Here is a 461373-nt window from a genome sequence, read left to right as displayed (position 1 = left end):
CAAAATCATTTATAACATCACCGTCTCTAGTAACTTTGTTCATAAAGGCGGGCAAATCAGCATACGCCGGGTCAGTCTGTAGTTCGGCTATACCTCGTTCCGTAAAAAGTACACTCGTTTCCAAACGTACGGTTTCACCACGGTCCAACATGAACTTGATAAATTTAAAGCTAGGCTCAAAGAATCCCCACCCGCTGTTGGAACCTTCTACTGCCGGAGTCCAATTTTGTGGACCATAGGGAGCGTATAAATGTGCAAAACGGTCGCCCTCGCCTTGATTAAAGTCCGAGTACTGTAAATCCAGAATGCTCTCATTACTCAATTTTCCAGGCGCTTTAAAAAGTTCATAAAAATCCGGATAAAGGCTGAATTTTCCCGATGCTATAATCTGCCCGGCAGCATCTGCAACCACTTGATAATTCTCTAATTCTTGATTGGCCAAAGCTTTAATAGCCAAAGCCGTATACTTGGTAACACCACCTTTAAGATCAGTTCTTTCATTTGGCCGCATATCCGGTAAAACGGGAATAGCCAAATCCATCTGATCAGAAACGTGTTGCATAACTTCTGCCTTGGTAGGTAAAGTCTCTACTTCTAAAAGTAGCTCCGTATCCGAAGATTCAGGAATAAATATATCTCCATATACCTGCGAAATCTGAAATAACATCATTCCGCGTAATACCTGAATTTCTGCTATATACTGGTTGCCCAGTGCAATTTCAGCATCTGTTCCAAATTCTTGGTATCTGGCAATCTGCTCCATAGCGGTATGTGCCGAAATAACATCTGCATAAATGTTTTCCCAAAGCGAGTTTACCATCCAATGGTCCTTGCTGTAATTAAACTTGTCCATTTCCGTAAACTCGGGCTGATCGCCAAGACCACCGGAATTAACATCGTCTCCACGCACGGAAATAATCAGGGGTTGTTCCCATCCCCTGGAATAATAGGCCTCATATGCCCCCACGGTAGACAGCAGCATCCCCGATGCATCCGTAAAGTCTGTTCCTCCGGCAAAATTATTGTTCAGTTCAGGTTCGTCCAATTTATCGGTACATCCCCAAACGGCCAGAACCAAAAGCAACACTAGAGAAGGTTTTGAGATTTTTTGTAATAGTTTCATAGTCGCTATTTTTATATTTTAATATTTACTCCTACCGTATAGATAGCAGGTATTGGATATGTATCATTGTCCACGCCATTAGGCACTTCTGGACTAAAGCCATTGTAGTTAAAGACCGATAAAGGTTTCTCTGCCGTTACGTAAATACGGGTTCGTGGAAGCCCTTTGATAGCTCCATCCTTATTAATGGTATAGCCTAAAGTGATGTTCTGAATTCTAAAGAAATCCCCTTTTTCGATAAAGAAATCACTTAACTGTTGATTCCAACCTTTTCTAATACCTGCGGAAGAAGGATAACTATTGGAAGAACCCTCACCATGCCAACGGTTCAAGGCAAAATCACGGTCCCAGTTGGTATCATTTGTAAAAATGACCTCGCCCCGCTTACGGTTTAGAATTTTGTTTCCACCTTGACCTAAAGCCGCAGCAGAGAAATCCCAGCCTTTATAGTTAAAACCCACATTAAAACCATAGGAATAGGTTGGCAAATAGTTGCCCAACATAACGCGATCATCTGCAGTAATACCCTCTACCCCATCTTGATCTTTAAATTTCAAGTCTCCGGGTACAATGGTCCTACCATTGGCAATTTCTACCTGAGCGGCAGGATCCGCAGCTATTTCTGCATCATTCTGATATACACCATCAACCTCAAGACCAAAGAAAGAAAAGACAGGGTCTCCCACTCGGGTACGTTGTCTGAACTCTGCAGAACCGGTATCAATATTCAATTGACGGTCCGTATCCAACACTTCATTTTTTAAAGAGGAAAAATTGGCCCCAATAGAGTAACTGAAATCATCCGAAACTTGATCGTTCCAGTTTAAGGCTACCTCAAGACCTTGGTTTCTTATTTCACCCACATTCTGCCGGGTTGCATCAGGAATCAAAGGCACTTCAATAGGAATTACGGCATCCTTGGTATCCCTTACATAATAGTCCGCTTCCAGCGAAAGCCTATTATTTAGAGAACGCGCAGATATACCCACATTCGTTTCTTCCGTAACTTCCCATTTAAGAGCCGTAAAATTACTTGTAGTATTTACCCCGTTCACCATAGTATCACCAAAGGCCGTAGTTACTACCGTAGAAGTAATAGCACCCTCACTACCAGGTACTTTATCATTACCTAGCTTACCCCAGCTACCACGGAATTTAAGAAAATCGAAAACGCCATTGTTTTGCATGAAGTCCTCTTCGGACAACACCCATCCTGCACCAATAGTTGGAAAATACCCCCATTTTTCTTGGTACTTGTTGGTGCCATCTGCACGGTAGGTACCGTAAAACAGGTATCTGTTATCATAGTTATAGGAAACTCTACCAAAGAACGATAGACCATACTCACGGCGGCCGTCATCCTTAACATCATCTTGTACTATTGTCTGTGCTTGATCTAAATAATAAGCCTCTTCTCCTGACAGTGGAAAGTTTAACCCTTTAGCCTCCAAGCGCTCAAAAGATTCATCTCTGAAGGAAGAACCTCCCAGAACGGTTAGATTATGTTTACCAAAAGATTCGGTATAGGTTAAGGTGTTGTCCCAAATTTGATTTGAATACGTATCGTTACGCTTTAAAAGCTCTGCATTTTCCCGTTGAAAACCGTTTCCAATAAAGTAAGGCAAACGCACCTCTCTACGCTCAATGGTTTCAAAATTATGATTGTACGCTGTCTTAAAAGTCAATTTTTCAGGAATGATATGTACCTGGGCATAAAAATTGGCCAACACATTTCTGATTTTAGACCGTAGTTCGCTATTATCCATGGTCGGGAACGGATTCTGTCCGCCACGATATCCCAAATCCTGTGCATTTGCATAATTCGTAGGGAATACATTTTCGTTACCCGCCAGATTTTCATCATATACCGGAAGAATAGGAACCGCGTAATACGCCAACCGAAATGCAGAGTTTTCCGCATCGTAACGGGTTGCATTACTTATTACCATATTTCCACCAACGGTTAAATTATCGTTTACCTTAAAATCTATCTTACTTCTAAGGTTAAAGCGTTCGTACTCATTTTTCATTTTAAGAATACCCTGTTGCCCAAAATAGTTGGCACCAATAGCATAGGTAGCATTATCACTACCGCCCGTAACTCCCAAACTATGGTTTTGAATCAGGGCCGGTCTCAAAATTTCGTCGTACCAATCTGTATTTACATTGGGTACATTTGGGTTGATTCTGCTACGGCCGTAACGTTGCATAGCATTATCTATAAATTGAATGTCAGGTGCAGAACCGGATTCTTGCGCCAAGGTCACGAATTGCTCCGAATTGGCTAGTTTTAACACGTTCTGTGCCACTTGAAAGCCCGAATACCCATCATAAGTAATCTCGGCTTTCTTATTGTATGCTCCGGATTTAGTTTCTATGAGCACTACCCCATTGGCTGCACGTACACCATAAATAGCGGCCGCCGATGCATCCTTTAATACCGAAATAGAAGTGATGTCCGCAGTATTTAAAAAGTCGATATCATCAAAGAACATCCCATCCACTACGTAGAGCGGACCAGAAGCACCCGTATCATACGAACCTATACCACGTACACGTATTGTTGGACCTTGACCGGGACTTCCGTTGCTTACCACCTGTAGACCCGCAACTTTACCTTGTAAAGCCTGCATAGGTGAACCCGTTGGTGTAGCGGCCAGTTCCTCTGCCTTAATTGTGGTAATGGAAGACGTAAGGTCTTTTGACTTCATTTCGCCATAACCAATAACAACTACCTCATCTAAAGCTTGAGCATCTTCCGATAAGGTAACATTAATACTTGCTTGCCCGTTCACGGCAATTTCTTGAGATGTAAAACCGATATAGCTTACCACTAAGGTTGCATCTTCTTCAACACTGTTGAGCGTGTAGTTTCCATCAAAATCGGTTTGGGTTCCTGTTGTGGTACCTTTTAAAACGATACTTGCTCCCGGTAACGGCTCCCCATTGGTATCGCTTATTATACCCGTAACAGTAATTCCATCTTGGGCAAACAATACCAGTTGAAAGAGAAAGAAGCATATCGATAAAATAATGTTTCTTATTTTCATAATTGTCTAAAAGTTGAGTTATAAATTTATCAATCTGTTAAATTCAAGCACAAGTTATCAAAATGACCTCCTCACATTTTTGAGAAAGGGTACATAAAAAGTACATCAGTCCTTATAGTGGACTTAAGCCCCGTAATACACGCTATTTGCAGTAGTCCTAATGTTAAGTAAGTATTAAACTTTAACATTGTGATGTAGTGTTGATGTAGTAGTTTAATCTAATGAAAATTAGATATGTAAGAATTGTATGGTTATAACACCATCTATTTGAACTTAATTAAAAAATTGGATAGGTTTTGTGAACTATCTATACCCAATTTCTTTCTTAAACGGTACCGATGTATTTCTACACCACGTATGGAAATGGCCATAAGAGGAGCTATTTCCTTACTGGACAAATTCATTTTTAGATAGGCACAAAGCTTCAAATCTTTAGGGGTCAGTTTTGGGAACTGCTGTAATAAATTGTCAAAGAAATCATCGTGAAGTTCTTTAAAATTGACTTCAAAATTCTTCCAATCTTCATTCTCGTTAATAGACCCATCCAGTTTTTTGGTCAGCGAACGGTAACGTTGTTTGTTTGGGAAAGCATCCTTGTTCAAGACCATTAAATCTTTTAGCTCTAGAATAAGCTCGTTCTTTTTGGCTACGCTCATTGTGGTTCGGGCCAATTCGGTCTGTTTGCGTTTTATTTCTTTCTCTAGTTTTTCTTTCTCTAATTGTGCCAGACGTTCTTCCTGCTCACGTTGTAACCGTATTTTTAAAATCTCGTGCTTTCTTCTGAGTTTTTGCCTGTTGTACCAACGTACTCCCAAAACAATCAAAACTAAAATCAACACATACCCCAACATACTTAGTTTAGACAGGTACCAAGGAGAGGCTATTGCAAAAGCAATGGTTTTAGGACTGCTCATTCTGTTGTCCATAGTCACGGAATGTACATTTAATGTATAATCACCATGAGGTAGGTTTTGAAACTCCAATGTACCCTGGGTTCGGTATGCTTCTTGTTCTAAAGGACCTTTTAGCTCATAATAATACCTAGGTTGTACCATACTGGGCACCGACAACTGAAGTATCAATTCTTGAGAATGCGCATAAGGCACCTCAAAAAGGGAGTCTTTAACGGAATACCTCTCTTGATCATCCTTAAAGAAGGTAAGCTCCGGAACAGGAATAGCATTCGTGTTCAATTGCCGTTGCAACTGGGCAATGTTCATTTTTGCAAAACCGTCACTCAACGTTAAAAGGTAAATGGAATCATTGCGTTTTACCGCTCGCTCCATATCGGGCATTAAGCGCTGGTTCAATTGGGTTTCACTTATCGCTATGGCATTGTTCCGCAAATCCGTATACAGAAGTTCTTTGGTATCGGCATCCTTTAAAAACCAAAAGTGCTCACCATCTGAGTAAATAAGCGATTTATTTGTAAAAGGCTCAAACTCTTCTAAAGTTGCTATTTTACCTACTAGAGGGTCATATTTAAACCAATTGCCCTCACTTTGCATTACAATCTGGTTTTTAATGCGATACAACCTTACGTTGTAAATATTGGGTAATACCGTGGTATCAAAAGCAGTTTTCTCTTCTACGGCGGTCAAATCCTCGTTCAGTTTAAAACGAAAGAGGCCTTTATAATGGTGCGCTGCCCAAATGGTACGATTGTCTTCAAAACACAATTGTTTTACGGGAAAGTCAATTCCTGTAACCGTACTTACATTCCACCTATTATTGGAATCCTTTATATACTTGGTTACTCCTGTATATGTCCCTTGCAAAAAGACATTGTTCTTTTCCGGAACCTTTACAAATTGATACCCCCCAGCACGATCGGATATTTTGGTAAGTTTCTCTCCATCTACTTTAAAAGTTCCCGTATTATGGCCGGCCAAAACATCATTAGCAATTAACTCCAGGTCCCAAACATGGCCTTGTGAACCCTCAAAAAATTGAAGTTCATCATCCTTAAAATAATAAATGCCCGTGTTACTACCCAAATACATGGAGTTGTCTTGTATAGCCACATCATGAGTTGTACCTAGGGCCCCTGTATGATCCGTATAAAATGTTATAGCCGAGTTTACTTGAATACGGTCCATGCCACTCTCCAGCCCTACCCAGAATTGGTCTTTGAATTTAGCCAGAGATAATACGGTATTGTTCTGAAGTCCTGTTTTCCTATTCAAATTACGATAGGACCCCGAAGCGGAATCAAAAAGATAAATTCCGTTTTTAATGGTTCCAAAAGCAATTTCGCCCGTCTCCAAAGCAATCAGCTTATTGAGCTGATATTTCTTTAAAAGGCTGTTCATATTTTTATCCAACGATGTAAACTGTCCGTTTTGATATACTACACAACCGTTTAATTGTGTACCAATGAGCAGGCCGTCCTTAAAAGACGCCATGTCCGTTACCGTCTGGTCCTTAAGTACGTCATCATTTCCTATGGGTTCCAACTTTTCGCCATTTACCACATAAAGCCCCAAGTTTTTGGCCGCTACGTAAACCTTGCCATCATAAACGGCCAGTCCCGTAATAACAAATTCAGGGTCTATTACCGTAATACGGCCCTCTTCATATTTATAAAGTGCCGAAAACGAACGAAAGTAAACAGCTTCTTTAAAAGGTAAAATCTGCCAGAATTCTTCACTTGTAAACGTATGGTTTTGAATCAAATGGGTAAGTGAGGTGTAATTCAGCTCCCCTGTTTCTGTGGTTTGCCAATATCCGAATTCCTCATAAGAACCTGTATAGACCTTGTCCTTTACCGAAGTTACCGATCGTAAAATTGTAGCGTTCGGTAACTTGTTCAAAATCCACTCCTCACCATTAAAAGAAAGTAAGCCTTTGTCATTGGCAGAAAAAACGTGGCCTTTTTCATCTACGGTCAACCCCCAATTTTGAGCTCCCGCATTGTATTCAAAAACTTTATAATTATAAATGGGCGGTAATAAGGTCTGAGTGCTTGAGACCCATGGCAATAGAAATAGTAAAAAGCATATGTAATATCCGTTTCTCATCTACATTTATTTCTTTTCATGTTAACAGAAGTAGCGCTACAGCAGCAAAGATAAACAGTTTAAGGAACCTTATCCATATAGTTCAAGAATGAGCGGCCATCTTAAAAATGCCCATAGCTAAGTTGATAGTTTCCCTTACGTGGAATTATTCAATGATTTTCTAAGTAGGTATGGAGGAAAGGAAAAAAGTTAGAAAACGGGTAGAATTATGTAATTTTGAATGTTTATTTGGTTGATACAAGTTCATTTTTGAAAAGAGAGCAAAGTATCAACACACTTTTTTACATTCGGTTGTACCTAGCGATGTATGACAAACACCCATTTAATTTATGAATATGATGAAAGAACATGAAGTTTTTATGCGCCGGGCTATTGAGATGGCGGCCAAAGGAATGAACTCAAATGCCGGTGGCCCTTTTGGCGCTGTAGTGGTAAAGGATGGTGAAATAATTGCCGAAGGCCACAATAAAGTAACCTCTACGAACGACCCTACCGCCCATGCAGAAATGGTAGTAATCAGGGAAGCTTGTAGTAAATTGAATAGTTTTCAATTAACGGATTGCATTATTTATACCTCTTGTGAGCCCTGCCCTATGTGCTTTGGTGCTATTTACTGGGCAAGACCTAAAGCGGTATACTACGGCTGTGATAAGGCCGATGCAAAAGCGATAGATTTTGATGACCAATTTATCTATGATGAACTAGATAAAGACATGGAAGACAGGCAGATTTATTTTAAGCAAATGCTACAAGATGATGCCGTTCAAGTTTTTAATAACTGGGCAGAAAAACACGATAAAACCAAGTACTAGTGTTGCTATCAAAAATTGATAATATATTTTAACACGTGATTTCCAATTGAATCTAGACGACTATGACCGAAAAAGAAAAAATGATCAATGGTAAAGTTTATGATTCTCGTGACGCGGAACTCCTTAAAATGTACCATAGGGCCCGTAAAATACTACAGGCCTATAACACTTTGGACTCAGAACTATTAGAAGAAAGGGAGCGACTTTTAAACCAGTTGCTGGCACAAAAAGCTGCTGGCGTATGGATTGAGGCTCCCTTTTTCTGTGACTATGGAAGTAATATTTCTATAGGTGAAAACACTTTTGTGAATACCAATTGTATGTTTATTGATAACAATACCATTACAATTGGCAAAAACGGGCTAATTGCCCCTTTTGTACAAATCTACACCGCCACCCACCCCATAAAAGCAACGGACCGAATTATTCAAGAAGGAAATGCTTCCCGTTATTTAACCCACACCAAACCAGTTGTAATTGGTGATAACGCGTGGATTGGAGGTAACACAGTTATCTTTCCCGGTGTAACTATTGGCGACAACGTAACTATAGGTGCAGGAAGTGTTGTTACCAAAGACGTACCTAATGATGTTCTTGCTTACGGTAACCCTTGCAAAGTAATTAGGACAATTTAGTTATTTAAATACCTTATCTGGAGTGGAGATTGAAGCTTCTTTGAAAATCTTCCAAATAACTTTCCCATTCCAGCATTTGAAAATTGTCCGCTCTCTTTCCAGGCAAAACCTTTTAAGTATCCTAGGAAAAGAGCTTAAAAGAACCAATGACCCATGGTACCAACAATAAAAGTTCAAAGATGTTATCCGATATGAATAATACCGGGACATCTTTGAACCCTTGTTCACCTAACAATTAAGAAAGCGGATACTTGTCATTTAGACGGAATCCGCTTTTCCACTATTGGTAAAAAGACTACTTTGCTCTTCTAACCAAAATAGTCCAATCCTGTTGTTTTTTATCTGGCGATTTTCCTAAATCCACAACAGCACCACCGGACACTTTCTTGACCTTTGACTTTCTAAGGTCTCCACCTTTTTTTGGATTGAACCATAATACTTCAAATTCACCTGAAGCATTGGACAAATCTAACTGGGCAGTTGGTTCTGAATTAAGATAAATCACATAGACTTCGTTTTCCTTTGCCAAACAGTAGACTGTATTTTTATTCTCCATATTACCAACAAGGTCATTTCTGTTTTCAGTTTCCCAAAACGGAACATCATTATTCTTAAAGAAATCCATAGCGTGTACCGCTTGACCCCAGAACAAATCCCTAGAACGGTAATCTTCACAAGTAAGGTCTGAATGTGGATGTGCATATCCAAAATACCATTCATTACCCCATCCACCGGCCATAAACGTACCCCATAAGGCATTTCTACGTGCGTTATTATGATCAGGATTTTCAGCATCCGTAATTAACGAATGTTGTGCGTCACCGGGTTCATCAACCGCAACGGCCCATTGAAAACCAGCTTCCTTAGATGCTTTCAACCAACGCAATACTTGTCCGTGCACTCTACTAAAATCTTCTTTATTGGTCTGAACGGATGGTCCCGTAAGTCCACTTTCAGGCCCAAGCATATCATCAAATTCAATTCCATTATGGATTACCAAATGATGGTGGTACGGGTCGTTCTTTTTAAAGTAAGCGGCCATAGCTAGACGTTGCTCCTCTTCTTGCGGAGGTGTTGTTGGGTTAGTTACCCACTCGCCATTCTCTTCACAAAGATTCCAGTTTAAAGCCAAATGGTGTCCAAAACGGGCCATCAATTCTCGATAATACAATTTGGTGTTGGCTCCAACCCCACCATTATCCAAAAGTCCTTGGTTCTCTACTTCAAACATTTTAAAGTGAAGGAAAAGCCCCAACTTTTGGGCATGTTCAAAAATAATCTCCCATTGGTCCATTTTGGACACATCAATTCTATCATAGGTATCATAATCTATGTAAGGGAATACATTCTGATCATCTCCCGCAATATTGTTGGTCAAGAATGAGACCGAGTTCAGCCCTTTTGAAGCCAAATAGTTTAAAGCGCCAATGATAGCTTTACCCTTTCCGTTTTTCCAAGTTGGGTCATTCTGCTTATAATCCTGTAAATGAGCCGACCAAGTTTTAACCATACCATCCTTATGGCCATCGTCCTTAAAGGTGCCATCAAGGTCTACATAGGAAAGAAAATTTTCGGGCGCATCAGGACCTTGCTTTAAGAAATACTCACCTGTTTCGGCAAATTTTAAATAACGATCCCCTACATATTGCAATCTTCCCTTAGCCCTAAAGTCGTCTCCTTCTTTATCTGTTTTGTCAATAGTAAAAGTTCCACTGGCACCATCCATATAGGAACCACTGAGTCCCGTAGTAGGTTTTGTACTCACCGCCGAATAGTTTCCTTTTCTAAAATCAACCTTGTACGTCCACTCACCAGTTTCGTCAGGAGCAAAATGAACACGCCACTTATTTCCTTCTTCCGAAGAAGATTGTCCCGCATAACCATCAGCAGCAAAATAACCAGGTATCACATAGGATTTACCACTTTGCGCGTGAGCAAAAGTTACATTAAAGCGATAGTTCATGAATGGGTTGTAATCCGCTTTTTCCGATGTTCTTGGGCCGTCAAAAGTCAAGGTTACTTTATGCCATTTTTTAAGCTCTCCCGAAATTTTCAAATTAGCTTGCTCAGCCATTTTTTGTTGCATTTCCTCTAGCAGTTTCTTACCGGTTCCCGCTTCAACGACCACCAATCCGATCCATCGTGCTCGACTAAATTCCTTACCGTCCCTACTCTTTGGAACTGCCTTTATCCCTACTTCATCTTTACCCTTTAGCTTAATGTTATTGTAGACTTTTACATACTCCAAGCCTTCTTCAAACATATTACTGCTTAACGGAGTTCTGAAATCCTGAAAGCTTTCTTCATTTTTCCGTAAGGTATATACAGACCGGCCATCATTTTCGCCTACCGTAAACAACACCACATCATATGTGCCGTCACCTCCATCAAAGAGAAGAAAAGCCTCCGCTTCCTCATATTTTTCCGGATTGATGGCCAACCATTTTCTATCGTTATAAAATGAATTTTTAGTGCTTTTAAACCCCTGTGCCGGATATATTTTGGCGCTTGGCCTTACTTCCTTTGCCATAGCTAACAAATCATCAGAAGCAACCTCGTTAGTTTTTTCAGGATGAAAGCTACTATCCTTGGTCAGTATAAATTGGTCCATTTCAAAACCATCTTCCCTCATACTAAACTGAATATCATGCTCACCGGCCTTCTCAATATCCAAATATATCAACCCTGGCACACCGCAATGTACTTCTAGCGTTCTTTGGCTACTGCCCCAAGTCCAAGCATCTTTGCCCTCGCACCATTGCATACGCTGGCCCGACTCTGGCCATGTGCCATTTACCCCCACATGAATCCCATTATCTTCAGAACCGGTGCTATAGGCACTTGCCCATACATAATATCTACCAGGCGTAGAAAAGTTGACTTTATAATGCAAAATGGCCATCTTACCTGGCTCGTTGGAGAAATTTTCTCCTACTATAAGCTTTTCATCATGATTGGTACGCGTATCAGGTAATATTTCTACATATCGCTCTCCACTCGCGTCTTTATAATGCAACTTGTCCTCAGCGCTTTTTAATGTTGATTTAAAGTTGGAATCTATTATATACCACTTGCGGATATCCGTATTTGTTTGTTTGTCAAAATCCTCCGCTTCCACAACTACCTTTCCGCCAGTCTCGTTAAACACCTTGTTTTTTTGTGACTTAGCTTGAAAAAATCCAAATGTGGTCAAGGATAGTGCGACTAAGAAGTGTTTCTTTAAACTGGACTTCCTTTCTTTTTGTTTCATTGATGTTCTGTTTTCTGTTTTCTGTTTGTTGATGTTACTACTAAAATGTCTTCAGCAAATCTTCGTTCTTTTTAAGTATTGCTATCTTAGCGTTAACCTCATCAAAGATACAGGCGTAACAATACATTACTAATGCGATAAACAATTTGCACAAATTTTGCACAAAACTTATGCAATCTTGTTTTTAGTCCATCTAATTTGCTAAAACCATACAATTATACTGAATAATTAGGTGGTATTTCATTTTTAACATGTGCAAAATTGCGCAAACAATATTTAATATTTTAATAGGTGGAACAATTATCGTCTTGCATTTTTCAAAAAAGATTCTTTTACGGACTACAACCAAGACCTAATAGATTCTATCTTATCTTTGCTATAGATGCAGTGTTTCGTTTCATATTCCAATTAAATTATAGGACTTGAGAAATTCCCTATTCGTACTATTCTTTTTGTTTTCACTATCCATAATTGCACAGGGTACTTTTACCAGAACACTAAAGTTAATGGGGAGCAGGTTTGATATTACTGTAGTTGCCAAAGATTCAACCGAAGCAAATAAAAATATAGATTTGGCCGTGGCCGAAATTTCCAGAATTGAAGACTTGATATCTTCATGGAATCCCCATTCACAAACCTCTAAAATCAATAAAAATGCCGGTAAAAGTCCTGTAAAAGTTTCTACGGAACTCTACGATCTCATTGAACGGGCAACAGGCCTTTCCACACTTACTGATGGTGCTTTTGATATTAGTTATGCATCTATGGATAAAATTTGGGTGTTTGACGGCAGCATGACCCAAATACCAGACACCACAGCCATTCAATCATCAATAGCAAAAGTAGGCTTCCATAATATAGTTTTAAACCCTGAAAACAATACCGTTTTCCTAAAAGAAGAAGGTATGAAAATAGGTTTTGGGGCAATTGGCAAAGGCTATGCCGCAGACAAAGCAAAGGCTCTATTGATTGAAACGGGGGTTGCTGCCGGAATAATCAATGCTTCGGGAGACATGAATACATGGGGGAAACAACCCAATGGCGAACCTTGGAAAGTTGCCATCACCAACCCAATGGACAAGAATAAGGTGTTTGCTTTACTACCCATTACACAAGGAGCGGTAGTTACTTCTGGTGATTATGAAAAATTCGTAATCTTAGACAGCAAGCGATACTCCCATATCATTGACCCAAGAACAGGCTTTCCGTCGACAGGAATTATTAGCGTTACCGTTTTTGCACCAAAAGCGGAATTGGCAGATGCTTTGGCCACTTCGGTTTTTGTAATGGGCAAAGAAGTAGGTTTGAACAGAATCAATCAAATGCCCCAAATAGAATGTATTATAATTGACGATCAAGGAAATATATCTACATCCGAGCATATTGAAATAGAGAAATTATGATGAAACGATTTTTAATAGGAATAGGTGTTGCCGCCACAATGCACAGTTGCGTTGTAGTGAAAGAATACGAAAAAGTAAATCTCAGCGACCCGGATATGACCCTGAGCGACAAAAAATGCGACCGAAACGTTACCATAGCCCACTCCTATAGAGAAGCAGCTGTAGGAGCTAACGGAGGTAAAACAGGAGGTGGCTGCGGCTGCAATTAAGTTACAAGGTGATGCACAAACGAATTATGACTTCAATAAAAAACATAGCTTTTATCTTCTTGACAGTAGGACTTCAGTTTGCTTGGTCACAGGAGAAAAATCAGGAATATAAAAAACGGGTTCTTGAAACCACCGAAGTAGATTTTTTGACCAGCTATTATTCCCAAGATGGTGATAATGCAGCCGTAACCGGTGGAAAAGGCACAGAAGAACTAACAGATGTAACCGGAACAATTATCGTATCCATTCCGTTAAACGACGATGATGTACTTACCATAGATGCTGGGGTTTCCGCTTACACCTCTGCTTCCTCAAGCAATGTTAATCCTTTTGACAAAAGAAGCGATGCCGACCCATTTGTTGCCAGTTCAGGAGCTTCACAATCCGATACTTGGGTAAATCTAACAGGTAGCTACAGCCACAGTTCCGACGACAGAAACGATGTTTGGTCCGCGAAATTCTCCGTTTCCTCAGAGTATGACTACTTTTCTTTGGGTTTTGGCGGGAGCTACGCCAAACTCTTCAATGAAAAAAACACGGAAGTCAGTATAAACGCCAATGTGTATTTGGATAAATGGACCACCATATACCCTTTTGAACTTAGACCTTTTAGCAATAATGGTGTTGGTTTTTTTAGACCGGATGAAATTACCGGCAACACCAATTACGCTCCCAATTTCACCGAACTTGATAAAACCAACCGCAACTCCTATTCACTAGGACTTGGCCTTTCCCAAATACTACATAAAAATGTACAAGGGTTGATTTCATTTGATGTAATTAACCAACAAGGGCTTCTTTCAACGCCTTTTCAACGTGTATACTTTTCGGATGTACCGGACTCTTTTATAGAAAATTTTCAATTGGCGGATGATATTGAACGTTTACCCGATGGCAGGCTAAAACTGGCTCTAGGCGGACGTTTAAACTGGTACCTCAACGAAATTCTAACGCTTAGAACGTATTATCGCTATTATTTTGACGATTGGGGCGTCCACTCACATACAGCAAGCATAGAAGCAGCTGTTAAATTGAACGATAAGTTTACACTTTACCCTTCTTACCGATTTTACAATCAATCTGCCGCGGATTATTTTGCACCTTACGAAAGACACCTTTCCAATGAAGATTTCTACACCTCGGACTATGACCTATCCGAATACACCGCCAACCAATACGGACTGGGAGTTTCTTATACCGATATTTTCACCAAAATGCATATCTCAAAATTTGGCCTTAAGAGTATTGACCTGAAGTTTTATCAGTACGACAGAGACACCACATTTAGCTCTTCCACCATTACCGCAGGAGTAAAATTCGTTAGGGATTAAATTGAACCCAAAACCTATTTTCAACTAGTTCGAAATAAGCATTTTACGGATTGTTGACCCTCCATCTACAGTTACAACTTGAATAACGTACATTTCAGGTTTTAAAATACTTACGTCCATTTTATAAAGTTTAGGTTTAACCTGTACTGCATTACCCTTTTCCATTTTAACCAATGTTCCATCCATGGTATAAATAGCAATATATTCCGCTTCTTTTTGCTCTTCCTGAAGTGAAATATGAACTTCCGTATGTGCCGGGTTGGGGTATAAACTTACTGCACTTTCGCCCTGCTCCATCAACAAATCCGAACCAATTCCCGAATCCGTAATATCCCTAGACAACACACCAGATTCTTTTTGTACGGTCGAATTTTTACTGCTCAGCGAACATGTAAAATCACTCTCCCCAAAACCGGTTGGAAGTTGCCCATTTTTAGTAACATATATTTTATCAAGCTTAGCACCTTGTTCCCTATGGGCAAAATCTATGGTGTTATTTCCCTCGTCCAAATTAAAAGTAACAAACACTGTCCTACGCTCCTTATCGTGTAATTGTCTCCAATTAAAACCATTACCCCCTAAAATATAATTCCACTTTAACCAAGGCCCGTTATTTGCCCGTACCCAAAAACTATCCGTATCACCTGTTGGAGTATCTACTAGAGCATACAGACGATACGTTCCTTCTTCAACAGAAAAGTCAAAACGTATTCTTGAACCGTCACCGGAAGGCGCACTATTAAAGTAATTGCCAGACGGCGCTTCTAAATACGTACCACCTGAAACAGAACTATCTGTTCTAAACAACCAATCAGCACCAACATCTGCACACTCCGCCTCTAGCCAAATATGATCATCCAGACCAACCGCTTCCGGACTAACAACCACTGTAACCTCGTCCGAATCTACTTGACTTTCATCATCGCTTACCGTTAACCGAAAAACATAAGAACCTTCAATTAGATTACTCACATTAAGTTCCGAAGTCGTAGCTGAAGACAAGGTAGCTGTACTTGGGCCAGTAACCTGCACCCATTGAAATGAAACCGCACCACCATCAGGATCGCTACCAGAACCATCTAAAACCACTTCATCTACAGGCAAAACTATATTTTGGTCTTGGCCTGCATTCGCAATAGGTTCAAGTGAAGGTTGCCCGCCTTCCCCGACAATCTCTATGGCATTTATAATCGGATGCCTAGAGCCTCCATCAGAAGCCAAGGCTGAAAAATCAATATTAAGCACACCATCCGTAATGGAAACCGAGTGCGTTCTTACCAATAACGCATCTGCTCCAGCCAATGCAAAAACATCTAAATTATCCTCTACCAATTCATTCTCCAACTGTACATCAAAAACGCGACTGCCTATTCCTCCGGAACCTCCTCCTGTTGCGCCAAACCATAGTTCGGCAAAATGTAATCTTACCGAATATGCCCCGTTGGGCAACGGAATATCATATCCCATAACCTGAGATCGGCTAAACCTAAAACTCCGGTACGGCTCAGGCAAACCTGTTTGTGGCCTGTTAAGAGTTGAGCCAGTGTCAAAATGCTGGTCGGCGATAAACTCATTGTTATTATAGGTAGTTTGTGAACCACCCGCATTGATACGAAGAACGAAATCACTCTCGTTTGGTTCTGGCTGTACAGTAACATTCACTTCATCAAAAACCGTATCGTTCTCGTCATCCATTACAGTTAGGCGAAATGTATAGTCTCCTGCCACTAAATCTGTAACTATAAGGTTAACTGTATTAGAATTGGTTAATGTAGCGCTGTTGGGACCATTTTGCTGCGTCCATTGAAAAGTAACCGTACCACCATCTGGGTCGCTGCCCGAACCGTTCAGGGTGATGTTAGAGGTAGGCAAGTTGATGTTCCGATTACCTCCCGCATTGACAATGGGCGACTGCCCGCCACCGGTTTGTTGAACGGAAAGGGTCACCTCATCTGATGTAGTTTCGTTATCTTGGTCAGTGACCGTCAATTGGAATACGTAATTTCCGGCTAAAAGTTCTGTTACTGAAAGGTTCGCTGTATTTTCATCACTTAAAATTGCTGAATTGGGGCCACTGACCTGCGTCCATAAAAATGAAACCTGACCGCCATCAGGGTCATGTCCCGAACCATTGAAAGTCACGCTTGTAGTGGAAGGAAGTGTTATTGCCTGGTTGTTTCCAGCCTCCGCTACAGGTGGTACCGAGGGACTTCCGCTACCAATCACTTCTATAGCATTGATTATCGGATGCCTACTGCCTCCATCTGTAGCTAGCGCAGAAAAGTCAATATCAAGTATGCCATCGTTTACATAAGCAACATGAGTCTTTACCAAAGGGCTCTCTGCACCTACTTCGGCAAATACATCTAGATTATCCTCAGCCAATTCATTCTCCAAGCGTACGTCAAACACTCTATTCCCTGCTGCTCCTACACCACCTCCCGTAGCCCCGAACCAAATTTCGGCAAAATGCAATCTTACAGTGTACGCCCCATTGGGAACCGGCAAGTCATAATTCATAGTTTGCGAACGGCTAAAACGTATGCTACTATAGGGTTGAGACAACCCCGTTTGAGGCCTATCAAGTGTACTTCCAGTATTAAAGTACTGGTCCTCTATAAATTCTTCTCCATTAAAGGTAGACTGAGAACCTCCGGTATTGATACGTAGTGTGAACGCTCCTTGGGTTGACTCGGGAACTACGGTTACTATCACCTCATCAAAGGAGTTATCGTTCTCATCGTCCGTTACCGTTAATCGAAAGGTGTAGTTGCCCGCAACCAAATTGGATACCGTTAGATTGGCCGTGTCAAAATTGGTCAATGTGGCCGTGTTAGGTCCATTTTGTTGGGTCCATAGAAAATTAATCGGACCACCATCAAGGTCATTGCCCGAACCGCTCAAGGTTAATTCAGAAGTAGGTAAGTTAATTTCCTGGTCGTCACCCGCGTTGACAATTGGCGCACTATTAGTCACTATACTTTTATTCTCAAAAATCCTCGGCACTATATTATCCCATCCTATCGAAACAATATCCAAATCACCATCATTGTCAATGTCTACTACCTGTGCTCCGTCGTGATGGTCAAAACCGGTTCCGCCAGCATCTATGGTATGCGTAATCCAATTGCCGGAATTACAAAGATTGTTTTCGAAAGTCAGTAATCGGTTATTTCCTTTCCACTCTCCTACCACAATATCCTCATCCCCATCAAAATCAATATCTGAAACCACGACACTCAAACTTCCATTGATATCCGTAGCTAAAATATGCTTAGTCCAAGGTTGTGTTGGATCTGCAGGTGTTTCAAACCAAGCGAACTCAGTCTTCTCCAATGAGCTTGTTCCCAAACTTAGTTGACCAACAACGGCATCCAAATCACCATCACCATCAAAATCGGCCAATTGGGCTCTATCAGCTGTGGTTACATATGAAATCCCAGTAGCAATAGTTGTCCAATTACCATTACCCTCATTGCGCAACCAATTGCTCGACTGGAACAGATCGAGGTCGCCATCACCATCAATATCGCCTTTTTGTATATCCTCCCCAAGGGAATCGGGACTAATATCAACAAGTGGCCATGGCGTATTGACCGGGTCAACTGGAACATTCAACATTTGCACAGATGATCCCGTAGACTCAGCCCCATTCCAGTTAATTGCCATCTGATATGAACCTCCATTTTGAAAAATACCACCGGAAATACCCGCGAGAAAGGGCTCACTATAATTTGTATTTCCTGCAGGAATGTTATTATGGATAGTAAAATTGCCCGTACCATCATTTTGCGCCCAAACCAAATCCGAACCTGTATAAGCACCGGTTGTGCCCAACATATCCATATCGCCATCATTGTCGAAATCGTGAATATGAGCTACATTGTTAAATAGATTTCCAATTGTTTTACGCTCCCAATTAGCTGATGCCGAACCCGGATTTTTATACCACCAAGCTCCAGTTACAATATCCTTTAAGCCGTCACCGTCCAAATCTTCCTGCGGCAGGATATAGACAGAGCGATAAGGTAATTCGTTACTTTCCAATTCATGTACCTGCCATTGGTCCGGAAAAGGCGTATTACCACAACCATTTTCATCGCTGACATTGACTGTAACTTCATCAAATATACCAGTAGGTACATGACCAGCCTCATAAAGCTCAAGTTTTATGGTATGGTTACCAAGGCTTAGGTCATTAATGGTAATTGGCCCATAACTGTAATGCGGACCCACCATAACATCATCTATATAATAATGCATGTGAGTACTTCCTTCTGCAATTTCCCAATTTTGTACGGCAAAGGCTATGTTGAACGGTTGGTTTACCATTGCACCATTAGTAGGTGAATTGATAACTATGGTTGGTGCAACTGTAATTGCATCTGCCGGTAATATCTCGATGGCAGAAACTTTGGGGTTTTCAATTATTGAAAGAAACTGAATATTAGCAACTCCGTCTGTGATTAAAACATTGTCAAAATCCTTTATTATTGCAGTTGCAGGCGCGGTCTCTTCCAGAATATCAAAATTAGTCAATACTGGATTACCTTCTATCGTTACATCGAATACCCTAGATCCCGGCCCGCCGGAGACGCTACCTACCCCAAAATAAAGCTCAGCAAAATGCAAACGAATATCATACCTTCCGGAAATAGGTAACGGAATATTATATGAAAATGTTTGGAAACGTTCAGTCTGATAGAGTTCGTCGTTCAAAGTATTGGCAATCGCTATGTCTTTATTAAAAAGATTGCCACCGTTCGCGTTTTGATCATCTAGAAAAGTATTGCCGTCAAAAGTTAATGATGGTCCCCCAACGTTGATGCGAATAGGATCAAAAATAGATATGGGATAACTATTTGCTACAACTGCTAAACCAACGCTATTCTCAACATTATCTACTGAAAGACGATATACCGTTCCCGCTCCTAGTTGTGAATGGGTAAGCATTACTGTTCTATTATCGTCCTGCAGAACAGCTGCCGTAACTATAATACCATTGTCTATAGAATAATTGGCCAAGTTTTCTGCAGAATCTTTGGTGATATATTCAGAAAATTCAACACCTAATTCAGTGGCGTTAACCTGATTTATCGCTACTACCTCGGGTGGGGAGTTGTCAATAGAAACCCCTGAACCGATGAACTCCATATAATTAATATCAAAGATGTTCTGCTGCCCGGAATTGCTCTTGAAAATAAAATAAATATCGTTTTTCCCTCCTGGATCGGTAAAGGTAGATTCAATGTCCACCCAGTTATTGGTGCTTCCCGTTAAGGGTACCTTAGTGGTTGCCAAAAGTGGTCCGGTAATGCCTCCTGTCCTAAATTCTATTGTGCCTCCGATAGCGGCGGCCGATATTCTATATCGTATTGCATCAATATTTAAAAGATTTCTATCCGCAAAAGCGATATAGCCTCCATGATCAGCACGAATGGCTTCACTACCTCCCCCAGAGGTATCAGTGTTTGAAATACGAAGAACATCGCTTGCTTCCGAATAGAATTCTGCTTCCATACGCTTGGGATAGAGTTTCAGTTGATCAAAAGAAGTTAGCCCTCCTTCGTCCGTATAGTTTGCATTCAGTACATAAAAAATATCCATTTCCCCATTAGTATCGTGGGAGCCCGGATCTAGAGTCAATATTTTCGGGCATCCATTGATTGTTGCGCCATCGTGAAAATGATTTAGGTGTCCTAAAGAGGGAACTAGAGACACATCGCCACAAGCAATTCCTCCCAATGTACTACCATCTTCTATATCGCTTACCGTTAGGTCAAAATGGATGTCATCGTCCCAAGCCATAAATCCACCGTCAGGTGGTGAATTAAAAGTGAATGTCGCCGCATTGTTACCAGCGTGAATCGTACTGTTTTTAACCCCTACACCTCCATTTCCATCATTGACTTTAAGCTGTACATTGAAAGTTCCCGGAGAAGTGAAAGTAAACGTAGGGTTTTCTTGAGTTGAATCTACGATACCGTCGGACTGAAAATCCCATGCATAGGCCAACGGGGAATCTCCATTAGGGTCCACAGTGCCAGCACTGGAGAATTCCACGCTCAATGGTAGTGAACCGCTCGTAACATTGGCATTGAGAACTACCTCCGGCGGAGAATTAGAGACTTCACCTGTATAGTCTATGCGAATAAGCTTTCCGGTACCGCTGTTGTCAGGGCAACAGCCTGTGCCATAAGCCAAAATGTACATGTGACCATCCGGGCCAATTTCCATATCTATAAAACCATTTGAAGAACTGGGAAACACAGAGGGCGCTAATTGATCATTGCTCAAAATATTCCCATTGGCATCCATTTGTACTGCCCATATCTTACTGGTATTAAAATCGTAATAGAAAAAAACTTCATCAAACTCGACCGGAAGCCTCTGTTGATCGCTCAACGTACCGTCATAATAGTACCTTGGTCCTGCAAAATAACTTTTGTGAAAAAACTCTAGCCATGATGGCTGGGCAGGAGGCAGGTTAACAGAACCGGTATTCCATGTAGAAATATTCTGCGGAGCGTTCTCATCATTATAGTAAGGTGTACTAGCATAGGAGATTTGATACGCTTCATTTTTACCCGAAAAATAAGGCCAGCCATAATTACCTGCGGATTTGACCAGATTCATTTCATCCATACCTTCTGGACCCAGAGAACTTGACGAATTTGCGTCAGGACCCACTTCTCCCCAAAATAGCCAGTCCGTATTGGTCTTATCAACAAAAATTCGATACGGATTTCTAGCTCCCATAACATAAATTTCCGGTTTACCACCTACACCATTTGGAAAAAGGTTTCCGTTTGGAATGGTATATGTACCGTTTGTTTGAGGAGTTATTCTTAGTATTTTACCACGGTAATCATTCGTATTGGAAGAGCTTTTTTCAGCACTTTTTGTGAGATTGGTTTCGCTTAATGCCCCATAATTGCCATGATCCGTATTGTCTCCGGTAGCTATATATAGATTGCCCTGCGAATCAAAAGCCATATCTCCCCCCGCATGAAAGCTAAATGTACGCTGTACCGGCCATTCCAATAATGTAACCTCCGAATCTACATCAAGAACATCACCGTTCATGGTAAAGCGTGATACTCGGTTTGTAGAAGAAGAAAATACCGAATAGTGTAAATAAATATAGTCGTTATCAAGAAAATTGGGATCGAAAGCGATACCCAACAACCCATCTTCAAACTCATGAAATACTGGTAGTACACCCGACGATACAGAAAGTTGGGTGTCCGTATGATAGATTTTGACTTCACCAAAACGGTCTAGGATAAAGATGCGGCCATCAGGCGCAAACTGCATCGTTGTAGCGTTTGAAAGACCTGTCAACAACTCAACCTTTTGAAAATCGGTCGGGAGCTGAGCTTTTAACCCATTTGTTCCCAACAACAACAATAAGAGCCATAAAACATTTCTAAACCGATAGCATAGAAAATGGTATAGAACGTTTTTTTTTATACTAGGAACTTTCTGGTAAAGGATACTAATTTTTCTCATGGTTTGGTCTGGCAAATAATGATTGAGTTTCTTTCGCTCGTAGAGGGAAAGCGGTATAGGTAACTCTAAATTGTTTGTTGAGGGGGGGGGATGGAATAAAGATAGGATATTTTTACGCGTAGTACAGACTTAAATTATGATAATCGTCTAACCAACAACACTTAACGACAAACGGTGTAGAATTACTCCATCTACCAATCGCAGGATGAATTTCTAACTAATTTTTGATAGAAAAGCCTCGAGATTAAAGTACAGTACGGACCGAATTCCTGCAGCTGTCGTAATGGCGCCCACATAATCATTCTGCAGTCGTAAAGAAAACAGTTTCCATTCGTTTTTTTCTTGATGATCCCAATCCGTACGCAACAATTCTGCATTTTCTTCATCCAAAGAGACTGTAAACGAAGTTAAAGGAAAAGAAAGGCCAATATCTTTTGCCTTGATAAAAGATTCTTTTCTGGTCCAACAATTGTAAAAGGCCTTGTATAAATTGTTTTGCGGCACATCATGTAGCATCTCTATTTCCTTAAAAGAAAAAAAGTTCTCTGCTAGTTTCAATGCGTCAAAATCAGTTCTGACTTTTTCAACGTCTATGCCGATCGCACTATTTTTAACAAAAGCTAAAGCAATACATTCTACTGAATGAGAAACATTAAACCTTAATGAAGTTTCTTGGTGGTAGTCCGGCTTTCCATAATCATTATACTTAAACCTGATTTTTTCTGGAAAAATATTCAAATAGTTTCCTGATAAGACTCTTAACAACCCTCTAGTTAGAATGTAGGTTTTCCTATCTTTTTGAAATTTAAACCGAGTTACCCTTTCTTTTTCATCAAGAGATAGTAATTGTAAATAAGAGCTAATTTTATCAAAATCACTCACTTTAAAACTCCATACATGTGCTTCGTTTTCAGATAACTCCATAGGGTTCCATTCAGCCTGTTTTTCTGCTAGTCTCAAAATTTTTCATACACGCATCTATACTGGCCGCCGTTTTCTCGGCAGTTAAAGCATCTTCAAAGAGTTTGTCATGATGACCTACCACGGAAACAACAATAACCTGTTTATTCGTCATCTTTTCCCATGAAGCCACTACTTTTTCATTGAAATTCACCTCTTTTTTATCAGTTAGCAATACGTGTATATCATTATCTACGGGCTTCCAGTTGTACTGTCTATATAATTTGATATGATTATCATGTAACGTACGGACAAGCCTTTGACTACCCCTGCTCATGAAAGACTTGTACTTTTCCTTGAGCGGCAGCATCAACTTTGACCTAACAAAACTACGAACTGCTTTTATTGGGTTCGACTTTAGCCTTTTTAAAAATGCCGTTGCCCTAACATTGGTCTGCGACGGAGCAAACAGACTAAGGTAGTCCGCCATAGTGTCTGCTATGATAAGATTGACCGAATCATTCATTTCATTCAACAATCTTGTAACTTCCATACCAATGGCCGTATTGAAACAATACGCTATAAAGTGATATGGCCCCTGGGGTTGTACTTTTTTAATTTCCTTTATGAAGTCAACCGCCATCTGATGGACGCTCCTATGCAGTACAAGTTTATCTTCATGACCCGATGCCTGCAGTGCATAAACCGGACGGTCTTGATGCAAATGTTTTGCAAACTGATTGTAATAAAAGAAATGGGTGCCACCGGAGTGCAAACAAAATAAGCCAGGTTTTGTTCCTCCGGAACGAATAGCCACTAAATGCTTAAATTCTGAGGTGTCAAAAGCTTCTGCCCGCTTTTGTTTTTCAGTTTCTATATGTCGAGTAAGCTCAGCAATAGTCTGATACTGGAACAATTGATTGGGAGACACCTCTATTTTTTCCGCTTTCGCTTTTGAAATAACCTGTATGCTCAATATAGAATCTCCCCCTATATCAAAAAAGTTCTCATGTAAACCAATCGAAGGGAGATCCAAGACTTCTTTCCAAATAGTTGCCATTTTTGTTTCAAGCTCTGTAGACGGATGTTCCATTTCTACAACAGTGCCGCGCACTACGGAAGGTTTCATACGAGACAGACTTACCTTATCTACCTTACCATTAGGCAAAAGTGGAAACTCCCCCACTTCTATTATCCTAGATGGTACCATATATTCGGGCAACTTCTCTTTTAAAAACAGTTTAAGTGCCCTTTCCTCAACTGTACTGCTAACCGTAATATAGGCTACCAAACGTTTGTTGTCCTCTACCATGGCCACTGTAGCAGTCACCTGATCGTATTCGGATACGGTTTTCTCCACCTCATCCAGCTCAATTCTAAAACCGCGTACTTTAACTTGATGGTCTGCCCTTCCTAAAAATTCAATAGTTCCGTTATTCCGGTACCTGCCTAAATCACCCGTTCTGTAAATTGTGGCAGAACCTACTCCCAACGGATTCTTTACAAACACCTTTTCAGTAAGGTCTGCTCTATTAAGATACCCATTAGACACTCCTGGACCTCCTATATAGATTTCCCCAACCGCACCGTAGGGAACCATACGCTTAGCTTTATTTAGAAGATACACCTCTGCATTAGCAACCGGCCTACCAATGGGCACATCGTCTAAGCTATTACTCTTTTCTACCTTGTGCGCAAGACACCAAACTGTAGCTTCCGTAGGCCCATATTCATTGTACAAATGTACCGAGGACAGGTTTATATAATGGATTTCACACAAAGAACGCGTGCAGGCCTCACCCGCGACAATAACGGTATCCAGACTTTTTAGTTTTGTAGTACTTCCATGCTCCAATAAAACTTTATACAAAGAAGGAAGCATAAGGGTATGGCTAACCTTGTGTTTCTCTATCAACCCCTCTATTTGAGTAAGGTCTTGCTCTATTCTATTTTCGGTTAGGATAAGATTGCCTCCTGTACAAAGTGTCCAAAAAACTCCAGCTTTGGAACTATCAAACGAAATGGAGGACATTAACAAAAAAGCACTCGGATTTTTAGGATAACAATCCAATCTCCCTGCTGTTGAATTGATAATGTTCTTATGGGTTATGGGTACACCTTTAGGTTTTCCTGTACTACCCGAAGTATAAATAACATAGGCTAAATCGTCTTCTTTTACCTCAGGCAAAACAATATCTAGCTCCACATCAAAATCAACGGAATCAACTAAAATAGTATTCTTATTAGTGCCATCAAGAACTTTCTTGAGACTACTATGTGTCACAACAATATTGCAATTGGCATCTTCCAAAATAAAGCTTAACCTTTCCATGGGATAATTGGGGTCCATAGGCAGATACGCACACCCAGCTTTAAGAATAGCCAATAAAGAAACTATCATTTCAACTGACCTATCCATACAAAGCATTACTATCTCGTTTCGCTTCTTTGTTTTTTGGAGTATGGCTTCAGCAATTATTCCTGACCGCCTATCCAACTCTCCATAAGACAAACACACATTATTAAATGTCAAAGCATTACGATTCGGAATCTGATGTGATACATCAGATATAATATTATGGATTGCCTGATAAGTTTTAAAATGATTCCTGTCTTCTACAACTTGAGTAAACAATACTTTTTTCTCCTCTATGGTCATCATTGGAAGTTGACCAATAGGCTCATTGGGGTTTGCAATTACCCCATTCAATAACATTTTGTAATGCGATAAAAAACGAGAAATAGTAGCAGATTCAAATAAGTCCGTATCATATTCAAAAACCAAAGAAAGCATTCCTTTTGACTCAGAGATAGACAGCGTTAAATCAAATTTAGAAACCTCGGTATCAAATTCAGTTTCATCTACTAAATGCAAATCACTCCCAAAAAAAGGTGTGGCCGTAGCTGAATGGTATAAGAACATTACTTGAAAAAAGGGACTTACCGCTAAAGACCGTTCAACCTTCAATTCTTTTACCAATACATCAAAGGGTATCTCTTTATTGGAAAAAGCTGAAAGCGTATTGGCTTTTACAATTTCCATTAGGTTTAAAAAGCTACTGGAACCTTCTAATTTACTTCTCAAAACCACTGTATTGATAAAAAACCCAAGCACTTTCTCCAAAGACTTGGAACTCCTATTAGCAATGGGGGTTCCTACCAAAATATCCGACTGTCCTGAGTACTTATACAAAAGAATGTAATACACGGTAAGCAGGAAAACAAAGGGTGTTGTGCCAAGTTGTTTTGATGTATTCAATATGTCCGAAGACAACTCTTTGTCTAGTGACAAGGCTTGTTGCTTCCCCTTAAAAGATGGTCTCGCCGGTCTCGTACGGTCTGTTTGCAGATTTAAAATAGGTAAATCTCCCGATAATGATTTTCTCCAATACTCCAATTGTTTTTCATCAATTGGTGTGTTTCGTTCCCAATATGCATAATCACAATATTGAAGAGTTTCATGTGGAATATCCAACGATTGTCCGGATAATAGTTTCAGGTACGTGTCTGCTAATTGTTGTTTTAAAACATCTATAGACCATTCATCTATTACAATGTGATGCATGGTAAAAAACAGAAGCGTTTTATTTACAGAAAGCTTAATTAAGGATACCCTTACCAGACTTGGAACGGACAAATCAAACACCTGTGATGACTGTTGCCGCATGACCGCCTCAGTTTCTTTTCCTGCTTCATGTTTCGTTAAATGACTAAAATCATATTCCTTAATTTCAGGAACATTATTATGTGTTTTAGCTATAGGACTACCCTCAACAGTTGGGTAATAAGACCTTAAAACCTCATTAGCAAAAAATATATGCTCTAGGCTATCCTTTAAATATTCAACTTTTAAATCTCCCTGAAAAGTAAGTACCTCAGAATAATTATAAAAAGGGTTGTCCTTATACAACTCTTGAAGAAACCATATACGTTGTTGCCCTGAAGATAAGGGTGCCGAGCTTGTATCGGGAGCCTTGGGAATGGTTATTAAAGCAACCTCCTTCTCTTCACGATTTTTCCATCGGCTTAATAACGAATTATTTTTATCACTTTTTTCCAAATGCTAAGTTTTGGGTGTTATTACTTCAAACCAAAAAAATTCGCAATAGGATACAGTATGTTTCTATTGATTATCTCATCCAACGGTAAATCAATATCAAAAGCTCTTTCTGTAAGCCAGTAAACAGATATAACTATTAAAACAATGGAAAGCCAAAGCATGAGTTTAACATAAAACTTGTTATTTCTTATGAAATATAAAATTGGAAAAATCAGTGCTATAATAGCAATTTGCCCTAACTCTACCCCTATGTTAAAGCCAACCAAAGACAATGAGAGGTATTCACCTTTAAAACCTAAATCTCCCAATACACTGGCAAAACCAAACCCATGAAAGAGACCAAAAACAAAAGCAATAACCCAGTCTTCTCCTTTAAATATAGGCCTGATATTGTGATAAGCTGCAAGGCCAACGGAAAAAGCTATTATTGATTCCACAACGCGAGAAGGCAATGTTATAATTTCTAAAGATGCAAGACTTAAGGTAATCGTATGGGCAATGGTAAAAAAAGTAACGATTTTAAGTATATACATAAAAGCAGGTCTAAAACTCTTAACCGGTACCCAACCCCAAAGACCTGACTTAGTAGTATTAATAGCTTCGCCTGTGACTCCCTCTTTTTTGCGTCTTCTTACCACAGATGGCAGAATTAGAGCTACTAAAAATAGGATATGATCCATTCCGATCCAAATGTGCCACACACCTTGTTGCACCATGGCCAGAAAACCCTTCCACAGAGAAGTTTCTTTGATAGAAAACGTTCCATTACGTTCCCCTTCGGATAAATATAGAGCAACAATATGCTCATTATTAATGAGACCCGCCTTCCAATTATACTCCATTGCCACAAGACACATATGTGATGGGTCTTCATCAAAAAAAGCGTTGTAATCCAACGTTAAGCTATCAGGTAAATTTTCTGAATTTTCAAGTCGGAAATGAAAATTGATAAAGTCTCCATAAGACAGATTTAGTTTTGTAATCTCCCCCGTAAAGACAATTGTATAGTCTGCCAGTTCAGATGAGAATTTAGCATTTTCGAATAAATAAGCCTGAATTCTTTCTTGGAATGGCCTTACCTGTTCTATACTCGGGTGCAACCCTAAATCCAGCCCAAAAACACTATTAAGTTCGTGAGCATTGACTTCAAAACGACCTTCTATTCCAGTCTTCTCATAAATCCGAAGATATATTAAACTTTGTTTTGGTTGGTGGCCAAACGTTACTATTGGCAACAGCAGAAATAGGCCAAAGATTAATGGCGGTAATAGTTTTTTCATAGCGTTCTCAAGATAGAAAATTATTTTTTAGTCTGGTCGTTAATGGTATTTTCAAAAATCAACTATTGAAAATGGTCTATAGTTTATACTGACAAAATGATATTCTTATGGTTCAGATAGGATTAATTAAATTCACCGTAATATCAATTTATCAACAAAACACCCTTCAATATTAATTTAATTTATAAAACATTAGGTAAAATTCAGTATTTTTCGATGATTGACCTATAAATCAGTTATTGAATTACTTTTAAATTTGATAAGCTCCAAATCATAAATTAACTTAGCCAAGCTATGAATCAGAAGATTTCAATACTGTTTGAAGTCCTCATGGTTTGTGGTATGATATCAACTAGACCGTGAATTTGGAATCAACTTACACCTTACCACAATTGTTGGGCAGTGTAGCAATTGCATCACCCCAAAGTGAAGCTTTTCGCTATTTGGAGGAAACTATGTCTTATGGAGACCTTCACAAAAAAACCGATCAGCTAGCCTCATACCTTATCTCATTAGGTATTAAGAAAGGTGACCGTATTGGTATATATATGAACAGATGTTTGGAAACCTGTATTGCAGTATACGGAATCTTAAAAGCCGGAGCTGTCTATGTTCCCTTAGACCCTTTTACCCCAATTAACCGAACACTTGCAATTATAAATGATTGTGGAATTACGTGTCTGGTAACCACTCCTACAAAAAGAAGAAAGATAGACAACTTGCTGAACGAGCAAAGTCCAATAAAAACAATTATTGGAGATACCCTTAAAAACACAACGCAATCCATTTCATGGGATGAGATTTTCTCGGTTTCAACTGATGGTTTCATTGCGCCCAATATTTTGGAGCAAGATTTAGCATTTATTCTTTATACGTCCGGTTCAACAGGAGTTCCAAAAGGTATTATGCATACGCATTACAGTGCCTTGAGCTTGGCCAAAATTGCTGCTGACACTTACGGCTTTAACTCTGATGATGTTTTTGGGAATCCCGCTCCGCTTCATTTTGACCCTTCCACTTTTGGCTATTTTGTAGCTCCATTGGTTGGCGCCACTACGGTTATTATTCCAGATGCCCATTTAAAAATGCCAGCAAGCCTAAGTGCACTTATCGCAAATGAAAAAATTACAGTCTGGTATAGCGTTCCCCTTATGTTAATCCAGCTTTTAAATAGTGGTACATTAAGTAAAAATGACTTCGGTTCTCTACGATGGGTGCTTTTTGCCGGTGAGGTTTTTATCACTAAACACCTTAGAGCACTCATGAACGAATGGCCGCATGCCAAGTTCAGTAATCTATACGGTCCGGCAGAACTTATTCTTTGTACCTATTACCATCTACCGGAGCCTCCTAAAACAGATGACCCTATTCCTATTGGTAATGTTTGGGGCAACACCGAGTTTAAAATACTTGATCAAAATAATAACGATGTAAGCTCTAATGAATCTGGAGAGTTAGCAGTACGCTCCGCAACTATGATGCAAGGGTATTGGAACAACAAATCGCTAACGGAACGTTCCTTTCATAAAGTAACCATAGCGGAAGGATACGACCATGTTTATTATAAGACCGGTGATTTGGTTAAACTTAACCCAAAAGGAGAATTATTGTTTTTAGGCAGAAATGACCGGCAAATAAAACTTAGAGGCTATCGCGTTGAGTTGGACGAAATAGAACTAACCTTATTAAAATATAAAGATGTTGAAGAAGTAGCGGTTCTGGTGTTAGGAAAAGAAGAGGAAGTACAAGAACTCGCCGCGGTAATAAAACCTTCTAAAGATTCCTGCATAAACCTTACCTATCTCATGGAGTTCTGTAAAATAGAACTTCCCTCCTATGCTGTTCCAAAAACCATAGAATTTATGGATGATTTTCCAAGAACCAGTTCCGGAAAAATAAGCCGAAAAGAAATAGGTAAATTATTGGAAGAAAACGAAATATGAAAGACAAGATAGTATCGTACATCAAAAATAAATTAGCCTCAGAACCTATTGAAGAAATAGAGGTTGATGAAGACCTTTTGGGGTCTGGACTTGTTGATTCTATTGGAATGGTACAGTTAATTCTTTTTATTGAAACCGAAGCAGCTATAAAGGTACTACCAGAGGAGATGACCATTGAAAATTTCATGACCATAAACCAAATGCTAAGATTTATAGACAGCAAACAAGATACCGACACGAAGCAGATTTAATCATGAAGAGTAATCAAAAAGATACATTTCTACCTCTTACAAAAAGTCAGTCTGCACTTTGGGCCGGTCAGCGAATGCATTCAAATGTTCCGCTTCACAACGTGGTATACACCTTTAAAATAGAAGGAGAAATAAACCATACCCTATTCGAAAAGGCATTTCAAAAACTTATCAATGCGACAGATATACTTCGGATGGTCTTTTCCGAAGAACAAGGAAATCCAATACAGACCATTCTTAATGAAATAGATTTTTCATTGGAACTTGTAGACTTTACCAATAACAATGACAATATTGCTGTTGATGAATGGCTCTGCCAACGTACATTGCAGTGCATGGATATTTCAAAAAGGGTATTTCATACTGCTCTATTGAGAACCGGCCCGAACAACAACATTTGGTTTTTAAAGCTTCACCATTTGGTGACGGATGCCGTATCCAATTCCATTCTTTATAATCGGATGAATTCCTTTTACCAAAACGAATTGGAAAAGGTAACCGCCCCATTACAAGATTTTCCATCGTTTTCAGATTATATAAAATATGAAAATGACCAGATTACAACCAAATCAGGTGCTGATAGCCAAAACTATTGGATAGATAAAACGAAAGATACATTAGAGCTACCTCAATTTTACGGAGAAAAGCTTAAAAAAAGTACCGAAGCCAGGCGCACCTATGTTCACCTTGGAGCCGAACGTTCTCAGAAATTACGGGATTTAGCAAAACAACCGGAGTTTAGGGGATGGACGGAAGACCTGACAGTCTTTAACTTATTCCTCACGCTATATTTTAGCTATATTCACCGGGTAAGCGGACAACATAAAATAGCAATTGGTGCGCCAGCACATAATCGTCCTACCCGGGATTTTCAGAAAACTGCCGGGCTTTTTATTGAAGTTCTCCCCCTAGTGATTGAAATTGAGGAAGACGATACGTTCATCAGTCTTTTTAACCGAGTTAAAGTTGAAACAAATGCATATTTACGAAATGTAAGCCCTGGGTGTGCAACACCTAACACCAATGCTAGTTTTAATGCCATTTTAAACTACATACACGCAGATTTTCCTGATTTTAACGGCTTTCCTACAAAAACCGAATGGCTGCATTCCGACCATATGGACAGCAATCATGCGCTCCGCACCCACGTCTATGACATGAACAAAAGCGGTGCGTTCAAAATAGCTTTTGACACAAATTGCCACACTTTTTCAAAAGCTACCGCAGAAGAAATGCCCAATCATTTTCTGAACATCCTAGACGGTTTTTTAGAAGATTTTGAACAATCCATATTTAAACCCGCACTACTACCTATTGAACCTTTAGAATCTAATAGTGAAGATATATCATTTACACAATTTCAATCTATTTTAAGTAGCTTTCAACATAATCAGGAACAACATCCAAATTCCGTTTCGCTACAAGCGGGGAATGAAATTCTCACCTATAGCTCATTAAACAAAAAGGCCAATCAACTAGCACATTATTTAAAAAGTAAAGGTGTTGATAAGCAAAGTAGAGTGGCTCTTCATTTTTATCGCAGTTCAGACTACATAATCAGCATATTAGCCGTTCTAAAAACAGGTGCAGCATTCATTCCCGTCTCATCGGACCAACCAGCGGAACGAATTAAATACATCATTTCAAATTCTCAGAGCGCTCTTTTACTTAGTCAAAGCGAACTCATTTCAAAAATAGAAGTGCCAGATATTGGCATTCTAGATATCCAAAAAGAACGTTCAATTATTAAAGAACAACCGGTTACCGATATTGAAATACAAAACGAACCCACAAGTTTAGCGTATATACTCTACACATCTGGGAGCACAGGCAAACCCAAGGGCGTCTTAATTTCAAACGGGGCGTTGTCTAATTATATTTTCTGGGCAAAGGAAGCTTATAGCGTTAATCAAAAATCGGTTTTTCCGCTTTTTACGTCCATAGGTTTTGACCTGACCATCACCTCTACCCTTTTACCTTTAGTAAGTGGTGGTAGAATCAATATCTATAAAGAACCCACTACCGGGCCGGACGTAAGTCTGTTGAAAGTTACAGAGGATAATCTGGTAAATTGTATTAAGCTCACCCCTTCCCATCTATCTCTTTTAAAAGACAAGAAACTAGAAACCTCCTATATACACACCATGATTGTTGGTGGTGAGGAATTAAAATCGAGCTTAGCAAAAACAGTACAGGCAGCATTTCCTTCGGAATTAAAAATATATAACGAATATGGTCCTACGGAAGCCACTGTGGGCTGTATTGTCTCAAGATACGACCAAGATAAACACACAGCGAGTTCCGTGCCAATAGGTCTTCCTATTTCAAACATGAACGCCTATATTTTGGATACCTATAAAAATCAGGTCCCCAATGGTGTCATTGGTGAGCTCTATTTAAGTGGTGCTGGGTTATCTGACGGATATGTCAATATCCCTAGCATGACGGCAGAAAAGTTTGAGGAAAACCCTTTTTCACCTGAAACTAAAATGTACAAAACTGGAGATTTGGGCAGAGTGAATAAAAATGGGGAGTTTGAATATATTGGTCGCCTAGATGAGCAAGTAAAACTTAGAGGATACCGTATAGAACTTGCGGATATAGAAAGTAACCTCCTTAAGGTTCCTGAAATAACCAATTGTGCAGTAGTATTAGTTGAGAACAAAGAAACTACCCCTGAAGAAGAGGTAGTAAACTGTACAACATGCGGATTACCTTCTAACTACCCAAACGCAGATTTTAATGAGGATGGGGTTTGTCATTTATGTACTGCGTTCGAAACCTATAAAGACAAAACCGAACGCTATTTTAAAAATGATGAACAGTTGGTTTCGCTCTTAACATCAAAAAGAGGCCAAAATCGCAGTTATGATTGCATTTCACTTTTAAGTGGTGGAAAAGACAGCACCTATGTTCTTGCACGCTTGGTAAATATGGGGCTCAATGTTTTAGCCTTCACTATGGATAATGGCTATATTTCCGAACAGGCAAAAGCAAATGTTGACCGTATTGTAAAAGAGCTGGGTGTAGACCACATCTATGGACGAACACCTCATATGAACGAAATATTCGTAGATAGTCTTAATCAACACCACAACGTTTGCAATGGGTGCTTTAAGACCATTTATACCCTGAGCACCAAAATAGCACTTGAGAAACAAATTCCATTTATAGTTACCGGTCTAAGTCGTGGTCAGTTTTTTGAAACCCGACTTACCGAAGAACTTTTTTGGGATGAGGAATTGGATCCCTCAAAAATTGACGACACCATTTTGGAAGCAAGAAAACTATATCACCAAGAGTCGGATGCCGTAAAACGACTTTTAGATGTATCCATTTTTGAAGACGAAAGTGTTTTTGAAAAAGTAGAATTTGTAGATTTTTATAGGTTTAGTGATGTCAGTTTAGAAGAAATGCTGGTTTATCTAAAAGAGAAAGCAGGCTGGATAAGACCTACGGATACCGGCAGATCTACGAACTGCCTTATTAACCAAGTTGGTATTTATGTCCATAAAAAGGATTTAGGGTATAGCAATTACTCTTTTCCATATAGTTGGGATGTACGATTAGGCCATAAGACTAGAAACGAAAGCCTTGAAGAAATAAACGAGGTAATTGATGAGAAGGAGGTTTTGCGAATCATGCACGAAATTGGGTATACCCCTTCACATCCAGACTGGGAAAACAACTCTAAGTTGGTTGCTTATTACACAGGTAAAAAAGACTTGTCCATTAAAAAATTACAAAATTTATTGGCCCAACAACTTCCTTCATATATGCTTCCATCTGTGTATAAACACTTGGAGGAAATGCCATTGACTTCCAACGGAAAAATTGATAAGAAAAGTTTAAAAAACCTATCGTCGGTACAGCTGGCTATGGACACATCATATACAGCACCAAGAAATGAAATAGAAGAACTACTGGAGAATATTTGGGCCGAAGTTTTGAAATTGAACAATGTTGGCGTACATGATAACTTTATTTCTTTAGGAGGTCATTCACTAGCAGCAATACGTGTCACTGCCCGGATTAACGAGGAAATTGAATATAATTTCCCTTTAAATAAAATATTTGAGATGCCCACAATTGCAGAATATGCAACCTATATAGAAGAAACCTTAACATCTCTTCTAGAAAAATAAAACCTTTAGTACCCTGTTTCCGTAAGTAAAACTGAATGCAGAGCAAAAAAGAAAATTTTAGCCGTTCAACAAAGCCAACGCTTATAAAATATGTAGCGTTGATAATCGCTTTGTGCTATATTTTAAATCCATTGCATCAAAAAATAAGCACTGTTTTTCACGAAGTTTCTCACGCTTTGGAAATGCCTGATTCGGTAATTGGCCATGACTCCTCCATTCATGAAAATAATACCCACTATAGTCATCATCATACAGATGTTGATAGGCATGAGCATAATTTTATTAATTTAATTGACGCCATTTTTGATGCTTCCGGCGCCAATGAATCAACAGAAGACTCGCTATTAACAGATTTTAAGTTTGATAAGCATATTACTACAGCTTATCCGGAGTTTTATCATATTGCGGCAATGAAATCTTTAGCGAATTTTAAAACCATAGAAAGTAACCTAAAACTAGGTTATTTTACCGTTTTAAAAGAGCCCCCACAACCAACCAACTTCCCCATTTCCTGTTAAGGTTTACCCCTACATTTTATTTTTTTATTCAGCATCAAGTCATGTCTATATATGTCTATGGATACGCTTGTATGTTCACTATATTTCAATCTTGTTTATTATGAAAAAACATATTACTCTTATAGTACTATTAGCTTTTGGTCTTGTGGTCCAGGCCCATGACCTTAGTGGTACGGTAACGAACGAAAAACAAATTGCCCTAGAAGGTGTTGGCGTATATAACAAAACTACCGGCGGGTATACATATACCAATGTTTCCGGATATTTTGAACTAGATGACATATCCATTGGGGATGTTATTTATTTCTATAGTTTAGGCTATAAAAATCATCAACTTACTATTACGGAATCGCTTTTAGACAGCAACACAAATATCACCCTAATAGAGTCTGCCGTTTCTTTGGAGCAAGTGGTACTGGTTTCAAAAGTAAATGCCCTTAGTAACTTTGTAAATGTTGATGTTAAAGCAAACCCTGTTAAATCTTCGCAGGAAATTCTGCGAAAAGTACCTGGATTAATCATTGGCCAACATGCCGGAGGTGGAAAAGCCGAGCAAATTTTCTTAAGAGGATTTGATATTGACCACGGAACGGATTTAGCCATTAATGTAGACGGCCTACCTGTAAACATGGTATCTCATGCTCATGGGCAAGGGTATTCGGATATGCACTTTATAATCCCCGAAACCATTGATAATATTGACTTTGGAAAAGGCCCTTATTATGCAAACAAAGGAAATTTTAATACCGCAGGGTACATCGATTTAAAAACGAAACGCAAACTAGAAAACAACTTGATTTCGGCAGAAATTGGTCAATTCAACACCTTGCGCACCGTAGGTATGTTCAAAGTGGCCGAAAGTGATTTTAGCAATGCTTATTTAGCTTCTGAGTTGGTTTTAACAGATGGCCCGTTTGATTCGTCTCAAAACTTCAATCGTCTTAATATTATGGGGCGATATACTTTTAACAATCGTAAAGACCAAGATTTGAGCATTACACTTTCTCATTTTCAAAGCAAATGGGATGCTTCCGGTCAGGTTCCGCAAAGAGCCGTAGATGCAGGTTTAATAGGTAGATTTGGAGCAATTGATGATACTGAGGGAGGAAACACAAGCCGCAGCAATATTCTCCTTAACCATACCAAACAACTAGATGAACATTCTAGGGTAAAGTCTAAGGCTTATTTGACAAAGTATGATTTTGAGCTCTTTTCCAACTTTACGTTCTTCTTGGAAGATCCAGTAAACGGGGACCAAATAAGACAATTTGAAGACCGCACCATAATTGGTGCCGAAACAAGCTACGAGCATTCCGTTCATGTTGGAGACCATGATTCTCAATTAAAATATGAATCAGGAATAGGTTTTAGGTATGACGATGTTAACGATGTTCAACTATCCCGAACAAAAAACCGTCAAACCCTATTGGAGCGTTTGGCTTATGGAGATGTTAACGAGTTAAATGCCTATGGTTTTTTTGATGTAACCTATAAAAAAAATAAATGGACTTTAAACACTGGTCTCCGATTAGACTATTTTATGTTTGATTATGTAAATAACCTTACCGAAACCTATGATAGCAAAAGCGAGAACAAGCTTTTTCTAGGTCCAAAGTTTAATGTTATTTATGCTCCAACTTCCAATTTGCAGCTTTTTGCTAAATCGGGTATTGGATACCATTCAAATGATACTAGAGTGGTAACCGCAAACAATGGCAAGGAAATTCTTCCCTTGGCCTATGGAGCGGATTTAGGAGCAATTTACAAACCAGTAGACAGATTGGTTATTAATGCCGCTTTGTGGACATTGTTTTTAGAACAAGAGTTCGTCTATGTTGGTGATGCCGGTATAGTAGAACCAAGTGGAAAAACAAAGAGACTCGGGGTTGATTTTGGTTTACGCTACCAAATTACCGATTGGCTTTATGCTAATGGAGACGTAAATTACACTTACGCCAGAAGTTCAGAAGATCCAGATGGACAAGACCTTATTCCCCTTGCGCCAGATTTGACTTCCACAGCCGGGTTGTCATTTATTGATATTAAGAATTTCTCAGGTGGAATAAACTATAAATATGTAAAAGATAGACCGGCAAACGAGGATAATTCAATTGTAGCAGAAGGTTATTTTGTAACCGACTTAAATTTAAATTATTCCATAAAGAACTGGACACTGGGCGTTATTGTAGAAAACCTTTTTGACACCGAATGGAACGAAACCCAATTCGCAACGGAAAGCAGACTGTTTAACGAAACCGCTCCTGTTGAAGAAATACATTTTACACCAGGTATACCTTTTTATTTAAGAGGAAAAGTATCAGTTAATTTCTAATAGGATTTAGATTTTACTAAAGCGGAGATATGTCCAATTGTATATATCTCCGCTTTGTTATTTGTACCATACTGTAAAGATGTTAAGAATTATTCTCATTATGGTGGTTCTAACTTATCTTTGCACTATACAAAACATCATAAATATCGGCATTGTCCGTTATAACTCATACATAATAACGAAACCACTATACATGTTTCAATTTTTCAATAAGAAAAAATATTTAGTCGACTACCTAGATGGTTTTATTGACATTCATAATCACCTATTGCCAGGTATAGATGATGGAGCAAAAACAGTGGATGATTCCATTGCTCTTATAAAAGCTTTGGCTGAATTGGGTATCACTCATTTTGTTGCCACTCCACATATCATGTCCAACTATTACCCTAATACAAAAGAAACCATAAATGCCGCTCTTACCGAGTTAAAAAACGCATTGCTACAAAATGATTTAAAGGAAATATCCATAGAAGCATCTGCGGAGCATATGATTGATGACAACTTTGAAAACCTACTGGAAAACGACGGTGTTATGCCAATGAAAAAAAGTTATTTATTGGTAGAAATGTCCTATTTGCAGCCGCCTATCAACTTTGACGAAGCTATTGTGAAAACCGCTTCAAAGCGTTTTTTCCCAATCTTGGCACACCCAGAAAGATATGGCTTTTTACATCATAGAAAGAAAAGGTACCAAGAATATAAAGACAATGGTATTCTCTTTCAAATGAACCTATTATCACTTAGTGAATATTACGGTAAAGAAGTGCCCAAAATGGCATTAGAGCTTCTAGATAACGGCTTAATAGATTTTGTAGCTTCGGATATTCATAATATGAATCAGCTGAATGCACTAAAGAAAATAACCCTTTCTAAAAAAATGGTAGATCAGGTTCTACCTTTAATCAATAATTCTATTCAGAACTTCTACTAAATAAATTTAATAATTTTCACATACGAAAATAGCATAAAAAAAATGCCGCTGAATTAGCGGCATTTTTTTATATCCAGTTATCAATTTCTTAATTCTGTACCAGTATTTTCATGGTTACTGGTTTTCCTTTATTATTGGCTATACTCAAGAAGTAGATACCGTCTCGTAAAAGATAAACAGGGATTTGATATGTATCAGCCCCAACCATCACTACTTCATCCGCATTGATTCCACTAATTAATCTACCTTGCTGGTCAAGTAAATTAATGCCCAACATCATGAAATCTTCCGGTTGATTTAAAATTCTAACATTGGCTACGCCTTCTTTAATAGGATTCTTTTCTAAAATATAACCCATTTTATCTCCTTCTAAAGTTTCGGAAACTGTTATAACCACTGTATCCGAATGTGTTTCTCCACCGGCATTGGTAACTGTAAGGACTACCTCGTAGACTCCATTTTCTAGGAAGGTACTTGCACTATCTGCTTCCCCTGATGTATTCCCATTATTGAAATCCCAAAAATAATTTTCAATATCACCAATTGAATTACTACCCGTAAAAGTTACCTGTAAAGGGGCTTTACCCTCCTTTGGTGCAGCTTCGGCAATCGCTAAGAGACCATTTTCTGGAACTACGGTAACCTTTACTTCGTCTGTAACCGTTTGATTCTCATCATCTGTTACCGTCAATTTAAAGACATAGACACCTTCAACCATACTACTAACTGAGAGTTCAGCCGTATTATCGCCATTTAATGTAGCCGTGTTAGGTCCACTTTCTTGTGTCCACGCGAAAGTAACAGTCCCTCCATCAGGGTCTGAACCTGATCCTGAGATTACCGTACTATTATCAGGTAAGGTCAACATTTGGTCCTCACCAGCATCTGCTGTAGGAGCTCCTTCAACAACCGGTTCTATTATTTCAATACCCGATATTTTAGGAAATTCCGTAACAGGACTTAAGGTAATGGTTAGGCTTCCATCCGTTACATTTATTCCGTTAAATGTTTCAACTATAGCAGTGGCAGCCCCTCCTGCTTCAACAAAAATATCATAGTTTTCAATTTGCTCTTGACCTTCTACATCAATATTAAAAACCCTAGAACCAGCGCCACCTGCAGAACCATCTCCGGGTACACCATAATAAATCTCAGCAAAATGCAGATTAACACTATGCTCTCCATTAGCTACAGGTATATCATAAATTAGACTACCTGTGGTACGGTATCTTTCAGTTTGATAGAGAACATCGTTCTCTGTATTGGCTATAGCAATTGCGTTCGAAAGAGTCTCGCCTCCATTACTATGCTGATCAGACGCCCAACTTGTTCCATTGAAATTATAGTTGGGCCCGCCACTATTAATACGAGTTACCATAGATGTACTTGATTTTGTCACTGATACATCATCAAACCCTACATCCCCTTCTTCATCGGTAACGGTCAAGCGAAATACGTAAAGACCATCTTGAAGATCACTAACTGTTAACTCTGTTGTAGCGTCTCCACTTAATGTTGCAATACTAGGTCCGCTTTGCTGTGACCATTCATATGAAACGATTAAACCGCCATCAGGATTATTTCCAGAACCAACTAAGGTAACACTGGTTGTTGATATAATTTTATCGGACCCCGCATTTGCAATTGGTCTATTATCTTGTAAAAGTGGTGTAGTGTTTTCGTATATCCTTAACACCTTATCATTTAACCATCCATTAGAAACAACATCTAAATCTCCATCTGCATCAATATCTACGACTCTGGCACCATCATGATGTTCATAACCTAGAGCACCATCATCCAAAATAATTTTATTGAATTCTCCCGAACCGCAAAGATCATTTTCGAATGCTATCAGGCGTTTGTCACCCCTCCACTCTCCAACCACAATATCTTTGTCTCCGTCGAAATCTATATCTATTGCAAATACACTTAAACTCCCATTTACCTCACTATCCAAATCATGACGTATCCATAACTGCGTAGGATCTGAAGGTGCTTCAAACCAAGCAAATTGAGTCCTAGGACTTGTTCCCTCTCCCCCACTACCAAGGCTTAATTGACCGACGACCGCATCTAAATCACCATCGCGATCAAAATCGGCCAACTGTGCACGGTCAGCTGTTGTAGAATAGGCATCATTTACACCGGTTTCAAATTTTTCAAAATTTAGGTCGCCATTATTTCGCAACCAATTAACACCTTGAAATAAATCTAAATCACCATCCTGATCAATATCTCCAGCTTGGATATCCTCTCCCGAAGAATCAAAACTAATATCTATTAAATCCCAAGTTTGGGTGGTTATACTATTTTTATCCGGAGGTGTAAGCATTTGAATGGGTGAACCGGTAGATTCGGCACCGTTCCAATTTATTGCCATTCTATACGTACCTGTATTATCAAATACACCGCCAGCAAGGCCTGCCAAGAAAGGTTCTACATAATCAGTATCTCCTTCCGGAATATTTTCAAAGACCGTAAAATTACCATTACCATCATTCTGGGCCCACACCAATTGAGCTCCGGTATACTCGCCCGTAGTACCCAACAAGTCCATATCTCCATCATCATCAAAATCATACACATGAGCGACGTTTTTGAATGTGCTGCCTATAGTATTCTTTTCCCAATTACCAGAAGCTGAACCTGGGTTTTTATACCACCATCCGCCAGTAACAATATCTTTAAGTCCATCTCCATCTAAATCGTCATCTGCAAAGGTATAGACCACTGTATAAGGATTTGGGTCAAATTCATGCACAACCCACGATTCAGGAAACGGAGTTTCATTACAAGTTATCAAACCTGTTACATTTACCACTACTTCATCATAAATTCCAGTACCCGTATGGTCCGCATTAAATAATTCTATTCTAATCGTATGTTCTCCATCAGCTAAATCATTAAATGGGATAGGATCGTACCCATAGTATTTATCTATTAAGTCACCATCTACGTAATAATGAATATGAGTATCATCTTCATTAATAACCCAATTGTCTACCCTGAAAGCAACTTCGAAAGGTTTGTTAACATCCCAACCGTTTGAAGGTGAAGTAATGGTTATATTAGCATTTGTAGGAGTCCCTCCTTCAAAAGTATCTTTTGATAAAATTTCTATCCCATTCACTTTAGGACTTTGTACCACACCATTAAAGAATATACTAGCAAAGCCATCGGTAACCGTAACATTGTCAAATTCCTTTACCAAAGCTGTTGCTGGGTCTGTTTCGGAAAGTATGTCAAAATTTGACAAAACCTCATTGCTCTCAATTACAACATTAAAAACACGAGCACCAGCACCCTTATCAAGTTGATTTTCATCCACACCGAAGAATATTTCAGCAAAGTGAAGTCTTATATCATACTCCCCAGCAAGAGCTACCGGAATTTGATATTCAAAAGAGCCCTTATTATTGGTGTAACGTTCGGTTTGATACAATTCATCATCATCCGTTCCTGCAACGTCTACAGCTTTACCGTATTCACTCCCAGAATTAAAGTATTCATCTTCTTTAAAAATTTCTCCTCCAGGCCCGGTAATTTGATTTCCACCTGTATTGATTCTAATTTCCTCGAAAACAAAAAATGAAAAACTCTCGGCTACCATAGGAATACCGCTAATGTTCTCTACATTGGAAATACTAAGGTTATAATCGACATCCGCACTTAAAAGAGACGTATTTAGAAATACAGTTTGCCCGTCCGGTTGAAGCTCTGCACTTTGCACAGATACACCGTTGGTAATTGAATAATTTGACACATTCTCTGCAGTACCCTCATCCACGTATTCGGAAAACTTAACCTCCAAAACGTTGTTTCCATCAGGTTGCACACCATGAACTTCAGGAGGTGTGTTATCTTCTGAAACTCCATTGCCTAGAAATTCAACATAATTTAATCTTAAGATATCCTGTGATGAACTAGCATTCTTAAATACAAAAAACAAATCATGCTTTCCTGTTGGGACACTATTTATTGGAGTTTGCACATGTAACCAATTATCGTTCCCTCCGGTTGAAAGTATAGTTGTGGTTGTTACCAAGGTACCTGTAGGGCTGTCCAATCTAAGTTCAATAGTACTACCTGAATTGTCTGACGCCACCAAGTACTTGACGGCATTCATATTCATCAAATTACGTCCTTCAAAAGATATATATGAATTGTTATCTACCTGTATAGCATCCTTAGCTCCTTCCAATTCATACGTATTCGGTACAATCGTGACGCCACTTTGATTGTCAAAATATTCAGCTTCCCTCCTCTTTGGATGTACTCGTATTTGCCCTCTAGATATAAGTCCATCATTATCCGTATAATTCGCATTTAGAACGTAAAAAATATCCATACTACCATCTATTTGGTGGTCTCCATCATCTAAATTAAGAGTTGATGTGCATGGATCTACACTTCCAACATCGTGAAAATGGTTTTCATGTCCGAGAGATGGCACCACATTAATATCCTCACAGGGAATAACACCGTCTTCTGCATCATTAGCAACCAAATTAAAATCTACATCATCGTTCCAATTAAAAAAGCCACCATCTACAGGCGAATTAAAACTAAATTCAGTAGGTGTATTACCCGCATAAATTTTTATTGTTTTAGCACCAATAGCCCCTTCAGGGTCCGTAACTTTAAGTTGTGCTGTATAAGTGCCTTTCGTAGTGTATGAGTGTGAAATATTTGGCGTAGTATAATCGACCGTACCGTCTATATCTATATCCCAAGCATAACTTAAAGGAGAATCCCCGTTAGGATCAGTAGTCTGATCTCCAGTAAAATTAACAGTTAACGGTAAAGGTCCAAAAGTCACATCGGCCGACATAACTACAGAGGGAGGAGAGTTTGTGGTAATACCCGTATAATTAACTTGAATAAGTCTACCAATACCTTCAGGGACATCCTGAGGGCAACAACCTTCTCCATAAGCCAAAATGTACATTTTACCATCTGGACCTAGTTCCATATCGATGTAGCCATCCCTACTGTTCCCAGACCCTGGAAACACATCGTCATCCAGCATTTCTTCAGAAATAATGGAACCATCTGCAGCCATTTCTACTGCCCAAATGCGACTCGTATTAAAATCAAAGTAAAAGAATAAACCATCAAATTCAGCAGGAAGACGTTGTTGATCTAATAATTCATTATCATAATTATATCTAAATCCCGCTAAATAACATTTATGGAATTTTTCAATCCATGCCTCTTGAGCTGGAGGCAGAACCGTCGCTCCAGTATTCCATTTTGAAATATTTTCTGGAGCGGCTGGATTATTATAATATGTTGGATTTGCATACGAAATTTGGTAAGGGTCATTATCTGCACCGGAAAAATAAGGCCAACCATAGTTACCCGCTTGTTTGGTCAAATTAATTTCATCTAAACCCTCTGGACCTAATTCGCTTGCAACATTTCCGTCTGGACCAACCTCTCCCCAAAACAACCAATCACTATGCTCTTTATCCACAAAAATCCGATAAGGGTTTCTAGCTCCCATTACATAAATTTCTGGTTTTGTATTTGGAGTTCCAGCGGCAAATAGATTTCCACTTGGTATTGTGTAAGTTGTGGCTGGACCAGGTTTAATCCTTAAAATTTTCCCTCTTAAATCATTTGTATTAGATGAGGCCTTCTCTGCACTAAAGTCAGAATCATCTTCATCCAATGGCGAATAAAGTTTACTACCATAAGTAGTGTTATCACCTGTGGCTATATAAAGGTTCCCTTGAGAATCAAAATCCATATCTCCTCCAGAATGCCATAATGCAGACCTCGAGGTATTCCACTGAATAATAACTTCCTCTGAGCTGAAGTCTACCATATCTTCAACAACACTAAACCTAGAAACTCTATAGCCAACAAAATCTATTGGTGCATAATGAAGATAAATTTTATTGTTATTTTCAAAATCCGGGTCAATCGCTACACCCACCAAACCATCTTCATGCTCATGATAAACTGGCAAAGTACCTGCTGAAACTGTAAATTGCTCGTCAGGTTTATAAATTAAGATTTCACCAAAGCGATCTAGAATAAATATCCTGCCATCAGGTGCAAATTTAAAGTTAGTTGCATTCGATAGCCCAGTTACAATATCAACTTTGGCAAATTCATCGGTTAATTGTGCATTAACACTAGAAAGACCCGCTAAATATATAGAGAGACATGTGAAAACTAGTTTTAAAAAGTACTTTTTTTTCATGCTAATTAAGTGTTTGGTATCAAAATCTAGCGTGTTAACACACGGCTGACAAATATAATGTAATAACACTTTGGGACTGAAATACCCTACTGCTTTTCGTTAAAAGAGGATTGATACTCGGCAAATAACCGATCGACTTGAAACTCTACAACCCATAAGGCATTTATGAACAACCTAATTTTTGACTCATTAATAAGTAGAACTAGATTAGATAAATTTACAGGGGGAAGATTTACTTGTATTGAACTTCTTAAATTCTAAACTCTAAATTTAGCTTATAACAACAACTCATAAAAGTTAAAAAAATACCCCAAATATAAGTTCGGGGTATTTTTTTCGTGAAATTATTTAAAACTTCCACCATTTTTTTTGAGTTTTTCCATAGCCATAGCCATATTTCCCGCCATAACCTAGGTTAGAGGAATCTACATCATTAACAATAAATGACAACCCTTTGATTTTTCCTTCTTCTTGAAGTTTGATTGGGTATTCCACGGCATTTGTCTCTGTTACTCCTGCTCTAGTTACATAAAGAAGTAAGTCCGCATATTCACTAATTAAAAGTGTATCCGTAACCACCATTAAAGGTGCTGTATCTACAATTACGTAATCATAAGTTTCAGAAACTTGGGCAAACAATTCTTTTATTCTATCACTCATTAAAAGTTCAGCAGGGTTAGGAGGTATTCTACCGGAGTAAATCACATCTATAGTATTTCTATGAACCAGCATAGGATTTACTATATCCCTAATCCCAATAGTGTTGTCATACAGAAATTCAGTAAGCCCGGCATCTTTATTTCTACTAGGTTTTTGCATATTATCAATATTACCTCCTGAGAAAAAAGTATACAACTTAGGATTTCTAATATCCGCACCTATTAAAAGTACTTTTTTATTAGTGCTTGCAAGTATCATGGATAGGTTAGTAGAAAGAAACGTTTTACCCTCACCTGGGACACTAGATGTAACGAAAACAATATTACTCTTTCCTGATTTTTTCTGTTTTGATTTTATCAAATAATCTAGATTCGTACGAATAATTCGAAGAGACTCCGCAAGAACTGACCTATCTTCTTTTACTACAAGCTTTTCATCTTTCTTGGTCAATCTAGGGAGTTCACCCAAAATTGGTGTATTTTTCACCACTTTTTCTAGCGAATGCATGTTATGAACCTTATTATCCAAAAGATCTTTTGCATAAATTACGCTAAAGGGAAGTAACAAACCTAAAATGAACGAGGCTAGATATATAATTGACTTTTTAGGCGATACTGGCAACTTACTAATACTATAAGCTTGATCTACAATTTTAGACTTAGGGGAGCTTGAAGCTGCAGAAATCTGCGCTTCTTCCCTCTTCTGTAAGAGATAAAGATATAGAGATTCAGTAGTCTGTTGTTGCCTGGTAATATCTCTTAAAGCTCTTTCATTTGCGGGCGAAGAGTAAATCTTAGAATTAAATCGTGCCTGTTGTCCACTTAAAGAATTTACCGTAAGACCAAGGTTATTTACGGTACTACTTAAACTAGATTGCATACTTCTCTTCAAACCAGCAATCTGTTGATCTAAATTAACAATTACCGGGTTCTTCTCATTTGAACTTTTAAGAAGCCGCTTTCGTTCCAGAACTAGCTGGTTATATCGATCCGTAGTACTTGCTATTGTTGGGTCAGAAAGTCCAATATTCGTTGGTAAAACCTCGTAACTACCTTGTTGCTGAACCAATTCTTGCATTGATGCAGCCATATTAAGCTGATTTCGTGCATTTGCCAATTCTTGTTGGTTAGCAACACCCACATTTAAGTTGACATTCGCTTCGGCTGCAATATCCGTAACACCTTTTTCCGTTTTAAAATCTTGTGCCGACTGATCAACACTTGCCAAATCAGAAGAAATATTAGCGATTCGTTCGTCAATAAAATTAGAGGTACGATCAGCAATAATCTGCTTATCCTGAATAGCATTTTCATTATATATTCTAACTAAAGCATCAAGAATATTTGCAGCTTTTTCACGGATAGGATCCTCCAAAATAATATTAACAATATTAGAAAGCTCACCTGGATTACTAACTACAATTCGTTTCCTATACGCTTGAGCAACATCTTCTATAGGTTTTACAGAAATTCTTAATTTTTTATCCTTATAACCCTCAAAAACTCCAACATTTGGTGTTATAACAATATCCCCTATAGGCGTAGAGATGTTTTTACCAAAGGCATATATTTTCACGGGTTTGTCTTCTTCTTCAGTATAACCAAAAGTCGTAGATGACGAAATTGTAATAAAAAAGTCCAAATTCGCCCGATTTAATATAGAATCAGCAGCAATGAAGTTCAGATTAACAGGTGGATTCTTGTACAACTCCGTTTCTTTAATATTTCCCTGAACTAAGATTTGAGTGTTTAGATTTAGTTCTTTAACCACTCTAATAAAATTTGAACGAGAACTTATGAGTTGTAATTCATCTTCTACTTTATTTTTCCCTCCTCCTAAAAGATTTAAATCCTGAAAAACATCAAGCTCGGAACCAGATGTTTTGTCCTCCAATATCTGAATCTGCGTTTGAACCGCAAACTGCGGTGTTGCATATCTAATATATAGAAAAGCAATAATTAAAGCAAAAACTACGGATAGCACAAACCATTTGACATGTTTTGCATAAGTAGCGAGTATTTCCTTAAAATCAAACGAGTTGTTTGATATTGAATTTTGATTATTCAAGCTCATTTTGTTTTTTTAATGTCATATACTAATGTGCTATTGCCTAACCTTAATTTGTTCTTGTAATCAAGAGTACTGTTGAAGTAATCAATAATGACGCTATTGAAACTGCAATAGACATTCTGCTATCGAGAGTTGAAGATTTTATTGCAGAATTATTAGGCTCAACATAAACCACATCATTCTGAGTTAAATAATATACCGGAGAACTAAGAGCTTCTTTTTTAGTCAAATCTATTCTTGTATAAACCTTGGTTCCATCAAAGTCCCTGATTACCATAACATTTTCACGTCTACCTTTGATAGTCATATCATTGGCCAAGCCTAAGGCCTCAAGAATAGTTATTCGCTCTCCATCTACAGGATACGTTCCCGGTCTATTGACTTCCCCCAATACAGAAACACTAAAATTTCGCAATCTTATATTTATTATAGGATCTTTCAAATAATCTGAAAGTCTATCCCTTAGAAGAACCCTGACTTCTTCTCCTGAAAGTCCTGCAATTTTCACTTTACCTATCACTGGAAAATCTATTTCCCCATCTTTATCAATTAAATAATCAACCTGTTCTGGTCGAATACCACCTTCAGATCCACCACGAAAAAGATTAAACGGAGCACTAGCCTCGCTATCTAGAGTAGACACATAAATACTTACTAAATCATCAACTTTAAATTTTGGAGTAAAACTGTTTTTATCAACCAAAGTTTCAAAATCACCTGTATTCTGAAAATACACAACTTCTTTTCTTGTAGCACAAGAGGACAGTAGGATTGCTGAAACAGCTAAGAAAGGAGCAACAGTTTTGAAAAAACGAAAAATATCAAGTGAAAGCATTTTTTTAATGGACATAGTGTTCAAATTTTGGTGCAATGATAGTAAATTAAAAAATTATAGAACTTTTTTAAGTGGATGATTCTTGGTCGTTGTTTTGTCTTTTTTATCTAACAAACATAATTCGGAGTTATTAGATATAAATTCTGGAACTATCTCTTTCATTAAGCTAACTGTGCTCTCATTAAAAAACATATTGGACACGCAAAGCTCATCAATTTTAGACCTTACCAATATATAGTCAAGTTCTCTAGTTTTTCCTATCATAATCTTTTTATGATAGGTAGGCAAAGTGTTTTCCCCATTTGCCAACAACTCTTCATATAATTTTTCGCCTGGACGCAAACCGGTTATTTTAATATCTATATCTTCTGGATACTTAAGCCCGGAAAGTTTTATCATATTTTTGGCCAAGTCAAATATCTTTACAGATTCACCCATGTCAAAAATAAATATTTCTCCTCCATCTCCCATAGCTCCCGCTTCCAAGACCAATTGAGAAGCTTCTGGAATAGTCATAAAAAAACGAGTCACATTCTCATGGGTAACCGTTAACGGACCACCTTTTTCAATTTGTTTCTTAAAAAGAGGAATTACAGAACCGTTAGACCCTAGCACATTTCCAAAACGCGTTGTTATAAATTTCGTTTTTCCTTTTTGCTGCATACAACTAATGTACATTTCTGCAATTCGCTTTGTAGCACCCATTACATTTGTAGGGTTAACAGCTTTATCAGTAGAAATGAAAATAAATTTATCTACGTTATGACTAATAGATAAATCGGCTACAACTTTGGTACCCGCTACATTTATTTTAATGGCTTCATAAGCATTGTATTCCATTAAAGGTACATGCTTATATGCTGCAGCATGAAACACAATATTAGGCTTGTATTCTTGAAAAAGATTATTTAATCTATTTTTATCGCGAACATCTCCAACAATAGGCATAAAATTATGAAAGCCATTTTGTTTCAATTCCTGCTGCAAGTCATATAACGCAGATTCTGATTGATCTATCACGATGAGCGACTTATAATTATATGTACAAACTTGACGTACAATTTCACTACCAATAGACCCTGCACCTCCTGTAACTAATACCACTTTATTCTTAACCTCTTCGGAGATTTTTGAGTTTCTAATATTAATCGGAGCTCTATCCAAAAGATCTTCAATCTGAATCTGTTTAATTTGAGAAACTTTCAGCTCACCATTAATCCACTGTTCTACAGGAGGGACAATTTTCACCTGAACAGGAAAATCAACCAAACCTTCAACTAACACCTTAAGGTCTTTAGGATCAATATTCTGAATAGAAAAAATAACCTCGGATATACTATTTTTCAATATAAAGTCCTTGTTCAAAACATCTTTATGGAAAACTTTTACTCCGTTTATCTGTTTCCCAACCTTTTTCTCATCTTCATCTATATAACCAACAACCCTAACCCTACTTTTAGTATGGTTAACGAGAGCACTTTGGGTTAATATACCTGACTCGCCCGCTCCAAATATCAGAACATTCTTATTGACCTTAAAATCACGGGCCATAAAAGTACTGTACAAAGACTTAAAGACATACCGGGAAGCAGTTAACGCAACAAAACTCAGTAAACTATGAATAATTATAATCCCTAATGGTACCGTGAAGTTTTCAAAAACTCCTAATTCACGATTAAAAAGAACCATTGAAATCAACAAAATACTAGACAGACAAATAGCATTAAATATGTTGTAAACATCCCTAACACCCGTATGCCTAACTACCCCTTTATAAGATCCTGTAAAAATAAAAGATGCCAAAGCTATCAATGAAATGATTGGCAATTGAACAAAAAGCTTATCAATATCAAAGTCCAAAGTAAGGTTAAAACGTATAATATATGATAACACGAAAGAAATAGCTATCATTACTACATCAATAGCTAAAACCAGCCACTTAGAAGCGTACTTATGAGCATTATTGGATAAATATTCTTTTATCATCAGATTAAATTTTGGTTAGTATCAACTCTACCACTCTTTCAAGGTCACTTTGCGAAAGATTAGAGCCACTAGGCAAACATAGTCCTCGATTAAAAAGGTCTTCGGACGTACCATCAGAATAATGAGGGAACTCAGTGAAAACTGGTTGCAGATGCATAGGTTTCCATAAAGGTCTTGATTCAACATTGTCATCCAAAAGAGCAAGACGGATTTTTTCTCTTATAACAAAAGAAGGTGTAAGTATACAGCTCAACCATCTATTGCTATAATAACCACTTGGTTCTTCTAAAAATTCAATTTCAGGAAGATGTGCTAAATGTTTTTTATAAAATTCGAAATTCAATCTTCTTTGGTCAACACGATTTTGAAGTACTTCCATTTGACCACGACCAATTCCCGCTAAGATATTACTCATTCGATAATTGTACCCTACGGATGAATGTTGGTAATGAGGAGCATCATCCCTTGCTTGGGTAGCCAGAAACACAGCTTTTTTCTTTATTGTTTCCTCTTTAGCGATCAAAGCCCCACCACCCGAAGTTGTTATAATTTTGTTTCCGTTAAAAGACAAAATCCCTATTGAACCGAAAGTACCGCATTTTTGATTATTAACGCTGCTACCAAGAGCTTCAGCACTATCTTCAACAACCGGTATACCGTACTTTTTTGAAATTTCGGCTATGGCCGTAACATTGTATGGCATACCGTATAAATGAACAGCTACTATTGCCTTAGGTTTTTTACCCTTTTCAATCCTATCCTGGATGGCATTCTCAAGTAACTTTGGAGAAATATTCCATGTATTTCTTTCACTATCCACAAAAATTGGTGTAGCACCCAGATACATAATTGGATTGGCAGAAGCTGAAAAAGTGAAACTTTGACAAATAACTTCATCACCTCTAGTAACACCTAACAATTCTAAAGCCAAATGGATAGCAGCAGTACCCGAACTTAGCGCGGCAACATGAACGCTACCCCCAACAAACTCGTTTATAGATTTTTCAAAATTATCTACATTAGGTCCCAATGGAGCCACCCAATTAGTATCAAAGGCCTCTTGAACATATTTTCGTTCGCCCCCGCCCATATGTGGAGAAGACAGCCAAATCTTATCTTTAATAATAGTTTTCAATTAAAATTGGTTTTAGTTCTTTTAATTTGGGGTTGCCTTAATTTATTTATAATCATCGGCCAAACATATAAATATAATCTAAAAATTACTAAAAAGTTCTTTTTGATTACGGAATACAAAACTAACCTCTAATTCCTGAACTCCTTACTAATTTTGTTGTAAGCCTAAAAAATTCGGTTAATAACACTTGAATGACTTACTATCTTTAATTAAGCTTGAGCTGTCATACCTACGTTAGAAAGTTGAAAATAGATTTCCCAATCTACTTGCAACTATTTACACAAATACATGCATATCCCTATTAACACTAACAATTATTGCATTAAAAAAATAAAGGAGCAAATCCGTTTTCCGACTGCTCCTTTGTTTTTTTCTTTCAAAATTAAATCCTGTTATAATCCTTAAAGTCTTTGTGATCTTTTTTGTACAATTCCTCTTCCGGCAGGGATTTAAAGTATTCGTATGTCTTCTTCATCCCATCGGACCTGGACACCTTAGGTTCCCAGCCCAAAATTTCTTTTGCCTTTGAAATATCCGGCTGTCGCTGCATAGGATCATCTTGTGGCAAGGGCTTATATATTACTTTTTGATCTGTTCCTGTTAATTTAACAATTTCCTCAGCAAAATCCCTTATCGTAATCTCATGCGGATTACCTATGTTCACAGGTAAAGCGTAATCACTAAGTAAGAGTCGGTATATACCCTCAACTTCATCATCAACATAACAAAACGAACGCGTTTGGCTTCCATCGCCAAAAACAGTCAAATCTTCACCTCTCAGTGCCTGACCTATAAAAGCGGGAATAACTCTTCCGTCATTTAATCGCATTCTAGGACCGTAGGTGTTAAAAATTCGTACAATTCGTGTTTCCAAACCATGAAATCGGTTATACGCCATTGTAATTGATTCCATAAATCGTTTTGCTTCATCGTACACCCCTCTTGGACCTATAGTATTTACATTACCATAATATTCTTCGGTCTGCGGGTGAACAAGGGGATCCCCATATATCTCTGAAGTGGAAGCAATAAGGATTCTAGCATTTTTAACTTTTGCCAAACCTAAAAGATTATGAGTGCCCAATGCCCCTACCTTTAAGGTCTGTATGGGGATTTTCAAATAATCAATTGGGCTAGCGGGCGATGCAAAATGCAAAATATAGTCCAACTTACCAGGAACACTTACAAATTTTGTAACATCATGATGGTAGAATTCAAAATTCTCCAACTTAAACAAATGTTCTATGTTACGTAAATCACCTGTAATAAGATTATCCATGGCAATGACATAATAACCTTCTTTAATAAAACGGTCACACAAATGGGACCCTAAGAAACCTGCCGCCCCGGTAATCAGTATTTTCTTCATTTGGTATTTTTATTTTTCTGATCAACTAGCCAAAAGAACTTACACGCATTAAGCTCCAAATAGTTTGTCAAAATTTAATATCATAATCACCACGAATATAAATACAATGTGCAAAACAGAAGGTTATTTTTCTTTAAAAAACTATAAACTTCAATTATCTAAGTTAAAATGCATATAGTCCTATCCAACATCTTGTTCGTATATAATTTCGGACAATACTTAGCAAACATAAATTACAATCCATATAAAAGAATAATAATGGGAGGTTTTAATATGTAAGATATTGTCAAATCGGAATGTATTTCAACACATAATCTTGAAATAAATCTTTTTAAGCGAAAAAATGTAAGGAAGTTTTGAGTTATTTAGTAATCTTTGCAACCTAATAAAATGAACCCAGTCATGAAAAAAGTAAATAAAATATGCTGCATTGGAGCAGGATATGTAGGTGGACCAACAATGTCCGTTATTGCTAGTCAGTGCCCTGAGATTACCGTAACCGTTGTAGATATCAACCAATCTCGAATTGACCAATGGAATGATTCAGACCTAGACAATTTACCCGTTTACGAACCTGGCCTAAAGGAAATAGTTGCTAAAACGAGAGGAAAAAACCTTTTCTTTTCTACCGAAGTGGACAAAGCTATTGATGAAGCCGAAATCATATTTATATCCGTAAATACCCCTACAAAGACTTACGGAAAAGGAAAAGGTCAAGCGGCAGATTTAAAATTTGTAGAGCTTTGTGCACGTAATATTGCCAAAGTAGCTAAGAGTGACAAGATAGTTGTAGAAAAATCTACCTTACCGGTTAGAACAGCTAGTGCTATTAAAAGTATCCTTGAAAATACCGGAAACGGTGTTAAATTTGAAATACTTTCCAATCCTGAATTTTTAGCAGAAGGAACAGCCGTTGAAGATTTGCTAAAAGCAGACCGCGTACTTATTGGTGGTGATGAAACACCTTCAGGTCAAGAAGCCAAGGACACGTTAAGTTCAATTTATGCACACTGGCTTCCAAAAGAACGAATACTGCAAACCAATGTTTGGTCTTCTGAGCTATCCAAGTTGGTTGCCAATGCATTTTTAGCCCAGAGAGTTTCTTCCATTAATGCTATTTCGGCCTTATGCGAACGAACAGATGCAAATGTTGCGGAAGTTTCAAGGGCAATAGGTACCGACAGTAGAATTGGACCAAAATTCCTAAACGCTTCCGTAGGTTTTGGCGGATCTTGTTTTCAAAAGGACATCTTAAACCTTGTTTATATCTCAAGAAGTTTTGGTCTGACTGAAGTTGCGGATTATTGGGAACAGGTAATTATCATGAACGATTACCAAAAGAGACGTTTTGCGGAAAACATTATATCTACTCTTTACAATACTGTTTCAGGCAAAAAAATTGTGTTTTTTGGATGGGCTTTTAAAAAAGACACGAACGATACTCGAGAATCTGCAGCCATTAATATTGCCGATGCCTTGTTAGAGGAAAAAGCAGAAATCGTAGTTTATGACCCAAAGGTATCTGCAGAGAGAATCTATGCTGACCTAGATTATTTGGACACCCGTTCTCCAGAAGAAAACAGAAAGCTTTTAACTGTTGTTTCCAATCCTATGGACGCCGTTCAAGATGCCCATGCCATTGCTATTTTGACCGAATGGGACGAGTTTAAAAATTATGACTGGGATACCATTTTTGAAAAAATGTTGAAACCAGCATTTGTCTTTGACGGTCGCCGCTTGCTTTCAAAAGAAGATATGGAAGCCAAAGGCTTTCAGTATTATAAAATAGGCCAATCATGAAAATTCTTGTCACCGGTGCGGCCGGTTTTATAGGATATCACCTTTGCGAAAAACTCCTTGAACAAGGATATGAAGTTATAGGCCTAGATAACATCAACGATTATTATGATGTGAATCTGAAATATAACCGATTAAAACAACTGGGCATTGCAAAAAACGATGCCCAAGTTTTTCTCAAAAAATGTTCTGGTTCTACACATGGCAATAAATTTTCTTTTGTTCGAATGAACTTAGAGGATAGAGAAGCTTTACCTCAGCTCTTTAATGATGAGAAAATTGACAGAGTGTGTAATTTAGCCGCTCAGGCAGGCGTACGTTATAGTATTGAGAATCCTGAAACCTATATAGATAGTAATATTGTTGGTTACTTAAACCTATTGGAATGCTGCAGACATAATAAAGTTGAGCATTTAGTATACGCCAGCAGCTCCAGCGTCTATGGTTTGAACGAAAAAATACCATTTTCCACATCCGATAGTGTAGACCACCCCATTAGCTTGTACGCTGCAAGTAAAAAGAGTAATGAATTAATGGCCCATACCTATAGTCACCTGTTTGGTTTTGCAACAACAGGTTTACGATTTTTTACGGTCTATGGCCCTTGGGGAAGACCGGATATGGCCTTGTTTTTGTTTACTGATGCTATAGCTAACGGAAAACCCATTAAAGTTTTTAACCATGGAAAAATGGAAAGAGACTTTACCTACGTGGATGACATTGTAGAAGGAGTTGTTCGGATTTTGACAAAATCTACCAAAAATAGAGAGTTGTACAAAATTTACAACATTGGGAACAACAATGCTGTTAAACTCACCAGTTTCATAGATGCTATTGAGAACAGTATGGGACAAAAAGCCGAAAAAGAGCTGATGCCCATGCAACCCGGGGATGTAGAACGTACTTGGGCGGATGTTGATGATCTGATTAGAGATTACGAATATCAACCCAATACCTCGGTTACAGATGGTGTTCAAAGATTTGTGGAGTGGTACAAGGATTACTACAAAGAATAATTTTATTTTGAATTAAATTTTAAAAAGAGGTCTGATCTATTGGCCTCTTTTTTATTTTTCTTCTCCTGTTTATAACTATATATTTATTCAAAGATAACTTTTGATTGAGTAAAACAGCATAGATATCTCTTTGGATTAATTTAGAGACATTTAGTAAACTTTTACTAGTTACAAAGCTATTTTTTCACATCTTTGCAGCCACTTTTTTAAAGCTAACTTAAAATACGGGCTACTAAAAAATGTAATTATTTAACATTGAATTTATGTCTCTCGAAAAACTAAATTTTTCATCTAAGTATACGATTTTGGTGACGGGTGGTGCCGGATTTATTGGTTCAAATCTATGTGAAGCCTTATTATTAAACGGTAATAAAGTTGTTTGTCTTGATAATTTCTTAACAGGAAAACGAGAAAACATTGAACCTTTTCTTAGTAATGAGAATTTTACTTTAATTGAAGGAGATATTCGTGAGTTAAATACTTGTGAGAGTGCCTGTAAGGACACTGATTATGTGCTGCACCAAGCCGCACTAGGATCCGTTCCGCGCTCCATAAACGACCCAATTACAAGTAATGAGGTTAATGTTTCTGGATTTTTAAATATGTTGGTTGCTGCTCGCAAAGCAAAAGTTAAGCGTTTTGTTTATGCTGCTAGCTCCTCAACTTATGGCGATTCAAAGTCAATGCCCAAAGTAGAAGATGTTATTGGCAAACCTCTATCCCCATATGCCATTACAAAATATGTAAACGAGCTTTATGCCGACGTGTTTTCAAAAACTTATGGAATTGAGACAATAGGGCTTAGGTATTTTAATGTTTTCGGAAGAAGACAAGACCCAAATGGCGCATACGCTGCGGTAATTCCTAAATTTACTATGCAACTGATGAATCATGAGTCGCCAGTAATTAATGGAGATGGAAGCTTCTCAAGAGACTTTACGTATATTGACAATGTAGTAGAGATGAATATCAGAGCACTTTTAGTTGATGACAAAAAAGCACTTAATACCGTTTATAATACAGCCTGTGGCGAACGAACGGATTTAAAAGAATTGGTTGAATTATTAAAACAATACTTAAGTAAGTACGACTCTAAAGTTGGAAATATTAAAGTAACCTATGGTCCTGAGAGACAAGGAGATGTACCCCATTCTTTAGCCTCCATTGACAAAGCCCGGAAATACTTGGAGTATGACCCCATTTACGACATCAAGTCGGGCCTAAAATCAGCAATGGAGTGGTATTGGAAAAATTTAAAATAAGCAAAAGTATGAACACATCAAAGATTGCGATTATCGGTCTAGGCTATGTAGGCCTACCCTTAGCACGTTTGTTTGCTACCAAATACCCAGTAATCGGTTTTGATATAAACCAAAAAAGGATTGAAGAACTACAATCTGGAAAAGATAACACCCTAGAAGTAAGTGATGAGGATTTAAAAGCCACTTTACAAGACTCCGCTAATTTTGATAAAGGTCTTTACTGTACATCCAATCTAGAGGATATTGCAGATTGTACTCATTATGTCGTAACAGTACCAACTCCAGTTGACAGTACTAATAGACCAATCTTAACCCCTCTTTACAAATCAAGTGAAACAGTTGGTAAAGTTTTGAAAAAGGGTGATTTAGTTATCTACGAATCTACGGTCTATCCAGGGGTTACCGAAGATGAATGTGTACCAGTTCTGGAACGAGTAAGCGGTTTAAAATTCAATGAAGACTTTTTTGTTGGGTACTCCCCTGAACGAATCAATCCGGGAGATAAAGAACATACTGTAGAAAAAATTCTAAAGGTTACTTCTGGCTCTACACCTGCCACTGGAAAGAAAGTAGATGAGTTATATGCTTCCGTTATTACAGCAGGAACACATTTAGCCCCAACTATAAAAGTTGCTGAGGCGGCAAAGGTCATAGAAAACTCACAACGCGATATAAATATTGCCTTTGTTAACGAATTGGCTAAAATTTTCAATCTAATGGAGATTGATACAACAGCTGTTTTAGAAGCTGCGGGAACCAAATGGAATTTCCTTCCATTTAAACCAGGCTTGGTTGGTGGACATTGTATTGGGGTAGACCCTTACTATTTGGCTCAAAAGGCACAAGAGTACGGTTACCATCCAGAAATTATTTTGGCCGGGCGCCGTATGAATGATGGAATGGGAAAATATGTTGCTTCAGAGGTCATAAAGTTAATGGTTCAAAGAGATATCAAAATTAAAGGAGCGAATATTCTTGTTTTAGGTATAACTTTTAAGGAAAACTGCCCAGACGTTCGGAACACCAAAGCAGTTGATGTTATAAGCAACTTAAAAAGTTACGGGACAAACTTAACTATATTTGATCCATGGGCTTCTAAGGAGGAAGTCAAAAAAGAATTTAATCTTGACATGGTATCAACCCTACCCAAAGAAAAGTTTGATGTGGTTGTTTTAACCGTAGCCCACAAAGAATTTCTTAAATTAAACCTTAAGAACTCTTTAAATCCTAATGGTATTATCTATGATGTCAAAAGTATACTAAAAGATAATGTAGACGGCAGACTCTAATAAATTCAACACAAATTAAAAAAGGCCAACACGCGGTGTTGGCCTTTTTTTTTTAATTCTGTCCTTACCTATTACAATTGAACCCAAAACAGACTTAGTTAAGAAGGGACATGCAAACATCCATGTTCACAGAATTTTCAGCTCTTCTCCACTCCTTCAATCGATTATTTTCTAGCTTATCACTTATCTATTCCAGATTACAGCGAAAATACATTGACAAATACTGCAATAAAAAATAGGCTTTATCAACTTAAGATTTAACCATATTGCGCATTTCATCGACTTTATTCTTAATTAAATGTTAAAAAATGTACTTGGTAACGTCTACAACATGGTTCATTACCGTACTGTATCATGTATTCGACAAACGGTACATTTTAACATATTTTAGCGCTCTTTATCGATTTTTATATATTTTTTATCGATAAAAGCAATTTTTAAGATTTTGTTTCTATTTTTGGCCGCTTGCATTTTGTCGATTAATTTGGTTTTTGACCGATAAAAAACAATTTGACAATCATAATTTTTTTGACGAAAATTTAACTTTTTAGCCCACTTATGAAATTTCACCCCACCGCTCCTAGCAAATCTTTTATTGGATTCGTTTTTATTTTTCTACTCATTATTATATCGTGTAGCAAAGACAGTGAATTACTAAAAGATGCTGTTTTAGCAGACCCATCAACCGAAATTAAAGAAGACACTAAAGAAACTTCCGAAGAAATTACGGAAGAAGAATTAGTTCCAGAAGAAGCCGTTCTTCCTGAAGAGGAAGAAATTGTAGAGGAAAAAGTTTATGAGACTAGAACAACTGTGTTTACTCCTATTCATGATGCTCATTTACAAAGTGGTAAAGGATATAATCAAGATTTAATTCGTCTTGATGAAGGGCATAGAGAAAGTTACTTGATGTTTGACATTAGCCCTATTGACTCTATTGGCGGAATCTTAGAAGAGGCTCACTTAGAGTTCACTATAAGTACAGATGATGGACATGGAACTATCTCTGTATTAAAAGGGGATTCAACCGACTGGTCTGAACATGATATATCAGAAATAACCGCACCTAAATCAGATACTTTATTAGGATCTACAACAGATGATTATCATGTGAATCAAACACAGGAGATTATTTTAGATCAAGAAAAATTAAATCCAGAAGTTCTTACGTTAGTACTTAAACACGAAGATGGAAATGATTTGGCTTTTGCATCAAAAGAACATAGTTCAAAGAATGGCCCAAAACTGGTTATTACCTATAGCGCTCCCCAAGATTCCGAAGGTATAGTCTCTGCTGACCAAAATCCAACTACAGAAGTACCATCGGCTCCATCTATAGATGACGAAGGTTCTCCAGTAAGCGAAACACCGGAAGAGCCTACTAACCAAGAAGAAGAAGAAGAAGAAGAAGAAGAGGCACCAAGTAATGATACGCCTGAGGTTATAGAAGAGGAAGAGCCGGATACTCCTATTTCAACGGAAAATCAATCCCCTATTGCTGTAGTAGATGCATCACCTTCTTCAGGTACAGCTCCACTCAAAGTAAATTTCACAGGGAATAATTCCAGTGACGATGAAGAAGTTAAAAATTACGGATGGAACTTTGGGGATGGTTCATCTTCTAATGAAGCTAACCCTTCACACACCTTTGAGAAAGCCGGGACCTTTAAAGTTGTACTTACAGTACAAGATGCACAAGGAAAAATTGATACAGAAGAAACCACAATTACGGTAAAAGCCAAAGAAAACAATGCTCCTACTGCTGTCGCTAAAGCTTCAGTAACTTCTGGCGAAGCCCCATTGAAAGTTACTTTTGACGGAAAAGAATCCTCCGATGATATTGGAGTAACTAGTTACCTATGGGATTTTAAAGACGGCGACAAGGGAAGCTCGTCCTCTACTTCCCATACGTTTACAAAAGCGGGTACTTATGAAGTAGTGTTGACCGTTAAGGATAAGGATGGATTAGAGAATACAGATACCATTACTATAACTGTTACCGAAAAAGAAAACAAAGCTCCCACTGCCAAAGCTTCCGCAAACACCACAGAAGGAGAGGCTCCTCTAGATATTCAGTTTAAGGGAAGTAACTCTACCGATGACACTGCCGTAAAAAATTATTTTTGGGATTTTAAGGACGGTAGTACCTCTACAAGCTCCAACCCTTCCCATATCTTTACAAAAAAGGGAACTTATAATGTAATACTTACCGTAACTGACGAAGATGGTTTAAAAGATTCTGATACCATTACAATTACAATTACCGAAACAGAAAACGAAGCCCCAGTAGCTGTGGCTTCAGGTTCTCCTTTAACTGGCGACGCTCCTTTAAACGTACAATTCAGTTCAAATAACTCAACGGACGATAAAGAAATAACGGGTTATTTTTGGGATTTCAAGGACGGGTCTACAACCACCAACAAAAATCCATCCCATAGTTTTTCCGAACCAGGCACGTATAAAGTTGAATTATCCGTAAAGGATAAAGAAGGACTTACCCATTCAACTACCGTTGAGGTTAAAGTAAACGAGAGACCTGTAGACAATAGTGGTGGAAATACCGGGGGTGGCGATACAGGTAGTGGTGGTAACACCGGAGGAGGAAGCTCTGGAGGTGGAAGCTCTAACGGAGGAAGCTCAGACAACTATCCCTCTAATGCGGTTTATGCATCAAGCTTCGGTTTTAAATCCGGTGACGCAACAGATGCTTTTGAAGCGGCGATTAAATCAGGAAGCTCCTATGTGGTTATCGACAAACAAAGTAGTGATTGGGTGATACAACCAACTAAGTTCTTTGATTTAAAAAATATGACTATAATTTTTGAATCTGGCGTAGTCTTGAAAGCGAAATCAGGCGCGTTTTCCGATTCAAATGATCAATTATTTCAATTAATAAGAGCTAATAATGTTACAATTAAAGGGTATAATGCTACTTTCCTAATGAATAAAAGCGAATACACCAGTGGTGAACACAGACACGCCCTAGGAATTATCAGAAGCAAAGATGTTACAATAAAAGGTTTAACACTTAAAAATAGTGGTGGAGATGGTATATACATTGGCGGAGGAGATGTATACTCTGAAAATATTACTATCGAAGACATAGTGTCTACTGGCAATCGCAGACAAGGCATGTCTATTATAACCGCAAAGAATGTTTGGGTTAGAAATTCAGAATTTAGCAATACTAGTGGTGCCAAACCAGAATCAGGGGTCGATTTGGAACCTGACACATCTAATCAATTGTTAGTAAATATCAATTTTATAAACTGCAAATTTTCAAATAACGATAGTTTTGGTTTTTTAATCTCTACTGGAAAATTAAATGCATCTTCAACACCGATCAGTGTTAATTTAAAAAATTGTGAATTCGACAATAACAATAAGGCTCCGTCAAATGGTGTTTATAAAACCGAATTATATATAGTACAAGGCCTCCATAATAATCCGGTAAAAGGAGAGGTTAATTTAGAGAATGTAACATTCAAAAATAGTAAGTACCGAATAATAAAGGCAAATAAGGCAGCTGATGCCTTTAGTGTCAATTTCACGGACTGCTCTGCTTATAACGTTATTACTAGCGGTGGAAACCGCCCAGCGATTGAGCTAGAAGCCTTAAGTAGAGAAAATTCTACTGGAGGTTTTAGTTTTAAAAACTTTTATTTAGAATACAATACGAATAGTCCTTTCATGATTATTAACGCTCCTAATTCTGGACATATAGTGAAAAATATTACAGGTAGTTTCACAATTAAGGAACCTAATGACAATCCATTAACTTATTTAGGAGGCTATAATTCCAGTAATAACCAAAATGTATCTATTACCTATAAACATTTATAGAAACAATAATGAAAAGAATATTTCTATAATATTCTTTTCATACAAGTGATACCAAAATTCAATTATCGCAAAAAAACAAGGGCAAGCCCTTGTTTTTTTGCGATAACTCTAACTATTCGTATATTTTGGACATAGAAGAATTACTCAACAATTATTTCCACAAGTAATTAAAAACGAGAGAAGTTTAACAGTTGCTTCAAGAAACTCTAGATGTGAGGTATTCAGAAATACTCAAATAAAATATTGACAATCAGATAGGTGACAAAAATTCTAGGGTTTTATAGACATCGGTCACTTAAAAACAAAAAACTCATCTAATAAGTTAAAATATCAGTTCCTAAGGGTATAGATACCTGTTTCAATCCCACAAGCGTCCCCAAACACACGAGACATATTTAATATACCCCAAGCATAATGGTATTATGTATTAGGGATATCAAGAAGAATGGACAGAAATCATTTATAAAATCAATTAATCGAACAAGGCGAACAACAAGACCATCAACTACAAATCTGCCGCCTTCTGAATAGGCCATCAGATATGAAGAGACAATATTCTACGAAAAGAGAAAACCGCAAGGGATTTATTTCTGCTGTTCGGCCAGAAGTAGATGTATAAGTACTTATGATGAAGGAGCGACTGGGAAGATTTCATAATGTTCTACGAATTACTAACAATCACCTATAAAACAAACTTTACGAAAAGAAAGAAAAAACTCAAAAAAATATCAATAACGAGCTTTTGTTCCCTACCAAAAATCCAGTGATAAAATGCATATAATAGTGGATTAAGTTGTAAGGAAAACTACTCTAAAGCAATCAATGCGCATCAATGGCAAAAGTCTCATTAAACACCAGTTCTTTATAATTAAAAAGGAGCCACATTCCAATAAACCTATCTCCTATAATTTTTAACTCATACACTTTATTAAGACAGTGTGTATTTTCTTTTGTTCACATATTTGAAGGATGTTCTCACGCCTTTTCTAAAACTATTATTGTTCTGGCTAACCATCCAAGATTGAATGCAACTTATTCTAATAAAAAACTTCTAAATATTATTATCTTTATCTAAGGGTCAAATCATGGAGGAATAATTCCAAATTAGTATATCCAATACCATTCACATTATTACCATCATTTCCATTTTCAGGGTTTAAACCATTTTCGATTTCCCATACATCATCAATACCATCTGAATCCTTATCTACGTATGTCTCGCCATTTTCTATAAAAGGGAAATTCCTAGCGTTGGAATCATTCTGATTATAGCTTCCCGAACTGTTTATAACATCATTAATTACTCTTAAATCCGCATCATCTCTGAAAAGAGAAGCTCCAACATCATCAATAATTGATTTTTCCACCTCATTTGACGGAAGAATAATCGCAATACCAGAATTGATAACTCTAGTTTTACTTAAATAAGGCGTTAAATTACTCGATACCGTAGTATTCCCCCCAACGAACAGATTATCTCTCACATACCCTTTGGTCAAGGTTATATCACCATCAGGACAATTAGTTCCCGATTTTTCAAGTCGAACATTCTCATATTTAGTGGCTATATTTTTACTTGGTTTGTAGACGTTTCCTATTATGTCAAAATGGTTTTCATAAGACGGGTCAGTTCCTGTTTTGTAACCATATACCAAATTGTTAACAAATTCAAATTTACTTTCACAAGTAGTTGCTGCTAAGTTCCGTGCTGAGTGATGAGCGAATAAATTTCTAAATACACTAATATTGGTAGCCCTTCGCCATAAAATCATACCATATTTAGAATCGATTATGTTCTCTGCTATAATACAATTTTGAACAGTTATATCTTTTACACTACTTGTGCCTCCCATTCCTCCTATCTCAAAATTTTCATCTTTACCCCAAGCTACACTGCAATGGTCAATAATTACATCTTTAGTTACTCGATTTTTCCATGATAAAATGCGTATCCCATCTTCATTTGATGGATCGGTAACGTCATGTCCCAATCTAATTTTCAAATATCTGACTATTACATTTGAATCCTGGATTCTTAATTCAGCATTTTTGATTTGTATACCCCCTCCTGGAGCAGTTTGACCAGCGACCGTCACATTACCTGATCCAAAGGGAATTGATAGATACGACTTACACTCAATAGTTCCTCCAACTTTAAAAACTATTGTTCTTGCACCTGTCATTTTCAACGCTTCCCTCAAACTACCCTCACCACTATCATTTAAATTGGTAACTTCAACCACTCTACCACCTCGTCCACCAGTGGCATTTTTTCCAAAACCTTCAGCCGTGGGAAAAGCCTTCAATTCCCAAAAATCATTTGAAATAACCACTGATGCCTCATTAACCTCTTTATCCCCTCCTTCTAATTCTGTCTCGGTTGTATAAGTAAAAGAATCATTTGAATCTTTATCTGTTGATTCACCCGTTTCTTCTGGGGAATTCTCATTTTCTATGTCATCCTCATCATCGCTCTCTTTTCCCTGTAGGTCATCTGGAATATAAGTTAAGGTCTTATCATCATTAATTATTACAATACCATTATCGGGTTGAGATGTTTGAACAATTTTCACCTTTTCAGGGTCAGAGATAATATCATTGGCCAACACATCCAATATAACCGTATTATTGCCGGGAATTTTATATGAATCATTAACTAGTATATTTCCTGTTAAACGAGCCTCCGCTGAATCTACAGCTACATAATCCACTAACAAATCAGTATCTTGACTACAGGATATACTTAAAACAAAGGCAAAGAAGAGCATTGTCAAATAAATGACTTTTATTTTTAAAACTTTCATAAGTAGGTGTTAAGATTAGGATTTGGGGACCCGGTTTCTTATTATTTATCTTTGATTATATCTATTTTTATATCATCTCTTATCGTTTGAGAACTAGACTTTCAATAACAATTCTATCTTCTAATAATTTATTCAGATTAATTTCATCATCACAACGACCAATCAAAATACTAACTAGTAGAGTTTAAAATTGTTGTTGAAACAACAATTTTATAGACGAACAGCACACCTCTTTAAAAAAAATCCGATGAACTGCCGCTTTTATTGATATATGGGGGGGGGGGCTATCACACAAACGAATTATTCTATCCTAAAATTTAAGCGATTATAATCTTAATTGACAGGGGAGTCATTTTCCAATCAAACCGATTTAATTATAGGATAAAAAATGATGAAATAGGCCTGCAGGATAAGTCAGATGTAGTAAAGCTAGCCTGTATAAACAGTATATCTATATTTAGCTGTAGTCAACTTAACCTTGGCTTAGGTATTTTATTGAATAAATTCTTTATTGCTATTAATGCAATCAAAAATTCGAACGAATAAACTTAAGAGGAAACTCATTTCCCTCTCTTATGTTATAATTAATGGTATTAACATCCATGTTCGATTCTTTATCAAATATTATGGTCCCTGTGATGTTGCTAACATCTGTTAACGTTTCTGCACGTGACCCTCTAATTAACAAAAACGGCATATCAGACTTGTGCGAAACATATAAATTCTTAAATGATATCCCTCCCAAAGTATGCTTCCCTGTATAATAGTTCGGAACTTCTAAGTAAACTACAGGAAATGAATTATCCCTGCAAATATCTCTAACTACACAATCTTCAAAAACTACATCATAAGCATCTGCGCTTTTTTGACTGTATAATAGTCCCCAGTTAGATTTTTCTACTAAACAATTTCTAAAATTGGCATATCCCTTTACCGGACTCTCTTCATGTGCATAGAAGGTTATTTCGCTAGCTATATACCTGTTTGTTTCATTATGATTATTTCTAAACACACAATTATAAAACTCTATACTAACCGGTGTCGATTCTGTTTCCAATTTATGGAGGGCCAACACTATACCCGCGTGGTCATTATTTAAGAACATACAATTCCGAAAACTAATTCCCTCTAGTCTATTGAATTTATTATCCGGTTCTAAATCAACTCCCGCACCAGGCAATGTCCCTATGGTATTTTTAAACACACAATCTTCCACTGATACATTTTTTGCACTTATTATAGACATACCTTGTCTCTTATTATTTGTGCAGACAATTTGCCTTAATCTAATATCTTTTGAATAACTTCCCAGTTTGGAGGCTATACCATCTATATAAATCCCATCCCCTCCTGTGTCAGAAATCAGCAAGTTCTCTATTTCTATATTACTACTATTTTTTAAACTTATACCATGTCTCCATTCACCTTCTTTATATTCCTCCTTATTCATACGGAGCTTAGCCCCACCGCCTATTATTCGAATATTTTTACAATTGGTGAACCTAAAAAGTGCGTCAGACTCACCTGCAAAAGCTCCTTTCATAGCTAGAACTTCAACCTCTTTTTGAAAAATGATCATCTTATTTTCAATATTCTTGAACCTGAGAGGCCGAACGACCCAAGAACGTTCTAGTTTATCAACCACTAATGTGTCATACGAAGATCTTAAGGCCAAACTCCATGCATTACTCAAATCACTTCTATCAAAACTTGATATTTTTATTTTTTGACCGAAGCTTATGTTCAATACAAATATTGTTATCAACAGTGCAATGCTAAGTTTAATAAAATTTGTCACCATAATTATTCTCATTAGGAAAAAGACTTTCGTTAATTAAGAGGAATCGGAACTGTATTCAAACCATTGTCATCACTCCATATTAAACTAACCATAAAATAACAATCACCATTACAACACCAAGCTAAACAATTTACATTTAATCATAACATGAAATTGATATAATTATGAGGTCAAGCTTATCACTAAAAACACCCTGTACGTGTTTTCAAAAGTAAAGTATAACCCTATACTATTCATTGCTTTTTATCATATTTGCAGAAGTTTTATACTAAGAATTGAGTTTAACAGTTTATTACATCGAAGTGTAAAAAGGTTTGTTCGTTATTTTACCATAAGCATTATGAAAAAAAAGAATATTGCGTTCATTATTAGCTCACTTAATTCTGGAGGAGCGGAAAGAGTAGTAAGTACTTTAAGTAATGAGCTGTCAAATTCATACAACGTACATATAATTGTCTTTGCCAAAGGCACCCCCTTTTACAAATTAAATAAGAAGGTTCAATTTCATTACTGTTTACCCCACATTGGTCCGAGTAAAAATATTTTCGGAGCTGTTCGCAATAACTTCTCTCTCTACAAAAAAGTTTCTGAACTCTTCAATATTCATAAGATTGATTTAGGAATCGCCTTTCTAACAAGTTCAAATATAATTGCCACCTTAGCCGCACGAAAAAATAATATCCCGATAATAATTAGTGAAAGAAACAATCCTTCTACTGATAAAACCAATTTTTTCTGGAATACCTTAAGAAAACTATTATATCCAAAAGCGGACAAGTTAGTGGTACAAACCTCTCTTATCCAATCTTTTTTTACCTCATGGATCGATAGTTCAAAACTTCATATTTTACCCAATCCCATATCTCCCGAGCTAAAAATTGAAGCCTCGGACGAATATGAAAAGGAGAATATTATTTTAAATGTAGGAAGACTTACGAATCAAAAGGGACAGGACATATTAATAAAAGCTTTTGCTAATATCAACCCTACAGGTTGGAAACTATATATTATAGGTCAGGGGAATAAAAAAAACGAGTATCAAAAATTGATACACGAATTAAATTTAGAAGAAAGCATTATTTTGCTGGGACGAAAACAAAATATTCAAGAGTATTATAAATCTGCTAAAATTTTTGCATTTCCCTCAAGATATGAAGGGTTTCCCAACGCGCTTATTGAAGCCATGCACATGGGATTACCATGTATTTCAACAGATTGCCCCACAGGCCCTTCCGAGCTTATTAAAGATAACGAAAACGGTTTTTTAACACAAGTTGACCACCTAGCAGAATTCACTTCGAAATTAAGCCAGTTGATTGAAGATAAAGCTTTGAGGGCTAAATTTTCAAAACTATCGCCTCTCGCCGTCCAACACCTAACAGTAGAAACTGTTTCCAATCAATGGGAAGACCTAATTAACTCCGCTTTAATTGATTATTACAATAAAAAATGATTAAAAATCTAAAGAATCTTATTTCTGTTTCGAACCTTAGCAATATATTAAAAAAACAGGTTGTTCGAAATATTCTTACCGTAGGTATTATAACCTTATTTCTAAAAGGAGTTGGTTTTTATAAAGAATCGGTTGTCGCTTCCCATTTTGGGCTTTCTGAAATTTTAGATACATTTTTTATTGCTTCTTTGGTGCCTGGGTTTATAATGAATGTTTTCCTCGGAGCCTTTCAAAGTGTATTTATCCCTAATTATGTTGCCGAATTAAAATCTGGCAACAATGTTGCTTCATTTCAAAGTACCGGTTTATTAATAACCGGATTGGTCTCTCTATTATTTATGGTAATCGCCTATTTATTCACCGACCTATATTTAAAGGTTTTTTTTTCTGGACATGACCAAGAATATTACGATTTAATCATTTCACAATTTCATTTTTTACTTCCCTGTATAATATTTTGGGGATATTCATCTTTACTCTCAGGCTTACTTAACATAAATAATGAATTTCGTTTATCTTCATATTCAGGCATATTTTTACCTATCTGCATCATTTTAAGCCTGTTTTTCCTAAAAGATTATTTTGGTGATTTGGTCTTGGCATTTGGAACTTTATTGGGGTCAATTATAGGCTGGTTTTATCTAGTCGTAATTTGCATAAAGAAAGATATACTCCACTTTTCCCTGCCAAACTTCCATAATAAGAATATTAAACTGATGTTCGCCCAAACACCCGCCAAGGTTTCATCTGGTTTTTTAAGTGGCCTTAATAGTGTTGTTGACCAATATTTTGCCGCACAACTAGCCATCGGTTCCATTGCAGCTATTAATTATGGAAGAAAAATGCCTGCTTTTCTGATTGGCCTGCTAGTCGTTGCTATAACAAATGTATTACTACCTTACTTTTCTAAACTAATACACGAAGACAGGGATAGGGCTTTTAAACTAGTCTTCAAAATGATCAAAATCACTTTTACAGGTGCTGCCGTTTTTGCCATTGCAGGCATCTTTGCCACAGATTTTTTAGTTGAACTCTTCTTTCAAAGAAAAGAATTCACTTCAAATGACACCGAGATAGTATCAAGTATTCAAAAAGTATTTTTAGCCTATATTCCGTTTGCTATTTCCGGAATGATAATTGTTAATTTTTTAACAAGTATCAACAAAAATGCTTTTATGGCCTATGTTTCTTTTGGAGCGCTAATTTTAAATATTATTTTCGATTACATCTTTATCAAATATTATGGAATTCTGGGAATTGCTATTTGCACGACAATTGTCATTGTCATCAAAAATACCGTCATGTTCTTATACACCTACCGACAAAGCAAATTAGTCTAGAACCTGCCTCGCTTCGACTCACCCCTTCTGTTTTGCATAGCTTTTCACTAATTTTGACAGTACCGCTCCATTATTCAACTGATGTGAGTTTATTCCCTGCCCATTGGTGTTAAATTCAATCAAAACGATTTCTTTTTCGGCACCTATTGCACAATCCCAAGAAATCACCTTGAAATATGGTAATTGCTTGTGGGCTGTTTTGACAACGTCCAACATTTTTTCTACACTAGGAAGAGAATAACCCTCAAACACAACACCTGAATGAGTCGCGGTAAATCGTTCGCCTGAGAGTTTATATCCATATTTATTCAATTTTCCATTTTCGCCAACACCACAAGAAACACCTCCCGTGGTACCGTTATCGGTAAACGAATTCTCCCCTCCCATACGTATGATCGTCGACAATACCTCCACTCCTGTCTCTGAAAAGAAGCTCATTACCCTAAAAGTATTAAGAGATGTTGGGTTCAGACTGCTCAACTTTGGATGTTGCTCTACCACTTTTTGAACCAGAAAGTCCTTATTGTAATTTTTAAATAAATTGTCAATACTTGCTCCAACATTGTCACAATTTTTACCTGCTCCAGAAAACAACCGTACATTCTTCCCCCCTCCACTATCAAGTGAAGGTTTAATAACCATAAACCCTATCTCCTTTTTACAAATGGAAACTGCCCGTTCAAAATCAATAAGTTCTCCTTTATGAAAATAGAATCCATTTATATTGTTTATTATAGTCTCCGGTTGTTTAATATTCGGAAGTATTCTCGTTAAAAAATTTTTGTCCATAAAAGGAACTCCAAAGTCACGCTTGTTAAAAAATGGCTCCAATTTTTGATAGAATAAGTCCTCAGGAACGTAATCTGCCAGAAAAACATCATTGCATTTGCTATAAAATCGATGCCACTTGAAACTAATCCTATCTTTGTTTTGCGTTTTATAGTATGATTGTATCTCTTTCTTTTCTTCTTTTGTAAGTTTTTTTAAACCCTTTGACCTAATTAGTTTATTTATTTTATTATTTAGTCTAGTTTTGGTCACCAAATAACTAAACTTTGTATAAAGCCTAAGGGAAAGAAAAACAATTAATGGATAAATTTTCATAGGAAACCAAGTTTTATTAAAAATATTGATCAACAATACAAACTGATAAGAATCAAAAGTATTGTAACTGTATTAAATAATCACTATAACGTTTAGAAGAACTTATAAATAATATTTTTCAGACTTAGGATTATAGCCCCCCTAAACGCTAAATCCTCAAAAAACTAAAAATGCAAATAATAAGATACATTATCTTAGTTTTAGCTTTATGGAATATGCCCTCCTATTTATTGGTATATTTCGGCAGTTCCTTCGGTAGTATTGCCAGTTATTTGTTGTCCATTTTATTAATAGGCTACTTTATATTGTCAAAGAAAAAGTATGCTCCTCCCCTCCCGTTTGTTCTTCTTACTATATTATACTTTACCATCAGTGGGTACAACTATAGCGGCGTGCACGATATTGATTTTTTCAAGGAATTGATAAGATCTATGATTGTAGTTGTATTCAGCGCCCAGGTTATATATAATACAACGAATAAGGAAATCTACTTTTTTCTACTAATCGGCGCTCTAAGTATAATAATCAACGCTTCTATCTTCCCAACAGCAAATGGTAGTTTTGCCGCAAACTATGGAAGATATAGCGGCTTTTATTTAAACCCCAATGCCGCAGGTGCAATTTGTATTGGAGGATATGCACTCGTTTTTACCATAAAAAATGTAAAAACTAGAATTCTAGGACAATTGATATTTACACTAGGAGGAATCTTAACTTTTTCACGCACCTTTATCGCTATATGGCTAATTATAAGTGCCGTATCAATATTGAATGATAGAAAAAACTTAATAGGCCCTGCAGTAGGCGCCCTATCTATATTAATAGTATTTTCCGTTTCAACATTCCTATCCCTAAATACAGAACGATTTAACGCTTTACAGAGTATTTTTGACTCACAAGAGGAAGTACAGGTCAAAACTATTGAAAAAGACTCCAGAACCGAAACATGGGCTTTATATACTAATGTGATTTTAGAAAAACCTTTTTTTGGTCACGGTTATCAGAAACTACAAGGAAACCATTTTGGCCATCGTCCAGGTGTGCACAATGCTTACTTAATGATTCTAGGTGAATCAGGTTTCATACCGTTTCTAATTTTTATAGGTATTTATCTATACGTCATTAGAAGAAGTTTGGCTCATATTCGTGAAAATCCCACTTTTTTTTACCTCAGTTGTACTATTGCCCTATTCCTATTAACCGGCCATGGCTATTATGACAACTATTACAATCTTTTCATGACAATGTACGTTTATCTGAATATTCAGAAATTAGATAAACTAAATCCATAATTACAACTTAAAAATATAGAGTAAAATGTATAATTTTCTAAAGCAATTATATTACAATACTAAACTCGGGAATATAATTATTGGGTTTGGAATAGATTTATATATAAAAACGGTTCCTGATAAGCCATATATACAAAGAGCGTTTAAAAAATCATTTGGAAGAAAAATCAACTTTAACAATCCCAAATCATTAAACGAAAAAATAAATTGGTTAAAATTGTACGACAGAACCCCGCTGCACACTCAATGTGCTGACAAGTACGCGGTAAGAGATTATGTGAAAAGTAAAATTGGCGAGGAGTTTCTAGTCCCTCTTTATCTTCAAACCGAAGATGTTACCCAAATTAACGAGAATACGATAAATAAACGCCCGTGTATCATAAAGACAAACCATGACAGTGGAGGGGGTATATTTGTAACAGAAGAAACCAATATTAATTGGGCTGGCGTCAGAGACTCATTGAAAGATCGAATGAGCAAAAATTACTTTCGTACATCTCGAGAATGGCAATACAAAAAAATAAAACCCTGTATCATTGTTGAGCAACTTTTAATGGATAAAAATGGTAACATCCCGATGGACTATAAGTTGCATTGTTTTAATGGAAATGTACGAATGATTCAAGTCGATATGGGAAGGGGAACAGACCATCATCACCGAAACTGGTACGACGTCAATTGGAATCGAGAACCATACAAATGGTCATCACCAAAAGGCAATGGTAAATATACCGACCCTTCCATAGAGGACGCAGAAAAACCGAAAACCTTAGAGAAAATGATATTATTATCTCAAAAATTATCGGAACCTTTTGCTTATGTAAGAGTTGACTGGTACGATATCGACGGTGTACTATTTTTTGGAGAACTCACCTTTCATCACGATGGCGGACTCCAACCTATTTTACCAAAAGAGTGGGATTATACGCTTGGAAAAGAATTGAATATTGACAAAATCAATTAACCCGTTCAAAACCTTCCTTAAAATTGCTATGAGAATCGATTTTTTAATCAATAAAATGAGTGGCGGTGGAGCTGAAAGAGTTGTCAGTTTATTAGCCAACTATTTAGTAGACAAAGGACACATCGTAAGAATTATCACTTTTCAAGGTTCAGATAAGTACGATTTAAGTCCAAAAGTTGAAAGAATAAAACTACACAGCCATCCCTTTTTTCAGTCTGTAGTCGTTAACGGTTTTTTTAGCCTATTGAATTTTTATAAACAAAAGAAAAACAGACCAGACATAATAAGCTCCCATATTAGTCTGTTGAGTTATATGTCAATTCCGATTGCTAAAATATTTAAGCTAAAAATTATTGTTTCGGAGCACACTAACCATTTGCAGTTTAACAATTTTGCCCGGAAGTTTCTAAGGAACAACCTTTATCGTTACGCTGATGCAGTGACCATTTTAACCAAATTTGATCAAGAATATTTCGAAAAACGAAACAACAATGTTTGGCTAATGCCTAATCCATGTCCTTTTGAGATAATCAATAGCAATCAATCAGAAGACTTTAAGAATAAAGAAATTTTGGCTATTGGTGATTTAGATCGATATGACAACAAAGGGTTTGATAACCTACTCGATATCTCCGCTTATATTTTAGACAAATATCCTGATTGGAAACTTAAAATAGTAGGAGACGGTAAGGAGGGACATACTTATCTCCTTAATAAAGCCAAGGAATTAAATGTAGAAAATAAAGTCATATTCACTGGACACAGAACGGATATACAGCAATTACTCAATAATTCGAGTATTTTTATTCTGACTTCGAGATATGAAGGATTACCCATGACACTTCTGGAAGCAATGTCACAAGGTGTCTGCTGTATTTCTTTTGATTGTGTTTCCGGTCCTTCAGATATTATCACCAACAATGAAAATGGAATTTTAATCGAAGACCAGAACCTTGAAAAAATGAAGTTTGGCTTAGAAAACTTAATCAAAAACCCTGAGTTAAGGAATCGTTTAAGAGCCAATGCTCCCTCTTCAATGGAAAAATTTTCTATGAAAAATGTAGGTGAAAAATGGGAATCACTAATTGAGCAATTGCATAATCAAAGGTAAGTAGCTGTTATATTTTCAATTACCTTGACTACAAATAATCATACATGTTAGGTTCAAAACCAAAATTATCCATACTAAATATATCCCTTGCAAGCGGAGGAGCCGAAAAGGTTATAAGCTTGCTTATGAAGGAGCTTGTTAATGATTATGAGGTTACCCTTATTCTTTTTTACAATGAAATACACTTCCCTATCCCAGAACAGGTCAAAACGATTATTCTCTGCGACAAAAAACCCACTAGACCCTTCTATAAAAAAATTTCCGATGCTCTACAGTTTAATTCCAAATATCGAAGAATTTTAACCGATTTAAAAATAAATTATGCTATATCTTTCCTAGCCTTCCCTAATTTCATAAATGGCATAAATTCAATTTTCAACAATCGAGCTTTATCGATTATTAGTGAACGAGGTTTTCCTTCCGACAACACCACAAGTAAACTATCGCTTTACATTGCAAAAATCTTTTACCCATTATTATATAATCGTTGCGACAAGTTGTTTTCCAACTCTTATTATATCAATGCCGATTTAAAAAATAATTTTGGGGTTAAAATTCCAATGGAAGTAATATATAACCCTATAGAGCTCCCCTTACATACAATCAATCCCGAAGATTTGCAGTATTCTGAAAGAGAATTTAGAATAATTACAGCAGGAACCTTAAATACAAGAAAAAATCATATCATGATTTTAAAAGCATTAAAAAACGATTTTAACTCGAATATAAAATTCGACTTATTGGGAGGAGGGCATTTAGAAGATGCACTGAAAAATTTCGTAAAAACCAATAACCTACAGAGTAAAGTTAATTTTCAAGGAAAAGTTAAAAACGTTGGTGAATACATGTTACAAAACCACTGTTTCGTGTTATCATCACATACCGAAGGATTCCCTAATGCCCTGTTAGAAGCTATGAGCTACGGACTACCTTGCATTTCAACAAACTGCCTTTCAGGCCCTTTGGAGTTGCTAAACCAAAACGAGCAAGTAAACATCCCTATTAATGACTTTGTTTTAGCGGAATACGGCATATTAATAAACAACAATGACCATATTGGCTTATTAAAAGCTATTAACTATTTACAAGAAAATCCCAATAAATGCATTCACTATTCAAAAATGAGTCTAAAAAGATCGAAAGATTTCGATCTTGAAAAAATTTACGACCTATTCAAAACTTTTTTAAACTCATAAGGCCCCCTTATTATGTGCGGAATTAATGGTTTCATATATACACTCCCTATTGAACCTGGTAAATTAAAATCAGATATAACAACAATGAATGATTTAATCGTTCATCGTGGGCCCGATGACGATGGCACGTTTATCGAGCAAAACAGTGACTACAGTATAGCTTTAGGAATGCGCAGGCTTTCGATAATTGACCTTGAATCAGGTAAACAACCCATTTACAGCGATGATAAAAAAATAGTAATTGTTTTTAACGGTGAAATATATAACTACCGGCAAATCAGAGCGCAACTAACCGCAAAAGGCATCCATTTCAAAACGAACAGTGATACCGAAGTAATTCTAAAACTTTATGAACTAGAAGGAGCTGCGTCTTTTAAAAAGCTAGACGGCATGTTTGGTTTTAGCATTTTTGATAAAAAACAAAACAAAGTCTTTATTGCTAGAGATTTCTTTGGTGAAAAACCTTTGTACTATTCTTTCATTGAAGAAAAATTTATCTGGGGCTCGGAGTTAAAATCTTTACTTTCCGTCATCAAATCAAAACCAGCAATTTCCATTCCTGGACTAAATCACTTCCTCCGACTCACCTACATCCCGGCTCCCCATACCATTTATGATTCTATATATAAACTTGAAGCCAATCATTATTTGGAATTTAATCTTTTAGAAAAAGAATATAAAATTCATCAAATAGAGCCAGAATTCAACAGTGCCAAAGAAAACATTGACTTTAAAACAGCTAAGACAGCTACTAAAAATTTGGTTACTGAGAGTGTCGAAAGTAGAGCTGTTTCGGATGTCCCCATAGGGACTTTTCTATCAGGCGGCGTAGACAGTTCAATTGTCTCCCTCTGTTTATCCAGAATGAGCGAGAGTCGTATCAATACCTTTTCAATTGGTTTTGAGAAAGCCAATTATGACGAAACCGATAAATCTCAAATTGTTGCAAAACAAATCAATAGTAAACATCACGAGTTCGTTATCGGCGAAAATGATTTAAAAAATAATATTCATGAAATCTTATTAAATTTTGACGAACCTTTTTCCGATACGGCAGCTCTTCCCACCTATTTAGTTTCCCAAAAGACCAGCAATCATGTCAAAGTAGCTCTTACCGGAGATGGAGGAGATGAGATTTTCGGAGGATACAACAAATATTATGTTGGTAAAATCAACAGAAAATATACATCGATTATTCCTGAGACAGTGCATAAAATGATTTTGAACAATATCACTCCTATGCTAATGAATAAAGATGACAGGAGGGGAAAAAGGTTTCAAATCAGAAAAATGCTAAATACTGTTGATTACAATGGGCAATATTATTGGGATATTATATCCCTTGCTAATACAGAAAAACAGCTTCAATATCTGATTAAAAAAGAATTAGTCGTTAAAGATTTGTTTAAAGAGTATAAGGATAAAATCAATATTGAAAATCCTAGTAGCCTTACTGATTTTAGATTTGTAGACAAAACCTTAAGTTTGGAAGGAGGAATGTTAGCCAAAGTAGACCGCACAAGTATGTTAAATTCCATTGAATGTCGTGCTCCGTTTTTAAACAAGAAACTATGGCATTTCGCAAACAGCCTTCCTGAAAAATTTTTAATGAAAGGTTGGGACAAAAAGCACATTCTTAAAGAGGCATTTAAAAGTGATTTCCCTGATGATTTCCTAAACAAAGGGAAACAAGGTTTTGGATCTCCTGTTGGAGATTGGCTTCGTTCTAGTTTACGCAAAGAAATGCAATCTTATATTGAAAGAAGTTTTTTAGAAAATCAAAACATTTTTAACGTTGAATATATCCGTAATATTGTACAAGATCATCTAAGTGGAAAAAAAGATAATACTTTTATCGTCTGGTCCTATTACTGTTTTCAGAAATGGTACACTTTCACCTATAAGTCACTTTGATTAAAAAGCATGTCAAAAAATATACTCATCCTCTGCTCCGCTTCCTTTTCTTTAAGCAATTTTAGAGGAGACCTTATAAAGCACTTATTAACTAAAGGCTTTAAGGTATACTGTGGCGGACCCGACTTTGATGAAAATACATTAAAAATGGTTCACGAATTGGGTGGTATTCCTGTACCGTTCAACTTACAAAGAACCGGCTTAAACCCGCTAAGCGATTATAATACCATTAAGGAACTGAAAACTATAATGGTAACACATAAAATAGACGTACTTTTTCCGTACACTATTAAACCCGTTATCTATGGCTCATTTGCTGCCAAGAAACTTGGCATTCCTGTAATTTCGCTAATTACAGGTCTCGGATTTACTTTTAGCAGGGTAACCACGAAGGCTAAAGTTTTGCAGTCCGTAACAGAGTTTCTATATAGAAAAGCCTTAAAATCCAACAAAGCCGTTATTTTTCAAAATTCGGACGATCTTGAACTTTTCAAAAACCATAAAATTGTTGCAAGGAATCAATCTTTACATGTAGTTAACGGTTCCGGTATCAACCTAGACAAATTTTCCTTTAAACCAAGAAGGCATTCCTCAAGTAGTGCTGTTAAGTTTGTACTTGTAGCCAGGTTAATGAAGGAAAAAGGGGTTGAACTTCTTATGAACGGGGCGCGAGAATTAAAACCCCATTATCCTAATTCAGAATTTCATATCATTGGCGAACCTCCTGAAAACAGTAGTTCTGCCGTCTCAAAAAAAGAACTTGAAGAACTAGACAGAAATGGGACCATAGTATATCATGGTAAATCCACCAATGTAGCAAAATCTATTTCAGAATTAGACATTTTTGTATTGCCTACTTACTATAGAGAGGGCGTACCCCGCTCTATCCTAGAGGCTTTATCAAGTGGTATGCCCATCATCACCACCATGCAGCCTGGTTGTAAAGAAACTGTTGTTGAGGGCAAAAATGGTTTTTTAATTGCCCCCAAAGAAGAAAAACCTCTTGTTGACGCTATGAAATACTTTTTGGACAACCCAGGACAAATTGAAATTATGGGTCAAGAAAGCAGAAAATTAGCCGAAAATAAATTTGATGTGAATCTAATTAACAGCCATATTTTTAATATTATTGAAAAACAGCTATAAAAGCTCTAACGGTATTAAAAAAAGTTCTGGTCTTCTGCTTAGCATGAAAGAAAAATCCGAATATCCCCCTACAACCATAAAAACCGTAATTGGTCTATCTGGATCAATGAAAAAGAAAATATTATAGTTAATTTGCCGTAGGAATATTTAACCAGTATGTACAAACATTTTATAAAACGGGTTTTGGACTTTTTTATAGCGCTATTCGGTTTAATGGTAGCCGGTCCAATAATCGTATTTGTCATCGTGTTCTTAGCCGTCTCCAATCAAGGAGACGTTTTCTTTGTTCAAAAAAGACCGGGAAAAAACGAGAAGATTTTTAAAATCTTTAAATTCAAGACTATGAACGACAAAAAAGACGAAAATGGCAACTTTCTTCCTGATGAAGTAAGACTGACACCTATTGGCAGGTTCATTAGAAAAACTTCTCTTGATGAATTACCCCAGTTACTTAATGTTCTAAAAGGTGAAATGAGCCTTATAGGCCCAAGGCCATTATTGGTATCTTACCTCCCCCTGTATAATGACATGCAAAAAAAAAGGCATTTAGTAAGACCGGGTATTACCGGTTGGGCCCAAGTAAATGGAAGAAACGCGATTTCTTGGGACAAAAAATTTGAATATGATGTTTGGTACGTTGAAAACCGCTCGTTTTGGTTAGATTTAAAAATTGTTTTTCTAACTATCCAAAAGGTTATCAAGAGTGATGGAATTAGTTCAGATTCAAGCGCAACTATGGAAGTTTTTACAGGAAACAGTAAAGTATGAAGTTAAGTATAATCATCCCCTGCTACAACATGGAACTCTATCTGCCCGAATGTGTAGATAGCCTAATGAAGCAAAGCCTGCTCCCTGAAGAGTATGAAATCATTATTGTAAATGATGAGTCCAAGGACAAAACGCTTGAAATTGCCATGGACTATGCCAAAAAAAATGACCATATAAAGGTCATAGATAAAAAAAATGCTGGGGTTGGGGCCGCTCGTAATTCAGGTTACGACTTGGCACACGGCCAATATATTTATTTTTTGGACCCAGATGATTATGTAGCGGAAAACACTTTACCGGTGCTATTAAAATTAGCTTCAGATCATAGTTTGGATATCCTTACATTTAGAACAAAGTCTGTTGTAGAAAAAAAATATCCTGTTTCCGAAAACCTGGGCAGTAAATTAAACGATCTTACTATTGAAGATGGTATATCTTATTTGGCCCATAGGAAACACCAAAATGAAATCTGGTGGTACCTTATAAAAAGAGAGTTCATAAAGAATACGGGGATCCGTTTTATTGAAGGCAAATGGATGGAAGATGCCATACTCACTGCCGAGCTGTTTTGCCAGGCCAAAAGAATGGCGCATACCAATTTAGACGTACATAGATACCGCATTTTACCAACTTCGGCAATGCGAAATAAGAGCCCGGAACATTACAATAAAGTGATTTATGACAACGCCAATGCCGCTCATGTATTTGATAAGTTAATAGCAACTGTTCCTAAGGAGCATGAAAATGCCCAAGCATGCATTAAACGGTTAAAGACCAGACAGCAATCGTTTGTTTTTTTCCTTATGGTACGCTTAATGAAGTCAGATATATCAGTTTCGGAGATTCCGGCAATGTTATCAGACTTCGAAAAAATAGATGCTTACCCATTAAAAAAATTCATAGGAGAAGATTATCACGGAATAGGCTATTCTTGCTTGGTTTTCGTATTTAATAGAAAACCTTTGATTAATCCATTCATAAAGATGTTCCGATCTTTTTACACCTTAACACAATGAACATTCTCATATCTTCTGCGGGCAGACGCGTTTCTCTTGTCAGAGCTTTTCAAAAGGAACTTAAAAAAATATATCCTAGTGCAAAGGTATATGCTTCAGATGCCGATCCAACTTTATCCGGAGCCTGCCAAATAGCCGACGGTTATTTTAAAGTACCTTTTGTTACACACCCTGACTATTTTGATGTTCTCATAAAAGAATGTAGAGATAGGAATATTGAGTTATTGATTCCAACCATAGATACAGAATTACTACCTCTCGCCCAAAATAGGCTTCTTTTAGAAAAAAACGGGGTTACTCCTGTAGTAGCTTCATCTGATTTTGTGGGCAAATGCAGGGATAAAAGACAAATTCATAAGTTTTTTGAGGAACATAATGTTGCGGTAGCCAAAGAGTTTTCAAAAAATAATTATGAACTGCCCTTATTCATTAAGCCAATAGACGGTAGTCGTAGTGTAGACACTTATCTTATAAAGGAGGAAAAAGATTTGACCTCCTATCATTTTGAAAATGATAAGCTCATGTTCTTGGAGTACCTTGACCATGACTTTTATGACGAATTCACCTGCGATTTATATTATGGAAAAGATAACAAACTAAAATGCGTAGTTCCTCGTAAACGGATTGAAGTTAGAGATGGCGAAGTTTATAAAGCTTTGACCGTTAAGAATCTCTTGGTTGATTACATTAAGAAGAATTTAGCCCAGGTTAATGGTGCTGTTGGATGTCTTACTGCTCAATTTTTTGTTCATAATACAGAAGATAAGGTGAGGGCTATAGAAATTAACCCGAGATTTGGTGGTGGCTACCCCCTATCCTATTTATCAGGAGCCAATTATCCAAAATGGATTATTGAGGAATTTACTCAAGGTAAACATATTGAGGAAGACTTTGATTGTTGGGAAAATGATTTGCTTATGATACGATACGATGATGAAATTCTAGTTCATGGATATAAAGGTTGATGAAAAAACAGTTATCGTTTTTGATTTAGACGATACACTCTATAATGAAATTGACTTCCTCAGGTCGGCCTATTGTGCAATTGCCCAAGAATTGGATTTCAAAAAATGGAGGTCTCTATTTGCACAAATGTTCTCTATGTACAGAAATAAAGAAAACGTATTTGAACATTTAGCAACTACTTATAATATCAAAAAGGAAGCTCTCATAAACCTTTACCGGAATCACAATCCTACTATACAACCATTTTCAGGGGTTCTTCCTTTACTACAGTCAATTAAAGACAAGAGAGGAAAATTGGCTATAATTACGGATGGGCGCAGCAAAACCCAAAGAGCTAAGCTTTTAGCGTTAGGTATTGAAACTTACTTTGATAAAATAATTATTTCTGAAGAGTTGGGCTCGGAAAAACCTGATAAAAACAACTACTTAGAAATAGAAAAAACCTTTGCAAATCATAATTACTGCTATGTAGCGGATAATGTAAGGAAAGATTTTATAGCTCCTAATTTTTTAGGATGGGACAGTATTGGGTTGATTGACAATGGCTTAAACATTCATAGTGATGGCTATCGCTATTTTACCGAAACCCATCTTCCTAAAGTTTTTATAGAAAAAATTGGAGATATCGCCGTAACATAAAGCAATTATCACCTTATTTTTTGAATAAAAGTTAACTATCCTATTTTTTTGAAAATCCTCCTTAAAGCAGTAATTTTATAATACTATTTTACTCATCTTTACACCATGCGAAAATAGGTTTACATTAGATAATTTGTAACTGAGTATCAATTAAATACAATCAAATGGCTTCAAGAAAAAGTTATTTGCTAACCAACACCACATCAGTAATCAAAATTTTGCTTTACGGTTAAATTCTATTGAGAAATCTCAACAATGAAATCCAACACTAACCTGAGGTTTAAGATTACCTCTACCTCAAGCATTTAACCTGCATTAATGATTGAAATTGTAACCGAAAGGAATGAATGGAACGATCTCATGAAAATGGTCGACCACTGTGACTTTTACCATACCTACCACTATCATTACCTTTCAAAAAACGAAGACGAGACACCTATTCTAATTCACTATGAAGAAGATGGGGCCAGTATTATTATACCTTTAATGCTAAGAGATATTGAAGGGACATGCTATAAAGATGTTACTTCCGTCTATGGTTATGCTGGACCACTCTGCAGTACCAAAAGCCTTAACTTTGAAAATACCACGTTTAAAATTGAATTACAGAAGCTTTTTATTGAGCAAAAAATAGTTTCCGTTTTTTCTAGACTTCATCCTTATATAGACCATCAAGAAGAGATTCTTGCCAATATTGGAGATATTTCAAGTCCTGGAGAAGTCGTCTATATAGACCTTACCCTACCCTTGGATATACAGCGCCAACAATACAGTAGTCGCTTAAAGACTTACATCAACAAAAGCAGAAAAGTATGTTCTGTCAGAAAAGGTACTTCTGAAGAAGATATTCGGACCTTTATGGATATCTATTACGAAAACATGCGTAGGGTAAATGCGGATGAAAGTTATTTTTTCAATGACCGCTATTTTTATCAGCTCATGTTAAGTTCATTCTTTAAAACAGAACTTTTACTATGCGTTATAGATGAAACCCAAGAAGTTATAGGCGGCGCCATGTTTATTAAAACTGATGAGATTGTTCAATATCATTTATCCGGCTATAAGGAAGAGTATGTGAACCTTAATGCCATAAAACTGATTATTGATACTATGCGTATTGATGCCACTGAGGAAAACTACAAGTTTTTTAATCTTGGCGGTGGAAAAGGTGTTAAAAGTGATTCTTTATTCGCTTTTAAATCCACTTTTTCCAAAAATCACAGACCGGCTAAATTTTGGAAATGGATTGTAAATCCTAAAGTCTACAAAGACTTGGTTAAAAAGCGGGAAGAGCAGCTATGCGACAGCACAAATGATGGTGAAAGCAATTTTTTTCCAGCGTATCGCCAAATGCCCAAATCTCATTAATCTTAATCTGTTTTGATAAAAAATAATCCCTTTCTTTCAGATACCTACGTTTCCGTTTGGTCTAAACACTTTAACCAAAATAAGAAACCACTGAGCTTTGATTGCTTTAAGAATATTGGTTTTTATGGCTCAAGCTACTTGCCTTTATACATTAATTCCGGAAAAACCCTAACCAAGGGCATGAATTACAGTATAGAAAGTACACATGGTAAGGGTTATAAAAATAAGGTCTTTCTTATTTATGATGTTCCAGCATATTTTAATAATGATATAAGCATTGCTGTTGACTCAAAACTCAAGTTTCAAAGCTCAAAGCAATATCCTGGTTTTGCAATAAATTTAGAAGAGTATAGCAACTTCAACGAGTATATGCTTGCTACTTTCAGTAAGAGTAGCAGATACAAATTGAATAAATACAAAAAGCGCTTTGAAGCCTGTTTTGATATTACTTATAAAATGTACTTTGGTGAAATCACTAAAGATGAGTACGATGCAGTTTTTGTTTCATTTAAAGAATTACTTACTAAGCGCTTTAACGATAAACAAATAACAAATAATAACCTCAATCCTGAAGAATGGCAGTTTTATTATGATGTTGCTTATCCCTTAATTCTGGAAAACAAGGCTTCTTTGTTCGTTATTTATGATGGAAATACTCCCATTGGAGTTACTTTAAACTACCATTCCGATACCGTACTTTTTGATGCCATTACCGTTTTTGATATTGATTATGCCAAATTCCATTTAGGCTCAGTCACTATTATGAAACTAATTGAATATTGCCTAACTGAAAAAATTAAGATTTTTGATTTCTCAAAAGGATATTTTGATTATAAAACTAGATGGTCCAACAAAACATACGATTTTGAATACCATATTTTTTATGACTCCTCATCTATATTGGCTAAAACATTGGCTCGGGGACTAAAGTCCTTTTTTGATTTAAAGCAGAAGTTGCGTGAGAAAAATGTAAACGAAAGATTACATAGACTAACTTATAAGCTTAAGAGCAGAAAAACAGAAGTATCAACAACGCAGACCGCGTTCAAATTTGAAGCTATTTCCGAGGAGCCGCACCAAAATGATTTAACCGAAATTGACTTAAAAGCTGCGGAAAACCATATACTAAAATCATTGGCTTTTGAGTTCTTATATCTTAATGATGAATGTTCAAAAGACTTAAAAGTGTATAGAGACAATGCAAAACAGTATTACTTTATAGGCCAAGCAAAAAAAGCAAAGGCAATACTAGTTCAACCATTGTAAATATTGAACAAAATTGATATTAACTCAATAAACATTAAATAACAGTGCTGTTTAATTCGCTTGATTTTTTGATTTTTCTTCCAGTGGTCTTTGTACTGTACTGGTTCGTGTTCAAAAAGAGCCTGAAAATTCAAAATTTATTGGTAATTGTAGCCAGTTATGTCTTTTATGGCTGGTGGGATTGGCGCTTTCTCATTTTAATATTTCTTAGCACCGTTCTAGATTTTTTCGTTGGTCAACAAATTTTCAAATATCAGGACAACAAGCAAAAAGCCAAATATTGGTTATGGGTAAGTGTAGCTTTTAACCTAGGACTATTAGGCTTTTTTAAGTATTTCAACTTCTTTGTTGACTCCTTTATAGAGTCTGTAAATGCACTAGGCTATAATATTAAAAGTGTTTGGACACTCCGTATTATCCTACCTGTAGGGATATCTTTTTACACTTTCCAAACCATGTCCTACTCGTTTGACATTTACTATAAAAAACTGAAGCCTACTACCAATTTCGTTTCTTTTGCCGCCTTTGTAGCTTTCTTTCCTCAACTTGTGGCAGGACCAATTGAAAGGGCGTCAAATTTATTGAACCAAATTAATACACGCCGGGTTTTTAACTACGAACAAGCTACTAGTGGGCTTAAATTAATTCTATGGGGGTTCTTTAAAAAGCTAGTCATAGCCGATTCTCTCGCTCCTATAGTAGACGACATTTTTACCAATTACCCAGATTACCCGGCCTCTACCCTTATCCTTGGGGTATCGCTTTTTAGTTTTCAGGTATATGGTGATTTTAGTGGTTATACAGATATTGCTATTGGCACCGCAAAACTTTTTGGTGTAGAACTAATGTCTAACTTCAAGTTTCCAAACTTCTCTAGGAACATTGCGGAATACTGGCAAAGATGGCACATTTCATTAAGTACATGGTTCAGGCATTACCTGTACATTCCCATGGGAGGTTCACGGGTAAGCAAACTAAAATCATTACGGAACATTGCGGTTATTTTCCTGGTAAGTGGCCTTTGGCATGGTGCAAATTGGACATTTGTTTTTTGGGGCGGTATTCATGCTCTACTCTACATTCCCGTATTTTTAATGGGAAGAAATCGGGTGTACGCAGATAATGTTATTGCAGAACGTACCTGGTTACCTAGTATTACGGAAATAGGCCAAGTACTTTTAACTTTCTTTCTGGTTACTTTTTCCAGAATATTTTTTAGGTCCCCTTCCCTATCCTCCTCTTTTGATTTCATAAAGCAGATAGGCAATAACTTTCGCTACGAACCCTATATGCACCCTATGGGCTATAGAATGCTGGACTTTTATGTATTGATTGCCCTTTTCACTATTTATGAATATCTGATAAGAAAGGATGAGAGGTCCCCATTTAAATTCAGTTCGCCTGTCGTCCGGTTCTTATTGTATACCCTGGTAGTTTTGAGTATATTATTATTCTATGATGATGGTGTAAACCGTTCGTTTATCTATTTTCAATTTTAGTTGGGATGAAAAAATTTGTTCTAAAAACTATAGTATATATTCTATTGATTATTCTTGTATTGGAAGTAATTGTTAGGGTATTCCATTTATATACTGAAGACCCTCCTCGTTTTATAGATGAATACGGCGTTGAAAAGCGAGTACCTGACCATGACGGGTATGCTGTTACTGGAAATAGAAATCAAAATTTCTCGAAATTCCACATTAATAAAGCCGGTTTTAATTCCTTTAGGGAATTTACACCATCTACGGATACATATGAAATGGCACTAATTGGAGACTCCTTTATTGAGGGTTTTCATCAAGATTTTACCAACTCCATAGGTAAACAAATAGAAAACCAGACTAATGGCGTACAAGTTTATGAGTATGGATATGCGGGTTATGATTTTGCCAATCAAATGCATCTTGTGTATGCCTATCAAGATGATTTTAAACTTATAGACCAAATTGTTCTATACTTGAATTACGATAACGATTTGGGCCGCGCAGAATATGAGCCAAACAAAGACCGAATAAAAATGTTGTCCTCTACATTGTTTAAAATAAGGGACAACATTAAGCTATTGGCCTACGGAAGCAAAATTGGGATTGTAGAACCGCTAAAAAAACTCGCACAACGCGGTGTAGCTTTTAATGAAACCGATAAAGGGTATCAAACCAACGAGCTAAAAGACAGTGAAGAAGCAAAATTAAAAGAAGATCAAGAACGGATTGCCAATTTCAAAAATCTTATAAAACTATATGGTTTTGACAAGGGTAAAACCAGCTTACTTTTGGACAGCAGAAAAACCAGTGAGCGTTTTTTAGCTTTTTGTCGTGATAATGACATACGTTATATTGATTTCTCTATTAGTTTTGAAAGCTCAAAGAAACCCACTACTCTTATCTATGACCATCACTGGAACTCACATGGGAGAGCCTTAATTGCAAAAGAGTTAGCTAACTATCTGAAGAAAGCTAAATCATCCAAGCCTTTACCAAATACGGCTGAGTAAGCACCCGCTAATCACACATATGAATTCATTAAACTTTTTCTTTAGCGCATACACAAAAGAGTCTTTGCCCTCTTATTACAAAAGCTTACTGAACTGCTATACACAAGAACTAGTCTTTACCAATTCTAAAGAAGAAAAATTTCAACTACCAGCTTCATCTTTTGTTGTGGAGGATATTCCTACTTATTTTACGGTAAAAAAAGATGTACTTCCTAAAGAAATAGGGTGTTTAAGTATAAAGCAGTATCCCGGTTTTCTTATCAATTTTAAAAACGTAAAATCGCTCCCGAACTACCTTAATGAGAGGTTCGGAAAAACCAGTCGTTATAAACTACGTCGGGAACAAAAGAAACTGGAACAGTGTTTTGACATTAGGTATCAAATGTATTTTGGTGCTATTGAAAAACCGGAATACGATTTTTTAATGGACGAGTTTTACCGCCTATTAGAGCTACGTTCATTAGAAAAAGGAATCAAAGACAATATTAACCTAGCTACACAAGACTTTTATAGAGCACATGTTTACCAAATGATTTTAGACAAAAAGGCTTCGTTCTATGTTATCTATAACGGAAAAATGCCAATTGATATTTGTCTTAACTTTCACATGAAAGACGTAATCTTTCAATATATAAGAACCTATGACATTGATTATTCAAAATTTAATACAGGGTATACGGACTTAATGAAACAAATAGAATGGTGTATTTCTAACAAAATAAAACTTATAACTTTTTCTAAAGGCGATTTTTATTGGAAAAGACGTTGGTGCAATACTGTTTACGATTACCAATATGAAATTTTCTTTTTAAAAAAATCATTGATAGGAAGATTAAAAGCTTCATCATACTATTTATTGAAAGCCCTGAAGCAATATGTACGCGAAAAAGGATTGATCGAAAAATACCACGATTACCAATCCAAAAGAAAAAACTCTCAGGAATTAAATAGTGAATTGCCTAAAATTAAACACACCAATATACCTTTTCATACGGAAATCAAGAATATTGAATCCATAAATTTTAAGAGCAGCGAATTCGATTTTTTAAGAAGGAATATTTACGATTTTCTTTATGAGAGCGACGAAAAAGAGTCGGAAATTAACGTTTACTCAATTTTAGACCAATCTGATTCTTACTTGGTTATAGGAAAAAACAGCAAAACGGTGCTCTCCAATACTGCATTTTCATCATCTTTTTAAAACAAATTAGAGAAAAAACCGGCTTTTTAAAACCGGTTCTGCCGTTCATCGAATATTTTCTTAATATTTTCTTAAAAAACGTCCAGACACTACACTTCGTCGTATATATTCGCAGTTAAACCCCGTAAACGAGAACATCGTGGCTGAATTAAATAAAAGTTCCCAAAAGTCGACCCTAAAAGTTTGGTTCGCAGAATTGAAAGAAGATATTATTCTTTCTATTTATCATAGATCCCCAATAATTTTTCTTCTATTTATCCGTTAGATCTGTCAATTAGAAGTTAATTAAATTATTTTAACTGATCCCCCTTGATAGACCTGAAGCGTAGAATTTCGCGGTTTCCAAATCGGGAAGTTCTTTTTACAGACTTCTTTGATACACTAGTTCATCGTACTGTACACCCCAACTATGCTTTACGCTTATGGGGCAAATTTATGGTCCGGGAGCTTGGTATGAAACTTTCTTCCGAAAAACTCTTTACAATACGTAACGAATCATTATTGTACCTCGGGAAAAAGCAACACCGGTCTACACTGGAGATAAAATACAAAGAGGTTATTGAAGAAGTCTACAGAAGACTTATCAATTCAGAGAATCTACATGATGTTCCATTCGCTAGATTCAAAAACCTATTTGAAAACGCAGATTATATTGCGGAAATATCCGTTCAGTTTAAAAATGACGAGCTTATTGAAATTCTTTCGTATTATAAACAGAAAGGATATAAAATATATTTACTATCAGACTTTTACCTTTCCAAAAGGGTAATTTTAAGAATACTAGAGCATCATAAAATTGCAGACCTCTTTGATGCTGTATTTATATCAAGTACCGTAGGACTTAGTAAAGAAAAAGGTGGATTATACCCATATGTACTTGATAAGACCAATACAGAAGCTAAATCTGTATTGATGATTGGAGACAATAAAAAAAGTGATGATATAAACGCCTCCAAATATGCTATTGACTCCTTACATTTAAAACATTTTTCGCATAAATTCAGGAACAAACGTAATCTTTTAGGATCTGATAAAAATGATTTTAGAAAGGCCTGTAACCTTATTAAATCAAGATGTTTAAATAGTGAACATAAATTTAGTGAATATATAATCCATTTCTATTTCTTTACGGAAAGACTCTATATCAATGCCAGAAGAAATGGGATCAAAGAACTATTTTTCCTCGCCAGAGAAGGTCATTTTCTAAAACAATTGTTTGATTGTTATCAAGAAATGAACTTGTTTAAATGTGAAGAAAAGATAAACACACATTATCTAAAGGCTTCAAGACAATCCGCCACCCAATTGGCCTTGCGACCTTTGGAAAACGAAGATTTTGAAGAGCTATTAAGGAAGTTTGGAGATATGTCCTTACAGCATTTTCTTGATTGGTTTCCTTTTTCGGACACTACCAAGAACAACATTACCAAAGACATACCCGCCTCTAAGGACGAGACCATAACGGACTTCTTTAAATCGCCCACTATGGCACTTCTTAGAGAAAACGAAGCTTTTCAAATTGCCTACGAGAAAAATAGAAATTTACAAAAAACTGCATTTTTAACGTATCTAAAATCTTTTGGAGCCAATTATGAAAAAGATGGCCTTGCCCTAGTTGATGTTGGTTGGGGAGGAACCATGCAAGAGAGTATTTACAAGTTCCTAAATAAGAAAACACCGGTAACCGGGTACTACTTAGGTTTAAAAGAAATATATAATATAGAAAAGGACACCAAAAGATTTGGTTTGAATTTCTCCATATATCCTAGCCAAGATTTCTATGATGATATCCTAATGGCAAACGGACAACTTTACGAACAATTGTTAGCTGCACCACATGGCAGTACATTAGCCTATAAGTTTGCAGAAGAAGGAGAGTCCCCAACCGTTGAATACCATGAACCCAATGAGAAAATGGTTTTCGATAAATTTATTTCTCCTATTCAAGATTACATGTACACAGAATTTAAAAATCTTTTTACAGAACTTCGTCCTATAGATTACTCAGAGCAAGTAACCCAGGAGTATATAACGGATATGGCTTTACGAACTGGTATATTCACCAACAGAAAGAAGCTTAATTTCATAAAACAAATTACTAAGGGGTTCTACCAAAACGTAGGAGAAAATAAAGTTGGTCTAGAATACGACCCCAACCAAATAACTATTTCCAAAATAGGTCTTATCAAAACCTTTATAAAATCACCTGAAAAGGTTTTTAGATACTTGGTAAAGATAAAACCCTTCTTGTACTACAAAGGCTTCTATTGGCTTTCTTGGCCGGTAAATTTATCCTACTACTATATTAAGTTCAACTTTTGGGCCAAGAGAAAATGGCTTAAGAAAGGCTTAATCTCTTAGTAATTAAAATTTAGAAATTATAAATTCTGAACGTCTGTTTATTTGGTGCTTTTCTTCACTACAGTACGTAGTATCATCACATTCGTTCAACAAATTGCTTTCACCATAAGCTTCGGCAGAAAGTCTACTAGCTTCAACGCCCTTCTTCAAAAGGTAGGCTTTGGTTCTATCTACCCTTCTTTGGGATAACCAGTCATTATATTTTGATGCACCTCTAGAATCCGTATGGGAAGTAATTTCCAATTCCAATTTCGGATGTTTTTCCAGAATAGCCGTTAACCCATCCAATACTTTTTTCGATTTTGCATTTAAGTAGGATGAATTCAAGTCAAAGTAAGCAAAACCTAAATCATCAATTTCTGCTTTTATTTTTGCTTTACGTTGGTTCTCTGCCTCCAATTTGGCTTTTTCTGCAGCAGCCAAACGTGCCTCTTCTTTTTCTTTCGCCAGGCGAGCGGCTATAGCAGCCTGTTCTCTTTCCCGTTGCTCAACGGCAGCAAGAGAATCTTTTTCTTTTTGAAGCTTTTGGGCCAACTCTTCCATTAGGGCCAATTTCTCTTCTCCTTTTTTGGATAACCCCTTTTCTATTCCAAATTGATACACTACTCCCGCGGCATGTTGCAAATGATTGGTGGCCTGATCATTATTGGCCGACCACTTTCCTGATGAACTAAAATCAAGTCCAATTCTATCGGAAAACCAAGTTCTAAAGCCTACAACCGCATTATAAGTTCCCCTTGGCTGATTGTTCGCATCTGTATAGCCAGCACCAACACCCAAGTAGGGGTCAAACCAGCCCGTTTGTCCTATAATTTTATTAAGATCATAAGTTAATCTTGCATCCAGCCCATAGTAGTGAGATTCTTCAAGGTTTGTTTCTCCATCAATAAACTTACCTATCTTATATTTATTATAGCTACCAATAGCCTCTACTCCTATTCCACTTTTAAAATATCTGCCTATGCTTACCCTAGATGGATAAGAAAGTACGTTCCACTGCTCGCCAAATGAAAAGAGCTCGTCAAAAACATCACCAGAATCATCCACAATGTTGTAGCCAATGCCAAACATCCATGAGCTTTTTACAATACTATCTTTTTTGGTGAGTTGAAGTTCTTCTTGTGCCTGTAGCAAATTGACCGAAGCGCATAGCATAGCCACTATATAATACGTATAGGTTTTCATAGCAATTAGATTTGGGTGTTCTAACTACAAAGTAATGACTATCAAACCAATAAGACTACAATACACTTTGAACGGTAACAAAATTCGATGGTCTGCTGTAATTATAATATTCTTAACAGCCCTTAACGTTATTGTTGTAAGAGGATATTTTTCTGTGTAAGTGGTAATTTGTACACGGAGAACGGTGTGATTATAGAAGTTGATGTTTTATCGTTACCGGTAATGTTTTCAACTTTTAAAACAAGCTGGCCTTCGGTCTCATTTTCAACGAACAACCTAGGTTGAAAGGAGTTTTCCCTCTTTCCCGCACAATAAATAACCAAAACCTCCTTTGAAAAATCTACTTGAGGGACCGGTAACCCTGGTTTCCTTGTTCTGTTAACCGTTGAATAAAACTTCTGCAAAGTTTTCATATCTGTAACCACCAAGAATTCTTCTTGGTCCGTACCGCTATAATTATCACTTTCTATAAGTTGCAATCGGGCTTGGGTTAAGGTTTGTAATTCTCTATCATTCTCCGCCCTCTTCTCCTGTACTTTACAGGTTGAAAACAAGACTAAAAAAATTAAGAGAACGGATTTCATACTAACTATACGATTTATCAAATCTTGCCTTATATGCCTTTTCATAAAGGGCTTCGTACAAAGGTAGAACCTTCATTATATCAAAACGCTCAGCAGAAATAACGGCATTTTTCTTGAATGTTTCCAAAGTTGCATCGTCCTTTAAAATACTTACGGCATTCTTAGCCATATCCACAACATCGCCAACATCACTTAAGAAACCGGTAATTCCATGTTCATTAACCTCTGGTATACCACCAGCATTACTGGAAATAACAGGTACTTTATTTATCATGGCTTCCAGAGCGGCCAATCCAAAACTCTCCGACTCGGATGGTAATAAAAATAAATCTGAAAAACACAGTATCCGGTCTATCTCATTACTATTTCCTAAAAATATCACCCTATCGGAAATTCCTTTTTCCTCACATAACCTTTCCGCATTTTCTTTTTCAGGACCTTCTCCCACCATTACCAATTTGGCCGGAATTTCTTTCTGTACCCGGTCAAAAATCTCAATTACATCAGGAATACATTTTACCTTTCTAAAGTTGCTGATGTGGGTAATAATCCGCTCATCATCCTCTGCCATTAAAGAACGCTGACAGTCTGTAAAAGATGTGCTGTAATTTGATTTATCTATAAAATTGGGTACAACCTCTATTTCCTTTTTTATATCAAAAATTTCCATGGTGTTTTGTTTCAGGTTTTCTGAAACCGAAGTAACAACATCCGATTGATTGATGCTAAAGGTAACCGCTGGTTTATAGAACGGATGCTTACCAACCAAAGTAATATCCGTACCATGCAGTGTGGTAATCATAGGCACGTATACGCCTTCTTCCTCCAACATCTTTTTTGCCATGTAACCCGCATACGCATGTGGTATTGCATAGTGCACATGAAGAAGGTCTATCTTATGAAGCTTTATAGTATCTACCAATTTACTTGATAAGGCCAGTTCATAAGGCTGATATTTAAATAGAGGATATTCTGGCACATGAACCTCATGAAAATAAATCTTGTTGCCCAAAAGCCCCAAACGAACCGGTTGCTTATAGGTTACAAAATGAACTTCATGACCTCTATTGGCCAAAGCTATACCCAGTTCTGTGGCTACTACACCGCTGCCCCCAAAAGTAGGGTAACAAACTATTGCTATTTTCATTAGTCAAATTTAGCTAAATCTATAAAGTATGTCGGTATAAGTTGTTCTAAATTTCAAACCTGCCTCTAGATTACACACGAAACGCGCTGTTTATCAATTGAGAAATTGATTAACAGTGAAGTACTACATGAAAAAAAGATTGATTTAATTTAGAATGGCATCATAGATAACCTGTTGAATCCTGGTTCTTAACCCTGATTTTATCAAAAGTGTATTGGATGAAGACGGGTATGTTCTATTGGATAAGAACACATAAACAATCTCTTCCTCAGGATCGGCCCAAGTGTACGTACCCGTAAAACCGCTATGTCCAAAACTTTTCCTTGAAACGCATCCACAAGTAGGTCCGCTATCTTTTAGTTGGGGTTTATCAAAACCTACACCCCGTCTCACATTTTCATCACAGAAATAACAGGTATTGAATTTTTTCACGGTACGGGCGTCCAAGAACCTGGTTCCCCCATACATACCGTTCTGCAAGTACATTTGCATAATCTTAGCTACATCTTCCGCATTGCTAAAAAGGCCTGCATGGCCTCCTACACCACCTTGCATGGCAGCGCCCATATCATGAACATAGCCCTGAACGGTTTCATAGCGGTAATACTTATCTTCTTCAGATGGCACAATCCTATTTTTTGGAAATTTCTCAAGTGGATTATATGCCGTACTTGTCGCACCTATAGGTTGATACAGAAACTTATCTACTTGCTCATCTAACCTTTTCCCGCCTACTTTTTCCACGTATTTTTTCATGACGTAATATCCTACATCACTATATCGGTACCGATTGGATTTTAAATCTTGACGCCCGATCCTATTATAAATTGAATCGTTATAAGCATCGGTCAAATACAACTTGTCCGTTACCTTATACGAAAAACCATTTGTTGGTTCCGTTCTATAGAACTCCTTTGAGGGCTTTCGGTTTTTATCAAGCGTATCTACATAGAAGGCAATCCATGCCGGAAGGCGCCCGTAATGGGACAAAGCTTTTAATACGGTAACATTTTTTAATTCCGTATCTGCGTACTCCGGGATTAAATCTTGAAATGTACTATTAAGTTTAATATCTCCCTCTTCTTCCATTTTCATAATCATAGGAAGTGTTCCTAAAATTTTAGTGATGGATGCCAAGTCAAAAATACTCTGAGTGGTAATACTATCCTTGGAATCATAGGTAGGCTTTCCAAAACCTTTATTGTAAACAACCTTCCCTTTGCGGGCAATCAAGACCTGAGCCCCGGGAAACATTAACGAATCAATTCCATGCCCTACCAAAGTATCTACTTGGGCCAGTTTAGCGGCATCAAAACCTACTCTTTCCGGGTAACTATATCCTAACCGTAACAGAGACTTTAACTTCACCTGAGTATTAACAGGAAAATCTTGGTTTGCTGTAACAGGAAGCTTTCCATCCGTAGGAATAGCACCAAAAATCGCTTGAGCGGCCTTACGCTGTGCCAATTCACTATTTTGATATGCTACCAACACCGCGTCTATACTTTTAAAAGAAGGTACATCTAAGAGTGCATAGGGCTTAGCAAATACAGATAGAATGAGGTTGGAAGTCCTTTCTTCGGCTATCTCCTTCAACCATTGCAGTTCTTTTTTTGAAAATTTATAGGCTTTCCAAGGACTTTCATTGCTCTTATGATGACCAATAATCACCAAGTTGTAATCTTTAAGTTTGTTCTTTAGCGTACCAATATCGCTCGCATTTACCTGAGTAACCTTAGCATACTTGTTCAGTTCTTCAACAAATGGGTCGCTATCCGCATCGCCAAACTTTACATAAGCAATCTTTTTATTCTCCAGTTGCTTTATGCCCATTAGGTAAAAGTTGTTCTTTACAACAGTAAGTGCCTTTTCAATAGCCTCTTCATAGACCAAATCATCCGTTCTAGAATTTAAATCCTCATATAAATTCTCTAATTGAATGGGTTCGTAGTTGTTGAGTCCCACTTTGTATTTGGCCATTAGAATTTTCTTTACCGAACTAGCCAATCTTTCTTCGGAAATTTTCCCTTTATTATATGCTTTTGTTAGTTTTTCTTTGGCTTTTGCCACCTCTGTAGGCATTAATAGAATGTCATTCCCCGCCATAAACGCAGCTACTTCAGCATCACCGTCCTTACCGTGGTTGGTTACGCCTTTCATGTTAAGGGCATCGGTAAAAACCAGACCTTCAAAGCACATTTCTTCTTTGAGCAAACCAGAAATAATTTGTTCCGACAGTGAAGAAGGAAGCTCTTTTTTCAATTCCAAGGCCGGAACTTCTAAATGTGCCACCATTACGCTACTTAGACCCTCATCTATCAATCTTCTAAACGGATATAGTTCTACACTATCCAAACGTTCTCTTGTAAAATTGATGATAGGAAGAGCTTTATGTGAATCCGTAGCCGTATCTCCATGCCCCGGAAAGTGCTTTCCACTAGAAAGTACTCCTGCACTTTCCATACCTTTCATAAAGGCAATACCTTTTTCGGCTACATTTTCTCGATCTTCACCAAAAGAACGGTTACCTATTATTGGGTTTTGTGGATTTGTATTGATATCTACATCAGGAGCAAAATTAATATGGACACCTAAGCGCTTGGCATGTTGCCCTATTCGCTCACCTACCTTATAAACAATGGTGTTATCCGTAATAGCCCCTAAGGTCATGTTCCAAGGAAAAGCATAGGTAGAATCCAACCGCATGGCCAAACCCCATTCCGCATCCATACCCACCATAAGGGGTACCTTTGCTACAGATTGAAATTCATTGGTAAGTTTTGCCTGTCTAATTGGACCTCCGGTGGAAAATATAACCCCTCCTATTTGCTGTTCCTTAATGAGGCTTTTTATCTTGTCCGTACTAGATTTTGCTTGGTCCGAAGCTACCATAACCATAAAAAGTTGCCCCAGCTTTTGATCCAAGGTCATTTCATTGTAGCGCGCATCTACCCAATTGCTCTGCGCCAAACTATCTTTGGTTACCAAAGGATGTTGCTGGGCACTGACACTCAGAAATACGAAAAAAAGAAAGGAAAAAACAGGGAAAAACCGCATTATAAAATAGATCTATGGCAATAACTAAAAACTAAAAGGAATATTGCATTTCATCCGATATATATAATGAAATCAATACCTCAGAAAATAAAAAAATAGTATTATTACATAAAACGGGAATGCCAACTTTCCGATGCCGGCACCTCCCAATGTTCCTGATATTCCTCTTTGTTGGTAACTAGATTATTGAAAACAATGGTGTTTTTTGAGACCGCTTTTTGCTTTGCCATCTTTTTAAAATCCACAAGAGGCTTGTAGGCTATATGCTCTCCTTGCTTATAGGAAACATTCATCTTATCCAACAGCTCAACATTGTATTTTTTTTCTAAATGTTGAATAAAATGTACAGATGCATCAATAGAACAACCTGATGCCGCTGTAGCACTCTGATCTAAAGCCAATACTATAAATCTCCTATATTTAATTTCGTATCCGGCCTTTAGTTGACTGCCGTGAGCCGTCCACTCGGTAATGAACGCATCCAACTCTTTCTGAATTTCTTCTAGTTCTGTTTCGGTAAAGCTGCGGCTACCTTGATAAATCCAAATGCGTGAAGCATTGGGTAATGTATTAAATTCTACTAGCATTTTAGTGTTCTAAATTTGGGGTTCTTATTGGGGCATTTATAAGTCTTCGGCAGAAGCCATAAGCTCTGCTATATCCATTACTGCAATGGCTCCTTCTTTCTCTTTATTCTTTACACCATCCGTCATCATAGTATTGCAAAATGGGCACCCGGCGGCAATAATTTCCGGCTGAGTTTCCAATGCCTGTTCGGTTCGCTCTATATTAACGTCCTTATTGCCTTTTTCCGGCTCCTTGAACATTTGGGCACCACCGGCACCACAACATAGTCCTTTTTCCTTACAGCTTTTCATTTCTATAAGCTCTGCATCCAATTTACGGATCAAATCCCGGGGAGCTTCGTAAACATTGTTGGCCCTACCTAAATAGCACGGATCATGATAGGTTATACGTTTACCTTTAAATTTTCCGCCTTCCAAGGTAATTCTTCCATCTTCAAAAAGCTTTTTCAAGAATTGCGTATGATGAACCACCTCGTAATGACCGCCCAAACCGGGGTATTCATTTTTAATGGTGTTAAAACAATGCGGACAGGCCGTAACTATTTTGTTAATCCCATAGGCATTCATCACCTCTATATTGGTGACTGCCTGCATTTGGAACAAAAATTCGTTCCCCGCTCTTTTTGCCGGGTCTCCGGTACAGCTTTCTTCGGTTCCCAAAACGGCAAAAGAAACATTTGCCTTATTCAACAACTGAACAAATGCTTTAGTTATCTTTTTTGCCCTATCGTCAAAACTACCAGCGCAGCCAACCCAAAACAAAACTTCTGGTTTTTGACCTGCAGCAAAAAGCTCTGCCATTGTTGGAACTTTTAATTCGTTCGCCATTCTATAAAATTCAAGTTCTATAAATTATTCTAGTGTCCTTAAAAGACTACCTATTCTTCTTTGGCCCAATTTAATCGGTCCATTTGGTTAAAAGGCCAAGGAGCGCCATTATTCTCTACGTTACCCATCATATTATTGAGGTCCGTAGGAGCGGCAGATTCCTCCATTACCAAGTATTGACGCATATCCATAATTATAGAAAGCGGATCAATGCTTACCGGGCAAGCTTGTACACATGCATTACAAGTAGTACACGCCCAAAGTTCTTCTCGGGTAATATAACCATCCAAAAGTTGCTTCCCGTCATCAACAAATTGGCCTTTATTGGCATCTATATTTTTGCCTACCTCTTCCAACCTGTCCCTGGTGTCCATCATTATCTTTCTAGGCGACAGCTTTTTTCCGGTCTGGTTGGCAGGACATTCATCCGTACAACGGCCACACTCGGTACACGTGTAAGAGTTTAACAGTTGCACCCAACTCAGATCCATAACATCCGAAGCCCCAAATTTAGCCGGTTCGGCAGACTCTTCTTCTGCCGGAGCGGCAAAAGGATCGGCAGACGGGTCCATCATTAATTTGACTTCTGCGGTTACCGCATCTAAATTTTTAAATTCCCCTTTAGGAGCCAACTTACCATAGTAGGTATTTGGAAAAGCCAAGAGAATATGCAAATGTTTGGAGTAATACAAATAATTTAAAAAGCATAGAATTCCAATAATATGCAACCACCAAGCAGTTCTTTCCAAAATAATTAAAGAACTCATTGACATTCCGTCAAAAAGTGGTGCTATAAACTGACTTACTGGAAACATGCCAGCATCTGTATAGTGTGCAGCACCCATCTGTTGCAATTGGTAATCAGCGCCGTTCATGGTCAAAAAAAGCACCATTAGCACAAATTCTATATAAAGAATAAGGTTACCATCTTTTTTAGGCCAACCAGTCATTTCCGGTTTTAAGAATCTTTTAATCCGGACAATATTTCTACGAATCCAGAAAACGGTTACAGCCACAATAACCAAAAAAGCCAATATTTCAAACGAACCTATTAAAATATCGTAAACTGTACCGAGTGGGGCAAAAAGACGATGTGTTCCTAAAAGACCGTCCAAAATAATTTCTACGACTTCAATATTTATGATAATGAAACCCACATAGACGATAATATGAAGGAAACCAGCAATAGGACGAACGACCATTTTGGTCTGCCCCAAGGCTATCATGGCCATATTTTTCCATCTCTGCCCTGTATTATCGGACACATCAACATCTTTACCCAGCTTAATATTTCTGGACAGACGTTTTACATTCCTAGCAAAGAAGCCAATACCGGCTACGAGTACGATTAAAAATAAAATATTGGGTAAGTATTCCATTTATTGTTCAGTTTGTTGAGGGTTGGCCGGGTCTTCTTCAGGAAGTTCATATTCCTTTTGCTTTTTACCAAAAACAGAAACATTTACATATCGTTTCGGGTTTAAACGAAAATCCTGTAACAACAAATCTAATTCCCTAGATGCATTGTTTAAATTATTGTACAGTTCTTCGTCCTTCATGAGCTTACCTAATGAACCATCTCCCTTTTCTATATTGGCCATCAGTTTATTTAAATTGCCCATAGTAGACTCAAGATTTGCCAATGTACGTCCTAACCCTGCGTTATTCAATGAATCGGACAGTTTAGCAAAATTGGATGTCAATGTTTCAAAATTATCCAAAGACTCATTCAATCTACTCTCATTACTGCTCAAAATTCTATTAAGCACTTCGGCACTTTTTTGAAAACTAGCTACGGTACTGTTCAATCCGCTTAAAGTTTCCCTTAAATCTCTTTTGGCCTTATCATCCAGAACTTCGTTTACGTTCATAAGCAAACTATCTGCATTGGTAACCGCGCCTTCTACTTTTTGTTGCAGAGGAGTAAGTTGTTTTTGGACCAATTGTGTAAGCCCCAATTGAATTCTACTTGGTAAAGTATCTCCCGTTTTTGCCATGGGAGCACCATCAAAAACAGGTTTTATCTGAATACCCTTACCTCCTATAATACCTGTGTCATAGAGTTCTGCGGTACTATTTTTAGAAAAATCGAAATCGCTCTTAATAAAAAGTTCCACCGATAAATCTCCGCTTTCATCTTTAAATTTCACACCGGTAACGTTTCCCACCACAAAACCATTTATGGTTACCGGAGTCCCTACTTGTAGGCCTCCAACTTCCTTATAAACAGCATTTAAAGTTTTACCATCTTCAAACAATGGCGACGATTTTAAGTAGCTAAAACCTAAGATGAACAACAGTATACCGCCTATAACGATAATTCCTGTTTTGATTTCCCTGGATAGTTTCAAAAGGATCGATTTTGGGTTAATAAGAGACTTTCATAAAGTTGAAGGTCTCTAACAAAATTAGAAATAAAATATGGAAGGTACTTATTTATTGCTGTGAAACCTACTTGAGGCTATCTTTAAAAGGTATACGCTTACCATCTCTATAGGCCACAATATATGATGTTTTATACCCTTTTAAATCGGCATTGGACTTCAACATTTTTGCTTCCTCTAGCGAACTTGTTTTACCATAAACATATCTAAACAGGTTTTTATAAGGCTCCTTTTCAACCCGGTTCAACCCATTAAAAGAGGAGGGTCGTAACGGAATATTTTTGGCGCTAGCCATAATTTGAACCTTATAGATAACATTAGATTTAGTTTTGGATGGTGTATCCGGTGTTTTCTGTTCTTTAGGCTCCTCTTTAACCGAAACCGCTTTTTCACCACTTTCTTTGGCCTCATCTATAATCTGAACCGCAATCTTTGTTTTTTCTTCTACTGCAACCTCGGTAGTCTTGGCCACAGACGGCTTATCTTCTATTTTCTTTGTTGCCACTTTTTTCTTAGCCGGACTTTCCTTTTTAGCTTTCTCTTCTTTTGCCGGTGCCTTAACAGCTTCCGGTTCTGGCACATCTGGAATGGTATTGGGTGTGAAATCCGCTATATTGGCCATCGCATTCTTTTTGTAGGTAAGAATAGCGTCTGCAATTGAAGTGGCCATTTCATTCTGACCTCTACTGGAATTGAGGTACGCACCTTCTTCTTTATTGGTCAAAAAACCAGTTTCTACCAATACACTTGGCATTACGGTCTGGTGTAAAACAATAAACCCGGCTTGTTTTACCTTTCTATCGGTACGTTTTAATTTATTGGAAAAATTATCTTGGATAGCTTTTGCCAAAGCAATGCTCTGATCCAAAAACTCTTCCTGCATAATGGTAAGACCTATAACAGATTCCGGAGAATTTATATCATAATCCGCATACTTGGCTTTATAATTGTCCTCTAGATAGATAACGGAATTCTCTTTCTTTGCTATCTCAAAATTCTGTTTATTGGCATGCAACCCCAAAACAAAGGTGCCGGCACCGTGTGCATTGGATGTATGAGAATCACAATGTACGGAAACAAAAAGGTCGGCATTTGCTTTGTTGGCTATTTGCCCTCGTTCATAAAGGTCTACAAATGTATCGTCATCTCGCGTGTAGATCACCTTTATATCCGGATTCTTCTCCAATTCCTTACCCGCTTTCAATACAATATTCAGTGCTATTTTCTTCTCCAAATAGCCGTTTCCAAGGTTGCCGGGATCATGACCACCATGACCTGCATCCAGCACCACAACGAACTTATCATTATCATTATCTTGGGCATTATTTTTGTGAAAAGAAGATAACAATAGTGTTAAAAAAACTATAGGAAATAAAAGAAACCGTCGTACGCGCATGTTCTCACTATGTTTATAAGCCTTCATTATGGTTAAATTTATGGTAACACCCTGTATGGGGAACGAAAAATATATGTAAGTTTGGACTCCGAAAATAAAGCCAAACGGTTACAAAAATAGGATATATAGCCTTGCAATCAAACAAACATCTTTTTCTTTTACTGGCATTGCTATTTGTTGGCACTTTCTCCTCACTTGCACAAGAAGATGGTATTATACCATTACCCATTAAGGCAGAAAAGGATACAATTATTGCGCCACTTTTTCCCGACCCGGCTAAAAAGGACAGTATTTCAGGGGACTCCACCGCATTAAAAAGAAAAAACGGAAATGATCCTCTTCTTCTAGATAAAATTAAATACAAGGCCAAGGATTACGTTAAACTTAGCCAAAAGGACCAAAAGATATACCTCTACAACGAAGCAGAAATCTATTATCAAGATACCGAGTTAAAGGCGGGTATCATTATAATGGACTATATAAAGAACGAGGTATATGCCGGCCGGATCAAAGATTCCCTGGGTAACTACACCCAACTCCCCTATTTTAAACAGGGAGACAATGAGGTAAGACCGGATAGTATCCGCTTTAATTTTGACACCCAAAAAGCACTTATCTGGAATTCCAGAACCGAACAACAAGCAGGTCTTGGACAATTGGGAAGTGATGCCATGAAGGTATATGCCGAAATCACAAAAAAAGAAAATGATTCAGTTTACTTTTTACATGAAGGGAAACTCACGACATCAACCGATACGGTAAATCCAGATTATTACATCCGTATTAGAAAGGCGAAGTTTGTCCCTAAAAAGAAGGTTATTGCCGGTTTCAGTAATCTTTACATAGCAGATGTTCCCACCCCCGTGGCATTACCATTTGCCTATTTTCCCTTAACAGTTGGCCGATCTGCAGGTTTAATGATGCCTACATTCGGTAACGATCCGGACAGAGGTTACTTTTTACAGAACGGAGGGTATTATGTTCCTTTCTCCGATTATGCGGATATTACCCTTACGGGGGATTTCTATACTAACGGAAGCTATGGTTTTAGAACACAGAGTGTGTATACCAAACGCTATCGCTATCGTGGTAACGTAAACTTTAGGTATGAAAATCTTGTAACCAGCCAAAAAGGGTTTGACGATTACAGCAATAGCAAGGTCTGGAACATTCAAATATCCCACTCCCAGGATACCAAAGCCAGTCCTAATTCACGTTTCTCGGCATCCGTAAACTTAGGAAGTAGTTCTTATTACCAGAACTCTTTAAACCAGGTTAACTTGCCTTTGACACAGAACAATAACCTGTCATCATCTATCTCATATTCAAAGACATTTCCGGCCTATCCGTCCGTAAACATGAGCCTTACGGCCAGCCATTCGCAAAATACGAGTCCTACGGCCCGGGCCAATCCTGATCAGGACAACATACAAATGACATTACCTACTTTTCAGGCCAGCATGGAACGTATATTTCCATTTGCAAAAAAGGATGGTATAAAAAAAGGCGTAATACAAAATATTAATTTTCAATATGATGTAAACGCTCGTAACTCTCTTACTACCAACGATGAAGATTTTCTAAAAGCGGCCATGTTCGATAATGCCAAAGTGGGCGCCAGACACAGAATCCCCATCAGCACCAACTTTAAAGTTGCCAAATTTTTTAGCGTTACTATGGGTGGTAGCTATGAAGACGTATGGACCCTGGAAACGTTTACCCAGCGGTACGAACTTGGTGAGGACGGCGCCATTGGCTCCGTAGTACGGGATACGATTTCCGGTTTTGACCGCTACAACAAATACAATATGAGTGCCAGTATTGGAACTACGGTTTACGGTACTTTTAATTTTGGGGAGGACAAAAAAATTCAAGCACTTAGGCATGTTATGAGACCTTCGTTAAGTTATGGCTACTCCCCTTCCTTTGACCAGTTTTATGATGAATACCTCAATAATGATACTGGCGAAGTTGTACAGTACAGCCGTTTTGAGGGTACCTTAAACGGAGCGCCAAGCTTAGGAAAAAGTAATAGTCTTAGTTTTTCTTTGGCCAACACCTTGGAAGCTAAAGTGAGGGACAAGGATTCAACAGCCACCGAACCTAAAAAAATCCCTATTCTTAGCAATTTTAATATTTCTACCGGATATAATTTTGAATCGGATTCCTTAAAACTAAGCCCACTTAGAATTAACGGTGGAACAAACATTCTAGACAATAAAATGTCCATCAACTTTTCCGCTGGGTTGGACCCCTACGCCATAGACAACAATGGCCGAAGAATAGAAAAGTTTAATATTGATAATGGAGGCAGCCTTTTTAGACTTACCCAGGCCAATCTTAATATTGGGTACTCTATAGACAGTGAAACCTTTTTTGGAAAAAAGAAGGATGAAGAAGAAGAGGACGAAGATGAAGCTGGGGCGTACGATTATGTAGCACAGAGCGGTGGTAGGGATGACGACCTTTTTGGAAGGGCGGATAATTTTGATGACCGCCGTGGTGGGGACGATTACGACAGAGACGAAGATGAAGATATTGACAACCCGCGCTACGGGACAAAAATACCCTGGAATTTCAGGTTAGCTTATTCGGCCAGTTATTTCAATTCGGCCCGCCAGAACGAGTTTAGCAGCCACTCTCTAATGTTTTCGGGAGATATAGAACTTTCTCCCCGCTGGAAGGTTGGTGGCTCCAGTGGTTATGATTTCAAAAATAAAGGCTTCACCTTGACTCAATTGCGTTTTGAACGAGATCTTAAAAGTTTTAGAATGAACTTTAACTGGACTCCATTTGGACAATACTCCAGATGGTATTTCTTTATCGGTATAAAAAGTTCTATTCTTAGTGATTTGAAATGGGAAAACCGAAGTCAGCGTTAAGAAGCTAAATTCTTCACCGTTTCTTATTTATATTTGCTACGGTTGATGGCTTTGAGCCCAACCTTTTTCCCTTTAAACCAAAATACATCATCATGAAAAAAATAATAAACACCACTAACGCCCCGGCCCCAATAGGTCCGTACAATCAAGCAATTCTAAGCGGAGATACCCTATACGTTTCGGGACAAATACCCATTGACCCCTCCACAGGAGAGCTTGTTGAAGGAGATATTAAAAAAGAGGCGCGCCAATCTATGGAAAACTTAAAAGCGATACTTACGGAAGCCGATATGACTTTTGAAAACGTGGTGAAGAGTTCCATTTTCCTTGCGGACATGAATCAATTTTCAGAAGTAAACGAAGTTTACGGCTCCTATTTTGATAGCGAAACCGCTCCGGCCAGAGAAACCGTTGAAGTAGCCAATTTGCCCAAATTCGTAAATGTTGAAATTTCGGTGATAGCAGTGCGATAAAACAAAACGGCCTTGGTTGCTAACCAAGGCCGTTTTGTTTACTTTCCACAGATTGTTACAAGGTTTCCTTATGGAACTCCATAAGACCTTCAATTGGTCGTTGTCTGATGACTCCAACAATCAAATCATTACGTTCCAATACAGTTACCAGCTCTTCTCTTAGGTAATGAGCAATACTTCCCACAAAGTTAATTGGCACTTTTGTAGCCAACTCAAACTGCATGATATAGTTGTTTACGAACTGCTGAAAACCTTTATCAATTACACCTTTGCAATAAGGATGATTTTTATTCTCAACTAAAAAACGGGCAAACGTGGCCAAATATGTATTTGGGTTAGGCTGCTTGTACAGGTTTTCCTTTATTACATCAGCATCCAAATCATATTCCTTGGCAAATCTGATTCCTAAATCCTGTGGCATTTTATGGAAATAGTAATCTCTTATCAACTTTCTTCCAAAAAAATTACCACTACCATCGTCCATAGGGATATAGCCTAACGAAGTTACTTTCTGGAACAACTGATGCCCATCATAATAGCTACAATTAGAACCCGTTCCCAGAATACATACTATACCTTGGTGACCAATTTTTGTTGTAGAGAAAATAGCTGCGTAGGTATCTTCTTTAACATCGGCCTTTGCATTTGGAAAAAACTCTTTAAAGATATCCCTAAGGAAACTCTTCATACGCTCCGTTCCACATCCTGCGCCATAGAAATGCAATCTAGAAACCTTATCCCTGTTTTTAGAAAGTTCAAAATTATTGGCCAGTCTATCTTCTATTACTTCTCTTGTTAATACCTCTGGGCTTAACCCTAACGTTTGGGTCAAAAACAACTGATTTCCCTTTTCGTCCAAGGCAATCCAGTCCGATTTTGTGGCCCCACTATCTACAATTAAAATCATAATGTTCTTTTAAAAAAATAATCCTGAAAATAAGCAAATTTTTGCCCACTCTCAGGATTACCATTAGTAATATTCAAAAAAATTACAAACTAGCAACGTGCTGAGCTAAATCTACCATTTTGTTAGAAAAACCAGCTTCGTTATCGTACCAGCAAATTAATTTGAAGAACTTAGAGTTTAATTCAATCCCGGCACCGGCATCAAAAATACTTGTACGTTTATCACTTACGAAATCCTGAGAAACAAGAGCCTCTTCAGTATATCCTAGAACACCTTTCAACTCACCTTCAGAAGCTGCTTTGAAAGCTTTTTTGATTTCTTCGTAAGAAGTTTCCTTTTCAAGACGAACCGTTAAATCTACTACAGAGACATCTGCAGTTGGAACTCTAAAGGCCATACCAGTAAGTTTACCTTCTAATGCAGGAATAACTTTAGTTACCGCTTTAGCAGCACCAGTAGACGCAGGAATAATATTCAACATAGCACTTCTACCACCTCTCCAGTCTTTTCTAGAAGGACCATCAACAGTCATTTGTGTTGCAGTAGTAGCGTGAACTGTAGTCATCAAAGCCTCTTCAATACCAAAGTTATCGTTCAATACTTTGGCCATAGGAGCTAAACAGTTAGTAGTACAAGATGCATTGGACACAATAGTGTTTGAAGCTTTCACTTCTTTATGGTTAACACCCATTACGAACATTGGCGCATCTTTAGACGGAGCAGAGATAACTACTTTTTTAGCACCACCATCAATGTGGTATTGTGCAGTTTCCAAAGTTGTAAAAATACCGGTACATTCAGCAACTATTTCAGCACCAACTGCATCCCACTTAATACTTTTAGGATCACGCTCTGCTGTAATTCTTACAGTTTTACCGTTAACGATCAAGTTACCATCTTGAACATCAACAGTACCTTCGAACTTACCGTGTACGGAATCATACTTTAAAAGGTAGGCCAAGTGCTCAACATCCAACAAATCATTGATGGCAACCACATCTACGCCTTCTCTTCTTACAGTTTCTCTAAAGACCAATCTTCCGATACGGCCAAATCCGTTAATTCCTATTTTTAAATCTGACATGTTCTATTGTTTTGAATTTAATTATGTTGTCATTATTTCTGAAACCCTAATAAGCTCCTTATCTATTTTAGTGTGGCCCTTAATAGCCTTACTGATAGGAGTTAATATAATTTTGTTGTTCTGGATACCCACCATAAAATTGGTCTGGCCTTCCAACAAACTTTCTACAGCCTTTACACCCATTCTACTGGCCAGCACCCTGTCATAACAAGATGGTGCACCACCACGTTGCATGTGTCCTAATACGGACACTCTTACATCATATATGGGTAAATGCTCCTCTACATATTCTTTAAGCTCAAAGACACTTTTTCCAATTTTATCACCTTCGGCAACAACTACAATACTAGAAGATTTTCCGGATTTTTTGCTGCGCTTTAACGATTCTAACAAACGCTCAAGACCACGATTAGCTTCTGGAATAAGAATTTCTTCCGCTCCTGCGCCAACTCCCGTATTTAAAGCAATATGCCCAACATCCCTACCCATAACTTCTACAAAGAAAAGTCGGTTATGAGAACTGGCCGTATCCCTAATTTTATCGATTACTTCTACTACAGTATTCATAGCCGTATCAAAGCCAACCGTATTGGAAGTACCGAATATGTCATTATCTATTGTTCCGGGAATACCTATTACAGGAAAATGATATTCTTGGTTGAATACCATGGCACCGGTAAAACTACCGTCTCCACCTATAACTACAAATGCATCAATACCTTCTGCCTGCAGTTGCTCATAAGCTTTTTTCCTTCCATCTGGCGTTCTAAAGTCGTCACAACGTGCAGATTTAAGAATGGTACCACCCTTATTTATAATGTTGTTAACGCTTCTTGCGTCCATTGGCTTAAAATCCCCCTCTATCATGCCCTGATATCCTCTGTAGATACCTACGCAATCTACTTTCATATAGGCACATGTTCTAACAACTGAGCGTATTGCTGCGTTCATGCCGGGGGAATCTCCGCCAGAAGTTAAAACACCTATTTTTTTTATTTCTGAAGCCATTAAAAAAAACTAAGTCGCAAAACTAACAAACTTATTTGAATTCCAACTGTCTTATCCTTCTAATTTAACGTGATGATAACTTAGCTCACATTTTCTTAGTTTTTTCTTTAAATTGTAACAAACTTACACTTTAAAACCCCTGTATATTGAGAATGCCGTAAAATGAGCTTTTCCTCCAAACTATAACGTTTTCGAGAATTTTTAGTGATTTCACTAGCGTAAAATACCTCATCTGCAGTTGAAGTCAATGGGGCTATTTTTTTACATAAACAGTTTTATTTTAGCCGTTTATCCTTGGGGTAAAATTTTATTAAACTATCCTTACCCATTACCGAACTAGGGACTTGATCTGGTTTCGGAATTTTCTTTTTTGGTTCTTCCTTCTTTAAAATATTTTTAAAAAGCTCTCTAAAACTATTAAAATCCACCTCATAAGATATACCCACACCCTGCGTATACCCTAACCTATCCGCCAGATATTCCTGTATTTCATTTTCCCTGTTGAAAAACTTGGCACTAAGCGTACCTTCTTCGTTCAGTAGCAACTGAATTTCAAAATTACCGGCCACAACAGTTTCCGTAGTACCACCAACAGGAACCCCAACTTTTCCATTAAAAAGCAAACGGTCACTTATTTGTGTAGATACCGTAACCCCTATTCTATTTTCGGTTTGATAATCTGCACTCCTGTCCAGAATACCTTGCTCATAGGACAGCCCCAAATTAAATTTGTCATTATCACCCAAAACTTGGTTTAAAAGACCTGATGCAGATTGTAACAAATTACCAGTTACCGCTTGCTGGTCTATACCCGTCTGATCATTTACAAATGAACCTTGGGCCAACAAAAACAATGCATTTCTTTCCTCTACCGTGGGATCCTGTAAACGATACTCCAGCTCTGACTGTACTATAGAGTTAGTTCCCGGAAAATCTATATTGAATTCAATATCCGGACTCTCAAGGTCATCTGTTAGCTTAATAACAACCTCAGTTGCTATACGGCGGGTATACCCCGGGTTATCCAATAAAGGAGCTGGGTTGGCATTTAAAGCATATACAGCCTCAAGGTCCAAAGTAGCTTTTAAAGGTTCACGATCCCATACAATGGTTCCACCAGGTTTCACCTGAAAAGTCTTGTTGATGACCCCTCCAAATTTATAATTGTACTCTCCTTCAACTACAACAAAATCGCCATACATTTCAAAAGCCCCCCTAGTATTGATACGGATCAACAAAATTCCCACTCCGCTGCCCTTTAAGGAGCTTCCGGTTTTGGTATCGGTTACGATCTCTACCTCGGCATCTGGGGTAACATCTAAATCAAAAGTAAGCTCCAACCCCTGAAATTCATCAAGAATACGTTCTTCCTCTACATGGTTCAACTTGTTTTTTTCAACAAAATTGATAAATGAATAATCTCCAATAGACGCAACATCGCTCAACGGAATCTTTAACGACGTTCCCCTAGCGGTTTTACCTTCTACTTTTATATTCAATGCTTTGGTAGGTCCAAAAATTCTACCCTTACCATCTAAGTAACCGGTTCCATAGTATAAAACCTCCTCTTCAAAATCTGTGTTTAAAATTAAAAGGCGGTCATTCTTGGTATCAACATTTAAATCCAAAAGCCAGTTATCAAAAAAGGAATGACTGATCGTACCATCTAATGTGGCTTTTGTTTTTTTGTCTACATCGGTAATTCTGATCTGGTCAAAATCAAAAGTTTGTTTATCTAAATTCACCCTAGAATTGGCCGCAAAATCATAATCTACGTTTAAATATGGTATTCCCAGTCCAGCTTTGTCCAATGTAAGCGTTCCGCTGAATTCCGGATTATCCACAGGCCCCTGTATACGCGCATTACCACTAACAAAACCTCGGATACGACTAATAATATCCTCTCCTAAGGGTGCAAAAGGCTCTAAATCAAACTTATCCAAACTCACCAATAGATTGGCCTTGGGCATATCTTCTTTGTTATTGATATTACCTACCACGCTGAGTTTTTCAATGCCTTTGTTCGTTATTTGCGAATTTACCGCGAACTCCGTTAAATCTTTGTTCCCAACAATACCCACAGTTAAATCTCCCAAACGCATGTCATTAATAGAAAAATCCTCTATACCAAGGTTGGAAGAAGGCAAGTAAATATTGTCTTTTTGTAGAATATTGAGGGTACCGTTAACTTCACCCTGCAGCTTTAAACTGTCTATTGCAGGGGTGATTTTATTAAGCGAAACGATTTTAAATTGAAGTTGCAAATCTTTGTAAGTGGAATCTGCCAACTGCCCTTTAAGCCTAATTTGCTCTTGAGCACTATTGTTCATTACAATCTCCCGAATATCAATACTATCCAACGTACGGTTGATGACTACCTTATTTTTATTGTCACCATCCTTGTTAAGAATCCATTTGTTCCCCTTAAAATTAACATCCGAAGTTTTAAGACCTATAACGGATTTATTATCCTTATTAAACGTGTGGTAAAAATTGAGATTATAACTATCATTTAAATCACTACCGCCTTTAAATTCCGTTCTAAAGAACAGCGTATCTTTTAAAGTAGTGTTTATTAAATTGAAATCCTTTACATCATAATAGTTCGTAGAAAGATCGCTTACAGAGATATACGTATTAAATAGCGGGTTCTTGTTATCTATTTTAACATCAATATTATCTGCTTCATTACCGAAAGCAACTATACTAGGCGATTTAAAAGTGAGTTTAAAATCTCCCTCATCTGCTACTATATTTCCTTTTATAAATGTATTAGGGTCAAATTTCACCTCTGGAAAAAAGACATCTACAATTTTATTGTAAATCTTGAAGTTAAAAGCAAGCGTTTGCCCATCCGAAATATTAAAAGGCCTATAATTGGTATAGATGCTACCCAGGGAATTCTGAACCAACCGCCCAAGCTCGGCAACTTTAAAACGCCCTTTCATGTACCCGGTTATAATATCCGGTGAATTGATATCTATAACTCTATCACCATTGGCCTCAAAAGTGGAAGACACCTTAAAATCTTCAAAATAATAAGTATCGTTCTTATTCTGAAAAATGGTTTTTGTAAATTTAATATCACCCACCAGATTATCCAAAGTGTTTCCGGTGACATCCATATTTACGTTGCCCTTAAATATAGAAATGCTGTCTTTAATGAAATTCAACTTGTTCAAATCTGCATAGTCCACAGACGCAATAAAGTTGAAATCATTTCGGTTTTCACCAAAATCTGCCAGTCCTTTAAAACTGAATTTGACATTCTCATCATTACTCAACAAGGTACCATCAAACAACTGCTCTTTTAGTATTCCCGAAACTTTAAGATCATTATACTCGTAATTATTGAACTCTACGGAGTACACTTCACCTATAACCTCTGTATTTAAGGTTTCCTGCACAAAGCCTTTCCCTTCTACATTAAAATCTAGAGAGGTTTTACCCAGCTTTTTATTCTCGGCAAAATCGCCCAGATCAAAGTCTATCAGCGACACAAAACCTTTATACGTAGCATTATCTATATTATTTATTTCCGAAAGCTCAAGATCGGCATAACTACTACCAATAGCGGTATTCAGGTTTACCTTGGCATCTATGGAATTTTTTGTGATAACCGCATCACCACGTATGGTAAACTGTCCCAATTTTTGAAACGAAGACGGTAAAGATTTACCCAAAATATTTGGCATTAGCGCCCGTAACTCATAATAACTAGAAGTTACGTTCTTCATATCTGCACGCATAATGAAAGGCATTTTCCGCACAAATAAATTCTTAAAATTAAAATCACCCCTAATGCCCGTGTTATCAGATTGCAAGAAAAGCTCGGTGGCGTATAAATCATTAAGAACACCACTTATTTTAGATGAAAAATTAACCTCCTTGCCTCTCCCGAACTGATCATAAAGCAAATTTATTTCATCAAAAGCCACGGCAGACTCCGTAAACTCCGCAGTAATATTCACCTTGTTCAGAAAATCGGCAAAATCCTTACGCTCATAATCAAAAACCAAATCGCCCTTTAAATGTGAGCCTACCGTCTGTATCCGCAATGAATCAAAACGCATCTGTTGCTTGGTATACTTAAACTCGGTAGACATTTGTTTTACATCAATACCTCTTTGACTATTAAATGCCATGGTATTGATTTTAGCAGAAACCTCTGGACCTAAAATCTGAAAATCCGTAGCGCCAATATTGAGCTCCTCAAAATCCAATAAAAGTTCGTTCTCAAAATTCTCGTCTATTAGTTTAAATGTACTATTCTGGATATCAACATTGGAAGAAGAGAAAAAGAACGGATCCGTTCCCGGTTTACGTGGTTTTCCGTCATCAAACTTGTCAATGAATACCTCAAGATTAGTATTCCTGTTATCTAAATAGGTTTTTAGCTTAAAATCCAGCTCATCTATTTTAATATCCCCAAATTCCAATTTACCCTTGCTTAAATTACGCATGCTAAGGATGGAAGTAGTGAGCTGGTTTACGTAAAAAAGTGTGTCTTTTTGATAATCTTCAATATACACACCTTCTAAGTTGGTGTCCCAAGTAATTAGGGAAATACGGAGCTTATCAATATTTATACTGGTACCAAAGTCTTTGTTAATGGTATCTGTGGCATACTTAGCAAAACTTGTCTGAACAAAAGGCAACGAGAGGATGACCGTACCCAAAATACAGATCAGCACGAGTACCATCATGGTTCTAATCAGTATTTTTCTAAGTTTTTTGATAGGTCTTTATGTTTTACCTTTGCGATGTCAACTTTTATTCCAAACTCGGTGAAAAACGAAACTATTTATATTCTTGCTATTGAATCTTCTTGCGACGACACTTCCGCTGCTGTTTTAAGCAATAAAAAAGTGCTCAGTAATGTAACGGCCACTCAAAAGATTCACGAGGAATACGGCGGTGTTGTACCTGAACTTGCCTCACGGGCTCACCAACAAAACATTGTTCCGGTAGTACACCAAGCTTTGAATAAAGCAAATATCGACAAAAAACTAGTATCTGCCATAGCTTTTACACGCGGCCCCGGATTGATGGGTTCACTTCTTGTTGGAACCTCCTTTGCCAAGTCTCTTTCATTAGGTCTTAATGTGCCCCTAATTGAGGTAAACCACATGCAGGCACACATCTTGGCGCACTTTATTGAAGGCCAACCAGATGGCACTCCGGAGTTTCCGTTTTTGGCCATGACCATTAGTGGCGGACACACGCAAATTGTTCTTGTAAGAGACCATTTTGACATGGAGATACTAGGCGAAACCCTAGATGATGCAGTGGGTGAAGCTTTTGATAAAAGCGCTAAAATTTTAGGTCTGCCCTACCCCGGAGGCCCATTAGTTGATAAATATGCACAAGAGGGAAACCCTAAGGCGTTTCCTTTTCCAAAACCTAAAGTAGACGGCCTTAATTTTAGTTTTAGCGGATTAAAGACAAGCATTCTATATTTCATCCAAAGAGAAACGGCCCAAAACCCCAATTTTGTTGAAGAAAATCTAAAGGATATTTGTGCCTCCATCCAAAAAACAATCATTAACATTTTGATGGATAAGCTAAAAAAAGCTGTGGAACAGACCGGTATTACGCAAATTGCCATTGGAGGTGGTGTTAGTGCCAATTCCGGAATAAGAAACGCACTTAAAATGGCCGAAAAAAATAGAGGATGGAAAACCTTTATACCAAAGTTTGAGTATTGTACGGATAACGCAGCAATGATCGGTATTGTAGGTCACCTGAAGTATAAACAAAATGTATTTGCAAAACAGGATGTTTCCGCCAAGGCGCGTTACGTTATTTCCAGTAAGTAAATAACAGTGTTCATTTTTTTCTTGTGCCCAAGTACAACCTAAGCCTCTAAAATTGTTTATACATTTGTCCTATGCAATTATTTTACAACCCCGATTTAGACAAGAGCATTACACAGTTTACCTTCTCTCAAGAAGAGAGTAGGCATATTGTTAAGGTATTGCGTAAAAAGGAAGGGGACCTACTACATATTACAAATGGAAAGGGTTATATTTTTAAGTCCGAAATACTTCTTGCAGACCAAAAACGATGCAAAGCACAAATAGTAGCTACACAAAAAAAACACCCAAAAGCACATTGGCTGCACATGGTTGTAGCACCCACTAAAAACAACGACCGTCTGGAATGGTTTCTGGAAAAAGCTACAGAAATAGGTGTAAGTGAGATTACCCCCATATTTTGCGATAGATCGGAGCGAAAAGTCATTAAAAAAGAGCGCTTGGAAAAAGTGATACAATCTGCCATGAAACAAAGCTTACGCGCTTACCTACCCAAGCTTAACGATGCTATTTCTTATAAAGATTTTATGGCAAAGGAGCTTAACGGACTCTTATTTATTGCACATTGCGAAGAGGAAGAAAAAGTTGATTTAAAACGAAGAGTTGCCCCAGACAAGGATGTTACCATACTCATAGGACCGGAAGGGGATTTTTCGCAAAACGAAATAGACATGGCGTATGAAAAAGGGTTTCTTCCCGTTTCCTTGGGGGAATACCGCCTTCGAACCGAAACGGCCGCGATCGTAGCCTGTACTACCGTGAACATGATTAACAACGGGTAAAAAGAACACCATTAATTGAATAATTCGGTTTTAGCAGCAGCAGTGATATCATAATCCGTTGTCTCCATTACAACAATAAGACTCAATTTTTCTCCATTTTCAACCACATCCGGGATTGTTATCGTGGCTTTTCCATTTGTTTCATGTATTTCAATATTCTTTTCCCCAACTACTATGTTACCATTTTTTAGTGTTCTATTTCGGTTTTCACCGCGCTTCACCACTGTAGTTCGTTCATCCAAGACCAATATGGCCCGTAAATTTTTACCCGTAACATCTCCACCTAACTCATAATTGAACGAAACAGAGCCACCCCTTCTTTCCACCAGACTCAATACTACCGTATTTTCCGTATCTATCGCTCCATAGTGCTTTATGGCCGCATTCATTTTACTTGAGTTAGACCCTACAAAATGAGCCTTACCATTCACCACTACCTGAGGTGTATAATTACTTCTGCTTTTTAATTTGATATTATACTTACGTTGCTTCTCCGTATAATCCGATTTACTGAACGGGTCTTTCCAACCAATATAATTCCAATAATCAACATGATATGAAAGTGCGTAAACCGAATTACCATATTCTCTTTTCACCTGTTGCAACAATACATCTGCCGGTGGGCAACTAGAACAACCTTGTGATGTAAAAAGTTCCAAAACCACTATGGGATCACGCCCCTCAAAAGCTTCAAAAGCCTCTAGTTTTCTGGTCTTTACATCAATATTAAAAGCCATTGTAACACATCCTACCAAAACAATACATATAAGTGCAATTCTTTTCCCCACCATAATTCATACATTTGAGTTATTGTTATTTAGTTCGCCCTAAGATGAAACAACTTACATACTGCATTATAATCTTATCTCTTATGACCGCCCACCTTACGGCACAAGAAGTAGCCATTCTTAAGTATAACGGAGGCGGAGATTGGTATGCCAACCCTACAGCTTTACCTAATCTTATTAAGTTCTGCAATGAAAATGTTGGCACTCTAATGAACGAAAAGCCAGAAACCGTAGAAATAAGCAGCAGTACTATTTTCCAGTACCCTTTTCTACATATGACCGGCCACGGCAATGTTGTTTTTTCGGACGAGGAAGCCCAAAATTTAAGAACTTATCTTTTTTCCGGTGGATTTTTACATATTGATGACAACTACGGAATGGCCCCTTATCTGAAAAAAGCACTTGAAAAAGCCTTCCCTAATACCGTTTTGGAAGAATTGGGCAGCGACCATCTTATTTTTAATGAATTTTATAAGTTTCCAGAAGGTTTGCCAAAAATTCACGAACACGACGGTAAACGCCCACAGGCATTAGGTTTGTTTCATGAAAACAGACTTGTACTATTGTTTACCACCGAAAGTGATCTAGGGGATGGCTGGGAAGACCCATCAGTACATAATGACCCCGAAGAAATAAGAACAAAAGCATTACAAATGGGTGCCAATATTGTGCTCTATGCTTTTAAAAACTAACATAGCCACATAAATAGACCAAAAATGACCGCAAGAACCATTAGTCAAGGAATTCTACGCTCAGTAGGGATAATAGTAGGCGTAGTCCTACTCCTTTATTTTCTTTGGAAGATACAGTCCGTAATTGCCTATTTGGCCATAGCCGCCGTCATTGCCCTGATAGGCAGACCAATAGTCCTCTTTTTAAGAAGAAAATTAAAACTACCCAACACCGTGTCCGTTATCATCACAATGATTTTTATGGTAAGCGTGCTGGCAGGTATTATAGCACTTTTCGTTCCCCTGTTGACGGAACAAGGCAAAAACCTCTCGTTGTTGGACATTAACCAGCTAGAACAAAGCTTAAATTCACTGCATCAGCAAATTGTGGACTTCATTGGAACCGCGCCTAACGTTGTTGACGAAATTATTGAAGAAACAGATTTTGAAAAAACCATTGTTGATAGTTTAAATGTAGGCTTTATACCCAATTTTCTCAACTCGTTTTTAGACGTACTTAGCACGGCTAGCATTGGACTGTTCTCTGTTTTATTTATTTCTTTTTTCTTCTTAAAAGACAGCAATCTTTTTCAACGTGGAATTTTAGCTTTCGTCAACCAAAATAATGAAGGCAAAACCATAAATTCTATCGATAAAATCAATAATCTTTTATCTAGATATTTTGTGGGTCTGTTACTTCAAATTTTCATCCTGTTCGTAATTTACACCATAACCCTTTTAATCGTAGGTATAGAAAATGCGATTGTAATTGCCTTTCTTTGTGCCTTGTTTAATATCATTCCTTACGTGGGTCCTATCATTGGAGGAGTGATTATGGTAGTACTTACAATGACCAGCAATTTAGGCATGGATTTTAGCTCCGTAATCCTACCAAAAGCAGGGTATGTTTTAATAGGATTATTGATAGGTCAATTAGTCGATAATTTCTTTTCACAACCCTTGATATTTTCAAATAGCGTAAAGTCGCATCCACTAGAAATTTTCTTGGTGATAATTATTGCCGGTCTGCTCTTTGGAGTAGTAGGAATGATTGTAGCAGTGCCCGGATATACTGCAATAAAGGTCATTTTAAAGGAGTTTTTATCCGAAAACAAGCTAGTTAAATCACTTACAAAAAGTTTATAGTTATAGTTTGAATAAAAATATTTTAAATACTGGTATACAGGAATTTATAAAAAATAAATTTAATACTGACATCATGTCAGTTCTACTTAAAAAGCCTATTTTTGAGGAAATTTCCAATCGCGAACTTGCTGAACAACTTGAGTCTAAGAAAAAGTGCGAAAAAAAATTACCTACTTGGTTTTTTTCTACCAATATCTACTACCCGAACAAGTTAAATATTGAGCAAACCTCTTCCGAAATTACAGCCAAATACAAAGCGGATTTAGTCAGTGGAAAATCACTTGTAGATGTCACCGGAGGACTAGGTGTAGATAGTTACTTTTTTAGCCAAAAAATAGACCAAGTTCACCATTGTGAATTAGATGAAAATCTATCCGAAATTGCAACCCATAATTTTAAAATTCTAAATATAAATAATGTAATAACCCATGCGGAAAATGGATTGGATTTTTTGCAAAAATTAAAATCCCGAATAGATTGGGTTTACATAGACCCTTCTCGAAGAGGTGATTTAAAGCAACGCGTTTTCCTATTATCGGATTGCTTGCCTAATGTGGTAAAAAACTTGAATCTGTTATTTTCAAAATCAGAGAATATCCTGATAAAAACAGCTCCACTTTTAGATATTTCCGCAGGAATAAATGAGCTTGATTATATAAAGGAAATTCATGTAATTGCTCTAGATAATGATGTAAAGGAACTATTATGGGTTTTAAAAAAAGGATACCAAGGTAGCATCAAAGTCAAAACAATAAACAAGACCGCAAAACAGGACCAAGGTTTCGATTTTGAACTTCACGCGGAAAAAGATGCTATTTCCGAATTCTCAGAACCTCTCACCTATTTATACGAACCCAATGCGGCTATTCTTAAGTCAGGTGCATTCAAAATCATTGGCCAAGCAACACAATTAAAGAAACTCCACACCAACACCCATTTATACACCTCTGATAGCCTGATTGATTTTCCAGGACGAAGATTTAAAATTGAACATATTTTTCCCTACAATAAATCGGCTTTGAAAAAAGCGGATATAAAGAATGCGAACATAACCACACGGAACTTTCCTGAAAGCGTAGACACCATTAGAAAGAAGATGAAAATTAAAGATGGCGGTCAGATTTATCTGTTTTTCACCAAAAACCTACTCGAAAACGTTGTAGTTCTACGTTGCAAAAAGGTTTAATTTTAACATTTGTGTTTGCTTGTTTGTTTTATTTGTAATATTTTTCTTTCAATATTTGATTAATTTTTAAAACATATGAAGCATTGATTACCAGATGTAAATATTACATAAACAACACTTTATCAGCACTAAACAAAATTTCAAAAGCTCTAAATATTTAGTAATTGCAACATTTGTGCTATTGAAATAGGGTGAATTCGCCAAAAATAACTTGCGCCCTATTTTTAACATATCCATATTATCATTACATTTATTTTTTGTTTTTCTTAACATAAGGCTAGGAAAATAAGAATTTAATAAACTAACAAACAACACTCACATTATGAACCAAAAACGAAGTTACAATTCGTTAAAGCCCAAGGGAAAAATCTCAACTCTTGGAATTGGGCTTTTTTCGATGATGATTTGCGCTGGGTCACAAATCACCTATGCAAAATCAACCAATGACCCTAAACTTGAGGTCAAGAACATTTTTCAAACAACCATATCCGGTACTGTTTTAGACAGTGGAGGAATTCCTCTTCCGGGTGCAAACGTGGTAGTTAAAGGAACTACGAACGGAACACAAACTGATTTTGACGGAAACTTTACTTTAGAGGTAGAAAGTGATGCAACTCTAGTAATAAGTTATTTAGGGTTTGTTACTAAGGAAGTAGCTGTTGATGGACAGTCTACGGTGAATGTAACGCTGGCTGAAGATGCCGCAGCATTAGACGAGGTTATAGTTACCGGTTACTCAACAGAGACGAAAAGAGAAACCACTGCAGCCGTTTCCATAGTCAAAGCCGAAGAATTGGCGGCCATACCATCTGGAAATATAGAACAACAACTCCAAGGTAGGGTTGCAGGGGTTACCGTTCTTTCAAATGGACAACCTGGCACAACTAGCCAAATTAGAATTCGAGGCTTCGGCTCATTTGGCGGTAACCAACCTTTGTATGTAGTTGATGGTGTTCCGGTAGAAAGCACTGAATTCATCAATCCGGATGATGTTGAAACCACAACCGTTCTAAAAGATGCAGCTGCTGCATCTATATATGGGGCCAGAGCTGCTGGTGGTGTTGTTGTGCTAACAACTAAACAAGGAACAAGAAAAAGGGAAAAAACAAAAATTACAGTTGATATTACAAGTGGGGTCAGAGATCCAAACGTTGCCGGGTCTCCAGATCAATTAACACCACAACAAGACGCAGAGTGGTCTCATATTGCGTACAGAAACAATGGAATAGCAAACGGCGAAGCCCCTATTTATGATCATCCTCAATATGGCTCGGATGCTACACCTAGGATACCTGATTATTTATTGGTAGGTGGTATTGGTGGTGGTGATCAAAGTGGGGTTGTTGGCAACATTGATATGGCTGCAGTGCGTGCCGCATACGAACTTGACCCTGACAATGTGTTTCTAATAAAACCAAATCTACAAGGTACAAATTGGTATAAGGAAATTACTAGACCTGCACCAATAAGTCGTATCACCCTAGGCTTTGAAGGAGGTACAGAAGATGGTAGATACTACATGGGTATTAATGCCTACAACGAATCCGGAATACTTCTTGAGAACGAATTTGCCAGATATTCGGCCAGATTTAATTCTGAATGGGATGTAACTCCTTGGCTAAGCATTGGTGAAAACTTTCAAGCCACTTACCGGTCTATCAGAGGTGGTTATGGGGGAGACGGAGGTGTAAGTGGTGCGGACGACGAATCCGTATTATTATCTGCTTACCGTATGCCAACTATTATTCCTGTTTATGATGAATTTGGAAGTTTTGCCAGTACTAGGGCAAAAGGGTTCAATAACCCAAGAAACCCGGTAAGACAATTAAAAACCAATGATAGCCAGGATAAGAATTTTAGCTTAGCTGCATTTGGAAATTTATATGCTCTGTTAAAACCCTTTGAAGGATTAACAATAAGATCCAGTATTGGAGGACAATACTTAAATTATTATAATGTTAACTACGGCTTTAAATATTTAGGTGATTCAGAACCTGAAGCCAGTAACTCATTTTCAGAAGGCAGTGGTTATGTGTTCTCATACACATTTACCAATACAGCATCCTATGAAAAACTGTTCGGAAAACACAAAGTAAAAGCCTTAGCGGGTATTGAGGCCCTAAACACCGGTAAAGGGCGAAATATTAGTGGAAGTGGTATCAACCCGTTTTCTACTGACATCAACTACCAAAACCTGTCCACAGTACAATCGCCTAATGTAAATAGTAACTTGTTTAATGGTGTAAATTTCTTTTCGGTTTTTGGGAAACTAGATTACAACTATGACGAACGTTATTTTATCACAGGAGTATTAAGAAGAGATGGCTCGTCTAGATTTGGAGCCAATAACAGATATGGGGTTTTTCCTGCCATTTCCGGAGCATGGAGAGTCATTGGAGAATCTTTTATGCAAAATCAAGACATTATAAGCGACTTGAAAATTAGAGCTGGATGGGGAGAAATGGGTAACTCTAACAATGTTAACCCTAATAACCAATATGTTCTGTATAATTCAAATAGAGCTAGTACATTTTATCCAATTGGTGGACAAAATAGCGGAGCCGATGAAGGGTATAGACAAGGTCAGATTGCAAATCCAAATGCAAAATGGGAAACCAGTATTTCTACAAATATTGGCTTTGACGCCTCTTTTTTCAATGATAAACTAGATATTGAATTTGATTGGTGGAACAAGGACACCGAGGATTTACTTTATCAGGTTCCATTACCTGGAGTTACCGGAAACGATGCCAACGAGCCGTTTGTTAACATCGCCACCATGAACAATAAAGGTATAGACATTAAGCTTACCGGAAGAGGTAACTTCACTGAAGACCTATCTTTTGAAGTTACGTTGAACAATTCGTTCCTAAGTAATGAAATTGAGTTTTTAGCGGATGGGATCGACTTCTTTGACGGAGCGGCATATAGAGGAAATAGTCCAATTAGAAACGCCGTAGGTCAGCCATTATCCTCATTTTACGGTTATAAGGTAGAAGGTTATTTTAACACTCAAGAAGAGGTAGATGCTTTTAAAGCTGCAAATAATGATGCTGATGTTGCCTTGGGGAGATTTAAATATGCCGATGTAAACGGTGATGGACAAGTTACACCAGATGACAGGACTTTCATTGGTAACCCTATACCAGATTATACAGGAGGTGTTACATTTAACCTTAAATACAAAAACCTTGAATTTGAAACCTATTGGTTTGGTTCTTTCGGAAATGAAATCTATAACCAAACAAAATGGTTTAGAAACTTTTTTGGTACATTCCAAGGTGCGGCAAAAGGCACAGCAGCACTCAACTCATGGACTCCTGAGCTAGGTAATAATGCAGAAGCTCCAATATGGGAAAGCAAAACAAATATTTATACAAGTGGGGCAGCAAACTCCTATTATGTAGAAGATGGTTCTTTTGTAAGGCTTCAAAGGCTAGCTCTAACTTACAGCTTTGACTCTAACCTATTAGATCGCCTTGGTGTGACTAAATTTAAACTTGGTTTCTCTGCAAATAATATCTGGACCATCACGGATTATTCCGGTCTTGATCCTGTAGTAGCCGGTGCCGATACCAATTTTGGTGTTGACGTTGGAAATTACCCAGCTACTCCCTCCTATTTAATCAGCTTAAATATTGGCTTGTAGGCAACTAACAATTAAAAAATAAAACATATAATGAAAACTATAATTATAAAAAAAATATGCTACGGAACCTTGGCAACTGTATTTCTGATTGCCTCTTGTTCCGATGATTTTTTGGAAGTGGCCCCCACAGGGTCCATTGATGAAAATTCAGTCGCCACAGAAGATGGTGTACAAGGCCTTCTAATTGGAGCTTACTCTGCACTAAGCGGTGTTTTTGGAAACCGCTTTGAAGGACCTAACCATTGGGCTACGGGTTCAATCATGGGAGGAGAAGCTAATAAGGGTACGGATTCCGGAGATTATTCGTCACTAAACCCTATTCAGAGATATGAAGCTAGCCCGGTTGACCCCAACGGCGATTTCAACAACTTATGGCGAGGTCGTTACGAAGGTATCAAAAGATGTAATCAAACCTTAGAAAAATTAGCTAGGGCAGAGAACATTAAACCAGAGGTTGTTCAGCAAATTACGGCAGAAGCACGAATGCTCCGAGGACATTTCTATTTTGACCTTAAAAAGCATTTTAACAGTATCCCTTATATAGACGAATCTATTTACTTAGACGATGAACTGGATGAAGCTCAGAAACTTGAGGCTCTAAAAGCTATACCCAATACACCAGATGTTTGGGATAAAATAGAAGCTGATTTCCAGTTTGCTTTTGACAATTTGCCCGAAACAACGGATGCGGGTAGAAACAATAAGTGGGCGGCAGCGGCTTATATGGGTAAGGCAAAGCTTTACCAACAAAAGTATGCCGAAGCTAAAGAATGGTTTGATGAGGTTATTGAAAAAGGAGTAACACCCTTAGGCGAAAAGTATGCTCTTCTAGAGGATTATGCCCAAATTTATAATGCTGAAAACGACCAGCATGCTGAAGCCGTTATGGATGTGGAATCTGCCAATAATACCGGAAACGTAAGAAATGCTAACTGGTTTGATGATTTAAACTATCCACATAACACTGGTCCCGATGGTCCTGGTAATTGCTGTGGCTTTTTTCAACCAAGTATTGAATTGGGTAATTCATTTAGAACTACGGATGAAGGGCTTCCCCTATTGGATGGATCATATAATAATCCTGAAAACGAAGTGGCAAACAACTGGAAGCATGTCATTGTAGACAAACAACCCGAAAGTTCATTTGTTGAAGACGCAGGACCCTTAGACCCAAGAATTGACCATGCCATAGGTAGAAAAGGAATTCCTTACTTAGATTGGATTATTCATCCAGGGGCTGCTTGGATAAGAAGCTTTTCTTACGCTGGGCCCTATACTCCTAAAAAGTATATTTATTATCGTTCCCAAGAAAATAGTTTTACTGATGGTAGCTCTTGGACGCGAGGTTATGCTACAATGAACTATACAATTATTAGATTTGCCGATGTTCTATTAATGGCTGCCGAAGCGGAAATAGAGGCTGGATCATTGGAGCAAGCACGAACCTATGTAAATATGGTAAGAAATAGAGCCGCTAATTCAGAGCATTGGGTAAAGGAGTACGATAGCGATGAAAATGCCGCTAACTATGTGATTTCCGAGTATCCCCCGGCTCAGTTTGCAGATAAAGCTTCCGCAACCGCGGCAGTTAGGTTTGAGAGAAAACTTGAACTTTCAGGAGAGGGACATCGTTTCTTTGACCTCGTTCGTTGGGGCATTGCCGATAGTGTTTTGAACGCATATTTAGATTATGAGTCTCAATTTTTGAAAGAAAAATTTGGTGGCGCCAAATTTACTGCAGGTAAAAATGAATTTTATCCAATACCTCAAAGACAAATTGATTTGTCTGGAGGGTCAATAAAACAAAATCCTGGGTACTAATACTTAAGTTAGATACTAATAAAAGCTGCTCGTACGAGCAGCTTTTTTTGCTTATTTTAGAACCTTCTTACATATTTGCAACGTACCATATCCTATGTGTCAAATGAAATCAAATAATTCTTTCCAAGGAACATTTACGCTTCTCTTATCTATTGTATTAATAGTATTTACAAGTTGTTCCAAAAAGACACCTACAACAAGATTTGTAAACGTACACCCAAGCAAATCCAACCTGGTATTTAGCAATACCCTTATTGAAAATGACTCTATAAACATTATGGATAACGAATTTGTTTATAACGGGGCTGGAGTTGCACTAGGAGACTTAAACGGCGATGGTCTTGATGATATTTTCTTTGCTGGGAACCAAGTTGAAAACAAACTGTTTCTTAATAAGGGAAAACTCAAATTTGAAGATGTAACCAAAGCTTCCAATATAACAAAAAACGATTCACTAGAGTGGTCATCGGGGGTATCTATTGTTGATATAAATGCAGATGGCAGACTAGACATATACGTATGTAATACATTCAGAAAAAAAGATAGTAGAAGAAAGAACTTACTATATATCAATACAGGGAATTCAAAAGACGGTATTCCTTCATTTAAAGAAATGGCAGAAGAATATGGTCTTGCAGACGATACTTACTCATCTCACGCCCAGTTTTTTGATTATGACAATGATGGAGACCTTGACCTATTTATTGGAGTAAACAGGATTGAAGGTATTGACCCCAGCGATTTTAGACCTATTGAAGATGACGGCTCGTCTATGAGTAAAGACCGCCTCTACGAAAATATATGGGATTCTACCCTTAACAAGCAACGCTTTAGAGATGTTTCTGAAAAAGCTGGTATTAAATTTCATGGATATAGTCACAGTACTTTAATCCATGATTTTAACGGAGATAATTGGCCGGATATTTATGTAGCCAACGATTTTCTAAGTAGTGACCTTATATATATTAACAATCAGAACGGCACATTCAGTAATAAAGCACGGGAAATATTCAAGCATTTTAGCTTCTCTTCCATGGGGAGTGATGCGGCTGACATCAACAATAATGGAAATCTTGAGTTTTTTACTACGGAAATGCAGCCCTATTACAACAAAAGAAAAAAATTATTTCAAGGCCCCAGCAATTATCAAAAAGAGATATTCATAAAAAAATACGACTACGAAAAACAATATGCCCGCAACACACTCCAAACTCAGTTAGGAAATAACCCAAAAACAGGTTTACCCATATACGGTGATGTTTCCATGCTTACGGAAACAAAAGAAACGGACTGGAGCTGGGCCCCTCTTTTTGGTGATTATGATAATGATGGGCTACAAGACCTCTTCATTACCAACGGTTTCCCTAAAGATGTTACTGATCGAGATTTTGGTGATTTTAGGATTGCCGCCAGCAAACTTCTGAATAAGGAAAAACTGATAGCTGCAATACCTGAAATTAAGATTCCTAATTTCATGTTCAAAAACAATGGAGATTTCAAATTTTCAGATAGTACCGAAAATTGGGGTTTAAACCTACCTACATACTCTAGCGGTGCGGCTTACGGTGATCTTGATAATGATGGAGATTTGGATTTAGTGGTCAACAATATCAATGACAACGCAATGCTCCTTGAAAACAAATCTAATGAGTTTAATGAACCTCAGCATTTTATCCGAATAAAATTGAGCGGAAAGAAAAACAATCCTAATGCCATAGGTTCTTATGTGGAAATTTTTTCGAATTCCATGCACCAAAAGAAATCTTTGTTATCGGGACGAGGATATTTATCACAACCGGAATTCACGCTTCATTTTGGCCTAGGAAATAATAAAAATATAGACAGTCTTGTTATAAATTGGCCAGACGGGCAACAACAAGTGGTTAAAACCAATGCCATAGATTCAGTTCTCGCTATCTCATATAGTCCTAAAGCTGAATCATTTTCCACTTTAAATACGAAAAAAACGAGCCCGATTTTCAAGAATGCTGCCAAAACGTATGACTTAGAGCATTTTTCTGAAGATTACGATTTTATTGATTTCAATTTTCAAAGTACGCTTCCTCATAAATTTTCTCAATATGGCCCTTCTCTAGCAGTTGGTGATATAAATGGCGATGGTTTAGACGATCTGTTTGTTGCTTCTAGCAGAGGTTTTAAAGAAAAATGGTTTATTCAAAAACCTGACCAAACCTTTGAACAAAACGAAGTAGCCTATAAAACTTCAGAAAAACTAGAAGAGGAAGATGCTGGAACATTACTTTTTGACGCAGACAATGATGGAGATTTAGACTTGTTCATTGCACGTGGTTGCGGCCAATACCCTAGCGGTCATGAATATTATCAAGATATTTTAATGGTCAATGATGGAAAAGGAAATTTTACTCAATCCAATATAGATCTTCCTGTAATGAAAACGAACTCATCTGCAGTTAAAGCTGCCGATTTTGATCGTGATGGAGATTTAGACCTTTTTATAGGAAGTAGAGTTCTGCCTTTCTCCTACCCCAAAACAGATCGCTCATATATTCTAAGAAATGATAGCACTAAAGGCCGGATTAAATTTACCGATGTCACTACCCTTGTTTCCAAAAATCTAGAATACCCCGGTTTAATTAGCGATGCCATTTGGACCGATTTTAACGGAGACTTCTGGCCAGACCTTATTATAGCCGGAGAATGGGCCCAGTTACGCTTCTTCAAAAACGAAAATGGTAAGCTATTAGAAGTTACGGAGAACACAGGCTTATCTAAATATTCTGGGTGGTGGAATAGCATATCTTCCTCAGATTTGGACAATGACGGAGACATAGATTACATTGTTGGGAATGTTGGCGAGAATATAAATTTTAAAGGTTCGCTAGAAGAACCTGTGCGCATATACGCTAAAGACCTTGATCAAAATGGTTCCATAGACCCCCTTATATCCTTCTATTTAAGGGACAGTATTGGTGTTAAAAAAGAATATTTATACCATCCTTGGCAGGATGTAACAAAGCAATATGTTGGTATTAGAAAAATGTTCAATTCTTATGGGGAATTCGGGGAATCGACCCTACCTGAAATGTTCTCTAACGGACTTTTAGATGATGCCAAAGTAGATTCTTTGACTTATATGAAAAGTTCATGGATAGAGAATTTAGGAAACGGACAATTTAAAATGCGACAATTGCCCGTGGAGGCTCAATTTGCTCCAGTTTATGGTATTCTGCCACAAGACTTTAATGAAGATGGCCTAACGGATATTCTATTAATTGGTAATGATTACGGCATGGAAGTGCAACAAGGGCCAGCTGATGCATTCGCCGGTCTCGCCCTAAAAAATATAGGGAACGGCAAATTTACTACCGTTTCACTAAATGAGAGTGGCTTTTTTGTGCCGGGAGACGGTAAAGCTATTGTTAGTTTGCGTACAGGGGATTCTAAGAAATTAATTGTAACCTCACAAAATAACGACTCCTTGAAAGCTTTTGAATATTCCGGACAAACCAGAATAAAATTAATGGCCGTGCAACCCGATGAAATAAAAGCATTAATTAAGCTTAAGAATAATACTAAGCAAATGCATGAGTTCTTTTGGGGCAATTCGTTTCAATCGCAATCAGGTCGTTTTGTAGAGATTCCTGCAAACTTTGTGGAGGTTCAATTCTATACTAATAACGGAAACCTAACCAGAACAATTAAACCGTAAAGGATCATTCTATCAGTCTATTTTTAAGAACTAATATATCCCAAGGATTTTCTTTGTAAATCTTGGACAAATCCGCAGGCACGGAGTTAAAGTTAAAAGTGGAACAGCTTAAAGCTATATCAATATCTCCATCCTGGTCAAAATCACCTGAATCCATTAAAAACCATCGCCCTTGAAAATCATTTTCTATAACCTGAGTTTCAAAGACAAAATTGTTTGTATCGATATTATTCAAATACACGAATGCCTTTTGTGACTCTCCTTCGTAATCAGGAAAGGTAGACACTATTCCAAAATCTATATCTCCGTCTTTATCAAAGTCTGCACTTACACTTCTAGTGGCACCGTACAATGGGTAGAAAAATTCTTCTTTAAAGTTATTGGCTCCGTCATTTAAATGAATACGCAGACCGTGATAAGGTTTCAATACCTGAGTTCTATCTGCGTTGTCCCCGTGTAAGGTTACAATATCTTGGTCCCCATCATCATCAAAATCAAGCATTTCAAACCAGCTACTTCCATACAGAGGACTAAACCGAATTACTTGTTCGGTTTTAAATTCCAAATTTTCAGTTTGATAAAGAAAGGTAACACCCTCATTACCTTGTGCTGTCAGCACAACAATATCTGCTTTGGCGTCTTGGTTCATGTCTTTGACCACCACTCTTATTGCACCTGGTTGCCCTAGTAAGATTTTCTTTTCTAAAGAACCGTTATCAGATTTTACAACTAATGATAAACTACCCGTTAAGTTACCATACTCACAAACTAAAATTTCATCTACCCCATCATTGTTAAAATCAAATACTGTGGTATGTACCGGTCTATGAAAATCTAAAGGTATAGGTTGAACAGATCTATCTTTAAGAGTAAAAATTCTTCCGTTTGCAATTTCTGAAGGACTTAGAGAACCTATAGAAGTAGCGTACTTTACATCATCCATTTCGGTAAAGTCAGAAATAGGACCAATTCCATTAAGGATTTTTTTTAGAGTCTTAGTATTCTCCCGATACTCATAGATTCTTCCTCTTAAGTCGGCAATATTCAGCTTGCTCTTTTCCGTATCAAATTGGGTAAATACGATAGAGCTTCCATGTACGCTATCTATATCCAACGGTACCAATTCAAAGCCATTGAGCTTCTTTCCTTGTTTTTGGGAATTGTTCAGAATAAGACTGTCTGGAGCGGTAGATACAATATATTCTTTGAGAAGTTGCCAATCAGCTTCCGAAATTTGGGGTTCAACACTATAAACGCCTGAATTTAAAATAGCATGCTGTTCTTCAAAGGAAAAACCGCTTAACGGATCAAATCCTGTATTTTTAATTCCCATTCTTGCTCCCATTTCGGGCAACACCTTGTCTTTCCATAGACTTTTTGGCAAATGCTCAATATTGGGCAACTCATGACAAGAAGCACATTGCGTTTTATACAACTGCACTCCTTTTTCATGCTTATTTTCCGAACAAGAAAATACAAACGGAAGTAGAACCACTAAAATTATAAAAACTCTCATTTTGTTTAATTACTTCCTTTAAATTGCTTAAAACAGAAGTCCTTGTTCTATTTTAATATTCCCCCTTGTGCTTATAGTCGCCAAAACGATATTTTACAGTTCGTTTAATAGGCGTTTGCATACCGTTTGTTCTTTCTAACCAATCATAAATGGCAATTGACATAGATTTTACTATTTCCTGTTTGTCCGGATCCGCTATTAAATTATACATTTCATCAGGGTCGTTCTCTAGGTCATAGAGCTCATTTCTATCCCAAATTCCCTGATACTTCATATACTTATATTTGTCAGTTCGCATGCCAAATACGGTTGGAGTCATAGGAAAGTCATACTCCCAAAAATACTCATAGAAGACCTCCTCACGAACCTTTGCCCCTGGCTCTCCTGTAAGTGCCGGAATAAAAGATACTCCTGGCATATTTTCTGGTTTCTCTATTCCCGCTTCCGCTAAAATTGTTGGTCCAATATCTATATTTTGCACCATAGCCTTAGGTTTTAGGCCTCCTTTAAACAGTTCCGGACAACGCACCAGCAAAGGCACTTTAACCGATTCTTCATAAAAATGCCGTTTATCAATGAGCCCATGCTCTCCCCAACTAAATCCGTTATCGCCCATATAAATAACAAGGGTAGATTCATCAAGCCCTTCATCCTTTAGGTATTGCATAACAGAACCTACACTCTCATCTACCCCTAAAAGTGTTTCGCAATAATCCACAACCATTTCATTTATATCCCTATTCTCATGGTACATATAGTCTACGCCATGCCAACTTACTCTTTGGTCAGCTACCCATTGCGGCCATTTTAAATCTTTATAAGCTCCGGTCTTGGTCTGCTCATAAGTTGCCGGTAAATCTAATTTATTTCCTTTATATCGCCCTTTATGCCTTCTAGCCGGTTGAAACCCAGCGTGAACTGCTTTGTGAGATAAATACAGGAAAAACGGTTTCTTTTTATCTCTCTTCTCCATCCAATCAATGGCATGTTCGGTCAACAGATCTGTTATATAAGTCGAATCTTTATAAGCTACCCTCTTTCCATTGATATTTAACGTAGGGTTGTAATAAACCCCTTGTCCCGGGAAACTTTCCCAGTGGGTAAAGCCTGGTTGAGGAGAGTCTCCATGATCCCCCATATGCCATTTACCAAAGAAGCTAGTTTGATACCCCGCTTTTTGAAGGTATTGAGGAAAATATGTCAAATTTCCAGGATCTGGAGCTTGGTTATCCACAATGGTATGTGAGTGGGAAAACTGTCCCGTTAAAATTGAAGCCCTACTTGGAGAACACAGAGATGTTGTAACAAAGGCGTTGGACAAATAAGCTCCATCTTCCGCAAGTTTATCCATGTTCGGGGTTTCTAACCAAGGAACTTTACCCGTAAAACCCATATAATCATAGCGATGGTCATCCGTTAAAATAAAAACAGCATTGCGAGGTTTCTTCTTGATTTTCTTTTCAGGCTCCGTATTTGCAAATAGAACCGACATCTTAAAAACCATGAGAAACATTATTCCGTAAAACAACCTCGTCTTGCCCATATCAATATTATTAAATTATCGTTTTAAGAAAATTATTAATCATCTACCCTATTAAAAAAAACGTTTTTGACTACTAAATGTAACTTATTGCTGCTCCTGCTCCATAAACCATTTATACAGCTCATCATTATCATAGGCTGGCACCCAAGAATCATGGCCTACACCAGGGTACCTTGTAAATTTTACATCATACCCCATACTCTTTAATTTAGAAACCATAGTCTCTGATTCCGATATGGGAATGGATTGGTCCTCTTCTCCATGGAAGACCCACATGGGCATTTTTTTGTCTATCCAAGAAGCATATGGTAGCGGTGTCATACCACACACAACAGCCATTGCCGCAAATTTTTCGGGATACTGCACTGCCATTTCCCAGGCGGCTCCTCCACCCCTACTGAGCCCGGTTAAATAGATTCTTTTTTTATCTACACGATTGTTCTCCACTATCGTGTCCAATAATTGCATTACCGATCGCGTATTCCACCACATTTTCTTTTCTGGATTCTGAGGGGCCAAAATTAAGAACGGGAATTTTTTACCTCTCTTTATCAATTTAGGAGGGCCGTTTCTTTTTACATAAACCAAACTATCTCCAGATTCGCCACCACCATGAAGAAACAATAACAATGGGAACTTTTCCTCGGGATTTTCCTCATATCCTTCAGGATAATAGAGGTAGTAACTATAATTTTCTTTGATGACGGTTTCTTGTTCGGCATCTATTAATTTGTATTTTGATTGTGCAGCACAACTCTGAAAAGCAAAACAGAGCAAAATAATATATAATTTCTGAGGCATTTACGTATTTTTTTCCGCGCTTAGTTGTAACGGAATTTATCCGGTTAAAATACAATTTTAAAAACAGTACAAAAAAGAAACGGACACCTAAAAAGGTGTCCGTTTTTTAATTTATTATTTAATTAAGATTTATCTATAGAGGGTGAAATGCCCTACATACCGTATATCTCTGTCATCATTTTGATTTACTACATACCAGTAATCTCCGGTTGGCAGCTCCTTACCTTCATAGAGTCCGTCCCACTTGCTTACTTGATCAAGTTCGGCAACAACCCTACCATAACGATCATAGATAATAACTTCAATATTAGGGAAGAACTCACGGTTACCCGGTGCCCAGAAATCGTTTTCATTATCCCCATTAGGTGTAAAGAAATTTGGTATCTCTAACATTCCGGTAAACTCAAACGGAATCACCGCTACGGCCTCACATCCATTCTGATCTACCACACGTATTTCCACTTCGCCACTTTCTGTGGTCGTATACAAGCCTTCACTACCGTAAGACACTCCATCAAAAAAGAACTCATACCCTCCAAAACCTCCTTCGGCTGTTGCCGTAATTTCGTTAGGACCGGTCTTTTCGGCAAAAAGTGTTAATGGGTCGTATGCATCTATGGTAAACTCTACAAAATTGGTACATCCGTTTTCATGGTAAATATAAGCTGTATAGTCTCCTGCAGGCAAATCTCCCCAAGAACGTTCCGTAGTAGCCAATGCTGTTATAGCATCAGTTGGGTCAATAGGGTTCAATGCGAACAACAGTTCAGGAATTAAACTCTCTTCTTGCATCTGTACGGAAGCCGTACTGTTAGGAAAAATACCTTCACAACCGTACTGAACTACAGGAGATGCCGTTAAATCAACTCCTATTTCAATAGGTATGAATACATTTGTACTACATCCATTGGCATCTTGCACGAAAGCGATATAGCCTTCTCCTCCTATTAGATTATCAAAGTATAAATCATCATTTCTTAGGAAAACCTCCGTTCCGTCCGAATTTGGACCTACCAAACGAGTTTCATAGTATTCCACCGATGTTACCGGATCTGTAAAAGGAGTACCTCCCGTAACCGTTAACCTTGCGGTACCATCTTCAAAACCTATACAGGTCTCAGGCGTTGTACTAAAGTCCGCAATTTCCAGTTCCGTAGGCTCATCCACCACAATTTCAAAAGTTTGTGGACAACCTTCCGCATCCTGCACCAATACAGTATAGGACGGATTACTAGGTGTGTTTGCAGGTAAATCTGTAAATGTATAAACCGTTGGGTTATCCGAATCACTAAAGAACTCGCTCAAATTAGGTTCTATGGCAAATTGTACCAATCCAACCGTAGCACTGGTAACATTCATAGTTATTGTACCATCCGTTTCACCATAACAGGTTGTGGGCGTTGAACTATATGCTATAGTTACAGGCTCGGCCGGAGCAATAGAAAATGGCCCTTGTACCACACCACAATTGGCTCTACTGATTACTGAAATCCAATAGTCACCGGCATCCAAGTTTTCGAACGTTCCAAAATCCTGCATTGTTCTATTTTGGTACGTTGGCAATGTTTCCGCTACAAACGCATCAGTACCTGGGTCTGAATTATAAATTCTGAACTCATAAATACCAGTACCACCATTAGCCACAGCTTCAATTCTACCATCTACCTCATAAGCACATGACACATCAAATGTTGGAGATGTTGGGTCAAGCGTAAGAGGTTCTGCTGCTGTAATCGTAATACCATTGGTCTTACGGGCCAAACAAGAGCTTAGACCACCCACCTTACGAACTTCAAAACGATATGAACTTCCTATCACGCCTGGTATTCCTGTTTTTACCGGAAGTCCGTTTGCATCTAACTCATCTATAGGCAACCAAGGTCCTCCAGAATTGTTTACGCTATATTCATAGGTTCCCCCTTGTGGATTGTTCACACGTATCATCATAGTTGCGCTGTTACCACAGGCCGGCACCGAAGTCTGAATTAACGCAGGGTTAATTGGTGGTGGCGGAATTACCTGTATAGGTGCAGAAACCACTCCACAATTTAGGGTAGACACTACCTCAACGGCATACCATCCTCCAGGGATTACCCCTGTTGTACCCGTAAACTCAGGGTCACTTTGAAAACCGGTCATAGAAACTACATCCGCATTATTATTGCTTCCTAAATGCAACAATCTGTATTGGTATCCTGCACCTGGTACCCCACCAATAGCTCCCGGTGTTGTTGTACCTGGCTCTACCGCAACAATTACAGCATCGTTTCCTGTAGGACATTCCAATTCTCTTGTAATTATAGCTTCTACCTCAATTTGCGGAACAGCGATCAGTTCCAATTCCCTGCTATGGGTACAGCCTTCTATATCTCTTACGGTTACTCGGTAATTTCCACTAGAAAGGCCTGTGAATGTGTCATTGGTTCCATTAGCAACAAAAGTTGCATACGCCGGATTTGAATGTGGAGCAAAACCGCTACCCACCGTACTTTCATATTCCAACATATATTCATAAGGTGATGCATCCCAACCTCCTTGGGTCGTAGCTACTATTTCACCTAAATCATCACTACAACCTACGCGACCTATCTCATCCAACGAAGTTATGGCCAATACAACACTAGGTGTGCTCAGAACAGTAGCGTTACTGAATACATTACAGCCACTTACTGTTTTTCCCTGTTCGCGTATTACCACACGATGGTTACCTCCTTCAATTCCAGTAATAACAGCAGGATTACCATCTACAGCTGTATCTATAGTTCCTGTTGAATTACCTGCTACCGGGGTTCCAAATGCACCTCCTGAGAATCCTGGGTCAGAAGATTCATAAACCCAATACTCGTACACTCCTGCAAATCCGCTAACATTAATTGTTAGCTCTCCGTCTGTAGCCCCAAAACAACCTACTGCTTGTGATTCCGTAATTGAAACTGTTGGAAGTACAGGTTCTGCCACATTATAAGCCGCAATAGGATAGGTACAACCACCTACGTCGTTAATTTGTAAACGATATTCCCCTGCAACCATTGGAAGGTCAAACTCCACAAAGCTACCACTAGGTTGAGATACGCTTGCTACTGGCGAAACAGAGAAACCTTGGTCTTCAATTATGAAATTGGTACTTCCTGTTACATCAATTCGGATACGCTCAGGATTTTCACAATCCATTGGTCTTATTTGAGTAATGGTTGCCGTTACAGTATTTGGCGCTAAAACCGTAACCGAATCGCTATATTCACATCCGTTTGCATCTCTTGCATAAACGGTTATTACTTGGTCCGATCCTGTATCTACTATTTCAAAATCCGGACTAGACTGATAACTATCCGCTAAATTAATTTTATAGCCATAAGGAGCCCCGTTACCTACATTACCACCAACTATACTAGCACTTACTATGGTTGTACTATATTGATTGGACGCAGGGTTACAAACAAGAGTTCCCGATGTTACATCGATTTCAAAAAGAGGCGGTTCATTAATAACTACTTCTTCTCTATCAAAACAATTTCTGTCCGTTACTACTTCTATTACGTAGGTTCCTGGTGTTAAACCAGAGAAAGAACCTGAAATATTTGTATTGGTACGACCTGAAGTGTCCAGACCCGAAGGCATTGCAGCCAGTGTGCTGGAATATAAGTTGTATTCCTGAATACCGTCTACATCAGTACCCGCAATTAACGAAGCTGAAATGCTACCGTCATTGGCCCCATTACAACTTACATCAGACTCACCTGTTTCATCAATATCAGGACTGGTAGGAGCTGACCTAACTATACCGCTAACAGTAAAAGTACAAGGGTTCGTCCCATCTGTAACTTGATTATCAGTTACTTCTACTTGATAATCTCCGGCAGCCATACCTGGGAAAATACCATCATTGTCTGGGTCGACAATGTTCACGGGACTACCAAAAATATCAGTACCAGTTAATGTATAGGTAAAGTCACCACTACCGCCATCTGCCGTAATTGTAATCTCTCCATCCGTTTCTACACAACTTGGCTCACTAGTAAAATCACCCGAAGCAGATAATACTTGGAACACTTCTGCCACATCATCAACATCACAACCGTTAGCATCAATGACATTTACGGGATAGGAACCTATATTATTTACCGTAAAAGTGGCTTGAGTAGGTGTACCCGCAACATAAGGAGGAGTTTGACTCTCTCCGTTCAAGGTAAAGGTGGGCGTATCTATATCACCTGGAACCTCTACTGTAATTGTAAAGCCTCCAACAGGAGTTGTAACGTCACATTGGTTATTCACACTTATCGTCGGTGGCGGTAAATCAGGGTTCAACTGTATAACCGCCGCAGAAATCCTATAAGCACAATCATTAGCGTCCTTTACCCATATATCATAATCAATACCAGGAGCCAATGCACCGGGCAAGGCAACTGTAGAAGCTTCGCTAAAATCATCTGAAGGATCACTTGGTGTTGCGGTTCCGTCATTATCCACTGGAGTACCGGCCGGTACATAAGCGTACAGATATGGACTTCCTGTGGCATAAGGCGTACCTCCACTACCCCTAACCGTCAATTGACCTAGGGCATTACAGTTTGCGTTTTCGTTACTAATAATATCAACTCGTGGAGCCAACAAAATAGCTTCACCTTCATCTCCATAGGAACAATCACCGGCGTCTTCAACGGCCACTCCATATCTTCCACCAGGAACAGAAATAGCAGATGCCATAGTGGTTAATGAGGTACCTGAATCCGTATAAACAACTTCGCCAGTATCAAGATTGGTAATAACCACGTCAAACGGAGCAGTACCTGAAGTAATGTTGTAATTTACCCCAACATCACCGTTTCTACAAGTAGCATTATCTACCACTATATTAACATTGCCCCCTGGGCCATCCGGTAAAGTAATTACCTCTTCATAGGTACAACCAGTTCCCAAATCACGCACCTCAACCGTATAGGATACTCCCCATAACAAATTGTTGAAACAGTGGTTTGCAGGCGGATTACTTGGTGTGGTCCATCCCACTAAAGGATCCGGATCCGCCAAGCGTATCTCATAACTACCCGATCCATTTACGATATCAACACAAACTGTAGTTCCTCCTGGGCTACAAGTTGCTGGTGGCGGTGGATAGTTAGGAATAATGTCCAAACTTAAAGTACCTATAGTAAACGCTTCAATATCCCTACATCCTCTAGAGTCCAAAACAATTAACTGATAATTACCCGGAACAAGACTAGGATCCGTTACCGCTAAAGGAAAATCAGAATCCGATACGTTGTTTTGTGTATAGAAAGGGTTTCCAAAATTATCTTCAATTATAACTGTATAGTTCTCTACACCGGCAGTAGGCAAACCTATAGTTACCCCTCCAGAAAGTGCTCCGGGCGAACCTGGTGAACAAGTAGCATCAATTGGTGTTGCCGTGACATCCGGAGACGGACGACCATCAGCAGCTACAGTTATAGGAACTACGGCCGTGACACAATTTCTGGCATCTTTAACCACATACTCGTAATTACCGGCAGTTAACCCTGAATATATAGTTTGATCCGAAAAAACATAGTTTAAGGTTGGATCAGGGTTACTAGGGTTAGCTGTTAGATTACCTGCGGGTGCAAAGACCACTTCAAATGGAGGAATACCGGATGATACCGTTGGTATAATCTCTACAAAACCACTGTTAGCGTCACCACAACTGGGGCCCTCTATTCTATGCGTGGCAGCAATATTTGTAGGTTCCTCAAAAGTTATAATTTCCGAAGTATTCGTACATCCATTAGAGTCTGTAACCGTTACTTGATAATCTCCATGATCTCCAAAAGGAACTGTATAGTTAAAATTCCCAGAAGGCAACTGTACCCCATTATGCCCTGCAACAGGTGCAAATGGATTAGGACTTACATCTCTATACTCAATAGTATAGGATGTGGCTCCCAAATTAGAAATATCACCACCAGATATGTCAATTTCCATTTCTCCATCGCCACCACAAGGTATTTCACTGGCTATATCCAGACTTACTTGAACCTGCGGAGGTATCCTAATTGAGGACGTAGAAGCAATACAACCGTTACCATCTACTACCTCAATGGTATAATTACCAGGAACCAAGCCTGTAAATGTATGCGTACCCGCTGTACCTGGAGTTATTAACGCTCCTCCATTAATTCTATACTGGTGCGTACCAATCAAAGCGGAACCTGCCGTTGAGGATACTGTAATTTCAGCATTATTTGTAGGTGAATAACAATAATCCGCTGAATCAAATGTAATTGCGGGTGCATCTACACTGGTAAGTGTAAATGTCGTTGAAGCCCTACAGCCCTCAGAATCTATAACGGTTAAGGTATAAGTTCCCTCCTCTGTTAAATTACCGAACGTTCGCCCCGTTTTAGGACCTTGTGTTCTTCCATCGGAAGGCGGCCATTCTAATTCATAACGATATCCGCCAAATCCACCTGTGGCATCTGCACGAACTCTACCCACATTGTTATTCTGGCAGCTCATATCAGTTACTGTTGGAGTAATACTCAATGGTGTTGCCGCTTCTTCTATATCAAAAGAGGTAGTAGAAGTACAGTTCGTATCATTGTCCGTTACAGTAATTTCATAGGTACCTGCACCTAAACCAGAAATGGGAATTTCCAAATCAGTACTTGTCCCTGTGGAAATTACCGCTGCGGTAGGAGCAGTTCTATTTACCGTATAATCGTAATCCGTAGCAAAACCGTCTATTAAAAACGCACCATTACCATCCGTTGCACTAGGGCAAACACGTCTATCTCCTCCGGATTTTACACGAGCTCTAATAGTACTGAACCCACCTGTAGTATAACTCGCCGTATAGGTACAGCCACTTGCGTCCGTTATTTCAAATTGATAGGATGTATCTAAATCCAAACCTGGAAAAACATTACTAGCCTGTGCAGGCGGCAATGTGGTTGCCGGGATAGATGAAATAATTTCATATTGTGTAACCGTATAAGTTGCCGGTAACACATCTACCGTAACCCTACTCGTTCCGGTAGCACAATCAAGGTCATCTTGGGCAAAGGTAATTGATCCTGGAGGAGTTGGCTCCGTAATGTCAATTGGTGATAATGCCTGAAAACACCCTGCATCATCTTTTATATAGGGTATATAATTTCCTGGTGTTAAACCTGTAAAAGTTGTTCCTGATTGGTAGTTAACATTGTCTATACTATATTCATAACCTGTACCGGAACCTCCGCTTGCTGGCGCAAACTCAATTATCCCTCCTCCGTTAACACATGTATAATCTTGCGTCATAGAAGCAGAACCACTAAGCCCACCTGCAGATGTAACCGTAACAGCTGGTAATGACAATACACAAGTAAATGCTCCTTGTGAATACTGAACTTCAACTATACTATATGTTCCATCGGCTACGGGTATTGTAGAAGAACTTGTAAAGGGGTCCCCTGCATTGTTAGTAGCTCTAAATTCCAGGTTAAATCCTCTGGGGTCGGTTACGTTAAAATCTACTTTTCCACCTCCATTGGTACAGGTTCCCACAATATCGGATGCTGTAACATTTGGCGGGTCTAATTCTGCCACATATTCAGATTTTTCCGCAGTACACCCTTGATCGTCTGTAATATAAAAAGTATAAGTACCGGGACTGGTTACCGTATATGCACTTGTACCTGTAAATGTCCCTCCTGAATCACCTCCATCACTAACAGTATAGCTATACGTACCTGAACCTCCAGAGGGGGTTACATCTATATCTACACTTGAAATTGTAGAACAGCCAAAACTCATTCCGTTAGTATCAGTAATTACTGTTATTGGACTTAAGCCTGTACCTACTGTAATAGGATTTCCACTTGTATCTGTATATTGGATTGGGGCAGGTATTCCATTTGGAATATCTTCCTTACAATCATTGGTCTCTACTTTAACTGCATATGTACCTTCACTAACGGCTCCGAACGTATAAGTGTTGCTAGATATAGTTGATGTAAATTCTATCTCTGCCCCACTATCATCCAATAAGGTATACACATATGGTCCGGGAACTTCAGGGTTTACGGTAACATCAATAGAACCTGTTTCTCCACTACATACCGGATTAGTAAAGGTTACATCTATTTCTATATCTACTTGTCTAATTTCAATAACATCATATAGATATTCACATACCTCACCTGGAATGTTCAATCTAGCTTGTACAGTATAAAATCCTGGGTCTAAGTTCGAAAATATAGAAGATGACTGGTAAGGACCAAAACCGCTAGACCCTTCTTGAATTCTAAACTGATAACTATTTGGAAGCCCAGTGATTTCTATCCTACCTGGATTATTACAAACAAAATCTTTCTTTTGGTAGGTCTGAGTAATAGTACTTTTCTTGACCTTGAAAAAGTACTGCTGCCCATCTGCAACAACACGAAATTCCGCACCTGTAGTGGCCGGAATAGTACTTGCATCTAAATTAAATGTTGGTCCCGAATGGACTTCTGAATAACACGATATGTTTGTATCCGGACAATCTTGGTTTATGTTAGGACTACAACTACCTCCCAAAACTTGCCAAGAGACCGTACTATAGGACCCCGATAGGGAAACAACCCTGTCATCAGAATCACCACAGAGATTAAATCGTGCTACGGTAAAACCATTGGCGGTACACCCAACTTCGTTATCGGCACCTTGAATGATTGTTGAGAACATTGGCGCGGCAGCTGCTGTCTTGGCCGTTGTACTATTCTTTAGTGACTCAGCAGAAATTGACTTGGCCATAGAGGTGGCCTCGCTTTTTTCAGAAACCACTTCTTTTACGGCAGAGGCTACTTCAGCATAAATGTTGAAAACCTTCTTACCGGCAATAGCAGAAGTACAGACTACTGAAAAGGTCGTTAACAGTAGAGCGTATAGAATACGCTGTGTTTTTTTTGGGAGCATAGGTTAAGTCATTTAAGAAAGAAAATGAGCGATTTGGGGTGCATCACTTTCTCTCGGGTAATTCTTTTAAACTTATAAATTCTCGTTACCTTTAACCGTAACGGGATACCTTAATAATATCATTTAACGTAAAATTATGCGAAATAGTGTACTATCTATAGCCATTGCCGCCATAACGCTTAGTTATTCTTGCGCGCAAGACTCTGAAAACAAGGTAAATACCCCCAATAATACACCCTACACCGCAGAGCTAATGATCGATGAACTGCAAACTCCATGGGGTATGGTATTTTTAGCAGAAAACGAACTCTTGATAACTGAAAAATCCGGTGAAATTATCCACTTTAAAAATGGAAAAAAAACAGCAATAAAAAATGTTCCTAAAGTTTACGTTAGAGGACAAGGGGGGCTTTTGGATATTGAACTGCATCCCGATTATAAAAACACAGGCTGGATCTATCTTTCCTATGCTTCCGAAGAAGGTGATGAAAAAGGAGGTCATACTGCCTTGATCCGGTGTAAACTAAATAACAACTCCTTAACTAACAAAGAGTTACTGTACAAGGCTTCTCCCAATACAACTAAGGGTCAACATTTTGGATCCCGCATTGAGTTTGACAATGATGGTTACCTCTATTTGTCCATAGGTGAACGCGGCGCAAGAGATGTGAACCCACAGGATATTACACGGGATGGAGGTAAAATATACCGATTTCATGATGACGGTCAAATACCGACAGACAATCCGTTTACAGGAAAGGAAGGGGCAAAAACTGCAATATACAGCTATGGACACCGAAATCCACAAGGACTGGCAAAACATCCGGAAACTGGAGAAATTTGGGAAAATGAACATGGCCCACGAGGGGGCGATGAAATCAATATTATCAAGGCCGGTGCCAACTACGGGTGGCCGCTTGTAACTTACGGCATAAACTATAGCGGTACATCCATTACAGATAAAACCGAAATGGAGGGTATGACCCAACCTATTCATTACTGGGTACCTAGTATTGCTCCTAGCGGTATGGCTTTTGTAACAACGGACAAGTACAAAGATTGGAAAGGTAGTATATTGGTAGGTTCTTTAAAGTTTCAGTATATGGAGCGTCTTCTAATGGATGGAACCAAAGTTATAGGTCGTGAAAAACTATTGACGGATTTAGGACGAGTGCGAGACATAAAAGAAGGACCAGACGGGTTAATTTATGTGGCCGTTGAAGGAAAAGGAATCTATAAATTAGTACCTAAAGCGTAAACGTAAATCGCGTCCAGAACCGTGAAAAATTCTCAAGCATGAAAACCTTTTGTTGCTTCCTCTATTTTTTGATTTTCATAGGGTATTTTACTCAAGCCCAAGAAACAGAACTCTCCAAAAGTATGTTACGGGGTAGCGAAATCTATGCAGACTTTTGTGTTACATGTCATTTAGAAGAAGGCGAAGGCATTTCCAATACCTTTCCGCCATTGGCAAAATCCGATTATCTGGCCCAAAACCGACAAGCAAGTATCCGAGGTGTTAAATTTGGGCAACAGGGTGAAATGACCGTAAACGGAGTAAACTACAATAACATCATGCCCCCAATGGGCCTTGACGATGAAGAAATTGCGGATGTTATGAACTATATTCTAAATTCCTGGGGCAACACCTCCAAAGAAATGGTTACTGTAAAGGAAGTTGAAGCTATTGAAAAGTAAATTTAAGCTCCCGCATCAATAGCAGCTTTTACAGACCCGTGTTTTTTAAGCAATTCCTCGGCCTTATCATAATCAATTCCTAAACCTTCCGAAACATAACGTGCCCCACGGTCTACCAATTTGCTATTGCTCAACTGCATGTTCACCATTTTGTTTCCTTTCACCCTACCTATCTTAATCATTAGGGCGGTGGAAATCATATTAAGTGCCAGTTTTTGCGAGGTTCCACTTTTCATTCGGGTGCTTCCGGTTAGGAATTCAGGGCCTACGTTCAATTCTATAGGAATATCCGATGCTACGGCCAATGGAGAACCCGGGTTATTTGTTATCCCAGCGGTAAGAAGTCCGTTTTTCTTTGCTTCGTCTATACCTCCCAGAACGTAAGGAGTAGTTCCAGAGGCCGCAATCCCCACTACTACGTCATTATCCGTAATATTATGCTCCTGCATGTCTTTCCAAGCCTGTATTCCGTCATCCTCGGCATTCTCTACAGCTTTTCGTATCGCAACATCCCCACCGGCAATTAAACCTATTACCCTAGTGTGTGGCATTCCAAAAGTGGGTGGTATTTCGGAAGCATCCAAAATCCCCAATCTACCACTAGTTCCCGCTCCAATATAAAATAGGCGCCCTCCTTTTTCAAAACGCTCTGCCAAAGCATCTACCAATTTGGTTATCTGTGGAATAACGGCTGCAACGGCATCCGCCACCTTTTGGTCTTCTTCATTTATCTTTTGAAGAAGAGTGGTGGTATCCATCTGCTCTAAGTTATCGTGGTTTGATGGTTTTTCGGTTATTTTGGTATACTCCATACTACTTACAGAATTCTAATATCGTGATTTCTAAATGAGTTTAAAAGGTCGTTCTCTGGGTCTAACTCGGTTACTAACGTATTAATTGCATTTATATCGCAAGTTTTATACCTATGTTGGGAATTCAATTTTTCAGAGATAGACAAAAGTACCGTTTTTTTTGAGCATTTTATCACCGCTTTTTTCACTTGTACAATATCCCAATCAAATTCAGTTAGTCCATAATGTGAATCCACATAACCGGTTCCTATAAAACTGAAATCTACTTTTATCTCGGCCAAATTATGAATAGCATTAGCCCCAATAGCTGTTTGCGACTCCCCAGAAACCTGACCGCCTACCAATATGACGGTAACCTTAGGTTTGGTAAGAAGTTCCATAGCCACGGGAAGACTGTGGGTAAAGCATGTTAACTCAATTCCTGTTGGTATTAAATGTGCCAGCTCTAAACAAGTAGTACCGCCATCCAAAAAAATAACGCCTCCTTCTTTTATAAGCGCCAGAGCTTTTTCGGCAATAACCATCTTCTCTTTCTGCTTATAAATATTACTATTTCTTGTATTGTTCGTAGTAAAACCCAAGGAAATGGCTCCACCATGTACGCGGCGCAGCTTATTTTCAGCATCCAACTCCTTAACATCACGTCTTACTGTATCTATAGAAACATCAAGGGTTTCGGCAATATCCGTCAACAAAATTCTATTATGGAGATCTACTTCCCTTAGAATGGTCTGTTGCCGTTCTTCTTTTAACATGGCACTTTATATTAGATTCATCGACAAAGATAGCAAAATATAAGAATTGCCGTTTTATACTACCTTAAAGTTAAATAATCATTAAAAATGCATAAAACAGCAACTTAAAAAAGCAAAAAACAGCAAATAGAATTTGTTTTGCCTATATTTGCATGATTCAAACTACACACAACAAACACAAAAGAGCTACTTGCATGAAAACAATTTTAGAAAAAAATGGTGCCAACATAAGGTATAGACCTGTTGGCCAATTTGAAGAAACTCGTTTTGAAAAAATTCACAATGTAATTTTTGCAGATTCTAACCAAGCATCCATTAAAGTTGCGGAAGAAATAGCCGCTCTCATTAGAAAAAAGCAAGAAGCCAATAAGAATTGTGTTTTGGGCCTTGCCACAGGTTCATCGCCTATTAAGGTTTATGAGGAGCTTGTACGAATGCACAAGGAAGAAGGCCTTAGCTTCAACAACGTAATTACCTTTAACCTAGACGAATACCTTCCAATGGAAAAAGAGAACCGTCAAAGTTACTGGTATTTTATGCATGAACATCTCTTTAATCATGTAGACATTGCTCCCGAGAACATTCATATTCCGGATGGCACCGTTTCCCCGGAAGAGGTTATTGAATACTGCATTGCCTATGATGACAAAATAAAGAAGAACGGCGGACTAGACTTTCAGCTTTTAGGTATAGGACGAACCGGACATATTGGATTTAACGAACCAGGATCACATTACAACTCGGGCACCCGTGTCATAACCCTAGACCACATTACACTTGTAGATGCAGGTCCTGCATTCTTGGGGATTGACAATGTTCCTAGAAAAGCTATAACTATGGGTATTGCTACGGTTATGAGTGCCAAACGTATTGTACTTTTAGGATGGGGAGAAAACAAAGCCAGCATTATCAAAAAAACGGTTGAGGGCGAAATTTCATCCCAGGTACCGGCCACCTATTTGCAGAACCATAAAAACTGTACGTTTGTTTTGGATACAGGAGCGGGCAGCCAGCTTACAAGGAACAAAACGCCATGGTTGGTAGACGAATCTTTGGATTGGACGGAAAGCTTAACTTCCAAAGCTATTGTTTGGCTTTGCAACGAGACCAAAAAATCTATCCTTAGTTTAACGGATAAAGATTACAATGACAATGGTATGTCCGGCTTGTTGGCCATGAAAGATTCGTACGACCTTAACATTCAAATGTTCAACAAATTACAGCACACTATTACAGGTTGGCCCGGTGGAAAACCCAATGCGGATGATTCCAGCAGACCGGAGCGTGCGGAACCTGCTAAGAAACGGGTTATTATTTTTAGCCCACATCCGGACGATGATGTAATTTCAATGGGCGGTACTTTTGATAGGTTGATAGAGCAAGGCCATGACGTTCACGTGGTATACCAAACTTCAGGAAACATAGCTGTATCGGATACCGATGCCCTCAGATACGCCGAAATTTCAAAACGTATTGCACCATCGGACGAGGCCCAAAAAATTATCGATTCCATAAAAGAGAAAAAAGACAGCAGTTTTGATTCTCTTGAAGTACGGAAACTCAAAGGGAATATTAGAAGAGGAGAATCCTATGCAGCGGTACGATACCTAGGTTTAGACGATGCCAACGTTCATTTTCTAGACCTTCCGTTCTACGAAACCGGAACCATCAAAAAGAACAACCTTTCCGAGACGGACATACAAATTATGATGGACGTTATTTCTGAAATAAAACCTCATCAGATTTTTGCTGCTGGTGATTTGGCCGATCCTCATGGAACACATAAAGTATGTCTTGACGCCGTTTTTGAATCTCTTAGACGCTTAAAATCGGAATCTTTCATGAAAGATTGTTGGTTATGGCTTTACAGAGGTGCTTGGCATGAATGGGATGTTGATGAAATTGAAATGGCGGTGCCCATGAGCCCAAGCCAGGTGCTTAAAAAACGATATGCCATTTTCTGCCATCAGTCCCAAAAAGATGGGGTAATGTTTCAAGGTGATGACTCCCGCGAATTTTGGATGCGCGCCGAAGAACGTAACAAAAATACCGCAGAAAGATATCGCGCACTAGGGCTGTCGCACTATGCCGCCATGGAAGCATTTGTTCGTTATAAGTTCTAATTTAATAAAAAAACCTAAAGACCTGCTACTACAGCCTAGCAGGTCTTTTTTTATTGGAATTCGTCAATTTTAATCCCTACAAACAAATTCTGAGAATGGTTTTTATGAAAAACATGACAGTTCTACACATAGGCTTTCCAAAATACCCCTAAAAAACAGTAGCTTTAAACCACTGTAAAGTTTTAAGCTACACATTTCATTTCATGATAGAAAAAGATAAAGGAGCATGGGTCTGGGTACCCATTCTATATTTTACCCAAGGATTGCCGTACGTTTTGGTCGTAAGCGTATCCGTCATAATGTACAAACAATTGGGCGTAAGTAATGAAGATATAGGTCTTTACACTAGCCTTCTCTACTTACCTTGGGTCTTAAAACCACTTTGGAGCCCGTTTGTTGACCTTAAAAGCACCAAACGAAAATGGTTCTTGGCCATGCAACTAGTAATAGCTTTGGCACTTTTTGGAGTAGCCCTTACAATTCCCACCAGCCTTTTCCTGACCACTACCCTAGCCTGTTTTTGGATGGCCGCGTTTGCTTCCGCTACCAATGATATTGCTTCGGATGGATATTATATGCTAGGTCTTACCGAGAAAAAACAATCCTTTTTTGTGGGTATGCGCAGTACATTTTACAGACTTGCCATGGTTACGGGAGAAGGACTTATTGTAGTCATGGCCGGATTCTTGGAAAATAAATACGGAGACAATACCAAAGCTTGGAGTGTTACCATGACCGCTGCGGCGTTCCTTATGTTAATACTTACGGTATCCAACTTTTTTGCGGCCCCAAAATATGAATCTGCGCAAACGGCAATTAAAGATAAACCTAAAGGCTTTTTTGAGGTGTTCGCTTCTTTCTTTAAGAAACCTGGAATAGGTATTGCCTTAGCTTTTATTCTTACCTACCGCCTTGGAGAGTCGCAATTGGTTAAAATGGCCGCACCTTTCTTATTGGATAGCCCGGATAAAGGAGGTTTAGGCTATTCAACGGAACAATTGGGAACTATATTTGGTACAGCAGGAGTAATTTTTCTTTCTATTGGAGGTATTTTAGGTGGTATTTTAATTTCAAAAGATGGACTCAAGAAATGGATGCTCCCTATGGTCATTTCACTAAACCTGCCCAACGTGCTTTATGCCGTTTTGGCCATGACCAAAACCACCAGTGTATATGCCGTAACGGCTACGGTTGTGTTGGAAAAATTCGGGTATGGGTTTGGTTTTGCCGCATTCTTAATGTACCTCATCTACATTTCCGAAGGCAAGTCAAAAACCTCTCACTATGCTATTGCAACAGGCTTTATGGCCTTAGGTATGATGCTCCCTGGCATGATAAGCGGCTTTATGCAACAGTGGTTAGGATATGGCGGATTCTTCATCTGGGTGGTCATTGCCGCTCTTCCCGCCCTATTTCTCGTAAACTTTATTAAATACCCGGCAGATTTCGGGAAAAAATCTACCAAATTAGATGCTTAAGATTTTACCGTACACCCAAATTACCAAAACACTAAGTTTAGCCGAAAAAGTAGGGCAATTATTTATGCCGGCGGCTTTTATAAACGATACCGAAGAGGAAATCCAACGGTTAGAAAAACTTATAGAAGAACAACATATTGGGTCCTTGTGCTTTTTCCACAGTAGGGCAAGCGCAGCCACCAATTTTGAAGGAAAGAAGAAAATAGTTTCCAACGAAAAGAGTTTTGAAACTTTACGAAACCTTATTGCCCGTTACCAAAAAGCAGCTAAATACCCTCTATTAATTGCTATTGATGCCGAATGGGGATTGGCCATGCGTATTGAAAACACACCGCAATACCCATACGCTATTACCCTTGGAGCAATTCCAAATACGTCCGAATCGTTGATTTATGAAGTGGGAAAAAACATTGCAAAAGATTGCAAGGCTGCCGGAATACACTGGAATTTATCTCCATGCATTGATGTTAACAACAACCCGAACAATCCGGTTATTGGCTATCGTTCTTTTGGGGAGGATAAAATTCAAGTCACCCAGAAAGCCTTGGCATATATAAACGGTACGCGCTCCGAAGGTGTACTAACCAGCATCAAGCATTTTCCCGGTCATGGAGATACGGCAACGGACTCGCATCTTGGCCTTCCCATAATCAGCAAAACAAAACAAGAGCTTACGGATAATGAACTGTACCCCTTTCGAGAATTAGTTTTAAAAGGAGTTGATTCGGTCATGGCCGGACATTTATCGGTTCCTGCTTTGGCCAACGGTGCAAGTACCCCTTCAAGTCTTTCCAAAGATATGATTCAGGGAGTTTTAAGAACGGAAATGGGATACGACGGAGTTGTAATTTCAGATGCTTTAAATATGCATGCCGTATCCAAAAACTACCCCACAAAAGGAGAACTGGAGTGGTTGGCCTTTGATGCCGGAAACGATGTACTTTGCTTTGCAGAGCACATTAATGAAGGTAAGGCCGCTATTTTAAAAAATGCATCGGAAACTCAAATAGAGGAAAGTTTCGGTCGTATTTGGAAACTTAAGGAAAAAGCATTTTCCATAGGAAATCCTGATTCGTATTTGACAAATCCTGACGCACTGAACCAAAAAATAGCAGAGCAGAGCATCACACTATACAAGGGAAACCAAGTTGAATTAACGGAATTCGCAAAGAACAAATTCTCCGGATTAGAAATAGCATTGAACACTGATAATCGCTTTTTTAAGTCGATTTTAAAAAATAAAAAGTTTAGCATTTCAACGAATGAGACCGAACTTGATGTAAGCGATGAAAATATACTTTTGGCACTTTTTCCACCTCATATAAAACCTACCAATAACTTTGGCTTTACCGCCGAAGAACTAGCCTCCATAAACCGAGTTATCAAAACCAAAAACGTAATTCTTTATGTCTTTGGAAACCCCTACATACTCAACCATATAAACATAGAAAATGCAAAAGCCGTAATTATTGTTTATCAACATTTAAAGTCGTTTCAAAACGTTGCAGCAAATCATTTTTTAGGTAATTTAGAAGCTCATGGCAAACTTCCAATAACCATTTGAAAACTATGACTACATATAAAATTCTTGGCTTAATGTCCGGCACCTCGTTAGACGGACTAGACCTTGCGTATTGCACCATTTGGCAAGAAGGACATACTTGGCAATTTGCTATAAAAAAAACCAAAAGCGTTTCATATTCAAAGGAGATGCAAACGCAGTTAAAAAATTCCATAGAACTATCTGCGGAAGAACTTTTAAAGCTCAATAACAGCTATGGCACTTGGCTAGGCGAGCAATGCGACCTGTTCATTAATGATAATGGACTGGAAGTAGATTATATTGCCAGCCACGGACACACTACACACCACCGGCCAGAAAACGGATTCACATATCAGGTGGGTAGCGGTCAGCATTTGGCCAATGCCAGCAAACAAAAAGTTATATGTGATTTTAGAACAAATGATGTTGCTCTAGGCGGCCAAGGCGCTCCACTTGTTCCTATTGGCGACCGTTTATTTTTCAATAAATACGACTTCTGCCTAAATTTAGGTGGTATTAGTAATATTTCGTTTGAACACAACGGTAAGCGTATAGCCTATGACATAGGTTTGGCCAATATGATTTTGAACCATATTACCCGTAAAAACGATTTGGATTACGATGCCGGAGGAAATCTGGCAAAAAACGGCAAAATCAATATAGAGATGCTAGAACAGCTTAACGCTCTAGAATTTTACAAACTTCCATTTCCTAAATCCATAGGGTATGAATGGTTTGTAGAAAAAGTTGTTCCAATTGTTGAAAGTACCGAAGACCTTATGGAGAATCTACTCTGCACCGGAATCCACCACGTATGCGAGCAAGTGGCCATTCAGGTAAAGGCCAACAAGAAAAAAACGACTAACACACTATTTGTTACCGGTGGTGGCGCATTAAACGATTTTCTAATAGAGACCCTACAAGAAAAACTAGGTAATTCCACCAAAGTAGTTGTTCCTTCAAAACAACTCATAGAATTCAAAGAAGCCTTGGTATTTGCTTTAATGGGGGTTCTTAGAATTGAAAAAAAGACAAACGTTCTTAGTTCCGTAACTGGCGCACAAAGAGACTCGTCTTCAGGGGTACTGTTCTTACCAAGTTAAGTCCTCATGCCCTTAGTAGAAGAAAATTCGCTATTTTCAACATCATAACCAAAACTCCAAAAATGTCTAAAAAACAAGAGCACGCCACCGCATACTGGAAAGAGAACTTAAAATACCTTTTTATCTTACTCGCTATTTGGTTCGGGGTGTCTTATGGAGCTGGTATCTTGTTCAAGGACGCCTTGAACACCATAAAAATTGGAGGGTTTGAATTGGGTTTTTGGTTTGCACAACAAGGATCCATTTATGTTTTTGTTATTCTAATCTTTGTTTATGTCAGGCTAATGAACAAACTGGATAAAAAGTACGGATTTAACGAATAACCCAACCAAAACCAACCCGTTATGAGTGTTCAAACCTGGACGTACCTTTTAGTAGGAATTACATTTGCCCTTTATATTGGCATTGCCATTTGGTCTCGTGCCGGGTCAACCAAGGATTTTTATGTAGCAGGCGGTGGTGTTTCCCCCTTGGCTAACGGTATGGCCACAGCAGCGGACTGGATGTCTGCCGCATCGTTTATTTCCATGGCGGGAATCATTTCATTTGCGGGTTATGACGGTTCTGTTTATTTAATGGGATGGACAGGTGGCTATGTGCTCTTGGCCTTACTTCTGGCACCCTATCTACGTAAATTCGGAAAATTTACCGTTCCTGATTTTATAGGGGACCGGTATTATTCAAAAACTGCCAGGATTGTCGCCGTTATTTGTGCCTTAATCGTATCGTTTACCTATGTAGCTGGTCAAATGCGGGGTGTTGGCGTGGTTTTCTCCCGTTTTTTAGAAGTAGATATAAATACGGGTGTCATCATTGGTATGGTCATCGTTCTTTTTTATGCTGTATTAGGCGGAATGAAAGGGATTACCTATACTCAGGTGGCCCAATTCTGCGTGTTGATTTTTGCGTTTATGGTACCCGCAATTTTTATATCCATTCAAATGACCGGAAACCCCATTCCCCAATTGGGTATGGGCTCAAAACTGAACGATGGTTCCGGAATGTACTTATTGGATAAGTTAAACGGACTCTCCACAGAACTAGGCTTTGCCGCTTATACGGAAGGTAAAAAATCAACTATAGATATATTCATGATTACCCTTGCACTCATGGTGGGTACTGCCGGTCTACCTCATGTTATTGTACGTTTCTTTACTGTAAAACGGGTAAAAGATGCAAGAAAGTCGGCTGGGTTGGCATTACTATTAATTGCCATTCTTTATACCGCAGCACCCGCTGTAGCCGTATTTGCACGTACGAACATGATTAATACGGTTAGCAATCAAGAATACGCAAAGATGCCCGAATGGTTTAAAAACTGGGAAACCACGGGGCTACTGAATTTCAGTGACAAAAACGGAGATGGAAAAATTCAATATGTAGCGAACGGTGCACAAAACGAACTTATAGTAGATCCGGACATAATGGTGCTTGCCAACCCTGAGATTGCAGACCTCCCCGCTTGGGTAATAGCCTTAGTAGCCGCCGGCGGGCTGGCAGCGGCCCTATCTACGGCAGCAGGCCTGCTTTTAGTTATTTCCGCCTCCGTGTCCCATGATTTAATAAAAAAAATATTCGTTCCAAATATTTCCGAAAAAGGAGAGCTTTGGGCAGCGAGAGGTGCTGCAACCGTAGCCGTTGTAATAGCCGGTTATTTTGGGATAAATCCCCCAGGGTTTGTTGCGGCAGTAGTGGCGCTCGCTTTTGGTCTGGCCGCCGCATCTTTCTTTCCTGCTATTATACTGGGCATTTTTTATAAAAAGATGAACAAAGAAGGAGCCATTGCGGGTATGGTGATTGGCATCTCGCTAATGCTTATTTATATGTTGAAATTCAAATTTGGAATTTTTGACGGTGGAAAAGAAGCTGTTCCCGCCTTAGAAAAGGATTGGTGGTTTGGAATTTCACCAGAAGGCTTTGGTAGTGTAGCTATGGTAGTGAATTTTATCGTTTCAATAATCATTATGAAATTCACACCGGAACCTCCAGAAAATGTACAACAAATCGTAGAAAACATTCGTATTCCCAGTGGTGCCGGAGAGGCCATAAATCATTAATATTTTATGTAATTTTAAGATCCCGATGTATTTTTTACCCATTCAATCAAGAACCGCCATTCTCTAGGGTATTCGCATCAAAATAATATCAATTAAAACAATCAAGGCAAAATGAGTAATTACCACATTAAACATCTAGAAGAATATTATCAGGTCTATAGAAAATCCGTTAGAAACCCCGAAGGTTTTTGGGAGGAAATAGCGGAAGAGCATTTTGTGTGGCGAAAGAAATGGGATAATGTTTTAAGTTGGGATTTTTCAAAACCCGAAATAAAGTGGTTTGAAGGGGCTAAGCTTAACATTACTGAAAATTGCCTAGATAGACATTTGCCCACCCGTGGAGAGAAAACAGCTATTATATTCGAACCCAACGACCCTAATGAAGAGGCCCAACATATTACCTTTAGGGATTTACACGAAAGGGTTTGCCGCATGGCCAACGTTCTAAAGGACCATGGCATAAAGAAAGGGGATAGAGTTTGTATCTACCTTCCCATGATTCCAGAATTAGCCGTTTCCCTTCTGGCATGCGCCCGAATTGGAGCTATCCACTCCGTTGTTTTTGCAGGTTTTTCCTCCAATGCACTCGCTACGCGTATTAATGATAGCGACTGTAAAATAGTCCTTACTTCAGATGGTTCGTACCGAGGTTCAAAATCAATTGACCTTAAAGGTATTGTAGACAAGGCCCTTGAAGAATGCCCGGGTGTTAAAGATGTATTAGTGGTCAAACGCATCAATAGCGATATCCATATGGAAGAAGGTCGTGATAAATGGCTACAACCGTTACTGGACGAGGCTTATGCGGACTGTGTAGCCGAAATAATGGATGCCGAAGACCCTTTATTCATTCTATACACCTCCGGCTCTACGGGAAGACCTAAAGGAATGGTCCATACCACAGGAGGCTATATGGTGTATACCGCCTATACGTTTAAAAATGTTTTTCAGTATAAAGAAGAAGATGTGTACTGGTGTACTGCCGATATTGGTTGGATAACCGGACATTCCTATATTGTGTACGGCCCACTGGCCAACGGCGCTACTACCGTTATGTTCGAAGGTGTTCCTTCATACCCGGATTATGGTAGATTTTGGGAAGTTGTTGAAAAACACAAAGTGAATCAATTCTACACGGCTCCTACGGCAATTAGGGCTTTGGCCAAAGAGAATTTAGAGTTTATTGAAAAACATGACCTTTCCTCTTTAAAAGTATTGGGTTCCGTAGGAGAACCTATTAATGAGGAAGCTTGGCATTGGTACAATAACAACGTTGGAAAAACCAATAGCCCCATTGTTGACACTTGGTGGCAGACCGAAACAGGTGGTATTATGATAACCCCAATTCCATACGTTACCCCTACTACCCCTACCTATGCAACTTTACCTTTTATCGGTATCCAACCCGCATTAATGGATGAAGAAGGAAAAGAACTTAAAGGCAATCAGGTTTCAGGGCGGTTATGCGTTAAATTCCCATGGCCTTCTATTGCAAGGACCATTTGGGGCAATCACGAGCGCTATAGGGACACCTATTTTTCAGCTTATAAGGATATGTATTTTACAGGTGATGGCGCACTTAGGGATGCTGTAGGCTATTATAGGATTACGGGGCGCGTAGACGATGTAATAATTGTTTCGGGCCACAACCTGGGTACGGCACCCATTGAAGATTCCATAAACGAACATCCTGCAGTTGCAGAAAGTGCAATTGTTGGTTTCCCTCACGACGTAAAGGGCAATGCGCTATATGGTTATGTTATTCTAAAGGAATTTGGTGAAACAAGGGACCGTGACAACCTGCGAAAAGAAATTAACCAGCAGATTACGGAACATATAGGACCTATTGCCAAACTGGATAAGATTCAGTTTGTTTCTGGACTTCCCAAAACACGTAGCGGGAAAATTATGCGTCGTATCTTGCGTAAAATCGCCTCAAAAGACACCTCTAATTTAGGTGATACCAGTACATTATTGAACCCAGAAGTAGTTGAAGAAATAATAGAGAACGCCCTTTAATTAGAGTGCGGATATTATAGAAAACCGGCAGAAGTGAATTAGAAGATTCACCTTTTGCCGGTTTTTTATTTTTCGTTTACAAAGTCATACAACTTATGCCGTGGCAACAATTCTTCTTTTCGTAACCAAAAGAATAGTCCCTAAAGAAAGGAGTCCGCATACCGCAAGACCGGCAAACATAGGCCACACGGTATCTTGCACAAACCCTCCTATATAATTTGCTATGGGCACGGAAAGTAGTGTTGAAATAAAACCGTTTATAGCCGCCCCAATACCTGCAATATGACCTATGGGCTCCATGGCTATGGACCTAAAATTCCCCCATAAAAATCCCAAACATAAAAATTGAACGAATAAAAAGGCTACCAAAACAGGTACGCTCGGATTGGGTTTTCCCCAAAACACCACCACATAGGTTAGAGCAATGATACAAAATGCGCTCATAGCGGCAAGAGCCAAACGACGCATGCCAAAACGAATGACCAATGTACCGTTCAGAAATGTGGAAAGCCCTACAGAACAGGCAAGGCCTGCAAAAATGTACGGAAAGTTCTCTACCATTCCATATTGATCTTCAAACACATGTTGCGATGAACTCAAATACACCAAGAACGCTCCTGTTACAAACCCGGAAGCAAATGTAAACGCAACGGTTTCCTTATGCTTTACAAACTCTTTTGTTCCGCTAACAAAAACGGACATGGAAAAGGGTATTTTAAATTGAGGTTTTAATGTTTCGGGCTGTCGTTTCCAAAACCAAATAGCCACTACTAGGCCAAAGAACAGTTGAATATAAAATATATACTCCCAACCAAAAGCATCCATAATCCACTTACCAATAGCTGGCGCCACAACAGGGACCAAAATGAAAAAAGCGGTAACGAAAGACATTATTTTTGCCATATAATCTCCCTTATAAGTATCCCTTATAATAGAAATAGCAATAGTTCTAGGTGCAGATAGTCCAATACCTTGTAGTATGCGCCCCACAATCATGATTTCCAATGTGGGCGCTAAAACACAAATTACACTTGCCACCGCAAAAACGGTAAAACCAATATACACTACAGGTTTTCTGCCATAGCTATCGGATAAAGGTCCAAAAAACAATTGCCCTACTCCAAGACCCAAAAAAATCATGGTAATCAACAACTGATTTTCCAATGGATCCAAGCTATTTATAGTTATGCCTATGTGCGATAACGCGGGCAATAAAGCATCAATTGCCAACGCCACGATAGACATTAAGGAAGCCATTAAGGCTATAAATTCAAAATTGGGTTTCACATTATCATTCTGCATGGTGCAAAAGTACGTATTCGACTAGGAAAGGACATTAACAAAAGTTCCTTTTAAGTATAAACCTATAATTGGTTCACAAATATGTATTTTTGACAAAAAATTTAAGAGCATGCTGATAATAGGAATAGCCGGAGGTACCGGTTGTGGAAAAACAACAGTAGTAAACCAAATTATAGACTCGTTACCGGAGGGCGAAGTTGGGGTAATCTCCCAAGATTCTTATTATAACGACCTTTCAGAATTGTCTTTGGAAGAGCGAAGAAAAACCAATTTTGACCACCCCCAATCTATTGATTTCAGCCTGCTGGAAGAGCACCTAAAATTATTGAAGTCAGGACATTCCATAAAACAGCCCGTATACTCATTTCTTGAGTGTAACCGTACAGACAAGACCGTTCCCGTGCACCCTACCAAAGTATTGATTGTTGAGGGTATTCTTATTTTAACCAACTCCCTACTCCGTAAAATGATGGATATTAAAATATTTGTCCATGCCGATTCTGATGAAAGACTGATTAGGAGGTTAAAACGAGATGTAAACGAACGGGGATGGAATTTAGATGAAACGCTAGACAAATATCAATCTAATATTAAACCCATGCATCTTCAATTTATAGAGCCTAGCAAAGAATATGCAGATATTATTATACCCAACAATAAATATAACACAGTTGCAGTTGATATTGTACGAACAATTATCAACGAGAAACTAACTTAGAAAAATGGGATTCAAAGATTTACGAAAGAAAAAATGGTTTGGTATACTCACCAATATGTATGTATTGGTGCTGACCGTTTTTGTGATATGGATGTTGTTTTTTGACACCAACTCCCTACTCATTCATTTAGAACTAAAAAAGGAAATTGAAAAACTTGAAAAACAACAAGAGTTTTTAAAGGATGAAATTGCCAACGATAAAAAAATCCTAGAAAAATTATCCGACCCAGAGGAACTGGAAAAATTTGCAAGAGAGCAATATTTCCTCAAAAAAAAGAATGAAGAAATTTATCTTATTGAATACGAAGACAGTTTAAAAATTAAAGAAAAATAAGCAGGTTTTACATCCGTATTGCACTTCCGTAATTTCCATTGTTAATAACAAATTCGGTTTTTAGAATTAGATTCTATTTGTGCTTGACCACCCTACAAAGCTCGAAAAATGTTTTTCTCGCATCATGAACTAAAAATCCACACGAAACATTGTAATTAATTTAATTTCAAATACTTACATGTTTTATGATTTTAGCCTACTGGTTTCACTTAAATCACTTATTAGGAATATCATATTTACTCTGGCGTAAAATTAGCCGTAAAAAGGAGTGCTTTAGAAACCCTAAATTTCAAAAAAAGACACTTTCAGTTAACGAACTTTAACGCAAAAGGCCACACTTATTCACTTTGTGTTAACAAAATGGTTTCAATAGCATTGTAAATAATCGTATTTTTACCCCCTAACTCAGACTGATAATGGGCAAGATTATTGCTATTGCGAATCAAAAAGGAGGAGTGGGTAAAACCACAACAACAGTTAATTTAGCAGCTTCCTTAGGTGTTTTGGAAAAGAAGGTATTGCTAATAGATGCAGACCCCCAGGCAAATGCCACATCGGGATTGGGCATTGATGTAGAGAGTGTTGAATATGGCACTTACCAACTACTTGAGCATACCAAAACGGCCAAAGAGGCTATTATAACTACAGATTCCCCTAATTTAGATTTAATTCCCGCACATATTGACTTGGTTGCCATTGAAATTGAATTGGTAGACAAGGATCAACGGGAATACATGATGAAAAGAGCAATATCCGAGCTTAGGGACAGCTACGATTATATCTTGATCGATTGCGCTCCTTCCCTAGGCCTACTTACATTGAACGCTCTTACTGCGGCAGACTCCGTTATAATTCCTATACAATGCGAGTATTTTGCACTGGAGGGACTTGGCAAGCTTTTGAATACTATAAAAAGTGTTCAAAAGATTCACAATGCCAATTTGGATATTGAAGGCATGTTGTTGACCATGTACGATTCACGTTTACGACTGTCTAACCAAGTGGTAGAGGAAGTACGTAAACATTTTGCAGATATGGTTTTTGATACTATAATTCAGCGTAACGTACGGTTAAGCGAAGCTCCTAGCTACGGAGAAAGCATTATAAAATATGACGCAAGCAGTAAGGGAGCTACAAATTACCTAAACTTGGCCCATGAAGTAGTCAAGAAAAACAAAGAGATAGCTTAATGGCGAAAGCAACAAAAAAACAAGCACTAGGCCGCGGACTCTCCGCTCTATTAAAAGATCCTGAAAACGATATTCAATCCGCAGCGGACAAGAATGCGGATAAAGTAGTTGGCAATATTGTAGAGCTAGATATTGAGTCTATTGAAATGAACCCGTTTCAACCACGTTCTAATTTCAATGACGAGGCCTTGAACGAACTTGCTATTTCTATAGGTCAATTAGGCGTTATACAACCTATTACCGTTCGTAAATTAGATTTCAACAAATATCAGTTGGTTTCTGGGGAAAGAAGGTGCCGTGCTTCAAAATTAGCGGGGCTTACCACTATTCCGGCCTATATACGTATTGCCGATGACCAAGAATCATTGGAGATGGCTTTGGTTGAAAATATTCAACGTCAAGATTTAGACCCTATTGAAATTGCACTTTCGTACCAAAGGTTATTGGATGAAATTCAGCTGACCCAAGAAAAATTAAGTGATCGCGTAGGAAAAAAACGCTCTACCATAACTAACTATTTACGTCTTTTAAGGTTAGATCCTATTATACAAACCGGTATTAGGGACGGGTTTTTAAGCATGGGCCACGGTCGTGCCTTGGTAAACATAGAAAAGAAGGGCGATCAGATAGATTTATACGAAAAAATTATAAGTCAGAACCTTTCTGTTCGTGATACCGAACGTGCCGTAAAAGCGTATCATGAAGGTGACGCTCCCGAAAAACCGGCAAAAAAAGTTTCAAAAACCCCTGAGTTTGTTCAAGGAAACATTAAACCGTTTACGGATCATCTTTCGGTAAAAGTAGATATTTCCGCAACCGAAAAAGGAAACGGTAAAATAACAATTCCCTTTCATTCTCAAGAGGAGTTTAGACGAATTAAAAAATTGATTCTAGGTGAGTAAATCCCTGCTAGCCCTTGTTTTTATTTCACTTTTTACGTTAACCGTTACTGCTCAAGAGGAAACGGCAAAAAATAAAGAGGTAGACTCGCTTCAAACAGATTTGGCAGAAGAGGGTATCATTGTGGTGGACACACTTAAAAAAGAAAGGGTAAAAATCAATCCGCTTGCCCCAAGTAAAGCAGCTTTTTTATCCGCAGTAATCCCTGGGCTAGGTCAAGTTTACAACAAACGTTACTGGAAAGTTCCCATTGTATATGGAGCCATTGGAGCTGCCGTTTATGGTTATACTTGGAACAACAATAATTACCAGCGTGTGCGAACCGCTTTTAAAAGACGAAAAGCTGGCTTTACAGATGATGAATTTTACGACCCGAACAATACGGGTAGCGGACCGCTCTTAGGGCTTGACGATTTACAGAACGAACAAGAAAATTTTCAGCGAGACCGTGATTTGTTACTTCTTGTTTCCATAGCACTTTACGCTTTAAATATTGTTGATGCCAATGTTGATGCGCATTTAAAGCAGTTCAATATAGATGATGACTTGAGCTTTGACATGGAACCTTTTTTAGATTTAGACCCTGTGACCAATAACCCCAACTACGGGATGGCACTGATAATAAAATTTTAACACAAGTAACTATTATCTAACCAATTACAAATAGTTACCGAAACAATTATACAAATTGAAAATAGCACTATTCGGATACGGTAAAATGGGCAAGATGATTGAAAAAATCGCCCTAGAAAGAAATCACACCATTGTAGCAAAAGTGGATGTTGATACAGTAGATATTAATTTTTCAGAAATGGATGTTGCCATTGATTTTAGTATGCCCAGTGCCGCTTACGGTAATCTTACCAAGTGTTTTGAAAACGGCGTTCCGGTAATATCGGGCACTACAGGATGGTTGGACAAGTATAATGATGCCGTATCAATATGTAAAAAAAACAAAGGTGCTTTTATATACGCTTCTAACTTTAGTCTAGGGGTAAACGTGTTCTTTGAGCTCAATGAATACCTTGCTAAAATGATGATGAATTTAGACCAGTACAAAGTGTCCATGGAAGAAATTCACCATACCCAGAAGTTGGACGAACCCAGCGGTACTGCCATTACCCTTGCAGAAGGCATCATTAACAACACCAACTACAGTGCGTGGAAACTTGAAAACGCTCCGGCAGGTGAAATACCTATCGTGTCAAAAAGAATTGGAACAACACCAGGTACACATAGTATAGATTACAGTAGTAAAGTAGATTCCATAGAAATTAAGCATACTGCACATAACAGGGAAGGTTTTGCCCTTGGCGCTGTTATTGCAGCTGAATGGATTGTGGGGAAAACCGGTATTTTCTCTATGAAAGATGTGTTAAACCTTGGTTAATACATACAATATTTAAACAAGAATTAAGCTTACTTGCAATAGACGCCTTGAAATTCAATAATTTATAGGTTATAGATTTTTAGAGCGGCACTTAAAAATAAAAATACAAATGGACGCAACACAGTGGTTACTTTTTATTCTGGTCATTCAGATTATCCATTTTGCAGGAACCTGGAAATTATATGTAAAAGCAGGTAGAAAAGCTTGGGAAGCGGCCATCCCGGTGTACAACGCTATTGTATTGATGCAAATCATCAATCGCCCTAAATGGTGGACTATACTATTGTTCATCCCAATTATCAACCTTCTCATGTTTCCTATTGTATGGATCGAAACCATACGTAGCTTTGGACGAAATAGCACTGCAGACACCTGGCTGGTATTGCTTACTTTAGGGTTTTATATCTACTATGTAAATTATGCTTTAGATGTTAAATACATTAAAGACCGAAGTCTTCAACCTAAAACAGCAACCGGCGAATGGGTCAGTTCAATTGCTTTTGCCATTATTGCCGCCACTTTGGTTCACACCTATTTCATTCAACCTTACGTAATTCCAACACCTTCTTTGGAGCGTACATTACGTGTTGGCGATCTGTTGTTCGTGAGTAAATTTCACTACGGTGCCAGAACCCCAATGACCACGGTTGCAGCTCCCATGGTACATGATACCCTACCCATACTTGGTGTAAAGTCGTATTTGAACAAACCTCAGTTGCCCTATTTCAGAATTCCCGGCTTTACAAAAGTAGACCGAAACGATATTGTCGTATTCAGTTGGCCCGCAGATACGGTTCGCCAATTCTTTAAAAAAGAAAAAGGGGTTATTAAACCTATTGACAAAAAATCCAATTACGTTAAGCGTTGTGTAGGTATTCCCGGAGATTCATTGGCGGTCATAGATGGCTATGTGTACATTAACGGAAAACAGTTACAACTATCGGACCGTGCCAAACCTCAATATGATTATGCACTATACTCCAGTAAAGGAGTTTCTTCTACATTATTGGAAAAAGTAGGTGCAACTGGCTGGAGCAGAAAGTACATCATCAACTCATTAAACCAACAGCAACTTAACGGTATTCAGAAATACGTTAAAGGCTATAGACAACGTAATGATGGTAAATTAGAGGTCTACACCAACGAAGGCGGCATTCCTGTTTCCGTGGCCCGAAAAAATGCTATTTCATTGGCCGAAGAAACTGGTCTTGAGCGCATTGTTCCGCTAACGGATGAAATGGTGGCACAACTCAAGAATGAAGCCTCCCTAGACTCTATTGTACGGATTGTAGAGAAAAAAGGAGTGCCAGGCGGAAACATCTTCCCTCAAAGTACAGATTACCCATGGAATTACGATCAAATGGGACCTATATACATTCCTCAAAAAGGAGCTACGGTACCCTTAAACCTAAAAGTACTTCCACTTTATAAAAAGATTATTAGAGAATATGAAGGAAACACCATTAGCGTTTCGGGCAATCAAATAAAAATTAACGATCAAGTAGCGGATTCGTATACATTTAAACAAGATTACTATTGGATGATGGGTGATAACCGAGATCACTCCGAAGACAGTAGAGCTTGGGGCTACGTTCCTGAAAACCATATTGTGGGCACACCTATATTCATATGGTTAAGTGTTGATAATTTTAATGATGGTATCTTCAGTTGGAAACCAAGATGGGACCGTATTTTTACTACAGTAAATGGTGAAGGAGAGCCCGTTTCTTACTTTAAGTATTTCCTAATTGCACTGGTAGCATACTTTGTAGGAAGTTGGTTGTGGAACAAAAAGAAAGCTAAAGGTTAATTTAAACCTATAGCCAAAATTATTACACATGATTTCTTTCGAAAATGCTTACGACCAAGTATTACAGCACACGCTTAATCTAGGTGATGAAACAGTGTCTCTATTAGAAAGTACAGGAAGGGTTCTTAGTGAGGATATTAGAGCCGATAGGGATTTTCCTCCGTTCAACCGTTCTACAAAGGATGGAATCGCCATTGCTTTTTCGGCTATAGAGAAAGGGGTTACTCGTTTTAAAATTAAAGGCGTGTTAAGCGCAGGAGTGCCTCAACAAACGCTATCCAAAGACACCAATTGTTTTGAAATAATGACAGGTGCCGTTCTTCCCGAACAAGCCGATACCATTATCATGTACGAAGAAACAGAAACCGAAGATGATTACGTTTCTATTTCAAAGACCCCGAACAAGGGTCAAAACATACATCGCCAAGGCACAGATGAAAAAGAAGGTGCCATTTTATTAAAGAAAGGAACAGAGATTACCGCTGCTGTAATTGGTGTACTAGCTTCCGTAGGAAAAAATAAAGTTACAGTAAAAAAGCTTCCTAAAATTTGCGTGGTCTCTACGGGAAACGAACTTGTAGAGGTAGAAGACAAACCATTGCCCCATCAGATAAGGAAATCCAATTCACTATCCTTATTCGCCGCACTTGAAAGGGTAAAAATCACCCCTACCCTTTTACACTTGGCAGACAACCAAGCTATAATAGAAAAAGAGCTTGAAAAGGCCATAAATAATTTTGATGTTTTAATGCTGAGCGGCGGAGTATCAAAAGGGAAGTTTGATTTTATTCCCGATGCCATGGATAAACTTGGTATAACAAAGGTTTTTCACCGGGTTGCCCAACGCCCAGGTAAGCCTTTCTGGTTTGGAGTCCAAAAGGAAAAGCAGAAAGTTATATTCTCATTTCCCGGAAACCCCGTTTCCACTTTTGCCAATTATCATGTGTACTTTTTACCTTGGCTAAAAAAACAACTTGGGTTGGAAGTAGAAAAAAAGAAGATTTTTTTGGAGGAAGCTATCCAACCTCATCCTTCTCTAACACTATTTGTACAGGTTACCAAACAATGTAAAAAAGGCAAGCTCATGGCCAAAACAGTTAAAGGAAACGGTTCTGGCGATTTGGTTAGTTTGGCTCTTGCAGATGGATTTATTCGCGTTCCCCCGGGCACTGATGAAATGACCCAGGAAACAGTTTTCGATTATATAGAAACTACTTAGCCTTCAACCTTATTTCACTATTTACCTTGATATTTACCTTCATAACGCTTCCAAAGTTCCGTTTGGTGGGTTTCTAAGGAAATCTCCCTGCCATCTATAAAAGCATGCGTTAGCCGGTTTCCTCTCATATCCAAAGCGTCGCCTTCCGAAACAATAAGCGTAGCACTTTTACCCGCTTCCAAAAAACCGTACATATCATCTATACCAAGAATTTTAGCCGTGTTTCCGGTAATCAATTCCAATGCTTTTTCTTTTTCCATCCCTTGGGATACCGTTTGGCCCGCATAAAATGGAAGATTCCTGATTTGAAAATTAGATGCCGTACTGTTTTGAAGACCTACCAATAAACCTGCGTCTACCAAAAGTTTTGGCAGCTTGTACGGTAAATCATAATCATCCTCATCAAAAATAGGTAAATTGTGCGTAGCACCTACCAATACCGGAACTTCATTTGTTTTTAAAAAGGAAGCTACCTTATGAGCATGGGTGCCACCTACAAGAACCACCTCTTTGATTCCTGCCTCTTTCACATTGGTTATAGCATCAATAATTTCCTTTTCGCCATTGGCATAAACAAACAACTTCTGTTTACCCGTATACAAACCGGACATAGCACTTAAAACAGGATTTTTTATTGCTGACCCAGAACCGTAAACCGCTGCATTTTTTAGAAAATCCATAGTTTCCTTAACCTCATCCCCATATTTTTTATTGGCTTGGTAACCACGGCCTTCACCTTCCCACCATTTTCCTTTGCGAAAAGTAGTTGGCCAGTGTAGGTGAATTGCATCGTCTTCTTTGACAACCGCATCTTCCCAGTTCCAAGCATCAAACTGAACCACCGAAGAAGTACCTGAAATACGACCTCCTATTGGCGCAATCTGTCCTAAAAGCACGCCATTGGGGCGCATGCTCTCAACCACTTTAGATTCTGCATTATACGCTATTAAACTTCTAACATGCGGAATCATCTCTCCAATCTCATCTTGATCTTTTGAAGCCCGGACAGCATCTACCTCTATTAAGCCCAAAGACGTACTAGGTGCTATAAAACCAGGATACACATGTTTGCCCTGCCCTTTTATCTTCATGCCCTTTCTTGCGATTTTAGTCATGGCACTTCCCACAAAAGTGAGTTTACCGTCCTCAAACATAATCAGGGCATTCTCTATCACCTCACCATTGCCCAAATGTGCCGTAGCACCCTCTATTGAGTATGCGGTTACTTGTTTAGGTGCCGGTGTCTGTTGGCCGTTGGTCTGTACGGTCATCATTAAAAACGCTATCCATAAACAGACTTGAAACTTATATTTTTTATTTGACATCATATTTTTTATAAAAAGTCCTTATTATTTTAATGTAAGTATTCCGAAAGGGTGTCGCAATGCATCATTTGCTTTTTACTTTGTTTGGGTTCTTGCGTCTTTTTGCCTTTCTCTTTTTCAAGTAACATCAAATTGATAAGTTCATTTCTTTCTTTGGCAACCTTTGCTCTTAACTGCATATCTTTTTCCAAATCAAAATAGATAGTTCCGTCAATCATTGTTTTTTCTGCTTTCGCATAAATAGATAAGGGATTATCGCTCCATAAAACCAAATCAGCATCTTTACCTTCTTTGATACTTCCGGTTCGGTCATTTAAGTGTAATAATTTTGCGGGATTGATGGTAACCATATTCCATGCTTCTTGCTCCGTCATACCACCATATTTCATGGTTTTTGCCGCTTCTTGATTCAATCTTCTAATCATTTCTGCATCATCACTATTTATAGCTACTGTTACTCCTTGATTGTGCATAATTGCGGCATTATAAGGGATGGCATCGTTAACTTCAAACTTATAGGCCCACCAATCACTAAAGGTACCGCCCCCGGCACCATGCGCTTTCATTTTATCGGCCACTTTATAGCCCTCAAGAATATGTGTGAACGTATTTACCCTAAAACCAAATTTTTCGGCCACCTTCATCATCATATTAATTTCGCTCTGAACATAACTATGACAACTAATGAAGCGTTCCCCGCTTATTATTTCCAATAAGGTTTCCATTTCTTCGTCATACCGAAAAGCTTCTCCGCTTTTTTTCTTTACCCCATATTCTTTTGCTCTTTGAAAATAATTCTCAAAAACCTGCTCAACTCCCATACGGGTTTGAGGAAAACGATTGAAACTGCCCCAATTACTTTGCTTTACATTTTCACCTAATGCAAACTTTATGAACTTTGGAGAGTTATCATAAATCATATTTTCTGCACTCTCTCCCCATTTTAACTTTAGTATAGCCGAACGCCCCCCAATTGGATTTGCCGAACCATGTAAGAGTTGCAAAGAGGTTACCCCACCTGCCAAGGCTAGATAGATTCCTTTATCCTCATTGTCTACAACATCTTCCATTTTTACTTCGGCAGAAGAGTTTTGTCCTGACTCATTTACCGCCAAAGCAGCTATATGACTATGTTCATCAATTATTCCGGCCGTTAAATGTTTACCCGTGGCATCTATGGTATTTACTCCTCCTGCAGAAAGGTTTTGCCCCACTTTTGCAATTTTTCCATTCTTTACCAGTACATCGGTATTCTTTAAAATACCTGCCGCTTCACTCGTCCAGACAGTAGCATTCTTAAAAAGAACGTTTTCTTGTTTAGGGATTGCCTCATATCCATATCCTACATTAGGGTATGTAACCGCCACATTTTTAGAAGGTTGCTTTTTATCTTCTTTTTCCTTCTCTGAAAAAGGAACCGTCTTTAAAGCGGAAAAAGTAGTTTCGTCCCCAGATGGGAGTACCGCTTTACCAATTATAGACTTGTTATCAGCTTTCACAAAAGCAATCATTCTATAACTTCCAGTTTTCTTTTTATCTGAAAACGATAGTTCCAACCAATTATCCGCGTAAGTCAATTTAGATTTTAAAGTAACGGTATCTTCCTTAACTACGAGTTTTGGTTTTTCTACCGTACCTTTTATCGAAGCTTTAAATTTTTGGTTACCAACAGACAGGTCATATTCGCCTCTAACATCAACCAAAGACATATCTGAAATTACATTCTTGGTACCTTGAACCCAATTTTCATATAAAACAGTGTTCTTGTCAAAAACATTTCCCGAAGTGATTAAAAAGTTGGCGTAGCTCCCCTTGGTTAACGACCCTATTTGTTCTGATTTTCCTAAAATCTGAGCTGGAATAGTGGTTAACGCCTTCAAAGCCGTGGTTTTATCCAAACCATGATCAATAGCTTTCAATACCTTATCCTTAAAATCAACCGGGGATTTTAAGCCGTGTAACGTAAAGGAAAAAGACACTCCATTCTCTGCCAATACCTTTGGATTAGAAGGAGCCTGGTTCCAGTTCCTCAAGTCTTCCAAAGTGACATAAGCAGCGGCATAAGGGTCAGACACATCATAGGCATCCGGAAAATTCAAGGGTAAAATCAATTTTGCATTAGACGCCTTAATATCGGACACGCGTTCGTATTCATTTCCTCCCCCCAAAATAACGTATTGTATACCAAAAGCATCTCCTATACCATCTGCCCTGATAATATTACCTTTATCACCTGCATCAAAAATCTGAACAAGATTTTTGTTGCGTGCCAAGGCCTCCAAAGACCTGTCCTTGGTATCCACCTTTCCTTGTGCGTACCAATTCTCATCATTGTACATCTGCCTTAGCAAAGCCATTGACCCCATTAATGAACTTGGGTATGATTGGCTTTTGGCTATGCTTTTTGTAAAAGAAAAATACTGTGCCGATCGATCATCTATAATACGGTCTGCATTATTCCCTTTACCGTTTAGAGCTACCAAAACACCGGTACCACGGGCAATACCATCTTGAATATGCGAATTAACCACACCAAAACCTACCTTGCGCAAGGTCTCCGCAACAGTATCATCATATTCAAATTTAGCGATGGCATCATTCTCTGGCATGATATGATCGTTCCAGTAAAAACCAGATCGAGATGGCTCATATTCTGCCGACCTTCCTTGTTCCTTTAACTTCTCCGGTTTTTGCACACCAAAACTTGAAAACAAATCTATAAAAGAAGGGTACACAGACTTCCCGGAAATATCTATAACAACCGCATTTTTAGGAAGCGTTACACTTTTCCCAACTTCAACTACCTTTCCGTTTTGGACCAATAGTGTACCGGACTCCACTACTTGAGTTGGAGTAATATAGATTTTGGCATTGGTAAAAGCAGTATAATTTGTGTTTTTGGTCTTTACACCTTCATTGGCAGGAAAGTAATCTTGTGCCAAGGCTACGAATCCGTAACAGACCATAGCTGTGGTAACTAATAATTTTTTTATCATTTTTTAGATTCAAATGTCTATCTCTAAAAGTAAGGAATGAGATCTGAATCAAAAAATAATATAACAATTACAAGGTCAATCCTTATAAAATCACATTTTTTCTTAATTAATATTCAGAAATGCACGTTAAACCAAAAGTAAAAATGTAAAAATTGTATTGTTCACTATTTTGCTAGATGGGGTATTTCTCATGATAACCCACCATTAATTGTACTATTTTACTATAGCTCTTAATACCGTCTTTCTGTTGATTGGCCTTTAAAAAGGTATTGAAGACCGACTTAAAAATGGGTTCGAAAGGATTTACATATTCCAAATTGTGCTCGTACAGCTCCCTATAATTTTCTTGCACCCCAACATTCACTTTAGCATACAATTCATCAAACTTCTCCTTGTCCGTGCGGCGTATCGCACTTAAACAATGACTAAGGGCATAAGCCGATGCCGAATACTGAAAATAAGGGTCATCATTCTTCACCGTTACCAAGTAACCAATAAAGTTGGTTTCATTTTCTTTGGAGTACCCCACTTGATGTCCAACTTCATGACCGCTTACTACGGGAAAACGAAATTCAGGGGTTAACGCATTTACTTGAGCCTCATTGGTAAAAGGGTTTAAGTACCCACCAATTCCCATATAACTTGCCAAGGTACTGAACATAGATTTTTTAAGGCTGCGATGGTCATACTCCAAAAATGGAAGTTCTTCCTGTAACTGCTCGTACCCATTCACTGTTTTATCAAAAATCTCATTGCGGGTATATGGCACCTGTACTCTTTTTGTACTATCCGACGTCAAGTTAAATTGAAGTTGATTTGTCTTTACTATCAACCCTTCGGCCAAATCAATAACCTCATGGGTTTGTATACTATCGCGAATGGCAAAATTCTCGGCAATGGGTTTTCGGTAATAGTTTAACCCCCAAACCAAATTGAAAGTGAAATAAAAAACAGAAAGCACTACTACCACGTTTCTTAAAAACTGAAATGGAAACTTTCTAATCTTTAATCGGTTTACATAAAGATACCGGATTCCCAAAACTATAAGTGACACATACAGGATTTCACCCACCGAAAAAGGAACCCATCCAAACAGAATTCTAAAAAACTGACTGATTACAGTATAAATACCGTTACTGTAGTACGTCTCTACAATCTCCGGTTTGCCACCCAACCACGCCACCAAAAGAATTTGAGGAAGCAAACTCAAGGCAATCCCGTTTCTTAATTTATTTTTCAAAAGCTTATGTTTAATGCAAAACCATCATACTGAAACGCTTAAAAAAATGAACAGCGTCCGTATGACATACATAAAGCCAAAATTAACCAAATATCGTCCATACCAATTTTTGACTCCGTATTTTTGCAAAAATATAACATCACATGAACGAAGCTATAAGAGAATTAGAACCTAAGGAGGTTTGGAACAAGTTTGCGGACTTAAATGCCGTACCCCGCCCATCAAAAAAAGAGGAACGTGTTATACAATTCATGTTAGATTTTGGCAAATCCCTTAATCTGGAAACCTTTAAGGATGCGGTTGGCAATGTTATTATAAGAAAGCCAGCTAGCAAGGGAATGGAAGATAGAGTTACCGTTACCCTACAATCGCACTTGGATATGGTGCACCAGAAAAATAATGACACCGTCTTTGATTTTGACGAACAAGGTATTGAGATGTTTATTCAGGAAGACTGGGTAAAAGCCCGTGGAACTACCCTTGGTGCGGACAATGGCATGGGCGTTGCAGCAATTATGGCTTTGTTACAAAGTTCAAACATTGTCCACCCTCCATTGGAAGCTCTTTTTACAATTGATGAAGAAACCGGAATGACCGGCGCTATGGGTCTTGAAGGTGGTGTTTTGCAAGGTGAAATACTTCTAAACCTAGATACCGAAGAAGATGATGAGCTAGATATTGGATGTGCCGGTGGAATAGATATTACCGCAACCAGAAAGTATAATGAAAAATCTGTGCCGCGTGCCACGGTTGGTTATGAAATTACCGTAAACGGATTAAACGGAGGCCATAGTGGCATTGAAATACACAAGGGACTGGGGAATGCCAATAAAATAATGAACCGTCTCCTTTACGGCGCATCCAACTCTTTCATGTTGCGTATTGCAGAAATTGATGGAGGCAGCCTTAGAAATGCCATTCCTAGAGAAAGTGTGGCCAAAATTGTTATCCTTAAATCACAAAGCGAAGAATTTGAGAAGACGGTCAAAGAATTTGAACAGGTTGTACAGAAAGAACTGAACACCTTAGAACCCAACCTAAAAGTATCTTTTAAATCCATAAAATTGCCAAAAACGGTTATGGGTCTGGGAGCACAAGAACGTTTATTACAAGGGTTGTACGCCGCTCACAACGGGGTTTACGCTATGAGCGCTACTATACCCGGTTTGGTAGAAACCTCAAACAATGTGGCCCGGGTTCTTGTCAAAGAAGGAAAAGCTAAAATAGGGTGTTTAACACGTTCTTCCGTAGATTCGGCCAAGATGGATTTGGCACATGCATTAAAATCCACTTTTGAACTTGCGCGTTTTGATGTTGAATTTAGTGGTACTTACCCAGGATGGACACCCAATGCCAATTCTAAAATTCTAAAGGTAGCAGAGGAAAAATATAAATCGCTTTTTGGCGAACAACCCAAAGTAGCCGCGTGCCATGCCGGATTGGAATGTGGTATTCTAGGCCAAAATTATCCTGAAATGGATATGATAAGTTTTGGGCCTACCATCTTGGGAGCGCACTCTCCAGATGAGCGTGTGAGCATATCTTCTACCCAGAAATTCTGGAAATTTCTATTGAACATTTTAGAAGACATTCCAAAAAAATAGTTTCAAACAAAAAGGGTTTGCCATTTGGCAAACCCTTTTCTATATTGTTCAATTACTACTAAACTTTCTGTAAAGTAGCCTCTTCTTCCGCTTTAGGATTTGGACCATATTGGTTATCTCCGGCTTCACTATCCGTACAGGCCAAGATCAAACTGTAAATAGGTACGAGTAGAAACCAACCGCTCTTTCCAACATCGTGCATTCTTCTTACACCTACAGCTATACCTGGTATTAAAACACCTAGTGAATATATAACCGATAAGAACAAAAGTGCCGGAACATCAATTACAATTGCTAAAATTTGTAACCCGTAAGCAATTAAAATATTGAATAAAAAAAACATCCAATACTCTTTTCTTCTTGCACGACCTTCAAAGCCAGCGTAGTTTTGTAATACTTTTAAATACCAATTCATAGGTTTAAGATTTAGGGGTTATTACTATTTATGAATGGTACAAACGGGCATCCTTACCTTGTATTATGATTTTTTAGATGAACTGCACCTAAAACGGAAAAAAATAGATTAACTGTAGAGCTTAGCCCAACTTTTCATTGTTTTTTCAGCATCTTGTCCAAAATAAAAAACGCACAAAAAAACCCGCATAAAACGGGTTTTGTACATTGTTGAAAGACTCTTATTCTGCCTCTCCAGTAATTTCAAGATCAAATACCAAATCTGCACTAGGTGGTATTGGCCCCGTACCTTGTGGTCCGTAGCCCAAATGCGAAGGAATAAAAATACGTGCCTTATCCCCTATTTTCATATTTAAAAGTCCTTCCTTAAAACCAGCTATTAAACTAGCATCAGGACTGTACTCCATTGGTATTGGCTCATAGCCACCTCCTTGCTTCCTACGAGCGTCAAACTTATTGTATTTAGTTGCTACGTCTTCGTAATTACTATCGAACAAGGTTCCATCTTCCAAGAATCCGGCGTAATATACAAGTACTTGACCACCTACAGTAGGTTTTGGACCTTCCCCTTCTTTCAAGGTCAATATCTTAAGACCACTAGGTAGTTCTTCGGCCTTTGCCTTTTGTTCTTCAAGAGCAGCTTTAAAGTCGCTCTTCATTTTTTCAAATGCAGCAATCTTAGCTTCTTCTTCAGCAAAATAATCGGTCATAACCTGAACGGCATCAAACTTTTTGGCCATTTTGCCATTACGTACAATCTCAACGCTGTTCATCACTACGTCCTCAATTGGCCTGTCTTTTGTCATTGGGTCTTGAGATGTTTCTGTGTTGGCAATAGAATCTACCACATCCAAACCTTCAACTACATGACCAAACACAGTGTGTCTACCGTTTAAAAACGGAGTTTCTTTATGTGTAATGAAAAATTGGCTCCCATTGGTTGCCGCTCCCGAATTGGCCATAGAAAGAATCCCCTTTCTGTCATGCACTAAAGAATCGTTAAACTCATCCTTAAACTTATATCCTGGATTACCTCGCCCAGTACCTGTTGGGTCTCCTCCTTGAATCATGAAATCCTTAATGACCCTGTGAAAGATAAGGCTGTCATAATATTTTTTACCTTTTAAACTATCGGTAACAAAAGGGCTTTTACCCTCCGCCAATGTTATAAAGTTTGCAACGGTAACCGGTGTTTTTTCATATTCCAGTTTCACAATAATATCGCCTTTACTGGTATGAATATCCGCAAAAACGCCATCTCCCAACTCGGCATACTGACTTTTACAACTAGATAGCAAAACCACTAGGGTTATCAAGTAATAGATTTTTTTCATGTTTTTAATCCTTTGTTTATATTTTACTTTTATTGATTATTTGCAAGTTCTACTCTACTAACTCATTCTGTTTTTGGATTTTAAAAACGGATAAGGTAACCTTAAACGGTACATTAACTCCAATTTTGTCATTATCGCCATGGTAGCCGTACCCCAAAGAAGACGGAAACAAAAAGGTTGCCGTTTCTCCTTCTTTTAACATCTTAACACTGTTTCTTAGACCTGGAAAAAGATCTTGCTTATCAACTTTATAGGTAAGGGTACCTATATCGTCCATGCTATAGATAGTGTCTTTTTTTAAGCTGACTACGTTATAGCTCATTACCACTACATCATCTGGCTGGGCGGTATAGTCCGTTTCTTCATTTTTAACGTCATAATAGAACCAAGAACCGCTTGCCGTATGCGTATACTCGTGCAATGTATCGTTAGCCATCACTTCTTGCATTGACTTCTCTTCTTTGGCCAAAAGTTCTTTGCTGCGTTTCACGGATTGCTTAAAAAAGCTTCCTGTCTTTACCTCAACAGGTCTTCTTGCTTCGGGGCCTCCACAGCCCACTACTATAATTAAAAAAATAAGACTTAATATTCTCATGCTTGTAATTGCTCTTGATAATTTTCTAAAAGCGATTCAAAATAAAGAGTCGTTTCTTTAAGCGACCTATCGCTTTTTCCACCTGCAGCATTATCATGACCACCACCTTCAAAATGGGCCCTTGCAAATTCGTTTACCGAAAATTCTCCAATAGACCTGAAGGAAATTTTTATGATACCTTCATCTTTATTCTCTATAAAAATAACCGCAAATATAATACCTTCTAAAGTAAGTCCGTAATTTACAAAGCCTTCCGTATCTCCTTTCTGATACTCATGGGCATCTAGCTCTTCTTGACTTAGCGTAATATACGCCGTTCTGTACTTATCAAGAATAACCATATTCTTTAAAGCGCAGCCCAAAAGATGTAATCTTCCCGGGGTGTTCGTGTCAAAAACCCTGTGATGTATTTCCGTGTTTTCCGCACCCTTATCAATTAAATCTGCAACTACACGGTGGGTTCTACCGGTAGTAGACCTGAATTTAAACGAGCCGGTATCAGTCATTATTCCAGTATAAAGACAGTCTGCCATTTCTGAGGTAATCTTATCTACATCACCTAAAAACTCAATGAAATTATAAACCATTTCACAAGTAGAAGTCATGGTTACATCAGAATACATAATCTGGGCATAATCAGATGGGGCCTGGTGGTGGTCAATCATCACAAAAGGCACTGTTAGGCTCTCCAATACGGATTGCATCTGCCCTATTCTTCCCAAATGATTAAAGTCTAAAGTAAAAATCACCGTAGCTTCGGCAATTTTTTCCTTGGCCTGGCTATTCTGTTTTTCAAAATTTAAAATATTTTCATTGCCCGGCATCCATTTCAAAAACTTAGGATAATCATTGGGCGCAACAACAACAGCCTCTTGCCCCCTATTTACAAGGTAATGACATAAAGCCAAGGTTGAACCAATGGCATCACCATCCGGATTTTTATGTGGTACGATTACGATTTTTTGCGGTTGGGAAAGTAGTTGCTGAACCGCTTTTATAGACTCCAAATTCATGCGCGCAAATATACAATTTAATAACATAGCCTTTGAAGGCAAAGTCTTATTTTTGCTGTTAGTTTTTAAAACGATTCTATGTTGAATAAATGTGTCGCCATTAGCGCCCTATTTGCCTTTATGGCTTGCAAGACCGTAAAACAGGACGAGCAGCCTATAAAAAAGGAAGTATATACCTCTACTTTTGATTCTGATTTTACCCTAACATTTGGCTCATGTAATAAACAAAACGAAACCAATTTACTTTGGGACGACGTTTTAAAAACGCAGCCCAATCTATGGATTTGGGGAGGAGATAACATTTATGCGGATACGGATAACATGAAACGGCTACGCTCCATGTACGCCCAACAAAACGCAGTTAAAGGATATCAACAACTAAAAAAGACGGTACCCGTTATTGGCACTTGGGACGATCATGATTATGGACTGAACGATGGAGGCGTTGAGTTCGAAAAAAAGAAAGAGAGCCAAAAGGAGTTCCTTGATTTTCTAGGAGTGGACCAAAATGATCCGCGAAGAACCCAAGAAGGTGTTTATACCGCACATACCTATAATACGCCAAAGGGAAGCATTAAAGTACTGGTATTGGATACACGATATTTCAGAACAGCCTTAACCCCAGATCCTGTAACTAAAAAACGAACTAAACCAAATGCCTATGGCGTTGGCACCATTCTTGGAGAAACCCAATGGAACTGGCTCTCTAGTGAGCTTAAAAACTCTACGGCAGACTTTAATATACTGGTAAGTAGTGTTCAAATACTATCCAACGAACACGGCTTTGAGACTTGGGGCAACTTTCCGCACGAAGTAGACAGACTCAAAAAGCTTATTGTAGATTCTAATGCAAAAGGTGTTATGGTACTCTCCGGAGATCGCCATATTTCAGAGTTTTCAAAAACGGACGTATCCGGATTGACCTATCCTTTAATAGATTTTACAAGTAGCGGACTTACACATTCCTATACCGCTTACAATGGTGAAACCAACCCGTTTAGGGTGGGTGAAGTGGTTTTCACTCAAAGTTTTGGACTAATTAAATTCAATTTTGAAACTAAAGAAGCGCAGATGCAAATTCTGGGTGACGACTTAAATCTTTTAGGAGAGTTACATCAAACCTATTAAAAGTTGCCGATTATTGAATAAAGCGTATTTTTGCAAAAAATTTTTACAATGACAACGAACAGAACATTTACGATGATCAAACCCGATGCGGTTGAAAACGGACACATTGGTGCCATCTTGGAAAAAATAACTTCCGCTGGCTTTAAGATCGTCGCCATGAAATATACACAACTTAGCACAAGAGATGCTCAAGAGTTCTACGCCGTTCATAGCGAGCGTCCGTTTTACGGAGAATTGGTAGAGTTCATGAGCCGTGGTCCTATTGTTGCCGCTGTTTTGGAAAAGGACAATGCCGTTGAGGATTTTCGTGCTTTGATAGGTGCAACCAACCCGGCCGAAGCTGCCGAAGGTACTATTCGAAAGTTATTTGCTACCGATATTGCAGAAAATGCGGTACATGGTTCGGACAGCGATGAAAATGCAGCTATTGAAGGTGCCTTTCATTTTGCGGGAAGAGAGATCTTCTAAAAACCGTACAACTTTATAGAAAACCTGTAAGTATCAATCCTTTGAAGCTTACAGGTTTTTATCTTAGAACCAGTTTCTTTACCAAGTTTTTACCCAAATCTTCATTGAGCATCTTTACAATTTTAGATTTGCCCAAGCTAAGTTCTTCACGAAGCACAGAAGAGGACAACGCCACAAAAAGTGTATCGCCTCTGAGCTCTATATCCGTAGTATAATTATTTACGCCATTACCCATTAGATTGCGCCAAGCTTCGCGCGCATCTACTTTATCCATGCCCTTTTCCAGCCTATTCTCTTTTATGAATTCCTGAAGCGCTTCGCTCATATTCATATTTTCGTTTCTTCGCTTTGCCATCTTATTGGATTGAAATAGGTTCAAATCTTTTATAATCGTACTGTATCCCTTCTTGGTTCTTTACGGAAAAAGTAGCATCGTCCAAATCTACCAACGTCTCGGACCACTCACTTAACTCGGTCTTGTAATCAATTGAAAAACTGTTCTCATTTTGGGTGATGACAAATGCTTCCGCATCATCAGAAGTTTCATAGGTTCCATCTAGTTTGGGTTGCATTTTTTTACGATATCCTTTTTTTCCGTCCGTAGAAATATAATCTACATTGGTATTCACCTTATATTCTTTAACGGTACCATCGGCCAAGGTTACCCTTGTTATTTCCCAATACCCGTCCAGCAGGTTCAAATCATCCTTTGATACGCCTGAAGAGCACCCTAGAAACAAGCCTAAAAATCCTATTAAAATTATCTTTTTCATCGTCGTTTTCTAAAAATCGGATTAATTATAATTTGAACAATTTATACGTTTGGTGAATCTGCTTTACTACTTCTTCGGTACGTTCCGCATGGGTATCACTAATAAAGATCTGTCCAAAATTTTCATTGTTCACCAAAGCTACGATATGTGACACCCTATGTTCGTCTAATTTATCAAAAATATCATCTAACAATAAAATAGGCGTTGTTTTTGAACGGGCTTTTATAAATTGAAATTGAGCAAATTTTAGAGCGATCAAAAAAGATTTCTGCTGACCCTGGCTACCAAATTTCTTAATGGGATGCCCTGAAATTTCAAACCCTAAATCGTCTTTGTGTACCCCAACCGATGTATATTGCAAGGCTTTATCCTTTTCAACGGATTTTTCCAAAAGAGCCATTAAACCCTCATTAAGCAACTTACTTTCATAACTTAAGGACACCTCTTCATGACCTCCGGATATGGCAATGTACTGTTCTCTAAAAATAGGGATGAATGCCTCTAAAAACGCCACTCGCTTATCAAAAATCCGAGTTCCATAATCTTCTAATTGTTCATTGTAAACCGCCAACGTATCCTTATTAAAAGTATGGTTGGCCGCAAAATATTTTAAAAGCGAGTTACGCTGGGCCAAAACCTTGTTATACTTTAAAAGGTCTTGTAAATACTCCTTATCGGATTGAGAAATAACCCCGTCTATGAATTTTCTCCTGGTATCACTTCCTTCTATAATAAGATCTCTGTCTGCTGGTGAAATAATGACCAAAGGCAATAGACCAATATGGTCCGACAGGCGATCATATGCCTTCCCGTTTCGTTTAATTACCTTTTTTGCCCCCCGTTTTAAACTACAAACTATTTTCTCTTCCCGCTCATTTTTTTCAAACTCTCCCTCTATTACAAAAAAATCCTCATCATGTTTAATGTTCTGGGTAGAAACCGGGTTAAAGTAGCTCTTCCCAAAGGAAAGATGGTACACCGCATCCAACACATTAGTTTTTCCTACTCCGTTAGGACCAACCATGCAATTGATTTTTTTATCGAGTTCAATATCCATTGAATCGAAGTTTTTATAATTAATCAGGGATAATTTCTTTAAAAACATGTGCAATAATTCCAGATTTGACGGTACTTGATATACAAACCTCAAAAATAACGAATAAATACCCTTTCGGTTTTGGATAAAACCTTTATTTTTGCGCCACCAATAAAATTAGAAAATGGCAACATATAAGAAGCGTGGTTTTAAACCAAAAGATAAAGCGGAAGAGCAAGAAGTTACAGAGCAAGAAAGCGCAACTGCAGAAGTCTTTAGTACACTAGATGAAAGTGCCTCCAAAACCGAAGCTTGGGTTGCTGACAACCAGAATTATATATTAGGTATCATTGGTGTTATAGCCGTTGGTGTTCTTGGATATTTGGCGTATGCCCAATTTGTAGAGAAACCCAAAGAAACTAACGCTGCCAATGAAATGTACTACCCTCAGCAATATTTTGACCAAGCCCTTAACAGCCCAACAGCTAAGGATTCTTTATATACCCTTGCATTGAACGGCGCGGAAGGAAAATACGGTTTTCTTGATATCATAGATGAATACAGCGGAACAAAAGCGGCCAACTTGGCAAACTACTCTGCAGGTATGGCGTATTTGAACATGCAAAAGTACCAAGAGGCTATTTCGCATCTTGAGGACTTTAGTTCAGAAGACGATATTCTTGGTGCATTGGCAAAAGGTGGTCTTGGTGATGCGTTCATGCAACTAGGTCAGCCAGAAGATGCCTTAGGTTACTATGACAAAGCTATTGCTCACAGCAACAACAACTATACAACTCCTAAATTCTTGTACAAAGCGGGTGTTACGGCTCTAGAATTGAACCAGAACGATAAAGCCCTTAAGTACTTTCAGAGAATTAAAGATGAGTATTCATCTTCTGATGAAGCACGTACTGTTGATGCTTTTATAGGAATGGCTAAAACCAACAATTAATGGCTACGGCAAACAAAAACTTATCAGTTTACGATAAAACTAAAATCCCAAACGCGAAAAATCTTCGGTTTGGGATTGTTGTTTCTGAATGGAATACAGAAATTACCGAAGGCCTCTACTCTGGTGCCGTTGAAGCCCTTTTGGATTGTGGAGCCTCAGAAGCCAACATTTTACGCTGGGATGTGCCGGGTAGTTTTGAGCTGACTTTTGGATGTAAAAAAATGGCCACTACCCAAGAAGTAGATGCCGTTATTGCCATTGGAAGTGTTATTCAAGGTGAAACCAAACATTTTGATTTTGTTTGTAGCGCTACGGCTCAAGGCATTAAAGACCTTAACGTACAACTGGATACACCTGTGATATTCTGTGTATTAACGGATAACAACATCCAACAATCACGGGAGCGCAGTGGAGGTAAACATGGTAATAAAGGTACAGAGGCCGCTATTGCCGCTATTCAGATGGCCAGCTTGGGGAAATAATTATCTAGAACCAAGCCTCTACAAATTTTTATTGTCCTTTTTCTTTGGAAAAAGTCTGTCCTGTCTACAATGGCAAAACAGACAATTACCTTATATCCTTACATGTAAGGTAACATTTTACCCACTAAAAAGCTGTATCTCATGCGCTGTTAACAAATTTTGGCAGCGGTAACACGGCATATTTTTTGATTTTAAGTAACTTTGAGGTTCATGGGAATGCTAAGTAAATTCACACGCTTAAAGCGGAGCAAGAAATTTGAATACACCCCTCGTTATTATGACGACAAGGGTAAAGGCAGTCCGTTCAAAATTGAACCAAAATTTGACCAATACCGAAGTACATTAAATCCCGCCAGAGGTTTAAAGGGAAAGTTTGGTAGTGCCATGTCCGATATAAAGCGCCAAGGCGATACCAATCTAAAAATACGCATGGCAGTTATTTTGGCCATTCTCGTATTGATCGTACTTTATATTATCGATTTTGACCTCTCTATATTCTTCCCTAACTAATGGCAGATATCATAAAACTCTTACCGGACCATGTTGCGAACCAGATTGCAGCGGGTGAAGTGGTTCAACGTCCTGCTTCAGTCGTAAAGGAATTATTGGAAAACGCAATAGATGCCGGGGCTACCTCTATAAAATTAATTATAAAAGACGGCGGAAAAATCCTTATCCAAGTTGTAGATGACGGAATGGGCATGAGTGCTACGGATGCTAGATTAAGTTTTGAGCGGCACGCCACTTCTAAAATACAAAAGGCAGAAGATCTCTTTAATTTGAACACCAAAGGGTTCCGTGGTGAAGCCTTAGCTTCAATTGCAGCAATTGCCCATGTTGAGATGCAAACCAAGCCCGAGAGCGAGGAACTGGGCACCCATCTAAAAATTGAGGGCAGTAAAATTATATTTCAGGAAGCCAGCGTTACACCCAAGGGTACGTCTATGGCCGTAAAGAACCTGTTTTTTAACATCCCTGCCAGACGTAACTTTTTAAAAAGTAATCAGGTAGAGTTAAGACATATTACAGATGAGTTTCATCGTGTTGCCTTGGCACACCCTAGTATTGCCTTTCATTTTTATAATAACGGAAGTGAAATATTTAACCTTCCTTCGGACAATTACCGCAAGCGTATTGTCAATATTTTTGGTACACGAACCAATCAAAAGTTGGTTCCCGTTGAAGAAGAAACGCCCATTGTAAAGATAAGTGGTTTTATAACCAAGCCCGAATTCTCCAAAAAGAGCCGTGGGGAGCAATTTTTCTTTATCAATAACAGGTTTATTAAGAGTCCTTATTTACACCACGCAGTGGTAGCGGCTTTTGAAGGACTCATAAAGTCAGATTGTCATCCTGGCTATTTTCTCTACCTAGAGGTTGATCCGGGCTCAATAGATATAAATATTCATCCCACTAAAACAGAAGTTAAGTTTGATGATGAACATAGCCTGTACGCTATTTTAAGGTCTACGGTAAAGCATAGCTTAGGTCAGTTTAACGTTGCCCCTGCGCTAGATTTTGAACACGACCCAAATTTACAGACACCTTATGAATTCAAGGATAAGTCCGTAGTACAGCCTAAAGTTACGGTAGACGCAGGATTTAACCCTTTTCAGGAAACCAAAAACACAGCCTCCCCTGCTCCATCGCGTAGCTATCAAAAACCAAATACCCAAAGCTGGGAAAGCTTGTACGTTGGTCTAGAATCAAAAATGGGTACAGATGAAAACCTTGGTAGCATCAGTTTTGAATCTGACACAATTACCGGTTCTATTTTTGAGGGCGAAAAAGAAACGGCGGAAACCGTTACTACCACCTTTCAAATTAGAAGAAAATATATTGTAACCACTATAAAATCCGGTATGGTAGTAATTGACCAAAGCCGGGCGCACCAAAGAGTACTTTACGAAAAATTCTTAAAGAACAGCACTGTAAAACAAGCGGTTAGCCAGCAACTACTGTTCCCTTTGACGCTTTCCTTTTCGCATACCGAAATTAGTGCGCTTAAAGAAATTGAAGATATTTTAACGTCTATTGGATTCATTTTTGAAAAAATAGAAGATGAAACTATTACCGTCACAGGTGTTCCTCTTCTTGTGGCCGAAAGCGAAGTTGGCATGATATTGGACCAGCTTATTTCAGATTACCAACAAGAAATAACGGAAGAGAGTTTCTCCCATACGGACATACTTTCAAAAACATTGGCAAAAACATTGGCGGTCAAGACTGGGGAGATGCTGGACAACGCCTCCCAAATTGCCCTTGTAAACGATTTGTTCGCCTGTAAGGAAGCAATGGTTAGTCCGTTTAATAAACCGGTATACATCACCATTACCGAAAATGACATTGACAAAAAATTTATTTAGATGGGAAGATTAACCGAAGCTATAAAACACTTGCTCATAATAAACATTCTGTTTTTTGTGGCAACTTCTCTTTACGGTGATCAGATGTACCAGTGGTTTTCGTTGTGGTTTCCAAAAAACGAGAACTTTGCCATCTACCAGATCGTAACACATATGTTCATGCACGGTGGCTTTATGCACATTGCTTTTAACATGTACGCTTTATGGGCTTTTGGAACGCCATTGGAACAAATGTGGGGACGCAATAAGTTTCTGTTCTTCTATTTTTCCGCTGGTCTAGGTTCTGCTTTGATTCATACAGGGGTAAACTACTACTACTTTAACGAGGGAATGCAAGCTTTGGTGAATAGCGGCATGACCGAGAGTAGTGTTATTGAGATTATATCATCTGGCCAGTACAGCCCGGATTGGTACAATATTGCATCAAAAAGTACCATAGATAATTTTCTATCAGCTTATAACACACCCGCAGTAGGAGCTTCTGGAGCCATTTATGGTGTTTTAGTAGCCTTTGGAATGATGTTCCCAAATAGTGAGCTTTTCTTGATGTTCATTCCTGTACCGGTCAAAGCCAAATATTTTATACCTATTTTAATAGGATTGGATTTATTTTCGGGAGTAACCGGTTATAGCCTTTTTGGCCAAGGTATTGCCCATTTTGCCCATATTGGGGGCGCTTTGTTCGGTTTTTTAATGATGTGGTACTGGAAGAAGAATCAGTTTAACAACAACCGCTGGAACTAAGATGACAAACGGAGATTTAAAATATCAATATGCACGGTTGAGCGTTTCCGAAAAGCTCATAGCCATTAATGTTATCGTTTTTATCATTATGGGGCTTATTACAGCGCTAATTAGCCCTAGCGTTGAAAACTGGTTTGCCCTGCCCAAGGATTTTTTCGACTTTTTAATGCAGCCGTGGTCCATTATTACTTACTCTTTTTTACACGGTGGCATTTTTCATATTCTCTGGAACATGTACGTATTGTACGTGGCCGGCCGTATTCTACTAAACCTTTTTGACGGTAGACGCTTCTTGAACATCTACTTTTTAGGGGTCATTCTAGGCGGCCTTTTATTTCTTTTGAGTTATAACATTTTCCCGACGCTAATTGGCGTTAATGCTTCTCTTATTGGTGCTTCCGCGGGAGTAATGGCGGTACTTATATTTGTTTGTACCTACATTCCCAATCAAGAAGTACGTCTTTTTGTTTTTAACGTAAAGCTTTGGCAAATTGGTTTGTTCGTAGTGTTAATGGATTTAGTTCAAATTCCTATGGGCGGGAACATTGGAGGAAGAATTGCCCATTTGGGTGGTGCCTTTTTAGGGTATATGTATGCCCGACAACTATATAATGGCAGGGATATTGGTGAGGGTTTTGCCGGCTTAATTGATAGTATAGCCAATCTTTTCAAAAAAAGCGAAAAGAAAGCACCTATGAAAACCGTTTATAAAAACAAGCAAAAAACAGCTACCAAGCAAGCCAACCACGATAAGCAAACCCATCAAAAAAAGATTGATGCCATTTTGGATAAAATCAGCAAATCCGGATACGAAAGTCTTTCAAAAGCGGAAAAAGATTTTCTATTCAAGGCTGGAAAGGAAGACTAGCGCATGAAGGGACTTTCATTCTTTAATAAAATTGTTTTCTTTTTTAATATCATTTTTGCCTTTGTGCTCCTACTGGCATGTGCCGTCCCTTACCTATCCCTAGAGCTTTTTCCTTTTTTATCCATTTTAAGCTTGGGCGTACCTGTATTGGTAGTAGTCAACACCCTCTTTTTCTTGTATTGGTTGTTAGGCCTTAAAAAACAGGCTTTCACTTCTTTGTTCGTTCTTATTTTTGGGTACTTTATTCTGGGTACTTTTATAAAATTATCATCGGAATCCACTGATTTTAAAGAAGACGAGTTAAAGGTGATGACCTATAACGTACGTGCGTTTAACCGATACCGATTTTTAGACAACGATAATATTCCCGAAGAGATAGAAGGCTTGGTAGAGCGAGAGAAACCGGATATTATCTGCTTTCAAGAAGTAGGGCATGATATGCAAGAGGATTACTTGGACTATCCTTACCATTTTTTAAAACGAATACCGGCTGGCAATAAGGTTCATATGGGTATATTTTCTAAGTATCCGATTGTTAAGGCCGAAATCATAAACTTCCCCAATAGCATAAATAATGGCTCCTATGCCGATATTCTCTATAAAGGCGACACCCTAAGGATTTATAATTTACACATGCAATCCTTAGGAATTACTCCAGGTACAGGAGTTTTGCGCTCACAATCTTCCGAGAGATTATACCGTAGAGTAACCAATGCCTTTAAAAGGCAACAGCAACAAGCACAAATCATAGCGGAACATAAAACAAAGAGTCCTTATAGAACCTTGGTCTGCGGCGACTTTAACAACACTCAATTCTCTTCGGTGTATCATACTATCATAGGTGAAATGCAGGATACGTTTATTGAAAAAGGGTCTGGTTATGGCCGTACGTATAACTTTTTAATGATTCCTATTCGTATCGATTTTATTATGGCCGATTCCAGTTTTGAAGTTATGGGCCATAAAAACTTTGATGAAAAATTCTCGGACCATTTTCCGGTTATGGCTTCATTTCGATTGAAATAGAAAAAAACAATCCGTGGCATCCGCTAAAATGTGTATCAACAAGGCTAATCCAAAAATACGGGTCTTTTTAAAACAAAAAAGCAAAAAATAGGCTGCTATGGCCCAATAACTATGGAGTGGATGAAACCCTATACTACAGCGGTCCGGAGAAAAAATGGGGGTTGCCAGCAGGTGGTCTATATCTATGACAATACCGGCTAATAAAATAAGAATAGCCTTTAAACGGTATTCCTTATAAAAATACCAACCAATAAAAATAGGCACCAAAAAATGAATGCCGTAATGCATGATGAATCTAAGCATCTATAAAACTTAGTTTTTGTCTCTTTAAGTAATTTAGCGCGTTGGTACCCTCATTAAAAAGTAAATCCAATATGCTAGTGTTTTTAGAAAACTCATTTCTATCGGAAAAAACCTGATTGTACTCTTCCTGTTCAAAATTCAGCTTCCTTTTAGCATTTACTAAAAACCTCCCGTCAACTAGGTTTTGCGGACTATCCTCATAAATTACGGTCCTTTCTGTTGGCATATCCATCTGTAAACAATTGCAAATGGTTTCTATGGTCAATAAATTATAATCCAACAAATACTCATATTGACGCTCATAAAGCGGAGCTATTTCATCTTCATAGAACTCAAAAAAAGGTGATGTTCTATAGGCCGTTTTAAGAGTCCTCCAATGCTGTCGTTGCCATTCATAAGTGTTGTCTAACATTACTTCACTATATTTCTGCCTGCCCTGATCCTTACCCCTGTGTTTAATAGGTATACTTAGCATATGCCTTCCCCTATCATTACAAATGTAGGCGCGGTTTCTATACGTCTGTTTTTGGAAATTATCCTGTACCTCCCAACAAATCCCATGCTGGGCAATAACGGAAAAAGTAGCTATATCCGGAACATAGGCCGGGTTTAAAAGAATTTTCAATATGACTAATTTAAAGAACTATTTTGTTTAAAATACCTGCGGAATATATTTGAGCAAAATACGAACCCCTACAACAAAAACCAACAAGGCCGTAACCCTTTTGATGCCTTTGGGGGTAAATCGCTTTAAGCTGAGACGAATTCCCAACTGCCCTCCTATCAAAACCGATACTACAAGTGCCAAGGTTTCTTTCCACGGGAGCTCTAACATTCCACCTTGAACGAGACCTGCCAAGCCCGAAATTGAATTGACCAATATAAAAAAACTCGCCAAAGCCGCTATTTTAATGGATTTATCCCATTTTAGGTGATTTAGGATAGGTGCTAAAAATATGCCACCCCCAATACCTACTAAGCCTGACAATAGGCCAATACTACCACCCAATACATAGGTCATGAATTTAGGGAATTGTACTGTTTTCTCGGTAGTATCGTGTTTTACAAAAGTTTGAGAGGCCAAGAAAATAGAGGAAGTTACCAAAGAAAAACCCAACAAGAGGAAAAAAATATGTTCCTCTAATCTAAACGAAGCGCCAAGAAACGCAAGCGGTATACTGGCCAAAACAAAAGGCAAAAAGTCTTTAAATTTAGCATGGCCATTTTTAAAGTATAAATAAGTACTACCGGAAACTACTACCAAATTACATATTAAAGCAATGGAACGTATGGCAAAAAAGCCCCCTAAAAAGAGTGTTAACAACGCCAAATAGCTAGAGCCGCCTCCAAAGCCCACTGAAGAATACAGGGTAGCAACAATAAAGAATCCCAGACACAAGAGCACCAAGTTCTCAGTACTTAAGAGCATGTTTTGAAATTTGGTTCATCCCTCCTTCAACATTAATCAGATTGGCATTGGCATGAATACCCTGCAGTTTTGTTACTGCCTTTCTACTCCTTACCCCAGACTGGCAGACCACATAGACCTTAGTGTCATATGCAATTTCATCATGACGTTCATCCAACTCGGAAAGTGGGATGTTTTTGGCAAAAGATAAATGGTTTCTACTAAATTCCTTGGGTGTCCTTACGTCTATAAGTTGCACCTCTTTTTCTTCTATGATTTTTTGAAAAGCATCTGGAGTAATAGAATTCATTGGCACTTCGCAATTAAACTCATAACTCTCTTGCAGCGCATGTATCTTCTGATTTTCAGGATTTGCCGCAAAACGGATTTTCTGGAACGTACTGGACAATCCATCAAAAAGTAACAGCTTTCCCGTAAGCACCTGCCCAATTCCCGTTATCACCTTAACCGTTTCCAAGGCCTGAAAATTGCCGATAATTCCCGGTATAATTCCCAAAACCCCATTCTCATCACAATTAGGTACCTCATCGGGCTTTGGCATTTCCGGAAAGAGACAACGGTAGGTTGGCCCTCCCTCAAAATTAAACACACTCACCTGACCTTCAAAGCTATGTAATGCCCCATATACAAATGGTTTATTCAGGATTACACAAGCATCGTTCACTAAATAGCGGGTTGGAAAATTATCTGAAGCATCTACCACTACATCATAATCCGTTATGATTTCAAGTGCATTATCACGAGTTAGAAAGGTTTCGTAAGAAATAATATGGGTCTCAGAGTTCTGATCTTTCAGTTTTTGAACGGCTGTTGCTACCTTAGGCTTTTTTACATCGCTTTCAGAATAGAGCACTTGTCTGTGTAGGTTTGAAAGAGAAACCACATCATTATCTACAATCCCCAAAGTTCCTACCCCCATCGCATTGAGATAGGTCAACACAGGAACCCCCAGTCCGCCAGCTCCTACCACCAGCACCTTAGCCGACTGTAATTTGAGCTGGGCCTCCATTCCAAATTCCTTTAAAATTGTTTGTCGGTCGTAGCGTTCTGCGTTCATTCCACTGCTAATTTCACGATGGCTTCCTTGTATTCTTCCTCGGAATTGGCATTCAAAAGCACATTCGGGTCAGAAGGGAAAACCAATTTCACATCACTATTAATCAAATATTTTCTAGGACAGGTTCCGTTACCACTTTCCAAATAGGCCAAACTCTCCTTAAAGGCCGCTGGCTCCCAAATAGCACATAACGGCTCGGGCAACGGGTCTTCTTTTTGAGCAAAGGAACTCGCCACTTTATTAGGGTCACGGGCCGCAATCAATTCCTGTAACGCCTTTAAATCCATTAAAGGAAGATCACAGGCCAAAACCAACCAAGCCACATCCGGATGCTGTAAATGGGCCGAAAGGAGTCCGTTGTAAGGTCCTTTGTACTTGTTCTCATCTACGATTACCGCTACATCATCTGCAATCTCATCTTGCTGCTCCGGCCGGATGCTTAAAAACGTCTTATCACAGACCCTTCCCAAAAGATTATAAAGATAATCGCGCTGTGGCATGCCATGATAAGGTATTAAACCTTTGTCTTTTCCCATTCGGGTGCTTTTTCCACCAGCAAGAACCAAACCGTATATTTTAGGACCTATAATCATTTTTTCCTCCTGTTTTTTCTTTCAATTGAATAGCGCTAATTTGTATGTCATGAGAAAGCGCCTTACACATATCATAAATGGTGAGCGCACTAACCGAAACTCCGGTCAACGCCTCCATCTCAACCCCTGTTTTTTCGGTACATTTTACGGTGCACGTAATCTCTAAAGCCTGATTTTTGGGCAAAATATCTATCTGTACCTTTGAAAGGTTGATTTGATGGCAAAGCGGAATCAATTCCGATGTTTTCTTTACCGCCTGAATACCCGCAATTACCGCCGTTTGAATTATGCTACCTTTTTTACCTAGAAAATCTTGAGCCGCCAAAGTTTCAAAAACCCCTTTAGGAAACTCAACGCGCCCCGAAGCTACAGCAGTTCTTGCCGTTACCTTTTTTTCGGATACGTCTACCATGGCCGCGTTACCCGAAGCATCTATATGTGAAAGTTTTTTTTCCATGAATCTAGCCCCCTATTGAGGTCATTGAATTAGAGAATACGCCTTTGTATTTCTGTTGCGCCTCAAAGCCCGTTTTTGAACGGCTTCCTATGGCCTTTAAAATACTTTCCTTTATTTTTTCTTCAGAATCCTTAACTCTCAAAATAGCTCGCAGGTTCATGCTTGGCTGTGCGTAAAGACAGGTAATTACATCTCCCGTAGCGGAAATTCGTAAACGGTTACAGGTACCACAAAATGTTCTGCTAAAAGATGGGATAACCCCAAAAGTACCTTTGAACCCTGGTATTTTATAATTGATGGAGGTTGATGTTTTAGGCGATTCCAACTCGTAATAACCGGGATGGGCTTCTTTAATGTACCCAAGAATCCGCTTGTAGTCCCATGCAATGCTCTCAAAAGTCTTGCTTCCTCCGTTAAAGGGCATCTCTTCAAGAAAACGCACGGACACATCATAATGCTTGGTAAGCTCTAGCATAGGTAGAATATCTTCCGTATTCTGACCATCCAAGGCAATAAAATTAATCCGAACATTAAAACCTTCCGTAATTAACCGAATAATATTGTTATGGACCGTATCATACTGATTGCGACGTGTGATTTTTTCAAAAGTCTCACGGTTAATGGCATCCATACTTACGTTAATGTTCTTGATGCCCAATTCCTTCAACTCATCAATATAAGGACCTATTAACGTAGCGTTAGTGGTAATAGATATATCGTTAAGACCTTCTAGTTGCGCCATATGACGCATAAGCACCATTAAATCCTTACGTACAAATGGCTCCCCGCCGGTAATCCTAATTTTATCCACGCCTTGGGACACTAAAATTTCACTCAATCGCGAAAGCTCATCTATAGTAAAAAGCTTATCGTTTTTAGCAAAATTGATTCCCTCCGCCGGCATGCAATAGTTACAGCGCAAATTGCAACGGTCCGTTACCGCCAAACGGACGTAATTTATAGTTCTATTATGATTGTCTACCAGCATACATTTATCATTCTCCGTGTAAATAAAAAATAAGGATTGTTCCTAATTTTTCAGTATCGTTCTTTTTAGTTCCTATGGATGTGCCGAAACCCAAACCGTTTTATTCTTAAAAATTTCCTTTTTCCAGATGGGCACACGCTCTTTTAAAGTGTCTATTAAATAACGACAGGCCTCAAAACAAGCATCGCGGTGTGCAGAGGATGCCCCTACCACCACAACTGGCTCTTCAACTGCCTTTTTTCCAACGGCATGACGGATAACCACTTTGTTCAACTTCCACTTTTCAGTGGCCTCAGTCGCTATTTTTCCCATCTCTTTGAGAGCCATATTTTTATAAGTCTCAAATTCCAGACCTGTAACCTCTTCATTATTGGTAAACTCCCTTACAGCACCTACAAAGACGCAAATACCCCCGCTATTGGGATGCGAAAGCTCTGTATAGACCTTTCCGGGATCAATTATATCTACAATTTCTATAACCATATATCAAAATCAACCACCACTTACCGGTGGTATTATAGCAATTTCATCTCCTTGATTCAGACTTTCACTATCTTCCGCATACTCGCTGTTCACGGCTACCGCTAAAGAAGAAAGCTTCCCGAAATCCGGGAAGCTGTTCTTTAATTTCTGTTTCAATTCCAAAACAGATTTAGGCACCTCGTCACCTTCCGCAAAACGGAAAGATGACTTACCTACTATATCTTTGGCAATGCCGAATAACAATACCTCCATATCCAAATAAAATTTAAAGATACAAGGTACTTAAAAAAATAAGAAATTTTAGGGATTTAAGATGACTTTTGCATTTTCGGGAACGGCATAAAATGCATCAGGTTTTGATGCTTCCTCCAATGAAATATTGCTAAACTGGGCTGTATTCCTAACTTCCCCAATAGTCCTTCCCTCATTGGTGTACCATGAAATTGATTTTGGCAATTTTACCCCATTAAAGGTACCCCAATCATTATAACGAATAAAGCTCAACTTATCCGATTTTTCATTGGTTCCAAAAGTAAATGTATACCCTAACCATGCCATTTCGTAGGTTGCCGGGTCGTAATACAAGAAATAGTCATCTTTAGAAGAAGCGCCTACCCCACCATTATAGCTTATATGAATTCCCCGGTACTTTTTACCCTCGTACTCCAAATCTTCCGCCTCTCCGTAGTTTATACCCGAATCTGCTAAAACAAAGGGCATTGCGTAAAAATAGAACATAAGATTGTGGTACATGTTAGCGTTACCCTTGTAGGCCTTCTGCTCATCTAGTAACCAAGCATCTTTTCCGTCAAATCCAATAGTTGAAGGCGGAATTTCAATTTTATCTTTTCTTGAATACAAATCCACCGTGTGCTTCTCATTAGCATCTGGCTTAACCAATTCAAAACTGAGTGTTCGTTTGTTTTTCCACTCGGCCAATCCCCCGTGGGCATCAAAAACTTTGTTTAATGCTTCAGGGTAGTAATTTTCCTTAACTGGCATTTCCGTTTTCGTTGCCTGTTCAGCCGGTTTGCTTTCCTTTGGAGCTTCTTTACAGTTGGTTAGACCCAATACCAATAAAATTGAAAAAATTCGTTCCATGTGATTGTTTTTAGTGTTAGATGCATAGGTCGCAGAATTCCTCTTTTATTTACATTTGCCGTATGCATAAAATTAAGCAAATCTCTAGCGCCCAAAATTCGTTGGTAAAAAAAATCCTGCTCCTAAAAGAGAAATCCAGGGAACGTAAGAAATCCGGGCTTTTTATAATAGAGGGATTTCGAGAAATTCAATTGGCGCTAAAAGGAGGGTATGAAATTGAAACCGTACTTTTTCAAGCGGAAGTAATTGACACGAACGAAACTACGGCTCTTTTTGAAGAATCTTCGTTAACACCCGAATACATTGAAGTTACAAAGGATGTCTACCAGAAATTAGCATATAGACAGACCACCGAAGGTATTTTAGCCATTGCTAAAAGTAAAACAACTTTGTTGAGCGATTTGCAACTCCCAAATAAGAATCCGCTTATACTTGTGGCCGAAGCTCCTGAGAAACCTGGAAATATTGGTGCACTCTTACGTACCGCAGATGCCGCCAACTTAGATGCTGTTATTATTGCCAACCCAAGAACGGACCTCTATAACCCTAATATTATTCGTTCTAGCGTGGGCTGCGTATTTACCAACAAAATAGCCATGGGCAGCACTACCGAAGTAATTGATTTTTTAAAAAATCAGGACATTGCCATTTATTGTGCCGCACTATCCGCTTCTGAAAACTATATCAAAACCAATTTTAAACCTGGCTCTGCCATTGTTGTAGGAACAGAAGCAGACGGACTCTCCCAAGAATGGCTAAACAGTTCTAAACAGAACATTATTATACCTATGCAAGGTGAGATAGATTCCATGAATGTATCCGTATCCGCAGCTATTCTTATCTTTGAAGCCAAAAGACAGCGAGATTTTCAATAAAAAGCCGTTGTTCTTCTATCGGGCCAACTTCATTTTTCAAAAAACGATAACATATGAGTATTCTGTTTTACACTATTGTAGCCATTCTTGTACTGCAGTTTATCATTGAAACCGTTCTGGATTACCTGAACGCCAAACGCTACAATGACCCCGTTCCCGATGAGCTCAGTGATGTTTTTGACGAAACCGAATACAAAAAATCACAAGCCTACAAAAAGACCAATTACCGTTTTGGACTGCTAACCTCTAGCTTTTCATTTCTCTTGACTTTAGGTTTTTTAATTTTTGGAGGATTTGAATGGGTCGATCAGATAGTACGAACGGTTACCGAACAACCCATACCCATGGCGCTTATGTTCTTTGGTATTATCATGATAGGAAGCGATATAATCACCTTACCCTTCTCCTATTATTCCACTTTTGTAATAGAGGAAAAATTTGGGTTCAATAAAAGCACAAAGAGCACCTTCTTTATGGATAAAATAAAAGGATGGTTGATGATGGCCATTGTAGGTGGACTTATCTTGTCATTGATTATTTGGTTCTTTCAATTAGCGGGCTCTTATTTTTGGGTGTACGCTTGGGCGCTTGTAGCCGTGTTTACAATTTTCATGAACCTGTTCTACAGCAAACTAATTGTCCCTATGTTCAATAAACAAACTCCTCTGGAAAATGGTAGTTTAAAAACCAAAATAGAGGCATTTGCAAAAAACGTAGGCTTTGAACTCAATAATATATTTGTAATAGACGGTTCCAAACGCTCTACAAAAGCCAATGCTTATTTCTCCGGCTTCGGGAAAGAAAAAAGGGTTACACTGTACGACACCTTGATCAACGATTTGGACGAAGAGGAAATCGTAGCCGTCTTGGCACATGAAGTAGGACATTACAAGAAAAAACACATTATCTTTAATCTTATCGCTTCTTTGGCGTTAACGGGTGTTACGCTATTCGTACTGTCATTGTTCATCAATAATCCGGCGGTATCCATAGCTATTGGCGTGTCTCAACCTAGTTTTCATGCAGCCTTGATCGGTTTTGCTATCCTATACAGTCCCATTTCGGAAATTACAGGTTTGATCATGAACCACTTTTCCCGAAAATTTGAATATCAAGCAGATGATTATGCCAAAGACACCTATGCCGCATTACCACTCATCACCTCATTAAAGAAATTGTCCAAAAACAGTTTAAGCAACCTTACGCCCCATCCTGCTTTCGTTTTTATGCACTATTCCCACCCTACTCTTTTGGACAGGATTCAGAATCTAAAACGGTAACCCCAATAGCCTTATTTAAAATTAAAGACACTTTGACCATAGCCTAAAAAGAGGAATAATTTTTGTTGTACGACTGCCAAGATTGTTCTATTTTTATTTGAATATGACCCAGGAAGCTATAGAAAAGGAAAATAAAGAGATTGCGAAGCAATACAAAGAATTGCTACGTATAAGCTATCAACACCTATCGGATGATGATAAAACGCTTATACGCTCTGCATTTGAAATTGCCGTAGACGCTCATAAAAACCAACGGAGAAAATCCGGCGAAGCCTATATATTCCATCCTATAGCGGTGGCAAAAATAGTAGCTTCGGAAATTGGTCTTGATGCTACATCCATAGCATCTGCCCTACTACATGACGTGGTTGAGGATACGGAATACACACTGGATGATATTGAACGGATGTTTGGTGAAACCGTTGCCCGTATCGTAGATGGTCTTACCAAAATTGCGCACCTAAAAAAGGATATGAGCACCTCACAACAGGCCGAAAACTTTCGGAAGATGTTGCTCACCCTTCATGACGATGTTCGTGTAATTATCATTAAAATCGCAGATCGGTACCATAACATGCTTACTATGGATGCCATGCCCGAGCATAAGCAGGTACAAATGGCTTCCGAAACTTTGTATATCTACGCCCCTTTAGCACACCGTATTGGGCTTTATAATATTAAAACAGACCTGGAAGACCTCAGTTTAAAGTATACCGAACCTAATGTTTATAACGGTATTAAGGGTAAGATCGAGGAATCCAAAGAAGACCAACAGGCTTATATAGATGCTTTTTCGGGAGTTATAGATAAATCTTTAAAAGAAGAGGGACTTAACTACTACATTAAGGGCAGGATGAAATCCATTTTCTCCATTAGGCGAAAGATGAAAGCCCAGAATGTTTCTTTTGAGGAGATATATGACAAATTTGCCATTCGCATTATTTATAAATCGGATCGGCAGAACGAAAAATTCCTGGCCTGGAAAATCTACTCCATCGTAACCGATCACTTTACCCCCAACCCTGTGCGGCTTCGGGATTGGATTTCTTCGCCTAAATCCACAGGATATGAAGCCCTACATATTACCGTAATGGGGCCAAAAGGACGTTGGGTAGAAGTTCAGATCCGTAGTGAACGTATGCATGAAATTGCGGAAAAAGGGTATGCCGCACATTTTAAATATAAGCATGGCGACCAGAAAGAACAGGGTATTGAAGTCTGGCTTAACCGTTTACAAGAGGCGCTTGAGAACGCCAACACCAATGCGGTAGACTTTGTTGAGGAATTTAAACTGAACTTGTATGCCAAGGAAATCTTTGTCTTTACCCCTAAGGGCGAACTAAAATCATTACCCAAAGGGGCTACCCCATTGGATTTTGCCTTTAATATCCATACAGAAGTGGGGATGCGCACGCGAGGATCAAAAGTAAACGGAAAGCTTGTTCCACTGAACACTACACTTCATAGCGGAGACCAAGTAGAAATAATTACCTCAGAACAGGCAAAACCCAACCAAAACTGGTTGGACTATGCTACAACCGCTAGAGCAAGGGCCAAAATAAAATCCTCTTTACGGGAAGAGAAAAAATCGGTTGCTGAAGAAGGCAAAGAAATTCTCCGAAGAAAGTTAAAATCCCAGAAAGTTACGCTTAATGAAGATTCCATCAACAAAATGGTAACTTTCTTTAAGCTAAAAACCAGTCTGGATCTCTTTTACCGGGTAGGCATTGGATCTATAGACAACCAAATGCTCAAAGACTTTTCGTCTTCCTACTCCAACGCCTTTATAAGTTTCTTCAAAAACAAAATGAGAAGGAACCCCAATCCGTTGGAAGTCCAAAAAGAAGAGATTACTTCCAAATACGATGTTCTTGTATTTGGCAAAGAAGAAGAGAAACTGGAGTACAAACTTTCGCAATGTTGTAATCCCATTCCCGGGGATGAAGTATTTGGTTTCGTAAGTGTAAACGAAGGTATTAAGGTGCATAAAAAGAACTGCCCCAATGCCATACAATTACAGTCTAACTACGCATACCGCATTATTAGTGCCAAATGGATAGATTCCAGCCAAGAAGAATTCCTATCTGAAATACGCCTTACGGGAATTGACAACTTAGGTTTGGTAAGTGAGATTACCGAGGTTATATCGGACAATATGCACGTAAACATCCGCAACCTTAACTTTAGTACGGATGGCGGTACATTTAAGGGCACCATTACCGTAGTTGTTAAAAATAATGGTATTCTAAAAAAATTGATGGCAAATCTGAAGAAAATTAACGGAATAGATAAAGTCACAAGAATTTAGAATCGTAATTAAAATATAACCGTACCTTTGCGGATTGACGAATATAACCCTAGTTATGGCAGCCAACAAAAATCAAGAAATCGTAAAAAACGTTTTCACCACTTTTTTAGAAGAAAATGGGCATAGAAAAACACCCGAACGCTATGCCATACTTCAAGAAATTTATGATAGCGAAGATCATTTTGACATTGAATCGCTGTACATAAACATGAAGAACAAGAACTACAGGGTAAGTCGTGCTACACTCTATAACACTATAGAACTTTTATTGGAGTGTAAACTGGTTCGCAAACATCAATTTGGCAAAAACCAGGCACAATACGAGAAATCATATTTTGATCGCCAACATGATCATGTTATTTTAACCGATACCGGTGAGGTAATGGAATTTTGTGATCCTCGTATTCAATCTATAAAGAAAACCATTGAGGAAGTTTTTGATATCAAAATCAATACACACTCCCTTTATTTTTATGGTACTCGAAATAAAAACGAAAACACGAACAGCTAACCAAAATTTTAAATGGCAGTAGATTTATTGTTAGGATTACAGTGGGGAGACGAAGGAAAAGGAAAAATTGTTGATGTACTTACAACAGATTATGACATCATCGCTAGATTTCAAGGAGGCCCAAACGCAGGGCATACATTGGAGTTTGATGGCATAAAACACGTATTGCACACGATACCTTCGGGAATTTTTCACAAAAATGCCTTAAATATTGTTGGTAACGGGGTAGTTATAGACCCGGTAATCTTCAAAAAAGAATTAGACGCATTAAAAAAGTTCAATTTAGACATAAAGTCCAAATTGTTCATCTCAAGAAAAGCACACCTAATATTGCCTACGCACCGCTTGTTGGATGCGGCTTCGGAAGCATCTAAAGGAAAAGCGAAAATTGGTTCTACCCTAAAGGGAATAGGCCCAACTTATATGGACAAGACAGGCCGTAACGGTATGCGTATCGGTGATCTTGAAATGTCCGATTGGAAAGAAAAATACCGCAATCTGGCCAACAAGCACGAAGCCATGATCGCTTATTACAATGTAGATATACAGTATGATTTGGCAGAATTGGAAAAAGACTTCTTTGAGTCTGTTGCCGAATTGAAAGAGCTGACTTTTATTGACAGTGAGGAATATCTGTACCAAGCTCAAAAAAGCGGAAAGAAAATATTGGCAGAAGGCGCGCAAGGTTCTTTATTGGATATTGACTTTGGAACTTATCCTTTTGTAACATCCAGTAATACCACGGCTGCAGGTGCCTGTACCGGTCTTGGAGTTGCTCCAAACCAAATTGGCGATGTAAAAGGTATTTTTAAGGCCTATACTACCCGAGTTGGTAGCGGCCCTTTTCCCACTGAACTTTTTGATGAGGACGGTGAGACCATGGCCCGCGTGGGTAATGAATTTGGTGCTACCACGGGCCGCCCTAGAAGATGTGGCTGGTTAGACCTTGTTGCTTTAAAATATGCTGTAATCATTAACGGTGTTACCGAATTGATGATGATGAAAGCCGATGTTTTAAGTGGATTTGATACCATAAAAGTATGTACCGCCTACAATTACAAAGGTGAGAAAATAGAGCACCTTCCGTTTAATATCGAAGCGGAGAATGTAACGCCAGTTTACTCGGAAATGAAAGGTTGGAAAGAAGACCTTACAAAAATGAGCAGCGCCGATCAGCTACCTGCATCGTTACAGGAATACATCAATTTCTTGGAAAAAGAACTTGAAGTGCCTATTAAAATAGTTTCCGTAGGGCCTGACCGTACGCAGACTATACACAGATAATCAAAGGTTACAGAAGAGCTTCGAAATATACATTTTTCGATATGTAGTTTAGGATAGTGTGGATACTTACAGATTTCAGTGCGTTCTGTAAACCTCCTAAATCTATCCTAAACTATATTGCTTCCTTTAAAAAAAACCTACTTTTGGGCAAAATTCAGATAGCATTGAACCTACTCCGCATTTTTTTGTTCTTCCTTGGCGCAACTCTTATAGGCCATGCACAAGAGGAAAAGACTTCCTCTAAGGATACCACACAGAGTAAACAGATTAATATTGTTTACGGTGCCAACTTCACTAAAAACGAAGCCCAATTTCCCGGTGCCTCTATCTTTAGCAAGGATGACAAACAAGTACAATTTGAACACCAAGGAGCAGACCTCTGGTGCGATATTGCCATATATTACCAAAAAGAAAACCGTTTACGTGCTCTGGGCAATGTGCGCTTGCAACAAGGGGATTCCCTAGAAATGACCAGTGGTAAAATTAATTATGACGGAGAAACCAAATTGGCCAAAGCCTTTGAAAGCGTTCTTTTAGAGACTGACCAGAAGAGTAGCAAAGTAACACTTAGGACAGATACATTATATCTAGACCGTGAGAAACAAGAAGCTTACTACAACAGTTTCGGAACCATTGTAGATTCAACCAACACGCTTACCAGTGAAATTGGTCGCTATTTCATGGAATTGGATAAGTATCAGTTTCTAGACAGTGTACATATAGACAATCCACAGTATATTGTGGATTCCGAGCAACTGGACTACTATACTACCTCCAAGAACGCATACATGTACGGCCCTTCTACCATAACCGGAGAAACCTATAAAATCTATTGCGAACGTGGCTTCTACGACACTAAAATTGAAAGTGGCTACGGGATAAAAAACACCCGTATAGACTACAACAACCGTATTATTGAAGGGGACAGTGTTTATTTTGATAAAGCCACAGAATTTGCCTCTGCTACCAATAATATTATAGTAACGGATACGGTGAATAACGGAATTATCCGTGCGCACTATGCCGAGGTCTTTAAGGCAAAGGATTCTGTATTTGCTACAAAACGGGCTGTCTCAATTAGTCTTGTGGAGCAGGATTCACTCTATATGCACGGAGATACCTTAATGATTACCGGAAAACCCGAAAACAGGATACTACGTGCCTTTAGGAACGCAAAATTCTACAAAACCGATTTAAGCGGAAAATGCGATTCCATTCATTCTTCGGAGAAAACAGGAATTACCCAATTGATACGAAATCCGGTTTTATGGAACGGTGATAATCAAATGACGGGAGACAGCATTCACCTGATATCCAACTTGGAAACAGAAAAATTAGACTCGCTCAAAGTATTGGAAAATGCTTTTATTATCTCGTTGGATAGTATAAGTATGACCGGCTACAACCAAGCCAAAGGCAAAGACCTATTTGGTAAATTTGTAGACAACGAGCTTAAATACATAGACTTGGTAAAGAATACCGAAGTTATTTATTATATGTACAATGATGATGAAGAGCTTATAGGTATAGACAAGACCATTTGCAGCAAGATAAATATTGTAATGGCCAATAACGATGTGGAAGACCTTACGTTTTTCATAGAGCCCGATGGCGATATTTTTCCAGAAACGGAACTCCCTGTTGAAAGCAGGAAACTAAAAGGTTTCATTTGGCGTGGTGATGAACGTATAGTAACAAAAGATGATATTTTTGATGAAGATGACAACAACGTTGTCCTCCCCATCATAAGAGGTATAGAAAATCCTATAGATATTGATGCCGAAGAGGCGGAACGTTCCGGTAATTCCAATGACCCGGTAAACAATATCCCCCCTGCCAACAACAAAGCTCCGGCCCCTACCCTTAGGCCTAAGGTCAAAAAAGTGACTTCCAGTTCCGTACAATGAAACAAGATTTTTTAAAATATCAGGCGCAAACCTCACCACATCCGTTGGCTTTAGAGGTTTCGCACGCTAAGGGCAGTTATATTTATGACACCAAGGGCAACGCTCATTTAGATTTTGTTGCAGGGGTTTCAGCATGTAGTCTTGGCCATTGTCACCCTAAAGTAGTGGCCGCCATTCAGGAACAAACGGAAACCTATATGCATGTTATGGTATATGGGGAGTATGTTCAGCAACCTGCCGTAGCTTACACAAAATTGCTGGCATCGCTTTTATCGGATTCTTTGGAGACCACGTATATGGTCAACAGCGGAACGGAAGCCGTTGAGGGCGCCATAAAGCTGGCAAGAAGAGCTACGGGAAGAAGCCAATTACTGGCTGCGCGGCACGCCTACCATGGCAATACCATGGGCAGTTTAAGCTTAATGGGCTATGAAGAACGAAAAAGTGCGTTTAGGCCGCTTCTACCGGATGTAGGTTTTATTGAATTTAATAACGAAGACGATTTAAAAAAAATAACCAGAAAGACGGCCGGGGTCATTTTAGAGACCATACAAGGAGGTGCCGGTTTTATTGAGCCTAAAAACGGGTATTTAAAAAAAGTGCGTCAGCGCTGTAACGAAACGGGCACTTTGCTCATTTTAGATGAGATTCAACCTGGTTTTGGCCGTACGGGAAAACTGTTCGCTTTTGAGCATTATGACTGTGTTCCCGATATTTTGGTTACCGGAAAAGGAATGGCTTCCGGACTTCCCGTTGGTGCATTTACCGCATCCCAAAAACTCATGGCTACCCTACAGGACAGCCCTAAATTAGGCCATATTACCACTTTTGGTGGAAATCCGGTCATTGCAGCGGCCTGCTTGGCCACGCTTAAAGAAATTACGGAAACGCAACTTATCTCTCAAACCCTTATAAAAGAAGCCCTTGTTAGAAAACTGCTTCAACACCGACTAATTAAAGAAATTAGGGGAAAAGGGCTTATGCTGGCTTTGATTCTGGAAAATGCCGAAATAGCCAACCATTTGGTACTAACCTGTGCCAAGAAAGGTTTAATTCTATTTTGGTTACTTTTTGAGCCCAAAGCGGTTCGGATTTCTCCGCCTTTAACCATTTCAACAGACGAGATTGAAAGCGGTTGTGGCATAATCCTTGAAGTTTTAGAAGGTTATAAGCAATAACCTGTTAACTAATTTGTTAATAATATAGGTGTAATCACGTTTAAAAGTGCCATTCAAAAGGCTACTTTTAATAACATAGTTTAACCAAAACGTTCCTATGGCGTTAGAATCCAACGAAAGGCCCAATAGGCCGATTGCCAAGTTTGAATCGATGCTTAAAACCGACGACATCTATTTCTTTGATGCCGAAGATTTTGAAGACATCATACATCACTATTTGAACAACGGCAAAATAGCGCTAGCGAAAAAAGCAATTAAAATTGGTCTGCAACAGCACCCAGATTCTATTGAACTGAAGTTGTTGAATATTGAGGTATTGGTTTTTGAAAACCAACTGGATATTGCGGAGCAGTATCTGGACGAACTTCAAATATTAGACGCTACCAATGAGGAAATCTTTATTCAGCGCGCTAACATATATTCTAAAAAAGACAATCACGAAGCGGCGGTAGCCCTGCTTAACCAAGCCTTGGATTTAGCAGAAAACAGCTTTGATATTCATTCCCTACTAGGAATGGAGTACCTCTTTATGGACGATTTTAAACTGGCCAAAGAGAGTTTCATGCGCTGTGTATCTTTTGATGAACAGGACTACTCCTCACTTTACAATGTTATTTACTGTTTTGAATTTTTGGAAGATCATGATGGTGCCATTGTGTACTTGAACGATTACCTAGAGCGCAACCCTTATTGCGAGGTAGCATGGCATCAGCTTGGAAAGCAGTATATGTATAAAAAAATGTATACTGAGGCACTCGCGGCATTTGACTTTGCCATTATATCCGATGACACCTTTATTGGTGCATATTTTGAGAAAGGGAAAGTGCTTGAAAAACTGGGCAAATACAATGAGGCCATTGAGAATTATGAGACTACCATTAAAATGGAGGACCCAACTTCGCATGCATATCTAAGAATAGGCAAATGTCATGAGCGGCTGCAGAATGACGATATGGCCAAGTATTATTACTACCATACCGTTCATGAAGACCCGTTATTGGACAAAGGTTGGTTGGCCATCACCGATTTTTATTATAGAAGGGAAAACTATACAAAAGCCCTTTATTACGTAAACAAGGCTTTGAATATTGATGGCGAAAACCCTCTATACTGGAAGAAGTGCGCCTACATTAATGCTGCGCTTAAGAAGTATGATCAGGCAGATTTTGCCTTTAAACAAGCTGTAGACCTAGGCAATTACGAACTAAAGACATGGCTTAACTGGGCAGATGTAGTCCTTAACAATGAAGACGCTACCAGCGCATTACAGATTTTGGCCCAAGGACAGGAATTCTATCCGGACAATGCAGAACTTAAATACAAAGCGGCCGGTTTTCATTTAGCTAATAACGATATTATTAACGGTCGTATTTGTTTGATGGACGCATTAAAAATAGATATTCAAAAATTACCGCTATTCTTTGAGGAATTTCCTCAGTATACCAAATCCGAGTGGGTTTTAAAAGCTGTAGAAAAAGCCGAAAAATCTTCAAAATAAACATTTAATTACCAAGCCCTTATAATTTTTCTAGTTTAAAATTATAAGGGCTTGGTCCATTTTTTCCTACGTTCAAATTTTAAAAGCTATTTTTGCTTTTCAACGAACAAACCACATGGAAAAAAGAAACTTTTTAGACTATACTTTCATTACCTTAAAAGGTATGGCCATGGGCGCCGCCGATGTTGTACCAGGAGTCTCAGGAGGCACAATTGCCTTTATTTCCGGAATCTACGAAGAACTTATCACCTCTATTAACAATGTAGACCTTTCCCTTTTTAAGGAGCTTAAGGAAAACGGACTAAAAGCCGCTTGGAACAAACTGAACGGAAATTTTCTATTGGCCCTTTTTGCCGGGATTGCTATAAGCGTTCTATCCTTGGCAAAACTGGTAAGCTGGTTGTTGGAAAATAAGCCAATCCTTATCTGGTCTTTCTTTTTTGGACTGGTTATAGCAAGTATCCTACTCGTAGGGAAAGAGGTTCAAAAATGGAACGCAAAAACGATTATTGCTCTAATTTTGGGAGCTGCCGTGGCCTATTACATTACTATTTTACCCCCTTCGGAAAGTGCGGATAGCCTTCCCTATCTTTTTCTTTCAGGGGCTTTAGCCATTTGTGCCATGATTCTTCCAGGTATTTCCGGAGCTTTTATTTTGGTTCTGTTAGGATCGTATAAAACCATTATTGATGCTGTTCATAATCTGGATTTTAAGATCATTGGTACTGTAGGTGTTGGGGCTATATTCGGTCTTTTGAGTTTTGCCAAGCTTTTAAAGTGGATGTTCAATAATCAAAAGAATCTAACCTTGGCTTTGCTGACCGGCTTTATAGTGGGGTCGCTTAACAAAATATGGCCTTGGAAAAGAGTACTGGATACCAAAACCATTGGTGAAAAAATCATTACCATAGACGAAAATGTAAGTCCGTTTAATTTTGATGGCGACAATCAACTTATGATTGCCGTTATAGCGGCATTGGCCGGTTTCTTGGTAATTTTCATCCTTGAAAGAACCGCTTCTAAAAAATAAGTCCCCTTTTCATGTACAATACCAGAACATTTCTTGACAAATTCTTTTTGGTCATAAAAGGTCTGTGCATGGGTGCCGCTAATAAAGTGCCCGGTGTATCAGGAGGTATTGTTGCATTTGTGGGTGGTTTTTATGAAGAGTTTATTTACTCGCTTCAAAAAATAAACCGCAAAGCATTCAAGCTATTACTAAACGGTAGGTTCAAGAGCTTCTTCAGGTATATTAACGGTACGTTTCTCTCCCTTTTGATTTTTGGAATGCTGGTCAGCTATTTTAGTGTTTCCAAACTCTTGGATTATTTCTTGGAGCAAAAAGAACTCTTTGTCTGGGCCGCATTCTTTGGTATGATTTTAGGTTCTATCTATTACATTTCAAAGGACTTTGAACACTGGAACAAAAAAACCATAACGGCCGGCATTATAGGTCTTATTGTAGGTATATCCATAAGTTTTTTAAATCCTGCCAAAGAGAACGACAATCTGTTTTTTATTTTCGTCTGCGGTATTATTAGTGTATCCGGTATGACGTTACCGGGTCTTTCCGGCTCCTTTATACTTATTCTTTTGGGCAATTACGTGCTGTTATTGGTAGATTCCGTTAATGCCCTCTACGATACTTTTGCAGAAGTTTTACAAGGCGATTACAGTTTTACCAGTAATAAGGAACGCTTGGACACTTTAATCATTTTGGCCGTGTTTACGGCCGGTTCAGCAACGGGCTTGGTTAGCCTTTCCCATCTTCTGACCTATGTTCTTAAGAACTACAAACACATTACCACGGCCGTTATCATAGGCTTTATAACTGGGTCTCTGGGCGTGGTTTGGCCATGGAAACGTACTATTTTTAAAACCGATGCCTCAGGAGAATTGGTTTTGGATAGCAACGGAAAAGAGATTATAAGCAACTATGAACGTTTCTTTCCCGATCTGACTACTTCGGAAACCTGGTGGGCCTTATTTTTTGTGGTCTTTGGTATTGCCATTTTATTGGTATTGGACTGGTACGGAAAGACACGTAAGAATACGGAGTTAACACAGCAAGCATAAACTATTTTACACTTTAGCCTAAATATTAAAAATGAAAAAAGTACGATTCGGACTAGTAGGTAAAGACATTTCATATTCATTCTCCAGAGGGTATTTCACCCAAAAATTTGCGGATTTAGGTTTGGAGGACCATTCGTACGAAAACTTCGATTTTCAGGCTATTGAAGAAATTCAGGACGTATTGGACAACAACTCGGATATTAAGGGAATGAACGTTACCATTCCGTACAAGCAGGAGGTAATGCCTTTCCTCACAGAGCTAGACCCCGAAGCCGAAAAAATAGGAGCCGTAAATACCATACAGTTCTCAAAAAACGGGCTGAAAGGATTTAATACCGATGCCTATGGGTTTAAAAATGCCATGGCGCCTTTCCTAAAACCACATCATACCAAAGCACTTATTTTAGGTACAGGCGGCGCTTCTAAAGCCGTGGCCTATGTTTTGGGTGAACTTGGTATTTCCTATGTTTTCGTTTCAAGAAATCCGGGGAAGAACAAAATAAGTTACGACCAAGTAACGGAAGAGGTATTAAAGGAACACACCATTCTAGTAAATTGTACGCCCTTGGGAACACACCCCAATATTGAGCAGCGGCCTGCCCTACCCTATGAATTTATAACTGACCAGCATTTTCTGTTCGACCTGATTTACAACCCGGAAAAAACGGCTTTTCTAGCCGCCGGAGAGGCCAAAGGCGCCCAAATTTCCAATGGTTTGCGCATGCTGGAACTTCAAGCGGACCGTTCTTGGGAGATTTGGCAAGAAAGTTAATCTGTCTTTGCTCCCATCACCTTAAACATAACTACCTAAGACCAAGCATCTTTCGGCTGCCCTGCCATTTTCTGGGCCTTAGGAAATATTTCTATCGCACTCAAAAGCTAAAATACCCCCATACCTTTTGATGTTAGATTGGTTGTTAGTATCTTACCCTTGCATTTTGCAAAATCAATATCTCAGAAACGATGGAAGATAAGGAACGGGAACTACAACATAACGTAGGGGAAGAAAACAAAGAAGAAATCACCAAAACTACGGAGCCTACCGCAAATACGGAAGCCTCTGAAGTGGTAGATATTCCTGAAAAAGAACCATCCGGATCACCAGAGGAAAAAGATGCTCCAACAGAGCCAGCAACTACGGAAGCCGCCGAAACAGAAAAAACAGAAGCGGCCCCTTCAAAATCTACTGATGAGGAGGAAGTTGCCACAACTGCCGAAACTAAAGATACCGCTTCCAAAGATGATGATGCCGTACTGGAAGAAATAGATGAGAACAATGCCGAAGATGCCGAGGATACGGACAATCAAGAGCGACACACCATTCCGCTTTTGGACTATCACTCCATGTCTATGGAAAATTTAGTGGGAGAGCTTCAAAAATTGGTCCGTAACGAAAAAGTACAGGCCATTAAAAAGCATGTAGACGGAATCAAGTCAGAATTCGACCTGAAATTTCAAGAATTTATAGAAGGTAAAAAGGAAGATTTTATAAACGGTGGTGGTAACGAAATAGATTTTAGATACAATTCCGTAACCAAAAGGCAGTTTAACGAGGTGTATTCAGATTACCGTGAAAAGCGGAACCAGTACTATAAATCCCTCGAAAAAAATCTAAAAGAAAACCTTAACAAGCGCCTTGAAATTATTGAAGAACTTAAAAGTTTGGTCAATGTAGATGAGGATATGAACACCACCTACAAGGCGTTCAAAGAACTTCAGGAAAACTGGCGCAATGCAGGTCCTATTCCAAGAACGGAATACAACAATGTATGGCGCACCTACCAGCACCATATAGAGATTTTCTATGATTTCCTTCATCTAAACCGCGAGTTGCGCGACCTTGATTTTAAGCACAACCTAGAAGAAAAGGAAAAACTGGTGGCCCAAGCAGAACTATTGGCCAAAGAACCAGATTTAACCATTGCTTTTAGGGATTTACAGACGTTACATAAAATCTGGAAGGAAGATATTGGACCCGTTGGCCAAGAACACCGCGAGGAAATCTGGGAACGGTTCAGCAATGCCACTAAGGTTTTACATCAAAGAAGGCAGGACCATTACAAGGAATTGGATGCCCAATACGAAAAAAACCTTGTTGCCAAAAACGAAATTATAGCGGCCATCCAAGCTATGTCCGCCAACGTGGCCACCAGTCACAAAGCACTACAGCAACAGATTAAAAAACTGGAAGAGCTTAGAAATGCCTTTTTTGCTGCCGGAAAAGTACCTAGAAATCAAAATGAAAAAACCTGGGACGCCTTTAAAACTGCCGTACGCAACTTTAACCGAAGCAAGAACGCCTATTATAAGAACCTCAAAAAAGAACAACAAGAGAACCTGGACAAAAAACGGGCGCTACTTGACCGTGCCGTTGCCTTAAAGGACAGTGAGGAGTGGGATAGCACCACGCCGGAAATGAAGCGCATCCAAAATGATTGGAAGCAAATTGGGCATGTACCTAGAAAATACTCGGACAAGATTTGGAAAGAGTTCAAAACGGCCTGTAACCATTATTTTGACCGTTTGCACGCTTTAAAGAACGAAGGCCTTAAGGAAGAGCAAGAGAACTTTGAAAAAAAGAGTGCCTGTTTGGAACGGCTATCGGCTTTTGAGCTTTCAGGTAAAAGGGAGGACGATTTAAAAACAATCAAAGAGTTTATTGCCGAATGGAAATCCTATGGAAGGGTTCCTTTCAAAAAGAAAAATATTGACCAGAAGTTCAATAAAATCTTGGACGGAATTTTCAAGAAATTAGATATTGACCGTCAAGAATCGGAGTTGCTTAAATACGGTAATAAAATTCAGCAATTGGCAGATGCGGATAATGAGCGCGCCATACAGAATGAACGTAGTTTTATCCGTAAAAAAATAGAGGAAAGCAAAGCCGAGATACGTCAACTGGAAACCAACCTACAGTTTTTCTCCAATGCCTCAGAGGACAACCCGCTGGTGCGCGATGTGGTAAAACGCGTAGAAGCCCATAAAGAAACGCTTGAAACCTGGAAAGCTAAGTTAAAAAAGCTCAACATTTTAAAGCATGATTTAAACAAGGCCAACGAGGAAGAGGAAGCAGCAAGCGGCGAAGAAGAATAGTTTCTTTTCTTTACTAACTTTTTTATACCCTCAAGTTTCGTATGGACTTTGGGGCAAAATTCTGTGCGGGATTATTTTAATTAAAACGGCGAGAAAATTTTGGAAAAGCGGGTTTGGATTCTTCTCTGTTTAAGATGGTATATACGCTATATTTTGAAACCTGAAAGAATGAAGAACAACAACCAATTGAAGCCAAAATTTTTAGTTTTTACACTATTTTCCCTTTTTAGTTTTACCTCATTTTCGGCCCAGGTCATAGACCAAGATCCGCCTAACATTATTATTTTTCTGGTAGACGATATGGGACTCATGGATACTTCGGTTCCGTTTCTAACGGATGCCAGCGGTAACCTAAAGAGTTATCCGCTCAATGATTTTTACCGCACGCCAGAGATGGAAAAATTGGCGAGTCAAGGTATTCGTTTTACCAATTTTTATGCCCATTCTGTATGTTCACCAACGCGAACCTCAATTATAACGGGTCAAAACTCGGCCCGACACAGGGTTACCACATGGATAAAATCCGAAGAGGACAATCGTACAGAATATGGCCCAACGGATTGGAATTGGAAAGGAATTACCAAAGAATGGGTTACCCTTCCTAAAATCCTACAGCAGGCCGGCTACAAAACAATCCATGTAGGGAAGGCCCATTTTGGGCCATTTCATAGCGAAGGGGAGAATCCGCTTCATTTGGGTTTTGATGTCAATATAGCCGGTAGCTCCATTGGGCAACCGGGCAGCTATTTGGGTACAGAAGCTTTTGGGCATACCGGAGGGAATAAAAAAAGGGCCGTACCGGGCTTGGAAAAATACCACGGTAAGGATATTTTTCTTACCGAAGCCTTGACCCTAGAGGCCAATTTGGCCATATCCAAAGCCAAAGAAGAAGGCAAGCCGTTTTTCCTGAACATGGCCCATTACGCGGTACATGCCCCGTTTTACTCGGACCCCCGTTTTGCTAAGAACTATGCAAATTCGGACAAATCGGAGAAAGCGCAGGCCTATGCCACCTTGATAGAGGGAATTGACAAATCCTTGGGCGATATTGTACAACATGTAAAGGATTTAGGGTTGGGCGAAAATACGCTTATCCTATTCTTAGGCGACAATGGCTCGGATGCCCCCCTACCAATTGAAAACGATTATAGCAGTTCCGCTCCCCTAAAAGGAAAAAAAGGAAATCATTGGGAAGGCGGTATGCGGGTTCCGTTTATAGCATCATGGGTTACTCCTAACAAAGATGCGGCATCCCAAGAGAAATTACCCATTGCCCAAAATGCCGTTCAGCAACAGATAGGTACGGTTTTGGATATTTTTTCAACCCTCTGCCATGTGGCGGAAACAAACGTTCCTGAAAATTATGTAACGGACGGGTTCGATTTAAAAGAACAGTTGAACGGACGAAAAAACAACCAGCGTAACGAAGTTTTCCTTAATCATTTTCCGCATAGCCACCGCTCCAACTATTTTTCCAGTATGGTTGATGGCAACTGGAAGATCGTGTACCATTATCAGGTAGAAGAATCACCCCGGTATGAGCTGTTCAACCTAGCGGAAGACCCTTTTGAAACCCATAATTTATCAAAAGAAAACCCTGAACAACTTCAACAGATGGTAACCACTCTATCTAGCGAGCTAAAGAGCAAAAACGCACTCTATCCGGAAAAAGGGCAGCACACTTTAGAGGTGATAGCTCCCCAATAATGTTAAAATACATTGTTTTACCATTAGCCTAGAATAGCCCAAAAAAGAGGTGTAATTCCTTAACCGAAACCGCTAAATTCATTAATTTTGCCCTGCAAAATAACACTTGATGTGTAGCCTTGACACCTAGGTAAAGATTACTCTTTCCTCTTTGCCCTTATGACTGACTCCACACACTCTGTTCTAGGTCATTATAAAAATGAAAAGTACGTTTTACAAAAAATTATCTCTTTGGTATCGAAAATTTCAAATTAGCAAATCGCCTCAAATGAATTTGGTCTGGGGGTTCTTTTTATATACCCTTGTGGGATTTATTCTGCTCTCCATTCCCCTATTCCACAAGACCGATATTTCTTTTTTGGACAATTTATTCATCGCCACTTCCGCAATTTCTACTACGGGACTTGTCACGCTGAGCATATTTGACTCCTACAACTTTATGGGCCAGTTCATTATCATGGTCCTTATACAAATAGGCGGTATTGGTTATATGACCTTAACCACCTATTATCTAATGTTTACCACCAAAAAAATAACGCACTGGCATAACAAATTAATAGGAACGGAATTTACATTGCCAGATACCATACAAATCAAGGATTTTATAAAAAGTGTAATTGTCTTTACCCTATTTATGGAAACTATAGGAGCCGTTCTTTTCTACTTTGCATTTACAGATACAGGTATGGGAAGTTTAAAGGCTATATGGTTTTCTATCTTTCATAGTATATCATCCTTTTGTACCGCAGGGTTCGCACTGTTCAATGATGGTTTTGAGAGTTTCCATGATAATACCTTTATAAATACAATTGTTGCCTTATTGGCCATTGCCGGGTCCTTAGGCTTTATTGTAATTACGGATTTATGGTACCGCATTACCGGAAAATCTAAAGAAATTTCATTTACGACCAAAATTATCGTGTACGGGTTCACGCTCCTTCTATTTCTTGGGACCACCCTTATTTTTACCACGGAATCAGAAGCACATTTGGGGCCTAACCATACACTTATGACCTCTTTCTTTCAGGCCATGTCTGCGATGACAACGGTTGGTTTCAACACCACTGCCATTGGAGACCTCTCTTTGCCTATTTTATTGTTCATTACCTTTCTCATGTATATTGGTGCATCACCTTCCGGTACCGCGGGCGGAATGAAAATTACAACCCTCACCGCTATGCTCTCCATTCTAAAAAGTAGGCTTTTGGGCCAGGAAAAGATTACGTTCTTAAATAGGTTGATACCCTTTGAAAGAATTTATGTGGCCACCTCTACATTTATGCTCTATACGAGCTTGATTTTTTTGTTTTCTTTTCTGTTGTCCTACAGCGAAGACTTTTCTTTTGAGCGTATCCTTTTTGAAGTCGCTTCGGCATTGGGCACTGTGGGATTGAGTACAGGTATAACAGGTGAACTCTCCCAAGTGGGCAAGCTATTGCTAATTGCCCTTATGTTTATCGGTCGCGTTGGTGTACTTACTTTTGGCTTTGCATTACTCCGTCAGAAAAGGGAGGAATCCAAAAAAATAAGACCCGATGATTTAGCTGTCTAGAAGTTAATACGCTCTAAAGAGCCTAACAACCTACAAATCCTTAGGATTCACCCCTATGGAGTTGAACAATTTGGCTTTCGCCGAAAAGAACTTGTTCTGTACCGCATTCCTTTTCAGTTCGGCATCTATGAGTTTGCTTTCCCGGGAGTTGACCAAAAACAGGGAACTCTCCCCAAACCCGAACTTTCGTTCTTCGGCGGCTACGAGGGTGTTGTAGTTGAGCACCACATCATCCATTAAAACGTTTTGTTTCTCAAAAGATTCCAGTTCACGGTAGAGCCCTACAATTTTGTTCTTGATCCGTATTTCGGCATCATCCAGTTCAAATTGGGCATTCTGCAATTTCATCTTTGCCAACTTTAAATCGCCCCGTTCCTTTCTTAGAAAAAGTGGCAAACTAAAGGCCACACCACCTTTGTAGGCTTCGGTGGTAAGGCTGGAAAGGTACTCCGGTTTTTCCGTTAGAAAATTATACTGCAATTCTATTTTAGGCAATAGTTTATTGGCTTTCAGTCGCTTTTCTACGGTGAGGCCGTCAATTTTATACGACAAGGATTTAAGCTTCGGGTGGTTGGCTATGGAAAAACTATCCAAGGGCATTCCCATAATTTCCAAAGTAGTATCTATGGCGCCCGCCAAATTAGCTTCGGGAATTACGTTGGGCTGCAGTTCTACAGGCATATTATCGCCCATCCACAGAAAATTGGACAACTCCAGTGCACTTTTCATAAAACGTACCTTGGCCTGCTCCAAATTTAGCTCTCGGTCTTGCATGGTAATTTTGGCTTCCACGGTATCTATGGCAGCCACTTCTCCCGCCAGGGCACTCTTTTTCACCCCTTCAAAACGCATTTCGGCATTTGCCAGAAAATCAGTGTACACTTGTTTGTCTTGATAGGCATGCAACCAATTAAAATAGGCCAACGATGCTTCAAAAAGTACCTCGTTCACTTGCAGGTCACGCTCTACCAAGGAACGCTCCTTAAAAATTTTGGCCTGCTTTAACGTGGCCATACGCTCATTGATCCAAAGCCCCTGCCCTACGGACATGGAAACCCCGGCACTGTAGAGTCCGTCATCCGGGACGGTTTGATCAGGATTCAGGTACACGCCTTCGTTCTGCTCAAAATTTCCTTTTAGCTCAACCCCGTACCAAGTAGGAATCTTGAACGTGGCGTTCAAGCGGTCATAATATTCCGTACCCTTAAACTCCTTTCGGTCATAATCTACCTCAATTTTGGGGTCGAATCCCCCGCGGGAACTCATTAATTGGGCCTGTCCCATTCCTATATTCAGTTGGGCCTGTTTAGCTATGGGGTGGTACTTTTTTACGTACCCCAGATATTCGTTAAAACCCAATACCACCTCCCCGGGCTGTTGCGCCTCTGCAGCAAAACAGCAAACCCAAAAGAAGCAAAACCATATGTTCCTCATCATTTTTCCTTTTTTGCGGTGGATTGTTTAGGCTGATAATAATTAGGCGGGAATCCGTTTATCTGACGCCATAACTCGTACCAAATAGGCACATCTTCTAAAAGTGCAATGGTGCTGGCTCCGGAACCTACCCTCATTTCTTTGGGCCACTCCTGCTCTTCCGGGTCCGGTGCGATCAATACCCTATATTTTCCGTTGGGATCAATAAAGGTTTCCACGGCCACAATGGTTCCTCCAAAAGTACCGTAAGAGGCATTGGGCCACCCGCTAAACACAATGGCCGGCCAACCATCAAACTGTATGCGGACTTTCTCGCCCACGTGTACCAAAGGCAAGTCCATGGGACTTACAAAGGTCTCCACCGCCATTTCAAAATCGGACGGCATAATACCCACCAAACGATCGCCTTCTTTAAAGTTCTGACCAATACCGCCCTGTACGGCCTTATTGATGTATCCGCTCTGGGGTGCGGTTATATAATACATGCCCGTGCGTATCTCATAATTGGCATACTGGTTCTCCAATTTGCTTACCTGCGCCTCGGAATCAAACTGACTGGACTGTGCCGTGTACATATCGCTCTGCGCCTTTGAAATTTTATCCGTGTACTCTACTTGTACACGATTTACTTCCATTTCGGCATTCAGGACCTCGTTTTTGGCGGCCAGTAATTTATTCTCTTGGGAAATAAGCTTGGCCTGGGTTTCTTGCAGCTTCAAACGTTTCGCCTCCACATCGGTCATAGATTTTAGACCTTCTTGCTGCAACTGCTCAATACGGTTATACTGCCGCTCCGCAATCTGCAGGTTAGTATGGGCAGCCTCCAAGTCTATACTATCGCTCTTTACCTTTAACTTGGATTGTAGCAACTTGTTCTTTGCCTGCTCCAGTTTTAGGCCACGCTCATTGTTCAAAGCGGCAATCTGGTTGTTCAATGCGCTCACTTTACCTTGGTAGGACTCTACGGACCTATTTTTGGCCTGAATCTGTTGTCCCGTACGTTCTACCAAACGGGGGTCAAAATACTCGTTCTTCACTTCGGAGATATGTAAAATGGTATCGCCCTTCTCTACATAATCGCCCTCTTGTACATACCATTTTTCAATACGTCCCGGAATGGGCGATTGTATGCTCTGCGGGCGGTGCTCCGGACTTAAAGTAGTTAGGTTACCCGTACCACGAACACTCTGCGTCCACGGAATAAAAAGCAGGATAAACCCAAAAAGTGCGGAACCCAACAAAAACCGGTTCAGGTGCTTGTAGTGCCTTTGGTGGAACACCCGGTCCGTAGACTTATAGCCCGTTAGGTGTACCGTTTTATTAAGGGGGTTTTTAGAAATATTAAGCATAGTTTCTTATGTTATAGCTATAATTCGGCCTTGGTCCATGGTTATGATTTGTTTGCAGGTCTCCATCCACCTCAGGTCTTGGCTTACGACTACCAGTGCCCAAGGGTTGGCGGGATCGCCCAAGAAATTCATAAGGCGCTCGGATTCCACTTGATCAAATTGGTTGAGCGGATCGTTCAGCAAAAGCAGTTTTGGTCTGCGTACCACACTACGCGCCAGTACGATCTTTCGTGCCACGGTATACGGTATCTGCTGCCCTTCCGGATAGATAATGGTATTTAGCCCGTCCGGTTGTTCCTTTACGAACTGCAACAGCCCCACATTCTCCATGGCCCAATGCAGGTCTTTGTGGGAAATGGTACTATCGCCATAGGTTATGTTCTCTAGAATGGTACCCTCAAACGGACTCTCCTCTGTCATGGACTGGCCCAAGAAAGACCGGTAATGGTTAGGGTTGATGCCGCTTAGCGAAAAATCGTTCGCATAGATATTCCCTTCCGTAGGTTCAATGATACCCGCGATCAATCGTAGTAAGGTAGACTTGCCCGAGCCGTTGGAACCAATGATTTGGTACCTAGCTCCGGGTTCTATTTTTAAGGAAATATCATGTAAAATTTCATGCTCTTTGGTACCAAAGGAAACCCTGTCCAATTCTACCGTTAGACTGCCTTCTTCGGTTAGTGGGCGCTCTCCGTCCTGTTTTTCCAGATCACGGTCTACTACCTGCCCCATTTTCTCCAAGGAGGTCAACAGGTCATAAAAAGTCTCCAGCCCACGTATCAGTTTTTCCACGGAGGTAATTACCAAAAGAATAATGATTTCCGCGGCCACAAACTGCCCAATGTTCATTTCTTGGTTCAGTACCAACAGCCCCCCAATAACTAGAAGTCCAGCTGTTACCAACACCTTAAAACCGATCATTTGTATAAACTGAAGTACCAACACTCTAAAATGGCTCTCACGCGCCTGTAGGTAGTCTTCCACCAGCATATCATTCTTATCTACGGCAAGACTGGTTCTCCCGGAAAGTTTAAAACTCACCAATGAACGCGCCACCTCTTGGATCCAATGCGCCACTTTATATTTACGCTTAGACTCGTCCAAACTGGTATCCATACCCTTTTGTACCGTAAAACGGAACACCACATAGATCAACAACAGCAAAAGCATGCCGTAGATGATAAAAAACGGATGGTAGAAAGATAACAGCAACAGGCCAAAAACAATCTGTAACAGCGCCGCCGGAAAGTCCAATAAGAGTTTGGATAGCCCCTTTTGCACGTTTAGCGTATCAAAAAAACGGTTGGCCAACTCGGGCGGGTAGTAATTGCGCAGCTCGCTCATCTTTATTTTTGGAAAGCGATAGGTAAACTCAAAAGACGCCCGCGTAAATATCTTCTGCTGCATATTCTCAATAATACGGATCTGCATTAATTGCAAAATACCGGCAAAGGCCACACCACCGGTAACCAAAATAACCAGAACGATCCATGAGGTGCTGATTTCCGCGCCCTGTATTAAGTTAATGATAGACTGTATACCCAACGGAAGCGAAAGGTTTACCAAACCGGCAAAAATGGCGTAATAAAAAATCTGTAGCACATCTCTTTTATCCAGTTTTAGCAGGCCCATAAGGCGCTGCCATGCCGTTAATACGTTTTTAACCATTTGGTTTTTTGTTTAAAGAATTAAATACCAGTTCTGTAAAGTATTGGGTTGGGTCTCCTTTTTCATGGCAGTCCGTTAGGGAAGGAAAATGGTCCTTTAAAAAATATTGGTGCAAGGAACCTTCCAAGACCGTACTGGCCAAACTACTAGGATATGGGTACGAGGCATCTACCTCTTTGATCATGGTACTCAAGCGGTCTACCAATCTTTTATAAATCACAAAATAGCCCTCCTTGTTATTGGTATCTACCTCTTTGGTCAAGTAGGATTTGGAATACTCATTAATAACAATGTAGGTCAAAAGCACCTCGTTAATGTGAGAGATATTGCTATCTACCTCCGTTGGTTGGGTAACGATGGCCAAGGCCGTTTTTAATTTCTCCCGGGCATCTTTCATGCTATTGGTAGAGAAAACCAATTTATACTCTAGCCAGCTCCAATACCATGAGGTGAGGTACAACAACATTTTGTGCTTGTTCTCAAAATAGCGGTAAATAGAACTCTCGTTGCTACTGATCCTCTGGCCCAGCTTTCTAAAGGTAAAGGCATCAAAACCTATTTCATGGATGAGCAGAATACTTTCCTCCACAATGCGCTTGCCCAAAGTGGTAGACTGTGGGTCTTTGATGTATAGCTTGTCATTAACCCCTATGTGAATTGATTGTAAAAGACGTTCCATGGTTAAAATAATAGTTACGCTAGCAAATATAATAGTATTACTATTACAACTTAAAAGTTTAACTTTTATTTTAGATGCTATTACTATTATTTACAGCTGAAATACTGCTATTTTATGGGGATGAAAAAAAAGGGATTGTTTTTTTACGAATTCCTAAATGGTGCCTTCATCTATGAATTATGATGTTTGGTTGAAAAACACTGCAAAAATGACAATTGTAAAACGGACACTGCCCTGTTTCTCAACTTAATTCTTCATAATTAAAATTACCTCTAAAATAAGTGTTGCAAATATCTTTGACATTCACTTCAAATACTGGAATAGTCAGGAAATAAATGAAAGTAATCCCGAATAAATGTTGATGGGCTGCCGTATGAAAAAAGACAAAATTACGTTACTTTAGTAGCGTGATGGGTCAAATAAGAAATAGCGTATTCACAAAAATCCTCTGGGGGCTTATGGGCCTTTACTTGCTTAACTTAAGCGTAGACCCTGCAGACCCTAATCCAGCATATATACCAGAAGACTTGACCATAAACGATCAAGAAAGTATTGTAGAAATCATTATTGAGAAAATTCTTGGATACGAAAATGCCATTGAAGAATGTGATGATAACGATACCACGGACCATAACAAGAATACCAACCTAAAAATAGAGTTCATTGCAAACAGCCTTGCAGATTCCTCTGTCTATTACTGTTTCACACGAACCCTAAAACATCAGTTCCCAGATTATAACACCCATCTTACCAACGGCTATCAAAAGCTAGCCACCCCTCCGCCCAAAGCCTGATTTATTTTTACAGTTTAGTACGTTCCTGCTACCCCTTATAGTGGCGGCACACTCTTATTATGTTTAAAAATAAATCTAAAAATGAAAAGAAAAACAACAGTAATGCTCATCATAACATTGGCATTATCCACATATACAAAGGCCCAAAAAAATAAGTCCGAAAAAGATAGTCTTTATATACATCAAGTAGAAGACCATAAAGAGCCTGACAAAGTTTTGCATGCCGAACCACTTTATATAGACCTTATACGAGACCTAGGGGCTAGAAAGGGAGAAAAAGAGTGGAACTTGGGCTTGGGCCTAACGGACCATTTAGAGTTTGACAGCTATGAAGCTTTGGTGGAATACGAATGGGCACCCATAAACCGCTTGGGTCTTGAGGTAGAATTACCTTTTACCTTTTACTCCCCTGCAGGAGTTGCGGATAACAGCGTACCGTCCAATAAGCTCAATAGTATAAAAATTGCGGCACAATGGTCATTTTTTGTAAGTGAACCCATGGCTACCTCAATGGCCCTTGGGTATATTAACGAGTTTGAATTATCGGACTTTAAGAACTTTGGCAATCCCATCATAAAAGGAAACGTATATAACCCGTTTCTAGTGGTGGCCAAACGCTGGGGAAACAATTTCCACTCCCTTGTTTATACCGGTCCTATGATTGAACAAAACTTTGAGACCGCTACATTTCACACCACTTATGATGTGAACACCAGTTTTCATTATATGATCACCGGAACCAGAAATTTTCTGGGTGTAGAGTTCAATAAAACGTTTGACCAAAGTGATTTTGACATGGTCATTAGACCACAAATGCGTGTAGGTATTGCAGACAACCTCATGATAGGTATTGTGGCCGGTATACCCGTTAGCAGAGAAAACGAGAGATTGAGTTCTTTTTTAAGGCTCATTTGGGAACCCAAGCACACTCATTAAAAAAAATAGGCTTGTACAATGCCAATTGTTGTACAAGCCTATTCTACATTAGATTATGCCTTGCAAAAAGCTGATTTACATCTATAAATTCGTACACTTTATCGAATAAAAGGCTAAAAACAGCAATTGTAAAACGGACACTTACTTTTATCTCAACTTAATTATTGATATTTAATGTTCTGTAGGAAAGTGACGTTTGGCTTTGAGCGAAAATAATGCTATGGGTTGTAACACAAGTTCTCGGTTAGGTTCTGACCACATTTTTTTTGTGATTACACTTTTCCGTAAGATTATAACATTTAAAACGGAGATATTTGTAGCATACCTTTTAACCCACCTTATGATCACAAAAACAGGAATGGGCATATAATGCCATAAAGACTAATGAACTTTAAAAAAGTAAATTATTTAACCCCAAATATGATGGTTGTATGGCATTTGCCTTATATCCATTAGTTGGCAACAAGGCACGACAACCAATAAAACTATGATATTTGAAAAAGGACATTTTAGAAGCTCTAGACTAGAAAAATCAATTATTACGGAATCCTTAAACAGAGTAAAAACTTTTAGCTCTAAGAGTGCTTATGATTCGAAAATAACAGTTTTTTTATCTCACAAGCATAAAGACCTCGAAGAAATTGAAGAAGCAACTGGTGTAATTGAGCTTTTAGAAGACTTAGGAGTAAAAGTCTATATAGACAGTATGGATAATAAAATGCCTAATCAAACTTCTGGAGAAACAGCTGCAAGAATTAAAGATGTAATAAAATATTGTAAAAAATTTATACTTCTAGCAACACCAAAAGCACTTGAATCTTATTGGTGTAATTGGGAACTCGGAATAGGAGATGTGCACAAGTTTAAAAACAATATAGCTATTCTACCTATCAAAGAAAAAGGAGAATACGACTTTCAATATAAGGGAAATGAATACTTACAAATTTATCCACATATAGACTATGAAGATGGAACATCATTTTACCGAAACAATGGTGGTCGAATTGAAAGAGGTTACTATGTAGCAGAACCTAGAAACAAAGATGGTATAAGGTACATAACTAAGTTAGAAAACTGGCTAAAGAATTAATTATGGAGTTTACAGGACAACAAAAAGCGTTTATCAATTCTTTTGTTACAGAGATCAACAATGGTGATGCAGCAATTTTTGCAGGTGCAGGACTTTCTGCTTCAGCTGGATTTGTAAATTGGAAAGAATTACTACGTGATTTAGCCGAAGAAATAAATCTTAATATTGACATTGAACACGATTATGTAACTATAGCACAATATCACTTCAATAAATTTAAGAGAGGAAAAATCAATGATAAAATAATCAATGAATTTACTACTCTAAACAAAGGAACTAGAAACCATCAAATATTATCAAACATCGGTATCGAAACATTTTGGACAACTAATTATGACCAACTTATCGAAAAAAGCTTAGAAGAAGATGGAAAAACGGTCGAACTTAAAATTAGAAATGAGGATTTTTCACACAATATAAAAAAGAAAGATGCCATAGTCTACAAAATGCACGGAGATAAAAATTCACCTGATGAGGCGGTTTTGACAAAGGATGATTATGACACTTACAATGATAAAAGAGAGCTTTTCTCAACCGCACTTAGAGGTGATTTACTCTCAAAAACATTTTTATTTATTGGTTTTAGTTTTGATGACCCTAACTTAGATTATATAATGAGTAGAATAAAAGTTTTACTTAAAGATAATACACCTACTCATTATTGTTTTCTAAAAAAAATAAACGAACGAGACTTTGAAGAGAAAGAAGACTTTCTATACTCAAAAATCAAACAAGATTTAAAGATTGAAGATTTACTACGATATGGAATAAATACTGTTACTGTAGACGAGTACTCAGAAATCACATTGATTTTAGAAGAAATTGAGAATCGAATACTAAGAAGAAATATTTTTATTTCTGGTGCAGCAGCGGAATACTCACCATTTTCAGAGGAATTGGCTAAAGAATTAATTCATAATTTAAGTTATCAATTAGCTGAAAAAAATTACAAAATTGTTTCTGGTTATGGTTTAGGAATTGGAAGTATAGTGATAAACGGTGCTTTAGACTACAAGCTTAACTCTAACTATAGAAATTTAGATGATTTATTAATACTAAGACCTTTTCCGCAAATTCAATCAGGTGCAAAATCTATTAAAGAGGTTTGGACAGACTACAGACAAGATATGATTAGTAAAGCTGGTATTGCAATATTTTTATTTGGAAATAAGATATCTGATGACAAAATAATTGATTCAAATGGTATGCTTGAAGAGTTTGAAATTTGCTTAAAAAACAATGTTATACCGATACCAGTAGGTGCCACAGGATATGTTTCGAAAATGCTATGGGACAAAGTAACAGGTGCTATCGAAGACTATTATCCATTAAATAAAGATTTGCAAGAAGCAATAAATAACCTTGATGAATTTGCAATTGGAAATAAAGAAATAATAAAAAATATAATTATCGCAATTAACATTCTACAAAAAATTTAATATGCCAAAAAGAAAAGTATTTTACAGCTTTCATTTTAAAAATGATGTTTTTCGTGTCCAGCAAATACGAAATATGGGAGTTATAGAGGGAAATAGTCCAGTAACACCAAATCAATGGGAAACAATCAAACAAACAGGAAAAAAAGCTGTTGAAAAATGGATTTCAGAAAATCTTAAAAATAAAAGCTGTGTTGTAGTATTAATTGGTTCAGAAACTTCAAAAAGAGAATGGGTATTACACGAAATTGAGCAAGCTTGGAATTCTGGAAAACCAGTTTTAGGAATTTATATCCATAACCTTAAATGTCCGAAATCCGGAAAATCAACAAAAGGTAGTAATCCCTTTGACTTATTTACTATGAAAGATAGTAATGATAAGCTATCAAAATATGTAAAATGTTATAACCCGAAAACTTATGATGCATATAATGATATAAAAACTAACATAGACAGTTGGATAGAAGAAGCAATAAAATCTAGATAAAGCCCAGTTGCTAATCGAGTAGACGGCTCTCCTAATTAAAGGAGAGCACCCCCACTAGCGCGAGCGTCACGCTCGTGCCAGCTTGCCCCACTAAAGATAGCGTGTCCCAAGAACTATTAGCTACATTTCATTCCTTGGACCTTCAAACACCACAAATGAGCCTAATAGAATTCCTTTTCGGCAAAAAACAATGATTACATAGGGTATGATTAAAATTTACATTCCCTCTTCGCCTTCAATTCAAAAAAATGTAGTAATTTTTTACCCGCTAAGGTCTTTCGTAAGGCCTACTCCCCAAAACATGTTTCCCCTTTTTATGGTATAGGTGCAAAATTTGAGCTAAAATAGTACACGTAAGAGCGTACCTTAGCTTCGGGTGGTTCTACTCCCACGGGTTACGCCCCACCCCAATAATATCCGGCAGTTCAAAAAAAAACCGTTATGAAAAACTATGTAAAACTTTTATTAGTACTCCTGCTCGCAAGTTGTGGCAACCCTACAACGGTGGCCCCAAAATTGGCGGAAGTAGACCAGAACACGCTTGCCAAACATATAGAGCGCTTGGCATCAGATGAATTTTTAGGGAGAAAGCCCTTTACGGAGGGAGAGGTAAAAACGGTAAACTACCTAAAGGACGAGTTTGAAAAGTTGGGTGTTTCCCCCGGAAACGGAGAAAGCTATTTTCAAGAAGTGCCCATGGTAGAAATTACGGGCACCCCTTCCGAAAAAATGGTCATTTCCGGTAAAGAGGGCAGTTTTAACCTAGATGTGCTAAAAGATTTTGTGGCCACTACCAGCAAGGTTACCCCAAACGTTAGCTTGGACAATTCCGAACTTGTTTTTGCGGGTTACGGTATTGTAGCCCCGGAATACGACTGGAACGATTATGAGGGTATTGACTGGAAGGGCAAAACGGCCGTGGTCCTGATCAACGATCCCGGGTTCCAGTCCGGAGATTCTACCTTGTTCAAAGGCAATGAAATGACCTATTACGGGCGTTGGACCTATAAATACGAAGAAGCGGCACGGCAGGGCGCCAAAGGCCTTATCATCATTCACGATACGGAACCGGCCTCCTATGGTTGGAACGTTATGGAGTCCGGTTGGAGCGGTTCCAAATTGATCATAGAAAGTGACCAGCCCCTTTTGGATGTGGAGTCATGGATCAGTGGGCCAAGTGCCGAGCTGTTGTTTGATGCTTCGGTCATGAAGGGCGAAGATTATAAAACGCTGGCCAGAAGTAGGGTCTTTAAGCCTATTCCGTTAGACCTAGACGTTTCGGTGGCCATTCAGAATAAAATAAAAAAGGACGTTTCTAAAAATGTAATCGGGCTTATTCCCGGAACGGACCTAAAGGACGAGGTTATTATCTACTCCGCCCATTGGGACCATTTTGGGGTGGGCAAGGCCATTGATGGCGACTCCATTTATAACGGTGCCGTAGACAATGCTTCCGGTACGGCGGGTCTTTTGGCCTTGGCCGAAGCGTTCAAAAAAACGGACACCACCAGACGTTCCATTGCCTTTATTGCGGTTACCGGAGAAGAACAAGGCTTGCTGGGTTCTGCCTATTATTCCGAAAATCCCATTTTTGACCCCAAGAAAACCGTGGCCAATATTAATATTGACGCGCTATCTAGCCCCGGAAAAATGAAAGACCTGACCATTACCGGTTTTGGGCAGTCCGAAATGGATGAATATGCCGAAGCGGCCGCGTTAAAACAGGACCGCTATATTATTCCCGACCCTGATGCGGAAAAAGGGTATTTCTTTAGATCGGACCATTTTAATTTTGCCAAGATCGGTATTCCGGCCCTGTACGCCAGTGGTTCCCATGAAGGTTTTGATATGAGTATTGAGGAGATCAAAGAACTGAAAGCAGACTACCTTACGCATATCTATCACCAACCATCGGACGAATACGATCCCGAAACCACCGAACTGAGCGGTGTACGTTTTGATCTGCAGTTATTTTACGATGTAGGATTGCGACTGGCCAATGAGGATTATTTTCCCAAATGGTACGATGGAAGCGAATTTAAAGCGGCCCGGAAGTAGTAACTATTCCGCTCCAGACTTTAAATGGTCTGTATACGCTTGAACAAAAATTCCTTATGCGATTTGCTTAACGGAATTACCTTTCTATTGATTTCCAGATGGCCGTCCGCAATGACATCCAATTTGGAAATATTGACCACATAGGAACGATGCACACGCATAAACGTGGCATTGGGCAATCGCTCCAACATGTTTTTTAGGGTACAGCTCAAGACCAGATTTCCGGTTTTGGTCACTACCGTGCAGTAGTTTCGGTCTGCCTCAACATACAAGATATCCTCTAAGAGCAATTTTTCCATTTTACCGTTATGCCGAATAAATACGCGATCGCCCAACACTTCCATATCCGTCAAAGGGTCCGTGACCGTTTCATCCTTCTCCTCTAGTTGGTCCGCCACCAATTCTATGGTGCGCTGCAGGTTCAATTTATTGAAAGGTTTGGTAATATAGGCCTTGGGCCTGGTTTCCTTGGCTTGGGCAAAAGTAGCTTCGTCCGCATTAGCGGTAAGATAGATTACAGGAATATCCTTAAACTGTTGAATGGCCTTTGCGGTCCGGATTCCGTTTAGATTTCCCTTTAGGTTAATATCCAACAACAAAATATCCGGCGCGTTCTCCTTGGCGTGGGTTACGGCCTCTTCTCCCCTAGTAACAACACCTGTGACCTCGTACCCCAGATTGCCCAGTTGTAACGAGATGTTGGCGGCAATGATCATATCATCCTCTACAATAAGTATACGGGTTCCTTTTTTCATTATCAAGCGGCTTTATGTAGTTGAAATTGAATGGATACCGCAGTTCCCTGACTAACGTTGAGTACCATTTTACCATCTAATTGTTTGGTGAGCAAATCTACCAACTGCGTACCGAATCCGGTGCCCTGGGAAACTCCTTCTCCCCAATTCCCGATACCATCATCCCTAACATCTAATTGTAACATTTGCTCTTCCTCTCTTAGGCTGATTTTTATTTTTCCTTTTCGCCCGTTGGGGAAAGCATATTTTAAAGAATTGGTAAACAGCTCGTTTACGATAAGCCCAATGGGAATGGCCATATCCACATCTAGTTCCATAGGTTCCATAACCACCTCCAAAGACACGGTTTCATTGGCGCCAAAGGCATCTACGATATATTCGCCCAACTGTTGAAAATACCCTTTCATTTCTACCGCGGCCAAGTTCTTACCGGTGTACAGTTTTTGATGGATCATACCCATGCTTTGCACCCTATACTGACTTTCGCGCATGGCCTTTAACACATCTTCATCATTTATACGCGCCGCCTGAAGGGACAGCAGACTGGAAACGGTCTCTAGATTATTCTTGACCCTATGGTGAATTTCCTTGAGTAAAAATTCCTTTTCCTCATTCTGCTTCTGTAATATTTTGTTGACCTTGAACTTATTCTGAATGGCCTTGTAGGACAGTATTAAAAGAAGCAACAACAAAGCCAGGATAACCACGGTAAGCTTTTGTGTGGTCTTTTGTTTGGAAATAAGGGCTTCTTGGGATTGGATCCTATCTTCTTTACCGGCCACATCAAACTCCGTTCGTAATTGCGAGGTTCTTTTGTCCGCCTCGGCGGTAAAAACATCGGCCTTGTATTTATCGTAACGGGCAAAGGCCGCATAGGCCTCTTTGTATTGGTGGTTTCCCGCATGGGCCTTGCCCAAAGCTTCATACGCCTGACTCAAGAAAAAAGCATCGCCAAAATCTTCCGTAGCAATAGTGATGGACTTTTCCAGACACTCAACGGCTTTGGCGTATTCACCCTCCAGATTTTTTAGTTTGCCAATGGCCAACCAACTTCGCATGAGAAGAAAATTATTCTCCAGTAATTCCGCATACTTTATGGCGTTGACGCCTGCTTCTTCTGCCTTTTCAAATTCGTTTAAATACGAATAGGTGTCCACCAGGAGCATATATACATCACTCAGATTATTATAAAAACCATAACGCTCCCCCACAACAATAGCATGCTGAAAATAGTTGAGCGCCTGCTCATAGTCCGCCAACGCCAGATAATTATTGGCTACCACAAAGAGGGTAAAATCATAATCCAGATCGTTTATACCCCGTTCTTCATATAGTGCCAACGATTTTAGACCGTACTCCAGCCCTGTTTTAAATTTGGACTGTTTCCAGAACAGATTACTTAGATCGCTATAAGCCATGGCAATAGCCCTTTTGTCGTTCAATTTTTCACCCAACCGCAGGCATTCCAAGGCATAATCTGCCGCTTTCCCCAGTTTTCCGCGTCTTTCGTACACATACCCCAATTGGGTATTAAGGTGGGGCAAGTCTTTTTCCAGCACTTTGCAACGTGCACTTTCCAGTACTTTTTCGGCAGAATCCAATTTTTCCATACGAAGCAAAATAGCAGCTTCCGTAATCTGAAAACGGCCTTCCCAGACACTATCCTTTCCGGTTTTGGTGAGCTGTAGACCTTCTTTGGTAAACTGCAAAGCCTTGTTCAAGTTCCGGGTATGCCAATAATAGGCCAGGTCATTGAGAATGGAAAACTTAAGGGTATCCGGTCTTGCGGATGGGTAGGCTCTTTCTAGGGTATCTAGGTAGGAGGCTCCAAAATTATCGGTTTCTACAAATACCTTTTTGTAAGAAAAATTGCCGTTGGACCCTATAATTTGGGCACAAATAATACTGCAATTCAAAATAGAAAAGACCCAGAAAGCAACAACTTTTGGTAGAATGGTTCTCATGGTTTGGCGTGCTACTCACCGAGGGAAATGAGAATGATTAAATATACGATAAAACTTGTTAGAATCCCTTTGATAAATAGAAATGAACGTTGGGACAATAATTTTAGGGTTTCGTCCGCATTGGAGAACGCCCCATGCTGAAATTATATAGTTTCATCACGAATTGAAGTGTTAAGTACCCCAAGTTCATTTATTAATTTTTATAAGACAGGTATGCATGAAGCGCATTGGACTCTTACTAACACTCTTTACAATGGTAGTGTTGTCCTGCAAAAACAATAACCAACTTCAAGCTACTACGTATTCCGCACAGGAAGACCTTATACGAACCAACTTTAACAACTTCATAGAAGCATCATGGAACGCAAAAGACATGGATAGTTTAAAATCTATTGTAACAGAGAACTACACCCGTATTCAAAACGGGATTAAAGTAGTTCATAACCAAAGTGAAATGCAGGCCCTTATGAACGTTTATTTTACGGGTTTCCCCGATGCAAAAATGACCATAGACACAGTGGTAGTGAAAGATCGAAAACTTTTTACCCACTGGACCCTGAACGGATCCAATACCGGTGTTTTTAGCGGAACACCTGCAACAGGAAAAAAAATAGAACTGAAAGGCTGTGTTACCGCTTCTTTTAGCAAAAAAGGAAAGCTCATGCAAGAAGAGGTGTACTATAATGAACTAGAACTACTCCAGCAACTGGGGTATACTTTAGTACCACCTGTTTTGGAATAGAAGCGAACTTAAACCCTAAAAATTAAATAGAATACACCAAACTTTTATAAATATAAACAACCAATTAATTAGTACATATGTAATAAAACATTCCGATGAAATCTTAAAAAAGGTATCGGAACTAACAAAGAAGTAATCTCAATTATTACATTCCAAACCAGACAGGACAAACCATTGCGGAGTTTCGGGGGAAGCCAAAGTGGAGTCCTGTCGGTTTATTTATAGCTCAACTATAAACAAACAGATAGGTTATCTTATTCAAGGGAATTAAAAAGACAATGCTCTCAACGGTCTGTGGTAAACCTGTGAATTAGCTAAAAATGTATTGTCCCGATAGCCTGTCTGTTTTATTGACTTCTATTTTGCTAAAAGCCAAAGTCCTATTGGTATGCCCCATAACACCACACTCCGGATTCATCCTTAAAAATTTAGGACCGCATTTCCACCACGTATAAAAGTGATTAGATTAAAGACAGCCCAAAGCCCTTTTAAAAAATGGCTCATAAGCTCCCATTCATTATAAAAATTAATGAGGAGCACTTTCTAATTTTATATTCGCTCTTCATTGCTTAAATTTAGGAGTCTTAAAACTACGACACTTAACTAACTCAACTTATATCTATGAAAAATCTTATCTATTTTTCGCTTTTGGCCTTTCTAACTTTTAGCTTATCCTTAGGTTGTAAGGACGAACCTAAGGTTAAGGAAAATTCCAGCCCGGAAATATCGGATGTATATCAAGAAAAGCACCGGCCACAATTTCATTTTACCCCAGAAGCCAATTGGATGAACGACCCCAACGGAATGTTCTACTACAAGGGCAAATACCACCTTTTTTATCAGTATTACCCAGATAGTACCGTGTGGGGACCAATGCATTGGGGCCATGCTGAATCTAAGGATATGGTTCATTGGGAACACTTGCCCATTGCATTGTACCCAGATTCTTTAGGTCTTATTTTTTCCGGGGGTGCCGTGGTGGACCTGAACAATACTTCGGGCTTCGGTACCAAAGAGAATCCTCCTATCGTTGCTACATTTACGCATCATAATATGGCGGGAGAAAAAGAAAAAACTAACGATTTTCAGACCCAAAGTATAGCATATAGCCTAGATGAAGGCACAAAATGGACCAAATACGAGCAAAATCCCGTAATTCCGAATACGGAGAAAATTAAAGATTTTAGAGACCCAAAAGTCGTGTGGCACGAGAAATCGCAAAAATGGATTCTAACCTTGGCCGCCTACGATAAGGTTAAATTCTATGCATCGCCAAACCTTATTGATTGGAGTTTCCTTTCCGACTTTGGTATTGAAGGCGATACCCGATTGTGGGAATGTCCCGATCTGTTTCCTATAAAAGTTAAAGGCACGGATGAAGAAAAATGGGCGCTTATCGTAAGCATCCAAAAAGATGCTCCCAATGGCGGAACCGCCACATCTTATTTTATAGGGGATTTTGATGGCAAAGATTTTAAAAGTGATATAAAAGACCAAAAATGGTTGGATTGGGGTGCGGACAATTATGCCTTTGTAACCTGGAACAATATACCGGAAAACGACGGGAGAATACTGGGCATTGGTTGGATGTCCAATTGGCAATACGCCCAAATCGTACCCACGGAAAAATGGAGAAGTGCTATGACGCTTCCACGAGAACTACAACTGGTAAAAAACAATACGGACTACAGTCTTTTGAGCATTCCTGCTCAAGAAACGCAGAGTTTACGAAAGGATTCCGTTTCCTTAGACTCTTTTAAAGTAGAAGGTACACATGCATTGGAAGGCTCTTTTTCCCCCTCGCAATTTGAAATTGTGATGGATATTGACTTAAAGGAAACTACTGCTCAATCCTTTGGAATTGAACTAAAAAACGGACTTGGAGAAAATCTGGTAATCACTTTTGATAGGGCCGAAGAAAAACTATATGTAGATCGGACCAACTCCAGTACCACCAAGTTTTCCGAAGACTTTTTCAGTAAAAAACATTCCGCGCCGTTTAGCCTTAAAGACGATACCTTAAAAATACAGCTCTTTGTTGACGTTTCGTCCCTAGAATTATTTCTTAATGACGGAGAACTGAATTTTACGGATATTTTCTTTCCTACGGAAAAGTTTGATACCGTTTCCTTATTTGCCAATGACGGAAACTTGAACATTACCGACACGAACCTGTATTCCCTTAACGGAATTTGGAATGTTGAGGAGAAATAGCACCGCAATTATAAGAGGTTAACCTTTTAGAAATAGGTCGTAAACTCTGTTTTAGTGTTGCATTTGGATACAATAACCATAGATTTTGCTACACTTACCCTATGAATTGTACTGAACTTTGTGCAAACAAAATTTAGCGACTATGAAAAAGACTAAAATCGCATTAGTAACCGGTGGAAGCCGTGGGCTGGGTAAGGATATGGCCATCAATATTTCAAAAAAAGGGATAGATGTTATCATCACCTATCACACCAATGAACAGGCTGCCAATGAGGTGGTTTCCGAAATTGAAAAGATTGGTCAAAAGGCTAAAGCCTTTCAATTGGATACGAGCAACACCAAAGAGTTTGGAAGATTTTTCAATCGGTTATCCGCTTATCTAACTGAGGAATACGGCAATCCAAATTTCGATTTTCTTATAAACAATGCTGGTACCGGATTATACAACCCTATCACTGACACGACTGAGGAACAGTTTGACGAGCAAATGAACATTCACTTTAAAGGTGTGTATTTCTTGACCCAAAAGGCCTTATTATTTATAAATGACGGAGGGCGTATCATTAACATATCATCAGGTTTGACCCGGTTTTCATTTCCCGGTGCATCGGCATATGCCTGTATGAAGGGAGCCGTTGAAGTATTAACGCGCTATCTGGCCAAGGAATTAGGACCAAGAAAAATTACAGCTAACATTGTTGCCCCGGGTGCCATTGCTACCGATTTTGGGGGCGGTACGAACAGGGATGATGATGAAAAAAGACAAACCATTGCCAATATTACCGCCTTAGGTAAAGTTGGAGAACCTGAAGATATTGGTGGAGTTGTGGCTTTCCTCTGTACGGAAGATGCCCGTTGGATCAACGGTCAACGTTTGGAGGTCTCCGGGGGTATGCTGCTCTAATAATTACATAACAATGAAAACCAACGTTCGGAAAATAGAAACCATTAGTGAATTTCATAAAATAAGAGGGCTGTCTAGCCCTCATCACCCTTTGGTGAGTTTAATTGATTACGGGCTAACCAAAATTCTTCCAGAACACATTGGAGAGCTATGGCTCTTTAATTTCTATTCCATAGGCATAAAAAGAAATGTTGGTCCGTTACGATACGGACAAAAGGAATATGATTTTGATAATGGTATACTATCCTTTATTGCGCCAAGGCAGCTATTGCGTGTGGAACCCAACAACAAGAAAAATTTGAATCCATCCGGATGGCTACTCCTTATACATCAAGATTATATCTGGAATACGTCTCTCGCTAAAACTATTAAACAATATGATTTTTTCGACTATGCGATAAACGAGGCGCTTTTTATGTCCGAAAAAGAGGAAAGTCTACTGGAAGGTATTATGCAAAACATTAAGCGGGAGATTGAAGATAACATCGATAATTTCAGCCAAAATATTATTATAGCACAAATAGAACTGTTACTTAGCTATTCCGAAAGGTTCTATGAGCGCCAATTCATTACCAGAAAGAAAAACAACCATGAAGTTCTAATGCGATTGGAAGAAGTTCTAAACCACTATATTGACGATAACACGTTAGGCGAAAAGGGGCTACCCACGGTTCAAAACGTAGCCTCTGCATTACATCTCTCCCCTAATTACCTTAGCGGACTCCTTAAAAACCTGACAGGTTTAAATACCCAACAACATATTCATGAAAAACTCATTGCAAAGGCTAAGGAAAAATTATCCTCAACAGACCTATCCGTGAGTGAAATTGCCTATGAACTGGGGTTTGAACATTCGCAATCCTTTAGCAAACTGTTCAAGGCCAAGACAAATCTTTCACCTTCAAAGTTTAGGATTTCATTTAATTGATAGAAATACTATTGTCCTAGTTCGTAAATTTGAATTGAAAATTACCTCTATTCACCACGCTCGCCAAAAGGCCCTTCAATGAAAATTGACGAAATAATAAACAGGATTTACCCGCTGCCACAAGATTCTAGAGAATCCCTTAAAAAGCACATTACGGAGGTGGCCTATCCCAAAGGGCACATTCTTTTAAAGGCCGAAAAAATTGAAACGAGTATTTATTTTATTAAAAAAGGAATTGTCCGGGCCTTTTCCAACTTGGCGGACCAGGAGGTTACTTTTTGGTTTGGTGCTGAAGGTGATACCATTATCTCCATGAAAAGTTATGTTGCCCTTGAAAAAGGCTATGAAGACATTGAACTCTTAGAAAATTGCGAGCTCTATGAACTGAAAACACAAGATTTGCAGAAGCTCTATGATCAAGACATCCATATTGCAAACTGGGGCCGGAAATTTGCCGAACAAGAACTAATTAAAACGGAAGAACGTCTTATATTTCTTCAGTTTAAAAATGCTACGGAAAGGTATGCATCGCTCCTAAAAAATTCCCCGGACCTTATTAAACGGGTACAATTGGGGCATATAGCTTCTTATTTGGGCATCACGCAAGTGAGTTTAAGCAGAATACGGGCAGAAATAAAATAGCCTTTCTTTTTTATCATTTGTAAAATGATTCCTCAGTTCAATCCCCGACTTTTACATAAAAAAGAAATGAACTGGATTCTCCTAGTTATAGCCGGCCTTTTTGAAGTAGCTTTTGCTTTTTGCTTGGGAAAGGCTAAAGAAGCATCAGGTAATGAAATGTATCTATGGTATTTGGGTTTCATAATCACCCTTGCCCTAAGTATGGGGCTTTTGGTGAAAGTTACCCAACATTTACCCATTGGGACCGCCTATGCGGTTTGGACGGGCATTGGAGCCGTGGGCACCGTGTTAATGGGTGTTTTGGTCTTTAAGGAACCAGCATCCCTGCTTCGTATATTTTTCCTCACTACTTTAATCGGTTCTATTATTGGCCTAAAAGTGGTTTCTCATTAATAAAAGAGAAAGGTTAGCTTGCTATTTAAAAATTGATTTTATCTATTTTTACTTTTTAGCCGCACCATGCAAGACAACACCACCGTAGAAACCCATAAAGTTCCTTCTCTTTCCGGTCCCATAAGGCTTCAAGAGTATGGGGTGGGTATTTTCAGTTCCGTGCCTACAAAATCCGCTTTAAAAAAAGTACTTAAAAAAAAGTTAGTTACCGTTAACGGGATAATAGCTTCTACGGGCACCTATATTAAAGGAGGTGAAAACATTACCTTGAAGGTAACGACCGAAACTTCCCAAGGAAAAAAACTCATTTTTGACCTAAAAGTTATTTATGAGGATGACTATCTGGCCCTAATTCATAAACCGGGTGGCATTTTGGTAAGTGGCAACGGTTTTAAAACTATTGCCCATGCTTTGCCTCAGAACCTACAACCTAGCACGTTGCCAGATACTACTAAACCCCAACCCGTACACCGTTTGGATTATGCTACAACCGGAGTGTTATTGACAGGAAAGACAGGAAGTGCCATTCGTAAGCTCAACCAACTTTTTGAGGATAAGAAAATCAAGAAAACCTATTATGCGGTAACCATTGGAACAATGCCTCCTTCTGGGATAATTACCAGCCCTATTGATAGTAAGGTTGCCGAAAGTCATTTTGAGATTGTCCAGTCCGTTGCGTCCAAAAAATACGGAACCCTAAATCTAGTGAAACTGGACCCCAAAACCGGAAGACGCCATCAGCTACGGAAACATCTGGCTTCCCTAGACAACCCTATTCTTGGAGATCAAACTTATGGCAAAGAAGGTTTTATTTTAAAGGGAAAAGGACTTTACCTTCATGCATATTCCCTAGAATTCATTCACCCATTTACGGATGTGAAAATCCGTATAACCGATGATTTACCGGAACGGTTTACAAAAATATTCGGTACGCTTTAGATTGGAATTGCATACGAATCAAGCAAAAATTTCCCAATCTTTAAAAACCGGCTCATAGCCCTGCTTTTTTATCATTTCCCGGATTTCCGTCGTAGAGCGTTCATCCGAAATTTCAAATTGCTCCAAAGATTCCGGTTCTGCAGTATAACCTCCCGGATTGGTTTTAGACTCCGCGCTGATAGACGTAATTCCCAATTTTATAATGTTATTTCGGAACGTTTCACTTTCGCGCGTAGACATGGATAGCTCCACATCTTCATCTAGCAATCGGTAAGCACAAATTAACTGAACCAAATCCGCATCCGTCATTTCTACCTTTGGCTGTACATCGCCTTGGTGTGGTCTCAACCTTGGAAACGATATACTGTACTTCGTTTTCCAATAGGTCTTTTGCAGGTATTTTAAGTGCAAGGCCGTATAAAAACTATCTACACGCCAGTCTTCCAACCCAAACAAGGCTCCCAACCCTATTTTATGGATGCCCGCTTTTCCTAAACGGTCCGGGGTATCCAATCGGTAATTAAAATTCGATTTTTTTCCTTTGGGGTGATGCACCTTGTAAGTGGCTTCATGATACGTTTCTTGATATACCAAAACGGCATACAGTCCCGCAGCTATCAACTCCTCATACTCCTCTTGGTCCATAGGTTGGACCTCCATACTGATATTGGAGAAATGTGTCTTTATCAACTCAATAGCATGTTTGATATATGCCACGCCTACTTTTCTATTGGCTTCGCCCGTTACCAGTAAAATATGGTCATAGCCCAGTTCTTTTATATGCGCTACTTCTTTTAGTATTTCGGCATCACTTAAGGTTTTACGGGGAATTTTATTGGTCATACTAAACCCGCAATAGGTGCAAATGTTCTGGCATTCATTGGACAGATACATGGGCAGATACATCTGAATGGTGTTCCCAAAACGCTTTTTCGTCAGCTGATGGCTGCGTTGTGCCATTTCTTCTAAAAAAGGCTTGGCCGCTGGAGAAATCAATGTTTTAAAATCGTCCAAAGAAATACGTTCCTTTTTAAGAACTGCAGCTACCTCCGCTTCGGTTACGGCATAAATTTCATGCTCTAGGGTATCCCAATCGTATTGCTCAAATGTATTTCTAAAAGCCATAAGGTCTATTTTAGTTTAAAAAGGACGTTAACGGACTACTCGCTTCCGCCACTTCTTTTACTGGTGCCAATTTGGCTCGGTAGGCCATTCTTCCCGCTTCAACCGCCATTTTAAAGGCAATGGCCATGTCAACCGGACTAGGAGATACTGCAATGGCCGTATTGACCAAAACCGCATCTGCTCCCAATTCCATGGCATAAGCCGCATGTGATGGGGCACCAATACCCGCATCTACAATTACCGGTACATTGCTCTGTTCGATTATAATTTTTAGGAAATCATCAGTTTTTAATCCTTTGTTGCTTCCTATGGGCGCACCCAATGGCATTACACATTGTACGCCAACCTCTTCCAATCGCTTGCACAAAACAGGGTCCGCATGGATATAGGGCATTACTACAAATCCCAATTTCACCAATTCTTCGGCCGCCTTTAGAGTTTCTATGGGATCCGGTAAAAGGTATCTTGGGTCTGGGTGAATTTCTAACTTCATCCAATTCGTTTCCAAAGCCTCTCGTGCCAATTGTGCTGCAAAAACCGCTTCTTTGGCCGTTCTTACTCCTGATGTATTTGGCAATAGGTTGATATGGTCCGCATTAAGGCTTTTCAGCATATCATCCGATTTGTTTTCAACCTCTACCCTTTTGAGGGCAACGGTAACCAGTTCACTTTCCGAAGCTAGGACAGCTTCCCTCATTTTTTCCGAACTGGAGAATTTACCCGTACCGGTAAACAAGCGTGAAGAAAAAGTTTTATCCGCTATGTGAAGTGCATCTGTCATATTTAAAAGTTTGTTTCCCTGTTCCAAAGTTGTTCGTTCGTAGAAGGTGCTTTCAAAAGGTGGTGAAAAGCGCTTATTTTATTAAAATCCTTAGTTATTTCGCCAGAAGCCGCTATACCGTACACTCCGGTTTTTAAAATCTCCGGTACGTCTTCTATAGTAATACCGCCAATAGCAATAATGGGCATGTCCGATTTAAGCTCCTCTACAATGGCTTGATACCCCAAAAGTGGTATAATCGGACTCAGGTTTTCTTTAGTTGTCGTAAATCGAAAAGGTCCCAAACCAATATAGTTAACTCCCTTTTTCACCAAAGCCAAGCAATCATCTAAGGTATTTGCCGTTCCTCCAATGATGTAATAATCTCCCAAAAGCTTACGGGCAACCGCGGGGTCGGCATCCGTTTTACCAAGATGCACACCATCTGCCTTTACTTCTTCGGCAATTTGATAGTGGTCATTGATAATCAATCGCGTTTGAAAATGTGCAGTAATCTCCCTGGCTTTCTCGGCGGTCTTTAACACCACGCTTTTCTTTACGTTCTTTAAACGCAATTGCACTAGTTCCGCACCAGATGTACAGGCCTTCTGAATATGCTCCAGATGGTCTTCCGGTGTTTTTCCTTGTGAGATATAATGCAACTTTGGTATGTTCATAATCATGTGTTTCTATAAAATTCTTGCATCGCTTTAAAGTCCTCAATGGGCGTTTTGCTGTTCCAGATTCCTCCCAAAACTCCGATTCCTTGAAAACCTAATTTTTGAGTTTCATCCAAATTGTTTTTGGTTATACCACCCATACCGATTACTTTTTTATCGATATGATTTACATCAAACCCCCTGCCTTTATATCCTTTCTTTGAAATGGATGAAAATACAGGGCTCAATAAATGGTAATCAAAATTAAAATTACAGTCTTGCAACTCATTAGGTTCATGAAAGGAGGAACTTATCGTTTTGATTTTGGCGCTTTCGACTCCCAAGGATGCTAAATAATTATTCATTAGGGTTCTGACCTCCTTCTCCTTCAACTCGTTACCTATCAGTACATCCCTTCTTTTCTGCTCTTGAAAGTGGATTCCCTTTAAATTAAAATCCACTATCAATTCATGATACAGGTGTACTACCACGCGGTCATGGAATTTTGAATCTATTTTTTCAAGATATGCTGAATGTCCCTCGTAGTCCTTATCAGGTTTACGTAGGTGATAATACTCCAACCCTTCTTGAAACAACTTATTCAGTAATTCAAGTTCATTGTGCACATCGGTTTCCGGGGCAATCAGAACAATCATGGACTCTAATTTACAAGTACACTTCCGAGCCTTTGTCCTTAAATTCTTTGGACTTTTCTTCCATCCCTTTTTGAATGACCTCATTGTCTACAATATCGTTTGCCGCGGCAAAATCACGTACTTCCTGAGATATCTTCATAGAGCAGAATTTGGGTCCACACATAGAACAGAAATGTGCAATCTTGGCACCATCCGCAGGTAAGGTCTCATCGTGATATTCGCGAGCCAGTTCCGGGTCTAACCCCAAGTTAAACTGATCTTCCCAACGGAATTCAAATCGCGCTTTGCTCAATGCATTATCCCTATGTTGCGCACCAGGATGCCCTTTTGCCAAATCCGCTGCATGAGCTGCCAATTTATAGGTCACTACACCTGTTCGTACATCATCTTTATTAGGTAAACCTAAATGTTCTTTAGGCGTCACATAACACAACATAGCACAACCGAACCAACCGATCATAGCCGCGCCAATACCGGAAGTGATATGATCGTAACCGGGAGCTATATCTGTTGTTAAAGGCCCTAGAGTATAAAACGGAGCTTCATCACAAACTTCGATTTGCTTCTCCATGTTCTCTTTGATCATGTGCATGGGCACGTGGCCTGGACCTTCAATAAAACATTGAACTTCGTGTTTTCTAGCAATCTGCGTTAGCTCGCCCAAAGTTTCCAACTCGGCAAACTGAGCTTCGTCATTGGCATCCGCTACTGAACCCGGACGTAGACCATCGCCTAAAGAAAAAGCTACATCGTACTGCTTCAGAATCTCACAGATATCCTCAAAATGCGTATATAAGAAACTTTCTTTATGATGCGCCAGACACCACTTAGCCATGATAGAACCGCCGCGAGAAACAATACCCGTTACCCGTTTGGCCGTCATGGGCACATAGCGTAAAAGAACGCCTGCATGAATGGTAAAATAATCTACTCCCTGCTCAGCCTGTTCAATTAAGGTATCCCTGAAAATTTCCCAAGTAAGGTCTTCTGCTACACCATTCACCTTTTCCAAGGCCTGATAAATTGGTACCGTTCCCACAGGAACCGGAGAATTACGAATGATCCATTCACGCGTTTCATGAATGTTTTGACCGGTTGAAAGGTCCATTATATTATCCGCTCCCCAACGACAGGCCCAAACCGCCTTTTCCACCTCTTCCTCAATAGAAGATGTAGTAGCCGAGTTACCGATATTCGCATTAATCTTTACCAAGAAATTACGACCCAAAATCATAGGTTCCGCTTCTGGGTGATTTATGTTGGACGGAATTACCGCACGCCCACGGGCAACTTCTTCACGTACGAATTCAGGAGTAATCTTCTCCGGAATAGCCGCTCCAAAATGTTCGCCTTTGTGCTGCTTTACAATCTCGGTCATTTCATCAATTCGCTGATTTTCACGAATGGCGATGTATTCCATTTCAGGAGTAATTATTCCCTGCTTTGCGTAATGTAATTGCGTAACGTTCTTCCCTTTTTTGGCTCGTAACGGCTTTTTTAAGAGCGAAAAACGCATGTGATCCAAACTACTATCGTTTAAACGTTCATTGCAATACTCCGAAGAATAACTGTCTAGCTGCTCTACATCTCCTCTACCTAAAATCCACTGCTCCTTAATTCTTTCAATTCCACTATGTACATCAATCTTTTTTTCGGGATCCGTATAAGGCCCTGACGTATCATACACTGTAACCGGTTCATTGGGTGTTAACTTTCCGGTTAAAGAATCCTTGGTGTCGCTCAATATAATTTCTCGCATTGCAACTTTAATCTCTGGGTGGATTTTTCCACTTACATAGATTTTTTTTGAATTGGGAAAAGGTTGTCTTGTAATGTGGTCTTGTTTTGGGGCAGTGTCTTTACTTTTCATATTTAGTGGCTATGTGCGCTAAGCTATTGCTCGTTGCAGGTTTAACTATATTATTTTAACTCCGGATTTAACTTTAAAAATTCATTAACCACCTTGCGCGGCCTGAATAACGAGAACCGTATCATTGTCTTGAAGAAAACGGGTTTGCCAATTGGCACGTGGTACAACTTGGTCGTTAATGGCCACAGCAACGCCGTTTACGGAAGAATCTATTTGTTGTAAAAATTGATGGATAGTAGTTTCGGTACCAAGCCGCAACTGCTTTTGGTTCATGTTTATCGTTATCATACAGAATAATTTTATGCTGTAACGATAGAGGCCCGTACGTCTTTGAAAAGAAAGTGCTCCGCTAGAAAACCTCGGACACTTTAATGAAAAGTGTTGTAAACATATATTTCAAAATGTTTTTCAACTTTTCCCTTCGTCGGTACTAACCGCATCAGGTTCAAAGGGTATGTCTCAGTCCCAATAAATAGGAACACCCCTAAAGTTTACATTTACAAATGTATAGAATGAAGATTAAAAAAAAGAATTTTAGTTGAGTCAAATTAGTTAAAACAAAAAAAGGGAAAAAGCTATGCTCTTTCCCTTTCTTCCCTTCAGATATATATTTTACTTTATTCTACCACTATGAACTCCGATCGTCTGTTCATTTGGTGCTGCTCCTTGGAACAAGGCACCCCATTGCTACAATCATTGGTTAGCTGCGTCTCGCCAAAACCTTCAAAGGAGATACGATCCTGGGCAATGCCCTGCCCTACTAGATACTCTGCAGTAGACTTGGCCCGGTTGGCAGACAATTGCATGTTATAATTATCGTTCGCGCGGGAGTCCGTATGTGATCGCACCTGTACCTTCACGTTCGGGTATTCGTTCAAATACGCCAGTACTTTATTGATGCTCACCTTGGCATCTTCACGGATGAAGTGTTTATCAAAATCAAAATAAATCGGTTCTATGTTAAGGTACTTAGCTAAATCCGTACCAACGGGAGCCGATTTATCCGCTTGCGCCAATACAACTTCTATTCCGGTTGCATCCTGCGCATTCACCGTGGCAAACATCTTGTCGCCCTCATCATAATCCGTTTTAGTGGCTACGATTTTGTAGTTCCCATCCGTACAGTCGCCCTCCATGGCAAACGCACCGTTGGCATCCGTTTCCGAACTGGCAACTAGGTTCTTCTTACTGTCATATACTTTAATGGATGCATTGGCAAGCAAAGCTCCCGTCTTTTTATCCTTGACGGTGCCCGAAATATTAGTATGACAAGTAAAATCTAAAGGCTCCGTTTCTATGAAACCATAAATATCATCATTGCCCACTCCTCCTTCGCGATTAGAGGCGAAGTATCCTTTTTTCGTTTCTTCGTTTACGATATATGAAAAATCATCCTCTTCCCCATTCAACGGTCTTCCTACGTTGATGACCCTGCCACTATCGTTCTTTAGATCTGTAGCGAATACATCAAGACCGCCCAGACCGGGATGTCCATCCGAAGAAAAATAAAGGATATCGGATTCGGTTATAAAGGGAAAAGTCTCCCTAGCTTCCGTATTGATTTGCGGGCCCATATTCTGAGGAGCTCCAAAAGTACCGTCCTTATTGATATCCACGGAGAATATATCAGATTCCCCTGCCGTTCCCGGCATATCGGATGCGAAATACAATTTGGTCTCGTCCTTGTTCAACGTTGGGTGAGCCACGGAGTAACCATCCCCATTAAAAGGTAATTCTACGATATTATCCCATTCGCCGTCCACTAAGTTGGCCCTGTATATTTTTAACCTGCTTATCCCTTCCTCATCTCTGGAAAATTTTCCGTTGTCCGAATTGTTACGGGTAAAGTACATCGTCTGTCCATCTTTAGTAAAGGCCGTAGAAGATTCGTGTGTTTTCTTGTTCAGTTTTCGGTCTAACTTTTCCAATGACGTAAAGTTACCTTCCCCGTCTCCTGTTGCTTTGTACAGGTTTAGAAAGGCGCCATTGTTCCATCTGTGGATGTTTTTGGATATCCGCCCACTGTCCCTTGCCGTAGAAAAGACCAAATCTTTTCCATAGAAAGAGGGCGCAAAATCGGACACCTTGGAATTCAGTGCCAAATTTTTTAGTTCGTACCTTCCCGAGCGTTCCTCTATTTGGTCTAAGTAGTCCAAGTTATTGCCGAAGGCCAGCGCCCTTTGGTCATTGGACCTTGCCTTCTTGAACTTGTTCATCCAAATGTCCGATGCTTCGTACTTTTCCAACGACTTTAATGTCTGGGCGTAGCGGTACATATATTCCGGGTCGATATCCGTTACTCCCAACTGGAACAATTGACCGTACCAATTTGCAGCTTCCTCATAGTTCGCGTTTAAATAGTTCGCGTTCCCCAAGTTTTTGAAAATCTCTTCTTCCGTATACCCATCCTCTACTAAAACCTCATAGGACTGTATGGCCGAGGCATAGGAATAGTTGGTAAATTTCGTGTCCGCCTTTTTTATCTTTTTCTCTTGTGCCTGAGAAACCATTGTCATTACCGCCAGGCCACAGAATATATATCTTGCTTTTTTCATGTCTTATCTATTAAAAGAATCTTGGGGTAATCACTCGTTTGTAACGGTTCAGGAATTCGTATCTAAGAAAGATTTCAAAGGAACCATCGTTAAATCTGGTAGCTCCTAAATCCGTAATCTCCCGGTCATAGGCCAGACCCAACATTAACTGATCATTCAGTTGAAAACCAAACAGTGCACTTAGAGCTGCATCCCATCTATAGGCAAGCCCCAATGAAAACTTATCGTTCATCAAGAAATTAGCACTAAGATCCACTTGTAGGGGAGCTCCTTTTACCGCCTTGACCAATGCCGCAGGTTTGAACTTCAACCTTTGGTTTACATCAAACACATAACCCGTAATGAAATAGAAATTCATACGCTCCTCTGCAAGAAACGAATTGGCATCTGTATTGGAGCCGTCAAAATGTTCCGTTTGCAAAAAGTTAGGAACCGATAGACCCGCGTAAAAATGGTCTGTATGGTAATATACCCCTGCTCCTATATTGGGCGAGAACTTGTTGTCTATATTAGGAAGGTTACTCTCCGCACCGTAGTTCCTTAACTTAGAGAAATCTACGTTTAGAAGATGCCCACCTGCCTTTAATCCAAAGGACAGTTTACCCTCGCGAGAGGTATTAACGGTATAGGAAAATGCCGCATCTACATACGTATCCTGATTGGTTCCGTTACCGATCTCATCGTTCACGATCGATAGGCCCAACCCCACTTTGCCAGAAACCGGCGTATGGAAGTTGAGGGTCTGCGTTGTGGGAGCCCCATCTAAGCCTACCCACTGCGAGCGATGAAGTGCGGCAATACTGAACACCCCACGTGAACCTGCATAGGCCGGGTTTACTGATATGGTGTTATACATGTACTGCGTGTACTGTGCATCCTGCTGACTAAATACCGAGGCCAGACCGGCAAATATGAAGAGGATCGTTGTTACTACTTTTTTCATGGTTATTTCGTTTTTTGGGGAATTTATCTGTTGATATATAGGTAGCCTGCTTTGCTTAAATTATCACCTTTGTTTTCATATTTAATAATATAGAAATACACTCCTACAGGTAATTGAGAATCAGTTTGAATTGTTACTCTTCCATTAGATATACCTCTAAAAGAATTAGCTCCGTTGTCATAACCTGACATCTCATACACGATAATACCCCAACGGTTATAAATCTGTACGGTATTATTTGGATAGGATTCTATATTATCAATTATAAATGTATCATTGGTTCCATCATTATCCGGTGTTATGATCTCATTAGTAACAGAAACACCTGTTTCTACTAACTCCGGATCACAACCTGCTTCCAATGTAGGTACGCCGTTTAATGAGTCACACGGGTTAAGAGGGTCTGTTCCATCCACAATTTCCTGACCATCTACAATAGTATCACCATCCGTATCCGCAACATCTGGATCTGTACCTATAGCTTCTTCCTGAGCAGTGGTTAGACCGTCTCCATCACAATCAGATATAAGATAATCCCCTTCTTGTTGTAAGGTAATACTATTTTCTATGTAATCACAAGGGTCTTCCGGATTGGTATTATCTTCTAGCTCTTGACCATTGATTACACCATCTCCATCACAATCTGCAACTAGGTAATCACCTGAGAAATCCAAGGTAACGTTCTCTATTACATAATCACATGGGTCATTCTTATCCGTGCCGTCTGCTTCCTCCTGAGTGTCAAGGACTCCGTCTCCATCGCTATCGCCAATTTCTCTAAAGTTTACTTCTGGTGTAGTATCATCGTCATCGTTATCCGTACCATCGGCACCTGTATCCAAATCATTGTTTACATCTAAACCTGGGGTATCGTCAAAACCGTCATCCAATCCGTCCGAATCAGAATCAACACCTGTAAAGGTACCTTGACCAGCTTCATCAATATCTAAAACACCGTCATCTTCAGAATCAAGGTCTAAGTAATCTGGAGTTCCGTCGCCGTCCGTATCATCTGGTACCAATCCACCGGGGTAGTTGGTATCCAAGCCTACTTCATCAAAAGCATCTGCTGGAACCACATACGCTAAGGTAGGTTGCGCTTCTACGTTATCTGGAATACCATCATCATCAGCATCAATATCCAAGAAGTTAGCTTCACCTGTACCATCTGTATTTGGTGGTACTGTTCCTTCTGAACTATCTGCTTGACCATCAGTATTTGCATCTGCAAAACCAGTTTCATCAGCGTCAATAACACCATCACCATTTGTATCAAGTGCGCCGTTACCGGCTTCCACTACATCTGTAATACCATCGTTATCAGCATCAATATCAAAGTGATTAGGAATTCCGTCACCGTCAAAATCAAATGCTGGTTCTGTTGTTCCGTTTACATCTCCTACTAATGAATCGTTAGGATCATCATCAGAATGGTTAGGAACACCATCATTATCATCATCTGCACTTGGGTCGATTCCGTTGGTCTCTACTAAATCAGCTATACCATCGTTATCATCATCAAGATCGAATGTATCAGGAATACCATCGCGATCAAAATCTAAGATATCCCTAAAATCTACTTGCGTTAAATCTGCATCATCTTCGTTATCCGTACCAATGGCACCTGTATCCAAATCATTGTTTACATCTAAACCAGGAGTATCATCGTAGGCATCGTTAAGACCGTCTCCGTCAGCATCTGCCAATGGATCTGTCATAGTACCTTGACCAGCTTCTAAAGCATCACTTACGCCATCTGCATCTGAGTCAGCATCGATATAATCAGGAATACCGTCCATATCCGTATCTTCTGGCTCAATTCCGCCTGGGTAATTTGTATCCAATCCGGTTGCATCAAAAGCATCCGCTGGAACTATGTAAGCATCAGTTGGTTGTGCTTCCACATTATCTGGAATACCGTCATCATCGGCATCAATATCCAAGAAATTAGCTTCACCTGTACCATCTGTGTTTGGTGGTGTTGTTCCTTCCGAACTATCTGCTTGACCGTTACCAGTTGTATCGGCAAATCCGTCATCATTAGTATCAATAACACCGTCATTGTTCGTATCAAGGTCACCGTTACCAGCTTCCACTACATCTACGATACCATCATTATCGGCATCAATATCAAAGTGGTTAGGGATACCGTCACCGTCAAAATCGAACGCTGGTTCTGTTGTTCCATTTACATCGCCAACCAATGGATCGTTAGGATCATCATCGGAATGGTTTGGAACACCATCGTTATCATCATCTGCACTTGGGTCGATTCCGTTGGCCTCATCCAAATCTGAAATGCCATCGTTATCGTCATCAAGATCTACCGTATCTGGAATACCGTCTTGATCCGTATCTAGCATTGACCTGAAGTCTACTTCTGCAACATCTGCATCATCTTCGTTATCCGTAGCGATTGCTCCCGTGACCAAGTCGTTGTTTACAATAATACCAGGGGTATCATCAAAAGCATCGTTAAGACCATCTGCGTCAGCATCGGCTAAAGGATCTACAAGAGTACCTTGACCAGCTTCCAACATATCTGAAATACCATCTGCATCTGAATCCGAATCGATATAATCAGGAATACCATCCATATCGGTATCTTCTGGCTCAATTCCACCTGGGTAGTTCGTATCTAATCCTACTGTATCAAAAGCATCTGCCGGTACGATATACGCATCCGTAGGTTGTGCTTCTACGTTATCTGGAATACCATCATCATCTGCATCTATATCCAAGAAGTTAGCTTCACCTGTACCATCTGTATTTGGTGGTGTTGTTCCTTCCGAACTATCGGCTTGACCGTTATCGTCCGTATCGGCAAAACCGGTATCATTATTGTCGATTACTCCGTCATTGTTCGTATCAAGGTCACCGTTACCAGCTTCCACAACATCTACGATACCATCATTATCCGCATCTATATCAAAGTGGTTCGGAATTCCATCACCGTCAAAATCGAATGCTGGCTCCGTTGTTCCGTTTACATCTCCGATTGCAGGATTACTTGGGTCATCATCTGAATGGTTGGGCACACCATCGTTGTCATCATCGGCACTTGGGTCGATTCCGTTAGCTTCATCTAAATCCGAAATTCCATCATTGTCATCATCTAAATCTATCGTGTCCGGAATACCATCTTGGTCAAAATCCAATATTGATCTGAAGTCAACCTCAGCCATGTCTGCATCATCCACATTATCCGTGCCGTCCGCACCAGTATTCAAATCGTTGTTTACATCATTGCCAGGAGTATCGTCATAAGCATCGTTAAGACCATCCCCATCTGCATCTGCCAATGGATCTGTTAAGATACCTTGACCTGCTTCGAGCATATCGGAAATACCATCATTTTCAGAATCCAAGTCTAAATAATCTGGCGTTAAATCACCATCTGTATCTTCAGGAACCAGGCCTGTTGGATAGTTGGTATCTACACCGTCTCTATTGAAAGCATCTGCTGGAGCCACATAACCAATTGTAGGCTGTGCCTCTACATTATCCGGAATACCGTCATCATCCGCATCGATATCCAAGAAATCCGCATTCCCAGCCGTATCCGTATTTGGTAAGGGTAATGGGTCTGCTGCTGTATCGTCATCTAGACCATCATCATTAGCATCTGTGAAGCCATCAACACGACCATCATTATCCGTATCGGTTCCTCCAGCCTCAACAATATCAAGAATTCCGTCATTATCAGAATCTAAATCAAACGGGTTCGGTATACCGTCTCCATCAAAATCACAGGATTGTGTCAAAGAAATACCATCAATTCCAAAATCGTTTCCAATACCTCCGCCTGTATTATTATCTATAGCGAAAGTCATACTTGTTTCCGTAGCCGTAAAAATCAATGAAACTACTTTCCATTCCCCATCATTAGGAATATCTCCTGAATTAAACTGATCCACCACAGTACCTCCACTGTTAAGCACTAACATTGAAACGTTTGGTGCAATTGGTGTGTTTCCTAAGAATTGTTCCGTACCGTTATCTGCATACCCAGGGTTGAACAAGTTGATAATTGCCGTCTTAAACTCATAGGTTTCACCTACTACCAAACCTGTTATTGTCTGTTCATAGAAACGACCTGCTGCACCATCTGCATTAAAAAGAGCAAAGTATCCCAACTCGCCCGGAGCATCTGTAGTATAATCTTCTATATCTAACCAAAAGTTAGGAATAGGTTCACCTGCTACATATGAAAGACCTACGGAGTTCGTGACCAATGCATAGTTACCATCAGAAGGTCTAGGTGCATCATTCCCATACGTGGTTGTAATGCCCGCTGGCATTGGTTTGGTGTAGGTATCGTAATTGTCCGGGTTACCCGCACCATCACCGGCTCCATTAAAGTAGGTGTCGTTAGCAGTATCCGCTACTCCAAAGTCACCATCGGGAATTAAAGAAACACTTCCCATTCCGCTACATTCCTCTAAATCAGGAATTCCGTCATTGTCATCATCCAAATCAACAATATCCATAATACCATCTTGGTCACGATCTAGGATAGACCTGAAATCAACCTCAGCTGGATCTACGTCATCTTCGTTATCCGTACCGTCAGCACCTGTATCCAAGTCATTGTTTACGTCTAAGCCCGGCGTATCATCAAAAGCATCGTTCAATCCGTCTCCGTCTGTATCCGCCGTAGCATTTGTAATTGCTCCCTGACCAGCCTCCACAACATCTGAAGTTCCATCATCATCCGAATCAAAATCTATATAATCCGGAGTTAAATCCCCATCTGTATCCTCTGGTCTTAAACCGTTAGGGTAGTTTGTATCTACACCATTGAAATCAAAAGCATCAGCTGGAGCAACATAACCTGAGGTAGGCTGTGCCTCCACATTATCTGGAATACCATCATCATCTGCATCTATATCCAAGAAATCTGCATTGCCCGTAGTATCTGTAGTTAAAGGAATTGTTCCCTCGGAACTATCTGCTTGTCCATCTGTATTTAAATCTGCAAAACCGGTATCGTTAGTATCAATAACACCATCATTGTTGGTATCTAAAGCATCATTACCTGCTTCATATACATCATATATACCGTCATTATCTGCATCGATATCGAAGTGGTTAGGAATACCGTCACCATCAAAATCAAATGCTGGCTCTATCGTTCCGTTTACATCACCCACTGCTGGGTTAGCTGGATCATCATCTAGATAATTTACGATACCATCGTTATCATCATCGGCACTCGGATCCATTCCGTTTGACTCATCTAAGTCTGAAATTCCATCATTGTCGTCATCTAGATCAACGATATCCATAATACCATCCTGGTCACGGTCTAGGATAGACCTGAAATCTACCTCGTCAGTATCCAAATCATCCTCGTTATCCGTACCCTCTGCACCTGTATCCAAATCATTGTTTACATCTGTACCGGGCGTATCATCAAAGGCATCGTTTAATCCGTCATTATCCGCATCAGATAAAGGATCAGTCATAGTTCCTTGCCCTGCTTCAATAATATCTGGAGTACCATCACCGTCAGAATCCGGATCTAAATAATCAGGAATTAAATCCCCATCTGTATCTTCAGGTGTAATTCCACCTGCATATTGAGTATCTAAACCTTCAGCGTCAAAAGCATCATCTGGAGCAACATAAGCTGCAGTTGTTTGTGCTTCTACATTATCAGGAATACCATCATCATCTGCATCAATATCTATGTAGTTTGCACCACCTGTTGTATCTGTATTTAATGGCGCAGTACCTTCTGTATCGTCCGCTTGACCGTTGTCATTTGCATCTAGGAATACATCATCAGTACTGTCTATAGCACCATCATTATTGGTGTCTAAAGCGCCTGTTCCATTTTCAACTACATCTAGAATACCGTCATTATCTGCATCTATATCTAAGTGGTTAGGATTAGCATCACCATCAAAATTATCTATTGGTAAAGCTGTACCTGGACCATCTGTAGCAGTTGGAGTTGTATTATCATCTGTATCTACAATATCTGAAAGTCCGTCACCATCTGCATCGGCAATGGGAGCTGTACCGATAACACCATCGTTATCCGGATCAGAACCACCAGCTTCCGTTACATCTGGAATACCATCATTATCTGAATCTGTATCTATTCGATCATCAAATCCGTCACCGTCGGTATCTGGATTTTCTAAAGGCGTACCAGGAGTAGTTGCATCAACTGGATCAACGCTATCTGCTAAACCATCACGGTCTGTATCTGTTGCGAAAGTGTCAATAACACCATCATTATCCGTATCTGGACCACCGGCTTCCGTTACATCTGCAATACCATCATTATCTGAATCCAAGTCTACTCTATCCTTAATACCATCACCATCCGAATCCTCATCTGGTAAAGGAGTTGTTGCAATTTCATCCGCAAGACCATCATTATTCGTATCCGTCATTGAAGATGGGTCACCAGGAGTTGGGTAGTCTATATGACCATCACCATCTGTATCTGTACCACCAGCCTCTATAGAATCAGGAATACCGTCATTATCTGAATCTAAATCAATACTATCTGGAATACCATCACCATCTGTATCTCCTGTTTCATCGGTGTCTAAAATTCCGTCGTTATCATCATCAATGTCAACCGTATCCATGATACCATCATTATCAGAATCTAATATGGACCTAAAATCAACCTCTGAAGTGTCTAAATCATCTACATTATCTGTAGCAATTGCACCTGTATCTAGGTCATTGTTTACATCATAACCAGCAGTTGTATCATCATAAGCATCGTTTAAGCCATCTCCATCAGCATCGGCTAAAGGGTCTACCATTGTACCTTGACCTGCTTCCTCAACATCACTAACACCATCCGCATCAGAATCCGCATCTAAATAATCAGGAATTAAATCACCGTCCGTATCCACAGGGGTTAAACCTACAGGATAATTGGTATCTAATCCGTTAGCTGCTTCAGCATCAGCAGGAGCAATATAACCCGCTGTAGTCTGTGCTTCTACGTTATCTGGAATACCATCATCATCCGCATCAATGTCCAAATAATCTGGACCGCCTGCAGTATCTGAATTAGGAATTGGAAGTGGAGATGCTGCCGTAGCGTCATCCCAACCGTCTGTTGTAACGGTATCATCAAAACCATCTACAACACCATCACCATTAACATCTAGTCCACCAGCTTCTGTAGTATCCGTAATACCATCATTATCAGAATCTATATCTAAGTGATTAGGAACACTGTCTCCATCAAAATTGTCTATTGGTAATGGAGTACCTGGACCATCGTCTAGTGTACCTGTTGTATTATCATTTGGATCTACTAAATCTGAAAGTCCGTCTCCATCTGTATCTGTAATTGGACCTGTACCGATTCTACCATCGTTATCCGGGTCAGAACCGCCAGCTTCAATAACATCTGGAATACCATCATTTTCAGAATCTAAATCTATTCTATCGTCTAAACCGTCATTGTCCGTATCCGGATTTGGAATTGGTGTACCTGGAGTAGTAGGACCAACTGGGTCAACACTATCCGCAAGTCCGTCATTATCGGTATCGGTCATAAACGTATCAATGATACCGTCACTGTCACTATCTATACCACCAGCTTCGGTAGTATCCGTTATTCCATCATTATCAGAATCTAAATCTAATCTATCTAGAATCCCGTCATTATCAGAATCTTCATCTGGCAAAGGAGTTGTGTCAACACTATCGGCAACACCGTTACCATCAGCATCCACAAAACCATCTACCGCACCATCACCATCAGCGTCTTCGCCTCCAGCTTCTAAAGTATCTGTAATACCATCGTTATCGGCATCTAAATCTAGGTAATCCGGATTGCCATCACCGTCAGTATCAATTGGGTCTATACCATCAGTATCTGCACCAATTGCCGGGATACCTGTTAAAGGATCAATAGCTCCTGGTGTATTAAAGCCACTTGTAGTTTGTGCTTCAACTGTATCTAGAATACCGTCATTATCACTATCCAAATCGTAGGCGTTTATTATTCCGTCTCCATCAAAATCACCGCTTTCATCAGTAGCCCCATCTCCATCTGTATCAAAAACATTTGATGTAGAGTTTACTTGAACACAACCATTTTGCGGAGTACAGGGCGCACTACCTTCTGGACCGTCCGTAGTATCATTATCTACTACATCTGCAAGCCCATCATTATCTACATCTGTAAGAATATCTATGACACCATCACCATCCGCATCTATATTACCAGAACCGGTCTCAACAAGGTCAGTAATACCATCATTATCAGAGTCTAGGTCTAACTGATTTGGAATACCATCGCCATCAGTATCAAAATTGATACATACACCATTGGCATTTAATCCGCCACAAGTTGGGAAATCCGTATCATAGTAATTTGGAGTACCGTCTCCATCTAAATCATCATCTGGATCAGGTAAGCCCATTGTTGCACAATCCCATCCGTTTACACCATCAAAATTAGCTGCACAGAAATCAGGATCTTCGTAATCTAAAATTCCGTCACCATCTGAATCTCCATTATACACTTCAATAACATCAGGGATACCGTCATTATCGTCATCTAAATCTAGCGGCGCACCTGAAGCCACAGAAACCTCAACCAAGATAGCCTCACATTGACAGTTGGTGCTAGAAGGTAAAAACTCTACTATAAAGTTAGTACCAGAACAAGCTGCTCCAGAAGTAGTAAACACAATTTCGTCAGTAATCGTAGACGAATTTGGAATTGCATCGGCTATTGATCCCGTAGCTATAGCAGCACCATCAATATCTCCATTTACATCTGCACAATATACACTATAAGCATAACCAGCATCGGCATCTACAAGAGCCGTGTTCTCAATATCAAGAGATAAATGGTATTCGTAGTTATTACTCGTATCTACTGAAAAGAAACTATCGTTAGCCGTGCCGACCAAAATTGGTTTTTCCAATGGCATTACCTCATAGGAAGAACCTGTAGCTACTTGAAAATCCGCACAGTTAGTAGTAGAGCAAGTTATACCGCTTACTGTAACATAGTTTACTATCTGAACTTCTGCCGAATCATCACAAATACCCTCGTTGGTGGTTATAAAATCAAAGTCGAAATTTATTGTAGAACCAGCAGTTACACCGGCCGGATATTGTAAAATGAGTTCTTCATGGTCTCCTACAGTTGATACACTTACAAATGAAGCACCGTCTGCACTTGCAAAAGATAATGGTACGTAAGCAATGCCTGATCTTAAGGTTATTTTTCCAAAATCAGAACTCCCCGTTGTACCACCTGTTATTGTAGTTACTACACTAATTTCATCAGTAATACCACAACCTTGAATTGGTGCTCCAAAACCAGGTAGGTTAATATTACTTATGGCATTATAAGGAGCTACAGCTCCTAGTGCCTGTATAGAATTTGATACAACTCTTGAACCGTTACCCGCGGCGAGATCACCACATGGTTCTTCCCCATACACTTTAAAAGTAAATTCTGAATTTGAAATAAAATCACACTCCAATTGAATTTCAAGATCAACATGTGCCGTTCTTTCATCTATTGAATTTTCCGCTGGATTACCCGCAATACCATTTAAGGCAAGGATACCGGTATGTTCCAATAAATTTACTTTGGCAATACCATTTTCTATAGTAACCGTTACCGCTTGAGTATCTGCAGGATCAAGCGAACCCTTGGGGTAAGTAACATCTGTACTAACAATAGTTATACCACCGTCCCCGCCAGGAATAGCAAACTGCAACGACGGATTAATTAAATCCCCTAATTGTGCGCTAATGACATCAACTCCTATATTAAATGGTGTACACAGAGCTTGTGCCGTGCTAGGTTGGTCAGTAATGGCCACTTGAACCTGTGAACCTTTAGGTTCTAAAGTTATAGATGTAGAGTTCTGGTAACAAGTTGCACCAACTGCCTGAAAATCTGAAACGGTTACACTAGTATCGGGATACCCAGGATAACCAGAACAATCCCAACCATGTTCCACTAGGACAGTTTGATCTTGACAGTCATCAAAGTCAGCTTTAAAACGTATAGATTTTGTAGATCCGGCCGCAATAGACCCTACCTCTATCCATGTTTTATCACCAGATTGATAGAAATTTACCGGAGTTTCAACCCCTGCGGCTACTGAAAATGCACCTGTTATATTAAGACCCTCTGGAGAGGTAACCTGCAACCAGTTATAATCCACATCATCTGGACTTTTGTTATCTATATTAGTATCAAAATCTACAGTATAGGCATCACCATTAACTGTAGGTAATGGAGATTGAATTTGAAAGCTAGGTTGCGTATAGCTAAACGTATTGGTATAAGAGAAACTTGAAGGTACCGGAGTTGCATAAGCAAAATCATCATAATTGACCGTAAAATCATACTGCGCAGACGCAGGTGACTCACAAGTACCCATAAATTCTACATATAATCTTGGTATAATTGTTCCACTTTGATCTCTATTTCTAAAATTAGGACCAGGGGTAATAATTATTTGATTTCCTGTTTCTGTGGCTATAAATTCGCCAGTAGTTGTTGAATATGCCCCTTGAAATTGTATCGATGTAACATTTCCTGTAAATCTAGCTCCTTCTGGGATATCTATTACGGTAGATTTCCATAACGTTAAAGGTCTATATTCATCAGCATGCATATCGGCAGGTGCCATATTTTTGACCATATTATATATGATTCCATTTGATGGCGTACAACCATCAGTTGCATGAGCAAGGTTGGCACCGTATATTCTAGGTCTTGAATAATATGCTCTGTCTCCCCAAGTGTCACAACCTACTCTATTAGGTGCAGTATTTGCCGGGTAATCAGTAAAAGCAAAGAATTCACCTCTTAAATTTGTAAGTTCAAAATAGGCTATATCTTGAAAATCTTTACTGAACTCAAAAGTCAATTCAAGTTCCACAATATCCCTATCAGTTGCATCGCCTTCAAACAAATAAGCCGCACTTATTAAGTCTTTTTCATCACTTAAATCAAAACTAAGCATATGCTCAGTTGAATTATTGGTGGTTAAGACGGGTGCATTAGTAAGGGTGCGTGAATTAGACGTACCTGCGCTATTATCATTGATGGTAATTTTAGAATCAACTAAAGTTATAATACCAGAACCACCTGCAGCAGCACTAGCTGTATCATATGTTAAATCGAAATATAAGTTATCTAATGAAATATTATTTATTGATGCCGTAGTGGTAATCTTCATTTGATCACCAGCTAAATATTTCTTGATACCATCTGTATTATCATCTAAGACAACCTTAGTGGTCATACTATTATCCGTCCAACCAGCAGTAAGTCTTCTGGCTTTAAAACCTTCAATTGCAGGACCCACACAGCCACCAGGGCAATGTGTATATATATTTACAGTACCGCAATGAATATCTTGAGACCAACAAACACCAGCTGAACTTGTGGCCGTATAATTAGTTGTATACGGTATAGATTGTATACCATTGGGGCCACATGTGAAAGTCATAGGAAAATCTACCCATTCTTTGAATCTACCTGCGTACATGTCCGTAGTTGTATACGTTACTTCGTTACCACTTTGCGTAAAACCAGCCGGTAAAGGTGTTTGCAACGCCATACCTGTAGGCACAGTAAGTGTTATACTCCATTCTGAAGAGGCATCATTAGAAAACATAGCGGTACCGTCTATAGTAGGTAAACCTGCTCCACCTGCATAAAATGCCGGGGCGATACTCACAACAAAATCTTCATTGTTTACAATATCCGTAGGTGCTTCAACTTCTGTAACATCTTGGTAATCTCTAATAATATTGAAATACCCAATATCAATACGTTCTGGAATACGGTCGCTCTTACATTGATCTTTAAAATAGGTATCTATATAAGTATGTTCCCAACCCATATAATCAAACCTTGCAACACCACAATTATCTTTAGGTGTTACCGTAAAATCAAAAGATAGTTCTGTAGCTTCGCCTGGTGGTAAGTCATCATAATAGCCGTCATTATCCAAATCATCAAAACCTCCCGGTCCATCTGGATCAGAATTGAAAAAGTTTGGCGGTATAGAAACTGAAGTACCATTATCCCCTCTAGTCGGATAAATAGTACTTGGTCTATCTTCTGGTGTAAAAGAAATACCCGAAGCAAATCTAAAATTAGAAACACTTCTTGTGTTAAAATAGGTAAAATCCCAAAGAGGGTTAGTAGCAGCAGTAGTAACTGGAGATGTATTATGTCCACTACCAATATTAATACCCAAGTCTAATGCCATAGAACCTACAGCTGTATTTGTATTTTCTATTCTAATAGTGTAGGTAACCGCGCCACATAAATCCGGTGTAGTAGATCCAACTTTTGAAATAGCTATATCAGGTACATTAGCGCCAAAGTTTAACGAACCGGTTTGCTGTTCTGCAGCTTGGCAAATCTCACCGGGATTACAACCCCAATACGTATTATGGATAATTGCGGTATCCAAACAATCATCAACTCTAAAAGCTTCTTCAAAAATAATAACCTCTCCATTGTCAAAGCAATTGTCATTATTACCCACAGCACCTGCGAAAGGTGCTGCATTTAAATCTATTAAATAGGTCAAAACCTGCCCGTTAATTGATGTAGGGGTTAACTCCGTACCTGCATAAGACAATGTATATTCATCATCTACATCTACTCCCAAATCAACATAGTATGTGAATGTTTCCGTACATCCGTTACCACCTTGGGCGAGTGTAATATTTCTAGTATAGGTTTCACCAACATTGGCATCAACAGTTGGTATTGCCGAAATATTTAAAGAAGCGGCCATTAAGGGATAAGAAGATATAGTTTCTAATGTATCTGAGTCTGAATTGGCACCACCTGCATCCTGAAAGTTAATCTTATGCGCGTCTTTAAACAGCCCGCCAGAATTTGAATGAACTACTGCGGCGCAATTAGCACTACGCTCAAAAGTAAAAATTACTTCATCGCCAACATCCCAATTTGCGTTACTTGGTCGCAAAATGGTAAAAACAGGATCAGAAGGCGTACCGCCTTCTCCTATAGAATATTGATTTGCAACTATGGGGTCCCCAGATGAATTTACCTGAGAAGTTATACTTGCTGTACCTGAGACATACTCTACGCCAGGAGGCAAATCAAAAGTGATGCTAAAATCGTTACAGCTCCCATTTTCTCCTCTTATAAATACTTCTTCAAGAGAATTATTGACTCCCCCACAGGTAGCTAGACTTTGAGGCGTGAGGTTTACCGTATATCGATTACTACTGATTTGAGCATCTACATTAATAGCATAGAATAGCACAACTATCAATGTAAAAACGCAACTTTTGATTGAAAAATTCATAACGTGGCGGTTAGTGTAAATATATATGGTTTACTATAAAAGTAAGTAAAAGACTACATATGTAAAGTTAATATTATCAAATATATTTGCAAACCTTAGCTTATGCCATTAATTGTTGTCTAGTAAGGGCACACTGTATGTCAAATAGCACATTTTGTATATGACACTATTTTCAAAAACGCACTTCATCGATAAAGCCTTTATTTACGGTATTTTAAAGAGTATCATTTTTCAACATACAAATCAAAATTTAACTATAACGTTGTAGTTCGCTGCTATGTTCTCTTGTTTTCACCTTAAAAAAACTCTAAAACTACAATGACCAAAAAGCACGTGACCAAGTGTATAACACAGGCAGGAAAGAGAATCTGCAATTTATTTTTTTGTAAGAATTCATACCTTTATTACCTAACTTCTGCCCTAGCCTATTTTAAAATAATTTTGATACATTTGGTTTTCTTAGGCTCACCCTTGTTTTACCGCATCTATGAATTCAGTATACCCTTGTGTTCTAACTATTGCCGGAAGTGATTCGGGTGGTTGTGCAGGCATTCAGGCAGATATAAAAAGTATTAGTGCCAATGGCGCTTTTGCTGCTTCGGTCATTACGGCTACTACAGCTCAAAACACCCGTGGTGTTTTTGATATTCATGCAATACCCGTCTCCCACATACGCAAACAGCTAATTGTAGTTTTGGAGGATATTGAGTTTGGAGCAATAAAAATTGGTATGCTACACTCTGCTGAGGTCATTGAAACGGTAAAAAAAACACTAAAAGAATATTCTGTAAAGAACATTGTTCTAGACCCGGTAATGGTGGCTACATCCGGAGATAGACTTCTAAACAAAGCCGCATTGGATAGCCTAAAATCTTTTTTGGGCGATGCTTACCTCATTACCCCTAATATTCCTGAAGCAGAAATCCTCATTGATAAAAAAATTGATTTTAACAGTGTTGCCGAAGCTGCAAAAGAAATTGGTAACACCTTTAAAACCTCGGTTTTGCTAAAAGGAGGGCATCTGGAAGGTTCTGACCAAATGACCGATACCTTGTTCTTGTACGATACACAGAAAACAGTGTTCGTTTCCAATAAACGTATACATACCAAAAATACACATGGTACAGGGTGCACCTTATCTTCTGCCATTGCCGCACAATTAAGTTTGGGATACGACCTTGAAGAAGCGGTAAAAAAAGCCTGTTCTTATTTAAACAAAGCCATTCTACAGGGTAAAGACAGGGTTTTGGGTATGGGGCATGGTCCCGTTCAACATTTTCCTGTATAAAATTCCAAAATTTTTTTGATACACATCGATATTTTTCGATATTTGTATATATGGATATTAAAGAAGCAGTTGAAATAAGTAAATGTTTATCTAACAACACCCGAATGCAGATAATGGAGTGGCTCAGGGAACCTGAAAAGAACTTTCCGCCACATGTAAGCATAAAGCATTTTAATGATGGGGTCTGTGCTTCCTATATATTCGAAAAATCCAAACTGTCGCAATCAACCATATCCAATTATTTGACCAGCATGGAAAAATGTGGCTTATTGATTATGACACGTCATGGAAAATGGTCCTATTTTAAGAGAAACGAAGCTATAATTACCGAATTTGCAAAATTTTTGCTCTAATTTTTTAACCTATCAAATCGACATATATAGATATTACTATTTAAAATGAAATTGTTAATCGATATTTTCGGATGGACGGGCTCGGGGCTCATCATCTTGGCCTACGCCATCACAATGATGGAAAATAAAAAATTTCTAGGCTATAGTAAGTACTTAAACCTACTTGGAGGATTATTAATTGCAACCAACTGTTATTATTACAGTGCCATTCCTCCATTTGTATCTAATATGTTGTGGAGTATCATTGCCACCCTAACTATTTACAAAACCAGAAAAAAAGGACCAAAACAGAACAATAGAAAACGTTTAACCTAAAAATAAGAAACTATGAAAATCTTGATTATTGGAGGACACGGAACTATAGGAAAAAAAGTAGTGGCCCATTTTTCTAAAAAAAATAAAGTAGTCATTGCCGGTAGAACGTCCGGTGATTTTCTAGTGGATATTAAAGATAGTTCCTCTATTGTGAATATGTTTGAGCAAGCTGGCAAATTTGATGCTATAATCTGTATTGCGGGCGAAGCAAAATGGGACAATTTTGACCGTCTTACGGAAGATGATTTTCATATAGGACTGAACAGTAAATTAATGGGTCAGGTCAACTTGGTTCGCATAGGCCAAAAATTTCTTGCACCACAAGGTTCCATAACCCTTTCCACAGGTATTTTGGCAGATGACCCCGTGGCCATGACCACTAGTGCCGCCATGGTAAACGGAGCTATCCATAGCTTTGTACAAGCTGTAGCATTAGAAATAGAAAACGGTATAAGGGTAAATGCCGTTTCTTCCGGCATGGTAGAAGATGCCTATAAAAAATATAAAGATTATTTTCCGGGGCACAACCCTATTCCTATGAATAAAGTAATAAACGGGTATGTAAGAAGTGTTGATGGAAAAGGCAATGGCAAAATTATTCGCATTTACGATTAAAGCCGGTTTATTTTCCAAGACTTAGCTATTTGGTCTATATAGGGGCCTAATTATGCTAAAATTGGTCTAGAATAAACATTTGTGGTAGTATTAAGAATGTCCGTTGCTTATCAACGGACATTTTTTTTAGAATTTGCCACCGTATTACTAGACCGGACCCTATGAAAACTAAAATCACTTCAATTCTAACGTTGACACTTTTTTCTTGTGTCCTATTTTCTCTTTCAGCTCAAGAATCCAAGCTAGAATGGACCAACCCATTTCCAAAAAATGAACTTAGCTCTAGCTACACTATCACTCAAAGTGAGCTGCCCTCCAATCAAAAATTATTCGAAATAAAAAAGAACAAAATAGAAGTACTCTATGCCTGGAAAGGAGAAAAAGCCCCTTTTGGCATGATTACCACTACCAAAGAATACAGTCACTTTAATTTGGAACTAGAATATAAGTGGGGAGAGCGCAAATTTGCCCCTCGCCTAGAAGCCAAACGCGATGCCGGAATCGTATTCCACGTACAAGGCGAAAAAGTAATCTGGCCTACCTGTCTGGAATGTCAGATTCAGGAAGGAGACACAGGGGACCTCTGGGTCATTAAAGGACCAAAAGTAACATGGTATCAAAAGGACGGCTCTGAAAAACTATTGGATTCCAGCGGAAAAAAAACCTATATAGAAGGTGATAAATATGGTAATTATGAAGTTGATGGTTGGAACAAAGTTCGCGTAGAGGTAAGAGGCTCAAAAAGTGCCAAATTCTATGAAAACGGACAATTGGTCAATGAACTGAAAGACTTCTTAAATGCCAACGGAACTCCTTTAGAAAAAGGAAACATTGCCCTTCAGGCCGAAGGCTCCGAGATTACCTACAGAAATATAAAAATCCAAGAACTTAAATAAACCAGCATACTTACATTATTTAAATGAAAAACAAGATTACCTTTTTTTTGATATTGTCCTTTATGGGCACATGCTACGCCCAAGACAAATTTGGTCCCGATTGGGAAAATTTAAAACAACACAAAGCTGCTCCCGGATGGTTTGCAGATGCTAAGTTAGGAGTCTATTTTCATTGGGGCGTTTATAACGTTCCCGCCAATGGAAATGAATGGTACGGCCGTTTTATGTACGAAAACGACAGGAGAAAGACATGGGGAAAAGATGTTTATGACTACCACACCAAAACCTACGGGCGAGATGTAGATTATCACGACTTTATACCGCAATGGAAAGCCGAAAAATTCTCAGCAAAACGCTGGGTGGATATGTTTGAAAACATGGGCGCAAAATTCATAGGAACCATTGCGGAACACCATGATGGTTTTTCGCTTTGGGAAAGTGAAGTCAATCCTTGGAACTCCTTTGACAAGGGACCTAAAATTGATGTAGTTAAGCAAATTGGTGACGAAGTAAAAAAGCGAAATTTAAAATTCATGACCACGTTTCATCATGGTTTTCACATGCACTTTTATCCTAAAAAAGAGAATAGCTTTCTTCGTCCGGTAAGTACACACTCGGTAACCTATACTAATCCGGAAGTCCCTCAAGAAGATGAGTATCGTATTCTTTACGGAAATACCACGTACGAAGAAGAATGTGATATATGGTTGGGAAAACTAAATGAAGTAATCAATGCCTATTCCCCTGACTATATTTGGATGGATTTTGCGCAAGGCTACATTCAAGAGGACTACCGTAAGCAATTTTTGGCCAACTATTTTAATAAGGCACAAGAGCAGAATAAAGAAGTAGTGGTAAACACCAAAGGCTCATTTTTCCCAACGGATTTAGCTGTTGTAAACTTAGAAAGAGCTACAGTCATAGATATTGCCCCTGAAGTTTGGGTAACAGATTTTCAATTGGGCAGCTCGTGGGGGTATAATAAAGACAAGCGTACCGCTTTAGACCCTAAAAAAGCCATTCGGATATTGGCTGAAGTGGTGAGTAAAAACGGAGTAATGATTTTAGCTGCAGCCCCTATGGCAGAAGGGATTATTCCGGAAGAACAGGCCAAATCCATGGAAGGTATTGGGGCTTGGTTAAATCTATACGGTGAAAGTATTTACAATACACGCCCCTTTGTTGCCTACGGCCAAGGTCCTACTAAAATGAAACGGAATCCGGAAGATGAGTGGAATGATTATGGAGCCATTAAAGCCGGTTTATACGATTTAAATTCGGCGGATATTCGCTATACCAAAAAAGACAAAACCGTTTATGCCATTCAATTAGGATGGCCCGGTGAGAAAGCCAACACCGTTCTTGACGTTTTTGGGAACAAGGCCAAGGATATGGAAATCAAATCGGTTTCCGTATTAGGCAGTAATCAAAAAATAAAGTGGAAAAAAACAGCGGAAGGCCTATTGGTTACCGCTCCAAGAAAAATGCCGGCAGAAGCTGATGCTGCACTTGTTTACAAAATAACATTGAAATAGAAAAGGAAAAGATATTACCATGAGCAAAAAAATCATTTACACATTGGCCATAGGTCTCATGACTGCTTTAACGGGTATGGCACAAAATCAAAAACCGAATATCATAGTGGTCCTAACGGATGATCAAGGCTGGGCAGATGTTGGCTTTAACGGAGCTACGGACATACCCACTCCAAATTTGGACAAATTGGCTTCTCAAGGCGTTATTTTCGACAACGGTTATGTATCCACATCCGTATTGTAGTCCATCTAGAGCCGGATTATTAACCGGGCGCTATCAAGCTCGTTTTGGACATGATTGTAATATGCCTTACGATTCCGAGAATGATGATACGGTAGGGACTCCCCTTTCGGAAAAGATGATTCCCGAAGCCCTAAAGGAACATGGGTATCGCACCAGTGCAATTGGTAAATGGCATTTGGGGGACCACCCTAGCCTACACCCCATTCATCAAGGGTTTGACCATTGGTTTGGTTTTGCAGGTGGTGGAATGAACTACTGGGGAATTCCTGACGGTCCTATCAAGACTATTGTTAGAAACGGAAAACCGGTACCACAAAATGAATTGCGTTACCTTACCGATGATTTTACGGATGAGGCCATAGACTTTATCACCAAGAAAGATGACAAGCCGTTTTTTATGTATTTGGCCTACAATGCACCGCACGCACCGGACCAAGCTACCAAACAATATCTTGAACATACCAAACATATTGAATACGGTGGGCGAAGTGTGTACGCGGCCATGGTAAATGCTGTTGATGCAAATGTTGGTAGAATAGATTCTACACTTGTTGCCAATGGCATGAAAGAGAACACTATTTTAGTGTTTTTAAGCGATAATGGCGGTCGTACGGAACATGCGGATAATCGTCCGTACCGCGGTCATAAGGGCATGTTGTTCGAAGGTGGTATTAAAGTCCCTTTCTTCATCACATGGCCCAAAAAACTAAAAGCCGGACAGCACTATAAAAAGCCCATTAGCTCATTAGACATTTTCCCAACATTTTTGGAAGCAGCCGGAGGTAACGTAAAAAAGGAGACCCAATTAGACGGCACCACATTACTGCCCTATATATTAGACGGAAAGACCGGTTTGCCACATGAACAGTTGTTCTGGCGTTCCGTAGGTGGTTTTGAATATGCTGTTAGAGTTGGTGACTACAAACTTTACAAAAGTGCTTATAAAAGTAAAACCCTACTTTTCAACCTAAAGAACGACCCTTGGGAACGAACGGATGTAGCGGCCGATAATCCCCAAAAAGTGGCCGAATTAGAAAAGGCATATACGGCTTGGGATGCAAAGAACCTAGAACCGGGATGGATAGACCCACATGCAAAAAATGTGATCAAAGAAGAAAAAGCTTTTGAGGCTTTTAGAAAAAAAGCTGAAGGTCCAACTGGTAAATAAATCTTAAACGGAAGCATTACTAATTTTAACAGACAAAATGAAACATTCTAATCGGTTTAAATATTGGCTTATTGTTTTGGCCATTTACACCTACGCAACGGTTCAGGTTACGGCCCAAGAGCAACCTAATTTTATCTTCATTTTAACGGATGACCAACAGTACGGTCTTATGGGCTGCACGGGAAATACTATAGTGCAGACTCCCAATTTGGACCAATTGGCAAAAGATGGGGTTTTATTTACCAACGCCCATATTACCAGCGCCATCTGTACTCCTAGTAGAGCTAGTATTTTAACCAGTCAATTCGAACGTAAGCATGGCGTGAATTTTAATTCCGGCACCAGTATGTCTAGAGAAGGTTGGGCCAACACCTACCCTATGGTCATGCGAGAAAACGGGTATTACACCGGCTGGGTAGGAAAGAACCATGTTCCCATTGGCGAAGGTGGTTATGATAGTGGCCTTATGGAAAAAAGCTTTGACTACTGGTACGCAGGACATGGCCACTTGGGCTTTTACCCTAAAGACCGCCATAAGATTTTTAAAGATGCTAAATATGATACCCAAGTAGAAGTTGTTGGCGAAGGTGTGCAGGACTTTTTATCCAACCAGCAAAAATTGGGCGGTGCTATAAAATTCCTAGACCAGCGACCAACGGAAAAACCTTTTATGCTTTCCGTTTGCTTTAACCTACCCCATGGTGCCGGTACCGGATCTATGCAAATGAGAGATTCGGACGATGAGATTTATAAGACCCTATATCGAGACAAGAATATTCCATTACCAGAAAATTATGTTGCAAGAAAGAATATAAAAACACCTAAACTTCCTGCCGAAATCCATCATGCCGGAGACCGCCAAACTGGCTATGACTATGTTGATACTCCTGAAGGTTTCAAAGAGCGATATATTAGACAAATGGAAGCTATGACCGGTATAGACAGACTCATAGGTCAGCTCAGGAAAACATTAAAAGATCAAAAATTAGATAAGAATACCGTTATTGTTTTCACATCTGACCATGGTCTTTTTATGGGGCAATTCGGTCTTGGCGGAAAGGCCTTGTGCTATGAGGAAACTACCCACGTGCCCATGATTATCTTTGACCCCAATACGAAGAAATCAAAACGAGGTAAAACTTCCGATGCTTTGGTACAGAGCATAGATATTGCTCCCACCATGATGACCATGGCCGGTGTTACCATTCCAAGCACTTATCAAGGTAAAAATCTAACCGGACTTTTAGCTGGTGAAGAACAGGCCGTACGCCCGTACCTTTACACTGAAAATTTATGGTCTACCCAATTTGGAAACCCAAGATGTGAGGCCGTACAGGATAAGGAGTGGAAATATATACGTTATTATAAAAATGAAAACTTTTCTGCATTAAAGAAAATTGCCACAGCAAAGCAAATGGGTATCAATACAAGCGCCATGCTGTACAAAGTACACGACCCGGATATTGCTGTTTACCGCGATTATGCCGAAGGACCTTTAAAAGGAGAACCCGCAGTGTACGAAGAGCTCTTTAACCTTAAAGACGACCCAAAAGAAGTCACAAACCTAGCTTCTGACTCCAATTTGGAAAGCAAATTAAAAGAAATGAGAGAAGTTTGGAAAAAAGAAATTACCAATGCCCGTGGGGATGGGTTTCCTAAAGTATTACGTTATACTGCGGACAGTGAAGGAGAACGAGGGCATATTATAGAACCAAAGTAATAGGGTATCAATTTTCTCGAATTTTATCCGGCAAAGAACAAACTAAATAGATATGAAAAAGTTGAGCAGTGTTTTATGTATGTTGGTTCTCTGTTGTGCCGTAGCACCATTGTTCGCCCAAGAACATAATGGGGTCACCTCCAAAAACTGGGGAACGGCCAATGGTGAAAATGTATCCTTATACACGCTTACCAATGACAATGGCATGGTGGTAAAACTCACCAATTTTGGAGGCACCATAACTTCCATCCTAGCTCCTGATAAAAATGGAAAGCTTGAAGATGTTGTGCTCGGTTTTGATAATTTGGAACAATACAAAGCCGAGCACCCCTGTTTTGGAGCAACCATAGGCCGCGTTGCCAATCGGATAAGAAACGGTCAGTTTAAAATAGGTGAAACTACCTATCAACTTTCTCAAAATAGTAACGAGCATTGTTTGCATGGCGGCAATGAATTTGATCGTGTAGTTTGGGCATCGAAGATCGTAGTAAATGATCAAGGACCTTCTGTTCAGCTACACCACCTCTCAAAAGATGGAACCATGGGGTTCCCGGGAACCTTGGATAGTTATGTAACCTATACCTTAACCGATGACAACCGCCTTATAGCACATTATGAAGCTACTACGGACAAAGCTACGCATGTGAACATGACGCAACACAGCTATTTTAATCTTAATGGTATGGAAGATAAAATCTACGACCATATCATTACTATAGATGCGGACACCTATACTGAAATTGACGAAGAAATTATCCCCACTGGAAAATTAGCTCCCGTAAAAGGCACGGATTGGGATTTAACAACACCCACTCCACTAGGTGAGAACATTCATAAATTGGATTTTAACGGATATCATTACAACTATGTTTTTAACAAGGCCGTTGGAGAGTTAAAAAAGGCAATAGAAGTTTGGGAACCCAAATCCGGTAGAACAATGACTATTTCTACCACCCAACCCGGTGTTCAATTTTATTCAGGGAACGGAATTGGAGATACCTTTACAGGAAAAAATCATATAAAATATGCAGATCACATGGCATTCTGTTTGGAAACACAACATTTTCCGGACACGCCCAATCATGCTAATTTCCCCTCTACCTTACTTCTACCGGGAGAAAAATATGATGAAACCGCTATATTCCACTTTGGCATAAAAGACTAATTTTTGGTTGCTCAAATTTAAACTATCCAATATCATAAAACGGCGCGAACATTTAAGAAAACGTTTTAACCGCAAAATAACGGTACAACCCAGTGAAGTGGTAGTAACCTCAATGGATGAAATATTTCTTAGCCAAGCTATTGAAATCGTGGAAAAACACATGATGAATACCGATTTTAATGTTGAAATGCTCGTGAAGGAAATGGGCCTTAGTCGCAGTACACTGTATCTTAAGTTTAAAGAGATAACCGGGCTTTCTTCCAGCGAGTTCATCAGAAACGTTCGTCTTAAGCGTGCGGTACAGCTGTTTGACCAAAGTAACTTCTCCGTAAAGGAAATTATGTACAAAACAGGTTTCAGTACGGCCTCCTACTTCTCCAAATGTTTTAAAAAGCAATTTGGAGTGGTACCAAGTGAGTACGTTCGTCAAATCAACAAAAAAAAATGAGGCTACAGATGCGTCCTAATATCCGTGTAAATACTATAAATTCATCCTAAAGAATTCGGCCAATGTAATTTTAATAAGATTCAATCCTTATTTTCACCCTGACCAAATAAACGAAGTACAATAAATCATTTTTAAAATTTAATCCTTTGAAAAATTTAACACTTGCCCTCATCTCAGTGCTGCTGTTCTCTTGTAAAGCTGAGAAAAAAGAGGTTACACCGTCAAAACCTAACGTAGTTTTCATATTTGCCGATGATATGACCTATTCGGCCATAAATGCGTTAGGGAACAAAGAAATTCAAACTCCCAATCTAGATAAATTGGTACATAAAGGCACTACGTTCACCCATGCCTTTAACATGGGAGGTTGGAACGGTGCCATATGCGCAGCATCTAGAGCCATGATCATTTCCGGACGTAAGCTTTGGGAAGTAAACGAATTTCGCGAAAATTGGAGTAACGGTAAGGAGTTTGACAAAACTTGGGGTAAACTCATGGAAGGCGCAGGATATGACACCTATATGACAGGAAAATGGCACGTAGATGCCAAAGCCCAAAACGTTTTTCAAAATGTAGTTCACGTTCGCCCAGGTATGCCCGGCGATGCATGGGCCACGGAAAATACCGGTGCCAAATTCAAAACCTTAAAAGAAGAAGGTAAAAAACCGGAAGATATTATGCCTATAGGTTATAACAGACCTCAAAATGAAAATGATACACTTTGGACCCCTACAGATATGAAGTACGGTGGTTTCTGGCAGGGTGGTAAACACTGGAGCGAAGTACTTAAAGACGATGCCCTTGGGTTCATAGACCAGACCAAAACGAGCGAGAAGCCCTTTTTTATGTATCTGGCCTTTAACGCCCCACATGACCCTAGACAGGCACCACAAGAGTTTGTAGACCTATACCCTATAGAAAACATAAGCGTTCCTAAAAGTTTTCTTCCCCTCTACCCTTATAAAGATGGAATGGGCAATGGCCCAAGTCTCAGAGATGAAGCACTAGCTCCTTTTCCCAGAACTGAATATGCCGTAAAAAAACATACACAAGAGTATTATGCGCTCATTTCTCATTTGGATTTTCAAATAGGGCAGATTCTAGATGGATTAGAGAAAACTGGTAAAATGGATAACACCTATATCATTTTTACGGCAGATCACGGTTTGTCAATGGGCAAACATGGCCTTCTTGGAAAGCAAAGTCAGTTTGACCATAGCGTTCGTGCTCCGTTTATGATCGTTGGGCCTAAAATTCCTGCAAACCAAAAAGTTGATGCCGATATCTATTTACAAGATGCCATGGCAACAAGCTTAGAATTGGCCAGCATTGAAAAACCCGAATATGTATTCTTTAACAGTGTTTTAGACCTTGTAGACGGAGAACGTAAAGAAAGTCATTATGATGCTATTTATAATGGTTACATAGACTTACAGCGTATGATACGTAAAGATGGCTATAAACTGATCGTATATCCTAAAATGGACGTTGTATTGCTGTACGACTTAACAGCTGATCCAGAAGAAATGAACGATTTGGCGGGCAAGCCTGAATTCAAAGAGAAAGTAGATACTATGTTTTCCGAGTTAATGCAATTACAAAAAGATATGGAAGACCCTCTAGATATTAGTGCTGTACTAAAGAACTACAGAGCTGAAAAATAAATTTTAAATTCACTTTGTACTAAGCAAAGTTGGCCTGTTCGTTACAATGAACGGGCCTTTTTTATGGTTATAATCAAAGGTGAACTACTAAAAAGCAATACTCCTTAAACTGCAAACAAGAAACTTAGAGGCATAAAAAAAGTGCATCGACTATGAACAATCGATGCACTCAAAACTAACACAAAAAAAACAATCTTAAAGTAGAGCTTAATCTTAAATAGATATCTCTAACACGTGGGCGTATTCACCCGATTTTTTTCCTAAATCTTTAATGGTAAGTGCTTCCTTAGTTTGCTCAAAATCTATTTTAGCATCACTACCCAATAGCTTCACTGCTTTGATATCCAAACCTTCGGCGTAGGCATTTGCACTTCCTAAAGACTCTATATCAATCTTACCGTTCTTTGGCCAAGCCAACATTATGGCGTACAACTTATCCCCTTTTTGGGTAAACCTAATGTCTTGACCCGTAAACTCTTTGTTTTTCCCTTCGGAATGATGCCCCTTTTTAACCTCTGTTGGACCTTCTCCAAAAGTTTTCCAATATCTGGTATCGTAGATAGCATCACCGTTAACAGCAAGCCAATCACCAATTTGTAATAGAATCTCTTTTTGGTCATCAGGAATAGTTCCATCTGCTTTAGGACCAACGTTCAACAATAAGTTTCCGTTTTTAGAAACGATATCCACTAAATCGTCTATCAGTTGGTTAGGCGTTTTAGAATCCCAATTCGTAACATGTGACCACGAATTTTTACCTATTGAAGTATCGGTCTGCCAAGGCAGTTTTCTAATACCTGGAAGTTTCCCTCTTTCCAAATCATAGATAACCGTGCCTTCCGGAAAAGCTTCATGACCAAAATTCTTGTCATTGATCAAAACTTCTTTTCCCCACTCACGACCTTTATTGTAATAGTAGGCTGCCAATTTAGGCCTTAAGTCTGCAAAATCATCAATATCTACATAGAAATCAAAATAAAGGATATCAGGTTGGTACGTATCTACCAAATCAATTGTTCTATTCCACCAGCGCTCCTTAAATTTTTCGGAAACCGGTTCTTTTAAATCTTTTCCTTTACTAGAATATAAATCGGCATACTCCGGGTCAACCGTATCAAACTTATCCTTCTTATTATAAAAAGACCAGTTAAAGGCAAAGTGGGAAGAAGCGCCCATTTTCAAACCCTGTTCGCGGCCTTCTTTAAAAAGTTCACCTAAAACATCCCTTTTCGGACCCATATCAAATGAGTTCCAACGGGTTGTATTTGACTTGTACATAGCAAAACCATCATGGTGATCTGCTACCGGAACTACATATCTAGCACCTGATTTTTTGAAAAGGTCTATCCATTCCTTAGCATCAAATTTTTCGGCCTTGAACATGGGAATAAAATCTTTGTAGCCAAATTCTTTTTGGTCTCCCCACGTCTTTTTATGGTGTGTATATGCTGCATTAGGTCCTTTCTTTCCTGGTTTTAGGGTTGCGGAAAAAGTTGCGGTATCCATATACATCCGTCTTGGGTACCATTCGGAACCAAAAGCAGGAACCGTATAGGCGCCCCAATGGATAAAAATCCCGAATTTATCATCGCTGAACCATTTTGGGTCTTTATAATTTTTCTTGATAGACTCCCAATTAGGCTGAAAGACTTTAATGGTATCGGTAGTACTGAGCTGCGCCGTATCCTTTTGATTTTTTTTGTCCGAACTGCCACAGGAAGCAATACAGACAATGGCGACTGAAAGTGCCGCTAGGTGTTTTAAATTCATAATGTGGTTGTTATTGACGATACCATTTTGTTTCGCCCTATTTGAGGTAGCTAAATTCTAATTTTATCGCTCATCCCCGAGCCACGAATGTGCTAAAGGGTACAACAAATGAACATTTCACTAAAGTCAACTTAGAGAATTTACAAGCTCATATTAGGTTTAAGGCCCGCAAAAAACTTGACAATATATTGACAACACCCAATCTTCTAAAAATCTTGGAAGTTGTACTGTAATGTCTTAACATGTAGACGCGCCCAGCAAACCCTAACCAAAAAAACCATCTGTTCTATTTTTTCATCAGTCCGTGGTCTTTTCCCTAGAAATTATTTTCGACTTTCACCACAATAAATATTAACGTGAAAATAATGTTGAGAACAAGCTTACTATTTACCCTTTTATTACAATTCTGTTTCTCCTTTGGCCAATTAAATCCTAATGCCACAAATGGCGATGTTTCTTTTAATAGCAACTGGCTTTTTCAAAAGGGAGACCCCTCCGGAGCGGAAAAATCTACATTTAAAGATGCGCAGTGGCGTAAACTTAATTTGCCCCATGATTGGGCCATTGAAAGTCCTTTTGACAAAAAATACAATGCTCGTACAGGAGGTTTACCCGTACACGGTACGGCATGGTACCGCAAACATTTTACCATAGACAAAAAATATGCAGCTCAGCAAATAGCTGTCTTGTTTGATGGTGTCATGAACAATAGTAAAGTCTATATAAACGGAACCTATATTGGCGAGCGCCCTTTTGGTTATATGGGTTTTGAACTGGACTTAACCCCGTACATTAAGTTTGGGGAAGACAACGTCATTGCCGTAAGGGTTGCCCCGGAAGATTTAGCATCCCGTTGGTACTCCGGAGCGGGTATCTATAGGAACACCTATTTAAAAATAAATAACCCGGTCCACATTCCACTTTGGGGCACCTATATTACAACCCCAGAAGTATCTAATGAAAAGGCGACTGTAAAAATTGAAACCACGGTAAAGAATGCCAATGGCAAAAAAGCTTCGGTTACTTTAGAAACAAAAATAATTGACGGGCTAAATAACGTGGTAGCTTCAAGTAGTCAAAAAATCAAGCTAGAAAAATCTTCGACGAAAGTTGTTATAGATGAAATAGTAGTGAACAACCCCAACCGATGGGGAATTGAGAACCCTTTTTTATATGATGTTGTCACTCAAGTAAAAAAAGCGAATACGGTTATAGATGAGTACCATAGTACTTTAGGGATAAGAAGTATTTCTTTTGATGCTAAAAAAGGGTTTCTATTGAATGAAAAACCTGTAGAGTTCAATGGTGTATGTATGCACCATGACCTTGGACCTTTGGGTGCCGCGGTAAATTACAGAGCTACGGAGCGCCAAATGCAAATTATGCAAAGTATGGGCGTAAATGCCTTGCGTACGAGCCACAATCCACCATCGCCAGAAATGCTCCAGATATGTGATAAACTGGGTATTGTTGTCCTAGACGAAGCTTTTGACGAGTGGAAAATTCCAAAAGTCATTAACGGCTATAATAAGTTTTTTGACGAATGGCACGAGCGTGATTTAAGGGATATGATCAAAAGAGACCGTAACCACCCTTCCGTAGTGATGTGGAGTATAGGTAACGAAATTATTGAGCAACGGGAAAAGGACGGTTGGAAAGTGGCCAAAATGTTGAGCGATATCTGTCACGATGAAGATCACACCAGACCAACTACAGCAGGTTTTAACAACTACCCGGGAGCGTTCAAAAATAAATTAGCGTACCAGATAGATATTGTAGGCCTAAACTATAAGCCTTTTGATTATGGCGAAGTTATACGGGAAAATCCGGATATGATCGTTTACGGTTCCGAAACCTCATCGCAGACCAGTAGCCGAGGTTCGTACCACTTACCTATTACCTATGAACACCAAAAAGAAACACACCAAGTCTCTAGTTATGATGTAACGGTTGGTCCACCATGGGCCTATCCTCCTGATGTTGAGTTTGATGTTCAGGCAGAAAACCCTACCTTTTTAGGTGAATTTATGTGGACAGGCTTTGATTACCTTGGTGAACCTACCCCTTACGGTGGGCGCGATAATTCTACCAATGGATATTGGAACGCAGATTGGCCGGTACACGCCTCCTATTTTGCTCCCGTAGATTTATGCGGATTTCCAAAAGACAGATATTACCTCTACCAAAGCCAGTGGACTACAGAGCCTATGGTTCATGTATTGCCACACTGGAATTGGGAAGGAAAAGAAGGAGAAGAAATTCCCGTATTTGCCTATACCAATTGTGATGAAGTAGAACTGATTGTAAACGGGAAATCTTTGGGCAGAAAAGTAAAAGGAGTTGATACCACTGATATTCCGGCTGAATTCCGTGGGTTTGAAAAAGGTATGTACACGTCAAAATATAGATTAAGCTGGAAGGTTCCTTTCCAACCGGGAAGCTTACGAGTAATTGGTTATAAAGATGGAAAAGCAGTTGCCGAAAAGATAATCAACACTGCTAAGAAAGCATCTAAAATACGCTTAACGGCAGACCGTTCCCAAATTTCGGCAGATGGTAAAGACCTTTCTTTTATTAAAGTTGATATTACGGATGCGGATGGAAACCTTGTTCCTTTAGCGGACAACCAAGTACAGTTTACTGTAGAAGGCCCCGGAATCCTTGCTGCAGTGGGAAATGGAAACTCGGCATCACTAGAATCGTTTCAAGACACTAAAATAAAAGCGTTTAACGGAAAATGTCTTTTAGTAATAAAATCTACCGAAGCTGCTGGCAACATAACAGTTTCAGCTACTTCTAACGGATTGGAAACTTCTAAAACTATAATCGTATCAAAATAATCAAATGAAAATATCACAATTACTCTGTTGTGCCTTTTGCCTGTTATTTATCACACAAGCAATGGCTACAGATTTTAATGTGCTGGATTATGGCGCTAAAGCAGACGGTATTACACTAGATACAAAGGCTGTACAAAGTGCTATAGATGCTTGCACCAAAAATGGAGGTGGAAGGGTTTTGATTCCTGCAGGAAAAACCGTTGTAACGGGTACTATTTACTTAAAGGATTTTGTTACCCTTCATGTTGATAATGGAGCAACGCTTCTTGGCAGCCTCAATTATGAAGATTATGCTACTGATACCCATAAAAATATGTACAAGAACGAACCGCATATGGACCGTTGCTTGATTTTTGCTAAAGATGCACGTTCCATTGCCATTGAAGGTTATGGCACTATTGATGGAAACGGGCACAAAGAAAATTTCACGAAGCAAAAAGGTGGTAGACCAATGATGATCAGGTTTGTGAACGTAAAGGACATCCATCTTAATGATATTACCTTGATCAATCCTGCGGCATGGACTTCCGCTTGGCTCTACTGTGATAATATCTCTGTAAGCGGAATTAACATCATAAGTCGCGTAAACAATAACGGAGATGGGTTGGATTTTGACGGGTGCACAAATGTGCGCGTAAACAATAGTAATTTTGATAATAGTGACGATAGTATTTGCCTGCAAGCCTCAAGACCGGACAAACCGTGCAAGAACATAACGGTAAGCAATTGCCACTTTAGCACCAAATGGGGCGGAATGCGTATTGGTCTCTTATCCCGTGGAAATATTGAATCGGTTACCGTTACCAACTGTACTTTTAAGGATATTCAAGATTCGGGACTTAAGATTCAGCAATGTGAAGGTGGCGAAATGAAGAACATGGTCTTCAGTAACTTGGTAATGGAAAACGTACCTCGTCCTATTTTCATGACATTCGCACAACAAATTGCTTCCGTAGATACACCCAAAGGACAGTTAGAACCACTAAAAAGCATGCACAACTTTAGCTTTAGCAATATTGTGGTAGACAATTCCAAGCTTGATAAAAACTCGGCCTTCTTTTTAACCGGGTTTCCAGGGCATCAAATTGAAGACGTAACCATTAAGGATGTTCAATTTGTAGTTTCTGGTGGAGGAACGGCCGAAGACGCCCAGAAAACAGAGATAAAAGAATACACTCAAGAAGTGCTTAAGGGCTGGTGGCCAGAATTCAGTTTAGTAGGTACCCTACCCGCTTCCGGACTTTATGCAAGACACATAAATGGCTTGGTGGTAGACAATTTCAGCATTAAGATTATAAATGAGGACAAAAGGGCACCTGTTGTTCTTAAAAACGTGACAAACAGCCAAATAAACAGGGTTTTCCTAAACCGGAAAATCATCACAAAAGACCAAATCCAAAGTAACTAAAATGAAAGCCAAACTACATTATACAAGCCTCTTAATTACCTTTATTCTGTTGGTAAGTTGCTCTTCAAAATCAGACCATTACAACGTTGTTGATTATGGCGCCATAGGAGATGGCAAAACCATAAATACCAAAAGCATTCAGAAGGCCATAGATGCTTGTAATCTTGCTGGTGGAGGAACTGTTACTATTGAAGGCGGCAATTACATTTCAGGAACACTTCTCCTAAAAGACAATGTAACCCTGCATATAGCTGAAGATGCAAAATTAATTGGAAGTTCAAATCCGCTGGATTATCAAAGTATCGATACGTTTCAAGATGCCACTGGGCAACAACGTGGTAATTGTCTTATTGGTGCAAAAAACGCCAAAAACATTGCCGTAACCGGAAAAGGAACTATTGATGGGAACGGAGAAGCTTTTCTATCGAAAAATATAAAGGCAAAAATTAAGGAATTGAACATTACTGAAACTAAAGATTTTGGTACAAATAGACCTTTTCTTCTGCGGTTCGTAAACTCTTCTCAGATAAGGGTGCAGGATATTCATTTACGACAGCCGGCCGCATGGACGTGTCATTTCTATCAGTCCAATGATATTTTGGTGGATAAAGTTTCTATTTACAGTCACGCCCACAAGAACAATGATGGAATTGATTTGGATTCCAGCTACGATGCAGTTATTAAAAATTGCGACATCAACACAGGAGATGATGCCATTTGCATTAAAACTACGAGTCCAAAACCTACCTATAACGTACAAGTTAGCGATTGTAAGCTCAGAAGTGACTGGGGTTCGATTAAGTTCGGCACGGAGTCTATGGGAGATATGTACAATATTGATATTAAAAACTGCCAGATTTATGATACCAAAGGTGGCGGTATAAAGATCTTAAGTGTAGACGGGGCCAATATTCACGATGTAACTATAGACGGTATTCAGATGGATCGAGTAGATATGCCTATTTTCATTCGCCTAGGGGAACGCCTACGCACCTACCGCAATGCCGAAAAACGAGAGGTTGGTTCTATTACCGATGTACTCATCAAAAATGTAAAAGGCAGTGCGCGGACCCTGGATAGCTCTAGGGTAAATCCGCCTTCAGGCATATTAATTACGGGAACCCCAAATCATAAAGTTGGTAAAATAACTTTAGAAAATATAAAACTGGAGCTTCCTGGAGGAGGAACTGCACAGCACACTACCGCTAAGGTTGAAGAAGATATAGACCGCTATCCTGAGTTCAGTTTTTTTAATATTCTTCCAGCCTATGGGATTTATGGAAGGCACATAGATAGCTTACATACGGACGGTATTGTGTTTTCCTTGAACGGTGACGATAAGAGAGAATCTCAAATTTTAGTGGATACCCATTCAAATAAATCAGAATAACATTATGAATTTTAGAAATCCATTTTCCCATTACATTTTAATCGCTTTTTGTATACTGTTAGGTCTTCCCGCAAGCGCTCAAAAAAGCAAAACCAAAAAGAAAGACCGGCCTAATGTACTCGTTATTTACACAGATGACCACCGCTTTTCCGGGGTACATGCTTTGGGTGGCATGCAGGTAAAAACACCAAATATGGACGCTTTGGTTGCTGATGGCATTTCATTTTCCAACGGATATTTAATGGGTGCTTTTTCCGGTGCTACTTGCGTTCCAAGTAGGGCCATGTTATTAACAGGCAGAAATGTATTTGAATTACAAGGACAAGGACACACTATTCCGCCCGAACACAAAACCATAGGTGAAGCCTTACAGGCCCAAAACTACAACACCCATATTGTGGGCAAATGGCACCAAGACAATACTGCTTTGGCTCGCTCTTTTGATTCAGGAGACCGTATAATGTCCAGAGGTATTTATTTGGTAGATCACTTTCGTATGCCTTCTTGGGACTGGAAAAAAGATGGTGATTATAAAAAGGAAGACGGGTATATATTAGTGTATGACAAGGACGGAAAAGTGGTTCGTAGATCGGTAACCAAAGAAGATAAAAGAGGCCCTTCTGCCACAGAAAAAGATGGTCCACATACGTCCGAAATCTATGCTGAAAGTGCTTCGGAGTATATTAAGGATTACAAAAAGAAAGACCCTTTCTTTTTGTATTTAGCGTTTCATGCACCTCATGACCCAAGACAGGCGCCACAGAAATATAAAGACATGTACCCCATTGAGGATATTATCCTTCCCCCATCCTATATGGAACAACATCCTTTTGATAATGGACATATGTTTTTAAGGGATGAAGAATTGGCCGTATGGCCCCGAACACCGGAAGTGGCCAAAGAACAACTTTCTGATTACTACGCTATTATTACGCATTTAGATGCTCAAATAGGTAAAGTCATTGCGTCATTAAAAGAAAGCGGCGCTTATGAAAATACGTTAATTGTTTTTGCTGGAGATAGTGGTCTGGCAGTTGGCAATCATGGTTTAATGGGAAAACAGAATATATATGATGAAGATGGGGTTCATATTCCATTTGTTTTTTCGGGCAATCTCATAAAAGACAAGGACAGTAAAAGAGAGGCGTTAGCTTATAATTTTGATATTTTCCCAACGATACTGGATTTCATTGGTGTTGATGCACCTAGTTCTGTTACCGGTAAAAGTCTATTACCGGTTATCAATAAGGAAAAGAGCAGCGTTAGGGATTACACTTACCACGCTTACAGGCAATTCCAAAGAGCTTATAGAAAAGGGGATTATAAACTCATTGAATACGTACGTGCCAACAATTATGATAAAAAGAGCGGGGAAACCGTAAAAGGATCCCGCGTTACCCAATTGTTCAATATAAAAAACGACCCTTGGGAGGTGTATGATCTTTCCTTCTTTCCCCAATATGCCGATCAAGTAAAGACCATGCGCAAGGAAATGAAAGAAAAAGCGAAAGAATTGGGTGATACTAAAGAAAATATTGAAGGAGAGAAATACGGATTTTGGGAATTTTATTAAATCCAGGACACTTAAGAACAAATTCAAAACTGAGCATGAAAATTATAAATCATAAAATCTTATGGGTTGTGTTAGGGTGCCTAATGATGTCCGCTTTAGGAGTAGCTCAGGACAAACCCAATATCATTCTTTTATATGCCGATGATATTAGCGCTCGGGAACTTCCCATTTACGGCTCTACAGTTTGGAGTCCACCAAAGGGAGGTAACAGTTCGGACATGCAATACAGGGGCAAAACGCCCGTATTGAATCAACTAGCGGAAGAAGGTTTATACGTAAAAACCGCTTGGGCAGCCACAGTTTGCGGACCAAGTAGAGCCATGATGATGACAGGCAGATACGCGCATTTGCATAAATGGTGGCATAATAGCGATAAAGGTAAGGCTCCAAACGGCAAAGGCGTTTGGAACTTATATGATAGTTCGCCCCACTCCATTGCCCATGTGGCCAAAGCGGGTGGTTATGCTACATTTTGGGCCGGAAAAACACAAATGGATATAGAAGAATTTCAGTTTGATGAAGGGTGTTTTACCCCTGGTGAAGGTTCTTATAACAAAGCTATACACACTACGGATTTCCGTTTGGAAACTAGAAAAATAAACGGAAAGAAGAAGATTTTTAATGCCGATACCAATAAAGAAATCCACAAAAAAAGCTACGTACAGTCCGGTTGGTATTGGAAACCTCATGTTCAACTTATGAACTATCCGGGTACCAACAAAAAATTGGTTTGGTGGCCCAACACTAAAAAATCAAAGAAAGAATTTGGATTGAACACTTTTGGCCCAGATGTAGAACTGGATTTTATTTTTGATTTCATGGAAAGAAAGCAAGAAGAAAAAGAACCTTTCTTCGTGTACCATACCAGTCACTTAGGTCATGACGCTTGGGACTTCCTGAACCCTGACTCCGGAAACAAATGGCCCGGAACCCCTAAAATTTCTTGGAACGGAAAGGCATATTCGCGCACACCACCTAACGTTACCGGCAACAATGGAATTTATGACACCCATGCCACGGTTACCGATAGCGGTATTCACCATCATATAAACTATTTAGATTATCAGGTATGGCAATATATGAATAAGTTAAAGGAACTTGGTATTGAGAACAACACCATTTTTATCTTCTGTGCGGATAATGGCACCAGTGGTTATGGAAAATCCAGTCCAATTTCGCAAAAAGGTACCCACGTGCCGTTTATCATTTACGCTCCGGGAATGAACCTTACCAAAAAAGGAATGCAGGATGTACTCGTCAACATGTCAGACATGCTTCCTACCATTGCAGATATTGCCAATGTAGAAATTCCCGATAGTTACGAAATTAATGGCGAAAGTTTAATGCCTTTCCTGACTACGGATAAACCAACGCATAGAGATTGGATATATGGCTATCACAAAGAAACCCAAATAGTAAGAGGAAATCTTGTACTAAAAGATGGCAACGATGTGTGGTACGATGTAAGCAAAACACCAGATGACCTTATTAGCTTTCCTAAAATCAAGGATTGGAGCCAAGTCTCACCAGCCCATAGAGCGGAACGTGACCAACTATTTCAAACCATTCCCCAGTTTAATTTGCATGAAACGGCCCATGACGCACCTGAAAACGGCATAGGAAAAATTGAACCACTAAAAAAATCAAAATAAGGGTGAGCATCTAGCTTTCGCTCTTAAAAAATAACAGAAACGAAATAAAATGATTTTGAAACAGACCATTGCATTTTTTTTACTTGTAAGCGGCAGTTTATTTGCTCAAGAAATGCCCGAAACCAAAGAAGAAACTCGCCAAGGACCACCAAAACCTCCTATGGGCAAACGTTGGGTCTTAAATCCTGACTTTTCAGATGAATTTAATGGTACAGAGTTGGACACCACAAAATGGTATGACCACCACCCTACTTGGATAGGTAGGCCACCCGGTCTTTTTATGGCCTCACAGGTTTCCGTAGGAGACGGTTTTCTTAAAATGACGAGTAAAAAGCTTGAGAAGGATACCATAGTTCATGCCTACGGTAGAGATATTACTTTTAATATTGGAGGGGCCGCTGTGGTTTCAAAAAAATCTACAAAATTCGGGTATTATGAATGCCGTGTAAAGGCCGCAGCTACTACCATGTCTACAACATTCTGGTTTTCGAGCAGCAACAATTTTAAAGGACCTAACGATTGTGATAAATACGGTTTGGAGTGGGATATTCATGAATCTATTGGTCGTGAAGGTGATTTTAATGGAAGTTACTTTGCCAGTGGTATGCACTCCAATTCACATTTCTGGTATACGGACTGTGATGGTGAAAAACATGACTACCGAGCCCCGCAAGTAAAATTTGAAGATGAAAGACTTACCTCGCAAGATTTTAATATCTACGGTGGCTGGTGGCAAAATGAAAGTACGGCCAGCTACTACTACAATGACCGGGCACCCAAACACCAGAAGTTTTATGACAAGGTAAAATATAAGCCTTTTGATCAACCTATGTACATGCGTTTAGTGAGTGAAACCTACCCTTTTCCGTGGATAGAAATTCCTACTGCCCAAGAATTGAACGACCCAAGCAAAAACACAGTGTACTATGATTGGGTTAGAGCCTATAAACTGGTAGATGCCAATGATTCCAACTCCCAAGAAAGAAACAACCTAAAACTTTACAACGAAAATATATCATTTGATAGCCCCATTATTGCCCAAAAGCAATCTACTTCTATAGAGATACCCCTTACCTATAAAGCTAATCAAGACCGTGAAATAGAATTAAAATTGTTTGATAACGATGGCGAAAAAGTAGCGGAATCCAAGTTTATCGCTTACGCGGGATATGCCAATATTACGGCTGTGGTCCACACAGAAGATAAACTATCTACCGAAGCATCTTATAAGCTAACGGCCAACATTGCCCCTATAGATGGTGATAACAAAAGTATTCTAGACCAAAATGCCCTGTACATCAACTTGATAAAATAAATAGACTTTGTCTTATGCAGATTTCAATATAGCCAAAAGAAATAAGTGTAAACTAGTTGATTCATAAAAAAACATAGACTAATCCATTCAACTATATAAACATTTAATCCATCAACTTATACCAAAACAATATTATGAAACAGTATATTTTACTAGCATTAAGTTTGAGCACTTTTGCAATGGCCCAAGCCCAAGAAAAGGCATTTCCTTATGAGTTGCCAGAAGAGAAACCCAACAGACCTTTGAGTGCCGCTTTAGAACGGAACTATGATAACTACTTAGGGGCTCGTCCCGAATCCAACGAATTGTACACCCAATTTAAATATACAGAACTTAAAGGTTTTGATTATCATGGTAATGATGGCACCATATCACGAAGAGACCCCTCAAAAGTAATTTTTGAAAATGGTAAATATTATATTTGGTACACCCACCGAGAAACCCCTGTGGCCCCGGTAGGGATTCCAAGGGTAGAGGAATCCAATGATACTATTCCCTCTGCAGATTGGGATTTGGCAGATATATTCTACGCTACCTCCAAAGATGGATTTACATGGGAAGAGCAAGGTGTTGCCGTTCCTAGACCTCCCAAACCTCAAGTAGGCTGGCGTTCCGTTACTACTACAGATATCTTAAAGTGGAAAGGCAAATACTATTTATATTATCAAGCGTTTTCTGAAGCTCCGGGAAAAAGTGGTGGAGATAATTGTCCCGTTGCCGTATCTTATGCCAATTCTCCTGATGGTCCTTGGACTCCTTTAAACAAAGAAGTTATACCTAACGGAGCTCCTGGTTCTTGGGACCAATTTTCTATTCATGACCCCTACCCTATAGTTCATAACGGAAAAATATACCTGTATTATAAATCCGATTTTGGTAAAACGAAAACCAAAGGTAATGTGCGCATGCATGGACTTGCCATTGCAGATGACCCTTTAGGTCCTTTTGAAAAACACCCACTGAACCCGGTAATGAGTTCAGGACATGAGACAACTCTATTTCCTTTCAAAAAAGGGGTAGCCGCTTTTGCAATTAGAGACGGTAACGAAATGAACACCATACAATATGCGGAAGATTGGGTAAATTTTGAGATTGCCGCCATGGTAGAAATGATGCCAGATGCCGGTGGTCCTTTTATTGCTGATGCCTTTACAGATACTAAATATGGTCGTGGAATTACTTGGGGGATTTCACATTTTGCCAACCCTACGGGCGACTGGAAAAAGAATCATGTGGTTCTAGTTCGTTTTGATTGCGACCTAAGTTTAGATGTTGATGACCAACAAATGAAACGCCACCACAATACTCCAAAGTTCGAGTATTTGTTAGAGCATGGACTCAATGCCAAACAGCGAGAACGTGCCATGAACGCTACTAAAAAGCTGAACGAAAACTAGAATTAGAATTGAAACAGTCAGCTAAAAAAGTAGTAATCCCATAAATAGACTAAACGTATTATTATATGTACCAATGTGTATAAGTCGCTGTCAATACTATTCCAAATAAAAACCTGAACTTTTTCTTTTTTAGCAGTACCCTCATCGAATATGCAGAAATCCCCCTTTCTATCAAATAACGCAGTGTTATCCATAAAGAAAATAAAGTTTCGCAAAGTGTGGACAGACAGTTGATTTATTAGCTATTTAAACGGCAATACCTACGGATAGGTCAAATAAGAACAAAAAATAATCAAAATGAAAAACTTTAAAACTCTTTTTGCTTTCTGCCATGTTTTCCTCGTGACAACCGCAATAAGTTTTGCCCAAAACTCAAACAATAAAAGTGAACTATCAGCTTTGTCCTACGAAGCAGAATGGTCCTCATTGCAAAAACACAACACACCAGATTGGTTGTACGGAATGAAATTCGGAATCTATTTTCATTGGGGACCGCAAACCGTACAAGTAGCCTCCAACAACCCAGAAATGACCGTTCTTGAAGCTATTGAAGCTTGGAAAGGTGAAAAATTCGATGCTAAAAAATGGGTCGATTTGATGCAAGATGCAGGCGCCCAATTTGGCGGACCCGTAGCATGGCACGGTAGCGGGGTCGTAAATTGGGATAGCGATATAACCGATTGGAATTCCATAAACAAAGGACCTAAAGTAGACATATACGGAAGCCTGGCAAAAGAACTCCGCAAACGCAATATGCCTATAATATCCTCTTTTCATACGGGTGATTTTTGGAGCCGTATGTGGGGCCGGTTATCCAAAGACGACCCTACTTACCTCAATCCCCATGAGGATAATTCAAAGTACGCTACGGCCAATGAAGGCCGAATAGCAGAAGTTATTTTTAAAGCTTGGTTTGATCGTATTTCTGAAGCTATTGACAAACACGAACCAGATATGATTTGGTTTGATACTGGATTTGGAGGAACCGTAAAAGGCGAATTAAAAAAGTACACAGACCGTGGCCGCCTGTTACCGGAAGGTGATAATGAACTGATCAGTGTACCCGAAAGTTATCAGCAAAAATTGATCAGTGATTATTTTAACAAGGGGCTAAAATTAGGGAAAGAAGTAGAAGTATTTTATAAAACCCATGATATTCCACCAGGAATAGGTATTCGTGATATTGAAGACGGAAACCTATTGGGAATGCAATATGACCCATGGATGGCCGACATCAATATGCAACGCCACTTTGAATGGCCCAGTACATGGTTTTATAACCCTGTGAACAAGGTAAAGGATGCCGGCACATTAATCGATATGTTGATAGACATGACCAGTAAGAATGGTAGAATGCTTCTAAACGTACCCCCAAAAGCAGATGGTAGTTTTCCAGAGGAAACCAAAAAGGAACTATATGCCATGGGTGATTGGTTGAAAATAAATGGAGAAGCCATCTACAACACCATGCCCTGGATATTTTATGGCGAAGGACCTACGGAAGTAACCAATCCCGGCCATCACGGACAAGGAAAAAACCACGGGGAATTGATTCCGAAATACACTTCAGAAGATATTCGGTTTACCCAAAACGGAAAAAATTTGTACGCTATCTGTATGGAATGGCCAGGGGAACAAATTACCATTAGAACATTAGGCAGCAAGGGGAAACTCTATCCCGGAGACATCAAAAATATTTCAATGTTGGGAAGCAGTGAAAGCATCAAATGGGAACAGAAAGTGGAAGGCCTTGTTGTTCAATTTCCGAAACAAAAACCCTGCAATTTTGCCTATGTGCTAAAAATTGAGCGCCGTTAAATTTTCTCGCTCAAAAGTAATAGAACACTAATATAGTAATACAGAAAATGAGACATCTAAATCACTATCGGAAAAAAGAAAAAAGTACCCCTGCATATACTTTTCTATCAATTGTATTGCTTCTTTTTTGCCACTTGAGTTTATCGGCACAAAGTGTTCTCCTTGGGGGCAACGCCCCCTACCCCAATGTAAACGATGGTGATTTTAATATGATACAGGCCGGTTCTTGGCGCCTCGGATTACAATCCCCATTCTGGACACCCTCCAACGAACCACAAAAAGAAGGCCACTCAATGGGCCTTTTCACCGGTCGCTATTTTAGTTCTTTCGATTATGCCTATATCGATTCCAAGCCTTTGAACACGACCACTGAGTATCAAGACCTAAAAGTGGGCGATGAATTGAACTGGAGCCTTGGGGCCGATTTGGAATACATAAGTAAAGGTTCACTTTCCTTACATCTGTTTTTTGGTGAACAGAAGCGCATCTTGGCCGAAAAAGTAAAACTCATAGGTATGGACAAAACCATAGAACATTTTTCAGGCACCTATACCCTAACCCAAGAGGATGTAGTGGCTGGACCTCCCCGTGTTCGGGTCGTATTTTATTCCAGTGAGGATGTAAAAGTTTTTCTAGATTATGTCAACCTTAGCGTAAAAGCTCCCGAAAAAGAAGGTCCTAGCCTTTCGGGAAAAATAGTGGCCGACGGTATCCGTTTGGATTGGACGGATAAAAAAGCGAATTCAGACAGCAAGTTTTCGGTTTACAGAAACAAAGGAAAAAGCGACGCCTACAACAAACTGACCACGACCGCGGATCTAAGTTTTACCGATACAAACCTTATCAACGGTATGGCATATAGCTATGTTGTAACCCGCCTCAACACTTCAGAATCGGCAGGATCGAACAAAGTGCTGCTTAAAAAAATAGACCATGAAGCCCCTGCCCCTCCTTCTACACTAAAAATTGAGGCCCTTGAAACCGAAATTAAACTGGAGTGGAACAAAAGTATCGATGTTGATGTGGCCAGTTACTCGGTGTATAGAGGGGATGCCAATGGAAATCATCTTCGCCAGATCGCCCATGACCTTACAAGCACCCAATATGTTGATTTTACCCCGAAAAAAGAAGACTATAACTCGTATGTGGTCTTCGCCCACGATCATTCAGGAAATAAGAGTAAGGCCTCACAACTGGCAAGGGCCAAAGTAAAAGCGGTATCCGGCACTTCGTTTAGCGACCTTATCTTACCCATGCCCATCCATAAGCAATTGCGAACCGATCTTTGGGGAGCGGAAGGCGTTTTGCCCCGTGACCCCGATAACGGTATAGAAGATCCCGAGTGGAGCTATTGGGGCGGCAGACCGGTAAAAGACCAAGACCAAAAATACCATATATTGGTTACCCGATGGCCGGCAAATGCAACCAAAGGCCATTGGGAATGGCCCAACTCAACAGTGGCCCATGTAGTCTCCGAAACCCCAACAGGACCCTACAAGGTAAAAAAAGATACGGCCTATGGTTTTCAAAACGGATTGGGCCATAATCCCGATATTATCCTATTGAACGACGGCACATATATGCTCTACTCCCTCGTAGACTGGGAAGCTACCTTGTTCACCTCTAAAACCATGAACGGCCCATGGAAACGTTTGGGAACCATGACCGTTGATTGGAAAAGCACTAATGAAGACGAAAAACTGTCATATCGTTATTATCGCAATCTTTCGGGAGTTCAATTAGAAGATGGTCGGTTTCTATTTGTAACAAAGGCCGGGGAAATGATGCGCAGTGCCACGGACGACCCGCTTGGCCCCTATACCGTGCTGACCGACCAGATCAGATACAACCCTATTATCCCTGAAAAATATAGAAACAGCAATTACGAAGACCCCGTACTTTGGAAAGATGACGTACAGTATCATATGATGATCAATGCATTCTGGGATTATCGGGCAATTTATCTACGTTCACACGATGGCATCCATTGGAAATTCAATCCCGGTACGGCCTACACACCGGACAATACTTCCTATGAAGACGGTACGCGAACCCATTGGCACAAACTAGAGCGCCCGCATATATTACAAGATGAATACGGCAGGGCCACCCATCTTTCCCTTGCTGTGATAGATGTCCCAAAAGCAGATGATCTGGCTAAGGACAAACACAGTTCAAAAAACATCATTGTTCCCCTTACTGTGCATAAACGCATTAAGATGCTGAATAAAAGGAAGGTAGATTCAACCACAAAAAAGATTAAAATTCTAATACTTTCAGAAGCAGGTTTTGACGCGCAAAACGATATCGACCTTACCTCTTTAAGATTCGGCGCTTCTGAGGAAGTCGATTTTGGAAAAGGTTCAAAAGTTATTAAAGCTAAGAAAAAGGGAAAAGACCTGATAGTTGAATTTGACGGCACTGGAAACGGAATTACAGCTATCAATTTTGCCGGAAAACTCCTTGGGAAAACAAAAGAGGGTGGGCTAATAATAGCGTATTCCAAAATTTCTGCAAGCGAACAATCAAGACATTAAAAAAACGCAATTCATAAACCCAGTTAAGAAAATCGTGTAAAGAAAATGCAAGAAACTATGTAGAGCTATCCAATAATAGAGAAACAACACTTTTCTAGTACTAGATATCCCTTTTCAATATGGATAAAAGATACATTTAGAAACGGTTTTAAATAATTTTAAAAAATTCTCAAAACCAATTGCTGTGTCATATCGATTTAGAAAATTAGAAATCATCAAAAAGTACATTTGATATAGGCATCTGACCATTTGTATCAAACTCAACATAATGCTATGGTTAATTTTACGTCAAGCAGGATTTAAGTACCAAAAAACGAGCATAGATTAATTTCTATACAACTCAATACCTTTAAAACATCATTTCGACCAAAACAGACAAATAAACAAACACCAAAAAAGACATGTTCAAATTCCTTTACCAGTTTCAAAACCATTTTATGAGACGTTATTTTTTCTTTGCTATTTCGGCCTTTATTCTGATTATCCTGGGCAGTTGCAAAAAAGAGAAACCTGTTTATGCAGATGTTATTTACACCAAACCCCAATTGGTAAAAGACCCACCCGTAGTTTTTATGTCTCCTGAAGAAAGTATGAAAACAATGCATTTACCCGAAGGTTATCATATGGAACTAGTGGCTAGTGAGCCTATGATCAACGAACCTGTAACAATTGCTTGGGGTCCGGATGGTAAACTCTATGTTGCTGAAATGATTACCTACATGCAAGACATAGACGGTACAGATGAAAACGAGCCATGGAGCAGGGTTTCGGTTCTTGAGGATATTGATGGTGATGGGAAAATGGACAAAAGCACTGTTTTTGTAGACAGCCTAATTCTCCCTAGGATTATACTCCCTTTGGATGACCGTGTTCTTATTGGTGAAACTTACAACCGTAGCCTTTATAGTTATAGGGATACCGATGGTGATAACGTAGCTGATGAAAAGAAGCTAGTGCTTGAAAACAACAAAAGGGACAATGCCAATCTGGAGCACCAATCCGCTACCATGATATGGGGTTTGGACAATTATCTTTATTTATCCAACGGTTCCTTACGGTACCGTTTTACCAAAGGTGAAATGGAAATTGATACGTTAAGGGATGCGCCTTCTGGACAATGGGGTATGACACAGGATGAAGTGGGTCAAATTTATTATTCCAGCGCAGGTGGGGAAACTCCCGCTCTAGGTTACCAACAACATCCTTATTACGGCACCTTGGAAATGGAAGGGAAATGGGAAGAAGGTTTTGAGAAAGTATGGCCCATCATTGGAACTCCAGACGTACAGGGCGGACTCAGAAGATTGCGTGAAGACGGCACTTTAAACCATTTTACGGCCAGTTGTGGCCAATCTATCTTCTTGGGAGACAAACTGCCCATGTACGGAGACCTTTTTATTCCTGAGCCCGTAGGACGTTTAATTCGTCGTGCAAAAGTAAATATGGTTAATGGTAAGAAGGTATTGTCCAACCCTTACGGGGAAACAGAATTCCTGGCATCCACAGATACCAACTTTAGGCCTGTAGATACCCAAACAGGTCCTGACGGTTGCTTATACGTAGTAGATATGTACCGTGGCATTATTCAAGAAGGGAACTGGGTAAGAAAAGGAAGCTTTTTACGTCCTGTGGTAGAACGAAAAGGTTTTGACAAGAATATTGGGAAGGGTAGAATTTACAGAATAGTACATGATGAAATAGCTCCTTCCAAACAAGAAGACCTATTACACAAAACCTCTAATGAACTAGTAGATTACTTGCATCATCCTAACGGTTGGTATAGGCTTACGGCCCAAAAACTTCTGGTACTTAAGCAGGACAAATCCATAGTTTCGGATTTAAAGGATATTGTAACTGGCGGAGACCCCTTTATAGGTTCAATGTTTGGCGATACGGATTATGCTTTGGGCAGGCTTCATGCCATTTGGACGCTAGACGGTCTTGATGCTATTGATAAAACTTTGGTTTTGGATGCTTTGCAAGATGAAGATGCCCGGGTACGCATGGCAGCGGTACGTTTAAGCGAACCATTTTTGGCATCTGGTGACACGACTGTTCTTAACGCTGTTGAAACTTTAAAAAGCGATAAAAATCCTGAGGTCTTACAGCAGGTGGTACTTTCGTTACGGTCTACTAAAGACAAAAAAGGCAACGAAACCATTTCCAAAATTATAGCTGCCAACCCCAACAACGAAGCAATTGCAAGTATTGGTGAAGAAAGCTTAAAGGAGGTTCCCTTAGAAATTGAACAGATTAAAAAACAATATGTTCTTGAGAGTAGCAATACCCGAAATAGAATTGTTAATGGATATACCCATTTCAAAAACTTATGCGCTTCTTGCCATGGTATTAACGGAACGGGTATTGAGGGCATGGCCCCTTCATTGGTGGGTTCTCCGCGAGTAACGGCTAAAAAATGGGATATCCCCGTAAAAATTCTTCTTAATGGTCTAACAGGGCCGGTTGATGGCAAAGAGTATTCCGGTGTTATGGCGGGCATGAAACAACAGGACGATGACTATATTGCTAGTGTACTGACTTACATCAGAATGCACTTGAACGATTCTAAAGGTATTGGCTCTTGGCAGGTTAGTAAGGTTCGGAACGAAAACAAAGATCGCGAGGATTACTGGACTATAGAAGAACTGGAAAACGAGAAATAAAATCCTCTTTAATTCAAAATACAACATTGTTATCTTATGAGAACATTTAAACTAACGCTCTGCATTTTACTAATGTCAACTATAACTTGGGGGCAAAAAAGCAGTTTACCGGACGGATTTACCAAAACGGACCGTTCCAAGTTGAATATTAACCAAGGATGGAAATTCCATTTGGGCAACCCCGAAGCTGATTTCTATACATTGGCAACGGACGATTCCAAATGGGAAACGGTTAACGTACCTCACGGGTTGGAACTTACTACCATGGACCTCAACGGTGCACAAGATGATAAGTACCAAGATACATTCATGAGAAAAGTAGGTTGGTACCGAAAGGAAATAGAAGTATCCAAAAATACGAACACCAAAGTATTTCTGGAGTTTGAAGGCGTCCACCAAGTAACGGATGTTTGGGTAAACGGCAAACACATTGGTCAGCATGCCGTTGGAGGATACACACCTTTTCATTTTGATATTACCGATTTTGTAAATAGAGGAGAGAAAAATCTAGTTACCGTTTTGGCCGATAATAGAAAACGAGAAGACGTTCCTCCGGACCCAGGACCTATGGACTATATTAAGTTTGCCGGTCTATATCGTGATGTGTACTTAGTAGAAACCAATCCGTTGCACATTACATTTAATTGGGAGGCCGAAAACGCAGGTCAATACATTACTACACCAACCGTAGACCCGGTTAACCTTAATGCCACCATTAACATTAAAACCACGGTTCGCAATGAAAATGGGGAACCTAAAAAGACTACTGTTTTAAACCGCGTCATAGATGATAAAGGTTTGGTTGTCCTAAAGTTAAAGCAGACCAAAACGATTCCTAGCGGAGCGGACGTTCAGTTTAATCTTATAGGAAGTATAGAAGATAACCTAAAGCTTTGGTCTATTAACGAGCCCAATTTGTATCGTGTTCATACTTTAGTTTTTGAAGATGATAAAGCGGTAGATCAGGCAGAAGTTAAAACAGGTTTCCGTAAAATTGAAATGAACGATCATGACGGCATCGTGTTAAACGGAAAGCCTTTAAAGCTCATTGGCACCAATTTACACCAACACTATGGCTTTATAGGTGATGCCATGCCCAACTCATTGCACTATAAAGACATACTTCAATTAAAAAAATTGGGAATGAACGTGGTTCGTACCGCACATTATCCGCATGACAATTCTTTGCTCGAGGCCTGTGATGAATTAGGAATGTTGGTCTACGAAGAAGCCCCTACATGGATGTCTATAGGAAACCAAGCTTGGTTTGATAATTATGAAAAATCGGCTAGAGCCATGGTCAGAAATCATAGAAACCATACCTCTGTTTTTATTTGGGGAGCCGGTATCAATCACCGAGGTTATGTTCCAAGGGCCCATAACGTAATTAAACAAGAAGACCCTTTTAGATACACTGCTTCGCAAAGTAGTAGATGGACAGGTTGGCAAACTTCCGGTCTTACGGACATTTACGGGCAAATGGTATACGGCCCCTATTATTGGAGTGGTGATGAACCTATGCTGGCAATGGAAGGTCGCCGTGGTCCCGAGGCTGTTAATGAATATATGAACAACCCAATGAAATTGGGACTCATATCATGGACCGCCCACGCCTACTACACTTTTCACCCTACAAAAACCCCTAAAAATAGAAGTCGAGGTGGTTTTATGACCGCTTTTCGCTATCCGCGTCCAGAAGAAAATTTGGCTTGGTATCCTGCAGAACTAACCAATTATCCTTATCTACATATTAATACCGAATGGAAGGAAGGTACCAAAGAAGTAGTTGTATTCAGTAATTCGGAAAAAGTAGAATTAAAAGTAAATGGAAAAACCATTACAACGCAACACCCTTCTAAAGCGGATAAGTATAAATATTTAGAACATGCCCCTTTCGTATTTTCCATTTCCGAATTCCAAAAAGGAAAGCTTACGGCAAACGGCCTACTTGACGGCAAAGTGGTTGTTACTGAAACCAAACAGACCCCAGAAGCGGCCTATAGGCTTATTCTGGAACCGGATACGGAAGGCCGAAAATTTGTTGCAGATGGTTCCGATATTTTGGTAGCCTACGCCAAAGTTGTGGATAAAAACGGGACCCTACTTCCTGATGCCGCCCTGTCCGTTGAATTTTCGGTAAGGGGAGATGCCGAAATTATTGGAGACAAAGAAGGGATAGGCTCCAACCCTATGCCCACAGAATATGGGGTGTCACCTGTTCTGATTAGGGCTGGAAATACGCCTGGAAATATAGTCATAACAGCTAAGGCCAAAGGACTAAAAACAGCCTCTGCAACGGTTGGGACCGTAAGGGCCAACTTTGATGTGATAGCCGCAAATGCCAAACCCATATATGATTTTGAAACGCTCCGGGTTGATTTAGGCGAAGAGGAACAACTCGTACAGTTTGATTGGACGCCTTGGAACGGCAAGGATAATAAAGCTTCTACAAAAGAATTTAAAGAGTTTGGAGGTTTTTCCGCCACTGTTCAAAGTAGTGAAGACCCTAGCTCAACCCGTTGGTTGGGTGAAATAAATGTTATTGGTAAATACGGATTTGCACATGGCGAAGGTGTCCTAGGTATGTCAAAAGAAGGACTTACCCTAGAATTTTCCGGATTGAAAAAGGGAAAATATAAGTTGAATACAGTTCATCATGCTCCTAGGACCAATACGGATAGTATGGATCCCAATCAAGAAAAAATGTCAACTTATAAAATCTATAAGATTCCGTACGCCAAAGAGCTTAGCGTTACTATAAACGATACAAAGGGTTCCTCAACCCAAGGGAATATTATAGTTACCGAAGGTGAAAATATGCAGACTACACCATTTCATCCTACCGACATCCATTTTGAATCAGATGGTAAAAACAAGGTGCGTTTTGTTTTTAAAGGTCTGGACGGAAAAGCGGTTTGGCTCAATAGTTTTGTGTTGAGCGAATGGTACTAGATACAACCTTTTAGGTATTTTTTAAATCCCCTTGGTATACCCTCGGGGATTTTTTTTATACGTAAGCACAATCAGCCTCACTATCAAATACTCAAAATATCACATCAAAATATATTAACATCACTTATTACGGACTAAATAATTAGATTAAAAATAATTTTATATATTTACCGAAACCGTACTAGACCGTACTAGATTTAATAACACCACTATGAAAAATGTATTTTCCCTATTATTTGTAATCTTTAGCACGTTCTATGGCTTATCGCAAGACGTACTTGTAGAGGCAGAAAGTTTTGATAACCCTGGAGGTTGGGTAGTAGACCCACAATTTGTAGAGCAAATGGGCTCGCCTTACCTAAATGCGCATGGTATGGGCAAGCCCGTAGAAAATGCGTCAACAGAGGTAAACTTTAAAAAATCTGGAAGTTATCATGTCTGGGTACGTACCATGAATTGGGTTCCTGGTGAATGGGAAGCTCCGGGAAGATTCCAATTAAAAGTCGGCGAAACGGTATTAGATACCATTTTAGGAACCCGCTCTGGTTGGGGATGGCAATATGCCGGTGAGGCCAAAATCAACAAAAAGCAAGCTACGCATATTGAACTACAAGATCTTACAGGCTTTAATGGGCGTTGTGATGCCATTTATTTTTCAACCAAAAAAGATACGCCTCCTTCATCCACAAAAAAGTTGGCAGCTTGGCGTCAAGAAATTACGGCCCAGCCTAATGCTCCCAAAGAGTTAAAAACCTATGACTTGGTAGTTGTGGGTGGCGGACTAGCAGGTTGTGCAGCGGCCATCGCCGGAGCCGAACAAGGGCTAAAAGTTGCCTTAATCCATGACCGTCCCGTTTTAGGAGGGAATGCCAGTGAAGAAATTCGTGTTCACACCTTAGGTATCTATGGTAATTTTGAACGAATATTAAAGAAAATAGATACCAAGCACTACCCCAACGGTTCAGCCGAGTCCAAAATAGACCAGCAAAAAAGGGATGAAAATGTTAAGAGTTATGACAATATAGATTTATTCCTTAACTGGCGTGCTTATGATGCTATTTCTGAAGAAAATAGCGTAAAATATGTAGATGCAAGACAAACTTTTACGGGAGAAAGAAAACGGTTTACCGCTCCCTATTTTGTAGATTCTACAGGTGATGGTTGGATAGGCTTCTGGGCTGGTGCCGAGTTCTCGTACGGCCGTGAAAGCGTTGATACCTATGGAGAATACTGGGAAGAGCATGGAGAACTATGGAGCCCAAAAGAAGCGGATAATGCCGTTATGGGTTCTTCCGTACTTTGGGGATCTAAAGACACGGACAGTCCTCAGAGTTTTCCAGAAGTACCTTGGGCCATGCCGGTATCTAAAGATTATGCTGAAGTTAATGGCGAATGGCAGTGGGAGTTTAGTAGAAACGATTTGAGTCAGATTGATGATGCCGAAGAAATACGGGATCATATGTTGCGAGCCATTTATGGTTCATTTTCCAATGCCAAAAAAGACGACGTAAACAAGAATAGAAAATTGGAGTGGGTTTCGTATTTGGTAGGAAAACGAGAATCCAGAAGATTAGTAGGCGACCACATTTTTACTTTTAACGATGCCAAAGAAGGAAGAAAATTCCCAGATGGCGTAGTTATAGAAAAAAGAGCCGTAGATGTGCATTACCAAACCGTTCTTGAGGATGAGAGCAATCCTGATTTTATTTCGGAAGCTTTATTCTACAGAGGTCCCCAGTACTATATTCCCTATAGAAGTCTATACTCCAAAAACATTAAGAACCTGTTTATGGCCGGGCGTAATTTCAGTTGCTCACACGCTGGGCTTGGAGGTCCAAGGGTTATGCTCACTACCGGACAAATGGGTGCTGCCGTAGGTTATGCTGCCTCGCTTTGTAAAAAATACGAAGTTATGCCCCGTGAAATTTATACCGGATATCTAGAAGAGTATTTAAATTTGATAGAAGATCAGAAATATGAAAAAATTCCTACTTCTAAAAAATGAGACCCATTGCATTAGTCCTCCTGTTACTTTTTACCCACTTATGTAAAGCACAATTTGGGTCGGCTATTGCATTGCCCAATACCTCTGATAAAACCGTTTTAAAAGCTAGTCCAGAATTTTTTGTCTTGGATTGGAAACCCAATACGGCTCTTTACATTTTGGAAACTCCATTGGAAATTGTTACCGATTCCGTGGGAGCCCAAAAAGTAAACCTATTTAGGGATAATGCGGGAGCACCTGTCCTGTACGCCTCCAATATTATTACACCGGTTTGTGCAGATGGAGATTGCAAGTTCATGCACATTACCTTGTATTGGACACTTTTAGGTGATTATGCCGGTTTTGACCGTTCTCCCCAAGAACCCTTAACCAAACATGATCATGATGAGTTCCTCTTCTCCGATTATTGGAAACTTCACGATTTGTTGAAAGACCACAATTCTATCTTAAAAAGAAGAGCTATAGATGAGTTGGTTACCAAACCTAAACCTTCAAAAATAGAGGGTGTAGATGCCCTGTCCGGTGCTACTGTAAAAGAGGTAAAAGAATCCGTTGTTTCGGGAGCCCTCTATTCCTGCTACGTAGCCTGGCACTTGGTTCATGGTAAAATTAAGGAGCAAATTAAGGCCCATACCGTTCAACAACAAAATGAAAGTATGTTGGTTCGTATGCTGAATAGTGACCATACCAATTATCAAATGTATGCCCTGGAAAATTTAAATCAAGAACAATATAAAGCTCAATTTTCAAGAATATCGGAACTCTTTAAATCCGGTATTCCATTGGTTCGATCATACATTATTAAAAATTTATCGGATTCCTTTTCACAGTCGCCCTCTACCATGCAACCTTTTTGGGATGCACTCCCTCATATTGACATCAACACCCGAAGCCTTTTGCTACAACATATAGATTTTGCTTCGGATACGACCATAAAGGATATTTCCACACAATTAGGGGTGCTAACTAAGAATCAACTACTTAAATATTTGGGGAATCTTGAAAGTAAAAAGAAAATTTCACCGGATATTCTAAAAAATCTAGAACGGTTTGCAGCATCTACCAAAGAGAAGAATGCATATCTTGTTGCTCAGTTTTTGGAAGACAATAGCTAATCGCACCAAATAAAATCTACATTTTATGATTTCGTTTATTATTTCTGTTCTTGTGTTGGTACTAGGGTATTATACCTACGGAAAACTAGTAGAGAAAATTTTTGGTGCAGACACAAAGAGAGAAACACCTGCAGTTAGGCTCCGGGACGATATTGATTTCATGCCCCTACCCGCTTGGCGTATATTCCTCATTCAATTTTTAAATATAGCAGGCTTAGGCCCAATTTTTGGGGCAATTGCCGGTGCCATGTTCGGTCCTGCCGCATTTTTATGGATTGTATTGGGCAGTATTTTTGCCGGTGCCGTTCACGATTATTTTTCAGGTATGTTATCCGTACGCCATAACGGACTGAGCATTAGCGAAATTGTTGGTATCTATCTAGGACCAAAAATGAAACACCTGATGCGTTTTTTCACTGTTATTCTACTCATTTTTGTGGGTACGGTATTCCTCATGGGGCCGGCCAAGATTATTGATGGTATGACAGGCAATATGTGGAACTTATGGATTTGGGTCGGTATAATCCTCGCCTATTATATTCTATCCACGCTTTTGCCCATAGATAAAATGATCGGTAAAATCTACCCTGTTTTTGGAATAGCTATGCTTCTTATGGCCCTTGGGCTGGTAATTGCATTGTTCTTTGGTGATTATGCCATTCCAGAACTGGTACCGGCCAATCTAACCAATATGACTTCCGACCCCGAAGCCACGCCCCTGTTCCCTATTCTCTTTGTGACCATTGCCTGCGGCGCTATATCCGGATTTCATGCTACCCAATCACCTTTAATGGCACGTTGTATGCAAAACGAAAAATTGGGAAGAAGTATATTCTTTGGCACAATGATTACCGAAGGCGTAGTTGCCCTTATATGGGCCGCTGCCGCTATGACCTTTTTTGGTGATGTTGGCGGACTTAACGATGCCATGTTAGCCAATGGGAACAATGCGGCATGGGCGGCCAATGAAATATCAATGAACATGTTGGGCAAAGTAGGTGGCGTATTGGCACTACTGGGTATTGTTGCAGCTCCAATTACTTCGGGCGATACCGCTTTCCGTTCGGCGCGACTCATTCTGTCCGATATTTTCAAAACGGACCAAAAGAAAATTAAAAACCGACTCTACATCAGTATTCCGCTGTTTATAGTAGCTTTTGCGCTTACCCAGATGGATTTTGGTATTATATGGCGCTATTTTGCCTGGAGCAACCAAACACTAGCAACCGTGGTATTATGGACGATAACCGCATATCTAATTTACGAGAACAAACTGTATTGGATAACCCTGATTCCAGCTGTGTTTATGACCATGGTCTGTTCCACTTACATTCTTATAGCACCAGAAGGTTTTCAATTGGAGAATAACATCGCCTATATGGGAGGTGCTGTTCTCACTATTCTTATTTCTTTACTTTTCTGGTATTATGCCGTACAGCGAAAGAAAGTTTTTGCCCAGCTCATGTAACTGATTTAAAGTGAACCCCTTAAGATAAGTTGGGTTTCATTACTCTTATGTTCGCGTCTGCCTTCCAAAATCATTTTAGCGGCTTCCTCGCCCATTTTCTTAAAATCTGTACTTATTACAGATATGCCACCGGCCAGTATTTCTTTGGTACTGGTATCGTTATAACTAATAAGTCCTATCTCCCTACCCAGTTCCCAATTAGATTTTCGGGCCAATTTTATAATCTCTACCATATCCCTATCGTAAGCATCAATGGTGATGTAAAGGGTGCCTTTTTGAAAATAATCGCCAGAAAAATTAAAGTACACATCGCTTTTAAACTTGTTTTTGCTGCAAAACCGCTCAAAACCATTTTGTACAAAATCGCCATGAGGGGCATTTTTACGATTAAAAAGCACCAACCTCTCGTACTTCTTCACCAAATGGATATGCTCCGTTAACAGATTAAAAATATCATTTTCAAAATCCTGAAAAACCATACCATACCCGTCGTTTACATTGGGTTCATATTTATCAAGGACAATCAGCTTTTCCGGTGGAACTTTATTCAATACCTTTTGTACGGATTTTGCATCATCTATATAGGTGGTAACCACAAAGTGGGTGTAATTCTTAAGGTTATCTAATATTAACGAAGCAAAAAGTTCAATATTCTGGTGATGAAAATACAAGCGCACTTTTACGTTTTCCCCTAAATTTGCAATAAGTGAGTTGTACAGATCCTCTTTAAACGGTGTGAACTTATCCAGTAAAAAGAATACTTTAAATTCTGTCTCTACGGAAAGGTCGTTTACAAAATAGCCTATTTTGTCTACGGCACGAACAATGCCTTTCTCACTAAGGTAATTTAAAGCCTTAAAAACCGTTTCACGGCTAAAGTTAAAATGGGCCGAAAGCTTGTTTACTGAGGGTAGCCTTTCATCAAGAACTAGTTGTTTTTGTTCAATTTGCGAAATAATACTATCTGCTAGCAGAAGATATTTAGGCTTTTTTGAATTCTTTTCTATACTAAGCTTTACCATCCGTTCTTTCTTGTCAATTTGGGAAAACGCAAAAATACTAAAACCAAAATTATCTATTCTGCTGCTTCATTTTTAATAATCCGCCCCACTTTTCAAAATTAAAATCGATTTTACAGATTCTAAATTAGACAAAATCAGCCTAACAGTCTTTTACCATCCTCTTTTTTAGAAGGAAAAATCTTATGAAATACCAAGATATTTAAGAGAATATCATTTGTTACCCCTTCAAATTCAACATTTAGCAAAAAAGATTTGGCAAATATATAATAATGTTATTTATTTGTTAAACAGACTAGACCAGACTAGACTTAAAACTAGTAGGGTTTAAACTAAATAACTCACTATTCACCTCTCAACAAAAACCGAAGCTTATGAAAAAAGCAGTCTTATTCTTTCTCCTATCGATTTTCGCACTTTGCGAAATATCGGCACAAATTACGGTATCAGGTACCGTAAGTGATGAACAGGGTGTCCCCATACCCGCCGCCAATATTGTTGAAAAAGGAACAACTAATGGTGTTGTAGCAGATTTTGATGGTAATTTTACCATTGAAATTTCAGAAAATGCCTCCCTTATTTTCAGTTCTATTGGTTATGGCACCGTGGAAAAAGCGGTTAACGGTCAAACTACCTTAAACGTAACTATGGCCGAAGAAGCTTCACAACTAGATGAAGTTGTAGTAGTTGGTTACGGAACCCAAAAAGCGGTTAATCTAACCGGTTCCGTAGAAACGGTAAAAGCGGAAGAAATAGCAAAGCAACCTGTTGCCCAAGCCTCTCAGGCCTTGGCAGGTCTTGTTCCCGGTCTTACCGCTACCCAGTCTAGTGGCCAGCCCGGCGCGGATGGTGCCGCAATTAGAATTCGTGGTGTTGGTACCTTAGGAAACGGGGCTAAAAACAATCCTTTGATATTGGTAGATGGTATCCCGGATGACATTAACGGTCTGGACCCTAGCGACATTGAATCCATCTCCGTACTTAAAGATGCTTCGGCTTCGGCAATTTACGGATCTCGTGCTGCCAATGGTGTTATTCTAATTACTACCAAAAGAGGTAAAGAAGGTAAAATTTCAACTACCTATAATACATATGTAGGTATCCAAAGCGTAGCGCAAAACTTAAAGTTCATGGATGCGTTAGGCTATATGGAAGCCTTTAATAGTGCAGAGCCAGGAGCATTTTCAGAAGAAACCTTAAACCAATACCGTTCAGGTAACGGTGTAGGTACGGAAGCCTTACCGGATACGGATTGGGTTGATCTTCTTTTTAACTCTGCCGCTCTACAACATTACCACAGTCTTTCTGTTCGTGGTGGTTCAGAAAAATTAAAAGTATCAAGTTCCATATCCTATACCGATCAAGAGGGAAATGTGCCCAACTTTAATTTTAAAAGATACAATGGTAGGTTCAATTTAGATTACGCTATAAACAAAAAGCTAGACCTTGCTTTTGACCTTAACTTCAGAAGAGAGATAAAAAGTCAGCCAGCAAGACTAAATAACCTTACCCGTTCGGCTTATCGTTTGCAACCTCTATTTATCGCGTTTAACGATGACGGAACCTATGGTTCTGGTTTTGGAGGAAGTAACCCAATTGCTCTAGCAAATTCTAGCGCTCAGGACGAAACTATATCAAATTACTTTAGGGCGTTGGCAAAGGTAACGTACCGTCCTTTCAATAATTTCTCCGTTTCGGCTACCTATGCCCCTCAATTTTTTGACAGGGACAGAGATGATTTTAGAGCAGGATATACCTATTACGAAGGTTCTGGCGGACCTGCCATTACAACAGTTGGCGGTGGCGTTGGCGAGAGCTCTTTGTTCAAAGAGACTTTTACCACTTTTCAAGATAACTTCAATGCCGTGGCCAATTGGGGCAAGGAATTTGGAGATCACAACATATCCGTCTTAGGTGGTTACGAATTTTTGAAATTCAATTCAGAAATATGGACGGCAAGTAGAAGAGGATTTGTTTTAGATGAATTCCGCGGATTGGATAACGGTCTACCGGATACACAATTAAACAGTGGTAGTTCTACACTTAATGGTCTAGAATCTGTTTTTGGTAGAGTTAACTACTCTTATAAAAACAAATATCTTCTTGAGGCCAATGTAAGAAGGGATGCTTCCTCTCGATTTGCAGAAGGTTTCCGTTCAGCAACATTTCCTTCGTTTTCCGTGGGATGGGTAGTTTCCGAAGAGAAATTTTTACAGGACAGCGAAACTCTTAATTTTCTAAAATTCAGGGCTTCATGGGGGCAATTAGGCAACCAGTTCATCTATTCCAATAATCAAACGGACAATAATGGGGATGTAATTCAAGGTTCCGACGGTTCTGCCGTGGCACAAGAAGTCAATTTCCCATATACCTCATTGTTCGGGTTGGGTAATGCCAATGCTGTTTTAGGTGGTACACCTGTTGTAGGTGGCGCCCAGACCGTATTGGCCAACTCACAATTGCGTTGGGAAACAGGAGAAACCCAAAACGTAGGTTTTGACGCCAAACTTTTTAACAGTAAACTTTCAGTAACCGGTGAGTATTATGTACGTAAAACCAAGGATATTTTGTTAGGGGTTACCATTCCTACTTCCGTTGGTCTTGACGCTCCGGTTCAAAATGCCGGTGAAGTATGGAACACAGGTTATGACATTTCCATTGGATGGAACGATATGATAGGGGAAGATTTTAGATATGGCATCAACCTTAACTATTCCGGTTTTGATAATGAAATCAAAGATTTGGGAGGATTGGACCAATTACCTCCTGGAAATACAATAAATAGAGTTGGCGAGGAAATAGGTGCTATATACGGACTTAAAGTAGACGGACTTTATCAAGAAAGTGATTTTGATACAGATGGAAACTTAAACGGTAACCTACCTGTTCCAGGTTTTGGGGCCATTCAGGCAGGAGATATCAAATATGCCGATATTTCAGGACCGGACGGTGTTCCCGATGGAGCGATTACGAATGATGATCGTACCATTATAGGTAGTAACATTACCACTAAAAACTGGGGCCTTGAACTTTTCTCTGCGTACAAAGGTCTAGACCTTTCCGTTTCCCTATTAGGGGCAGGAGGGCGTGATGTAGTATTGCAAGGTGATGCCGGTTGGGCTTTCTACAATGCCGGTAAAATCCAAGAATGGCAAGGCGATTACTGGACTCCGAACAATACAGGTGCAGAATACCCAAGGTTAACACCTGGAAGTTCACACCCTAACTGGCGTGTAAACGAAACCTGGATGCACGATGCTTCTTATGTACGATTAAGAAACGTAACTCTGGGCTACAAACTTCCTAGAGATTTCGTTGATAAGTTCAGCATTACAAATGCTAGAATATATGTCTCCGGGCAAAACTTGGCCACTTGGGACAACATGCCAGAAGGAATAGATCCTTTAACACCCCAATTTTCTTCAGGAGATTTTTATCCCGTAACCAAGGTTTTTACCATGGGGCTAAACGTAACATTCTAACAGCATAACTACAATACAATGAAAAATATAAAATATATCATCTTAAGCGTGGGCCTTCTGATTTTAGGGTCCTGTGAAGACAATGTTCTTAATCTGGAAGACCCCGGAAGCCCTACCGATGCAACCTTCTTTAGAACGGAAGCGCAACTTGAGGTTGCCCTTACCGGAGTTTACGAGCAATTAAATTATGTAAATGCGGTTCCTTTTCCGCAATTATTGGATCATACCACAGATTACGCTTTCAATAGAGGTAATGTGGGCGGAACCATTGCGGCAACTACAGGAGGGCTCACATCTACTGAAGGCCTTGTAAATGGTTTTTGGAATAATTTCTATACGGGAGTGCAACGCGCCAACAACCTATTGACCAATATGGACAAAGCAGTAGATGCATCGGATCCTAACCGTTTTGAGCAAATTAAGGCGGAAGCCCTTTTTCTACGTTCGCTTTTCTATAGTTACCTAACGGAACTTTACGGAGACGTTCCTTTTAGAACTGAAGTAACTTCTTTGGAAGAACTAGAAATAGTAGCCAGAACTCCAAAAGCTGAAATTGTAGCAAGTATTATATCTGATTTGCAGGAAGCTGCTGCCATACTCCCTCCTACGCAACCGGCTACGGAGAGAGGTCGTGCATCGGCAAACGCGGCAAACGCACTTATTTCACGTATCGCACTCTATAATGAGGATTATGAATTAGCGGAAAGTGCCGCTCTTAAAGTCATGAATTCGCCTGAAACGCCTTCATTGTACCCAGATTACGAGGCATTATTTACAGATGCCGGTGTAGGTTCGTCCGAAGTTTTATTCGACCTTTCTTATATAAACGGAACAAAAACCCACGGCCTATCACAAAGACAAGGCAGTAGATTTGGCGGATGGTGCCAACTAGTACCTGCTCAACAAACGGTAGACAGTTATGAGACCATAAACGGACTACCTATTGATGAGGACCCGGAATACGACCCTGCCAATCCGTTTGAAAATCGAGATCCAAGATTGGAAGCAACTATCGCCCTACCCAACAGAGTTTGGACAGGCCATATTATTCAACAACATAGTGATAGTATTGCCACATGGCGAATAGAGGACGGTGTTAAAGTAGAGCGTGTATTCAACCCAAATTCTGCCAACCCAGCAGGGCGAGCCATAGTAGACCCCTATGACGGTACGGAATACGTTACCGGAGGTGCTAACCGTTTTACCGCTTTCAGTGGTTATTTCTGGAAAAAATTCTCGGATGCCCCAAGACTATTGGGTTCTTTGTCCGGTGGACCAAGTCCGTTACAATCCGAGCAGACCATTTATTTATTGAGATATGCCGAAGTTCTTCTTAATTATGCCGAAGCAAAAATTGAAGGTGGCTCCATAGACGGTAGTGTTCTGAACGCTATTAATGCAGTACGCGAAAGAGCGTATACCAATAGTGAGGTGCCTTTTCCGGCTGTATCCACTACCGATCAGGCAGAGCTTAGAAAAATTGTTAGAAGGGAACGTAAAGTTGAGTTTGCCGATGAGGGCTTAAGATTGTTTGATATTAAACGATGGAGAATTGCCGAAAAAGTATTGAACACAACACTTTTGGGCGGTCCCGCAAACGGATTTAGCAAAATAGGAGATTTAGGTTTCGTACCAAATATTGATGATGACGGTCATATAGATTACACCGGTGCGCCCACCCAACCTAGGGTTGAACTAGGAAACTTGGACTATAGGGAACTGGAAAAGAGGGTATTTGATGCTGGAAAACATTACTTATGGCCTATACCACAAGCCGAAATTGATGCTACCGAAAATATTGTAACACAAAACCCCGGTTATTAGAAGAGAATTTTGAGTTTGTTTTTGTTAGTTTTTTAAAAATAGGGGGTACAAGTTTATCCCCTATTTATTCAATACAAAAACAAGAATAATAGTATATTCATAAAAACAAGAATGGGCAAAATAGATATCACGGTAATATTACTTTTTACACTGCTTGTATTTGTATGCGGATTAAGTTTTTCTAAATCCGGTAAAAACATGAAATCTTTTTTTGCGGCAGGGGGAGCACTACCCTGGTGGATGAGCGGCCTTTCGCTCTTTATGAGTTTCTTTTCGGCAGGTACTTTTGTCGTATGGGGCTCCATAGCCTATTCCAGTGGTTGGGTAGCCATTACCATACAGACCACTATGTGCATTGCCGGCGTGCTTATCGGCTTTTTCATTGCCCCTAAATGGCAAAAAACAAAAGCACTTACCGCGGCCGAATTCATTACGGACCGTTTAGGTTACAATACACAAAAAATTTACACCTATCTGTTTTTATTGATATCCATCTTTACCACCGGTGCTTTCCTGTATCCGGTAGCTAAGATTGTGGAGGTATCTACAGGTTTCCCCATCCACACCAGCATTATTGCGCTTGGTATCCTAATCTTGATTTACACAGCTGTTGGTGGTCTGTGGGCGGTAATCGTTACGGACGTTCTACAGTTTGTGGTGCTTACTGCAGCTGTTTTAATCGTGGTTCCGCTTTCGCTGGACAAAATTGGAGGTATAGACAACTTTGTTTCAAAAGCACCCGAGAATTTTTTCAATTTGGTTAACGAGGAATATACTTGGGGCTTTATGATTGCCTTTGGCTTATACAACCTTTTCTTTATTGCTGGTAACTGGGCCTATGTTCAACGCTATACAAGTGTTGCCACTCCTAAGGATGCTAAAAAAGTGGGATGGCTTTTTGGTGGTCTCTACTTGGTCAGTCCCTTAATTTGGATGTTACCTCCAATGGCCTATAGAATCCTTAATCCGGAACTAGGTGGCTTGGCAGATGAAGGAGCTTATTTATTAATGTGCAAGGAAGTACTGCCTGTTGGAATGCTAGGTTTAATGTTAGGCGGAATGATTTTTGCCACCTCAAGCTCTGTAAACACAACCTTAAATATCTCGGCAGGTGTTTTGGCCAATGATGTTTACAAACATTTTAGACCCAACGCGGACGGAGATAAATTGGTAAAAGTAGGTAGGACCGCTACCATATTGTTAGGTATACTTACTATTATCATTGCTCTTCTCGTTCCATATATGGGAGGTATTGTTGAAGTAGTCATGAGCTTGGCAGCCATTACGGGAGGAGCCATGTTCTTACCTCCTATGTGGGCCTTGTTCAGTAAATACCAGACTGGAAAAAGCGCTTTAATTGTTACGGTCATTACCTTGGCCATCAATGCCTTTTTTAAATTTTTAGCCCCTACCCTTCTTAACTTTTCGTTTAACAGGGCCCAAGAAATGGGGTTTGGCATGGGTATTCCCGTAATACTCTTAGCAGCATTTGAAATATATGCACGTACCCAGAAAAAAGAGACCGAACAATATGATAACTATCAACTTATAGTAGCTGAAAAAAATTCCGAGACGGAAGAAGAAGCATCTGCCGGAAACAAAAAAGGAACGCGCGTCATCGGCATTGGTGTGGCGCTAACAGGTCTAATGATTTTAATCTTATCGTTCATTGCTAAAACTGGTGCACTCTTGGTAGGGGGCATGGGAACCTTAGTCTTATTACTAGGTAGTTATATCATCTTTAAGACCACTACAGCACGTTCCAAATAAAAAATACCCAATCTAAACACTAAAGTACAAATTACATTATATGATTTCAGAAGCCTATAGTTCCCAAAAAAGAATCACTAAAACCGTACCTCTACAAGGAGGCCTTGTTGTAGTTGGAGGCGGTCTTTCAGGTGTCTGTGCCGCAATTACGGCTGCCCGTTCGGGTCTAAAAGTAATACTTCTTCAAGATCGTCCTGTACTTGGGGGCAACGCCTCTTCTGAAGTTCGTCTTTGGAGTTTGGGGGCCACCTCTCATATGGGAAACAATAACCGATGGAGCCGAGAAGGTGGGTTGATCAATGAAATTCTTTTGGATAACCTTAAACGGAACAAGGAAGGGAATCCTCTAATTTTTGACACCGTACTACTCGAAAAAGTATACGAAGAAAAAAACATTACTTTATTGCTGAATACAGCCGTGTATGATGTTGAAAAAGGTGATGATGAAAAGATAAAAGCGGTTACCGCTTTTTGTAGCCAAAACTCCACCACCTACACAGCAAAAGCCCCTCTATTTTGTGATGCTTCCGGAGATGGCATTGTTGCTTTTATGGCAGGAGCTTCATTCCGTATGGGTGCCGAAACCCGAGAAGAATTTGATGAAGGTTTTGCTCCTAACATTGAGGATTATGGTAATCTTTTAGGGCATTCGCTTTACTTTTACACCAAAGACGTAGGTAAACCTATATCCTACACCGCGCCCTCTTTTGCTATAAAAAATGCAGATGAACTACCGCGAATCAAGAACTTTCAATTGGGTGACCATGGTTGTAAATTATGGTGGGTAGAGCACGGTGGACGTTTGGACACCATTCACCAATCCGAGGACATAAAATTTGAACTTTGGAAAGTGGTCTATGGTATTTGGGACTACGTAAAGAACAGCGGTAAATATCCCGAAGCCGCAAACCTTACCTTAGAATGGGTAGGAACTATTCCCGGTAAGCGGGAAAGTCGCCGTTTTGAAGGCGATTTTATGCTTACCCAAAAAGACATTGTGGAACAACGTGATTATTATGATGCGGTTTCTTTTGGGGGTTGGGCCATGGATTTGCATCCCGCCGATGGTATTTACAGTAAACACAACTCATGTACGCAATGGCATGGCAAAGGCGTATATTCCATTCCTTATCGTTGTTATTACTCTAAAAACATAGACAACCTTTTTCTTGCTGGCAGGATTATAAGCGCCAGTCATGTTGCCTTTGGTTCTTCAAGGGTAATGCTTACCTGTGCACACGGGGCGCAAGCAGTAGGTGAAGCTGCCGTGATTTGTACAAATGAAGGATTATTACCAAGGGATATAGCTTCCAAGGACAAAATTGAAACACTACAACTGGCCTTGAACAGAAACGGGCAAAGTATTCCCCGGTTATCCTTAAAAGATACCAAAGACTTAGCAGTTAAAGCCAACATAGAGGCTAGTTCTACTTTAGCATTTTCAGGCTTTGCCGCTTCAGATGATTGGCAGGTATTAAAATTTGGGTTGGCCCAAATGGTTCCTCTTAAGGCTAATGAAACCTATAGCTTTGAATTTGAAGTAGATGCTTTAGAAGCCACCACCTTGGAAATTCAACTTAAGAGCAGTTCAGCCTGTACCCATTTTACACCAGATGTAATCATTGATAAAAAGGAGGTCAATTTAACTAAAGGAAAACAGAAAATTACTTTTTCAACTTCAAGGACACAAACGCAGGACCACTACTCTTTCTTCTGTCTTTTGAAAAATGAAAAGGTGAAAGTACGTCTGTCAGATGAGCGCATTACAGGCTTAATGACCGTTGAAAATAAAATAAACAAAGCGGTGTCCAATTTTGGAAGACAAGACCCTCCAGCGGATATTAATATCGATAGTTTTGAGTTCTGGACTCCTGAGCGACGTCCTAAAGGAAAAAATATTGCCCTTCAGATGACAAAGAATTTGCCCATTTTTGAGGTAGATAATATTAAAAACGGAGAAGTCAGGCCCAATTCAAACGGAAACACCAATGCATGGGTTGCCAAAATTGAGGACGAAAAACCCACATTACGCCTAAAATGGGACGATAATGTTGCTATTAAAACCGTAAAACTCTTTTTTGACTGCGATTATGACCACGCTTTGGAAACTACGCTTATGGGGCATCCAGAAGACGTTATTCCTTTTGTAGTGGCCGATTATACCGTTAAAGATGCTTCCGGAAATCTCCTAAAGGAAGTCACTGGAAACCATCAGGCCATAAATACCATTGAATTGGATGAAGCTATTTCCACCAATTCATTGGTCTTTGAGTTCAACAAAAAAGAAGCTCACATACCGGTTTCTGTTTTCAAAATATCGGTTTACAACTAATTCCATAAAATGAAAAAGGTAACTGGAATCTGTATTTTTCTTATTCTAGGCACTACTCAAGTAGCGTCCCAGAAAGATGCCGTTGCCCAATTGCCGGATATCAGTTCTTTTCACCAAGACCTGTTTGTTCCCAAAATAACGGAAGGTAAACCCAAAGCCGGTAAACGGGTAAGGCAAACCTTGGCCCCGTATCAAAACACAGATGTTTACCATTTAGTTTACTTGCCTACCGACTATAAGGAAGGTAAAAAATACCCTGTCATTATAGAATTTCCGGGCAACGGACCTTACACAAGTGCTTACGGAGATGTTTCAACAGGCCAGGTAGACGGTTGCAATTTGGGGTACGGACTAAGCGAAGGCAAAGGTTTTATTTGGGTGAGTATGCCCTTTATTAGCACCAATGGCCAAGAAAACCAAAAATGGTGGTGGGGCAATGTTGAAGCCACAAAAAGATACTGCATAGATGTGGTAAACGAAGTTTGCAACAAATTTGGAGGTGATGCTTCCAACCTTATTTTAGCAGGATTTTCAAGGGGAGCCATCGCCGTAAATTATATAGGCCTTCATGACAATGAAATTTCAAATCTGTGGAAAGCCTTTATTGTTAATTCTCATTACGATGGTCTAAAAACATGGGACTACCCTAATTCCGATAAGGCATCGGCCATTGAAAGATTGAAACGACTTAACGGAAGACCCCAACTTATTTGCGCCGAAGGTCAGGGAACGAGAGAAACAAAAAACTACATTGCCCAATCGGGAATAAAAGGAAACTTTACTTTTTTGGATATCCCCATTAGAAACCATACCAATTCGTGGCCCTTATATGAGCTAAAGGAACGGAAAACTATGAGAACATGGTTATCGCAAATAATTCAAAAAAACTAAAAAAACAGCAATACAAAATGAAATACCTATTCTACAAATCTGCTTTATTTTTTGGTTTCTTATTTGTGGTTTTTTCTTGTAAGACCAGTACAGGTGATGATGAAAATAATAAAACCTTAAGCCACGGCACTACGGATGTTTCTTTGTTTACCGCTACAAATGGTCAACTAGCGTTCCTAGTCACCAAAAAAAAGAAGGTAGTTTTAGACACCTCTCTTTTGGGTATTAAAGTAAACGATAAGCTCCTTGGAAAAAATGTGGAGATAACTCTTCTAGAGCAAAAAGAAACACAAACCCAATTTCCACTAAACGGAATAAAAAGTGAGGCCTCATACAAAGGAGATGTATATAGCTACAAAGTTTCAGAGGCAGATGGAACCGACTGGAAATTAGAGTTTCAACTTTCTAATGAAGGGGTAGCTTACCGTTATGTGGTTTCCGGACAAGGCACACAACATGTTCAGGGCGAAGAAAGTAGCTTTAAAATACCGAGCCAGACCAAAGTTTGGTACTTTGAGCGCGATAGCGACTGGAAATTAAAATCTCACGCAGGAGAATGGCTTTCCGCTGATATTTCCGAAATGCCAACAGTTTCTAAGATGGGCCCCATTCAAGGCTTAACGCTTACTTGCGAACTTCCGCAAGGAGGTTATGCTTTATTGGCCGAAGCCGCACTTTATAATTATAGCGGTCTGCGTTTGGAAGCAATTGGCAACAACACCTTTAAGGCCAATTTTGAAGAAGGTGATGCCGGTTTTGATATTACAGGTAATGTAACCACACCATGGCGCTGTATTCTATTGGCGGACACTTTAAACGATTTGGCTAACAATACCATGGTAGCCTCATTAAACCCTGCTCCCGACCCTAAGTTATTTGCAGACACCAACTGGATAAAACCCGGAAAATCTGTTTGGCACTGGTGGTCCGGAAAATATGTAGATTACAAAGAAGAGCATGATATGGTAGATGATGCCGTAGAACTTAACTTTTCATATAATATGGTTGATGATGGCTGGGAAAGATGGCCTGATAAATGGACCAAAGTGACAGAACTCTCCAACTATGCCAAAGAAAAAGGGGTTGGGATCTTTGTATGGAAGCACTCCAAGGAAATCAATTTTCTTGAAGACGACTATGCTGTAATGGGGCATTTTTTGGATAGTGTAAAACAGACAGGCGCTGTTGGAGTTAAGGTAGATTTTATGAACGGCCAGAGCAAAAACATTATATCCTTTGATGAAGCCTTATTGAGAAAAGCGGCAGAAAGACAATTGATGGTCAATTTTCATGGCTGCCAACAAAGTTCGGGCGAGTATCGCACCTATCCAAACGAAGTTACGCGTGAAGGTATACGAGGTTTAGAAGTAAACCATATGAAAGAAGGTCCTTTGACCGCTTCGCACAATGCGGCATTACCTTTTACAAGATATGTAACAGGACATGGTGATTATACCCCTCTTGGTCTTACCGAACCCGGAGAAACTACATGGGCGCATCAATTGGCCACTTTGGTTACTTTCTACTCCCCTTTTAACTGTATTGCCGAAAACACCCAGTTCCTTTTAAAAACCAAGAGTGTTGCGCCAGCACTGGATTTTATTAAAGCGGTGCCTTCGGTCTGGGACGAGACCTTTGTGCTGCCCCAAAGTAAAATTGGTGAACTGGCAGCCATAGCAAGACGCACGAACAATGACTGGTATTTGGGCGTACTACGTAGTGGACCAACCCAAGAACTACATATTGACTGTAGTTTTTTAGGTAATGGCGAATATATCGCAGAAATTTTTACTGACGATACCGAGGCCAAACGTATTGATTTAAAAGGACTGAATAAAGAGGCGGACCTACGCCAATGGGACACGGCCGTACCCTTTAAAAAATCATCGGAAACGGTTACAAAGGACAAAACACTCACCGTTCGCCTAGCGGAGCATGGTGGTGCCGCTATAAAATTCATCAAAAAATAAAAAGTACACATGAGAAATTTTGCTTCCATAGCGCTTTTTAGCCTCCTGTTTCTAAGTTCCTGCACGGACAAATCTGCAGAAACATCACTAGAAAATGAAACCCTATCCCTTAACGGGAAATGGCACTTTTTGGCATCTAATGAAGAAAGTGAAGAAAATCTATTAACTGCCGATTATACAAAATGGGATACGCTTTCCGTTCCAGGCAATTGGGACGTTGAGAACAAATATGCCCATTTTAAGGGCAAAGGGTACTATCAACGCAATTTTAGCATTCCTCAAAACTGGCAAAAAAAGCAGATTCGTATAAAGTTCGATGCCGTTTACGAAACCTCAAAAGTTTGGCTGAACGGTAAGTTATTGGGAGCACACGAAGGAGGCTACACCCCTTTTGAATTTAATATTACAGACCAAGTACTGACCGATAAACCGAACTCAATTTTGGTCATGGCGGATAATACATTTAGAAGAGGCGCTTGGTGGGCTTGGGGCGGCATAAGCCGAAACGTTTCCTTGCTTGCCCATAATGATGTCCGTTTGGTTCGTCAACATATTTCCGCAGTTCCCAATTTTGATAAGGGTATGGTAGCTATAGCCATTTCCTATACTGTTGAAAATAACTCCGGCCAGGAAAAAAATATTACTGTAAACACTAAAATATCCGGTCCGGACAATGAAGCTTGGGCGCCCAAAACCCTTGAACTTACCGCTAGTAAAAATGGGATTACGACTAAGGTTCTGTCTTTTCAAAAACCGTTAGAAGAAGTAAAATTATGGCATTTTGACCGTCCTAACCTTTACTCTTTAATCAGTACTATTGCTTCTGATTCCCAAGAATTGGATGCCGTTTCCGACAAATTCGGTATTCGGAAAATGGAAGCTATTGGGGAGCAATTATACCTCAACAATGAAGTGGTGCGCTTAAACGGTTTCAATCGGGTACACGACCATCGTTTCTTCGGTAATACGGAACCTGATGAACTTATTAAAAATGATATTTTGGATATTAAAGCCCTAGGCGGAAACTTTTCAAGAATCATGCACGCACCTGTATCAAAAAACCTTTTACAGTTCTGCGATAGTATCGGCTATATGCTAATTGAAGAAATCCCGGTCTGGGGTCGTGGTGCACCAAATGCCATACCCAATAACCCAAGGACAAAAAAGTGGCTGAACAAAATGATTACGCGCGATTATAACCACGCCAGTGTAGTAGGTTGGAGCATGGGTAATGAAATTGGCAACCCAGATGGCGAATGGGAAGACATGACCATGACTCCTGACCAATATAACTATGTAAACGATATGCTGGACCACGTGGCCTCCCTTGACTCCACACGCTTAAAAACAGTGGTAAGTTTTACATCTCACCTGCCTTTGGCAAAACCCGGTAACGAACCCTATGAAAAGCTGGACTTGCTATGTATGAACTCTTATGGCGAGACCTATGAAAAAGTGGGTAAGGCCCATGCCAGATTTCCGGGGAAACCTATTTTTATTTCAGAGATTGGCGACAAACAGATAGGACTCACATCCGATGCCGAGTTTAGTGATAGGCTTATTGAACAACTTGATAAAATACGAACGTTACCTTACGTAGTTGGCTCATCTCTATGGACCTATAATGATTACCGAAGCGATTATAAAGCCACGCCTCCATCAGAAAATAGAGCCTGGGGAGTTGTGGATGTATGGCGAAACAGGAAAAAAGCCTACAAACAGATTCAAGATATCTATGCACCCGTTCAAGGTTTAGAAGCAACCATAAACAAAGATGAAATAGCAATCTCTTTGCTACCTAGAAACAAACAAGATATTCCCGCTTATATTATGGAAGGGTATACGTTGGCGTATGAGCTTTTTAATGATAAAGGCGAGTCAGTTAGCAAAGAACATATTGAGCTCCCAATTATAAAACCCGGAGATGATGCATTGAAATTTAACTTTAAAAATGACTCAAATGCCACTCAGATAGACGTAGGCCTATGGTCACCCATGCAAATTGAAGTTAAAACCGCCTCATCAAAAAAAGGAAGCAATCCGCCTGTAGAAAACTCCAATTTCCCCGTGATAGAATTTTTGGGCAGGACCCATGATGGTGTAGGCATAGGCTATACAGTAAGCGAAAAAGATTCGATTTTCACTTTTAAATATGGAAAATCATCGGAAAATCTAACCGAAGAAACAACAACAAATTTAAAGGGAGCCTTTAAAATTGAATGGTCACAGACCGAGCCGTTTTTCGTAAAATTAAAATCAGATGTAACAGATTGGTCATCAACAAAACAACTTCAAGAATAATATTCAACTCAAAACTAGAACCTTTGTATATGAAACTCATTAAAACCCTTTGTTTAGCGGTACTTCTTATACCGTTCAACTCTATAGCCCAGAGTACATCTACTGACCGTCCCAACATTGTTTGGATCATGTTGGAAGATTGGGGTCTTGACTTAGGCTGCTATGGCACCCCGGGAATAGAAACCCCAGTTACGGACAAGCTTGCCTCGGAAGGTATACGTTACACCAATACTTTTTGTACTTCTCCCGTTTGTTCTACTTCACGTTCGGCCATGCTCACGGGCTATCACCAAAACTATATTGGTGCCCAACAGCACAGAACGGCAAAAGAAGACAGAAAACCTTTGCCGTACGATATTGAGCCAATGCCCGTACTTCTGAAAGAAGCAGGATATTTTACCGCTTTAATGCTTTACAATAAAACCGATGCCAATTTTAATGGCGATTTAGGTTTTATGGGAAAGGATTGGAAGGAACGCCAAGAAGGACAGCCTTTCTTCGCACAAATAACTTTGGGTGGTACGCATAGAAAATGGGATCGTGACCCAAAAAACCCTATAGATCCCGCCAATGTGGTACTCCCCCCCTATTATGTGGACACCCCATTTGCCAGACGTGATTGGGCCAATGGTCTGGAACAAATGCAAATCTGCGACCGAGAAATTGGAGATATCCTAAAGCGATTAGAAAAAGAAGGCCTGGCCGAGAACACATTGGTTTTCTTAATTGGAGATAACGGCCGATGCCACATTCGTGGAAAGCAATTCCTATATGACCCGGGACTTCAGGTGCCATTAATTATCAAATGGCCTGGTAAAGTTGCACCTGCACAGGTAAACACAGATATGGTTCAGACCATTGACATTACCGCAACCATTCTAGATGTAGCCGGGGCAAAACCTAAACACGAACTGCAAGGCAAAAGTCTTTTTAAAGAAGAGTCAAAAAATAGAAAGTACATTTTTGCGGCACGCGGAAGAATGGGCGGCACCCATGATGCTATGCGCACCATCCGATCTAAAAAATACAAGTTGATCCATAATTTAATGCCGGAGCGAGCATGGTTACAATACAGCGGGTACAAAGAAGATATGTACCCTATGCTGGCCGAAATGAACATCATGAATATGGAAGGAAAACTTAATGAAGACCAAGCTAAGTTTTTTGCTCCTACCAAGCCTGAGTTTGAGCTTTTTGATATTGAAAAGGACCCATTTGAGCTAAACAACCTTGCAAGCGACCCGCATTATGGCGATATTAAGGATAAACTGTTGGAAGAACTCTATGTGTGGAGAAGGTCTATAAAAGACGAAGGTGTTTCCCAAGAATTTAGAGAGGGCGGCCTCTCCTCCAAATACCCTACTAGAACACTTGAGGAGTGGAAAGAACGCTACGAAGCTTGGAAACCATGGGTATTTCGCAAACCAAAATCAAAAGAGAAACACCCGTTTGTAAAGAGCAATTACTAAACCGCTATACCCCTATGCAATTGAAATATTCGGTGTTTCATATTCTGTTTTTGATCTTTGGAATTTGTTCCGCTCAATCCACTACCGGTGAGGGGCAACTTTTACTGAGCGGAGACTGGAAGTTCCATGCCGTTTATGGCGAAGGCTCAAATTATATTGCTATTTCCGAAACACCGGAAGATATTGTAATAGACAATACCAATACCGAACGGGTAACTGTAAAAGGCAATTGGCAGACCAAAATAGAAGGAGAACGGGGTTCCGGTTTCTTTGGAGCCAATTATTTACAACGCGACTTTAAAGCTGGTGAATCCGAGGAGAACTATGTACGCTATCGTCCCCAACTAGCAGAATCAGGGTTCTACGAAGCCTTTGTTCGCTTTCCGTTCGCATCACATTTAACGGCAGAAGTAAATGTTAATCATGCTAATGGGGTTACGGCTTCTTATTTTAACCAGCGAAACCGCTGTGACCAATGGTTAAGTTTAGGAGTTTTTAGTTTTGATAAGACTTTAGACAGTTATGTTGAAGTTACCGCTATTACGGCCAAAACCGTAGCTGCGGATGCCGTAATGTTCAGACCCGTATTCACAGAGAAAATGGAAACTTCGGTTGCGGAAAAAGCAACTATTTTTCAATCTGATTTTGATGATTCCAACTGGAAAGACCTAAACGTTCCAGGACATTGGGGCATGCTTAACGAATTCTCTAATTATACCGGAAAGGCTTGGTACCGAAAAACTTTCAATCTTCCCCAAAGCTGGAAAGAAAACTCCAAGGAAAGAGTGCGCCTTAAATTTGATGCCGTTTATCACATCGCCAAGGTTTTTTTGAACGGCGAACTTGTTGGCAGTCATCAAGGTGGTTTTACCCCATTTGAATTTGATGTAACCGACAAACTCAATTTTAACGGTCAGAATGTACTGGCCGTAGAAGCGGACAATAGTTCACTGGTTGGCGCTACTTGGAACTGGGGCGGGATTATCCGTGATGTTCACCTTGTAAAAAATAACGATGTGCGCATCAGTTATCAATATATTCATGCAGACCCTGACCTAAAAAAAGGTTCGGCCAATTTGAAGCTTAAAATCCGTATTAAAAATTCATCGGCACAAAAAAGAACAATAGCACTCACTGCTACTATAGACAAAGTATCAAAACCGGCTGACCTGCAATACACTATTACCTTACCGCCCAATAGTACAAAAGAAGTGCAATTGGCAACAGTTTTACCCGCCAACGATGTTAGGTTATGGCATTTTGATACGCCACACCTGTACCATATGACAACCATTGCCACAGAAAACGGGCAAGTGTTGGATACGCGTACAGACCGATTTGGTATCCGAAAGATAGAACTAACGGATTCTCAACTCATTTTAAACGGAGAACCGGTGCGTCTAGCTGGTTTTAACCGGGTGAGTGACCATAGATATTGGGGGTCTTCTGAACCCCAGTATTTGATAAATAAAGATGTGGACCTCATGAAGAATGCAGGTGCCAACTTTATGCGAATCATGCACGGCACCCAGAATGAAAGGTTGATAGAGCGTTGCGATGAAAAAGGTATCCTGATTTTTGAGGAAGTCAATGTTCGTGAGCTTACCAATCCTGAGTTTACGCCCCCATATTACCCTTTGGCCAAACAGTGGTTAAAAGAAATGATAGACCGTGATGTAAACCACCCCAGTATTATTGGGTGGAGTGTTGGCAATGAACTTAAAGACCATTTTGATTATGCCAAATTGACTATTGATTATGTCAAAAACGAGCTGGACCCCTATCGTTTGGTTACCTGCGTGAGTAATAGCGGCTGGCGCGATACTGCCACTCCCGAGAACGACCCCAATACACTGGTAGATATAATCATGCACAATCTTTATCCGTTTCAGGGCAAACCAGATGAAGTATTTAAAACCCTTAGGTCCAAATGGCCCAACAAGCCCATTTTCATTTCGGAATATGGAATACAACCTTTGGCCACAACTTCTTTAGATGGTGATATTCCTAAAATATCCGAGTGGAACAACAGCTTACGAGGCAAGAATCCTTTTGTAATTGGAGCTTCATTATGGACATTTAATGATTACAGAAGTGGCTACGCAGCAACCTCTCCAGAGGAAAATAGAGTTTGGGGACTTGTAAATACATGGCGCCAAAAGCGTAAATTATATAACCGAATAGAAAATGAACATAGCCCTATTCAACAAATTGAAGTATCAGAGATAGATGTAAGAAAAGGAAATGCCAAGATTTCTCTTACCCCCAAAAACACAGGCGACTACCCTAGCTATACTTTAAAAAACCACCGTTTATTATGGTCCATACATGATTCAGAAGGAGACACACTGGCCAAAAACAGTATAGAGATTCCAGTATTAAAACCGGGAGCAGGTCCTACGGAAAATAACATTGACTGGAAACCGTACTTAAGTGACATATCCAGCTTAAACATAAACCTAATTTCGCCAAACGGTTATAAGCGGTTTCATAAAAGTGTTGCCATTACAGTACCTGAACAGCCTTCAATTTCTCAAATAGAGTCCGGGAACACAGCGGTTCGCATTCATTTTAATCCTGTTTTTGGTGCGGACACTTATCATGTCATCCATCAAAACTCCAATGGCCAACTGGTAAAATCCGAAAAGACCACAACCAATTTCCTAGAAGTGGAGAATTTAGAAAACGGAAAAGAATACATTTTTCAGCTTATTGCCACAAATGAAAAAGGCATAAGTAAACCTTCCGAAACACGAACCGGAAGCCCCAGTGGAAAAGAGCTACCACCCGTAATTTGGGATGCTTTTTTAGTTGGCAACAAGCTTGTGGTTGGCTACTCTGGTAAGACAGATGACACTAGCTACGTGGTAAGGTATGGAACTAGATCCAGCTACCTGCCTTTCAAAAACGCCACACGAACAAAAGGAATGACAGTAATTGATTTTGAAGGTGATGACCCACATTTTGTGAGCATTATGAAAAAAACCAAAAGAGGAGAAAGTGAATGGTCCAAACCAAGGTATGTATACACATTAAGAAATATTGACAAATAATAAACCATAACAAACAACTGGCCAAGTTTCCGTAAAAAGATTGGCCTACCAAAAGTGCTATAACAGTATGAAAAAAACGAATTTAATTGCAGCCTTTGCAATCGTATGTTTACTCGTTTCATGTAAAACCGAGAAAAAAACAGGTGCAGAAAACAGTGCATCACAAGAAGAAGCATCCAACAGCAATGCAGTACCCGACTACAAAATTGAGTTTGGAAAAGTCGCTGAAAAATCCGTATTCCGCAATGACAGCCTTAGTATTTGGGGCGGCTCTATGGTAAAGGGCGAAGACGGTCTTTACCACATGTTCTATTCCAGATGGCCAAAAAATATTGGTTGGGAATGGGTAAACTATTCCGAAGTTGCCCATGCGGTATCAGAATCGCCCTTTGGTCCTTTTGAACACAAAGACGTTACCCTACCGGACCGTGGTGCAGAATTTTGGGATGGTTCTACGACCCATAACCCAACTGTTCATGAATTTAACGGAAAATTCTACCTGTATTATATGGGTAATACCGGAGACAAAAAAATTGTTAGTGTTCCCGGTAAACCTAAGATTAACTGGATGCACCGTAACAACCAACGTATAGGTGTTGCCGTAGCGGATTCACCCAACGGACCATGGAAAAGATTTGATAAGCCTGTTTTAGATGTTTCTCCCAACGAGGATGCACATGATGCATTAATGACATCCAATCCATCGGTCTGTCAAATGCCCGATGGCAAAATCCTAATGGTGTATAAGGCCGTTGGTAAAACCCATGCGCTACCAGCAGGTGGACCTGTTGTTCATATGGTGGCCATTGCCGATTCCCCAACCGGACCCTTCAAGAAATATCCAGATCCCGTTTTTACTTTTGAAGGCGAACGTTTTCCTGCCGAAGACCCTTATATCTGGTATCAGGATGGTAAATTTAGAGCCATTGTAAAACGTATAAAACACGTAGGTAAAGTACGTGACTTCTCATTAGTACATTATGACTCCGAAGATGGTATTAAATGGGAAAAGGCCAAAAATTTTGATATATCCAAGCGTATCGTGGAATGGGAAAACGGAAGAACTCAACAATTTGTTCATTTGGAACGCCCACAGGTATATACGGAAAATGGGGAACCTATAGCCCTGTTATGTGCTGCGGACACTCTTGATGCAAATGGTGTTAGAGAGTCGTTCAATATTCAGATTCCTCTGAAAATCGAGAAAACGGTCCATTAAAATGGTATTTAAAAACAAACACAATTTAAACTATAAAATCACATCTATGCAAGTCCAGCCTTTTTTAAAGCGATCTACATTAAGTCTTTTTGCGGTAGCCTCGCTTATTGCTTGTTCAGACCAAAAAACAGAGGCCAATTCGGCTTCAATGGGAGATTCTGCAACTAAGGAACATAAGGTTTTCCCTCATAAAATGCCTGCCGAAAAACCGGACATGCCTTTGAGTGCAGCTGCAGAACGGATGTTCAGTTATCCTGCTCCCCGCGTTCAGGACAATGAGCTATTCTCTCAATTCAAATACACAAAATTAAAAGGTTTTGATTATAGCAATGGGGATGGAACCGTTTCTAGACGTGACCCTTCACGGCCTATTTTTGTAGATGGGAAATATTATTTATACTATACCAAGAGAGATACCAAAACACCACCTATTGGTTGGAACAGAGCCAGCGAAGCCACCGATGAAATTCCTTCTACGGATTGGGATTTGTGCGACATTTGGTATGCCACCAGTACGGACGGCACCACTTGGAAAGAAGAAGGGATAGCCATTAAAAGACCCGAAAAACCAAAAGCTGGATGGCGTTCCGTTGCTACACCGGATATTCTGGTCTGGAAAGGAAAGTACTACCTCTACTACCAAGCCTTTAACGAACCTAGCGGGCTAAGAGGTGATTGGTGTCCGGTATCAGTATCCTATGCAGATTCACCTGATGGGCCATGGACACATGGGGGTGATTCCGTAGTTCCTTTCGGAAAGAAAGGCGAATGGGACCAAGATGCTACGCACGATCCTCAGCCTATAGTCTATAATGGCAAAATTCACCTGTATTATAAAGCCGCATACAACAAGTGGCCGGACATTCGTGATAAATATGCCGTTGGTCATGGTCTAGCCATTGCCGAGGACCCGTTAGGGCCATTTGAAAAACACCCTCTAAACCCGGTAATGACTTCCGGACACGAAACCACTTATTTTCCGTTTAAGGAAGGCGTAGCTACATTGGCCATAAAAGATGGAAATGAAAGGTACACTATGCAATATGCCAAAGATGGCGTTAATTTTGAAATTGCTTCCGTAGTTTCTTTCGCCCCAACGGCCGCAGCTCCTTTTGCTGCAGATGCCTTTACTGATTCCGGGAACGGAAGAGGTATTACTTGGGGACTTTGCCATTTTACAAATGCCGGAAGTACACCCAAGAAAGGCTATTCCATTATGGCAAGATTTGACTGTGACCTAAGCCTTGATGTAGATGATCCCTTGTATAAAAAAACAGGGGTATATCATAAACCCGAAGTTTATTTTGCTCAGGCACCTCATAAAAATCTCAATCCCGAAGGACGATAAAACGCTTGATTATAACAGTCTAACATACAGTTGTTAAACCGTGGTAAATACGTAATAATTATCTTAAATTTAGCAAGGGACTATTTTAGAGAACAGGGCTTCATTAGACGCTTTATTCCTTTAGAATAGTCTCTTTTAAAGAACACAAACTACCAAACCACCGTTTACATGTACAACAAATTTATTTTTCTCGCTTTTGCCGCTTTACTTTCTTTTAATTTAGCCATCGCCCAAAATCAAAATAAAGAACGCCCCAACGTTGTTCTTGTATTTATAGATGATGAAGGTTACGGAGATGTGGGTGTATATGGAGCCACCGGTTTTGAAACACCTAATATAGACCAACTGGCCGCCAAAGGCACACGTTTTACAAATTACTACGCGGCACAACCCGTCTGTAGTGCCTCACGAGCTGGAATTTTGACCGGATGTTACCCAAATAGAATAGGATTTTCCGGTGCGCTTTTCCCACATCATAAAATAGGTTTGAAAAAAGACGAGCTTACCATTGCCGAAATGTTCAAAGAACAGGATTACAAAACCGCCTGTTTTGGAAAATGGCACTTGGGATGGCAAAAAGAATTTCTACCGCTGCAACACGGTTTTGATGAATTTGTGGGCCTTCCCTACTCCAACGATATGTGGCCACATGACAGTGCAACGGGAGAACACCTTACCGAAGAAAAAAACAGGGCCAAATTTCCAAAGCTTCCCATCATAGAAGGCAACAAAACTATTGCCTACGTTGAAAGTTTAAAAGATCAGGATAAACTAACCACCCTATACACGGAAAAAGCAGTGGATTTTATAGACAAAAATGCCAACGAACCCTTTTTTCTTTATGTACCGCACACCATGGCGCATATTCCGTTAGGGGTTTCCGATAAATTTAGAGGAAAAAGTGAACAAGGCCTTTATGGTGATGTTATGATGGAAATTGACTGGTCTGTGGGAGAAATTGATAAAGCCTTAATACGAAATGGCGTTGCAGACAACACCATTTTTATTTTTACTACGGATAATGGGCCGTGGTTAAACTACGGTAACCACGCAGGTTCTTCTGGAGGGCTTAGAGAAGGAAAAACCACAAGCTGGGAAGGTGGGCAACGGGTTCCTTTTATCATTCGCTGGCCTGGGAATACCCCAGAAGGAACGGTGACCCATAAATTGGCATGTGCCGTAGATTTGCTCCCTACTTTCGCCGCGATTACCAACGGAAAATTATCCAGCCATAAAATAGATGGCGTAGATATCTCATCGCTCTGGAAAGGACAATTTTCAGAAACACCTCGTAACACCATATTATACTATCATGGAAAGAACAACTTGAACGGAGTTCGAAAAGGTAATTGGAAACTGGTATTGCCCCACACTTACAGTAGCTATAATACCGAAAGTGGTAATGATGGCCACGGCGGAAAAAGAATAAAAACAGTGGTAGAGCAGCCCGAACTTTACAATATGATGCGCGATCCAGGGGAAAGATATAACGTAATAGCGTATCACCCAGAAAAAGTAAAGGAACTTATGCTCATTGTAGAAAAGGCCCGTAAAGAATTGGGTGACCTAAACGTAGCTATTGAATACGGAACCGAAAATAGGGAAATAGGCAAATTGTAGAAACATTCTCCCATCATTTTTTAGAACAAATAAAATCACAACTATATGAAACTTAACAAACTTATTTGGCTAGCGGCATACCTGCTACCATTACTCTCCATTGCTCAAGAAAAGAAGCCTAACATTGTCTGGATTTTTTCCGATGATCACTCCTACCAAACTATTGGGGCCTACGGTGGTAGGTTACAAAGCCTAAATCCTACCCCAAATATTGATAAATTGGCGGCAGAAGGGATGCGGTTTGACAAAGCCTATGTTGAAAACTCAATTTGTGCTCCAAGTAGAGCCACCTTATTAACAGGGAAAATGAGCCATCTTCATAAGAAATTGGACAATACCAAGAACACCATTTTTGACCATGACCAACAGCAGTTTCAAAAAATACTGCGCACCAATGGTTACCAAACTGCTATGATCGGAAAAATTCACCTTCCCGGAAAAATGCAAGGTTTTGATTATTGGGAGGTACTACCCGGACAAGGAAAGTATTACAATCCTGACTTTATTACCGAAGAAGGTGATACCAACTACAAGGGTCAATATGTAACCGATGTAATTACGGACCGTGCCCTAAACTGGTTGGAAAACGAACGTGATCAGGACAAACCGTTTATGATGATGGTTCACCATAAGGCCCCACACCGTAACTGGGACCCCGCAGAGCGCTATATGAGCAAATATGAAGATGTAGAAATTCCCGAGCCGGACAATTTTTTTGACGATTATGCCACACGCACTACAGCTGCCCACAAACAAGAAATGGATATTGCCACAAGCATGAACACCCATATTGATTTAAAGGCCGAAGGTGATCGCTACGCGAACGACCCAAGGTATAAGGAGCGTTTTGCAAAGTTTGCCCAAGATAATTTAAAAGGTGAAGCCCTTGTTAAATGGAAATACCAGACCTACATGAAAGATTATCTACGCTGTATCTGGTCTGTTGATGAGAGTGTAGGACAGATAATGAAATCGCTTAAAGAGCAAGGGTTGGATAAAAACACTATTGTCATATACTCCTCGGACCAAGGTTTTTACATGGGAGAACATGGTTGGTTCGATAAGCGTTTTATGTATGAAGAATCATTCCGAACACCACTTATTGTGAAGTGGCCAGGTACCGTTAAACCGGGAAGCGTAAATACCGATTTAGTGCAGAACATTGATTTTGCAGAGACCTTTCTTGATTTGGCCGATGCACCCATTCCAGATGATATGCAGGGCAAAAGTGTCGTTCCTCTTTTAAAAGGGAAAGCACCTAAGGACTGGCGTAAGTCTATGTACTACCACTATTATGAGTATCCCGGAGCACATGCCGTACGCCGTCATGAAGGGATTGCCAATAAACGTTATAAACTCATTCGTTTTTATGGGGAAGATGTTCCTAATGGAGAAGAATGGGAATTTTATGATTTGGAAAAAGACCCTTCGGAAATGAATAATATATTCAACTCATCTACCATGGCGAAGCAAATTTCGGAAATGAAAAAAGAGCTTGCTCAATTAAGGGTTCAATACGCAGTAAACGAGTAAAAATTCCTAATACAAGTAATAAAAAGACTGATGAAAAGAATACTGTTAGCTGCCTTATTATGTGCCTCTACCTATTGTACCGCACAAGAAACGACCTCTGATTTAAAAAAGTATGAACCTTATGTCAACCAATTGGGTTATAATTTAGGGGAGTCCAAACGTTTTGTTTGCTATGGCGCTGAAAATGGCACTCCGTTTCAATTAATTAACACTGCTACATCCAAAGTTGTTTTTGAAGGCGAAATGCTGAATAATGAAGGGTGGTTTTCAGGATTTAATCCTACAGGCTCAAATGTAGAATATGTGATTAAAGTTGATGGTCACGGCAGTTCAGTTCCTTTTTTAGTGGCCGATCATCTTATGGAAACGGCTTCTTCAAAACTAGCATACGATTTTTTTGTAGACGCCAGAGGGTTTTCCAATTTGGAAACCTATGATATGGCTGCCGTATACGGTGGTGGTCCAACCCGCGATGGTGGAGCATACGGACTAGAAACTATCTTTGAAATATTACAATACGCCAGTAATCCCGCCCTTTTTGATAATTGGAAAACGGAATTAGGTGACAAGAAAGTGGCGGATCTTATAGACCTTATTCTTTGGCATGCCGAATTTGCCTATAAATACGTGGACTATAACGGCCCCGTAAAAACCCGTCACGGTACTTTGGGTTACCAAGGGCAACCGAGAATGACCTATGACTATTGGAATACTTTAGACCAATTGGCAGCGGTTTGTGCGGCCTACCATTCCTTTTTAAAACCGTATCTGGCGGAAGATACCTATCAAAAATACAGAAAAGCCTGTTTGGACAATTGGGAAGCCTATGACCGGCACGAGGTTGTGCGTTTTTGGACGTATAGTACCAAATGGGTAGATGAAGGTTTTCAGGAGTTTAATGAAATGGGCAATGCCTACGGGCAGTCGGTCTTTCGTAATCTGTTCATGTACGAGACCGAAAGACATGAAAAGAACGGTTCTCCTGAAAAGTTCCTAAAATATGCACAATCCGGTGCTTCCGATATTATAAGGAACTGGGATTTTAACAATCCTCGCCATATGTGGTGGATTAGAAATGCCGAACATATTACTCCACAGGCATTGTCTTTCTTTTTATTACTGGCCCCTGACAAAGCCCCTGACGGTACCAAGGAAAAATTGGAAGCCTGGGCCCTACACATGAAACAAAAAAGCAATAATTTCTGGAAATACCGCAAACATAGCGAAACGGAATGGGCACACCCCAAAACCAAGGAATTAGGTGGCGCACCTGCCCTAGGCGGTTCTATGTTCGCTATAGCCCATCTATTGAAAGACCCTGAATTACGAGCATTGGGTTGGGCCCAAACCGATTTTGTTTTTGGAGTTAATCCGGTAGGAACACATCTGAGCAATAAAAGCGAAGCGCGTGTAAAAATTGACGGGTATTGGGATGGAGTTGAAAAAGGTTGGCCACAGTCCCACCCACATGGTTATGGAGAATTAGGCAAAGTTAGAGGCACATTGGATGGTTCCCCTCTGGATAGTCAATTTCCTATTGCAGAAAAAGTTGAGGCCATTGAAGGAAAAAACGAAGGACGGGTATTTGGTAAGAATGCCTATGCAACCGAGGGCTGGGGTATTTCTAACAGGGGTTGGCAAGCCACTCTAACCTTTTCAACATTAGGCAGCCATAAACTTAAAGTTTTTGATGGTAATTTTAATAAGGAAATCTCATCTGTAGAACCTGGTCAAACCATTACCATACAACTAAATGCCGCCTTAAATATTGATAGAAATGCCATAGATAAAGGTTGGGTACTCTTGAAAAAAGGTGAGAAAGTTGAAAAAATTCAGCTTACGGAAACCGATGTAAATACCGGGAAATTCACTTCTACATTCAAAATACCAAAAAACACACAAGTAAAATTTTTAGAGCTATCTTACGGTTTCTTAGGTTTTGAAAAGAAATTAAAATTAGAAGTAAAGCAGTAAACCAACCTAAATTTTAACATGAAACATTTTTCTAATTATATCGTATTTTTTATCCTCGTAACCACATTGGTATCATGCAAGAACGAACCTAAAAAAACTACGATGAAAGAGGTTGGGCAAGAGGTTGAAAAAAACAATCTGAAGCTATTGGTAGGTACTCACGCAAGTGAAGACGAGCAAGGCATCTATCAATTAGAATTTAATACGGTGACTGGGGAATTGACAAACTCAGAGCATTTGGTAAAAGAGGACAACTCTGGTTATTTATACCTTTCAAAAGATGATAAAAGAGTATATTCTTCAAACGGAACAAAACCGGGAAGTGTATCTGCATTTGAATGGAACGACAAGGGTACTGAATTGAGCAAAGTCTCTAACTTTTCCAGCGAAGGCGATGGCGCCTGTTACATTGAACTAAGTCCTAATGAAGACTTGCTTGCCGCTGCCAATTATGGCTCTGGAGGTATAGTAATGTACAGCGTGGATCAAGATGGAAAAATAATTGGTGAGCCTACTCCTCGCCAACATGAGGGCAACGGGCCCCACAAAAATCAAAAATCGCCGCACGCACATTGTGTGAAGTTTAGCAAGGATGGAAATTTTCTTTATGCCGTAGATTTAGGAATAGATAAAATATTGGCCTACCCCATTAGTAATAACACACTGGAAAGAGAACATACAGCCCTGCAATTAGACCCGGGAGACGGCCCGCGTCACCTCATCTTTCACCCTACAAAAAACAGGGTTTTCATTATAAATGAATTGTATAGTTCCGTTGTCTCTGCCGATGTTGACCCCAAAACGGGAACATTCAAGAAAATTGATAAGAAAAGTACACTGCCCGAAGATTTTGATGGATTTAATGCGTGTGCCGATATTCACCTAAGCAATGATGGTAAATTCTTATACGCCAGTAATAGAGGCCATAATAGTATAGCTATTTTTTCCGTATCGGATAATGGCATGATAAATTTGTTGGGAACGGAACCCGTTCAGGGAGATTGGCCTAGAAACTTTACTTTATCACCGGATAATAATTTTCTACTGGTAGCCAATAGAAAAACAGATAATATTACGGTATTTAAAAGGGATGCCAATACTGGACTTTTATCCTTTACAGGCCATACTGTAGATTTACCACAACCTGTCTGCTTAAAGTTTAGATAGCTTGTCCCCCCTTCTGGACTTTTAAAAAGTAAAAAAATTGCCGTGAATTTACATTGCCAGAAGGAGAGGACCGAATTAGCTATCTATAAAATTATATACTGTCTATCTTAATGTACTTATGCTCTTGCTCTACGCGCTCAATTAGCATGCGCTGCTCACCCGCGGGAAAATCCCAAATTAGGGTATCGCCTTGAGCATACCCTATTACGGCCGCACCCATAGGGGTCAAAATGGAAATTCTATTACTGTTTACATCACTTTCCGTGGGTATGACCAGTTTAAACTTTTTACGCCATCCATTTTCAGAAACAATGGTAATAGTAGTGTTAAACCGGATAACATCTTCCGGCATTTCTGCCTCATCATGTATTTGAGCCGATTCTAGTTCACCTACCAGTTTCTCTACAGATCTACGTAAAGTTTTATCCTTATAGTAGCCCGAAAGGTTCATAAACCTTTTCAACAGCACATATTCTTTCTTTTCTATAACCAAGCCGCCGTATTTCATTTCAACTTTTTTTATGGAAAAATTCCTCTTTGCACATAAGTTTCTTCAAGTCTTTCTATTGCTATAATAAATGCCGCCGTACGCATATCAACCTTTCTTTTGGCAGAAGTTTCTATCACTTTGGTGAAAGACTCTTTTAATTTTTTCTCCAGTTTTTCGAGAACTTCTTCCAATTGCCAGATTTCACCGTTTCGGTTTTGCAGCCATTCAAAATAACTTCCAATTACCCCACCGGAATTACAAAGAATATCCGGTAAAATGGTAACTCCTTTTTTCAGCAGAATTTCTTCAGCTTCAACATCGGTAGGTCCGTTTGCACCTTCAGCAATTAGATATGCCTTTATTTTGGGGGCATTGGCCGCAGTAATTACGTTACCCAATGCAGCTGGAATACATATGTCGCAATCCAGACCAAAGAAATCTGCATTTTCCAATTTCTCAGCACTGGCAAAACCCGTAACACTGCCCTTGTTTGCTTGAGTATAAGCTAACAGGTCCTCTACGGAAATGCCATCCTCATTTACTATGCTTCCGTATGCATCCTGTACGGCAACCATTGAGGCCCCTTCTTTCTCAAGAAAATATGCTGCCCAATAGCCTACGTTACCAAAGCCTTGAACAATAAAACGTTTATCCTTTAAATCTATCTTTTTGTTCTCTGCCCAAAACTTAATATTGAGAAAAACCCCGTAACCCGTTGCCCTATCACGACCTTGAGAACCTCCGGCACCTATGGGCTTACCAGTAACTACATGCAGATTGGTAGACCTTTCTGCAGGAGATTTGGTAGACATATAAGTATCTAATATCCAAGCCATGGTTTGCGGATTGGTATTCACATCTGGAGCCGGAATATCCAACTCCGGGCCAATATTATCGCCCAATGCATAGGTAAACCTACGGGTTATACGCTGCAGTTCTTCATTGGAATATTTGGTAGGGTCTAGCTGTATACCACCCTTGGCTCCACCATAAGGCAGACCGGCCAAAGAAGTCTTCCAGGTCATCCACATGGCCAAAGCCCGTGCGGCATCTATATCTACTGTTGGGTGATAACGCAGACCACCTTTGTACGGACCTAAAGAATTATTGTGTTGTACTCTATAGCCCGTAAATATTTCAACCTCACCGTTATCCATTCTTACAGGAAAATGGACTACCAGTTCGTTATTGGTTACTTCTAATATCTTTCTGATATTATCGTTTAAACCAATGATGTCCGCAGCATTATCAAACTGCCGCATGACATTTGCGAGCATACCTTGCTTAATAGCTTTTTTCTGCTCAGGAGTTTTTACTATCATAGATTTATACTTAAAACAAGACCTTTGTGGTCCTTCTTTTTCTAATTATTTGTTTTGAAAGCGGTTTTCTCCGTGTTAATCGGGTTTTCCTAATTGGCTTTTCATCAAAAAAATGAACATATTCACTGCAAGAACTTATAGAATTCTTATTCGTAGTAATTACACATTTACTCAGGTAACTACATGTACTGCAAATACTTCTGCTATACCCATTCATCTTATAATTTGATTGAAAATTTTAAGTATAAAATCTACCCGATATTCCTGAAAATTCAACAAAAACACTCAGGTGCGGACAATCGGGTAGATATAGATAACCAACTATCAAACTAATTCATGACCAATTCACCGGTTGCCAGTGCATTGCTTATATCTGCCGAAACAACGGTGTGGCTTCCAAAGAAACGACCACCATCCTTACGCTTAATTTTTATTTTAGTAGAACCGTCTTTATTACTTTCTACAGAAGTAACTACTACCCTATCTCCTTTTAAAGCTTTGTAATTTGCCAAGCCTCCTCTTTTTATAATAAAATTGGCCCTTGGGAAATCTATATGTTTATAGGCTCTAGTTTCTGGAGTTCCTATTTCAAGGACATCTCCAATTTGAACATCCGAAGTTTGTATTTTAACCTCATCTTGGGCATGTAACAAACTTGCCGAAAACAATAACGCAAATGCAAATTTCTTCATCATCATATATATATATTTAAGTTAAACATTATTTATACTTCTACACTTTTGGCCCGCATCTCTTCTACCCTAGTAATTGTTAGGGAAATTCTATCGGCAGGCGGACCGTAGGTTATAATATCGCCCACAGATCGTCCAACGACCAAAGCACCCATAGTGCTCGTGACCGATATTTTTTGATTTGGGATATCCTCATACTTATGAGGTACCAATTGAAAAGTATATTCTATGTTGGATACGCTTGATACGGAAACCATGGAGTTGAGCCTAACCACATCCTGTGGCATATCTGCAGTATCAAAAACTAAAGCCGTTTTTAAATTTATATCCAAAGTTTCCAGAGCATCTTGATGCGTATAGTCAACCAGGTACAGATTGGAATTGAGGTATTTTTTCAATACCGTACAATCATTCTTTTCCAATACCAGGCTACCGTATTTCATCTGTTTTACTTTTCAATTATACCATCTATAACTGATGGTTTCATCTAAATGCAAAACACATGCCTATCAGAAGAAAATAATTTCAAAAAATATTAAAAACACCTATAAATCAGTGTGTTAAAATTTTACACAAATTGATTTCGAATTAATAAAGTGGGGAACAATTCCCCGATTGGGTAGATTTACCTCAGCTAATTACTTCAATTTTTCACGTAAGGTCTTGCGGTCTATTTGAAGAATTTCTGCCGCTTTGGTCTTGTTTCCTTGAGTATGAAGGAGCACACGCTGTACGTATTCCTTTTCCATTTCGCGCAAGGGTTTGAGCTCATCATCCGGGAAATCTATTTGATATTTTAATCCTTCGGGAAGGTCTTTAAGGGTAATAGTTCCATCGCACATGATTACCGCACGCTGAATAATATTTTCCAACTCCCTAATATTACCGGGCCAGTGATACCGTTTTAGAACCTCTAAAACATCCGGAGAAATTTTCAATAGTCGGTCTTTGTACTCTACCCCATACTTGAACAAAAATTTATCTACGAGCAAGGGAATATCACTTTTTCTATTTCTTAGAGGTGGTACTTCTATCTCTACCACGGTAAGCCTGTAATAAAGATCTTCTCTAAACCTATTTTCTTTAATGTCTATCTGTAGATCGGCATTGGTAGCTGCTATTATCCGAATATCTACTTTCTCACTTTTTCTAGAACCCACTTTTGTAATTTCCCGTTCCTGTAAAGCCCGTAACAGTTTGGTCTGAACCGTAAGTGGCGCAGTACCAATTTCATCCAAGAAAAGAGTACCCCCTTCCGCAGCCTGAAAAAAGCCGGTACGGTTATCATTGGCTCCCGTAAAAGCACCTTTTACATAACCAAAAAGCTCTGCCTCGAGTAAATTTTCCGGAATAGCTCCACAATTGACCGCCACAAAAGGGGCCTTGTTAAATTTTCCGGAATAATGAATGGCCCGTGCCACCAACTCTTTACCCGTACCGCTCTCACCTTTTACCAGTACAGTGGCCTTGTTGTCCTTTACTCTTTCTATTACATCCGTAATTTTATGAAAGGCCTCTGATTCGCCTATCATTTCATTATGCATAGTTTTATTGGCAAGGGATGTTTTAGGTTTCGCCGGTTTGCGAGTTTTACCATGTTCAAAAGCCTTGTCTACCGCCTGTCTAAGTTCTTCCTTGGTAAAGGGTTTGGTCAAATAATCCGTAGCTCCTGATTTAATGACCTCTAAAGCCCCATCTACGGATGGGTAACCCGTAATAACCAGCTTTGGGATTTCCGGATAGTGCTCATCAGTAAATTTCAATAATTGCAACCCATCTACCTCAGGCATTTGAATATCCGTTATCAACAGATCAATAAATGTATCCTTAAGAACATAGAGCGCCTCCTTTACCGAAACCGCCTTATAGGTATGATAATCCATAGACTGTAGATGACGCTGTAGCAGCTCTAAAATATTGATGTCATCGTCTACCAATAAAATGTTCTCTTTTCTAAGCATTATTACAATTTAGGGAAATCCAGAATAAAAATTGTTCCTTTTGGGGTGTTGGGCTTATGTTCAATAGTACCTTTATGACTGCTAATAATTCCGTGAACTACACTGAGGCCAAGCCCAGAACCTTCACCCAATGGCTTGGTAGTGAAAAAAGGTTCGAAAATTTTATCATCGATTTTTGGGTCTATACCTTCTCCCTCATCTGAAATGGAAATTCGTATTTTCTTTCCTTTTTCAACAATGGAAACCTCTACCGTACCTTTTACGGGAGAGTAATATATAGCATTCATCACCAAATTGAACAATACCTGAGTTATTTGAATCTTATCTGCACGCAACCGAATATCATCCGACCCAAACTTTTTTACTAGTTTAATATTCTTTGAACGTAAGGAGGGTGTCAACAATTTTAAGGTACTCTCTATAATGGGGTTTAGCTCTAACGGTTGCATTTCCCTAGGCATCTCACAAGCAAAAAACATTAATTTTTTTACTATTTCCCTACTAAATATAGCGTTCTCCACAATTTTATCTAGATCACGTAACGCACCTGCATCCTTTACCCTATCTTTCAGAAGCTCTGTAAAGCCCAAAATATTGGCCAAAGGAGTATTAAGTTCATGGGCAATTCCCGCAGTTATCTCGCCTAGAATATGAAGTCTGTCGGTTCGTTCCATTTGGCGTTTTACTTCCGCCTCACTATCTCGTATTTGCTTTCTTTCCAACAAGTTTCCTATGGCAATGGCCACGTTATTGAGCAGGTCTTTTTCTTCCTCTAGAAAATCCGCATAAAAATACCGGTCCTCCGGATATCCTACATTTATATATCCGCTAACCTTATTAAAAACTTTTATATCAGAATGCATCAAGGTCATAGTATCCCTATAGCCCTCCGTTTCAATAAGGTAATCCCCCAGACTTAAATGAACTTCGCTTACCTCATCAAACTGCCATGCATTTTTCAGACAATAAACAATAGCCTCCAGCGAAGTTTCCAGTTGGTCAAAGTCCGTATTACCAATGATAGAAGTTACCTCATAGAGGCATGTCAGTTCTTTTATCCGTTCTTTTAACTTGTCTTTAACCGTAGTAGCCATAATCCCAAAATAATCTATTTACAAAGATCATATTTATAAGACACTTCTGTCCATTTTTTTAAAATTCTTATCCGAAATACATAAACACCAATTTACATAAATCTAATAATCTTATTTAAACACATGGTCTTAAACTTAGAATCTCAGACAAACAAAAAAGTTGAGACCGTACAGATGGGGGCGGTCTCAACTAAAAAACAAATTGGTTGTTGGTGTTTACTCTTCAAATGTAAAATTAGGCAGTTTCATAAGCTCACCCCCTTTTAAGGCGGACTCATGGGCCAGTATGCCTACACAAGTAATATTGGCCGATTGTCTTGCATTGGGGTAAGGCGACTTCCATTCGGTCAACGCATTTATGAACTCATGTACCAAATGCGGATGTGAACCTCCATGGCCCGCACCCTGGGTAAAGCTAAGATGTTGATGTTCTTCAGAATCATAAACACCTTGGGTGGTAAAATGCCGTATTTCCTCTGGTAACAACTTTGCAAAATCCGGACTTTGAATTTCTTCGGGAATTTCGGGCTCCGGTTTTTTAGCGGTATGAACCACCAAAGGTTTTCCTTCGATAAGCGGCCACTCTACGGATTTTTTTGAGCCGTACACTTCAAAACTCTCTCTGTATTGTCTGGCCACATCAAAAAGGGAGCGGTACACCTGAGCGCTCAAATCTGAATTTCTGAATTTGATATGGGTTGTTTCTACCGCAAACGGCGAGTTGTAATGTGGTATTAATTCTTCTCTGATTGTACCGGAGCCAAAACACGATACATATTCGGCCTCACCCCTTGTGAGTGCCAAAACAGGACCTACGCAATGTGTTGCATAGTGCATTGGAGGTAAACCGGGCCAATAATTGGGCCAACCGTCCATATCTTGCTGATGGCTAGCCTTTAGAAACTGTACCTTACCTAAATCGCCATTTTCATAAAGCTCTTTCATATACAAGAACTCTCGGGCGTACACTACGGTTTCCATCATCATATAGGTAAGACCACTTTCTTCTGTCAGGCGAACAATTTCCTCGCATTCCTCAATTGTAGTGGCCATGGGTACGGTACAGGCTACATGTTTCCCTGCTTTTAGGGCCAAGATAGATTGCCTGCCATGGTCAGGAATGGGTGTGTTGATATGAACCGCATCAATCTCCGAATCGCTCAAAAGTTCTTCATAAGAAGTATACCTTTTTTCGATGTGAAATGTATCTGCCAACTGATTAAGTTTTGCTTCATTTCGTTGGCATAAAGCAACAAGATTGGCATTGGGGTGTTTTTGATAGATAGGAATGAATTCGGCCCCAAAACCAAGTCCGATAAGGGCTATGTTTATTTTTTGTGTACTCATACTAATGTTATTTTATGCAAATGTTTTCTTTAAAAATTGAATGCCCTCAGAGGCAAATTGGTCCTGATTATCAGCAAGAGTTTTCCATATACAGACCGCTCCGGCAAGTTCCTCTATTTCTGGCGTAAAACTTTCTATGACCATAGACCCTTTGTAATCAATATCTTCCAATCCTTTCCTAAAATCCGACCATGGAGTGAGTCCCGTTCCTGGAATACCCCGGTGATTTTCCGATACCTGAACATGTATCAATTTATCCCCAACTAATTGTATGGCTTCTCTAATATTCTGTTCTTCTATGGTCATATGAAATCCGTCTAACAAAACCTTAGCATTTGGCTGATTAATATCATTTATTAATCGCATTACATCCTTTGACGTATTTATCAAATCGGATTCAAACCTATTTAAAGGTTCTAAGGCTACGGACAACCCATTTGCTTTAGCCATTTCACAGACACGTTGCAAATTGTTTACTGCCCTATCCCACTCTATTTTACGTTGTTCTTGGGAGACCATACGTGCCTTACCCACCGCCGAATACATTGGCCCTGCCAAAAACTCCGTTTCCAATAAGTTACAAAGCTCAAAGCAATCAGTTACGTACGTGAAACAATTCTCATGTAAAGCAACATCATCTGATGTTAAATCTTTTGTAGGTCCAAATGCACCGCAGACCGTTGCCTTAAGTCCGTTATCATCCAACGCTTTTTTCACCAGTTTTCCATCTATTTTAGAAGGAATCTCAACAGGTATCTCCACTACATCAAAACCCATTTCTTTTATTTTAGGAAAGAGGGTTATTGATTCCGAAGTAAAAGGCGATTGCCACAACCAAGTACTTACCCCAAATTCTATGCTATTGTTCACGTATTTATTTTTAAGAAATTATAAGTTAGGGACTACCTTCATAATGCCTTTCATAATGCGCCAATGCCCCGGAAATGTGCATATAAAGGGATATTCACCAGGTTCGTTTGGAGCGATAAATTTTAAGGTGACCGTCTGTTCTGGGTCAACCAACGTTGTGGCAAAAAGCACTTCGTCCATTTTAGGCACATAATTCTGTTTGGCTCCGTTAGGGTCTGCAGCAAGTTTGTCCGAAGCCAATCCTACTTTCTCCATCGCCCCCTGTTTTACGATTACCAAGTTATGCTGCATAAAATCTATGTTTTCCAATACTAGTTCTACGGATTCTCCGGCCGGCACTATAAATTCCGACAGGTCATATTTCATTTCATTCTTGACCGTGCGCATCCGTACCACCAATCGCTTCCCGTTTTCTGAAGAATTATTTTCTACATCATCAATCTTATCACGATAGGCTTCGGCAAAAACTTGTGCTATACTGGAATTCGCAAACACTTCATCTGTACTTTTGAGCAGGTTTTTTTCAACTTCGTACCTCCATTTTCCGGAGAGCGATATTTTGTTGTTTCCGTATTGCAAAAACATTTTATTTTCATCGCCATAAATTCCACCGCCACCTCCGGTATCTTCTACACGAATGGATACGCGGTTCACACCTTTTTTTAAGATGCCTTTGGGTACTTTATATACACGGTCCTTATCATAGCTCTGTTCGGTAGCCCCAACTTTAAGTCCGTTTATATATACCACATCAGAATCGTCTATTGGGCCTAGAGAAATGGTTCCCGAAAGGTTTGATACATTCTTGGAAATACTAAATTGTTTACTGAACCAAACAATACCATCTATCTCTAGTCCTGCATCTTCTATAAATTGCGGAAGCTCCATAGTTCCCCAACTAGAATGGTCATAGTTTACATCAAATCGGTCTAGTTCTTCAACACTATCATCCACCACCGGTTTAACCATTTCTATATGTTGCATAAACCCTTTAGGGTGCACACTGGCAGCAGCGTAGAGTGCTTTTGAAAGCCAAATATCGTCTACGATTTCTTGGGCACTACTCATTCCATACAACATACTGCCAATTTCCTTGGAGCTTGGTCTTTCGGAAAAATAGAGCAATGCCGCCAAACGAACTTTGGGATTTTCATCATTCAAAAGGTCTTCTTTCAAAATAGCCTTATCTGTACGGACAGATTTAGGCGCTATTTGTATAGCCGCCCTTCGTACCGATGGAGCGGGGTGCCCAAGAGCATCCATAATTACATTATATGTTTCAGGGTTGGATTCCAAAGTACCTAACCCTTCCAAAGTCCAAAGGGCATGCAAAGCTGCTGGATTCATTCCTAGCTCATCTACTTCTGTTTTGGAAACCAGATTAACAAGGGATTTTACCACATCACGGTCTGCACGTTCTACCAATAAGCGTTGTGCGGTCATTCGCCAGAACATATTGCTATGAGAAAGAGCCCTTACCAGTTCTTCCGGTTTGCCCTTATCCAAAGTCATTTTTTGTTTGCTCTTGCTATTTTTTGAAACGACTCTATAAATACGGCCTCTGGACTTATCCCTAAGTGGATTTTCATACGCATTTCCTTTTCCGTTTACCGCATCGTAACCGCCTCTTTCTTCATTAGGTGTTGGGTTATGCTGAATAATAAAATTGTACCAGTCCAAAACCCATACGGCTCCGTCCGGACCAACCTTTGCTTCCACAGGAGATACCCATTCATCTGAACTGGCCAAAAGGTTTCCACCATCGGTTTCTTCATAGCCGGCCCCTTTTTCATGTATTCTGGCCATGTGGACCAGACCACCGGTAGGTTCGCAGACAAACGCAATCTTATTAAAAAACGATTTTGGAAAATCCCGTGCTGTATAAAAGTGATGTCCTGCAGCAGCGGTGAACCCTCCAAAGACATCTACCTGTCTAATGTTTTTAGTTATGGGCCGTATATCATAATGACCATCTATTTTAACGCTTCCATTTAGCGGAATACCTTCTACGCCTTTTAAGTTTTTATCCGGAATGCCTAAATACACACTATGCGTATTGTTTGCCGTAGAAGCAAAAAGAGCGTTGTCTTCGGTAATACCCAACCCCCAGGTATTATTACTGGTCCTTGTTAAAAACTCAAATGTTTTCTTTTTAGGTGCAAAGCGATACATTCCCTGAGAAAACTGATGTTCCTCACCATATATTGAACCCTTAAACCCTGAATAACCTACCACTCCATATACCTTGTTATCAATTCCCCTTTGAAGGTTAGAAGGGCCTGCATGCGTATCAAAAGTGCCCCATCCATCAATTATAATTTCCCTTATATCGGCTTTATCATCGCCATCAGCATCTTTTAAAAACAAAAAATGGGGCGCTTGGGAAACTATTATTCCGCCATTATAAAAAGTAAAACTAGTGGGTATATTCAGCTTATCCGCAAAAACGGTAACCTTATCCGCGCGACCATCACCATTGGTATCTTCCAGAATTTTTATTCGATCATCTCCTTCTCCTTTATCATCACGAACAGTGTTTGGGTAATCTACAGTTTCAATGACCCAAAGCCTCCCTTTCTCATCCCAATTGGCCGCTATAGGATTTACAATATCAGGCTCAGAAGCAAACAGCTGAAGTTCAAAACCTGGTGGAACTTGAATAAGTTTTGCAGATTCTTCAGGCGCGAGCGGCAGTTGGTATTTTAAAGGAGGGTCTCTTTTCTCATAATTGGGAATATTATCTCTTTCCTCATATTTCAATTCCGGCATTTCTTTTACAAATGCCGCCCAATTCTGTTTGGCCCGATTACTTACCGCCCAAAGAATTCCTTCCTTTAAAAGCTTATGGAATTTAGGATTTTCCCAAGTGCGTTCATCATGGCCAAGGGCCGTATAAAAAACCTTTCCTTCTCCATATTGCTTTACCCAGGTATACGGTTCACGTTGGTTGCCTTCTACACGCTCCATTAAAACAGTAATGTCTTTGGCTATTTTATCATGAATATAAGTTTCATCCCAAGTTTCAAATTCCTCAATATTTTTAATAGCTGGATGGGTAGAATCTATAACGGTTGCCGTAAATGTTCCCGTCTCGTGTGTAGCGAACTGGGCACCTACCAAATCTATATATTCCTCTGAATTTTTAAAACAAAAACTTGCCGAATGAATAGGTATAAATCCTTTGCCTTGTTCCACAAAATCTAACAAGGCCTCTTCTTGATCGGCAGTAATCTGTTCATGATTGGCATAGATAATTAGACCATCATAAAGACTCAAGTTTTCAGTATTAATATCGCTTACATCTTCCGTATACGTAATGTTGATTGCATCTTTGGCCAATGCCGAAGCTAAAATAGGCATATAGGCCCTGGAATTATGATTATCCTTATCATGGCCCAAAAACAGTAATTCCAATCGTCTAGGCTTATCATCCAATAGATTTTTTTCTTCACTTTTAGTCTGGCAAGAAACCATTAAAAGACTCAATGCCAGAAAGCTAAAAAACAATTTTATCTCAGTTTTCATAATGTTGGAAATAAGTACACCCCAATTTTATGAAATAAATGAAGGTATGGTAGACTGTCTATTGTCAGATGCCGACTGTATTATGTCATCATATGTATATTTATCACATTTTAGTGATAAATTAGTATCTATAATATCATAAATACGTTTTATGAAAACTGCCCTTAAAAAATCTCCAATACCTAAAACACATGCTTTTGTGGTACAACAACTTAACCAACCTATTTTTGACCCTAATTGGCATTTTCATCCAGAATACCAATTATTTATGGTCTTAAAAGGGCAAGGTACCCGCTTTATTGGGGATCATGTAAAACAATTCTATGTGGGTGATATAACATTTACAGGACCAAACCTTCCCCACCTGTGGAAAAGTGATACGGAAGACTCCGGAAAAAGAGCCGAAGGTATTGTGGTTTATTTTGATTACGATTTTATAGGCGAATCCTTGTTGCAAAAAGAAGAGTACATTAGACTAAGACATCTCTTTAAAAAGAGTTTACGTGGTTTTGATGTGATTGGAAAAACTGCGACCATAGTTGGAAAGAAACTAAAGGAACTACCCAATTTACAAGGTTTTGATGCCGTTTTAGGATTACTCCATATTTTAAACCTTCTTTCCAAGACCGAAGATTTAAAAGTTTTGGCAAGTTCTGGATATACCAATACTCTAAGAGAAGGTGATACAGAGCGTATGAACATGGTTTATGCCCATGTAATGAAACATTTTACCCGTAAAATTCCAATAACGGAGATGGCCGGACTAACCAATATGACCACATCATCTTTTAGCAGATATTTTAAGACCCATGCTAATAAAACATTTTCGGAATTTGTAAGCGAAATTCGTATCGGACACGCATGCAAGCTACTTATTGATAAGAAAATGAACGCCTCACAAGCATGTTACCAAAGCGGGTTTAGAACATTGTCTAACTTTAACAGACAATTTAAAGCTGCAACCAACTGTACGCCCACTGCCTATAAAGAAAGCTATAAAATGAAATAAGTTTAAAATAGCACTCACTTTACTTCACATTACAGTACCAATACCTCCTTACAGGACATTTATTTCAGCTCCTACATCCGTTTAGTTAAAAAAATATAAAACCCTTCAAAACATCAGTAAATAATTCTTATCTTGAAAGTATATTCCTATAAACTGACCAAGTTTGAAACAAGCAACCAAAAAATCAAAAAAAAATATACCCTACCACGAAATTTTTGTTGAACAAGCACCCACTGCTATTGCGATGTTGGACAAGAATATGCGTTTCCTTGCCGTCTCCAATTGCTGGATCAAAGAATATAAACTAGAGGGAATTGAAATTATAGGTAGGTGTTACTTTGATATTTTCCCACATTTGAGCGAGGATTCTAAAGACTTGTACCAACAGTGTCTAAAAAATGCCATTAACATATACGATGAAACACCATTTACACGAAAAGATGGTACCGTACAATGGCTGTATTGGGATATACACCCTTGGTATGCATCAAAAAACCAAGTAGGAGGTCTCTTTATTCATACTATTGATATTACTCCCAATAAAGAGAGTGAATTAAAAGTAGCTAGGACACTAGATATTTTTACGCAAACAAAAGAGGTTGCAAAAATAGGGACTTGGGAAATTAGTATAGCTACAAAAAAAGTTTTCTGGAGTAGAATAACCAGAGAAATACATGAAGTTTTACCGGGGTACCAACCTGTTTTAGAAGAGGCTATCAGCTTTTTTGAAGAGAAAAAAAGCCGTCCTATCCTAAGGGCCAAAGTTAACGATGTTATTGAAAACGGTGTACCATTTGACTTTGATTTTGAATTAATTACTGCTAAAAACAACCTCCGTTGGGTACGGGTCATAGGTAAACCCGAAATCATAGATGGAAAAATCATTAATGTCATTGGCCTAGTTCAGGATATAAGTGACGTAAAATTCTCTAAACTGCAGCTGAACATTGCCCATGCACAATTGAGAGCTATTTACAACTCGGAATCTATTTCTATCTTTTCAACAGACAGTAACGGTATTATAAATCATTTTAATAAAGGAGCCGAAAAACTTCTAGGCTATACGGAAGAAGAAATGAAAGGTAAAAGAGAGCCAACTCATTTTCTGTTTCCAGAAGAGGTAAATCAATTTAGAAAAGATCTTGCCGTTATTTACAAAAAGAACCCTGATGAATTCAGCCATTATAAAGATTTAGAGTATGAAAACGTAAACGATACCAGGGAGTGGAGGTATATCCGTAAAGATGGTCATGTAGTACCTGTTCAATGCACAGTATCCTCAGTTAAAAATGACCAAGGAAAAAATATTGGTTTTATTGTAGTTTCAACAGACATATCCGATTTAAAAAAATATCAAAACGAACTTCTTGCCAAAAATCAGTTGCTCAATTTTGCTGAACAAATGACTTTAATGGGACACTGGCGGCGTAATTTTATTACGAACAAAGGGTATTGGTCCAAAAGTTTACATAGAATTTTTGAAAGCGATAAAGATATCTCAGATTTTGATCAAAAAAAATTTGAAAGTCTCATACATCCTGATGATAGACAAATGATTTTCGATCATATGGAAGAAACATTGAAAACAAAATTGTTCAAGAGTTTCTCACATAGAATTATTACCCCTTCTGGAAAAATTAAAACCATTCATGTAATGGGTAAGGTTATAACTAATGAAAAAGATGAAATTTTAGAGGTTATTGGTACAACTCAAGATGTAACCGAACTTAAAATGGCCGAAAAGAAATTTAAAGGCCTGTTAGAGTCCGCACCGGATGCCATGATAATAATAGATGAGGAGGGCTCCATTCAACTCGTCAATAAACAAACCGAAAGCTTATTTCAATATTCATCTAAAGAATTGGTAAACGCTTCCGTAGAGCCTTTAATACCGTGTATTCTTGCATCTGTTAAAGCAGCTAAATTTTCGGTAAATAATAACACAAGACAAGTTGGTATCATAGAAGAGCTTTTTGCTATACACAAAACGGGTAAAAAAATACCTATTCAGATAAATATGGCTCCATTACAGTGGGAGGATGGAATTTTAGTCTCTTTGGCCATACGGGACATTACCAAGCAAAAAGCAGCGGAAAGGAAGCTCATTAAAGCAAAAGAGAACCTTGAGGGGTTTGCAAAAAAATTAACGGAGCAAAACAAACAACTTGCAGATTTCACCCATATTACTTCACACAACTTACGCTCGCCAGTAAGTAACCTTAATTCACTTTTAGATATCTATAAAACCACGGATAGTGAAACCCTACGTTCAAGTTTATTTGAAAAATTTGAAACAGTAATAAATCACCTCACTTTAACACTAAATACACTAGTTGAAGCGTTAAAAACAAAAAGCGAACCTTCTAGTGAAGATATTCAAGATATTTTATTTGAAGACATGCTGAATATAACTAAAGATGTTTTGGCCGGTCAAATTCTAAAATCGGGTATTACCATTACATCCAATTTTACAAAATGTCCTAAGATTGAATATCACAGAATCTATTTAGAAAGTATTTTTTTAAACCTGATAAGCAATGCTATAAAGTATAGGTCTGAAAAACGAAAACCAGAAATAGAAATAGAATCAATGTACCTAGATGGTAAAATAATGCTGAAATTTAAAGATAATGGCCTAGGTATAGACTTGGAACAGCACGGACATAAATTATTTGGCCTAAATAAAGTTTTCCATAGGCATCCGGACGCTAAAGGTGTTGGTTTATTTTTAACCAAATCTCAAATAGAGGCTATGGGCGGTACTATTTATGCAACCAGCAAAGTAGATCAGGGTACTACTTTTACTATAAATTTTAATTGACAGAATGAAAAATGCACCTAAAATCTGTATTATAGATGACGATTACATTTACCGCTATACAGTGGTTAAAAAAATGGAAACCATGCACTTGTCCGTAAGCACACTGGCTTTTGAAGATGGGGAGATGGCTTTGTCGTTTATACAGGAAAACCTTGATACAAACTCGGAACTGCCCGATGTTATATTTTTGGATATAGATATGCCGGTTATGGACGGTTTTCAGTTTTTAAAAGAATATTCAAAAATTGAAAATCAGTTAAAGAAGAAAATCAACATATACATGATATCTTCCTCCTTAGACCCCGTAGACATTGATAGAGCTCAACGCATAAACTCTATACTGGACTATTTTGTAAAACCCATTAAGACAGAACAATTAGAATCTGTGTTTTTAAGTCTAAAATAAAACCTCTTCATTTTAGACCTGCCCTAGCAACTTTATTTTTCTATCCCATTAAGACCTATTGAATATTACTCGCAGGTTCCTGTAATGTAGTATATCTACATTGGAATAAATATTGTATGGTATCCCCCTGCATAACAGAGCCTTGCTCTATGTGACTCTTTATATTTTATAAAATCATCAGTACTTCTTTTCAAGATTCAACTGATAATCATTCTGTTGAGTTTCTTCCCACAATTGGGACTTTCTTCATTATAAACTCAATTTTTGCGCATTTTTTCCAACAAAACCTTAAAAATGGTAAAATAGTGCAATAGCCAGTTAAATTTCGCAAATATCCCCCCTCCTTTTTATGGTTCTTTTGTAAAAACTAAATGAATATTATCAATTTCATATACCAACCAAACAAATATGACCCAATTCCAAAACTCTATAAAAACACAATATAACTGACCAAAAAAAGGAGAGTGCGCCAACACCCTCCTTCTGAATTTCATGCTAGGCATGAAGTAAAGTAATACCCCATTGACCCTGGGGCATGTTTAACTCTAACTAATTCAAATTTATGAAAATTAAATGGTTCACTGATGCGGGTTGCCCAGGCAGCTCCATCAAAAGATTATTCGTTCTTAAGTTCGTGATAATCTTAGCTGTAACGATTCCAATCCAATCACATGCATTTACGACAGATAAGGAGTCGTCTTTAAAAAACAACCTTGAAACCCAACCCGTTCAGCGCACCGTAACAGGTACAGTATCGGACGCAATGGGACCACTTGCCGGTGTTACTATTCTTGTAAAAGGTAGTACAAACGGTACTTCTACAGATTTTGACGGTAATTATAGTATTGAAGTTGATGACGATCAAGCTATACTTATGTTTTCATACATAGGGTACTCTTCAAAGGAAATTCCTGTTGGGGGACAATCTGAAATTAACGTCACCCTAGAAGAGGATGCGGCCAAACTTGATGAAGTAGTCGTACTTGGTTATACAACCAGAAAAAAAGGAGAACTTACAGGGTCTGTTAGTACTGTAAGTTCTGAACAGATCGCCAAGGCCGGTAACAAAGATTTGGCCAAATCACTTTCTGGTACTGTACCGGGATTAATTATAGCCGATAGAGGTGGTTTGCCCGGATCTACTAACGATGATGATTTAACTCTTCTTATTAGAGGTAAATCTACTCTAGGAAACAATTCCCCTTTAATATTAATTGACGGGATAACAGCAAGCACATTTTCGCATTTGGCTCCGCAGGACATAGAGTCCTTGACCGTACTAAAAGATGGTGCTGCTGCTATTTACGGTGCAAGAGCTGCTAACGGTGTTATTTTGATCACTACAAAAAGAGGTAAATCCGGTAAGCCTAGTATTAATTTGAGCTCTTCTTACAATGTTTCCAAATTTTCTGTCGCTCCAAACTTAATGTCTTCGGAGCAGTATGCCATTTACAATAATGAAATAGCTCAGAGAAATGGAACACCACTACCCTATACCGCTGAGCAGATTCAAAACTACGCTTCGGGAAATGACCCTATTAATTTCCCAAATACGGATTGGGCCGATCTTACTTTCGCTAAATCTTCACCCGAATCCCGTAATTCGGTTTCCATTTCTGGAGGTAGCGACAATGTAAAATATTTTGTAAGTGGCGATTTTATTAGCCAAACCGGTATGTACAAATCCGGCGACCTGAACTTCAAGCAAAAGCAGGTAAGGTCTAATATCGACATTAATCTAACTGACAACTTCAAAATTGGAGTAGATCTCTCTGGTAGATTTGGAGACAGAAACGAACCCGGAGCCAGTGTAGGTGAAATATATAGCCGTATCAATACAAATGAGCCAACAGAAGTTGGTATTTACCCTAACGGTTTACCTGGGTGGGGTGGTGAAAACGGGGCCAACCCTTACGTAATGGCTACGCAAAAGTCAGGTTTTTCAAAACAAACGGATAACGAGCTTCGCGGAAGATTTTCCTATGACTGGAACCTAGACAATTTTATTTCTGGACTTAGTTTAAAAGGTTTTGCAGGTGTAAGACGAATGAACAATGATATTAAAGCCTGGTACACTCCGTGGACCGTTTATACCTATCAAGAAAGTACGGACGACTATACTCCTTCGCAAGGTTTTGCCCAAGGGCAAGGAAGCCAGAGAACGCTTCGTGAAAGCTTTTGGAAGTTTGATGAACTACTTTTAAATTCTACGCTTCACTATTCAAAGAGTTTGGGAGACAATCATTCCATTAGCAGTTTCGTAGGTGTTGAGCAAGCTACTTCCAATCAACGCTCTTTTTGGGCCGAAAGAAGAGGTTTTCCTACTTCCGAACACAGTGAACTTTTTGCAGGAAGCGACGAGGGGCAACAATCTTACGGAGAATCTCAGGAATGGGCACGTGTTAATTATTTTGGTTCGTTTTCATATGATTTTAAGAAAAAATATTTCTTGGACCTCACCATACGTCACGATGGTTCCAGCAACTTTGGACCCGGAAAACGGTTTGGTACGTTCCCTGGTGTTGCCGCTTCATGGGCCATCAACAAAGAATCGTTTCTTGAAAATGTAGAATGGCTAAATGCTTTAAAAATAAGAGCTTCTTGGGCAAAAATGGGTAATGACCGTATTGCACCCTTCCAATATTTAACACGCTATAATTATGGTGGGCCAACAAACAACGCTCAGCCCAATTATGCCATATTTGGTACTCCTGGTGTAAGCTACAATGGTTATACCAGCGCCAATGTCCCTAACCAAGATATAACTTGGGAAACAGCGTATATGAAAAATATTGGATTGAATTTCACCTTGTTCGATAACAAACTTTCTGGTGATATTAACTACTTCTACCAAAACAGAGAGGATATTTTGGTTACCCGTGCCGCGGCCATTCCAGATGCAGCCGGTATAACCCTTCCTGCTGAAAACATTGGAAAAGTAGACAACTTTGGTTGGGAGGTAGAACTAAGTTGGAGAGATAAAATTGGAGAAAACTTAAGTTATAACCTTGGGGCAAACTTTACCCAAGCAAAAAATGAAGTCGTATTCTTGGCCGAAGCAGCAGACGTACCTGAATGGAGAAAAAGAGAGGGTCATTCATTGGATTCTTACATTACCTATCCAACAGCCGGTATTTTCAGAGACCAAGCTCAGGTTGATGCCACCGAGGTAAAACTAGATGGTACCGTTGAAGGTGAACCTATTTATTTAGATACCGATGGAAATGGCGAAATTAACGCCAATGACCGTGTACGCGCTTTCTCTTCCAATGTTCCTGAAATTCAGTTTGGTTTCTTTGGAGGTTTCAATTACAAAGATTTTGACTTTAGTTTCTTATTTCAAGGACAGGCCGAAGCTGAAATGCTGATTTTCTTTGAGCGTCCTGGCGCTAGACCTGATTTTCTATTTGATCAAAGGTGGACCCCAGAAAACCGAAACGCAAGATACCCAAGAGCTTATGCCACGGGAGACAAATTTAGCGGTAACCAAAGTGGAAGTTCCGAAAATTTTGAAGGTGCGGACTTCTGGTTGCATGATGCGTCATTTGTTAGATTAAAGCAATTGGAATTGGGCTATACTTTCCATAAAGAAGACATTAAACTAGGGGACTTAAAGCTATTTGTACGAGGTTATAATATGTTGACATTATTCTCTGATGTTGCTGATTTAGGTTTGGATCCTGAAGCTAATGGATACTATGATTTTAGAGAGAGTACGTATCCTTCACTACAAACCTACACTTTGGGCCTTAACCTAAGTTTCTAATTTGTAATGAAAATAACAAAGTTCACATATGCTTGTAACGCTAACGAACAATAACAAAAAACTAAATAGAAATGAAACATATTAATATAAAGCAAGTCTGGGCATTGATCGCCCTATTTGCAACACTTGGTTGCGAAGATGTATTGGACACCGAAGCTTCCGATGCCTTTACGGAAGATATTATCTACAGTGAGCCTGATCAAGTAGAAAGATTGGTTTACCCTGTTTATAATAGTACCGAAAGTTGGGGTTTGAACAAGGCCCAATGGTGGTCTCGTAGATTTAATATAGAAGTGGGTTCTTTTGAAGCCAAGTTTAACTTTAATGATCTTGATCAGCTTAGATTAAGAGCAGGTTGGTCTCCTAGCAACGTGGGAGTTCTTGCCCAAAAGTGGAGCACCTATTGGGACTATATTCGTTTGGCAAATGAATTTTTAGACCGTATTGATGATAGCGAAGCCATGAAAACCGATCCTGACAAGGTTGCTATTTTAAAAGCCGAAATGAAATTTCTTCGTGCTAATATTTACAGTAAGCTTATTAAATTTTATGGTGGTGTTCCCATTATAGAAAACGCTCTAGGACTTGATGCCGATTTTGCCTTGGTAAGAAACAGCTACGAGGAGTGTGTAGATTTTGTTGTAAAGGAGCTTGATGAAGCTGCTGCTATTCTTCCGGAAACTCGTCCGGACAGTGAATTTGGACGTGCAACCAAACTATCTGCCTTAGCCGTAAAATCCCGTACTTTACTCTATGCCGCAAGTACATTACATGACCCATCTACTGAACCAAGTGGACCATTGTATGATTATACTAAAGCCAGTAAATGGCAAGATGCTTCGGATGCTGCCAAAGAAATTATAGATTTAGTCGGCGCCCGTAACCTTATTGCTGTTACCAATGCCAAAGAGTATCAAGATTTATTCTTATCGCCAAATCAAGATATTCTTTTCGCTCGCGCTTACAGTAGCCTTTATTATGATTTTGGTACCGACGCCAACTCCCTATGGAACCAGACACAAGCCCCAAGCGGCTATGGAGGTTGGGCGCTATCCTCTCCTACCCATAATTTTGCATTACAGTTTAATATGGCAGATGGGACTAGTACGGATGAAGCAAGCTATGACCCAGAAAATCCTAACGAAAATAGAGAACTTCGATATTATGCGGATTTATTCTACCAAGGATCTACTTTTAGAGGAAGACCAGTTGATTATGCTTTAGCGGATAACCCAACCGAAGCTACTCCGCATGGTTTGGATTCTCCAGAAGGTCTTGGTAACACAGGACATTCTTCAAAAACTGGCTATAACATTAGAAAGTTTCAAGACGAAAGCGTAGGGTTAACAGATGTTTCTCCTAACCGCCCTTATATACTTTACCGTCTTGCTGAAATTTATTTGAACTATGCCGAAGCGCAATACCATTTAGGACAAGAAGGTATAGCTCGTGAATTTGCAAGTAAAGTATCTACAAGAGCCCTTCAACCCGAAATTACAGCATCTGGTGCAGATTTACTGGAAGCTATTAAAAGGGAAAGACGCGTAGAACTAGCTTTTGAAGGTCATAATTTCTTTGACGAAAGACGATGGATGAACGAAGAGCACCTTGGCTTTGATGTTAAGGGTTTAAGATGGACAAAAGCCGCAGACGGTAATTTAACCAATGAAGAATACACCGTAGTAGAAAGACCATGGTTTGAAAGACAGTACTATCTGCCCATTCCACAGTCCGAGGTTGAAAAAGCTCCTTCAATGGTTCAAAATGCAGGGTACTAAGGCCCTTATACCTTAGAAAAGTTGTTTGTTGAGTTAGTTTGTAACCGGAGAGCCTTAGGGCTCTCCGGTTTTTTTATACAAACTGTAATTCTCGTAACTCAATTGAAACTAAAAAAAGGAACAATCCGTTCTACCGTTTTCTCTTTTGAATTTAAGAAGGAGGCTTTCTTTATGAACAGATAATTCTTGGGGAGTTATTTCATTTCAGGATTCAAAAACTCCAAACGACGAATAACTTCCGACTTTTCTGTTCTAAACTCTGGGTTTATCTTACTAATATCAATTGGAAATTCATATCCATAATCATACGAGCCAAGAAGTACTATAGAGTTTAAAATTAACAAGGCTTCTGTCTCATGTTTAGCGGAATAAAGGGCTTCCAACATAACAGGAACAGGTTCTCCCTCTTTAGTGATACCTAAAAACTCCGCAGCTCTAACTTTATTTACACCTTGATCATCATTCTGTGCTATTTTTTTTATTTCCGGAGTTAAGCTTTTCAATTCATTTCCAAAGCTGCTGCAAACAATCAACGCCCAATATCGTTGCCATGGGTCTGAAGAGACCAGTAATTCCTTTAACTTGGTTTGGGCCGTTGCAGCATCTTCTAACATTATATTTGCCGTTGCCACATAATCTTGAATCTCCTTTTTATGTGCTCTGCCAAACTTTACGGGATTACTAAAAGCATTTTCCACTAAATAGAACTCGGGGTAAAAAGATAAATCCGGCATACCCATTACCCAATCGTTTAGAAGTCCACGCATTTCTAAAAGCTTTGTGTCAAAATTAGGGTCGGCGGCCAAATTCACGGTTTCATAAGGATCGTTCTCTACATCAAAAAGCATTTCAGGTGTGCGTGATTTGAAAAAAGTAGACTGTTTATCATTTAATGCTCCTTTTTCATACATTTTTTCCCACTCGCGATAGGCTGCTTGTTGGTAACGGTAATTATTCATTAACCCATCAAAATTAAAGGGCTGGTAGTTTCTTATGTATTTGTATTTGCCCTTACGAACGGAGCGTACCATATCATACTTTTCGTCAAACCTATCGGCATAACCATAAGCAACATCTTCTTTGCTCAATTCTTCTGCGTTAACATCCTTACCCAAAAACGGTTTACCGTCTATTTGTTCCGGAATTTTAGCACCGGCTAGGTTCAGTACAGTTGGGGCCAAATCTATAAAGCTCACAAAACGGTCTGTTTGGCTTCCTGATTTTAAGTCCACCATGTCTTTGTAGTTCTCTGGAATCCTGACCACCATAGGCACATGAAGGCCGGTATCATATAAATACCCTTTACTTCCTGGTAAAACCCCACCATGGTCTCCGTAATAAAAAATGAATGTGTTTTCCAGCTGTCCATCGGCTTCCAAGGCTTGTATAACCTCCCCCAATTGACCGTCCATTTCTACAATTTTATCACGATAGCGTGCATTAGTGTACCTGAACAATTCCGTATCCGGATGGTTAGGTTGCACCTTATAATCATTAACTCCAGCTTGCGTAGGCGAATCGCTTAAATCACTCTCTGGAAAATGTAGTCTGGATTCGTGGGTAGTTCCAATATTATGCACATAGAAAAAAGGCTGGTCTCCTGAACGGTTTTCCCAAGTTGCTTTTCCCGATGATTCATCCCATGCATCATCACCTTTAACAAAATTATAGTCTTCTTTGCTATTGTTAGCGGTATAATATCCAGCATCTCTTAAATAAGCAGGAAACATTCGTAACGAGTCCGGCATAGGAACCAATTGCGACCTCCTATGATACTGAGCTCCTGTCCTGGGCGCGTAACACCCCGAGATTATAGTTGAACGTGCTACACTACAAACAGGAGCATTTGAAAAGGCACGGTTAAACTGTATGCCATGCTGGGCCAATGCCTCAATATTGGGAGTTTCAATTCCATTTTCATCAAACATTTTTAGATAATGTTTGGAGTTATCCTCTGAAACGATCCAAACTATATTTGGTGGTTTTTGATGGGTTTCCTGTTGCCCTTTGCACGCAATATTGATTATTAATATAAAAACGGGAAGTACATATTTGAGCTTCATAACTAGCTATGATTTAAAAAATGAAAGTCTGATTGTAAAAATAAACAATCTAAATACCTCAAAAATGTCAATTATCTTTAGATTACGGTAAGACTTTTGGCTTGAATAGTAGAACAAAAGTCTTTTGTGTAGAATTAGTTTAGTTCTTCTGGTCATATTTATGCTAGAAAAGTATCTATAACCAAAAAATATCATGTATTTGCACGGATGGTTCCCAAGTTCAAGGTCTAGGAATAAAACAAATGTTTAAAAGATTAAAACTTTTGATTTTAAATTAAAAAAACCAACCTAAAACAATGGTTTCACGTTATTTTTATTTGTTTCTTATTATCCAAAGCTTTTACCCTAACTGAATTCTCTTAAAATTGAAATTCATTTAGGTGATGTTCAAAGACATATCCACATAAAAAAAATAGTTATTCGTACTGCTCATATATTTTCGAAATTTAGACTTTGTTCAAGAAGACTTGGAACAATGGCAGGCGTTTTTACCCTATTGTTCTCATTGGTCCTAAACGCTCAAACTGAGACATACTTTCAGCATTTGGACAATAATGATGGTCTTTCCCAGAATGATGTGGTAGCCCTTTACCAAGACTCCTATGGCTACATATGGATCGGAACGGATGATGGTCTTAACCGCTATGACGGCAGAAATTTTAGAAAATTCAAACCATCCCCGAAAAACCCTTATGCAATAAGCGGCAACTTAATAAGTGCCATTGCCGAAGACTCTATAGGCAATCTTTGGATCGGGACGGCCGGTTACGGTATTAATTTCTACGAACGAAAAACAGGAAGATTCCACTCTTTTATGGTAGGGAAAGATAATTCCAACGGACTTATCTCAGATATTGTTAAGAGCATAATTATTGATGACGAAAATAGGCTGTGGGCACGAACGGACGGTGGTTTGCAGGTGGCTCAGATAGTAACCGGTCGTAAAACCCTCTCCTTTAATTTTCCTAATGCCGAGAACCCTGTTATTCTAAAAAAACCAACTTCTGCCTTATTCAAAGACCAACAAGGAACTATATGGGTTGGAACCTCCTCTGGAATTTTAAAAACCACCAAAGAAGATAAAGGTGAAATTCCTCAGCTTGTTCGGGTACATACAGATACGGTTGCCGTAAGAAGTATGGGGCAAAGCCCCAACGGCCAAATGGTTTTTGCAACCTCTAACGGTATTTTTACCCCCACCGAATCCGACGACCCTAATAATTTTCAACTAAAACGAATAGGAAACGAGACTATTCTAAAAATGGTAATCGACTCAAAAAATAGACTTTGGGGAGGAACCAAAAGCGGCCTGAATCAGTATCGGTTAAAAACCGATACCCTATTGTTAAAAAAACACCATGACAATAGTTTTGAAAATAGCTCAAGTTTAAGTTCCGACTATGTACGGTCTTTGTTAATCGATAAAACGGGAGTTCTATGGATAGGGACATTTGGTACCGGGATTAATAAATTAGACCTGAACGGAAAGCAGTTTAACCATTATTTGGGAGACATGCGCCCAGGAACATTGGGCCATAATATTGTAAAATCTATATACGAAGATAGCAACGGTACTCTTTGGTTTGGCACCAGGGGCGGACTAAGCTTTCTCCTAAAAGAAGAAAGTGACGGTACGTTTACAAACTTTAGACAAATAGACCGTGTAAACGCTGCTTTCTCTATGAACGAGATCAAGGTGGACGGTAAAAAAATACTGGAACTAGGAAACTCGGGTACGCAAGGTGTCTATCAAATAGACATTACCAATCCTAGCCGTAATCCAAAGGTTACGTTTAGCAATAAAATAAAGTCTACCGTGTTTAGTATGTGTACGGACAGATTTGGGCAAGTCTGGTACGGCACCTATTCTAAAGGGCTTTTTCGTGCAAAACATGCACCTTACAAGACGGTTGAAAATTTTGATAGCTCTCATAATTTTGCAAGCAAGATTATTCGAAATATAGTTGAAGATAGCAAGGGGAACTTATGGGTAGGTACTGGAAAAGGGTTGAACAAACTGCCCGCAGACCAATTACAAGAAGAAAATCCACAGTTCCAGTATTTTTCCGTAATCGCAAATGATTCAACCAGTATAAGTAATAACTATATCCTACCCATTTTTGAAAGTTCAAAAGGTACAATTTGGATAGGAACCCTTGGTGGAGGACTAAATAAACTTGTTGTAGATAAAACTACAGGGAAAGAATCTTTTAAAGCCTATACGGAAGCTGATGGGCTTCCCAACAATGTAATTAAAAGTATTGAAGAAGATGATGACGGTAACCTTTGGATTTCTACAAATAACGGTATTTCAAAATTTGACCCTTTAACCGAAACCTTTAAAAATTATGACGTTGAAGACGGTTTACAAAGTAATGAGTTTGAAGAATTAACCTCATTGAAAAAACCCGACGGACAACTAATTTTTGGCGGTGTCAATGGTTTTAATGCCTTCTATCCAAGAAAAATCAAGCAAAATAAGATTCCGCCCGAAATTCACATAGACCGTTTCTTGCTGAACAATAAGCTTGTACTTCCGAACAAAAAAATAGCGAACGAGGAAATATTAGACCAGACCATTTTAACCGCTAACAAGGTAAACCTTAACCATAACCAGAATAATATTTCATTGGGGTTCTCTGCGCTGCATTTTTCATCCCCTAACAAAAATGAATATCAATATAGGTTAAAAGGTTTTCAAGATGAATGGTCCGTTGCCTCCAACAACAGAAATTTAGTCACCTATACCAATTTAGAACCAGGAACTTATACTTTTGAGGTGAAAGCGGCCAATAGCGATGGTTTTTGGAATTTAGAACCAGACGCATTACAAATTGTTATTGCCCCGCCATTTTGGAAAACTACTTGGGCATATGCTCTGTACACCCTTTTGGCCATTTCATTGCTTTATGCCTTTGGTAAATTTACCCTGATCCGAATAGAGGAAAAACACCAACTCACCATGAACCATCTTACCAAACAAAAGGCAGATGAGCTCAACAAAATGAAAATGGAGTTTTTCACCAATGTTTCGCATGAATTTAGAACACCCCTTTCCCTTTTGAACGGCCCGTTACAGTTCTTGGAAAAAAACAACGACATCATAGAGCCCAAAGAACGCCTGAACCAATACAGGCTTATGCAGAAAAATTCATCTTTATTGTTACGGCTTGTAAACCAATTATTGGATTTTCAGAAAATAGAACAGAAGAAAATGGTTTTAGAAGTTGGTTACTTCAACATTCTAAAAAACATACATGAGATAAAAGAATCTTTTGATTTCTTGGCTACCAACCGATCAATTCAGTTTTCGCTAATTTGTGACAAGCCCACTCTTATTACCTGGTTCAGTCCGGATGCATTGGAAAAGGTAATGAACAATTTATTATCCAATGCTTTTAAATTTACTCCTGATGGAGGTGAAATATCCATCGTTGTAAGCAACACCTCCAAAGAAATAGACCAGACCAGAGAGGAGTACGTAAAAATAGAGGTACGTGATAATGGCAACGGCATTTCATCTGCCAGTCTAGAGAAAATATTTGACCGTTTCTTTAATGACGATAGCGCCGAAAATAGGAATACTTACGGCATGGGTATTGGCCTAGCGCTTACAAAAAGCCTTGTACAGCGGCATCATGGCGAAATTCTGGTTGAAAAAGGAACCCGGAAAGGAGCCAATTTCATTTTCTACCTTCCTAAGAAATTTGATTTTTATAAAGATGATAAAATTATAGGTTCCGAGTCTACCAAAGCCATGGTCGTTCCTAATTTGGACCATCTTAAAGAGGTAGATTTTGAAACCGAAGACGAAACAGAAGTTCTGACTTCTGATGAAAAGCCAACTTTATTGGTTGTTGAAGACAATGCAGATCTCAGGGCTTTTATAAAAAGTGGCCTATATAGAAAGTATAAAATACTGGAAGCGGAAAATGGCCAACATGGGCTTGACATATTAAAAAACCATATGCCCAATACTATCATTAGTGATATCATGATGCCCAATATGGACGGTATATCTTTTGCCAAGGAGGTTAAAAAACAGGTAGAGTATAATCATATCCCCATTGTATTTCTTACGGCAAAGACAGATGATGACAGCCAGCTAGAAGGTCTAAAAATTGGAGTGGACGATTACCTTACCAAACCATTTAACTTAGAGCATCTAGAAGTGAAGCTGAACAATATTATGCGGTACCGAAAAGAATTACGGAACTATATGCAACGTGAAGTATCCCTTTCTCCAAGTGAAATTGAGGTTACCTCACCAGATCAAGAATTTCTGAACCGTGTTATTGAGCTTTTGGAAATGAATATTATGGATGCGGAGTTCAATGCAGAATCGCTTACGGCGGCCTTGTCTATGAGCAGAAGTGCCGTTTACAATAAATTTAAGGAATTTACTGGCCTTTCTACCGGAGAGTTCATTAGACGTTTTAGACTTAAAAGAGCCAAGCAATTATTGGAGACTACAGATCTTACCGTAAAAGAAATTCTCTACATGTCCGGATTTAATACGGCATCCTATTTTACGAAATGCTTTAAGAAAGTGTACGGAACACTGCCTAAAGAACATCAGGCAAACTATCGCCAACAAGGGAAACCCAACAATGAATTCCAAATTTAATTCGTTGCTTTTCTATTGTCGTGCAACTGCTTCGCTATTCGTATACGCTTAATTTGTTCCTAAGTTTTATAAGCTCTTCTTCAGTTTTTTCTATGCGCTTCAGTAATCTCGTGATTACCTCAACCCCTTCTAGGTTAATGTTAAGATCGGTATGCAATCTCAATATTTTCTCGGTCTTGGGAAGTTCTTCCATAGGAATATACAAACTATCACTACGTTGTATGATTTTCACTAGACCAAATTCATTCAGCTGACTAATGACCGTTGATGAAATGCTATGGCCGTTACAAAACTCGGTTACGGATATGTATTCTTCTTGTTGCATAATCTTAACTTTTAAGTGATGCCAATTGTTTGAAAAGTGCCTTTTCTTGATCAGAAAGATTTGTAGGTGTCTTAACGTTATAGGTAATAAAAAGGTCCCCAAACTGACCTTCCTTCTTATAAACAGGAAAACCTTTGCCTTTTAACTTCACCTTGGTATTACTTTGCGTTTCCGGCTTTACCTTTAGCTTAGCCTTACCATCAAAAGTATCTACGGTAATTTCACCACCTAATATTGCAGTATACAAATCTAGGTCTACCGTCTTGTACAAATCATTACCATCTCGTTTAAACGCGGTATTATTATCTATTACAAAAGTGAGATACAAGTCTCCCTTGGGGCCTCCATTTCTTCCCGGACCGCCGTGACCCGAGATTTTTATGGTCTGTCCGTTTTCAATTCCGGCAGGAATAGCTATTCTTATGTTCTTACCATTGACTGTTAAGGTTTGCTTCTGAGTCGTGTATACGTCCCTTAATTGCAAGCGAAGTTCTGCATTCAAGTCTTGCCCTCTATATCTTACCTGTTGTCCTCTATTTGAAGTATATCCACCTTGAGAAAATCCACCTCCCCCGAACATTGATTCAAAAAAATCTGAGAAATCCCCGCCGCCAAAATCCTGTTCATAGCTCTGGCCGCCGCTACGTCGTGAACTTTGCTGTTGTGCTTTGGCTTTCTCAAACGCTTCGGCATGCATCCAATCTTTTCCGTATTGATCGTATTTTTTTCGATTTTCGGCATTACCCAAGACCTCATTGGCCTCATTTATTTCCTTGAATTTCTTCTCTGCCTCAACGTCATTGGGGTTGACATCAGGGTGATATTTTCGGGCCATTTTTCTATATGCCTTCTTGATGTCCTTTTCCGTGGCATTCTTACTTACCCCCAATACTTTGTAGTAATCTATGTATTCCATATTGATGTATTATATAAGAGAAGTACTAATTACACCTTGAAATTAACTAAAAATCAACCTTAGGTCAACCGTTTTCCGTAATGTTTTTAATGCTAAAAAAAGATAATTGATATCATATGACCATTGTCACCTTTTTGAGTATAAAGCACAAAAAAACCATAGGTACCAATTTAATTGGGGGAACTACCTATGGTTTAATTTAAGAACGTCCATACGCTCTAACAATTCAAAAAAATGAAAAATCTATTTAGCTACAGGCTTATAGACCCTAATCCAATCTACCCTAAACGTGTTGTTATCTATATTCTCTAACTCTTTATCTGTTGGGGTATACGTGTCCGATGCTAAACCAGAAGCTGGGCTAGAACGCCATGTTTGATCCTCAGTATTTATAATAATATCCATTTCTTTACTAAGGCCCGTGCGGGTATCTACCTGCGTATTTCCCGGATCCGTTGTATTTGTGAAATATTTGGGGTCTATAATATCCTTTCCCGAAACGGTTCTCACCAATTCTCCGTCTATATAATATTCTAAGTGCCATGGGTTTTTCCAATAGACTCCGTACGTATGAAAATCCCTGTTCCAAACGGTACCGTTTTCAAACCAAGTTCCCGCGTCTCTGGGCTGATAGTCCTGAAAGAGCTCCCTAATGAATACATGATGACTGATATGAATCTTCTTGGAGAAATACGAATGTTCCTTTTGCGCGCTTTCCGAATAATCTGCACCGTAAGCCTCTAGGATATCTATTTCTTGGGTGTCATCTGGGCTCAGAAGCCATACATCCGACGCTAAAGTAGAGTTCATAACCTTTGCCCTAGCCTCAATATATACCGGATAGATTACCCTTGTTTTTGATGTAATGCAGCCCATGTTCATTTTTTTTGAACCTGGTTTTCTAGTGGCCCACATTTGTAGTTCTCCGTTTGCTACATAAGACTGTTCCCTCCTCCATTCCGTGAGGCCGGGCCCTGACCATCCGTTGTGGTAAAAGTCATCCCACTTTTCAAAAAAAACATCTCCTTTATTATCTCCCGGGGATTGGTATTCAAAATCATCTGACATTTCTTGAAACTCCCAAACCATATCCGGCCCTGCATTAGCGGGTACCGGAATTTCTTTCCAGTTGACTTCTTTAGTATCTGGTGGAACGGTTTCTTTTTCCTCTTCCTGCTGGTCCTCTACTTTCTGTTCTTGATCTACGGGCAATTCTGTAGAATTATCAAATTTTGAACCCGTACCGCAACTTCCCAACAAGACACAACAAAGCATTAATGCAAGTTGATTTCTATTCATAGTTTTTACTTTCTTGTTCATTTTTAAGTTTGATTTCTAAATGAAAAAAAAGGGAGAATCTTTCAATTCTCCCTTAAACTCAAACAAACTACTTTGTGGGGAATTATGGTCTTTCTTCTTTTTCTATGATAGAGAAATCATCATAGTATACGGTCATGTCAGTAGTTTTTTCTGCATTAGGAATAATTCTCAAATAGAACTGAGATAACGGTGTTGTACTTGTATAATCTACAGTATGGGTCTTCCATTCTCCTACAGGATGTGCAAAATTGTTCCAAAATTGGAAACCCCAATTCTGTAACAAAAACAGACCTGTATGTGTACCACCATCTGTACCTACACCACCTGGTGCAATGTACATTTTATACGAAACGGTATAGGTCTTACCTTCTTCAAAAATTATTGGATTGTCGAACGGAGCACTGGCTTCAACATTATCCTGACCTGCCTCAATTTTTAATTTTAAGCTATATTCACCGGTTGCTGCTTGCTCCGTAGAATACTCAACCGTTCCCTTGTTACTCCAATATGGCACCCAACTATCAGCTCCTGTTTCCAACCCTGCAATAGCTGCGGGAATTAAATTAACCGTACTCATTATTACAGGCTCATCCGTAAAAGGCAATGCCTCCCTAGTATCTGAAGATTCTATACTACCACCTGCATAGGAAACCGTGATTACGTCAGGACGATAGATTGGAGCCGCCAATTTGATATCCATTTTTGTAGCATCATTTGCATTTACCGTTACAGAAGCAATTTCAAAGGCTTCTCCGTTTACCATAACCGTAAAGAACTCCTCTTGTCCTCCAAATGAAGCAAACTCCCCATTGTAAGGTACTTGTATGGTTTCATCTTCCAATTCGCGGATTTCTCCGGTAAGTTCAAATGGTTGAGATGAAGGGATTACCCTAATTGGTGCGTTCATAACATAGGTTTCTGAATCACCAGGAATGTTCTGACCTGAACGGGACAGGTTCATCGTAGCCCTAAAAGCTCCCAATTTATTAAAGGCAATATTGGCCAATGAATCTCCGCTACTGTTTACAACAGGATTTTCCGCAACTTCCTCACCCGGCTTCAAAGCTCTTCTTATGTTCCATGAGCGACCTGTAGGCTCACCAATAGTAGACAGATCAGTAAACTCCATAGTATTACCTGCCTCTATATATACTGTATCCGTTGCTTCATGATTTACAACCACATCGCCATTTCTAACTTTAATTTTAGGTACAAGTTTAGGATAGACCTTTACTAAAAAAGTAGTGTCTATAACATAAAGGTCTCCTTCTTTCTTGGCCGGCATCTCATAATCTACATCTCCGCGATTACCTTTAAAGACTACCATTTCATTAAAAGTGTTATACAACCTTACTTTTTTCATTCCGGAGGTTTTGAATTGCACATGAACGGTTTTCTCAAACGACGTTGTGCTTCTAGGCTCTATTATGAACTGATCAAGGATTGTATCCGTTCTATCTATAGGACCTTCAAGAAAAACATCGGTTTTATCAATTCTCCACGAATGGGATACTGCACCTTGAGATAAATCCGTGAAAGACACATAATCGTCCAAATTTACTTGAAGGTCATTTAACGTACCCTTGCTGGTATAGAACCCTATGTCGGAGAAAGGAAAAGGCGCCTCGTACTCATTATCGTCACATCCTACAAACAGGATGGCCAAGACGGCTAAAATTCTTATTGCGTTTTTCATTTTATACTTTTTAAATTTCTTGCTTTTTGCATTTTTCATTGATGTTATCACTGTAACCGTCAATTTTAATTATTCAATTGCGGGTTAGATATGATTTCAGAATTTGGCAATGGCCAATACGCATGTAACGCTTCGTTATAATTTGAAGATGCTTCCTGAAATTCGTTCCAGTTCTCGTCAATATCAGGATCACCAACAGGCAATTCCTTAACAATTGAAGCCCATCGGGTTACCTCTTTACCGTCTTCATCCAGCAATTTGTAGTGATCGGCCGTATAACGTCTTTGAGCCAATTCTTTAAAACGATCCGCCTTAACGCCCCATCTTCTAAGGTCTACATTTCTATTTCCATCTCCTTCAGCAGATAGTTCCAAAGGCAATTCGGTAAACATTAAATGTTCCATTAAACTTTGGGCATCATAAGCTACATTGTCATGGTCATTTGCCGGAAACTCTCCAGTACCTGCTAAACCTAACAACTGCACTCCAGACCTTCTTCTAACCCTATTGATATAAGTTAAGGCTTCGTCTATGTTTCCTAACTTTATCTGACACTCGGCATATTGAAGATAAATTTCCGCTAGACGTATCAAACGCTCATTTACACCTGACCTTACTTTACCTGGAGAAAGCTCTTCTTCCGATCTAGTAATATCCCAATTAGTATGCTTACGCCAAAACGCCGTCATACGCACATTAAAATTTGAGGCTTGTCCGGTTTCTTCTCTCAAATAATATCCCATATCCGTATCATCTACCAAGGCTACGGACCAAGAGGTTCGTAAGCTGAACTTCCTAAAGCTTTCATTACCGTCTTCATCTACAACCTTGTTACGAGGATCAGAAAAATCTAATGGGTCATTCCTATATTCTAAAATTAACCAGTTTGCCAATACAGCTCCAAACCATTTGCCATCACCTCCGGTAAATTGTCTTACATAGGCAGAATTTGCTACATCTCTTCCATCCCAAGGGCCCAATTCATTTTTATAATCCAACGAGTACCCTATTTCAAGAATAGATTCCTCATTAAACTCATCCATGGTTGTAAAGTTACTTCCTATGTTAGGTGTTAATGCGTAACCAAAATCATCTATAACACTTTTAAAAAGCGTAGCTGCGGTTTCATAATCACCGGCATATAAGTATGATTGTCCCATTACGGCAACGGCCGCACCCGCAGTAACACGCCCTTTATCCTTGCCTTCCCAAGAAATAGGTAGGTTCTCTGACGCAAACTTTAAATCTTCTAAATAGAACGCTTTGACCTCTTCTGCCGTAGCCACAGATTGATAAAACTCACTCTCTTCTACCGGTACAAAATCATAAATGGGAACCGCACCTCCGTTAAAAGAATTGTACAGGTTAAAATATATATACCCTCTTATGAACCTTGCTTGGGCCAAAATGCTAAGACCTTCTTCCTTTTCGTCTTCCGTAGTATAGGTCTCTGCTAATTTCCCAGCCGCTTCTATAACTTGGTTGGCCCTAAAAATGGTTGTGTAATTAGCACTCCATTTTTGGTTTATTTCATTATTGGCATCATTAAAAATCTGCAAATAATATGGGTTAGTATTAGTAGGTCGTTGGTATCCACTAGCCCAAGCTAAATCAGTACGTGCCAACTCCGCTACCAAATGAATATTCTGAGAACTCGCCAAACCTTTATAGGTCGCGGTTAAACCTTGTCCTAAGTCTTTGTTATTGTTCCAGAAAGTCTCGGTAGATATTTGGTTAGGATTGGTTTGCTCCAAAAAATCATCAGAGCAGCTCCAAAAAGCTAACATGGGCACGATTATAAAAAGTAACCGTTTTGTTATCGTTGTTTTCATAACTATCATTTTTTCATTTTTTTTATCGGAATTATTCATCTTCATATCAAATTCTTTTAAAATTCAATTTGAAGTCCTGTTCGTATTTGAGAACTTACAGGATAGGTCCCTTTATCAATACCTCTTGTACTAAGACCATTGTTCCCAACTTCTGGATCATACCCATCATACTGGGTAATGGTAAAAAGGTTTTGTGCTGCTACATATACCCTAAACTTGGTGATACCCAACTTCTCCGTGTAATCTCTAGGTATAGTATAGCCTAAAGAAATGTTACGTAATCTGGCAAAAGTTCCATCATCCAACCAATAGTCTGTCTGTCCTCTAAAGTTATTATGTGTGGCATTTCTGTTTACAGGAATATCAGATGTGTTGTTCTGCGGAGTCCATTGATAGACCAAATCCTGATGGTTAGCTACCTTATAAGCCAATGCTTTGTTACCATTTATAATTTCTGCACCAAAGGCACCGTACCATTGCATTGAAAAGTCCATTGCTTTATAATAGGCCGAAAAGTTAAAGCCCATTTCAAATTCAGGAGTACCACTACCCATATATTGACGGTCGTTAATATCTATTAAGCCGTTCTTATCAAAATCTACATACTTTAAATCTCCTAATTTTGCATCAGGTACAATTTCTTGGTAGGCCGCCAATTCTTCTTCGTTCTTAATGGTACCATCTGTCTCTATTAAAAAGAAAGCACCGCCTTCATACCCTTCTGCCAATGCAGATACCAAATCCTGATCGTTACTATGTCCGGAAATACTACTATCATCAAAATAGATGATTTTGTTACTACCGCTCATTTTAGTAATAACATTTTCGTTTTTGGTATATGTTAAACCGGCATTCCAAGAAAATTTACCCGAATGGCGATAGTTCATGGCAAATTCCATACCCTTATTGGTCATATCGCCCACATTTAGCGTAACCTCAGCATTTTGACCTCCACCTGCAGTAGGCGGCAATAATACTGGGAATAACATATCTTCTTTCTTGGTTTCATACATATCTGCGGACAAGGTTAACTTATTATCAAAAAAGCCCATGTCCAAACCTCCGTTCAATGAAACCGAAGTTTCCCAGCTTACCAAAGGATTGGCAAAACCAGTTTGGGTAGCCCCTAACAATAAATTCTGATTGTCTCCAGCACCAAGTACATAATCATTATCCAATGTAATGGTAGGTGTATATGTATAATCTGCAATACCTTGGTTACCTGCTGTACCTCTACTTCCCCTTAGCTTAAATGAGGAAACGGTATTCTTAATAGGGTTCCAAAATTTCTCTTCGGAAACGTTCCATCCGGCAGATATAGAAGGAAACACACCCCATGGCTCTTCTTTAAATTTAGAAGACCCATCATGTCTTACAAAAGCATTCAACAGATATCTTCCTTTATAGTTATATTGTAAACGGGCCAACATACCTATTAAAGTGCTGGTACGATCTTGTGTCCATTGGTTGTTACCCGACCCCACATTAGGGTCTGCAGTGGCACCATTAAGTACCGTAATATCATTGGAAGCCAAATCGCTCTTCTCTGCAAAAAATTCTGAGTAACTGTACTTTTCCGATGAATATACCCCCGTTAAGTTAATGTTATGATCCCCAAAACTTTTCTGATAATTGATAATGTTCTCCCAAGTAGACTTTTTGGCCAAAGAACTTAAATTTCTTATTCTTGAACGTTGAGATGTTACTTCTGTACCATCATCTCTATAGGCGATAAATTTAGGGTTAACGGTAATTCTAGTACCGTTGTCATAACTTGAGGCCACCCTTGAAGTGAATTTAAGGTTATCTGTAATATTGTAGGTAACACTTAAATTTCCATCAAAATATTGATTCTCTTGGTTATCTTCTTGCAAAAATTGATATCCCAAAAAAGAGAGGTTATTAGCCCCGCTACCATCTCCTGCATTTTCTAAGACACTCGTATTTGGATCTATAAGGGGTTGATAAGCGTTATACCCTATTGCATTTCTTAGAAGTCCCCAAGGTTCGTACTCCCTATCTTCTATTCTAAAGGAAAGGGCCGTGGTAATATCCCATCTTCCTTTTTTAAACTGTGTATTGGCCCTAACGTTGAATCTCTCGTAACCCGATTTGATCACAACACCTTCTTGATCAAAATAGTTTCCAGTAACATTGTACGTAAGACCGTCTTTACCTCCTGATAGTCTAAGACTATGGTTTTGGATAGGTGCCATATCATTTTCTACCACACTCACCAAATCCGTATTATTGGTAAGGAAATGAGGACTCTGTTCTATGGTAGTCCATGTATTACCATATCTTCTCTCACTTAGCGCTGCAGATTGAACAAAAGTCGTATATAGTCTATCCTCCACGTTCAACAAAGGCGTTCCGGAAGTAATATTTTGAAGACCATAATAACTGTCTACCGCAATTTTCATTTGTCCTTCTTTACCCCTTTTAGTGGTAATCAAGATTACACCGGCTGCACCACGAGTACCATAAATTGCCGCCGAAGCTCCATCCTTTAGAACATCTATGGTTTCTATTTCATTGATACTTAATTTTGGATCTCCTTCAAAAGGAATACCATCTACAACATATAGTGGTCTATTGGCCCCGTTAATGGAAGTAAGCCCCCTAATCTGTACGTTAGCTTCCGCTCCAGGAGAACCCGAACTGGCCGTTACGTTTACCCCAGCAATCTGACCTTGTAAAGCGGCACCTATATCGGATGTTGATGTTTTCATTAACTCTTCCGACTTCACTTGCGCTACCGCACCTGTCAATTCCTTCTTTTTCTGGGCCCCGTAACCAACAACGACTACTTCATCCAACGCGGATACATCTTCTTGCATCGTTACGTTAACCGACTTTTTTCCGCTGATGGCGACTTCCTTGGTTTTGAATCCAATGTAACTGAATACCAATACGTCACTAGGTTCTGCCTTTATTGAATAAAGACCATCAAAATCTGTAACGGTCCCGGTATTAGTGCCCTTGACCACCACACTTACTCCTGGCAAAGGCGTATCATCTGCAGATACGGTACCACTAACTGTTTGAGATTGTGCTATTGCCGTACTTAGACAAAAGACCAAGAACAATCCCAACCGAAAAGCGTGGGATTTAAAATGAAAAATGTTTTTGAAATTCATATAATTTTCTTGTTAAATATTAAAAATGACCAATGAAACTATGAAGTAGGTTTAACCTAATTAAGAAGGTTGTATTCCAATTCAAAACCTATATAATTTTCTTATTTCATTGTATCTAGACCATACATTCCACCCCTCTTGACTGAAGATTTAAAAACGAGTTGGTTTTAAGCTAAACCAATTATTTGCTCAAAAGGAAATGAACACGATGTCCATTTTGTTTAGGAATACATGTTAAGGAACACCTGTTCTAAAATGGGGGGAGGGTTGTTGAGAGGCGAGTGATTTTTTCTTTCCATAATTCGAGTTGGTTTTAAATGAGTAAAGTTTGTTTATTAGATTATCAATTAAGTGTGTTCTAAATTTTCATATACACTGTAATTGGTGTCCAAAATAGAGATATTGTTAATTTACTCCTAAAAAAAGTGCTTGACAAAAACTTGACAAAACGTATATTTTATACCAACAACACCTCCTCACTCCCCTATTTACAATAGCTTTCCATAAAATTATATGGTATAGACAACTCTACAAAAAGGTCAATTAGAGAAATGTTAAAATTAAGGGGTGTAAACCACAAAAAAAGGAGGTAAATACGTATTAAAAATGAGTAATGAAGCCTATAAACTATGGACTTTCGCTAAATTCCTATCGGCTTTAACCATTCTCTATATTACCCTAGAGCTATTGAAGAAATAAGCCAATTAACACGCCTACATTGAGTATAACATATGGTTTAGAGTATAACATATGATCTGTAGGAGACCTCTTTAAAACCTAAAATTGAATAACATACGTTAAGAAGCTGCAACCTTCTATCAATCTAAAAATCCATTGCATTTTATTTCCAAAAGACCTAAAAACAATATATATTAGAAGGTTAGTTTAAAAACATAAGCATGTTTTCCTTTCGGTTCTTTGGGTAAATTAATGTGTAATCCGTCTTTTTCTCTACTAAATTTTAGATTTTCCGTAGACCCTAATAATTCAACAGACTTAATTTCTCCTTTAAGAAGATTCTTCTCCTTTCCCAAAGTTCTTATAACTGTCTTTCCGTTTTTTGGCCAATCTAATTGTATAGCGTACAGCGTGTCTCCCTTTTTAGTAAACCTAATATCATCGGCTGTGTTATCCGGGTTCTTTCGTTCACTTAGATGGCCTTCAATTACCTTTGCAGGCCCTTCCCCATATACTTCCCACGGACGCGTGCCATATATGGCCTCTCCATTGAGCTTTAACCACTCTCCTATCTCTAAAAGGCGTTCCTGTACCGGATCAGGTATTTCCCCGTTCGCTTTGGGGGTAATATTCAACAACAAACAACCATTTTTACTTACTACATCTATTAAAAAGTCTATAATTCGGTTGGCACTTTTGTAATCCGGGTTGCTTATATGGCTCCAAGCTTTCCAATCAATAGAATCATCGGTTAACCATGGAAAATCCTTCATTTCACTCATTCTGGCCCGCTCAACGTCCAGCACTGCGGTACCTTTTGCAAAATCATAGAATTTGTATGTAGCAACTACTTCCTGATGGTTCCTTTCTGCATGATTATAGTAATAAGAGAGAAATTCTTTTCTGTACGCTTCATCAATAACATCCATTTTATTATCGAACCACACCAAATCTGGATTATAGTTATCAACGATTTCTTTTAACCTAGCTAACCATTCTTCGTTGAACTTTTTATCACCTACGGGATAATATCTATCTGAACCTTCATCTAATTCCTTTGTACTCAACGGATATTGAAAATCTCCTTTCTTTAATTTTGGACCATACAAATCTGCATATTCCGGATTTGATGCGTCTGTAGATTCATCCCAAGTGGGAAACCAACCAAACAACCATTGACGGTGGTAGGTTGCAATAAATTTCATGTCCCGTTTTCTTATTTCTCTTGCCAATTCTCCCATTATATCTCGTTTGGGTCCCATATTTTTAGCATTCCAACGGGTGAGTTTACTATCCCACATGGCAAAGCCATCGGCATGTTCGGATACAGGACCCGCAAACTTAGCTCCTGCTTTTTCAAAGAGATCCGCCCACTGGGCTGCATTAAACTTTTCTGCCTTGAACATGGGAATAAAATCTTTGTACCCAAAATCGTTTAAGGGGCCATAGGTTTGTGTATGATGCTCATAAAAACGTTTTCCCTGTTTGTGTTCGGGGTTATTGGGCGATGTATACATCCAATGTGAATACCATTCATTTTCATAAGCTGGTACGGAATAGGGTCCCCAATGGCAATAAATACCAAATTTTGCATCCCTAAACCAGTCCGGTGTCTCATGCTTCTTCAGAGATTGCCAATCTGCTTCATAACTTTTCTCCTGAGCAGCAACAAAATTAACCGCCATCATCCATACCAATACCAAAAACAAAGTTCTCATAGTTTCAAAATTTTCATTAACATTAGGAATACAACCTTATGCAAGTTTTTCTCTTTATAAAATTAGAACTTATGGGGTGTTTTTAATACCACAAATGTCTTCTTTAGGCTATGTTGAGTTTATGTAAAGTTCTATTTGAACAAAATACCACTATAATAACCGTATAACTTCTATTTTAAAAGCCTTATATACCCAGTTTTACAAGACTATTTAGGTCTAAAAAATTATATTTCCAATGCACCGCTAGTTAGATAGTATATCTTGATTATTTTGATAAATAGAAGAAATTAGTTACACTTGATGTTACCCATTCTTTATATCTTGAATATTTATGATTTGATTCTTGATACAAAGTTGTATTTATGATTATGGTTAAGGACATTTAAAAGTTTGAGGTATATGTTTCATACAAAAAAGCTAATGCGCTATTATATTCTTATTGGTTTTCTCGTTGTCTTTGGGATAAAACTCAGGGCCCAAGATTCTTCTATTCCTCTAAACATCCCTATTGTAGATACAGATACGCTTTCCGCTCAGCATACTACAAAACAAATAGATTCTTTAAAATCCGTTGTTTCGGCCAATTTAGTGAAGGGAGATACATTAAAGTCCGTTTGGACACTATTAAAATTGATGGATGTCTACAGTCATCAAGCTCACTATGCCCAAGCCTATGAAACTGTATGGACCGCCCTTAGCCTAGCGGACAATTCTGAAAATGTTGTGGTTAAATCCCATATATACCGCAGACTTGGAGCTATGTACAGTTATAATAAACGTAAGGAAGAAGCTCTTAAATACTTGCAGATGTCCCTTGACATTATGAAAAAAGCGGTAGAAAAAGGCACCATGCCCAAAACCTCCTTATCACAGAACTATTATACCTTTGCTTATACTTATAGAGGGCTTAATGAACCTGAAATGGCAAAAAAGTATTTGGATAGCTGCTATGCACATTATGCTGATACACCCGATAAAATTGCGCTACCATTCTTAAAATTTGAAGAATCCTATGTTCTAAGAGAGGAAAAAAAATATGATGAAGCCTTACAAATGCTTAGTGACATAGAACCCTGGTTTAAAGATAATGTACCTTCTTACTTGGTTCTCATTTACGCGTACGTGGCAGTGGTCCATAAGAGGACAGGCAATATAGATAAGACCTTGGAATATTATAAAAAAGCCATTGCCATTTCGGACAAGTACCAGAGTCATATTGACTTCACTCCATTTATCTACGAAAAACTTTCCGAAAATTATAAGTTGAAAGGAGATTATAAAGCGGCATATCAATCCTTGGACAAAGCAAAAACCTTGAACGCCCGGTTTTTTGATGGAAGAAGTCAAAACAATATTCCCCTAATGGAAATTAGGAACGAATACCGGGTAGAAAAACAAAGACAACAAGAGGTTATACGCCAGCAACGTATGGAAAAGTTGGAGCAGCAAGATAAAATCTTACTGCTCCAACGTATTATTTTGGGTACTTCGCTCATATTTGTAATCATTATAGGCTTTGTTTATGTAAAACATATTCGCTCCAAACATAAGGTTGAGAAGCAGTTGATGCAAAAAACAAAAGCGCTTGAAATGGAACAGGCCCACCAGCTTTTGGAAACCAAAAACAAAGAGTTGGCGGCATCTACACTACAACTAGTTGAAAAAGATGAATTTCTAAAAAAGCTAAAAACCGAATTAAAAGGCGAAAACGGTAATGTAAAAGTCTCTGAAATCAATAGGGTCTTAAAGTCAATATCTGTAGGGAACGCCAATAATTGGGAAGAGTTTAAACTACGGTTTACAGATGTTAACAAGAACTTTTACGAAAAACTCAATAACGCCTATCCCAACCTTAGCCAAACAGATCAAAAGATATGTGCTTTAATCAAATTAAACCTTAATAGTAAAGACATGGCCAGATTATTGGGGATATCTACCAAATCCGTTCATACCACAAGACATCGTTTACGCAAAAAAATGGGATTGCAACGCAGTGATAATCTGGAGGAACTAATTGCATCTTTATAAATACCGAGGTAGCGCTTTTAAGTAGTATTACGCCGTAACAGTTATATCGGTCACGTTTCGTATTGAAAACGCTAAAACTAGCCGTTTTATAAGGTTATTTTTGCATTCTAACAAACCACACTATGAAACTGAAAATCTCTCTTTGGCTTTTACTAGGCTCGTTTTTTTTATCTGCCAATCTAAATGCGCAAGCTCTTAGCCGAGAAGAAATGCGCGACACCATGCAGCATATTCCATGGTTTACCATTCACAAAGACAATTACTTTGTTACGGGTGTACCCACTAATAAACCCATTAATAGCTCTACCGCAAATGCCAAATACCAAGTTAGTTTTAAACAGATTATTACCCGTAGTATTTTACCGTGGGACACCTATCTATACTTAACCTACAGTCAAAAAGCTTTTTGGGACATCTACAAAGATTCCTATCCTTTTAAGGAAATCAATTTTAACCCCACCATAGGTGTTGGTAAAGCTTTTTATGATTCCGATGATAGAATTAAAGGACTGGCCAATCTTGTTTTTGAGCACGAGTCTAATGGTAGGGATAGTATTTTTTCTAGAAGTTGGAACCGACTTAGCCTGAAATATTCCACTCTTATTGGCAAGAAAACACTCCTTCATGTAAAAGGATGGTTACCTTTTGGCTATAAATCAGGAAATCCGGACTTGTTGGATTACGTGGGACTAGGGGAAGTGAGCCTATCCCATGATTTTATTCCTGACAAACTTATATTTGAGGTAAAAGTCAGAAAAGGGTTAAATTTAGACACTAGGGGGATGATTCAGACCCGGCTTCATTATCGTCCTTTCAAACACAAATCCAATCAATACATTATGCTGGAATGGTTTGCCGGCCATACAGAAAATCTAATTAACTACAAGCAGTACAACAGCATGATCCGTGTAGGATATGTTATTAAAAGTAATGAATTCAATATCCTGAAGAAAAACAGAAGAACTCCTTAAATCCGAGGTTACTTGCATAAAAAAAGCCCCTTTTCAGGGGCTTTAAATTTTCCGCAAAATAAAAACTATCTAACGTCTTCCAACGTTTTAATAGTCTTAAGGTCGTCCATCAACCAATCGCGTTGTTTTCTAATTACCGCAGCGGCTTCAAGGGGTAAATGTGTATCTCCCAATACTTCATTATACTCATCAATAGCGGCTTTGTCACCACGTATAGCTTCCTCCAACATAGACTCATCACTATCGCCCGAAAAGAATGTTTTAACATCCATCCAAGCCCTATGCATAGCTCCGGTAACACTTCCGTCTATATCATCTCTAGTTTTTAAGGCAGGTGCCGCAGCTTTCAATTCTACAAGAAAGTTTCTACGTTCTATAGATTTATTTTGGAAATAACTCTTAAGCCCTATTTCTTCTGAATTCTCAGCTGCTTTTTCATACCCTTTAATGGCATCTTCGTTCTTTTGTATAATATCATTTATACTATCTTCAATTTCTTTTATATCGTTATTCATATCTCTTTTATTTTTCCGGTAACTTAAACGCCTACCGTTTGGCGTACATTCAAATTTAGAACAAACCTTAGCCTTTGATCAATGCTAAAGCATAAGGTTTGGACGCAATGAATTTTATACTTTCTATGCTACCTTTTGCACGCTTCCAAACCTTACGATACAGATGTAATCTTCGTTTTCAAGTTTGCATTCGCCCAAACGTTTCATTTTTGCCTCTGTAGCGATGTATTGAAAGAAACTATCCTGAGATAAACTTCCTATTTGACTAATATCATCTATCCCTGAAAAAAGTGTTTCTCCCGTAATTCTGTTCTTAATAGTGTACTTGTATTCAAAATCCTGCATAACCTTTCCTTTTAGTTAAACACTTATTATCTCAACTCATAAAATCAATGATTCTCTCTTCATCTTATGAGCTTCCTTCAAAATTATTTTATGGAATAAAATTTCATGATCACTTTCAATTGAAAAATGAACTTAATTGATATGAAATAAGAAAGGCATTCCAATATGGAATGCCTTTCTTATTTCTTTAATTTTAATTGAACCTGTACTAATTTCTTGCTACATCGCTAAGTAAGAAATCTTCTACAGGCCTATCATGCTGCTTATGGAGTACGGAAATATCTCCGGTGGTTTCAAATATTACTGCTTTAACTTCGGAGAGCTCCGTTACATTGGCCTCTCTTAATTTGGCCCTTAAATCGGATTTTGCAACACGGCCTTTCCGAAGGTTTTCTTCCAAAATAATTTCACCGTCCATAAGTAGTAATGGGGTGTTGTCCATTAACTTCTTAACAGTGTCGTTCCGTCTGGCAAAAGCCGCTCCCATTTGCAACAAATAAACTGTTACAATACCAACAATGCCATCTGTAAGACTTACAGACTTGGATAGTATTGTTGTAGCTATGATTGACCCGACGGCAACGGTCATTGCAAAATCAAAACTCGACATTTTAGAAAAACTGCGCTTGCCACATATTCGTGTCATTAAAATCACGGCTATATAAATTCCTACTGCCGTGATACAAATGGCGCCAAACGCTTCCCATGAAAATTTAAACCACTCCTCCATAAATTTAGTTTTTCAAAAAATTGATACTACCTCTTCCCTATTATTTCAAATTGCAAGTTGAATCTAATTTAAATCGCAATTTATCATCCAATTAATACCAAAACGGTCCGTAAAGCGTCCAAATAATGCGTTCCATTCGCGCTCCCTTAGTTCGTGGTGTATTCGACCTCCTGAAGACAATTGCTCATATAGACTTTCCGCTTCTTTCCTATCCTTAAGGTCTATACTCAAATGAATCTTTGTTCCTTCTGTTAGCGGTGTGTCCGGTGCGGCATCATAAGCCATAAAATGAATGCCTTTACCTTTTAATTCGGCGTGTTGCAAACGGTCACGGTAAGAAGAGGGTACATCTATCTTTTTATCGGCATAGGTCTGCCTGTTTTTTATTTCGGCGTCAAATAGGTCTGCGTAAAAATTAAGTGCTTCTTGGCAATTTCCATCAAATGCTAAATATGCTTGTATTTTCATTGTATTGAATTTTTAAAATTTACAGCAAGTTATAGGAAGTACACCTTCATGATCGATTACATCGCACTAATAGTTAACACAAAAAAATGGAGCATTGAGCTTCATACTTTTATATGATAAGGCTATTTATAAAATCGAAATTTCAGATAGCATTTGCACTAATAATGATTTTTTTACAGCCAATCAATTCTTGGCCTCTTCCCTAATTTTAGCTTGAAAATCAATAATTATAAGGATGGAATGTCTTGAGCAACTATTAAAGGTGTATGTCATTAGCGAACTGAGATGCATTGAAGGTGCGGTAAAATCCAAAACGCCCCTTATGCGAATGTTTATGGAGCAATGCGCTATTGAGCGGTCCAACTTCATTCTGGACATTTGGCATACTGCCATAAGACAGGAACAGAACGTTGAACTCTCTGAACTTTACGCATGGCATAATCAATTATACGGCAAGAATTATTTAGCTGTTACTACAGGCAGCAATGTTAATATAGACTTGCTACACAGAAAGGCTTTGGAAATTTGTGAGTGTATGATCGATATGGCCCTACCGGACAAGTTAACAATACTATTGGTAGAGCATTACACAAAAATCCAAGGAGACCTTCTTGCGTTAGCTCACATAAGAGCGCTAACAGAAAATTAGAAAACCTGATCATTCCAATGTTAAACATTACCATAATCCTTTAACTCAACAAGAACCCCATAAGAACATCCCTTAAAATGAACTTTATATGAAAGCTGATAAAAACACAAGCACAAAAAAAGAAGAACAACTAAAGAAATCTACTGTTGATTATGAGGGCAAGCCCTTAACCACTAGGCAAGGACTCAAAGTAAACGATACAAACAACTCTTTAAAAGCCGGGCCGCGAGGAGCTACGTTATTGGAGGATTTTCTGCTACGTGAAAAAATTCACAACTTTGACCACGAACGTATTCCAGAGCGAATTGTTCATGCCCGAGGAAGCGGAGCACATGGCTATTTTGAACTCTATGAAAGTATAGAGGAATATTCCAAAGCCGGTATTTTTACCGATACATCTAGAAAAACCCCTGTTTTTGTGCGGTTTTCTACCGTTGCAGGATCAAAAGGTTCTACAGATTTGGCAAGGGATGTAAGAGGCTTTGCCGTAAAATTTTATACAGACGAAGGTACTTGGGATTTGGTTGGGAACAACATGCCCATCTTCTTTATACAGGATGCCATGAAATTCCCTGATTTAATTCATTCGGTCAAGCCTGAACCACACCAGGAAATTCCGCAAGCGGCCTCTGCCCATGATACATTCTATGACTTTGTTTCACTTACACCAGAAACACTTCACAACCATATTTGGGTAATGAGCGACAGGGCCATACCGCGTAGTTATCGTATGATGGAAGGGTTTGGTATACATACATTTAGACTTGTAAATAAAGAAGGTAAGGCCCATTTTGTAAAATTTCATTGGAAACCAAAATTAGGAGTACACTCCGTTACTTGGGACGAGGCCGTTAAAATTAGTGGCGCGGATTCGGATTTTCACCGAAGAGATTTATGGAATGCCATTGAAGCTGGAGAATATCCTGAATGGGAATTAGGGTTACAAATAGTTCCAGAGGAAGATGAACACAAATATGATTTTGACCTCTTAGACCCTACCAAACTAATACCTGAAGAAATGGTACCTGTTAAAATAATAGGTAAAATGGTCTTGAATAGAAATCCGGAAAATTTCTTCGCAGAGACAGAACAGGTTGCATTCATGCCAGGAAGTATTGTACCAGGTATAGATTTCACAAATGACCCTCTTCTACAGGGCCGGTTGTTCTCCTATAGAGATACCCAACTCTCTAGATTGGGTACACATAATTTTCACCAGATACCAATTAACAAATCGGTGGTAGAAGCTCGTAACAACCAACGGGACGGTCATATGCAAACCGAGATTCCAAAAGGACGAACTGCTTATTTCCCAAATTCAATTGGTGGTGGTTGTCCATACCTGTCATCTGTTGAAGAAGGTGGTTTTGAATCCTACCAAGAGCGTATTGATGCCAAGAAAATTAGAACTCGGAGCGAAAGTTTTAATGACCATTTCTCCCAACCTGCTCTTTTTTATAGAAGTCTTTCTGATTGGGAAAAAGAACATGTTATTAGCGCCTACTCTTTTGAATTAGGTAAATGTGACATCAAGCATATAAAGGAGCGAATGCTTTATTTGATTGATAAGATTGATTCTGACCTTGCTAAAAAAGTAGCGGGCAATCTAGGTATGAAGGTTCCTTCTTCCATCAAAGAACCCATAAATCAGGCTATTGGTGCAGATGCAGATGTAGAGGCGCAACAGCCATCGGAGAAGAAGAACTATTTGGATGAATCGCCTAAACTTAGTCAGGCGAACACTAATTTCAGTTCTATTGCCACACGGCAGATTGCGGTTTTGGTAGCCGATGGTTTTAGTATGAGCCAATTCAAGACCGTAAAAGATGCTCTGGAAAAAGAAGGCGCCATGATTAAATTAATTGCACCGCACGGTGGTACGGTCACTTGTGATGAAGATATGGAGCACCAAGTTGATGCGGCAATTATGACTACGGAAAGTGTTCTATTTGATGCTATTTATATTCCTGGAGGCAAATCATCTATTGATGGGCTATCGGCACAGTCCAAATTTACGAAGTTCGTAAACGAAAGTTATAAACACTGTAAAGCTATTGCTGTAAGCGGCGAAGCCGAAGATTTCTTAAAGAATACCGCCATTACGGATATAGAAGGTGATGAAGCCATTTTTATAAATGGCAAACCAGAAGAGTTCATTAAAGCTATTGCTAAACACCGTAACTGGAAGAGAAGAGAAAAAGCGGAAAAAATACCCGCTTAAGTTTAACCTTAAAAAGAAAATATTATGACTAATGAATATGCAAAGCACGAAACAGACTATATAAAGAGTTATGAGAAATTGGGGTATACCGACTCATACCGATTTGTAAAGGGAGAATTAAGAAGTACTAAGACAGATAAGGCATACGCCGCAAAAGATATTACTATCGTAAAAGAGCATCGTTATGAAGGAATGAGCAATCCCTCAGATATGTCATTGTTGTATGTCATAGAAACTAGTGATGGTGGTAAAGGCACATTGCTTGCGGGTTATGGTCCCAGCGCAGATGCAGACCTCTACGAGTTTTTAGAAACCATTCCTGAAGAAAATATCAAAGACGAAGATTTATTACCGGCAGACGCTAAGTAATTTATCTATTCCCCCATTGTAAAAGCCCGAAGCAAAATACTTCGGGCTTTTCTTTGACTTAAACGGAAGGGCAAAAATCCAGACGAAAACATCCTATTGAAATGTCTTTGCCAATTGAGATAAAATTTCAATCAATAGAACGACCTACAACTGTATGAGCTTTTTAATTTTGAAAAAAACAATCTCCTAAGAATATGCCTAGATTATTAGCTAAGAAGAAAAGTTCCATCAAAACAAATACTACAAAGAACGCCTTAAAAAGAAACCTGAATAATTTAAACAGACAGGTTAGGGAATTAAAAAGAAATTTTGAAAGCAACTTTCCCAAATACCCTTCAGCTAAATTTGAAGCAGTCAGGGAATTCAATATTAAACTGGTTCGTGTAAAATCGCGTTTAAACCGCATTGCTACGTTAGTTTCTCAAAATAGAAAAGGAGCCCGTAAAAATCTTGTTCGTGTTTCCCGGGAAATTCAGACTCTTAAAAATACTAGGCACAATCTCTACGAATCCTAACTAGATTATTGCGTTTTTTCAGCTACTATTAACAGCTTGGTTAGGCGAGGGTTTTCTGAATACCCGTCTAAACAAACCTATTTCGTGTGCGTACACAAAACAAACCCTAGAGTTTTATAAGACTAGAATTATCCTTATATTTGACATACAAATAATTCAACTACAACCAACTAACCATGGTAGCTCTAAATTGCTGCTACACTCATAAATTATTGTATTGAAAACAATTAAAGATATTGCCGAAGAAGCTAAAGTTTCTACCGGTACAGTGGACAGGGTTATTCATAAACGACCCGGGGTCTCTCCAAAAACCAGGGAAAAGGTTCAAAAATTACTTGACAAGTATGACTTTGAAAGAAATATATTGGCAAGCACCCTGGCTTTCAAGAAAAAATACAGAATTGCGACCCTAATTCCCTCAGTCGTATCTAAAAACCAATTCTGGCACGGACCACATTTGGGTATGAAGTCTGCCGCCAAGGAAATAAAAAAATACGGGGTTGAAACCCACCGCTTCTTTTTTGATCAATACGATTTAAAATCATACGAGAAGGCTCTTGATAAAATTTTGGACCTCAACCCTAACGGGGTGGTTTTTGCTCCTTTCTTTTACAACACATCTCTTGCTTTTGCTGAAAAATTAAAAGCCAAGGACATTCCATTTATTTTTATAAATATTGATTTGGATACGTCTAACAAACTAACTTACATTGGCCAAAACGCACAGCGCAGTGGGTATCTGTGTGGTAAGATGATGGATTTAATCACCAAATCATCTGGACATATCGCTGTTTTAACTTCCCAAAAAAATGTGGACAGCCATTTGGCCATTGAAACAAGGATTAAAGGGTTTCATGATTACTTTGAAAACAATTCGAATACGAATCATATAAAGAAAGTTCTGATTGATGATTTTGATTCGAAAAAAGTAGAAATCGCGCTTTCCGAAGCCCTAAAGAATGATGAAGCTATCTCCGGAATCTTTGTTCCCTCCAGTGCTGTTTTTACCGTTGCCCAATACTTTGAAAAGAAGAATATTACGCATATTCGTACGGTAGGGTTTGACACACATTTGGATAATCTTAATTACATTAGAAAGGGTGCCATTGATTTTGCCATTGATCAAAATCCTTTTGAACAAGGCTATATGGGATTAAAAATACTTTGTGAGTATCTATTGTTGAACAAAACGCCCAAACCCAAATATAACTCGCCCATAAACATTGTTACCCAAGAAAATGTTGACTACTTTGATGTAGCGGAAACCATTGAATACGCTGTCTAGGTAAAGTTTACGAAAAGTATTTTTCGTACAAAATGTTACATGAAAAAAATACTGCTTTTAATCCTTTTTTGCGCTGCATTTGCCGCCAATGCACAACACTCTATTGCCAGACAATGGAATGACGTTCTTTTAGACGCTATTAGAGTGGATTATGCCAGACCCACGGTTCATGCGCGTAATCTATACCATAGTTCCGTACTCATGTACGATGCCTGGGCATTGTTTGATGATACGGCCCAAACCGTATTCCTTGGCCAGACTTACGGCGGTTACAATTGTAGATTTAACGGAATTGTACAACCAACAGCCATAGATCAAGCTAGGCAAGAAGTTATGAGCTATGCACTGTTCAGGTTATTAGCCCATCGTTTTGCTACTTCTCCCGGTGCAAATGAAACATTGTCCAACATAGAAAACCTGTTCCTGTCACTTGGCTACAACCCACAATTTACCTCTACTGATTATAGTAGCGGTTCATTCGCTGCGTTGGGCAATTATTTGGGTAATGAAATGATCAGGTTTGGCGAACAGGATGGAGCTAACGAAACGTTTGAATATGGTAATCAACTATACCAACCTACCAACCCTCCCTTGGTATTGGCAGAATATCAAGATATAACCAATATTGACCCAAACCACTGGCAGCCCCTGTCTTTTGACCTTTTTATTGATCAATCAGGAAATTCCGTTCCAGTTTCCATACCGGATTTTCTAGGACCCGAATGGGGTGCCGTAGTACCATTTGCACTAAATGAGGCCGATGTGCAAATTAAAAACAACGGTTTTGATTCTCATTTATATTTCAATACTCAAGAGCCTCCCCAAATAAAAAATTCCATAGGCAACGGAATTGACGACCCTTACAAGTGGAATTTCACTTTAGTGGCCGCTTGGTCTGCGCATCTAGACCCAGAAGATGACACTGAAATAGACATCTCTCCAGCTAGCTTGGGCAATGTAGATATTGACACCTACCCTACTACGTTTGAAGCTTATAAAAATTTCTATAGTCTTATGGACGGAGGGGATACCGGTCAAGGTCATGACCTCAACCCACACACCAACCAACCCTACTCCCCTCAGTTTGTAAAACGATCGGACTATACGCGAGTCCTTGCCGAATTCTGGGCAGACGGCCCCGACTCCGAAACACCACCGGGACATTGGTTTACCATACTCAATTATGTAAGTGACCATCCATTGGTAGATAAAAAACTTAAAGGTGAAGGTCCCACTTTAAATAATCTTGAGTGGGATGTAAAATGTTATTTGGCACTTGGTGGAGCCATGCACGATTCGGCTATTGCTACTTGGGGCATTAAAGGATATTTTGATTATGTTAGACCTATATCGGCAATTAGGTATATGTCAGGAAAAGGGCAAAGTAGTAATCCTTCCTTACCTAGCTTTGATCCTCAGGGCATACCGCTGATTCCAGACCTAATTGAACTAATTGAAGAAGATGACCCCTTGGCTGGCACTATGGGTGAGTTTGTGGGAGAAATTAAAATCAAGGCATGGCGAGGCCCCGATTTCATAAACAATCCCATAAGCGATGTAGCAGGTGTGGGTTGGATTTTAGGTACGCATTGGTGGCCTTACCAACGCGGTACTTTTGTTACACCTCCATTTGCAGGTTATGTATCCGGGCATTCTACCTTTTCCGGAGCGGCCGCAGAAGTAATGACCCAATTAACGGGAGATGTTTTTTTTCCTGGTGGCATGGGAACGTTTGACATTAAGGCCAATCAATTTTTGGTATTTGAAAATGGCCCTTCAGAAGATTTCACCTTGCAATGGGCCACCTATAGGGATGCTTCGGACCAAACGAGCCTTTCTAGAATATGGGGCGGCATACATCCCCCAATAGACGATATTCCTGGTCGCTTAATAGGAGAGCAAATAGGAAAACAGGCTTTCGCCAAAGCGGAACTTCTTTTTGGTAACCCAACTTCGGCTGAGGAAAACGAAGCTAACACCATTCCATTTCCTATTCCATTTGAACAAGAAATAAACCTTGCTACAGATTTGCAAGGCCCGTGTACGGTGCTACTCTTTAATATGAGGGGGGAATTGGCCCATACAGAAAACATCGACTTTAATATTTCCTATAAAATTAACACTCATGGGCTTTCCTCTGGGATATATATTCTAACTATAAAGAATAGCGAGGGGGCAATTGTTCATAAGCAAAAGGTGATTAGAAGGTGAGCTTTTCTTATCATAGTCTACAACCTTTCTTTTTTCCTGAGAACAAACCAACAAAAAAGGTCCGCATAAATAAATCATACGGACCTTAAAAAAAACAAAAACAAACTGCTTACGGTATTCTTCTCTACATTGAGAAGTTATAACTTAGGTTCCCAACCTTGGGCGTATTCACGTTTCCACCAGTCTTTCATAACCTTTTCGTTATTCAAGACCTTACCTGTAGCCTTATCAATTTTAAGGGTTTCTCCGGCATCTTGTGCCATATTACCCAGATGACAAAGCATGGTAGAGATACTTGCATCTTTAATATCAGAATTGAGGGATTTATCTTCCCTGATTCCAGCAAAGAAATTACCTACATGGTTCACATCTAGACTGCCACCGCCTTGAGTATTGGTACCTGTGCTTTGATCCCCTCCTTCTTTAATATCCTTAATTTGGTTTCCACCTAAATCGTACAATTTGTAGCCTCCCCTACTTAAAGTTATAATTCCTTTACTTCCGTAAATGGTAATTCCCCTTCCTGGTTGGTTTGGAAGGATTTTTCCTCTACTATGGCCTGTCCACGTGATAAATTTATCATCACCAAACTTATAGGTTACCTGTTGGTTGTCCACAAATTCCCAATCGTCATCATATGCATATTTCCCTCCGAAGGAAGTTACACTATCTGGTAAATCAACTCCTAAAGCCCATCTACAAATATCTATTTCATGAGTACCATTGTTATGAACTTCGCCAGTACCCCAATTTTTAAACCAGTGCCAGTTGTAAGGATGAATGTTATCTCTATAATCTTCTCTAACGGCGGGCCCTTGCCACATATCCCAATCTAACGTTGAGGGTACAGGAACTTTATTGCCTACACCAATAGAGCCACGATTGTTAGAATAATAGGCTTCACCCTTAAAGACATCTCCGATAATGCCTTCGTTGATTTCTTTTACAGCTAAAGCAGAAGATTTTGCCGAACGCTGTTGGTTACCCATTTGAACTTTTTTACCATACTTTTTTTGGGCCTCTACGAGCAGGTCGTTTTCCCAAGGGTTATGGCTACAAGGCTTTTCAACATATACGTGTTTACCGGCCTGTAGCGCCATTATGGCCATTGGGGCATGCCAATGTTCCGGGGTAGCAATAAATACGGCATCTACCTTTTTATCCTCTAACACTTTTCTAAAATCCTTTTCAACTTTAGGTACGTAACCTATGTTTTCTTTACACCAGAGATTATGCTCTGCTATAATATTATCATCTACATCACAGGTATATATAATTTTAGCATTCTTATCAGTATGAATGGCCGCAATATGTGCTTTTGCTCTACTTCTTACACCAATGATAGCACAATTAATATGGTCATTTGCACCAAGTATATTGGCATGGGCCATAGAAGGTAAAACAAGTCCGCTAAACGATAAAGCCATTGAACCCGTTGCGGTTTTCTTTATAAAATTTCTTCTACTAGTCATTACTTATCTTCTTTAGGTGTTTTTATTTGAATGTTTTTAAAGCTAACTCTATCGCCATGATCCTGCAATAAAATCTGACCCTTGTCCAACTCTCCAAAATTGGGCCACTTGGCGTATTTACTTTCCGAAACCAATTTTCTGTATGCATCGCTTTTACGCTCATATTCCAAAACTTTAGCTCCATTAAGATAGTGTTCTACATGGTTTTCCTTGGATATAATATATGCTGTGTTCCACTCCCCTATGGGTTTGATCGGCTTCTTTGGGTCTGCTTGAATTAAATCATACAGCGAAGAAACGGTACGGCTACCATCATGGTTTCCTTTTTTTGCATCCGGATGTCTCTCATCGTCTAAAATTTGGTATTCCAATCCTATGGATGAACCTGCACCTTTATTTAATTCGGTATCTACATAGTACTTAATTCCGCTGTTAGCTCCTTCGGTCAACTTAAAATCAACTTTAAGTTCAAAATCGCTATAAGCTTCAGTGGTAACAATATCTCCTCCGGCAGCAGACTCTTCTCCACCTGAAGATAACACAGTAAGTATGCCATCTTTTATCTCCCAGCCCTTATCAGGGAAACCTTCCAACTTAGCACCTCTCCAACCTTCGGTAGTTTCTCCGTCCCAAAGTAATTCCCAACCTTGGTCCTTTTCATTTTTTGTAAGCTGGTTGGCCATATTTATAGCTGGCAACGGACTCTTTTGAGCATATTTCTGAACATCGTCCGTAATAATTTTGATATTCTTCCAAACGATTTCGGTTCCCGGAGTTTTGTCCTTTCCTATAGAATGAACCTGTAAACCAATAAAACCACTATCTGTCTGCGTATCTATCAAATGGGCTGCGGGTACACCATTAATCCATGTTTTTAACGTATCGCCAATAGCTTCAATCCGGTAATGGTTCCAGTCATTTTGCTTAAAAGCCTGTTTTGCCTTTGTATTGTCATCATCTAAAGGATGTAACCAACCCCTACGCGCCTCATCGTAAATACCGGCACTCCATGCCCGGTCTGATGGGTCAATCTCAATTTGATACCCATGGATTCTACCGTTCATATAATAGGGAAAACTATTACTACGGATTTGAATTCCAGAATTCATGGATGGGTCTACTTTATAATCCAATTCCAAGATAAAATCATCGTACATTTTATCTGTTGTCATAAATGAGTTTGGGGTGTTGCTAACCGTAGTTCCTACGATAGAATTATCCCTAATTTCATAAATGGCCTTTCCGCCTTTTTGAGTCCAACCGGTAAAAGTTTCTCCATCAAAAAGATCCGTCCATGGTAGGGTTTCTTTTTTCTGGGCCTCACAGCTTAAAAAAAGACTTGATGCCATTAGTAGCAGTGCACTTTTATACCCTAAGGTCCTTAGTTTACTTACGTTTAAATACTTCATTTTAATAGTTTAAAATTGTTTTGATGTTTATGATTTTAGAGCGTCAAACGGATTAGTTCTAGTTAAAAAACTATGTGGTTAAAAAAAACAGTTGTGTTTCCCTCCTCAACCAAATGCATATAATGAGTTAATCTGTTTACTTGAGTATATTTTACTTAACAACCATTTGCAAAAAGCAGTTAACGGTTTAATTAAATAATAAATATTTACGAATGTAATTTTCTGTCCTCAAATAACCTAGCAAAAACCCAACAAAATGTGTGCGCACACGTAAAAATTATTTATGATTCCGCCAAATACAGGTGAATAAATTGCCGAAAATGATAAAAGTCCTTCCTATCAAACAAGCTTATTATCAAACTTTATTATCTGAAACAACGCCCTAAAATTGTACTGAAAAATTCATTTGAGTTAATATCAAAAGTAATCTGAGTCCGTTTTTCACCACGGATTTATTATTTTGGCGCCAATCATTTCTTTTGTTAATTAAAGTCTAAATAAAGCTCCAAACCAAGTTCTTTTAACGTACATAGATTGGCTTTTAAAATTTCTAAAACAGAATGTATTCTGACAGATATTTTAAGGCAACAAATTATTTAGGACCAAATAAACTATAAAAATTACTATGACTCTCAACCTTTATTTAGCGGATGACGATACTGAAGACCGTGAACTGTTTGTTGAAGCACTTGATGAAATTGATGTTTCTACCCAAGTAACCCAGTTTGATAATGGTGTGGACCTTATGGACGACCTATTTTCTTCTACTGATTTGCCCGACGCGATTTTCTTAGACCTGAACATGCCCCTCATGAACGGTTTTGAGTGCCTTACAGATATTAGGAACTTTCCTAGATTTGATGATATTAAGGTAATCGTTTACTCTACTTCTTACAGACTGCGAGAAGTAAATCAATTACAAACTGATGGTGCTAACCAGTATATACAAAAGCCATCTTCATTTGATGACCTAAAAGTAATGCTTCAAAAAAGTTTGGTTTCCTTAATTGAAAAAAATACTTCGGCTATAAATCCTAGTGAGTTTGTAATATTGGTCTAGCTACATATAGACCTCCAATTTTCACAATTTCCATTGACCCAAACGGTAATTATTTTACTCTAAAAACTTCCTTCTTTTTGCATCATAATTTCAATGAATAGCGGCAATTTAGGCTTAGAACGACCTGTATTTTTGTGTCAGAATTTAAGTTTAATTTAAAACTATTGATATGAAAATCACAAAATCAATTTTAATAGCGGCAATGGTACTTTTCTCTTTAGGTACGTATGCCCAAGATCAAGATGACCAAAGAGTAATGGCCGATGCCGAAAAAGCTAAAGCAAAATTGCAGAAAGCAGATTATGGACTAGACCAATTTTTCAAAAACGCACCGGGATATGTCGTATTCCCTAATGTTGGTGAAGGCGGACTTATCGTTGGTGGTGCATCTGGTAATGGTGTACTTTACGAAAACGGAAAAGCCGTAGGTATGGCAGATTTAAAGAAAGTAGATGTAGGATTACAAGCTGGTGGTCAAGCATTGACTGAAATTATATTCTTTGAAACCGAAGATGCCCTTAACGAGTTTAAGCAAGGTGAATTTGAACTTTCTGCCGAAGCTACTGCAGTAGCCCTTGAAAAAGGAGTTGCAGCCAACGCTAATTATGATGACGGTGTAGTTGTATTTGCCAAGCCTAAAAAAGGGTTAATGGCAGACCTATCCGTAGGTGGTCAAAAGTTTAAGTATACGGACATGGAGCTAATTGATAAGAAATAATTAGATTGTTCACTCATATGAAAAGGGGCCTTACACTTGTAAGGTCCCTTTTTCTTTGTACACTTTTTTATTTACTCCCGTTCGTAAAGATGGACTTGTATGTACACTACCCTCTCCTGAATTTTGTTTTAAAACCTTTTCAATCTATCACATCCATAAGATTAATATTTAGGCGATTAGGGTTATTTTAAAAACCCTTTGAGACCAACTTCCAATTCAGATTCGCATTATTTTGTACTGAACAATATGAGCTCCTTTGCTTATACTAATTACAGATATTATGGAAGCTATTTTAAATAAAAGTGCGGGTATGGGAGCCATCTTAACAGAAGACGGGCCTACTACCTTTAGAGTTTGGGCGCCCAATGCAGACAAGGTTTTTGTTATTGGCGATTTTAATGATTGGAAAAAAGATGATTTTGAACTGGAACACGAAGAAAACGGCTACTGGGCCGGTTTTACGGATAAGTGTAAAGAAGGTGATGAATACAAATTCCTCATTCTAAACGGGTCCAATGAGTACGAACGTAACGACCCCTATGCCGTAGAGGTTACCAATAGTAATGGAAATTCCATTGCCAGAAAGCTGGATTTTGATTGGGAAGGAGATGATTTTCAAATACCTAATTGGAACGAACTGGTTATTTACGAATTACATGTAGGAACGTTTAATCGTAAAAAGCCAGATCAGGTAGGTACTTTTGAAGATGTCATTGAAAAACTGCCCTATCTAAAAAATTTGGGAATTAACTGTATTGAACTACTGCCCGTAGCTGAATTTGCCGGAGGTATTTCTTGGGGCTACAATCCGGCACACCCTTTTGCCATTGAACAGGATTATGGCGGACCGGATGGTTTTGCCAAACTTGTAAAGGAAGCTCATAAGAATGGTATTGCGGTAATTATGGATGTGGTCTATAACCATTTTGGACCTTCGGACGTAGATCTTTGGCAATTTGATGGTTGGCATGAAAATGACAAGGGAGGAATTTATTTTTATAACGATTACCGCTCGGAAACCCCTTGGGGAGATACCCGTCCGGATTACGGTCGTCCTGAGGTTAGAAAATACATCGCGGACAATGCTATGTTCTGGATAGAACAATACCGTTGTGACGGTTTGCGTATGGACGCCACCTCTTACATTAGGTTTGAAGGCGGTGGTCTTGGACTGGATACGGAAATTAATGAAGGTAATATTCTTATGAGGGATATTAACATGCAAATTCAATCTAAATATCCACACATTTTAACTATTGCCGAAGACCTTAAAGGAGACGACAAAGTTACTGATGGGGCCGAGTACGGAGGATTGGCATACGGCTCTCAATGGGATATGAATTTTGTACATCCTGTGCGGGAAGTACTCACCATGATAAATGATGACGATAGAGACCTACAGCATATCGTAAATGCGTTGACCTATACTTATAGTGGTGATGCCTTTAAGAGAATAATTTATACGGAATCGCATGACGAGGTAGCCAATGGAAAGGCTAGGGTTCCTGAAGAAATACAGCCGGGAGATGCCGAGAGTCCGTTTGCGAAAAAACGTGCCATTTTAGGTATGGTACTTACCTTAACAGCTCCTGGAATTCCCATGTTGTTTCAAGGTCAGGAATTTATTGAAGATGAATATTTTCAGGATACCGAAGCCTTGGATTGGGAAAAATTTGAAAAACTAAAGGGCATCAGCAAATTGTCTACGGACCTAATTGCACTTAGAACAGGAAAGGCTGATCGTACCAACGGCCTGAGAGGGCAACAGTTAGATATTGTTCATTTTAATCAGGACAATAAAATCCTTGCCTATGTGCGCAGTAGGGATTCCGACGATAACGAACCGGTATTGGTAGTACTTAATTTTGGGGACAGGCCATTTGAGGAATACGGAATTGGAGTTGCCGAAGATGCCGATTGGAAATTAAGGTTCAACAGCACCTGGAAAGGTTATGATGATGATTTCTCAGAGTTGGAAGTAGAAGATATGGAAAAAGTAGCGGAGTCTACAGACGAAAAACCATTTACTGGTAAGATTACGATTCCTGCTTATGCCGCATTAATTTATACAAAATAGCTTTTAGTAAATTAAGAGTCAACAACTGCTCTGTGGGGATAAGGATAAGTACTTGTTTCGCAGAGCAGTTTTACTTTTCATCTGCCCTTTGCCCTACTATTTTAGAAACGATTATGATCAAAAAAGATTTGGATAGCAGCTATAGCCCATAAAAGTGTATCATATATTACCAATACTTAAAAATGAACTCTAGGGAATGGTCATATTTAAAACTTTTATGCCCTTGACCCTTTAAAACAGAAAAAATTATGAAATATCTCATATATACCCTCATAATAGTATTGATAATTGGATGGATTTTAGGATTTTTGATTTTTAAAATTCTGGGAGGCCTTATTCACCTATTATTGGTACTGGCCGTCATTCTCATAATCTATAACTGGTTTATAGAACGAAAAAAAAATAAATAATAAAACACCAACCCTTAACTATGGCTTCAGGATTTTTTGCATTACTAGATGATATTGCCACACTCATGGATGACGTTGCCGCTATGAGTAAAATTACGGCTAAGAAAACAGCAGGTATTCTTGGTGATGATTTGGCCGTGAATGCCGAAAAAGCTTCCGGATTTATGTCCGACCGTGAGATTCCCGTGCTTTGGGCCATCTCCAAAGGTTCTATGGTGAATAAATTAATTATCCTGCCCGTAGCCTTTCTGCTCAGTGCTTTTTTACCCTCTGCCATAATTGTCGCCTTAATTTTAGGAGGATTGTACTTGGCCTATGAAGGTGCGGAGAAAATCTATGAAATCTTCGTGCCCCATCATAACGAATCGCATGAAAAATTGAACGCGAACATGACCGAAGCAGATATCCTTGCTTTGGAAAAGGAACGCGTAAAATCTGCCATTGTAACGGATTTTATACTTTCCGTAGAAATTATAATCATTGCTTTGGGCGCAGTAGCTGCAGAACCACTTTCCATACAAATACCGGTAGTTTCATTAATTGCCCTTATTGCCACCGTTGGTGTTTACGGCATAGTGGCTTTAATTGTCCGTATGGATGAATTTGGGCTAAGGCTCATTAACCTAAATGAGCGGGACAATAGCTTCTCTGACTATATGGGTAGATTCTTGGTAAACGCTTTGCCTTGGGTAATCAAAAGCCTGTCCGTTATAGGTACTATAGCCCTTCTATTGGTTGCAGGCGGTATTTTTGCCCATAACATTCATTTCTTTCATGACCTTTTACCGCAACTTCCAAGTATCGTTAAAGAATTCTTGGTAGGCCTTGGTGTTGGTTTTGTAGTCTTATTGGTCGTTAAATTAGTAATGAAAATTGTAAGTCTCTTCAAAAAGAAAAAATAGGCTACTGCATCAAAACGGTGTGGGATTTTAAATCCTATAGGTATCATTGGTCTTCTTTCTGGATGACGTCCATTTCCTGTTGAAAAAAGCTACTCAGCCGGTGACTCCCGTATTGTGGTGCAATGGCATCTTTGTACTTCACCCCTCCCGCTCCACGGTAAACAGTTCTACGGTTTCCTCTTTGCCCCTAAGTGGTGTATTTCCCATATCGCGGGGCTTTAAATGGGCTGGCAGCCGTAGTGCTTCTATCAGCCTTTGGGACACTAGAAGGTCTACTTGGTAACTGTTACAAAGCCCTTGTATACGGGCCGTAGTATTAAGAACATCTCCAGTAAAGATAATCTCCTTTTTTAGGGCACCGATCTCTCCGGTGGTTACCTTTCCATAATGCAGTCCGGCCTTAAAACGGGGCACTACGCCAAATTTGGTACGGTAGGCTTCGGTCTTGGCATCTAGGCTGTCTTTCATCGCAAAAAAACAACGAATGCAATTGCTGTTCTTAATGCCCGCTTCAAACGGCCAGGAAATCACAATTTCATCGCCTATATACTGGTAGACCTCACCTTCATGGGCCACAATGGCATCGGAGAAATCCGAGTAATAGGACTTCAGCAATTCAAAATAGGTAATATGGCCCAGCTCCTCCGCAATGGTGGTAGAAGATTTCATATCCAGAAACAGGAACACCCGTTTCTCCTCCACAGGTTTATGGTATTTCCCCGTGAAAAAATTCATGAGTACCCCATGCCCCAGATTATCACTGATCTCTAAATAAAAGAGCGACAAAAACAGGCTGACCACCAAAGAAACTAAAGTGCTATAAAAATCCATGCTCAGTAAAAAGTTCAAGAACTTTTGTAGCACAAGAGAATCCCACGGAGGTACCTCTAGTTCTATACTTGCCGCCAGCGGATAGGTCAAGACTATAACGGCCAAGATAAACAGGAGGTAAAACCCCATTTTGTAAACGATTTTCTTTGCCAGACTCCGGTTTTGGAACAGCTTGCCCAACCAGAATATTTCAATACACCCCATTAACAGCCCCACGCAGCCAACGGCAATAATGGCAAAAACAAAAACCTCTAGTGTAAGCGAAATGGATGTTTCCGGGTTTATATTTTCATTACCCGTTACAGCCTCCTGAATAAAAAGAATAAACAGCCCCAAAACCATATGGATAATACCAAACGGCGCAACACGCGCTAGGTTTCGCTTCATTTTTGGAGATAGGCCGGTTTTCATGGTTGGTTTGTACGATAACTGTGCACTAAAGTTATAATCTTTTTTAAAACCCGCGCCGCACAGAGCGTTCAAATAAAAGCTGAGCGGGCCCTTGGCGGATTTAACACAAGCGCATCGCAACCCTTTGGCCAATTTCACATCTATCTAAAGAACCTAAAACACATATGTACCAATGAAAAGAAAATTCATTTTTTTACTTACCGCAGTTCTTTGCAATGCATTTTTTATTTCCTGTGAATCAGATAACAGCGTAACCTGTCCCGAAGATTATACGGGCGCTCTGGATACCACCGAGGAAAAATTAGTGGGTAAATGGGTGCTGACCGCTATGACGGCCGATACGGAAATTGACCTTACGGACGATAGTGAAGAAAACCCCAGCGAGGACCTTTTTGCCCAGTACGGTGATTGCCAAAAAGATGCCAGCTACACCTTTAGCACCAACAGGGACTACACGTACGACCAGAGCCAAAATGCGGCCGATTGCGATAATAAGGTCGTTTTGGGCGGTACGTGGAAGTTGAGCGGAGACCTGCTTAGCCTTACCGGTAGCTGTAACGTTCAGAACATACCGCTAAATTTTAAAGATGACGACTCTGCCTATACCTTTACGGATACGTTTAATATCGTAGATGTAAACGGACAAACCACTCAGGCCAAGGTTACGTTTACCTACACGGCCCAATAACGGCTGTACGCTAAAACATACGCCCTATTCTATGGGCACAATTTTGCCGGTTTGGAGCACCCAGTTCTAGCCGGCAAATTTGTTTTTAGGATTCCTTGGGCGGATTAGTAAAGTAAGTGGATTTTTAACAGAACATTATCCCATATAAACCATTGCGCTTGCCTATAAAAGTCTCTAAATTTTTAACTTTGTCCTACCTGAAAATTTGGCGGTGCCTTGCTGCCCAATTTTAACTTTTGCGCACTAGGTTCCGCGTACGAATAGTATAAAATTTGCACATTCATGATCAGAACACAGCTTACAAAATTGACCCTTGCCTTGGCACTTACCATAACCAGCTTGTCCCTTAGGGCGCAGGATAATTTTAAAGAAACCTTTGCCGAAACCAACAGACCTGCTTCCCAAAATATTAGGGTTACCCTAACCGATGCCCAAGACCGTACGGCTACTGTGCCCATTACTATCCTAAAAGGAAAAAAAGAAGGACCGGTCTTTACCATCCTTTCCGGGGTGCACGGCTATGAATATCCGCCTATTATAGCAGCACAGGAATTGATACAAGAACTGGATACGGACCGGTTAACGGGCACCGTAATCATTGTGCCCATAGCCAATACCGCTTCCTTTTTCTCCCGTACGCCGTTTAAAAACCCCCAAGATGATGTGAATTTAAACCGGGCCTTTCCGGGGGATGCCTCTGGTTCCATTACCCAAAAAATAGCGGCCATGTTCACTACGGATATCATTCCGGTAAGCGATGTTCTGTTGGATATTCACGGGGGCGATGCCAATGAGGACCTCCTCCCCTTTGTCTGTTATTACAACAACGAGCAAAAACCGGAACAGACGCAATTGGCACGCAAACTGTCCAAAGCCAGTGGGTTTCAGTACATGGTTACCTATCCGTACACCTTAGAAGATACAGACCCTGCCCATTACGCCTTTAAACAGGCCGTACAGGACGGAAAGACCGCATTGAGCATTGAGAGCGGGAAACTGGGTAACGTACAAAAAGAGGCCGTTGCCAGCATAAAAAAAGGGGTGTACCAAATGCTGCATGAAATGGAGATGTACCAAACCAAAACCAGCCCTGAAAAGCCCATTGAACTGAATGGGCAGGCTTATGTAAAGGCGGAAACCAAGGGCGTATTTTTTAGCGACCTAAAAGCGGGCGATTCTGTAAAGAAGGGTGATATTTTGGGGCACACCAAAGATGAATTTGGGAATACCCTAGGCGAAATAATAGCGCCCCAATCAGGGATTATTCTTTATAAAATTGGAACCCCACCGGTAAATGTGGGCGAAACCGTATTTTGTATTGGGTACAACCGTTAAACGGTGGTAGCTTTCTACTCACCCTTTTCTCTACGAATTTCAATTACATAAAACACTAGAAGAATAAACTGAAGCTACAATTGAATCGGTTTGATAGTTCTAAGACAAACTACCTACTATTCAATATAATTGTTAGGCTTAGTTGCCGGGTTTGTGTATTTTTATAATACACTAAATCAACCTGTTATGGAACAAGATAGCAAACCTCCAACTTCCTTTTGGCTCGTATCTTCTTTTGCCATTTTATGGAATATCATTGAAATTTATTTTAGTTCCTATGAGCTGAATTTTCTACAGGAACATTTAACTACTGAGGAGTTTGATAAAATGCAATCCCTTCCTAGTTGGTATATTGTTATATTTATAGTTGCCCTATTTGCTGAAATGCTAGGTAGTTTTATGCTATTTATGAGAAAGAAAATTGCTTCTAATTTTTTTGCCATAGCACTAATTACGTTGCTTTTTATAGAGCTGTATTGGCTACTGGTCTTTGACATTAAAAAAACCTCGGTTGTATTTTATGCCATTATCCCTATGGCGGTTATTGCAATAGCCACATTCCTTTATTTCTATAGCAAACGGGCCACGAAAAAAGGCTGGCTTATATAGACAAGGCTCATTGAGCTTATAGAAAATAAAACGAGAACAAATTGACCCACAGCACATTTTCCTAAAGTCGGGGTTAAGAAGAGCTGCCATAAAATGATACACCCACGGAGAACGGAAATTCTACGCAACCTTCTTTCTCTTTTTTTTACGGCGATGAGCTAAAAACAGCTTGTTTAAAAAAAGCGTTTTACCCTACCCTTTACCGAGAAATTCTTACACTTAAACGAATAGTGTATTTCTTACACGCTCCTTACGGTTTTCTGTAATCTTATTTTGAATAGTATTGCGATATTTAAAACATGAATCTATAGGAGAAACTTATTTGTGGATAAAGCTAAGTGTGTTTTTACCTAGAGATTAAACATATAAAACAACTAGTTGCTTTATACAATTGTTGTACCCAATTAAACAAAAACCATCGTGAACTATAACATATTTGTAAAAAACCAAAGTGGAACATTCAATATCTTGGATGTCAATGAGGAAGAACTAGACAAAATTCTTGATGTTTACAAGTATGGGAAAGACACAGTTTTCATAAAAGGAAAGAAATATTGGTTCACGAAATTGCACGAAATTCAGATTTTTACATTTGAGCATCATCAAATCAAAACCGAAAAAGACCTTTGGGAAACGTGTAAATCTCAAGACTTAATCGAAAGAGGATATTTAGGATTTGGCGAATGGCTACCAGTTAAAATTTTAGAACAAGCTGGAAAAAGAGTAACTGACCAATATATTACCAATGACTACGGATATTTAAAAGATGTAAAGCTGGGAACTTCAGTTAACGAAAATTATGTGGACCCAGAGCGTATAGATGAATTAGACGGAATTGATGATGACGATTTTGATTTTACTAAACTTGTAGCACTTTTGACCGAATTAAACATAGCATATTCCCACGGTTTATTTTTATCTATTCCACTATTAATAAGAGCTGTAATCGACCACATTCCACCAGTGTTCGGAAAAGCTAATTTCCCTGATGTGTGTGGCAGTCACGGAACACATAGCTTTAGAGAAAGCATGAAAAACTTAAACAATTCGAGTAGAAAAATAGCAGACGCATTTTTACATTCTCACATAAGAAAAAAAGAAAACTTGCCGAATAGAACTCAAATTAATTTTAGAAATGATTTAGATGTTTTACTTCAGGAAATCGTTAGAGTGCGGAAAAAATAACTGGGCACAACAACGGTAATCGTTGCGCAACTATATTCTTCAATTGAACCCTATAATTTTCATGATATTTTAGAAAAATTATCACTAAAAATCAAGTAGTTACAAATTACACGTAAAGCTAAAAATGTATAATTTTATGAAATTACAGCTTGTGCAACAAGCTCAACACCTATAAACAATAACGCCCTGAACGACGCCACTGCCCATAACTAAACGTTAGCAAAAAATCGAACACAACAAAATGAGTAAACCAATTGAGTTAGAGAGTAATCCCGTAGAGTATGATTATGAAGATTATATATGTGCATTTTTTCAAAGTGGTGGTTTATATGTAGAACGTTCAATTATACATCGAGAAACAGAAGAAATTTTAGAATTAGACATTATTACAACTGATTTTTTAAAAGAGAACACCTCTAAAAAATTAGTTGAAATTAAATCGGGGAAATGGGGCTTTAACGAGATTTTTAAAGTAAAAGGTTGGTTAGTCTATTTAAAAATTGATGATGGAATTTTTATAGTCAAAAAAGAAAGGAATTCATTCAGCTATTTTGAAAAAAAATCAAAAGAATTAGGTATTACTTTAATTGACAATTCTGATTTGAGTAAAACCAATGACTGTCTAAAAGATTTTTTACATCAAGCAGCAGATGAAAAAGAGATAGAAACCCTTAGATTTTCATATTTACTTGAAAGAAAATTATTGAAAAAAATTAAAGATTTTAAAAAGCAGAAACCCAATAATCAAGGTTTTAAAAATTTAGATGACTATTTTTTTAAGGTAAATAGTGGTTCTTTTTTTTCTAATAATCCAATAAAAAGAATTAAACAACTTTTTGAGGTATATCTCAAATATAAAAATCTAACCGCAAAAATATGTTACGAACTTGAGAATGGAGAATATAACGAAAATGTTGAAGAATTAACTAAAGAAGGTTTTGCAGACACTTTCTACAAAGCAAGTAATTCACCTTTGCAAATCTCTCTTTACATAGAACATATAGCTCGAGTAACTATCTTAAAATCTTGTGCAGAACATCTAATTAAAAATCATCAAGATTCATTTGGTGAAGAAACATTTCTTGAGAGCATTGATTATTTGAGTATACCAAATACAATTAAAAACGGATTAGATGAACTTGTTAAAGAGCCCTATTTCCATAGATATCCGGTTTTTTGGCAGTTCTTCACTTACGTTATGGGCGGTTTTATTCTAACCGATTTAAGAGAGGTTGAATATCAATATATTGCGGATAACACAGGAATCCCTGTTGAACATATTCCTAACGCTTTTGAAAGTTACAATAAAGTTTTTCCTAAAAATTCTGGATGGATGTTTAAATTACCAAAATCCAATATTGAATTTCACAGATTCTTTTCTTTACCTTTTTCTGGAGTTGGTGCAAATCACCGAAGATTTCTACATTTACCACATTTAGATGAAAAAGAACAAACTTATAAAGAATTGGAAAAAATAATTTCTGGTGATAAAACTATGTCAGATTTAAGTAAATGGAATAATTTAGGCTATGAAATTTTAAAATAAAAAGCTGGAGCTAACAATGGTGCCCCGCTAGCGCTCGTTTGTAACGAGTGCTCCATACAGTTCTTGCAAGTAACAATAAAGCTGTTTGATGGATAAGAATAGGTTAATGACCAGTCTAGATAAAGCTTTTTACCAATACATTCAACATTATAATGATAACTTAGATTACGCCCCCGCTAGCACTCGTTTGTAACGCGTGTTCTACATGAGTATACGAGTAAAACCTAATCTGTGGTAGACTAGTAACTCAACCCAAAAACACCCAGTTACATGAGCACAATGCATACTTCATTTACGCTATCTTTGCTTTTCATAACTAATCTGCCCCTAATTGAAAACGCAACTGCTACCTAACCACTTCTACAATGTATTCTTGATAGTTTTTCTAATAGCCTACAACCCTATTTTTGCACAAAAGGATTTAGAAAACAGCAAGATGGTAACCACTGTACTCAAGGCCTTTAAAAAGAACAACGAAAAGAAAATTTTAAAGTGCTTGCCTACCAAAAAAGATATTGAACACCTTGTTCCGCTAATTAAAGAAGCACGACCGCAAGAAACCATTCCTGCAACAGATTCGGTATTAGCTAATTTTAAAGTGGAGCTAATTAAAAATTTTAGACAATTGATTAAAAAAGGAAACGCTTTTGGTGTGGAATGGGAAAATATTGTTTTAACGGGAGTCCGTTATAATGTAAATCCCTACCGGAACGTACTTGTTGAGCGAGGAGATATTACGCTAGAATGTACTAGTGGTTCTATAGAATTTCTTTTGATCATAAAAAAGTCCATCAATATCCGCGGAAATTGGAGAATAATGAACCAAATGAAATTTAGGCTGCTGTAAACTAATGCATTAGAATTTTATGTTTGAGAAACTTAAAAACAAGAATATAATCGTGATTCTCATATTTTCTGGTTTTGTGCTTTGGGGCTTTTGCTCCCCCGCCAACGCCTATTTGCGAAGAGTGCTCTACACCCCAATGCCGCAAGCGTTACGCTAGAGCCTGCACCATGGCAGAGACAATGTTATACATCATGAAAAGCCTCTTTACATACATATTAGTTTTTACAGTTTGCTTCGGATGTTACGAAAAGAATACAGAATCGAGTTCTGAAATGAATGCAACTATAATTTTTGGTTCAGATTCCAAAAACGAAAAGTTTACGTTGTTTTTCAGTCAAACAAACGATACGCTTAATTATAAATATGTAAATCAAATTGACACAATGAAAACGTTAATAATAGAGAAAATAATAGACACAGACACTCTTCTTTTCGGGTTTGAAAAATTCATAAGAACTGGTCAAATCCCTTTTGTGGAGGACGAACTCCAGAGTTTAGAGTTTGAATTTTATCATAAAGAAAATTATGCAGATGATGGAACCGGTCCAATTTTGTTCAACCCAAAATATGGCCTACTAGCAATAAACAATGTATTTGGACCAACAATTATATTTCTAGATAAAAGAAATGACAGCCTGACCAAAGAAATAATTAATAAACTGAACGAATAAAAAGGTCAGCCGAACTCAGGCAGAATTACACCTCTAAAACCTAATACGCCAATCCAAAATAATCCATAAGCTCCTCATAGCTCATTTTCTTAAAGTTGGGCCGCTCAGAACGCCCAGCAAGAGATACGCCCCCAGGAATCATAACGTACTTGTATTGTGGTTTGGCTATAGAGGAACCGGTTAATTCGTGGTCGCTAAGGTCTGTATCGTCCGTAGAGGTGACTTGAAATCTTATTTCTCCCCTATCATCAAAATGAATAGCGACAAAATACCGTCGTATGGCAAAACCGGAGTGATCAAAAACTAAAGGTAATTGGTATACCGCATTAGAACTACTTCTATAAAAGCACAATACAAACCCACCATTGTCTAAAAACTCTCTGGTAAGCCTAACCTCATCTACTTTCATACTTTTTGACCGTGCTCCATCCAAATAACTAAAATCTTGGTCTAGCCAATCGCTATACATAACGTTTGCGGTTCCCGTTTCTCCCTGTTCACCTGTATCTCCTTTTGGTCCTTGCTCCCCTTGTACGCCCTGTTCTCCGGCAGGCCCCATGGGCCCAATATCTCCATCTGCACCATCTTTTGAACAAGATGTCAATGTTAGGGCCAACACCATTAAGCCACCTGCTAAAACTCTCAGAATAGTTTTCATAATTTTCATTTCTTTAGATTTTATACCTATTTATGGCGCAAAAAATAAAAGGTTAACCTGTAGAGAGGAAAAAAAGAAAAGAGTAAAATTCCTAGAAAAGAAAGGAAGTTGTGGCTTATTAAGGCCAAGCGCATGAACTGTGGTAGAAAATGGAAATCAAGGGCACTAGCAGTTTGGAATATTTAATTTTCTTTGCTGCGGGTGTTAGCCTTACCGTTCTTTTAGTATTCCTGTTTTTTCCTCAAAATGAATTTAGTTTTAAACTAATACCAGTAAGTCTTCTTCTTATGGTCCTAATCATAGGAATAGGGAGAAAATCCATCAAAAATAGAATTGCCGAAATTCTTGAGGATATCGTAAAAAACAAAACTTAAAATCTTCCTTACCATACCCCTATCATTAAAAAAGTTATTTTGTTTTTATATGTGAAAGATATGTGCTAAATTTAAAGGAACAGCGCCCTAAACTACTAGCATACAGTAGTATATACAACATCTTAATTACTTAACCACCCTAAATCTAGTCGTATGGAAAAACTTATACGCGGTAGTATCTACATAGACATTTTTCACACCATTTTTGGCGTAGCCGGAGCCATATACTATTATGCACAAGGCCGTTATGCAGCCGGTAGCGTTTTAGCACTTATAGGTATCGTATACTTGATAAAAATTTTGGACCCTTTCTTTAGAAAGCAAAAGTCTAATTTTCAGGAAACCCAAGGGTGAGTACCACGGTAAGCTCTTTTTAATGAAACAAAACCGACTCTGGAATTGCTTCTTTGGCAAATGTTGGACCGTTCCATTCAAGATTAAATTGTGGCTTTCCCTTTTTACCACTTCTGTAATACAATGAAATGGGATGCAATCCGGCTTTTAGCCTGTACTGCCCGCTCATTTTGGAGTTTCTTGTGTACCCATAATCCGCATCAATAACGGTAGATTCGTGAATACGTAGCACTCCTCCGGCATTGGCACTTAGGTAAAAAGTATAAACTCCGTCTGAAGGCACCTCTATATAGCCTTCAAAATAAAGCACTTTACTATTTTCCGAAATTTGGATTTCAGGCGATATTTGCTTGGACACTCCTGTTTCCGATGGTGTTAGTGCCGCTACTGAAGGAACCCAACGAAAATTCCCCACAAAGGATTTCCATGTCACACCTTTTTTTAAATCCTTTGCCAATATACTGGGAACCAAGGCCTGGTCATAAGGACGGACTGCGGTAGAATTGGGCATACGCTGCTGCAGTACACGCGCTTTCATTTCTTGCTGAAGCTGCAAGAAGTCACCCGAACCCGCCAAGTTTTCCGATTGTTCCATATCCTCGATTACATTATAAATTTCAAAATCATCATCCTCTGACTTAATATCGTATCGGACACCCACATAATGACCCTTACGAATCATCTGCATTTGGTTTCTACGACGGTCTCTTAAATCAGCACTAAAATCATCATAACCCGGAGTTTTTCCGTTCTGAAAATATTCCACATAAATAGAACTGGGTGATTGATCTCCCTGTCCCGTTAAGGAAGGTAATAACGAGGTTCCGTTGGATACCGCTGGAGCAGGAATACCGGCCACTTCGGAAAAGGTAGGCATCCAATCATAAGAGATACTGGGGCTGGAAACTACCGTGCCCTTCTTTATGTGTTTAGGCCATCTGGCAATAGTGGGCATACGTAGACCTCCCTCCCAACAGTCTCTTTTAATTCCGGTAAAAGGTCCGTAGCTACCAAAAAATGTTGGTACAATAGGCTGGTTTTCCAAATAGGATTCCACCGATGGGCCATTATCCGAAGTAAAGATTACCAAGGTATTATCATCAATTTTTAAGTCTTCTAAAAGTTGAAGGATGTCACCTACGGCCGAGTCTATCCTGCGGGTATCCGTTGCATATCTCTTATAAACGTTCGTCCACGGAACGGGCTTTTTACTGTTCTCGGGAATGTAGGTGGCATCAGCATAATCCGGGTGAATCCAAGAATCTACTTCGCCACTGGCCGTATTTATCATTTTACCGGGTTCACCAAGCCATTGCAGCCCACCGTTAAGTCCGCCTCCTTTGGGATATGCCTGTGTGGGCAGTTCCAATACCGCATGCGGTGTGTCATAGGCCAGATACATGAAAAAAGGTTTGTTACCTTCCTCGCTCTTTTTATGGTCTACAATCCATTTTTTGGCTGCGGCGGTCCATAAGTCTGCGGTATAGCATTTATCCAGGTCAGGAGTTATGTTGGTCCTGTTTTCATAAACCTCTTTGGTGCCACGGTAAATACCTTCTTTTGGATAATGCTCATGCCCATCGCCATGCCTTATATATCCCAAATAATAATCAAACCCTTGGTTTAAAGGATGCGAAGGCCAGTTGGGGGCTTTCCCCTTGCCCTGCAATCCCCACTTACCTATGGCCGCTGTCTTATAATCCGCTTCTTGTAAGATAGACCCTAATGTATGGTTGTAAGCCAAAGCCTTATCAAACTGATTGTCCCTAATATTGGCATGCCCTTGACTTTGCCCTAATAGTAACGATGCCCTAGAAGATGCACATACAGGCGCCGCGGAATAATGGTGTGGCATTAACGCTCCTTCGTTAGCCATGCGGTCTAGGTTGGGCGTAAATTCCTGGGGCGCGCCATTTCCGTCCTTGGTTGTCCTTTGCTTTTGAAAAAGTACCCCTAAATCGCCAAAACCTAAATCATCCGTTAAGATGAAAATGATATTGGGTTTTTGATAGGTATCCGAAGAGGTCTGCGCATTTAGCCCCCAACCTATACCAATCATTAAAATTCCGATAGTCGCAATACGTAGTTTAGTAAAGTGCTGCATATATTCCTATTTCTAGTTATGATTTTTTTATTTGAAAACGAAGGTGGTCACAGACTTTTTGGGTATCGTGAAGTTACCGCCTTCTAGTTTCTCTAAATCTTTATATTGCAAATTCTGCTTGTCATCTGTGATATAGCTACGACCTTCTCCATACGCTTCAACTTCTATCGGCAACTTTAAATCTACGGACGCTTCTGTCTGGTTTACAGATACTACCACCAGACTATCATCTTTATTTTTATATGCTGAAATCAATAGGCCCCTCTGTAAGGTTTCAGTTGAATTATAGTGCTCGTAATCAATAGAAATACGCTTTGCTCCAGGGCGGATGAACCTGGCATAATTCCCCAAAGCCCACAACAATTTTGAATCATAGACAGCACCATCTTCCCTGTTTTTATCATGATAGATCAAACCGTCTTTAAAGTCATACGGACTCATGGCCAGCCACCAGTGCCACATACTGGCATTAGCAATAGTTAGATCGGCATGGATAACCCGTGCCACATATAGGGCGGTCTGCATACCCAAATCCTTACCTTTTCCTTTAATTTCCTCGTTGTTTTCCAAGATGCAATATTCACTCATCCCATATGCCAAGAAAGGATATTTTAAAAGCTTTTCCACAATACGTTCCCTTTCCCTTTTGAGCTTTTCTATAGGCCAGGTGGTGAAATAACTATGCGCCGCGACTTTAGGGTTCAGCGTACTTAAGTTTCCTAAATAATTGGGACTTGAAGGACTGAAGAAGGTTTCAATCTGATTACTTCTATTGTTATGTTTCTTTTTGGTTCCGGTGAGATAATCAATGGCTCCCGCTTCCGTAATTTCTAATTGAGCCGACACATGTTGGAGCCGAAAAACCGAATCGATAACCCTAGCGGCAGAGGCCAACTCATTATTGTTCCAAGGAGAACCTTCTTGACCGCCTTTCCATTCCCATTGCGGTTCGTTAAACGGACTTATATAATCAAAATCTACTCCTACACTATCCTTAAAATGATGATATACATTTACAAGAAAATTAGCGTAGGTACCGTAATTTTCGGAAGCCAGATTCGCCGATAATCCATCATCCGAATGCCCTTTCCCATTCTTTGTAAGCTGAATAGGCGGACTGTTTACAAAAGCAATAAATTGCTCCACTCCCCTCTCCTTCGCAGCTTTTAAAAACCACTGTTGTCCTGCCTGTTTTTTCCAGTCGTATACACCTTGACCCTGTAAAAAACCTTCCGTTCTTCGCCAAGGGTCCTTTATGCCACTATCATCCACTTGAGCTGCACTTCCCGCTCCAATATTAAATCGCCAAGCGGATAGCCCAATACCCTTTGGGGAACCTTGGTCATCGGTCTTCATACTAAACAACCAATCCGCTATTTGGTTTCGTTTATCATCGGGCCATAATCCCGTGAATTGGGCCGCCCATGCATCCGAAGCCGCAAAACTATGAAGGGTCTGGTACTCGATATCCTTATCAATTTTCACTTCAACGGAATGCTGTGCCAGTCCCTTTCCGCAAATGCCAAACACAAATATTCCCAATAACAAGTTCTTCATGTACCTCACGCTTCTTTTCTTTTTGTATTCATTACTTGCCAGCTTTGGTAACTTTTAGAATACTTCTATCATTGCTGAAATGGCCATTTCTAAAATCGCCCTCACAAGCATCCAAAAGTTGGCTTTTCAATTCTTGTAATTTCTGCGGATGTTCTTTGGACAAATCATTGGCTTCCTTAAAATCATTGGGCAGATAAAACAGTTCAAAAACATCCTTATCCAAATCTGTTCGTATTTTCCAACCTTCATTGGTAATTAAGGTGGGGCCGGTATAGGAGGAGTACACCACAAACTCATGTTCCTCTCCCAAATTTTGCCCTATCAACTCATTGTAAAAGGAAATTCCATCAGTATTCACCGGTCCTGAAAAGCCCACAAGTTCCGCTACGGTAGCCAAAATATCATAGTTGGCTATTAGCTTATGAGACGTTCTTCCCGCTTCTATTTTAACGGGGCATTTAATGATCAAGGGAACCTGAATGCCACCCTGAAGGTTACTTCGCTTCATTCCGGCACGCCCCCCGTTTCCGTCAAAAACATCGCCGGACAAATGACTGTAGTATTTATGCTCCACATCATCAAAACGCTTGCCCGTTTTTATATTGGAATACGGTTTTTCTACAAGCCCTTCCTGTGCATAATAAATTTCATGTCCATTATCGGCCGTAAATATGATCAAGGTATTATCATCAATTTTAAGCTCTTTTAACCTTTGCATAATCTGCCCCACATTGTCATCCAACATTTTTACCATAGAGGCATACTCCTTTTCAATGGGCGTTAAGCGGTCGTCATTTAGAAAATCCTCATGGACTTTAGGAATGGCCACAGGGCCGTGAGGCAACTGCGTGGGGAAATACAGAAAAAAAGGCCGGTTCTTATTGGTGCTAATAAAATTGAGGGCTTTGTTCATGAATAGGTCTTGGGAATACTGCACCTTCCCATCCATACGCTTTCTTTCCTTATAATTTTCGGGTATTTCCGGTTCACCGGATTTACCACAGTTGGCCAAAGTGTTCCCCTCTATATGTACCAGTTTTCCCTTTTCAAATAAAAATGGAGGATAAAACCCATGTGCACGTACATGATCCAAATAACCATAATAGTAGTCCCAACCGTGTCTTTTCATTTGATAATCTGTAGTTGAAAAACCCCATTCCAATTTTCCAATTTGTGCCGTTTTATACCCAGCCTCCTGTGCCACCTGCCCTAAAAACAATTGATTATCAGGTATTTGCGTTAACGCACTATTTACCATATTTTCAATTTGAGCTTGACTCAATTCTCCCGTACTTATCTTCTTATATAATGTGCCCGGTGTAATTTCAAAACCCTGTTCGTGACTGTCATGAAGGCCGGTAATCAGAGATGCGCGTGCCGGGGCACATAACATGTTGGAATAGGCTTGGGTAAAACGCATTCCTTCTTTGGCCAACTGGTCTATGTGAGGTGTCTTTATAATTTTTTGTCCTTCATGCCCTAATAACCCTATTCCCAAATCATCGGCATATATAAAAACAATGTTGGGTTGTTGAACTGTAGTATCGTTACTTTTATATTCCTGCGCATAGCCACAAAACAACCCAATAAGCATGACAAAAATGGTCATATATCTTTTCCGAAAGTGTACTACATACTTCATATGAACAGAATTAAATTAAATGGCGTCTAAGCTATTTTCTATTCCTTCTACCACCGGTATAGAAAGTAATCTATAACCTTCCTTTGTGTAATGTACATTACCTGGGCCAGCGGCATGTTTTTTGTGAATCTTTTTGGAAGTACGATTAAGCGGGTTTACCCGTATCCCATGTTTTTTCATGACCTCTAACGCCGCTTTATTATATATTTTGTCCGATTTTACAAAGCGCCCCACTTCGCCTTTAGGCACATAACTGGTTGTGGCAAAAATGAGCTGGGCCCCTGTCTTTTCTAAGCGAATTACCAGCTTTTCTAAATTTGCGGCATACACTTCTGGAGTATAGGTTACCGTACCCTTTATTTTATCTCTGTTCCCCACTTCCTTTGAATCCGGATGGCGGTAGCATAAATCCCACAGGCCCCAATTAAAATGGATAACATCCCATTGGGTACCCCCTAACCATTCCTCCAATTTCTCAAGCCCCGTACCCGTATGTTGGGCATTTCCTTCATTATGAAATACATTGGCCCTATCCCGTAAAGCCGATTTTACATGTGGCGTATAACCTATAGAAATGGAATCACCTATGATGAGAACATTAGGTTTAGTGTCCTGTTCAAAACCGACTAAAATTCCGCATAGTGCGATAATTAGAAACAATTGTTTTTTCATTTTCTGTAATTTTATTGGTGATGAAACTCTTGCTCTCCACTCAAAGTCCTATTCTTAAATCAAATAAAGAGGCCCAAAAAAATGGACCTCCCTCAACAAAAATTAACTAACTCTAAATCACAATATTATTTTACGTTCAGATAGGTTTCTTGGTTAAATGTAAACACTTCTGATGGCGTTCGTGCCTCTTCAAACAAGGTCTTCATTTCTTCTATAACTTCAGGATGCTTTTCTGCCAAATTATTTTCCTCGGCAACATCCGTATTCATATCATACAGTTCAATGGGCACATTTGGCCCACCAAAAACGTTATATTTTACCGCTTTCCAATTATCCTTACGAATGGCCTGCCTACCACCCTTTTCATGAAATTCCCAATACAGATATTCATGATTTTCCTGCTGGTCATTATTCCCTAAAAGAGTGGGCAAAAATGAAATTCCGTCTAAACCCTCTGGAGTTTCTATACCTGCTATTTCCGAAAATGTAGGGAACACATCCCAAAAAGCGGATACCAATTCCGTGGTTGACCCTGGTTGAATTTTCCCCGGCCATGACGCAATCATAGGAACACGGATACCCCCTTCATACAAATCCCTTTTTGTACCCCTAAGCGGTCCATTACTATTAAAATAATCAGGGTCTGCGCCGCCTTCCGTATGGGGTCCATTATCCGATGTAAAAACCACTATAGTATTCTGGGCAAGACCCAACTTCTCCAGCTTGGCTACAATTTCACCAACTTGTTCATCCAAGAGATGCACCATGGAAACAAATGCCGCATGTGGTTCTTCCTGTGAACGATAAGGACCTTGGTTAAATTCTGGACCATCATCCACCCCCTCGTAAGGGGTCTCCGGTGGAAATTTGCCACTATACTTTTCCATGATTTCTTCAGGTGCCGCCAATTCCGCATGCGGAATAATGGAAGCTACATACAGAAAGAAAGGATTGTCCTTGTTCAACTCAATAAACTCCAATGTTTTTTCATGTATCAACTCTGGGGCATACGTTCCTTTATTTGCGCCCTTGTTACCTTTAAGTACCAGAGAGTCCTTATTGGCCCATAAGTGACCAGGGTAGTAATTGTGCCCCAAACGCTGACAGTTGTATCCGAAAAAAGTATCAAAACCTTGATTTAACGGGTCTCCTTCAGACCCCGGAAACCCTAATCCCCATTTTCCAAAAGCTCCTGTAGTATAACCGGCATTCTTCATAGCTTCGGCCATGGTAAAAGTATTGTCCGGTAAAGGATATTGGCCTTCGGGCATAATTTCTTTATTTCCCCTAACCACCGTATGACCAGTGTGCATACCCGTTAATAAGGCCGATCTGGAAGGTGCGCAAACCGTACTGCCAGAATAATGTTGGGTAAAGAGCATGCCGTTCTTTGCCAGCTTATCTATGTTGGGCGTGGCAAATTTTTCCTGCCCATACGAACTTAGATCACCGTACCCCAAATCATCTGCCAAAATATAGACAATATTGGGTCTACCGCTATCGGTTCTTTGGGTAGTTTCGGTAGCTTCATTTGCTTTTTGCCCCTTGTTCTTACAAGAGAAAACCAAGCTTGCCAACAAAATAAAATAAAGAAAATGTTTCATCATGATGATAAGGTTAATAGATGCCACGAAGCATTTAATACTTCGTGACATTTGCATTCAATTAATTATCGGTACCCATTGTTTGTAGGGTCTGATTCTAATAGGTTTGGATTAAGCTCCAACTGATTCTGCGGTACTGGAAGTAGCACATGGTACGGCTGTATATTGGCCCCTGGATTATTCCAAGGTCTATGCTGAACAGATTGTACCGTTTCCAACAAAATACCCCATCTGATCAAGTCCATACGACGGTGACCTTCTGCACTTAGCTCAAATTTACGTTCATCATATAAAGCTTCCCTAAATTCTTCTTTGGACATGCCGCTCCATGGCTGGTCCGGTTCAAACGCTCTTTCCCTAACCTTGTTCACATAAAAATAGGCTGCTCCCGGTCCGTTCAGCTCGTTTTCGGCCTCGGCTGCCATTAAGTAGACGTCCGCCAAACGGAAAACAATATAATTTTCCGGGTGATTACCTCGCAAGGAGTTCTCCTGATCTAAATTCCAATTTTTTCGGAAGTAGGGAAAGGACAATTTCCAACCTAAGTATTCAGTGACTATAGTGGCATCATACCTTAAATCTCCCTCTTGCCAGTTCTCTCGCATAGCGAATTCCGGTAAGGGTACGGACCAACCATAACCTGTCATATCCTCGCCTTGAGCACGTAAAAGCCCTTGAAATATATCGACCTTTTTTCCAGAAACCCCGTTTACAATAGTATCGTTATTTCTTCCTGCGGGCTCGTCCCTAATACGTGGGTTGTAGTCATCCGTTCTTGTAGTGGATAAGTTTCCATCATAATCTGCCTCAAAATCTACTACAAAAATGTATTCATCATTGTATTGATTGCTAGGATCAGACTGATCAAAAACATCAGAATAATTATCTAACAGTCTGTGTGCACCTCCATCAATTACAACATCGCACTCTGCTTTGGCCAGGGCCCACTCTTGATCAAAAAGATGATATTTGGCCTTTAAGGTTGCAGCTGCCCATTTACTGGCCCTTCCCAAATCATTACCGGAATACGTGCTAGGCAACAAATCAAACGCCGTAGCTAAATCTTCTTTCATAGCACTTCTTATCTCCTCCTTTGGAGTTCTTCCCAAGACCGATCTTTCAAGAACGGGTAATTGCTCTGTATAAAACGGTACGTCTCCCCACAAGTTGGTAAGATGAAAATATGCCAAAGCCCTTAAAAAAAGTAACTCCCCTAACCTGCTGTTTTTGGCATCTTCGGACAAGCTTTCATTTCCTTCAATATTGGAAATAAACTCGGTTGTGTTATTTACCACACGATACAATTGTATCCAAGTACCGTTACCATCTGCGGTTCCTTCCTGAATGAGGTAGTTATGGATAGAGCCGTTAACGTCCCTATTAGCTGCTTGGATATCCGCTCCGCTGGTGTAATAATTATCTAATCCACGTTGTCTGTACACATTGTTGTCATGAAGCAATCGGTACACTCCGTTCACCGCCAATTCTGCTTCTTTATCATTTGTAAAAAAAGCATCTGGGGTAATCTCGTCCCGTAAATCTTCTTCTAGAAATTCTTCACATGAGCTTAGAGCTAAAAAGCCCACAAGCAGCATCAAAAATTTATTTGCTATTTTAGTTTTCATATCCTTATTTTTTTAAAATTCTACTTTTAGACCTAGTGATATTGTTTTTGCATAAGGATACTGCCCTGATGCGAAACCTTGGGATACAGAACCAAGGCCACTCCCGGCCGTAAAATTATTTACCTCGGGATCACCTAAACTAAAGTCTGTAAAAAGTAGGAGATTGGTTCCTGTAACATATAAGTTCAAAGAACTGAATACCTCACTAAGTGCACCCGATTCTAAAGGAACATTGTAGTTTAAAGACAGCGTCTTTAGCCTTATGTAAGAACCGTCTTCAATATTTAAACTGCTATTTGGGTTGAAAAGACTATTAGAAGGACCCGCTCTTGGAATATCAGAAGTTTCGTTTGACCCTGCTATCCAACGATCTAAAACTATTGGATCTACGTTTTGTTCGCCTCTACCAAAATAGGCCGTTTGTGTTCTTATGTTGAAGATTTCCGCACCATAACTCCCGTGAAAAAATACATCTAACGTAAGATCCTTATAAGTAAAGGTATTTCTAAACCCACCATAAAATTCAGGAATAGGACTACCTAATACTACAAAATCTTCATCGTTAATATTAGAATCACCATTTAAATCTTCGTACCTAGGGCCTCCGATAAACGATCTCCCTTCCCTACCATCTGCAATAATTTCATCAGCAGATTTGTAGGTTCCCAAGTATTTTGCACCAACAAAAGTTGGTAATGCTTCGCCAACAATCAATCGTGCCGAATTACCTCCCTGGTTCCCTGTTGACTGTAATGAAATATACTCCTGACCATCCAGCTCCAATATTTCACTTTTGTTGGAAGAGATGCTTAGATTGGATTCCCACTGGAAATTTTCATTTTCTACATTAACCGTATTTAAACCAAATTCAAAACCACTGTTCCTTACAGAACCCAAGTTTTGTAATTGAGTGGTACTATTTGCACCAACCTGTCCCGATAATGCCACAGCTAACAAAAGATCATCTGTTGTCTTATTGTAATAATCGGCCTCAAAAGATATTCGGTGGTTAAAGAAACCTAATTCCAGACCCAAATCCAGCTGCTTGGTAGTTTCCCAACTTAATCCGCTACTAGGAACATCGCCCACTACCACGCCATTGATCAAAGAACCATTAAAGACCGTTGTTGTGTTGGAATAGGTAGCCAATGAATTATAAGCTGCTACCCCTTGTTCTCCGACAATACCGTAACTACCTCTAAGTTTAAAGCGATCTATAACATTGGAATCTGCCATAAACTCTTCTTCATCTACGTTCCAAGCAGCCCCTATGGAAGGAAAAAACGCATACTTATTGCCCGTCTCAAATACCGAAGACCCATCATACCTGCCCACCAGAGTAAGCAAATATTTACTCTTGTATCCATAATTTACACGACCCAAAAATGAGCTTAAGGTACGTTGTCCATAACCAGAACCTACTACAGCGGTTGAGGCATCACCCAATGCCAAATTATTGAAGAGTACTACATCATTTGGAAAATTATCGGCTTCGGAAAACGTACTCTCATTATTGTCTTTTTGCCATGTAAAACCACCTAATAGCTTTAGGGAGTGGTCTTCTAGATCCAAGTTATAATTAAGTGTATTTTCGTTCAAAATGCTTTTGGTGAAATTGTTATTAATTCTACCAAAGCCACCATTAACTCGTTCCGGTAAAATTCCGGGTAAATAGTTATTTTCTTTTACATAATTTAACTGAGCACCAAAAGTAGATTTGAAAGAAAGGTTTTTGGCCAGTTCATATTCTACATAAGCATTGGTTATTACCTGTGTAACCAAGTCATGGTCTACCCGTAATTGGATATCTGCTTCTGGGTTACGTTCCAGGCCCGCACTAATAGGGTTCTCAAAAGAAAAGCTCCCATCTTCCAAATAAACCGGACGTGTTGGTAATACATTGGATACTATATCCGAGTAATTGACCTTATTATTTTCTATTTTGTAGTGTGTAATGTTAGCTCTTATACCCGTCTTAAACCGGTCTGAAACCCTAACATCAAGATTGGTCCTAAAGTTTACCCTTTCCAAACCAGAACCTCTTAAAACCCCTTTTTGGTTGAAGTAGTTTCCTGAAATAAAGTAATTGGCATTCTCAGAGTTTCCGGTTACGGAAACATCTGTATTTGAAATGGTACCAGTTTGTTCAACAAGATCTAACCAGTCCGTTGTGGCCGTTGTCTCAGGATTTAATACCAATGGTAAAGAAGTATCAGTAAACCCAAAACCATCTGCTCCCGGCGTAAATTGGTAAGACTCGTTTTTGTAATCAACAAATCCCTGTCCGCCTAAAATATTGATACGGTTGGCCGTTTCCTGAATACTTTGGTAATGGTTAATAGCTACGACCGGCTTACCGGGCGACATCCCTTTTCCATTTTTTGTTGTGATGAGAATAACACCGGAAGCTCCCCTTGTTCCGTAGATAGAAAGTGCCGTGGCATCTTTAAGAATTTCAATGGATGCAATATCGTTTACGTTGATGGTGTTCAGGTTAAATCCGGTTCCTGCAATAAAACCGTCAATGACATATAAAGGATCGTTATTTCCGTTTATGGAACTATTACCTCTAATACGGATGGTGGAACCCGAACCTGGAGTACCGTTATTGGAGGTTACCTCTACCCCTGTAGCTCGCCCCTGCAATGCCTGGTCTACCCTTGCCACCGGTTGGTTTTCCAAAACATCGGATTTAACCGATGATACGGAAGACACCAAATCTTTCTTGGTAGATGTACCGTAACCAATTACGACCACTTCGTCTAGAAGGGCCACATCTTCCTGCAGTACAACATTAATAGTAGTGTCATTCCCTACCAACACACTTTTGGTAACAAACCCCAAATAGCTAAATTCTAAAGTAGCACCCTCGGATGCCTTTATAGAATAGTTTCCGTCAAAATCCGCAACGGTTCCTACCGTGCTTCCCTGAACCAATACATTAACACCGGGAAGAGGTTGGCCAGACTCATCCGTAATGGTTCCTGTTAAATTTTGCTGCGCCTGAAGCGATACCAGACTGAAAAACAGCAGTAGCAATAACATTCTTTTTAAATTCATAATGGTTTATGTTAGTTATAATTAATAGCCTTAAGTTGAGTTGTTGAAGGCCTATGGTAAATATATTGCAGGGTTGGATTGTGGATATCTCATAATGGTATACTTATGTTGCATATTGCCATTTTATGGGCTTTAAGAGACCTTTTTGCAACATATATACCCTATATTTAGTACATGATTTAACCTTATTTAACTGGTCAGCATTAAAACGAGGGTAACACTCCCTAGAACTACTTTTAAAAAATACCTCAAAGCAAAATGTAAACCTTCGTAACCACACCAACCGATTACTTTTTATGAAGCAAATCCTCCCCTTTTTTCTTTTTGTTTGTTACTGGATAACTGGCAATGCGCAAAATGCACAGGCCTATTTTCATGCCTTACATATAGATGATAGCCGTTTTAACAAAAAAACTAATGTGGCATATGAAGACCACTTGGGGTATTTATGGTTGGGGACAGATAGCGGCCTCTACAGATATGACGGCCACGCATTGGTAGAGAACCAATATGACGTGTTTGATGAGACATCTATTCCCAATAATAGCATTAATTCCATTATAGAAGACAGTTACGGGAATTTATGGATAGGAAGTGAGAGCTATTTAATATGGTACCATAGAAAAACCAATAGTTTTAAAGGGTTCTACAAGAACAATACCACCGTAATCTTAGGAAAATCAGAAGATGGTACAGTCTGGGCCAATTTGCGAAATACAGGCATTGTTAGAATTACCCCTAAAGAGTCACTTTCCGAGATTACATTCCATACACAGCTCAACTATCAACAAAAGAATAGTATTTGGACCGGAAACAAGGCTGTAAGTGATTTCTATGAAGACATTTTTGGTAGGAGTTGGTTTGCTACGCCCAAAGGGATATTGGCATTGAATAAGAAAGAGCAACTTATAGATACGGGATTCTTTAAGAACACCTCGCATCTTATATCCGCAGAAAACAACACCTTGTTGGCAACTACCGATGAAGGCATGTTTCTTTTGGAATACAGAAAAGAACAATTTGAAATCAAGATTTTAGAAAAAATTGATGGTTTTAAAGAGACTCCAGAACCAATGGAATTCACTTCTTTCTCAAAAGACCAAGAATCCGGCACCTTATGGGTGAGTACTCAATCTGGCTTATACAAGGGAAAAAAAGTGAACAACTCTTATGTTTTTAATTATGTAGAAGAAGAGCTGCAAACGAACACCAATCCCTACGAAAACCGCATTAATTCTACCATTATAGATAAGTACAACAATCTATGGGTTACCACCAATAAAGGTATAAAGAAACATATTGACAGAAATTCGATTTTTGGTTACACAACCCTTGGTAAAGACTTGAGCAACCGTTTTACACAAGACCTATTAATGTTAGGTAACAATCAATTATTAGTGACATTGAACAGGGACGGACTGTACAATTTTGACCTTAAGAACCGTACAAGAAAGTTATTGGCACCTGCCGACCAAGATTATAGTGTCATTAAAAAGGATTTTTCCCAGAAAGAAATACTATACGGCACCGGTAACCATCTTTTACTTTCCAAAAATTATAGTTCAAACCCTGATAAGGTACAATTTGACACTTTAAAAAAATACCACTACAACGTACGCGATGTTGTTGCCTTAAACCCGACCGAAATATGGGTAGGACTTTGGGGTGGTGGCATTCACATTATTACCCCCGATACCACAGTTAATACTTTTAAAAAGAAAGTAGTTTCAGCCCTTTTTGGAAAAAATGTATCCGTCATGCATTTGGATCAAAGTCAAAATTTATGGATAGGAACACGTGGCGATGGTTTGTTTAAGGTAAATTTAATTGATGAGGAAATCAAAACATTCAATCCTTCTTTTGAAAACGGCCTAAGCTCAAACGCCATTCTATGCTTGCTTGAGGACGAAGAAGGGAATATGTGGATCGGTACCAGAGGTGGAGGTTTAAATTTTTACGACAGCAAATACGGGAGCATTACCAGCTATGGGAAACCTGAAGGTTTGGTATCTACTACTGTTGCGAGCGTTGCAAAAGATAAATCCCAAAACTTATGGTTGAGTACAAGAGACGGTATTTCCAGATTTGATATCACGGAAAAAAAATTCGTGAATTTTGGAATTGAAGATGGTGTAACCGAGAGTCACTTTACCTTCAACTCTCAAGCCGTAGCCAGTAATGGAAAAATATATTTTGGGTGCCCTGGTGGCTTCTTCTCCGTTACCCCCAACAACTACAAGAAAGCTTCATTGGTTCCGAATACCATCATAACCAGTTATACCATTTTTGGAGACTTAGACAAATCCAATAGTCCAACTAACGAAAGTCATTCCAACAAGTATTTGAATACAGCGGACAGCCTTAGTTTGGAGCACAACAAAAATAATATTGCTTTTGAATTTTCTACATTGGATTTTACCGCTCCCAATAAAAACCAATTTGCATATATGCTGGAAGGTATAAATGATTTTTGGCATTACACCAAAGCCTCTAACCGTAACGCCAACTACAATGACCTGCCTCCGGGAGATTATGTGTTCAAAGTAAAAAGTTCTAATAGTGACGGGGTTTGGAACGATAATCCTGCCACGTTTAATTTTACAATTAAACCTCCCTATTGGAAAAGTAATCTAGCTTATGTTATCTATTTTCTTCTTCTGATTACTTCTATCTACACTACTTGGCTCGTTATAAAAAGATGGTACAAACTAAAGAAAAAACTAGTTGCAGAAACGGTTAGTAGAGAAAAGGACAATGAGATGAACCGAATGAAAATGGTATTCTTCACGGATATATCCCATGAATTGCGTACACCACTTGCCCTAATTCTTGGTACCATAGAAAAAGTGGTTAAGGACAAAAAATTCACCCTAAGCCCCATTACCTCCCAGCGGATATATAATAACACCCTTAGAATGCATCGGCTAATCAATCAGCTAATGGATATTAGAAAGTTTGATGAAGGCAAATTAAAATTACATATCTCAAAAAACAATATTGTCAAGGATATTGAAATCATAAAGAATGCATTCAATGATTTTGCTAAAATCTACAATATAGACTATCAGTTTAACACCCAAGAGAAGGAAATCATAGGTTGGTATGATGTAGATATTCTAGAGAAAATTCTTTTTAACCTCCTTTCCAATGCCTTTAAGTATACCCCTAAGAATGGTGTTATCAAAGTTACCCTAGAACAGGTTTTCATTAAGGAAAAACGTAATTTCAGAAAAAAAATACGCACAGGAGATTACATAAAATGTAGCGTTAGGGACAATGGTATAGGTATTCCCCATAAAGATATTGCCCAAATTTTTGACCGCTACTACCAAGCTACAAAAAAATATAGCAACCAAATACCTGGTACCGGTATTGGAATGGAATTGGTACAAAAACTAACGGAACGTCATTATGGTACGATTGAGGTGGAAAGCGAAGAAAACGTTTTTACGGAATTCACGTTCTACCTGCCTATAAACAAAAACAGATATCATAAAAAAGAGCGTATTAACAGGGGCACGCCACTTACCAAAAATTTTATAAAAAACTCCGAATTTCAGGTAATTGAAGAAGTTTCTACACAATTGGAAATGAAACCAAAAGAAACGACCGACAAAAAACCTAAAGTCTTACTCGTAGAAGACAATCATGATTTGCGTTCAATGGTGAGAGATGAGCTAAAACAAGATTTTAATATCATTGAAGCTTGCAATGGTCAGGAAGGGTATGCCACCTGTTTATCGGAAAAACCCGATTTAATTATTTGCGATATCCTTATGCCTATAGAGGATGGTATTTCTATGTTAGGTAAGTTAAAAAACAACCCGGATACCAAAACCATTCCTATATTTATGCTTACCGCTAAAAACTCTGAAGAGTCTAAAATAGAGTGTCTTAGTTTAGGGGCAGATGATTACATTGAAAAGCCTTTTAGTCTGGAATTCGTAAAGTGGAAGGTAAAAAACACATTCAGTTCGCGCAAAGACCTTAAGGACAAATACAGTAGAATTATAACGCCTGAACCGTCAGAATTAAAGGTTGATTCCAATGACGAAAAGTTTATTCGTAGACTCATAGAAATTATTGAGGAATTTATAGATGATAGTTCTTTAAACGTAGAATTCTTAGCATCAGAAGTGGGCATGAGCCGGGCCAACCTCTATCGCAAACTCCAAGTTATCAATAATGACACTCCAGTTAACTTCATTAGACAGATTCGTCTAAAACGTGCCGCACAGTTATTGAAAAACAATAAAATGTATATCTCGGAAGTTGCCTATATGACCGGTTTCAATAATCAAAAATACTTTAGCAAATGTTTTAGCAAAGCATACGGAGTGAGCCCTACAGAGTATAGCAAGCTACATTTTCAAGGGACAAACACGAATGTTTAAGTAGACAAATAATAAACACTTAACTTTTATTAAAATCTGCACATTTGTATACCCTTCTTGGACTATTGCACCCCTTGCCCCCGTAGATGAGATGTATATTTACGGCTATGATTTACTACAACGAGATGTGTAAGATAGCATACAACACCGTACACTTAACCAAAAAAGGTAAGATGATTAGCCGTACTATAAAAATTTTGTTCATATCACTTCTACCCTTGGCCATACTGCAATGTAAACCGGCCAAAACAAAACTCCAAAATCTTAAAAAACCCAATATTGTTCTAATTAATATAGACGACCTTGGTTATAAGGATCTAGGATTTATGGGAAGTACATATTACGAAACTCCTAATTTAGATGTGTTTTCCAAAGAAGGTATGGTTTTTTATAATGCCTATGCAGGCGCGGCCAATTGTGCTCCAAGTAGGGCATGTCTCATTTCAAGTCTAAACACTCCTAGACATGGTGTTTATACCGTAAGTCCATCTGATCGTGGTGATATAAAAACCAGAAAACTGATTCCAATTAAAAATACGGCCCATCTTAAAGATACTATTTTCACCTTGCCCCAAATGCTTAAATCTGCAGGCTATACCACCGCTAGTTTTGGCAAATGGCATATTGGAAAAGACCCTAACAAGCAAGGGATTGATTATAACATAGGTGGAAGTGAAAAAGGTCATCCAGGTAATGGCGGATACTTTTCTCCTTACAAAATAGATCATATTACGAACGGCAAAAAAGGAGAATATCTTACCGATAGATTAACGGACGAGGCCATACATTATATCAATCAAAACAAAGACACCACATTTTTCATATACATGCCTTACTATACCGTTCACACCCCCATTATGGGGAAAGAGGGCCTAGTGACTAAATTTAAATCGAAAAAAGGGCAAAACGGGCAAAATAGACCCGATTACGCGGCAATGGTCTATGCTATGGACCAAAATGTGGGCAGGCTCCTAGATGCCCTAAAGCAAAATGGGCTGGAAGAAAATACGCTAGTCATTTTTACTTCGGATAATGGTGGGATACGGTCTATTTCAGAACAAAACCCATTACGCGCAGGTAAAGGCTCTTATTACGAAGGTGGTATTCGCGTTCCTTTGGTTATAAAGTGGCCCGGAAAAATTAGGCCAAACTCCACATCAACCGCAACGGTCAGCAATTTAGATTTCTACCCTACATTACAGCATATTACAAATCCTAAAGAGAAGGCCAATTTACTTGATGGTATAAACCTTGAACCTATCTTATACGGAGAACAGCCGGTTGCACGAAATCTCTATTTTCATTTCCCCATCTATCTTCAAAAATATAACCAGCTAAATGATCAAGGCAGAGACCCTCTGTTTAGAACACGACCAGGTTCTGTAATTATTTCTGGGGAATGGAAACTGCATGAATATTTTGAGGACGGTGCACTTGAGCTCTACAACTTAAACACGGATATTGGTGAAAAAAATAATCTGGCAAAACAAAACCCCGCTAAGACCAAAGAACTATACAAACAATTAAACAGATGGCGCAAACAAACAAAGGCGCCAATACCTACTACAGTAAATGAAGCATATGACCCTAGCGCAAACCAATAGGAATTCGTTTTAAAAAAATAAAATCAAGATATATTGATATGGTTATGGGCAGTCTAAAGCTTGGCCCCATAGGCCAAGTCGCCCGCATCACCTATTCCAGGAATAATATAACCACGTGCATTCAATTCCGGGTCTATAGCCGAAATCCACAATTGGGTGTTTTCAGGGAACACCTTTTGCACATGGTCTACCCCTTCTTTTGCCCCAATAACAGAAACAATATGTATCTGCGCCGGTGTACCATGATTTTTAAGTGCTTTTAGCACATTTTCCAAAGTTCTGCCCGTTGCCAACATAGGATCGGCAAGTACCAACACTTTACCTTCTAAAGAAGGTGCCGCAAAATAGTTCACGATTACCTCAAACTCATCTTGGTCTCCTTCATGGTGTCTATATGCCGATATAAAGGCATTCTCAGCCCCATCAAAGTAATTCAACATTCCTTGGTGTAATGGTAATCCCGCACGTAAAATAGAGCATAGAACCAATTGGTCTGTGGGCAATTGCATTTCTTTCGCGCCCAATGGGGTGATAACATTACTTTTATTAAAGTGCAAGGATTTACTCATTTCATAGCTGAGTATCTCCCCTATACGTTCAATATTCCGTCTAAAACGCATAGTATCCTTTTGCAAGTCCACATCCCTTATTTCTGAAATAAACTTGTTCATGAGCGAATTGTGTTCACCTAGATTATGGACTGTCATACTTTGTGTTTTATTAATATTGAGAAATCTATTTTAACAAAGGTATCCTACTTTTTTAATAATCTCAAAAAGTAGGATTAAATCATCCTAGAAGAATTTAAACCAAATAAAAAAGGGCATTGCCATGCAACACCCTTTTTCCAACCATCTAATTAATACTTGCTAAAAACCTTTATCGATTCCCCAATTCAACTCAGGTATTATTTAGCTAAATAGATATTGTTATTTGTCCGTATAAAACTCTATACTCCACATGCCCCTCACTTGATTTACATCATAGCCAAGTGCCATATCATTAGGATACAATTTGTTCAATGCTGTCATAGTCTCTGGCATTACTTGCGTATTAGGTGTTCCATGACATTGTAAACAAAGTGCATTGGTTACAATTGGGTAATAAAAAGACACCTCTCCATCTTCTGTCTCAACAACAGGCGAAATTTCATCACCAGCTTCCAAAACTTCTTTAAACCAGTTTATATATTCCAATTCCTTTGGAGTAGCTTTATTTTTAGGATTTCTTAGTTTGTCCGAAACTCTATTAATAGCAGCATTTTTCATCAATGAAACGCTATCCGTAATTTGTATAGCCTTAAGATTACAAAACTCAATGGCCCCGACAGTTCCTTTTTCCTGAATAGCTTTTGTAAGGCTTTGACCTAGTGCTTTTTTGGCTTCTTTTGCATAGGCCATGCCTATGGATCCATACACTTTTTCCGGTCCTGGGTTTTCATAACAATTACAATCTTCTAAATCTGCTCCTGCCTTGTGCGAAGATTTAAAATGTTCATCAAATCCTTCTGGTCGTTCCAATTCATTGTTGAAAATGTAATCTGCTATCTGCGTCAAAGCATCCTCACGATTGGGCAAATATGGCATAGGCCCAAACTCTTTGTGTGCGGCAGGTATCTTGGTTTCTGTCTCGGGATCATTTATCCACTTAATCAGAGCTTCCGTAAATTCCTGTTGAGAAACGGTAGAATCTATATAATATCTTTTAATTGCTTCCATGGGAGGTGCAAATCTATCCGCCACTTTTGCTTTTGGATCATGACATAGGTAACATTCCCGCTCCATAATTACCTTCCCTGGATGCGGTTCTTGAGTTTTAGCACTCTGCGTTTCTTCAATATTTTGCGCAGATTCAATTTTAACCTTCTTCGTTTCTTTACAACCTGTAAAGAAAATAATGATCAATAGAAAAATGGAGTACTTTTTCATTTTTGGTTGAATTAGATAAAATTAAATCGCATTAAGAATTCGACTTTACAATTTGTACAATGTCATTTTTTTGCAAAACACCTGATTGTCTCCATACTTGCTTTCCGTTCTTAAACAAGATCATTGTGGGTACACCACGAACATTATATGTGCCTGCTAGCGGTTGGTTCTTATCTACATCAATCTTTACTATCTTAACATCTTCTCCCAGCTCATCCTTGACCTGTTTTAAAATTGGCGCCAACATTTTACAAGGGCCGCACCAATCAGCAAAAAAATCTACTAATACCGGAGTGTCCGAATCTATTATATTTTTGAAACTGCTTTTCATCTTTTTTAATTTCGATTCATAAAATTACTTAAATAACACCTCAATTTAACTGACTTTTATCATAGTTTACATAATTTAAACCTGTTACTTTTATCCAATTACAGAACGGGAAAGAGTATATAATCTAAGTCGGTTTTAAATAGATTACTTTACGCTTAACACCTTTAAAAAACAACCTCTAACTATCCCTTAAAAGTTGTAGATAAACATGAAAAAATTAGCCCCATTATTGTTGCTACTGTGTCTTGGTTGTTCCTCTGCTAGTTTAGTGGAAAATTGGAAAAATCCGGATATTGTTCTGTTCGATGCTCAGAAAGTACTTATTGTAGGTATGACCCAAAACCAAAATGCAAGAGAAAGTTTTGAGGCCAAATTACAAAAGGAATTTACCAAAAGAAATGTTGAGGCCATGCAGAGCTTGGATGTCTTTGATGTTTCTTTTACCAACTCCAAAAAATCCGAAAAGGAACTTGATGCCGTAGAGCAAAGTCTTTTGGACAAAGATTTTGACGCCATACTATTTACCAAAATCACCGGTTCCGAAAATCGGGAAAGTTTTTTGAGCGCTATTTCAAAATTGGATAACTACAAGGGTAGATTTAACGATGATTATCTAGAAAATCAAGATATTTTTTATGACGATAATTACTACGATGATTTTAATATTTACCATGCCGAGACTACCCTCTACTGCATTTGTGAAGGCAAGGACCGATCTATGATTTGGCGAGGAAGTATTGATATCTCCGACCCAAAGAATATTGAAAAAGCCGTGGACGACTATATTCAATTGGTCGTTACTGCCATGGAAGAGCAAGATTTAATTTTTAGGAAAGACGAATAGGCCACAACAGTTTAAATCTCCTCTCTATATCTATCACTTGGCATTGCCAAAACGGATTCTATTGGTTACATTTAACTACGCAACCAACTTATATCCATGCAAGATTTACAGTTAGATATCAATCCAGAAGTGGAATCTGTATTCGCCGGTTATCCGGATTATGTGCGCCCTCAGATGATAGCTTTACGAAAACTGGTCATAGACACCGCCAAAGCAACGGAAGGTATAGCCCAATTAGAGGAAACCCTAAAATGGGGAGAACCCAGTTACCTGACCAAAATAGGCAGCACCCTTCGCATAGATTGGAAAGCCAAATCCCCAGACCAATATGCGCTCTATTTTAAATGCACCAGTAGATTGGTAGAAACCTTTAAGACCGTATTTAAAGACACTTTTGAGTATGAAGGGAAGAGAGCTATAGTCTTTAATCTGAATAGTGAACTTCCCACAGAAGAACTTACTTACTGCATTAAATCTGCCTTAACCTATCATAAAGTAAAACATTTGCCTACCCTTGGTATTTAATGAGGTATGGAAGAAACCGAAATCTATTGCCCAGCAAACCAACAGGAATGGCGGAAATGGTTAGAAAAAAACCATCAGCAAAAAAACTCCGTTTGGTTGGTTATCCACAAAAGGAATACAGCAAATACCAATCTATCCTGGAGCCAAGCTGTAGACCATGCTCTCTGTTATGGTTGGATAGATAGCACAAAACGAACTATTGATGCAGAGCGGTACAAACAATACTTTTGCAAGCGAAAAGCCGTAAGCAACTGGTCTAAAATCAATAAAGAGAAAGTAACATCGCTCACCAAAAAAGGTCTTATGACCCAAGCTGGCCACAAAAGTATAGCTATAGCAAAAGCCAATGGTTCATGGACTATATTGGACACTGTGGAAGCCTTGGAAATACCAGCTGACCTCGCCGAAGAATTAAAAAAAAGAAAAGGTGCTACAGAATTCTATATTGCACTAAGCAAGTCCGGAAAAAAACAGCTTCTATATTGGGTAATTTCCGCCAAAAGAAAAGAAACCCGGCAAAAACGTATTCAAGAAATCGCGGAGAACGCCGGTAAAAACCAAAAACCAAAACAATTTTTGTAAAAGAAAAATTGCTACTTTTAAAAGCTTAGTGATTTTCCCCTACCACCAAAATTCACCATTATGAAAAAACTCTTTTTCCTACTTTTATTTACGCTGAACTTTAGTGTTCTTATAGCACAAGAAACTTCTAAAAAGAGCAGGGTAATCATTCTTACGGATATTGAGGCTGACCCGGATGACACACAATCATTGGTACGTTTACTCCTGTACGCCAACGAAATAGATATAAAAGGTATAGTAGCCACTACTTCTTGTTGGCTTAAAAATTCCGTACATCCGGAATCAATAAACAAAGTGCTTTCCGCTTATGCAGAAGTGCAGCCCAACCTTAAATTGCATCATCCGGATTTCCCAAAACCGGAAGATTTATTTCCATTGGTAAAATCCGGTCTACCTGTTTATGGAATGTTGGGTGTTGGAAAGGATAAAGACTCCGAAGGTTCTGATTGGATCATTAAAACACTTGAAGAGAAAGATGAGCGCCCTTTGTGGATTTCCGTTTGGGGAGGTGCCAATACCTTGGCTCAAGCTTTATTGAAAATAAAGAACACCAAAACCAAGGAAGAACAAAAACGACTCATTTCCAAATTACGGGTCTATACCATTTCCGACCAAGATGATAGCGGGATTTGGATCAGGGATAAATTTCAAGACCTCTTTTATATCGTAAGCCCAGGTGACGATTATGGTACAGCCACTTGGAATGGCATAAATAGCTTTATTAAGGGTATTGACAATACCGAAATTAGTAACACTTGGATTTCTGAAAACATACAACAAGGACATGGTCCACTTGGGGCCTTATACCCTGATGTTGCATGGGGAGTTGAAGGTGACACCCCAGCTTTCTTATCTCTTATCCCTAACGGATTAAACGCCCCTGAACATCCTAATTGGGGTGGTTGGGGCGGTAGGTATGAATTTCTAAGACCTACTTTTTCCGGTCGGAAGAAAGGGAATTCCGGTGTACCCTTTGAAGTTGAAACTAGGCCAATTTGGACCAATACAGAAGATAGATTCTCTCCTTATCTAGCAAAAGATTATGGTAGAAATGTAGAATTAGACACCACCGTTTTTAAAGGTGATAAAGTTTCTCTATGGCGATGGAGAGATGATTTTCAAAATGATTTCGCAGCCCGAATGGATTGGTGCACCCTACCATTTTCCGAAGCCAATCACGCTCCGGTAATCGCTTTAAAACATGCTGACAGAATTACAGTGAAATCGGGAAAAGGCATAACACTTGATGCCTTTGATTCTACTGACCCGGATGGAGATAGCCTAAGCTTTCTTTGGTTTGATTACCCCGAGGCGGGCACGTATAAAAAACCAATAAAAATAGGAGGAACCGAAAATGCCCATTTAGTTTCTTTTGCTGCCCCAAAGGTAGAAAAAGAAATGACCGTTCATATGATTCTAAAAGTAACGGATAAAGGCACACCTGCATTATCTAGTTATAAAAGGATTATTATAACTGTAAAGCCCTAACCTGCCCAAGGTTTTCTATTGTAGAATTCTATTTGGAAATTAAATGCTTTGGAAAGTCCTCTACCCTTTCACAACAAATTTGTTCCATTACTTGTTGTAGTTCGGTTTTTAGTAGGGAAATAGTATGGTTTCCACCATTACTTCCCAACGCACTAACACCGTACATAAACGACCGTCCCATAAAGGTAAATTTGGCTCCACTGGCCAATGTGCGAGCTATATCCGGTCCTGAGCGAATACCGCTATCCATCATGACCGTAAGCTGGTCTCCATATTTTTCCGCTATTCTAGATAAAGGTTTGATGGTAGACTCCCCGGCGTCTAACTGTCTACCACCGTGATTGGACACAATAACTCCATCTATACCTAGCCGTAACGCTTTTTCTACATCGGCTTCATTGGCTACTCCTTTTAGAACCAACTTGCCTTTCCACATATCGCGGATTGGTTTTATTTTTTCTTCGTTCAATCTGCCGGAAAAAGTTTGGTCCATGAATTTACCTAGCTGTTTTAAATCGAGTCCCTTGGGCATATAGGGCTTTAAGGTTTCAAAATTAGGTTGCCCATGAATAAGGGTTTTCATTGCCCATTCCGGTTTGCCCATAATTTGCAGAATATTTTTTACTGACATTTTAGGGGGCATGGCCAATCCGTTTCTTATATCCCTTGGTCTAAAACCAAAAGTAGGTACATCACAAAGAATAACCAGAACCGGGCATTCCGCTACCGCAGCGCGTCTAATAATATCATCCCGCAAGGTATTTTCCGTAGGATGGTACAATTGAAACCAGGCCTTGCCTTCCGTAATCTCCGAAATGCGCTCAATACTACTGGTACTTACCGTACTCAATACAAAAGGAACGTTATGCTCAAAGGCCGCTTTAGCCAATATTTCCGGAGCATTGGGCCACATGAGTCCTTGTAGACCTACAGGTGCAATACCAAAAGGAGCATCGTAAGTATGTCCAAAAATCTCGGTTTTCATCACCGATTTCGTGTGGTTACTGAGGTAATATGGCAATAATTCTACATCACGGATTTGGGCGGTATTCTTGTGCAGGTTTACATCTTCATTGCATCCCCCATCCAAATATTCAAAAGCGAATTTTGGAATTTTCTTCATTGCCCTATTTCGTAAATCATCTATAGAAGGATAACGTGCATCCCAGCCTATTGCAGTTTTTTTTCCCATTGTAATAAATTCTATTACACTACCTCTTTTGGAGGCACCGTTCAATTTTATATCAAACTAATCTATTCCAAATCGTATTTTTTATATGTCCTGTGACCATAAAAAGCCACCACAAAAAAACACATCATAGGAAGTATAAATGAAAAATTTACTTCGGGCACGCCAAGTATGCGTACATCACTATATCCCGACCCTCCAATATCCAAAATCAATCCTTGTAACATTGGCATGAATGCGCCTCCAACAATGGCCATGACCAAGAAGGCCGAAGCCGATTTAGCGTCATCTCCCAGTCCCGTTAAAGCAATTCCGTAAATAGTAGGGAACATTAAAGACATACAAAACGAGACCATAACTAGAGAATAGAGACCTACTTCGCCCTGTATGAAAATAGTACCTGCACAGAATACTATCGCCAAGATAGAAAGCATCATAAGCAACCTCCCAGAATTGATGAATTTCATGAGATAGGTGCACAAAAACCGACTGATAAGAAAAATTATTAAGGCCGCATAAGCGTAGTTTACCGCATCCCTATTATTAATACCAATATTTTCGGCGTATTGATAAATGTAGGTCCAACACATGATTTGTGCACCAACGTAGAACATTTGGGTAAGCATACCGCCTACAAAACGTTCCTTTTTAAATATTCTTTTTATGGATTCCCCTAAACCGACTTGATTTTCCGTTTTACCCTCCGGCATTTTTACCATAGCAATCACCACGAACATAAAAATCACGAAGAGTCCCAGCCCTACATAAGGGTTCCTGATTACCATTAGGTCCGAAGTTTTGACGGCAGCCTTTGCTGATTCCGATAAGGTTTCATAAATATAGGAACCATCTTCCGCCATATCATCCGACTGCAATGCCCCCAGAATAAAAAACTGGGCCACAAACAAACCAGAAAGCGCCCCTAAGGGGTTAAAAGCCTGAGCGAGGTTTAAGCGCAAAGTTCCCGTTTCTTCCGCACCCATTGCCAATATATAAGGGTTGGCCGTGGTTTCCAGAAAGGCAAGACCAAAGGTCAGCACATATAAAGCCAAAAGAAAAAACAAATAGTTCTCCATAGCCGCTGCGGGATAAAACATTAACGCACCCACCGCATATAAGGCCAGACCTACTAAAATCCCTACTTTATAGCTGAACTTCTTTACCACATACGCAGCAGGTAAAGCCATGGTAAAATAACCCCCGTAAAAAGCCGCCTGTACCCACGAAGCCTGTGTATTATTGAGTTCCAATATTCTTTTAAATGCCGCTACCATGGGATTGGTAATATCATTAGCAAAACCCCAAAGGGCAAATAAAGAAGTAATAAGTATAAACGGAAAAAGGATGTTTTTAGCTACTACTGGTACTTTTTCTTCGGTTTTCATATGGTTTATTCTGCTGTTATTGCCCTATCCAAATGTGTATATCCGCCATCTACAAATACTAACTGTCCCGTAGTATGGCTTGATACTTCTGACAAAAGAAAAACAACTGTGTTGGCTATTTCAGCAGCCGTAGTCATACGATTGCCCAATGGAATTTTATCCGTGATGCTTTTTAATTTTTTCTCAGGTTCCGGAAATGTTTCAATCCACCGTTCGTACAAAGGTGTATAACATTCTGCTACAATTACGGCATTTACCCGTATCTCATACGGTAAAAGTTCTGCGGCCCATTCCCTGGTCAACGCATTTCTACCACCATTAGATGCGGCATAGCCAGAAGTACCTCCTTGTCCGGTAAAAGAAGTTTTAGATCCAATGTTAACTATGGATCCTTTGTTCTTTTTAAGTTCCGGAAGTGCATACTGCGCCATTAAGTAGTAATGGACCAAACTCTTGTGTAGAGAGGCCATAAAGTCTTTATAATTTCCTTTTTCCAGCCCTACGCCATCATTTACGCCAGCATTATTTACAAGACCGTCAATTCTTCCGAACCTAGAAATTACCTGTTCTACGGCAGCTTTACATTGTTCTGGATCTGTTAATTCCGCAAAGGCAAAACCCACTTGACCACCAGTTTTTTCAATTTCTTTGGCCACTCCAATAATATTAGGTTTGTTTCTGCCAATGATATAGGGAATTGCCCCCTCTTTTGACAGTACCTGACTAATGGCTAGACCAATTCCCTTAGAGCCTCCGGTTACAATTATGACTTTGTCCTTTAAGTTTAAATCCATCTCCTTACTATTATTTATAAGCCTTTACCTGCTGTTTAGAGCTGCCTAGACCTTCAATTCCTAACTCTACAACATCACCTTCTTTAAGGTATTTAGGTGGATTAAAACCTAGACCTACACCTGATGGTGTTCCCGTAGAAATAATATCGCCAGGCAATAAGGTCATGTACTGACTGATATAACTTACCACTTCCTCTACATTGAAAATAAAATCGGAGGTGTTGCTATCTTGAAGCGTTTCTCCGTTCAGCTTTAACCATAAATCAAGATTATTAGGATTCTTGATTTCATCGGCAGTGGCAATAAACGGACCTATAGGCGCAAAAGTATCGCACCCTTTTCCCTTGCACCATTGTCCTTCTTTCTCTATTTGGAAAGCACGTTCGCTATAGTCATTGTGCAGTACATAGCCGGCCACATGGTCCAAAGCATCCTTGTCCTCAACATAAGAGGCTTTTTTTCCGATGACAATGGCCAGTTCTACTTCCCAGTCGGTTTTTTCACTGTTCTTCGGAATGATCACATCATCATTTGGACCAACAATAGCAGAGGTTGATTTAAAGAAAAGAACCGGTTCTTTAGGGATAGCCATTCCACTTTCGGCAGCGTGCTTAGCATAGTTTAAGCCCACACACACAATTTTTGAGGGGCGTACCAAAGGTGAACCTAAACGTACATCATTAGGAACCTCGGGACAGTTTTTTTCATTTTCACTCAACCAATTGCTTAGCTTTTCAATGCCATCACCTCCAAAAAAATCTTCGTTATAGTCCGATACAAATCCGGAAACATCCAAGCGTGTGCCGTTATTCAATTGTACTCCGGGTTTTTCATTCCCTATACTTCCAAATCTTATTAATTTCATATGTATGCTGATATTTTATTAGGTCTCTTTATTTATTTTTAATTCTAGTTGTACTACGAACCGTTTAGTGTAACAAACCCTCCATCTATTGGAAAATTGGTTCCCGTAATAAACGAAGCCTCTTCCGAACAAAGGTACACGGCCAAATTCGCGACTTCCTCCGGTTTTCCCATACGACCAATAGGCTGGGTTTTGGAAAGCTTTTCAAAGATTTCCTTTTCCCTACCCGGATAATTTTTATTGATAAACCCGTCAACAAATGGAGTGTGTACCCTACCCGGAGAAATACAATTACATCTGATGCCATCCTTAAGATAATCTTTGGCCACGGAATAAGTCATGGTTAATACGGCGCCCTTGGTCATGGAATAAGCAAACCTATCATTGATACCTACCGATGAAGCTATGGATGCCATGTTGATAATTACACCGTTCGTTTGCTTTAAGGAATCAATACTAGCATACATACAATTGTATACCCCTTTGATATTAACATCGTACAAACGGTCTAAGTCTTCTTCCTTGCAGTTTTCTAAATTCCCTATATGGGCTACGCCCGCATTGTTGATTAAAATATCTACCGGACCTTTGGCTGTTATGTTTTCAAATGCCGTAACTACTTCTTTCTGCACCGCTACATTACAACCGTAGGTATGGGCCTTACCTCCCATATTCTCAATTAGCGTTACCGTTTCCTTTGCGTTTTCCTCGTTCATTTCCAGAATATGAAGAATTGCACCTTGCTCTGCCAGTGCCAAGCAAATGGCCCTACCAATACCGCTACCTCCACCGGTAACCACTGCCAATTTATCTTTTAAACTAAACTTCATAAATAATCTATGTTATTGTAGTTAATTCCTTTTCCCAGTAACTCCCCTTAGGAAAGCTATATTCCGCTAGGGATTCCGGCTTCATAGTTATACTATAACCAGCCATACTTGGCGGCATGTAAGCCCCATTTTTAATCACTACCGGATCAAAAAAATGTTCGTGTAAATGGTCTACAAACTCAATAATACGATTTTCTAAAGAACCGCTTATAGCAATATAGTCGATCATTGACAAATGCTGCACATATTCACAGAGTCCCACTCCCCCAGCATGCGGACAAACCGGAATATTAAATTTTGCCGCCATGAATAAAATGGCCAATATTTCATTGACGCCCCCTACCCTACAACTATCTATCTGGCATATTTCTATGGCATTGGCCTGCATCAACTGTTTGAACATGACCCTGTTTTGGCAGTGTTCTCCCGTAGCTACTTTAATTGGCGCTACTGCCTTGGCTATCTTGGCATGACCTAAAATATCATCAGGACTTGTAGGTTCCTCAATCCAATACGGGTTGAATTTTTTCAGTTCGGCCATATTCTCAATAGCTTCATCTACATCCCATTTTTGATTCGCATCCATCATCAACCGAAGATTATCACCAATTTCTTCACGAATAATCGCGGCACGGCGCATATCATCTTGCAAATCCGAACCTACCTTTATTTTCATATGGTCAAAGCCTGCTGCTTTTGCCTCTCTACAAAGCCTGCGCATCTTATCATCCGAATAGCCCAACCATCCTGCAGAAGTTGTATAAGCAGGGTAACCATCTTGCTTTAATTTGGCTATACGTTCTTGTTTGGTGCTTTCTTTATCCTTTAACATCGCCAAGGCCTCTTCTGGCGTAACCGCATCTGTTATGTACGTAAAGTCTACACAACGTACCAACTCTTCGGGTGTCATATCCGCCAATAATTTCCATAAAGGTTTGCCTTCCGCTTTGGCATACAAATCCCAAACAGCATTTACCATGGCGCCGGTTGCCAAGTGAATTACACCCTTTTCAGGACCCAACCATCTCAACTGACTATCGCCTGTAATCATTTTCCAAAAGGCGCCCATATCCGCTGTAAAGCTTTCTAGGGTTTTGCCAATAACAAGAGGAGCTAAAGATTGGATGGCTGCAGCACATAATTCATTACCCCTACCAATGGTAAATGTTAATCCGTGCCCTTCTAGTGCGCTGTCCGAATCGGTCTTTAAAATCACATAGGCCGCAGAATAATCTGGGTCAGGATTCATAGCATCAGAGCCGTCTAGAGACTTACTTGTTGGAAAACGGACATCTTTAATTTCGACCCCCGTAATTGTTATCTTACTTGACATAAATTCTTTATTAACGGTACAAACTTAAAACTTCACTTTCTTCAAAACCACCATATAATCTACCTATAGTGATACTTTTTTTGCCTGAACGTTTATATGTCTAATTTTTATACCTATTATCTATCGAAAATAGACGCCCCACTTTCTTTTACTGGTCTTAAATGGTCTTGTAGTTTACCTATTTATCCTATTTTGAGTTATGACTTTATCCAATCAGGCATGTCCCAACCTTCTTTTACATAAGATTGAGGAGTACCTGTTGTAGTCCTACCCTCTTCAATAATTTTGGCGATTTTCTGAGTAAGTCTTTTTACTACGTCCGGATTTTTAAAATAAAGGTTTGTTGTTTCTCCTGGGTCCTCCTCCATATTGTACAGCTCATATATAGCTTCACCTTTCTTGGGTTCAATAAATTTAGGTTTCAGAGAACCGCCAGAACCCCGAAACATGTTTAGTTTCCACTTCCCATCCCTTAATGCAAAATGCCCGGAAGCGGAATGATGAATTACAGCTCCTCTTACCGCTTTATCATAACGCTCCCCTCGTAATATGGGTAACAAACTATAACTATCTTCTCCCGCATTATCAGGAAGTTCTACTCCAAGAATGTCGGCAATAGTAGCCAAATAATCGGTCTGGCAAACGGGCACATCAGATTTTGTCCCTGCTTGTATGCCATTGGGCCAGCGCATAAGAAAAGGAACCCGATGTCCACCTTCATAAATATCACGCTTGCCACCTTTAAAATTAAGGCTGCTATAGTGTCCATATTTTTCTCGCTGATAAACGTAATTGGTCTCCGCGCCGTTATCCGATGAAAAAATAACCAAAGTATTATCCTCAATTCCATTTGCCTTTAATGCCTCTAGAACTTGCCCGATTCTATAATCGGTTTCTTCCATAAAATCGCCATAATTTCCACAATTACTCTGCCCTTGAAAATCAGGATGCGTACAATGTGGTAAATGCGGACTAGTTAATGGCAAATACAAAAAGAACGGCTTTCCGGATTTTGCCTCTGCAGCAGATTCGCTAATGTAATCAACCGCTTTATCTGCAAATGTTTTTAAAACTAACTCATCATTAAATGAAGGAGCCACTTCTACCCAGCCACTGGTACCCTTTTTACGCGTACTTCTATATGGAGGTGTCATTCTATACCCTTTTGGATTAATGGTATCACTAAACGTTCTAGGGTTCTTGTCCCCTTTCTTTTTCGTCCATAATACAGGAGGGTCTAACACCTTATCATTTTCCAAGTAGGTTAAAACGCCGTAATTCATAGAGGCTGGAATACCAAAATAATAATCAAATCCCTTCTCTATGGGGCCGTCTGTAAAGGGTTTTGACCAATCACGGTTTTTTCCCAAGCTCCCTTCAAATTCCATTTGAAGATGCCACTTTCCGATCATAGCGGTTTTATAGCCGTTTTCTTGAAGTAAAGAAGCGATAGTCATCCCATCCTTTTCAATCAAACAAGGCCCATCAGCTCCAAGAACCCCTTTTTTCAAAGAGGTTCTCCAACTATAACGTCCAGTAAGCAAAGAGTATCTAGAGGGTGTACATACCGCATCACTGCTATGCCCATCCGTAAAGATGATACCTTCATTGGCCAATTTATCCATATTAGGCGTTCGGAATTTAGCATCTGGATTAAGCGCGCTTACATCTCCATAACCTTGATCATCTGTATAAACAATAATGATATTGGGTTTTTGGATGTTCTGAGCACCCATGGATAATGAGAAAAGTAGAACACCCATTAAAAAGACTTTTGCTCCAGATCGAAAATGTTCAAATGGATGTATACTCATTTTTTAAATTTTAAGTAAAATATTCTGTGTCTTTCCTAATGCAGCTGTACCTCTAGATATCTAGTAGTCAGATTTTAGAGAGAAATCGATTTAAACCGAGCCTAAGAATAGGGAATACCTATTAAAAGAACGAATTGAGTACTTTAACTGATAAGATGTTTCTTGCTGATATTCTAATACGGATAAAACTAATAATCTCTTATGTGGCCAACTACCAAAAAAAACACTATTCCTAATACTTTTTTAGCATGAAATGGCATTTTCTAGTCGTTTGAAGTATGATATTTTAAATATGCGGATGGAGCCATACCATGAATAACTTTAAACTGCCTATTAAAATTGGAGATATTATTAAATCCTGATAAATACGCAATGGATGTAATGCTTTCTTTGTTTTCCAAAAGCAATCTAGAAGCATAACCTACCTTTATCTCATTGAGGTATCTAGTAAAAGGTTTTTTATGGACTTTCTTAAAAAACCGACTAAATGCCGATTTATTCATACCGGTCATTTTTGCTACATCACTGGCACTGATGCCATCATTAAAGTTTTCAAATACGTACGCATATATTTTATCCATCCGGAGATTATCCGCCTTCTGAAAAGCGGTTACAAAACTTCTACTTGATAACAGTTGATAGCTTTCGTGCTTTGATAAATCCGATAAAATTTCAATGGTCTTAAAAATTCTGGTAGTTGAATCATATTCTATAAGATTTGTGATTCTTTTTACCAGCTGTCTGCTCAAATCCATGAATTTGACGCCTCTATCCGCCCTCATCAAAAGATTAGAAACCTGTTTCATTTCGGGTATTTCAAAAAATCCTTTTCCTAAAAAACCCCTAGTGAAATGAATGGCGAAAGCCTCAGCTTCCAATGTGCTTTCCCGTTGAAAATAGATTTCATCGTTCAACCACATATGTGGGACATTTTTACCAATGAGCACTACTTCCCCTTCCTGAAATTTTTCAATACTATCTCCTATAAAACGTGTGCCCGAACTTTTTAGAATTACTACCAATTCAATCTCAGGGTGGTAATGCCAAACTCTTAAAAAATTTGGGTACTGATTATGGCTGACCGAAAACGACCGGTCTGCTACAGATGCCCTATTTAATAATTGAAGTTTCATGTACCACTAATTAATACAAATAGGTTATTTCGTTTGCTGGTCCCATAATCTATAAGGGTCGTCATGTGATTCCATTTCTGCCAATAACAAGGCCTCCATTTCTACTAGTTTATCCGCATATTTAGGATTATCTGCCAAATTAGTTAGCATTTCGCCTTCTTTGTTATGTTCTTTTATGTATTCATTCGGGTTTTCAGCCAAATTAAATAGTTGTGTTTCGCGCACTGCACCATCCATTACATCATACTTGATTAATTTCCAGTCGTCCTTTTTCACCGTACGCATGCCTGGTTTTGTTCCTCCACAATATACTCCGTACAACACATCCCTAACAGTTTCTTTTTCACCTTCCAAAACAGGCTTAAAGCTTGTTCCTTCTACCGTTTCTGGAATCTCTATACCTGCTAAGTCACATAGCGTAGGTAAGACATCTAATAAATAAACATTCCCTTTTGTACGCTTACCTGAAGGAAGTCCTGGGCCTTTAATAATCATGGGTACACGCCATGTATGTTCATATAAGTTTTGTTTCCCCATAAGCCCGTGTCTTCCTATAGACATTCCATGATCGGAAGTGTAAACGATATAAGTGTTGTTCAACTCACCCATAGCTTCTAGTTTTTTGAGCACTTTCCCTAACTGAATATCTATATTTTCTGAACAGGCATATTCCCTACCCAACTCATTTCTAACGGTCTGCTCATCTCTATTTTTCCAAACGCCACTCACCCGTTCTTCATCACGAAGCTCTGGGTGACCATGAAAAAAAGGATGTGCTTCTAAATAATTAGCTTGAAGTGGTGGCTGTTTATCATTAGCCGGAGGAAGACTATTCTTGTCCTTATGATTGACCGCCCCATATTTCTCCAATAATTCTGGAGTACCGTCTCGAGTATCATGTGGGTGGGAAAATCCGAAATAAATGAAAAATGGATTTTCTTCTTTATCTCTCTCTCGACCCCCTAAATATTCCAAAACTTGTTTGGAGTGCCAGGCACTTCCGGTATCTTCCGTTCCACCTCTTTTTGTGGCATCATGAACAACCGTAAACTGCTCGTTGGCCCCAGGATATGAGTTTCCTTTTTTACAGGTTCTCATAGTGTTGTAACCTGCCCTATTAAAAACAGCCCCAATAGTTTGTTTATCCAATTCATGTGGAGCCGTATTCTTTTGAAATTCTGCACTGGGTGGTAAATGCCACAGGGTTCGCCCCGTCATAATCATATGTCGAGATGGCGTGCACACCGCACCGTTCATTGAGCCCATATGGTGAGCAGTTTCTATAACCGTGCCCTCGGAGGCTAGTTTTGAAATAACAGGAGTTTCTAATATGGACTTTGGATCATACACCTGTAAATCAAAAGGTGATTGATCATCCACCAAAACAAAAAGAAAGTTTGGCCGCTTTTTAGGCTCCGTTTTTTTTTCTTCGCTTTTACATGACGATAAAATAATCACCATGAAGAAAACCCATAAAAAACTCCTGTTATTCATTTTCATGCTGCACTATATTTGAGAAAAATCCTGTTTACAATTATCTGCCCATCCATCCGCCGTCTACCAGCATTACGGTTCCTGTCATATAATTAGAAGCTTCTGAGGCCAAGAAAACAATAGGTCCTTTAAAGTCTTCCGGTTCTCCCCATCGCCCTGCAGGAATTCTTCCTAATATTGATTTACTACGGTCTTCATCATTTCGCAAAGCTTCTGTATTATCCGTAGAAATATATCCCGGAGCAATGGCATTGACCTGTACGCCTTTGGATGCCCATTCGTTGGACAAGGCCATGGTTAACTGACCTATAGCTCCTTTTGAAGCCGCATATCCCGGTACGGTAATTCCGCCTTGGAACGTCAATAAAGAAGCTGTGAAGATGATCTTCCCCCTTCCTGCCTTTACCATTTCCTTGCCTATTTCCCTAGACAGGATGAACTGGGCATTTTGGTTCACTTCTATGACCTTGTCCCAATACTCATCTGTGTGTTCGGCAGCAGGCTGTCTTAAAATGGTGCCTGCATTGTTTACCAAAATATCAATTTTAGGGTTTTCACTTTTTACTTTTTCAATGAAAGCGTACAACGCCTTTCTATCACTAAAATCGCATTGATAGGCTTTAAAGTTTTTATTCAATTCGGTTATTCGTTTCTCAATTTTAGAACCGGAAAGTTCCAAACTTGCGGAGACACCAATAATATCCGCACCCGCTTCGGCCAATGCCTCTGCCATAGCAAAACCAATACCTCTTTTACAACCGGTTACTAAAGCCGTTTTTCCTTTTAAATTGAACTTGTTCAATATCATATTCGTTCGTCCTTGTATTTATTATAATTTTAAAGTACCCCCTGTAAAGGCTCCCCATCCATATCCGTAAAGGCTTTGTTCTCTCCTGCCATTCCCCAGATAAACCGGTAGTTGCTAGTACCTGAACCGGAATGAATAGACCACGGTGGTGAAACTACGGCTTCAAAATTTTTCATGGCAATATGGCGCGTTTCCTGTGGTTGCCCCATGTAGTGCATTACAATGTTGTCTCCTGGAATATCAAAATAGAAATAGACTTCCATTCTACGCTCATGGGTGTGCGGTGGAAAGGTGTTCCAAACACTACCTTTCTTCAACTCAGTATACCCCATTACCAACTGGCAACTTTGAATACCGTCTTCGTGAATGTACTGGTACAAGGTTCTTTCGTTACTAGTTTCTACTGCACCCAATTCTACTATATTGGCATCTGATTGTGTAGCTTTTTTAGTTGGATACTCTTTATGCGCCGGAGCTGAGTTCAAATAGAATTGTGCAGCATCAGAACCATCTTTACTTGCAAAACTCACCTCTTTTGAACCTTTACCTACGTATAACGCTTCTAAGTTTCCAAGTTCAAATACTTCACCATCTACGGTTACGGTACCTTTACCACCAACATTGATGATTCCCAATTCTCTTCGCTCTAAAAAATAATCGGCTTTCAACTCATCATAAGTTGGTAATGAAAGGCTCTTGGATTTTGGAAAAGCGGTGCCATAGATAAAACGATCGTAATGTGTATAGATCATTTTAATGGCATCTTCACCCATTAGGTCCGAACTATGAAACTCTTTTCTTATTCTCTGTGTGTCGTATAATTTGGCATCTTCCGGATGCACAGCGTACTTAACTTCCATGTTTAAATTTTAGATTTAATTATTTTGTTATCATTTTTTGTAGTTCTTCTAAGGTCTTCCCTTTGGTTTCTGGCATCATAAATATGACGAACAGCAATTGCAGTACCATCATTCCTGCAAAAAAGAAAAACACTATTCCTGGGTTATCAAAACTACCCATGGCTATTGGCATAAAAAGCGTAATTAATGCAGCCAGTACCCAGTGGGTGGAACTACCAAAAGACTGCCCTTGTGCACGTAAATTGGTCGGGAATATTTCGGATATAAAAACCCAAATTACAGCTCCTTGGCCTATGGCGTGTGAAGCTATGAAGAGGAACAGAAAAATAGGAACCATAAGACCTTCCCATTCTAAAGCGAAAGCCACACCTACCATGGTCAATGAAATAATATAACCAATAGAGCCAATGTACATGAGTACTTTACGGCCTACTTTATCAATGAGGTAAAGCCCCAACAACGTAAAAACCAAATTGGTTACACCAATACCAATACTGCTTAGCAAAGCAGTATTTTCTCCCAAACCTGCCGAACTGAATATTCGCGGTGCATAATAAAGAAAGGCATTAATACCGGACAACTGATTGAAAAAAGCAATCAAAAATGCGAGCATTAACGGGAATTTATATTTCTTGACAAACAGTGTGGATTTTTCCGTTTGTTCCTCTTTTAATTGTGCTATGACAGATTCATCCAATTCGGTTCCCGTGAGTTCCAATTGTATTCTTTTTGCCGCTTCCAAATCATTTTTTTTCTCTAACAACCATCGCGGACTTTTTGGAACGCCTATCATGGCAATGGTATAGATTAAGGCAGGAAGCGCTTCTATACCAATCATCCAACGCCAAGGTTCAGACCCAAAATCTTTCAATAAATAATTGGATACAAAAGCGATTAAAATTCCGAAAACAATATTGAATTGATACAATGCCACCAATCTACCACGGCTCTTGGCCGGGGCGATTTCAGAAACATAGGTTGGCGCGGCAACAGTAGATGCCCCTACTCCCAGACCTCCTAGAAAACGGAAAAACGAAAACAAATAAGGATCATCTGCCAAGCCTGAGCCCAATGCCGATATAAAGTAGAGTATACCTATCCATAAAAGGGTATTTTTTCTTCCTATTTTATCACAGGGAATTGAAGCAAAAATAGCTCCCAATACCGTACCCCATAATGCCATTGACATGATGAACGTACCATGAAAAAGGTCTGACGTACCCCATAAAGTCTGTAATTGTTGATCGGCACCTGAAATAACCACGGTATCAAAACCGAACAAAAATCCGGCCAGGGCCACAACAAAAGACGTAAAAAGTAATTTGGTTTGCATAGTGTTTTATTTAGTTGGTTGTATGGTTACAGTTAAGGGATCGGCCAAAATTTGAGATTGCTTTTCCAACATGATTTCCCAGTCTTTTAAAGAACTAATTTGTCCGCTCTTATCCCAGGCAAAACCGGCATAATAAGTTAGTTCTTCTTGAGGTTCGGTTATAACTAAAAGGTTACTTTGGTCTACCACGTCTGACTTATGGATAATGGCATCCTTTACGATTTTAGGGTCAATAACAATACCTTCCCCTACTTTTGAACTGTCTATGGTTTCCCAATGACGGAACCAACCTTTTTCTTTATTTACAGCTCCTTCTCCCTTATTTTTGTGCAGGGTGATACCTACCGTGTAATTTGGAACCTCTTTATCCGAAGAAAGGCTCACATCAAACTTAGAAAAATTGGAACCTAAATCAAGTGTGATTCGTTTGGTTTCTTTTACACCATACGGACTCCATGGCGCATAGTCCAATTCAAACACCGTACGTAACGGACCCGCGGCCAATGTTCTGGATGCCGTAAAATTATTGGAAACCAAAAGGCTATCATTTTCCCAGATACCAATACCTCCTGTTCCTCTACTACTTCCAACATGGTACGGATCATAGCCTTCACCGTGATCTTTGTGGTAAGAACCTGGGTTGGTCATATGTGCCTTGTACCATTTATTTATAATAGCCTTATCCGTACGTTTTAACCATAAATCTATTCCGCTGGAAAGTGTACTTCCAGGAACACCCGCCAATGCTTCTTTCTCCCCAGTGGGGCCGTAAGTTCTAAAAGCTACTTTATCGTTCTCCCACGTATAATCGTCCGTTCTTTCCGGAACTAGACGCGAATAGGCAATAACATTACTTTCTGCAGGAGCAGTTACACTATCTACAAGAATTACATATTCAGCCGTACCGTTAGCTGGTACATGGGCCTGAAAAAGCAATTCATCATTTGTTCCGTCTTGATCATTATCTATCCATTGAGTACGCAAGTATTCTTGATCACCTACTTTCTTGACGCGAATATTGCTTTCCGAATTATTGTTTAAAACAGCGGACAAGTCAGAAACGTTTGCGCCCACGACTTCACTCCTAGAAAAGTTAAGGTCGTTTTTTACTTCTACGGATACCGTTTTAATTTTAGTGCCAGATTCACAGGATGCCAGCAAACAGAATACTGTTAGGTACGCAAGGTTTAAAGGGTTAGTTAAGTTGATTTTCATGTTTTTTGTTTTGTGTTACTTCGCTATTTCCTCACTCTTTAGACTAAAGATTTTAAAGTTTTCTATAGTCATATGATTGTTGACCGTTCTAAAACCGAAATGTCCTGTTGTGTAAGGGTTTTGATCGTAAAAATCTATGATACGTTCCCCATCCCTATAATATTGGATGATTCCATTGTAAGCTACAATTTTGATCTTAGTTTTCCTATTGGGTTTAATCAGATATTCCTTTTGAGTAAAATCATGTTCTGGTAACAAGGGTCTGTTACCGTCACCCATATACCTTCTGAAACGGGTTTTGGAATTATCATGTCCGCCAACACCCATATAATACAACCGAAGGTTATCATAATTGGAAAATTTTCCTCCCCGGTTCTCTGAATTCACGAATAAATCATTAGGATGCTCCGTATCCTGTGCCATCCAAAAGCAATTGAGGTCGGATACCCGATCTTGTGGTCCCCCTTCATCAATCACATAAGCTTCGTAGGTTATCATTAATGGGCCTTCCAACTTTTTCTTTAACCAAATGGTGCAACCGGAAACATCCGTGATTTCTAGTTTTCCCTCATTTACTTGTACAGAACCTCCTGGCATTTGCTCTACCTCCCAGTTTTCCAATCCTAGTTGAAAGGAATCCAAATAGGTTAAACTTGCTTTTGCCGTAAGGGTGTCATTAATTTTAACAAACTCATCTTGTGCCATGACGGACAAACACATACCCCATACCAACACAGCTGACAACACTACCTTAATTTTTGCTCTTCTACTCATAGTTCTTTATATCTTCTTCATTTTGTAACCTGGCCAACCTATATCTAACAGGTCAGCAAAATCTAGAGGCACAAAATAGAAAAAACAAGCTCTAATTCCTCACAATTTCTCCAGACTAACAAAATAAGCGCCCAAAGTGTCTTCTGTATCCAATGTAAACCAAGTCTGCAATTCTGCTTCTCCCTGTTCCAAATCTACCGTAAACTGTACATATTCTTGAGTTGGATCTACAGGTACGGTCTTATCATAATCCTGTACCTTTAACCTTGCTTTTTCAATATTTAAAGCAACACTGGGTTTACTTTTACTAACACTAGTTCCCGGAATAGCAGGTCTAACGGGAGCTTTGGCATTCAATGCCAATTTCGTTTCTTCTGGCCATCTACGAAGTTTTACCTCATAAGTGCCTGCTTCGTGAATTTTCAATGCCCAATGTCCATTATCTATATAAGCGGTTCGGATATGGCGCTGGTGCCAGGGACTATCTCCTGTTGTATGCCAATCATGGCAATACAACTTTGCAGGATTCTCGGCCTCATGACCAACAATTATACGGGGTAAATCTTTATATCCAGGAGCCAAATCATTCCACCATTCGTTATAGGCGGCTTTGTATTCCTTTATTTTTTCCGGATGTTGGTCGGCAATATTATTGCGCTGTTCTGGGTCTGTATTTAAATCATAAAGTTCTACCCCATCAATCAACCTCCATTTTCCTTGCATAAGGGAGGTTCTCCGCCAAGGTTCGGGAATTTCGGTACGTTGGGAATTGGTTATAACTATTCGGTCTTTAAAATCACTATTGTCATCATTCAATAAAGGAACAAGGCTCTGCCCATCAAATTTAATCTCCGGATTGGTCTTTAAATCACATAAATCAACAAGTGTGGGTAATACATCATAATGAGCGGTTAACTCCTTTATATCTTTTCCTACTGTAATACCTCCGTTTTTCCAATGTAAAAATAAAGGTACCCTATGACCGCCTTCATATTTACTGGCCTTAACACCGCGCATGCCCGAATTGTAGCCTTTGTTTACAAAACCATCCAAACGGTGCCCTTCTACCCTTGCTCCTTGGGCCGTACCGTTATCCGTAGTAAAAATAATGATGGTATTATCAAGTGTATTGGAGGTTTTTAAGTATTGTATTAGCTTGCCAATGTTCTTGTCAATATTGGCTATCATACCATAAAAGGCGGGCAGCGGAATATTCTCATTATCTTGATAGGGTGCTGAAAATTCATCCTCCACAAAGTAAGGGGAATGAGCCGCATTGGTTGGCAAATAGCAAAAGAAAGGTTTGTCCTTGTTCGCATCAATATATTTTATGGCTTCATTAAACCAAACATCCGTACAATAGCCTTCATATTTTTTTAGCTCCCCATTGTGAACATACATATCGTCGAAATAATCATTGTCCCAATAATCCATGGTCTGCTCCATACCTCCACCGCCATGACTCAGAACCTCATCAAATCCCTTATCCTGAGGTCTAAACGGATAATTATCACCCAAATGCCATTTGCCGAACATAGAGGTCACGTACCCATTTTCCTTAAATATTTGGGCCATAGTGGTTTCTCTTTCCAACAATAAAGAACGCCCGTTGATTGTATGCCAAACCCCAGTTCTATTGGCGTTATGTCCTGTTAGCAAAGCAGCTCGCGTAGGTGCGCAAGTTGGGTTAACATGGTAATCCTTAAAGCGCGCACTTGTGGCATGAAGGTTATCTATATTTGGTGTTTTTATATATGGATTACCCAATGCAGCGATATCTCCATACCCTTGATCATCTACCAAAATCAGGATTACATTGGGTTGTTCCTTTTTTTGACCATATCCTAGCTGGACCAAAAAGAATAGAAACCATACTACACTTGTATTTTTTATGAAAGGTCTAAATTCTCTCTTCTGAATTGATATCATGAAAATTTATTTTATTTTCTTAACCTGTTCCGTGATTTTCAGTTGCGTTATATCTAGGTTCCGGTCAAAACTTTGGACTTCTACATTTTGGTCTATATCTACTGTAGTTGATGCATTTATGGTATGGATGCTGAGCGTGGTATTGACCTGTCCTTGAAATTCAACTTTTAAATTTTCCGAATTAAAATCCTCAACCAATGCCGTATATTTTGAGTGGGAATGCATTAATGTCTTTCCATTTCTTCTCAAGTAACTACCGTGCCCAATAAAAAGCTCTTCTATATTTTCTATGTTGGATTTATCCGCACCCTCCTTAAAGGTTAGGACGGTGAGATATGAATCTGTTTGCCATCCGTTCATATCAATAACACTGTTCCTGTGTTTTAATCGCCCATCTGCCAACAGATTCAAATACACTTCTGTGGTCTTACCATTTTGGGAGATGGAAACACCTAGAAAATCTATGCCCTCAAAACGTTCTATAACGGGAAGGTTGTCTTTGTTTTCCTCATCTTCCAAAATAATAGCAGATACAAATTTGGTCCGCGCCGTTTCTTCAAAATGACTGATGGACCAATACGGTTTAGTTTGTTCGGGGTGATGGTCTTCATAGCCCATTTTTTCCGTGAGCAGCATATGTTCGGGAAAATCATGCGGGCGTTCACCTCCTGGTGGAAAAGTCTCTGGATAAAGTGGACGAACCAGAACCTTGGCATCGTCTTCCTTTATAGTCAAATCAATACCTCCTTTTAGCTCTGATTCGCCGTTATAGTGCAGTAGCCACTCAAACTTACCCGGCTTATGGGCCAAGAGGTCATCTATGACCAAAATAACATCGCCTACCCAAACAAAATTTCTATAGTTGCGAGACAATATATGGGCGTACGGGCCAGTGGCATTGGCCAAAAGGTATTTGAAATTCTTGCCTTCCACCAAATTATGGAGCGCTCCTTGGTTTGTTACACCAAAATATATATCCTTTCGATTTTGCCCCTCGCCATTGAACATTACCACGTTATGGGCTTCGCTTTGGCAGTAGTACTCCGTGTAAAGGGGACTCAAATAAGAGGCATTTCCCGAATCTATTATCAAGTTCTTTCCTTTATGAAACAGAATATAAGAACCGGCATCGGCATGGGCATGGTTCCAAGTAAAACCTGACTTTACCGCAAGCATGGTGGCATTATCCTCCCAAGAATTGCGAAGGGTTGCCCAGCCCATGTCCTTAAACAAATGTGATGTAGCTAAATCGGGAACAAAATCATCAGCTAACTTAGGTAGCTTTGGGTGTAACAATAAACCATTGGGCGTTTCCAATTGCATCCCTTCATTGTCCGTTCCTTGACTTACTTTATCAATATACCATGCATATTTATTAGCGGTATAGCCTAAATTCCATAGGAGAGTTACACAGCTATTCCCCGTTTTATTGATAAACGAATCTCCAAAATTGACCGACATGACCTTATCGTCCTTAACATAATAACTGGTCTGTATAAAGAAATCTCCTATTTTATCCAGAATAGGCAGCTCTACCTGCTTTACCTCTGGTAAGGCCGATTGAAACGCATAGCGGAACAGTAAATATTGAGAAACTCCATAAGAAGCATAGTTGATACTTTCATAAAACCCACCATCCTTATCAAAAGTAGGAGGCTTGTTTTGAAGTACACTACCAGAATAATCTATCCATTCTTTGGCCGTATCCGCAATTTCTTCTACCCACTTTTGGGCTTCTGGAATCTCATTTCTAATGGCCAAGGAACTAAAACCGGCCATGTACACACAGGCACTCCACCAATTATGTCCCATGGTATCGAAGGTATGGAAGTCAGTGTTTGGAAGCAGCCAGTCTTCTCGAGCAGGTGTTATTCCTACCCTAACAAAATCCTCAGCTATTTCCTGTCGTTCATTTTCCTTTAAAAAATTATAGATACAATCATATCCAATAGCAATGTAAAAACTTGTATGTGACGTCTTTAAACCGCCCTTCCACTTTGGGGTTCTACTAAGAAGCGTTTTACTCTCCCAAGTATCCCTCTTTGTGTAATCGATTAAAATTGCCTTTATTGCTTCGGCAAATTTTGATTTACCCGTCATACGGTAGGCCAGCCCGAGTAATTGACAATCGGCAGCCTTTAACCGGTCTTTCTTAAGAAGTTTCTCAGCTTGTTTATATTGCGTTTCCCAACTCTCTCGAACCGCTTCATTTAGCGAAATCTGGCTCTTAAGTCGCTCTATATTGGCATCTGAATGAAGAAGATAGTTCCTTTCTTGGGCATTCCCAATAAACTGCAAAGCAAGAAAAATAAATAGAAGTGTTCTTTTCATCATTTCATTATCACTATTTGGCCAAACTATTTCAATGGTTTTATTCGCTCTAAAAAAAACCAAGTACCAATCACATTACAATGTTATCGGTTCTTGGCTGTTTATTATATAATATAGTGTGCAGGAGCTATAAATTATAGCCCATTAGCCGTATTCAGGGAGTCTAGAGCCTTTTTCATCCCTTCAGATTTATTTCTAGTTTAGAACCGGCGCCCATTGAGCACGAAGCATTACGTACTCCAATTGAATTAGCGTAGTTCCAATTTAATGACACTTACAAATTCATCCGGAGCATCTTTTGGTAGTTGTAGCGTAGTACCTTTGGATGTTTTTTCTGACGTAATTTCCGAAGTGGGAGCTACCAGTACAGATGCCTTTTTTAGTTTGATATCTTTATGAATTGCCAATTTTCCATCTTCCGGCCAATCAAAAACATGCGCATATACTACACCATCCTTTTTGGTGTACCTTCCCCATTCCGGCATATCATATGGGCTGGCGGTAGCACCGTAAAGTGCTTCTCCGTTGGCATCTGTCCATTCGCCCATGGCTTTTAATCTTCTAATACTTTGCGAAGGAAACCTACCATACCCATCAGGTCCTATGTTCAGCAAAAAATTACCTCCTTTTGAGACGATATCTACCAGTTTTTGAATAAGGTCATCGCTACTTTTCCATTTGGTATCATCTGGTTTGTAGCCCCAAGTTCTGTTCATGGTCATACAGGCCTCCCAATCTTCTGCAATTCCTGTAGCTGGAATTTCCTGTTCTGGCGTACCAAAATCACCAGCAAAATTTCCTTCCCGGTCCATACCCTCCATACCTTTTCGACCCTTATCCACTCTATTATTGATTATGGAATTAGGCTGGATTTCCCTAATGAAATTGTACATGTCCTTCCCCATTTCGGTAGTATAATCGGCAATCCAATCCCCATCAAACCAAACCACGTCAATATCCCCATACTTGGTCAATAATTCTTTTACCTGCGGTTTTAGATAGTTTTTATAATATTCCGGAAATTCCGGATTTACAACAGTCTGGTCCTTTTGGCCCGCATTGTAATTGGGGTATAGATTTCCTTGTGCCTGTGGATGGTGCCAATCTACTATGGAATGGTACAGGCCAAATTTAATACCGTGTTTTCTTGAGGCTTCTAAAAGCTCTTTTACGATATCGCGCTTAAAGGGAGCGGTATCCATAATATCATAGTCCGTAATTTCCGAGTCCCAAAGGCAAAAACCGTCATGGTGTTTGGAGGTCAGAACAATATACTTCATTCCGGCATCCTTGGCCATTTTCACCCATGCTTCGGCATCGAACAATCGGGGGTTGAACATCTTAGGAAACTTTTCATACTCCTCTATGGTATAGTCTAATTTATCCATGGCCCATTCCGCACCACCACCGGCAATTTGCTCTCCGCGCTCACCGCCTATTATGGAGTAAGCTCCCCAATGAATGAACATTCCAAATTTGGCATCGCGCCACCATTCCATACGCTCATCATCGGATAATTCTTCTTTTGCCTTCTCTTGGGCCATTCCTTGCCCTGTTGTACACATGGCTACGAATGTGAACAAAATTGATTTTACTATTACTTTCATTTTCTAGTTGTTAAGTTTACTTGGTTCTAATAGATAATTTTACTTCTTGTTACTTTTGGTTCGGATTAGCTATCATGATTTAGTAGGTAATCAAAACCTTGTCATACCCTTTAGACAGCTTAAACACCACTTGCCACGGGTTGTTTCTGTTAACCGTTGCCTTTCTACTTGCTACGAGATTACCGTTTTCGTACAATTGTATTTGTGGCTCTGCCCCTTCTTTTGACAAAGGCATATTGATGGTTATTGGGTTGTCATTGCTAATGACGTAACCATTTGTATTTCTTTCCAGTGTGAAGGAAAATGGCCTGCCGGATGAGACGATATCCCAACCGTGCGATTCAAATTTTTCCATACCCGATAAAAACATAAATTCAATATCGGCCTTATTGTTGGCCAACCGTAGTGTGGACAATAGTCCTTTCTGATAAAAACCTTCTTTAGATGCCACATCGCTCTCCGAAGTGTTTAAAACGGTACGATCTACGGTAGATGTATCGCTCAATAGAACATCAATAATCTGTGTATTGGGATATTCTGGCAAAGATGAAAAAGTCACGTTGGCAATGGGATTGTTATCCTCCTCCATATACGGATTAAACACTACAGCAAACGGGTTTTCCCAAGCCGCTTCCTCTCTTTTTAAAATTAGGGTAGGTATGGCCTTTTCCAGAACTTCTTTAGGAGCGGTACCTGCACTAAGGGCATTGGATTTTGGCGAATTGACTTTATATAAGGTCTGGTTCTTGCTTCCCTTCACCCATAGTTTCATGATATTATGGGCATTTTCACCACTCTTCAGTTTAAAAACAGCCTGAATATCTCCCGAGTTAATCGTTTTACTTTTGTCCGTGAAGTAATCATATCCTTTTAAGTCTCCTTTCTTAGAAGACAGTTCATCCGTAGGTGTTGTATTTAGTATATTATTTTTATCATCTAAAAGTTCTAAAGATTGCCCTAGGTTATGATAGATATACTCATGCTTTTGCTTTCCTTCCTTTTGTTTTTTAGAACGAAAAACATCAATGATATAGGGTTTTTGATTTTTTGATTCTATGAGCGCAGTAAAACGTTGCTGATCGGAAACCGTCTTAGGCTCTACAAAGGATACTTTAGAAAAAGTAACCTTATCAAAAGATGGCCTTTCGCCCGAATTAGGAAATACATTATCCAGTTGAAATGGAAAGTAAGTACGCATGGCCGCATAGTCCGATTGACCATCTACTACCACCGTATTATGAGCGGGAAAACGCGAATAGAAATCCCTATGGTCTTCATGCCAATAACTAGGTCCGCGCCCCATGTCCGTACCCAGAACATAATTGTTCGCATACAATTCCAGTGAAATTCCATTGGCATGGGCATGGTTTCCAAAAGAACCTACAACAGAAGCCATTACAGCGTTTTTTCCTGTTCCCATGCGTTGGTTAAGCATACTAACATTAGGTGCATAGAAAGTTGGAGAAACAAGCGTATCCGTCTGCAGATCCTCATTTGTTCCATTTTCATTCAACTTATCCACATAGAAAAACAACTCAAAAAAATCTTTACCCTTCCGGTTATACTGCCCATTTTCTATCATTTGGGAAAGGAGTCCGGATATCAGCTTCTCTTTATCTTCTTGCCCGTACTTTTTATAATTGGCTACCAAAAGTTCAAAATTTTCAGGTGGAAGTGTTTTATGGTGCGAATCGCCAAAACCAACCATATACCCGCTAGGAAACAAGTATTGAAAAGATGCCAGCGCAGCCCTTTCTACCATGGGATAATTAGCAAATTCATTGGCGTTCATAGCATGGTCCAATACTGTGAATATGCGTAAAAAGGTAGTAATAACATGAACGGAATATGATGCACACTCCGGCCACATAGCATTTTCCTGATCGTATACCAGAAGGCTTTCCTTAATGGCAATTTGCCGATCTGTAGATATATTGAAAGTATGGTCTAAATAATACTCTTGCCCCTTTCCGTTTTTATAATTTTGATTGGTCTCCAGTACCAAACCAATATAGGTAAGAAACCTTGCTTGGAACAGGTTCCAATTGTTATCAGGAATTCCCTTTTTAATGATTTGATCTCCCCATTTTTGAAATACGGCCACCGAAGTATCCAGATTTTTTTTATTCGCCTTAAAGTAACCGTACAGAAAATCATAAGTAGTTACTAGCGAGATTACAACGCCTTCGTGAATGACCTCAAAAGTGGCAAGACCAGAAATATTATCCTGCTCTGATTTTTCTAAATCTATGGGAGCATCCCTATAATACATTCCCTCCATATAGGTGAAGAAAACGGGTGCGGCAAAATCGGCATATTTCTGTTCCCCTGTAAGCCAATAAAAAAAGGCGGCATCCGCCACAAGCCCCATAATTTGCTCGTTTATCTTATCAATGGCAAAACCGGATTTAGAAGGGTGCACCCACTCCATTTTTCCAGTTTGTTTATGTTTTAAAAACAAGCCGCGAGAATCATCAAAATAAGGCGGTACATCTTCCAGTTTTGGGCGCACATAATCTGTTGCCCAATCTCTTGTTCCAGAATATCTGACCGTAGCCACAGGTGCCTTTCCTTCAGAATGTGAAAAATTGCCTCCTTTTAAATATACCTTATCGTGTTTGGTGTTCCAGTTCATCTGAAGCCGTGAAACCAACCATTCCGGGTCATTCTCCCAATACGCAATGTACTCTTCTAAACGCTCCTTCTTTTTGTCTACTAGTTCCTTTTTCCACGCAACACTTTCTACCGATTGTACAAAAACTTCTTTTTCTTGATCGGTAACGTAAATTCTGGGATGATCCTCTGTTTGCGCTTCTACTAAAGCCGAAGCCAATAGCAAACAGACCAAAAAATATACATTCTTCCTTTTCATTTTCTTCATCATCTTTCTCTGATTCATTCTTGCCCTCCTCAATAGCTTTTTGAATTAATATTGATTGGGGTGCTCATAATCACCAATTCTATGGTAGACGTTCCTTTTTAGAGGTATTTGCATGCCATTGCTATCCTCTAACCAATCGTACAGACTATTGGCAAACTCTTTAATCATGGGCTGTAATTCAGGCTTATCAATAAGGTTGACAATTTCATTGGGATCGTTTTCTATATCATAGAGTTCGTTCGTATCCCAAATGCCATTGTAGCGTATGTATTTGTACTTATCCGTACGAACACCAAAAACTGTAGGCGTCATGGGAAAATCATACTCAAAGTAATACTCATAGAATATTTTATCGCGCCAGTTGTTCTCATCACCTTTAAGCAATTGCACAAATGATTTACCCGGCATATATTCAGGTTTCTCCAAACCGGCACACTCTAAAATAGTTGGTGCTATATCTACGTTCTGCACCATACGCTCTATAGTCTGCCCGCCTTCAAAAATTTCCGGGCAACGTACCAGCATAGGAACTTTAACCGATTCTTCATAAAAATGACGTTTGTCTATGAGGCCGTGCTCGCCCCAACTAAACCCGTTATCTCCCATATAAATGACCATTGTAGATTCATCAAGGCCATTGGCTTTTAGCCAGTCCATAACGGTACCCACACTTTCATCAACCCCCATTAAAGTCTCGCAATAGCGTTGTACCAAATCATCAAAAGTTCCTTTTGCCCTGCCGTGGTACATATAGTCCACTCCATGCCAGCTATCCCGTTGCTTCTTGACCCATTCCGGCCAGTTCAACTTCTTGTAGGCACTACCAATAGTCTGCGTATAGGAATCCGGTTTCTTTATTTTTTTACCGGCATACAAACCTTCATGTCGTTTGGCGGGTTTAAACGTGGCGTGAACAGCCTTGTGCGAGAGATACATAAAAAATGGTTTCTTTGTATCCCTGTTATCCAACCAATCAACTGCGTGTTCCGTTAATAGATCCGTTACGTAGGTCTCCTTATCATATTGGGTATTTTTTCCATTTATATTAAGGTTGGGACCGTAGTAATCCCCCTGACCAGCAAAACTTTCCCAATGATCAAAACCGGGTCTGGGGCTGTCATTGTGATCTCCCATATGCCATTTACCAAAAAAGGACGTCTCATAGCCTGCCTTTTGAAGGTACTCAGGAAAAAATGTTAAGTTCCCTGGATTTGGTGCTACATTATCTACTATGGTATGTACGTGCGAATATTCACCAGTTAGAATACTGGCCCTACTGGGCGAACACAGGGAAGTAGTAACAAAGGCATTTTTCATATGTGCGCCTTCCGTTGCCATCTTATCCAAATTAGGTGTCTTTAGCCACGGCACCTTACCCGTAAATCCCATAAAATCATAGCGGTGATCATCAGTTAAGATAAAAATTACATTTCGTTTCTTTTGCCCTTTTACCTTCTTTAAATTTAGATTGGTATTTTTAACTTTCGAAGCTTGCTGAAATCCGAAACTTGTGTCTGGAGATAATAGCAATAGGGTAATAACCAAGACAATAATTTTACTTTTCATAATAGGGTCATATTTGTATTAATTGGTTTTTTGAATGCGGATGGCGAATCCATTATTTTTTTGAAGATTCAACGAAATAGAACTATTGGAATCCAATTCTATCTCCTCTATTTTAACGTGAGTACGTGTTTGAACCGTTTTATCATCAGTATATAGCTTTGCGATATAAGCTGCATTTTCATCCAAAAAAGAAAAGTCTAATTCAACCGTCCTTGACTGATTTCCATTGATTCCGCCAACAAACCATTCGTTGTTCTTTCTACGGGCAATCACTCCTATCTCACCAATTTTTGCTTCCAAAACCTTGGTTTCGTCCCAAGTGGTGGGCACGGCATCAAAAAACTCTAATTCCGGTTCATTCCCTATATGTCTGGTATCTCCCCAAAGACCGTCCTTTTTTTCCGGGGAATCCAATGGCTTATCATACCAATACAAGAATTGTAACGGACTAAAAATACAGACGGTTTTTGCGAGTTGAGAGGCATGAGACCCCATTTTATTGACCCTAGAATTATAATAGCAAACCGTATTATCTGCGGCACCGGCCAACATTCTGGTAAACATGGTGATTAGAGTGTGCTCATTGGTTACACTAGTTTCATCTCCTGCAATTCCTTCTTGGGTTAAAAAATTAGGGTATGTTCTTGAAAAACCTGTAGGCCGATACTCATCATGCACATCTACTACCATTTTGTACTTTGCGGCTTTTTTGATGGCCTCGTGCAGCCATGCCGTTGCATCTTGGTCTCCTACCCTAACAAATCCGAATTTAATTCCTGCCACTCCCCAAGATTGAAAAAGTTCCAAAACTTCATCTAATTGCTTTTCTAAAGCCCGTCTATTGACATACAGAATAATGCCTATATTTTTAGTCTTCCCATAATCTATCACAGCCTTTAGATCCAATGGGCCTTTTGAACGATTTGGGTCTACGGTTATAGTAGTGGCATCCGATGAATCATACATTTCGTTACCGTACCAACCAGCATCGAACAACACATACTGCATATTATGTTTTGCCGCAAAATCTACGGTAACAAATCCACCTTTGGTGGTCAATGTTGCTTCTCTGATTACCTTTCCGGGTTTTATCCAAGATTCATTCTTTATTTCCGATGCATCGTTCAGGTTTGGAATAATAGAGTTATTGGCCAACAATTGCCCCTCATTCTCCGCCATCATCACTACCCTCCATGGTGATTGGAATGGAAGTTTTTTATGAACTTTCATCTTACTATCCAACTGTTCGGAAATAACCGCTCCGGTAATGGTATCCTGCTGTGCTTGCCCCATTTTACTATCCAAGGATGAAACAATGCTAAATTCCGAGCTAGACCCCTTATCAAAGCTTAAACGGGCAAAATCTACCAATTTAGCTTCTGCCAAGGCTACCATTAAACTATCGCCCATTTCTATGACCAACGGACGTTCACACCCCTCTTGTAATTGAGATATAGGTATCTTTCTATACTCCCCCTGTGCCGTTAAAACACCCTTCTCCCGTTTTGGTGTTGACCATAATTTGTAGTCCTCTTTAAAATTATAATTGATTTTTTCATCCAGGTCAATCTCTGTGATTCCACTTTGTTCGGGAATTTCATATGCCAAAGCAATACCTTCATTATACGCTCTAACCATTAGATTTACTTGGTTACCTCCCTTATCCAGATGAACTTTAAGTTGGTTATAATTATCATGAAAACGACTATGGTCAAGAAAATTTGAATGCCAGATGTTGGATACGGAAGTCTGTTCCGAGTTTAATACGGATAAGGGGCCTTTAAATGGCAATTGCTCCGAAATAATTTCCAAAGTTGATGGCAACAGTACTGGATTTCCTTTATAAAAAATTGAAAACTCTATTTGATTGTTTTCCGTAACAATACTAATCGTTTTAGTACCATCGGGCGATTTTAGCTCTATTTCCTCCGATGAAGCACGTGCCACAAAAGAAAATAACACTATAAAAATCAGTGATTTATATTTTAAAAAATCTATAATTTCAATCATTTTCGGAAATAGTTTATTTCGTTAATTCGATTTGCAACCGTTCTTCCCTTCTTAATTACGCGCCCAAATATGGCTATCGTCCAACAGTTCTTTGTACTCCCGGACCAAATCCACCTTCATCTCTCGAAAAAGCTTAGGATGTTTTTTTGACACTTCTTGACTTTCCGCAACATCCTCTTTTAGATTGTACAGGACAAAATCTGAGAGTTCCGCATTTTTAACTAGCGCTTCATTACCTCTATGGACATTAAGAATCTTTGGTAAATACCCTTCTTCTGTTTTAAGCTGAGCCATTATTTTCCAATCTCCGTTGCGCATGGCCACTACATGTTCATTAAGTGCATTGTAAAAACTCCATACCAAAGGCTTCTGCCTTTCTATGGTACCTGTTTTCAGAAATGATGCTATAGATTGCCCGTCCAACTTTTTTTGAGGCAATCCCGCTCCTGCCAGTTCGGAGAAAGTGGGCAGAAAATCCAAAGAAGATACTATCGCATCCGTGGTGCCATTATAAGTTTCCTTACCTAACCAGTTGATAATACAGGGCACCCTAAAACCGGCCTCGGTAGTCCATAATTTCATACCTTTTAAATCGCCTGGTGAGCCAAAAGAACGTTTTGCCTTGGGATATCTGTTTAGAGTTTCCGGTCCGTTATCCGATGTAAAAACTACCAATGTATTAGAGTCTAGCCCTTGTTTTTTTAAGTAGTCTAACAAACGGCCAACTGCAATATCAACATTTTCAACATTGGCGAAAAACTCCGCTTCCTCCTTAATATCGGTGAACTCCATATATTTTTTAACCAAACGTTCCGGGGAAGCTATAGGCTCATGAGGTTCATGAAATGCTACTTCAAGAAAGAAAGGATTATCTCCTTCTTTTTTATCTAACCAGCCAATGGCCTCATCTACTATCAATTGACTACTAAAACCCTCTAGTTGCCCTACTTGAGTACCGTTACGAACAAAATTCCTTGGGTTTTCATGCGTTGGTGCCGCGTTGTTATGGGTTGCAAACCAATGTTCAAAACCAAAGTGATCCGGTTGTGGCTGTTCTTCCGAATTAAAAAATGAGCTACCATGCCATTTGCCCACCAAACAGGTGCTGTACCCTACTTCTTTGAGTAAAGCCGGAATGGTTTCTTCCTCCGCTCGCAAATGGACCAAATCTTTGAGGTCTTCCCTTTTTTTGTTCCCACCAACAATAAAATCATACAATCCGGCCCTGTTAGGACTTCTTCCGGTCAATAATCCTATTCTGGACGGCGAACAAACCGGAGCGGCCGAATAGAAGCTGGTAAGCTTTATTCCCGACTCCGCCAATGCATCCAAATTAGGTGTTTCTATAAAAGGATGTCCAAAAGAGGAAAGGTCTCCGTAACCCAAGTCATCGCAGAGCAGAACAATAATGTTTGGTTGTTCCAACTTCTTGGCAGGCACTTCTTCTTTGGCAGTTTTACACGAATTTAAAATGCCAAGACCTAGAAGTACAACCAAAATCTTTACAAGCCCTATACGTTTCTCTTTCATATCGATTAAATTTTAGGCTCTCCTTTTAGATACCCTAAGGATTCTAAAAATATATCCGCTTCACGGGTGGTTTTCACGTAGAACTCTCCGTTACTGCGGGGTCTATTGAAAAAACCATGGGTCTGGTCTTTATATAAAAATATATCGCAGCGGCTTCCTACCTCCTCCATTTTGGTCTTGTATTTTTCTATGGTAGAAACCGGTATCAAAGCATCTTTTGTTCCTAAAAAAACAATAGTGGGAGCGGTTCCTTTTTTAATATTGTGCATTGGGGATATTTCCATATGCCTCCCTCCCATTCGTTTGTATTCAAATCCTTCGGGACCGTTATCAATGACAGGGTTATAAAGTACCAACGCGTTCGGTTTTGCACTAATGGAAAGATTATCAATAGTTTCATCCAAGCCGTTTACGGTTGCGGCGGCAGCTGCTAGGTGTCCACCTGCAGAACCTCCGGAAGCCACTATTTTATCAGGATCAATTTGAAATTTATCGGCATATCCCCTTACGAATCTAATAGCCGTTTTTGCATCGCTCACTGCTTCAAATGGTGTGGTACCATGCCTTGATTTTACCCGATAGTCTACCAAAACACCAATCATGCCCCTAGAAGCAAAATAGTTGGCCTGATCTTCAAATTGAGTGATAGTACCACCGTTCCATCCCCCGCCAAAAAAGAATACTATTGCCGGATAGGTTTTGTTAGGTTGTACCTTTTCCGGATATCTAAAATGCATCTTTAAAGTATCGCCATCAACAATTTTGTAAATCAACTCATCGGGGATAGATGGTATCCGTGTTTCCACATTTTGGCTCTTGACCGTGGTTATAGCCAAAAACATTAAACCAAAAAGGAATTTGAGCTTTACATCTTTCATTTTCATTATTTAAAGGTTTTAGGTTCCCTATAAATTTAACCGCTATTCTTTAATATTACCTTTATACAGGTAGCATTTATATTATTTGGAAGACTTAAGCATCTTCAACCGCAATAGTCCTTCCATATAATAATAGTCTGCATACACAATGGGCACATCGATTTCAGAATTATTAGGGTGGTGTCCTGTAGAATGTAATAAAAGTGCTTGATTGGTATCTCCGCTCAAATAGGCGTCACTAGACAATTTTTCCAGCAAACTCTCCGCGGCAGCAATATACTTTTGTTCCAAAGCAGCATCATCCACCACTTGCGAAAGCTCCAACATACCACAGGCTGCTATAGCTGCGGCAGAAGCATCCTTGGGGGAATCTGGAATCTTAGGGTCATCAAAATCCCAATAAGGAATACCATCTTCGGGTAAACGCTCTAAAAAGTGATCTGTAAGTCGTGTAGACGTGTTTAAAAAGTCTTTATTCCCGGTCTCTCTATAAGCCATGGCAAAGCCATAAATACCCCATGTCTGTCCACGGGCCCACATAGAATCATCTGCATATCCTTGGTGGGTCATTCCTTTTAAAAATTCACCTGTCTTACTATCAAACGACCCCAAATGGAACATAGAACCGTCTTTCCTAACCAGATGATCCATAGTAACTTTTGCATGACTTTCAGATAGGTCATACAAATCTTTACTTCCTCCATTTTTAGCGGCCCAAAAGAGCAGTTCCAGATTCATCATATTATCTACAATGGTATTATGGCCAAACTCACTTTTCTTTATGGGCCATGACAAGATGCTCCCTACATTAGGGTTGTAAAGTGTAGCCAAAGTATCGGCAGCTGCCAATAATACCTCTTTATACGCTTCGTTTCCGGTAAGCCGGTATCCATTACCGTAGCTACAATACAACATGAAACCAATATCGTGGTTTTCCGCTGGGCGATACGCAATTTGCCTTAATGCTTCCGTAGATTTTATGGCACTTTCCTTAACACCGCCATCATTAGACTGTTCATAAGCGTACCACAAAATACCTGGCCAAAAGCCACTGCACCAATCTCGAGCACCTACCATCTCCCAATGTGTCTCACCTTTGGGAATGTTGCGCGGAAACTGGTCCGCACTTTTTATGGTTTCCTGAACGGACTTAATTTTCTCGGCATTTTGATCAAGAATTTTATCTGGTGAAAATTGAACTGCCTCTTCCTTTTTTGAAGCACATGAAAACAATAAAAATGAAGTGCATATAATTAGCTGTAGCCTGACTCTCATCTGAAGTATTTTTAGATACCTTAACTGGTTATCATTAAAGTTTTTTTGATGTATTTAAAACGAAAAAACTGTTCTGTGGCAAGTGAAATACGGGTTCACCCAAACACGTTTACATTTGATTTTTTGTTCCTTACAATTTTACCTAGAATGAAAATAAAGACCCATAAATTATGATTCATAAGCTATAAATTAATGGCCTTTTAGTGCTCTTTAGCAGTCTATTTACGCATTTGCATCGGGGAGCTATATAATTTCTTGTGTTTTTGAGAACGTCCTTTTCAAATTCAAAAAAACGTCTTCCAAACATAAATTTTAAAACCGGTTTTTAAGGGACGACTTTGACCTTGATTGCTTTTTCCCTATAGGTGGATGATTCTTTTAAAACAGCCTATACATGCTCCAATAGCCCTGTTTACAGTGTTTTGAAATCCATTGAATAGCTTTTCAATGTGAGCAGTATCTCCTTCCTCTCGTAAACTCTTCTTGAAAAACGTTATGAAAACCACCTTAAAGACCGGGTGATTTTTTCGTGGGCAATTCAACCTTCCAACCTCTGGTTTTAAACCCTCTTATTTTACGAATACCTCAGTTTTGGGCAATCCAAACTGATAATGAACAATAATTTATAATCAATGAATGATAATTTATCGATACCGGCTTCAAATATTTTTAACATTGGCTTAACAATATTTGGCACTCTAATAATACGGGACGAGTCCAAAGAAAATTAATTCAACAAAACACATTAAATAACACATTTATGACCACTGAAAAAAGAAATCGAACCAACCTAAAGTATATAGCTGGTCTATTGGGAATCTTAGGGTTCCTAATAAGCGGCGCATATACTAATGTATACGCTGCAACAGGCAGTAGTATTGTTCTGGAAATTACGGATATCCAAGACTTGACCGTTACAGGTACCGTAATTGGTGCCGAGGATGGAATGCCCATTCCCGGGGCCAATGTTATCGTTAAAGGAACCCAAACAGGTACCACTACGGATTTTGACGGGAATTTCTCCATTAATGTTGCTTCATCTAACAGCGTACTCGTATTCTCTTCTATCGGGTTTGCCGCAAAAGAAGTGACCGTTGGGAACAACAGTACCATTAATGTTTCACTGGATACTGATGTTGCCGCTCTAGACGAAGTTGTTGTTGTAGGTTATGGTACCGCCAAGAAAGAAACCTTAACCGGTTCCATTGAACAGGTCAAGGCCGAAGCTTTTGAAGATATTGCAACCGGTAGCCCTGCTTTGGCATTACAAGGACGAACTCCGGGCCTTGTCGTTACTAGAGGGTCATCAAGACCGGGTAATGAAGACATAAATTTCTTGATTAGGGGTTCTTCTTCCGTAAACGGAATTGATCCTTTAATCGTAATTGATGGAGTACCTAGTATAAATTCATCTTCATTTAATGAGATGAACCCAAATGATATAGAGAGTATTAGTGTTCTAAAAGGCGGATCGGCCTCAGTATACGGTTCTCGTGCTGCTGGTGGTGTTATCTTGGTAACCACAAAAAAAGGTAAAGGAGATGTTAAGGTTGAACTAAGTACAATTGCACGTGTGGGTACTATTGGTATTCGCCCGCCAACACCAACCATGACGGAATATGGAGATATTTATCTAGCCGCAGTAGATTCTGATTTAGCGGCAGGTAAAAGCCCAAATTTTTTCTTCTGGAACAATCGCGAGACTTTGCAAAGAATTGCTTCCGGAGAAGAAGGGTATTATGATTTACCTATTAACGGTAGAGTTTGGTTAGGTGAAGGAAATAGATTTGATGACCTTTTTGGAAATTCATATTCCAACCAGCAAAATATTAGTGTATCGGGAGGTTCGGAAAGAAGCAACTTTAGAATTTCTGCCGGTTATGACGAAAATGTTGGGGGTCTAAAAGTTGCTGACGATTCTTCGGATCGGTACAATTTTAATCTGAACTATAATATAGATGTTACAGATAGGCTAAGCCTAAATACCAATGTTAGCTATTTCCACAGACATATTTCAGGACCAACCGGAGGCTTGGCCAGAGATGCAGCTGCTTATGACGCTCCTTTGTTTCCGGCTTATAATGACCAAGGACAATATTATTCTGTATTTGGGGGTGTAGATATTACAGGCGCCAGAAATGCCGTGGCACAAGTTATAGACGGTGGACGTCAAAATTTTATAGATGAACAACTAAAAATATTTGCACAAGCAACCTATAAATTAACGGACCACTTAAATCTTACGGGCTCTTACTCTGTAAGTAGACAACATAGTGAAGACCAAGAATACGCTTTATCAGTACCTCTGTATAGTTGGCAGGGCGATTTTGCTACGAATATAACTGCCCCTAGTAATACATATATAGAAGAAAAAACTGAAAATATTACCTATAAAAACTATAAATCAACCTTAAACTATAATAATAGCTTTGGAGACCATAATGTAACGGGCTTACTAGCAGTAGAAGCTGAAAAGAACGAAAACAACAAACTTAGAGCCAAAAGAAGTGGATTTGTAGATTATGGTGTTTATGATTTAAACCTTGGTGCTACAGACCAGAATATTGAAACAGAAGGTGGCGGAAACACATGGGGTTCTTTCGGTTACATTGGTCGTTTAACTTACGATTATAAGCAAAAATATTTATTAGAAGTACAAGGTCGAAGAGATGGATCCTCAAGATTCGCAGATGGCTACAAATGGTCTAACTACTTTAGTGCTTCTGGTGGCTGGGTTATAAGTTCAGAAAACTTTCTAAAAGATAGCAACACCATTAATTTCTTAAAACTACGCGGTGGCTATGGTGAATTAGGAAGTACCTCCGGATTTGGCAACTTTGGTTACTTATCAACGGTTGGTTTTGGAAATACCGTTTTTGGACAAACTAATGCAGGGCAACAAGTAACTTCCAGAGCTAGCAGTTTGTTCAGTGATACTACAACTTGGGAACGTATTATTACAAAAGAAATTGGTCTGGATTTTAGGCTGTTCAACAACAACGTATTTGGCTCTATTGACCTTTACCAGAAGAACAATGAAGACATGCTTATCAGTCTTGTATATTCTGATGTTCTTGGTACGGGAGCTCCGTTAACAAATTCTGGGGCTTTAGAAACCAAGGGGTGGGAAGCTCAGTTAGGATGGAACGGCAATGTTGGCGATTTGGAAATTAGCGTAAGTGCAAATATGAGCGATTCCAGAAATGAGATTACTTCGTACGAAGGGGCAGATTCTTTTGTTCCAGGGTTAAATTTAATAGACTCAAGCGATAACCGTGATGATTTGGTTGTGGAAGGCAGACCTATTAACTCGTTTTACCTATACGAGACTGACGGTGTTTTTGCAAATCAAGCAGAGGTTGATACCTATTATGCCACATACTCAGGTGGAATTTTACCTGATCAAGGAGCTGCCGCAGGATTGGTACCAGGTGATACTAGAATTATAGATACTAATGGTGATGGGGTTATTGACACCGATGATGTTACCTACCAAGGCGATTCTTCACCTCACTATGTATATGGCTTCAATTTAGATTTGAAATATAAAAACTGGGATTTTACCACCTTCTTTCAAGGTGCATTACAACAGTACATCGTTAGAACCGGATACTTCTCGGCCCCTTTTCAAGCAGTGTGGCAAAACCAATCTGCAACTTGGTTAGGAAGAACATGGACGGAAGAAAACCCAAATGCGGAATTTCCTAGATTATCTACACAAGGTGGTGCAGCCGGTTGGAATTACGTGAACAATGATTTCATGAGACAGAACAACAAATATCTTAGGCTAAAATCCTTGATTATAGGCTATAATTTTAAAGGTCTAAAAATAAAGAACAAGCCTATTGACAATCTACGTTTGTACTTCTCCGGAAACGATTTGTTCGAGTTTACAAAAGTTAAAGATGGCTACGATCCAGAATCTATAGCAGGTGCCAATAACAACACATACCCATTTATGCGCACATGGGCATTAGGTGTAAAAGTTTCCTTGTAATCAATTTAAAAAACATACAGATGAAAAATATACTTTATATAATTATACCATGTATAATGGTACTCTTTACCTCATGTGAAGACGAATTTATAGACTTAACGCCGCCAGCTTCCATTACGGATGATGTTTATTATACAGAAGCTGAACATTTCTTAACGGGATCTAATAGATTTTATCCCAACTTAATGGGGTGGGACGATCAGCCCTTATTCTCGGACCATGGCTCAGATTTAGTCGGATATTTTGAAGATGGCGGTATACAGGCCTATGGTAGAGGTGAAACCCTACCTCCCGTAGATGATGATTACTATACGGATACCTATGAATATATTAGGGATATGAACCTTTTGCTAGATAGAGCTGAAAATTATGATGGTGAAGAAAGCATTGCCCCATATGTGGGAGCAACCAAATTTCATAGAGCTTGGCAGTATTTCTTTTTAGTACAACGTTACGGAGGCGTCACTTTGGTAACAAAACCCTTAGACGTTAATTCCGAAGAATTAGATGCACCGCGTAATAGTAGGTATGAGGTAGTTGCACAAATTATTAACGATTTGGATGATGCAATCTCTACATTACCCAATGAGGCAAACATAGGGTCAGAAGACAAAGGCAAAATTAGTAAAGAGGCTGCTATGGCCTTTAAGGCCGATGTGCTATTACATGAAGCTACATGGATGAAATATGTGGGCACTACAACAGATGGTGACGGCACCAGTAGTGGCGCCGGAAGTGCAGGTTTTGACGATTCAAATATTACACGTTATCTACAAGAAGTGGTTACCCTTACAAAATCCATAATGAGCTCAGGTACTTATGAATTATGGAACCATAACGATGCTTTAGATAATTTAAGTTCTAATTTCTTGTTCAACCTAGAGGATTCAGGCTCAAACCCGGCAGGATTGGACAAAGCCTCCAATAAGGAGTTTATTCTATACGGAAAATACGATTTCACATTTAGACAAGCCAATACCCTTGTAAGCCACGTCTATAACGGAAGGTTAAGACCTAGTAGAAAAATGATGGATTTGTTTTTAGCTACGGACGGATTACCAATATCCGCTTCCCCATTGTTTCAGGGCTATGCAAATACACCAGATGAGTTTCAAAACAGAGATTATAGAATGAGGGCTTATTTTACGAACCATAAGACCCTTGGTGAGATACCACAAAATGGAGAGGTGGTTTTGAGCGGAACCAATAACTATGGTTATTTTAATGCAAAGTTCATGAGCTGGAAGTGGGATACGGAAGATGCGTATAGAGCCACGGAAACAGAAAGTTATGATATTCCCTTAATACGTTTGGCCGAAGTTTATCTAATGTATGCAGAAGCTCTATATGAGTTAAACGGTAGCTTAGCCGATTCTGAATTGGACGAGTCCATAAATCTAATAAAGGCAAGAGCCGGGTTACCACCGCTTACCAATGCCTTTCTAGCCGCTAACAACCTAGATTTAGAAACGGAAATCAGAAGAGAACGAGCAATTGAACTTTACGCTGAAAGTTCTTCTAGATATACGGACTTAAAGCGATGGGGCATTGCCGAAGATGAATTGGGCGAGGCCGTTTATGGCGCCGTTATAGAAGGAACAGTATATGAGGGCAATGAGGATTTATACACCCCTGAATCCTATAATTTTGCTCCTGAAGTTACTGAAACCGGCGTAGGAAACAGGCTGTGTCTCTTAATACAACCTGAATCTACACGTAATTTTTCTAGAGAGAATTACTTATTCCCTATACCAACCTCTCAAACAGGGTTGAATTCAAACTTATTACAAAACCCGGGATATTAAAATATTGAGCATCCATTTATATGGATAAATTGTTTGTTTAGTTTTGAGTGAGTTTAGTTGAAGGCGGCTGTATTTCGGGTACAGCTGCTTTTTTTACAACTCCTTTTTTTAGAAGAACCACTACTCCTGAGCTTCTTTTTTTTCTCGCTGGTCAATAAATTCAGTGGGTGTCACATCAAATAATTCCCGGAAGGTCTTACTAAAATATGCCGTAGAATTAAATCCGGCCATATAGGATATTTCCTTTACGGAATATTTGTTCTCCTTTAATAGTTCCGAGGCATACCTTAAGCGTACGGTACGCATATAGTGACTTGGATTTTTTCCCGTTAAGGAATTTATTTTTCGGTATAGCTGGGACCTACCTATACCTAATTTTTTTAGAAGGTCCTCTTGTTTGAAATCCATATCGCTAACATTGTCCAAAATGGTTTTTGTAACCTTATCCAAGAAAACTTCATCAATAGAATTGGTGGTCACTTCACTTGCGGGAAAGATACCGCCAATTTCAGAGAACCGCTGTCTCAACCTCTTTTTGGTTTCCAATAAGTTGTTGATACGGGCAATGAGCACCCTAGTTACAAAGGGCTTGGACAAATAACCATCTGCACCACTATGGTAGCCTTCTACCCTATCATCGTCCAGACTTTTTGCGGTAAGTAAGAGTACGGGAATATGACAAGTTTCAAATTCACTTTTAATGTTTTTACAAAGTTCAAAACCATCCATTACGGGCATCATCACATCACTTATAATAATATCCGGAAAGTGCTTTTTGGCCATTTTAAGTCCTTTTTCGCCATTGGCCGCCTGCTTTACCTGATAATACTCCCTAAGGTCATTTACCAAATGGGTACGCAACTCTTTATTGTCCTCCACAATAAGTACGGTTGGACGGTCCTTATCGCCTGTTTGTTCTGGAAAATCCTTACTTGTAACCAATTCATTGGTAGTTAGCATTTCATATTCTACAGCTTTCATGGAATTAATACGGAACTCGTTCTTGATATTCTCGGTCTCTGTAGCTTCCTTATCCAGGTTCAACGGGAGCCTGACTATAAATTTACTTCCTTTTTTTGCCTGGCTTTCTACGGAAATATCACCTCCATGCATTTCTACTAGGGCCTTACTGAAGTTTAATCCAATACCGGTTCCGGTTTTTGATGGATCTAGATTGTAAAACCTAGAAAAAATATTTCTTAATTGAGCCTTATCAAGCCCTTTACCACTATCCTCTACCCTAATTTCTACATAATCTCCCATTTTTTCTCTGGAGAAAAAATGGGAATCATAAGTTTTCACCTTTTTCGTAACCTCATTGATGGATACTACGATTGTTCCCTCAGGAGGCGTAAATTTTATAGCGTTGGAAATTAAGTTGGTTATAATCTTCTCAACCTTATCCAAATCAAAATGGGCCTGTATATTTTTTGAATCGGAAGAAAACGTATAGTTCAGCTCCTTTTGGTCCGCCAAGTCCTTAAAGAGCATGAAAATGTCTTCAGAAAACTTAACGATATTACCTTTTTCCAGCTGCAAAGGCATCATACCTACATCCATTTTTCTATAATCAAGCAACTGGTTCACCAAATGCAATAGGCGCCTAGCACTGCGCTGTATGGTCTGTGCCGAGCTCATCATAGGACTAGACTCATTAATACTGGAAAGTATCTTGTCTACCGGATTCAAAATTAAAGTTAGGGGAGTCCTGAACTCATGTGAAACATTTACAAAAAACTGCAGTTTCATCTGGTCCAATTCGTGCTTTTGGTCCTCCCTAACTTTTTGTGTGTAGTAATACATTATGGCCCATAGAAGCAAACCGCCGGCAATGGCATAAATGAGGTACATCCACCAAGTTTTCCAGAACGGGGGTAAAATCTCAATGTTCAACTTGGCAGAACCTGCGTTCGCCCACTTACCATCAATAGATGATTTTACTTCAAACAAATAATCTCCCGGCTCTAAATTGGAATGGTTTACGACCCTATTATGCCCTATATTTACAAAATCGTCATCTAGTCCGTGCATCTTATAAGCGTACTGCACCTGTTCCGGGTTCTCAAAATACAAGGACACGAACTCAAAAGAAATATAGTTTTCGTCATATTTCAGTCTAATATTTCCAACAGAATCCAACGCACTGTTAATCAATACCCGCCCGTTTATGGAGTCGCCTTTAACTACTTTTTTATTGTTAAGTTTAAAACTGGTAATTAGGGGTTGTAGTTTTACATCTTCAGTAAATTTTATGTGATCCGGATGAAATATATTGAAACCGTTAAGGCCTCCGGCCAATATCCTACCATCTTTGGTCTTATCTATTGATTTAGTCTGAAACTCGGTTCCCTGAAGACCATCATGAGCGTTAAAATTCCTAATCTCATTAGTTTCCGGATTAAGAAAAGTAAGTCCACTTTTAGAGGTTATCCAAAAGTTATGATTATCATCCTCCTCTAAACCAACGACCAAATTATTAGGAAGACCATCATGAGATGAGTATGATTTTATCTCCTTTAAGTTTTGATCGAGGACAAATATTCCGGAATCCGTACCTAGCCATATATTGTTTTTATGGTCTTCGGTAATATAATTTATTCTGTTGCCCTCTACCCCTTTCTCATGAACCCTTTCAAAATTTATTTCTTCCGGGGCAAACTCTTGAAGCTTATCTAACTGAACCACGTTTAACCCAAGAGTAGTGCCTATTAACAAGCGTTTTTGGGAATCTACGTACAAATATAGGATGATATTACTAGTGAGACCAATATCCTTTAGAGATGTATTCCTGTAACTACTGAACACCCCTGTTTTTGGGTCCAAAAGGTTTAGACCATCTGTACGCAAACCTATCCAAATTCTTTTTTCAAAATCTTCCAAGCCCGCCCATACGGAGTTTTGCCCTATAGATTTAGGATTAAACACATCATTTTCATACCGCTTAAAGACCTCCTTTTCGGGGTCAAAACTATTGAGTCCTCCATCCAAAGTACATATCCATATATTTCCATCGGAGGATTCAAACGTGTATAAAATTTTATTGGAAGAAAGCGAGTTTTCATCGCCTGGAATATGAGGGTAATGTTTGTACGATTCATTTTCTTCATCAAATAAATCCAAGCCACCGTTATAGGCTCCCAACCAAATACGCCCCTTTTTATCTTGCAGTACAGATTGTACTATTTTTTCACTTAGGCCCTCTTCACTATTAGGCTGGTAATAATAATGTCCAAATGAATACTTGGAAGGGTCTAATTTACTAACTCCCTTATCATAGCTGCCTATCCATAGGATACCGTCTCTATCTTCATAGATAATGGAAGGCTTGTTATTTGCCAGCGAAAAGGGATCAAAAAGATTGTTGGCAATCTGCTGAGTTATGGTGTTCTTTTTTTTGTCGTACAAATAGATGCCATGACCGTCTGTGGACAACCAAAAAAACCCACTATCATCTTGGTAAATATTACTTATGGGAATATGGGATTCCGCTAAAGAGAGGTGTTTAAACTCGTTCTTGTCCCTGATCCAAAATATCATATCGGACAGGTCATTTCCTATTAGAAAATCACCGTCTTTATCAATAAATACCCTTTTAGGAATATGGTTCAGTTCGTATGGGTCTCCACTATCAATAAACACCCTATCAAAATTATCTTGAGCCCTATTGTACTTATTCAGGTGTTGGCCATCTGTTGTAAACCAAAGTTCATTTTCGGCATCCTTTAAAATGGCATTTACGCCGTTGGAATCCAAAGATCTGTCATTGGTGGTATCATTTAAGTAATATGAAAATTTTGGGTCATATAGGCTACCTGAATCTGTTAGTTCTATTTTAACCACGCCATTTTCAGTAGCTACCCAAATTGCATTCCCATGTGTATCATACTCTACATCATTTATTATTTTTCTAGGGCTACTAGACAGGGATAAGGGCCCATAAAGGTCTATAAGCGTAAATTTTTCGGTTTCCTTATTATACATATTCAAACCATTATTGGTTCCTACCCATAGTTTCCCATATTTATCTTCGGTGATGGTATTTATTCTATTATTGCTGATGGAGGTTGAATCGTTTAAAACCGACCTGAATATTTCAAACTCGTAACCATTGTATCTGTTGAGTCCGTCTATAGTACCAAACCACAGGAATCCTTCCTTATCCTGAAAAATCTCCGAGCAGGTACTGCTGGACAAACCTTCCGGTGTTTCAAAATTCTCGAACTTAAGTGTATTGAACTGCGCACTCAATGTTAATGAGAACAACAAAAAAAAGAAAAAGGTAAATCTGGCGGTAACCATAAATAAGTTCGGTTTAAGCTATACTAAGTAAATGACAGCAAATATCTACTCACAAAATCTACGAAAAGATGGGATAAAAGCACAGCTAAACAATGGTTAATTTTTACACAACCAATTACAACCATTTATAAGTTTTAACTTCTTCTAAATAATTCATCCGATTCAACAAAGCCAACATTAAAAACAAAGGACATATATCTCAAATAACGAATTTCTAAGCCACTCCTTCTAATTACTTCTCCTCTTGGCTAACGTTGTTATAATTGCTTTAACTGTATATTGCGGTACTCTACCTTCATTGGCGGACCTACATGTACCTGCACGCCCAAGTACCCTTTTAACTTCCTGTTCTTGATATCCTCATCCGTTACATCGCTCATTAAAACTCCATTAACATAATGCTGAAACCGATTGTCTTGTATAACAAGATGTACCTTGTTCCAATCCTCACTTATAATTTTATTCTTCAAGGAATCCGGTTCCCCTAACACACCTACCACTTCCCTACTTTGCCAACAATTGTTCTTCACATTGGCCCTCAAAGAAGCTTTTGCCCCTAAGTTTTCCTGACTCTTTATAATAACTTTTTCTCCTCTATATGCCAAGGTAGTTCTTTTTTTCTCTTCGTAATTTTGACCTGTATACTTTCTGTTTCCATCTATATCTGCCTGATACCCTCGCATAGCATTGGGTATTGTATCTATTAAATCACTTCTATAATTAATGCCACTGTTGCCGGATTCGGTTATCCTGAATTCCAACTTCAGCTCAAAGTCATCCGGTTGCCCTCCTTGCCATATGAGAAAATTGTTGTTTTTCAAAAGGGTTTCCGGGCTTACCTCTCCTACCAAATAACCGTTTTCAACACGCCAATAATTAGGATCACCTTTCCAGCCGTTCAAAGTTCTTCCATCAAATATTTTTATAAAATCGCCTTTTTTCCCCAGAACTTCTAAAGTGGGTTCTCCATCAGCTTCCTGTTTTTTTTCTTTGCAAGATTGAAAACAGATGAGTAACATTAGGGGTATCATACATTGGGTAAGAAACTTTGGTATAGTCATACAGGCCGGATTTAAGAATCTCAAAATTAAATATAGATTTTGGGTATACCGTCCTGTTCTATACTGTCTGGAACAGTACCTGATGATGGTTTAATCAAAAATTGAATTATCTTTTCGCCTTATAATACTTTCGCTAATATTAATTTCCATTTAAATGAAACTAGCTTCAATAGACATCGGGTCCAACGCAATACGGCTTCAAGTGGTCAAAGTTTATGAAGAAGAGGACCTAGTCAGCTTCAAAAACCTACAGCTATTACGGTTTCCTTTACGGTTGGGACACGATGTGTTCTCCCAAGGGAAAATATCGGAACCAACCAAAGAGAAGTTCATCAAACTAATGCGCACCTTTAAGCACTTAATCGACTTGTACGAAGTAGAGGGTTACTATGCCGTGGCCACGTCGGCAATGCGGGAGGCCAGTAATGGTAAAGAGGTTAGCGAGCTCATTCTAGACGATGTGGGCATGAAAATCAACATCATTACGGGCAAGAAAGAGGCCAGTATCCTGAACAAGGCCATAAGACCTACCCTTAAAGACAGGAAGTACGTGCATATAGATGTGGGCGGCGGTAGTACGGAGCTAAATCTTCTGGAAAGCGGTAAACTTGTTCAAAGCAAATCCTTTAAAATAGGATCAGTGCGCCAATTGGCACCAAAGGAACGTACAGACGTTTTTGCCTCTATGAAAGAGTGGGTTCGCTCCACAAGTTTCCATAAATCAAAAAACATAGTAGGGATAGGAACCGGGGGGAATATTAACCGACTTTACGGACTGGCCAACAAAGCTTCTAATATGGCCATATCCTTTGCTGAATTAAAAGCCCTTAGAGCCTATGTAAGTGAGTTTTCTTATGAACAGCGTATGTCTATTTTAAAAATGAATCCGGACCGGGCAGACGTTATTGTTCCTGCTTCCGAGATTTATCTAAGGGTACTTAAAGAAATGGGAAGCGACCAGATACTAGTGCCAAAAGTGGGGCTAAAGGACGGCCTCATCTACGAACTCTACGAACAGAAAACCCAAAAGAACCTGGACAGGATAGAATACCTGGGGTACCTCTAGACCCGCTAACGGGCATATCTTTTATATCGAGTTCCTGTCGATGAAACGGAACGGGTTCTTGACCTTCCCCTTTTTCTTGTCCATGATCATACGGGCAGCGGTCTCCCCCATGGCCTTGAAATCCGTGGAGATACAGGTAATGCCCAACAGTTGCTTCAGCGGCGTGTCGTTATAGGAGATCACCCCTATGTCGGTCCCCAGATCGAACTCCTGGTTGCGTATCTGGTTCACCAAACTCACTAGGTCCGATTCGCTTATGGTAATGAACAGGTCGCCCTTTTTAAGGACCATATCGTCATAAATCTCGTCCAGCACCTCAAAGTCGATCCTGTGCTCCCCGCAGAACTTGCGGAACCCGTGAAGGATCCTCTTCGGGTACGGGTAGACCGATTCCTCGGGGTAGGTAATGATCAGTTTCTCGTATTTCGATATCTTCCCCAGCCCCTCCTTCAGCGCATGGTAGATATCGTTCTCGAAATCCTGGTAGATCTCTATGTAACCGCCCTTCAGTTCGGGTACGGGGTTGTCCATTATGATCAGTTTGTCCTTGGGGATACGGTCGATCGCCTTGATCGCTTCCGGGGTATGGCTGGCATGCTTCAGCTTCTCGGTCTTGAAATGCGGCATGATCACATAGTAGTCATAGGCATTCCTGTTCTTTTCCAGAAGGTTCAGGAACAGCTCCTCCTCGCAATGGTAGATGAAAAGGCTCGTGTGCGCCGTCCCCCCTATACTCTCTATAAAGGAATTGTAGATGCGCATCTTGTAGGAACTGAGCTTGTTGACCAGGAACAGGATGTTGACCTTGGATATCAGCTTGGTACGGGCTATGTAGTACCCCTTGCCCTTTATGGAGATGATCACCTTGCGCTCCCTTAGAATACTGTAGGCCTTCTCAACGGTGTCCCGCGAGAGGAGGTACTCCTCGCTGAACCTGTTGATCGACGGGATCTTGTCGTCCATCTTTAGGTTGCCCGAGGATATGTTGTGGATAATGGCGTCCACGATCTGCCTGTACTTGGGCACTCGGGAGTTCTCGTCTATGTCGATGAAATTGAATATGTTCATGGGCGATGGTCTTTTCTTTATCGGTGGAACTGCCCCTTGGCGGCACAATAGTAAAGATGAAAAATTATAATCCGCCCAAAATATACATATTTATTTTTTTTGGGCCGAGCGGTACAGTACAGGACGGAAAGCTTTTCCCCATCACATAATTTTGTCCCTAAACGTAATAACCCTTCAAATGAAAAATACAGCACAACAGTTCAAGTACGTAGACCATCTATGGGACGATAAGAAAGCCGCCGCACTGGGCGATGACCAGGTGGCCCTGTTCCTATACCGCTCCAATATCCTGGGGGCCGACCTAAGGATAACCAACTATGGCGGTGGGAACACCAGCTGCAAGACCATCGAAAAGGACCCCTTGACCGACCAAGAGGTGGAAGTGATGTGGATCAAAGGTTCCGGCGGGGACATCGGTACCCTGACCAAGGCCGGTATCGCAGGGCTCTATACCGAAAGGCTCAGGAACCTGAAGAACGTTTACGGCGGCCTGGAGGACGAGGACCGCATGGTGGGCCTTTTCAACCATTGCATCTACGACCTGGACAGCAAGGCCCCTTCCATTGATACCCCCCTGCACGGCCTGTTGCCCTTCAAGCACATAGACCACCTGCATCCCGATGCCCTGATCGCGGTGGCCGCGGCAAAGGACAGCGAAAAGGTGACCAAGGAGATCTGGGGCGATACCATGGGCTGGGTACCATGGCAACGGCCGGGTTTCGACCTGGGCCTACAACTGGAAAAATGCCTGGAGGACAACCCCGGTATCCGTGGGATAGTCCTGGGCAGCCACGGGCTTTTCACTTGGGGGGACACTTCCCATGAATGTTACATGAACAGTCTTGAGGTCATCGAAATGGCCTCCGAATATATAGAGAACAAGATCAAGGCCAACGGAAGCGTTTTCGGGGGACAAAAAATAGAGAGCCTACCAAAAGGGGAGCGTCTGGAAAAGGCCGCACAGCTTATGCCCATGTTAAGGGGACTGTGTTCCTCCCAGAACAGGATGATAGGCCATTTTAACGATAGTGACGTGGTCATGGAGTACATCAACAGTAACGACCTGGAGCGGCTCGCGCCCATGGGCACCTCGTGCCCAGACCACTTTTTGAGAACCAAGATCCAGCCTTTGGTACTGAAACTGGATGCCAACGAGGACCTTTCCGATACGGAAGCCGTGCTCGCCAAGCTCCGTCCCGCCTTTGAACAGTACAGAAAGGAGTACCAAGCGTACTACGACGACCATAAACGTGCCAATAGTCCCGCCGTTAGGGATGCCAGTCCGGTGATCATCATCTATCCGGGAATAGGCATGTTCAGCTTCGCGAAGAACAAGCAGACCACCCGTGTGGCCAATGAGTTCTACGTCAATGCCATAAACGTCATGCGCGGTGCGGAAGCCATTACGGAATATACATCGTTGCCAAGACAGGAGGCCTTCGATATAGAGTACTGGTTGTTGGAAGAGGCCAAACTGCAGCGTATGCCAAAGGAAAAACCTCTATCACGTAAAGTAGCCCTGGTCACCGGAGCGGGGGGCGGCATAGGAAAGGCCATTGCCGACAAGCTCGCCGCGGAGGGCGCCAACGTGGTACTGACGGATATTGCCGAGGACAGGCTGAAGGAAGGCGTAGCCACCTACCCAAGGGATACCGCTAGCTATGCCGTGTGCGACGTCACCAAAAGCGCATCGGTAGCGGACGCCTATAAAAAGGCATGTCTGGAGTTCGGGGGAGTGGACATCGTGGTGCACAGCGCGGGTCTCGCCATTTCAAAACCCCTACAGGACACCTCGGAAAAGGATTGGGACATACTGCAGGACGTCCTGGTAAAGGGGCAGTTCGAACTGGCCAAGCAGGCCGTGGCCATCATGCGCAAACAGGACAAGGGAGGTGACTTTATAAGCATAGCCAGCAAGAACGGGCTCGTATCCGGGCCCAACAACGTGGCCTACGGAACGGCGAAGGCCGCACAACAGCATATGGCGCGTCTATTGGCCGCGGAACTGGGGGGCGACAAAATAAAGGTCAATACCGTAAACCCGGACGGGGTGATCGTGGGCAGCAAGATATGGGAAGGCGATTGGGCCGAGGGACGTGCAAAGGCCTACGGGATCACCGTTGAGGAGCTTCCCGCACATTACGCCAAACGCAACCTCCTGAACGAGATCATATACCCAAAGGATATCGCGGACGGGGTATTTGCATGCGTGGGCGTATTGAACAAGACCACAGGGAACATTATCAATGTGGACGGGGGCATGGCGAATGCCTTTGTAAGATAGATCGTTTTGAGTTAGTTTGTTTTTATTTCCATGGGCCGTACGGCCCATGGAAGTATTTTTACCAGAGTTACATATTTCACCCGTCAGATTAATTTTCAACTAGTTCCGCAGCGAGCTGAGAGCTGAAAAATGTTTATCATGTACAAGATGTGGGAAACTAAAATCTATAGTAACTTATACCCAAAAGTTGTTAGTCTCCACATACAGATAGCTCAAAAAAATAAGAGTGATGTTTAAATCCAGTAACCACACTCAAATAAAAAATTTAAATAGAGATTAAGATGTTGAAATATAACATCCAGACAATAATTACATAGTCATGAAAACTAAAGTAACGGCCGTATTCGATATCGGGAAGACCAACAAAAAGTTCTTTCTTTTTGACGGGAACTTCCAGGAGGTGCACCGTGAATACGT

General features: G+C 39.2%; 313 protein-coding genes and 1 riboswitch (1 of these 314 only partly in view). Of the genes, 177 read left to right on the top strand and 136 right to left on the bottom strand.

The window, feature by feature from the left end; translation table 11 throughout:
- From H9565_RS12335 to H9565_RS12325, 3 genes are all read right to left on the bottom strand, one after another.
- Positions 1-1123: the 5' portion of a RagB/SusD family nutrient uptake outer membrane protein gene (locus tag H9565_RS12335; RefSeq protein ID WP_215440048.1), read on the bottom strand. Its footprint begins 416 nt before the window's first position; the window shows 1123 of its 1539 coding nt (coding positions 1-1123); its start codon is at positions 1121-1123; its stop codon lies off the left edge, out of view.
- A gap of 11 nt (positions 1124-1134) precedes the next feature.
- Positions 1135-4173, bottom strand: coding sequence for a SusC/RagA family TonB-linked outer membrane protein (locus H9565_RS12330; protein ID WP_215440046.1), 3039 nt, complete (start codon positions 4171-4173; stop codon positions 1135-1137).
- A gap of 263 nt (positions 4174-4436) precedes the next feature.
- Complete coding sequence (locus H9565_RS12325) at positions 4437-7193, bottom strand: helix-turn-helix and ligand-binding sensor domain-containing protein (protein ID WP_215440044.1); 2757 nt, start codon at positions 7191-7193, stop codon at positions 4437-4439.
- Positions 7194-7531: 338 nt separating this feature from the next.
- On the opposite strand from H9565_RS12325, the gene H9565_RS12320 reads away from it, so the two are divergent.
- Entirely contained in the window at positions 7532-8005 is a 474-nt protein-coding gene (locus H9565_RS12320; protein ID WP_038239662.1) for a nucleoside deaminase, read from the top strand.
- A 62-nt stretch (positions 8006-8067) separates the two neighbouring features.
- A complete protein-coding gene (locus tag H9565_RS12315) occupies positions 8068-8640 on the top strand; it encodes a sugar O-acetyltransferase (RefSeq protein WP_215440042.1) in 573 nt (190 codons plus the stop codon).
- A 295-nt stretch (positions 8641-8935) separates the two neighbouring features.
- Here the strand turns inward: H9565_RS12315 and H9565_RS12310 are convergent, their stop codons facing one another.
- The gene (locus H9565_RS12310) at positions 8936-11890 is read right to left on the bottom strand and encodes a DUF5060 domain-containing protein (protein ID WP_215440040.1); all 2955 of its coding nucleotides are present in this window, start codon (positions 11888-11890) and stop codon (positions 8936-8938) included.
- Positions 11891-12312: 422 nt separating this feature from the next.
- Between H9565_RS12310 and H9565_RS12305 the strand changes: the two genes are divergently transcribed.
- The 3 genes from H9565_RS12305 to H9565_RS12295 are packed head-to-tail and all read left to right on the top strand — an operon-like array spanning position 12313 to position 14833.
- A complete protein-coding gene (locus tag H9565_RS12305; RefSeq protein ID WP_246560582.1) occupies positions 12313-13293 on the top strand; it encodes an FAD:protein FMN transferase in 981 nt (326 codons plus the stop codon).
- Positions 13290-13502, top strand: a complete 213-nt coding sequence (locus H9565_RS12300) for a DUF4266 domain-containing protein (protein ID WP_215440038.1) — start codon at positions 13290-13292, stop codon at positions 13500-13502. The genes H9565_RS12305 and H9565_RS12300 overlap by 4 nt, the downstream gene beginning before the upstream one ends.
- 26 nt (positions 13503-13528) lie before the next feature.
- Complete coding sequence (locus H9565_RS12295) at positions 13529-14833, top strand: DUF3570 domain-containing protein (protein ID WP_215440036.1); 1305 nt, start codon at positions 13529-13531, stop codon at positions 14831-14833.
- Between the two features lie 24 nt (positions 14834-14857).
- Here H9565_RS12295 and H9565_RS12290 read toward each other — a convergent pair whose 3' ends face one another.
- From H9565_RS12290 to H9565_RS12275, 4 genes are all read right to left on the bottom strand, one after another.
- Positions 14858-22345 (bottom strand): PKD domain-containing protein, encoded by a 7488-nt coding sequence (locus H9565_RS12290; protein ID WP_215440034.1) that lies wholly within the window; start codon positions 22343-22345, stop codon positions 14858-14860.
- 213 nt (positions 22346-22558) lie between these two features.
- Positions 22559-23305 (bottom strand): 4'-phosphopantetheinyl transferase family protein, encoded by a 747-nt coding sequence (locus H9565_RS12285; protein WP_215440032.1) that lies wholly within the window; start codon positions 23303-23305, stop codon positions 22559-22561.
- A complete protein-coding gene (locus H9565_RS12280; RefSeq protein ID WP_215440031.1) occupies positions 23280-27305 on the bottom strand; it encodes a non-ribosomal peptide synthetase in 4026 nt (1341 codons plus the stop codon). The genes H9565_RS12285 and H9565_RS12280 overlap by 26 nt, the downstream gene beginning before the upstream one ends.
- Before the next feature lie 20 nt (positions 27306-27325).
- Positions 27326-28585: a HupE/UreJ family protein gene (locus tag H9565_RS12275; protein ID WP_215440029.1), complete on the bottom strand. Its 1260-nt coding sequence runs from the start codon at positions 28583-28585 to the stop codon at positions 27326-27328.
- Between the two features lie 365 nt (positions 28586-28950).
- Here H9565_RS12275 and H9565_RS12270 point away from each other — a divergent pair, with 365 nt between their 5' ends.
- From H9565_RS12270 to H9565_RS12245, 6 genes are all read left to right on the top strand, one after another.
- Positions 28951-30528, top strand: a complete 1578-nt coding sequence (locus H9565_RS12270) for an amino acid adenylation domain-containing protein (RefSeq protein WP_215440027.1) — start codon at positions 28951-28953, stop codon at positions 30526-30528.
- Entirely contained in the window at positions 30525-30779 is a 255-nt protein-coding gene (locus H9565_RS12265) for an acyl carrier protein (protein WP_215440025.1), read from the top strand. Before H9565_RS12270 ends, H9565_RS12265 begins: the two co-directional genes overlap by 4 nt.
- Positions 30780-30781: 2 nt before the next feature.
- On the top strand, positions 30782-34924 hold the full coding sequence (locus H9565_RS12260; RefSeq protein ID WP_215440023.1) for a non-ribosomal peptide synthetase: 4143 nt from the start codon (positions 30782-30784) through the stop codon (positions 34922-34924).
- 35 nt (positions 34925-34959) lie between these two features.
- The gene (locus tag H9565_RS12255; protein ID WP_215440021.1) at positions 34960-35442 is read left to right on the top strand and encodes a hypothetical protein; all 483 of its coding nucleotides are present in this window, start codon (positions 34960-34962) and stop codon (positions 35440-35442) included.
- A gap of 100 nt (positions 35443-35542) precedes the next feature.
- Positions 35543-37774, top strand: a complete 2232-nt coding sequence (locus H9565_RS12250) for a TonB-dependent receptor (protein ID WP_215440019.1) — start codon at positions 35543-35545, stop codon at positions 37772-37774.
- A 193-nt stretch (positions 37775-37967) separates the two neighbouring features.
- Positions 37968-38708 carry a tyrosine-protein phosphatase gene (locus H9565_RS12245; protein ID WP_215440017.1) on the top strand — a complete coding sequence of 247 codons (741 nt, stop codon included), beginning with the start codon at positions 37968-37970 and terminating at the stop codon, positions 38706-38708.
- An 88-nt stretch (positions 38709-38796) separates the two neighbouring features.
- Here H9565_RS12245 and H9565_RS12240 read toward each other — a convergent pair whose 3' ends face one another.
- From H9565_RS12240 to H9565_RS12215, 6 genes are all read right to left on the bottom strand, one after another.
- Positions 38797-44922, bottom strand: coding sequence for a malectin domain-containing carbohydrate-binding protein (locus tag H9565_RS12240; protein WP_215440015.1), 6126 nt, complete (start codon positions 44920-44922; stop codon positions 38797-38799).
- Positions 44923-45270: 348 nt separating this feature from the next.
- Positions 45271-47655 carry a GumC family protein gene (locus tag H9565_RS12235; protein WP_215440013.1) on the bottom strand — a complete coding sequence of 795 codons (2385 nt, stop codon included), beginning with the start codon at positions 47653-47655 and terminating at the stop codon, positions 45271-45273.
- Between the two features lie 43 nt (positions 47656-47698).
- Positions 47699-48502 carry a polysaccharide biosynthesis/export family protein gene (locus tag H9565_RS12230; RefSeq protein ID WP_246560579.1) on the bottom strand — a complete coding sequence of 268 codons (804 nt, stop codon included), beginning with the start codon at positions 48500-48502 and terminating at the stop codon, positions 47699-47701.
- A gap of 39 nt (positions 48503-48541) precedes the next feature.
- Positions 48542-50473: a polysaccharide biosynthesis protein gene (locus H9565_RS12225; protein ID WP_215440011.1), complete on the bottom strand. Its 1932-nt coding sequence runs from the start codon at positions 50471-50473 to the stop codon at positions 48542-48544.
- Between the two features lie 4 nt (positions 50474-50477).
- Positions 50478-51563, bottom strand: a complete 1086-nt coding sequence (locus tag H9565_RS12220; protein ID WP_246560600.1) for a DegT/DnrJ/EryC1/StrS family aminotransferase — start codon at positions 51561-51563, stop codon at positions 50478-50480.
- A 427-nt stretch (positions 51564-51990) separates the two neighbouring features.
- Positions 51991-52977: a UDP-glucuronic acid decarboxylase family protein gene (locus H9565_RS12215; RefSeq protein ID WP_215440009.1), complete on the bottom strand. Its 987-nt coding sequence runs from the start codon at positions 52975-52977 to the stop codon at positions 51991-51993.
- A gap of 402 nt (positions 52978-53379) precedes the next feature.
- On the opposite strand from H9565_RS12215, the gene H9565_RS12210 reads away from it, so the two are divergent.
- The 5 genes from H9565_RS12210 (at position 53380) to H9565_RS12190 (ending at position 62184) form a co-directional block, all read left to right on the top strand.
- A complete protein-coding gene (locus H9565_RS12210) occupies positions 53380-54777 on the top strand; it encodes a nucleotide sugar dehydrogenase (RefSeq protein ID WP_215440006.1) in 1398 nt (465 codons plus the stop codon).
- Positions 54774-55790 carry an NAD-dependent epimerase gene (locus H9565_RS12205; RefSeq protein ID WP_215440004.1) on the top strand — a complete coding sequence of 339 codons (1017 nt, stop codon included), beginning with the start codon at positions 54774-54776 and terminating at the stop codon, positions 55788-55790. Before H9565_RS12210 ends, H9565_RS12205 begins: the two co-directional genes overlap by 4 nt.
- A gap of 263 nt (positions 55791-56053) precedes the next feature.
- Positions 56054-57052: an SDR family oxidoreductase gene (locus tag H9565_RS12200; RefSeq protein ID WP_215440002.1), complete on the top strand. Its 999-nt coding sequence runs from the start codon at positions 56054-56056 to the stop codon at positions 57050-57052.
- 8 nt (positions 57053-57060) lie between these two features.
- The gene (locus H9565_RS12195) at positions 57061-58341 is read left to right on the top strand and encodes a nucleotide sugar dehydrogenase (RefSeq protein ID WP_215440001.1); all 1281 of its coding nucleotides are present in this window, start codon (positions 57061-57063) and stop codon (positions 58339-58341) included.
- A 558-nt stretch (positions 58342-58899) separates the two neighbouring features.
- A complete protein-coding gene (locus tag H9565_RS12190) occupies positions 58900-62184 on the top strand; it encodes a PKD domain-containing protein (protein WP_215439999.1) in 3285 nt (1094 codons plus the stop codon).
- Between the two features lie 1067 nt (positions 62185-63251).
- On the opposite strand, the gene H9565_RS12185 is transcribed toward H9565_RS12190, so the two are convergent.
- Together H9565_RS12185 and H9565_RS12180 are read right to left on the bottom strand one after the other, a co-directional pair.
- Entirely contained in the window at positions 63252-64988 is a 1737-nt protein-coding gene (locus H9565_RS12185; protein WP_215439997.1) for a pectate lyase family protein, read from the bottom strand.
- 526 nt (positions 64989-65514) lie between these two features.
- Positions 65515-66789: a right-handed parallel beta-helix repeat-containing protein gene (locus H9565_RS12180; RefSeq protein ID WP_215439996.1), complete on the bottom strand. Its 1275-nt coding sequence runs from the start codon at positions 66787-66789 to the stop codon at positions 65515-65517.
- A gap of 340 nt (positions 66790-67129) precedes the next feature.
- Here H9565_RS12180 and H9565_RS12175 point away from each other — a divergent pair, with 340 nt between their 5' ends.
- Positions 67130-68242, top strand: a complete 1113-nt coding sequence (locus H9565_RS12175) for a glycosyltransferase family 4 protein (protein WP_215439994.1) — start codon at positions 67130-67132, stop codon at positions 68240-68242.
- On the top strand, positions 68239-69582 hold the full coding sequence (gene murJ, locus H9565_RS12170; protein WP_215439992.1) for a murein biosynthesis integral membrane protein MurJ: 1344 nt from the start codon (positions 68239-68241) through the stop codon (positions 69580-69582). The genes H9565_RS12175 and murJ overlap by 4 nt, the downstream gene beginning before the upstream one ends.
- A gap of 18 nt (positions 69583-69600) precedes the next feature.
- Here the strand turns inward: murJ and H9565_RS12165 are convergent, their stop codons facing one another.
- On the bottom strand, positions 69601-70719 hold the full coding sequence (locus H9565_RS12165) for a sugar-transfer associated ATP-grasp domain-containing protein (RefSeq protein ID WP_215439990.1): 1119 nt from the start codon (positions 70717-70719) through the stop codon (positions 69601-69603).
- 137 nt (positions 70720-70856) lie between these two features.
- Here H9565_RS12165 and H9565_RS12160 point away from each other — a divergent pair, with 137 nt between their 5' ends.
- The 16 genes from H9565_RS12160 to H9565_RS12085 all read left to right on the top strand — a co-directional run bounded on the left by H9565_RS12160 (position 70857) and on the right by H9565_RS12085 (position 90391).
- Positions 70857-71978: an O-antigen ligase family protein gene (locus tag H9565_RS12160; protein ID WP_215439988.1), complete on the top strand. Its 1122-nt coding sequence runs from the start codon at positions 70857-70859 to the stop codon at positions 71976-71978.
- Between the two features lie 25 nt (positions 71979-72003).
- Positions 72004-72942, top strand: a complete 939-nt coding sequence (locus H9565_RS12155) for an ATP-grasp fold amidoligase family protein (protein WP_215439986.1) — start codon at positions 72004-72006, stop codon at positions 72940-72942.
- Positions 72943-72997: 55 nt separating this feature from the next.
- Complete coding sequence (locus H9565_RS12150; RefSeq protein ID WP_215439984.1) at positions 72998-74053, top strand: glycosyltransferase family 4 protein; 1056 nt, start codon at positions 72998-73000, stop codon at positions 74051-74053.
- A gap of 44 nt (positions 74054-74097) precedes the next feature.
- Positions 74098-75249 carry a glycosyltransferase gene (locus H9565_RS12145; RefSeq protein WP_215439982.1) on the top strand — a complete coding sequence of 384 codons (1152 nt, stop codon included), beginning with the start codon at positions 74098-74100 and terminating at the stop codon, positions 75247-75249.
- 12 nt (positions 75250-75261) lie between these two features.
- Positions 75262-77163 carry an asparagine synthase (glutamine-hydrolyzing) gene (gene asnB / locus H9565_RS12140; protein WP_215439980.1) on the top strand — a complete coding sequence of 634 codons (1902 nt, stop codon included), beginning with the start codon at positions 75262-75264 and terminating at the stop codon, positions 77161-77163.
- A 9-nt stretch (positions 77164-77172) separates the two neighbouring features.
- Positions 77173-78309: a glycosyltransferase family 4 protein gene (locus H9565_RS12135; RefSeq protein ID WP_215439978.1), complete on the top strand. Its 1137-nt coding sequence runs from the start codon at positions 77173-77175 to the stop codon at positions 78307-78309.
- Positions 78310-78465: 156 nt separating this feature from the next.
- A complete protein-coding gene (locus H9565_RS12130) occupies positions 78466-79077 on the top strand; it encodes a sugar transferase (protein WP_215439976.1) in 612 nt (203 codons plus the stop codon).
- Positions 79074-80093 carry a glycosyltransferase gene (locus H9565_RS12125; RefSeq protein ID WP_215439974.1) on the top strand — a complete coding sequence of 340 codons (1020 nt, stop codon included), beginning with the start codon at positions 79074-79076 and terminating at the stop codon, positions 80091-80093. Before H9565_RS12130 ends, H9565_RS12125 begins: the two co-directional genes overlap by 4 nt.
- Complete coding sequence (locus tag H9565_RS12120) at positions 80090-81058, top strand: ATP-grasp domain-containing protein (protein ID WP_215439973.1); 969 nt, start codon at positions 80090-80092, stop codon at positions 81056-81058. Before H9565_RS12125 ends, H9565_RS12120 begins: the two co-directional genes overlap by 4 nt.
- Positions 81042-81698, top strand: coding sequence for an HAD family hydrolase (locus H9565_RS12115; RefSeq protein WP_215439971.1), 657 nt, complete (start codon positions 81042-81044; stop codon positions 81696-81698). Before H9565_RS12120 ends, H9565_RS12115 begins: the two co-directional genes overlap by 17 nt.
- 318 nt (positions 81699-82016) lie before the next feature.
- Positions 82017-83066 carry a peptidoglycan bridge formation glycyltransferase FemA/FemB family protein gene (locus H9565_RS12110; RefSeq protein ID WP_215439970.1) on the top strand — a complete coding sequence of 350 codons (1050 nt, stop codon included), beginning with the start codon at positions 82017-82019 and terminating at the stop codon, positions 83064-83066.
- Positions 83067-83246: 180 nt separating this feature from the next.
- On the top strand, positions 83247-84332 hold the full coding sequence (locus H9565_RS12105; RefSeq protein WP_215439968.1) for a GNAT family N-acetyltransferase: 1086 nt from the start codon (positions 83247-83249) through the stop codon (positions 84330-84332).
- A gap of 68 nt (positions 84333-84400) precedes the next feature.
- Entirely contained in the window at positions 84401-85831 is a 1431-nt protein-coding gene (locus H9565_RS12100; protein ID WP_246560577.1) for an MBOAT family O-acyltransferase, read from the top strand.
- Between the two features lie 5 nt (positions 85832-85836).
- Positions 85837-86829 (top strand): hypothetical protein, encoded by a 993-nt coding sequence (locus H9565_RS12095; protein ID WP_215439964.1) that lies wholly within the window; start codon positions 85837-85839, stop codon positions 86827-86829.
- 19 nt (positions 86830-86848) lie between these two features.
- Positions 86849-88030, top strand: coding sequence for a GNAT family N-acetyltransferase (locus H9565_RS12090; RefSeq protein WP_215439962.1), 1182 nt, complete (start codon positions 86849-86851; stop codon positions 88028-88030).
- Between the two features lie 309 nt (positions 88031-88339).
- Positions 88340-90391, top strand: coding sequence for an HAD family hydrolase (locus H9565_RS12085; RefSeq protein WP_215439960.1), 2052 nt, complete (start codon positions 88340-88342; stop codon positions 90389-90391).
- Between the two features lie 3 nt (positions 90392-90394).
- On the opposite strand, the gene H9565_RS12080 is transcribed toward H9565_RS12085, so the two are convergent.
- From H9565_RS12080 to H9565_RS12040, 9 genes are all read right to left on the bottom strand, one after another.
- Complete coding sequence (locus tag H9565_RS12080; RefSeq protein ID WP_215439958.1) at positions 90395-91576, bottom strand: OmpA family protein; 1182 nt, start codon at positions 91574-91576, stop codon at positions 90395-90397.
- 128 nt (positions 91577-91704) lie between these two features.
- Positions 91705-92160, bottom strand: coding sequence for a hypothetical protein (locus H9565_RS12075; RefSeq protein WP_215439956.1), 456 nt, complete (start codon positions 92158-92160; stop codon positions 91705-91707).
- A 1-nt stretch (position 92161) separates the two neighbouring features.
- Positions 92162-93307, bottom strand: coding sequence for an N-acetyl-alpha-D-glucosaminyl L-malate synthase BshA (bshA, locus tag H9565_RS12070; protein WP_215439954.1), 1146 nt, complete (start codon positions 93305-93307; stop codon positions 92162-92164).
- Between the two features lie 144 nt (positions 93308-93451).
- A complete protein-coding gene (locus tag H9565_RS12065) occupies positions 93452-96364 on the bottom strand; it encodes a glycoside hydrolase family 3 N-terminal domain-containing protein (RefSeq protein ID WP_215439952.1) in 2913 nt (970 codons plus the stop codon).
- A 104-nt stretch (positions 96365-96468) separates the two neighbouring features.
- Positions 96469-96951, bottom strand: coding sequence for an ABC transporter ATPase (locus H9565_RS12060; RefSeq protein WP_215439951.1), 483 nt, complete (start codon positions 96949-96951; stop codon positions 96469-96471).
- Positions 96952-96987: 36 nt separating this feature from the next.
- Positions 96988-97779 (bottom strand): (Fe-S)-binding protein, encoded by a 792-nt coding sequence (locus tag H9565_RS12055; RefSeq protein WP_215439949.1) that lies wholly within the window; start codon positions 97777-97779, stop codon positions 96988-96990.
- Between the two features lie 50 nt (positions 97780-97829).
- Positions 97830-99158 carry a (Fe-S)-binding protein gene (locus H9565_RS12050; RefSeq protein WP_215439948.1) on the bottom strand — a complete coding sequence of 443 codons (1329 nt, stop codon included), beginning with the start codon at positions 99156-99158 and terminating at the stop codon, positions 97830-97832.
- Positions 99159-100130 (bottom strand): MlaD family protein, encoded by a 972-nt coding sequence (locus H9565_RS12045; protein ID WP_215439946.1) that lies wholly within the window; start codon positions 100128-100130, stop codon positions 99159-99161.
- A gap of 100 nt (positions 100131-100230) precedes the next feature.
- Positions 100231-101586, bottom strand: coding sequence for an N-acetylmuramoyl-L-alanine amidase family protein (locus tag H9565_RS12040; protein WP_246560575.1), 1356 nt, complete (start codon positions 101584-101586; stop codon positions 100231-100233).
- 104 nt (positions 101587-101690) lie between these two features.
- Between H9565_RS12040 and H9565_RS12035 the strand changes: the two genes are divergently transcribed.
- Positions 101691-104441: a putative LPS assembly protein LptD gene (locus H9565_RS12035; RefSeq protein WP_215439944.1), complete on the top strand. Its 2751-nt coding sequence runs from the start codon at positions 101691-101693 to the stop codon at positions 104439-104441.
- Positions 104442-104533: 92 nt separating this feature from the next.
- Entirely contained in the window at positions 104534-104914 is a 381-nt protein-coding gene (locus tag H9565_RS12030) for a RidA family protein (RefSeq protein ID WP_215439942.1), read from the top strand.
- Between the two features lie 55 nt (positions 104915-104969).
- On the opposite strand, the gene H9565_RS12025 is transcribed toward H9565_RS12030, so the two are convergent.
- The 4 genes from H9565_RS12025 to H9565_RS12010 all read right to left on the bottom strand — a co-directional run bounded on the left by H9565_RS12025 (position 104970) and on the right by H9565_RS12010 (position 112619).
- Positions 104970-105821, bottom strand: a complete 852-nt coding sequence (locus H9565_RS12025) for an N-acetylglucosamine kinase (protein WP_215439940.1) — start codon at positions 105819-105821, stop codon at positions 104970-104972.
- Positions 105822-105903: 82 nt separating this feature from the next.
- Positions 105904-106905, bottom strand: coding sequence for a type I glyceraldehyde-3-phosphate dehydrogenase (gene gap, locus H9565_RS12020; protein WP_215439938.1), 1002 nt, complete (start codon positions 106903-106905; stop codon positions 105904-105906).
- A gap of 21 nt (positions 106906-106926) precedes the next feature.
- The gene (pfkA, locus tag H9565_RS12015) at positions 106927-107913 is read right to left on the bottom strand and encodes a 6-phosphofructokinase (protein WP_215439936.1); all 987 of its coding nucleotides are present in this window, start codon (positions 107911-107913) and stop codon (positions 106927-106929) included.
- Between the two features lie 275 nt (positions 107914-108188).
- Complete coding sequence (locus H9565_RS12010) at positions 108189-112619, bottom strand: translocation/assembly module TamB domain-containing protein (RefSeq protein WP_215439934.1); 4431 nt, start codon at positions 112617-112619, stop codon at positions 108189-108191.
- Positions 112620-112676: 57 nt separating this feature from the next.
- Here H9565_RS12010 and tsaD point away from each other — a divergent pair, with 57 nt between their 5' ends.
- Together tsaD and H9565_RS12000 are read left to right on the top strand one after the other, a co-directional pair.
- Positions 112677-113732 carry a tRNA (adenosine(37)-N6)-threonylcarbamoyltransferase complex transferase subunit TsaD gene (tsaD, locus tag H9565_RS12005; protein ID WP_246560573.1) on the top strand — a complete coding sequence of 352 codons (1056 nt, stop codon included), beginning with the start codon at positions 112677-112679 and terminating at the stop codon, positions 113730-113732.
- Positions 113733-113803: 71 nt separating this feature from the next.
- Positions 113804-114511 carry a 16S rRNA (uracil(1498)-N(3))-methyltransferase gene (locus H9565_RS12000; RefSeq protein ID WP_215439932.1) on the top strand — a complete coding sequence of 236 codons (708 nt, stop codon included), beginning with the start codon at positions 113804-113806 and terminating at the stop codon, positions 114509-114511.
- Positions 114512-114522: 11 nt separating this feature from the next.
- On the opposite strand, the gene H9565_RS11995 is transcribed toward H9565_RS12000, so the two are convergent.
- Complete coding sequence (locus tag H9565_RS11995) at positions 114523-115302, bottom strand: DUF1223 domain-containing protein (RefSeq protein ID WP_215439930.1); 780 nt, start codon at positions 115300-115302, stop codon at positions 114523-114525.
- 41 nt (positions 115303-115343) lie between these two features.
- Here H9565_RS11995 and H9565_RS11990 point away from each other — a divergent pair, with 41 nt between their 5' ends.
- The 6 genes from H9565_RS11990 to H9565_RS11965 all read left to right on the top strand — a co-directional run bounded on the left by H9565_RS11990 (position 115344) and on the right by H9565_RS11965 (position 127463).
- The gene (locus H9565_RS11990) at positions 115344-115991 is read left to right on the top strand and encodes a DUF4159 domain-containing protein (RefSeq protein WP_215439928.1); all 648 of its coding nucleotides are present in this window, start codon (positions 115344-115346) and stop codon (positions 115989-115991) included.
- Positions 115992-116015: 24 nt separating this feature from the next.
- On the top strand, positions 116016-117116 hold the full coding sequence (locus H9565_RS11985; RefSeq protein WP_215439926.1) for an AI-2E family transporter: 1101 nt from the start codon (positions 116016-116018) through the stop codon (positions 117114-117116).
- 73 nt (positions 117117-117189) lie between these two features.
- A complete protein-coding gene (locus tag H9565_RS11980) occupies positions 117190-118302 on the top strand; it encodes a THUMP-like domain-containing protein (protein WP_317195441.1) in 1113 nt (370 codons plus the stop codon).
- A 322-nt stretch (positions 118303-118624) separates the two neighbouring features.
- Positions 118625-121951 carry a SusC/RagA family TonB-linked outer membrane protein gene (locus tag H9565_RS11975; protein ID WP_215439922.1) on the top strand — a complete coding sequence of 1109 codons (3327 nt, stop codon included), beginning with the start codon at positions 118625-118627 and terminating at the stop codon, positions 121949-121951.
- 30 nt (positions 121952-121981) lie between these two features.
- A complete protein-coding gene (locus H9565_RS11970; RefSeq protein WP_215439920.1) occupies positions 121982-123772 on the top strand; it encodes a RagB/SusD family nutrient uptake outer membrane protein in 1791 nt (596 codons plus the stop codon).
- 103 nt (positions 123773-123875) lie between these two features.
- The gene (locus tag H9565_RS11965) at positions 123876-127463 is read left to right on the top strand and encodes a VCBS repeat-containing protein (RefSeq protein WP_246560571.1); all 3588 of its coding nucleotides are present in this window, start codon (positions 123876-123878) and stop codon (positions 127461-127463) included.
- Between the two features lie 4 nt (positions 127464-127467).
- On the opposite strand, the gene H9565_RS11960 is transcribed toward H9565_RS11965, so the two are convergent.
- The 4 genes from H9565_RS11960 to H9565_RS11945 form a co-directional block, all read right to left on the bottom strand.
- Entirely contained in the window at positions 127468-128979 is a 1512-nt protein-coding gene (locus H9565_RS11960) for an FG-GAP repeat domain-containing protein (protein WP_215439916.1), read from the bottom strand.
- Positions 128980-129031: 52 nt separating this feature from the next.
- A complete protein-coding gene (locus H9565_RS11955; protein ID WP_246560568.1) occupies positions 129032-130522 on the bottom strand; it encodes a sulfatase family protein in 1491 nt (496 codons plus the stop codon).
- A gap of 84 nt (positions 130523-130606) precedes the next feature.
- Complete coding sequence (locus H9565_RS11950) at positions 130607-131323, bottom strand: carboxylesterase family protein (protein WP_215439914.1); 717 nt, start codon at positions 131321-131323, stop codon at positions 130607-130609.
- A 129-nt stretch (positions 131324-131452) separates the two neighbouring features.
- Positions 131453-140239, bottom strand: coding sequence for a T9SS type B sorting domain-containing protein (locus tag H9565_RS11945; protein WP_215439911.1), 8787 nt, complete (start codon positions 140237-140239; stop codon positions 131453-131455).
- Positions 140240-140375: 136 nt separating this feature from the next.
- Between H9565_RS11945 and H9565_RS11940 the strand changes: the two genes are divergently transcribed.
- Together H9565_RS11940 and H9565_RS11935 are read left to right on the top strand one after the other, a co-directional pair.
- Positions 140376-141497 (top strand): PQQ-dependent sugar dehydrogenase, encoded by a 1122-nt coding sequence (locus tag H9565_RS11940; protein ID WP_215439910.1) that lies wholly within the window; start codon positions 140376-140378, stop codon positions 141495-141497.
- Between the two features lie 38 nt (positions 141498-141535).
- Positions 141536-141937 (top strand): c-type cytochrome, encoded by a 402-nt coding sequence (locus tag H9565_RS11935; protein WP_246560565.1) that lies wholly within the window; start codon positions 141536-141538, stop codon positions 141935-141937.
- A gap of 2 nt (positions 141938-141939) precedes the next feature.
- On the opposite strand, the gene murQ is transcribed toward H9565_RS11935, so the two are convergent.
- Both murQ and H9565_RS11925 read right to left on the bottom strand, forming a co-directional pair.
- Positions 141940-142749: an N-acetylmuramic acid 6-phosphate etherase gene (murQ, locus tag H9565_RS11930; protein WP_215439908.1), complete on the bottom strand. Its 810-nt coding sequence runs from the start codon at positions 142747-142749 to the stop codon at positions 141940-141942.
- 5 nt (positions 142750-142754) lie between these two features.
- On the bottom strand, positions 142755-143504 hold the full coding sequence (locus H9565_RS11925; protein ID WP_215439906.1) for a DeoR/GlpR family DNA-binding transcription regulator: 750 nt from the start codon (positions 143502-143504) through the stop codon (positions 142755-142757).
- Positions 143505-143698: 194 nt separating this feature from the next.
- Here H9565_RS11925 and nagB point away from each other — a divergent pair, with 194 nt between their 5' ends.
- The 7 genes from nagB to acs all read left to right on the top strand — a co-directional run bounded on the left by nagB (position 143699) and on the right by acs (position 153827).
- The gene (gene nagB / locus H9565_RS11920; protein WP_215439904.1) at positions 143699-145627 is read left to right on the top strand and encodes a glucosamine-6-phosphate deaminase; all 1929 of its coding nucleotides are present in this window, start codon (positions 143699-143701) and stop codon (positions 145625-145627) included.
- A 203-nt stretch (positions 145628-145830) separates the two neighbouring features.
- Positions 145831-147105: an MFS transporter gene (locus H9565_RS11915; protein WP_215439903.1), complete on the top strand. Its 1275-nt coding sequence runs from the start codon at positions 145831-145833 to the stop codon at positions 147103-147105.
- The gene (locus H9565_RS11910; protein WP_215439901.1) at positions 147098-148669 is read left to right on the top strand and encodes a glycoside hydrolase family 3 protein; all 1572 of its coding nucleotides are present in this window, start codon (positions 147098-147100) and stop codon (positions 148667-148669) included. The genes H9565_RS11915 and H9565_RS11910 overlap by 8 nt, the downstream gene beginning before the upstream one ends.
- 5 nt (positions 148670-148674) lie before the next feature.
- Positions 148675-149751 (top strand): anhydro-N-acetylmuramic acid kinase, encoded by a 1077-nt coding sequence (locus H9565_RS11905; RefSeq protein WP_215439899.1) that lies wholly within the window; start codon positions 148675-148677, stop codon positions 149749-149751.
- Between the two features lie 62 nt (positions 149752-149813).
- Positions 149814-150074 (top strand): DUF4212 domain-containing protein, encoded by a 261-nt coding sequence (locus H9565_RS11900; RefSeq protein WP_215439897.1) that lies wholly within the window; start codon positions 149814-149816, stop codon positions 150072-150074.
- 21 nt (positions 150075-150095) lie between these two features.
- Positions 150096-151808, top strand: a complete 1713-nt coding sequence (locus H9565_RS11895) for a sodium:solute symporter family protein (RefSeq protein WP_215439895.1) — start codon at positions 150096-150098, stop codon at positions 151806-151808.
- 111 nt (positions 151809-151919) lie between these two features.
- Positions 151920-153827: an acetate--CoA ligase gene (acs, locus tag H9565_RS11890; protein ID WP_215439894.1), complete on the top strand. Its 1908-nt coding sequence runs from the start codon at positions 151920-151922 to the stop codon at positions 153825-153827.
- Between the two features lie 93 nt (positions 153828-153920).
- Here acs and H9565_RS11885 read toward each other — a convergent pair whose 3' ends face one another.
- Positions 153921-155129: a multidrug effflux MFS transporter gene (locus H9565_RS11885; RefSeq protein ID WP_215439892.1), complete on the bottom strand. Its 1209-nt coding sequence runs from the start codon at positions 155127-155129 to the stop codon at positions 153921-153923.
- Between the two features lie 109 nt (positions 155130-155238).
- On the opposite strand from H9565_RS11885, the gene udk reads away from it, so the two are divergent.
- From udk to H9565_RS11845, 8 genes are all read left to right on the top strand, one after another.
- The gene (udk, locus tag H9565_RS11880; RefSeq protein WP_215439890.1) at positions 155239-155847 is read left to right on the top strand and encodes a uridine kinase; all 609 of its coding nucleotides are present in this window, start codon (positions 155239-155241) and stop codon (positions 155845-155847) included.
- A 4-nt stretch (positions 155848-155851) separates the two neighbouring features.
- The gene (locus H9565_RS11875) at positions 155852-156181 is read left to right on the top strand and encodes an FtsB family cell division protein (RefSeq protein ID WP_215439888.1); all 330 of its coding nucleotides are present in this window, start codon (positions 155852-155854) and stop codon (positions 156179-156181) included.
- A 416-nt stretch (positions 156182-156597) separates the two neighbouring features.
- The gene (locus H9565_RS11870; RefSeq protein WP_215439886.1) at positions 156598-157371 is read left to right on the top strand and encodes a ParA family protein; all 774 of its coding nucleotides are present in this window, start codon (positions 156598-156600) and stop codon (positions 157369-157371) included.
- Entirely contained in the window at positions 157371-158273 is a 903-nt protein-coding gene (locus H9565_RS11865; RefSeq protein WP_215439884.1) for a ParB/RepB/Spo0J family partition protein, read from the top strand. Before H9565_RS11870 ends, H9565_RS11865 begins: the two co-directional genes overlap by 1 nt.
- On the top strand, positions 158266-158904 hold the full coding sequence (locus tag H9565_RS11860; protein WP_215439882.1) for a DUF5683 domain-containing protein: 639 nt from the start codon (positions 158266-158268) through the stop codon (positions 158902-158904). Before H9565_RS11865 ends, H9565_RS11860 begins: the two co-directional genes overlap by 8 nt.
- A gap of 55 nt (positions 158905-158959) precedes the next feature.
- On the top strand, positions 158960-159661 hold the full coding sequence (gene dapB / locus H9565_RS11855; RefSeq protein WP_215439880.1) for a 4-hydroxy-tetrahydrodipicolinate reductase: 702 nt from the start codon (positions 158960-158962) through the stop codon (positions 159659-159661).
- 109 nt (positions 159662-159770) lie between these two features.
- A complete protein-coding gene (lepB, locus tag H9565_RS11850) occupies positions 159771-161471 on the top strand; it encodes a signal peptidase I (RefSeq protein WP_215439879.1) in 1701 nt (566 codons plus the stop codon).
- A gap of 28 nt (positions 161472-161499) precedes the next feature.
- Positions 161500-162690, top strand: coding sequence for a molybdopterin molybdotransferase MoeA (locus tag H9565_RS11845; protein WP_215439877.1), 1191 nt, complete (start codon positions 161500-161502; stop codon positions 162688-162690).
- Between the two features lie 17 nt (positions 162691-162707).
- Here H9565_RS11845 and H9565_RS11840 read toward each other — a convergent pair whose 3' ends face one another.
- From H9565_RS11840 to H9565_RS11830, 3 genes are all read right to left on the bottom strand, one after another.
- Positions 162708-164015 (bottom strand): amidohydrolase family protein, encoded by a 1308-nt coding sequence (locus tag H9565_RS11840; RefSeq protein ID WP_215440191.1) that lies wholly within the window; start codon positions 164013-164015, stop codon positions 162708-162710.
- 29 nt (positions 164016-164044) lie between these two features.
- On the bottom strand, positions 164045-167011 hold the full coding sequence (locus tag H9565_RS11835; RefSeq protein ID WP_215439875.1) for an amidohydrolase family protein: 2967 nt from the start codon (positions 167009-167011) through the stop codon (positions 164045-164047).
- Positions 167012-167183: 172 nt separating this feature from the next.
- Positions 167184-168251 carry a DUF3810 domain-containing protein gene (locus H9565_RS11830; protein WP_215439873.1) on the bottom strand — a complete coding sequence of 356 codons (1068 nt, stop codon included), beginning with the start codon at positions 168249-168251 and terminating at the stop codon, positions 167184-167186.
- 143 nt (positions 168252-168394) lie between these two features.
- Here H9565_RS11830 and H9565_RS11825 point away from each other — a divergent pair, with 143 nt between their 5' ends.
- Positions 168395-169855: an aminoacyl-histidine dipeptidase gene (locus H9565_RS11825; protein WP_215439871.1), complete on the top strand. Its 1461-nt coding sequence runs from the start codon at positions 168395-168397 to the stop codon at positions 169853-169855.
- A gap of 58 nt (positions 169856-169913) precedes the next feature.
- Here the strand turns inward: H9565_RS11825 and H9565_RS11820 are convergent, their stop codons facing one another.
- From H9565_RS11820 to H9565_RS11805, 4 genes are all read right to left on the bottom strand, one after another.
- Positions 169914-170270, bottom strand: a complete 357-nt coding sequence (locus H9565_RS11820; protein WP_215439869.1) for a DUF805 domain-containing protein — start codon at positions 170268-170270, stop codon at positions 169914-169916.
- A gap of 220 nt (positions 170271-170490) precedes the next feature.
- Complete coding sequence (locus tag H9565_RS11815; RefSeq protein WP_215439867.1) at positions 170491-171603, bottom strand: peptidylprolyl isomerase; 1113 nt, start codon at positions 171601-171603, stop codon at positions 170491-170493.
- A gap of 49 nt (positions 171604-171652) precedes the next feature.
- Positions 171653-172198, bottom strand: a complete 546-nt coding sequence (gene gldI, locus H9565_RS11810; protein WP_215439865.1) for a gliding motility-associated peptidyl-prolyl isomerase GldI — start codon at positions 172196-172198, stop codon at positions 171653-171655.
- A complete protein-coding gene (locus H9565_RS11805; RefSeq protein WP_215439862.1) occupies positions 172195-173211 on the bottom strand; it encodes a DHH family phosphoesterase in 1017 nt (338 codons plus the stop codon). Before H9565_RS11805 ends, gldI begins: the two co-directional genes overlap by 4 nt.
- Before the next feature lie 78 nt (positions 173212-173289).
- Between H9565_RS11805 and H9565_RS11800 the strand changes: the two genes are divergently transcribed.
- Together H9565_RS11800 and H9565_RS11795 are read left to right on the top strand one after the other, a co-directional pair.
- Positions 173290-174339: an alkaline phosphatase D family protein gene (locus tag H9565_RS11800; RefSeq protein ID WP_246560562.1), complete on the top strand. Its 1050-nt coding sequence runs from the start codon at positions 173290-173292 to the stop codon at positions 174337-174339.
- 48 nt (positions 174340-174387) lie between these two features.
- Positions 174388-174807 carry a nucleoside-diphosphate kinase gene (locus H9565_RS11795; RefSeq protein ID WP_215439860.1) on the top strand — a complete coding sequence of 140 codons (420 nt, stop codon included), beginning with the start codon at positions 174388-174390 and terminating at the stop codon, positions 174805-174807.
- A gap of 58 nt (positions 174808-174865) precedes the next feature.
- Here H9565_RS11795 and H9565_RS11790 read toward each other — a convergent pair whose 3' ends face one another.
- Genes H9565_RS11790 through recF form a run of 3 tightly spaced genes read right to left on the bottom strand, consistent with a single transcriptional unit; the run spans position 174866 to position 176685 of the window.
- Positions 174866-175162, bottom strand: coding sequence for a DUF721 domain-containing protein (locus H9565_RS11790; RefSeq protein ID WP_215439858.1), 297 nt, complete (start codon positions 175160-175162; stop codon positions 174866-174868).
- 1 nt (position 175163) lies between these two features.
- Positions 175164-175580: a hypothetical protein gene (locus H9565_RS11785; protein WP_215439856.1), complete on the bottom strand. Its 417-nt coding sequence runs from the start codon at positions 175578-175580 to the stop codon at positions 175164-175166.
- A gap of 25 nt (positions 175581-175605) precedes the next feature.
- Positions 175606-176685, bottom strand: a complete 1080-nt coding sequence (recF, locus tag H9565_RS11780) for a DNA replication/repair protein RecF (RefSeq protein WP_215439854.1) — start codon at positions 176683-176685, stop codon at positions 175606-175608.
- Positions 176686-176800: 115 nt separating this feature from the next.
- Between recF and H9565_RS11775 the strand changes: the two genes are divergently transcribed.
- The 7 genes from H9565_RS11775 (at position 176801) to H9565_RS11745 (ending at position 183054) form a co-directional block, all read left to right on the top strand.
- Positions 176801-177568 (top strand): tetratricopeptide repeat protein, encoded by a 768-nt coding sequence (locus H9565_RS11775; protein ID WP_215439852.1) that lies wholly within the window; start codon positions 176801-176803, stop codon positions 177566-177568.
- Positions 177568-178050 (top strand): 6,7-dimethyl-8-ribityllumazine synthase, encoded by a 483-nt coding sequence (ribH, locus tag H9565_RS11770; RefSeq protein WP_215439850.1) that lies wholly within the window; start codon positions 177568-177570, stop codon positions 178048-178050. The genes H9565_RS11775 and ribH overlap by 1 nt, the downstream gene beginning before the upstream one ends.
- A 210-nt stretch (positions 178051-178260) precedes the next feature.
- Positions 178261-178560: a riboflavin synthase subunit beta gene (locus H9565_RS11765; RefSeq protein WP_215439848.1), complete on the top strand. Its 300-nt coding sequence runs from the start codon at positions 178261-178263 to the stop codon at positions 178558-178560.
- Positions 178560-180416, top strand: coding sequence for a DNA mismatch repair endonuclease MutL (mutL, locus tag H9565_RS11760; RefSeq protein WP_215439846.1), 1857 nt, complete (start codon positions 178560-178562; stop codon positions 180414-180416). The genes H9565_RS11765 and mutL overlap by 1 nt, the downstream gene beginning before the upstream one ends.
- Positions 180417-181160: a rhomboid family intramembrane serine protease gene (locus H9565_RS11755; protein ID WP_215439844.1), complete on the top strand. Its 744-nt coding sequence runs from the start codon at positions 180417-180419 to the stop codon at positions 181158-181160.
- 1 nt (position 181161) lies between these two features.
- Complete coding sequence (locus H9565_RS11750) at positions 181162-182028, top strand: rhomboid family protein (RefSeq protein WP_215439842.1); 867 nt, start codon at positions 181162-181164, stop codon at positions 182026-182028.
- 3 nt (positions 182029-182031) lie between these two features.
- The gene (locus H9565_RS11745; protein WP_215439840.1) at positions 182032-183054 is read left to right on the top strand and encodes an endonuclease/exonuclease/phosphatase family protein; all 1023 of its coding nucleotides are present in this window, start codon (positions 182032-182034) and stop codon (positions 183052-183054) included.
- On the opposite strand, the gene H9565_RS11740 is transcribed toward H9565_RS11745, so the two are convergent.
- The 10 genes from H9565_RS11740 to H9565_RS11695 form a co-directional block, all read right to left on the bottom strand.
- Positions 183037-183357, bottom strand: coding sequence for a DUF6122 family protein (locus H9565_RS11740; protein WP_215439838.1), 321 nt, complete (start codon positions 183355-183357; stop codon positions 183037-183039). The genes H9565_RS11745 and H9565_RS11740 overlap by 18 nt on opposite strands.
- On the bottom strand, positions 183350-183982 hold the full coding sequence (locus H9565_RS11735; protein WP_215439836.1) for a WbqC family protein: 633 nt from the start codon (positions 183980-183982) through the stop codon (positions 183350-183352). The genes H9565_RS11740 and H9565_RS11735 overlap by 8 nt, the downstream gene beginning before the upstream one ends.
- 27 nt (positions 183983-184009) lie before the next feature.
- Positions 184010-184786: a sulfite exporter TauE/SafE family protein gene (locus H9565_RS11730; RefSeq protein WP_215439834.1), complete on the bottom strand. Its 777-nt coding sequence runs from the start codon at positions 184784-184786 to the stop codon at positions 184010-184012.
- Complete coding sequence (gene moeB, locus H9565_RS11725) at positions 184770-185843, bottom strand: HesA/MoeB/ThiF family protein (protein ID WP_215439832.1); 1074 nt, start codon at positions 185841-185843, stop codon at positions 184770-184772. Before moeB ends, H9565_RS11730 begins: the two co-directional genes overlap by 17 nt.
- Positions 185840-186436: an NTP transferase domain-containing protein gene (locus tag H9565_RS11720; RefSeq protein WP_215439830.1), complete on the bottom strand. Its 597-nt coding sequence runs from the start codon at positions 186434-186436 to the stop codon at positions 185840-185842. Before H9565_RS11720 ends, moeB begins: the two co-directional genes overlap by 4 nt.
- On the bottom strand, positions 186420-186893 hold the full coding sequence (gene moaC, locus H9565_RS11715; RefSeq protein ID WP_215439828.1) for a cyclic pyranopterin monophosphate synthase MoaC: 474 nt from the start codon (positions 186891-186893) through the stop codon (positions 186420-186422). Before moaC ends, H9565_RS11720 begins: the two co-directional genes overlap by 17 nt.
- A 4-nt stretch (positions 186894-186897) precedes the next feature.
- Positions 186898-187881 carry a GTP 3',8-cyclase MoaA gene (moaA, locus tag H9565_RS11710; RefSeq protein ID WP_215439826.1) on the bottom strand — a complete coding sequence of 328 codons (984 nt, stop codon included), beginning with the start codon at positions 187879-187881 and terminating at the stop codon, positions 186898-186900.
- Positions 187882-187953: 72 nt separating this feature from the next.
- Positions 187954-188364, bottom strand: a complete 411-nt coding sequence (locus H9565_RS11705; protein ID WP_215439824.1) for a molybdenum cofactor biosynthesis protein MoaE — start codon at positions 188362-188364, stop codon at positions 187954-187956.
- Between the two features lie 9 nt (positions 188365-188373).
- Complete coding sequence (locus tag H9565_RS11700) at positions 188374-188616, bottom strand: MoaD/ThiS family protein (RefSeq protein ID WP_215439822.1); 243 nt, start codon at positions 188614-188616, stop codon at positions 188374-188376.
- 48 nt (positions 188617-188664) lie between these two features.
- Positions 188665-189465 (bottom strand): DUF6503 family protein, encoded by an 801-nt coding sequence (locus H9565_RS11695; RefSeq protein WP_215439820.1) that lies wholly within the window; start codon positions 189463-189465, stop codon positions 188665-188667.
- Between the two features lie 62 nt (positions 189466-189527).
- Between H9565_RS11695 and H9565_RS11690 the strand changes: the two genes are divergently transcribed.
- The 14 genes from H9565_RS11690 (at position 189528) to H9565_RS11625 (ending at position 208734) form a co-directional block, all read left to right on the top strand.
- Positions 189528-190340 carry a TrmH family RNA methyltransferase gene (locus H9565_RS11690; protein ID WP_215439818.1) on the top strand — a complete coding sequence of 271 codons (813 nt, stop codon included), beginning with the start codon at positions 189528-189530 and terminating at the stop codon, positions 190338-190340.
- Positions 190341-190393: 53 nt separating this feature from the next.
- Complete coding sequence (locus H9565_RS11685; protein ID WP_215439816.1) at positions 190394-191620, top strand: M48 family metallopeptidase; 1227 nt, start codon at positions 190394-190396, stop codon at positions 191618-191620.
- Between the two features lie 103 nt (positions 191621-191723).
- Positions 191724-193928 carry a RelA/SpoT family protein gene (locus H9565_RS11680; protein WP_215439814.1) on the top strand — a complete coding sequence of 735 codons (2205 nt, stop codon included), beginning with the start codon at positions 191724-191726 and terminating at the stop codon, positions 193926-193928.
- Between the two features lie 55 nt (positions 193929-193983).
- Entirely contained in the window at positions 193984-194439 is a 456-nt protein-coding gene (locus tag H9565_RS11675) for a Fur family transcriptional regulator (RefSeq protein WP_215439813.1), read from the top strand.
- Positions 194440-194451: 12 nt separating this feature from the next.
- Positions 194452-195723 (top strand): adenylosuccinate synthase, encoded by a 1272-nt coding sequence (locus tag H9565_RS11670; protein WP_215439812.1) that lies wholly within the window; start codon positions 194452-194454, stop codon positions 195721-195723.
- 143 nt (positions 195724-195866) lie between these two features.
- Positions 195867-197630 carry an OstA-like protein gene (locus H9565_RS11665; protein WP_246560556.1) on the top strand — a complete coding sequence of 588 codons (1764 nt, stop codon included), beginning with the start codon at positions 195867-195869 and terminating at the stop codon, positions 197628-197630.
- Positions 197627-198808: an aspartate aminotransferase family protein gene (locus H9565_RS11660; RefSeq protein WP_215439810.1), complete on the top strand. Its 1182-nt coding sequence runs from the start codon at positions 197627-197629 to the stop codon at positions 198806-198808. The genes H9565_RS11665 and H9565_RS11660 overlap by 4 nt, the downstream gene beginning before the upstream one ends.
- A 97-nt stretch (positions 198809-198905) precedes the next feature.
- On the top strand, positions 198906-200306 hold the full coding sequence (locus H9565_RS11655) for a tetratricopeptide repeat protein (protein ID WP_215439808.1): 1401 nt from the start codon (positions 198906-198908) through the stop codon (positions 200304-200306).
- A 115-nt stretch (positions 200307-200421) separates the two neighbouring features.
- Positions 200422-201336, top strand: coding sequence for a DUF368 domain-containing protein (locus H9565_RS11650; RefSeq protein ID WP_215439807.1), 915 nt, complete (start codon positions 200422-200424; stop codon positions 201334-201336).
- Between the two features lie 11 nt (positions 201337-201347).
- Positions 201348-202382, top strand: coding sequence for a DUF368 domain-containing protein (locus H9565_RS11645; protein ID WP_215439805.1), 1035 nt, complete (start codon positions 201348-201350; stop codon positions 202380-202382).
- A 31-nt stretch (positions 202383-202413) separates the two neighbouring features.
- Positions 202414-203154 carry a shikimate dehydrogenase family protein gene (locus H9565_RS11640; RefSeq protein ID WP_215439803.1) on the top strand — a complete coding sequence of 247 codons (741 nt, stop codon included), beginning with the start codon at positions 202414-202416 and terminating at the stop codon, positions 203152-203154.
- A 191-nt stretch (positions 203155-203345) separates the two neighbouring features.
- On the top strand, positions 203346-205475 hold the full coding sequence (locus H9565_RS11635; protein ID WP_215439801.1) for a DUF349 domain-containing protein: 2130 nt from the start codon (positions 203346-203348) through the stop codon (positions 205473-205475).
- 168 nt (positions 205476-205643) lie between these two features.
- On the top strand, positions 205644-207182 hold the full coding sequence (locus H9565_RS11630; RefSeq protein ID WP_215439800.1) for a sulfatase: 1539 nt from the start codon (positions 205644-205646) through the stop codon (positions 207180-207182).
- A 199-nt stretch (positions 207183-207381) separates the two neighbouring features.
- Positions 207382-208734, top strand: coding sequence for a TrkH family potassium uptake protein (locus H9565_RS11625; protein WP_215439799.1), 1353 nt, complete (start codon positions 207382-207384; stop codon positions 208732-208734).
- A gap of 30 nt (positions 208735-208764) precedes the next feature.
- On the opposite strand, the gene H9565_RS11620 is transcribed toward H9565_RS11625, so the two are convergent.
- Genes H9565_RS11620 through H9565_RS11605 form a run of 4 tightly spaced genes read right to left on the bottom strand, consistent with a single transcriptional unit; the run spans position 208765 to position 213864 of the window.
- Positions 208765-210171, bottom strand: coding sequence for a TolC family protein (locus H9565_RS11620; RefSeq protein WP_246560553.1), 1407 nt, complete (start codon positions 210169-210171; stop codon positions 208765-208767).
- Positions 210168-211517 carry an HlyD family secretion protein gene (locus tag H9565_RS11615; protein ID WP_215439798.1) on the bottom strand — a complete coding sequence of 450 codons (1350 nt, stop codon included), beginning with the start codon at positions 211515-211517 and terminating at the stop codon, positions 210168-210170. Before H9565_RS11615 ends, H9565_RS11620 begins: the two co-directional genes overlap by 4 nt.
- A 6-nt stretch (positions 211518-211523) precedes the next feature.
- A complete protein-coding gene (locus H9565_RS11610) occupies positions 211524-213185 on the bottom strand; it encodes a peptidase domain-containing ABC transporter (RefSeq protein WP_215439797.1) in 1662 nt (553 codons plus the stop codon).
- Positions 213178-213864, bottom strand: a complete 687-nt coding sequence (locus H9565_RS11605; RefSeq protein ID WP_215439795.1) for a TetR/AcrR family transcriptional regulator — start codon at positions 213862-213864, stop codon at positions 213178-213180. Before H9565_RS11605 ends, H9565_RS11610 begins: the two co-directional genes overlap by 8 nt.
- A 458-nt stretch (positions 213865-214322) precedes the next feature.
- Here H9565_RS11605 and H9565_RS11600 point away from each other — a divergent pair, with 458 nt between their 5' ends.
- The 6 genes from H9565_RS11600 to H9565_RS11575 all read left to right on the top strand — a co-directional run bounded on the left by H9565_RS11600 (position 214323) and on the right by H9565_RS11575 (position 220665).
- Positions 214323-214658: a hypothetical protein gene (locus H9565_RS11600; RefSeq protein WP_246560551.1), complete on the top strand. Its 336-nt coding sequence runs from the start codon at positions 214323-214325 to the stop codon at positions 214656-214658.
- Positions 214659-214760: 102 nt separating this feature from the next.
- Entirely contained in the window at positions 214761-215594 is an 834-nt protein-coding gene (locus H9565_RS11595) for an HAEPLYID family protein (RefSeq protein ID WP_394370253.1), read from the top strand.
- Between the two features lie 487 nt (positions 215595-216081).
- Positions 216082-216684 carry a toll/interleukin-1 receptor domain-containing protein gene (locus H9565_RS11590; protein WP_215439789.1) on the top strand — a complete coding sequence of 201 codons (603 nt, stop codon included), beginning with the start codon at positions 216082-216084 and terminating at the stop codon, positions 216682-216684.
- A gap of 2 nt (positions 216685-216686) precedes the next feature.
- Complete coding sequence (locus H9565_RS11585) at positions 216687-218123, top strand: SIR2 family protein (RefSeq protein ID WP_215439787.1); 1437 nt, start codon at positions 216687-216689, stop codon at positions 218121-218123.
- A gap of 1 nt (position 218124) precedes the next feature.
- The gene (locus tag H9565_RS11580; protein ID WP_215439785.1) at positions 218125-218607 is read left to right on the top strand and encodes a TIR domain-containing protein; all 483 of its coding nucleotides are present in this window, start codon (positions 218125-218127) and stop codon (positions 218605-218607) included.
- Between the two features lie 441 nt (positions 218608-219048).
- On the top strand, positions 219049-220665 hold the full coding sequence (locus H9565_RS11575) for a M28 family metallopeptidase (RefSeq protein WP_215439782.1): 1617 nt from the start codon (positions 219049-219051) through the stop codon (positions 220663-220665).
- A 20-nt stretch (positions 220666-220685) separates the two neighbouring features.
- On the opposite strand, the gene H9565_RS11570 is transcribed toward H9565_RS11575, so the two are convergent.
- Together H9565_RS11570 and H9565_RS11565 are read right to left on the bottom strand one after the other, a co-directional pair.
- On the bottom strand, positions 220686-221420 hold the full coding sequence (locus H9565_RS11570) for a LytR/AlgR family response regulator transcription factor (RefSeq protein WP_215439780.1): 735 nt from the start codon (positions 221418-221420) through the stop codon (positions 220686-220688).
- 2 nt (positions 221421-221422) lie between these two features.
- Positions 221423-223384, bottom strand: coding sequence for a histidine kinase dimerization/phosphoacceptor domain -containing protein (locus H9565_RS11565; protein WP_215439778.1), 1962 nt, complete (start codon positions 223382-223384; stop codon positions 221423-221425).
- Positions 223385-223601: 217 nt separating this feature from the next.
- On the opposite strand from H9565_RS11565, the gene H9565_RS11560 reads away from it, so the two are divergent.
- From H9565_RS11560 to H9565_RS11530, 7 genes are all read left to right on the top strand, one after another.
- Positions 223602-224126, top strand: a complete 525-nt coding sequence (locus tag H9565_RS11560) for an ester cyclase (protein WP_215439776.1) — start codon at positions 223602-223604, stop codon at positions 224124-224126.
- A gap of 621 nt (positions 224127-224747) precedes the next feature.
- Entirely contained in the window at positions 224748-226340 is a 1593-nt protein-coding gene (locus H9565_RS11555; RefSeq protein ID WP_215439774.1) for a glycoside hydrolase family 32 protein, read from the top strand.
- Between the two features lie 142 nt (positions 226341-226482).
- A complete protein-coding gene (locus H9565_RS11550; RefSeq protein WP_215439773.1) occupies positions 226483-227244 on the top strand; it encodes an SDR family NAD(P)-dependent oxidoreductase in 762 nt (253 codons plus the stop codon).
- Between the two features lie 13 nt (positions 227245-227257).
- Positions 227258-228172 (top strand): helix-turn-helix domain-containing protein, encoded by a 915-nt coding sequence (locus H9565_RS11545; protein ID WP_215439771.1) that lies wholly within the window; start codon positions 227258-227260, stop codon positions 228170-228172.
- Positions 228173-228250: 78 nt separating this feature from the next.
- Positions 228251-228814: a Crp/Fnr family transcriptional regulator gene (locus tag H9565_RS11540; protein ID WP_215439769.1), complete on the top strand. Its 564-nt coding sequence runs from the start codon at positions 228251-228253 to the stop codon at positions 228812-228814.
- Between the two features lie 66 nt (positions 228815-228880).
- On the top strand, positions 228881-229207 hold the full coding sequence (locus H9565_RS11535) for a DMT family transporter (protein WP_215439767.1): 327 nt from the start codon (positions 228881-228883) through the stop codon (positions 229205-229207).
- A gap of 66 nt (positions 229208-229273) precedes the next feature.
- Positions 229274-230146, top strand: coding sequence for an RluA family pseudouridine synthase (locus H9565_RS11530; RefSeq protein ID WP_215439765.1), 873 nt, complete (start codon positions 229274-229276; stop codon positions 230144-230146).
- An 18-nt stretch (positions 230147-230164) separates the two neighbouring features.
- Here H9565_RS11530 and thiH read toward each other — a convergent pair whose 3' ends face one another.
- The 9 genes from thiH to H9565_RS11485 form a co-directional block, all read right to left on the bottom strand.
- Positions 230165-231271 (bottom strand): 2-iminoacetate synthase ThiH, encoded by a 1107-nt coding sequence (thiH, locus tag H9565_RS11525; protein WP_215439763.1) that lies wholly within the window; start codon positions 231269-231271, stop codon positions 230165-230167.
- 10 nt (positions 231272-231281) lie between these two features.
- Positions 231282-232052 carry a thiazole synthase gene (locus H9565_RS11520; RefSeq protein ID WP_215439761.1) on the bottom strand — a complete coding sequence of 257 codons (771 nt, stop codon included), beginning with the start codon at positions 232050-232052 and terminating at the stop codon, positions 231282-231284.
- A gap of 2 nt (positions 232053-232054) precedes the next feature.
- A complete protein-coding gene (gene thiE, locus H9565_RS11515) occupies positions 232055-232708 on the bottom strand; it encodes a thiamine phosphate synthase (protein WP_215439759.1) in 654 nt (217 codons plus the stop codon).
- A 2-nt stretch (positions 232709-232710) separates the two neighbouring features.
- Positions 232711-233346, bottom strand: a complete 636-nt coding sequence (locus H9565_RS11510) for a thiamine phosphate synthase (protein WP_215439757.1) — start codon at positions 233344-233346, stop codon at positions 232711-232713.
- A gap of 10 nt (positions 233347-233356) precedes the next feature.
- Positions 233357-235216 (bottom strand): phosphomethylpyrimidine synthase ThiC, encoded by a 1860-nt coding sequence (gene thiC, locus H9565_RS11505; RefSeq protein WP_215439755.1) that lies wholly within the window; start codon positions 235214-235216, stop codon positions 233357-233359.
- Positions 235217-235300: 84 nt separating this feature from the next.
- Positions 235301-235504: a sulfur carrier protein ThiS gene (gene thiS, locus H9565_RS11500; RefSeq protein ID WP_215439753.1), complete on the bottom strand. Its 204-nt coding sequence runs from the start codon at positions 235502-235504 to the stop codon at positions 235301-235303.
- A gap of 111 nt (positions 235505-235615) precedes the next feature.
- Positions 235616-235712: riboswitch (TPP riboswitch) on the bottom strand.
- Between the two features lie 121 nt (positions 235713-235833).
- Positions 235834-237771: an OmpA family protein gene (locus H9565_RS11495; protein ID WP_215439751.1), complete on the bottom strand. Its 1938-nt coding sequence runs from the start codon at positions 237769-237771 to the stop codon at positions 235834-235836.
- 10 nt (positions 237772-237781) lie between these two features.
- Positions 237782-238714 (bottom strand): PorP/SprF family type IX secretion system membrane protein, encoded by a 933-nt coding sequence (locus tag H9565_RS11490; protein WP_215439749.1) that lies wholly within the window; start codon positions 238712-238714, stop codon positions 237782-237784.
- 23 nt (positions 238715-238737) lie between these two features.
- A complete protein-coding gene (locus H9565_RS11485; RefSeq protein WP_215439747.1) occupies positions 238738-252036 on the bottom strand; it encodes a T9SS type B sorting domain-containing protein in 13299 nt (4432 codons plus the stop codon).
- Between the two features lie 487 nt (positions 252037-252523).
- Here H9565_RS11485 and thiD point away from each other — a divergent pair, with 487 nt between their 5' ends.
- The 12 genes from thiD to H9565_RS11430 all read left to right on the top strand — a co-directional run bounded on the left by thiD (position 252524) and on the right by H9565_RS11430 (position 263447).
- Complete coding sequence (gene thiD / locus H9565_RS11480) at positions 252524-253324, top strand: bifunctional hydroxymethylpyrimidine kinase/phosphomethylpyrimidine kinase (RefSeq protein WP_215439744.1); 801 nt, start codon at positions 252524-252526, stop codon at positions 253322-253324.
- A gap of 104 nt (positions 253325-253428) precedes the next feature.
- Entirely contained in the window at positions 253429-253677 is a 249-nt protein-coding gene (locus tag H9565_RS11475; protein WP_317195440.1) for an ArsR/SmtB family transcription factor, read from the top strand.
- 45 nt (positions 253678-253722) lie between these two features.
- Entirely contained in the window at positions 253723-253992 is a 270-nt protein-coding gene (locus H9565_RS11470; RefSeq protein WP_215439740.1) for a hypothetical protein, read from the top strand.
- 12 nt (positions 253993-254004) lie between these two features.
- On the top strand, positions 254005-254607 hold the full coding sequence (locus H9565_RS11465) for a short chain dehydrogenase (RefSeq protein ID WP_215439738.1): 603 nt from the start codon (positions 254005-254007) through the stop codon (positions 254605-254607).
- A gap of 161 nt (positions 254608-254768) precedes the next feature.
- The gene (locus H9565_RS11460; protein WP_215439736.1) at positions 254769-255503 is read left to right on the top strand and encodes a 3-keto-disaccharide hydrolase; all 735 of its coding nucleotides are present in this window, start codon (positions 254769-254771) and stop codon (positions 255501-255503) included.
- 23 nt (positions 255504-255526) lie between these two features.
- Positions 255527-257038 carry an alpha-L-fucosidase gene (locus tag H9565_RS11455; protein ID WP_215439734.1) on the top strand — a complete coding sequence of 504 codons (1512 nt, stop codon included), beginning with the start codon at positions 255527-255529 and terminating at the stop codon, positions 257036-257038.
- Positions 257039-257057: 19 nt separating this feature from the next.
- A complete protein-coding gene (locus H9565_RS20165; protein ID WP_246560549.1) occupies positions 257058-257282 on the top strand; it encodes a sulfatase-like hydrolase/transferase in 225 nt (74 codons plus the stop codon).
- Complete coding sequence (locus tag H9565_RS11450; RefSeq protein ID WP_317195439.1) at positions 257176-258450, top strand: sulfatase-like hydrolase/transferase; 1275 nt, start codon at positions 257176-257178, stop codon at positions 258448-258450. The genes H9565_RS20165 and H9565_RS11450 overlap by 107 nt, the downstream gene beginning before the upstream one ends.
- 37 nt (positions 258451-258487) lie before the next feature.
- Positions 258488-260170, top strand: coding sequence for a sulfatase-like hydrolase/transferase (locus H9565_RS11445; RefSeq protein ID WP_215439732.1), 1683 nt, complete (start codon positions 258488-258490; stop codon positions 260168-260170).
- A 52-nt stretch (positions 260171-260222) separates the two neighbouring features.
- Positions 260223-261335, top strand: a complete 1113-nt coding sequence (locus tag H9565_RS11440) for an aldose epimerase family protein (protein WP_215439730.1) — start codon at positions 260223-260225, stop codon at positions 261333-261335.
- Positions 261336-261342: 7 nt separating this feature from the next.
- Positions 261343-261783, top strand: coding sequence for a helix-turn-helix domain-containing protein (locus tag H9565_RS11435; RefSeq protein WP_215439728.1), 441 nt, complete (start codon positions 261343-261345; stop codon positions 261781-261783).
- Between the two features lie 146 nt (positions 261784-261929).
- Entirely contained in the window at positions 261930-263447 is a 1518-nt protein-coding gene (locus tag H9565_RS11430; RefSeq protein ID WP_215439727.1) for a sulfatase-like hydrolase/transferase, read from the top strand.
- A 213-nt stretch (positions 263448-263660) separates the two neighbouring features.
- On the opposite strand, the gene H9565_RS11425 is transcribed toward H9565_RS11430, so the two are convergent.
- Positions 263661-265217 carry an alpha-L-fucosidase gene (locus H9565_RS11425; protein ID WP_215439726.1) on the bottom strand — a complete coding sequence of 519 codons (1557 nt, stop codon included), beginning with the start codon at positions 265215-265217 and terminating at the stop codon, positions 263661-263663.
- A gap of 365 nt (positions 265218-265582) precedes the next feature.
- Between H9565_RS11425 and galB the strand changes: the two genes are divergently transcribed.
- The 14 genes from galB to H9565_RS11355 all read left to right on the top strand — a co-directional run bounded on the left by galB (position 265583) and on the right by H9565_RS11355 (position 291350).
- A complete protein-coding gene (gene galB / locus H9565_RS11420; protein ID WP_215439725.1) occupies positions 265583-268057 on the top strand; it encodes a beta-galactosidase GalB in 2475 nt (824 codons plus the stop codon).
- A 4-nt stretch (positions 268058-268061) separates the two neighbouring features.
- On the top strand, positions 268062-269465 hold the full coding sequence (locus H9565_RS11415; protein ID WP_215439724.1) for a glycoside hydrolase family 28 protein: 1404 nt from the start codon (positions 268062-268064) through the stop codon (positions 269463-269465).
- A 1-nt stretch (position 269466) separates the two neighbouring features.
- Positions 269467-270855 (top strand): glycoside hydrolase family 28 protein, encoded by a 1389-nt coding sequence (locus H9565_RS11410; protein ID WP_215439723.1) that lies wholly within the window; start codon positions 269467-269469, stop codon positions 270853-270855.
- Positions 270856-270859: 4 nt separating this feature from the next.
- Positions 270860-272428 (top strand): sulfatase-like hydrolase/transferase, encoded by a 1569-nt coding sequence (locus H9565_RS11405; protein WP_215439722.1) that lies wholly within the window; start codon positions 270860-270862, stop codon positions 272426-272428.
- A gap of 35 nt (positions 272429-272463) precedes the next feature.
- A complete protein-coding gene (locus H9565_RS11400; RefSeq protein WP_246560545.1) occupies positions 272464-274080 on the top strand; it encodes a sulfatase-like hydrolase/transferase in 1617 nt (538 codons plus the stop codon).
- Positions 274081-274129: 49 nt separating this feature from the next.
- Positions 274130-275395 carry a LamG domain-containing protein gene (locus H9565_RS11395; RefSeq protein ID WP_215439721.1) on the top strand — a complete coding sequence of 422 codons (1266 nt, stop codon included), beginning with the start codon at positions 274130-274132 and terminating at the stop codon, positions 275393-275395.
- A gap of 134 nt (positions 275396-275529) precedes the next feature.
- On the top strand, positions 275530-276792 hold the full coding sequence (locus tag H9565_RS11390; protein ID WP_215439720.1) for a glycoside hydrolase family 117 protein: 1263 nt from the start codon (positions 275530-275532) through the stop codon (positions 276790-276792).
- A 297-nt stretch (positions 276793-277089) separates the two neighbouring features.
- Entirely contained in the window at positions 277090-278610 is a 1521-nt protein-coding gene (locus tag H9565_RS11385) for an alpha-L-fucosidase (protein WP_215439719.1), read from the top strand.
- A 47-nt stretch (positions 278611-278657) separates the two neighbouring features.
- On the top strand, positions 278658-281147 hold the full coding sequence (locus H9565_RS11380) for a hypothetical protein (protein WP_215439718.1): 2490 nt from the start codon (positions 278658-278660) through the stop codon (positions 281145-281147).
- A gap of 437 nt (positions 281148-281584) precedes the next feature.
- The gene (locus tag H9565_RS11375; protein WP_215439717.1) at positions 281585-283810 is read left to right on the top strand and encodes a DUF7133 domain-containing protein; all 2226 of its coding nucleotides are present in this window, start codon (positions 281585-281587) and stop codon (positions 283808-283810) included.
- 36 nt (positions 283811-283846) lie between these two features.
- Positions 283847-286762 carry a glycoside hydrolase family 2 protein gene (locus tag H9565_RS11370; protein WP_215439716.1) on the top strand — a complete coding sequence of 972 codons (2916 nt, stop codon included), beginning with the start codon at positions 283847-283849 and terminating at the stop codon, positions 286760-286762.
- A 211-nt stretch (positions 286763-286973) separates the two neighbouring features.
- Positions 286974-288767 (top strand): FAD-dependent oxidoreductase, encoded by a 1794-nt coding sequence (locus H9565_RS11365; RefSeq protein WP_215439715.1) that lies wholly within the window; start codon positions 286974-286976, stop codon positions 288765-288767.
- The gene (locus H9565_RS11360) at positions 288764-289882 is read left to right on the top strand and encodes a hypothetical protein (protein WP_215439714.1); all 1119 of its coding nucleotides are present in this window, start codon (positions 288764-288766) and stop codon (positions 289880-289882) included. The genes H9565_RS11365 and H9565_RS11360 overlap by 4 nt, the downstream gene beginning before the upstream one ends.
- A 25-nt stretch (positions 289883-289907) precedes the next feature.
- The gene (locus H9565_RS11355; protein ID WP_215439713.1) at positions 289908-291350 is read left to right on the top strand and encodes a carbon starvation CstA family protein; all 1443 of its coding nucleotides are present in this window, start codon (positions 289908-289910) and stop codon (positions 291348-291350) included.
- A 5-nt stretch (positions 291351-291355) separates the two neighbouring features.
- On the opposite strand, the gene H9565_RS11350 is transcribed toward H9565_RS11355, so the two are convergent.
- Positions 291356-292372: a GntR family transcriptional regulator gene (locus H9565_RS11350; protein WP_215439712.1), complete on the bottom strand. Its 1017-nt coding sequence runs from the start codon at positions 292370-292372 to the stop codon at positions 291356-291358.
- Between the two features lie 371 nt (positions 292373-292743).
- Between H9565_RS11350 and H9565_RS11345 the strand changes: the two genes are divergently transcribed.
- The 15 genes from H9565_RS11345 (at position 292744) to H9565_RS11275 (ending at position 320322) form a co-directional block, all read left to right on the top strand.
- On the top strand, positions 292744-295851 hold the full coding sequence (locus tag H9565_RS11345) for a SusC/RagA family TonB-linked outer membrane protein (protein ID WP_215439711.1): 3108 nt from the start codon (positions 292744-292746) through the stop codon (positions 295849-295851).
- Positions 295852-295869: 18 nt separating this feature from the next.
- Complete coding sequence (locus tag H9565_RS11340) at positions 295870-297675, top strand: RagB/SusD family nutrient uptake outer membrane protein (RefSeq protein ID WP_215439710.1); 1806 nt, start codon at positions 295870-295872, stop codon at positions 297673-297675.
- 198 nt (positions 297676-297873) lie between these two features.
- Positions 297874-299445: a sodium:solute symporter family protein gene (locus tag H9565_RS11335; RefSeq protein ID WP_246560543.1), complete on the top strand. Its 1572-nt coding sequence runs from the start codon at positions 297874-297876 to the stop codon at positions 299443-299445.
- 40 nt (positions 299446-299485) lie between these two features.
- A complete protein-coding gene (locus tag H9565_RS11330; RefSeq protein ID WP_215439706.1) occupies positions 299486-301777 on the top strand; it encodes an FAD-dependent oxidoreductase in 2292 nt (763 codons plus the stop codon).
- Positions 301778-301786: 9 nt separating this feature from the next.
- A complete protein-coding gene (locus H9565_RS11325) occupies positions 301787-302668 on the top strand; it encodes an alpha/beta hydrolase family protein (RefSeq protein ID WP_215439704.1) in 882 nt (293 codons plus the stop codon).
- A gap of 17 nt (positions 302669-302685) precedes the next feature.
- The gene (locus H9565_RS11320; protein ID WP_215439702.1) at positions 302686-304638 is read left to right on the top strand and encodes a glycoside hydrolase family 97 protein; all 1953 of its coding nucleotides are present in this window, start codon (positions 302686-302688) and stop codon (positions 304636-304638) included.
- 9 nt (positions 304639-304647) lie between these two features.
- Positions 304648-306939: a glycoside hydrolase family 2 protein gene (locus H9565_RS11315; RefSeq protein ID WP_215439700.1), complete on the top strand. Its 2292-nt coding sequence runs from the start codon at positions 304648-304650 to the stop codon at positions 306937-306939.
- Between the two features lie 29 nt (positions 306940-306968).
- Positions 306969-308408 carry a sulfatase family protein gene (locus tag H9565_RS11310; protein ID WP_215439698.1) on the top strand — a complete coding sequence of 480 codons (1440 nt, stop codon included), beginning with the start codon at positions 306969-306971 and terminating at the stop codon, positions 308406-308408.
- The gene (locus tag H9565_RS11305) at positions 308318-311461 is read left to right on the top strand and encodes a glycoside hydrolase family 2 TIM barrel-domain containing protein (RefSeq protein WP_215439696.1); all 3144 of its coding nucleotides are present in this window, start codon (positions 308318-308320) and stop codon (positions 311459-311461) included. Before H9565_RS11310 ends, H9565_RS11305 begins: the two co-directional genes overlap by 91 nt.
- Positions 311462-311528: 67 nt before the next feature.
- Positions 311529-312680, top strand: a complete 1152-nt coding sequence (locus H9565_RS11300; RefSeq protein WP_215439694.1) for a glycoside hydrolase family protein — start codon at positions 311529-311531, stop codon at positions 312678-312680.
- 46 nt (positions 312681-312726) lie between these two features.
- Positions 312727-314028, top strand: a complete 1302-nt coding sequence (locus tag H9565_RS11295) for a glycoside hydrolase family 117 protein (RefSeq protein WP_215439692.1) — start codon at positions 312727-312729, stop codon at positions 314026-314028.
- Between the two features lie 168 nt (positions 314029-314196).
- Positions 314197-315648, top strand: a complete 1452-nt coding sequence (locus H9565_RS11290; protein ID WP_215439690.1) for a sulfatase family protein — start codon at positions 314197-314199, stop codon at positions 315646-315648.
- A 45-nt stretch (positions 315649-315693) separates the two neighbouring features.
- On the top strand, positions 315694-317181 hold the full coding sequence (locus tag H9565_RS11285; RefSeq protein WP_215439688.1) for a sulfatase family protein: 1488 nt from the start codon (positions 315694-315696) through the stop codon (positions 317179-317181).
- A gap of 30 nt (positions 317182-317211) precedes the next feature.
- On the top strand, positions 317212-319155 hold the full coding sequence (locus H9565_RS20425) for a cellulase N-terminal Ig-like domain-containing protein (protein ID WP_215439686.1): 1944 nt from the start codon (positions 317212-317214) through the stop codon (positions 319153-319155).
- Positions 319156-319173: 18 nt separating this feature from the next.
- A complete protein-coding gene (locus H9565_RS11275; RefSeq protein WP_215439684.1) occupies positions 319174-320322 on the top strand; it encodes a lactonase family protein in 1149 nt (382 codons plus the stop codon).
- Positions 320323-320413: 91 nt separating this feature from the next.
- On the opposite strand, the gene H9565_RS11270 is transcribed toward H9565_RS11275, so the two are convergent.
- The 9 genes from H9565_RS11270 to H9565_RS11230 form a co-directional block, all read right to left on the bottom strand.
- Entirely contained in the window at positions 320414-320830 is a 417-nt protein-coding gene (locus H9565_RS11270) for a GreA/GreB family elongation factor (protein WP_215439683.1), read from the bottom strand.
- 11 nt (positions 320831-320841) lie between these two features.
- Positions 320842-322134: a Glu/Leu/Phe/Val family dehydrogenase gene (locus H9565_RS11265; RefSeq protein ID WP_215439681.1), complete on the bottom strand. Its 1293-nt coding sequence runs from the start codon at positions 322132-322134 to the stop codon at positions 320842-320844.
- Between the two features lie 329 nt (positions 322135-322463).
- Complete coding sequence (locus H9565_RS11260; protein ID WP_246560540.1) at positions 322464-322832, bottom strand: hypothetical protein; 369 nt, start codon at positions 322830-322832, stop codon at positions 322464-322466.
- A 26-nt stretch (positions 322833-322858) separates the two neighbouring features.
- A complete protein-coding gene (locus H9565_RS11255; RefSeq protein WP_215439679.1) occupies positions 322859-323269 on the bottom strand; it encodes a GreA/GreB family elongation factor in 411 nt (136 codons plus the stop codon).
- A gap of 195 nt (positions 323270-323464) precedes the next feature.
- A complete protein-coding gene (locus tag H9565_RS11250) occupies positions 323465-324790 on the bottom strand; it encodes a sigma-54-dependent transcriptional regulator (RefSeq protein WP_215440181.1) in 1326 nt (441 codons plus the stop codon).
- Positions 324790-325881 (bottom strand): sensor histidine kinase, encoded by a 1092-nt coding sequence (locus H9565_RS11245; RefSeq protein WP_215439677.1) that lies wholly within the window; start codon positions 325879-325881, stop codon positions 324790-324792. Before H9565_RS11245 ends, H9565_RS11250 begins: the two co-directional genes overlap by 1 nt.
- A gap of 216 nt (positions 325882-326097) precedes the next feature.
- Complete coding sequence (locus tag H9565_RS11240; RefSeq protein ID WP_215439675.1) at positions 326098-327228, bottom strand: Gfo/Idh/MocA family oxidoreductase; 1131 nt, start codon at positions 327226-327228, stop codon at positions 326098-326100.
- 12 nt (positions 327229-327240) lie between these two features.
- A complete protein-coding gene (locus H9565_RS11235; protein WP_215439673.1) occupies positions 327241-328098 on the bottom strand; it encodes a sugar phosphate isomerase/epimerase family protein in 858 nt (285 codons plus the stop codon).
- A gap of 18 nt (positions 328099-328116) precedes the next feature.
- Positions 328117-331623, bottom strand: a complete 3507-nt coding sequence (locus H9565_RS11230) for a PVC-type heme-binding CxxCH protein (RefSeq protein WP_215439671.1) — start codon at positions 331621-331623, stop codon at positions 328117-328119.
- 151 nt (positions 331624-331774) lie between these two features.
- Between H9565_RS11230 and H9565_RS11225 the strand changes: the two genes are divergently transcribed.
- The 5 genes from H9565_RS11225 (at position 331775) to H9565_RS11205 (ending at position 341403) form a co-directional block, all read left to right on the top strand.
- On the top strand, positions 331775-332632 hold the full coding sequence (locus H9565_RS11225) for an AraC family transcriptional regulator (protein ID WP_215439669.1): 858 nt from the start codon (positions 331775-331777) through the stop codon (positions 332630-332632).
- A gap of 163 nt (positions 332633-332795) precedes the next feature.
- Entirely contained in the window at positions 332796-335453 is a 2658-nt protein-coding gene (locus H9565_RS11220) for a PAS domain S-box protein (RefSeq protein WP_215439668.1), read from the top strand.
- 4 nt (positions 335454-335457) lie between these two features.
- The gene (locus tag H9565_RS11215) at positions 335458-335859 is read left to right on the top strand and encodes a response regulator (RefSeq protein WP_215439666.1); all 402 of its coding nucleotides are present in this window, start codon (positions 335458-335460) and stop codon (positions 335857-335859) included.
- Positions 335860-336421: 562 nt separating this feature from the next.
- Entirely contained in the window at positions 336422-339625 is a 3204-nt protein-coding gene (locus H9565_RS11210; protein WP_215439664.1) for a SusC/RagA family TonB-linked outer membrane protein, read from the top strand.
- Between the two features lie 71 nt (positions 339626-339696).
- Positions 339697-341403, top strand: a complete 1707-nt coding sequence (locus H9565_RS11205; protein ID WP_215439662.1) for a RagB/SusD family nutrient uptake outer membrane protein — start codon at positions 339697-339699, stop codon at positions 341401-341403.
- A gap of 194 nt (positions 341404-341597) precedes the next feature.
- Here H9565_RS11205 and H9565_RS11200 read toward each other — a convergent pair whose 3' ends face one another.
- The gene (locus H9565_RS11200; RefSeq protein WP_215439660.1) at positions 341598-343466 is read right to left on the bottom strand and encodes a sulfatase family protein; all 1869 of its coding nucleotides are present in this window, start codon (positions 343464-343466) and stop codon (positions 341598-341600) included.
- 475 nt (positions 343467-343941) lie between these two features.
- Between H9565_RS11200 and H9565_RS11195 the strand changes: the two genes are divergently transcribed.
- Positions 343942-348093: a hybrid sensor histidine kinase/response regulator transcription factor gene (locus H9565_RS11195; RefSeq protein WP_215439658.1), complete on the top strand. Its 4152-nt coding sequence runs from the start codon at positions 343942-343944 to the stop codon at positions 348091-348093.
- A gap of 34 nt (positions 348094-348127) precedes the next feature.
- On the opposite strand, the gene H9565_RS11190 is transcribed toward H9565_RS11195, so the two are convergent.
- The 7 genes from H9565_RS11190 to H9565_RS11160 form a co-directional block, all read right to left on the bottom strand.
- Positions 348128-348418: a chaperone modulator CbpM gene (locus tag H9565_RS11190; RefSeq protein ID WP_215439656.1), complete on the bottom strand. Its 291-nt coding sequence runs from the start codon at positions 348416-348418 to the stop codon at positions 348128-348130.
- Between the two features lie 4 nt (positions 348419-348422).
- Complete coding sequence (locus H9565_RS11185) at positions 348423-349334, bottom strand: DnaJ C-terminal domain-containing protein (protein ID WP_215439654.1); 912 nt, start codon at positions 349332-349334, stop codon at positions 348423-348425.
- A gap of 243 nt (positions 349335-349577) precedes the next feature.
- Positions 349578-350654: a family 16 glycosylhydrolase gene (locus H9565_RS11180; protein WP_246560534.1), complete on the bottom strand. Its 1077-nt coding sequence runs from the start codon at positions 350652-350654 to the stop codon at positions 349578-349580.
- Between the two features lie 82 nt (positions 350655-350736).
- On the bottom strand, positions 350737-352350 hold the full coding sequence (locus H9565_RS11175; RefSeq protein WP_215439652.1) for a hypothetical protein: 1614 nt from the start codon (positions 352348-352350) through the stop codon (positions 350737-350739).
- A 65-nt stretch (positions 352351-352415) separates the two neighbouring features.
- Positions 352416-354182 carry a RagB/SusD family nutrient uptake outer membrane protein gene (locus H9565_RS11170; protein ID WP_215439651.1) on the bottom strand — a complete coding sequence of 589 codons (1767 nt, stop codon included), beginning with the start codon at positions 354180-354182 and terminating at the stop codon, positions 352416-352418.
- A gap of 56 nt (positions 354183-354238) precedes the next feature.
- The gene (locus tag H9565_RS11165) at positions 354239-357322 is read right to left on the bottom strand and encodes a SusC/RagA family TonB-linked outer membrane protein (RefSeq protein WP_215439649.1); all 3084 of its coding nucleotides are present in this window, start codon (positions 357320-357322) and stop codon (positions 354239-354241) included.
- An 872-nt stretch (positions 357323-358194) separates the two neighbouring features.
- Positions 358195-359718, bottom strand: coding sequence for an alpha-L-fucosidase (locus H9565_RS11160; RefSeq protein ID WP_215439647.1), 1524 nt, complete (start codon positions 359716-359718; stop codon positions 358195-358197).
- 399 nt (positions 359719-360117) lie between these two features.
- Between H9565_RS11160 and H9565_RS11155 the strand changes: the two genes are divergently transcribed.
- Entirely contained in the window at positions 360118-361746 is a 1629-nt protein-coding gene (locus tag H9565_RS11155) for a tetratricopeptide repeat protein (RefSeq protein WP_215439645.1), read from the top strand.
- 122 nt (positions 361747-361868) lie between these two features.
- Entirely contained in the window at positions 361869-362717 is an 849-nt protein-coding gene (locus H9565_RS11150; protein ID WP_215439644.1) for a phospholipase A, read from the top strand.
- Positions 362718-362782: 65 nt separating this feature from the next.
- Here H9565_RS11150 and H9565_RS11145 read toward each other — a convergent pair whose 3' ends face one another.
- From H9565_RS11145 to H9565_RS11130, 4 genes are all read right to left on the bottom strand, one after another.
- A complete protein-coding gene (locus H9565_RS11145; RefSeq protein ID WP_215439641.1) occupies positions 362783-363232 on the bottom strand; it encodes a ferritin-like domain-containing protein in 450 nt (149 codons plus the stop codon).
- 123 nt (positions 363233-363355) lie between these two features.
- A complete protein-coding gene (locus tag H9565_RS11140) occupies positions 363356-363577 on the bottom strand; it encodes a hypothetical protein (RefSeq protein ID WP_215439639.1) in 222 nt (73 codons plus the stop codon).
- Between the two features lie 208 nt (positions 363578-363785).
- Complete coding sequence (locus H9565_RS11135) at positions 363786-364307, bottom strand: DUF421 domain-containing protein (RefSeq protein ID WP_215439637.1); 522 nt, start codon at positions 364305-364307, stop codon at positions 363786-363788.
- Between the two features lie 63 nt (positions 364308-364370).
- Entirely contained in the window at positions 364371-364775 is a 405-nt protein-coding gene (locus tag H9565_RS11130) for a VOC family protein (RefSeq protein WP_215439636.1), read from the bottom strand.
- Between the two features lie 235 nt (positions 364776-365010).
- Between H9565_RS11130 and H9565_RS11125 the strand changes: the two genes are divergently transcribed.
- The 6 genes from H9565_RS11125 (at position 365011) to H9565_RS11100 (ending at position 372025) form a co-directional block, all read left to right on the top strand.
- Positions 365011-365424: a hypothetical protein gene (locus H9565_RS11125; protein WP_215439634.1), complete on the top strand. Its 414-nt coding sequence runs from the start codon at positions 365011-365013 to the stop codon at positions 365422-365424.
- An 88-nt stretch (positions 365425-365512) separates the two neighbouring features.
- Positions 365513-367645: a catalase gene (locus H9565_RS11120; RefSeq protein WP_215439632.1), complete on the top strand. Its 2133-nt coding sequence runs from the start codon at positions 365513-365515 to the stop codon at positions 367643-367645.
- Between the two features lie 24 nt (positions 367646-367669).
- Positions 367670-368014 (top strand): hypothetical protein, encoded by a 345-nt coding sequence (locus tag H9565_RS11115; protein WP_215439630.1) that lies wholly within the window; start codon positions 367670-367672, stop codon positions 368012-368014.
- A gap of 194 nt (positions 368015-368208) precedes the next feature.
- Positions 368209-368529, top strand: a complete 321-nt coding sequence (locus tag H9565_RS11110; protein WP_215439628.1) for a hypothetical protein — start codon at positions 368209-368211, stop codon at positions 368527-368529.
- Between the two features lie 217 nt (positions 368530-368746).
- Positions 368747-369814, top strand: a complete 1068-nt coding sequence (locus tag H9565_RS11105) for a substrate-binding domain-containing protein (RefSeq protein ID WP_215439626.1) — start codon at positions 368747-368749, stop codon at positions 369812-369814.
- 39 nt (positions 369815-369853) lie between these two features.
- Entirely contained in the window at positions 369854-372025 is a 2172-nt protein-coding gene (locus tag H9565_RS11100) for a vanadium-dependent haloperoxidase (protein ID WP_215439624.1), read from the top strand.
- A 137-nt stretch (positions 372026-372162) separates the two neighbouring features.
- On the opposite strand, the gene H9565_RS11095 is transcribed toward H9565_RS11100, so the two are convergent.
- Together H9565_RS11095 and H9565_RS11090 are read right to left on the bottom strand one after the other, a co-directional pair.
- Entirely contained in the window at positions 372163-373497 is a 1335-nt protein-coding gene (locus H9565_RS11095) for a Gfo/Idh/MocA family protein (protein ID WP_215439622.1), read from the bottom strand.
- Positions 373497-374846 carry a 3-keto-disaccharide hydrolase gene (locus tag H9565_RS11090; RefSeq protein ID WP_215440177.1) on the bottom strand — a complete coding sequence of 450 codons (1350 nt, stop codon included), beginning with the start codon at positions 374844-374846 and terminating at the stop codon, positions 373497-373499. Before H9565_RS11090 ends, H9565_RS11095 begins: the two co-directional genes overlap by 1 nt.
- Before the next feature lie 685 nt (positions 374847-375531).
- On the opposite strand from H9565_RS11090, the gene H9565_RS11085 reads away from it, so the two are divergent.
- The 5 genes from H9565_RS11085 (at position 375532) to H9565_RS11065 (ending at position 380073) form a co-directional block, all read left to right on the top strand.
- Complete coding sequence (locus H9565_RS11085; protein WP_215439620.1) at positions 375532-375966, top strand: response regulator; 435 nt, start codon at positions 375532-375534, stop codon at positions 375964-375966.
- Between the two features lie 169 nt (positions 375967-376135).
- Positions 376136-376684 (top strand): lipid-binding SYLF domain-containing protein, encoded by a 549-nt coding sequence (locus H9565_RS11080; RefSeq protein WP_215439618.1) that lies wholly within the window; start codon positions 376136-376138, stop codon positions 376682-376684.
- 280 nt (positions 376685-376964) lie between these two features.
- Positions 376965-378761, top strand: a complete 1797-nt coding sequence (locus tag H9565_RS11075) for an alpha-amylase family glycosyl hydrolase (RefSeq protein ID WP_215439616.1) — start codon at positions 376965-376967, stop codon at positions 378759-378761.
- Positions 378762-379009: 248 nt separating this feature from the next.
- Positions 379010-379171, top strand: coding sequence for a lmo0937 family membrane protein (locus H9565_RS11070; RefSeq protein ID WP_215439614.1), 162 nt, complete (start codon positions 379010-379012; stop codon positions 379169-379171).
- Between the two features lie 20 nt (positions 379172-379191).
- Positions 379192-380073, top strand: a complete 882-nt coding sequence (locus H9565_RS11065; RefSeq protein ID WP_215439612.1) for a DUF808 domain-containing protein — start codon at positions 379192-379194, stop codon at positions 380071-380073.
- A 138-nt stretch (positions 380074-380211) separates the two neighbouring features.
- Here the strand turns inward: H9565_RS11065 and H9565_RS11060 are convergent, their stop codons facing one another.
- On the bottom strand, positions 380212-381315 hold the full coding sequence (locus H9565_RS11060; RefSeq protein ID WP_246560531.1) for an adenylate/guanylate cyclase domain-containing protein: 1104 nt from the start codon (positions 381313-381315) through the stop codon (positions 380212-380214).
- A gap of 172 nt (positions 381316-381487) precedes the next feature.
- On the opposite strand from H9565_RS11060, the gene H9565_RS11055 reads away from it, so the two are divergent.
- The 7 genes from H9565_RS11055 (at position 381488) to H9565_RS11025 (ending at position 388196) form a co-directional block, all read left to right on the top strand.
- Complete coding sequence (locus H9565_RS11055) at positions 381488-382003, top strand: DUF5004 domain-containing protein (RefSeq protein ID WP_215439610.1); 516 nt, start codon at positions 381488-381490, stop codon at positions 382001-382003.
- A gap of 282 nt (positions 382004-382285) precedes the next feature.
- Positions 382286-383338 carry a succinylglutamate desuccinylase/aspartoacylase family protein gene (locus tag H9565_RS11050; protein WP_215439608.1) on the top strand — a complete coding sequence of 351 codons (1053 nt, stop codon included), beginning with the start codon at positions 382286-382288 and terminating at the stop codon, positions 383336-383338.
- A gap of 186 nt (positions 383339-383524) precedes the next feature.
- Entirely contained in the window at positions 383525-383947 is a 423-nt protein-coding gene (locus H9565_RS11045; RefSeq protein ID WP_215439606.1) for a hypothetical protein, read from the top strand.
- 420 nt (positions 383948-384367) lie between these two features.
- Positions 384368-385132, top strand: a complete 765-nt coding sequence (locus tag H9565_RS11040) for a hypothetical protein (RefSeq protein WP_215439604.1) — start codon at positions 384368-384370, stop codon at positions 385130-385132.
- Positions 385133-385373: 241 nt separating this feature from the next.
- Complete coding sequence (locus H9565_RS11035; protein ID WP_215439602.1) at positions 385374-386678, top strand: hypothetical protein; 1305 nt, start codon at positions 385374-385376, stop codon at positions 386676-386678.
- Between the two features lie 331 nt (positions 386679-387009).
- Positions 387010-387525 (top strand): hypothetical protein, encoded by a 516-nt coding sequence (locus H9565_RS11030; protein ID WP_215439600.1) that lies wholly within the window; start codon positions 387010-387012, stop codon positions 387523-387525.
- A 383-nt stretch (positions 387526-387908) separates the two neighbouring features.
- Positions 387909-388196 carry a hypothetical protein gene (locus H9565_RS11025; RefSeq protein WP_215439599.1) on the top strand — a complete coding sequence of 96 codons (288 nt, stop codon included), beginning with the start codon at positions 387909-387911 and terminating at the stop codon, positions 388194-388196.
- 40 nt (positions 388197-388236) lie between these two features.
- Here the strand turns inward: H9565_RS11025 and H9565_RS11020 are convergent, their stop codons facing one another.
- Entirely contained in the window at positions 388237-388854 is a 618-nt protein-coding gene (locus tag H9565_RS11020; protein ID WP_215440209.1) for a collagen-like protein, read from the bottom strand.
- 149 nt (positions 388855-389003) lie between these two features.
- On the opposite strand from H9565_RS11020, the gene H9565_RS11015 reads away from it, so the two are divergent.
- Both H9565_RS11015 and H9565_RS11010 read left to right on the top strand, forming a co-directional pair.
- A complete protein-coding gene (locus H9565_RS11015) occupies positions 389004-389228 on the top strand; it encodes a hypothetical protein (RefSeq protein ID WP_215439597.1) in 225 nt (74 codons plus the stop codon).
- Positions 389229-389381: 153 nt separating this feature from the next.
- The gene (locus tag H9565_RS11010) at positions 389382-389582 is read left to right on the top strand and encodes a hypothetical protein (RefSeq protein ID WP_215439595.1); all 201 of its coding nucleotides are present in this window, start codon (positions 389382-389384) and stop codon (positions 389580-389582) included.
- A gap of 19 nt (positions 389583-389601) precedes the next feature.
- On the opposite strand, the gene H9565_RS11005 is transcribed toward H9565_RS11010, so the two are convergent.
- The 7 genes from H9565_RS11005 to H9565_RS10975 form a co-directional block, all read right to left on the bottom strand.
- Positions 389602-391686: a sulfatase-like hydrolase/transferase gene (locus H9565_RS11005; protein ID WP_215439593.1), complete on the bottom strand. Its 2085-nt coding sequence runs from the start codon at positions 391684-391686 to the stop codon at positions 389602-389604.
- Between the two features lie 27 nt (positions 391687-391713).
- Positions 391714-393243 carry a glycoside hydrolase family 30 protein gene (locus tag H9565_RS11000; RefSeq protein WP_215439591.1) on the bottom strand — a complete coding sequence of 510 codons (1530 nt, stop codon included), beginning with the start codon at positions 393241-393243 and terminating at the stop codon, positions 391714-391716.
- A gap of 31 nt (positions 393244-393274) precedes the next feature.
- Entirely contained in the window at positions 393275-394885 is a 1611-nt protein-coding gene (locus tag H9565_RS10995) for an arylsulfatase (protein ID WP_215439589.1), read from the bottom strand.
- 15 nt (positions 394886-394900) lie between these two features.
- Positions 394901-395557: an SGNH/GDSL hydrolase family protein gene (locus tag H9565_RS10990; RefSeq protein WP_215439587.1), complete on the bottom strand. Its 657-nt coding sequence runs from the start codon at positions 395555-395557 to the stop codon at positions 394901-394903.
- 125 nt (positions 395558-395682) lie between these two features.
- On the bottom strand, positions 395683-397164 hold the full coding sequence (locus tag H9565_RS10985) for an arylsulfatase (RefSeq protein ID WP_246560527.1): 1482 nt from the start codon (positions 397162-397164) through the stop codon (positions 395683-395685).
- A 62-nt stretch (positions 397165-397226) separates the two neighbouring features.
- Positions 397227-398786 (bottom strand): RagB/SusD family nutrient uptake outer membrane protein, encoded by a 1560-nt coding sequence (locus tag H9565_RS10980; protein ID WP_215439585.1) that lies wholly within the window; start codon positions 398784-398786, stop codon positions 397227-397229.
- Positions 398787-398798: 12 nt separating this feature from the next.
- On the bottom strand, positions 398799-401846 hold the full coding sequence (locus H9565_RS10975) for a SusC/RagA family TonB-linked outer membrane protein (protein ID WP_215439583.1): 3048 nt from the start codon (positions 401844-401846) through the stop codon (positions 398799-398801).
- Between the two features lie 296 nt (positions 401847-402142).
- Between H9565_RS10975 and H9565_RS10970 the strand changes: the two genes are divergently transcribed.
- Both H9565_RS10970 and H9565_RS10965 read left to right on the top strand, forming a co-directional pair.
- Positions 402143-406240 carry a hybrid sensor histidine kinase/response regulator transcription factor gene (locus H9565_RS10970; protein ID WP_215439581.1) on the top strand — a complete coding sequence of 1366 codons (4098 nt, stop codon included), beginning with the start codon at positions 402143-402145 and terminating at the stop codon, positions 406238-406240.
- A gap of 125 nt (positions 406241-406365) precedes the next feature.
- A complete protein-coding gene (locus H9565_RS10965) occupies positions 406366-407844 on the top strand; it encodes a sulfatase (protein ID WP_215439579.1) in 1479 nt (492 codons plus the stop codon).
- 53 nt (positions 407845-407897) lie between these two features.
- Here H9565_RS10965 and upp read toward each other — a convergent pair whose 3' ends face one another.
- The 3 genes from upp to trxA all read right to left on the bottom strand — a co-directional run bounded on the left by upp (position 407898) and on the right by trxA (position 410103).
- Positions 407898-408551 carry a uracil phosphoribosyltransferase gene (gene upp, locus H9565_RS10960; RefSeq protein WP_215439578.1) on the bottom strand — a complete coding sequence of 218 codons (654 nt, stop codon included), beginning with the start codon at positions 408549-408551 and terminating at the stop codon, positions 407898-407900.
- Positions 408552-408773: 222 nt separating this feature from the next.
- Entirely contained in the window at positions 408774-409772 is a 999-nt protein-coding gene (locus tag H9565_RS10955; protein ID WP_215439577.1) for a Tll0287-like domain-containing protein, read from the bottom strand.
- 31 nt (positions 409773-409803) lie between these two features.
- The gene (gene trxA / locus H9565_RS10950; protein WP_215439575.1) at positions 409804-410103 is read right to left on the bottom strand and encodes a thioredoxin; all 300 of its coding nucleotides are present in this window, start codon (positions 410101-410103) and stop codon (positions 409804-409806) included.
- A gap of 208 nt (positions 410104-410311) precedes the next feature.
- Here trxA and H9565_RS10945 point away from each other — a divergent pair, with 208 nt between their 5' ends.
- From H9565_RS10945 to H9565_RS10930, 4 genes are all read left to right on the top strand, one after another.
- Entirely contained in the window at positions 410312-410947 is a 636-nt protein-coding gene (locus tag H9565_RS10945; RefSeq protein WP_215439573.1) for a hypothetical protein, read from the top strand.
- Between the two features lie 96 nt (positions 410948-411043).
- Complete coding sequence (locus tag H9565_RS10940; RefSeq protein WP_215439571.1) at positions 411044-411472, top strand: DUF1801 domain-containing protein; 429 nt, start codon at positions 411044-411046, stop codon at positions 411470-411472.
- A gap of 6 nt (positions 411473-411478) precedes the next feature.
- Complete coding sequence (locus H9565_RS10935) at positions 411479-412054, top strand: YdeI/OmpD-associated family protein (RefSeq protein ID WP_215439569.1); 576 nt, start codon at positions 411479-411481, stop codon at positions 412052-412054.
- 60 nt (positions 412055-412114) lie between these two features.
- A complete protein-coding gene (locus H9565_RS10930; protein WP_215439567.1) occupies positions 412115-413542 on the top strand; it encodes a DUF1593 domain-containing protein in 1428 nt (475 codons plus the stop codon).
- Between the two features lie 28 nt (positions 413543-413570).
- On the opposite strand, the gene H9565_RS10925 is transcribed toward H9565_RS10930, so the two are convergent.
- From H9565_RS10925 to H9565_RS10815, 23 genes are all read right to left on the bottom strand, one after another.
- Entirely contained in the window at positions 413571-414734 is a 1164-nt protein-coding gene (locus H9565_RS10925) for an alpha-hydroxy acid oxidase (protein WP_215439565.1), read from the bottom strand.
- A 62-nt stretch (positions 414735-414796) separates the two neighbouring features.
- Positions 414797-416116 carry an L-fucose:H+ symporter permease gene (gene fucP, locus H9565_RS10920; protein WP_215439563.1) on the bottom strand — a complete coding sequence of 440 codons (1320 nt, stop codon included), beginning with the start codon at positions 416114-416116 and terminating at the stop codon, positions 414797-414799.
- 5 nt (positions 416117-416121) lie between these two features.
- Entirely contained in the window at positions 416122-416910 is a 789-nt protein-coding gene (locus tag H9565_RS10915; protein WP_215439560.1) for an SDR family oxidoreductase, read from the bottom strand.
- Between the two features lie 10 nt (positions 416911-416920).
- Positions 416921-417775: a fumarylacetoacetate hydrolase family protein gene (locus H9565_RS10910; RefSeq protein ID WP_215439558.1), complete on the bottom strand. Its 855-nt coding sequence runs from the start codon at positions 417773-417775 to the stop codon at positions 416921-416923.
- Between the two features lie 53 nt (positions 417776-417828).
- Entirely contained in the window at positions 417829-418605 is a 777-nt protein-coding gene (locus H9565_RS10905) for an SDR family NAD(P)-dependent oxidoreductase (protein ID WP_215439556.1), read from the bottom strand.
- Between the two features lie 7 nt (positions 418606-418612).
- Entirely contained in the window at positions 418613-419938 is a 1326-nt protein-coding gene (locus tag H9565_RS10900) for an L-fuconate dehydratase (protein ID WP_215439554.1), read from the bottom strand.
- Positions 419939-420135: 197 nt separating this feature from the next.
- Complete coding sequence (locus H9565_RS10895) at positions 420136-421752, bottom strand: sulfatase family protein (RefSeq protein ID WP_215439552.1); 1617 nt, start codon at positions 421750-421752, stop codon at positions 420136-420138.
- A 263-nt stretch (positions 421753-422015) separates the two neighbouring features.
- A complete protein-coding gene (locus H9565_RS10890) occupies positions 422016-422885 on the bottom strand; it encodes an AraC family transcriptional regulator (protein ID WP_215439550.1) in 870 nt (289 codons plus the stop codon).
- A gap of 24 nt (positions 422886-422909) precedes the next feature.
- Positions 422910-424385: a sulfatase-like hydrolase/transferase gene (locus H9565_RS10885; protein WP_215439548.1), complete on the bottom strand. Its 1476-nt coding sequence runs from the start codon at positions 424383-424385 to the stop codon at positions 422910-422912.
- 34 nt (positions 424386-424419) lie between these two features.
- Positions 424420-425184 carry an SDR family oxidoreductase gene (locus tag H9565_RS10880; protein ID WP_215440172.1) on the bottom strand — a complete coding sequence of 255 codons (765 nt, stop codon included), beginning with the start codon at positions 425182-425184 and terminating at the stop codon, positions 424420-424422.
- Between the two features lie 32 nt (positions 425185-425216).
- On the bottom strand, positions 425217-426047 hold the full coding sequence (kduI, locus tag H9565_RS10875; RefSeq protein WP_215439546.1) for a 5-dehydro-4-deoxy-D-glucuronate isomerase: 831 nt from the start codon (positions 426045-426047) through the stop codon (positions 425217-425219).
- Between the two features lie 19 nt (positions 426048-426066).
- On the bottom strand, positions 426067-427380 hold the full coding sequence (locus tag H9565_RS10870; protein ID WP_215439544.1) for a sugar porter family MFS transporter: 1314 nt from the start codon (positions 427378-427380) through the stop codon (positions 426067-426069).
- Positions 427381-427386: 6 nt separating this feature from the next.
- Complete coding sequence (locus H9565_RS10865) at positions 427387-428595, bottom strand: DUF4861 domain-containing protein (protein ID WP_215439542.1); 1209 nt, start codon at positions 428593-428595, stop codon at positions 427387-427389.
- A gap of 15 nt (positions 428596-428610) precedes the next feature.
- Entirely contained in the window at positions 428611-429369 is a 759-nt protein-coding gene (locus H9565_RS10860; RefSeq protein WP_215439540.1) for a DUF6250 domain-containing protein, read from the bottom strand.
- 99 nt (positions 429370-429468) lie between these two features.
- Entirely contained in the window at positions 429469-431298 is a 1830-nt protein-coding gene (locus H9565_RS10855) for an arylsulfatase (RefSeq protein ID WP_215439538.1), read from the bottom strand.
- A gap of 6 nt (positions 431299-431304) precedes the next feature.
- Positions 431305-433632 (bottom strand): heparinase II/III domain-containing protein, encoded by a 2328-nt coding sequence (locus tag H9565_RS10850; protein ID WP_215439536.1) that lies wholly within the window; start codon positions 433630-433632, stop codon positions 431305-431307.
- 245 nt (positions 433633-433877) lie between these two features.
- Positions 433878-435236 (bottom strand): alpha-L-fucosidase, encoded by a 1359-nt coding sequence (locus tag H9565_RS10845; protein ID WP_215439534.1) that lies wholly within the window; start codon positions 435234-435236, stop codon positions 433878-433880.
- Between the two features lie 79 nt (positions 435237-435315).
- Entirely contained in the window at positions 435316-438135 is a 2820-nt protein-coding gene (locus tag H9565_RS10840) for a heparinase II/III domain-containing protein (RefSeq protein WP_215439532.1), read from the bottom strand.
- A 27-nt stretch (positions 438136-438162) separates the two neighbouring features.
- Entirely contained in the window at positions 438163-439683 is a 1521-nt protein-coding gene (locus tag H9565_RS10835) for a sulfatase family protein (RefSeq protein ID WP_215439530.1), read from the bottom strand.
- A gap of 18 nt (positions 439684-439701) precedes the next feature.
- Complete coding sequence (locus tag H9565_RS10830; protein ID WP_215439528.1) at positions 439702-441693, bottom strand: glycoside hydrolase family 97 protein; 1992 nt, start codon at positions 441691-441693, stop codon at positions 439702-439704.
- Between the two features lie 51 nt (positions 441694-441744).
- Positions 441745-443223: a sulfatase-like hydrolase/transferase gene (locus tag H9565_RS10825; protein WP_215439526.1), complete on the bottom strand. Its 1479-nt coding sequence runs from the start codon at positions 443221-443223 to the stop codon at positions 441745-441747.
- A gap of 5 nt (positions 443224-443228) precedes the next feature.
- On the bottom strand, positions 443229-444107 hold the full coding sequence (locus H9565_RS10820) for an alpha/beta hydrolase (protein ID WP_246560521.1): 879 nt from the start codon (positions 444105-444107) through the stop codon (positions 443229-443231).
- Positions 444108-444182: 75 nt separating this feature from the next.
- A complete protein-coding gene (locus H9565_RS10815; protein ID WP_215439525.1) occupies positions 444183-445376 on the bottom strand; it encodes a glycoside hydrolase family 88 protein in 1194 nt (397 codons plus the stop codon).
- A 760-nt stretch (positions 445377-446136) separates the two neighbouring features.
- Here H9565_RS10815 and H9565_RS10810 point away from each other — a divergent pair.
- Together H9565_RS10810 and H9565_RS10805 are read left to right on the top strand one after the other, a co-directional pair.
- Complete coding sequence (locus tag H9565_RS10810) at positions 446137-449373, top strand: SusC/RagA family TonB-linked outer membrane protein (RefSeq protein ID WP_215439523.1); 3237 nt, start codon at positions 446137-446139, stop codon at positions 449371-449373.
- Positions 449374-449393: 20 nt separating this feature from the next.
- Positions 449394-451178 (top strand): RagB/SusD family nutrient uptake outer membrane protein, encoded by a 1785-nt coding sequence (locus H9565_RS10805; RefSeq protein ID WP_215439521.1) that lies wholly within the window; start codon positions 449394-449396, stop codon positions 451176-451178.
- A 120-nt stretch (positions 451179-451298) separates the two neighbouring features.
- On the opposite strand, the gene H9565_RS10800 is transcribed toward H9565_RS10805, so the two are convergent.
- Together H9565_RS10800 and H9565_RS10795 are read right to left on the bottom strand one after the other, a co-directional pair.
- A complete protein-coding gene (locus H9565_RS10800) occupies positions 451299-455477 on the bottom strand; it encodes a hybrid sensor histidine kinase/response regulator transcription factor (protein ID WP_215439519.1) in 4179 nt (1392 codons plus the stop codon).
- A gap of 257 nt (positions 455478-455734) precedes the next feature.
- A complete protein-coding gene (locus H9565_RS10795) occupies positions 455735-456538 on the bottom strand; it encodes a 3-keto-disaccharide hydrolase (protein ID WP_246560518.1) in 804 nt (267 codons plus the stop codon).
- A gap of 154 nt (positions 456539-456692) precedes the next feature.
- On the opposite strand from H9565_RS10795, the gene H9565_RS10790 reads away from it, so the two are divergent.
- Positions 456693-457604 carry a Ppx/GppA phosphatase family protein gene (locus H9565_RS10790; RefSeq protein ID WP_215439517.1) on the top strand — a complete coding sequence of 304 codons (912 nt, stop codon included), beginning with the start codon at positions 456693-456695 and terminating at the stop codon, positions 457602-457604.
- Positions 457605-457625: 21 nt separating this feature from the next.
- On the opposite strand, the gene H9565_RS10785 is transcribed toward H9565_RS10790, so the two are convergent.
- Positions 457626-458672, bottom strand: a complete 1047-nt coding sequence (locus tag H9565_RS10785; protein WP_215439515.1) for a GntR family transcriptional regulator — start codon at positions 458670-458672, stop codon at positions 457626-457628.
- 178 nt (positions 458673-458850) lie between these two features.
- On the opposite strand from H9565_RS10785, the gene H9565_RS10780 reads away from it, so the two are divergent.
- A complete protein-coding gene (locus H9565_RS10780) occupies positions 458851-460956 on the top strand; it encodes a bifunctional aldolase/short-chain dehydrogenase (RefSeq protein ID WP_215439513.1) in 2106 nt (701 codons plus the stop codon).
- Positions 460957-461373 lie beyond the last annotated feature (417 nt).

It is taken from the genome of Zobellia russellii, from assembly GCF_018728565.1.
GTDB classification, from domain to species: Bacteria; Bacteroidota; Bacteroidia; order Flavobacteriales; family Flavobacteriaceae; genus Zobellia; species Zobellia russellii.
Note: the sequence above shows the minus strand (reverse complement) of the source record. Positions and strands in the feature narration are given on the sequence as shown.

What these genes read in the sequence shown, in the direction of transcription:
- H9565_RS11140 (WP_215439639.1), bottom strand. Translation starts at nt 363,577, where the DNA reads ATGCAGGATTTTGAATACAAGTACACTATTAAGAACAGAATTACGGGA.
- H9565_RS11285 (WP_215439688.1), top strand. Translation starts at nt 315,694, where the DNA reads ATGAAACTTAACAAACTTATTTGGCTAGCGGCATACCTGCTACCATTA.
- mutL (WP_215439846.1), top strand. Translation starts at nt 178,560, where the DNA reads ATGGCAGATATCATAAAACTCTTACCGGACCATGTTGCGAACCAGATT.
- H9565_RS11495 (WP_215439751.1), bottom strand. Translation starts at nt 237,771, where the DNA reads ATGAAAAAAGCAAGATATATATTCTGTGGCCTGGCGGTAATGACAATG.
- H9565_RS11310 (WP_215439698.1), top strand. Translation starts at nt 306,969, where the DNA reads ATGAAACTCATTAAAACCCTTTGTTTAGCGGTACTTCTTATACCGTTC.
- H9565_RS11465 (WP_215439738.1), top strand. Translation starts at nt 254,005, where the DNA reads ATGAAAATCTTGATTATTGGAGGACACGGAACTATAGGAAAAAAAGTA.
- lepB (WP_215439879.1), top strand. Translation starts at nt 159,771, where the DNA reads ATGGACGCAACACAGTGGTTACTTTTTATTCTGGTCATTCAGATTATC.
- H9565_RS12040 (WP_246560575.1), bottom strand. Translation starts at nt 101,586, where the DNA reads ATGAAGGCTTATAAACATAGTGAGAACATGCGCGTACGACGGTTTCTT.
- H9565_RS10795 (WP_246560518.1), bottom strand. Translation starts at nt 456,538, where the DNA reads ATGACTATACCAAAGTTTCTTACCCAATGTATGATACCCCTAATGTTA.
- H9565_RS11300 (WP_215439694.1), top strand. Translation starts at nt 311,529, where the DNA reads ATGAAAAAAACGAATTTAATTGCAGCCTTTGCAATCGTATGTTTACTC.
- H9565_RS11875 (WP_215439888.1), top strand. Translation starts at nt 155,852, where the DNA reads ATGGGATTCAAAGATTTACGAAAGAAAAAATGGTTTGGTATACTCACC.
- H9565_RS10855 (WP_215439538.1), bottom strand. Translation starts at nt 431,298, where the DNA reads ATGATATCAATTCAGAAGAGAGAATTTAGACCTTTCATAAAAAATACA.
- H9565_RS11550 (WP_215439773.1), top strand. Translation starts at nt 226,483, where the DNA reads ATGAAAAAGACTAAAATCGCATTAGTAACCGGTGGAAGCCGTGGGCTG.
- H9565_RS11025 (WP_215439599.1), top strand. Translation starts at nt 387,909, where the DNA reads ATGAAAACGTTAATAATAGAGAAAATAATAGACACAGACACTCTTCTT.
- H9565_RS12265 (WP_215440025.1), top strand. Translation starts at nt 30,525, where the DNA reads ATGAAAGACAAGATAGTATCGTACATCAAAAATAAATTAGCCTCAGAA.
- H9565_RS11340 (WP_215439710.1), top strand. Translation starts at nt 295,870, where the DNA reads ATGAAAAATATAAAATATATCATCTTAAGCGTGGGCCTTCTGATTTTA.
- H9565_RS11050 (WP_215439608.1), top strand. Translation starts at nt 382,286, where the DNA reads ATGATCAGAACACAGCTTACAAAATTGACCCTTGCCTTGGCACTTACC.
- H9565_RS11985 (WP_215439926.1), top strand. Translation starts at nt 116,016, where the DNA reads ATGACCGCAAGAACCATTAGTCAAGGAATTCTACGCTCAGTAGGGATA.
- H9565_RS11580 (WP_215439785.1), top strand. Translation starts at nt 218,125, where the DNA reads ATGCCAAAAAGAAAAGTATTTTACAGCTTTCATTTTAAAAATGATGTT.
- H9565_RS11965 (WP_246560571.1), top strand. Translation starts at nt 123,876, where the DNA reads ATGAAATCAAATAATTCTTTCCAAGGAACATTTACGCTTCTCTTATCT.
- H9565_RS11670 (WP_215439812.1), top strand. Translation starts at nt 194,452, where the DNA reads ATGGCAGTAGATTTATTGTTAGGATTACAGTGGGGAGACGAAGGAAAA.
- H9565_RS11005 (WP_215439593.1), bottom strand. Translation starts at nt 391,686, where the DNA reads ATGCAGCACTTTACTAAACTACGTATTGCGACTATCGGAATTTTAATG.
- H9565_RS11695 (WP_215439820.1), bottom strand. Translation starts at nt 189,465, where the DNA reads ATGGAACGAATTTTTTCAATTTTATTGGTATTGGGTCTAACCAACTGT.
- H9565_RS11015 (WP_215439597.1), top strand. Translation starts at nt 389,004, where the DNA reads ATGGAAATCAAGGGCACTAGCAGTTTGGAATATTTAATTTTCTTTGCT.
- H9565_RS11820 (WP_215439869.1), bottom strand. Translation starts at nt 170,270, where the DNA reads ATGAATTGGTATTTAAAAGTATTACAAAACTACGCTGGCTTTGAAGGT.
- H9565_RS11775 (WP_215439852.1), top strand. Translation starts at nt 176,801, where the DNA reads ATGGCAACATATAAGAAGCGTGGTTTTAAACCAAAAGATAAAGCGGAA.
- H9565_RS10930 (WP_215439567.1), top strand. Translation starts at nt 412,115, where the DNA reads ATGAAAAAACTCTTTTTCCTACTTTTATTTACGCTGAACTTTAGTGTT.
- H9565_RS11800 (WP_246560562.1), top strand. Translation starts at nt 173,290, where the DNA reads ATGTTGAATAAATGTGTCGCCATTAGCGCCCTATTTGCCTTTATGGCT.
- H9565_RS11865 (WP_215439884.1), top strand. Translation starts at nt 157,371, where the DNA reads ATGGCGAAAGCAACAAAAAAACAAGCACTAGGCCGCGGACTCTCCGCT.
- gap (WP_215439938.1), bottom strand. Translation starts at nt 106,905, where the DNA reads ATGTCAGATTTAAAAATAGGAATTAACGGATTTGGCCGTATCGGAAGA.
- H9565_RS11650 (WP_215439807.1), top strand. Translation starts at nt 200,422, where the DNA reads ATGGAAAAAAGAAACTTTTTAGACTATACTTTCATTACCTTAAAAGGT.
- H9565_RS12190 (WP_215439999.1), top strand. Translation starts at nt 58,900, where the DNA reads ATGAAATTTCACCCCACCGCTCCTAGCAAATCTTTTATTGGATTCGTT.
- H9565_RS11585 (WP_215439787.1), top strand. Translation starts at nt 216,687, where the DNA reads ATGGAGTTTACAGGACAACAAAAAGCGTTTATCAATTCTTTTGTTACA.
- H9565_RS10905 (WP_215439556.1), bottom strand. Translation starts at nt 418,605, where the DNA reads ATGAAGTTTAGTTTAAAAGATAAATTGGCAGTGGTTACCGGTGGAGGT.
- H9565_RS11100 (WP_215439624.1), top strand. Translation starts at nt 369,854, where the DNA reads ATGAAAAAAATACTGCTTTTAATCCTTTTTTGCGCTGCATTTGCCGCC.
- H9565_RS11530 (WP_215439765.1), top strand. Translation starts at nt 229,274, where the DNA reads ATGCAAGACAACACCACCGTAGAAACCCATAAAGTTCCTTCTCTTTCC.
- gldI (WP_215439865.1), bottom strand. Translation starts at nt 172,198, where the DNA reads ATGAGAATATTAAGTCTTATTTTTTTAATTATAGTAGTGGGCTGTGGA.
- H9565_RS11795 (WP_215439860.1), top strand. Translation starts at nt 174,388, where the DNA reads ATGACAACGAACAGAACATTTACGATGATCAAACCCGATGCGGTTGAA.
- H9565_RS10835 (WP_215439530.1), bottom strand. Translation starts at nt 439,683, where the DNA reads ATGAAAAGTAAAATTATTGTCTTGGTTATTACCCTATTGCTATTATCT.
- H9565_RS11910 (WP_215439901.1), top strand. Translation starts at nt 147,098, where the DNA reads ATGCTTAAGATTTTACCGTACACCCAAATTACCAAAACACTAAGTTTA.
- H9565_RS11055 (WP_215439610.1), top strand. Translation starts at nt 381,488, where the DNA reads ATGAAAAGAAAATTCATTTTTTTACTTACCGCAGTTCTTTGCAATGCA.
- H9565_RS12135 (WP_215439978.1), top strand. Translation starts at nt 77,173, where the DNA reads ATGTCAAAAAATATACTCATCCTCTGCTCCGCTTCCTTTTCTTTAAGC.
- H9565_RS10790 (WP_215439517.1), top strand. Translation starts at nt 456,693, where the DNA reads ATGAAACTAGCTTCAATAGACATCGGGTCCAACGCAATACGGCTTCAA.
- H9565_RS11360 (WP_215439714.1), top strand. Translation starts at nt 288,764, where the DNA reads ATGAGACCCATTGCATTAGTCCTCCTGTTACTTTTTACCCACTTATGT.
- H9565_RS20425 (WP_215439686.1), top strand. Translation starts at nt 317,212, where the DNA reads ATGAAAAGAATACTGTTAGCTGCCTTATTATGTGCCTCTACCTATTGT.
- H9565_RS12255 (WP_215440021.1), top strand. Translation starts at nt 34,960, where the DNA reads ATGCAGAGCAAAAAAGAAAATTTTAGCCGTTCAACAAAGCCAACGCTT.
- H9565_RS10915 (WP_215439560.1), bottom strand. Translation starts at nt 416,910, where the DNA reads ATGGATTTAAACTTAAAGGACAAAGTCATAATTGTAACCGGAGGCTCT.
- H9565_RS11595 (WP_394370253.1), top strand. Translation starts at nt 214,761, where the DNA reads ATGCTCATCATAACATTGGCATTATCCACATATACAAAGGCCCAAAAA.
- H9565_RS12030 (WP_215439942.1), top strand. Translation starts at nt 104,534, where the DNA reads ATGAAAAAAATAATAAACACCACTAACGCCCCGGCCCCAATAGGTCCG.
- H9565_RS11940 (WP_215439910.1), top strand. Translation starts at nt 140,376, where the DNA reads ATGCGAAATAGTGTACTATCTATAGCCATTGCCGCCATAACGCTTAGT.
- ribH (WP_215439850.1), top strand. Translation starts at nt 177,568, where the DNA reads ATGGCTACGGCAAACAAAAACTTATCAGTTTACGATAAAACTAAAATC.
- H9565_RS11415 (WP_215439724.1), top strand. Translation starts at nt 268,062, where the DNA reads ATGAAAATATCACAATTACTCTGTTGTGCCTTTTGCCTGTTATTTATC.
- H9565_RS11740 (WP_215439838.1), bottom strand. Translation starts at nt 183,357, where the DNA reads ATGCTTAGATTCATCATGCATTACGGCATTCATTTTTTGGTGCCTATT.
- thiH (WP_215439763.1), bottom strand. Translation starts at nt 231,271, where the DNA reads ATGGCTTTTAGAAATACATTTGAGCAATACGATTGGGATACCCTAGAG.
- H9565_RS11845 (WP_215439877.1), top strand. Translation starts at nt 161,500, where the DNA reads ATGATTTCTTTCGAAAATGCTTACGACCAAGTATTACAGCACACGCTT.
- H9565_RS11535 (WP_215439767.1), top strand. Translation starts at nt 228,881, where the DNA reads ATGAACTGGATTCTCCTAGTTATAGCCGGCCTTTTTGAAGTAGCTTTT.
- H9565_RS11565 (WP_215439778.1), bottom strand. Translation starts at nt 223,384, where the DNA reads ATGAGAACCATTCTACCAAAAGTTGTTGCTTTCTGGGTCTTTTCTATT.
- H9565_RS11960 (WP_215439916.1), bottom strand. Translation starts at nt 128,979, where the DNA reads ATGAGAGTTTTTATAATTTTAGTGGTTCTACTTCCGTTTGTATTTTCT.
- H9565_RS20165 (WP_246560549.1), top strand. Translation starts at nt 257,058, where the DNA reads ATGAGCAAAAAAATCATTTACACATTGGCCATAGGTCTCATGACTGCT.
- H9565_RS11610 (WP_215439797.1), bottom strand. Translation starts at nt 213,185, where the DNA reads ATGGTTAAAAACGTATTAACGGCATGGCAGCGCCTTATGGGCCTGCTA.
- H9565_RS10935 (WP_215439569.1), top strand. Translation starts at nt 411,479, where the DNA reads ATGGAAGAAACCGAAATCTATTGCCCAGCAAACCAACAGGAATGGCGG.
- H9565_RS10845 (WP_215439534.1), bottom strand. Translation starts at nt 435,236, where the DNA reads ATGAAAGTAATAGTAAAATCAATTTTGTTCACATTCGTAGCCATGTGT.
- thiC (WP_215439755.1), bottom strand. Translation starts at nt 235,216, where the DNA reads ATGAAAAGTAAAGACACTGCCCCAAAACAAGACCACATTACAAGACAA.
- H9565_RS11600 (WP_246560551.1), top strand. Translation starts at nt 214,323, where the DNA reads ATGGGCCTTTACTTGCTTAACTTAAGCGTAGACCCTGCAGACCCTAAT.
- H9565_RS12225 (WP_215440011.1), bottom strand. Translation starts at nt 50,473, where the DNA reads ATGATAAAAGAATATTTATCCAATAATGCTCATAAGTACGCTTCTAAG.
- H9565_RS12180 (WP_215439996.1), bottom strand. Translation starts at nt 66,789, where the DNA reads ATGGTGACAAATTTTATTAAACTTAGCATTGCACTGTTGATAACAATA.
- H9565_RS11065 (WP_215439612.1), top strand. Translation starts at nt 379,192, where the DNA reads ATGGCTTCAGGATTTTTTGCATTACTAGATGATATTGCCACACTCATG.
- moaC (WP_215439828.1), bottom strand. Translation starts at nt 186,893, where the DNA reads ATGGAAAAAAAACTTTCACATATAGATGCTTCGGGTAACGCGGCCATG.
- H9565_RS11995 (WP_215439930.1), bottom strand. Translation starts at nt 115,302, where the DNA reads ATGGTGGGGAAAAGAATTGCACTTATATGTATTGTTTTGGTAGGATGT.
- H9565_RS11655 (WP_215439808.1), top strand. Translation starts at nt 198,906, where the DNA reads ATGGCGTTAGAATCCAACGAAAGGCCCAATAGGCCGATTGCCAAGTTT.
- H9565_RS12215 (WP_215440009.1), bottom strand. Translation starts at nt 52,977, where the DNA reads ATGAAGAAAATACTGATTACCGGGGCGGCAGGTTTCTTAGGGTCCCAT.
- H9565_RS11060 (WP_246560531.1), bottom strand. Translation starts at nt 381,315, where the DNA reads ATGAAAACCGGCCTATCTCCAAAAATGAAGCGAAACCTAGCGCGTGTT.
- H9565_RS11975 (WP_215439922.1), top strand. Translation starts at nt 118,625, where the DNA reads ATGAACCAAAAACGAAGTTACAATTCGTTAAAGCCCAAGGGAAAAATC.
- H9565_RS12275 (WP_215440029.1), bottom strand. Translation starts at nt 28,585, where the DNA reads ATGAAAAAACTATTACCGCCATTAATCTTTGGCCTATTTCTGCTGTTG.
- H9565_RS11180 (WP_246560534.1), bottom strand. Translation starts at nt 350,654, where the DNA reads ATGAACAAGAAAGTAAAAACTATGAATAGAAATCAACTTGCATTAATG.
- H9565_RS12115 (WP_215439971.1), top strand. Translation starts at nt 81,042, where the DNA reads ATGGATATAAAGGTTGATGAAAAAACAGTTATCGTTTTTGATTTAGAC.
- H9565_RS11145 (WP_215439641.1), bottom strand. Translation starts at nt 363,232, where the DNA reads ATGAATAACGATATAAAAGAAATTGAAGATAGTATAAATGATATTATA.
- H9565_RS12155 (WP_215439986.1), top strand. Translation starts at nt 72,004, where the DNA reads ATGTATAATTTTCTAAAGCAATTATATTACAATACTAAACTCGGGAAT.
- H9565_RS11615 (WP_215439798.1), bottom strand. Translation starts at nt 211,517, where the DNA reads ATGCTTAATATTTCTAAAAACCCCCTTAATAAAACGGTACACCTAACG.
- H9565_RS11785 (WP_215439856.1), bottom strand. Translation starts at nt 175,580, where the DNA reads ATGAAAAAGATAATTTTAATAGGATTTTTAGGCTTGTTTCTAGGGTGC.
- H9565_RS11350 (WP_215439712.1), bottom strand. Translation starts at nt 292,372, where the DNA reads ATGGTAAAGCTTAGTATAGAAAAGAATTCAAAAAAGCCTAAATATCTT.
- acs (WP_215439894.1), top strand. Translation starts at nt 151,920, where the DNA reads ATGAGTAATTACCACATTAAACATCTAGAAGAATATTATCAGGTCTAT.
- H9565_RS11440 (WP_215439730.1), top strand. Translation starts at nt 260,223, where the DNA reads ATGAAAAAGTTGAGCAGTGTTTTATGTATGTTGGTTCTCTGTTGTGCC.
- H9565_RS12065 (WP_215439952.1), bottom strand. Translation starts at nt 96,364, where the DNA reads ATGCGGTTTTTCCCTGTTTTTTCCTTTCTTTTTTTCGTATTTCTGAGT.
- H9565_RS10985 (WP_246560527.1), bottom strand. Translation starts at nt 397,164, where the DNA reads ATGATGAAACATTTTCTTTATTTTATTTTGTTGGCAAGCTTGGTTTTC.
- H9565_RS10815 (WP_215439525.1), bottom strand. Translation starts at nt 445,376, where the DNA reads ATGAGAGTCAGGCTACAGCTAATTATATGCACTTCATTTTTATTGTTT.
- H9565_RS11330 (WP_215439706.1), top strand. Translation starts at nt 299,486, where the DNA reads ATGATTTCAGAAGCCTATAGTTCCCAAAAAAGAATCACTAAAACCGTA.
- H9565_RS12230 (WP_246560579.1), bottom strand. Translation starts at nt 48,502, where the DNA reads ATGTCCATTAAAAAAATGCTTTCACTTGATATTTTTCGTTTTTTCAAA.
- H9565_RS11635 (WP_215439801.1), top strand. Translation starts at nt 203,346, where the DNA reads ATGGAAGATAAGGAACGGGAACTACAACATAACGTAGGGGAAGAAAAC.
- H9565_RS10910 (WP_215439558.1), bottom strand. Translation starts at nt 417,775, where the DNA reads ATGAAATTAATAAGATTTGGAAGTATAGGGAATGAAAAACCCGGAGTA.
- H9565_RS11455 (WP_215439734.1), top strand. Translation starts at nt 255,527, where the DNA reads ATGAAAAACAAGATTACCTTTTTTTTGATATTGTCCTTTATGGGCACA.
- H9565_RS12320 (WP_038239662.1), top strand. Translation starts at nt 7,532, where the DNA reads ATGAAAGAACATGAAGTTTTTATGCGCCGGGCTATTGAGATGGCGGCC.
- H9565_RS12185 (WP_215439997.1), bottom strand. Translation starts at nt 64,988, where the DNA reads ATGAAAGTTTTAAAAATAAAAGTCATTTATTTGACAATGCTCTTCTTT.
- H9565_RS11035 (WP_215439602.1), top strand. Translation starts at nt 385,374, where the DNA reads ATGAGTAAACCAATTGAGTTAGAGAGTAATCCCGTAGAGTATGATTAT.
- pfkA (WP_215439936.1), bottom strand. Translation starts at nt 107,913, where the DNA reads ATGGCTTCAGAAATAAAAAAAATAGGTGTTTTAACTTCTGGCGGAGAT.
- H9565_RS11490 (WP_215439749.1), bottom strand. Translation starts at nt 238,714, where the DNA reads ATGAAAAAAGTAGTAACAACGATCCTCTTCATATTTGCCGGTCTGGCC.
- H9565_RS12235 (WP_215440013.1), bottom strand. Translation starts at nt 47,655, where the DNA reads ATGAGCTTGAATAATCAAAATTCAATATCAAACAACTCGTTTGATTTT.
- moeB (WP_215439832.1), bottom strand. Translation starts at nt 185,843, where the DNA reads ATGAACGCAGAACGCTACGACCGACAAACAATTTTAAAGGAATTTGGA.
- H9565_RS11240 (WP_215439675.1), bottom strand. Translation starts at nt 327,228, where the DNA reads ATGAGTACACAAAAAATAAACATAGCCCTTATCGGACTTGGTTTTGGG.
- H9565_RS11805 (WP_215439862.1), bottom strand. Translation starts at nt 173,211, where the DNA reads ATGAATTTGGAGTCTATAAAAGCGGTTCAGCAACTACTTTCCCAACCG.
- H9565_RS11895 (WP_215439895.1), top strand. Translation starts at nt 150,096, where the DNA reads ATGAGTGTTCAAACCTGGACGTACCTTTTAGTAGGAATTACATTTGCC.
- H9565_RS11545 (WP_215439771.1), top strand. Translation starts at nt 227,258, where the DNA reads ATGAAAACCAACGTTCGGAAAATAGAAACCATTAGTGAATTTCATAAA.
- H9565_RS10840 (WP_215439532.1), bottom strand. Translation starts at nt 438,135, where the DNA reads ATGAATCAGAGAAAGATGATGAAGAAAATGAAAAGGAAGAATGTATAT.
- H9565_RS11460 (WP_215439736.1), top strand. Translation starts at nt 254,769, where the DNA reads ATGAAAACTAAAATCACTTCAATTCTAACGTTGACACTTTTTTCTTGT.
- H9565_RS11160 (WP_215439647.1), bottom strand. Translation starts at nt 359,718, where the DNA reads ATGAGAACTTTGTTTTTGGTATTGGTATGGATGATGGCGGTTAATTTT.
- H9565_RS11265 (WP_215439681.1), bottom strand. Translation starts at nt 322,134, where the DNA reads ATGATAGTAAAAACTCCTGAGCAGAAAAAAGCTATTAAGCAAGGTATG.
- H9565_RS12295 (WP_215440036.1), top strand. Translation starts at nt 13,529, where the DNA reads ATGACTTCAATAAAAAACATAGCTTTTATCTTCTTGACAGTAGGACTT.
- H9565_RS11510 (WP_215439757.1), bottom strand. Translation starts at nt 233,346, where the DNA reads ATGATTGTTCTGATTGCCCCGGAAACCGATGTGCACAATGAACTTGAA.
- H9565_RS11410 (WP_215439723.1), top strand. Translation starts at nt 269,467, where the DNA reads ATGAAAGCCAAACTACATTATACAAGCCTCTTAATTACCTTTATTCTG.
- H9565_RS11260 (WP_246560540.1), bottom strand. Translation starts at nt 322,832, where the DNA reads ATGATGATGAAGAAATTTGCATTTGCGTTATTGTTTTCGGCAAGTTTG.
- H9565_RS11190 (WP_215439656.1), bottom strand. Translation starts at nt 348,418, where the DNA reads ATGCAACAAGAAGAATACATATCCGTAACCGAGTTTTGTAACGGCCAT.
- H9565_RS11135 (WP_215439637.1), bottom strand. Translation starts at nt 364,307, where the DNA reads ATGGAGGAGTGGTTTAAATTTTCATGGGAAGCGTTTGGCGCCATTTGT.
- H9565_RS11090 (WP_215440177.1), bottom strand. Translation starts at nt 374,846, where the DNA reads ATGGCATCAAGTCTTTTTTTAAGCTGTGAGGCCCAGAAAAAAGAAACC.
- H9565_RS11295 (WP_215439692.1), top strand. Translation starts at nt 312,727, where the DNA reads ATGCAAGTCCAGCCTTTTTTAAAGCGATCTACATTAAGTCTTTTTGCG.
- H9565_RS10865 (WP_215439542.1), bottom strand. Translation starts at nt 428,595, where the DNA reads ATGAAAATCAACTTAACTAACCCTTTAAACCTTGCGTACCTAACAGTA.
- H9565_RS10805 (WP_215439521.1), top strand. Translation starts at nt 449,394, where the DNA reads ATGAAAAATATACTTTATATAATTATACCATGTATAATGGTACTCTTT.
- H9565_RS12205 (WP_215440004.1), top strand. Translation starts at nt 54,774, where the DNA reads ATGAAAATTCTTGTCACCGGTGCGGCCGGTTTTATAGGATATCACCTT.
- H9565_RS12060 (WP_215439951.1), bottom strand. Translation starts at nt 96,951, where the DNA reads ATGCTAGTAGAATTTAATACATTACCCAATGCTTCACGCATTTGGATT.
- H9565_RS11870 (WP_215439886.1), top strand. Translation starts at nt 156,598, where the DNA reads ATGGGCAAGATTATTGCTATTGCGAATCAAAAAGGAGGAGTGGGTAAA.
- H9565_RS11990 (WP_215439928.1), top strand. Translation starts at nt 115,344, where the DNA reads ATGAAACAACTTACATACTGCATTATAATCTTATCTCTTATGACCGCC.
- H9565_RS11205 (WP_215439662.1), top strand. Translation starts at nt 339,697, where the DNA reads ATGAAACATATTAATATAAAGCAAGTCTGGGCATTGATCGCCCTATTT.
- H9565_RS11575 (WP_215439782.1), top strand. Translation starts at nt 219,049, where the DNA reads ATGAAAAACTATGTAAAACTTTTATTAGTACTCCTGCTCGCAAGTTGT.
- kduI (WP_215439546.1), bottom strand. Translation starts at nt 426,047, where the DNA reads ATGGAAGTTAAGTACGCTGTGCATCCGGAAGATGCCAAATTATACGAC.
- fucP (WP_215439563.1), bottom strand. Translation starts at nt 416,116, where the DNA reads ATGAAAACCGAAGAAAAAGTACCAGTAGTAGCTAAAAACATCCTTTTT.
- murJ (WP_215439992.1), top strand. Translation starts at nt 68,239, where the DNA reads ATGATTAAAAATCTAAAGAATCTTATTTCTGTTTCGAACCTTAGCAAT.
- bshA (WP_215439954.1), bottom strand. Translation starts at nt 93,307, where the DNA reads ATGAAAATAGCAATAGTTTGTTACCCTACTTTTGGGGGCAGCGGTGTA.
- H9565_RS11625 (WP_215439799.1), top strand. Translation starts at nt 207,382, where the DNA reads ATGAAAAGTACGTTTTACAAAAAATTATCTCTTTGGTATCGAAAATTT.
- thiE (WP_215439759.1), bottom strand. Translation starts at nt 232,708, where the DNA reads ATGAACATACCAAAGTTGCATTATATCTCACAAGGAAAAACACCGGAA.
- H9565_RS11470 (WP_215439740.1), top strand. Translation starts at nt 253,723, where the DNA reads ATGAAATTGTTAATCGATATTTTCGGATGGACGGGCTCGGGGCTCATC.
- H9565_RS11925 (WP_215439906.1), bottom strand. Translation starts at nt 143,504, where the DNA reads ATGTTAAAAGAAGAACGGCAACAGACCATTCTAAGGGAAGTAGATCTC.
- H9565_RS10860 (WP_215439540.1), bottom strand. Translation starts at nt 429,369, where the DNA reads ATGAGTAGAAGAGCAAAAATTAAGGTAGTGTTGTCAGCTGTGTTGGTA.
- H9565_RS11085 (WP_215439620.1), top strand. Translation starts at nt 375,532, where the DNA reads ATGACTCTCAACCTTTATTTAGCGGATGACGATACTGAAGACCGTGAA.
- trxA (WP_215439575.1), bottom strand. Translation starts at nt 410,103, where the DNA reads ATGAAAAGCAGTTTCAAAAATATAATAGATTCGGACACTCCGGTATTA.
- H9565_RS11045 (WP_215439606.1), top strand. Translation starts at nt 383,525, where the DNA reads ATGGAACAAGATAGCAAACCTCCAACTTCCTTTTGGCTCGTATCTTCT.
- H9565_RS11225 (WP_215439669.1), top strand. Translation starts at nt 331,775, where the DNA reads ATGAAAACTGCCCTTAAAAAATCTCCAATACCTAAAACACATGCTTTT.
- H9565_RS12175 (WP_215439994.1), top strand. Translation starts at nt 67,130, where the DNA reads ATGAAAAAAAAGAATATTGCGTTCATTATTAGCTCACTTAATTCTGGA.
- H9565_RS11210 (WP_215439664.1), top strand. Translation starts at nt 336,422, where the DNA reads ATGAAAATTAAATGGTTCACTGATGCGGGTTGCCCAGGCAGCTCCATC.
- H9565_RS12310 (WP_215440040.1), bottom strand. Translation starts at nt 11,890, where the DNA reads ATGAAACAAAAAGAAAGGAAGTCCAGTTTAAAGAAACACTTCTTAGTC.
- H9565_RS10825 (WP_215439526.1), bottom strand. Translation starts at nt 443,223, where the DNA reads ATGAAAGAGAAACGTATAGGGCTTGTAAAGATTTTGGTTGTACTTCTA.
- H9565_RS10995 (WP_215439589.1), bottom strand. Translation starts at nt 394,885, where the DNA reads ATGAAGTATGTAGTACACTTTCGGAAAAGATATATGACCATTTTTGTC.
- H9565_RS11705 (WP_215439824.1), bottom strand. Translation starts at nt 188,364, where the DNA reads ATGGTTATAGAAATTGTAGATATAATTGATCCCGGAAAGGTCTATACA.
- H9565_RS11370 (WP_215439716.1), top strand. Translation starts at nt 283,847, where the DNA reads ATGAGAACATTTAAACTAACGCTCTGCATTTTACTAATGTCAACTATA.
- H9565_RS11170 (WP_215439651.1), bottom strand. Translation starts at nt 354,182, where the DNA reads ATGAAAACAACGATAACAAAACGGTTACTTTTTATAATCGTGCCCATG.
- H9565_RS11255 (WP_215439679.1), bottom strand. Translation starts at nt 323,269, where the DNA reads ATGAAATACGGTAGCCTGGTATTGGAAAAGAATGATTGTACGGTATTG.
- H9565_RS11475 (WP_317195440.1), top strand. Translation starts at nt 253,429, where the DNA reads ATGCAGATAATGGAGTGGCTCAGGGAACCTGAAAAGAACTTTCCGCCA.
- H9565_RS12120 (WP_215439973.1), top strand. Translation starts at nt 80,090, where the DNA reads ATGAACATTCTCATATCTTCTGCGGGCAGACGCGTTTCTCTTGTCAGA.
- murQ (WP_215439908.1), bottom strand. Translation starts at nt 142,749, where the DNA reads ATGGAGTATACCAAAATAACCGAAAAACCATCAAACCACGATAACTTA.
- H9565_RS11115 (WP_215439630.1), top strand. Translation starts at nt 367,670, where the DNA reads ATGACTAATGAATATGCAAAGCACGAAACAGACTATATAAAGAGTTAT.
- H9565_RS11215 (WP_215439666.1), top strand. Translation starts at nt 335,458, where the DNA reads ATGAAAAATGCACCTAAAATCTGTATTATAGATGACGATTACATTTAC.
- H9565_RS11110 (WP_215439628.1), top strand. Translation starts at nt 368,209, where the DNA reads ATGCCTAGATTATTAGCTAAGAAGAAAAGTTCCATCAAAACAAATACT.
- H9565_RS11840 (WP_215440191.1), bottom strand. Translation starts at nt 164,015, where the DNA reads ATGTCAAATAAAAAATATAAGTTTCAAGTCTGTTTATGGATAGCGTTT.
- nagB (WP_215439904.1), top strand. Translation starts at nt 143,699, where the DNA reads ATGAAAACAATTTTAGAAAAAAATGGTGCCAACATAAGGTATAGACCT.
- H9565_RS11095 (WP_215439622.1), bottom strand. Translation starts at nt 373,497, where the DNA reads ATGACTAGTAGAAGAAATTTTATAAAGAAAACCGCAACGGGTTCAATG.
- H9565_RS10925 (WP_215439565.1), bottom strand. Translation starts at nt 414,734, where the DNA reads ATGGGAAAAAAAACTGCAATAGGCTGGGATGCACGTTATCCTTCTATA.
- H9565_RS11365 (WP_215439715.1), top strand. Translation starts at nt 286,974, where the DNA reads ATGAAAAATGTATTTTCCCTATTATTTGTAATCTTTAGCACGTTCTAT.
- H9565_RS11955 (WP_246560568.1), bottom strand. Translation starts at nt 130,522, where the DNA reads ATGGGCAAGACGAGGTTGTTTTACGGAATAATGTTTCTCATGGTTTTT.
- H9565_RS12220 (WP_246560600.1), bottom strand. Translation starts at nt 51,563, where the DNA reads ATGGGCGGGGGCGAACGAAAATATGTTCAAGAGGCCTTTGATACTAAT.
- H9565_RS11630 (WP_215439800.1), top strand. Translation starts at nt 205,644, where the DNA reads ATGAAGAACAACAACCAATTGAAGCCAAAATTTTTAGTTTTTACACTA.
- H9565_RS12330 (WP_215440046.1), bottom strand. Translation starts at nt 4,173, where the DNA reads ATGAAAATAAGAAACATTATTTTATCGATATGCTTCTTTCTCTTTCAA.
- H9565_RS10890 (WP_215439550.1), bottom strand. Translation starts at nt 422,885, where the DNA reads ATGAAACTTCAATTATTAAATAGGGCATCTGTAGCAGACCGGTCGTTT.
- H9565_RS12010 (WP_215439934.1), bottom strand. Translation starts at nt 112,619, where the DNA reads ATGATGGTACTCGTGCTGATCTGTATTTTGGGTACGGTCATCCTCTCG.
- H9565_RS11400 (WP_246560545.1), top strand. Translation starts at nt 272,464, where the DNA reads ATGAAAATTATAAATCATAAAATCTTATGGGTTGTGTTAGGGTGCCTA.
- H9565_RS11345 (WP_215439711.1), top strand. Translation starts at nt 292,744, where the DNA reads ATGAAAAAAGCAGTCTTATTCTTTCTCCTATCGATTTTCGCACTTTGC.
- H9565_RS10970 (WP_215439581.1), top strand. Translation starts at nt 402,143, where the DNA reads ATGAAGCAAATCCTCCCCTTTTTTCTTTTTGTTTGTTACTGGATAACT.
- H9565_RS11825 (WP_215439871.1), top strand. Translation starts at nt 168,395, where the DNA reads ATGAACGAAGCTATAAGAGAATTAGAACCTAAGGAGGTTTGGAACAAG.
- H9565_RS11200 (WP_215439660.1), bottom strand. Translation starts at nt 343,466, where the DNA reads ATGAAGCTCAAATATGTACTTCCCGTTTTTATATTAATAATCAATATT.
- H9565_RS12250 (WP_215440019.1), top strand. Translation starts at nt 35,543, where the DNA reads ATGAAAAAACATATTACTCTTATAGTACTATTAGCTTTTGGTCTTGTG.
- thiD (WP_215439744.1), top strand. Translation starts at nt 252,524, where the DNA reads ATGAATTCAGTATACCCTTGTGTTCTAACTATTGCCGGAAGTGATTCG.
- H9565_RS12095 (WP_215439964.1), top strand. Translation starts at nt 85,837, where the DNA reads ATGAAAAAATTTGTTCTAAAAACTATAGTATATATTCTATTGATTATT.
- H9565_RS12160 (WP_215439988.1), top strand. Translation starts at nt 70,857, where the DNA reads ATGCAAATAATAAGATACATTATCTTAGTTTTAGCTTTATGGAATATG.
- moaA (WP_215439826.1), bottom strand. Translation starts at nt 187,881, where the DNA reads ATGCTGGTAGACAATCATAATAGAACTATAAATTACGTCCGTTTGGCG.
- H9565_RS10830 (WP_215439528.1), bottom strand. Translation starts at nt 441,693, where the DNA reads ATGATTGAAATTATAGATTTTTTAAAATATAAATCACTGATTTTTATA.
- H9565_RS11970 (WP_215439920.1), top strand. Translation starts at nt 121,982, where the DNA reads ATGAAAACTATAATTATAAAAAAAATATGCTACGGAACCTTGGCAACT.
- H9565_RS12210 (WP_215440006.1), top strand. Translation starts at nt 53,380, where the DNA reads ATGAAAAAAGTAAATAAAATATGCTGCATTGGAGCAGGATATGTAGGT.
- H9565_RS11425 (WP_215439726.1), bottom strand. Translation starts at nt 265,217, where the DNA reads ATGAATTTAAAACACCTAGCGGCACTTTCAGTCGCCATTGTCTGTATT.
- H9565_RS11745 (WP_215439840.1), top strand. Translation starts at nt 182,032, where the DNA reads ATGAAGGGACTTTCATTCTTTAATAAAATTGTTTTCTTTTTTAATATC.
- H9565_RS11915 (WP_215439903.1), top strand. Translation starts at nt 145,831, where the DNA reads ATGATAGAAAAAGATAAAGGAGCATGGGTCTGGGTACCCATTCTATAT.
- H9565_RS11150 (WP_215439644.1), top strand. Translation starts at nt 361,869, where the DNA reads ATGAAACTGAAAATCTCTCTTTGGCTTTTACTAGGCTCGTTTTTTTTA.
- H9565_RS11010 (WP_215439595.1), top strand. Translation starts at nt 389,382, where the DNA reads ATGGAAAAACTTATACGCGGTAGTATCTACATAGACATTTTTCACACC.
- H9565_RS11450 (WP_317195439.1), top strand. Translation starts at nt 257,176, where the DNA reads ATGTTGGCTTTAACGGAGCTACGGACATACCCACTCCAAATTTGGACA.
- H9565_RS11000 (WP_215439591.1), bottom strand. Translation starts at nt 393,243, where the DNA reads ATGAAGAACTTGTTATTGGGAATATTTGTGTTTGGCATTTGCGGAAAG.
- H9565_RS11680 (WP_215439814.1), top strand. Translation starts at nt 191,724, where the DNA reads ATGACCCAGGAAGCTATAGAAAAGGAAAATAAAGAGATTGCGAAGCAA.
- recF (WP_215439854.1), bottom strand. Translation starts at nt 176,685, where the DNA reads ATGTTTTTAAAGAAATTATCCCTGATTAATTATAAAAACTTCGATTCA.
- H9565_RS10810 (WP_215439523.1), top strand. Translation starts at nt 446,137, where the DNA reads ATGACCACTGAAAAAAGAAATCGAACCAACCTAAAGTATATAGCTGGT.
- tsaD (WP_246560573.1), top strand. Translation starts at nt 112,677, where the DNA reads ATGTCAACTTTTATTCCAAACTCGGTGAAAAACGAAACTATTTATATT.
- H9565_RS10990 (WP_215439587.1), bottom strand. Translation starts at nt 395,557, where the DNA reads ATGAAAAAACAATTGTTTCTAATTATCGCACTATGCGGAATTTTAGTC.
- H9565_RS12105 (WP_215439968.1), top strand. Translation starts at nt 83,247, where the DNA reads ATGAATTACAGTATAGAAAGTACACATGGTAAGGGTTATAAAAATAAG.
- H9565_RS10895 (WP_215439552.1), bottom strand. Translation starts at nt 421,752, where the DNA reads ATGAGTATACATCCATTTGAACATTTTCGATCTGGAGCAAAAGTCTTT.
- H9565_RS11485 (WP_215439747.1), bottom strand. Translation starts at nt 252,036, where the DNA reads ATGAATTTTTCAATCAAAAGTTGCGTTTTTACATTGATAGTTGTGCTA.
- H9565_RS11700 (WP_215439822.1), bottom strand. Translation starts at nt 188,616, where the DNA reads ATGGAGGTATTGTTATTCGGCATTGCCAAAGATATAGTAGGTAAGTCA.
- H9565_RS11835 (WP_215439875.1), bottom strand. Translation starts at nt 167,011, where the DNA reads ATGATAAAAAAATTATTAGTTACCACAGCTATGGTCTGTTACGGATTC.
- H9565_RS12055 (WP_215439949.1), bottom strand. Translation starts at nt 97,779, where the DNA reads ATGGCGAACGAATTAAAAGTTCCAACAATGGCAGAGCTTTTTGCTGCA.
- H9565_RS11765 (WP_215439848.1), top strand. Translation starts at nt 178,261, where the DNA reads ATGGGAATGCTAAGTAAATTCACACGCTTAAAGCGGAGCAAGAAATTT.
- H9565_RS11555 (WP_215439774.1), top strand. Translation starts at nt 224,748, where the DNA reads ATGAAAAATCTTATCTATTTTTCGCTTTTGGCCTTTCTAACTTTTAGC.
- H9565_RS11070 (WP_215439614.1), top strand. Translation starts at nt 379,010, where the DNA reads ATGAAATATCTCATATATACCCTCATAATAGTATTGATAATTGGATGG.
- H9565_RS11290 (WP_215439690.1), top strand. Translation starts at nt 314,197, where the DNA reads ATGTACAACAAATTTATTTTTCTCGCTTTTGCCGCTTTACTTTCTTTT.
- H9565_RS11720 (WP_215439830.1), bottom strand. Translation starts at nt 186,436, where the DNA reads ATGATTATAGGTCCTAAAATATACGGTTTGGTTCTTGCTGGTGGAAAA.
- H9565_RS12125 (WP_215439974.1), top strand. Translation starts at nt 79,074, where the DNA reads ATGAAGTTAAGTATAATCATCCCCTGCTACAACATGGAACTCTATCTG.
- H9565_RS11175 (WP_215439652.1), bottom strand. Translation starts at nt 352,350, where the DNA reads ATGAAAAACGCAATAAGAATTTTAGCCGTCTTGGCCATCCTGTTTGTA.
- H9565_RS12200 (WP_215440002.1), top strand. Translation starts at nt 56,054, where the DNA reads ATGTCTCTCGAAAAACTAAATTTTTCATCTAAGTATACGATTTTGGTG.
- H9565_RS11900 (WP_215439897.1), top strand. Translation starts at nt 149,814, where the DNA reads ATGTCTAAAAAACAAGAGCACGCCACCGCATACTGGAAAGAGAACTTA.
- H9565_RS12145 (WP_215439982.1), top strand. Translation starts at nt 74,098, where the DNA reads ATGTTAGGTTCAAAACCAAAATTATCCATACTAAATATATCCCTTGCA.
- asnB (WP_215439980.1), top strand. Translation starts at nt 75,262, where the DNA reads ATGTGCGGAATTAATGGTTTCATATATACACTCCCTATTGAACCTGGT.
- H9565_RS11980 (WP_317195441.1), top strand. Translation starts at nt 117,190, where the DNA reads ATGTCAGTTCTACTTAAAAAGCCTATTTTTGAGGAAATTTCCAATCGC.
- H9565_RS10850 (WP_215439536.1), bottom strand. Translation starts at nt 433,632, where the DNA reads ATGATGAAAAGAACACTTCTATTTATTTTTCTTGCTTTGCAGTTTATT.
- H9565_RS11620 (WP_246560553.1), bottom strand. Translation starts at nt 210,171, where the DNA reads ATGATGAGGAACATATGGTTTTGCTTCTTTTGGGTTTGCTGTTTTGCT.
- H9565_RS12080 (WP_215439958.1), bottom strand. Translation starts at nt 91,576, where the DNA reads ATGAAAACCTATACGTATTATATAGTGGCTATGCTATGCGCTTCGGTC.
- H9565_RS11590 (WP_215439789.1), top strand. Translation starts at nt 216,082, where the DNA reads ATGATATTTGAAAAAGGACATTTTAGAAGCTCTAGACTAGAAAAATCA.
- H9565_RS11125 (WP_215439634.1), top strand. Translation starts at nt 365,011, where the DNA reads ATGGAATGTCTTGAGCAACTATTAAAGGTGTATGTCATTAGCGAACTG.
- galB (WP_215439725.1), top strand. Translation starts at nt 265,583, where the DNA reads ATGTTGAGAACAAGCTTACTATTTACCCTTTTATTACAATTCTGTTTC.
- thiS (WP_215439753.1), bottom strand. Translation starts at nt 235,504, where the DNA reads ATGATAACGATAAACATGAACCAAAAGCAGTTGCGGCTTGGTACCGAA.
- H9565_RS12315 (WP_215440042.1), top strand. Translation starts at nt 8,068, where the DNA reads ATGACCGAAAAAGAAAAAATGATCAATGGTAAAGTTTATGATTCTCGT.
- H9565_RS11605 (WP_215439795.1), bottom strand. Translation starts at nt 213,864, where the DNA reads ATGGAACGTCTTTTACAATCAATTCACATAGGGGTTAATGACAAGCTA.
- H9565_RS12245 (WP_215440017.1), top strand. Translation starts at nt 37,968, where the DNA reads ATGTTTCAATTTTTCAATAAGAAAAAATATTTAGTCGACTACCTAGAT.
- H9565_RS11445 (WP_215439732.1), top strand. Translation starts at nt 258,488, where the DNA reads ATGAAACATTCTAATCGGTTTAAATATTGGCTTATTGTTTTGGCCATT.
- H9565_RS12000 (WP_215439932.1), top strand. Translation starts at nt 113,804, where the DNA reads ATGCAATTATTTTACAACCCCGATTTAGACAAGAGCATTACACAGTTT.
- H9565_RS10885 (WP_215439548.1), bottom strand. Translation starts at nt 424,385, where the DNA reads ATGAAAATGAATAACAGGAGTTTTTTATGGGTTTTCTTCATGGTGATT.
- H9565_RS10785 (WP_215439515.1), bottom strand. Translation starts at nt 458,672, where the DNA reads ATGAACATATTCAATTTCATCGACATAGACGAGAACTCCCGAGTGCCC.
- H9565_RS11540 (WP_215439769.1), top strand. Translation starts at nt 228,251, where the DNA reads ATGAAAATTGACGAAATAATAAACAGGATTTACCCGCTGCCACAAGAT.
- H9565_RS11560 (WP_215439776.1), top strand. Translation starts at nt 223,602, where the DNA reads ATGAAGCGCATTGGACTCTTACTAACACTCTTTACAATGGTAGTGTTG.
- H9565_RS10780 (WP_215439513.1), top strand. Translation starts at nt 458,851, where the DNA reads ATGAAAAATACAGCACAACAGTTCAAGTACGTAGACCATCTATGGGAC.
- H9565_RS11660 (WP_215439810.1), top strand. Translation starts at nt 197,627, where the DNA reads ATGAAACAAGATTTTTTAAAATATCAGGCGCAAACCTCACCACATCCG.
- H9565_RS11020 (WP_215440209.1), bottom strand. Translation starts at nt 388,854, where the DNA reads ATGAAAACTATTCTGAGAGTTTTAGCAGGTGGCTTAATGGTGTTGGCC.
- H9565_RS11385 (WP_215439719.1), top strand. Translation starts at nt 277,090, where the DNA reads ATGAAAAACTTTAAAACTCTTTTTGCTTTCTGCCATGTTTTCCTCGTG.
- H9565_RS11375 (WP_215439717.1), top strand. Translation starts at nt 281,585, where the DNA reads ATGAGACGTTATTTTTTCTTTGCTATTTCGGCCTTTATTCTGATTATC.
- H9565_RS11935 (WP_246560565.1), top strand. Translation starts at nt 141,536, where the DNA reads ATGAAAACCTTTTGTTGCTTCCTCTATTTTTTGATTTTCATAGGGTAT.
- H9565_RS12110 (WP_215439970.1), top strand. Translation starts at nt 82,017, where the DNA reads ATGATTGAAATTGTAACCGAAAGGAATGAATGGAACGATCTCATGAAA.
- H9565_RS11130 (WP_215439636.1), bottom strand. Translation starts at nt 364,775, where the DNA reads ATGAAAATACAAGCATATTTAGCATTTGATGGAAATTGCCAAGAAGCA.
- H9565_RS12150 (WP_215439984.1), top strand. Translation starts at nt 72,998, where the DNA reads ATGAGTGGCGGTGGAGCTGAAAGAGTTGTCAGTTTATTAGCCAACTAT.
- H9565_RS11390 (WP_215439720.1), top strand. Translation starts at nt 275,530, where the DNA reads ATGAAACAGTATATTTTACTAGCATTAAGTTTGAGCACTTTTGCAATG.
- H9565_RS10980 (WP_215439585.1), bottom strand. Translation starts at nt 398,786, where the DNA reads ATGAAAACTAAAATAGCAAATAAATTTTTGATGCTGCTTGTGGGCTTT.
- H9565_RS10800 (WP_215439519.1), bottom strand. Translation starts at nt 455,477, where the DNA reads ATGGTTACCGCCAGATTTACCTTTTTCTTTTTTTTGTTGTTCTCATTA.
- H9565_RS11230 (WP_215439671.1), bottom strand. Translation starts at nt 331,623, where the DNA reads ATGAAAACTGAGATAAAATTGTTTTTTAGCTTTCTGGCATTGAGTCTT.
- H9565_RS11165 (WP_215439649.1), bottom strand. Translation starts at nt 357,322, where the DNA reads ATGAATTTCAAAAACATTTTTCATTTTAAATCCCACGCTTTTCGGTTG.
- H9565_RS11275 (WP_215439684.1), top strand. Translation starts at nt 319,174, where the DNA reads ATGAAACATTTTTCTAATTATATCGTATTTTTTATCCTCGTAACCACA.
- H9565_RS10820 (WP_246560521.1), bottom strand. Translation starts at nt 444,107, where the DNA reads ATGAAAATGAAAGATGTAAAGCTCAAATTCCTTTTTGGTTTAATGTTT.
- H9565_RS11815 (WP_215439867.1), bottom strand. Translation starts at nt 171,603, where the DNA reads ATGAAAAAAATCTATTACTTGATAACCCTAGTGGTTTTGCTATCTAGT.
- H9565_RS12075 (WP_215439956.1), bottom strand. Translation starts at nt 92,160, where the DNA reads ATGAAATCCGTTCTCTTAATTTTTTTAGTCTTGTTTTCAACCTGTAAA.
- H9565_RS11885 (WP_215439892.1), bottom strand. Translation starts at nt 155,129, where the DNA reads ATGCAGAATGATAATGTGAAACCCAATTTTGAATTTATAGCCTTAATG.
- H9565_RS10945 (WP_215439573.1), top strand. Translation starts at nt 410,312, where the DNA reads ATGAAAAAATTAGCCCCATTATTGTTGCTACTGTGTCTTGGTTGTTCC.
- H9565_RS11690 (WP_215439818.1), top strand. Translation starts at nt 189,528, where the DNA reads ATGCATAAAATTAAGCAAATCTCTAGCGCCCAAAATTCGTTGGTAAAA.
- H9565_RS11155 (WP_215439645.1), top strand. Translation starts at nt 360,118, where the DNA reads ATGTTTCATACAAAAAAGCTAATGCGCTATTATATTCTTATTGGTTTT.
- H9565_RS10940 (WP_215439571.1), top strand. Translation starts at nt 411,044, where the DNA reads ATGCAAGATTTACAGTTAGATATCAATCCAGAAGTGGAATCTGTATTC.
- H9565_RS12325 (WP_215440044.1), bottom strand. Translation starts at nt 7,193, where the DNA reads ATGAGAAACGGATATTACATATGCTTTTTACTATTTCTATTGCCATGG.
- upp (WP_215439578.1), bottom strand. Translation starts at nt 408,551, where the DNA reads ATGACAGTCCATAATCTAGGTGAACACAATTCGCTCATGAACAAGTTT.
- H9565_RS11570 (WP_215439780.1), bottom strand. Translation starts at nt 221,420, where the DNA reads ATGAAAAAAGGAACCCGTATACTTATTGTAGAGGATGATATGATCATT.
- H9565_RS11945 (WP_215439911.1), bottom strand. Translation starts at nt 140,239, where the DNA reads ATGCTCCCAAAAAAAACACAGCGTATTCTATACGCTCTACTGTTAACG.
- H9565_RS12240 (WP_215440015.1), bottom strand. Translation starts at nt 44,922, where the DNA reads ATGAAAAAAAAGTACTTTTTAAAACTAGTTTTCACATGTCTCTCTATA.
- H9565_RS11315 (WP_215439700.1), top strand. Translation starts at nt 304,648, where the DNA reads ATGAGAAATTTTGCTTCCATAGCGCTTTTTAGCCTCCTGTTTCTAAGT.
- H9565_RS10975 (WP_215439583.1), bottom strand. Translation starts at nt 401,846, where the DNA reads ATGAATTTAAAAAGAATGTTATTGCTACTGCTGTTTTTCAGTCTGGTA.
- H9565_RS11395 (WP_215439721.1), top strand. Translation starts at nt 274,130, where the DNA reads ATGATTTTGAAACAGACCATTGCATTTTTTTTACTTGTAAGCGGCAGT.
- H9565_RS12090 (WP_215439962.1), top strand. Translation starts at nt 86,849, where the DNA reads ATGAATTCATTAAACTTTTTCTTTAGCGCATACACAAAAGAGTCTTTG.
- H9565_RS11950 (WP_215439914.1), bottom strand. Translation starts at nt 131,323, where the DNA reads ATGCCTCAGAAATTATATATTATTTTGCTCTGTTTTGCTTTTCAGAGT.
- H9565_RS12050 (WP_215439948.1), bottom strand. Translation starts at nt 99,158, where the DNA reads ATGGAATACTTACCCAATATTTTATTTTTAATCGTACTCGTAGCCGGT.
- H9565_RS11685 (WP_215439816.1), top strand. Translation starts at nt 190,394, where the DNA reads ATGAGTATTCTGTTTTACACTATTGTAGCCATTCTTGTACTGCAGTTT.
- H9565_RS11335 (WP_246560543.1), top strand. Translation starts at nt 297,874, where the DNA reads ATGAAATCTTTTTTTGCGGCAGGGGGAGCACTACCCTGGTGGATGAGC.
- H9565_RS11120 (WP_215439632.1), top strand. Translation starts at nt 365,513, where the DNA reads ATGAAAGCTGATAAAAACACAAGCACAAAAAAAGAAGAACAACTAAAG.
- H9565_RS11320 (WP_215439702.1), top strand. Translation starts at nt 302,686, where the DNA reads ATGAAATACCTATTCTACAAATCTGCTTTATTTTTTGGTTTCTTATTT.
- H9565_RS11405 (WP_215439722.1), top strand. Translation starts at nt 270,860, where the DNA reads ATGAATTTTAGAAATCCATTTTCCCATTACATTTTAATCGCTTTTTGT.
- H9565_RS12300 (WP_215440038.1), top strand. Translation starts at nt 13,290, where the DNA reads ATGATGAAACGATTTTTAATAGGAATAGGTGTTGCCGCCACAATGCAC.
- H9565_RS11325 (WP_215439704.1), top strand. Translation starts at nt 301,787, where the DNA reads ATGAAAAAGGTAACTGGAATCTGTATTTTTCTTATTCTAGGCACTACT.
- H9565_RS12195 (WP_215440001.1), top strand. Translation starts at nt 57,061, where the DNA reads ATGAACACATCAAAGATTGCGATTATCGGTCTAGGCTATGTAGGCCTA.
- H9565_RS11355 (WP_215439713.1), top strand. Translation starts at nt 289,908, where the DNA reads ATGATTTCGTTTATTATTTCTGTTCTTGTGTTGGTACTAGGGTATTAT.
- H9565_RS11380 (WP_215439718.1), top strand. Translation starts at nt 278,658, where the DNA reads ATGAGACATCTAAATCACTATCGGAAAAAAGAAAAAAGTACCCCTGCA.
- H9565_RS11080 (WP_215439618.1), top strand. Translation starts at nt 376,136, where the DNA reads ATGAAAATCACAAAATCAATTTTAATAGCGGCAATGGTACTTTTCTCT.
- H9565_RS10955 (WP_215439577.1), bottom strand. Translation starts at nt 409,772, where the DNA reads ATGAAAAAGTACTCCATTTTTCTATTGATCATTATTTTCTTTACAGGT.
- H9565_RS11790 (WP_215439858.1), bottom strand. Translation starts at nt 175,162, where the DNA reads ATGGCAAAGCGAAGAAACGAAAATATGAATATGAGCGAAGCGCTTCAG.
- H9565_RS11730 (WP_215439834.1), bottom strand. Translation starts at nt 184,786, where the DNA reads ATGCTCTTAAGTACTGAGAACTTGGTGCTCTTGTGTCTGGGATTCTTT.
- H9565_RS11645 (WP_215439805.1), top strand. Translation starts at nt 201,348, where the DNA reads ATGTACAATACCAGAACATTTCTTGACAAATTCTTTTTGGTCATAAAA.
- H9565_RS12260 (WP_215440023.1), top strand. Translation starts at nt 30,782, where the DNA reads ATGAAGAGTAATCAAAAAGATACATTTCTACCTCTTACAAAAAGTCAG.
- H9565_RS12025 (WP_215439940.1), bottom strand. Translation starts at nt 105,821, where the DNA reads ATGATTTTAATTGTAGATAGTGGGGCCACAAAATCGGACTGGATTGCC.
- H9565_RS11185 (WP_215439654.1), bottom strand. Translation starts at nt 349,334, where the DNA reads ATGGAATACATAGATTACTACAAAGTATTGGGGGTAAGTAAGAATGCC.
- H9565_RS11270 (WP_215439683.1), bottom strand. Translation starts at nt 320,830, where the DNA reads ATGAAATACGGCGGCTTGGTTATAGAAAAGAAAGAATATGTGCTGTTG.
- H9565_RS10965 (WP_215439579.1), top strand. Translation starts at nt 406,366, where the DNA reads ATGTGTAAGATAGCATACAACACCGTACACTTAACCAAAAAAGGTAAG.
- H9565_RS11750 (WP_215439842.1), top strand. Translation starts at nt 181,162, where the DNA reads ATGACAAACGGAGATTTAAAATATCAATATGCACGGTTGAGCGTTTCC.
- H9565_RS11640 (WP_215439803.1), top strand. Translation starts at nt 202,414, where the DNA reads ATGAAAAAAGTACGATTCGGACTAGTAGGTAAAGACATTTCATATTCA.
- H9565_RS11075 (WP_215439616.1), top strand. Translation starts at nt 376,965, where the DNA reads ATGGAAGCTATTTTAAATAAAAGTGCGGGTATGGGAGCCATCTTAACA.
- H9565_RS11245 (WP_215439677.1), bottom strand. Translation starts at nt 325,881, where the DNA reads ATGGCTACTACGGTTAAAGACAAGTTAAAAGAACGGATAAAAGAACTG.
- H9565_RS11195 (WP_215439658.1), top strand. Translation starts at nt 343,942, where the DNA reads ATGGCAGGCGTTTTTACCCTATTGTTCTCATTGGTCCTAAACGCTCAA.
- H9565_RS10900 (WP_215439554.1), bottom strand. Translation starts at nt 419,938, where the DNA reads ATGTCAAGTAAGATAACAATTACGGGGGTCGAAATTAAAGATGTCCGT.
- H9565_RS11755 (WP_215439844.1), top strand. Translation starts at nt 180,417, where the DNA reads ATGGGAAGATTAACCGAAGCTATAAAACACTTGCTCATAATAAACATT.
- H9565_RS11905 (WP_215439899.1), top strand. Translation starts at nt 148,675, where the DNA reads ATGACTACATATAAAATTCTTGGCTTAATGTCCGGCACCTCGTTAGAC.
- H9565_RS11520 (WP_215439761.1), bottom strand. Translation starts at nt 232,052, where the DNA reads ATGACAGATGCACTTCACATAGCGGATAAAACTTTTTCTTCACGCTTG.
- H9565_RS12290 (WP_215440034.1), bottom strand. Translation starts at nt 22,345, where the DNA reads ATGAGAAAAATTAGTATCCTTTACCAGAAAGTTCCTAGTATAAAAAAA.
- H9565_RS11675 (WP_215439813.1), top strand. Translation starts at nt 193,984, where the DNA reads ATGGCAGCCAACAAAAATCAAGAAATCGTAAAAAACGTTTTCACCACT.
- H9565_RS10870 (WP_215439544.1), bottom strand. Translation starts at nt 427,380, where the DNA reads ATGCAAACCAAATTACTTTTTACGTCTTTTGTTGTGGCCCTGGCCGGA.
- H9565_RS12130 (WP_215439976.1), top strand. Translation starts at nt 78,466, where the DNA reads ATGTACAAACATTTTATAAAACGGGTTTTGGACTTTTTTATAGCGCTA.
- udk (WP_215439890.1), top strand. Translation starts at nt 155,239, where the DNA reads ATGCTGATAATAGGAATAGCCGGAGGTACCGGTTGTGGAAAAACAACA.